The sequence below is a fragment of the Saprospiraceae bacterium genome (genome assembly GCA_016709995.1).
Lineage (GTDB): Bacteria > Bacteroidota > Bacteroidia > Chitinophagales > Saprospiraceae > JADJLQ01.
In genome coordinates this window covers 393,014-854,386 of sequence record JADJLQ010000001.1, presented here as the reverse complement: position 1 = coordinate 854,386, position 461,373 = coordinate 393,014, and the positions used below count along the sequence as shown (strand labels likewise).

352 protein-coding genes, 4 tRNA genes, 1 other RNA gene and 16 pseudogenes (2 of these 373 only partly in view) are annotated in these 461,373 nt (G+C 40.7%); 196 read left to right on the top strand and 177 right to left on the bottom strand.

Annotated elements, in window-relative coordinates; genetic code table 11:
• The 10 genes from IPJ09_03570 to IPJ09_03525 form a co-directional block, all read right to left on the bottom strand.
• Nucleotides 1-1,404, bottom strand: partial view of a hypothetical protein gene (locus IPJ09_03570; protein MBK7370513.1) — the start only. Its footprint begins 5,217 nt before the window's first position; only the first 1,404 of its 6,621 coding nucleotides appear in the window; it begins with the start codon at nt 1,402-1,404; the stop codon falls past the left edge of the window.
• A gap of 526 nt (nt 1,405-1,930) precedes the next feature.
• The gene (locus IPJ09_03565; protein MBK7370512.1) at nt 1,931-3,178 is read right to left on the bottom strand and encodes a M28 family peptidase; all 1,248 of its coding nucleotides are present in this window, start codon (nt 3,176-3,178) and stop codon (nt 1,931-1,933) included.
• Between the two features lie 207 nt (nt 3,179-3,385).
• The gene (locus tag IPJ09_03560) at nt 3,386-4,336 is read right to left on the bottom strand and encodes a DUF4249 family protein (GenBank protein ID MBK7370511.1); all 951 of its coding nucleotides are present in this window, start codon (nt 4,334-4,336) and stop codon (nt 3,386-3,388) included.
• 20 nt (nt 4,337-4,356) lie between these two features.
• A complete protein-coding gene (locus IPJ09_03555; GenBank protein MBK7370510.1) occupies nt 4,357-6,678 on the bottom strand; it encodes a TonB-dependent receptor in 2,322 nt (773 codons plus the stop codon).
• 63 nt (nt 6,679-6,741) lie between these two features.
• Nucleotides 6,742-7,554 carry a TraB/GumN family protein gene (locus IPJ09_03550; GenBank protein ID MBK7370509.1) on the bottom strand — a complete coding sequence of 271 codons (813 nt, stop codon included), beginning with the start codon at nt 7,552-7,554 and terminating at the stop codon, nt 6,742-6,744.
• Nucleotides 7,555-7,557: 3 nt separating this feature from the next.
• Nucleotides 7,558-8,034 carry an Lrp/AsnC family transcriptional regulator gene (locus tag IPJ09_03545; protein MBK7370508.1) on the bottom strand — a complete coding sequence of 159 codons (477 nt, stop codon included), beginning with the start codon at nt 8,032-8,034 and terminating at the stop codon, nt 7,558-7,560.
• A 56-nt stretch (nt 8,035-8,090) separates the two neighbouring features.
• Entirely contained in the window at nt 8,091-9,512 is a 1,422-nt protein-coding gene (locus tag IPJ09_03540; protein MBK7370507.1) for a Glu/Leu/Phe/Val dehydrogenase, read from the bottom strand.
• 6 nt (nt 9,513-9,518) lie between these two features.
• A complete protein-coding gene (locus IPJ09_03535; protein ID MBK7370506.1) occupies nt 9,519-9,692 on the bottom strand; it encodes a CcmD family protein in 174 nt (57 codons plus the stop codon).
• Between the two features lie 16 nt (nt 9,693-9,708).
• Nucleotides 9,709-10,770: a cytochrome c biogenesis protein CcsA gene (gene ccsA / locus IPJ09_03530; protein ID MBK7370505.1), complete on the bottom strand. Its 1,062-nt coding sequence runs from the start codon at nt 10,768-10,770 to the stop codon at nt 9,709-9,711.
• Nucleotides 10,758-11,411: a heme exporter protein CcmB gene (locus IPJ09_03525; GenBank protein MBK7370504.1), complete on the bottom strand. Its 654-nt coding sequence runs from the start codon at nt 11,409-11,411 to the stop codon at nt 10,758-10,760. Before IPJ09_03525 ends, ccsA (IPJ09_03530) begins: the two co-directional genes overlap by 13 nt.
• Nucleotides 11,412-11,544: 133 nt before the next feature.
• Here IPJ09_03525 and IPJ09_03520 point away from each other — a divergent pair, with 133 nt between their 5' ends.
• Nucleotides 11,545-12,951: an N-acetylmuramoyl-L-alanine amidase gene (locus IPJ09_03520; protein ID MBK7370503.1), complete on the top strand. Its 1,407-nt coding sequence runs from the start codon at nt 11,545-11,547 to the stop codon at nt 12,949-12,951.
• A gap of 11 nt (nt 12,952-12,962) precedes the next feature.
• On the opposite strand, the gene IPJ09_03515 is transcribed toward IPJ09_03520, so the two are convergent.
• Nucleotides 12,963-13,949 (bottom strand): acyl transferase, encoded by a 987-nt coding sequence (locus IPJ09_03515; protein ID MBK7370502.1) that lies wholly within the window; start codon nt 13,947-13,949, stop codon nt 12,963-12,965.
• A 75-nt stretch (nt 13,950-14,024) separates the two neighbouring features.
• On the opposite strand from IPJ09_03515, the gene IPJ09_03510 reads away from it, so the two are divergent.
• A complete protein-coding gene (locus IPJ09_03510; GenBank protein MBK7370501.1) occupies nt 14,025-14,510 on the top strand; it encodes a hypothetical protein in 486 nt (161 codons plus the stop codon).
• Nucleotides 14,511-14,615: 105 nt separating this feature from the next.
• A complete protein-coding gene (gene lysA / locus IPJ09_03505) occupies nt 14,616-15,815 on the top strand; it encodes a diaminopimelate decarboxylase (GenBank protein MBK7370500.1) in 1,200 nt (399 codons plus the stop codon).
• Nucleotides 15,816-15,819: 4 nt separating this feature from the next.
• On the opposite strand, the gene IPJ09_03500 is transcribed toward lysA, so the two are convergent.
• Entirely contained in the window at nt 15,820-16,863 is a 1,044-nt protein-coding gene (locus IPJ09_03500) for a PA0069 family radical SAM protein (protein ID MBK7370499.1), read from the bottom strand.
• A 96-nt stretch (nt 16,864-16,959) separates the two neighbouring features.
• Here IPJ09_03500 and IPJ09_03495 point away from each other — a divergent pair, with 96 nt between their 5' ends.
• A complete protein-coding gene (locus IPJ09_03495; GenBank protein ID MBK7370498.1) occupies nt 16,960-17,430 on the top strand; it encodes a (2Fe-2S)-binding protein in 471 nt (156 codons plus the stop codon).
• On the top strand, nt 17,358-19,610 hold the full coding sequence (locus IPJ09_03490; GenBank protein MBK7370497.1) for a xanthine dehydrogenase family protein molybdopterin-binding subunit: 2,253 nt from the start codon (nt 17,358-17,360) through the stop codon (nt 19,608-19,610). The genes IPJ09_03495 and IPJ09_03490 overlap by 73 nt, the downstream gene beginning before the upstream one ends.
• 222 nt (nt 19,611-19,832) lie before the next feature.
• Here IPJ09_03490 and IPJ09_03485 read toward each other — a convergent pair whose 3' ends face one another.
• Nucleotides 19,833-21,524 carry a Zn-dependent hydrolase gene (locus tag IPJ09_03485; protein MBK7370496.1) on the bottom strand — a complete coding sequence of 564 codons (1,692 nt, stop codon included), beginning with the start codon at nt 21,522-21,524 and terminating at the stop codon, nt 19,833-19,835.
• A gap of 37 nt (nt 21,525-21,561) precedes the next feature.
• A complete protein-coding gene (locus IPJ09_03480) occupies nt 21,562-22,347 on the bottom strand; it encodes a hypothetical protein (GenBank protein MBK7370495.1) in 786 nt (261 codons plus the stop codon).
• 196 nt (nt 22,348-22,543) lie between these two features.
• Here IPJ09_03480 and ffh point away from each other — a divergent pair, with 196 nt between their 5' ends.
• The 4 genes from ffh (at nt 22,544) to IPJ09_03460 (ending at nt 30,662) form a co-directional block, all read left to right on the top strand.
• Nucleotides 22,544-23,887, top strand: a complete 1,344-nt coding sequence (ffh, locus tag IPJ09_03475) for a signal recognition particle protein (GenBank protein ID MBK7370494.1) — start codon at nt 22,544-22,546, stop codon at nt 23,885-23,887.
• Between the two features lie 159 nt (nt 23,888-24,046).
• The gene (locus tag IPJ09_03470; GenBank protein MBK7370493.1) at nt 24,047-26,860 is read left to right on the top strand and encodes an insulinase family protein; all 2,814 of its coding nucleotides are present in this window, start codon (nt 24,047-24,049) and stop codon (nt 26,858-26,860) included.
• A gap of 222 nt (nt 26,861-27,082) precedes the next feature.
• Nucleotides 27,083-28,696, top strand: coding sequence for a DUF1800 family protein (locus IPJ09_03465; GenBank protein ID MBK7370492.1), 1,614 nt, complete (start codon nt 27,083-27,085; stop codon nt 28,694-28,696).
• 52 nt (nt 28,697-28,748) lie between these two features.
• On the top strand, nt 28,749-30,662 hold the full coding sequence (locus IPJ09_03460; protein MBK7370491.1) for a DUF1501 domain-containing protein: 1,914 nt from the start codon (nt 28,749-28,751) through the stop codon (nt 30,660-30,662).
• Between the two features lie 198 nt (nt 30,663-30,860).
• On the opposite strand, the gene IPJ09_03455 is transcribed toward IPJ09_03460, so the two are convergent.
• Nucleotides 30,861-31,706 carry an alpha/beta hydrolase gene (locus IPJ09_03455; GenBank protein MBK7370490.1) on the bottom strand — a complete coding sequence of 282 codons (846 nt, stop codon included), beginning with the start codon at nt 31,704-31,706 and terminating at the stop codon, nt 30,861-30,863.
• A 57-nt stretch (nt 31,707-31,763) separates the two neighbouring features.
• Entirely contained in the window at nt 31,764-32,603 is an 840-nt protein-coding gene (locus tag IPJ09_03450) for an MBL fold metallo-hydrolase (protein MBK7370489.1), read from the bottom strand.
• A 233-nt stretch (nt 32,604-32,836) separates the two neighbouring features.
• Here IPJ09_03450 and IPJ09_03445 point away from each other — a divergent pair, with 233 nt between their 5' ends.
• From IPJ09_03445 to IPJ09_03415, 7 genes are all read left to right on the top strand, one after another.
• Nucleotides 32,837-33,643 (top strand): OmpA family protein, encoded by an 807-nt coding sequence (locus IPJ09_03445; protein ID MBK7370488.1) that lies wholly within the window; start codon nt 32,837-32,839, stop codon nt 33,641-33,643.
• A gap of 14 nt (nt 33,644-33,657) precedes the next feature.
• A complete protein-coding gene (locus tag IPJ09_03440) occupies nt 33,658-36,834 on the top strand; it encodes a hypothetical protein (GenBank protein ID MBK7370487.1) in 3,177 nt (1,058 codons plus the stop codon).
• Between the two features lie 547 nt (nt 36,835-37,381).
• Nucleotides 37,382-39,037 carry a sodium:calcium symporter gene (locus IPJ09_03435; protein MBK7370486.1) on the top strand — a complete coding sequence of 552 codons (1,656 nt, stop codon included), beginning with the start codon at nt 37,382-37,384 and terminating at the stop codon, nt 39,035-39,037.
• A gap of 91 nt (nt 39,038-39,128) precedes the next feature.
• Nucleotides 39,129-39,623, top strand: coding sequence for a 2-amino-4-hydroxy-6-hydroxymethyldihydropteridine diphosphokinase (gene folK / locus IPJ09_03430; GenBank protein ID MBK7370485.1), 495 nt, complete (start codon nt 39,129-39,131; stop codon nt 39,621-39,623).
• On the top strand, nt 39,616-40,263 hold the full coding sequence (locus IPJ09_03425) for a deoxynucleoside kinase (protein MBK7370484.1): 648 nt from the start codon (nt 39,616-39,618) through the stop codon (nt 40,261-40,263). Before folK ends, IPJ09_03425 begins: the two co-directional genes overlap by 8 nt.
• Before the next feature lie 204 nt (nt 40,264-40,467).
• The gene (locus tag IPJ09_03420) at nt 40,468-43,476 is read left to right on the top strand and encodes a c-type cytochrome (protein ID MBK7370483.1); all 3,009 of its coding nucleotides are present in this window, start codon (nt 40,468-40,470) and stop codon (nt 43,474-43,476) included.
• 178 nt (nt 43,477-43,654) lie between these two features.
• A complete protein-coding gene (locus IPJ09_03415) occupies nt 43,655-46,441 on the top strand; it encodes a S9 family peptidase (protein ID MBK7370482.1) in 2,787 nt (928 codons plus the stop codon).
• A gap of 76 nt (nt 46,442-46,517) precedes the next feature.
• On the opposite strand, the gene IPJ09_03410 is transcribed toward IPJ09_03415, so the two are convergent.
• The 7 genes from IPJ09_03410 to IPJ09_03380 form a co-directional block, all read right to left on the bottom strand.
• Nucleotides 46,518-46,997, bottom strand: coding sequence for a nuclear transport factor 2 family protein (locus IPJ09_03410; GenBank protein MBK7370481.1), 480 nt, complete (start codon nt 46,995-46,997; stop codon nt 46,518-46,520).
• Nucleotides 46,998-47,197: 200 nt separating this feature from the next.
• Nucleotides 47,198-48,376 (bottom strand): sulfite exporter TauE/SafE family protein, encoded by a 1,179-nt coding sequence (locus tag IPJ09_03405; protein ID MBK7370480.1) that lies wholly within the window; start codon nt 48,374-48,376, stop codon nt 47,198-47,200.
• A gap of 3 nt (nt 48,377-48,379) precedes the next feature.
• On the bottom strand, nt 48,380-49,630 hold the full coding sequence (locus IPJ09_03400; GenBank protein ID MBK7370479.1) for an NAD(P)/FAD-dependent oxidoreductase: 1,251 nt from the start codon (nt 49,628-49,630) through the stop codon (nt 48,380-48,382).
• 211 nt (nt 49,631-49,841) lie between these two features.
• On the bottom strand, nt 49,842-50,684 hold the full coding sequence (locus IPJ09_03395; protein ID MBK7370478.1) for an MBL fold metallo-hydrolase: 843 nt from the start codon (nt 50,682-50,684) through the stop codon (nt 49,842-49,844).
• A gap of 4 nt (nt 50,685-50,688) precedes the next feature.
• A complete protein-coding gene (locus IPJ09_03390) occupies nt 50,689-51,735 on the bottom strand; it encodes a cobalamin-independent methionine synthase II family protein (protein ID MBK7370477.1) in 1,047 nt (348 codons plus the stop codon).
• The gene (locus tag IPJ09_03385) at nt 51,735-52,526 is read right to left on the bottom strand and encodes a sugar isomerase domain-containing protein (GenBank protein ID MBK7370476.1); all 792 of its coding nucleotides are present in this window, start codon (nt 52,524-52,526) and stop codon (nt 51,735-51,737) included. The genes IPJ09_03390 and IPJ09_03385 overlap by 1 nt, the downstream gene beginning before the upstream one ends.
• The gene (locus IPJ09_03380) at nt 52,523-53,407 is read right to left on the bottom strand and encodes an ROK family protein (protein ID MBK7370475.1); all 885 of its coding nucleotides are present in this window, start codon (nt 53,405-53,407) and stop codon (nt 52,523-52,525) included. Before IPJ09_03380 ends, IPJ09_03385 begins: the two co-directional genes overlap by 4 nt.
• Before the next feature lie 264 nt (nt 53,408-53,671).
• On the opposite strand from IPJ09_03380, the gene IPJ09_03375 reads away from it, so the two are divergent.
• Nucleotides 53,672-53,881: a hypothetical protein gene (locus IPJ09_03375; GenBank protein ID MBK7370474.1), complete on the top strand. Its 210-nt coding sequence runs from the start codon at nt 53,672-53,674 to the stop codon at nt 53,879-53,881.
• Nucleotides 53,881-54,135 carry a type II toxin-antitoxin system RelE/ParE family toxin gene (locus tag IPJ09_03370; GenBank protein MBK7370473.1) on the top strand — a complete coding sequence of 85 codons (255 nt, stop codon included), beginning with the start codon at nt 53,881-53,883 and terminating at the stop codon, nt 54,133-54,135. The genes IPJ09_03375 and IPJ09_03370 overlap by 1 nt, the downstream gene beginning before the upstream one ends.
• 183 nt (nt 54,136-54,318) lie before the next feature.
• On the opposite strand, the gene IPJ09_03365 is transcribed toward IPJ09_03370, so the two are convergent.
• The 3 genes from IPJ09_03365 to IPJ09_03355 form a co-directional block, all read right to left on the bottom strand.
• Nucleotides 54,319-55,086 (bottom strand): SDR family oxidoreductase, encoded by a 768-nt coding sequence (locus IPJ09_03365; GenBank protein ID MBK7370472.1) that lies wholly within the window; start codon nt 55,084-55,086, stop codon nt 54,319-54,321.
• A 53-nt stretch (nt 55,087-55,139) separates the two neighbouring features.
• Nucleotides 55,140-56,495: a PQQ-like beta-propeller repeat protein gene (locus IPJ09_03360; protein MBK7370471.1), complete on the bottom strand. Its 1,356-nt coding sequence runs from the start codon at nt 56,493-56,495 to the stop codon at nt 55,140-55,142.
• Between the two features lie 102 nt (nt 56,496-56,597).
• Nucleotides 56,598-62,117 (bottom strand): hypothetical protein, encoded by a 5,520-nt coding sequence (locus IPJ09_03355; protein MBK7370470.1) that lies wholly within the window; start codon nt 62,115-62,117, stop codon nt 56,598-56,600.
• Between the two features lie 403 nt (nt 62,118-62,520).
• Here IPJ09_03355 and IPJ09_03350 point away from each other — a divergent pair, with 403 nt between their 5' ends.
• The 10 genes from IPJ09_03350 (at nt 62,521) to IPJ09_03305 (ending at nt 75,588) form a co-directional block, all read left to right on the top strand.
• Nucleotides 62,521-63,237 carry a phosphoadenylyl-sulfate reductase gene (locus IPJ09_03350; GenBank protein ID MBK7370469.1) on the top strand — a complete coding sequence of 239 codons (717 nt, stop codon included), beginning with the start codon at nt 62,521-62,523 and terminating at the stop codon, nt 63,235-63,237.
• A 27-nt stretch (nt 63,238-63,264) separates the two neighbouring features.
• The gene (gene cysD / locus IPJ09_03345; protein MBK7370468.1) at nt 63,265-64,173 is read left to right on the top strand and encodes a sulfate adenylyltransferase subunit CysD; all 909 of its coding nucleotides are present in this window, start codon (nt 63,265-63,267) and stop codon (nt 64,171-64,173) included.
• A gap of 34 nt (nt 64,174-64,207) precedes the next feature.
• Nucleotides 64,208-65,461, top strand: a complete 1,254-nt coding sequence (locus tag IPJ09_03340) for a sulfate adenylyltransferase (GenBank protein ID MBK7370467.1) — start codon at nt 64,208-64,210, stop codon at nt 65,459-65,461.
• 13 nt (nt 65,462-65,474) lie between these two features.
• Nucleotides 65,475-66,293 carry a uroporphyrinogen-III C-methyltransferase gene (cobA, locus tag IPJ09_03335; protein MBK7370466.1) on the top strand — a complete coding sequence of 273 codons (819 nt, stop codon included), beginning with the start codon at nt 65,475-65,477 and terminating at the stop codon, nt 66,291-66,293.
• Nucleotides 66,283-67,962, top strand: coding sequence for a flavodoxin domain-containing protein (locus IPJ09_03330; GenBank protein MBK7370465.1), 1,680 nt, complete (start codon nt 66,283-66,285; stop codon nt 67,960-67,962). The genes cobA and IPJ09_03330 overlap by 11 nt, the downstream gene beginning before the upstream one ends.
• A gap of 86 nt (nt 67,963-68,048) precedes the next feature.
• Entirely contained in the window at nt 68,049-69,722 is a 1,674-nt protein-coding gene (locus tag IPJ09_03325; GenBank protein ID MBK7370464.1) for an NADPH-dependent assimilatory sulfite reductase hemoprotein subunit, read from the top strand.
• 10 nt (nt 69,723-69,732) lie between these two features.
• Nucleotides 69,733-72,480: a 5-aminolevulinate synthase gene (hemA, locus tag IPJ09_03320; protein MBK7370463.1), complete on the top strand. Its 2,748-nt coding sequence runs from the start codon at nt 69,733-69,735 to the stop codon at nt 72,478-72,480.
• Complete coding sequence (hemB, locus tag IPJ09_03315) at nt 72,441-73,436, top strand: porphobilinogen synthase (GenBank protein ID MBK7370462.1); 996 nt, start codon at nt 72,441-72,443, stop codon at nt 73,434-73,436. The genes hemA and hemB overlap by 40 nt, the downstream gene beginning before the upstream one ends.
• A gap of 12 nt (nt 73,437-73,448) precedes the next feature.
• Nucleotides 73,449-74,132: a DUF2490 domain-containing protein gene (locus IPJ09_03310; GenBank protein ID MBK7370461.1), complete on the top strand. Its 684-nt coding sequence runs from the start codon at nt 73,449-73,451 to the stop codon at nt 74,130-74,132.
• The gene (locus IPJ09_03305; GenBank protein MBK7370460.1) at nt 74,101-75,588 is read left to right on the top strand and encodes a TSUP family transporter; all 1,488 of its coding nucleotides are present in this window, start codon (nt 74,101-74,103) and stop codon (nt 75,586-75,588) included. The genes IPJ09_03310 and IPJ09_03305 overlap by 32 nt, the downstream gene beginning before the upstream one ends.
• A gap of 28 nt (nt 75,589-75,616) precedes the next feature.
• Here IPJ09_03305 and IPJ09_03300 read toward each other — a convergent pair whose 3' ends face one another.
• From IPJ09_03300 to IPJ09_03290, 3 genes are all read right to left on the bottom strand, one after another.
• Nucleotides 75,617-76,390: an RsmB/NOP family class I SAM-dependent RNA methyltransferase gene (locus IPJ09_03300; protein ID MBK7370459.1), complete on the bottom strand. Its 774-nt coding sequence runs from the start codon at nt 76,388-76,390 to the stop codon at nt 75,617-75,619.
• 5 nt (nt 76,391-76,395) lie between these two features.
• Entirely contained in the window at nt 76,396-76,818 is a 423-nt protein-coding gene (locus tag IPJ09_03295; protein MBK7370458.1) for a hypothetical protein, read from the bottom strand.
• 129 nt (nt 76,819-76,947) lie between these two features.
• Nucleotides 76,948-77,019: transfer RNA gene (locus tag IPJ09_03290), tRNA-Arg, on the bottom strand.
• A gap of 182 nt (nt 77,020-77,201) precedes the next feature.
• Between IPJ09_03290 and solA the strand changes: the two genes are divergently transcribed.
• The 3 genes from solA to IPJ09_03275 are packed head-to-tail and all read left to right on the top strand — an operon-like array spanning nt 77,202 to nt 79,875.
• A complete protein-coding gene (solA, locus tag IPJ09_03285; protein MBK7370457.1) occupies nt 77,202-78,344 on the top strand; it encodes an N-methyl-L-tryptophan oxidase in 1,143 nt (380 codons plus the stop codon).
• A gap of 11 nt (nt 78,345-78,355) precedes the next feature.
• The gene (locus IPJ09_03280) at nt 78,356-78,694 is read left to right on the top strand and encodes a hypothetical protein (GenBank protein MBK7370456.1); all 339 of its coding nucleotides are present in this window, start codon (nt 78,356-78,358) and stop codon (nt 78,692-78,694) included.
• Nucleotides 78,694-79,875 carry a class I SAM-dependent rRNA methyltransferase gene (locus IPJ09_03275; GenBank protein ID MBK7370455.1) on the top strand — a complete coding sequence of 394 codons (1,182 nt, stop codon included), beginning with the start codon at nt 78,694-78,696 and terminating at the stop codon, nt 79,873-79,875. Before IPJ09_03280 ends, IPJ09_03275 begins: the two co-directional genes overlap by 1 nt.
• A 10-nt stretch (nt 79,876-79,885) precedes the next feature.
• Here IPJ09_03275 and IPJ09_03270 read toward each other — a convergent pair whose 3' ends face one another.
• Entirely contained in the window at nt 79,886-80,563 is a 678-nt protein-coding gene (locus IPJ09_03270; GenBank protein ID MBK7370454.1) for a DUF4918 family protein, read from the bottom strand.
• 277 nt (nt 80,564-80,840) lie between these two features.
• On the opposite strand from IPJ09_03270, the gene IPJ09_03265 reads away from it, so the two are divergent.
• The 3 genes from IPJ09_03265 to IPJ09_03255 all read left to right on the top strand — a co-directional run bounded on the left by IPJ09_03265 (nt 80,841) and on the right by IPJ09_03255 (nt 84,147).
• On the top strand, nt 80,841-82,079 hold the full coding sequence (locus IPJ09_03265) for a site-specific integrase (GenBank protein ID MBK7370453.1): 1,239 nt from the start codon (nt 80,841-80,843) through the stop codon (nt 82,077-82,079).
• A gap of 195 nt (nt 82,080-82,274) precedes the next feature.
• Nucleotides 82,275-82,529 (top strand): hypothetical protein, encoded by a 255-nt coding sequence (locus IPJ09_03260; GenBank protein ID MBK7370452.1) that lies wholly within the window; start codon nt 82,275-82,277, stop codon nt 82,527-82,529.
• Between the two features lie 310 nt (nt 82,530-82,839).
• Nucleotides 82,840-84,147, top strand: a complete 1,308-nt coding sequence (locus tag IPJ09_03255; GenBank protein ID MBK7370451.1) for a hypothetical protein — start codon at nt 82,840-82,842, stop codon at nt 84,145-84,147.
• 494 nt (nt 84,148-84,641) lie between these two features.
• Here the strand turns inward: IPJ09_03255 and IPJ09_03250 are convergent, their stop codons facing one another.
• Nucleotides 84,642-84,965 carry a hypothetical protein gene (locus IPJ09_03250; protein MBK7370450.1) on the bottom strand — a complete coding sequence of 108 codons (324 nt, stop codon included), beginning with the start codon at nt 84,963-84,965 and terminating at the stop codon, nt 84,642-84,644.
• Nucleotides 84,966-85,033: 68 nt separating this feature from the next.
• Entirely contained in the window at nt 85,034-85,357 is a 324-nt protein-coding gene (locus tag IPJ09_03245; protein ID MBK7370449.1) for a hypothetical protein, read from the bottom strand.
• 803 nt (nt 85,358-86,160) lie between these two features.
• Here IPJ09_03245 and IPJ09_03240 point away from each other — a divergent pair.
• Nucleotides 86,161-87,189 carry a hypothetical protein gene (locus IPJ09_03240; GenBank protein MBK7370448.1) on the top strand — a complete coding sequence of 343 codons (1,029 nt, stop codon included), beginning with the start codon at nt 86,161-86,163 and terminating at the stop codon, nt 87,187-87,189.
• A gap of 88 nt (nt 87,190-87,277) precedes the next feature.
• Here IPJ09_03240 and IPJ09_03235 read toward each other — a convergent pair whose 3' ends face one another.
• Nucleotides 87,278-88,156, bottom strand: a complete 879-nt coding sequence (locus IPJ09_03235; GenBank protein MBK7370447.1) for a hypothetical protein — start codon at nt 88,154-88,156, stop codon at nt 87,278-87,280.
• A gap of 491 nt (nt 88,157-88,647) precedes the next feature.
• Between IPJ09_03235 and IPJ09_03230 the strand changes: the two genes are divergently transcribed.
• The 5 genes from IPJ09_03230 to IPJ09_03210 are packed head-to-tail and all read left to right on the top strand — an operon-like array spanning nt 88,648 to nt 95,509.
• Nucleotides 88,648-90,114, top strand: a complete 1,467-nt coding sequence (locus tag IPJ09_03230) for an N-6 DNA methylase (GenBank protein ID MBK7370446.1) — start codon at nt 88,648-88,650, stop codon at nt 90,112-90,114.
• Nucleotides 90,111-91,346 carry a restriction endonuclease subunit S gene (locus tag IPJ09_03225; GenBank protein ID MBK7370445.1) on the top strand — a complete coding sequence of 412 codons (1,236 nt, stop codon included), beginning with the start codon at nt 90,111-90,113 and terminating at the stop codon, nt 91,344-91,346. Before IPJ09_03230 ends, IPJ09_03225 begins: the two co-directional genes overlap by 4 nt.
• 1 nt (nt 91,347) lies before the next feature.
• A complete protein-coding gene (gene tcmP / locus IPJ09_03220) occupies nt 91,348-92,463 on the top strand; it encodes a three-Cys-motif partner protein TcmP (GenBank protein MBK7370444.1) in 1,116 nt (371 codons plus the stop codon).
• Nucleotides 92,463-93,188, top strand: a complete 726-nt coding sequence (locus IPJ09_03215) for a phage Gp37/Gp68 family protein (GenBank protein ID MBK7370443.1) — start codon at nt 92,463-92,465, stop codon at nt 93,186-93,188. Before tcmP ends, IPJ09_03215 begins: the two co-directional genes overlap by 1 nt.
• On the top strand, nt 93,185-95,509 hold the full coding sequence (locus IPJ09_03210) for a DEAD/DEAH box helicase family protein (protein ID MBK7370442.1): 2,325 nt from the start codon (nt 93,185-93,187) through the stop codon (nt 95,507-95,509). Before IPJ09_03215 ends, IPJ09_03210 begins: the two co-directional genes overlap by 4 nt.
• 45 nt (nt 95,510-95,554) lie before the next feature.
• Here the strand turns inward: IPJ09_03210 and IPJ09_03205 are convergent, their stop codons facing one another.
• The 5 genes from IPJ09_03205 to IPJ09_03185 all read right to left on the bottom strand — a co-directional run bounded on the left by IPJ09_03205 (nt 95,555) and on the right by IPJ09_03185 (nt 102,902).
• Nucleotides 95,555-96,541 (bottom strand): hypothetical protein, encoded by a 987-nt coding sequence (locus tag IPJ09_03205; protein MBK7370441.1) that lies wholly within the window; start codon nt 96,539-96,541, stop codon nt 95,555-95,557.
• Between the two features lie 1,487 nt (nt 96,542-98,028).
• On the bottom strand, nt 98,029-98,589 hold the full coding sequence (locus IPJ09_03200; protein ID MBK7370440.1) for a hypothetical protein: 561 nt from the start codon (nt 98,587-98,589) through the stop codon (nt 98,029-98,031).
• A gap of 315 nt (nt 98,590-98,904) precedes the next feature.
• Nucleotides 98,905-100,191 (bottom strand): hypothetical protein, encoded by a 1,287-nt coding sequence (locus tag IPJ09_03195; protein ID MBK7370439.1) that lies wholly within the window; start codon nt 100,189-100,191, stop codon nt 98,905-98,907.
• Between the two features lie 14 nt (nt 100,192-100,205).
• Complete coding sequence (locus IPJ09_03190; GenBank protein MBK7370438.1) at nt 100,206-100,778, bottom strand: hypothetical protein; 573 nt, start codon at nt 100,776-100,778, stop codon at nt 100,206-100,208.
• A 2,037-nt stretch (nt 100,779-102,815) separates the two neighbouring features.
• Nucleotides 102,816-102,902, bottom strand: a tRNA-Ser gene (locus IPJ09_03185).
• A 213-nt stretch (nt 102,903-103,115) separates the two neighbouring features.
• On the opposite strand from IPJ09_03185, the gene IPJ09_03180 reads away from it, so the two are divergent.
• The 6 genes and pseudogenes from IPJ09_03180 to IPJ09_03155 all read left to right on the top strand — a co-directional run bounded on the left by IPJ09_03180 (nt 103,116) and on the right by IPJ09_03155 (nt 108,885).
• Nucleotides 103,116-103,418: a hypothetical protein gene (locus tag IPJ09_03180; protein MBK7370437.1), complete on the top strand. Its 303-nt coding sequence runs from the start codon at nt 103,116-103,118 to the stop codon at nt 103,416-103,418.
• Nucleotides 103,419-103,723: 305 nt separating this feature from the next.
• A pseudogene (locus IPJ09_03175) lies at nt 103,724-104,712 on the top strand (2-hydroxyacid dehydrogenase).
• Nucleotides 104,713-104,781: 69 nt separating this feature from the next.
• Nucleotides 104,782-105,847 (top strand): annotated as a pseudogene (locus IPJ09_03170) (hypothetical protein).
• Nucleotides 105,848-106,010: 163 nt separating this feature from the next.
• Nucleotides 106,011-107,207: a sulfotransferase gene (locus IPJ09_03165; protein MBK7370436.1), complete on the top strand. Its 1,197-nt coding sequence runs from the start codon at nt 106,011-106,013 to the stop codon at nt 107,205-107,207.
• A gap of 366 nt (nt 107,208-107,573) precedes the next feature.
• Complete coding sequence (locus IPJ09_03160; GenBank protein MBK7370435.1) at nt 107,574-108,170, top strand: FAD-binding oxidoreductase; 597 nt, start codon at nt 107,574-107,576, stop codon at nt 108,168-108,170.
• An 88-nt stretch (nt 108,171-108,258) separates the two neighbouring features.
• Nucleotides 108,259-108,885 carry a hypothetical protein gene (locus tag IPJ09_03155; protein MBK7370434.1) on the top strand — a complete coding sequence of 209 codons (627 nt, stop codon included), beginning with the start codon at nt 108,259-108,261 and terminating at the stop codon, nt 108,883-108,885.
• Nucleotides 108,886-109,038: 153 nt separating this feature from the next.
• Here the strand turns inward: IPJ09_03155 and IPJ09_03150 are convergent.
• Nucleotides 109,039-110,749 (bottom strand): annotated as a pseudogene (locus IPJ09_03150) (GMC family oxidoreductase).
• 260 nt (nt 110,750-111,009) lie between these two features.
• Here IPJ09_03150 and IPJ09_03145 point away from each other — a divergent pair.
• From IPJ09_03145 to IPJ09_03130, 4 genes and pseudogenes are all read left to right on the top strand, one after another.
• A pseudogene (locus IPJ09_03145) lies at nt 111,010-112,085 on the top strand (hypothetical protein).
• Nucleotides 112,086-112,361: 276 nt separating this feature from the next.
• On the top strand, nt 112,362-112,613 hold the full coding sequence (locus tag IPJ09_03140) for a hypothetical protein (protein ID MBK7370433.1): 252 nt from the start codon (nt 112,362-112,364) through the stop codon (nt 112,611-112,613).
• The gene (locus IPJ09_03135) at nt 112,610-113,176 is read left to right on the top strand and encodes a hypothetical protein (GenBank protein ID MBK7370432.1); all 567 of its coding nucleotides are present in this window, start codon (nt 112,610-112,612) and stop codon (nt 113,174-113,176) included. The genes IPJ09_03140 and IPJ09_03135 overlap by 4 nt, the downstream gene beginning before the upstream one ends.
• 154 nt (nt 113,177-113,330) lie before the next feature.
• Nucleotides 113,331-114,289, top strand: a pseudogene (locus IPJ09_03130) (DUF1080 domain-containing protein).
• Between the two features lie 83 nt (nt 114,290-114,372).
• On the opposite strand, the gene IPJ09_03125 reads toward IPJ09_03130, so the two are convergent.
• The 5 genes and pseudogenes from IPJ09_03125 to IPJ09_03105 form a co-directional block, all read right to left on the bottom strand.
• Nucleotides 114,373-116,031, bottom strand: coding sequence for a glutamine--tRNA ligase/YqeY domain fusion protein (locus IPJ09_03125; protein ID MBK7370431.1), 1,659 nt, complete (start codon nt 116,029-116,031; stop codon nt 114,373-114,375).
• A gap of 15 nt (nt 116,032-116,046) precedes the next feature.
• Nucleotides 116,047-117,881 (bottom strand): annotated as a pseudogene (locus IPJ09_03120) (arginine--tRNA ligase).
• A gap of 171 nt (nt 117,882-118,052) precedes the next feature.
• Nucleotides 118,053-118,589: an RsmD family RNA methyltransferase gene (locus IPJ09_03115; protein MBK7370430.1), complete on the bottom strand. Its 537-nt coding sequence runs from the start codon at nt 118,587-118,589 to the stop codon at nt 118,053-118,055.
• Between the two features lie 212 nt (nt 118,590-118,801).
• Nucleotides 118,802-119,248, bottom strand: a complete 447-nt coding sequence (locus IPJ09_03110) for a hypothetical protein (protein ID MBK7370429.1) — start codon at nt 119,246-119,248, stop codon at nt 118,802-118,804.
• 47 nt (nt 119,249-119,295) lie between these two features.
• A complete protein-coding gene (locus tag IPJ09_03105; protein MBK7370428.1) occupies nt 119,296-119,883 on the bottom strand; it encodes a hypothetical protein in 588 nt (195 codons plus the stop codon).
• Between the two features lie 145 nt (nt 119,884-120,028).
• Between IPJ09_03105 and tsaD the strand changes: the two are divergent.
• Nucleotides 120,029-121,011: pseudogene (gene tsaD / locus IPJ09_03100) on the top strand (tRNA (adenosine(37)-N6)-threonylcarbamoyltransferase complex transferase subunit TsaD).
• Between the two features lie 342 nt (nt 121,012-121,353).
• On the opposite strand, the gene IPJ09_03095 reads toward tsaD, so the two are convergent.
• The 3 genes from IPJ09_03095 to IPJ09_03085 are packed head-to-tail and all read right to left on the bottom strand — an operon-like array spanning nt 121,354 to nt 122,305.
• Nucleotides 121,354-121,644 carry a hypothetical protein gene (locus IPJ09_03095; protein ID MBK7370427.1) on the bottom strand — a complete coding sequence of 97 codons (291 nt, stop codon included), beginning with the start codon at nt 121,642-121,644 and terminating at the stop codon, nt 121,354-121,356.
• A 40-nt stretch (nt 121,645-121,684) separates the two neighbouring features.
• Complete coding sequence (locus IPJ09_03090; GenBank protein MBK7370426.1) at nt 121,685-121,873, bottom strand: phosphatase PAP2 family protein; 189 nt, start codon at nt 121,871-121,873, stop codon at nt 121,685-121,687.
• 6 nt (nt 121,874-121,879) lie between these two features.
• Nucleotides 121,880-122,305 (bottom strand): phosphatase PAP2 family protein, encoded by a 426-nt coding sequence (locus tag IPJ09_03085; protein MBK7370425.1) that lies wholly within the window; start codon nt 122,303-122,305, stop codon nt 121,880-121,882.
• Between the two features lie 195 nt (nt 122,306-122,500).
• Here IPJ09_03085 and galE point away from each other — a divergent pair.
• Nucleotides 122,501-123,534, top strand: a pseudogene (gene galE, locus IPJ09_03080) (UDP-glucose 4-epimerase GalE).
• Here the strand turns inward: galE and IPJ09_03075 are convergent.
• Nucleotides 123,524-125,743 (bottom strand): TonB-dependent receptor, encoded by a 2,220-nt coding sequence (locus IPJ09_03075; protein MBK7370424.1) that lies wholly within the window; start codon nt 125,741-125,743, stop codon nt 123,524-123,526. The pseudogene galE and the gene IPJ09_03075 overlap by 11 nt on opposite strands.
• A gap of 67 nt (nt 125,744-125,810) precedes the next feature.
• On the opposite strand from IPJ09_03075, the gene IPJ09_03070 reads away from it, so the two are divergent.
• The 3 genes from IPJ09_03070 to purD are packed head-to-tail and all read left to right on the top strand — an operon-like array spanning nt 125,811 to nt 130,082.
• Nucleotides 125,811-126,137 carry a hypothetical protein gene (locus tag IPJ09_03070; protein ID MBK7370423.1) on the top strand — a complete coding sequence of 109 codons (327 nt, stop codon included), beginning with the start codon at nt 125,811-125,813 and terminating at the stop codon, nt 126,135-126,137.
• Nucleotides 126,134-128,764 carry a M1 family metallopeptidase gene (locus IPJ09_03065; protein MBK7370422.1) on the top strand — a complete coding sequence of 877 codons (2,631 nt, stop codon included), beginning with the start codon at nt 126,134-126,136 and terminating at the stop codon, nt 128,762-128,764. Before IPJ09_03070 ends, IPJ09_03065 begins: the two co-directional genes overlap by 4 nt.
• A 43-nt stretch (nt 128,765-128,807) precedes the next feature.
• A complete protein-coding gene (purD, locus tag IPJ09_03060; protein MBK7370421.1) occupies nt 128,808-130,082 on the top strand; it encodes a phosphoribosylamine--glycine ligase in 1,275 nt (424 codons plus the stop codon).
• Here the strand turns inward: purD and IPJ09_03055 are convergent.
• Entirely contained in the window at nt 130,079-131,356 is a 1,278-nt protein-coding gene (locus IPJ09_03055; GenBank protein MBK7370420.1) for an insulinase family protein, read from the bottom strand. The genes purD and IPJ09_03055 overlap by 4 nt on opposite strands.
• Nucleotides 131,357-131,547: 191 nt before the next feature.
• Between IPJ09_03055 and rpsO the strand changes: the two genes are divergently transcribed.
• The 6 genes from rpsO (at nt 131,548) to bshC (IPJ09_03025) (ending at nt 137,864) form a co-directional block, all read left to right on the top strand.
• Nucleotides 131,548-131,823 (top strand): 30S ribosomal protein S15, encoded by a 276-nt coding sequence (gene rpsO / locus IPJ09_03050; GenBank protein ID MBK7370419.1) that lies wholly within the window; start codon nt 131,548-131,550, stop codon nt 131,821-131,823.
• Nucleotides 131,824-131,917: 94 nt separating this feature from the next.
• Nucleotides 131,918-134,488 (top strand): polyribonucleotide nucleotidyltransferase, encoded by a 2,571-nt coding sequence (pnp, locus tag IPJ09_03045; protein MBK7370418.1) that lies wholly within the window; start codon nt 131,918-131,920, stop codon nt 134,486-134,488.
• A gap of 146 nt (nt 134,489-134,634) precedes the next feature.
• Nucleotides 134,635-135,501, top strand: a complete 867-nt coding sequence (locus IPJ09_03040; protein ID MBK7370417.1) for an RNA polymerase sigma factor RpoD/SigA — start codon at nt 134,635-134,637, stop codon at nt 135,499-135,501.
• A gap of 19 nt (nt 135,502-135,520) precedes the next feature.
• Nucleotides 135,521-136,186: a hypothetical protein gene (locus IPJ09_03035; protein ID MBK7370416.1), complete on the top strand. Its 666-nt coding sequence runs from the start codon at nt 135,521-135,523 to the stop codon at nt 136,184-136,186.
• A gap of 86 nt (nt 136,187-136,272) precedes the next feature.
• The gene (gene bshC, locus IPJ09_03030; GenBank protein MBK7370415.1) at nt 136,273-137,766 is read left to right on the top strand and encodes a bacillithiol biosynthesis cysteine-adding enzyme BshC; all 1,494 of its coding nucleotides are present in this window, start codon (nt 136,273-136,275) and stop codon (nt 137,764-137,766) included.
• Nucleotides 137,724-137,864: a bacillithiol biosynthesis BshC gene (gene bshC / locus IPJ09_03025; protein MBK7370414.1), complete on the top strand. Its 141-nt coding sequence runs from the start codon at nt 137,724-137,726 to the stop codon at nt 137,862-137,864. The genes bshC (IPJ09_03030) and bshC (IPJ09_03025) overlap by 43 nt, the downstream gene beginning before the upstream one ends.
• On the opposite strand, the gene IPJ09_03020 is transcribed toward bshC (IPJ09_03025), so the two are convergent.
• Nucleotides 137,861-138,715 carry an acetyl-CoA carboxylase carboxyltransferase subunit beta gene (locus IPJ09_03020; protein MBK7370413.1) on the bottom strand — a complete coding sequence of 285 codons (855 nt, stop codon included), beginning with the start codon at nt 138,713-138,715 and terminating at the stop codon, nt 137,861-137,863. The genes bshC (IPJ09_03025) and IPJ09_03020 overlap by 4 nt on opposite strands.
• 121 nt (nt 138,716-138,836) lie before the next feature.
• On the opposite strand from IPJ09_03020, the gene dapB reads away from it, so the two are divergent.
• The 3 genes from dapB to dnaG all read left to right on the top strand — a co-directional run bounded on the left by dapB (nt 138,837) and on the right by dnaG (nt 141,893).
• Nucleotides 138,837-139,553 carry a 4-hydroxy-tetrahydrodipicolinate reductase gene (gene dapB / locus IPJ09_03015; GenBank protein MBK7370412.1) on the top strand — a complete coding sequence of 239 codons (717 nt, stop codon included), beginning with the start codon at nt 138,837-138,839 and terminating at the stop codon, nt 139,551-139,553.
• A gap of 388 nt (nt 139,554-139,941) precedes the next feature.
• Nucleotides 139,942-140,292 carry a hypothetical protein gene (locus tag IPJ09_03010; protein MBK7370411.1) on the top strand — a complete coding sequence of 117 codons (351 nt, stop codon included), beginning with the start codon at nt 139,942-139,944 and terminating at the stop codon, nt 140,290-140,292.
• The gene (dnaG, locus tag IPJ09_03005) at nt 140,292-141,893 is read left to right on the top strand and encodes a DNA primase (protein MBK7370410.1); all 1,602 of its coding nucleotides are present in this window, start codon (nt 140,292-140,294) and stop codon (nt 141,891-141,893) included. The genes IPJ09_03010 and dnaG overlap by 1 nt, the downstream gene beginning before the upstream one ends.
• Before the next feature lie 7 nt (nt 141,894-141,900).
• Here the strand turns inward: dnaG and IPJ09_03000 are convergent, their stop codons facing one another.
• A complete protein-coding gene (locus IPJ09_03000; protein MBK7370409.1) occupies nt 141,901-142,995 on the bottom strand; it encodes a PD40 domain-containing protein in 1,095 nt (364 codons plus the stop codon).
• Nucleotides 142,996-143,017: 22 nt separating this feature from the next.
• Between IPJ09_03000 and IPJ09_02995 the strand changes: the two genes are divergently transcribed.
• Complete coding sequence (locus IPJ09_02995; GenBank protein ID MBK7370408.1) at nt 143,018-143,515, top strand: hypothetical protein; 498 nt, start codon at nt 143,018-143,020, stop codon at nt 143,513-143,515.
• On the opposite strand, the gene gldC is transcribed toward IPJ09_02995, so the two are convergent.
• Together gldC and IPJ09_02985 are read right to left on the bottom strand one after the other, a co-directional pair.
• Entirely contained in the window at nt 143,512-143,862 is a 351-nt protein-coding gene (gldC, locus tag IPJ09_02990; protein ID MBK7370407.1) for a gliding motility protein GldC, read from the bottom strand. The two genes, IPJ09_02995 and gldC, sit on opposite strands and share 4 nt — an antisense overlap.
• Before the next feature lie 43 nt (nt 143,863-143,905).
• Complete coding sequence (locus tag IPJ09_02985; protein MBK7370406.1) at nt 143,906-144,601, bottom strand: NAD(P)H-binding protein; 696 nt, start codon at nt 144,599-144,601, stop codon at nt 143,906-143,908.
• On the opposite strand from IPJ09_02985, the gene IPJ09_02980 reads away from it, so the two are divergent.
• Complete coding sequence (locus IPJ09_02980; protein MBK7370405.1) at nt 144,558-146,303, top strand: altronate dehydratase; 1,746 nt, start codon at nt 144,558-144,560, stop codon at nt 146,301-146,303. The genes IPJ09_02985 and IPJ09_02980 overlap by 44 nt on opposite strands.
• Before the next feature lie 32 nt (nt 146,304-146,335).
• Here IPJ09_02980 and IPJ09_02975 read toward each other — a convergent pair whose 3' ends face one another.
• Nucleotides 146,336-146,689 carry a hypothetical protein gene (locus IPJ09_02975; protein ID MBK7370404.1) on the bottom strand — a complete coding sequence of 118 codons (354 nt, stop codon included), beginning with the start codon at nt 146,687-146,689 and terminating at the stop codon, nt 146,336-146,338.
• A gap of 55 nt (nt 146,690-146,744) precedes the next feature.
• Here IPJ09_02975 and IPJ09_02970 point away from each other — a divergent pair, with 55 nt between their 5' ends.
• Nucleotides 146,745-147,614, top strand: coding sequence for a nucleoside phosphorylase (locus tag IPJ09_02970; protein ID MBK7370403.1), 870 nt, complete (start codon nt 146,745-146,747; stop codon nt 147,612-147,614).
• 1 nt (nt 147,615) lies between these two features.
• Here the strand turns inward: IPJ09_02970 and fsa are convergent, their stop codons facing one another.
• The 3 genes from fsa to IPJ09_02955 form a co-directional block, all read right to left on the bottom strand.
• Nucleotides 147,616-148,272: a fructose-6-phosphate aldolase gene (fsa, locus tag IPJ09_02965; GenBank protein MBK7370402.1), complete on the bottom strand. Its 657-nt coding sequence runs from the start codon at nt 148,270-148,272 to the stop codon at nt 147,616-147,618.
• A gap of 24 nt (nt 148,273-148,296) precedes the next feature.
• Nucleotides 148,297-148,392, bottom strand: an RNA gene (ffs, locus tag IPJ09_02960) — signal recognition particle sRNA small type.
• Nucleotides 148,393-148,509: 117 nt separating this feature from the next.
• Entirely contained in the window at nt 148,510-149,229 is a 720-nt protein-coding gene (locus IPJ09_02955; GenBank protein MBK7370401.1) for an RNA pseudouridine synthase, read from the bottom strand.
• On the opposite strand from IPJ09_02955, the gene IPJ09_02950 reads away from it, so the two are divergent.
• Nucleotides 149,224-150,030, top strand: a complete 807-nt coding sequence (locus tag IPJ09_02950; protein ID MBK7370400.1) for a 1,4-dihydroxy-6-naphthoate synthase — start codon at nt 149,224-149,226, stop codon at nt 150,028-150,030. The genes IPJ09_02955 and IPJ09_02950 overlap by 6 nt on opposite strands.
• 13 nt (nt 150,031-150,043) lie before the next feature.
• Here the strand turns inward: IPJ09_02950 and IPJ09_02945 are convergent, their stop codons facing one another.
• Nucleotides 150,044-152,260, bottom strand: a complete 2,217-nt coding sequence (locus IPJ09_02945; protein ID MBK7370399.1) for a T9SS type A sorting domain-containing protein — start codon at nt 152,258-152,260, stop codon at nt 150,044-150,046.
• A gap of 191 nt (nt 152,261-152,451) precedes the next feature.
• Between IPJ09_02945 and IPJ09_02940 the strand changes: the two genes are divergently transcribed.
• Both IPJ09_02940 and IPJ09_02935 read left to right on the top strand, forming a co-directional pair.
• Nucleotides 152,452-155,160 carry a carboxypeptidase-like regulatory domain-containing protein gene (locus IPJ09_02940; protein ID MBK7370398.1) on the top strand — a complete coding sequence of 903 codons (2,709 nt, stop codon included), beginning with the start codon at nt 152,452-152,454 and terminating at the stop codon, nt 155,158-155,160.
• Nucleotides 155,161-155,324: 164 nt separating this feature from the next.
• Nucleotides 155,325-157,088, top strand: coding sequence for an amino acid permease (locus IPJ09_02935; protein ID MBK7370397.1), 1,764 nt, complete (start codon nt 155,325-155,327; stop codon nt 157,086-157,088).
• Between the two features lie 52 nt (nt 157,089-157,140).
• On the opposite strand, the gene madM is transcribed toward IPJ09_02935, so the two are convergent.
• The 6 genes from madM to IPJ09_02905 all read right to left on the bottom strand — a co-directional run bounded on the left by madM (nt 157,141) and on the right by IPJ09_02905 (nt 163,601).
• A complete protein-coding gene (gene madM, locus IPJ09_02930; GenBank protein MBK7370396.1) occupies nt 157,141-157,896 on the bottom strand; it encodes a malonate transporter subunit MadM in 756 nt (251 codons plus the stop codon).
• 10 nt (nt 157,897-157,906) lie between these two features.
• A complete protein-coding gene (gene madL, locus IPJ09_02925) occupies nt 157,907-158,257 on the bottom strand; it encodes a malonate transporter subunit MadL (protein ID MBK7370395.1) in 351 nt (116 codons plus the stop codon).
• Nucleotide 158,258: 1 nt separating this feature from the next.
• Nucleotides 158,259-159,740, bottom strand: coding sequence for an acyl-CoA synthetase (locus IPJ09_02920; protein MBK7370394.1), 1,482 nt, complete (start codon nt 159,738-159,740; stop codon nt 158,259-158,261).
• 76 nt (nt 159,741-159,816) lie between these two features.
• Entirely contained in the window at nt 159,817-160,611 is a 795-nt protein-coding gene (gene proC / locus IPJ09_02915; GenBank protein ID MBK7370393.1) for a pyrroline-5-carboxylate reductase, read from the bottom strand.
• Between the two features lie 9 nt (nt 160,612-160,620).
• Nucleotides 160,621-162,033 (bottom strand): amino acid permease, encoded by a 1,413-nt coding sequence (locus IPJ09_02910; GenBank protein ID MBK7370392.1) that lies wholly within the window; start codon nt 162,031-162,033, stop codon nt 160,621-160,623.
• 23 nt (nt 162,034-162,056) lie between these two features.
• A complete protein-coding gene (locus IPJ09_02905; GenBank protein MBK7370391.1) occupies nt 162,057-163,601 on the bottom strand; it encodes a hypothetical protein in 1,545 nt (514 codons plus the stop codon).
• 206 nt (nt 163,602-163,807) lie between these two features.
• Here IPJ09_02905 and gltB point away from each other — a divergent pair, with 206 nt between their 5' ends.
• Both gltB and IPJ09_02895 read left to right on the top strand, forming a co-directional pair.
• Complete coding sequence (gltB, locus tag IPJ09_02900; protein ID MBK7370390.1) at nt 163,808-168,307, top strand: glutamate synthase large subunit; 4,500 nt, start codon at nt 163,808-163,810, stop codon at nt 168,305-168,307.
• A gap of 6 nt (nt 168,308-168,313) precedes the next feature.
• Entirely contained in the window at nt 168,314-169,741 is a 1,428-nt protein-coding gene (locus IPJ09_02895; GenBank protein ID MBK7370389.1) for a glutamate synthase subunit beta, read from the top strand.
• Here the strand turns inward: IPJ09_02895 and IPJ09_02890 are convergent.
• Nucleotides 169,738-170,343 carry an HAD family phosphatase gene (locus IPJ09_02890; protein ID MBK7370388.1) on the bottom strand — a complete coding sequence of 202 codons (606 nt, stop codon included), beginning with the start codon at nt 170,341-170,343 and terminating at the stop codon, nt 169,738-169,740. The two genes, IPJ09_02895 and IPJ09_02890, sit on opposite strands and share 4 nt — an antisense overlap.
• Before the next feature lie 282 nt (nt 170,344-170,625).
• Here IPJ09_02890 and IPJ09_02885 point away from each other — a divergent pair, with 282 nt between their 5' ends.
• A complete protein-coding gene (locus IPJ09_02885; GenBank protein MBK7370387.1) occupies nt 170,626-173,862 on the top strand; it encodes a CHRD domain-containing protein in 3,237 nt (1,078 codons plus the stop codon).
• 73 nt (nt 173,863-173,935) lie between these two features.
• Nucleotides 173,936-175,225 carry an aminotransferase class V-fold PLP-dependent enzyme gene (locus tag IPJ09_02880; protein MBK7370386.1) on the top strand — a complete coding sequence of 430 codons (1,290 nt, stop codon included), beginning with the start codon at nt 173,936-173,938 and terminating at the stop codon, nt 175,223-175,225.
• Between the two features lie 19 nt (nt 175,226-175,244).
• Here the strand turns inward: IPJ09_02880 and IPJ09_02875 are convergent, their stop codons facing one another.
• Nucleotides 175,245-176,195 (bottom strand): J domain-containing protein, encoded by a 951-nt coding sequence (locus IPJ09_02875; protein MBK7370385.1) that lies wholly within the window; start codon nt 176,193-176,195, stop codon nt 175,245-175,247.
• A gap of 127 nt (nt 176,196-176,322) precedes the next feature.
• On the opposite strand from IPJ09_02875, the gene IPJ09_02870 reads away from it, so the two are divergent.
• From IPJ09_02870 to IPJ09_02805, 14 genes are all read left to right on the top strand, one after another.
• Nucleotides 176,323-176,616: a hypothetical protein gene (locus IPJ09_02870; protein MBK7370384.1), complete on the top strand. Its 294-nt coding sequence runs from the start codon at nt 176,323-176,325 to the stop codon at nt 176,614-176,616.
• Nucleotides 176,617-176,710: 94 nt separating this feature from the next.
• The gene (locus IPJ09_02865; GenBank protein ID MBK7370383.1) at nt 176,711-178,735 is read left to right on the top strand and encodes a BatA and WFA domain-containing protein; all 2,025 of its coding nucleotides are present in this window, start codon (nt 176,711-176,713) and stop codon (nt 178,733-178,735) included.
• A gap of 10 nt (nt 178,736-178,745) precedes the next feature.
• Entirely contained in the window at nt 178,746-180,008 is a 1,263-nt protein-coding gene (locus tag IPJ09_02860; GenBank protein MBK7370382.1) for an amidohydrolase family protein, read from the top strand.
• 33 nt (nt 180,009-180,041) lie between these two features.
• Nucleotides 180,042-180,575, top strand: a complete 534-nt coding sequence (locus IPJ09_02855) for a DUF4199 domain-containing protein (GenBank protein MBK7370381.1) — start codon at nt 180,042-180,044, stop codon at nt 180,573-180,575.
• Nucleotides 180,576-180,647: 72 nt separating this feature from the next.
• A complete protein-coding gene (locus tag IPJ09_02850) occupies nt 180,648-181,586 on the top strand; it encodes a glycosyltransferase (protein MBK7370380.1) in 939 nt (312 codons plus the stop codon).
• A complete protein-coding gene (locus IPJ09_02845; protein MBK7370379.1) occupies nt 181,583-182,713 on the top strand; it encodes a glycosyltransferase in 1,131 nt (376 codons plus the stop codon). The genes IPJ09_02850 and IPJ09_02845 overlap by 4 nt, the downstream gene beginning before the upstream one ends.
• Before the next feature lie 48 nt (nt 182,714-182,761).
• Entirely contained in the window at nt 182,762-183,787 is a 1,026-nt protein-coding gene (locus IPJ09_02840) for a dehydrogenase (GenBank protein ID MBK7370378.1), read from the top strand.
• 6 nt (nt 183,788-183,793) lie between these two features.
• On the top strand, nt 183,794-184,372 hold the full coding sequence (locus IPJ09_02835; GenBank protein ID MBK7370377.1) for a D-sedoheptulose 7-phosphate isomerase: 579 nt from the start codon (nt 183,794-183,796) through the stop codon (nt 184,370-184,372).
• On the top strand, nt 184,369-185,064 hold the full coding sequence (locus tag IPJ09_02830; GenBank protein MBK7370376.1) for a nucleotidyltransferase family protein: 696 nt from the start codon (nt 184,369-184,371) through the stop codon (nt 185,062-185,064). The genes IPJ09_02835 and IPJ09_02830 overlap by 4 nt, the downstream gene beginning before the upstream one ends.
• Nucleotides 185,061-185,624: an HAD-IIIA family hydrolase gene (locus IPJ09_02825; protein MBK7370375.1), complete on the top strand. Its 564-nt coding sequence runs from the start codon at nt 185,061-185,063 to the stop codon at nt 185,622-185,624. The genes IPJ09_02830 and IPJ09_02825 overlap by 4 nt, the downstream gene beginning before the upstream one ends.
• Nucleotides 185,625-185,636: 12 nt before the next feature.
• Nucleotides 185,637-186,215, top strand: coding sequence for a TlpA family protein disulfide reductase (locus IPJ09_02820; protein MBK7370374.1), 579 nt, complete (start codon nt 185,637-185,639; stop codon nt 186,213-186,215).
• Nucleotides 186,216-186,218: 3 nt separating this feature from the next.
• Nucleotides 186,219-186,605, top strand: a complete 387-nt coding sequence (locus IPJ09_02815; GenBank protein ID MBK7370373.1) for a RidA family protein — start codon at nt 186,219-186,221, stop codon at nt 186,603-186,605.
• A 1-nt stretch (nt 186,606) separates the two neighbouring features.
• Entirely contained in the window at nt 186,607-187,233 is a 627-nt protein-coding gene (queE, locus tag IPJ09_02810) for a 7-carboxy-7-deazaguanine synthase (GenBank protein ID MBK7370372.1), read from the top strand.
• 149 nt (nt 187,234-187,382) lie between these two features.
• Complete coding sequence (locus IPJ09_02805; protein MBK7370371.1) at nt 187,383-187,976, top strand: DUF697 domain-containing protein; 594 nt, start codon at nt 187,383-187,385, stop codon at nt 187,974-187,976.
• On the opposite strand, the gene IPJ09_02800 is transcribed toward IPJ09_02805, so the two are convergent.
• Nucleotides 187,959-191,327, bottom strand: a complete 3,369-nt coding sequence (locus tag IPJ09_02800) for an AAA family ATPase (protein ID MBK7370370.1) — start codon at nt 191,325-191,327, stop codon at nt 187,959-187,961. The genes IPJ09_02805 and IPJ09_02800 overlap by 18 nt on opposite strands.
• A gap of 172 nt (nt 191,328-191,499) precedes the next feature.
• Here IPJ09_02800 and IPJ09_02795 point away from each other — a divergent pair, with 172 nt between their 5' ends.
• Nucleotides 191,500-194,028 carry a T9SS type A sorting domain-containing protein gene (locus IPJ09_02795; protein MBK7370369.1) on the top strand — a complete coding sequence of 843 codons (2,529 nt, stop codon included), beginning with the start codon at nt 191,500-191,502 and terminating at the stop codon, nt 194,026-194,028.
• A gap of 5 nt (nt 194,029-194,033) precedes the next feature.
• On the opposite strand, the gene IPJ09_02790 is transcribed toward IPJ09_02795, so the two are convergent.
• Both IPJ09_02790 and IPJ09_02785 read right to left on the bottom strand, forming a co-directional pair.
• Nucleotides 194,034-194,777 carry an LptF/LptG family permease gene (locus IPJ09_02790; protein ID MBK7370368.1) on the bottom strand — a complete coding sequence of 248 codons (744 nt, stop codon included), beginning with the start codon at nt 194,775-194,777 and terminating at the stop codon, nt 194,034-194,036.
• The gene (locus IPJ09_02785; protein ID MBK7370367.1) at nt 194,774-195,781 is read right to left on the bottom strand and encodes an LptF/LptG family permease; all 1,008 of its coding nucleotides are present in this window, start codon (nt 195,779-195,781) and stop codon (nt 194,774-194,776) included. The genes IPJ09_02790 and IPJ09_02785 overlap by 4 nt, the downstream gene beginning before the upstream one ends.
• Nucleotides 195,782-196,052: 271 nt before the next feature.
• Here IPJ09_02785 and IPJ09_02780 point away from each other — a divergent pair, with 271 nt between their 5' ends.
• The 4 genes from IPJ09_02780 to IPJ09_02765 are packed head-to-tail and all read left to right on the top strand — an operon-like array spanning nt 196,053 to nt 198,124.
• On the top strand, nt 196,053-196,562 hold the full coding sequence (locus tag IPJ09_02780; GenBank protein MBK7370366.1) for an RNA polymerase sigma factor: 510 nt from the start codon (nt 196,053-196,055) through the stop codon (nt 196,560-196,562).
• Nucleotides 196,549-197,061 (top strand): hypothetical protein, encoded by a 513-nt coding sequence (locus IPJ09_02775; protein ID MBK7370365.1) that lies wholly within the window; start codon nt 196,549-196,551, stop codon nt 197,059-197,061. The genes IPJ09_02780 and IPJ09_02775 overlap by 14 nt, the downstream gene beginning before the upstream one ends.
• Nucleotides 197,062-197,090: 29 nt before the next feature.
• Complete coding sequence (locus IPJ09_02770) at nt 197,091-197,603, top strand: DUF4252 domain-containing protein (protein MBK7370364.1); 513 nt, start codon at nt 197,091-197,093, stop codon at nt 197,601-197,603.
• A gap of 2 nt (nt 197,604-197,605) precedes the next feature.
• A complete protein-coding gene (locus IPJ09_02765; GenBank protein MBK7370363.1) occupies nt 197,606-198,124 on the top strand; it encodes a DUF4252 domain-containing protein in 519 nt (172 codons plus the stop codon).
• 1 nt (nt 198,125) lies between these two features.
• Here the strand turns inward: IPJ09_02765 and prmA are convergent, their stop codons facing one another.
• From prmA to holA, 11 genes are all read right to left on the bottom strand, one after another.
• Nucleotides 198,126-198,941: a 50S ribosomal protein L11 methyltransferase gene (prmA, locus tag IPJ09_02760; GenBank protein MBK7370362.1), complete on the bottom strand. Its 816-nt coding sequence runs from the start codon at nt 198,939-198,941 to the stop codon at nt 198,126-198,128.
• Nucleotides 198,934-199,815, bottom strand: coding sequence for a bifunctional 5,10-methylene-tetrahydrofolate dehydrogenase/5,10-methylene-tetrahydrofolate cyclohydrolase (locus tag IPJ09_02755; protein ID MBK7370361.1), 882 nt, complete (start codon nt 199,813-199,815; stop codon nt 198,934-198,936). Before IPJ09_02755 ends, prmA begins: the two co-directional genes overlap by 8 nt.
• 61 nt (nt 199,816-199,876) lie before the next feature.
• Nucleotides 199,877-200,416, bottom strand: a complete 540-nt coding sequence (locus IPJ09_02750; protein MBK7370360.1) for a GNAT family N-acetyltransferase — start codon at nt 200,414-200,416, stop codon at nt 199,877-199,879.
• The gene (locus IPJ09_02745; protein ID MBK7370359.1) at nt 200,413-201,186 is read right to left on the bottom strand and encodes a tryptophan synthase subunit alpha; all 774 of its coding nucleotides are present in this window, start codon (nt 201,184-201,186) and stop codon (nt 200,413-200,415) included. The genes IPJ09_02750 and IPJ09_02745 overlap by 4 nt, the downstream gene beginning before the upstream one ends.
• On the bottom strand, nt 201,179-202,366 hold the full coding sequence (trpB, locus tag IPJ09_02740; GenBank protein ID MBK7370358.1) for a tryptophan synthase subunit beta: 1,188 nt from the start codon (nt 202,364-202,366) through the stop codon (nt 201,179-201,181). Before trpB ends, IPJ09_02745 begins: the two co-directional genes overlap by 8 nt.
• Nucleotides 202,350-202,973, bottom strand: a complete 624-nt coding sequence (locus IPJ09_02735; GenBank protein ID MBK7370357.1) for a phosphoribosylanthranilate isomerase — start codon at nt 202,971-202,973, stop codon at nt 202,350-202,352. The genes trpB and IPJ09_02735 overlap by 17 nt, the downstream gene beginning before the upstream one ends.
• Nucleotides 202,963-203,760: an indole-3-glycerol phosphate synthase TrpC gene (gene trpC / locus IPJ09_02730; GenBank protein MBK7370356.1), complete on the bottom strand. Its 798-nt coding sequence runs from the start codon at nt 203,758-203,760 to the stop codon at nt 202,963-202,965. The genes IPJ09_02735 and trpC overlap by 11 nt, the downstream gene beginning before the upstream one ends.
• Nucleotides 203,757-204,755 carry an anthranilate phosphoribosyltransferase gene (trpD, locus tag IPJ09_02725; GenBank protein MBK7370355.1) on the bottom strand — a complete coding sequence of 333 codons (999 nt, stop codon included), beginning with the start codon at nt 204,753-204,755 and terminating at the stop codon, nt 203,757-203,759. The genes trpC and trpD overlap by 4 nt, the downstream gene beginning before the upstream one ends.
• Nucleotides 204,755-205,366 carry an aminodeoxychorismate/anthranilate synthase component II gene (locus IPJ09_02720; protein ID MBK7370354.1) on the bottom strand — a complete coding sequence of 204 codons (612 nt, stop codon included), beginning with the start codon at nt 205,364-205,366 and terminating at the stop codon, nt 204,755-204,757. Before IPJ09_02720 ends, trpD begins: the two co-directional genes overlap by 1 nt.
• A 13-nt stretch (nt 205,367-205,379) precedes the next feature.
• A complete protein-coding gene (locus IPJ09_02715; GenBank protein ID MBK7370353.1) occupies nt 205,380-206,783 on the bottom strand; it encodes a chorismate-binding protein in 1,404 nt (467 codons plus the stop codon).
• 299 nt (nt 206,784-207,082) lie between these two features.
• Nucleotides 207,083-208,084 carry a DNA polymerase III subunit delta gene (holA, locus tag IPJ09_02710; GenBank protein ID MBK7370352.1) on the bottom strand — a complete coding sequence of 334 codons (1,002 nt, stop codon included), beginning with the start codon at nt 208,082-208,084 and terminating at the stop codon, nt 207,083-207,085.
• Nucleotides 208,085-208,203: 119 nt separating this feature from the next.
• Between holA and surE the strand changes: the two genes are divergently transcribed.
• Genes surE through IPJ09_02690 form a run of 4 tightly spaced genes read left to right on the top strand, consistent with a single transcriptional unit; the run spans nt 208,204 to nt 210,890 of the window.
• Nucleotides 208,204-208,974 (top strand): 5'/3'-nucleotidase SurE, encoded by a 771-nt coding sequence (gene surE, locus IPJ09_02705; GenBank protein MBK7370351.1) that lies wholly within the window; start codon nt 208,204-208,206, stop codon nt 208,972-208,974.
• A complete protein-coding gene (locus tag IPJ09_02700) occupies nt 208,967-209,287 on the top strand; it encodes a hypothetical protein (protein MBK7370350.1) in 321 nt (106 codons plus the stop codon). Before surE ends, IPJ09_02700 begins: the two co-directional genes overlap by 8 nt.
• 26 nt (nt 209,288-209,313) lie before the next feature.
• On the top strand, nt 209,314-210,408 hold the full coding sequence (gene lpxB, locus IPJ09_02695) for a lipid-A-disaccharide synthase (GenBank protein ID MBK7370349.1): 1,095 nt from the start codon (nt 209,314-209,316) through the stop codon (nt 210,406-210,408).
• A 2-nt stretch (nt 210,409-210,410) separates the two neighbouring features.
• A complete protein-coding gene (locus IPJ09_02690) occupies nt 210,411-210,890 on the top strand; it encodes a histidine phosphatase family protein (GenBank protein MBK7370348.1) in 480 nt (159 codons plus the stop codon).
• 5 nt (nt 210,891-210,895) lie between these two features.
• Here the strand turns inward: IPJ09_02690 and IPJ09_02685 are convergent, their stop codons facing one another.
• The 3 genes from IPJ09_02685 to dusB are packed head-to-tail and all read right to left on the bottom strand — an operon-like array spanning nt 210,896 to nt 213,795.
• Entirely contained in the window at nt 210,896-211,339 is a 444-nt protein-coding gene (locus IPJ09_02685; GenBank protein MBK7370347.1) for an FKBP-type peptidyl-prolyl cis-trans isomerase, read from the bottom strand.
• A gap of 14 nt (nt 211,340-211,353) precedes the next feature.
• Nucleotides 211,354-212,778 carry an HD domain-containing protein gene (locus IPJ09_02680; protein MBK7370346.1) on the bottom strand — a complete coding sequence of 475 codons (1,425 nt, stop codon included), beginning with the start codon at nt 212,776-212,778 and terminating at the stop codon, nt 211,354-211,356.
• Between the two features lie 15 nt (nt 212,779-212,793).
• Nucleotides 212,794-213,795, bottom strand: a complete 1,002-nt coding sequence (gene dusB / locus IPJ09_02675) for a tRNA dihydrouridine synthase DusB (protein ID MBK7370345.1) — start codon at nt 213,793-213,795, stop codon at nt 212,794-212,796.
• Between the two features lie 96 nt (nt 213,796-213,891).
• On the opposite strand from dusB, the gene nhaD (IPJ09_02670) reads away from it, so the two are divergent.
• The 5 genes from nhaD (IPJ09_02670) to IPJ09_02650 all read left to right on the top strand — a co-directional run bounded on the left by nhaD (IPJ09_02670) (nt 213,892) and on the right by IPJ09_02650 (nt 222,332).
• On the top strand, nt 213,892-215,199 hold the full coding sequence (gene nhaD / locus IPJ09_02670; protein ID MBK7370344.1) for a sodium:proton antiporter NhaD: 1,308 nt from the start codon (nt 213,892-213,894) through the stop codon (nt 215,197-215,199).
• 135 nt (nt 215,200-215,334) lie between these two features.
• Nucleotides 215,335-216,639 (top strand): sodium:proton antiporter NhaD, encoded by a 1,305-nt coding sequence (gene nhaD / locus IPJ09_02665; GenBank protein ID MBK7370343.1) that lies wholly within the window; start codon nt 215,335-215,337, stop codon nt 216,637-216,639.
• Nucleotides 216,640-216,692: 53 nt separating this feature from the next.
• Nucleotides 216,693-217,766, top strand: a complete 1,074-nt coding sequence (locus IPJ09_02660) for a tetratricopeptide repeat protein (GenBank protein ID MBK7370342.1) — start codon at nt 216,693-216,695, stop codon at nt 217,764-217,766.
• Between the two features lie 88 nt (nt 217,767-217,854).
• On the top strand, nt 217,855-220,662 hold the full coding sequence (locus tag IPJ09_02655) for a carboxypeptidase-like regulatory domain-containing protein (protein ID MBK7370341.1): 2,808 nt from the start codon (nt 217,855-217,857) through the stop codon (nt 220,660-220,662).
• 62 nt (nt 220,663-220,724) lie between these two features.
• Nucleotides 220,725-222,332, top strand: coding sequence for a T9SS type A sorting domain-containing protein (locus IPJ09_02650; protein MBK7370340.1), 1,608 nt, complete (start codon nt 220,725-220,727; stop codon nt 222,330-222,332).
• A gap of 433 nt (nt 222,333-222,765) precedes the next feature.
• Here the strand turns inward: IPJ09_02650 and IPJ09_02645 are convergent, their stop codons facing one another.
• Complete coding sequence (locus tag IPJ09_02645; protein ID MBK7370339.1) at nt 222,766-223,932, bottom strand: aminotransferase class I/II-fold pyridoxal phosphate-dependent enzyme; 1,167 nt, start codon at nt 223,930-223,932, stop codon at nt 222,766-222,768.
• A 124-nt stretch (nt 223,933-224,056) separates the two neighbouring features.
• Between IPJ09_02645 and IPJ09_02640 the strand changes: the two genes are divergently transcribed.
• The 4 genes from IPJ09_02640 to IPJ09_02625 all read left to right on the top strand — a co-directional run bounded on the left by IPJ09_02640 (nt 224,057) and on the right by IPJ09_02625 (nt 227,275).
• Entirely contained in the window at nt 224,057-224,713 is a 657-nt protein-coding gene (locus IPJ09_02640) for a DUF1080 domain-containing protein (GenBank protein MBK7370338.1), read from the top strand.
• Nucleotides 224,714-224,821: 108 nt separating this feature from the next.
• The gene (locus IPJ09_02635; GenBank protein ID MBK7370337.1) at nt 224,822-226,015 is read left to right on the top strand and encodes a Gfo/Idh/MocA family oxidoreductase; all 1,194 of its coding nucleotides are present in this window, start codon (nt 224,822-224,824) and stop codon (nt 226,013-226,015) included.
• Nucleotides 226,016-226,160: 145 nt separating this feature from the next.
• Nucleotides 226,161-226,451, top strand: coding sequence for a hypothetical protein (locus tag IPJ09_02630; GenBank protein ID MBK7370336.1), 291 nt, complete (start codon nt 226,161-226,163; stop codon nt 226,449-226,451).
• A gap of 143 nt (nt 226,452-226,594) precedes the next feature.
• Complete coding sequence (locus IPJ09_02625; GenBank protein MBK7370335.1) at nt 226,595-227,275, top strand: outer membrane beta-barrel protein; 681 nt, start codon at nt 226,595-226,597, stop codon at nt 227,273-227,275.
• Between the two features lie 372 nt (nt 227,276-227,647).
• Here the strand turns inward: IPJ09_02625 and IPJ09_02620 are convergent, their stop codons facing one another.
• Together IPJ09_02620 and IPJ09_02615 are read right to left on the bottom strand one after the other, a co-directional pair.
• Nucleotides 227,648-228,388 carry a TIGR00730 family Rossman fold protein gene (locus IPJ09_02620; protein ID MBK7370334.1) on the bottom strand — a complete coding sequence of 247 codons (741 nt, stop codon included), beginning with the start codon at nt 228,386-228,388 and terminating at the stop codon, nt 227,648-227,650.
• Between the two features lie 35 nt (nt 228,389-228,423).
• A complete protein-coding gene (locus IPJ09_02615) occupies nt 228,424-230,010 on the bottom strand; it encodes a peptidase dimerization domain-containing protein (GenBank protein MBK7370333.1) in 1,587 nt (528 codons plus the stop codon).
• A gap of 88 nt (nt 230,011-230,098) precedes the next feature.
• Between IPJ09_02615 and IPJ09_02610 the strand changes: the two genes are divergently transcribed.
• The 14 genes and pseudogenes from IPJ09_02610 to IPJ09_02545 all read left to right on the top strand — a co-directional run bounded on the left by IPJ09_02610 (nt 230,099) and on the right by IPJ09_02545 (nt 250,003).
• Nucleotides 230,099-230,941, top strand: a complete 843-nt coding sequence (locus tag IPJ09_02610; GenBank protein ID MBK7370332.1) for an amidohydrolase family protein — start codon at nt 230,099-230,101, stop codon at nt 230,939-230,941.
• Nucleotides 230,932-231,720, top strand: coding sequence for an SDR family oxidoreductase (locus IPJ09_02605; protein ID MBK7370331.1), 789 nt, complete (start codon nt 230,932-230,934; stop codon nt 231,718-231,720). The genes IPJ09_02610 and IPJ09_02605 overlap by 10 nt, the downstream gene beginning before the upstream one ends.
• A 69-nt stretch (nt 231,721-231,789) precedes the next feature.
• Nucleotides 231,790-232,119 carry an L-rhamnose mutarotase gene (locus tag IPJ09_02600; GenBank protein MBK7370330.1) on the top strand — a complete coding sequence of 110 codons (330 nt, stop codon included), beginning with the start codon at nt 231,790-231,792 and terminating at the stop codon, nt 232,117-232,119.
• Between the two features lie 41 nt (nt 232,120-232,160).
• Nucleotides 232,161-232,934, top strand: coding sequence for a glucose 1-dehydrogenase (locus IPJ09_02595; GenBank protein MBK7370329.1), 774 nt, complete (start codon nt 232,161-232,163; stop codon nt 232,932-232,934).
• 35 nt (nt 232,935-232,969) lie between these two features.
• The gene (locus IPJ09_02590; GenBank protein MBK7370328.1) at nt 232,970-233,830 is read left to right on the top strand and encodes a fumarylacetoacetate hydrolase family protein; all 861 of its coding nucleotides are present in this window, start codon (nt 232,970-232,972) and stop codon (nt 233,828-233,830) included.
• Nucleotides 233,831-233,880: 50 nt separating this feature from the next.
• Nucleotides 233,881-235,149 carry an HlyC/CorC family transporter gene (locus tag IPJ09_02585; GenBank protein ID MBK7370327.1) on the top strand — a complete coding sequence of 423 codons (1,269 nt, stop codon included), beginning with the start codon at nt 233,881-233,883 and terminating at the stop codon, nt 235,147-235,149.
• Between the two features lie 281 nt (nt 235,150-235,430).
• Nucleotides 235,431-238,361, top strand: a complete 2,931-nt coding sequence (locus IPJ09_02580; protein MBK7370326.1) for a glycoside hydrolase — start codon at nt 235,431-235,433, stop codon at nt 238,359-238,361.
• Nucleotides 238,362-238,373: 12 nt separating this feature from the next.
• Nucleotides 238,374-238,748: a hypothetical protein gene (locus IPJ09_02575; protein MBK7370325.1), complete on the top strand. Its 375-nt coding sequence runs from the start codon at nt 238,374-238,376 to the stop codon at nt 238,746-238,748.
• Between the two features lie 39 nt (nt 238,749-238,787).
• Complete coding sequence (locus IPJ09_02570) at nt 238,788-239,549, top strand: hypothetical protein (protein MBK7370324.1); 762 nt, start codon at nt 238,788-238,790, stop codon at nt 239,547-239,549.
• A 174-nt stretch (nt 239,550-239,723) separates the two neighbouring features.
• Nucleotides 239,724-242,480, top strand: a complete 2,757-nt coding sequence (locus IPJ09_02565) for a pyruvate, phosphate dikinase (protein MBK7370323.1) — start codon at nt 239,724-239,726, stop codon at nt 242,478-242,480.
• A 54-nt stretch (nt 242,481-242,534) separates the two neighbouring features.
• The gene (locus tag IPJ09_02560) at nt 242,535-244,172 is read left to right on the top strand and encodes an NAD(P)-binding protein (GenBank protein MBK7370322.1); all 1,638 of its coding nucleotides are present in this window, start codon (nt 242,535-242,537) and stop codon (nt 244,170-244,172) included.
• Nucleotides 244,172-247,747, top strand: coding sequence for a pyruvate:ferredoxin (flavodoxin) oxidoreductase (gene nifJ / locus IPJ09_02555; GenBank protein MBK7370321.1), 3,576 nt, complete (start codon nt 244,172-244,174; stop codon nt 247,745-247,747). Before IPJ09_02560 ends, nifJ begins: the two co-directional genes overlap by 1 nt.
• Nucleotides 247,748-247,825: 78 nt before the next feature.
• Complete coding sequence (locus tag IPJ09_02550) at nt 247,826-248,833, top strand: dihydroorotate dehydrogenase-like protein (protein ID MBK7370320.1); 1,008 nt, start codon at nt 247,826-247,828, stop codon at nt 248,831-248,833.
• Between the two features lie 61 nt (nt 248,834-248,894).
• A pseudogene (locus tag IPJ09_02545) lies at nt 248,895-250,003 on the top strand (VIT1/CCC1 transporter family protein).
• Nucleotides 250,004-250,027: 24 nt separating this feature from the next.
• Here IPJ09_02545 and IPJ09_02540 read toward each other — a convergent pair.
• The 7 genes from IPJ09_02540 to IPJ09_02510 form a co-directional block, all read right to left on the bottom strand.
• The gene (locus IPJ09_02540) at nt 250,028-250,801 is read right to left on the bottom strand and encodes an SDR family oxidoreductase (protein MBK7370319.1); all 774 of its coding nucleotides are present in this window, start codon (nt 250,799-250,801) and stop codon (nt 250,028-250,030) included.
• A 67-nt stretch (nt 250,802-250,868) separates the two neighbouring features.
• Entirely contained in the window at nt 250,869-251,684 is an 816-nt protein-coding gene (locus IPJ09_02535) for an aldo/keto reductase (protein ID MBK7370318.1), read from the bottom strand.
• 63 nt (nt 251,685-251,747) lie between these two features.
• Nucleotides 251,748-252,731: a phytanoyl-CoA dioxygenase family protein gene (locus IPJ09_02530; protein ID MBK7370317.1), complete on the bottom strand. Its 984-nt coding sequence runs from the start codon at nt 252,729-252,731 to the stop codon at nt 251,748-251,750.
• Between the two features lie 97 nt (nt 252,732-252,828).
• Nucleotides 252,829-253,401, bottom strand: a complete 573-nt coding sequence (locus IPJ09_02525) for a pentapeptide repeat-containing protein (protein MBK7370316.1) — start codon at nt 253,399-253,401, stop codon at nt 252,829-252,831.
• Between the two features lie 49 nt (nt 253,402-253,450).
• Nucleotides 253,451-254,131, bottom strand: coding sequence for a tRNA (guanosine(37)-N1)-methyltransferase TrmD (trmD, locus tag IPJ09_02520; GenBank protein ID MBK7370315.1), 681 nt, complete (start codon nt 254,129-254,131; stop codon nt 253,451-253,453).
• 9 nt (nt 254,132-254,140) lie between these two features.
• The gene (locus IPJ09_02515; GenBank protein MBK7370314.1) at nt 254,141-254,815 is read right to left on the bottom strand and encodes an FKBP-type peptidyl-prolyl cis-trans isomerase; all 675 of its coding nucleotides are present in this window, start codon (nt 254,813-254,815) and stop codon (nt 254,141-254,143) included.
• A 2-nt stretch (nt 254,816-254,817) separates the two neighbouring features.
• Nucleotides 254,818-256,191, bottom strand: a complete 1,374-nt coding sequence (locus IPJ09_02510) for a dipeptidase (GenBank protein ID MBK7370313.1) — start codon at nt 256,189-256,191, stop codon at nt 254,818-254,820.
• Between the two features lie 230 nt (nt 256,192-256,421).
• On the opposite strand from IPJ09_02510, the gene IPJ09_02505 reads away from it, so the two are divergent.
• The 3 genes from IPJ09_02505 to IPJ09_02495 are packed head-to-tail and all read left to right on the top strand — an operon-like array spanning nt 256,422 to nt 260,547.
• Nucleotides 256,422-257,528: a hypothetical protein gene (locus IPJ09_02505; protein ID MBK7370312.1), complete on the top strand. Its 1,107-nt coding sequence runs from the start codon at nt 256,422-256,424 to the stop codon at nt 257,526-257,528.
• A complete protein-coding gene (locus tag IPJ09_02500; GenBank protein MBK7370311.1) occupies nt 257,528-258,109 on the top strand; it encodes a tRNA-(ms[2]io[6]A)-hydroxylase in 582 nt (193 codons plus the stop codon). The genes IPJ09_02505 and IPJ09_02500 overlap by 1 nt, the downstream gene beginning before the upstream one ends.
• A gap of 20 nt (nt 258,110-258,129) precedes the next feature.
• Nucleotides 258,130-260,547, top strand: coding sequence for a S8 family peptidase (locus tag IPJ09_02495; GenBank protein MBK7370310.1), 2,418 nt, complete (start codon nt 258,130-258,132; stop codon nt 260,545-260,547).
• Between the two features lie 44 nt (nt 260,548-260,591).
• Here IPJ09_02495 and IPJ09_02490 read toward each other — a convergent pair whose 3' ends face one another.
• The 7 genes from IPJ09_02490 to IPJ09_02460 are packed head-to-tail and all read right to left on the bottom strand — an operon-like array spanning nt 260,592 to nt 268,305.
• The gene (locus IPJ09_02490) at nt 260,592-261,527 is read right to left on the bottom strand and encodes a hypothetical protein (protein ID MBK7370309.1); all 936 of its coding nucleotides are present in this window, start codon (nt 261,525-261,527) and stop codon (nt 260,592-260,594) included.
• 23 nt (nt 261,528-261,550) lie between these two features.
• On the bottom strand, nt 261,551-262,762 hold the full coding sequence (locus IPJ09_02485) for a hypothetical protein (protein MBK7370308.1): 1,212 nt from the start codon (nt 262,760-262,762) through the stop codon (nt 261,551-261,553).
• A gap of 32 nt (nt 262,763-262,794) precedes the next feature.
• Nucleotides 262,795-263,736 (bottom strand): DUF4340 domain-containing protein, encoded by a 942-nt coding sequence (locus IPJ09_02480; protein ID MBK7370307.1) that lies wholly within the window; start codon nt 263,734-263,736, stop codon nt 262,795-262,797.
• Nucleotides 263,723-266,173, bottom strand: a complete 2,451-nt coding sequence (gene gldG / locus IPJ09_02475) for a gliding motility-associated ABC transporter substrate-binding protein GldG (GenBank protein MBK7370306.1) — start codon at nt 266,171-266,173, stop codon at nt 263,723-263,725. The genes IPJ09_02480 and gldG overlap by 14 nt, the downstream gene beginning before the upstream one ends.
• Before the next feature lie 3 nt (nt 266,174-266,176).
• Complete coding sequence (locus tag IPJ09_02470) at nt 266,177-267,094, bottom strand: ATP-binding cassette domain-containing protein (protein MBK7370305.1); 918 nt, start codon at nt 267,092-267,094, stop codon at nt 266,177-266,179.
• Nucleotides 267,095-267,131: 37 nt separating this feature from the next.
• Entirely contained in the window at nt 267,132-267,887 is a 756-nt protein-coding gene (gene truB, locus IPJ09_02465) for a tRNA pseudouridine(55) synthase TruB (protein MBK7370304.1), read from the bottom strand.
• Nucleotides 267,888-267,939: 52 nt separating this feature from the next.
• Nucleotides 267,940-268,305: a DUF3098 domain-containing protein gene (locus tag IPJ09_02460; protein ID MBK7370303.1), complete on the bottom strand. Its 366-nt coding sequence runs from the start codon at nt 268,303-268,305 to the stop codon at nt 267,940-267,942.
• 57 nt (nt 268,306-268,362) lie between these two features.
• On the opposite strand from IPJ09_02460, the gene IPJ09_02455 reads away from it, so the two are divergent.
• Nucleotides 268,363-268,968: a hypothetical protein gene (locus IPJ09_02455; protein ID MBK7370302.1), complete on the top strand. Its 606-nt coding sequence runs from the start codon at nt 268,363-268,365 to the stop codon at nt 268,966-268,968.
• A gap of 474 nt (nt 268,969-269,442) precedes the next feature.
• On the opposite strand, the gene IPJ09_02450 is transcribed toward IPJ09_02455, so the two are convergent.
• The 3 genes from IPJ09_02450 to IPJ09_02440 all read right to left on the bottom strand — a co-directional run bounded on the left by IPJ09_02450 (nt 269,443) and on the right by IPJ09_02440 (nt 273,187).
• Nucleotides 269,443-270,087, bottom strand: a complete 645-nt coding sequence (locus tag IPJ09_02450) for a hypothetical protein (protein ID MBK7370301.1) — start codon at nt 270,085-270,087, stop codon at nt 269,443-269,445.
• Nucleotides 270,088-270,221: 134 nt separating this feature from the next.
• Complete coding sequence (locus tag IPJ09_02445; GenBank protein ID MBK7370300.1) at nt 270,222-270,554, bottom strand: hypothetical protein; 333 nt, start codon at nt 270,552-270,554, stop codon at nt 270,222-270,224.
• Nucleotides 270,551-273,187 carry a hypothetical protein gene (locus IPJ09_02440; protein MBK7370299.1) on the bottom strand — a complete coding sequence of 879 codons (2,637 nt, stop codon included), beginning with the start codon at nt 273,185-273,187 and terminating at the stop codon, nt 270,551-270,553. Before IPJ09_02440 ends, IPJ09_02445 begins: the two co-directional genes overlap by 4 nt.
• A gap of 82 nt (nt 273,188-273,269) precedes the next feature.
• On the opposite strand from IPJ09_02440, the gene IPJ09_02435 reads away from it, so the two are divergent.
• Nucleotides 273,270-273,968, top strand: a complete 699-nt coding sequence (locus tag IPJ09_02435; GenBank protein MBK7370298.1) for a copper homeostasis protein CutC — start codon at nt 273,270-273,272, stop codon at nt 273,966-273,968.
• A 42-nt stretch (nt 273,969-274,010) separates the two neighbouring features.
• Here the strand turns inward: IPJ09_02435 and dnaE are convergent, their stop codons facing one another.
• Both dnaE and IPJ09_02425 read right to left on the bottom strand, forming a co-directional pair.
• The gene (gene dnaE / locus IPJ09_02430) at nt 274,011-277,523 is read right to left on the bottom strand and encodes a DNA polymerase III subunit alpha (protein MBK7370297.1); all 3,513 of its coding nucleotides are present in this window, start codon (nt 277,521-277,523) and stop codon (nt 274,011-274,013) included.
• 155 nt (nt 277,524-277,678) lie between these two features.
• Complete coding sequence (locus tag IPJ09_02425) at nt 277,679-278,107, bottom strand: hypothetical protein (GenBank protein MBK7370296.1); 429 nt, start codon at nt 278,105-278,107, stop codon at nt 277,679-277,681.
• A gap of 37 nt (nt 278,108-278,144) precedes the next feature.
• Here IPJ09_02425 and IPJ09_02420 point away from each other — a divergent pair, with 37 nt between their 5' ends.
• The gene (locus IPJ09_02420) at nt 278,145-278,759 is read left to right on the top strand and encodes a hypothetical protein (protein MBK7370295.1); all 615 of its coding nucleotides are present in this window, start codon (nt 278,145-278,147) and stop codon (nt 278,757-278,759) included.
• A 44-nt stretch (nt 278,760-278,803) separates the two neighbouring features.
• On the opposite strand, the gene IPJ09_02415 is transcribed toward IPJ09_02420, so the two are convergent.
• From IPJ09_02415 to IPJ09_02375, 9 genes and pseudogenes are all read right to left on the bottom strand, one after another.
• On the bottom strand, nt 278,804-280,510 hold the full coding sequence (locus IPJ09_02415; protein MBK7370294.1) for a gliding motility-associated C-terminal domain-containing protein: 1,707 nt from the start codon (nt 280,508-280,510) through the stop codon (nt 278,804-278,806).
• A gap of 74 nt (nt 280,511-280,584) precedes the next feature.
• A complete protein-coding gene (gene ccsA / locus IPJ09_02410) occupies nt 280,585-283,695 on the bottom strand; it encodes a cytochrome c biogenesis protein CcsA (protein ID MBK7370293.1) in 3,111 nt (1,036 codons plus the stop codon).
• 24 nt (nt 283,696-283,719) lie between these two features.
• A complete protein-coding gene (locus IPJ09_02405; protein MBK7370292.1) occupies nt 283,720-284,439 on the bottom strand; it encodes a hypothetical protein in 720 nt (239 codons plus the stop codon).
• A 75-nt stretch (nt 284,440-284,514) separates the two neighbouring features.
• Nucleotides 284,515-286,116 (bottom strand): hypothetical protein, encoded by a 1,602-nt coding sequence (locus tag IPJ09_02400; protein MBK7370291.1) that lies wholly within the window; start codon nt 286,114-286,116, stop codon nt 284,515-284,517.
• A gap of 4 nt (nt 286,117-286,120) precedes the next feature.
• A complete protein-coding gene (locus IPJ09_02395; GenBank protein ID MBK7370290.1) occupies nt 286,121-293,128 on the bottom strand; it encodes a hypothetical protein in 7,008 nt (2,335 codons plus the stop codon).
• Entirely contained in the window at nt 293,107-294,933 is a 1,827-nt protein-coding gene (locus tag IPJ09_02390) for a cytochrome c family protein (protein MBK7370289.1), read from the bottom strand. Before IPJ09_02390 ends, IPJ09_02395 begins: the two co-directional genes overlap by 22 nt.
• Nucleotides 294,930-296,278, bottom strand: a pseudogene (locus IPJ09_02385) (NAD(P)-binding domain-containing protein). Before IPJ09_02385 ends, IPJ09_02390 begins: the two are co-directional and overlap by 4 nt.
• A 9-nt stretch (nt 296,279-296,287) precedes the next feature.
• Nucleotides 296,288-297,124 carry a hypothetical protein gene (locus IPJ09_02380; GenBank protein ID MBK7370288.1) on the bottom strand — a complete coding sequence of 279 codons (837 nt, stop codon included), beginning with the start codon at nt 297,122-297,124 and terminating at the stop codon, nt 296,288-296,290.
• Nucleotides 297,125-297,173: 49 nt separating this feature from the next.
• Entirely contained in the window at nt 297,174-297,527 is a 354-nt protein-coding gene (locus IPJ09_02375) for a Crp/Fnr family transcriptional regulator (GenBank protein ID MBK7370287.1), read from the bottom strand.
• A 14-nt stretch (nt 297,528-297,541) separates the two neighbouring features.
• On the opposite strand from IPJ09_02375, the gene IPJ09_02370 reads away from it, so the two are divergent.
• Nucleotides 297,542-297,721, top strand: coding sequence for a hypothetical protein (locus tag IPJ09_02370; protein MBK7370286.1), 180 nt, complete (start codon nt 297,542-297,544; stop codon nt 297,719-297,721).
• A gap of 241 nt (nt 297,722-297,962) precedes the next feature.
• Here IPJ09_02370 and IPJ09_02365 read toward each other — a convergent pair whose 3' ends face one another.
• From IPJ09_02365 to serS, 7 genes are all read right to left on the bottom strand, one after another.
• Nucleotides 297,963-298,346, bottom strand: a complete 384-nt coding sequence (locus tag IPJ09_02365) for a hypothetical protein (GenBank protein ID MBK7370285.1) — start codon at nt 298,344-298,346, stop codon at nt 297,963-297,965.
• 209 nt (nt 298,347-298,555) lie between these two features.
• On the bottom strand, nt 298,556-299,512 hold the full coding sequence (locus tag IPJ09_02360) for a paraslipin (protein ID MBK7370284.1): 957 nt from the start codon (nt 299,510-299,512) through the stop codon (nt 298,556-298,558).
• A 4-nt stretch (nt 299,513-299,516) separates the two neighbouring features.
• The gene (locus IPJ09_02355; GenBank protein ID MBK7370283.1) at nt 299,517-299,951 is read right to left on the bottom strand and encodes an NfeD family protein; all 435 of its coding nucleotides are present in this window, start codon (nt 299,949-299,951) and stop codon (nt 299,517-299,519) included.
• A 68-nt stretch (nt 299,952-300,019) separates the two neighbouring features.
• Complete coding sequence (locus tag IPJ09_02350; protein ID MBK7370282.1) at nt 300,020-300,820, bottom strand: purine-nucleoside phosphorylase; 801 nt, start codon at nt 300,818-300,820, stop codon at nt 300,020-300,022.
• A 38-nt stretch (nt 300,821-300,858) separates the two neighbouring features.
• Nucleotides 300,859-301,422 carry a ribosome recycling factor gene (gene frr, locus IPJ09_02345; GenBank protein ID MBK7370281.1) on the bottom strand — a complete coding sequence of 188 codons (564 nt, stop codon included), beginning with the start codon at nt 301,420-301,422 and terminating at the stop codon, nt 300,859-300,861.
• Nucleotides 301,423-301,491: 69 nt separating this feature from the next.
• Nucleotides 301,492-302,187, bottom strand: coding sequence for a zinc metallopeptidase (locus IPJ09_02340; GenBank protein MBK7370280.1), 696 nt, complete (start codon nt 302,185-302,187; stop codon nt 301,492-301,494).
• Nucleotides 302,188-302,235: 48 nt separating this feature from the next.
• A complete protein-coding gene (gene serS, locus IPJ09_02335) occupies nt 302,236-303,516 on the bottom strand; it encodes a serine--tRNA ligase (protein ID MBK7370279.1) in 1,281 nt (426 codons plus the stop codon).
• A gap of 230 nt (nt 303,517-303,746) precedes the next feature.
• Between serS and rho the strand changes: the two genes are divergently transcribed.
• The 3 genes from rho to rnpA all read left to right on the top strand — a co-directional run bounded on the left by rho (nt 303,747) and on the right by rnpA (nt 306,296).
• On the top strand, nt 303,747-305,597 hold the full coding sequence (rho, locus tag IPJ09_02330; protein MBK7370278.1) for a transcription termination factor Rho: 1,851 nt from the start codon (nt 303,747-303,749) through the stop codon (nt 305,595-305,597).
• 112 nt (nt 305,598-305,709) lie between these two features.
• Nucleotides 305,710-305,865 (top strand): 50S ribosomal protein L34, encoded by a 156-nt coding sequence (gene rpmH, locus IPJ09_02325; GenBank protein MBK7370277.1) that lies wholly within the window; start codon nt 305,710-305,712, stop codon nt 305,863-305,865.
• An 8-nt stretch (nt 305,866-305,873) separates the two neighbouring features.
• Entirely contained in the window at nt 305,874-306,296 is a 423-nt protein-coding gene (gene rnpA, locus IPJ09_02320) for a ribonuclease P protein component (GenBank protein ID MBK7370276.1), read from the top strand.
• Between the two features lie 60 nt (nt 306,297-306,356).
• Here rnpA and IPJ09_02315 read toward each other — a convergent pair whose 3' ends face one another.
• Together IPJ09_02315 and IPJ09_02310 are read right to left on the bottom strand one after the other, a co-directional pair.
• Nucleotides 306,357-307,169, bottom strand: a complete 813-nt coding sequence (locus IPJ09_02315) for a hypothetical protein (GenBank protein MBK7370275.1) — start codon at nt 307,167-307,169, stop codon at nt 306,357-306,359.
• A 98-nt stretch (nt 307,170-307,267) separates the two neighbouring features.
• Complete coding sequence (locus IPJ09_02310) at nt 307,268-308,044, bottom strand: UDP-2,3-diacylglucosamine diphosphatase (protein MBK7370274.1); 777 nt, start codon at nt 308,042-308,044, stop codon at nt 307,268-307,270.
• A gap of 211 nt (nt 308,045-308,255) precedes the next feature.
• On the opposite strand from IPJ09_02310, the gene IPJ09_02305 reads away from it, so the two are divergent.
• The 3 genes from IPJ09_02305 to IPJ09_02295 are packed head-to-tail and all read left to right on the top strand — an operon-like array spanning nt 308,256 to nt 311,120.
• On the top strand, nt 308,256-309,446 hold the full coding sequence (locus tag IPJ09_02305; protein ID MBK7370273.1) for a thiol oxidoreductase: 1,191 nt from the start codon (nt 308,256-308,258) through the stop codon (nt 309,444-309,446).
• Nucleotides 309,447-309,450: 4 nt separating this feature from the next.
• The gene (locus IPJ09_02300; protein ID MBK7370272.1) at nt 309,451-309,897 is read left to right on the top strand and encodes a Rieske (2Fe-2S) protein; all 447 of its coding nucleotides are present in this window, start codon (nt 309,451-309,453) and stop codon (nt 309,895-309,897) included.
• Nucleotides 309,894-311,120, top strand: coding sequence for a hypothetical protein (locus tag IPJ09_02295; protein ID MBK7370271.1), 1,227 nt, complete (start codon nt 309,894-309,896; stop codon nt 311,118-311,120). Before IPJ09_02300 ends, IPJ09_02295 begins: the two co-directional genes overlap by 4 nt.
• A gap of 41 nt (nt 311,121-311,161) precedes the next feature.
• Here the strand turns inward: IPJ09_02295 and kynU are convergent, their stop codons facing one another.
• A complete protein-coding gene (gene kynU, locus IPJ09_02290; protein ID MBK7370270.1) occupies nt 311,162-312,436 on the bottom strand; it encodes a kynureninase in 1,275 nt (424 codons plus the stop codon).
• Between the two features lie 109 nt (nt 312,437-312,545).
• Here kynU and IPJ09_02285 point away from each other — a divergent pair, with 109 nt between their 5' ends.
• A complete protein-coding gene (locus IPJ09_02285) occupies nt 312,546-313,334 on the top strand; it encodes an SDR family oxidoreductase (protein MBK7370269.1) in 789 nt (262 codons plus the stop codon).
• Nucleotides 313,335-313,342: 8 nt separating this feature from the next.
• Here IPJ09_02285 and IPJ09_02280 read toward each other — a convergent pair whose 3' ends face one another.
• The gene (locus tag IPJ09_02280; GenBank protein ID MBK7370268.1) at nt 313,343-314,116 is read right to left on the bottom strand and encodes an AMP nucleosidase; all 774 of its coding nucleotides are present in this window, start codon (nt 314,114-314,116) and stop codon (nt 313,343-313,345) included.
• Nucleotides 314,117-314,223: 107 nt separating this feature from the next.
• Between IPJ09_02280 and mce the strand changes: the two genes are divergently transcribed.
• Genes mce through IPJ09_02260 form a run of 4 tightly spaced genes read left to right on the top strand, consistent with a single transcriptional unit; the run spans nt 314,224 to nt 319,901 of the window.
• On the top strand, nt 314,224-314,634 hold the full coding sequence (gene mce, locus IPJ09_02275) for a methylmalonyl-CoA epimerase (protein MBK7370267.1): 411 nt from the start codon (nt 314,224-314,226) through the stop codon (nt 314,632-314,634).
• A gap of 5 nt (nt 314,635-314,639) precedes the next feature.
• The gene (locus IPJ09_02270) at nt 314,640-315,389 is read left to right on the top strand and encodes a sulfite exporter TauE/SafE family protein (GenBank protein MBK7370266.1); all 750 of its coding nucleotides are present in this window, start codon (nt 314,640-314,642) and stop codon (nt 315,387-315,389) included.
• Between the two features lie 46 nt (nt 315,390-315,435).
• Nucleotides 315,436-316,701: a serine hydrolase gene (locus IPJ09_02265; GenBank protein ID MBK7370265.1), complete on the top strand. Its 1,266-nt coding sequence runs from the start codon at nt 315,436-315,438 to the stop codon at nt 316,699-316,701.
• Nucleotides 316,698-319,901 (top strand): ATP-dependent helicase, encoded by a 3,204-nt coding sequence (locus tag IPJ09_02260; GenBank protein ID MBK7370264.1) that lies wholly within the window; start codon nt 316,698-316,700, stop codon nt 319,899-319,901. The genes IPJ09_02265 and IPJ09_02260 overlap by 4 nt, the downstream gene beginning before the upstream one ends.
• Nucleotides 319,902-319,903: 2 nt before the next feature.
• On the opposite strand, the gene IPJ09_02255 is transcribed toward IPJ09_02260, so the two are convergent.
• From IPJ09_02255 to IPJ09_02245, 3 genes are read right to left on the bottom strand one after another with little or no spacing between them, the layout of a single operon-like run.
• A complete protein-coding gene (locus tag IPJ09_02255; GenBank protein ID MBK7370263.1) occupies nt 319,904-322,762 on the bottom strand; it encodes an SLBB domain-containing protein in 2,859 nt (952 codons plus the stop codon).
• A gap of 6 nt (nt 322,763-322,768) precedes the next feature.
• Nucleotides 322,769-323,824: a dTDP-glucose 4,6-dehydratase gene (gene rfbB, locus IPJ09_02250; GenBank protein ID MBK7370262.1), complete on the bottom strand. Its 1,056-nt coding sequence runs from the start codon at nt 323,822-323,824 to the stop codon at nt 322,769-322,771.
• On the bottom strand, nt 323,824-324,765 hold the full coding sequence (locus tag IPJ09_02245; GenBank protein MBK7370261.1) for an SDR family oxidoreductase: 942 nt from the start codon (nt 324,763-324,765) through the stop codon (nt 323,824-323,826). Before IPJ09_02245 ends, rfbB begins: the two co-directional genes overlap by 1 nt.
• A gap of 204 nt (nt 324,766-324,969) precedes the next feature.
• Between IPJ09_02245 and IPJ09_02240 the strand changes: the two genes are divergently transcribed.
• The 5 genes from IPJ09_02240 to IPJ09_02220 all read left to right on the top strand — a co-directional run bounded on the left by IPJ09_02240 (nt 324,970) and on the right by IPJ09_02220 (nt 330,187).
• The gene (locus IPJ09_02240) at nt 324,970-325,683 is read left to right on the top strand and encodes a hypothetical protein (protein ID MBK7370260.1); all 714 of its coding nucleotides are present in this window, start codon (nt 324,970-324,972) and stop codon (nt 325,681-325,683) included.
• Nucleotides 325,684-325,692: 9 nt separating this feature from the next.
• Nucleotides 325,693-326,910, top strand: a complete 1,218-nt coding sequence (locus IPJ09_02235; protein MBK7370259.1) for a 3-deoxy-D-manno-octulosonic acid transferase — start codon at nt 325,693-325,695, stop codon at nt 326,908-326,910.
• The gene (locus IPJ09_02230; protein ID MBK7370258.1) at nt 326,910-327,878 is read left to right on the top strand and encodes a D-glycero-beta-D-manno-heptose-7-phosphate kinase; all 969 of its coding nucleotides are present in this window, start codon (nt 326,910-326,912) and stop codon (nt 327,876-327,878) included. Before IPJ09_02235 ends, IPJ09_02230 begins: the two co-directional genes overlap by 1 nt.
• Nucleotides 327,879-327,957: 79 nt before the next feature.
• Entirely contained in the window at nt 327,958-329,433 is a 1,476-nt protein-coding gene (locus tag IPJ09_02225) for a hypothetical protein (protein MBK7370257.1), read from the top strand.
• Nucleotides 329,375-330,187: a T9SS type A sorting domain-containing protein gene (locus IPJ09_02220; protein MBK7370256.1), complete on the top strand. Its 813-nt coding sequence runs from the start codon at nt 329,375-329,377 to the stop codon at nt 330,185-330,187. The genes IPJ09_02225 and IPJ09_02220 overlap by 59 nt, the downstream gene beginning before the upstream one ends.
• A gap of 157 nt (nt 330,188-330,344) precedes the next feature.
• On the opposite strand, the gene IPJ09_02215 is transcribed toward IPJ09_02220, so the two are convergent.
• From IPJ09_02215 to lepA, 8 genes and pseudogenes are all read right to left on the bottom strand, one after another.
• Nucleotides 330,345-331,250, bottom strand: a complete 906-nt coding sequence (locus IPJ09_02215; protein MBK7370255.1) for a prohibitin family protein — start codon at nt 331,248-331,250, stop codon at nt 330,345-330,347.
• Between the two features lie 188 nt (nt 331,251-331,438).
• Nucleotides 331,439-333,832, bottom strand: coding sequence for a M1 family metallopeptidase (locus tag IPJ09_02210; GenBank protein MBK7370254.1), 2,394 nt, complete (start codon nt 333,830-333,832; stop codon nt 331,439-331,441).
• Nucleotides 333,833-334,279: 447 nt separating this feature from the next.
• Nucleotides 334,280-336,523 (bottom strand): GH92 family glycosyl hydrolase, encoded by a 2,244-nt coding sequence (locus IPJ09_02205; GenBank protein MBK7370253.1) that lies wholly within the window; start codon nt 336,521-336,523, stop codon nt 334,280-334,282.
• 398 nt (nt 336,524-336,921) lie between these two features.
• A pseudogene (locus tag IPJ09_02200) lies at nt 336,922-338,409 on the bottom strand (sulfatase).
• Between the two features lie 176 nt (nt 338,410-338,585).
• Nucleotides 338,586-338,676, bottom strand: a tRNA-Ser gene (locus tag IPJ09_02195).
• A gap of 79 nt (nt 338,677-338,755) precedes the next feature.
• Entirely contained in the window at nt 338,756-339,787 is a 1,032-nt protein-coding gene (locus IPJ09_02190) for a DUF3500 domain-containing protein (GenBank protein ID MBK7370252.1), read from the bottom strand.
• 97 nt (nt 339,788-339,884) lie between these two features.
• Nucleotides 339,885-340,994: a DUF5009 domain-containing protein gene (locus tag IPJ09_02185; protein MBK7370251.1), complete on the bottom strand. Its 1,110-nt coding sequence runs from the start codon at nt 340,992-340,994 to the stop codon at nt 339,885-339,887.
• A gap of 120 nt (nt 340,995-341,114) precedes the next feature.
• On the bottom strand, nt 341,115-342,905 hold the full coding sequence (gene lepA, locus IPJ09_02180) for an elongation factor 4 (GenBank protein MBK7370250.1): 1,791 nt from the start codon (nt 342,903-342,905) through the stop codon (nt 341,115-341,117).
• 285 nt (nt 342,906-343,190) lie between these two features.
• On the opposite strand from lepA, the gene IPJ09_02175 reads away from it, so the two are divergent.
• The 4 genes from IPJ09_02175 (at nt 343,191) to IPJ09_02160 (ending at nt 348,161) form a co-directional block, all read left to right on the top strand.
• Nucleotides 343,191-343,607 (top strand): hypothetical protein, encoded by a 417-nt coding sequence (locus IPJ09_02175; protein MBK7370249.1) that lies wholly within the window; start codon nt 343,191-343,193, stop codon nt 343,605-343,607.
• 651 nt (nt 343,608-344,258) lie between these two features.
• The gene (locus IPJ09_02170) at nt 344,259-345,284 is read left to right on the top strand and encodes an aminotransferase class I/II-fold pyridoxal phosphate-dependent enzyme (GenBank protein MBK7370248.1); all 1,026 of its coding nucleotides are present in this window, start codon (nt 344,259-344,261) and stop codon (nt 345,282-345,284) included.
• Nucleotides 345,285-345,317: 33 nt separating this feature from the next.
• A complete protein-coding gene (locus IPJ09_02165; protein MBK7370247.1) occupies nt 345,318-346,343 on the top strand; it encodes a hypothetical protein in 1,026 nt (341 codons plus the stop codon).
• A 33-nt stretch (nt 346,344-346,376) separates the two neighbouring features.
• Nucleotides 346,377-348,161: a serine hydrolase gene (locus IPJ09_02160; GenBank protein ID MBK7370246.1), complete on the top strand. Its 1,785-nt coding sequence runs from the start codon at nt 346,377-346,379 to the stop codon at nt 348,159-348,161.
• 12 nt (nt 348,162-348,173) lie between these two features.
• Here the strand turns inward: IPJ09_02160 and IPJ09_02155 are convergent, their stop codons facing one another.
• On the bottom strand, nt 348,174-349,271 hold the full coding sequence (locus IPJ09_02155; GenBank protein MBK7370245.1) for a hypothetical protein: 1,098 nt from the start codon (nt 349,269-349,271) through the stop codon (nt 348,174-348,176).
• A gap of 219 nt (nt 349,272-349,490) precedes the next feature.
• Here IPJ09_02155 and IPJ09_02150 point away from each other — a divergent pair, with 219 nt between their 5' ends.
• Nucleotides 349,491-350,678 carry a phospholipase gene (locus IPJ09_02150; protein MBK7370244.1) on the top strand — a complete coding sequence of 396 codons (1,188 nt, stop codon included), beginning with the start codon at nt 349,491-349,493 and terminating at the stop codon, nt 350,676-350,678.
• A 140-nt stretch (nt 350,679-350,818) separates the two neighbouring features.
• Here the strand turns inward: IPJ09_02150 and IPJ09_02145 are convergent, their stop codons facing one another.
• On the bottom strand, nt 350,819-351,829 hold the full coding sequence (locus tag IPJ09_02145; GenBank protein ID MBK7370243.1) for a metal-dependent hydrolase: 1,011 nt from the start codon (nt 351,827-351,829) through the stop codon (nt 350,819-350,821).
• 160 nt (nt 351,830-351,989) lie between these two features.
• Here IPJ09_02145 and IPJ09_02140 point away from each other — a divergent pair, with 160 nt between their 5' ends.
• From IPJ09_02140 to IPJ09_02125, 4 genes and pseudogenes are all read left to right on the top strand, one after another.
• On the top strand, nt 351,990-352,439 hold the full coding sequence (locus tag IPJ09_02140) for a DUF2267 domain-containing protein (protein MBK7370242.1): 450 nt from the start codon (nt 351,990-351,992) through the stop codon (nt 352,437-352,439).
• A 196-nt stretch (nt 352,440-352,635) separates the two neighbouring features.
• Nucleotides 352,636-353,082 (top strand): Hsp20/alpha crystallin family protein, encoded by a 447-nt coding sequence (locus tag IPJ09_02135; GenBank protein ID MBK7370241.1) that lies wholly within the window; start codon nt 352,636-352,638, stop codon nt 353,080-353,082.
• Nucleotides 353,083-353,188: 106 nt separating this feature from the next.
• Nucleotides 353,189-353,853: pseudogene (locus IPJ09_02130) on the top strand (peroxiredoxin).
• Nucleotides 353,854-353,930: 77 nt separating this feature from the next.
• Nucleotides 353,931-354,563 (top strand): hypothetical protein, encoded by a 633-nt coding sequence (locus IPJ09_02125; GenBank protein ID MBK7370240.1) that lies wholly within the window; start codon nt 353,931-353,933, stop codon nt 354,561-354,563.
• An 11-nt stretch (nt 354,564-354,574) separates the two neighbouring features.
• Here IPJ09_02125 and IPJ09_02120 read toward each other — a convergent pair whose 3' ends face one another.
• The 12 genes from IPJ09_02120 to IPJ09_02065 all read right to left on the bottom strand — a co-directional run bounded on the left by IPJ09_02120 (nt 354,575) and on the right by IPJ09_02065 (nt 366,326).
• Nucleotides 354,575-355,636 carry a response regulator gene (locus tag IPJ09_02120; protein MBK7370239.1) on the bottom strand — a complete coding sequence of 354 codons (1,062 nt, stop codon included), beginning with the start codon at nt 355,634-355,636 and terminating at the stop codon, nt 354,575-354,577.
• Nucleotides 355,637-355,657: 21 nt separating this feature from the next.
• Nucleotides 355,658-356,896: a PAS domain S-box protein gene (locus IPJ09_02115; GenBank protein MBK7370238.1), complete on the bottom strand. Its 1,239-nt coding sequence runs from the start codon at nt 356,894-356,896 to the stop codon at nt 355,658-355,660.
• A 33-nt stretch (nt 356,897-356,929) separates the two neighbouring features.
• Complete coding sequence (locus IPJ09_02110) at nt 356,930-359,329, bottom strand: heavy metal translocating P-type ATPase metal-binding domain-containing protein (protein MBK7370237.1); 2,400 nt, start codon at nt 359,327-359,329, stop codon at nt 356,930-356,932.
• Nucleotides 359,311-359,994 (bottom strand): sulfite exporter TauE/SafE family protein, encoded by a 684-nt coding sequence (locus tag IPJ09_02105; GenBank protein ID MBK7370236.1) that lies wholly within the window; start codon nt 359,992-359,994, stop codon nt 359,311-359,313. The genes IPJ09_02110 and IPJ09_02105 overlap by 19 nt, the downstream gene beginning before the upstream one ends.
• A 23-nt stretch (nt 359,995-360,017) precedes the next feature.
• Nucleotides 360,018-360,455, bottom strand: coding sequence for a FixH family protein (locus IPJ09_02100; protein MBK7370235.1), 438 nt, complete (start codon nt 360,453-360,455; stop codon nt 360,018-360,020).
• 11 nt (nt 360,456-360,466) lie between these two features.
• Entirely contained in the window at nt 360,467-361,858 is a 1,392-nt protein-coding gene (ccoG, locus tag IPJ09_02095) for a cytochrome c oxidase accessory protein CcoG (GenBank protein ID MBK7370234.1), read from the bottom strand.
• Nucleotides 361,859-361,865: 7 nt separating this feature from the next.
• Nucleotides 361,866-362,315, bottom strand: coding sequence for a hypothetical protein (locus tag IPJ09_02090; protein ID MBK7370233.1), 450 nt, complete (start codon nt 362,313-362,315; stop codon nt 361,866-361,868).
• Nucleotides 362,316-362,347: 32 nt separating this feature from the next.
• Nucleotides 362,348-363,190 carry a c-type cytochrome gene (locus IPJ09_02085; protein ID MBK7370232.1) on the bottom strand — a complete coding sequence of 281 codons (843 nt, stop codon included), beginning with the start codon at nt 363,188-363,190 and terminating at the stop codon, nt 362,348-362,350.
• Between the two features lie 96 nt (nt 363,191-363,286).
• Nucleotides 363,287-363,445, bottom strand: a complete 159-nt coding sequence (locus IPJ09_02080) for a CcoQ/FixQ family Cbb3-type cytochrome c oxidase assembly chaperone (GenBank protein ID MBK7370231.1) — start codon at nt 363,443-363,445, stop codon at nt 363,287-363,289.
• Nucleotides 363,446-363,464: 19 nt separating this feature from the next.
• The gene (ccoN, locus tag IPJ09_02075) at nt 363,465-365,564 is read right to left on the bottom strand and encodes a cytochrome-c oxidase, cbb3-type subunit I (protein MBK7370230.1); all 2,100 of its coding nucleotides are present in this window, start codon (nt 365,562-365,564) and stop codon (nt 363,465-363,467) included.
• A 6-nt stretch (nt 365,565-365,570) separates the two neighbouring features.
• The gene (ccoS, locus tag IPJ09_02070) at nt 365,571-365,735 is read right to left on the bottom strand and encodes a cbb3-type cytochrome oxidase assembly protein CcoS (protein ID MBK7370229.1); all 165 of its coding nucleotides are present in this window, start codon (nt 365,733-365,735) and stop codon (nt 365,571-365,573) included.
• 117 nt (nt 365,736-365,852) lie between these two features.
• Nucleotides 365,853-366,326 (bottom strand): universal stress protein, encoded by a 474-nt coding sequence (locus IPJ09_02065; GenBank protein ID MBK7370228.1) that lies wholly within the window; start codon nt 366,324-366,326, stop codon nt 365,853-365,855.
• Between the two features lie 257 nt (nt 366,327-366,583).
• Between IPJ09_02065 and IPJ09_02060 the strand changes: the two genes are divergently transcribed.
• From IPJ09_02060 to IPJ09_02050, 3 genes are all read left to right on the top strand, one after another.
• A tRNA-Pro gene (locus IPJ09_02060) sits at nt 366,584-366,657 on the top strand.
• A gap of 43 nt (nt 366,658-366,700) precedes the next feature.
• Nucleotides 366,701-366,949 (top strand): GIY-YIG nuclease family protein, encoded by a 249-nt coding sequence (locus IPJ09_02055; GenBank protein ID MBK7370227.1) that lies wholly within the window; start codon nt 366,701-366,703, stop codon nt 366,947-366,949.
• 118 nt (nt 366,950-367,067) lie between these two features.
• Entirely contained in the window at nt 367,068-367,394 is a 327-nt protein-coding gene (locus IPJ09_02050) for a GIY-YIG nuclease family protein (protein MBK7370226.1), read from the top strand.
• A 48-nt stretch (nt 367,395-367,442) separates the two neighbouring features.
• Here the strand turns inward: IPJ09_02050 and IPJ09_02045 are convergent, their stop codons facing one another.
• Both IPJ09_02045 and IPJ09_02040 read right to left on the bottom strand, forming a co-directional pair.
• The gene (locus IPJ09_02045) at nt 367,443-368,747 is read right to left on the bottom strand and encodes a citrate synthase (GenBank protein MBK7370225.1); all 1,305 of its coding nucleotides are present in this window, start codon (nt 368,745-368,747) and stop codon (nt 367,443-367,445) included.
• A gap of 271 nt (nt 368,748-369,018) precedes the next feature.
• Complete coding sequence (locus IPJ09_02040; GenBank protein ID MBK7370224.1) at nt 369,019-370,503, bottom strand: mandelate racemase/muconate lactonizing enzyme family protein; 1,485 nt, start codon at nt 370,501-370,503, stop codon at nt 369,019-369,021.
• 384 nt (nt 370,504-370,887) lie between these two features.
• Between IPJ09_02040 and IPJ09_02035 the strand changes: the two genes are divergently transcribed.
• The gene (locus IPJ09_02035) at nt 370,888-372,012 is read left to right on the top strand and encodes a DUF2911 domain-containing protein (protein MBK7370223.1); all 1,125 of its coding nucleotides are present in this window, start codon (nt 370,888-370,890) and stop codon (nt 372,010-372,012) included.
• A 13-nt stretch (nt 372,013-372,025) separates the two neighbouring features.
• Here IPJ09_02035 and IPJ09_02030 read toward each other — a convergent pair whose 3' ends face one another.
• The 3 genes from IPJ09_02030 to IPJ09_02020 all read right to left on the bottom strand — a co-directional run bounded on the left by IPJ09_02030 (nt 372,026) and on the right by IPJ09_02020 (nt 378,229).
• Nucleotides 372,026-373,378: a DUF1080 domain-containing protein gene (locus tag IPJ09_02030; GenBank protein ID MBK7370222.1), complete on the bottom strand. Its 1,353-nt coding sequence runs from the start codon at nt 373,376-373,378 to the stop codon at nt 372,026-372,028.
• Between the two features lie 93 nt (nt 373,379-373,471).
• Entirely contained in the window at nt 373,472-375,154 is a 1,683-nt protein-coding gene (locus IPJ09_02025) for a RagB/SusD family nutrient uptake outer membrane protein (GenBank protein ID MBK7370221.1), read from the bottom strand.
• A 21-nt stretch (nt 375,155-375,175) separates the two neighbouring features.
• Complete coding sequence (locus IPJ09_02020; protein MBK7370220.1) at nt 375,176-378,229, bottom strand: TonB-dependent receptor; 3,054 nt, start codon at nt 378,227-378,229, stop codon at nt 375,176-375,178.
• A gap of 355 nt (nt 378,230-378,584) precedes the next feature.
• On the opposite strand from IPJ09_02020, the gene IPJ09_02015 reads away from it, so the two are divergent.
• Together IPJ09_02015 and IPJ09_02010 are read left to right on the top strand one after the other, a co-directional pair.
• Nucleotides 378,585-380,234, top strand: coding sequence for a DUF1800 domain-containing protein (locus IPJ09_02015; GenBank protein ID MBK7370219.1), 1,650 nt, complete (start codon nt 378,585-378,587; stop codon nt 380,232-380,234).
• A gap of 5 nt (nt 380,235-380,239) precedes the next feature.
• Nucleotides 380,240-381,814, top strand: coding sequence for a DUF1501 domain-containing protein (locus tag IPJ09_02010; GenBank protein MBK7370218.1), 1,575 nt, complete (start codon nt 380,240-380,242; stop codon nt 381,812-381,814).
• Nucleotides 381,815-381,824: 10 nt separating this feature from the next.
• Here the strand turns inward: IPJ09_02010 and metX are convergent, their stop codons facing one another.
• Nucleotides 381,825-382,826, bottom strand: a complete 1,002-nt coding sequence (gene metX / locus IPJ09_02005; GenBank protein MBK7370217.1) for a homoserine O-acetyltransferase — start codon at nt 382,824-382,826, stop codon at nt 381,825-381,827.
• 58 nt (nt 382,827-382,884) lie between these two features.
• Between metX and IPJ09_02000 the strand changes: the two genes are divergently transcribed.
• The 5 genes from IPJ09_02000 to IPJ09_01980 all read left to right on the top strand — a co-directional run bounded on the left by IPJ09_02000 (nt 382,885) and on the right by IPJ09_01980 (nt 389,533).
• Nucleotides 382,885-383,304 (top strand): OsmC family protein, encoded by a 420-nt coding sequence (locus IPJ09_02000; GenBank protein ID MBK7370216.1) that lies wholly within the window; start codon nt 382,885-382,887, stop codon nt 383,302-383,304.
• On the top strand, nt 383,301-384,476 hold the full coding sequence (locus IPJ09_01995) for an aminotransferase class I/II-fold pyridoxal phosphate-dependent enzyme (protein MBK7370215.1): 1,176 nt from the start codon (nt 383,301-383,303) through the stop codon (nt 384,474-384,476). The genes IPJ09_02000 and IPJ09_01995 overlap by 4 nt, the downstream gene beginning before the upstream one ends.
• The gene (locus tag IPJ09_01990; GenBank protein ID MBK7370214.1) at nt 384,473-385,255 is read left to right on the top strand and encodes a hypothetical protein; all 783 of its coding nucleotides are present in this window, start codon (nt 384,473-384,475) and stop codon (nt 385,253-385,255) included. The genes IPJ09_01995 and IPJ09_01990 overlap by 4 nt, the downstream gene beginning before the upstream one ends.
• Before the next feature lie 91 nt (nt 385,256-385,346).
• Nucleotides 385,347-387,503, top strand: a complete 2,157-nt coding sequence (locus tag IPJ09_01985) for a gliding motility-associated C-terminal domain-containing protein (GenBank protein MBK7370213.1) — start codon at nt 385,347-385,349, stop codon at nt 387,501-387,503.
• A gap of 44 nt (nt 387,504-387,547) precedes the next feature.
• Entirely contained in the window at nt 387,548-389,533 is a 1,986-nt protein-coding gene (locus IPJ09_01980) for a hypothetical protein (protein ID MBK7370212.1), read from the top strand.
• Nucleotides 389,534-389,538: 5 nt separating this feature from the next.
• On the opposite strand, the gene IPJ09_01975 is transcribed toward IPJ09_01980, so the two are convergent.
• Nucleotides 389,539-389,940: an activator of HSP90 ATPase 1 family protein gene (locus tag IPJ09_01975; GenBank protein ID MBK7370211.1), complete on the bottom strand. Its 402-nt coding sequence runs from the start codon at nt 389,938-389,940 to the stop codon at nt 389,539-389,541.
• A 733-nt stretch (nt 389,941-390,673) separates the two neighbouring features.
• On the opposite strand from IPJ09_01975, the gene IPJ09_01970 reads away from it, so the two are divergent.
• Entirely contained in the window at nt 390,674-391,543 is an 870-nt protein-coding gene (locus IPJ09_01970) for an RNA polymerase sigma factor RpoD/SigA (protein ID MBK7370210.1), read from the top strand.
• A gap of 16 nt (nt 391,544-391,559) precedes the next feature.
• On the opposite strand, the gene IPJ09_01965 is transcribed toward IPJ09_01970, so the two are convergent.
• Complete coding sequence (locus IPJ09_01965; GenBank protein ID MBK7370209.1) at nt 391,560-392,033, bottom strand: Lrp/AsnC ligand binding domain-containing protein; 474 nt, start codon at nt 392,031-392,033, stop codon at nt 391,560-391,562.
• A gap of 103 nt (nt 392,034-392,136) precedes the next feature.
• On the opposite strand from IPJ09_01965, the gene IPJ09_01960 reads away from it, so the two are divergent.
• Nucleotides 392,137-393,558, top strand: coding sequence for a hypothetical protein (locus IPJ09_01960; protein ID MBK7370208.1), 1,422 nt, complete (start codon nt 392,137-392,139; stop codon nt 393,556-393,558).
• On the opposite strand, the gene IPJ09_01955 is transcribed toward IPJ09_01960, so the two are convergent.
• The gene (locus IPJ09_01955; protein MBK7370207.1) at nt 393,559-394,128 is read right to left on the bottom strand and encodes a threonylcarbamoyl-AMP synthase; all 570 of its coding nucleotides are present in this window, start codon (nt 394,126-394,128) and stop codon (nt 393,559-393,561) included. It lies immediately after the preceding gene.
• A 79-nt stretch (nt 394,129-394,207) separates the two neighbouring features.
• On the opposite strand from IPJ09_01955, the gene IPJ09_01950 reads away from it, so the two are divergent.
• The 4 genes from IPJ09_01950 to rplS all read left to right on the top strand — a co-directional run bounded on the left by IPJ09_01950 (nt 394,208) and on the right by rplS (nt 401,512).
• Nucleotides 394,208-396,463 (top strand): gliding motility-associated C-terminal domain-containing protein, encoded by a 2,256-nt coding sequence (locus tag IPJ09_01950; GenBank protein MBK7370206.1) that lies wholly within the window; start codon nt 394,208-394,210, stop codon nt 396,461-396,463.
• Nucleotides 396,460-398,742, top strand: coding sequence for a PKD domain-containing protein (locus IPJ09_01945; protein MBK7370205.1), 2,283 nt, complete (start codon nt 396,460-396,462; stop codon nt 398,740-398,742). The genes IPJ09_01950 and IPJ09_01945 overlap by 4 nt, the downstream gene beginning before the upstream one ends.
• A gap of 90 nt (nt 398,743-398,832) precedes the next feature.
• The gene (locus IPJ09_01940) at nt 398,833-401,064 is read left to right on the top strand and encodes a PKD domain-containing protein (protein MBK7370204.1); all 2,232 of its coding nucleotides are present in this window, start codon (nt 398,833-398,835) and stop codon (nt 401,062-401,064) included.
• Between the two features lie 73 nt (nt 401,065-401,137).
• On the top strand, nt 401,138-401,512 hold the full coding sequence (gene rplS / locus IPJ09_01935) for a 50S ribosomal protein L19 (protein ID MBK7370203.1): 375 nt from the start codon (nt 401,138-401,140) through the stop codon (nt 401,510-401,512).
• 31 nt (nt 401,513-401,543) lie between these two features.
• Here rplS and IPJ09_01930 read toward each other — a convergent pair whose 3' ends face one another.
• Both IPJ09_01930 and IPJ09_01925 read right to left on the bottom strand, forming a co-directional pair.
• Nucleotides 401,544-404,627 carry a T9SS type A sorting domain-containing protein gene (locus IPJ09_01930; GenBank protein MBK7370202.1) on the bottom strand — a complete coding sequence of 1,028 codons (3,084 nt, stop codon included), beginning with the start codon at nt 404,625-404,627 and terminating at the stop codon, nt 401,544-401,546.
• A 153-nt stretch (nt 404,628-404,780) separates the two neighbouring features.
• The gene (locus tag IPJ09_01925) at nt 404,781-408,470 is read right to left on the bottom strand and encodes a T9SS type A sorting domain-containing protein (GenBank protein MBK7370201.1); all 3,690 of its coding nucleotides are present in this window, start codon (nt 408,468-408,470) and stop codon (nt 404,781-404,783) included.
• A gap of 333 nt (nt 408,471-408,803) precedes the next feature.
• Here IPJ09_01925 and IPJ09_01920 point away from each other — a divergent pair, with 333 nt between their 5' ends.
• A complete protein-coding gene (locus IPJ09_01920) occupies nt 408,804-410,036 on the top strand; it encodes a metallophosphoesterase (protein MBK7370200.1) in 1,233 nt (410 codons plus the stop codon).
• The gene (locus IPJ09_01915; protein ID MBK7370199.1) at nt 410,033-410,485 is read left to right on the top strand and encodes a hypothetical protein; all 453 of its coding nucleotides are present in this window, start codon (nt 410,033-410,035) and stop codon (nt 410,483-410,485) included. Before IPJ09_01920 ends, IPJ09_01915 begins: the two co-directional genes overlap by 4 nt.
• A gap of 6 nt (nt 410,486-410,491) precedes the next feature.
• Here IPJ09_01915 and IPJ09_01910 read toward each other — a convergent pair whose 3' ends face one another.
• Nucleotides 410,492-410,776, bottom strand: a complete 285-nt coding sequence (locus IPJ09_01910) for a hypothetical protein (protein MBK7370198.1) — start codon at nt 410,774-410,776, stop codon at nt 410,492-410,494.
• Nucleotides 410,777-410,931: 155 nt separating this feature from the next.
• On the opposite strand from IPJ09_01910, the gene topA reads away from it, so the two are divergent.
• The gene (topA, locus tag IPJ09_01905) at nt 410,932-413,553 is read left to right on the top strand and encodes a type I DNA topoisomerase (GenBank protein MBK7370197.1); all 2,622 of its coding nucleotides are present in this window, start codon (nt 410,932-410,934) and stop codon (nt 413,551-413,553) included.
• Nucleotides 413,554-413,555: 2 nt separating this feature from the next.
• On the opposite strand, the gene IPJ09_01900 is transcribed toward topA, so the two are convergent.
• On the bottom strand, nt 413,556-414,128 hold the full coding sequence (locus IPJ09_01900; GenBank protein MBK7370196.1) for a hypothetical protein: 573 nt from the start codon (nt 414,126-414,128) through the stop codon (nt 413,556-413,558).
• Between the two features lie 21 nt (nt 414,129-414,149).
• Between IPJ09_01900 and IPJ09_01895 the strand changes: the two genes are divergently transcribed.
• Together IPJ09_01895 and tilS are read left to right on the top strand one after the other, a co-directional pair.
• A complete protein-coding gene (locus IPJ09_01895; GenBank protein ID MBK7370195.1) occupies nt 414,150-414,539 on the top strand; it encodes a hypothetical protein in 390 nt (129 codons plus the stop codon).
• Between the two features lie 30 nt (nt 414,540-414,569).
• A complete protein-coding gene (tilS, locus tag IPJ09_01890) occupies nt 414,570-415,508 on the top strand; it encodes a tRNA lysidine(34) synthetase TilS (protein ID MBK7370194.1) in 939 nt (312 codons plus the stop codon).
• A gap of 6 nt (nt 415,509-415,514) precedes the next feature.
• On the opposite strand, the gene IPJ09_01885 is transcribed toward tilS, so the two are convergent.
• The gene (locus IPJ09_01885; GenBank protein ID MBK7370193.1) at nt 415,515-416,852 is read right to left on the bottom strand and encodes a dihydroorotase; all 1,338 of its coding nucleotides are present in this window, start codon (nt 416,850-416,852) and stop codon (nt 415,515-415,517) included.
• A 47-nt stretch (nt 416,853-416,899) separates the two neighbouring features.
• Here IPJ09_01885 and IPJ09_01880 point away from each other — a divergent pair, with 47 nt between their 5' ends.
• The 3 genes and pseudogenes from IPJ09_01880 (at nt 416,900) to IPJ09_01870 (ending at nt 419,811) form a co-directional block, all read left to right on the top strand.
• Nucleotides 416,900-418,057: a 5-(carboxyamino)imidazole ribonucleotide synthase gene (locus tag IPJ09_01880; protein MBK7370192.1), complete on the top strand. Its 1,158-nt coding sequence runs from the start codon at nt 416,900-416,902 to the stop codon at nt 418,055-418,057.
• A gap of 9 nt (nt 418,058-418,066) precedes the next feature.
• Nucleotides 418,067-418,576: a 5-(carboxyamino)imidazole ribonucleotide mutase gene (purE, locus tag IPJ09_01875; protein ID MBK7370191.1), complete on the top strand. Its 510-nt coding sequence runs from the start codon at nt 418,067-418,069 to the stop codon at nt 418,574-418,576.
• Nucleotides 418,577-418,606: 30 nt separating this feature from the next.
• Nucleotides 418,607-419,811: pseudogene (locus IPJ09_01870) on the top strand (histidinol-phosphatase).
• A gap of 49 nt (nt 419,812-419,860) precedes the next feature.
• On the opposite strand, the gene IPJ09_01865 reads toward IPJ09_01870, so the two are convergent.
• Both IPJ09_01865 and glgA read right to left on the bottom strand, forming a co-directional pair.
• Nucleotides 419,861-421,129: a glucose-1-phosphate adenylyltransferase gene (locus IPJ09_01865; protein MBK7370190.1), complete on the bottom strand. Its 1,269-nt coding sequence runs from the start codon at nt 421,127-421,129 to the stop codon at nt 419,861-419,863.
• Nucleotides 421,116-422,331: pseudogene (glgA, locus tag IPJ09_01860) on the bottom strand (glycogen synthase). Before glgA ends, IPJ09_01865 begins: the two are co-directional and overlap by 14 nt.
• Nucleotides 422,332-422,759: 428 nt before the next feature.
• Here glgA and IPJ09_01855 point away from each other — a divergent pair.
• A complete protein-coding gene (locus IPJ09_01855; protein ID MBK7370189.1) occupies nt 422,760-423,725 on the top strand; it encodes an NAD(P)-dependent alcohol dehydrogenase in 966 nt (321 codons plus the stop codon).
• A 77-nt stretch (nt 423,726-423,802) separates the two neighbouring features.
• Here IPJ09_01855 and IPJ09_01850 read toward each other — a convergent pair whose 3' ends face one another.
• Nucleotides 423,803-424,153: an iron-sulfur cluster assembly accessory protein gene (locus IPJ09_01850; protein ID MBK7370188.1), complete on the bottom strand. Its 351-nt coding sequence runs from the start codon at nt 424,151-424,153 to the stop codon at nt 423,803-423,805.
• A 202-nt stretch (nt 424,154-424,355) separates the two neighbouring features.
• Here IPJ09_01850 and IPJ09_01845 point away from each other — a divergent pair, with 202 nt between their 5' ends.
• From IPJ09_01845 to IPJ09_01825, 5 genes are all read left to right on the top strand, one after another.
• On the top strand, nt 424,356-424,859 hold the full coding sequence (locus IPJ09_01845; GenBank protein ID MBK7370187.1) for a hypothetical protein: 504 nt from the start codon (nt 424,356-424,358) through the stop codon (nt 424,857-424,859).
• Nucleotides 424,846-425,571: a 5'-nucleotidase C-terminal domain-containing protein gene (locus IPJ09_01840; protein ID MBK7370186.1), complete on the top strand. Its 726-nt coding sequence runs from the start codon at nt 424,846-424,848 to the stop codon at nt 425,569-425,571. The genes IPJ09_01845 and IPJ09_01840 overlap by 14 nt, the downstream gene beginning before the upstream one ends.
• A 26-nt stretch (nt 425,572-425,597) precedes the next feature.
• Nucleotides 425,598-426,521, top strand: a complete 924-nt coding sequence (locus tag IPJ09_01835; protein ID MBK7370185.1) for a metallophosphatase — start codon at nt 425,598-425,600, stop codon at nt 426,519-426,521.
• Between the two features lie 157 nt (nt 426,522-426,678).
• Nucleotides 426,679-428,070 (top strand): chromosomal replication initiator protein DnaA, encoded by a 1,392-nt coding sequence (gene dnaA / locus IPJ09_01830; GenBank protein ID MBK7370184.1) that lies wholly within the window; start codon nt 426,679-426,681, stop codon nt 428,068-428,070.
• A gap of 78 nt (nt 428,071-428,148) precedes the next feature.
• On the top strand, nt 428,149-430,515 hold the full coding sequence (locus IPJ09_01825; protein ID MBK7370183.1) for a glycoside hydrolase family 127 protein: 2,367 nt from the start codon (nt 428,149-428,151) through the stop codon (nt 430,513-430,515).
• Nucleotides 430,516-430,519: 4 nt separating this feature from the next.
• On the opposite strand, the pseudogene IPJ09_01820 reads toward IPJ09_01825, so the two are convergent.
• Both IPJ09_01820 and IPJ09_01815 read right to left on the bottom strand, forming a co-directional pair.
• Nucleotides 430,520-431,928: pseudogene (locus IPJ09_01820) on the bottom strand (glycoside hydrolase family 140 protein).
• A gap of 1 nt (nt 431,929) precedes the next feature.
• The gene (locus IPJ09_01815) at nt 431,930-434,578 is read right to left on the bottom strand and encodes a valine--tRNA ligase (GenBank protein ID MBK7370182.1); all 2,649 of its coding nucleotides are present in this window, start codon (nt 434,576-434,578) and stop codon (nt 431,930-431,932) included.
• A gap of 127 nt (nt 434,579-434,705) precedes the next feature.
• Between IPJ09_01815 and IPJ09_01810 the strand changes: the two genes are divergently transcribed.
• Nucleotides 434,706-435,269 (top strand): RNA polymerase sigma factor, encoded by a 564-nt coding sequence (locus IPJ09_01810; GenBank protein ID MBK7370181.1) that lies wholly within the window; start codon nt 434,706-434,708, stop codon nt 435,267-435,269.
• 1 nt (nt 435,270) lies between these two features.
• The gene (locus tag IPJ09_01805; protein MBK7370180.1) at nt 435,271-435,612 is read left to right on the top strand and encodes a hypothetical protein; all 342 of its coding nucleotides are present in this window, start codon (nt 435,271-435,273) and stop codon (nt 435,610-435,612) included.
• Here the strand turns inward: IPJ09_01805 and IPJ09_01800 are convergent.
• The gene (locus IPJ09_01800; protein MBK7370179.1) at nt 435,609-436,838 is read right to left on the bottom strand and encodes a hypothetical protein; all 1,230 of its coding nucleotides are present in this window, start codon (nt 436,836-436,838) and stop codon (nt 435,609-435,611) included. The two genes, IPJ09_01805 and IPJ09_01800, sit on opposite strands and share 4 nt — an antisense overlap.
• 410 nt (nt 436,839-437,248) lie before the next feature.
• On the opposite strand from IPJ09_01800, the gene IPJ09_01795 reads away from it, so the two are divergent.
• The 3 genes from IPJ09_01795 (at nt 437,249) to radA (ending at nt 440,731) form a co-directional block, all read left to right on the top strand.
• Nucleotides 437,249-438,304, top strand: coding sequence for a T9SS type A sorting domain-containing protein (locus IPJ09_01795; GenBank protein MBK7370178.1), 1,056 nt, complete (start codon nt 437,249-437,251; stop codon nt 438,302-438,304).
• 1 nt (nt 438,305) lies between these two features.
• Nucleotides 438,306-439,007, top strand: a complete 702-nt coding sequence (locus IPJ09_01790; GenBank protein MBK7370177.1) for a hypothetical protein — start codon at nt 438,306-438,308, stop codon at nt 439,005-439,007.
• Nucleotides 439,008-439,363: 356 nt separating this feature from the next.
• Complete coding sequence (gene radA, locus IPJ09_01785; GenBank protein ID MBK7370176.1) at nt 439,364-440,731, top strand: DNA repair protein RadA; 1,368 nt, start codon at nt 439,364-439,366, stop codon at nt 440,729-440,731.
• An 8-nt stretch (nt 440,732-440,739) separates the two neighbouring features.
• Here radA and mqnC read toward each other — a convergent pair whose 3' ends face one another.
• Nucleotides 440,740-441,882 (bottom strand): dehypoxanthine futalosine cyclase, encoded by a 1,143-nt coding sequence (gene mqnC, locus IPJ09_01780; protein MBK7370175.1) that lies wholly within the window; start codon nt 441,880-441,882, stop codon nt 440,740-440,742.
• A gap of 179 nt (nt 441,883-442,061) precedes the next feature.
• On the opposite strand from mqnC, the gene IPJ09_01775 reads away from it, so the two are divergent.
• The 4 genes from IPJ09_01775 to IPJ09_01760 are packed head-to-tail and all read left to right on the top strand — an operon-like array spanning nt 442,062 to nt 447,383.
• Entirely contained in the window at nt 442,062-442,535 is a 474-nt protein-coding gene (locus tag IPJ09_01775; protein ID MBK7370174.1) for a ribosome maturation factor RimP, read from the top strand.
• Nucleotides 442,536-442,538: 3 nt separating this feature from the next.
• The gene (gene nusA, locus IPJ09_01770; protein ID MBK7370173.1) at nt 442,539-443,792 is read left to right on the top strand and encodes a transcription termination/antitermination protein NusA; all 1,254 of its coding nucleotides are present in this window, start codon (nt 442,539-442,541) and stop codon (nt 443,790-443,792) included.
• Nucleotides 443,793-443,846: 54 nt separating this feature from the next.
• Nucleotides 443,847-446,591 (top strand): translation initiation factor IF-2, encoded by a 2,745-nt coding sequence (infB, locus tag IPJ09_01765; protein ID MBK7370172.1) that lies wholly within the window; start codon nt 443,847-443,849, stop codon nt 446,589-446,591.
• Between the two features lie 18 nt (nt 446,592-446,609).
• Nucleotides 446,610-447,383, top strand: a complete 774-nt coding sequence (locus IPJ09_01760) for a TIGR02757 family protein (protein ID MBK7370171.1) — start codon at nt 446,610-446,612, stop codon at nt 447,381-447,383.
• Here the strand turns inward: IPJ09_01760 and IPJ09_01755 are convergent.
• The gene (locus IPJ09_01755) at nt 447,378-447,764 is read right to left on the bottom strand and encodes a DUF4783 domain-containing protein (protein ID MBK7370170.1); all 387 of its coding nucleotides are present in this window, start codon (nt 447,762-447,764) and stop codon (nt 447,378-447,380) included. The genes IPJ09_01760 and IPJ09_01755 overlap by 6 nt on opposite strands.
• A 271-nt stretch (nt 447,765-448,035) precedes the next feature.
• On the opposite strand from IPJ09_01755, the gene IPJ09_01750 reads away from it, so the two are divergent.
• Complete coding sequence (locus tag IPJ09_01750; GenBank protein MBK7370169.1) at nt 448,036-449,550, top strand: 2,3-bisphosphoglycerate-independent phosphoglycerate mutase; 1,515 nt, start codon at nt 448,036-448,038, stop codon at nt 449,548-449,550.
• A 101-nt stretch (nt 449,551-449,651) separates the two neighbouring features.
• Here IPJ09_01750 and IPJ09_01745 read toward each other — a convergent pair whose 3' ends face one another.
• Nucleotides 449,652-450,506, bottom strand: a complete 855-nt coding sequence (locus tag IPJ09_01745) for a DUF2911 domain-containing protein (GenBank protein ID MBK7370168.1) — start codon at nt 450,504-450,506, stop codon at nt 449,652-449,654.
• A 109-nt stretch (nt 450,507-450,615) separates the two neighbouring features.
• Nucleotides 450,616-451,749: a 1-acyl-sn-glycerol-3-phosphate acyltransferase gene (locus IPJ09_01740; GenBank protein MBK7370167.1), complete on the bottom strand. Its 1,134-nt coding sequence runs from the start codon at nt 451,747-451,749 to the stop codon at nt 450,616-450,618.
• A gap of 125 nt (nt 451,750-451,874) precedes the next feature.
• On the opposite strand from IPJ09_01740, the gene miaA reads away from it, so the two are divergent.
• The 3 genes from miaA to IPJ09_01725 are packed head-to-tail and all read left to right on the top strand — an operon-like array spanning nt 451,875 to nt 455,631.
• Nucleotides 451,875-452,798 (top strand): tRNA (adenosine(37)-N6)-dimethylallyltransferase MiaA, encoded by a 924-nt coding sequence (miaA, locus tag IPJ09_01735; protein MBK7370166.1) that lies wholly within the window; start codon nt 451,875-451,877, stop codon nt 452,796-452,798.
• 8 nt (nt 452,799-452,806) lie between these two features.
• The gene (locus tag IPJ09_01730) at nt 452,807-453,232 is read left to right on the top strand and encodes a hotdog fold thioesterase (protein MBK7370165.1); all 426 of its coding nucleotides are present in this window, start codon (nt 452,807-452,809) and stop codon (nt 453,230-453,232) included.
• A gap of 5 nt (nt 453,233-453,237) precedes the next feature.
• On the top strand, nt 453,238-455,631 hold the full coding sequence (locus tag IPJ09_01725) for a choice-of-anchor B family protein (GenBank protein MBK7370164.1): 2,394 nt from the start codon (nt 453,238-453,240) through the stop codon (nt 455,629-455,631).
• Nucleotides 455,632-455,720: 89 nt separating this feature from the next.
• Here IPJ09_01725 and IPJ09_01720 read toward each other — a convergent pair whose 3' ends face one another.
• From IPJ09_01720 to IPJ09_01710, 3 genes and pseudogenes are all read right to left on the bottom strand, one after another.
• Complete coding sequence (locus IPJ09_01720) at nt 455,721-457,487, bottom strand: RagB/SusD family nutrient uptake outer membrane protein (protein ID MBK7370163.1); 1,767 nt, start codon at nt 457,485-457,487, stop codon at nt 455,721-455,723.
• A gap of 26 nt (nt 457,488-457,513) precedes the next feature.
• Nucleotides 457,514-460,766 (bottom strand): annotated as a pseudogene (locus tag IPJ09_01715) (TonB-dependent receptor).
• Between the two features lie 421 nt (nt 460,767-461,187).
• Nucleotides 461,188-461,373, bottom strand: partial view of a glycoside hydrolase family 32 protein gene (locus IPJ09_01710; protein MBK7370162.1) — the 3' end only. It continues 1,338 nt past the right edge of the window; the window shows 186 of its 1,524 coding nt (coding positions 1,339-1,524); the start codon falls outside the window, past its right edge; its stop codon occupies nt 461,188-461,190.

Here is a 461,373-nt window from a genome sequence, read left to right as displayed (position 1 = left end):
GGTTGGTGGAGGTGCAGCTGCAGGATAATAAGTGCCTTTGGCTACCAATATGGAGTCAACATTACAAATATTAGAGCTAAGCGCACTTTGGAAATCAGTATAAGCATTGGCCCATGTCAATCCATTATTAAGGCCGGTTGCAGAAGAATCAACATAAATTTTACCATCGATAGCAGATGGAATAATAGTGATGGTGTAAACTATTGAATCACCGACCGGTTCGGTTATATCTATTGAACCATTACTAATTTGATCTGACCATAGCCTGAAGTACATTATTAAAGTTCCCGGCATAGTCGGGTCAATCAGAGCTGCCGTACCCATGGCACCCAAAAATGCTGCTGGTGTTGCTGAGCAATTATTGCAGAATGGAACAGTAACATTAGTGGCTGTATATGATTGGTAAACTTTGAGAAGCGGATCGTTAACTCCATTTTGAACGGAGAATGAATCAAAGACGATATTATTCGCAAATGAACAGACTTCTAACGCAGCGGAGTCAGAAATACCATCCTGGTTGTTAGAAATTACAGCTACACCATTGATGCTGGTCTTTAGGGCAGTTTTTAAGCCACTCACTTCAAAATTCCCCATTCGATATTTGCCAATAAAAAAATCAACAAAAATCCCTATAGCTTCAACATTTCCGACAGGCTTATTTTGTAAAGGATAAAATATTGAATTTATTTTTCTTGGTCCTTTGGCGCCAGCTGCATCTCCATTGCCACAATCTGCTCCACCCAGACACAATCTACCCCAAAGCGTAGTCGTGAGATCAATGGAATATGTCAACCAGGTATTATCATCAGGACTGTTGGCAATATTGACCGAATCAGCTGATGCATACCAGACACCATTGACTTTAATCAGTGCTCTGGTCTTGCCACTGGTGGATGAGCTATTTAAAGGTGTATAATTGGTACCACTTCCGGAGTTGCTGCTCTTAGTTTGCCATTTTATTCCAGTAATTAACTGAGCATCACAATTAAGGGAGCCGATTTCAGATGTATATATCGAAACGCCAGAAACATTGGTAGGGCTCCAAAAACCAAAACTACTATCTACCAGGCCTTGGGGATTGGAAGCTATGTCCACCATATGGGGTGGTGGCAATGCAGGCAAAGTGTTTTTGAATATTTGAAATGAATTTGCGGTCGCTCCGTTGCGATATCCTTCCCACCCTTGTGCCAGGGCCTGGGGCCCTCCGGCAGCTGAATCCGTTGTAAATGAAAAAACTTCTCTATAGATTACATTAGAAGTTGGAGGCATTGAAAATTGATATTGCACATCTATTTGATTTGTATCAATGGACTTAGCTAAAAAAGGAACTTCATCATGTCTAAGGATATAATAAGCTCCAAAGATCAAAAGTGATAATGTGAATAAGCTAGATTTCAGGTTCATATTGAACGGTTTAAGGAAAAAAAGAAATTAGAGAACCGAATTATTCCAGAAGGAAAGTTTATGATGGTTCTTGTTGGGTACATTTATAAAATTTTGTGATTTGAAGTGTGCACAAAGAATTTGACATAAAGAAAGAAAACTTTTGTCATCTATTATAACTTATATCATTAAAAATCAATAATATATACAAATATTAATAATATATACAATATTTTACTCTTAAAACATAGTATATTAAATTATTCGGTTATGTATAAATATTTGTAAATGTGACTTCCAGGCTGTGAGAAAAGGATTCTTAGGAAGATGAAGCAGCCCGCTGGAAATAGAAAAGTCTATTCAAGCGCTAAGATCCAGGACATCCGGTTTTCCAAATATGAGCGGTGCCATCGGTCAATTTTTTCGATACACAGATTTTAAATGTTCCGTTCGTAGATTATTTGGCTATCAGTATACAACATGAAATGTCGAGGAAGAATTGTTTGTGATTCGCAAGACAGTAGGTAGCCAGAAACATTGCTTGTCACTAGAAAACAAGGTCCAACTCCTGTTCTTTTCCGTCGCGTTTAAAAAGGACCTTGACTTTGTCACCTTTTTCGTGCTTACCCAAAACCTCCATGTAAGAATTCATATCCATTATTTTTGTATCACCGACTTTCAATACAATATCTCCTTGTTTGAGTCCGGCCAAAGCAGCAGGTTTACCATCAGTCACACCATCCAGGCGGATACCGCCATCCTGGTAGAGGTAATCGGGCATGATGCCCATGGTGACTTTGAAACTGGTAGATCTACGACCAGATTCGTCTTTGGTCTTGATAAAGTCCAGTTTTGAGCCGGCATTTTTAGATTCAATGATATCCGTGACCAGGTCTGCCACTTCGAGGATACCTTCATAATTGATGAGGGGTGCATCATCGCTTGGTTTGTGATAATCTTTATGTTGGCCTGTGAACAAATGTAATACAGGAATGCCTCTAAGGTAAAAAGAAGTATGATCAGAGGGGCCCTGTCCAGACTCGGTCGCTGAGATTTTGATACCACGGAGCACTGCGTTGTTTTCAAGCATGGGCTTCCAGGCAGATGAAGTCCCTACTCCACTGACCGCAATGGTTTTGTCAGAAGTGCCGAGCCGACCTACCATATCCAGATTGATCATATAATTGATGGAAGTCATGTCAAAAGCCGGATCTTTAGAATAGGCATTGGAACCATAGAGTCCCAACTCTTCGCCGGAAAAAGCGATGAATAAATAATTATTGTTTTTTGCTGCGGGATTGTTTTTTAATTTTTCTGCAATAGCCAGCATTGCAGCTACCCCGGAAGCATTGTCATCAGCACCGTTGTGTATAGCTATTTCGTTGGCGGCTAGTGAACCCGATCCCGGTCCACCCATGCCCAGGTGGTCATAATGAGCTCCTACAATGACCGTGGTAGCACTGCCATTATCAATTTTACCTAATACATTATGACCTGTCTTAACCGGGCCGGAGTTAGAAGTATCATGTGGATGAGCTTTTTCCCGATACATAAAAGGATAAATCCAAGTGCCATCTGGCGCTGCTGGTCTTAGTCCAAGACCTTTAAACCTGGAAATGATGTATTCAGATGCAAGTTGTTCACCCATGGAAGCCGTCGCACGACCTTCCAGCAAATCTGATGAAAGGTAGACCACATCGACTTTGGTTTTCATCAAGGGAGTCGAAAGGTCCTGGCCGAAAGACAAAAAGGGAGCTATGATCGCAAGGACAAGAATATGTTTTAATAATTTCATGATGCAAATTTAGTCAAGTGAAAACAAATGTGTTGCTTGGATGTATTGAATTAAAAATCGTTGGAGTCGGAGTGAAACTACTCCGGAAAGGATAAAAATAGTCAAGTTCGAAGTGAAACTCCTCTGGAACGGAGAAACGGTGTAATATATATTTTGGTAAGTGATACTACTGTAATTTTTTTCTTCAAAGCAGAACTCCGCAGCTATTTATCTCTGTACTTTCAGATGATAAGTCCTTGAATTATAACCTCCCCAGATCCCCAATCCTCCGATGATATTACTATTGATGGTGGTATAAGAAGAAAATGGGCCCTGGCTGCCTTTATTAAACTCGAGGGTATTCCAAAAATTAAAATGAGCCTCGTCAATGGTAGACCATTTTACAGCGATACTGTCTCCGATGTGAAATAGGCCGAAAGTACTCTGGTCAAATTTTTCACCAGGTGCATCAGGCCTGACCAATCTAAATTCAAAATCTTTGCCATCGATCAGGGCATCGTCATAGACGGAATTGAATGGGCTGCGCTCTTGTCCATTGTTGATACTACAAAAATATCTGTAAAAATTTTTTTCACCAGCTGGCTCTTTGACCCTGGTCAATAGTTGTAGCAAGGTATCTGACGGTTTGCCGGGTGCTTCTTTCCACCACAAAGTATCTAAGGGCACATATCTAGGAATGGTAGTGACCGCTTTTATCTCCTGGCCATTCGATTGAATATCTAAAGTGTAAGTCTCGCCTTCTTTAGGAATAAGCTGGCCAGAGAGATCGATATAAGCACAGATATTGACCTGCAAACTATCGGGATTGATACCGAGCTGGAAGGATATCTGACGCTTTAGATCAGGGGTGAGGTCATTCAGGCAGATTTCATTCAATGGAACTCGTTTCGCTCCGAAAGTGACACCAACAGAAGCATTATGTACAAACAGATTATCCAGTTGGTCCACAGAGAGACTGGTAAAAAAGGGGCGACTCTGAGTCAATAAAATGTAGGGAGGCAATGCATCATCTGCATATTCGATAAAACCTTCGACCACCAGTTCAGGAGATAGATTGATATTATCCGGTATAAATTCTGATTGGCATCTTGAAAACAAAAGAAGGCCCAGCACAATCATCAAAACAGATGTCGGGCCGGAGCCATTTAATTTATGCATATTTCGACAAAAGTTGATCATTAATTCCATTTAAAATTCCACGTTACTGAAGGGATGACAGGAAACAGGGAGATCTTGTAGGCAGTCGCTTTTGCTCTGCCGGTGGCCAGGTCAGAATCCAGGTCGTAATTAATAAAAAACGGGTTCTTACGATTGTATACATTATAAATAGAGAAAGCCCAGGTACTTTTAAATTTTTTAGTTGAATTGGGTCTTGGAGTAAAGTTGGCCGCCAGGTCCATACGATGATAATCCTGGTATCTGGCACTGTTTCTAGGTCCATATCTTGTCACCAATGCCTGGTCTATATAATACACACTGCGGAGTGGAGTAAAGGGCTTGCCCGTACCATAGACAAAAGTAGAACCGAAGTTCCATTTTTTGGAAAGCTCATAATTGAGTACAAGCTCGAGATCATGCGGTTTTTCGAAAGAAGCTGGATACTTTCTACCTCCTTCAATATCTTTAAATGATCTCCAGCTTCGCGTATAGGTATACCCTAGCCAACCGGTTAGACTGCCTTTTTGTTTTTGTAAAAATAATTCGGCCCCATAGGCAGCCCCTTTACCAAATACAAAAGCTTCTTCTAATTCCACAGATTGATTACTGGTATAAGTCTCCTTATAGTCAATTTGATTTTGCAGGATTTTATAAAAAGTTTCCACAGACACATTCCAGTATCCGTTGTCCAAAGATTTAAACCAGCCTATGGACCATTGATGACCAATCTGGGGTTTGACTGCAGTAGAACTTGCCACCCAAACATCCGTCGGCAACGTACTGGCACTGTTGGTTACCAGGTGAGCATATTGGGCATTACGGTTGTAACCAAGCTTGATGGAGGTCACCGGGTTGAGCAATATGGTAGAAAACAATCTCGGTTCCAGTGCCGAATAGGTCTTAATCGGCTGCAAATCATTATAAGTCTTATCCGGAAATGTATAAGGGCCTACCTGATCAAATCGACTCAACCTCAAACCAAGATTGACTGTAATGACCCTGGACAATTTGATCTCATCCTGATAATAGATGGCTGACTCCAGACCGTACTTGGATTGAAAACCGCTGGTAAAGTCTACCTCTCCACTCCGCCCTTGCACCAGGTTGGGCGTAAACTTATGGTGAATAATATTCCCTCCAAACCGGATAAACCGACCAGGTCTTGGATAATAGTCCAAATCCAATTTTGCCTGATAATCCCTGACTCCATTAGTGACCTGGAATTGAAATATATCCTGCTCACCAGTTAGCTTAAAATCATACCCATTGTACAATAAGGTAGTGTTCATAAACATTTTTTTGCTGACCAGATGATTCCATCTGAAAGTGGCGGTATTGTTGCCATAAGGCATATTCAATTTAAACCCTAAATCGCTGGAGTTATACCTGAGTATATCACGACCAAAGTATCCGCTAAAATAAATATGATCTCTATCAGAAAACCGGTAATTGAATTTGGCATTCAGGTCATAGAAATAATAATTGGTACCGGCAAAGTCAGTTTTATTGATCGCAGGTTGTGCAAGATCCAAAGCATAAGTTCTTCGGGCAGACACAATGAACGAGCTTCGCTCCCGATCGATAGGGCCTTCTATTGTCAGGCGGGAAGAGATCAAGCCTATACCTCCCTCTGCTGCATAATGCTTGTCATTGCCCTCCTTCATTTGAATGTCTATCACACTGGATAGTCTGCCACCATAATTGGCGGGCATGCTGCCCTTGATCAGCGTAGTATTTTTGATAGCATCCGAGTTGAATATGCTAAAAAAACCAAGCATGTGACCTGAATTATACACTGGCGCTTCGTCGAGGAGTAAAAGATTTTGATCGGCACCACCACCCCTGACATAAAATCCCGCACTACCCTCATCAGAAGACGATACTCCGGGCAATAATTGCAAAGTTTTCAAGACATCCACTTCTCCCAGCAAAGCAGGTATTTTTTTGACATTTTCCGTAGAAAGCTCTATCCTCCCCATAGAAGTATTCTGTACCTGGTCGATACTCGAATTTTCTTCTACTATCAATTCTTTTAGTAAGACTCCGGATGTTAAATTGATATTAATTTTTTTATCGGAGACCAATTTGACTGCTATTTCCTGATCCTGAAACCCCAAATAGGAAAACACCAAAGTATACTCCCCTTCCGCCAGGGTTAGAGAATAAAATCCATAATTGTTGGCCGTAGTCCCGATACCAGGCTTATTTTTTAAATAGATATTAGCCCCAATGAGGGTCTCACCATTTTCGACATCTTTGATATAACCACTGATAGTGTGCTGAGAGTCTTGTGCATATGAAGTCTGATAAAGAAACAAAACAGTGGCCGCTAAAATCAACACATTCTGGAGTTGGGAGGATAAAAAGTGAAAAGTAATTAAGGGAAATCGGGCTGTATTCAAAACTTAAAATCTGATGGCCTGCAAAGATACGCCTAGTTGTTTCAGCTTCCTCAAAACACCTTTGACACCTGGCAAATGAGCAGCTCCAATTGCAACAAAACTGAGTTCCTGATTATTTTTTAACAAATAGAAAATTCGATTGGCCATGACTTCATTGCGCTCATACAATAATATATCCCGAATGGGGCCCAGGCTAGCTTTAGAGAGTTTATATAATTTGATCAGATCCTGATCATGGTATGCGTCAGCCAGGCGAGAGAGCATGGAGGTGGATTTAGAAATATTTTTAAGAAGCCCTTTTAATTGGCCGATCTGATATTCCATAGGAATGCGCCGATAAATAGCATATTGTTCGTGAGCAGACTCAATGCCATCAAGGATCAAATCATGAGATTTTGCGATATTCCACAATTGAATATCCAGTGCTGGTCCGGATGTTGCCCCCATTAATTTTTCGCCAATCAAAGCACTTATCATCATCGGAGGCAGATGACTAAATCTATTGAGAAATAAGTCATAATGGCGCTCAAGATGTGTACTGGCTTTGGCAAATAATTTTGAGCCCATTAAAGCATCCAGATTTTTATTTGGCTGTAAGGACAGATTCAACCCATTTTTAAAAATAGGGCTATCCAAATTTGATTCTGCATAATAATGCTTAGACTGTAAGATATAATGAGTAAACCGAGGCATATGTATTAATGCAGATGCATGTGCACTGTGCATAGTGCCTAATAAATATGCCCCGGGAGACTTTTCTTGATCAGATCCAGATTTGAGATGGAGATACCACAACAAAGCCTGGTCGTCCTTCATGTATTAATCGTATTTAAGCGGAAGCACCATAGAATCTTTGGCAGTTGACAAAGTAACCATGCTCTTTAAGCGCTCAATCTCTTCAATCTGAGACAATTTCTTAAACAAAATATGCTCATAAGTAGGAATGTCCTTACAGATGATTTTGATCAATGCATCTGCTTCCCCGGTGATGATATAGACCTCAGTCACCTCATCGATCAGCCTGATTTTCTCAAGAAATCGATCCATGGTGTCCTGATTTTTCCAATTTAGGGACACTAATACGAATGTCTTAACCTGAAGACCCATTGCTTTGATATCCAACTTAGCATGGTATGAAGCAATGATCCCTGCCTGTTCAAGTTTTTTGACTCGCTCGAGAGTGGGTGCTGGTGACAATCCAATGGTTTTGGAGAGGTCCAGGTTAGCGATTTTACTGTTTTCCTGCAAGATCTTCAGGATTCGATAATCCGTCTTGTCTAATCGATAATCTGTCATTTGTAAAAAATTTAAATAAAAGGTAAATATATAAATAGGTAATTTAATTTCGAAAATTACGGGAATACTCCCATATTTTCATAGTCACTTGATATTTTATTTAGAGCACATACAAAAGCAGCGGTCCTCAGACTTTTAATTTTTTTGTTTTTATTTTTGATATCCAAGATTTGATGAAGTGAATTGACCATAGTTTCTTCCAATCCGGATCGCACCAGGTCGATCTCATCTGCTCCCCTGGTGACCAGATTTTTTTCTCGCTCACTGATGGTTTTACCTGTCGTTTTTTCGACCAGGTCCACCAGGTTACTATAAGCTCTTTGATCAAAGCGTTTTTCTATTCTGCCAAATCGCATATGGGACAGGTTTTTGAGCCATTCAAAATATGATACGGTCACTCCACCTGCATTGAGATACATATCCGGAATAATAATGATGCCCTTTTTGGCTAAAATGTCTTCTGCTACAGAAGTGACCGGTCCATTGGCAGCTTCTGCTATAATTTTAGCTTTGATTTTTGAAGCATTGAGGCCTGTGATCTGGTTTTCCAGCGCTGCAGGAACTAAAATATCGCATTCGAGCTCTAAGGCAGCAAATCTGCTTTTAAGTTTTTTGGATTTGCCAAAGCCAAGAATGGTCCCATTTTGTTTTCGATATTCTATCAGTGCATGAATGTCAATGCCATTTGGATCGTATATCGAGCCTTCATATTCAGATACAGCGATTACTTTGATGCCGCCTTCATCCTGACAGATGGTACCAGTATAGCTCCCTACGTTGCCAAGCCCTTGAATAACCATGGTTTTTCCTTTTGTGCCTTTGCTCATTTTCAGGGCTTTCATTTCAGAAGCTTGATCACAGTACTCCTGAATCCCATAAAAAACGCCCCGACCTGTGGCTTCAGTCCTGCCATGAATGCCAAATTGATTTTCTGGCTTGCCTGTGACACAAGCTATGGCATCCGGCTCTCCTCCTTTAAAAGTCATATAGGTATCATAGATCCAGGCCATCTCCCTGCTACTCGTACCATAGTCCGGCGCGGGTACATCTATTCCCGGCCCAATAAAATTTTTCTTTATGAGCTCCAGGGTATATCGTCGGGTGATTCGCTCCATTTCTTCAGCATTCAATTTCATAGGATTGACTTTGACCCCGCCTTTAGCACCCCCAAATGGTACATCGACGATAGCACACTTGTAAGTCATGAGTGATGCAAGTGCCATTACTTCTTCCTGATTGACATGGGTACTAAACCTGATGCCCCCTTTGGTTGGCATCCTGTGGTGGCTATGCTGAACCCTATAGGCTTCGACGACCTGAAATTCTCCGCCAATTTTGACAGGAAAACTCATATGATAGACGGAATTACACACTTTTATTTGGCGTAAAAGACCTTTTGGCAAACTGGTAAAATCCGCCGCTTTATCAAAATTGCGGCTCACAGATTCATAAAAACTAATTTGAGTTTCTTCTTTCATATGTTGTTATTTAAGACGGTCCTCGATATTTTTAATTTTTTTCTCCAGTCTGATTAAATAAAATAAAATGGTCAACCAAATCACAAGAGCTACTAAGGCTACTGTATAAATCTTGCCGGTACTTCTTAAAAAGTCAGCATCAGCGAGCCATAAAATGAAAGAAAAAATAGCTAGATTCATATAAAGTTTTACTTGATCAAATGTCAGATAATTTATTACTTATCAATATTATACGATACCTCAGTTGACTCAACCAATATCCTAAAAAGATATAAGCGATCACAGCGGGATAAAATACCATCCTCATCGTATTGTCCAGGTCTTGGGTGCCGAGTGCAGGGTTGCCTCCGTTGCCAGGATGTAAAGAGTCAAATCTCCTGGGAATAATGAAAATCAGGGGAATCAGGAGAGCAAAGGCAAATATATTATAGATACTGCCTACTCTACTTTTGGAGTCAGGATCATTGATTGAATTGCGTAATAAAAAATATCCACCATAGATCAATAAGGATATGGCAGCCATATTTTGTTTTACATCAAAGCTCCAATACGATCCCCAGGTACTTCTGGCCCATAGAGATCCGGTGATAGTGCCCAGTATGCCAAATAGTATACCGATACTGACCAATGATTGAGCCCAAAGATCATCTTCCTGATGCTTAAATCTTAAATGTCTGATGCTGTAATACACTGAAAGCATAAATAAAACTGTCATAGCAAACCATAACGGTACATGGAAATAGGTATTGCGAATCGTTTCACCCAATATATTCCTGAATGGATAATTAAAGTTGGACTCTGGTCTCACAGAAATCTTGTCTTTTGACCAGGCGATTACACCATTCATCTCAGCTGGTGCATTATTGAGATTGACAGCGGAGGGCAGCACGATCGGACCTTGCCTGGTATCCATCACAAGCGCTAAGTCTACATTAGTCAACGTGTTATCAATAAATGGGGGAACCTCAAAATGAAGCACAGCTTCTTGTTGATTGATGATTTCTACAGCTGATGCCTGAAGATGCCAGTCGTCGTGCTTGATCCAGGCTTTGATGTCATCGCCAGAGTCAAACTGCGTGTTATACCCTTCGATGGTGAGACTTGTTGATTGGCCCGTTTTAATATTATAAGGTGATATTTTGACGATGCCTTGCCCTAATGGAATTAAAAAACCCATCAGGATGACATATGGAATGAAAATGATGACCAACCACTTCCACCAAACATTAAGTTTCCAATTTTCTTTCAATCTCGCCACAATATAGGGAATAAAATAATGGACAATGCAATGGCTAGAGTGTCGATGGCTATGATGGTGATGAGGTCGGTGCGATAAGCTGAATCAGCTAATATGTGCAGTGAAACCATAGATAGTCTGCTACCGGACATCAAAATGGGGAAAATCAGAGGTGTAGACAAAATAGACATCAGCGTAGATTGATCTCCGGTTTTATTAGATATCAAGGCTATAAATGTAAAAATGGCCGAAATACCGATGATGCTTACAAATAAAGTAATTCCGAGTAATGACCAATCAATCTCAGGCAAAGTAAAAAAAATCTGAAACATTAATAAGCTGATTCCAGTCAAAACGGACAACAAGATGGAATTATAGATCAACTTTGAAAAATAAAATGATAGTGGATGTGCCAACGTATAATAATACCAATGTCGCCCTTTCACTTCTCTGGAGAAGGAAGCAGACAATGCATTGATGCTCATAAATATGATTAAGATCCAAAACACGCCTGTCCAAAGGAATTTTTCCACTTTGACCAAAGAATAATATAAAACCAATAAAGTAGAAAAAAGATATAATAAGATCCCGTTAATGGACTGCTTATTCCTCCATTCGCTTTGTAGGTCTTTACCAATAAGTGTTGCTATATCCCTGATCATGAAAATATAAGGTGTGAAATTAACAGTATTTAATTTGATCAAATACATTTTTAAGAAAACATGGCACTTTTATTGTTTTATATATTACTAATTAGATACATTTGTTTAATTTTGTAATTCAATTCATTATCCCATGAAGCAGTCAAATACCCGCTTTGCTACCCGGCTAGGAGTAATTTTTATTTTTTTCTTAACAGAATTTACTTCGTTTGCAGCTGTCACCTATGTACAGATCAAACCTAAATCCGGAGAAAATTTGTTTATGCTATTCAGAAAATATGCCATTGAACCCAATAGCTGCAATATCAATCACTTCAAGGAGATCAATCGCATTAAGAATCTTGAAAAGATACTCGTTGGGGTTACTTATAATCTGCCCATACTTAAATATCAATATAATGGCAAAAGCATCACTACTTCCATACCCAATATGGATCGCCCCACAGCCGTAAAAATCATGAACTATAATAAGTCTCTGTATCAGAATAAGTTAAAAAAAGTTCCTTATACGGAGAATAAAATTGTTTGGGTCGTTTATGATCAATTGGGTTGTAAGAAGGGTTCTTCACCCGATGTCGCCGAAAAGTCTAAACCAAATGGGCTTGCAAAACCAACCCTGGTTGCTTCCAAGGAAAAATCAACCCTAACAAAAGCAACTATTGCATCTTCATCTTCTGAATCCAACATTAAACCAATCAACTCTGCTCCGGTTAAAGATATGACTGGTAACATAAAAACAGAGCCTAACATCCGTGAAAATGAAGCAATTATTGCAACTGAAACCACCACCAATGCCACCGCTCTCAAAACAAAGATCGTCCCAATATTCGGACCAGATTTTCAAGAAATCAGAATCGTAAGCGAAGAACTTAAGAATAAAGTCTACTATCTAGTCAGTGGACATGGCGGCCCGGATCCAGGCACTATGTACAAGGGAAGCAAAATGACCCTCTGCGAAGATGAATATGCCTATGATGTCACTTTAAGACTGGCGCGCAAGCTTATGGAACATGGCGCCACGGTGCATCTTATAGTACAAGATCCAAACGACGGTATTCGAAATGAGTCCTATCTCAAGATTGATCATGATGAAAAATGCATCACCGGTTATCCTTTAGTGCTCAATCAAAGATTAAGACTGACTCAGACGACTGATGCTGTCAATGACCTGTATCGCAAATACCGAAAGCAAGGTGTGGATATGAAAGATCAGATTGCCGTACACATCCACATAGATTCCCGGCATGAGGATATGCGCAAAGATGTCTACTTCTATTACCAGGAAGGAAATCAAAACAGTACAGCCATAGCTAAACGCATACAAAACACCCTAGATCAAAAGTATAAAGAACAAAGCGGCAGGGAATATACCGGAACTATTAGTAGCCGTAATTTATTCGTCATGCGCAATACCCTGCCATCTACTGTTTATATGGAGTTGGGTAATATCCAAAACCAACTGGATCAGAAAAGAATCGTGTATTCTTCAAACAGACAGGCCCTCGCTGAATGGCTATATGATGGTATCGCAGCAGAATAATACTGTAAAAATCAGGATATCAACAGATTACATCCTCTAATATCACTATTATCCAGCCTGCCTACTACTTCAAAATCGCCATTTGAATAAACTTTACCTATATCTTCTGTTGCAATAAAACAGCAGCTATCGAGATTGGCGAGGTCTATCATATTCAAGGCGGCGATCTGAGCTATACTTTCCATTGACAAAGGATCTGTTATAGACCTGGGCATAACCTTGAGTGTCGGCGGTAATCTGAAATGACCATTGCTTGAAGCATACGCCTGAGACAACATTTCAGTCATCCCATATTCTGAAAAAACTTCATGAACACCAAAATTTGCTTTAATCTGGTCATGTAACTCTGACCGGGTCATTTCTTTTCCTCTACCCTTCATCCCACCTGTTTCAATGATCTGAACTTTGCCAGCCAGGTCCAAAGTCGCTGGCCATTGGTGCAGAGCATAGCTCACCCCCCAAAGGACAGGCTGTCCACCTGAATTGTTTTGAGTCAATACCTCTATCAGCTTAGATATTTCTTCGTGGTAGAATCCACCTCCACCTTCATCTATAAATGATTGAATCATAAAAAGGAGTGAAGATGCATCATTGTCCATATAAGAAGGCAAAAATGCCAAATGCTTCCGACTGTTGACTGTACTGGGATAAAATGCATACTCAAAGCAATGCATCGCCACTTTTTTATACCAAAATAATGAGCGTATACCATGTGAACTCCTCTGTATACCTGTAGTCCCACTGCTATAAAATACTTTTTCAGGCTGATATGTCCCAGTCTGGATCAATTGATATTTAAAAAACTGGATCGGAAGAAAAGGAATGGCATCTGGTTCTATAATGTACTTCGGATCAATGTGCAACTTATCCAAATACATACGATATACTGCGTTAAACTTGTACTGAAGCTGAAATATTTTTAAAGCCATTTCATTAAAATCAAAATCGCTGGATAAGATCGTTTTTTGCAGATTTATTCTTTCCTTTTCCCAGTCCATAAGGCAATGATCGGAAAAAAATATGGAGAAGTAAGCCCCCACATCAATCAAAAATCACTGATATTTACAGTGTTTATGGCAAACAGAGCCTTTTTAGCAGTATTAATTACCTTCCTGATAGGTGCGTGCATAGTTGCCCCTAAGTATTCGGATATCCCGGAGATTGAGATAGAAGGGATCAATAAAACAGTGATAGATCAGGGAAGAGTCAGAGATGATTCCTTATTAATCAGGATATCTTTTACTGATGGAGATGGAGACCTTGGAGACCCTCAAAACATGGCCAATATCTTTATGATCGACGATCGGGACGGCAAAGAAATCACTTATAGCATGCCTGTCATTCCACAAAAAGGAGTGAATAACGGTGTTGCAGGTACCATTACCATTTTGCATACCACTTTGTTTAATGTATGTTGCTATTATGCCAATGCGGATCCTTGTAGTGTACCCAGTCTACCTATGACAGATACTGTGACCTATCAATTGTACATCAAGGATAGATCAGGCAATCAAAGTAATATAGTCACCTTGCCGCCATTGGTGATCAATTGCAAATAATACTTTCTCGCTAACTTTCTTTAACCATCCCTCCAAATCATGCCCTGGTCCAGGCTATAGTTTATTAAATTTGCCACCCGGATACGAGCATTTTACAATTCACCGATGATGGAAAAAAAATTAATTGACATAACTGCCACTTTTGGTACTCCACTTTATGTATATGATGAACAAAGGATTATAGATCAGGTAGATACTTTAAAGACAAGTTTTACTTATCCTGATCTGATATTTTGCTATGCCATGAAAGCTAACAGCAATTTAGCCGTTCTGGATACATTGAGGCATCAGGGCATTGGAGTCGACTGTGTGTCCCAGGGAGAGATGATCACCGCCCTCAGAGCTGGATTTGAACCTTCGAAGATTAGATTTACCCCCACTTTTGCTTCAACGGAAGAAATCATATTCGCCATTGAGCAGGGCATACAGCTCACCGTAGACAGTATGCAGATGGTCGATTGGATGCTGGTTAATCGCCCCCAAACTCCAATGGGCCTCCGCATGAATCCTTCGGTCATGGCGGGAGCTTATGAAAAAACTTCGGTAGGCCATGCAAAAGCTAAGTTTGGAATTGGTATGAATTATGTACCAGCACTCCTTGATCTGATCGAGCTCAAAGGGTTAAAAATCAATGGCTTGCACATACATAGTGGAAGTGACATCCTGGAGGCCGGTCAATTTATGCAGGCTGTCGAAGTACTTTTAGAGGTAGCCCCAAAATTTCCAAAATTAGAATATATAGATTTGGGTAGCGGATTTAAGGTGTCTTATTATCCCGGAGATAAAGAGACTAATATTAGAACGCTAGGCCAAATAGTCAGTGAGCGATTTTCGAAATTTTGTACCCATTATGGATCACCACTTCGCCTGATTTTTGAACCAGGCAAATTTATTGTCAGTCAGGCAGGTCGGTTTTTGGTCACGTGCACCGGCGTAAAAGAAAATGGCGGAATTACTTTTGCAGGAGTCGATAGTGGTTTTAATCACCTCATCAGGCCCATGTTTTACGGCGCATATCATACTATTAATAATCTGAGTAATCCGTCCGGATCTTTATTGACTTATGATGTGGTAGGCAATATCTGCGAGACCGATACATTTGCTTCAGACCGATCTATAGCTCAAATCAGACCAGGCGATATCCTTGAATTTGAAAATGCTGGAGCTTATTGCTTTTCAATGTCATCACCTTATAACTCTCGCCCGAGACCGGCAGAAGTATATTTTAGAAGCGATGGAAGCACTCAGTTGATCAGGCGCAGAGAGACTATAGAAGATATCCTCGCGCTGCAAGTCAATCTCTAATTTGTCAAAAAAGGGATAATTGGGCACCTGGTCGTTGGAACCTGGTGCAATCCAAGCCGGCATAAGCCCTTGAAGGCAGACCATATTTATTTTTAGCCAATTTTACCTGGTTTTTAATATTCAATGCTAAAACACCTTCACCTTTCATTCTGGTACCAAATCTTTTGTCCTGCACAGAACCACCATGACACGCTGCTGTTTGATTTAAGATTTTATCAGCTCTGTCAGGAAAAGTTTTTTTAATCCAATCATTAAAAATAACCTCGACATCCCCATTTAATCTAAGTACTGTATAATAAAAATCATGAGCGCCACGCTCCTTGCACATTTTGACCATAGGGATGATCTCATGATGAGTAAGTCCGGGTATCACCGGAGCCATCATCACACATACAGGGATATTATGCTCAGCCAATAAACTTACCGTTTGAAGCCTTTTGCTAATAGTAGATGTCCTGGGTTCCAACAAAGATCTGATACCTTCATCCAAGGTGGTGATAGAGATTAAGACTTGGGCCAGACCTTGAACAGCCAATGCTTCTAACAAATCTATATCGCGGGCTACTAATGCATTTTTGGTAATGATGCTGATAGGCTGTTTGTACTCCAGGCAAAGTTCGATGAGTTGGCGTGTCAGTTTAAATTCCCGCTCAGCTGGTTGGTAACAATCCGTATTGCCTGAAAGCATGATAGGTTGACATTGATAATTTTTGTTATTCAAAAATTTTCTTAATAAGCCTGGAGCCTCGTGTTTGATCAATATTTTTTGCTCAAAATCCAGGCCAGCACTGTATCCCCAGTATGGATGGGTATTTCTTGCATAACAATAAACACATCCATGTTCGCAGCCCTGGTAAGGATTCATGGAGTATGGCATGGGTATATCCGGACTTTCTACTTTATTGACCAAAGTTTTAGCATGGGTAGGAATATACTTGGTCTCACCAGACAGGACGAGGTGTTCATCCTGCATCCATTTATTGAAAGGGTTGTTTGGATTGAATTGAGCCCCCCTGCCTTTTATATAGTTTGTTGATTTTTCAGACATATTTAAGTCGAATATATAGACTTATTCTGATGGCTACTAATTTTTGTTGGATAATAAGGTATCTTAGACTTCTTTTAAATCACTAATCGATATTGGATGAAAACTAGTTTTAAACTCAATGGCAAACCGGTACAGGTTGATTCTGAAGCCGATGCTACCCTACTGTGGATTTTAAGGGATACTTTAAAGTTGACTGGAACTAAGTTTGGTTGCGGGGCATCTTTGTGTGGTGCTTGCACGGTACATTTGGACGGAGTACCAGTCAGATCCTGTATGACTTCGATCTCTGCGGCAGCCGGCAGATCCGTGACTACGATTGAAGGATTGGGGGTAGAGCAACTACATCCATTACAACAAGCCTGGATCGACGAACAGGTACCCCAATGTGGATATTGTCAATCTGGTCAGATTATGCAAGCAGCAGCCTTACTCAAAAGCAATCCAACCCCCAATCGGGAAGAAATCATCAACCATATGAATGGAGTTTTGTGCAGATGCGGCACCTACCTGAGAATCATCAAAGCTATCGAAAGAGCTTCTTCTGTCACTACAAAAGCTGGAAATTAATGAAAAAAAATAACGACCAAACTGCTGGAATCACTCGGCGCCAATTCGTCGTAAGTGCTGGTGGACTTGGATTTTTTATTACTGCAGGAGCTATCAATCCCGGATTTTTAAAAAAACGCACACAAACAACTGCTGAATCACCACTAGAGGAAGTGACAGCTTGGGTGCAAATTGGCAAGAATGGCATGATCACGATATTCAACCCTGCGGCTGAGATGGGCCAGGGATCGATGACTGCTCTGGCGGCCATCATCGCAGAAGAATTGGATGCAGACTGGAACATGGTACGTATAGAAAATGCTCCGGTGATACCAGCTATTTATGGGCTGCAGTGGGGTGGCAAATTAGGAGGGCCTATGATGACAGTAGGCAGTCGTACCATCAAAGGATATTACAATGGTTTGCGTTTGGCTGGAGCCCAGGCAAGAAAAGTTTTATTGCAGAATGTTGCAGAAAAATGGCAAGTTCCGATTGGCGATCTTATCACAGAACCAAGTACAGTTTTGCATAAAATCAGTGGAAGAAAGATAGGTTATGGAGAGATCGTCTCATTTGCTAAAATTCCAAACCCTCTGCCGGCGGTTACAGAGCAAGATTTAAAAGACCCTGCAACCTTTAGATTGGTAGGCCATGTCATGCCAAGGTTTGATATTCCTGCCAAAGTCAATGGCAGTGCTTCTTATGCTATAGATACCCAGGTAGAGGGGATGGTGTATGCATCTATGAGCAGATCACCAATCAATGGTACCAAACCGCAACTACTCAATGAAAAGGAGGTACGTGAATCCGATGGATTAATAGATATTGTCTCATTGGATCATGGCATCGCCGTAGTGGCCAAGACCTATGGTCAGGCGCTGAAAGCCAAAAAGTCCATGCAAATCAAATGGAGCGAAGGCGCTAAGGCAGAAGGTTATGACAGCACTAAGAGCTTTGGTCAATACCAAGCGATGGTGACAGCTAACTCCAGTGATAAAATAAAGGTAGTGTTGGAATCAGGTGATGCAGCCAAGGTTATTAAATCTGCTTCCAAAGTATATAGCGGTGACTATTTTACAGATTATTTATGTCATGCTCAAATGGAACCACTTAACCTGGTAGTGTCTGTAGCTGGAGATGGTCAGAGTGCAGAGGCTTGGGTGGGTACTCAGATGCCTGATGGTGATCGAAATTCCATCGCCAAAGTGTTGAATATTGATGAGAGCAAGATTAAATTCAATACCTGTTATTTAGGAGGAGGATTTGGCAGAAGATCCGGCTTTTCATCCGAAGCTGCGATTATAGCTAAGCAAGTCAAACTGCCTGTCAAATTAATCTGGAGTCGTGAAGACGATATTCAATATGGGGCCTTCCGGCCTATCAGCCTGCAGAGACTCAAAGCAGGGGTTGATAACAAAGGCAACATCACAGGCTGGCAACACGATGTGGCTGGGCCCGATGAGCGACTTCAAACCGGGGGTGTAAAAATGGATTATTATTCGATTCCAGATCAGTCGGTCAGACTACATCTTGCAGACCATGGCGTGCGCACTGCTTTCTGGCGATCAGTAGGCCATGGGCCTAATAAATTTGCCCAGGAGGCATTTATTGGTGAAATCGCATACGATCAAAAAATAGATACCTATGCGTATCGTCGCAGATTGATGAAAGATTCGCCCCGACACCTAGCCATTCTGGATAAAGTGGCCACCATGTCAAAATGGGGTGCGCCTATTTCAAAAGGACGAGCCAAAGGCTTAGCTTTTTCAGATTATGGAGGATCCTACACCGCAGGCGTAGTGGAGATCGCATTGGATCCAGACAGTGGACAGATCAGAGTACACCACGTTTGGGCAGCAGTAGACGCCGGTGTCATCGTACAGCCTAATAATGCCATCGCACAAATGGAAGGCGGGATCGTTATGGGAATCAGTAGCACTTTATTTGAAAGCATAACTTTTAAAAATGGCAAGGTGCAACAATCTAATTTTCACGACTACCCTATCCTCAGGATGGCCGATGCTCCGGAAAGTATTGAGATAGCGCTCATACCTTCTTCGCTGCCACCTACAAGCCTGGGTGAGGTAAGTCTGCCCTTGATGGGAGGAGCAATAGCCAATGCATTTTTGACCTTAACTGGAAAACCCCTAAGACACTTGCCATTTACCAATGATAAGGTACTGGAGGTTTTGGCGGGATGATAGGTAAGTAGAACAAATAGAGCTATCTCAATTACACACAAAAAAAAGTCCCGACTTTTCGGGACCAAAGCGTGGATATGTTCTTGGTATTGATACTTACTGTTGGTTTCAAGCAAGTTGATCAAACCTCATCTTGTAAAATTAATAGCAAATGCATCTGAGCCATGCACTTGAGATGACTTTAATAAAACCTTAAGCCAATTCATAAAAATTATAAAATGCTTATTGCTCAATAAGCCCTAGCGTTTCAAGACCCTGATTAAAAATAATATCCACCGGGATATTGGCTTTTGCTAATCGGTCCAAATCAGCTTTTAATTCATCGGACAAAATGCACTTTTCACTCATGAGTTTGGAAAGACCTTCATAATCACCATCTCCCTGTATTTGCAATATCAGTTTCGTCAGACCTTCTACCGCGTTATCAAACTTTGTGAAGTCAACTGAATAGGTACCGTCAGCTCCCCTCACTATAGCTCCTTGTTCTTTAAAATAATTAAACCTCAAAAGATTGGCTTTGCCATGAGCGCTGGAAGCTCCAAAACGAATAGATCGAAAGATACTGGCTACGAAAGTCACGATATAATCTTGCATATCTCCCGTGATCTCCCCTTGCTTATGCAGCTGTTGGATCATATAGAGTCCTAATACATCTGCTTTGCCTTCTTCCAGAGCAGCATAATTTTCCTTAAGCGCTTCTCTCACTGTGCCCTTACCATTGATCGTATTTTTTATTCCCAATCCATGGGCGACTTCATGAAACATCACGTTGGAGAAAAAAGCCTCTCCATTGATATTTTTTCGCTGATCAGCCGCTATCAATAGGTCTGCCATAGGCTTTAGGATAGTCTCAAATTTGGCTTCGATGGTGTTCTTTAACTGCAGGCGCCTTGTCCCTTTTTTTAACTGAACGGTTTCATCATTAGGTAAGTTGATTGCAATCGTCTTACTCCCTGAATTGCAATCACCGGCATAATAGATGGCGTCATATGCGTTTAAGTCAGAGGCTGTACCTGGTTTTTCTTTTTTGTATTTGGCATCGACAGGTATACCTTCCTGGAGACCGGGCAGCATCGTTGCAAATTTGGCAAGCCTTTTACTCCATTCCTGATCTTTTACTAATACGAAAGCTTCATGCGAAGCTCGGTAGCCATACAACTGGTCCTCATAACTTTCTATTGGACCTATGACCATGTCCAGTGTATTGTCTTTCATATCCATCCATGCCAGGTCACTGGCTTTGTAATCATCTGTCAAGAGCGCTTCGGCCCTTAAGGATAGATATTTTTTCAGGCCTGCATCTTCGGCCAATGCTGCAGCTTGTTTGACCAGATCAGATGCTTCTTTGACCTGATCTTTAAAATAAACATGGTAGGGCACTGTCATCAATTTACCTTTGGTATCCCTGGTGACCATAGAATAGAGTCCCTTTTTATCCTTTAAAGTCGCTATATCAAATTCATCCTTGGTGATATCCTTAGGGTAAAATCCTGCACCCGCTGCTTTTGGCATCACCCCATCCATAAATGGTTTGTTGCCATCTAGTCGATCCCATGGACCATAATTGATGGCCGCAAACTCTCTGTACCGCAGATCTGAAATCGAATCCAATAAGGCACTTTTGTCGCCATAGGCTTCCATCCAAAATATATCATCCATGATTTTAGCTGCCTTGATCATCAGCGGAATCATTAGTTTTTCCTTTTCTGTCAGTTTACTTAAGTCGGTTTTGAGATCTACCTTGACATATTTTTCTAAAGAAAGCTGAATAGGGTCTTTGATGCTTTCGGTGACCAGGCTATCCATGATTTCTTCTGTGGTGACGCTCACTGATGGCGCCATTTTGGCTTTTGGTTTACAACTAAAGAAACTGATGGCCAGCCCAAAAGTGCATATAAGGATAATACGATTCATAAGGATTATTGATTAGTGATTAAAGCTATCGTTCAAATTAAAGATGTTCAAAATCAAGTGCGTCAAAATTTTCAAACCACTCCTTTGGTAATTCTTCAAATACTTTGATTCCGGTAAGTTGACGCTTGCCTCCCCTGTCACCGGATATGAAAACATTGCCGTACCGAAGGTAATTGTCAAAAGGCGTAATCATTGAAGGTACCGAATCAGTGGCATCTGAATAATAGGCCCATTGTGCGACCAGTTTGCTGTTTTTACCCACCCATAGTTTATACATATTCTGAGGCGTCACCCCTACACTATCAAATTTTAGCTCTATCACATCTGATGCTATACCTGTCTGGGTAGTGTCTTCTCCCAGGTAGCGCAGCCTGACACCTTCATCTTTTATTTTGAGCGGAGCGACTAGCCAATACATATCATTGATCCACTGCTTATAAGCCATATTAGTATATTTTTGCACTGTGTCGGGTTCAGTCCATTCTTTCCCGTCTTTGTAAACCCTGCCTTTCATTGTTTTGAGGTCGAGCAATAATTTGGTATCATTTTGAGTATTGTCGATCCTGACATGTTGATTTTCTTTATCCCAGAGAAGCCACCTTCTGCCGAAAAAATTCCACTTTAACCCCTTGACTGCATTCCAGGCTTCGGTGCCTCCACATGCCTCGATAGCAGCGTCAGCTATCATAATAGCTTCAGGATCTGAATTGGCTGCGACAAACCTGGAAAGTTGTGGGGTGTGAACTGCCTCTGATGGTTCATTTTTGCAATGCATAAATGTGATGATGCTACAAAAACCAACTAAACGGAGTATATTTTTCATTTATATATGATTTATTTTCATAAAGATAACACGCTCAGGGGTTGTCACAAAAAAAAGAAATTGCGTTTGACCTCAAAGTTGATGACCAATTATCATTTTACCCGCTTTCCTCCTTTTGTCGATTGAGTGGTTTTGTCCGCTTTTTTCAACTATTTTTGCAACAAATTATTCCAATCTCAAAATCACTCATTTCATTATGTTCGAATCTATTCACGATAATTTAGATAACGCTTTCAAATTTCTAAAAGGTGAAAACAAACTCACCGAACTCAATATCGCAGACGCTATCAAAGAGATCCGCCGGGCGCTGGTAGCTGCGGATGTAAATTATAAGATAGCCAAGGAGTTTACAGACAAAGTCAAAGACAAGGCTATGGGCACAGAAAATGTGCTCAAATCCGTCAAGCCTGGCGAATTGATGACCAAAATCGTCTACGACGAGCTTACGGAGCTCATGGGAGGGCAAAGTGCCGGCATCAATATCAAAGGCGAGCCCGGCGTGATTTTGGTCGCAGGATTGCAAGGAAGTGGCAAGACCACTTTCTGTGCCAAGTTGGCCAATTATCTCAAAAGCAAAAAAGGCAAAAATCCACTGCTAGTGGCTTGTGATGTATACAGACCTGCGGCCATAGACCAACTCTCTACCCTGGGCGAACAAATCAATGTGCCTATCTTTAAAGAAATCGAAAACAAAAATCCGATCGAAATAGCGCAGCATGCTATCTCTTTTGCAAAACAAAACCGACATGATGTCGTCATCGTGGATACTGCTGGTCGTACCACCCTCGATGATGTGATGATGACTGAAATACAAAACATCAAAGTAGCTATCAATCCAACAGAATCGCTATTTGTCGTGGATTCGATGATAGGTCAGGACGCTGTGACCACTGCGGCAGCATTCAACGACGCCATTAATTATGATGGGGTCGTCCTCACCAAGTTGGACGGCGATACCCGAGGTGGTGCTGCCCTGTCTATAAAGTATACCGTAGGCAAACCAATCAAGTTTGTCTCCACCGGTGAAAAAATGGATACCCTCGATGTATTTTACCCGGATCGAATGGCACAGCGCATTCTTGGCATGGGTGATATCGTTTCCCTTGTCGAAAAAGCGCAGGAACAGTTTGATGAAAAAGAAGCTAAAGTCCTCGAGAAGAAAATCAGAAAAAACAAATTTGATTTCAATGATTTTCTACAACAAATAAATCAAATCAAAAAAATGGGTGACCTCAAAAACCTTGTTTCTATGATGCCTGGTGTCGGTAAAGCTTTGAAAGATGTGGATATCAATGACAATGCATTTAAAAAAGTAGAATCCATCATCCAATCAATGACTCCACAGGAACGTGCCAATCCCGAAATTTTGAATATGAATCGAAAAATCCGAATAGGCAAAGGGTGTGGCCAATCCACAATGGAAATAACTGCTTTCATTAAACAATTTGACCAAATGAAGACCATGATGCAACAAATGACATCAGGCAAAGGCATGGGCAATATGATGAAACAAATGCAGAATATGCGCGGCATGAATTAATATTCCTGTTTTCTTTAATTAAACTAATCAATAAAAAATCTATACCTATGAAATTTATCACCAGAGCTTTAGTGCTTGGCCTCTTTACCTTCTATGCTTGTGGTACTAAGACAGGAACTAAAGTTACTTCAACACCTGCTGCGACTAACCCACCTATCTATGGTGCAGGCTAATCCAACTAATCCTACACCTACAAACGCGACTAGTTCCGGTGTAGGACTTGACATGGCCTCCAAGGTGTCCGTAGATGCTACAGTGCGAACAGGCGTATTGCCTAATGGTATGTTATACTATATAAAACAAAACGCTAAGCCTGAAGAAAGAGTTGAGCTCAGGCTCGCGGTCAAAGCCGGATCGATATTAGAAGACAATGATCAGCTGGGCGTAGCCCATTTTGTAGAACATATGGCATTTAATGGTAGTACCCATTTCAAAAAACAAGAATTGGTCGACTATCTTGAATCTGTAGGCACCCGATTTGGTGCTGATCTTAATGCTTATACAAGTTTTGATGAGACTGTGTATATGTTGCAGGCCAGGTCAGATGAAGAAGAAAAATTAATGAAAGGACTGCTTGTGATGGAAGATTGGGCCAGTGGCGTCGCTTTTGACCCCACCGAAATAGATAAAGAAAGAGGTGTAGTCGAATCAGAATGGCGAACCGGCCTTAGCCCTTTTCAACGAATCAGCCAAAAGACACTACCCTTATATTTGTATGGATCACATTATGCTGACCGACTGCCTATTGGCAAACCTGAAATCATCGAAACAGTCAGTTATGATGCAGTAAAAAGATTTTACAAGGACTGGTATCGCCCAGAACTGATGGCGATCATAGCGGTGGGCGATCTGGACCTGGACAAAATGGAGATGGAATTAAAAACAAGGTTTTCCAAAATTCCATCATCTCCTGCTTCTGCAAGAGCTCGCACAAAATATGAAGTACCCTTGCACGAAGACACCAAAGTGTTGGTCGCTACGGACAAAGAAGCACCCTATACTCAAATCCAAGTCATTAATAAATTTACTAAAAAAACACCTGCCACTGTCCAGGATTATCGCAACGGCCTGCTGGTCAATCTCTACAATTCGATGATAGGTGCCCGAATCAGCGAACTCAGCCAAAAACCCAATCCTCCATTTAATTTTGCCAATTCGGGATACGGAGATTTTTTGGCCAACCTCAATGCTTATTCCAGTTTTGCCGTCACCAATGAAGGCGGAGCACTCCATGCACTCGAAGCCATATTGATCGAAAACGAACGTGCTGCAAGACATGGATTTACAACATCAGAATTTGAGCGTCAAAAAGAAGAGTTGATGCGACAATTAGAATCCGCTGTCAAAGAAAAGGACAAAACTGAATCAGGCAATATTGCCAGTAGTTTGGTGGCAAATTTTCTTGAGCAAGAATTTATCATGAGCCCTGAACAAGAGCTTGATCTGGCACGAAAATTAATGCCTACAGTCGATCTTTTTGAAATCAACCTCTTGCCTAAAAAATGGATCGTAGATAAAGGTCGTGTGATCACCATCTCCGGCCCTGAAAAGGATGGCCTCACCTACCCTTCCAATGAAGAGATCAACAAACTGGTGGCTGGCGTAAAAACGATGGATATCCCTGCTTACGAAGATAAAGTAAGCAATGAAGCATTGATTAGCCAGGATTTGGTCGCTACAGACATCGTCAGCGAAAAGGCCAATGACCAACTGGGTACAAAAGAAATCAAACTGAAAAATGGAGTGACAGTCGTCTTAAAAAAGACTGATTATAAAAATGATGAAATCCTGATGAGTGCTTTTAGTCCGGGTGGTGGATCTCAATACAGTGATGCAGACGAGATCAATGCCAGCTTTGCTTCAGACCTGGTCAGCAATGCAGGGCTCGGCAAGTTAGATGAGGTGCAATTACAGAAAAGATTGACTGGCAAAATCGTCAGAGTGGCTCCTTATATCACCAATACCTACGAAGGTTTGAACGGATCTGCCTCCCCGCAGGATTTGGAGCTTATGTTCCAATTGATCTATTTATATTTTACAGAACCAAGGAAGGATCTCGATGCATACCAATCCTTTGTGGAAAAGCAAAAAGGCTTTGTAAAGAACCTTGAAGCCAACCCTCAATATTATTTTATTATCGAGTCTAATCGCATTAAAACACAAAACCACCCCCGGGAGAAAATGGTGCCCTCCATGGAAGATTTTGACAAGCTTAATTTTGATCGTGCTTACGAGATCTATAAGGACCGGTTTGCGGATGCTGGTGACTTTACCTTTACTTTCGTTGGAAATTTTGACGAAAATGAAATCAAAATGTTTGCCCGCGAATATTTAGGAAATCTACCGAGCAATGGTCGTAAAGAAATGTGGAAAGACCTTGGCGTTCGTAAGCCAACAGGAGTCGTGACTAAAAGCCTAACCCGGGGAGAAGCTCCTAAATCCTATGTGGACATTACTTACCATGGTGCCTTTGATTGGGATGATCAGAACAGATATCAACTGACTTCAATGATTGATCTGCTACGCATCAAGCTCAGAGAAGCACTTCGTGAAGACAAAGGTGGTGTATATGGAGTAAGTGTCAATGGTGGCGCTCAATTAGAACCTATTCCGACTTACACCATGAATATTTCTTTTAACTGCGACCCTCCACGGACCGAAGAATTGATCCAGGCTACGCAGGAGGTACTCAATACTGCAAGATCCACGGGTATTGATGACAAAGACCTCCAAAAAGTCACTGAAACTCAACGCCAAACACGAATCAAACAGCTCAAAGAAAATAGATTTTGGATGGGTCAAACACAAAACGCCTATCAATACAAAATTAATCCTAACAATATCCTGCTGGAGAATTTGGAGCAAAAAATCAAAACGCTCAATGCGGATGCTATAAAAGCTGATCTAGCCAAATATCTTAATGAAAGCAACAAAATCACCATCACGATGCAGCCTGACAAAAAAAGCAACTAATCCAGTAAAATATTATCATTTAAAAGATCCGAAGCTCACACTTCGGATCTTTTTTTTTTACTCCAAATAATAAATTCCTGCATTCGTACAATATTCTTTCCTTAATAAGTATTTAATACCTATCGGAAAGAAATGGTTCTGACAAATGACCTAATCTATTTTCGAAATCCAACTCAACTTTTGTATATCCATCATGCCTGACTATTTAAACATAAGCGGGATATGGCATCATTATCACCTAAGACTACTGTCCTTGGTCGAAGGCTTGCAGCTCATCTTTTGAGGCGCACGACCTATAACCTGACGAAAACAAGAATCGATCAATTTGCGCTGTTGACTCCAACGCAAGCTATCTCTATTTTACTTACTAAGAATCCTCCCACGCTATCTGAGCCCTTAGAAGCTGCTACGGGGCTGCCCTGGCTCAATAACGACCGGGAGCCGGAAACGGATGATTTCAAACTAAAAGGATATTTACGGGCCTGGTGGATAGATGAAGCTTTAAAAGATACCGGCATCGAACACAAATTGATTTTCTTTTTTCATTCTAATCTTGTAACGAATGTACAGGAGACTGACTCCTATCGCTATTGGGATCATATGTCCTTGTTCAGATATTATGTACTGAGTGATTATAAAAAACTTTGCAGCAAAATGGCGACAGATATAGTCATGTTATATTATCTCAATAATGCTGAAAACTATAAAGACAATCCGAATGAGAATTTTGCCCGCGAAAATTTTGAATTGTTCACCGTCGGCAAAGGCCCTCAAATAGGCCCGGGCAATTATACTTTTTATACAGAACAAGATATCCAGGAAGCTGCCCGGCTACTGACCGGATTTGGATGGGCAGAAAGATCTGAAGAGAAAGATCCTGAAACCAGTATCTCCCGCGGAGGTGCTAATATGTATAACCACGACTCCGGAGAAAAGATCTTTACCAGCGCATTTCAATCTCGACATATCCCAGGTAGTGATTCTTCAGAAGGCATGTGGGTTGAGCTCCAATCGTTTTATGACATGATATTCGATCAGGACGAAACTGCAAAAAATATCACAAGAAAATTATACCGATACCTGGTAGGCAAAAACATTACGCCGGAAATAGAAAACGATATCATTGGTCCTTTGGCTACCACATTAAAATCCAATGATTATCAGGTCATTCCATGGCTCAGTCAATTACTTTTAAGTCAACACTTCTACGATGAAGATGATTCGGACAGCAAAGATGAAATCATTGGATCCATCGTCAAATCGCCTCTGGAGTTGGTACTTCAGGCTATGTCCTTTCTTAAAATTGCGGTACCGGATGTACAGGTCGATGCGGTAAAACATTATGACCAGTTCTATTGTGATGGCATCATGCACAATATGCTGGAGCCTGGTGGTCTGGACATCTTTGCTCCCGTCAACGTTGCTGGTTATGCTGCTTATTATCAGGCTCCGGGTTATAGTCGCTCGTGGTTCAATGGAGGTACGATCTATGCACGATATAAATTAGGTACTATGCTTTTGAACGGAGAGACTCTATATGGTGGTGATCTTGGGTCCAAAGTAGACATAGTCACCTTTGTTCAAAATAATATTCCAGGCACAGATGTAGCAGCCAATGTGGTCCATTTTTTTATAGATTATCTATTTCCGGAAGCCATACCTGATGACCGGTTTGATTATTTTCTCAATACGGTCTTTCTCAATAAACTTAGTGCGATCAACTGGAGGATCGAATGGCAGAAGTTCATCAATTCCGGGGTGGATACCGAGGTGATCATTCCTTTGACCAACCTGGTGACCGCTGTACTTTCCTCACCGGAGTATCAATTAGGCTGAGTTTGTTTGTGGCTCAAAATCTTATGAATCATTCGATCAAAATAGACTTACCATGAAAAGAAGAAGTTTTATAAAAATGGGGAGCATGCCATTATTGATGAACGGGCTCAATCTTAGAACTTTCGCCAGTTCGTCCATACTACAGATGTTTGCTTGTGAAGGTGTAGCCGATCGTGCTCTGGTCATCATTCAAATGTCTGGTGGTAATGATGGAGTCAACACCACAGTTCCTCTTGACCAATATGACCTTTATGCCAACCTTAGGCCAAAATTAAAACTGCCCTCAAACAAATTGCTCAAACTGCAAACCGGCTTAGCAACCAATCAACAAATAGGTTTACATCCGGCTATGACCGGGATGAAAGACCTCTATGACCAGGGCATGCTCAATGTTGTACAAGGAGTCTCCTATAATCAACCTAACCTTTCACATTTTAAATCGACAGATCTATGGTTGACCGGGGGGGACAGTACCCCAGCATTATTCAACCTGACTTCCGGCTGGATGGGTCGGTATTTAGAGAGTACTTTTCCGGGAAAAATTGGCAACCCTACGAATGAATTGCCTGACCCTCTGGGAATCCAGATAGGTGACGATCGTCCTTCGGTTGGATATCTCACTCCTTTGGATGTAAGTGCAGCAGTCAATCTTGGATGGAATGATCCTGCCGGATATTACAATCAAGTGTTAGAAATTGGCGGCATTCCACCTTCCAGCTTTCCTCCTGGTGATTATGGTACAGAGTTGGAATATTTGGTTCGGGTTCAAAATAATGTAAGCGCTTATGCCAACAGGATCTCTTCAGTATTTAATGCCGGTCAAAACATCGTCAACTATCCGGACAACGGACTTGCTTATCAACTCAAGACCGTGGCACGGATGATAAGCGGAGGGAGCAAAACCAAAATATTTTTAGTCAATACCTATGGATACGATACACACAATGCCCAGGTTGAGGAAAGTGATACCACTATCGGGGACCATGCCGAATTATTGGGAGAATTATCCGCCTCTATAAAAGCCTTCGTGGATGATTTAAAAGCTTTGCAGAAAGACCAACAAGTGCTGACTGTTACTTTTTCGGAGTTCGGTCGCAAACCTGCTGAAAATGCCAATATGGGTACAGATCACGGTACCATCGCCCCTATGTTTGTCATCGGAAGTCCGGTACAGGGCGGGGTCACCGGCAAAAATGTGAACTTCAGTGCTATCGAAGACGAGTTATTTACTGAAGTGCAGATCGATTACCGTCAGGTTTTTACGACTGTTCTGCAGGACTGGTTAGGTGCAAGCGAAGCTATACTTACGAATACTTTATTTAATAACTTCATCAGCCAAAAGCTACCCTTAATAAATAGTATTTCGAAAGTAGATCCCTCTTGCTTTGGAGCAGCCCCACTCCCTATCAAATTGGTTCAATTCGAGGCCCAGGTTGTCAATGAAAAATGGGTTGAACTGGATTGGATTGTTGCCATCGAAACTGCCAATTCAAGGTATGAAGTCCAGCGATCAAAAGACGGAAAAGAGTTTAGTTCTATTTTATTTCAAAAAAGTATGGATGATGACACTACCGGGAATAAAATGTATACAGATTATGACAAAAATCCAAGAAGTGGAAAATCCTATTATAGATTGAAAATGGTTGATAATGAAGGTGTTATATCTTATTCTGAGATTAAAAAAATCAATATTATCTCCAAAGAAGAAAAATCTTTTAAAATTTATCCTAACCCCGCAATATTTGATGTTAATGTCGTGTTAAATAGTAAATTCAATCGAAACTCACAGGTATATCTGATAGATCAAGCAGGCAGAGTAGTGATAAATAAAAACTGGATTCTTAATGAAGGATTCAACAAGTTAAACCTTGATATAAGTTCGCTACCCGGAGGAAATTATTTTATCCGATTTGTAGACGAAGACAATATAAAAGTTGTGGCGCCGATGACGATCATTCGGCCATGATAAAGATGCATTTTGGTACATAAGTTGGTTCAAGCAAGGTGGTCACCTCACAGAGCGTGGCCACTTTGTTATTTAAGCAAGGTCACGCGGCGTGGCCACTTTGTTATTTAAGCAAAGTCACGCGGCGTGGCCACTTTGTTATTTAAGCAAAGTCACAGAGCGTGGCCACTTTGTTATTTAAGAACGCTCAATTTGAAATTAAAAATGCTCCCTCAACCAATCTGCTAATAATCGCGGCCAGGTCTCCGCTGCTTTATTACCAGGATACATGCCATAGCCATGTCCACCTTTCGGGGGCATATGGAGCTCCACATTTGATTTTGCTTGTTGCAGCGCTTTGGCCAGGGCCAGAGCACTTAGTGCGCTCCCATCATCCATGGTTTGAAAAATAAAGGTATCGACTGTCTTTTCATTGGCGGTCAAGCCGGGGCTAAGACTTGAGCCAGGGCCGCCGCTGAGGTATCCTGGATAGATGATCACCATACAATCGGGTTTGCCAGATTCGCGGTCCGCAAGATCTTGCCTTTCGTACCGAGGCAAGGTATCCGACATAGCAGCTCTTACCACCAGATGTGCTCCAGCAGAAAAGCCCATAGCCCCAATTTTGCGATCATCGATGCCATAATCAGCAGCATGGTACCGAATATATTTTAATGCACGGGTGAGGTCTTGCACTGCCCCATCACGCTTATATGGCACCCGATATTGCAACACAAAGACTGTGTATCCCTGACCTATAAGCCAATCGGCAATAGCATAACCTTCCTTTTGAACTGCCAACCGGACATAACCTCCGCCTGGACATATTATCATTGTTTTTCCGTTTTTCTGCGCTGCTTTTGGTAAGAAAACTGCCAAGAATGGATCGGTGATTTCGATCACGCGGTTAGTACCATCGGGCAGGAGTGTCAACAAGGGTTTGGCTTTTGGTTTTGATTCCCCCGGTACTTCATGAGGCCAGATATAGATGGTATCCGATTGGGCATAAGCTGTTTGTATAGCATAGCCTAAAACAAAAATTAAAGTCAGCTTGAATGGAGTCATTTGATTTTTATTGAAATTCAATATTGGTTTCGAATCTAAAATTAAATTCATCATTGGTCAATTGATTGCTGTCAAGTGGTCATACATGTCCCTGATGGATCTTTGGATAGAGACTTTATTTTCACCATAAACAGGATGCACGGAGAGGTTAATTTCTTGAACAAGGGTTTGCTTGGATTTTCCGGATTTTATCCCCTGCTTTACCTGATCCAGCATGTCTGCCAAATACGCCTTCTGCTGACGAAGGTTTTCAGTAGAGCCTGGTAATCCATGGCCTGGAATTAAAATATCTACATCCCAGGTAACGAGGGTATCGAGGACCCTTAACCATTGGTCATAGGATGCATGTCTATCGGCAACATTATTACCCCATGGAATGCCATACACACAAAGATCTCCTGTGGCGAGAATTTTCTCTTTGGGCAAATAAGCTACAGCATCCCCGGCGGTATGCGCAGGCCCCATCTTAATGAGCTCTACCCGATGATCCCCATCATCAAACACCATTCTTTGGTCAAAAGTCAGAGATGGAAATACTCTCTTTATGCCATCCATACTCCGTCCGCTATACGAAGTGCCCCGAGCCCATTCGATCTGTCCGAGCGTACGCATTTCCGTGGCAGTCTCAGTGGAAGAGACTATAATAGCTCCTGCATCTGCAAAAACACTATTTCCAAAAGTGTGGTCATGGTGATAATGAGTATTAAATACAAAACGAACAGGTTTATCAGTTGTTTTCCTGATCTCAAGTAGAATTTCTTCTGCACCCCACGGATAATTGGCATCCACTACCAGGACATACTCCTTAAATATTACCCACAAACAATTCGCAGATTTTTGATTGATTCCATCTCCGAAATAATAATACACGCCTGGTGCCAGTTGTCTAACTGGCATAGGTTGAGCAGTTAGCGAAAAAAATCCAAAGTGGGCAAATATGATGAAGCACCACTGGAGTTTTAGGTATCTAGATGCGGAATATAAATTCATAACCCAAAAGTATTCCTTAATACCAAAATTCAATTCCCTTTTTGAAACCTAAAACATCATATTAAAAGTAAAAATATACGATTAATTTATATAATCTTTAGTCTCCTATGACTAACTTCATGGCTAACTAGGTTATAGACATGAAAAAAATTTTACTGCTATTGGCCAGTCTACTCTGGATGGGATTTTGGTGGAGATGGTATACTTGCAAAATTTGCACTACCTGTGGATGCAATCAAACCACCAAAACGGTAGAACCTATCCTTGTGCCTGAAGAGGGGGTGATATTATTCAACCTTGATGATAGCATAACCTTATTGAGAGAAGGCTGGAGTCGATATCGCGACTCCATTATCAATCATCTGAATGCCCGCCAAGAGATCGATATCGAAGGCCATTACCTGGCTGAAGAACCCAACATCAGTTCCTTTCAGAATATGGGCCTGGCCAGAGCAAATGCCATCAAACAATTATTTCCTGATAGTCTGCAATCCCGAATCAACCTTAAATCTCTGCAGATAGAGCGACGGGCCAGTATGTCACAGTACCCATTTGTAGCTTCAGACATTCGGATCGTCAACCATAGCGAATCTGTCGAACAAGTAGGTGATAAGACGCTGATCTACTTCAAATACAATTCTGATCAACGTATTAATGATCCGGATATTGAGAAATACTTGTCTGAGCTCGCTGCACAACACAAAAACACCAATGCAAGCTTTAATATCACAGGTCATACCGACAATGCGGGTTCAGAAAAAGACAATCTTGCACTTGGAAAAATGAGAGCTGAAGCAATCAAAAAATATTTGATATCGAAAGGGATCGCAGCTGACAGAATACATACCGATAGTAAAGGAGAATCAATGCCTGTAGCTGACAATGATACTCCGGAAGGTCGGCAAAAAAATCGTAGGACAGAAATAGAAACCATTCAGAAACTTTAAAACTTATAGATACTGTGTTTTGGAGGACTTGTTTAGATCAGAGCCTTGAAATATTGACTGCATTGCTTGGAGCAGGGATATTGGGATACTTATGGAGTCGTTGGTTTGGCTCTAATCATAAAAACAGAAATGAAGAATATGAAAGTCAGATCCTCTCGCTGCGCAATCGAATCAATCAGCAAGATATAGACCTTAAGAAGTCCTCCGGCCAATACGATGTCTGGGCAGCTGAAAAATCAGGGTTTGAATCACAAATAAACGATCTGACTCATAAGCTGGAACAAAGCCATTCCATCTATGCGAGCTATGTGACTCCTGATGAACACCAATCCCTGCAAACCAGGTTTGATCGTGATCTGAGAGCAGCAAGCCTTAAATATGACCAACTTCTGGCTGAAAAAGAGAATTTGATGCATGCTGTGAAGTCCATGGAAGGTCAACTGTTGGAGGCTAAAGGCTTAGAAAATTCTTTGGCCGAAGCGAAAGCAAAAGTCACAGCTCTTGAGGCACAAATTGCCGACCATAGCCTAATGATATCTGCGACAGAGCTATCTGGCAGCCATTTGCAAGATCAACTAAACCATGCCTTAGCCGATGTTGCTCAAAAAGAATCTTCCATGTCGAATTTGAGAAATCAACTTAATAGTATCATTGAAGAAAAAGATGCTCAGCTGCAGGCTTTAAACCTACACCTGCACCAATTGGAGTCTAATGCATCACAAACGAACAATCAAGACGATACTTTAAAAGCAAAAGAAAATGAAATAATAGATCTTCATCAAAAATTAGAAGATACAACAGCTGCTTTGGTCAAATCGGAAAATCATTATAAAGACCTTTTGGCTTTAAAAGAAAACGAATGGAATCGCTCTATGCAATCCATGGAAGCAGAGGTCAATGCCAAACAAGCCGATTTAGAAAAGGTCCAGCATCAACTGGCGCAAACTTTAGATGCAAGTCAGTCGGGTCAATTAAAAATCAATGAGCTCCAATCCATCATACATCAACTCGAACAAAACCTTGGATCTCATCGGGCCGAATCAGAAGGTTTGAGAGCTAAAATGGCTGATCAGGAAAAAATCACAGCCAGTCTTCAAGACTCAGAAAGAAAACTAAAAGAATGGGAAGGTCGATGGAAAGAAGCATCCACTGAAGCAGAACAGTTTAAAGTTGCGCATGGTGAAATGGCAAGAGAAAGAGACCAATTGCGTCAACTACTGAGTGCAAGAGAATCTGATATCATCAATGCTAAAAATCAATTGGAAGCCTTGAGTGGATCACAGGAAAGTCAGTCAGCCGAATATGGTGCATTGGAACAAAAATATCATGATGTCCTTAATGATTTGCACTCCAGCAAGGAGCAAGTCAGCACCCTTCAAAATAGAGTAAATGAATTAAGTGGTTATATACAAACTCTGGAGGAAAACTCAAAAGAAGCGAATCATCAGCTTGAAGAAAAAGTCAGGGCTTTGAATGAAGTATCGTCCAGGTCCGGAGAAATCGAAAGCCAGCTCGCTGAAGCAAATGAAAAACTGGAGCAATCACAGTCTTCCAATCATTCCTTTGAAAATAAACTTACGGAAGTCACTCATCTGCTTAATGAAAAACAAAAGCAACTCAATGAATCTCACGATGAAGTGATGCGTCTTCGAGGCCTTCTGTCCGAATCTTCCAGTCATCTTGAAGCCCATCAACATGCGCTCGCCGAATGGGAAAAGCGATATCATGAAGAACAAAGCAGATTGCATCAAACCCAGGAAAAATATGCCATGCTTATCGATGATCATAAAGCAGCAGCCGATAGCCTGGCAGGACTGGAAGCATTAAAATCAGAGCTGCAAGCAAAAGTGATGCACCTTTCAGAGGATCTGCATTCTTCCAATGAGCAGATCATCAAATCAAACGCTGATCTAGTCCAGGCTGAATCAAAATCAAGTGCACTCAGCGCTGAGCTCCATGATGCAAAAATCAAACTTACTCAATGGCAACAAGCCAATAGTGACCTGGAAGACAAACTAAAAAAATCTGAATCTGAGTCCTCTAATGCTGAATCTGCAAAGGAAGATCTTCAAGCTAAACTAACAGACCTGCAGTTAAACCTCACCGCAGCAGTGCAAGCCAATTCCGTGATATCTGCAAACATCAAGAAAAACGAAGAGTTCCAAACAAAATATAATGCGGAAGTCAAAGCCTGGCAAAAACGATTGAGTGACCTGGAGAAAGAGATAGTCCAAAGAGAAAGCAAATTAACTACGAGATACAATGACGAAACGAAAAAGTTGAATTCACAAATGCAAAGCTTGCAAACCGAACTCACAAATGCCAAAAATGTTCAAAAAACGGTGGCTGTCACAACTCCTCCTGTAGAAAAGAAGCGAATTGTAGAGAAAGTACAGCAGCCTGCCAGGGAAATAAAAGTGGTTACCCAAACAAAAACATTAGATTTAAAATCAGGAGCTTCCATCCTGGGCAAAAAATTTAAGATAGATGATCACAAAGTAGTCGAGGGTATTGGCCCTAAAATAGAGGTGTTGTTGAGAAAAAACAAAATCACCAGTTGGATTCAACTCTCTAATACGCCTATCCGGGAACTGAAGGTGATACTCGACAAAGGCGGTAGCGCTTTTAGCCTTGCCGAACCCACTTCCTGGCCAGCTCAAGCCAAATTGGCTTCTTTGGGAGAATGGGCTGCCTTAAAAAAATTACAGGATAAGTTATATGCAGGGCGAGCGAAAAAAGCGGCAAAAAAAGTGGTGGTTTCCGCGAAAACTTCTTTGAAGGTTACTCCCGGCACTTCCCTGAAGAAAAAGCCAAAGCCTATTATAGCCAAACCACCTAAAGCAATTAAAACAAAGGCAACTATCGTCCCAAAGCCTAAAATTGTAAAACATCTTGATATGACCAAAGCACAAGCAGTCCTTGGTTTTACGATCAAGTTGAATGATTTAAAATTGGTAGAAGGGATCGGACCTAAGATAGAAGGGCTCTTGCATAAAGCTGGAATCAGAACCTGGTTACAGCTTTCCTCAACCAAAACCAAGACTATCCAGGAAATTTTGGATAAGGCTGGAAATAGATATTCACTGGCAGACCCTAAGACCTGGCCGATACAGTCAACTTTGTTGGCCAAAGGTCAATGGACAAGACTCAAAACCATGCAAGAGAAATTAAAAGGAGGGCGAAAAATTTAAACTTCAGTTTTAGCAAGCTTACGCGCAAAACAAAGATTTTCCCGAAACCTATCAATTCAATACCAGGAAGTATATTGAACTGTTAGTCTTTTAGGTAATACCTTAATGATCATTTGGTATAAAAGCGAAAAAGCCTATGACTTTTCATAGGCTTTCACGAAAAAAACGAATTTTACAATTAAAACCAAAACTTACACAATCCAAATATAAAACATATTATCATATTTTGATATACATAAATCACTTTAAATTAAAGTTTTTTAAAGATTTATATTATTATATTTATAATTATTTGATTAATAATATAATATGTATTTAATAATAATAATTTATGTAATATTATTATTTTATAACGTTTTACATATTATTTAATATCATAATGTGTATATATTTGTATAACAGTATTTATATACTTAGTTTTAGTTTAAAAATGGGAAAGCCGGTTTTTTGCCGGCTTTTTTTGTTTTTGCTACGTAATTAAAACAACTCTGTCTATCAGAGCTAACGAAATATTTATAATTTACTGGTTCAACCATATACATTCATGATGCCTAATGTTGGAGTGATTATTTATGCTATTGTAGCCATCACGGTCACGGCTATAGCAGGATATTTTTTTCTGAAGATTTTTAATAAACCAGTTGTCAATGCTGAGAGTACCCGACCTGGCTGGGGATCCAAAATGGGATTAGTCTTAGCCATGGCGGGCAATGCAGTGGGACTGGGCAATTTCCTTAGGTTTCCGGTACAAGCGATCAATAATGGCGGTGGAGCATTTATCGTCCCTTACCTGGTATGCTTTGTGTTGATAGGTATCCCATTGTTGTTTGTAGAGTGGTCAATGGGTCGGTTTGCCGGCACCCCCTACGCAGGCAGGCCGGAGGGTGATCACAATATTCCTTTCATCCTTCAGCGCATGTCTACACAGAGATGGATTAAATATGCAGGGGCGATTGGACTGTTTATCAATATTGCAGTAGCCGGGTATTATTGTTATATCGAATCGTGGACATTAGCTTATGTGTACCACTCTGTTGTAGGCACTTTTGGGGGACTTAGCCAGGATCAGGTTGGGCAATTTTTTGATAATTATACTAACCTTGACACCTCTACGACTGGCATTCCATATGAGTCGATTATATTTTTTATCTTCTGTCTTGGCATCAATGTATATTTTTTGTCCAAAGGTCTAAAGGGGGGAATCGAAAAAGTCGCCAAAATAGGCATGCCATTATTGATCCTATTCGGAATCATTCTGGCTATTGAATCACTCTCACTGACCCCTGGCAGCAAGGGTGCCATTAATTCAGGACTGGAGGGTTTGGCATTCTTGTGGACGCCTGATTTGTCGAGTATCTGGACACCCTCCGTGTGGATAGCAGCGGCTGGTCAAATCTTTTTTACCCTGGCTGTAGGGATGGCTACCATCCAATGCTACGCATCCTATATGAAACCGAATGAAGACGCCGCCTTGGGTGCCATGACTGCAGGCTGGATGAATGAATTTGTAGAAATAGTCGTAGGAAGTGCCATCATTATCCCCCTTACGGTGGGTTACCTGGGTATTGATCGCATGCAGGACATCGTGAAATCCATGGGTGGATATGGCCTTGGCTTCAAGACACTGCCCTATTTGTTCCAGCAATGGGGCACATGGATAGGATCCATATCTGGTGTCTTGTGGTTTGGATTATTGTTTATAGCCGGAATCACCTCCTCCCTGGCAATGGGTACCCCGGTGATTGGATTTTTGAAAGATGAGTTCGCTCTGCCATTTAAGTATGGCGCAATGATCTTTGGCTTTTTGGTATTGTTAATGGGGCTTCCGGCGATCATATATTACAATGAAGGCGTATTTACCGAAATAGACGATTGGGCTGGTACCTATGCCCTGGTGATCTTTGGCTTTATCGAATTGGTGATTTTTGCATGGATCTTTGGCATGACAAAGGGGTGGGAAGAGATCACCAGAGGTGCTGAGATTAAGGTACCTGGGTTTTTCAAATTCATTATCAAATTTGTCACTCCTGTATTTTTAGGGATAATCCTGGTATCCAACATCCCCAATATGGTCAAAAGAGTATGGTACCCATCCAGCGGTTATGCCACGTTTGCCCAGGTGTATTTACTTAGCCTTTTACTTTTTATTCTGGCCGGCATTTTTATAGCTTCCAGGCAAAGGAAAAAGGCCAATATTCAATAATGAAACCGGAGAGCCGCCCCGACAGCCTTCTTTTTGTCATTTAAAAAATTCATATAATAGATATTTAAATATATTTTTACGACCAATTTAAATGTCAAGACACGTACTCTACCTATTACTGGGCAGCAATATACAACGGCCGCTGAAGCAACTTGCTATCGCGCGTGATCTGCTGCAAAAGCATCTGGGTAAGATCATCAAAGTCTCCTCGATCTTTAAGACCGCTGCATGGGGCGCACACGATCAGCCTAATTTCTTCAACCAGGTCATCAAACTACAAAGCACCCGTAAAGCCATCACGATCTTGCGAATAGTCAAAAACATAGAAGTGTTGATGGGTAGGGCAAGCGGTCCACAGTGGGGACCCCGAATCATCGATATTGATCTATTGTTTTATGGTCAGACCAAAATAAAATCGAAAGAACTTATCCTGCCACACCCGCTCCTGGAATCAAGAAGATTTGCATTAGTTCCGCTGGTAGAGATTGCGCCCAACTTCAGGCATCCTATTACTCAAAAATCAATGTTGTATCTTTTGAATGTGTGTCCTGACTCATTACCTGTCAAAAAAGTAAAGCATGCCTGATACCATACCATATCAATATATATGTGTCGAAGGCAATATCGGAGCAGGCAAAACTACGTTTTGTGAAATGATCGCTGAGGAATTGGCTTGCAAGCTGGTATTAGAAGAATTTGCTGACAATCCCTTTCTCCCCTATTTTTATAAAGAACCCAAAAGGTTTGCTCTCCCAATGGAGCTTTTTTTGATGGCAGAGCGGTATAAGCAGCTCCAGAACCATGTGCTACACCGTGATTTATTCAATGACTATATCGTATCAGATTATTCATTTATCAAAACCCTGTTGTTTGCCAAAAATAATTTGCCAGAGGAAGAATACCGATTGTTTCATCAAATGTTTGAGGTGCTCAATGATCAAATACCCAAACCCGATATCCTGGTATATCTGCATCGGAGTGTGCCCAATTTAAAACAACAGATTTCATTGCGTGGCCGTCCTTATGAACAAACCATTGATGCCAGTTACTTACAAGGTCTGCAAAATATGTATTTCGAATATTTTAGAAACGAGATTAATTATCCGATTTTGCTGATAGATGTGGATCAAATCAACTTTGTAGAGGAGAGAAATTATTTTGAAGAGATAAAATTGTTGCTCCTGGACGAATTAAAGCCCGGCTTGCATAGAATAAGTCTGAGATAATCAGAGTGGTCCATAATATCGATAATGCTTTCACTTTCGGTTTTATTTTTAATGAAAGGACTATGTCCATTTAGTTTTTTTATGCCTGATATTTTTTATTACTGAGTTTCTGGCGAAAACATATTTACTGAAAACCATTTATACAATCAATACCAGAAAATATTAAACTACAAATTGATTATTTTCACCATTCAAACAAAAGTCATGAAATATATCATTTTGCTGGCAGTCTTAGGTTTATCATTTGGTCAATGCAAACCCATAGACAAACCATCCGTCGCAGGCCCTACTCTACTCCTTGATTCTGCTCAACGCCACAGTTCAGATCATGCCCTGGATGGCCTGGTTGCGATGGACGGGCTTGAAGTCACTCTATTCGCATCAGAACCCATGCTTCAAAACCCAACCAATATAGATATAGATCAACGGGGCAGAGTATATGTTTGCGAAGCTTATAATTACAGACCACAAATCTCCGGCATACCTACCAAATTTGAAGGAGACCGGATCATGATCCTGGAGGATAAAGATGGCGATGGAGTCGCCGATGAGTCTAAAGTATTTTACCAGGGTCCGGAGATCAATGCTCCCTTAGGGATCTGTGTCCTTGGCCGCCAGGTCATCGTATCCCAAAGCCCTTATGTTTGGCTCTTTACGGACACTGATGGAGATGACAAAGCCGACAAAAAAGAAATTCTTTTCCAGGGCATCGGAGGTATTCAGCACGACCATGCTGTCCACGCCTTTACCTTAGGACCGGATGGGCGGTTTTATTTTGCTATGGGAAATGAAGCCAGTACACTCTATGATAAAAATAATAGAATCATCTCCACCATATCTGGACAACCCATCGACAAAGCACATTTCAAACAAGGCCTGACCATTAGAGGTAATCTAGATGGCACCGGCATGGAAGTCATCGGACAAAATTTTAGAAATAATTATGAATGTACGGTGGACGCATATGGTAATGTATGGCAGACAGACAATGATGATGATGGCAACAAAGGCACGAGGTTTAATTTTATCCTCGAATATGGCAAATACGGCTATCGGGATGAATTGACTGATGCCGGCTGGAGGACCTTCAGGACCAACTGGGAAGACTCCATACCTCTCAGACACTGGCATCAGAATGATCCAGGAGTCATACCTAATCTTTTGAACCTCGGCTCAGGATCGCCTTGCGGTGTAGTCATCTATGAAAGTGATCTGATCCCTCAACTCAAAGGGACAGTACTACATGCAGAAGCGCTGCATCATGTGATCCGTTCTTATCAAACCAAAGTCTCTGGTGCAGGATATACGGCTGATATAAAAGAAGTACTCAAACATGAAACAGATGATTGGTTTAGACCGGTGGATATTTGTGTGGCGCCGGATGGGTCGCTCCTGGTCGCAGACTGGTATGATCCCGGTGTCGGTGGGCACTATGCAGGAGATCAGGTAAAAGGCCGGATCTACCGCATTGCACCGAAAGGACAAAAATATAAATTTGATGATATCGATTTTTCCAATGTAGAAGCATCCGTAAAAGCTTTGGCCAGTCCTAACCTAAGCATCAGAAGTCAGGCCCAATTATCCTTACGTAAAATCGTAGCCGGTGAGTCGTTGAAAGCTTTGGCACACCATACTGATCCTATACTCAAGGCTAGGGCATTGTGGATTCTCTCTGCTGAAAATGGCTCCTATATCGATACCGCTTTTAATGACCAAAACGAACAAATCAAAATCGCGGGTCTCAGAATGGCAAGACAACAAGGAGCTCCATATCTGATCAATTCGCTGGATCAATTATTGACACAAAATCTTTCGAGCGCTGTATGGAGAGAATGTGCTATATCGCTCGCCAACCTGGATGAAAAAACCATGGTGCCTTACTGGCTCCAACTTGCAGATAAGTATAGCGCTACGGATCGCTGGTACCTGGAGGCGTTGGGTATAGCAGGTGACCAACATTGGCAGTCGATCATACCTCAATGGCTGAAGCGACATCCTGATCCACTCTCCCAGGTGACCACTAAAGATATCCTATGGAGATCAAGAGCTTCTTTTTCATTGCCTTTTATGGCATCCATCGTCAGCAGTCAGGAACAACCCTTAAATGAAAAAATGAAATTTCTGCGAACCATGGAGTTTGTGACTTCGCCGGATAAAAACAAAACACTGATAGACATATTGACCAAAACCAAAGACACCACCATCGCTGAGCTCATCGTCAAATCACTCGACCCGGTTTTTGTCAACAAAGACAAAAGAACGATGCAAATTCTGAATCAATGGTTGGATAAATCTCAAGGATCAAATTATCTGGATTTGGTAGATAGATTCAATCCGGGCAACCAAGGGACCCGCTTGAGTCAATTGGTAACAGGAGATGACAATTCATTGAGGGTAAGGGCATGCAAGGCGATCATCAAAAGCCAGGGATTCAGCCACATTGAAAAACTATATTTCCCCGCTGATACCGTCACTAAAAAGCGCATCATTCAAGCTGTAGGTCCCATCGGCACAGAGCAATCTTTAAAGTTTTTGCACGAAATAGCTTTAAATAAAAATGAATCAATGGTTATTCATCAGGAAGCTTATCGTCAGCTGGGAAAAAGCGGGGGCGGTGAAGAATATGTGATTAAGTTATTGACCCAGGGGATGATCCCTAAAGAATATATTCCCTTTGCAGTAGAAGGTCCTGCTAATGCCTGGAGAAAGCCGATAAAAGAAAAAGCAAAAGAATATCTGGCTCAAAGTCAAGTAGATCTTCCTGTGTACAATACTGCTAATATCATTGCTCAATCCGGCAATGTAGAAAATGGCAAAGCAGTATTCCAGAAAACTTGTTCTACTTGCCACCAGGTACATAATGAAGGGGTGGCTTTTGGTCCGGGGCTAGACGAGATAGGTTCCAAATATGGCAAAGACGGCATTCTTACCTCTATCCTGGAACCCAGCAAAGCCATCAATTTTGGTTATGAAGGAGAACAGATCATCACTACCAATGGTGGCATCTATGTGGGCATCAAAATCAGCGAAACCAATGAAGCCATTGTCTTGAAATCTGTAGGTGGCCAGCAAGAATCTATTGATAAAAAAGAAATCAAAGAAAGGATTGCCATCAGACAGTCGCTGATGACACCCAATCTTTATCAAAATATGTCGGAACAAGAATTAGCGGACCTGGTAGAATATCTGGCTAGTCTGAAAAAAGTGATGTAGGCGAATTTATTTTGTAGCCTTACGTAATTTGGAATTCAATTTTAAGGAAATGATCCTGGAAAAATCTGTCAACCACTTACAAACCAGACAAATTTTTTAACATCAAACCCATCTCTTTGGAGTGGACCATCATTCTGACTAAATGCATAACTTCATGCTACATTAACCGTATAATTTTATGCGCAATATCTTTCGTGCCGTTGTTTACCTTTTTTTGTTAGCATCTTTTAGCCTTCATGGTCAATCAAAACCACCACTCGATCACACGGTATATGACAGTTGGCAAAAAATAAGCAATCATTGGTTGAGTCCTGATGGCCATTATTTGGCCTATACAGTCGATCCCCAGCAAGGAGATGGTATGCTGTATATAAAAAACCTTTTGACCAATAGACTGGATTCGTGTGCAAGGGGAACGGCTGCTGCATTTACTCCCGGCTCGACGCATGTGATCGTCAAAATAAAACCAGGTTACGAGGAAATACGGCAAGCTAAAATAGCCAAGAAAAAACCAGAGGATATGCCTAAGGATGCTCTATTGATCTTCGATCTTGTCCATCAAACTGATACTACCACTGCCAATGTCAAATCTTTTGCAGTCGCTGAAAAGGACAGAAACCTGGTAGTCTATCAATCTGAAAAAACAGCTATTGACACCAGCAAATCCAAAAAACCAGAAGCCAATGGAAAAGAAGGCAGCCCACTGACTATTCTATATCTTGATGAAAACAAATCGATCACCATACCTTATGTCACCGAATACAAACTGAGCAAATCAGGAAACAGCCTGGCGTTCGAGACTTCCGGGTCCCGCAAAGACAGTAGCCATCTGGTTGCGATCGTAGCTCGAATGAATCTACAAAATGTACAAGTGGATACGCTGGCCAGGGGATCGATTGGCGCCACCAAATATGCTTTTGATGAACAAGGTGATCAACTGGCATTTGTGGCTACACTTGATAGTAGCACAGCGCAGATCAAAAAACATCATCTCCGTTATCATCGTCCCGGCATGGATAGTGCCACCATTAAGGTCGCTCCGGGAGGCCCGGGCCTTCCTCCCGGCTGGCAGGTCAGCGAAAACAGCAATGTGCGGTTTAGTAAAAATGGACAAAGACTCTTATTCGGTACAGCTGAGATCCGGGCTGCAAAAGATACTTCAGTACCTGAATTTGAACAGGCCAAAGTAGATGTGTGGCACTACAATGATGACTATCTCCAACCGATGCAATTGACCAATTTGGATCGCGATCTGAAAAAAAACTACCTGGCGCTCATCGAAGGTGATCACACCATGGTACAAGTCAGTGATGAAGACCTGGAAAATGTGGTCTTGTCTGATGAAGAAAACGGCCGTTTCGCTTTAGGTCGTACAGACAAAGGTCAGCGAGTGGCTTTGCAATGGGAGGGCGATACCAAAGAAGATATATACCTGATCGATCTGCTCAGTGGCTCCAAGCAATTGATCAGAGATGACCTCGATGGCAATGTATCTATCAGCCCCGGAGGCAAATTCATCTTATGGTACGAAAATAAAACCAGGACCTATTTCGTGCATGATAATACTGCTGACAAATCCTATCCTATTACTAAACTGATCAAGACCTCCCTCGCCGATGAAGAAAATGATTCACCGGATGACCCCAGGGCATATGGTATCTGTGGTTGGAAAGCGGACGATCAAAAAGTATATATTTATGATCGATATGATATCTGGGAAGTAGATCCCAAAGGACTACAAGCACCTATCAATTTTACTAAAAATCTGGGACGGTCGACCAAAACGGAGCTAAGAGTGGTCAGGTTAGATCCTGAAGAACGATTTTTTACTTCCAATCAACGCCTTTTATTATCCGCACTTCAAGACAAGGACAAACAAAGAGGCTTTTATACTTCCATTATAGATCAAAATCAGTCTCCGGTTAAATCTGTGATCAGTGGACACTCCTACGGCTCTGTGATCAAAGCCAAATATGCAGCGACCCTGGCCTATACCAAGGGCAATTATGAGCATAGCCCTGATCTGTATACCAGCACTAATTTTACTGAAGAGACCAAACATACTGCGATCAATCCTCAGCAAGCAGGCTATAACTGGGGCACCGTGGATCTGATCCAATGGAAGACCTTAAAAGGAAAATCCACGAGCGGTCTGCTCTACAAACCCGAAGACTTCGACCCTTCCAAAAAATACCCTATGATAGTGTATTTTTATGAAAAGCTTTCGGATGGTCGATACACCTACCAGGCTCCTGCTCCTACACCGTCGCGACTGAATATATCCTATTTTGTAAGTAATGGTTACCTGGTGTTGGTTCCGGATATCGCATATGAGATAGGTCATCCCGGACCCAGTGCCTATGACCATATCGTTTCCGGAGTAGAGTATCTCAAAAAAAATCCCTGGGTAGATGCTGCTAATATCGGGTTGCAAGGGCAGTCCTGGGGCGGTTACCAGGCTTTGTATGTCATCACCCAAACCAACCTCTTTAAAGCCGCCTGGGCAGGTGCTCCGGTGGTCAATATGTTTAGTGCCTACGGTGGGATCCGCTGGGCAAGCGGCCTCAATCGACAAATGCAGTATGAAAAGACTCAAAGTCGCCTGGGAGCTACACCCTGGCAGCGGAGGGATCTTTATATCGAAAACTCACCTTTGTTTCACCTGCCCAAAATCACCACACCCCTGGCTATCATGGCCAATGATGCCGATGGAGCAGTACCATGGTACCAGGGCATAGAATTATTTACTGACATGCGGCGCCTTGGCAAGAAGGTATGGATGCTCAATTACAATGGGGAGGCACATAACCTGGTGGAGCGACGAAATCAAAAAGATATCTCGATCCGCGAAGCTCAGTTTTTTGATCATTTTCTCAAAAGTGCTCCAGCACCAAAATGGATAGAAAGCGGGGTAAAAGCGGTAGACAAAGGAAAAACCTGGGGCCTCGAAATCAAGAAAAGTTAACTTAATAAATGAATCCAATCATCCATGGAGCTTCAGAAGTTCTAAAGCTCCATTTAGATTTTATTGCATCAATTATTTACTTTTCAGCAGCGTCTTCATTGAATATGTCTTTGACACAAACATATTTTCCATCTCTTTTTTCAAAAATAGAAATATATTTTCCTGCAGTGACTTTACCAGAGGTGTTGGTGGAAGTACTTTTTCCAGTTTCAATGACACAAGCTCCAGCCACCATAATATCTTCAACGACAAACGCAATATTGGCCAGGGTCGAATCTTTGGCCATATTCATTTTAAGCCTGTTTAAGATATTGGCTTTACCCATGACTTTCGGTTCATTGTTAGGCATACTGATTGCATCTTCTGCATAATATGCCACCACAGCATCAGCATCTTTCGCCATCTCCGCTTTGGCGTAGGCGTCTTCTAATGCTTGTATCTCGGCTTTGACAGAAGCTGTATCCACCACCGGCATTTTTTCAGCAACTGGCGAGGTACAGGAATAAGAGCCAATTATAAATAAACCGGCAAGGATAAGGATTGATTTGAAATTCATAAAAAGTAGACTTTAAAAAATTGAAAGAATGATTTATAAGAAGCTATGGATAAAATAATTATTACAGCAATCGCAATAAGGATTAAAAGGATAGCTTAGGTTTTGCAAGAAGGTAACTTTGTCAAGATAGTAAAAATTTCTGACATCGGGCGTATCGCGCCTATCAGGTGAGCCCACACCTGACCGATGATATTACTTCATCACTCTTCTATGACCAGGTTGATGTCAATAGGATAACGGCCAAATTGCGCTCCATAGACTGCCAATCCCCCGCCATCCATAGACTCCAATTTTAGATGGAGAAGGCCCTGTCTTTTGCTATCTGCTAAAGTCGTTTTATCTAAAGGTACTTTGACCAGGTATCCATAAGTGCCAGCTTCCCGAAGTTTTTTATCCTGAAGCTGAGCATGCCAGGACAGGACTCCGAGGTGATCTGCAGGATCATCGGCCAGGGTGGTCGTCACTACTTTTTTACCATTGAGATAGATGGCTACGGTGGATGGGTGCAGATCATCATCGGTCATAGGATAGGCATTGGGGTTTTTAGACGGTGACACTTTGGAGCCCAACATATAATCCTGGTTATTATTAAACTCCTCACCCCGGTCTTTGTCGAGCAAAGGTTTGGAAGACAGCTCCATCACCAGGTAGCTGGATTTGATCTGGTCCGTCTTCAAATCCGGTGGTATGGTGATATCGTATTCAAAAAAACCTGCTCCTGCTCCATTTTCCTTTAACCCGTTGAGTACATCCCATTGTTTGAGACTCCACTGCTGTGCCTTAAAATCTCCGGGTTTGGTCGAGATGATCTGTTTGTGGGTTGGATTGTTTTTGGATTCGATGACATAATTGACAAAATTGCGATGCAAGACCTGCCCCTGACCGTTTTTAAGGGTGAGTCTCAGGGTAGCAAGACCAGGCACATCCGGCATTTTAATCGATAGCGGATCCAATGCTTTTTGATCCCAGGATGCAGCTGCAATCGTTTTTGAAGAAGATGATATAAGATTTGTCTGGGCTGCAGCATCAGTGGCTACCAATTCATAATCCAATTTAAGTGAACGATCATCGGTCATGCGTGTGAGCAAAAAAGCACCACCCAAGCCACCGATGATAGATGGAAGCCCAAATTTTAATAAGATCTTTTTATCAATGTTTTTATGTGTCAATAACAACTTGAACAGATTATTGATAAAATGGACTATGGCTGTCATCACAATCGCTTGTTCTATAGGGAACCATAAGGCAAAAACGACCAACAATATCGTACCCAAACCAAAGCCCGAATAGAAAGTAAGTATAGAGGCTCCAAAGCATACCAAAGCCAGGAGCACTGCCTTATAAATACTGAATTGAAAAATAAGTAATACGGCCATCATCCTCTACGAAGTTGAATTGGGTTTTTCAGATTTTAGTTCGCTGCGGAAGTCTTTTTTGGGTTTGATGATAAAGCGCAAGGCCTGATCATAGGAGATATAATTGGAGACCCAATTTATAAAAACAAAGATTTTATTGCGCACGCCCAATAATTGAAACAGATGAACAAATAACCAGATCAGCCAGGCAAAAAAGCCATAAAAAGAGATCCATCCAAACTCCGCGACGGCTTTATTGCGACCTATCGTAGCTAAGGTGCCCAAGTTACGATATTTAAATGGTCGCCATACATAGCCTGGTTTGTTTTTTCTTTTAAGATTGTAGGCCAGGTTGGCAGCTTGCTGGATAGCGGTTTGTGCCACCTGGGGATGACCCTGGGGGTACTTTAGCGATTCGTGATATGCCAGATCTCCCAGTACAAATATAGATGGGTGTCCGAGGACCTGGTTAAATTCATTGACTGATATTCTATTGTTTTTGGTGATGACTTCAACAGGCAGACCCGGGATAATTGCACCAGTGAGACCAGCGGTCCAGATCACATTTTTACTCATGATTTTGGATCCGTCTTGCAAGTATACAAAATCAGCATCCACATTGGATACCCTATTATTTTTAAGTACCATGACCCCCATCTTGCTGAGATAACGCTCGGCTACCTGGGATGATTTTAGTGACATCGTAGCCAGGACGCGACTGTTGGCCTCGATGAGGTAGATATCGACCTCTTTAGGATTGAGTTCATTATAATCCTTTGGCAGAATATACCGTTTCATCTCTGCCAGGGAACCGGCGAGCTCGACACCTGCCGGACCGCCGCCTATGATGACGATATCGACATAGCCTTGTTTTTTATCATTATCTTCCTCGACTAAAGCGGATTCGTAATGATCCAGGATGGTATTGCGCACTAACAGGGCCTCGGAGAGGGATTTTAAAGTCAGGGTGATTTGTTCAATGTTTTTATTGCCAAAAAAATTCGTCTTAGCTCCGGTCGCCAGCACCAGGTAATCATATTTGACACTGCCTATATCCGTAGTCAAGGTTTTTGCCACCGGATCTATAGCTAAGGCTTCTGCGATCCGAATAAATACTTTGGCATCTGATCTCAGTATTCTGCGCAAAGGAAAAGAGATGGTGCTGGGTTCCAAACCCGCCATAGCTACCTGGTAAAATAATGGCTGAAATTGATGATAATTGTTTTTATCGATCAATACGATTTGAAAGGGATGCTTGACCAATTTCCTGGCCAGCATGAGGCCGGCAAATCCTGCACCGATGATCACTATCCTGGGAAACTCACTTTGGGGAATGTTCACTTCATTTGGTTTGGAGCCTTTAAATTAATTTAAATTTTTTAGACTTGTATTTGCATGCGGAGCAGTCCAACTCTTCAAAAGGGGACCATAATCTAACAAAATAGAAATGGCATAGTTCAATAGCTCCCAGTTTTCCCTGACCAAAACCTTATTTTGCCAAAGTCAATAATTCGCCATGAGCCAACACCTTGTAATTTATAGCATGTTTTTCGGCCATAGACACAAATTCATCCGGCTCCACAGAGTTGAACTCAAACATATGGTAATGGCCGGGAATGGTCAGGCTGCTAGGCAATTGACTGGCTAGCCACACTGCTTCGGCTGCATTTAGATTACCTGCTACTCTGCGAGCCGGATCGGCTCCATTGATGGGAAGAAAACTGATATCAATGGCATAAGACTGGAGTATCTCGGCCATACCGGGGTACAAAACGGTGTCACCGCTGTGGTATAGTGTCCAAGGACCCAGGGAGATGATATAACCCAGGTATAATGCCTGGCCCAGCTCATCTTTCTCCAAAGACTCATGTGCTGCCGGCACTGCTATAATATATAGGTCTCCTGCCTGATACTTACTGCCGATATCCATCCCGATAGGTTTGGCCAGGGCACAGCTAGCGCGATCACTCGATATCTTCCGATGAGCCTCGGGTATGATCAAATCAGCCTGGGGATTATTTTTCAGTAATGGAGCCAAAGTCCCGGGATCCAGGTGGTCTGTATGGGCATGACTGGAGGTGATCAGGGAAATATTGGTGAGGAGCTCCGGACGCACCACCAATTCCGACATGCGGACATGGGGTTTGTCTGTATCCTGATATTTTTGACTGAGAGAATCAGATAAATAAGGGTCTAACAAGATCTGTAATCCATTCCAGGAGATCAGGTAACCGCTCTGGCCTAACCACCAGATATAGAGCTGATTTTGATCAGGTTGACGAGCATAGAGCTCTGCGATGAGTTCGTGATCTTTTTTGTAGGCCTGGATCATGATATTATGAGGACAAGCCCAGGGATTGTCTTACCTTTTTTGCGCCGAAAACCATATTTTGTAGTTTATGCCTGGAAGCCCAACGTGCTGTCTGGCTTAGTCCACAATCGGGAGCCACAGATAGATTTTCCGGATCTACATATTTTAATACCTGCCGGATACGATCGACTACATCCTCTACGGTCTCGATATAATAATTTTTGACATCAATGATGCCTGCCGCCACGCGCATTCTTTTGGCAAATTTGGCCAAGAGTTCTATTTCAGCAAATTCTCTATTGGCCATTTCGATATGTACTTCGTGTATGTCGAGCTCGAGAAAAGCCGGCAGCATCGGCTGGAGCGTTCTTTTACCGACAGGTCGTCCTTTAAAATTGCCAAAACAAAGATGGGTTGACAAAAAACATTTTCCTTTGATTGCCGCCACGGTGCGGTTAAAAATATCTACGAACCGCTCCGGATCTTCTTTGTAAGCATAGCAGCTCATAGAAGGTTCGTCTACCGTGATCTCCCGGCAGCCTGCTTTGACCAGGGCTTCCAGTTCATGGCTGACGATGGGTATCAGGGCTTCTGTCACTTCGTATCGGTCTTCGTAGATCCCATTGGGGTCGAGGCGACCACTGAGTGTATAAGGTCCCGGTATGCTGCATTTTAATACTTTGCCGGTATGAGCAGCTAGTTTGACTAACCGTTGGTATTCCCGGACGGCTCCGAGTCCGGTTTTGGCTTTGATGTCGCCAATCACTTTGTGTTTGCCCCGCTGGTCGTGCGCTGCGGGGCCCCATCGCCGCACTGGAACAGCTTCGCGTTCGATGCCCTCTAAGAATCCATAAAACGAAAGATTAAAATCGAGCCTGGTCTGCTCACCATCGCTGATCACATCCAGGTCAGCCTGCAACTGGTCCTGCACGGCTACCTGCACGGCATCATCGATCAATTCTTCGAGGTCAGACTTGCCAAACTCCGCCAGGTTTTTAGTAGCCAATTCTAACCAGGCTGGAAAAGGATAACTGCCGACTACGGTAGTCCGGATAGGTGGTATAGGTTGAATCATGGTAGCTGGATAGGGATTTTGTAATCAAATAAGGCGGCCATCCGGGTCGAGTGCTCATCGTACGCCTGGTTAAAGACTTGCTCCGCTTTCTCCTTGCCTACGAGGCAAGTGGCTACCAACGCTTTTGGCGGGCACCCGCGTAGAGTCAGGATATTGGCCAGCTCGGCTTTGAGGGTATTGATGAGCATGACGCTGCCGACGGTACTGCCCGGACTTACAGGCATATCCATACCCGGTATCCGGATCATGGCATCACCGGCGATGGCTCCATTGTCAAGTAGGAGATCGGCGAAATCATGCAGTTTTTTGCCGTCAGGCCGCTTGCTCTGACTGGCTGCCAGGTGCTCCCGTGTGACGATGGCTACTACTTTGATACCCTGGGACTGAAAAAGCTCGGCCAGCTCACAAGGCACGATATTGGTACCAGAGGAAGATATGATCAGGGCGGTGTCGATAGGTGATAGTTTAAAATTGCGGAGGATCTGTGCTGCCAAACCGGGCATGTTTTCGATATACATAGCCTGGCGTTGACCATTGGCCCCGGTCACGAGATTGTGAAAAGTCATCGACAGCTCAACGATCGGATTGAATCCTGCGAAGGAACCATATCGCGGCCACATCTCCTCCACCATGATCCTGCTATGACCTGACCCAAACACATGCACTACCCTGCCCTTCAATATGGACTCAGCAAACCAGGCAGCTGCCTGGCGAATGGCATCTTGCTGTGATTTGACCGTATCGATCATATGCAGGCAGCAGTCGAGATATTTTTCGGTCAAGGTCATGGCTTACGCTTTTCTTGCGCGAAGATAGCTGCTCCGATAGCACCTGACCAAGCTCCCATCATGGCTGTGACTATTTTAGTTCGTTTTCCTCCGGGTCGCCACTCATAAAGATCCAGGTATTCACCCAAAGGGTCCAACAATAGCTCACCCGCTTGCATGATGCCGCCACCGAGCACGACTACTTCCGGCGAGAGTACATTAGCATAGGACGCTATGGCGACCGCCAGGGCCTGGATACTATCCCTCCAGTATCCGATGGCTAGTGCGTCTCCAGCCTGGACATCTGCGACCAGCTCTTTGGTAGATTGATATTTATGGAGTGTGCGCTGACTCACTGTAGCATTGCCTATTGCATCCTCCAGGCTACCGATCATGCCGGTGATAGCCACCCGGTCACTACGCCTGTCTACAGATATATGTCCAAGGTGCCCTGCCACCTGCCTGTACCCGGTGTACAGTTCACCGCGGATCAGGATGCTACCTCCTACGCCGGTGCCCAGGGTGAGCATGATCGCGTGCGCGTATCCACGTGCAGCGCCCAGGCGTGACTCAGCGATCATGGCTGCATTGGCATCATTGAGCACCGAGGTCGTGGCCCCAAGGTAGTCTGACCAAATCAAACCCTCCAGTCCCAGTAGCCTGCCAGGCATATATAGGATACAATCATTGTGCTCAGCTGCTATACCCGGTGCTGATAGTCCGACGGTATATTGGTCGGAGCCAGCGCTCAGCTCTTGATACACTTTTATTACATTGGTCATCCAACGCCTTTCCTGGCCGGCGTCTTCCGTCGGATGGGAGGCCTGTCTGATGACTTGTCGCTCCTCGTTGAGGACTACTCCTTTTATTTCTGTAGCACCAAGGTCTATACCGATAAGCATGGGTTGAAATTATTGAAAATATTTTGGATGGTGGGTGGATTTGGAGTATCATTCTTATTGGGCCAATGCTGATATTGTGGCTCATATTGCACAATGGAAGCGTAGAGTCAGAGGATAAAGGAAATAAATTTTACCCTACCTTTGTTATTGAATAGGATAGTACGCATAAGCAAATTAAAATTATTTAAGAGCTAATATCTGAGTTATAGTATTTTATAATCAAGTCAAAGTATAATTTTTATCGTACCACCAAAATCTAAAGATATGATAGCAGTAAATCCAAAATATATCGTAGATAACGAAGGAAAAAAAATATCAGTAATACTCCCAATTAAGGATTTTAAAGCTATTATGGAGGAGTTGGATGAGTTGGAAGATATTAAGCTTTATGATGAAGCTAAAAAATCCAATGAGCCGTCAATTCCTATTGATAAAGCTTTTAAAAAGATTGAAGCCAAGCGCAAACGCGGGTAATGGTTTATCAGGTAACATTAAAGAAACGAGCCATCAAAGCTCTTGAAAAGTTCAACGAGCCTTATTATTCCGCCCTCAAACATGCTATTTATAGCCTTGCAGATACACCACGACCAAAAGGATACAAAAAGCTAAAAGGCAGGGATGGATATCGTATTCGTGTCGCAGATTATCGAATTATTTATGAAATTTTTGACCAAGTCCTCATGATTGATGTCATTGACCTTGGAAATAGGATGGATATTTATGGTTAGATCCTTTTATAATTTGGACATTTTCAAATTAGTTTTTCCTTTCTTATGAAATGAATTCTTTCATCAAATAATTCACAATTCATTCATAATCAATCATCAGATCGTTCATAGAAATTCTAATGAACGATCTCGGATTAATCCACTCTGCCAAAGGACATTACAAATTATAATTGAAGCGCACCACTACCCACCACCCTCACTCACACTCCATCCTCCATCCACCCCGATCACCTGACCGGTCACAAACCTGGACAAATCGCTCATAAAATACAAAGCTGCTCCCACTACATCCTCCGGACTACCTATCCTGCCACCATCCAGGGGTTGTTTGAGTCGGATATAGTCGAGTATGGTCTGATCTGTTTGAGCACGAAGTGACATATTGGTAGCTATGAGTCCGGGTGCAAGTACATTGATACGGATATTGTCTTTGGCATAATAGGCTGCAATGGATTTTGAAAATCCTTCAATGCCGGCTTTGGCTGCGGCATAGGCATGGGTAGCGAATAAATGAGGCGCCGGATGTGCTGCCAGGACAGACCCGGTATTGAGTATGGTGCCTCCACAGCGGTGATCTAACCAATATTGTATGATGGCCTGGTTGGAGAACATGACAGAGGTTAGGTTGAGGGTGAGTGTATAAGCCCAACCTTCTTCGGTCACAGCATGGAGGGGACCATCACCGTGCTTTCTACCTGAACCGCCGGCAATATGGTACCAGCCATCTATTTTACCCCAGGTGCGATGCGCTGACTGGATGACCTGGTGCAGGGCATCCTTGTGGGTACTGTTGGACTGAAGATAAAAGGATCCGGGTAGGTTTTCGGCAGGTGCCGCTTCCAGACCGGTATACATCACCTTTGCTCCCTGGTCGATAAAAGCTTTGACAGCAGCCAGGCCGATACCCCCACTACCTCCGATGATGACAATTTTTTTTCCTGATAACATCATTAAAATTGAATTCCATTTAAATCATTGAGGAAATTTATTTTTTTATTCTTCCATCATTTAAAAGCTACTAAATCACCATTGGCAGTATTAATATAAACCACTCCGGTTCTGGAAATAGCAGGACTGGAAAGTCCACCAATTGAAGTCGAGAACGTGGAGAAACTGCCTGACAGTGCATGATCCAGGGTAAAGATACCATTTGAATGAGCTGCGTAGATAAAATTGGAGGAAGCACTCGGAGAAGCCACCGTAGAGGAGGATAAATCAAATACTTTATCAGCTTTTTCAAAAGTGGAATTACTTTCAATAAGATATACATGTTTTTCGCCCGAAATCACGATATCTCCTCCCGGGAGGATGGCCGGCGAGGATAAAATGCTTTCTCCAAGACTTAAAGTCCTGAAATAATTGCCATTCCTGGCATGAAAAGAGATAATATTTCCATCCTGATCTCCAATGATCGTCTCCCCATTCAATTTAATTCCGGGCGAACCATAATTGACAGCATCCAATCCTGATTTTTTCCACAATAATACCAATTGATCAGATTCGCAAGACCATTGATAAGCCTGAAGTCCACATGCATTGAATGGAGTAACCAGAACCAAAGAACCTTCGGGGTCTTCGAGATATGCAAAAGTGGGATCCAGGGTCCACTCCCGAAGATGTATGCCATCTATCTCAAAATTATTTGGATTTAAATCCGGTACTAGTGCACTTAAGCCACCAGAAATCACCCCTAAAATAATCTTCCAGGTATCATCACCATGATTTTCCACATCTCCGGGGCAGGATATTTTTTCATTATGAATGATGCCGGATAAGTTTTTGAACACTAGTATGGAGGCTGCCAAAGTGCTATACCCGGGAGAAAATATATAAATATCATTCTTATACCGGTATGTTTTTGGGGGCGCCGTTGTAATCGTATTCTCAGGAAACTCGAATGATTTTACTAAGGTTAGTTTTAAGCCTGGTCTCAAAACATGCAGGGCGCTTTTATATTGTCTTGGCTCAGTACCAGCGATATATCGCAGAGAGGTCAGATAGATCATACCATCCTGGCCGTAAGTGGGTGAGGACAATTTTAGATCTGCACCCAATTCTACAGAATATCTCAAAGCTCCATCCGGATTAAAGCCAAATACCTTGCCATCAACAGTACTGACAAAAACTATTTCATCGGCGCCTATCATTGGGGAAGAAAAACCGGTAGATCCGATAGGCCTGCTCCATGCTATAGTGGTTTGAGTAGCGGGCACAGTCAGATGGTTCATAAATCCGGTATTATGGGCATCCCCATGAAACTGGAACCATCTTGCATCCCCATCGCCAGCACAAGAAATGACAAGGCTGCCTATTAATATAAGCAGACCTTTATTGAAATGACTGTTCAGTTTAACTCTCATAAGACCGTTTTGATAATAGTGTAATGAAAAGTTGAAATATTACTATTTACTCATTTTTCAAATTTGTCAGCTAGATCAACCTTATGAAAAATCCATTTTCTTTTATAATACCTCAACCTGGTCGCCTTTTACCCGCGCATGCACCTTCACATCATACATTTCTTCGCAACTGATGGCCGGCAAATGATATTGGCCCTCGTAGCTTGCGCGTGCACGGATTGAAATTATTTTTTTTGCTCCCGGTTGAAGGTCAAAAAAAGTAAGTACCCGGTCATCCCGAATATCCTGGTATTGAAAAAGAGAATTACTAGCTACCTGCCCGTCCTGCATTCTTTCATTTATAATCTCCCAGCCTGAAGGCAGCATATGAGTCAAAGCCAGGTTATGGTATGCAGGCTTACCTTGTCCAGGGTGCGTAATCGTGATGTCGATATTGATTTGATCGCCTTTTTTGAGGGTGGCAGGATCTGTGACCTGGTGACCCTCATCGGTATATTTTACAGACAATAGAAGATTGCTGGATTCATCCCCCCGGTTATCCACGAGAGATTGGGCGGTGACGGAGGATTGCACAAAGATGGGAGTGGATGAAGTGTTTTCAATAGCTATGGTTGAGGAATTGCCTTTGGCAGGGTCAGGCTGAATAAAAAAGGAAGATGTTTTGGCACTAATAGACTGCTTGGTTCCACCCTGGGGCTGGTATTTAAAAGTCCAGTTGGCGCCGGCACTGCTGGCTGCACCCTGGAATTTACCGAGCACTTGCAAGGCATAGGCCAGGGCTTGTGTATTCCAGAGGATGTCGCCGTTCAATTGTTTGGAGATATCAGAGGCATATTCAGCAGCTTTAGTTTTGTCTCCCATATGCAGGTAGGTCTCCATGACCATTGCCTGGTCTCTCAGCGTGCTTCCGTAGGAATAGCCTGATTCGATATAGTCTGTGTTAAACTCCGGAGATCGTGTCATCAGGCTTTTGGCTGTCTCTGCCTGGCCCGCTACCGCATAAGCTGCTGCGAGGCGCCATCGGGCATTGTTACCCAACTCATTATATTCTTTGAGGCGATTCATGGCGCCGAGATCCGGTGAGCCTGCGAGGGCAAGGGTGTACAGACGGTAGGCCTGATCGATGCCATGATTGGCTTTGTACAATGATTTTTGAGCAGGGTCATATAAGTTTGCAGTTCGCTTTTGATAAGCTTTCCAATTTTGCAAAATATGGTCCGGCACCAGGTATCCTTTACTCTGCGCTTCTATCAAAAAATGACCAATGTAACTCGTGACCCATGAGTCGACATATTGGCCAGATCCCGGCCAGAGCGAAAATGATCCATCGCTAAGATTGAATTTAGATAGTTTGGCAATGCCTTCTTCGATATTGGTGTGTACGGTTTTTTTTTGATCGGCATCCATGGTGACGAATTGGCCGAGATAAAGTTGCGGGAAAATGGCAGATATCGTTTGCTCCGCACAACCGTAAGGATATCGAACCAGCTGGTCCAGGTATTTGGTCAAACCGATTGGCTGCAGGGTGGAGACTTCAATGATTCGTTTGATTACATTGGCCGTATTGGGGTTAGACAAATTGACAGTTTTGGTTTGACCCGGCTCTATGACCTGGGTGTTGACCTCAGTAAAAGGAGGATTGGGATTGCGGGTCTCGATGTCTATCTCCTGCCTGGCCGTTTCCCCATTGGCTTTGGCTTCGATGATGATTTTTGAAGGGCCAGTCACAGATCCCGTCGTAAAATCAAAATAGGCCATGGACTCTCCCACCCCGGTAACCTCAACATTTTTCGTTTTGTCAATAAAGGTTACCTGGTTATTTTGATCTTTTACGCTGATGGCTACCTGGCGAATGGAAGGCTCCGTCACAAAGAGATTGACGGGCAGAGTCAATTTCTCATCCGTACTTAAAATCCTTGGCAGTGTGGGCAATACCATCAGGGGACTTTTGACGGCAACAGCTTTTTCAGCATTGACATAAGCATGATCGTCGGCAGCTATCACCATGAGTCTTACAGATCCTGTATAATTGGCTATGGTGACAGCATGTTTTTTCTTTTCTCCCTTTTTTAGCTGGAAGGGTCCAAGGTGCATCACCGGAGATTTAAATCGTGAAGTCGCATTGGTATTATTATTGATGGGCCCGGCATCGCCCCCAATACTGAGAACACTCTCCAGTTTACCGCCATAGGCACCCATGACATAATCGTACACATCCCAGGTACGGACACCCAATGCCGGCCTCGAATAAAAATGATTGTAAGGATCAGGGGTTTTAAAATTGGTCAGATCAAGCAAACCTTCATCGACGATGTCGAGGATATAAGTCATGGCGCGCCCCTGGGATTCTGAGACCTCGACGGTCTCCACACGATCCGGTTTAAAAGAGGCAGGGGCATTGATTTTGGGTTCGATGCGGGCAGTACCATCTTCAATCGTTATGGGCAAAAGGCCATACATACGCATAGGAAGATCATTGGCCCTTATGCCATGTGGCTGGATCATCTCTACGTGCGCATAGACAGCCGGGGCCATCTGAGGGCTGGCCTGAAAACTAAATACAAAAGGTTTGTCGACACTACTACCTGTGGCCGTCAACCAATGGGATTCTAATACTTTGCTGCCATTCTCCAGCGTAATGAGCATTTTAGAAAGGGCAGGCGCCGGAATATTAAGCTGGACTGTTTCATTGGCACTGTATTTTTCCTTAGATGTTTGGAGTCGGACCAGGGTAGCCATATCAAATCTATTGCCACCCTCCCCTTCATCAGGCCAGCCTGCGTAGGCAAAATCACCGCTACAATGACCTGATTCGACATCACAGACCCTGACCATGTAGCGGCCCCATTGGGTGATGGTGACATCCCAGGAGGCCAGTCCATTGGCATTGGTCGTCACAGTCGTTTTTTGGATAGCTTTATTATGTGTACTGCTATTAAAATCTGCGTAGGCATTGTCTCGCTGCTCCCACCACCATCGCCAATCCATTTGATAAAGACCGATGGTAAGTTTTCTTTTAGACTGCGCTTTGCCCTGAGGATCGATACTGACCACCTGTATGGTAGAAGGCTTATTAATCTGAAGGCTGCGGTAACCCCATGGATCTGAAGGTAGATTGACCCCGGAATATTGTTTGTAAGGATGGTAGATCGAACCTTGTGACATGGTACTAAAATCACCACCTGGCTCAGCCACTTCCAGGTTAAACAATAGATTCATTTTGCCTGAAGGCTTAAAATCCTTGGATATTTTGAGTGGTACCAATGCCTGGCCTTGCGCATCCAGCTTCCCGTCAAATAAAGCGATTTCCGAGGCATCTATCTGCGCACGCGCAGGATCATGAAATTCAAAATTTTTGAAGGCGGGCCAGGAGGCTTTCGAAGCACTCCATTTTGCTTTTACTTTGGCTGTCAGGTTATTGGCCTGGATCCCGGTGAGCCATTGAGCGGACAGGCCTATATTGGTTTGGCTAGGCAGGATTTCAGCAGCGGCGTCCCACAAGATTTTGAGGCGGTTGGGTTTGATGGCTTCTACTTTTAGGATTTTGGTAAATTCTGCGCCACCGGCTTTGACTACGGCACGCCAATTGCCCGTGATGGCATCCGGCATCGTCTTAAACGGAAAAGAATAGATAGCTCCGACAGGTTGGGTAGAAATCTTTTGTAAGACAAGTTTATTTCTGGCGTCGTATACTTTAAGCGTGATGGGGTGGCCGGAAGGCAAGTTTAGCTCCCGATCATTCAATATAAAACTGAGAAATATACTATCTCCCGGACGCCAGACGCCACGCTCAGCAAAAAGATAACCATTGATGCCATGATCGACTTGTTGACCTTCGGTATCAAAAGCACTCATGGACAAGTTGAGCCCTTCGGCCATTCTCAGGTAGCCTTTATCTCCCTGGTTACTGACGACGATGGCGTATGGTTTGTCAGTCATCAATTGTTGAGCGATGCCCTCTCCGTCCGTGGTCAGACTAGCGATCTTCTGCAGTTGAAAGTCGTAGACATCCACCATGGCACCTACGATCGGATCGGTGGTCCGCAGATCAGTCACTGCCGCAAACAATTGGTGGTCAGATATTTTACCGATGATACCCAGGTTGGATATCAATACATTTTTTGAAATAAAATGGTCTGTATTGTAATAAGCTGCTTTGCAAGGATCCTCCCGATCTGACCAATAATTTGGATAATAGCCCAGTGGTCCGTAATAATTATCATCATAAAAGCTGATTAATTCACTGTCTTCGGCATCAGGTATATTTTGAACCCAATCACTGGTGCAGGTCAGAAGAGTATAGCCTGGTTTGAATCCTATACGTACCTGGTAGATGGCATTGGGTGACACCGTGATCAGTGGACCAAGGTCTAGTGCATAATGTCCCCATTTGGTGATATCAGCATTACTCTGAAGGGATTTGAGTTCTACCTTGGTCTGAGACACCAATCTGCCTACCCGATAAATCTCATTGTTTTCATCCAATTGATTGGATTGGAGAAACTGCAAAATATTATTGTCAAAGATTTTAAAGATTTCGACATCGACGGCCTGTAAGCCTATCGCTTCAAATGGCAGCAAAGTCTCATTGGACTGAGGGAGGATATTGCCTTTGCCGGAAAATCTAACCTGGGGTTTGGTGCCCGACACTGAAAGTTCCCACTCTACGCCTTCGCTTAATTTAATATTATGGATCGAAACCACGCCGGGAGAAAATACGACGGTGACATCGCCACTTTGATCTCCCGGAAGGTAAGTATATATTTTGTTGCCATCGATGACATGCCTCAAAGCGCCCGTAACTCCTTTGACGGAGATGAGCCCATCGAGCGTTTGGGTGGTTTTGAGATTGTCGGAGAATGCTGTGATGATTCTAGACTGAGGTGCTGGCTCATGGCTAATATCCAGGATAGTGAATTTATCTGGATCAGGCAATGAAACCTGGTGAAAACCGGATTCTTGGAGTCCGATAGACTGACCGGACCAATTTAAGTTGACTTGCGAGCTTTTTTTAGGGATCGCATTGTGAATCGTATAGGTACTCATATTATTGCCCCGATGTTGCCAGGAAATCTGAAGCGCGGTATGGTCCTGATCCGCTTGCAGGAGCTGTTCTATTTTGGAAGATTCCATTTCATCAGAAACCTGTACCTCACCGATCAGATCATACTGATTAGATGCGTTGAGCCCGAGTTTAGGCTTGCTTACGACAAAAGACATCTCCCGAGTCTGAAAGGAATAATCTATTGTCTTTAACTTTTCCTGCCATCCTGGTTTAAGCTTGGTAAGGTCCAAAGAGACCTGATATGTGGTACCTGGCTGGAGATTAGCTCCAGGCTTAAATACCAGGACATTTTTAGCTTCCCAATAAGCATTGCCATCAACCGCTGGTTTTAGTTTAAAAATATTTTGATCCAGCGATTTGCCAATAGCCTCTTCTTCTACCATGTCCTCGACGAAAACATATTTTAAAAGTGAAGCCGAAGAAATAACTCCTTTGGTATAGGATCTGAGAAAGGAACTCAACAATTGAGCATCGGGTGGCTGGATCGATTTGGGCTTACAAGCAATATATCCGACTAGAAAGACGATCGCGAGCAGGGGCATTCTGGATTTTCTCATGTTTGTGTAAGATTTTGATTTTATGGTCTGTAAATCTATCAGGAAATAAACTAAAATCTGCCAACATATGACAAAATTATTATTATCCTAATTGATGGAAGTAGTACAAATTATGATTTATCTTAATATATTCTTAACTTTTTGGAAAACACAATAACATGCTATTTTCATAACCAAATTTAGTTTTTGGTATTATCTTTGCCACGTTTAGTTTTTTCAAATGAATAAAAAATCTATCCATACAAGCAGTTTTGACACCCTCAATGTGTTCTGTTGCTGTTGTTGTTGTCGTTGTTGTTAATCAACGACCGTCTTTTTTGTAGATTTTTATTATTCCCAAAATCATTAAGTCGGTGTAACGTGAGCGAGCCAATATGGTGTCTCTATAATTAATTAAATTTTTATGCAAAATCATCTTGAAGAAATAGAAAAAATAAACCAGGTACTGGAAGAAAACATGGATTTGCGACATGTGCTTAACCTGGTAGATCAACTTTTCCCCGGAGCAGTCGTTTTTTCAACGAGTTTCAGTGAGGAGGATCAGATCGTGCATCATCATATCACTACCGGTGACAATCAAATCACCATATTTACGCTGGACACCGGCAGATTATTTCCGGAAACTTACTCTACGTGGAGCAGGACCTTAGAAAAATATGGCAGATCGATCACTCCATATTATCCAGCCACTCAACAGGTAGAAGATTTTGTGTTAACACATGGCCCCAATAGTTTTTATGAATCGATCGAAAACCGCAAGCAATGTTGTTTTATCCGCAAGGTGGAACCTTTACGCCGCGCACTGGCCAATAAAAAAGTCTGGATCACAGGTATCAGGGCGGAGCATTCTCCGGATCGTAGTCACATGCCACAAGTAGAGTGGGACGAAAGCCACCAGGTGATTAAAATCCATCCCATCCTGCACTGGAATAATGAAGAAGTCAAATCTTATATTAGACATCATGAGATTCCTACTAATCCGCTCCATGAAAAAGGATTTGTATCCATCGGGTGTGCGCCTTGCACGCGCGCGATCCAACCCGGCGAAGATTTTCGTGCAGGCAGATGGTGGTGGGAAAACAAAGAAAACAAAGAATGTGGCTTACACACCCATCAATAACCCGGCTATTCAATTAGAAATAACTATATGAACAATCATCATATCACGCACCTCAAAGAACTAGAGGCAGAAAGTATCTATATCATGCGGGAGACTGCAGCCCAATTTGAGCGACCTGCTCTGCTGTTTAGCGGTGGCAAAGATTCTATCACTTTGGTGCATCTTGCGATCAAGGCATTTAGTCCAGCTCCAATCCCTTTTCCGTTAGTGCATATTGATACCGGACACAATTTTCAGGAAGCTCTGGACTATCGGGATCTATTGGCGGCGCAGACTCATTCGAGGCTGATCGTAAGAAAAGTAGAAGATACCATCAAACAAAAAAACCTTACTGAGCCTACCGGCAAATTTGCCAGCAGAAATTGGCTGCAGACCCATACCCTGCTCGACACGATCGAAGAATTTAAATTCGATGCCTGTATCGGTGGTGCCCGGAGAGATGAAGAAAAGGCACGTGCTAAAGAGCGGATTTTTTCTGTTCGAGATGAATTCGGCCAATGGAATCCCAAACTACAACGGCCTGAACTGTGGAATATCTTCAACGGTCGCATCACCAAAGGTGAAAACGTAAGAGTATTTCCTATCAGCAATTGGACGGAAATCGATGTCTGGAATTATATACGGGCAGAGAACATTCCATTACCCTCCATCTATTTTTCCCATCAGCGCGAAGTGATAGCTTATGAAGGCCAATTAATAGCTGTGTCTCCATTTATTAAACTAGAACCAAGCGATATCAGGCTGACCAAAACCGTGCGTTATCGTACAGTGGGTGATATGACCTGCACCGCCGCCGTGGAATCCCAGGCAAGCACCTTGGATACCGTAATCGCTGAAATCCTGGCCAGCAAAATCAGTGAACGCGGAGAGACTCGTATCGATGATCGTCAGACGGAAGCTGCCATGGAAGACCGTAAAATCAATGGCTATTTTTAATCTTATCCCAACCAAAAAGTAAGCTGATCGCAATATGGAATTATTAAGACTCATCACGGCAGGCAGTGTAGACGATGGCAAAAGCACCCTCATCGGCAGGCTACTCTATGACAGTAAAAATATCTGGATAGATCAAATAGAACAATTAGAGAAAGTATCCAAAGCCAGAAAAACTACCCAGATCGATCTGGCGCTACTGACCGATGGTTTGCGGGCAGAGCGCGAGCAAGGCATCACCATCGATGTCGCTTACAGATATTTCTCCAGTCCACTTCGCAAGTTTATCATCGCAGATGCTCCTGGCCATATACAATATACGCGCAACATGGTCACCGGTGCTTCCAATTCGGAATTGATGATATTATTGATCGATGCCAGGCAAGGTGTGATCGAGCAGACCCGAAGACACTCCATCATAGCCTCTTTGCTGAAGCTACCCAATGTCGTCGTGACGATCAATAAAATGGACCTTGTAAATTTTGATCAACAAGTGTATCATCAGATCGTAGCAGATTTTACGAAGATTGCAGAGAAGCTAGAACTCAAAAATGTACAATATATTCCAATCTCTGCGCTTGGAGGAGACAATGTAGTTTCTTTGTCTGAGCAGATGCCCTGGTATCAAGGCCCTGCCCTCCTGCCCTATTTGGAAAATGTTGAATTACACAAAGCAGATGATACCGGTGATGCTAGATTTCAGATTCAATATGTGATCAGACCCCAAACCGAAGAATTGCACGACTACAGAGGTTATGCCGGACAAGTATCAGGCGCTGGCTTCCGCAAAGGAGATAAAATCATCGTACTCCCGAATGAATTGAATTCTGCCATATCCAAAATAGAGCATCACGGAAAAGAAGTGGAGCAGATCCATGCCGGCGAACCAGCTGTAATTCACCTGGAAGATGATCTCGATATCAGCCGAGGTGACCTGATCGTCAAGGCTGATGAGCTACCCTATGTCACCAAAATGCACGAAGCCATCATCTGTTGGATGGATGAAAAACCGATGACCATAGGCAATAAATATATGTTGCAGCAGCACAGCCGTATGGTGAAAGCAGCCATCAAAGGCATTCCTTTCCGAATCAATGTAAACTCATTGGAACAAGAAACAGGCATAGACAAACTCGAGCTAAACCAGGTAGCCAATATCTCTCTGCAAACTGCTTCACCGCTCGCCTATGATATTTATGAAAAATCCAAAGCTACAGGAAGTGCCATCCTGATCGATGAAACCAGTCATAAAACGGTAGCAGCAATACTGTTTCAACAACCTTTGAACTAAGCCTTTTACAAAAATGAAACAACAGCCTCATATCATATTTGCAGGTGCAGGACCGGGAGATCCTGATTTGGTGACTATGAAGCTGGTAGAATGTCTTAAAACGTGTGATTGTATCCTTGTGGATCGGTTGGTCAATCCGGAGATTCTTCGCCGATATGCTTCCCAAATGGCCGAAATCATTTTTGTAGGTAAACAGGCTTATCAAAAAGAATCTACTGATCAGGCAGATATCAATAAACTGCTGATCGCTAAAGCCATGATTGGCCTCAAAACACTTAGGCTAAAGGGAGGCGATGTAGCGATCTATAGCAATGTCTTCGATGAGATCAAAGCCATTTCCGATCATGGAATTACCTACGAAATCATACCCGGTATCACCACCGCTTCAGGAGCTGTGGCTTCCTTAGGGATAGGCCTCACCGGTCGGGGTGTAGCACCTGGTGTGCAGTATCACAGTATGTCTGTTACTCAACCACCGGGCGAAGTGGAGTTAAAGCATTGGGCCTTGACCGAGGATACACTGGTCTTTTATATGTCTACTGCCGCTCTAAAACTATTGACTAAAAAATTACTGGAATACGGTGCCTCACCGGAGAAACCACTGGTGATCATAGAAGATGCTACCAGTCCCATGCAACAAAACCATTTTTACACTTTATTTTCTTTAGCCTTTCATCAGGGTGACCTGGCATTCAAATCACCTTCAATCATCATCATCGGTGACATATTGCAATATTCATTACAATCGGCACAAGAGATATCACCGGATGCCCACACCCTGTTCGAACCAATCAACTCCATCACAAAAAATATTTCAATCCATGTTATCTGAAGGAAAACTCAGGACACTCAACGATTTTATTGAAAAGACTTCCAAAGAAGAGCTCATATGGATCAATGGCTATATCTCAGGATTGATCTCCACATCAATGCCAAAAGACTCCGGGGCTGTCATTCAAAAAAGATTCACTATACTCTATGGCACTGACACAGGCAATTCGAAAAAGCTGGCCATGGAGTTTAATGCTGCCGGCAAAAAACAAGGCGCTAAAGTCAAAGTCGCCAGCATGGACACCTACAAAGCTGAAGATCTCCTGCAGGAAAAAAGCCTGGTGATCATCCTGAGCACCCATGGTGATGGTGATCCACCACCCAGTGCCAAAAAGTTTTTTGATCATCTGATGAGCACAGATCAAAAATATCCTGATTTGGAATTTGCAGTGCTCGCTCTGGGAGATACTTCGTATCCCATGTATTGTAAGGCCGGAGAGGATGTACATCATCGACTGATTGAGTTAGGCGCAACCGCTGTATTTCCAATTCAAAAATGTGATGTAGATTATCAGGCTGATGCCGCCAATTGGTATGACCTTTACCTCAAGTCCTTCCCAACAGAACCAATCAAAACGGTTGCTGTGCAGGCACCCAAGGCATCAGGAGGTAAAAAGTTTTATGCTGGCATCATCAAAACCAATATCAATCTCAATGCAGCGGGCTCCAATAAGCGCACCCATCATATTGAAATCAAAACCATCGAACCCATCCTTTACGAACCCGGTGATGCGTTGGGGGTAATGCCTAAAAATAATGAGGAGACTTTAGAGAAGTTATTTGCAATTCTACCAGTCGACCCTAATTTAAACATCCCCTACAAAGGAGCTGGTCATACCCTGATGGATCTGCTGACCAATAAATTAAATATCTGCCATCTCAAAGAATCTCAGGTCCAGAAATATGCGGACATCGTAGGACAAGCCATACCAAAGGTAAGGATGGACTTGCTGGATTTGATGCGGATCTATCCTATGACACGACCAGCTCAGTTTATCGAATTTGTACATTCACTGACGGAGATGCTTCCCCGATTATACTCCATATGTTCATCGCCCCAGGTCAGGGAATATGAGATCCATATCCTGGTAGGTAAAAACACTTTCACGATCGAAGAAGAAAAGCGCTTTGGACTCGCCAGCGATATGCTGTCATCCCTGGAAGAAGGCAGTGCTTTGGATTTTTATATTCACCGCAACAAATCCTTTAGACTCCCTGCCCCGGATACCGATATCATCCTGATCGGGCCTGGCACCGGTATAGCTCCGATGCGATCATTTATAGAAGAGCGTGATGCTGCCGGAGGATCAGGTCGCAACTGGCTCATCTTTGGAGAACAGCATTTTACTACGGACTTTTTCTATCAGACAGAGATCCAGCAATATGCCAGCAGCGGGACCTTGCAACAGATAGATCTGGCCTGGTCCAGGGATCAAAAAGAGAAAATATATGTACAGGATAAAATCAAAGCAAAAAGCAAGGAGCTCTATGATTGGATCAAAAATGGCGCCCATATCTTCGTCAGTGGTACCCGGTCACCGATGAGCGAAGATGTAGAAAAAGCCATGATTGAAGTCATCTATGCACACAGCGGCAAGAGCGCTCCGGAATCTGAAGCATACTGGAATGACCTCAAAGAATCTGGAATCTATAAAGCCGATGTGTACTGATCTTCAATCTTTGAAAAGAAGCAAACTGAACTTGTAACAATATTATTAACCTATACCGGCATCAATATTTTTAAAAAAAAGAACCCATGTCAAATAATCTAACTCCTGCTGAGAGAATAAAAACCAATAGCGATGGTCTGCGAGGTACGCTCAAGCAAAGCCTTGAAGACCATCTCACAGGTGCCCTGCGTGAAGATGATCAAACGCTCATAAAACATCATGGCATGTATCAGCAGGATGATCGTGATCTGAGAGAAAGCCGTTCGCAGAAAAAACTTGAATGGTTATACTCCTTTATGATCAGACTTAGGCTACCCGGCGGATTTCTGACTCCTGCTCAATGGGTGGCTATGCATCATATCGCCGGTGAGCACAGTACAGGAGTAATAAAAATCACTACCCGACAAACCATTCAACTGCACGGCATTCTTAAATCTCATCTCAAACCGACTTTAAAATCTTTTGCTACGCAAAGGCTCGACAGTATCGCCGCCTGTGGGGATGTCAATCGGAATGTCATCTGCAGCGCTCATCCAAAAGAAAGCCCGGTACACGAAGAGGTCTTTAAGTATGCTGACAAGATCAGTGCGATGGGCATGCCTAAGTCCAATGGATATTATGAGATTTGGCTTGATCGTGAACCATTATTAAAAAAGGAAGATGAAATAGATCCGTTGTACCAGGATCGATACTTGCCTCGCAAATTCAAAATAGCCATTGCCATTCCTCCAAATAATGATGTAGATGTGTATACCAACGATGTTGGCCTGATCGCAATTATTGAGGACAATAAGTTGCTTGGATTCAATATATCCATCGGTGGCGGATTAGGTACTACCCATGGCAACAAAGACACCTACCCTCGCTTAGGTACCGTGATTGGGTTTACTGATACCGAAGAAAAAACCTTAAAAGCAATCTATGAGATCATCACTGTCCAGCGCGACTTTGGCAATCGGGCTGACCGCAAACAAGCGCGACTGAAGTATACCATAGACAAAATGGGCATTGAAAATTTCAAAGCCGAAGTGGAATCGAGATGTGGATTTAAATTAGACGAAGCACGGCCACATACTTTTACAGATCGGACCGATCATTTTGGCTGGCACCAAAATCATGAAGGCAAATGGTACTTCACAGCCTTCATCGAAAATGGTCGTATCGTCGATGAAAAAGTCGCCATAAAAACTGCCTTGTACGAAATTGCACAAACCGGTAAAGCCAATTTTAGATTCACTGCCAATCAAAAACTCATCGTAAGTGATATTCTGCCGGAACACAAATCAGCTATAGAAAAGATCCTGGTCAAATACGGTATGGTAGTTCACACCCTCGAGGCTACGCCCATCCGGCGTAATGCCATCGCTTGTGTAGCCTTAAATACTTGCCCCCTGGCTCTGGCCGAAGGTCAGCGATATCTACCAACTCTGGTTGGAAAAATAGAACCTATCCTTAAAAAATATCATCTCGATCAAGATCCCATCTCCATAAGGATGACAGGCTGCCCAAATGGTTGCGGAAGGCCTTATGTTGCGGAAATCGGGTTGATTGGCACATCCTACGGCCACTATAATCTTCACCTAGGGGGTGATCGTCTAGGCATGCGTCTTAATACCAAATATTACGAACAAGTAGATGAAGATACCATCCTTAATATTCTCGATCCGCTGTTAGAAAAATACAGTAAGGAGAAGAATAATCATGCTTCTTTTGGAGATTTTATCCATGCATATCCGGATTTGGTAAGCCCTCAAGTATAGCCTAACCGAGATGAACATAAACGATCCAAATATTAAGCCCGCCTCATTTGACTTCGATAGATTTCTCGAAGATAAATTAGATGCCCTGAAAACAAATGGATCATATCGTCAATTTCTGACTATCGAAAAAGACAGTAATACATTTCCTCGGTTTATGTACCTTGATGCACAAGGTTGCAAACAGGAAGCGGTCAATTGGTGTACCAACGATTATCTTGCGATGAGCACCCATCCAGGCAATATAGCACGAATCATTTCTTCAAGTACTGTAGCTGGTACCGGTAGTGGAGGTACCAGAAACATATCTGGAAACACCGTTTATCACCAACTATTGGAAACAAAACTAGCCTCCTGGCATGGTCAGGAAAAAGCGCTGGTCTTCAACAGTGCCTATCAAGCCAATCAAACTGCCTTAACTAGTTTGGGCAGACATTTGCCTGACCTGGTATTTATCTCTGACGAAGAAAATCATGCCTCCATGATAGAGGGTATGCGAGCTGTGAACAATAAAAAAATTGTATTTCGTCACAATGATCTCGATCACCTGGAGTTTGTATTAAATTCACTGCCAGAGACCTCCCCTAAAATTATTGTATTTGAAAGTGTGTATTCCATCTCAGGGTCTATTGCTCCACTTAGGGAAATAATTTTGTTGGCCAGAAAATTTAATTGCCTTACCTATATCGATGAGGTCCATGCTGTTGGTTTGTATGGACCTCATGGAGCTGGGCTATTAGAGGCCAATGGGCTCGAAGATAGCGCTACGCTGATCAATGGGACTATGTCCAAAGCTATCGGAGTATTTGGCGGCTACCTGGCAGGCAAAGAGAAGTGGATAGATTTCATCAGAAGCTATGGAAGTGGATTTATTTTTACCACCTCGCTTCCTCCGGCTATATGTGCTGCCGCTTTAACTAGTATTGAAGAGATAGATTCCAATAGTGAGCTCCGTCAAAACTTTTTTAATAATGTGAACTTACTCAGATCGTCGTTAACTGATCACGGGATACCTTTTACCGGTCAGGATACCCATATCACCAACATTCACATTGGAGAAGCTAAACGATGCAAACAGATTTCTGATAGGCTTCTAAAAGATTACGGCATCTACCTTCAACCCATCAATCAACCAACAGTAGTAGAGGGTCAGGAGTGCCTCCGGGTCACGATTACGCCCAGGCATTGTCCTGCTGACATTGCTGCGCTGGTACAAGCACTTCACAAAGTATTGAAAAGAAAAATCATTCTCACCGGAAGAGGATCCAGGCTTTCTAAAGTTCAACTGGACCTCGTAAAAAACAAAATAAAGCGTTGTGTCCCTTTGGTAGAGGTTGAAATAAAATACAAAGAAAGCAAAGGAGATCAGCTGAGTGAGATTCCATTGCATACGCTGGAAGGTTCAGATTTTTTTACAGAAGACATCTTCATGGATCTAAGCCATGGGGAGGCAGACATCGCTGTCCATTCATTGAAAGACATGAGTAGTGACCATTTTTTTGGGAGCAATCATTTTGCTGTGGTCGATCGGGATGAAAAAAGAGACATGGCCATTTTTCATCCTGATATTATGAACAAACTAAAATCAGGCGTACCCATTCGTATCGGCACGTGTTCATTTCGCAGGGAGCATATGGCATTCAGTTTTTTGTCTAAAGCCTTACCTCAATTTGGAAAAAAAATCAACCTGGCCCCAATGCCAATCCGAGGCAATATCGATACCCGACTGCAAAAATTAAATAGTGGCCAATACGATGGGATCATACTCGCCGTGGCGGGTATTCACCGAATGCTGAATAGTGATGAATCAATGCTTTTTCAATCACTCCTGGCTGATAAAAAGTGGATGGTGCTACCCATGATAGATTGCCTTCCAGCACCATGTCAGGGAGCGATTGTGGCGGAAGCTTTGCCTGAAAATGAATTGGCTGTCGAAGTCTTGAATAAAATCAATGACCTGCAATTAAATGTGATCTGCACAGAAGAAAAAAGAATCGGACATCAATACGGGAGCGGCTGTATCCAGAAATTTGGAGTTTCGAGTTTTATGATCGATCATCAAACCGTCTATCTCGCCAAAGGAGTTGCAGAAAATGGCAACGAGTTTGAAGATTGGCTTGGTCTGAATATCCCAGCGGTTGACATCGAACCCAGTGATATGGTTTCTTCTGATGAATTGGGTTATATACCGATGAGGTCTTATCATCCATTGGATTCGACGCTACTTAATAATAATAACCTATTTATTTCTCATGCCGCTTCCATTGACGATATTCAAATATCAACACTCTCAGGTCATAGAATCTGGACAGCAGGTACTGCCACGTGGATAAAACTGGCAGCAAAGGGTCTTTGGGTAGAGGGATGCGCTGACTCTTTGGGATTTGAATCTATTGAAGCTTTATTAAAAACTCAATTAGTCGGGGTTGACCCTAAGGAAATGCTTTTATTGACCAACTCTAAATCCGCTGCCAGGTGGTCTGAGGCAGGGTATCAGGCTTTTGGAACCTATGAGATCAATTATCATTCTAATCTGATCGATAAATATAAGCTGACTGCTGCTAAACTGGTTTTTTGGAATTGTTATGCACACTACGATGCAGTAAAATCCATCCTGACTTCTGACCAGCTACATGCCTGTCTGCCTGGCAAAACCGCTGAAGCGCTGAGAGCCCAAGGCATCGAACCAATTATTTTTCCCACCATCAATGCATTTAATCAATGGAAAAAGGACTATTCCCAAGCGCATTGCGCCGCTTGAGATCAAATGCACTCATCAGGTCTCTGGTCAATCCTATGAGGCTGTCACATCAGAGTTTTATTTTACCATTATTTGTTGAGCAAGATTTGAAAGAACCCAGGCTGGTAAAATATATGCATGGTGTAAAAGTGGAAACGCCATCTTCGATATTCAAAGCTATTGATGATGCTTTAGATTCCGGTATTAGTAAGTTCTTAATCTTTCCAGTCCCTACTTTAAAATCGTCGGTACCATCAGATTTTTCTTTTGCATCAAATGTGGTCCAAGCTATCAAGGCTGCTTATGGTCAAGACATCTGGCTGGCATCAGACCTTTGTTTGTGTAGCTATACCACGCATGGACATTGTGGGATCCTGAGTCCAGCGGGCGACAGTGTACTCAATCATGATTCAGTCCAGGTGTTGGCTGATTATGCTGCCACACTAGCGCAAGCAGGAGTTGATTGTGTAGCACCCAGTGATATGATGGATGGCCGAGTCAAAGCTATCCGAAAGCAATTATTGGCTGCAAATCGCACAGAAGTCGTGATCATGAGTTACTCTTCAAAATTTTCATCACAATGGTACGGGCCTTTCCGCGATGCCTGCCATTCTACACCAAACAGTGCTATACTCAAGGATAGAAAATCATATCAGCTTTCACCTTTGAATACCTCGGATGCGATTAATTGTGCAATTCGAGATGCGGAAGAAGGAGCCGATATTCTGATGGTCAAACCAGCTGGCTTATACACGGATATCATATCTAAAATCAAAGAACGGATATCAATGCCCCTGGCAGCCTACCATGTGAGTGGGGAGTATTCAGCGATTGAGACGATGGCCCATCTGGGTGCGATAGATCGGGCTCAAGCTCATCTCGAAACCTGGAGTTCATTACAACGTAGCGGTGCCGATATCATCATATCCTATGCAGCAATGGAAGCTAAAAAATGGATCGAAAACTATGAATATTAATACATTCACCGTATGAGAATCTGTTCGATTACCCTTCTGGTGATATTGGCAAAAACTAGCTGGGCACAACAAGCCCCTTCCGGTGAATGGGCATCCATACTCGTCTCCGTAAAACTTAATGAGCAATGGGCATCGGTGACGGATTTTGGATATAGGACCATAGGATCTGATTTTAGGTACTATCAAAATTATTTTCGCACCGGAGTGAGATACAGCCTCGATCGGCATTGGAGCATGGCAGGCGGCGTTGGTTTTTTCAATAGCAAAATTTCTTTTGCAAAAGATACCCGCGAATTCGGTCATGAAGTTAGACTGTGGCAGGATGTTTATCGTCTTTCTCCATTGAAAAATAAATGGATATTAAATCACAGATTCAGGCTGGAAGAGAAACACTTTGATAAAACATCGACCAGAGATCCTTATTATTCCCTCCGTTTCCAATATCGATTGTTAGGCGGATATCGCTTTTCTAAAAACTGGAACCTTCAACTAGGGCCTGAATGGATGGAAAATCTTATCAGGGAAAAGATTCTATTGGATCAGGTAAGATTATATGCCCTATTAGCTTATCAGTCCTCAAAGGGTTATGGGATTACATTGGGATATTTTTATTCTATGAGAAAAGCATACGATCAGCATGTTTATACTATTGCCCTTTCTAAAAATGTACAACGACATGTCCACCTCCAGCAATAAAAATACCTTGTTCCCCATCTTTGTGAAGCTCTCTGAGATTCAGTCATTGATCGTAGGTGGTGGAAATGTTGCCCTCGAAAAACTTCACGCCATTGTTGCAAATTCGCCGCAAGCAAATATTGAAGTCGTCGCCCCAGACATCAGACCTGAGATCATCACTTTGGTACAGTCACATCCCCATTGTAAAATCATTCAGAGAAAATTTGAGCCTGGGGACTTGGACGGGAAGGACCTTATTTTCCTGGCTACGGATGACCCACAATTGCATCATGACATCAGATCCATGGCATCCGCACGCCACCTGCTCGTCAACACAGCTGACAGTCCTGACCTTTGTGATTTTTATTTGTCCAGCGTAGTTCAAAAAGGTCATCTCAAGCTGGCTATTTCCACTAACGGCATGTCACCCACGGCAGCCAAACGAATCAAAGAGATGCTGAATCATGCATTGCCGGATTCACTCGATACCACCATCATGAATCTGCATGAAATTAGAAAAAATCTTACGGGAGACTTTCAATACAAAGTCAAGGTGTTGAATGATATCACGAAAGTCATGGTGGAACAAAAAAATGAAAAAGCAGCCCGCCAATGGAGAAGGATAGCCAGCCTGTCCTTGCTGGTGTTTGCCTCGATGTTGATCGGTTATTTTTTATTCTCCGTCATCAATCTCAAAGAAATATCCGATAGAGGTTTTGATATAGTAACCCACCTGGACAAAAGCTTTTATATCATGATAGCGGCAGGGTTCCTTGCACAAATGGTAGACGGATCTCTGGGCATGGGGTACGGTGTCACCAGTGCCATTGTATTGCTTTCCGCAGGAATCAGTCCTGCTGCGATCAGTGGTAGCATTCACACCGCGGAAATGTTTGCCAGTGGAGCATCGGGATACAGCCATTACAAATTTGGCAATGTCAATAAAAAACTTTTCAAAGCCCTGGTCATCCCGGGAGTAGTTGGTGCCGTAGCCGGTGCATTGATATTGGTCTATTTCGGCAATGCCGAATTCAAATGGTTGCGCCCGGCTATGGCTTGTTACACGCTTTTTTTAGGTGTAAAGTTTTTTATCAATGCATTTGCCGCGCCCAAGCCTAAGAAAAAATTTAGATATTACCGGACCTTGGCTGGGTTTGGAGGATTTTTGGACTCGTTTGGTGGAGGTGGCTGGGGACCTATCGTCACCAGTACACTGGTCAATCAGGGACGAAGCATTAAATATGTGATCGGGTCAGTGAGTCTTACTGAATTCTTTGTCACTATGGCCAGTGCATTTACTTTTTTCACGCTCTTAGGTATGAGTCATTGGAAGACCATATTGGGGTTGATCATTGGAGGATTGCTGGCAGCTCCTATTGCAGCACAATTCGTAGGAAAACTACCTAAAAAGACCTCCTACATTTTATTGGGTATCATCGTCATCATCTGGAGTTTGAGAATATTGATGACCATGTAGGTTTTTTTCAAACATGAGTTTTATCAAGCTAGACACCTACCCTGGTCAATTTGGCCATATAAAATCCATCATACCCAAACTCCGATGGCCACAGATGCTTTTCTTCTACCAACTGAAATGTTGGGTTGGCTTTTAAAAATAGCTGGATCTGGTCTTCGTTTTCTTCGGGGAATAAGCTGCAGGTGACATAGACCATCTCACCACCTATTTTGACCATACGGCTATAACTTTGCAAGATATGCTCTTGCTTGAGTTTGAGGTCTGCTATGTATTCAGGGGTGATTCTGTATTTAGCATCAGGATTGCGTCGTAGCACACCGGATCCACTACAGGGTACATCGAGCAAGAGTTTATCAGCTGTACCTTCCAGTCTTTTGATGACCTTATTATTTTCAATCCAACGTGCTTCAATGATCTGGGCACCTGCCCTTTTGGATCTTTTTTTAAGATTTTCAAGTTTGTATTGATCGGTATCCAGGGCAACGATTCTCCCTTTGTTTTGCATCAGAGCAGCCAGGTGCAGGGCTTTGCCACCGCCTCCTGCACATGCATCTATCACCCAATCACCGGGAGCGGGTTTCACGAATAAACCTACTTGTTGCGAAGCATAGTCCTGTACTTCGACCCAACCTTCTTTAAATATTTGACTTGCGAACAAATTCATTCTTTGTTCTACTTCGACCCCATGTTTATTGTCCAATACCTTGTATTTGATCAGCACATCACTTAGATAATTGGTCACTTCTGGGGTCGCCGCCTTAAGAGAATTAACCCTGAGCACCATGGATGCAGGCAGGTGCATGGCCTTCATTTCTTTATACCACCTTTCCCCAACTGTTGGCGTCCATGCTCATCCAGTACTTCAGGAATAGAATATTGGATGGCAGGTGACTTTACTCCTTCGCGATAATTGGATAAAATCGACTTTTTATCGGTCGCTTTAAACTCCCGCCACTCCGGTAGTTCCAGGCCGTTGATGACCAGCCAGGCACCCAGCACAGACCAAAAATCTGTTTTACCCGGAATGGCATGCAGGATCGAGATATAATGCCTGGTGATATCATAGACATTTTCCGCTATGATCCCCCGATCACGTTTTCCAAATTTGGGATTTGATTTAAAACAACGCTCGAGCACCTTATCTACAGGTCTATGCTCGAGTAGGACTTCTTCCAAAGATTGTACAATAGAGAAAGCAAGGGGTCTATGAAGTTTGTATTGGCTTGACATTAAAGGACAAAATTGCAAAAAATGAGGTTAACATTATGTTGAATAACTCTAAGGAGGTTTTTTTGATCGCAAATAACCTCAAAAGTTACTTTATAGATTGAAGCACATGAAAATCAACCCTTTAAAATGTAGTCCCGACAGGAATCGAACCTGTATCAAAAGTTTAGGAAACTTCTATTCTATCCATTGAACTACGGGACCGTTGCACATTGGGAGCGCAAATATCTCCTTCCTACGGCAGTTTTCCAATATTTTTCTGATTCATTTCTCATTATAATTAATCTGATAATCAATAGATTTGTTAGAATTACTTAAATAAAGACACCCTTCCCTACTTTTGTTACTCGATTTTTAAGTTTAAATCATTAGAAAGCCCTTATTACATGCCTGACAAATATGATGTGATCGTGATCGGAGCCGGCACCATGGGCATAGCGGCAACTTTCTACCTGGTGCAAGCAGGGCTCAATGTTCTGGCTTTAGAACAATATTCTATTCCAAACGACCTCAGCTCTCATAGCGGTTATACGCGCATTATCCGCAAAGCGTATTATGAGCATCCGGACTATGTACCCTTGTTACAAAGAAGCTATGATCTGTGGAGCTCGCTGGAATCTTACGCTGACATTCAATTGTACTTTGAGACAGGCATCTTGTACATGGGAGCCTCAACTAGTTCAGTATTGACAGGTTGTAGGCAATCAAGCGAACTGTATAATATCCCTTTGCATCAAATCAGTCATAAAGAAACATATCCTTTTAGTATAGAAAAAGATTGGGATACCTTTATGGAGCCAGATGCTGGCTTTCTCGATGTCCATAAAGCTATAACCAGTTTTTATAATGTAGCAGTAGGTGCAGGTGCCACTATCAGAACGAATGAAAAAGTACTTTCCTGGCAAAATTCCGGTGATGACCTCTTAGTGACAACGAACAAAGATCAATACAGAGCTAAGAAAATTGTATTCGCTACAGGTGCCTGGACCAATACCATCCTTGTTGACCATGCACTTCCATTAAATGTAACCCGACAAACCCTGGCTTGGGTCCAAACGCCTGAAGTTCAAAAATACAGTAGTCCACACTTTCCTTGTTGGTTCATTCATGATCAGGACTATGGCATGTTTTATGGTTTTCCGATTCATGATGCAGGTCAACCTGATGCACCGACAGGTATCAAAATTGCGCTACATGTGCCGGGCGAACCTGCCGATGCTGATCACGTAAACAGACATATCACCGAACACGATAAATCGTTGATGAAATATTTTATACACCGATATATGCCTCAACTTCAGCATTCGAAAATCGAATACAAAACCTGCCTTTATACAAATACACCGGATGAGCATTTTATCATAGATTACCTCCCGGGATCTAAGGAGCGCGTGGTGTTCGCAGCGGGATTTAGTGGCCATGGTTTTAAGTTTGCACCTGTGATCGGTGAGATTTTAGCCCAAAAAATTCTCGAACAAACTCATACTTTAAAGGTAGATTTCCTGGGATTGTCCAGGTTCTATCAATAATTCATTCTGAGATGGAACATAAATCGCAACCACTTGCTCTTAGAAAAATATTCATCAATCGCATGATTACCACCATCGCTTATGCTTTGATGATATTGGGACTTGCTTTGGCCTTGGGAATCCTGGGTTACCATTTCATCGCCGAGCTGGCCTGGATAGATGCACTTTATAACGCCTCTATGATTCTTGGCGGCATGGGACCGGTGGATCCATTGACTACCGATGGGGCCAAAATTTTTGCTTCGGTCTATGCCATATCTTCCGGTGTGATTTTGATAGGACTTTTTGGCCTGGTATTGACACCGGTCTTCCATCGGATCATGCATAGACTCCACCTTCAAGAAAAATAATGAACTTACCAGCCATCATACTCAAACCCGGCAGAGACGCATCTCTCAGGAGAAACCACCACTGGATATTCTCCGGAGGCATTCAGAAAACAACCGGCACACCCAAAGAAGGTGATTTGGTCATCATTCAATCATCCAATGGAGAGAGATTGGGCTTTGGCCACTTTAGCGATTCCAATATATCAGTGCGGGTGCTTCAGTTTGGAGCGCAGGATTGGACAGACGAATTTTGGAGCCAGACTATACTTGCAGCTTTCAGACTCAGAGCTGCGATTGGACTCACTGACGATCCGAAGACGGATGCTTATCGTTTGGTGCACGGGGAAGGTGATGGCTTGCCGGGACTGATCATAGACCTATATGGAGTACATGCTGTCATCCAATGTCACACGATGGGAATGTATCAGGTTAGAGAAAAGATCGCAGAAGCACTGGTTAGCGTCTTTGAAGGAAGACTTAAAACGATTTATAATAAAAGCAAAGAATCACTGGGACAACAATCCTCCGTGATTGAAAATGAGTTTTTTTTGGGAGAAACACAGGAAACGCTCATCATAGAACATGGCTATCGTTTTAAAGTCAATTGGGTCACCGGACAAAAGACCGGATTTTTCCTCGATCAGCGGGCCAATAGAAAAATATTGGCAGAGAGGTGCCATGCAAAATCTGTTCTTAATCTCTTTTCATACAGTGGTGGATTTTCAATCTATGCCCTTGAAAGTGGTGCTACGGAGGTAGTATCTGTGGATGTCTCTGCCAAAGCAATCGAACTGACAGAGGACAATGTAGCGCTCATTAAAAATACTGGAGTTACCCACCAAAGCTATTGCCAAAATGTCAATGAATATATCCGCGATTGTGATCTTTTCGATATCATTATATGTGACCCACCTGCATTTGCCAAAAGCCTCAACAAAAGACATCAGGCCCTCATTGGCTATAAAAACCTTAATGCCAAAGTCCTCAAAAAAGTAAAATCAGGTGGCTTCTTATTTACCTTTTCCTGTTCCCAGGTGATGGACAGAGAACTCTTCCAGCAAACTGTCCTGGCAGCTGCCCTGGATTCAAATAGAAAAGTCAAAATTTTGCAACATCTGAGTCAGGGCCCCGATCATCCGACGAATATATATCATCCGGAAGGCTCCTATCTCAAAGGGCTTTTGCTTTATATCGAAGATTGAGCCAGTCTTTCTACGTACAGATTTTCAAATGTCTCCATCGATTTCCTGCGATATTGCATGATCCATCTCGGGTGCGGAAGTGGAACGATTTTATCAAAAAATGATGCACAGCGTTGATTTTTTCAAAATAAGCAAAGTTTTTACCTTCCCCCAGGCAATAGCCGATATCTGTTCTCCCTTGTACCAGTGCCACCTGATCCCGAATATTTTGGAGTATAAATGGCTCTACAGCCTGTTGTAGTTTTTTATCATCATAATAATTGTAGTTGACGCCGTGGAGGACAAATCCCAATGGGCAAAGAGAACTGATATAGAAGGATTTAAAAAACAGTTCCACCCCACCCCAGCCATGGATCACTTTGTAGATAAATTGGGCTGACAATTCCTGTCTTTTTGAAAAATTATTAGGAATACCACATTCTTCCTCCAATTTGATAGGATCAGTAAAGGGTACTCCTGTAAGACCGGCACCAAATCTACCTGGATTGATCCCAAAAATCATAATTCGTGGCTGATTATCCAGGTAGTACTTATTATAATAGGCGGTCATTGTGCGCCGTGTATCCATTTGGGAGTATGGGACTAACCACTCCACTCCTTTTGGCAGTTTTAGGCCTACAGTCTGATCTATTAATCCAAAATGGTGCCTGAGGATATAAGGAGCATGTAACTTTTTAGTGGATTTCATAATCAAAGCGAGATGGTAAGATACTGTAGATCAGTCAAATAGATGTATATTATGAGAAGAAGCGGCACTATTCATAAAATTAAAAAAGCCTTTTGAAAGTTACTATTTCAAAAGGCTCACTGCGGAGAGACAGGAACCATAACCTTTATTCTATATTAGTCCTAAAATGCACTAAAAGAGCTCAAAAGGTGCCAATTATTGAAGTTTATAGACCTATCCCCGGCAATATAGACTAATAAATGCGACAACTATTTCGACAACTATATAAATTTGTCACATGAACAAACCAAGATTCAATTTAAAGAATAAGGCTGAAAGGGAGACTTTAATCTCACTTATATACCGTCCATTTAAAGAAAGATTAGTATTCTCTACAGGGTTAAAAATCCCGCCAAGATATTGGAATTATAAAGCACTCCGAGCTAAAGCTACACAGGACTTCATGGAGCATTCCTTTATTAATTTTGAATTGGATAAGATAGAATCTATGGCAACGGAAATTGCCAGGAAGTATAAGGCAGGAAATAAGGCATTGACAGCTCTTGCATTCAAAAGCGAAATGGACCACCTATATCATGGCAAGCTAACACAATCGACTGTAAAAGATTTTAGTTCATTCATTGACAAATTTGTAGAAGAACGTAGTAAATCTTCACAATATAAGACCGGATCTGTACAAGTGTATAACACCGCAAAAAAGCATTTTAATCTGTTTGCCAGAGCAAAAACTATAAGATTTGAGGATCTCAGCGTAGATTTCTTTCATAAGTTTATCCAGTATCTGTATGATAAAGACTTTTCAAATAATCATATAAATAAGATATTGACTACTATTCGTACTATGCTTAATGATGCGACGGAAAGGGGCTACAATCAGAATTTAGAATACAAGAGCAGGAAGATTAGTGTCTCAAAGACGGTAGCAGATAATATCTATCTAACTGAAAATGAGTTACAAGCACTAATAGTCCTCGACCTATCCAAAAATGAAAGGTTAGATAAAGTACGGGATCTATTTATAGTTGGTTCATATACAGGACTCCGGTACTCCGACTTTTCCATCCTAAAGCCTCAAAATTTAAGATCGCTTGACGGAGTAAAAATATTTGATACGACTATTGAAAAAACAAAGGATCGACTAATCATTCCACTGCACCCGCTTGTTGATCCAATACTAACGAAATATGACAATATACTTCCACAGCCAATCAGTAATCAAAAGATGAACGATTATCTAAAAGAATTGTGTGAATCAGCAGGTATAAATGAAACAATAATAAAAAGAGAACATAGAGGTGGTAAGATGTATGAAGAGTCATATAAAAAGTATGAAATGGTCTCTTCTCATACGGCCCGAAGGTCGTTCGCCACGAATGCGTATAAAGCCGGAGTACCTATGCTAAGCATTATGCGCATTACTGGCCATAAAAGGCCGGAAGTCTTCCTAAAATACATCAAGGTCGATAATGAAGAGAATGCCTTGCTAATGGCTAAACATGCGTTTTTTACAAAGTAATTCTCGAACAATAAAAAAGGGAGTTCCCGAAAAATCAACTTTTTTTCACCTTTTTTCATCTCTTAAATTGTTGATAATCAATCATATAATTTTATCCTAACTAGGATTTAATTTTGAAAGGTTTTTTCTAAAAAGTCTGTGTTATAATAGAAATAAAAGGAGAATAGTAAGTATCTCTTTTTAAAAACTATTATTATGAATATAGTCACAGAACAGCTCGTCGATTGCTTAATAGCCAAATTCAAAGCAGCTATTGAAGAGGTCCTTATTGAGAAGGAATCTGAATCTCCAACTTCAAAACTTGATCTGGGTAATACCAGATACCTAACCAGGATTCAGGTTAGTAAATACCTCAATATAGGTCTATCCACAGTGGATTTATGGGCAAGAATAGGGAAGCTCAATAAACTCGACCTTGATGGTTCACCCAGGTTTGACCGCCAAGAATAGATGAGCGAATCAAAAGCCTTAAAAAGTATAACCACATTGAGGCTATTTCTTCACTTCAAAAGCAATTAAGATGAAGGATAAATTAAAGCTATCTATTGAAGTCCCAGTGCCAAAGCTCTTAATCGATAAATTAAAGCTGGAGTTTGAAAAGGGAGCATATAATAATGCTCTAAAAATCATTACTTCTATGATTCATAGTCACGCTCGGAATGGCGCTCCGATGGCACATCACTTACCATATAGTACACCCTGAAAGGAAAAAATAGTACCTACTAAAAAATACAGTACTGTTTGGACTAAACTTGAAAGTTTGAAGGTTATTGAAGTAAAAAGACTACCAAATAATACAACATACAGTACTGCGAAGCGTAAATGTAAACATTACAGAATTTCACCAAATTGGTTGGAAGATGATGTAGAATACATCCCGCACTTTATCACTACAGCAGACCTAAAAGTCGATGACACCATCGTTTGCACTCAGATTAAGGATGTCTTGAATAAATTGAAAATTGATCATGAATCTCAAATTATTGATAACTTAATTGAGTCAAGATCCAAAGATAGACTAGCTAAGAAATTTAGAGTTGAAAACAATAAACTAAGTTACAAATACCGAAAAAAGCGTTACTCGAAGAGCTTTAAGAAGTATAATATAGAACAGTACCTCAAATTTGAACAAATTAATATTAGGAATGAAATGAGAACTGCTTTATTTTATATTGAAAATCATCTCTACTACATTAGTAAAAGCAATACAAATAATAGAATACATTACAATATAACAACAATACCATCTGAACTATTAGGAGTACTTAAGATAGATAACGAAAGATTAACAGAACTTGATTTAAGTAACTGTCAACCACTATTATTAGGATATATAATAAATAAAACAATTAGTAATAATAAAACTATCCTTGGGGATAGTTTTCTAGTTGATATTATCAATCGGCTAATACCATTATTGTTCCCCTCGCTATTGACTGATAAAGCTGCTTGCCATTCAGATATTTTAGTATTTATTGAGACAACCCAACAAGGTCAATTATATGAATACTTTGCCAATCAGTTATCAGCGGAACTGCCTGATAAAACTCCTGAAGAAAGACGGCAATACGCTAAAAATAGTTTCATCAAGACACTTTATTCCAGCAATAAGTATACCAGCGACGAGAAAGAGGCCTTTTATAGGGTCTTTCCCGATCTTTCAAAATTGATGGAGAGCGTTAAAAATGAGCTTGTAAAGCTATTCATCGAACATGAAAGAACAGGCATGAATCCAGATTTGGAAAGATATACCCACTCAAAAAACAAGAGTATAAAAACTCCTTTCATAGCTGGCAATGATTATTTACCCATTATTCTTCAGGAGCTGGAAAGTAAAATCTTTATAGAAACTTGTTTGCCCAAATTATATGAAAATGGACTATCTGTGCTACCTAAGCATGACTCTATTTTATGTAAAGTGAGCGACTATCAGAAGGTAAAAGAGATATTTGCTTTGGAGTTAGATCTTATCTTTGGACTAGCAGGCTATCACATTAAGACAAAACATGGTAAAGAGATACCTATTTGCCAGTCTATTTGTAGTAATATCCAGGTAGATGCAGCCTAAGTCAAGTGAGCAACTTTAATAAATCTGTAGTTCCGTTATTATTACTATAGAGAGGGCTCAAAAAATGCTTTACGAGCGATTTAGACTACAATTCGACCATTCCCTTCAACTACGGAGAGATCGTCGCCCACAGAGGCTCATATGAAGCCTTAAGGGCATTCAATCACATAATTAAGAGCCGATATTATCTAAATTATTGACTACTAGCCTGATATATTCAAAATTCATTGATTTTTCCTTTGTACTATTCTGGAATACTGGGGTCAGCTTGAAACGGGATAGGGGGTGAGCTTCAGCGGAATTTACAAAGAAGGCACTTTCTTTCATTGGATAGCTTCTAAGGCTGAGTTAATGGGCGGCGGCTTCCGATTTGGGCCAAAGATTCTGATTTTGGCAAAAAACTGCATCTTGGATATTGATTTTTCTTTTCTCTTTCATTTATTTAATCTTCAGGGTTCTAATTCAATCGCATTAATTAGAGGTCATTTAGCCTTTCAAGATTTGCAGTTTCTTATCCTTTCTTGCATTATTGATAAAGCCGATAATTGCAAAATGTGAGTGTTTACAATAGGCAGCTTACCTTTCATCATTCTAGATGATTTTCCAGCACAATTAATCACTCGATCCTTGACAGCTTTTAGAGTTTCCAAACTAGTATCTCGATCTATAGTATTCCATTTGTTAAACCACCCTTTGTTTCTATAAAATATTTCGATATCATTTAAATTTGTCGTATTTACACCAAGCATCAATCCTTCATCCAGCCAAACAATACAATAATTTGGGTCAAAATTAACTTGACTAAACCTGTCTCTCATGATTAAATTAAATTAGGTGCGCGGTAAAGTTAATGTACAATTGTACGATTTAAAGAATAAATTCTTAGCTACAGTCTGACATTCAATGCAATTTCCTCCGCACATTCCTTAAGACTCTCTTTTTCACCCATATCACCCACCACCTTTATTTCATACAAAGATGTACTCCGATTATCCTTCATGAAGTAATACATGACACTACATTTTCCTTCAATGGGACTGGATACTTTTAGATAAAGTGATTTACCAGCCTTGTTATATTGCTTAAATGAAATCAACTTGTATCCTTGAGTAAGAGAGCCCAAATTATCGGGTTCCGCACCGACAGTCTCGTTAAAAAATGCTTCATCTAGTGACATAGGCTCAGAAGCCGTATAGCAAGACACTGTCATAGAGGAGTATTTGACATATCCTTTAAGTCCAGTAAGTAGAATCCAATGACATCAGGATTTACTTCATGTACTACATCGAATAGCTCACTATTGGCTTCATTTGGAAAGGGATTGTAAATGAAAATTCATTGTTCAATACAACCCTGGATTCATTTGGGTCATTGCATTCCGATAGCATTAAGATAAGTATCGCAGCAATCCAATAAAAAGGTAGGATGATTCTCATATTCATAAATTAGCCTAATACACACTATTCCAAACATTCAAAGGTCTATTAGACTTGAAACCTCAAATTTGATAGAAATGTGGGTCAATCCTACCCAAAGAAGGGTATATTCTTGGCCTAAGTTGATTACAATTGTATTGGTCATATCTTTCTTCATTATTGTTTATGCAATGTTGAAGGATCTATAAAAGGACAAGGCCCAAAATATTGCTAATTTCAAAGCTATAATAAGACCCAAAAAAAAGCTCTACAAGCGATCCATGTTGCCATTCGACCATTTCCCTTAACCGTATAAAAATCGTCGTTACTACGGCCCCAGGAGAAGCCTTAGAGGCATCCTAAAAGACCTATTATCGCAGGTTAGCAGATCAGGAGATGACCACAGAAAAACCTTGGGAATTGTAATGTCAATAAAGGTTGTACTACTTATCAGAGTGGTGAAGCCTTGTCAATAGGGAACTTCTCTCATATAAATTTGAAAAAGCAGGCTAGTGTACCGTTTATAATCTAATATATAATTTAAACTGCCTTCTACTTTTTTTATCTAACTTGTAAATGTGCTCTTGAATTTTTGAATATGAATAAATTATCAGATTCCGTACTCCAAAGATTGATATACATAAAATATTTGTTGTACCAGGCTAATAATCAAAGAGGATTGCCCAGACCATTTTCATCAACAGCCATTTTATCATTGCATGATTTAGTAGAGATCTATTTTCAATTAGCCAATGAGAAATTGGAATTATATATTAAGAAGCCTAATGCCAAAATTCTTGAGACCTATCATTTTGAAATCAATAAATATTTGATAGCGAATAAATCGCAAACTATTAGTAATCAATACATTAAAAAACTCAATGAATTAAGAAATCAATTAAAACATACAAGCATTTTTATTGATGATACAGATATTAAGTCATTATATGAAGAATCAGAACGGCTAATTAAGACTTTTACTCCTCTAATATTTGATTTACATCTGGAGGATGTTTCTATGGCCGAATTAATTAATGACAAAATTATCAAAAAGTATATGATAGAAGCTGAAAGTCAAATTATGGCCAAGGATTTCGATAAAGCGTTAGTTAGTTTAGCAAAGGCATTCTGTGAATACGAAGGCCAAGCACTTGATTACAGAGATCGTTTTGGAATTAAAATGCATTCGCCTTATACCCCAAAACCTGATTTACCTTCCAATTTTATGAACATAACTGACCATAATATTAAAAAGACATTTGAGGGGTCATTTAAAATCATGAGAAAAATAATATCTGAATTAGAAAAAGAGATCATATCCATTAAAAAAGTCATTCTGCTAGGTTATGATGTTAAGTCATATTTTATTTTCAAACAAATTGCCCCATTTGCTACGAAAATAGCATCGCTAAACGTAAATAATCAATATGATATACGGATTGAAGTTTATAATGTAGAAGAATTGAAGAAAGAACATTATTCCATAGAGCAACTCAGATTTTGTTTTGATTTTGTCTTTGACTCAGTAATAAGGGAACAGGAAATAGAAAGTATGAACGTAAGAAATATTCAATATAAAATTATGTTAGAAAGAATGAATCAATCTAAAGCTTCTGGAACAGATTAAGCCACAATCCTTAAAAGATCAATTTAAAAATTCGCTATAAATTCGCTGTTTATGCAATGATGAAGCATAGATAATAGACAAAGTAGCATCATGCCACACCAAGACTTGTTTTTAAATCGACTAAAATTTGATTGGACAATTCAACATCTCTTATTGAAACGAAAAGGTCGGTTCCATGAATTAAACTATTCCTAAAAGAAATTAATTCAATTAGATTGTTTTTTAGCTGCAAATTAATTTTGCCTTCCTTATATAAAATATTAACAAGTTTAGACTTAGCAATTCTTTTTCTTTTCGCACTATCATAATCAGTAACATCTGGGTATACAATAATTGTACCGTATTTTTCAAGTATATATTCAATATTATTGTAGTGCATTAGAAAAGCTTCGAGGCTGCCGCTTTCATTCGCCTTGTCCTTCGTTGTAATATCTCTAAGTTTATTACTTGCCAACTCAATACTATTCGGGTTCAATATTTTTATCACAAATGAAACTATAATGATTAGGTCTGTTAAAATTGTAGCCACAGATAAATTGATCAAATAATCTAAAAGACTTGCATATTGATACTTTTCAGCAACGATAACTAAAAAGCAAAGCGCAATAGAAATTAAAGTCGTTATACTAATGCTTTTGATAGAACCGAAATAATCTGTCTTTAATAGAAAAATGATCTCTTCCAACGTTTCATCCCGTTCTGCTTTTCGATCAAGTTCATTTCTTAAGAAAATGTAACCAGTAATAATCAGTCCAAAAATTGCCGCAATAACCTGTGAAGCTGAAGAAAACAAATAGAGGGTTTGATTTTCATTTAGGTAGAAGATAGGATTAATTGAATAGATAATAATACTCAGAGCACTAAGGCCTAGCCAAATAAAAAGATTCGGATTAGAACTTTTCTTGAATTTCATTCTTAGCAAAGCATTGAATTTTTCAATCATGAAATTTTGCATTTTTTTAAACATAACAGCTATGTTTCGGGCGCTTTGTGATGGTGGGAATTTTTAACACTAAACTTCCGTAATTTCAGGAATGGTCTTTCAGATTAATTTGGTCTGATCGAAATAGTCTATCCATCTTTTATCAATGGTTTCGGAAATTCTGGTTTCATTGCCTATCTTTCGTTTATCATATTTAAAATTAATGCCATTTTAGTATAAATTTTATTCAATTGATATCCATTTTATCATTATGATGGTCTAAATTTAGTTTATTGTCAGTATTTTGGCTCATTCAGAGGACCTTTTATTTGTCGGTTTTGAGCGATCCGACCTCTTGTTGGATGGCATACCATTAAAAATCAAAGAAAGCCTCTCTGAACCGTACTCACGAGGTACTAGAGGTCAATATTAGTCAGAATTTGGCCCAAATATTGCTTTTCAAACCCTCCTGCAAGACTAGCCACCCTAAAACCATTCATTTTCTTACCTTCGGATCAATAAACCGAACCCAATCCATGTTTGAACAAACCTTCAAAAACATCGACGATATCCTCCACAAGGATGCAGGCTGCGGTAGCGAACTCGACTATGTAGAGCAGACCTCCTGGGTGCTATTCTTAAAGTACCTGGATGATCTCGAAAAAGACAAAAAAACAGCCGCAGAACTTGCTGGCAAGACCTATGATACCATCATTGAGCCACAATATCAGTGGAGCAAATGGGCTATGCCAAAAGACAAAACTGGCAATCTGGATCATCACAAAGCCATGACAGGTGATGACCTTACTGATTTTGTAAACAATAAGCTCTTCCCTTACCTCAAGAAGTTCAAGACCTCTGCCGAGAGTGCAGATACGATACAATACAAGATCGGAGAGATATTTAGTGAGTTAAAAAACCGCATTCAGAGTGGGTACAATCTTCGCGAGGTGATTAATCGCATCGATGAGCTACGTTTCCGCACACATGCAGAAAAGCACGAGATGAGTCACCTCTATGAGGACAAGATAAAGAATATGGGTAATGCTGGACGCAACGGTGGAGAGTATTACACCCCCAGGCCATTGATTAAGACCATAGTCAAAGTGGTAGCACCTAAGATCGGAGAGAAAATATATGACGGTGCAGTAGGTAGTGCAGGCTTCCTCTGTGAGTCATACGAATATCTCAGACATAGCAAAGGCAAGCCAGAAAGCATTACTACCAAGGACATCGAAACCCTTCAGAAAAAGTCCTTCTACGGTAAAGAAAAGAAGTCCTTGGCGTACATTATAGGCATTATGAATATGATCCTGCACGGAGTAGAAGCTCCCAATATCATCCATACCAATACCCTTGCCGAGAACCTTGCTGATATCCAAGAGAAAGACCGTTACGATATTGTCTTGGCTAATCCTCCCTTTGGAGGTAAAGAACGTGCCGAAGTTCAACAAAACTTCCCGATCAAAACGGGTGAGACAGCTTCATTGTTCTTACAACACTTTATTAAAATACTCAAGGCAGGTGGTAAGGCTGGTGTGGTTATTAAAAATACATTTTTGAGTAATACTGATAATGCTTCTGTGGCTTTGCGTAAACAACTATTAGAAAGTTGCAACCTGCATACTGTGTTGGATTTACCTGGAGGCACTTTTACGGGTGCTGGGGTAAAAACAGTGGTATTGTTTTTTGAAAAAGGAAGTGCTACCCGAAAGATATGGTTTTACCAACTAAATCTTGATAGAAACCTCGGCAAGACCAATGCCTTAAATGAAAAAGATTTAGCCGACTTCATTGAGTTACAAAAAACAAAAAAGGACAGCGAAAACTCTTGGAGCATTAATATAAAAGACATTGACCAAACTACTTATGATTTGAGTTCAAAAAACCCTAATAAAAAAGAAGAAACCGCTTTACGACAACCGCTGGAGATTTTGGAAGAAATGAAAGCACTGGACGAGGAAAGTGCAGATATTTTAAACTCAATTTTGGAACTAATATGATACAAGACGAGGGGCTGAGACTGCCGAATGGTTGGGAACTAAAAAAGCTAGGTGAGGTCTGTGATACTGGTGCAGGTGGAACACCATTAAAAGCACATAAAGACTATTACGAAGGTGGAACTATTCCTTGGTTAATGAGTGGTGAAGTAAGCCAAGGTGAAGTTTTTGAAGCTAAAAATTACATTACTGAGAAGGGATTAAGAAACTCATCTGCAAAGTTGTTTCCTATAAACACTGTGCTTGTCGCAATGTATGGAGCAACAGCTGGGCAAGTTGGTATTCTAAAACTTGAAGCTTGCACAAATCAAGCTGTGTGTGGCATACTACCTAATGAAAAAACAATCCCAGAATATTTATTTTACTGTTTTCTTTCAAAAAAGCAAGATTTAGTTGCACAAGCAGTTGGTGGAGCACAACCTAATATATCCCAAATAAAAATCAGAAATACTAAAATCCCTCTTCCACCCCTTCCCGAGCAACAACGCATCGTAGCCATATTAGATAAAGCCTTTGCCGCCATAGCCAAGGCAAAAGCCAATGCCGAACAAAACCTCAAAAACGCCAAACAACTTTTTGAAAGTTATTTGCAAGGGGTGTTTGAGAATGGGGATTGGGAGTTTGTGAAACTTTCTGAAATGGCTACTGATATTTCAGATGGCGACCATATGCCTCCGCCTAAATCTGAATTTGGTTTACCATTCATTACCATTTCAAATATCAATAAGCAGACCCATAAAATTGACTTTTCTGCCACATTCAAAGTGCCAGAGAAATACTATGATGATTTAAAGCCAAATAAAAAACCAATTAAAGGAGATGTTCTTTACACCGTTACAGGTTCTTACGGAATACCCGTTTTGATTGAAGATGATTTCAGATTTTGTTTTCAACGACACATTGGTTTAATCAGACCAAGTAAAAAACTTGATAGCAAATTGCTTTATTATTGGATTTTATCTCCACAAGCAATTTCACAAGCAAATGAAACGGCAACAGGAACAGCACAGAAAACGGTTTCCTTAAAGTCATTAAGAAATTTCAACTTCCCCTATATTCCATTCAAAGAACAACAAACCATCGTCCGCCAATTAGATGCCCTGCGAGCCGAAACGCAAAAGCTGGAATCGGTGTATCAAAAGAAAATAGAGGATTTGGAAGAACTGAAAAAGAGTATCTTGCAAAAGGCATTTGCGGGGGAGTTGAAAATTGAAAAATTGGAAAGCGTTAACTAATATGGAACACGAATCAAAAAGTATCATGTATGAACATTCTGCTGCAAAGGTTAGGCTTTTAAAAGAATACATATCTGCCTATCTTGGTATTTTATCAAATGCGGATTGGATTAAAGCAGTATTTCTATATGACTTGTTCAGTGGACCAGGCATTTATGATAATGGAGGTGAAGGCAGTCCAATTGTTTTTTTGAATGAGATAGTTAATGCGCATGAATCAGTTGCAAGACCAAGAAACAAACCCACAAAGTTTAATTGTTTGTTTAATGACTTGGATAAACAAAAAATAACTAACCTACAAAACAACATAACCGCAAAGAAATTAGACATTTCTAATTTTGGAGCGATCAAATATCGTACAGAAGATTATAAGGCTATTCTTGCTGAAATAAGAAAGGAAATAAATCAATTCAATAATGAAAGAGGGTTTGTATTTATTGACCCGTATGGATATAGTGAGGTTTCTTTAAATGACATTTACGATTTGACAATCACTGGGAAAACTGAAGTTCTGTTATTCATGCCCACTCATCACATGTATAGATTTAAGGACAATGGAACTCCTGAATGCTTAATAAGATTCATGGAAGACTTGGAGATTTCAGATAAGATAAGGGGGGTAGATGGCTTAGAATTTATTGACATTGTAATGAATGGTTTTCAATCCAAGTTGGGGGATAATGTTTTTGTAGATTCATTCGTTATCAAACGGGAATTAAACCAATTTTTTTGTCTATTCTTTTTTACTTCTAATACTTTAGGATATTTAAAAATGTTAGAAGCAAAATGGAAGATAGATAGAGAAGACGGAAGAGGTTGGCAAGGGGTACAAACGAATAATTTATTCAGTCAATCAAGTGAGATTGCAAACACCGATAAGTTGCAAAAATTAATTATTAAATATCTTCAAAGTGGATCAAAGACATCCGGAGAATTGTTTGAATTTATAATACACAATAGATACTTACCAAAGCATGGCACTGAAATTTTAAAATCATTGCAAGATTCATTAGATGTAACAGATGAGACAGGAAATCGACCACCTAAAGGGGCATTTTATATAAGTTATTCTAACTTTAAAGAAAATCCGAATAAGGCAATTATAAAATTAAAGTAATGGCACAATCAAGCATAGAATGGACTGAAATGACTTGGAACCCAACAACGGGTTGCGATAAAATTTCCGCAGGTTGCAAATTCTGCTATGCCGAAGTAATGGCAAAACGCCTGACAGCAATGGGCGTTGAAAAATATGCCAACGGGTTTGAGTTGGCTATTCACGAAGATGAATTGAAAACGCCATACACTTGGAAAAAGTCGAAAATGGTATTTGTCAATTCAATGAGCGATTTATTTCATAAAGATGTACCTATTGAGTTCATTCAAAAGGTGTTCAGGGTAATGAAAGAGAATCCGCAACACGTTTTTCAGATTTTGACCAAACGAGCTGATGTGCTTTTGTATTACGACAAAGAAGGTTTGTTAGAATGGACACATAACATTTGGATGGGTGTTTCTGTTGAGAGTAAAACATTCATGAAACGTATTGACTTATTACGCCAAACGAATGCAAGAACAAAGTTTTTGAGTTGTGAGCCGCTAATCAGTCCATTATCAGATTTGAACCTGAAAGGAATTGATTGGGTGATTGTGGGTGGTGAGAGCGGAAGAACTCCACGCCCAATGAAAAAAGAATGGGTAATGGAAATTAAGGAACAATGCAAACAGGCAGATATAGCGTTTTTCTTTAAACAATGGGGTGGAACAAATAAAAAGAAAACAGGTAATCTCCTGAATGGTAAAAAATATTTGGAAATGCCGGAAGTAATAGAAACAGAATGAACGAAGCAGAAACACGAGCAGAACTCATAGACCCCAAGCTAAAGGCTTGCGGCTGGGGCGTTGTAGAAGGCTCTAAAATCCTTCGTGAATATTACATCACCGCTGGTAGGATTCAAACTGGTGGGCTGAGAGCTAAAAGAATAAAGGCAGATTATGTATTGGTCTACAAAGGAATAAAGCTGGCCATTGTAGAGGCTAAAAGCGATCAGCAGGAGGTTGGTGAGGCAGTAGCCCAAGCAAAAGAATACGCTCAGAAACTTGACCTGGATACCACCTATGCCACCAATGGGAGAGCTATCTATAGTATCTCATTTAGTACTGGCCAGGAGGGCCTTGTAGACCAATATCTGACACCCGATGAGCTGTGGAATAAGACTTTTACCAGTCAAAATGAATGGAGAGAAAAGTTCGCTGCCATACCATTTGAAGATCGTAGTGGTACTTGGCAGTTAAGGTATTATCAGGAAATAGCTATAAACAAGACCTTAGAAGCTATCGCCTTTAAAAAGAATCGCATATTATTGACACTCGCCACTGGCACAGGCAAGACAGCTATCGCATTTCAGATTGCTTGGAAACTGTTTCATACCCGATGGAACCTAAGGTTTGATGGTAGTCGAAGACCCCGTATCCTGTTTTTAGCAGATAGAAATATATTAGCTGATCAGGCTTACAATGCATTTTCTGCCTTTCCTGAAGATGCCCTGGTGAGAATCAAACCAGATGAAATAAGAAAAAAGGGTGGTGTCCCTACTAATGGCAATATATTCTTTACCATCTTTCAGACCTTTATGTCGGGCGTTGATCAGGATGATAATGCTGCACCTAACTTTGGAGAATATCCACCTGACTATTTTGATTTTATAGTCATCGATGAGTGTCATCGTGGGGGTGCTAATGATGAAAGCAATTGGCGAGCCATTATGGACTATTTTTCTCCAGCCGTTCAATTAGGTTTGACAGCCACTCCTAAGCGAAATGACAATGTAGATACCTATAAGTATTTTGGAGATCCAGTATATGTGTATTCACTCAAAGAGGGTATCAATGATGGCTTCCTGACCCCTTTCAAAGTAAAGCGTATTAAGACCACCCTGGATGACTACATCTATACCAGCGATGATCAGGTCATCGAGGGTGAAATAGAACAAGGTAGATTGTACACAGAGCCAGATTTTAATAAAAGGATCGAAATTCTTGACAGAGAAGCTATAAGGGTAAAATTGTATTTGGACAACTGCATTCAAAATGAGAAAGCGATTGTTTTTTGTGCTACCCAGGATCATGCTGCCGTCATCAGAGATCTTATAAATCAATACAAAAAATCAGAGGAACCTAACTACTGCGTCCGTGTCACAGCCAACGATGGTGATCTTGGAGAGCTATATCTAAGAGATTTTCAGGATAATGAAAAAACCATTCCTACTATTTTGACCACTTCTCAAAAGCTGTCTACTGGGGTTGACGCAAGGAACATAAGGAATATCGTTTTATTGCGTCCTATTAACTCCATGATCGAGTTTAAGCAAATAGTCGGTAGAGGTACTAGGTTATTTGACGGCAAAGAATTCTTCACGATCTATGATTTTGTCGATGCTTACCATCATTTTGCGGACCCCGAATGGGATGGCGAACCAGTAGAACCCGTATCAGTTGGACCTCCTGGTCCAAATCCAAATCCTCCCAAACCTATTGATCCAACTGTTCCTCCCTCCGAACGAGAGATTCCTAAAAGAATTAAGGTTAAGCTACGTGATGGCAAAGAGCGAGAGATTCAGTACATGATGTCCACCTCATTCTGGAGTTCCGAAGGAAAGCCTATTTCAGCTGAAGAATTCCTCCACAATCTATTTGGCAGCCTTCCAGACTTCTTTAAAAGCGAAGAAGAGCTTCGGACTATCTGGAGCAATCCGCTCACCAGACGCACCCTATTAGAGAAATTAGACGAAGCGGGCTTTGGCAAAGAAGAGTTGAACACCTTACAAAAGCTTATCGATGCTGAAAAAAGTGACCTGTTTGATGTGCTGGAATATGTCTTTAACAGTGAAATCAAGCCCATGACCAGAGAAGCCAGAGTCGCTGCTGCCCAAGCCACCATTTTTGCCTTACTCAATGACAAGCAAAAGGAGTTCATAGAGTTTGTATTAAGCAAGTACATCGAAACAGGTGTAGAAGAGCTAGACCAAGAAAAACTACCTATTCTATTAACCAATAAATATCAGTCTTTTGAGGATGCAGGGACAGTCCTAGGTGATCTGTCTAAGGTTAGGGATTTGTTTATTGAGTTTCAGCGATATTTGTATGATAAGAGGGTGGGATAAAATTTAACCCAACTGTCAGATCTTATTTAATCTATTGCACATAAATTACTCAATTAGTAATTTATGGACACTTTTTAGATGTTCCATAACATTTAAACCAATTTGATTTATAAAGGTTTTGGCTTGAAATTTTGGTGAGGCATCTAGTATATATAAGAGGCAATCTTCAATTAAATAGTCCATAAGATTTAATAGTTTATTATCAATAGGCATTCTGTACCCGTTATGGACTAACTTGGATCTTAATCCAAAAATTTGACCAATCGCAAATAGTTTATCTATTTCTCCCATGTTAATGGTATAGACTTTGGAGAGGATGTGCCTTATTGGTTTAATATCAGTAGATTTCTTCATGCACAAAGTTTCTAAAGAAATCCACTTTGCAATAAAGCTGTCAGTTTCTTCCATTGAAAATGACTTTAGATACCAATTAGTAGAGAGTATAATTTTATTACGTATGTAATTTTTGTTCAATTTTTCAACTAATTCACCTGCTTTTATTAGAGTATCATTTGAAATAAATGCTCCAGATATATCTTCGAACAAAGGCATTCCATGAACTCTTCCAGAAACCGTAAATTGTATTGGACTATAATAAGTATAATCAGTACTGTTTGTAATTATATGTCTCAATATAGCATTTTTGCCTAAAGATAAAGAAGATATTCCAGCATAGCCGTTTAATACAATTTCTGCTTGTAAACTTTGAATATTTAACTCTTCGTCCCGCATGAAACATACCATCAAAAATCCTATTTCTGAGATAGTGTTCTTTATGGACACACTAGCTTTCTCTGATCCAAATGAATACATTTTATGTTTTTTTGGAAATTCTAACTTACCATAAAATATTATAATAATATAAGTGGCAGTAATTAATTTAATAGGATCATCATTAATTTTATATTGAGATTTTGGTAGAGTAATTTCAAAGGCTGTGAATGCTATTCTTGATTTTACGCCTTTTTGATTCCATGAATCAGGAAATATTCTGTTTAATCCTATTTTACCTTTTTGTGTATGTAAATACATAAGAATAATTTATGGGCTTGATTTAATATTTAATAAACTTCGAATTGAAATAGATTTGGAAATTTGTCTAGTATTGGTCGTTCAAACATTTTGTTTCTTTATCATCATTTTGAATTCCTGCCAGCATTTTGTTTCGAAAGTTAATCGCTTATCTTGCCATTTATCTGAGGTATTTAAAATTGTTCCTTTCTTATGAGTGGTCGCTTACTTTTTGTGCTTATTTAGTTATGAAAATTAAGCATTTTGATCTTATCTTTTCTTTATGAGTTAAAATGCATTGTTTTAAATTTTGAAAATTCAAAAACCTCACAAAGGGCAAAGATGTACTTAAGCTAAGTTTTGTTTATCATCATCTATTTCTCCAATCTCTACATTGTGTATTTTCGCTAACTCTTCCATAACCATCTCAGTCGTTCCACATATCTTTCCTCATCATTCAAACCAGCATAGCCAACGGTGTAACCATTCTGGACAGCATCCGTTAGTGCAACCTTAAAGTAAAGACAAATAAATAAGGATATACCCTCTAATTTTAAAAAAAGTTCCTCTAATGCGAATTTGCGAGATATCAATCAAATTTTCCTTGTAATGCATTCTTAGCTAATTTGAAGATAATAACACAATCTATAACCATCGTGAAAATTGCTAATGGTGCTCTTATTAAATCCCAAAGTGATGAGTTCGTAAGTATATATGACCAGAAATAAGTATTATGTCCAAATTGCCTCATATGAATTCTAGACATGTATGCAAACCACGAATAAAAAAAGCTCAAAAAGTAGATATTGAAAACTATTAGAATACTTATTAAAATTAATTTAACTATAAGACTAACTTTCATAATATTTTGTTTTTTATGATCACAATAAAAAAGAATTAACATTTATGACATGGCTAAAAGTTTGCAATGGTCTCTATTCTGCTTAAAAGTAGTAATATTCTTATTCAAATCTTGAGTTCACAAGTTTAAATTATTACTCTGAAGTTAGAAGTAAGAATCAAAAAAGCTTGATACGAGAATCTGGACATGATTTAAGGGGTACATCTTATCAATAACCTTTTGTCGTGCCTAATTGCCCCCGTGCTGCCAACACTTGCCATTTGAACTCGTAGTTATCCGTTTGCATTGAGAACCTGCTTTTGTCTTGGCCGAGCATTGGACAGATCTTGTGCCTTGCCTTGTCGCAATGGTATTGTTTGGAGTCTCATTTTTATCAGTTTGTTTCAAATTAGCAGGTGGGATTGTCTTAATAATTGAAACTGGTTTACACACACTGCAAGCATCATATCCCCTATTCTTCGCATCGGATAGACTAATTGAATATGAAGTCTTACTCAAATATCTACAACTTTCTATATGATATTTTTTCCCTGTCTTTGTAACATAAACTGTCTGAGAGATTGCATCAACGAATAACGATGAGAAAAATGGAATCAATAATAATAGTAATTTTTTCATTTCGAGGTATGATTTAATGTAAATGTATTTACCTTAGTTGTATTGATAAAACAGGGTGAATTTCACGGCCATTGCCAGCCATTCCAATTTGACCGTGATGGGAGTCAAAAAACCCTACTCCAGTGATTGTTACAGGGATATGAGTTTCTAAGAACTCAAATTTAGATCTAGGTTGCCCAACATTAGAGTTAAACCATTCCTGAAGTTCCTTAAACAATGCATATCTACTTGACTTTTGGATTTCAAAGCATTCGTAACTAGGAATTTCTATTACCATTGTTTCGTCTGTATTTAAGTCTTCAATTATTATATGAATATCTTTGTCATTTGCATCCTTTTTATAACCGACTATAAAGCAGTCTATTGAATAAATGATTGTCTCCGACTTTAATCGAGTAGTCCTTGACTCGGGAATTTCTAATTGATTTTGATCGTGAACCGTTGATTTTATGAATTTACTAAAATCTATTAGTGTTGTATCTTTATCGGTTAAGGTCTTTATGTTCCAGCGTTCTACACCACAATTTTGAGCAATGGTGGCTTGAGAATTAAAAATATATGAAAATATTGTTAAGGTCAATATTTTCATTAGTCTTATCATGAGTTAAACAGAATAATAAAAGAGATTACCAAATATAAAGATAAAATCAATAAAAAGCGTTATTGTCGACAATATGGTTGGACCCTCAGTTTAAAGTTCATTTAAGGTCAATTCAATTATGAAATTTCAATATCTTTCTATGACACATAGCCAATCCATTGAATGAGTGACAGTTAATTCCATTTGACCCTATCGTTTTGGGTTAGACAACCACAAACTATAGTGGCTTATATTATGTGTCTGTCGATTTGGTCTAATAGCATTAAGTGAGGGATAATATTTGTGTCTGTAAATAATTTACCCTTATTGACTAACAATTAACCTAAATTTAATAAAGCTTTTATTCATTGCACTCTCATTGACAATATTTACATTCCAAGTGTCATTGCAATACTTTCCTGAAATTGCTTGTCCAATAATTAGATCTCTATTTATACTTAGCTCTGAATTTTCTGATGTCGCACAAGGTAAATATAAACTCATAGTTATTGTACCATCAGTTTTCCGACCTAGTGTAGATATCCTATAATTTGGAAAAGTTCTTGAAGTAAACACTGAACCTTGATCCAAATACAGTATATATGAATTTCCTTCCTTCATAAGCTCACCTTTAATAATTTCTATCAATGATGGATCTTCTTCCTGTAGAGCCCAAAGAATAGACTGAAAATGAGGTTTCCTGTTTTGATAAAGTCTAATTAATCTAGAAGATTTTTCAATTTCCATAATTCTAATTAACTCACTTGAATTGCCTGTGCTAATTGCTGCGACTGCCGAACTACGTAAATCTCTGAGCGCTGTTAACATGTTATTATATTCAATTCTGTTGTAAACTCTCAATAAATACAATTTGTAATCAGAAGGGGAATCGTCGATTAGATTGGAAATTGATTTATATAAAGAATCCAACTTAGAATTTCTCCTAGTAATATTTTTAATTTGAATTATATTTTTTGTTTCATCTTCAATTCTCTGTGGGGTAATAGGTAGTTCAATTATTTTTCTTTCAGTCTCCTGAATTGGGTCATTAGGGATTGGTAGTTTATAAATAACATTAATTGGGTGTTTTATATTACCATTTAGAATATTGATAAATTCTTGATGAAGGCTTTTAATATTAGAAAATTTATACTTTCTTTTATCTTCCTGTATGTCAGGATCAAATATGATCAATTTCTTTAAAGTATCTCTTTGCAATCTCTCAAAATATAAATTTATTGTATCTTCTGAAATAATATTATCATCCATATATTCTTCTGGTAAAGTCAAGCCTTGTAAAACTTTTGAAATTGATTTATCAACAAATTCTTTATTCCCTAAATCACCTGCACATCCAGCAGTGATTTCTCCCAATAGTTGTAAGTTTTTTGACACACCCACTCTTTGAATGGTAACTACAGGAATATAAAGCCTTCCATTTAATTCTAAACTACTTATCAGTTCACTGATGTCCCGATTTACTTCTGATGTACCCAATTTATTGATTGAAGCAAAACTTATAATTTTTAGTTCATAAAAGACTGGCTCGTTATTCTTGCAAGAAAGAAATAAAAACCATATAACTGAGATAATGTATAAAATTGATTTCATATTTTATATTTTAATTAAAGCATATTATACTGAACTCTGACACCTTCAATTGCAACAACCTGCTGTTGTTCTTCTTTGAGCTGACGCCCAATCATATCATTTAATTCAGAATCAAGTAGGATGCCATTAATTTCAAAATAGAAATTATTACCTTTCTTTTGTATTGAATGCCTGCCCGCGTTACATTCAGTTAAATCAAGTGATGTATTTATCATAAACGACATTGGTTTCAATGGATCAAAATGAAAATTCTTGCCATTTGATTTTAGATATAACGAATGTTGATAGCTTAAAACAAAAGAAGCTGCCAATGTGAAAAAGAAATACCCAGTGCATAAAACATGCAATACAGCAGCCAACATGTAACAAACAAAAATAAAGAGAGCCGTTGCATCAAATATTTGATATACCGAATAAAACCAAAAAAACTTAAAAAATCCTAAACAAATAATAAGTAATTGAAAAAATCCTCTTATTATATTTGTCCTGGAAATTCTTCTTTCAAGTTTTTGAATTTCAATATTATTGCTAAAAACTAAAGCATTCTTATCCTTGTTAAGATTTAAAACCCAAACGTGAGAAGTCAATGCGAGGAAAAAATCTACAGCAATTGAAACAAGTATAGCCTCAACACGAACTCCTTTAGAAAATGCATAATATGTTGCACCAAATTCTAAAATAAGAATTAATATGACTCCTAAACCGTGCCATGCATAATTAGGATAATTAAATAATCCAGGCCGATGTACTTTATATGAATTGGTAGCACTTTTTAGGTGTCCATTGCCACAAGTTTAAAGCATGACTTGATGGTTTGAAATTGTCTTCACGGTTGAATTCAAACATTGATAATAGTTTTTAATATCTTGGAAATAAACAAGCTAATATAAATAAACTATTTAACTTAGTTAATTCAAAATGAACCTATGAATCGACAATTGAAGTTTAATGTCCAAAACAAAAATCACAAGGATCTGGTCTATCTGAAATAGCCTCCCTAGATTCCAATCTTTTAATTGCAGAACCACAAGACTTTAAACCTCTGCAATACTCAGAGGGATTAGAATAATCTTTGTGATAAGATTTGGAGTGTTTTCCCGTACAAATTAAGTAATATTTTGGTTCAGTGTCATGAATTGCAAAGGATGAAATAAATAATAAAAATGAAAACATGGTTGAATTTAAAATCATAATCCTTTGTCTTTCAATCAAATATAATAGTTAAAACTCATTAATTCATATTATATGATGTTTCTTTTCAGTTTTCTAAAATCCTTCATCCGACGGATTATTTCTTCAATTCCCTTCTCATATTGAACCCTGTGCGAGATGCACTTTTCCTTTTTTGCCAACATCATTTATTGAGAAGAATCTGATTGAAATCTGTTTTTAAAGATGCAGCTTCTTCAGGCGTGTTTCCATGTATCGACGGGCTGCTCATAATCGCTCTGGGAAGTATACTGTAGATATAGAGAATCCTTACCGAATCTGAGTTGTTGCAGCTTTTCGTGCAAAAAGTTACTTTGCAAAAAGACCTGTCATTTTACATGTTGGAAACAATATCCATTGGCTATGCTTGTCCTGTGTAGACATCTGGTGCCCTTTTTTGTTTTGCCTTTACATTGAACAGTATTTGCCACTCCTACGGCTTTATTTGAAGATCCTATATTCAAAAGAGTCTTTGAGCCAGCTATCAAAGGCGGTTTACATATTTTACATGGTTCTAAACCAAAGTCTTTAATTGCTTCTAAGGTCAATAACTTCATTGAGACATTTTCAACCATTCTACAGGAAGCCAGATGGTACTTTTTGCCCGATGGAGTCTTGTAAAGATCTTGAGCTTGAGTTAAAGGAATCCATAAGATCGTACAAAAAGTCCAGAGGAGAATTTTAGAAAGGACAGCTTGAAGGCTCATTTTATAGGCAGTTATGATGAAACAATTGTTAAAATTAGGGTAGTTTTTACCAATAATTGGGAAAAATCAATCTATTGCATTTTATTGATGGTTCAGGGTATGCTTAAATTATCAACCCAACATGCTTGTACTTGTGACATACTTCCTAGACAACTCTTTTCCGTTGCAAACGAGTTTAATATTTAGCTCCTCATAGAGACTATCCTATAATCTACTTTTTGTAACAGGATACATATTTTATTCGTTGTGATCATGCCAGACTAAATAAGATCAATGAGGTCATCGATAACTTACTTTATACCCTCCAATATGGCTCTTGAACTGAAGTATCTATCGACCATCCCCCCCTCTTCTGTATTTTTCGTTCATCCCCCCTGTAGTTTTTAGGAATATGAAAAGCCAACTCTAGTTTTAAAAGCCATCAGTTTTTACAATAATTATCATTAGTTTAGTAAATAGTTGTTCAACGAACTGAAAGCCTACGGGATTGAATTCTTTCTGGCCACTTCTATCCCGCTTTGAGAATTAATGACTCTGGTGAGATACTTTTTCTTGAATATAAGAATCTTTGCTGTTAAAGTCTAATTGGCTATAAAACTGTTTTTTGGTCGAAGCTGGATAACGCTATTACGACAACTAGAACGACAACTCTAAAACAAAAAAGCCTCATATATCATTGATATACAAGGCTATATGGTTTTAGCTTTGCGGAGAGACAGGGATTCGAACCCCGGGACGACTCACGCCGTCAACAGTTTTCAAGACTGCCGCATTAAACCGCTCTGCCATCTCTCCATTCTGGTCCTCGATTACGAGGGTGCAAAGATATATTTTTCAACGAAAATAGCTATTAGATTTCCCTTTCTCTTTTTAAATATTTTTTAGGTTACTTTGTAGCTTTACTCCTGGATTGGAGACCGCCCCCAGCGCTGACGAAGCCCCGGATGCCTACGACTAACACAAGGTTAGTCTGATTGATTTTATAAGTATTTAACCCTATCTGGTGCAATGTACCTACCTTTGAATAAAATACACCACTATGAAAATGAGCAGAACAAAAACATTCCTGATCCTACGTTGAATAAGGAAGAAAAAAGACACCTGGATATCCACCTTATCCAGCTGATCAGGATATCTACTTCAATGCAAAAAAAGAGGCGTCCATTAAGCCTGACGACATTTCAAAAACAAAAACCCCAAACGAGAGTACAGGTATTGGTTCAAGAAATGAAAAGGATTTTAATGATGACCTGTCAGGTGGAGATTTGGATGTCCCAGGCTCTGAGTTGGATGATGAGGAGGAGAAGATAGGGAGTGAAGACGAAGAGAATAGCAGTTATAGCATCGGTGGAGATATGCAATGATCTGGAGGAGAACTTCGGAGATTGAAAAGTCATCAATTCACTCGGTCGTCAAAACGATAAAAAATCAAGAAATAATATCTTCAGCTTTCTTAAATCATCTGAGCGGTAGAGGTTCAGTGTCTACATATCAAGTGACTAGATTGATGGCAAAAACTGCTCGATCAAATAGTTTGTTAGAAGTTTTCATTCCTCTAGAAAATATCTTTCAAAAGTAAATTTAATTAAACTGCACAGAGGCAAATTGCTAAGTATATGAAAACAGCGGTCTATAGTTTTCACAAATTTGAAAAACCTTATTTTGAACAATCGAAAGCAGACAATCACGCATTGCATTTTTTTAACCTTGCGCTCTCCATTGAAACAGCTGCTTTAAGTGCAGGATTTGAAGCGGTAAGTTTATTTGTAAGCGATGATGCATCAGCACCCGTACTCGAAATATTATATAAACAGGGAGTAAGATTCATTGCTCTGCGATCAGCCGGGTATAATAATGTGGATCTCTGAAAGCAAAGCAGCTTGGTATCCGGGTAGCAAGAGTACCTGCTTATTCTCCATATTCAGTAGCTGAACACACCATAGCCTTAATGCTCGCACTCAATAGAAAATTGATACGTGCACACTATCGCATCATGGAACAAAATTTTTCCCTGGATGGATTGACCGGATTTGATATGAATGGAAAAACTGTGGGGATCATAGGCACAGGACAAATAGGAAGCGTGATAGCCCGTATTCTCCACGGTTTTGGTTGTCGCTTATTGGCTTTTGACAAAAACGAAAATGAGGAGCTAAAACAAAAATATCAGGTGACCTACACTGATTTTGAATCACTGTGCAAACAATCTGATATCCTCACCTTGCATTTGCCACTGAATGAACAAACGAAGCATTTAATTAACAAGTCCAGTATAGCTAATATGAAACAAGGCGTCATGTTAATCAATACGAGTCGCGGTGGATTGGTGAATACAAACGATGTCGTACAATCTTTAAAAAGCGAGCATATTGGCTATTTTGGAATGGATGTATATGAAGAGGAAGCAGGACTTTTTTTTGAAGATCATTCTGAAGATATTCTCCAGGACGATACCATCGCCCGGCTCATGACTTTTAAAAATGTGTTGATCACCAGTCATCAGGGATTCCTCACTGAAACCTCACTACAAAATATTGCTAAGACTACTTTGTACAACTTGGATTGTTTTGAACAGAAGCTCATATCAGTAAACGAAATACAATAACCGGCCCCAATACTTAAAAACTTATCTATCTTCTAGATCCAAATTGCTTATCTTTAAAAAAAATAAATAATGACGATCAAACAAAACTTAGAACAATTAGCCTTAGAAAAAAACTCACCTTGTGTCACAATTCTAAATACGCACAGAACACATCCAGACAATATCCAGGATGAAATAGTATTAAAAATCTTATTCATGAAGCAGAAGAAAGAGTAATTCATGAATATGGCAAAAGGGATGTAGCTCACCTTAGAAAACTTTCAACGATCGACATTGATGTCAACCACAATTTGGATAGCCTGCATATATATGTTTCCAACGACACCATTGAAACAATTAAGTCATCCTGGCCCATTACTCAAAATGGCGTTCATATCTCCGATAGATTTGATATTCGTCCTTTGATGAAATCGTACATCAGAACTGAAGAATATTACATCCTTTTATTGTCTCAAAGCGGCACCATCTTGTATAAGGCACTCAATGATGAAATCATCAACGAAGTTAAAAATGATGACTTTCCTTTTCCAGACAACAGGCATTACAATACACACCCGACAAAGGGAGTGATTCTAAACATTTAGACGATTTAGTGCGTGAATATTTGAATACAATAGACAAAGCAATTATACCATCTATAATGAGACGGGAAGTAATATTGTGGTAGTCGCAAACAGAAGACAATTATAGCAGGCTTCAGCAAGTAGCTGACAAACCTTCGGTTTATAGCGGACTGGCACATATCAACTGCAATAATACTACCACACATCATATTGCAAAACAAGCCTGGGAAATCATACGTGAATTGCAACACAGACGAAGAACAGAAGCAATTAGCGATATAAGAGAAGCAGTTGGACAAGGTATGGTTTTGACAGACTTACAGGAGATTTATCAAGCATCCATCGACGGTCGTGGCGACTTATTGATAGTGCATCAGGACTTTGCTCAACCCGTACATATGACCAGCGACAGGACCTTTGAATTGGTCGGTGATACTTCTGCGAAAGAGGTGATAGATGACATTACAAGCTATATAGCCTGGGAAGTATTATCCAAAAAAGGAAAAGTATTTTTTACTGAACAGGACGAAATCAAAGATCTGGGTGCAATCGTATTAAAAACCAGGTACTGATTTATAATCATGCCGTAAAGTCGAATAACTTTTCTTTCATTTTTCCGTGATAACCATCATAAATTTTTGGATGTACACAGAAAGAGTATGGACTTGGTCGTTCAGGGTAAATGCTGCAAATTTTCATTTGAAGAGTTGTATATAATTCAGTATTGTTACAGCCATGGAAGCTTCAATAAATAATATAAAGAAAAAGCCGGCTTTATTCATATTGGGCGTACATAGGTCAGGTACAACACTTCTCGAACAAATGCTCGATGCCCATTCACAGGTAGCGGTTTGTCCCGAAATGTCTTCAGGTATGACACATTGGCGTTTAAATGCCACCAAAGAAATCAGTGACAAATGGAAACATCTGCTCATCATCAATTATTATTACCACCGAACCAATCTTTTCGAAGACTCAATTAACCTTTGTCTGGCCCGGCAAGCAATCAGAGAATTTAAATTTCCAATATCTACGAATACCTGGTATGATGCTTTGATCGGTGACTATCTTAAAGAAAAAAAAGCGAGCTGGTTTGGGGAAAAAACTCCCGAAAACACATTTTTCGTACCGACTTTGAATGAAGCTATTCCTGAAAGTCAGTTTATTATGATTTTGAGGAATCCATTTGATATAGTGGTGTCTTTAACAGAAGCAATATTGTCACCTGATAAGTCGCCATTGCCCAACAAGTGGCTATATCATTTTGCCGTGACGGTAAAAAGAGGACTGAAGAACATGCAATCCCATCATCTTCCCAAAAAAATAGACTTACTGCGGATCACCTACGAAGACTTAACTCGAAATCCTGAGCCGATTTTACAACAAATTTGCACCTTTTTGAATATTAATTTTGAGCCAGGTATGTTGGCATTTCAGTTCCGAAAAAAATATGCCCGAGATAAGGAAGTCATGCGACAGATTCTCGGAAGGTTGGACGAACCGCTTACAGATCAACGAATAAACAGGTCCTATTCAATTTTAAGTCCAGCGCAATATGCATATCTCCAGGCATATTGGGCACCTGAATTAAAGCTACTGCCTTATGATTTTCCGATTGCCAATACCACTCTCTCCTTGCAGATGAAAATGCATTTGTATGTTGCCAAATTAGCTTTCTATTTTAAAACTTATTTGTGGACTGAATACAAAAACAAGCTTCGATTCCAATGTCATTACTATGCCATTCTTCTTTTGAGACACACTTTTTTAAAAAATAGAATTTTCAAAAACCTTATTATAAACGGAAAGGACTGGGAGAATATCATTGATCACGGATATAATGACAAATCCAGGTGCAATGGCTGGAATGATAAACTTGTCATTTTGGTTGGTAGTTATGACTATTCCATTATCTCTGTTCCTTACGCTTGATAAAAGAAGAAAAGAGCTTATGCTTGAAAATATTCATCAGATTAAAATAAGGCAATCTTTAAGTTTTTACAGTCTTAAAAAAATCTCCATTGCATTAAAAGTTCTTGCTATATTATCTTTCGTGCTATATTGCATGTTCTGTTTCTCTGATGAAGTGAGGTCAGGATTTGGGACTAACTTTGTTTATATTAATGCCATATTGGTATTAATAGGATATTGGAGATACTACTTTGTAACGACCAGGATAAGTCCATACGATCCACCGATAGATATATTATGGCAGGATCATTGGCTACACTTGATTATTTTATTTTGGATTATTAGTTTTTCCGTACTGAATTATTAAATATTTTATAAGCTTGCTGCATGATACAATCTATAAGCAACTGGAACAACTATCCAAGCGTAAAGGCGACAGTAGTAGCTTCAGGTAATACAGAAGACCTTGCTGATTTATTGAATTCATCCAAAAATATTATAGCCCGTGGCAACGGCCGATCCTATGGTGATGCGTCGCTCAATGACCGTGTTTTCAGCACCCTTGATCTAAATAGGATCATAGATTTCGATATAACTCAGGCAACAATAGAAGTCCAATCTGGTGTACTAATTTCACAAATATTGGATCTAATAGTCCCGGCAGGATTTTTTTTACCCGTAGTACCTGGTACAAAGTATATTACTATTGGAGGAGCCATAGCAGCTGACATTCATGGTAAAAACCATAGTATATCCGGGAGTTTTGCTAAACATGTCCTATCCATACGCTTATATACTGAATCCAGCCCTGCTCTCGATTGCTCAAGATCAGAAAACAGTGAAACATTTTACTCCACATGTGGGGGCATGGGACTTACTGGTATCATTCTAAGTGCAAAATTGCAGCTTTGCTCCATTCAATCTCCCTTGATAAAAAGACCAATATATTCGGATCAAATTTTCAAACTGTTTTTGAAGTTTTAGAAAGATATAAGGACACCCATTATATGGTTGCCTGGTTGGACGCGCCTTCTATTCGTGGAGATAAAATTTCTACTATAACCAGCCTGGGATGCATTTGTCGAAAGAAGAACTGGAAGAATCAATGGTTACAAATACCTCTCACCACAGTTCATCTTTACCTGCTCGCATCCATAAGTATTTACCTGGATTTGTTCTCAACAAAATGACGCTACAATGTTTTAATTTTTATTACTATTATAAGAATTACTTTAAAAAGCCAATTGAAATAGTCCACTATCAATCCTATTTTTTCCCTTTGGATGAGATACAGAATTCGAATAAACTATATGGTAAAAAAGGCATGTTGCAATATCAGTTCGTCATTCCAGTCCTTACCGCCTTGACCACCATCAAAAAGTATTCAAAAGAAGTTCGTAACAGCAATCAGCAGATTTTCCTTGCAGTGTTGAAGCGCATGGGTCCTCCAGATGTCAATGCAGTCATGAGTTTTCCACTGGAAGGTTATACTCTATCAATGGATTTTAAAATTACGCCCCAGGTATTTGCACTTTTGAATAAGTTGGATCGACTGGTAGTTGATGCAGGCGGCAGGATATATCTAGCCAAAGATGCCCGAATGAGCAAAGTTATCTTTCAAAAAACGTATCCCCGTATCATAAAGCATGGCTTTTTCAGATCCAATCAATCCGTTCGATTACAGGGCCTCCCCGATTAATATATAGACCTTCTAGCTATAGGGCTCGTACTACTACAATCATAAAAAATAACCGGAAAGTGGTCAAAACCCCGGAACTATAACCTCTTATTTTACAGTCCATTGATAGTTCCGAGTTCTATAAGATAGCATTAATCCTGTTGATCTCCAGGGTTATATATTTCCCCGCTTTAATTCATCTACAGCCCTATTTGCAGCCCTGGCCGTAATCGCCATAAAAGTCAGCGATGGATTCTGATTGCCCACAGATGTCATACAAGCCCCATCTGTGACGAACACATTTTTACACTGATGCAGCTGGTTCCATTCATTGAGCATGGATGTTTTAGGATCTCTACCCATTCTGACGCCACCCATCTCATGTATATCCAGACCGGGGGCCTGATGATTGTCGTACGCAGCTTTAATTTTACACCCTGCGATTTCCATCATTTCAGTTCCCTGACTGATAAAATCCTGCACCATTTTATCATCATTTTGCTGTGTAGCCCACAGATGTGATGATTTGAGGTATTCCCCAGGGATCGACTAGACTTTCACTGAGCCTGACATGATTTTCATAGATTGGCACGGTCTCGCCTTGCATCCCTACCGCTATTTGCCAGGGTCCGGGATCATTGATGGCAGTCTTAAGATCCTCCCCAAAACCACTTTCTCCGTAACCTTGGTGCCAACCAGGTCTATAAGCTATATAATAACTCATATATCCTCTCAAAAAGTCAGTCTCTTGCTTACGAACATTCCTAAAAGACGGGACGAATGCCTGCGTAGGTCTTCGACCATAATAATATTTGTCTTCGAATCCCTCCATCGTCGCTGAAACATTACCTCGATAATTGTGAAAGCCTATATAGTGACCCAGGATACCTTGATCATTGCTCAAACCATGAGGAATCGATCTGAAATAGAATTGAGCAGAATCAGGTTGGTATTGATAGTAGCTGCATTGACGAAAATAATTTTTGCAAAATATTCAGTAGCCTCTTTGGTATTCACATCGATCACTCTCACACCAGAGGCCTTGAGTTTTTCTTGGTCGTAGATAATGGAATGGACTACTGAGTCAGGCTGTATAGTAAGTTTGCCGGTTTTTCGCTGCCCAGGGCAAGGTAGACGAGACCGAACTAAAATATCCACCATATGGACATCCGCGTTCGCATAAAGTTCTTCGTTGACATCGGCCCCTACCCTGCTCCAGGTGGATATCTTTTGGCTCTGTGAGGTGTGCACACCTTCCGATGATCACCCGACGAGTCGATTGATATTTTTGATGAATTTTTTCCTGGATATGTTTTTCAACACAGTTCAGTGCAAAACCAGGCATTACCTCGCTATCCGGTAAATTATCTATGCCATCCCGATCTCCACAGATGCCGACGAATTTTTCTACATAGCTATACCAGGATTCGAGATCCTTATATCGGATAGGCCAGTCTACCGCAAAGCCGTCCCGTTCGGGTGCTTCAAATTCATAATTGCTCCATCGCTGCGTCTGTCTTGCCCAGAGGAGCGACTTTCCACCTACCTGGTAACCTCGGATCCAATCAAAAGGTTTGTCTTGTTGATATGGGTGAAACTGATCTTTTACAAAAAAATGCTCCGTCGTCTTGTTATAAGCATAACATTTATTGACTACCGGATTGTCTGTATTGTCTTGATATGGCATCTCCCCTCGATAGGGTATATCCCAGGGATTCCAGTTAGCAGTAGGGTATTCGCCATGCTTGACCATAGGCCCTCTTTCGATCACAAGAGTTTTGAGACCTGCCTCGCACAGCTCCTTAGCTGCCCATCCCCCACTCATACCAGAACCAATGACGATAGCATCGTATTGATGAGATTCGGCTGAAGACTTTATTTGCATAGCTTAAAATTTGAACAAAAACTGAATTTAATAAACCCTAAGATAATCCCATTGCCGAAAAATCTGACAAATCTATCCCATTCAATTTTCTGGAATTTGAATTACTTTAGACTTTATTTGCATAGCTTAAAATTTGAACAAAAACTGAATTTAATAAACCCTAAGATAATCCCATTGCCGAAAAATCTGACAAATCTATCCCATTCAATTTTCTGGAATTTGAATTACTTTTGGTCGCTATGGATAAGGCTATCATACACATGAAAAAACGAACGGTTTCGCTTTTAGTCACATTTCTTTTTATTGGTTTGACCTCAGCTCAAAATCGCAAGACCCAAGTCTCCATCAAAGGCAATCAATTTTATATCAACAAAAAAATAACTTATCAAGGTAGGTATTGGAACGGTCATAAAATAGAAGGACTGCTGATGAATAGCAGAATGGTTCAGGGCATATTTGACGATCTGAATCCAAATACAAAAGATCTATTTGCCTATGCAGATACCAAAGTGTGGGATGCCGATCGCAATACGAACGAATTCATACAAAATATGTCTAACTGGTATGATCATGGACTATTAGCATTCACGCTCAATCTTCAGGGGGGAAGTCCATTAGGTTATGGCAATAATGGTTGGGTAAACACCACGTTTGATGAAAAAGGTAATCTCAGAATCCCCTACCTTAACAGACTTGAGCGAATTTTGGATAAAGCAGATTCTCTGGGTATGGTGGTGATAGTAGGATATTTCTATTTTGGCCAGGACCAACATCTGGAAAATGAAACTGCTGTGATTCATGCTGTTGACGAAATCAGCAAATGGTTATTGCAAAAGAAATACAGAAACCTACTCATCGAAATCAACAATGAAGCTAACATTCAATATGACCACCCGATCTTGAAACCGCAAAACGTAGGGGCTTTAATAACAAGAGTAACAAATTAAGCAATAATAAACTACTCGCCGGGACGAGTTTTGGGGGAGGCACTATCCCCAATAGCGAAATAGTAAAGGTCTCAGATTTTATACTCATCCATGGAAATGGCGTAAAAGAAACAACACGAATCACCGAGATGGTAGAATTGACGAAAAAGGTGGAAGGTTATAGAAACCAGCCAATACTGTTTAATGAAGATGATCATTTCAATTTTGAGGCAGATGAGTGCAATTTTACTGCAGCAGTGAAAGCATACGCCTCCTGGGGATATTTTGACTACAGGATGAAAGAGGAAGGTTTTGAAGAAGGGTATCAAAGTGTGCCTGTTGACTGGGGTATAAACTCATCTCGAAAAAAAGCTTTCTTCTTGAAATTGAAGGAAATCACTGGAAAGTAGTTAGCCAGGATTTAGGCAACATTCAACTCGCTTACATGCTTTTCTTTTATTGCTTTGTTTGATCCTCTTAATAAAATGCTACGCTGAATAAGAACTAAATTTAAAAAAGTCGTCCACTAAAAAAATTAACATCCTAAGCATTAAACCCTAATTGAATCCAATAGTCTATACTGTACTATTTGACAAAAAACATCTACATACTTTGATCGGGTCTCATTGCTGTCAATTATAGTTTCGATCAAAAAATACAGGTAAACTCATAAAATTTTTATAACCATGAAAAGTAAATTTTTATTGGGCTGCATAGCCTTGTCCACACTATTCGTAATAAGTTGCGAAAAATCATCCGAAGTGCCCACCGCAGATTCTGATCAGGCCATTACTAATGTCACGATCAATGCCACCGAAGCACAAGATGCCCTGGCATCTGTAGAAGAACTTGAAAACGAACTATTAGAGCCAGGGACAATGGCACTTGCCCTACCATCTCGAGCACCCAGCCGAGAGGCAGCTTTCCCAATGTGGTGACCATAGATTTCGGCTCAGGATGTCTGACGAAGTCAGGTCGCTATCACTCAGGGCAGATCATTGTAGAACAGTCAGACTCCATGAGTCACAATGGCGCACTGAGAAAAACCACTTTTGTCAATTTTGGCATCGATAGCTTTAGGGTTAAAAACGGAGTGATCACACTCTCCAATGAAGGAAAAGATGCAGACAGTAATCATAAATTTTCGAGAAAAATCAGTGGTATCACCGTCAATGGTCCCAAGGGTACCCTCACCCTCGAGGCATCGCACACCCGTACCCAGATCGAAGGCGGGCTCACTCCCGGCACAGCGGATGATATTTGGAAAATCACTGGCGAAACAAAAGGCAGCACAGAAGATAAAATAGTCTTTTCTTCGACTATTACAGATCCCTTGGTACGAAAAGGCAATTGCCCTTACCTGGTATCAGGACAAGAAGAATTCCTGCGAAAAGGACATACTGTTCAGGTAAACTATGGTGATGGTAGCTGTGATCGTTTTGCGAAAGCCACTACAGAAAACGGCAAAAGCTTTGTAATAATTTTGAGAAATCGGTTTTAAAGCAGACTAATTTGTCTCGGCATGTGCCTTGAGAAAATCTTCTCAAGGCACATTTTCATTTTAGCCTGCCATGATTCGTGGATCATATCTATAAATGCCGTTGGAACTCAGCACTGAATCACATATTATACCTACATTTAAATATAAAAAAAACATGAAAAAACCATCGTTCTTCTTCTACTTTAGCATTGCATTCTTACTCTTTTTGGTAGTATGGTGCAGCTCGATAAATGCACAACACGAAACACCCCAACCCTCAGCTATCGAAGGGCGATGGGATCTTAGTATTACAAGTAATGGTAAAGTAATACCCTCCTGGCTCGAAGTCAATCATTCTGGCATCCGTACGTTGGTTGGACATTTTGTAGGCAGCGGGGGTAGTGCCAGACCTATCTCTCAGGTGTTTGTAGAAGGCGCAATGTTTCACTTTGCCATTCCTCCTCAATGGGAAAATACAGACAAGGATTTGAAAGTGAATGGACGGGTAGAAGCAGACAAATTATCAGGAACAATGACCATGCCGGACGGTAATACCTACCCTTTTACCGGCGTGAGAGCTCCTTCCCTCAGGACTGTAAAACAACCTGTTTGGGGGGGCCACCAATCACCCTTTTCAATGGAAAGGACTTAACCGGATGGACCGCGCTAGGTACCAATCAATGGATGGTCGAAAGTGGCGTCCTTAAAAGTGCGAAATCAGGTGCCAATATCAGAACAGATAAAACCTTCAAAGATTTTAAGCTTCATGTAGAATTTCGATATCCTAAAGGTAGCAACAGCGGAGTTTATCTCCGGGGCCGCTATGAAGTACAGATTGAAGACAGCAAAGGGTCTGAACCATGGTTAGGTGGTCTTGGAGCACTTTATGGCTTCCTCAAACCAAGCGATATGGTGGCCAAAGATCCTGGCGAATGGCAGAGCTACGATATCACCCTCATCGGAAGAAGGGTCACTGTCATAGCCAATGGTAAAATGATCATTCAAAATCAGGAAATACCCGGTATCACGGGAGGTGCATTGGATAGCAACGAAGGCGAACCCGGTCCAATCTATTTCCAGGGAGATCACGGAGCTATAGAGTTTCGAAACATTGTGATTACACCTGCCAAATAAGGCACCTTAAAATTATCCGGTAATTAAAGCAAGAACCGGCTCCCCTGTGGAATCAAAATGACCAAATTAAACTGCGCAGGTAGTTATTTCTTTTTAGCCCAGGCATCCTTAAGCGTCACAGTACGATTAAAAACCAAATGACCCGGCCGGCTATCAGCATCCAGACAATAATAGCCTGATCGTAAAAATTGGTATCGGTCACCCTGCTGAGCATTGATGATGTTAGGCTCGGCTTTGGCATAAGGGATGACTTTTAAAGAGTCAGAATTGATAAACTCTTTGAAATCTTTGTCTTCATGACCGTCAGGAGATTCGTCAGTAAATAAACGATCATAGATGCGCAGCTCTACGTTGACTGCCTCAGCAGCACTCACCCAATGGATCACTCCCTTTACTTGCAGTCCAGAGGTATCCTGCCCACTGCGGCTTTCAGGAAAATAGGTGGCTTGGATCTCTTCGAGCTCGCCAGTGTGAGGATTAGATACACTTCGTTCACATTTGATGATATATCCATTTTTCAATCTGACCATACCACCAGGATATAATCTAAAATACCCTTTGGAGGGAATTTCCATATAGTCATCCCGCTCTACATAAAGCTCATTACAGAATGGAATGAGCCTTGCTCCGGCAGCTTCGTTTTCAGGATTATTCACGATATGCATCATCTCAGTTTTGCCTTCTTCATAGTTGAGGATCCTTAATCTGACCGGATCCTGCACCACCATAAACCTGGAAGCAATTTTATTCAAGTGTTCACGGACGCAAAACTCCAACAAAGACACATCGATGATGTTCTCTCTCTTTGCTACACCGATGCGATCTGCAAAATCTCTGATGGACTCCGGAGTAAAACCTCTCCTTCTCAAACCGGTGATGGTAGGCATCCGTGGATCATCCCACCCCTTCACAAAACCTTCCTGGACCAACTGCAAAAGTTTTCTTTTGCTCATTACTGTATAGGTGAGATTGAGTCTGGCAAATTCATACTGGTGGGAAGGGAATATCCCCAATTGTGCTATAAACCAGTCATACAGTGGTCTATGATTTTCAAACTCCAAAGTGCAGATACTGTGCGTAATCTGCTCTATACTGTCACTCTGACCATGTGCAAAATCATACATCGGATAGATGACCCATTGGTCTCCGGTGCGATGATGGTGATCCTTTTTGATACGATACATCAACGGATCTCGCAGCAACATATTAGGTGTAACCAGATCTATTTTGGCCCTGAGCACACATTCTCCTTCTTCAAACACACCTGCTTTCATGTTTTCAAATAGCTCCAGGTTTTCATCGACTGATCTGTCACGGTATGGGCTGGGTGTACCCGGCACAGTGGGAGTACCTTTTTGTTGAGCTATCTCATCAGCTGAGGAGTGATCCACATAGGCTTTGCCATCTTTGATCAATTGCACGGCAAAGGCATAAAGTTGTTCAAAATAATCGGAAGCATACAGCTCTTTGTCCCATTCAAAACCCAGCCACCTGATATCATCTTTGATAGATTCGACATACTCTATATCCTCTTTCTCAGGGTTGGTGTCATCAAAACGCAGATTAGTCCTGCCACCGAACTTTTGAGCTACACCAAAATTGAGACAAATGGATTTTGCATGTCCAATGTGCAGATATCCATTGGGCTCAGGAGGAAAGCGGGTCAATACCCTACCCTGGTGTTTGTTTTCTGCAACATCCTGCTGTATAATCTCTTCGATAAAGTTTAGTGATTCTGACATATTTTTGTTGTGATCTTACATTCTTTCAGGCATTGGTATACCCAGTAATTCAAATGATTTTTTAATATACTCCCGACAGTTTTAGCCAATACCAGCCTGAATTGCAAAGCAGCTTCATCATCAGCTCTCAAAATCGGTACCTCATGGTAAAATCGATGAAATGCCTTGGCGAGACTATAGCTATAATTGGCCAATTCTGAAGGCTCATAGTTTTCTGCAGCTTTGGCCACTACCTCAGGATAGGTTTCGATCAGGGAGATCAATTCTTTTTCTTCCTCCTTGAGGTCTGTATAAGATTTATATTTTTCGTAAGTAAGTGTTATAGATTTTCTCAGGATGGATTGGATCCTCACATAAGCATTTTGTATATATGGACCAGTCTGGCCTTGTAAATCCAGAGAATCTTTGGGATTAAAAACCATTCTCTTCTTAGCATGCACCTTGAGCATAAAAACTTAATTGCACCTATCGCAATAGCTTCTATTGTTTGTCGCTGAGCCTCCGGAGATTGATCAGCAAGATCTCCTCTTTCTACAGCCGTCTCAGTAGCCTCGGTCAGGATCTCTTTGATCAGGTCATCTGCATCTACTACCGTCCCTTCGCGTGATTTCATTTTGCCTTCAGGGAGCTCTACCATACCATAAGAGAGGTGAAAAAGTCCCGCCGCATAAGGCTCCTTGAATCGTTTCATGATTTCAAATAGCACTTTAAAATGGTAGTCTTGTTCATCTGCCACTACATAGATCAGTCGATCCATTTTAAATTTCTCATATCGCATCTGGGCAGTGCCCATATCCTGAGTGATATAAACCGAAGTGCCATCGCTACGCAACACAATTTTTTGATCCATTCCGATATCCGATAGATCTATCCATACCGAATGATCTGGTTTGGCATAAAAACATGCTGGTCGAGCCCTCTCTGGACTGTTTCTTTGCCCAAAAGATAGGTGATGGACTCGTAGTCCGTATGATCAAAGTGGATATCCAACTGATCATAGGTCTTTTGAAACCCATCAAATACCCATCCGTTCATAGTCTTCCAGAGGGTCAATGTCGATGGATCATGCTTTTCCCATTTGATTAACATCTCTCTGGCTTCAATACCGAGTGAGCTATACTTATTAAAATATTGGTTTTTGAATTCTTTAAAAAAAACTTCTTCAGACATAGCCTGATCCTTACGATCACCATACTCGGTTTTACCTTGCTCAGAAGATTGCCAGGCTTTGTATTCCTTACCAAATTCTTTTTCAAACAGTACATAATAATCCCCTACAAAATGGTCTCCTTTGATGCCTGTGCTTTCCGGGGTAGCTCCACTGGCCCATCTTTGCCAGGCCAGCATGGATTTGCAGATAGCTATTCCACGATCATTAATCACTTGTATCCTTTTTACTTCATAACCAGCTTCATCCAATATCCGCGCCGTCGCATCTCCCAATAGCATATTGCGGATATGTCCCAAATGAAGTGGTTTATTCGTATTGGGCGAACAAAACTCAACCAGGACTTTTTCATTTTTAGGCTGTCCTGCCCCAAAGGTTTCGTTTTCGTATATGTTTTTTAAAGTCTCGATCCAGCGCACTTCGTTGAGCTTCATATTGAGAAACCCCTGAACAACTTCATACGACTCAATGAGGTGGAGCTCTATTAATTTTTCGCCTATCTCAGCTGCTGCAAGTGGAGGTGCCTTTTTATTCTTCCTGCTATAGGAAATACTGTCAACGTGTAATCTCCTTTAAACTCCTTTTTAGTGGGCACCACCAACAATCCCTTGCTGTCGATAGATACGTTATAAAGCATTGATATTGCTTCACTTAGCTCGGACTGTAATTGTTCTTTGATCATAAAAAAGATTGCAAAGTTACGATTAAACGTAGATACCTATTTGAGAATGCTGAAATTGCTCATACAGTATCCTTTTATTCAGCCGTGATCCCAACTTCATTTAAAAGTCTAAATGTTCCAGTTATTGAGAAAAATATCACTTTCACATTTCAAATAGTGATCAATCAAAATTTATCCAAAAAATGAAAACAAAGTGGATCCATATTTCCTGATTTCTTTGAACCTTGGATGTCCGGTAAAATCATATTTAAAATTGTGCTCGAGGATAAATAAGCCGTGTTCTTCCAACAAGTCATTATCGAATATTAACTGTGGTATCTGACCTAGCTCCCGAAGGGGGTATGGCGGGCCGGCAAATATGTAATTATACTTTTGATGACCGCTCCTGATAAACCTCAATACATCATCTGCCACAATGGTGATATGCTCCTCTACTTTCCACTCTTTGGTTTTGGTCTTAACAAACTCCAGGCAGCCTTTAAAATTATCCACATAAGTGACCGTAGGGCAACCCCTGCTGATCAATTCAAAAGAATGGCTTCCGCTACCTCCAAACAAATCAAGTGCATTTAATTCTTCAAAATCTATTCTATTCTGGAGTATATTGAACAGGCCTTCCCTGGCAAAGTCAGTAGTAGGCCTGGTAGGCCATGATTTTGCTGGAGGATCCAGCCTTCGGCCTTTTAGCTCACCGGCTATGATTCGCATGATGCATCAAGTATTTCATGGATTAATTCAGCCTGGGAGGATTTGCTGTAAATCACTTTTGGTATGAATTTTTTAATATATGCAGGTGGTGCTCTCCAGGTTCGTTGGTCCATACCACCATTTCATTTTGATGTGTTTTATACTTTTCCAATAATTTAAGCAAAAATAGGTACTGTCATCAGGAGACAATACAGAATACACTTTGACCTCTTTTAAAGATTTTTCGACACTGATAAATATAAAAGTTTATTAGCTAATTTATAAGCCCAGCAAGCTGTATGCCATTGATCAAAAAAAGCCTGGTTATAAGCAGACAAACAGGAAAGCCAGTGCTTTTTATTAAAGCCAGGCTTAAATAATAGGTTAGGAATATAATACACCAATTTACAATACTTCCCTGCCCAGGTGTCCACTGTATATCTTGTACTCCTAGTAGTCAAGTATGGATGAGAGGCCTGCATGAGTAGCACCTCACTTCCATCCTGGTGAGCTAGCTCAGGAATCAGGATATATGGTGAACTTAAAAAACAATCAATACCTGATTCTCCTTCGTCTACTTGTTGACAATAATCATCCAGCTCAAAGATTTTATGCTCTGAAAAAGTGTTTGATCCTTCTAAAAAAACAAAAAAGATGTCATCAAACAGGATCAATGACATCTTTCGAGGAGAGTTAACCACTCCAGAAATTATATTTTTTGTCAAATTTATTTACTCTCCCAATTGCCTGTCAAGCTTGGAGAACGAAGATCACCAAATTTTAATCTTGAATCAGGGTCATATCGATTGTCAAACTTTTTATAAGAAATGTCAGCATACTTACCCATAAAGGCTTTGCGTTGAATTCCACATTCCAATACATCTAAAATAATATTTCCTTGTCTTATTGTATCTGCAACCATATCAAACTTGGTACCATTACCAAAAGGTACATATGGCAATGAATCAAGGTTATATCCTATATTTCTAATACTGTCGACAGCAGATTCGTAGATAGTATCATACGTGATTATTCCTTTAAAATCTGGATCATCCGGATCACCGATGACCTTGATCGTCCTGAATTTTCCAATCTTCAGGCCATTAGCAAGTTCTTCAAAAGTAGGAGCATACTTATTATAGATATCCCTGTACATCTCCTGGCAATCTTTGATAGTTTTTAACCTGGAGATTACAGCGGCATTTCTGGAATCACGCTCTTTTTGGAATTCAAGTGGTTCTTTAATACTCAGATACAACAGGTATAGGCATCCTAAGATGACCAGCACGATGATAGCATTTAAAATTAACTTCATAAGTTTTTAGTATTTCGATTTTTCTGACGACACAAGTATAGCACTTTTTATAAAAATATAGTATCCTATGGATTAACAAAAATATTCAGATGATAAAAAAGTTAATTTTGGTGCTTCAAATTTTACTTTTTGACAAAATCCTGCCATAGAGTCCAGTTGTGACGAAACTTCGGTCGCTGTAATAGATAACGGACGAGTAATCAGCAACTTAATCGCCAATCAAACGATTCATTCGGAATATGGCGGTGTGGTCCCTGAGCTAGCCTCCCGGTCTCATCAGGAAAATATTATCCCAGTGACTCAGGCAGCGCTACACAAAGCCCAGATCGAACTGAAAGATATAAATGGTATCGCGGTGACGACTGGTCCGGGATTGATGGGGGCACTCCTGGTAGGTGTGTGTTTTGCCAAAAGCCTGGCTTACAGCTTAAAGATCCCATTGATAGAAGTCAATCATATGCAGGCTCATATACTGGCTCATTTTGCTGAAGCTCCCTACCCGAATTTTCCATTTTTATGCCTTACGGTATCTGGTGGACATACTCAAATAGTTTTGGTCAGAGATCACCTGGATATGGAGATTATTGGGCAAACCTTAGATGATGCAGTGGGAGAAGCTTTTTGATAAAGGGGGAAAATATTTGGCCTGGGCTACCCGGCTGGTCCTGTAATAGACTCTCTGGCCAAAAAAGGTCAAGCCAATATCACCCTTCCAGAACCTCAGGTACCAGGTCTTGACTTTAGTTTTAGTGGCATCAAAACAGCCGTCTTGTATCATGTACAAGCCCAGAAAGCCATAGATCCAGCATATCTTGACAAAAACATCCATGACTTATGTGCTTCGCTTCAGTCAAAACTTGTCGACATCTTGATGAAAAAAAACTTGTCAAGGCTACCGATATATACGGTATTAAAGAAGTAGCCATAGCAGGAGGTGTATCTGCCAATAGTGCTCTCCGCCACCAAATTATTTCAGTGGGAAAAGAACTGGGTTGGAAAACCTATATTCCAAAATTTGAATATTGCACCGACAATGCTGCTATGATTGGGATTGCTGCCCATTACAAATTCCTCAAAAATCAAGTAAGCCCTCTGGATATTACACCTCATCCCAGGTTACCTTTCTAAGAACCAGCTGCTTAGACTAAAGCTATCAGCACGGCCATACCCAATCCTAGCCCAATCCATATAAGTTTTCGGATCGGAATACCATGATGGTGAAGGTTTTCTGTTTCAAAAAAGAATCGTAATGGCTACATGGAGAAGTGATCCGCCAGCAAATGCCAATACCAGAGGATATGCTCTAATAATACCGGAATCTTGTTTACCATAACCATCCCTGCCGGTGTGATAAGCGAAAACAATATCAAAATCTGCCAGATACGGACCGCTTTATGACCCATCATATCAAGCAATAAATACATCGTAAACCCTTCCACCACCTTGTGGAGTAATATCCCCGAGTAAAAATTATGATGTTGGTGATCTGATATTGCCCCGACCCCGGCAAATGGAAGACCGTCCAGCCAAGGCATGCAATCCCAATCCTACAAATAAAGCCACAGTCAAAGCCTGATTATTATGTGCAGGCGGATGAATATGTCCATGTTCTAATCCACCCGTCAAAAATTCCATAAAAATCTGAATAAAAAAACCAGCTAAAACACACAACCCTGCATAGTGATTATGACCTGAAAAAATAATTGGAAACATCTCTAAAATCAACAATCCAAACAGGTAGGCACCGCTTAGGGATAACATGTCCTGTAATATTTTTTTGCGGTTCTGACCAAGAATAAATTTAGCACATACTCCCCCTATCAGTAATAAGCAAAAGCATAATAAAGCGTATTGTATTAAGTTCATTTGGAGAAAGGTAATAATTTATAAAAACTGCCCCTATCCACCCCATGAAAATCCCCAACAAAGACCCAAAAATCACATCCATCGGATAATGCACCCCTACATAAATCTGGGCATATGCGATCACAGCCGCCTAAAGAAGAAATAAATATCTTGTTCTAGGTAAATACGATGCAGCAGCTAAAATGATAAAGACTGAAAAACAAAAATGATTCGTCGCATGGGAAGAAGTAAAACTATAACCTGTACCACATTGAACCAATAATCTCCGATTTTGTTCCAGACTCACTTCATTGCATGGCCTCGTCCGTCTCACATTCTTTTTGATCAATTCGCTGCTGATCAAATTGGATAAAATCACTAATCCGATGGCAAAGAGGCAGAGGTATAAACCTTTAGTCCCGAAATTAAATATAAAAAAACCAATCAGGAAAGCATATAATGGTGTCCAGACAAACTGGTTACGGCTAAAGGATAAGATCATATCCAAATAAGGATGTACCCAAACCTGATTGATGAGGTGAAAAATCCGGAGATCCAATTGTAGAAAATAATCCATTATGCACCACAAATTTAGTTAATCCCTGGCATGTCCAGGAATGAATTACTTTCAGCAAGGATGCATAAAATTTTATTGGGCTACTGCTGACCAATAATTTTATCGGAGGTGGATGGGCACCCCCGCATTCAATATCAATCTGGTCTGAAATAGTTTACTCAAAATCAAAAAAATACCTTCCTATCTTTGCACACTATGTTGAAAGTATTGGTGACCGGGTCTTCCGGGTATATAGGCAGTCATACTGTAATCGACTTGCTACAAAATGGATTTGAAGTCATAGGCTTAGATGATCAATCCAACTCCTCATCACACGCCTATGAAAGAATCAAGGCCATTACAGGTCAAAAAATCGCCTCTTATTGTCTGGATATTAAAAATAAAAAAAGCTTATCAACATTATTCGAACAGCACCAGGATATTATAGCCATCATTCATTTTGCAGCATATAAAAGCGTAGACGAATCGGTCTCCCATCCAACACTTTATTATGAAAACAATATCTCTGGTATGATCCATTTGCTCGAAATGCAAGTGGCCTTTAATATCCCTTATCATATTTTCTCCTCCAGCTGTACGGTCTATGGCAATACACAGGACCTGCCTGTGACAGAGGAAACTCCCTGGCAAACCGCAGAATCCCCTTACGGACTCACCAAACAAATTGGTGAATCCATGCTTTCAAATCTCACCAAACTCACTACAGGGCTTCAATCTATTGCATTAAGGTATTTCAATCCGGCTGGCGCACATCCCAGTGGTTTATTGGGCGAAGCAGCTATCAAAGAAGTACGCAACCTCGTACCGCTCATTATGGAAGTCGGTAAAGGCAAAAGACCACTACTCCAGGTTTATGGCAATGACTACCCTACACGGGATGGGACCAATATCAGAGATTATATACATGTCATGGATTTAGCCCATGCACATACCCTGGCTTTAAAATATCTCTCGGCTCAGGCTTCCCATGGTATGGAGATGGAAGTGTTCAACCTTGGTACGGGCACCGGAGTCAGCATCCTTGAAGCTATCCAATCTTTTGAAAAGGTCACCGGCACACCTTTAGCTTACAAAATTGCAAATAGAAGACCGGAGATGTAGTGGCCATCTATGCTGATTATCAAAAAGCAAGTAAATTACTCGACTGGCATCCACGATATACCCTGGACGACATCATGACACATGCCTGGCATTGGGAACAAAACAAGGCCGAATTTCTTAGTTTATAGTGTACTTGATGCCGGTATAGATTCTCGTCCCCATATTAGGCGCATACAATCTGGTGGCATCGAAATATTTTGACCCAGTAGATTCAGGGCTGACTATTTGATATTCCTGTACATAATTAGTCACATTTTCTACACCTCCATAAAGCTCAAATCGCCCAAGATTGCGGCTGGCATGCAGATTGATCAATAGATATGCAGGAGAGGTAGAAGGCCTGCCAGCGCTTCCTGCTGTAGGATAGGTTGATATGTCTAATAATCTTTGTTTGCCCACCAATTGGAAAGTAAGATTACCTATCCAGACACTCTCATTGGAGTTTGCATCCAGGGTCAGTAAAGCTCTGTGCTTTGGCAAGTACAATTTGGAGATGAGCGCAGCGTTTTCATGAAGTCGATATTTGGCATCTGTATATCTGTAAGCTAGCTTAAAACCAAAATTGACACCGAGTTGAAACTGGTTTTGGATCAAAGCATAATTGATCCTGGAGCCATGAAAAGTGTATGTACTGATGATATTTCTGGTCACTGATTCGATATCTTGAATGTTTTGCTTTTTAAAAAAAGTATGATATAAGTCAATGGAGATATTCCATTCATTGGGTCCCCCAATAAATACTTTTTGAATATAACTTAGCCCGTAATTATTGGCTATATCCAGGCCCAATGAGGGGACTAAAAAATATCGCCCTAGTCCGATAAAATGTATGTTGTCGGAAATAATATTTGGCATTCGATAGGCGCGTCCAGCTGAAGCCCTGATCGTACCATATTCATCCACCTGGTATCTCATAGAAAATCGAGGAGTAGCTCTGACTCCATATGAACCATATCGATCAGCACGCATGCCAAGGGTATAACCAAATACTGATTCTTTGACATCAGCATTATAAGAGTATTCCGCAAATGCTCCGGGTATGAATTCATTGCGATCAAATATAAAATCTGAAAATCCTTCTTTAGTCATACTGCGCCTCATACTTAAACCAGTCTGAAGCATATGTTTGTCAGTACTAAACTTGTCCTGGTAGATCAGATTTGTGTAAAAAGATCTGTCTTTGCCATTCGCCATACGTGCGTAATTAGCTTCATATTCATGACCTTGAGCATGCCACTGAAAGCCGATCGAACGACCAGGGTCCTTAAATCCGATATAGCCAATGTTGCCAAATATCTCAAGTCTTTTATTCGATTGATTATAAGTGAGCAGGTCTTCCAGGTGAGCAAGACTGGGATGATGTGTCTGGCCACCATTGCGCTGATCCCAGATACCATGAATATTCACCTGTCCTTCCCAGTTTAGTCCATAATAATGTAATCGCTGCATGACATTGACTTGCTTTTTTTGAGGAGCGTCCAAAAACCCATCACCATTTGAGTCCTGGTGATGTTGATCCTGACTGGCATGGATTAATGTACCGGTACTCCATTTTTCATTTAGCCTTTTGTTTGTGATGATATTAGCTTCATACCTTGATCGTTGATTGCCAAAAAGATTGATATGCAGCTTTGGTCCATTTTGGGGATCTATAATATCTACATTTATTTGACCAGCCAGCCCATCAGAACCATTGACTACGGTTCCAGCGCCTTTACTGACCTGTATGCCTTTCAGCCAGGGCCCGGGTATAAAATCAAAAGCAAATGGCGCAGCAAAATTATACATCGTGGGCCTCGAATCCAGCATGATTTGAGAATATATGCCTCGAAGTCCCAGCATTTCGATCTCCCGGGTGCCTAAAGCAGCGTTAGTATAATTGGCATCTATGACAGCACTTGTCTCGAAACTTTCTGATAGGTTACAACAAGGAGCTTTTCTGAGCTCACGGATGCTGACGATTTCTTTGTTATAATTGCTGGAAGCAGGTATATAAGTATCACTTCGTTTGGCCCTTACTTCCACCTGTTGCAAATCTATGTTTTCGCTTAAGACGATGGAAATTTTCAAGATATCTGGTGCCACAGCTATTTCCTTGGTTTTGAATCCAACATAGTTAATAACCAATATTGAATCAAGGTCTGCCCTTAGGATATTAAAAGCTCCCTGCTCATCCGTGACTGCATGGTATGTTTGTGACTTCCATTGAAGGACCGCACCTGCCAAAGGTATTTTGGAATCGTCTATCAAGACACCTTTCAATGCATTTTGGGCATATAATTCTGAGCATATACAGAAACTCAATATAGTCACGAAGGTTTTTAAACTTGCGATCATGCGTGCAAATTTACACATATTGAAGGCCTAAAAAATATATGATTACCATAAATAGTATTTTTACCCAATGAAGTATGTATGGCTTTGGTTTGTATTCAGTTCACAGATAGCTTCAGCCTCTTATTGGCAACAAAAAATAAATTATGATATACAATGCAGATTAGATGATAAAACAAATCAGCTGACAGGGGCGGTTAAAGTAACCTATCAAAATAATAGCCCATTTGCATTAAATCAGGTCAAGCTGCATCTTTGGATGAATGCATTTAAATCTAAACACTCCCCTTTTGATGACCAATTAAAACACGTGGGCGATGCCAAAAATGGGTACTCCAGAGAGCTGACTTTGGTGGGTATGATTCATTGGATTTTTACAATCTACAAGGAGCAGTGATACCTTTTTCTTATGATGACGCGACGCAAGAAATTATCACCCTTAGCTTGGACCAGGCCATCCAAAGCGGCTCCAGCGGAGTTTTTACAATTAAATACGCCTTAGATATCCCCAAAAACATATCCAGAGGAGGCCACTTGAACCAAAGCTACCAAATGACCCAGTGGTATCCTAAAGTGGCCTTGCTCGACTCTTCAGGCTGGCACACCATGCACTACCTTGAATACGGAGAGTTTTTTAATGATTTTGGTGATTACCGTGTAAAAATCGAATTACCGGACAATTATATCGTAGCCTCTACAGGTACATTGCTCGATAGTGAAGAACTTAAATTTCTTGATGATTATGCTGATTCATGTCAGCTGAAAAATGGTGAACCTGCTGATATAACCATTTTAGCCCCGATATCTTCGACCAGGTTTAAAATACTCAGTTACCAAGCCAAAAATGTAATTGATTTTGCCTGGTTTGCAGACAAACGTTTTTTAGTCAATAAGGCAAAGGCTATTGTGGAGGATAAAACAATAGACATTTGGACTTTTTTTCTTCCGAAAAAAATAAACGCCTGGCACCAGGCTTCTATTTATGGCAAAAATGCAATCGAATATTTTAGCTACCAGGTAGGTCCATACCCTTATGACCAGGTATCCATAGTTGAATGTCAAAAAGCTGGTGCGGATGGCATGGAATACCCTATGATTACTTTAATTGATCGTTATTATAACCTTCCTGAAAATCTGGAGGAAGTCATATTACACGAATTAGGTCATAATTGGTTTCAAGCTGTTCTCGCCACTGATGAACGGGAGGAAGCCTGGCTGGATGAGGGCCTGGTCACTTTTTATGAGCATAAATATTTTCAAAAAAGACCAATGTCACCTTTCATAGGCCATGGCCTATTCACCCTAAACTCTGATTACGATGTGCCCCCGGATTTTTTATGGTATCTGCAAGCAGCTGATAATCGGGATATGGCTGTGCTTGCGCCGGTTGAAAAATACGCTATCAATGGCTACATCTTATCTACCTATGAAAAACCGGCCAAAGGACTCAGGCTGCTTGAACAGGCTGTTGGAGAACAGATCTTTAAATCAATGATGCAAAAATATTTTGAATCATTTAAATTTAAACATCCTAAGCAGCAGGACTTATTAGGATTGTTCCATTCCATTGGCATTCATTGGTTTGAAGAGACCTACCTGACCAATAATAAAAAACTAGACATTGACATTCATAAAGCCTCTTCAGAAGGATTTATAGTTAACCATCATGGCCCGAAGGACCTCCCACTACCTATGGCTGGATATTATAAAGGAAAAAGAATTTTGGATACCACCCTCATTAATTTGACCAGTGGTACACCTTTTAAATTTGGTCCAGATTCGCTCGACTATATCATTATTGATCCTGATTTTTTATTGCCCGAAATCAAACGGACCAATAACATCCTCCGACTGAGGCCTTCTGCTTTTACTCCTAAAAAGACTGTGATGCATCTCATACCTGGCATTGGGCACTCTTTAACCAATGATTTATACCTCAGTCCAGTCATCGGCTATAACGATTACGATGGTTTTCAGGCAGGATTGGCTCTGCATGATTTTACACTGCCTGCTGCTACTACACTGGGAGGCGCCATAGTGGCTTATGGATTTAAATCTACTAAACCTGTTATACTGGCCGGCATAGAACATGCCATCTTCCCATATCAATCGTATATCGATCGCATCAAATTTGGTGTAGAGCTCAGAAACTTTTCAAATAACCGGGATACACATTATGAATACACCTCCAGGTATTTAAAATTGGCACCAAAAATCAGTCTATCACTTACTCCTGGTGCTCAACACAGTGCCTTAAAAGAATTTTCATATAGGCCTGTTTATATTCATCAACAAACCCTGATGAGTGTTGACTTTGACCAGGGCCTCTATAAATCAATAGGACAATCTAAATTATACCACGAACTTAAATTTGATTATTTGAATTCCAAAGCTCTACAGCCGTATGATTGGAGCACTACTGCTGAAAAGGGCCCTGGGTTTATAAAATTATTTTCCCATTTCAACAAACAATTCAGGTATCATACGGTAGCTCCTGCTCACCTCGAATGGCATGTTTTTGGAGGAATACAATCAACAGATCATTCAAATAAAACATTTTCCAATTTTACACTAAGTGGTGGTACTGCATTCAATGGGGAGGAATCGGACTATAAATTTGACGAATTGTTGTTAGGTCGTGCCGAGACCACCAATTCATTTTCAAGGCAGATCTTTATCAAAGACGCGGCATTCAGGAGCTTACCGAGTATGGTTTCATCCACTTCCTGGATGCTGGCGAGTTCTTTAAGGTCATCTATACCCACCCTGCCTTTCATCAGACCTTATTTCCAGCTGGCCTTAACCCCAAAAACAAACACCTATGGGAGTATACATTACACCTCGGGTATCAGCCTGGTAGGTTTAAAAAATATCCTTGAAGTCAATTTTCCAGCTTTCGAAAGTCAGTCGATTAGAGAGAGCCCTTCAAACTTGACTCACTCCAAATACTTACAGCGATGCACCTATGTGTTCAATTTCAAAGCATTGAGTCCTTTTAAGTGGTTAAGAAAAATTGGAGGTTGAACCCAGGAACCCGAATTTTGATTGATTGACTTACCTTCGTTGTATGAATATTTTAATTTTAGGATCTGGTGGTAGAGAACATGCCCTGGCCTGGAAAATAAAGCAAAGCCCTGATGGTCATCATATATTTATAGCCCCTGGAAATCCTGGAACTGCTTTGGAAGGTACCAACCTGGCAGTCTCCTTAAAAGATTTTGAAGGCATAGCCAGCTTGATCTCATCCTATACCGTACAGATGGTAATCATCGGTCCGGAAGAACCGCTAGTGTCAGGTCTCACAGATTTCCTTGAAGATCGATTCAGACATTCAGACCTCATCGTCATAGGCCCGACCAGGCAAGCAGCTCAGCTCGAAGGATCCAAAGCGTTTGCAAAAATCTTCATGGAGGAATACGGCATACCAACTGCAAAATATAAATCTTTTCAAGGCGTAGAAATTCAAGCGGCGTATAATTATATCGACGGCATGAATACTCCCATTGTAGTAAAAGCTGACGGGTTAGCTGCAGGCAAAGGGGTGACTATCTGCCTTACCAAAGAAGAAGCAAAAGAAGAAATCCGTCAAATGCTGGAGGGAAAATTTGGTAGTGCCAGTCAAACCATTGTATTGGAAGAGTTTTTGAATGGCAAAGAATTCTCTGTATTTGTTTTGACGGATGGACATGATTATAAGATATTGCCCATAGCCAAAGATTATAAAAAAATTGGCGAGGCTGACAATGGCCCAAATACAGGGGGTATGGGAGCTGTATCTCCTGTTTCATTCGTAGATCAGGGGATGATGGACAAAGTCGAATCCAGGGTGATCATACCGACCATCAAAGGACTTCAAACTCGTGGATATAAATACCATGGATTTATATTTTTAGGCTTAATAGTGGTTGATAATGAGCCTTTTGTGATTGAATACAATTGTAGAATGGGTGATCCGGAGACAGAAGTAGTGATGCCGAGATTGTCCAATGACCTTGTAAGTCTGCTTCATGCTGTTCATACAGGCACTCTTGATGCTCATCTCATTCAGAGCACACAAGAATCAGCTAGCACAGTAGTCACAGTCTCTGGCGGCTATCCAGGGGCATATGAAAAGAATAAAAGGATATTTTTCCCTTCTTACATCCCGGACGGCTCGATTGTATTCCAGGCCGGGACTTCCCAGGATGATCAAGGCCATACAATTACCGCAGGCGGAAGAGTGCTCGCCATTACCTCTATGAGCCCATCATTGACTCAAGCACTTGAACAGTCATATAATTTAATTGAGCAAATTCATTATGAAGGCAAGTATTTCCGCAAGGATATAGGTTTTGATGTCTAATCATCCTCTTCATCTTCTTCATAATACCCTGCACCGTTGGCACTTTTCGGATAATAAACTACACTGCAATTTTCAGGTCTGAATATATTGTTTGCAACTGACCTGATCTCTGCAGGAGTAATACTTTGATAGATATTTCCTTCTTCGTTTGCATTGCGGGCATCTCCCAGCATTTCAAAAAAACCAAGCGTAATGGCTTTATTTAAGCCGTTTATTTCACTAAAAAGCAGAGACGATTCTATGGTGTTTTTTATCTTGATCAATTCACTGCTTTTGACAAGGTTTTTTTTCAACGACTCCAATTCATCCCAAATAGATTTTTCTAATAACTCAATTGATTTACCTGGTATCGCTTTAGCTTCAATAATAAACAATCCTGGATCTAAAGAACCTGTGATGGATGCGTCAATGGTGCTTGCCATTTTTTTCCCTCTTACCAGTTTGCGATATAATCGTGTAGAATGTCCGTTGCTCAAAATATCGCTGATCACATCTGCTATATAAAATTCTCTGACCATCCTACTTCCGATGTGAAATGCCATATACAAAGCATCTGCTGGTGCTTTGCTTTTAGATATTAGCCTGCGGAGTTTTTTCTGAGGCCTCTCGCTTAAGTACTTATTATGAGGGGCTGTGCCTGGTTTGATAGCACCAAAGTGTTTTTCCACCATGGTCATCAATTGATCAGATGGAATATTGCTGGTGATGGACAGGATGGCATTACCGGGTTGATAATATTTTCGATAAAACTGTTTAGCCTCCTCTAGTTCAAGGTTAGCTATAGCTTCTTCGTTCTTTCCAATGGTAGGCCATTGGTAGGGATGTCTTTTGTAAGCCAATTGACAAATTAGTTGAAAGCTGTCCCCATATGGCTTGTTCAAGCAGGTCTCTTTGTACTCTTCGAGCACCACCTGTTTTTCACGATCAAATATCGTTTTGGTTAATCTAATATGGGACATCCTGTCTGCTTCTAGCGCCAACGCTGTGGCCAGATTCATAGATGGCAGAGTAATATGATAATTGGTATTGTCACACGTGGTGAAGGCATTGTTTTCCCCACCAGCATTCTGGATCACCAGGTCATAAGATGGGTATTGTTTTGTACCGCTAAACATGAGGTGCTCAAATAAGTGAGCCATTCCCGTCTGATGTGGTGGGTCATCTCTAGCGCCAACCAAATAATGTATGTTTAAAGAAGCCAAAGGATTTGCTTCATCATAATGCAAAATCACTTTTAAGCCATTTGCGAGTGTTTTTCTGTCAAAATTTAACATGAACTGTTTTGATTCTTACAATTTTCGGCGAAAGTAGTCTTTATCCAATAAAATCAATTCGTTCTCAAATATGGACTGATGCCAAATCAAATAGTCTGTGATTAATAGTACGTGATTAATAATTAATTCTTACTTTTGCGGCGGAAAAATTAACATCAAGAAAATAAATAAAGCCATAAAAAGAAAGAACTATGCCGGCTTACATGACAAAAGAAAAAGTACAAGATTTAATGACGCAGTACGGCGGAAGACCTGAAAACACAGGCTCTGTTGAAGCTCAGATCGCACTCTTTACATTCAGAATCAATCAGTTACAGGAGCATCTGAATCACAACAGGAAGGATCATTCTTGCCGCAGATCGTTACTCACCATCGTAGGTCAACGCAAGCAATTGCTCAACTACCTGGCTAAGCACAATCTGAACAAATACCGTGAATTGCTAGAACAGTTAGGTATACGTAAGTAAACCGATTTTCGAAACTATTCCTGTTTAGTGTTTCAAATGCTCTACTTAGTAGGGCTTTTTTAGTTTAAACTTTAATCAATTATAAAAAAAAATCATGGGACAAAAAACTCCTATTTCAGTCTCTTTCAACCTACCTGATGGTCGGGAAGTAACCATAGAGACTGGCAAATTAGCCACTCAGGCGCATGGGTCCGCTGTCGTCAGATGCGGCAATACCATTCTACTGGCTACAGTAGTATGCAATAAAGAAGCAAAACCAGATCAGGAATTTTTTCCTCTTTCTGTTGATTATGCTGAACGTTTTTATGCAGCTGGTCGTATCCCTGGCAATTTTTTTCGCCGCGAGGCCAAACTCAATGACTACGAAATACTGACCTCCCGATTGGTAGATCGAGCTATCCGACCGTTATTCCCTGATGGTTTTATGAATGAAACCCAGGTGATGATCAGTCTGTTAAGTGGAGAAACTGAAACTCCAAGTGATGCCTTTGCAGCCTTGGCCGCATCTGCTGCACTCACCCTTTCTGATATTCCCTGGAATGGCCCGATCTCCGAAGTGAGGATCGCTAAAGTCAATGGAGAATTTATCATCAATCCATCCCGCACTCAATTATTAGACGCTTCTTCTGAATTTGTAGTGGCTGCCACGCCTACCGAGCTCTTAATGGTTGAAGGGCAGGCTAAAGAATGTGACGAGTCGGAATTAATCGAAGCTATCAAGGTCTCTCATGAAGTCATAAAGCAACAATGCAGTCTGCAGTTAGAACTTGCCAAATTAGCCGGTAAAGCAGACATTCCTAAACGAACAGTAGTGATTCCTGAAATAGATCCAGCATTAAAGGAATTAGTGCTGCAAGCTTCATCAGATAAAATATATGCGATCGCTCGCAATCCTACCGACAAACAAGGTAGGAAAGATCTTATGGATGACTTAAAAGCTTTGGTTAAGGAATTTGTCATCGCAGTTCATGGTGAAGATTTTTATAAAGAAAACTCCAAAATCATCGGTGCCATATTAGACAAAAACAAAAAAACAATCATCAGAGAAGTAGTTACCGAAGAAGGTAAGCGCCTGGATGGCCGGGCTACAGACCAGGTGAGACCTATTTGGACTGAAGTGGATGTGCTGCCTGCAGCTCACGGTTCATCCATCTTTAATCGTGGAGAGACCCAAGCCATCGGGGTAGTGACTTTGGGCTCTAAAGGAGACAAAATGATGGTCGATACCGCTTTTGCCCCTCGGGACGAAGATTTTATTTTTCACTACAATTTTCCAGGATTTTCAGTAGGTGAAGCCAAGCCTAATCGCGGTCCGGGAAGACGAGAAATAGGGCACGCCAATCTCGCCGCAAGGTCAGTCCGGCAAGTGATGCCTGCAGACAATCCCTATACTGTCAGAATAGTTTCTGATATTTTAGAGTCTAACGGATCCACTTCAATGGCTTCTGTTTGTGTTTCATCCATGGCCCTCATGGATGCCGGTGTTAAAATCACTGCTCCGATCTCTGGAATTGCCATGGGTCTTATTAAAGTGGGTGACAAGGCAGCTATCTTAACTGATATTTTAGGAGATGAAGACGCCTTGGGCGACATGGACTTTAAAATCACCGGTACTGCCAATGGTATTTGCGGATGCCAGATGGACATGAAGATCGAAGGATTATCTTACGACTTATTAGAGAAGGCACTTGCCCAAGCCAAGGCCGGCAGATTACATATACTCGATGAAATGGCTCTGACCATATCTGAGGCCAGAGAGGATTATAAGCCACATGCCCCTAGAATCGTTGAAATAAAGATACCTAAGAGCTTGATTGGCGCAGTTATAGGCCCTGGAGGTAAAGTAATACAAGAGATGCAGGCAAGCACCGGCACCATCATTAATATAGAAGAAGTCGATGATTATGGAATCGTCAGCATCGCCAGCCCAAACAAAGCCAATATCGACCTTGCTGTTGCCAGGGTACAAAGCATTGTATTTGTTCCTGAGGTAGGTGCCACTTATGAAGCGAAAGTAGTTGAAATTCTTCCTTTCGGAGTGATAGTAGATTTCAAAGGTAAGCAAGGACTGCTGCATGTGTCCGAAATATCCTATACCAGAATCGAGAATGTCGAAGAAGTATTCAATATTGGAGACGAACTAAAAGTAAAATTGTTGGATATCGATCCCCGTACAGGTAAATATAAATTATCCCGCAAAGCCTTAATGCCACGACCTGATAATATGCCTGCTGGTGATGGGGACCAATCCAGAGATCGCCGAGAGGACAGTAGATCCAATGACCGTGGTGGAAGTGACCGTGGTGGAAGAAACGACAGAGGTGGTTATCGAGGTGGAGATAGAGATAGTAGAGGCCGAAGTGGCGATAGAGATAGAGGTGGCGATAGAGGACGAGGCGACAGAGACAGAGGTGGCGACAGAGACAGAGGTGGTAGAGACGGCAACTCAAGACCGCACAGTGATAATGCCCCATCTCGCGACAGTCACGAAAGACCTGAAAGACCTGCCGAAAGATCTGAACGGCCTGAAAGACCTGACCCTATTGAAAGACCTCAATTGAGACCAGATATTGAAAATCGACGGGACCATAACCCTCCAAAATCAGATTTTCCTGCTCCTAAGAAAGACGAAATAAGACCAGAAGGATTGAATTGGGAGGATTGATCCCTCAAAAGTCGAGAATATATTAGCTTTTATCATAATAAAAAGTTAAACTATCAAATGGGAGCGAGCGTTTTGCCCCCATTTGTGTTTATTAGATGAACTTTTAAGGCACTTTTACCGTAAAGGTTAGAAAGAGGAGAAAAGAAATGAGACAGCTAAAAATCACAAACAAAATTACCAATCGGGAGTCCGTCTCTCTCGAAAAATATCTCAATGATATAGCCAAACTCTCTATGCTCACCCCAGAGCAGGAAGCAGAATATGCTCGTAAAATAAGAGAAGGGGATGAAGATGCGCTCGAAGTAATGTGTAAATCCAACCTTAGATTTGTAGTTTCTGTAGCCAAACAATATCAAAATCAAGGTCTATCGCTCAGTGATCTAATTAATGAAGGAAATGTTGGCTTGATCAAAGCAGCCAAAAGATTTGATGAAACCAAAGGTTTTAAATTTATCTCTTATGCTGTGTGGTGGATTCGTCAATCCATCCTTCAAGCCATTGTGGAGTATAGTAGGATAGTCAGAATGCCTGTAAATAAAGTGGGTTCTTATAACCGGCTCAATGAGGCTTACATCACTTTCGTACAAGAATTTGAGCGCGAGCCGAGTCCGGAAGAACTCGCAGAAGCACTTGGTGTGGCCGTAAAAGATGTAAATCATGTTTTGAAGAGTAATATGCGACATGTATCATTCGATGCTCCTATAGGCACCGATGAGGACGACATCTCTATGATAGACATCTATATGCATGAGACAGATGATAGCCCTGATATGGGTTTGATGAAGGAATCCCTCAAGAAGGAAGTAGAATACGGTATGACGGTGCTGGCTCCCAGAGAAATGGAAGTATTATCCGCTTACTTTGGCCTTGATGGCAATAAACCACTTACCCTGGAAGAAATCGGAGATATGTTTGGTCTGACCAGAGAAAGAGTCAGGCAAGTAAAAGAACGAGCTATCAGAAGATTGCGACGGTCGATGCATCAAAATTCTCTCAAATCTTATCTTGGGTAATAGATTGCCGTTTTAAATAATGGCCAGATTTTTTATTTTTGTACTCATCATCTTCATTATTTTTAGTTTTGCAGGTGTGATCTCAATTCTCGATAAATTATTTGGCGGCTTCCGATCGATAACCTTCAAATTACGAAACGACTTACGGGCGCTTCAGCCCGAATTAAAGTCCTGGGCTTCTGACCACCTTATTAAATGGAACAGGCAGGAAATGGAATTGCTTAGTTTTAGCCAGCATAGGCAGGTTAAAAAAAGTTTGCTTTACAAGTTCTACAGAGGTGTCTTCCAATCTATATATCATGAGCCTCTGGTGGTCTATATGCAGAAAATGTACAGTCTTGACGAAGGCGTTCTGCTTATTCGCAATTCTGAACACGAATTTGCCTATTTAATCGTCAGAAAAGAAGTAGAATTATTTATAGATGAAGAATATTTTGGCAAATTGGACCAACAAGGAAAGTTATGGTACAACCAAAAAAATGTAATTGCTTATATCGATAGAAGCGAAAGTATGCTCTTACCTGTCCATGTCAATAATAAGTTGGCAGGAACTTTGTTGAATGAATCAAAAAAAGAATCCAGAAATCCTAGAACATTTCAGTATTTGAGCGATATGGATACCGTGGAAGAAAAAGTCTTTCTTGCCCTTGCGTTTTTTGAACTCATTCGAAGAAGCTCTAAATGATCACCTTTTTAAAAACGTTATAGAAACCTTAATCAAGGTAGTTTGAAAAGACTAGCTTGTATATTTGTGGGCTTTAATAAACTTCCATGCTAGCCGATTCGATTGCGATTTCAGATTTTCCGAGTTTCAGTAACATTGACAGAGCATTAAATAAGGTTGAATCGACCCTGCAGGAATTCGTTCAATGGCAGCCAAAGCTGGATTCTATACCAGATGTCATCAACGCCAGGAAATTTGAGACTGATAGAAGTTTGTTACAAGAAGTCTTGAGAGACCAATATAAAATCAATGCCCCTTCTTCTATTCCAACCCAACTTATAGACCGATTAGGAGCAGAAAATGTATTCACCATCTGTACGGCACACCAACCCTGCCTTTTCACAGGGCCTGCGTTTGTAATATCTAAGGCCATCAGTACCATCAAACTGGCCAGGCAGATCAATCAACAGTATCCTCAATTCCAAATCATCCCATTTTTTGTGATTGGATCAGAAGATCATGACCTGGATGAGCTTAATCACTGTTATGTAAATGGTAAGCGCTTAACCTGGGACACGGAACAACAAGGGCCTGTAGGACGATATCACCTGGACAATATTTCTATGGTGATTGCAGAATTAAAAGGATTAATAGAGTTCCATGCATTTGGTCCTGAATTAATCCGGATGATGGAACAGGCCTATCAACCTGGCCACACTATGTCAGAAGCATTCATGCAAATCTTACATCAACTTTTGGGCAGCTTTGGCCTTTTAGTTTTGAATATGGATGATGCAAGATTAAAAAAACGTTTTCTCCCATATATTAAAACAGAGATATTTTCTTCTGCTTCAAAACCCAAAGTCGTAGAGACCCAGGGCTTATTAGCTTCCAAAGGATTCGAACCTGCTACTTATGCCCGCGACATTAATTTCTTCTATTTTGATACCGGCTATCGGGCTCGCATCGAACGAGAAAACGGCTCCTTCAATATTGTTGGACAATCATTGGAGTTTGATGACAAAACCATGCTTGCAGAGATTGAAAACCGTCCCGAAAAATTCAGTCCCAATGTAATTATGAGGCCTATCTACCAGGAGATCATACTTCCTAATCTTGCCTATATAGGTGGTGGTGGTGAGCTAGCCTATTGGATGGAAAGAAAGTCGCAGTTTGAAGCTATGGAAGTGCCCTACCCTATGCTTGTGAGACGCGACTCCTTTGCTATAGTCGAAGACAGTCAGATGGATGTGATGAAAAACTATGGAGTCTCTATGGCAGACCTGTCAATGCGAACAGACCTTTTAATAAACCAAATCACTGAAAGCCTGAGCGCCAATCCCTTGGATTTGCACCTGGAGTTGAAAGGTCTCTTAGAATGGATGGAAAAAATCAGGCTCAAAACTATTGAAATCGACAAGACACTTGGCCCATCCATCGAAGCTGAAAAATCCAAACTACAGAAATCGATTGAGCATATTGAGAAAAAAATCTTAAAAGCAGAAAAATCTAAACTCGAAGTTCACCTCAATCGGGTCAAAAAGTTAAAGAAAAACTCATGCCTGATGGTACACTTCTGGAACGTAGAGAAAATTTTATGACCTTTTATGCGGTTTATGGGCCTGCTTTTCTCGAAACCTTAATGGCAGACTTTGATCCTTTGGATTTTCAATTCAAAATGATTAAAATCAATGCTTAAGCAATTGCCTTTTGAAAGATATTAAGTAAGGTATCCAGCCTGTCTTTTAAATCTGCTCTATCCACAATAAAGTCGAGAAATCCATGCTCTAATAAGTACTCAGCAGATTGAAAATCTTCAGGTAATTCTTTTTTAATAGCTTCTTTGATCACTCGAGGACCGGCGAATCCAATCAAAGCTTTTGGTTCTGCCATATTAATATCTCCAAGCATTGCATAAGATGCTGTCACACCGCCAGTGGTCGGATCAGTCATCAGTGACAGATAAGGCAAAGTGGCATCCGCCAGCAAAGTAAGTTTAGCCGCAGTTTTGGCCAGCTGCATGAGCGAAAAAGCAGATTCCATCATCCTAGCTCCTCCTGATTTGGATATGATCAGGAGTGGGCATTCTTGTTCTAAACAATAATCTATTGCCCTGGAAATTTTTTCTCCTTCCACACTGGATAAAGAGCCGCCGATAAAAGTAAAATCCATACAAGCCACCACCAAATTCTTTTTATTCAATTTACCAAAGGCTACGTTGACAGCAGAATTAAGCCCGGTTTTAGATTTGGCATCCTCGAGCCTGGACTTATAAGATTTTAGATCAGAAAATTCAAGTATGTCTATCGCTTCAAGATTATCAAAAAGGATTACATACTTTTCAGCATCAAAAAGGATTTCAAAATATTCAATACTCCCGATGCGTGTATGATGATTGCACTTGACACATTTGTAGAAATTCTCCTTTAGCTCAGCATAAGTAGTCATATGTTTGCATGATTCACACTTATGCCAAATACCTTCAGGGGTTTCCTTTTTGTTTTTGGTAGTCGTTTGTATACCGTCTCGTAGTCTTTTAAACCAACCCATTGTATTGTTTTTCTTTCCAGGGGCCTCTTTAGGAGCCTGCAAATATAAGTAATCCGCTTAATTTTGTCTTTTTACTGCATATACCAATTTATGTCAGTAGTTACTTACAAAACCAATATCAATGAAGATCAGTCTGATAGGCTACGGAAAAATGGGAAAAGAAATAGAAACCTTATGTTTAAATAGGGGGCATACCATATATAGTATAGTGGATCCTTTGTTAAATACGACACTGGATGACCTGTCAGGAGCGGATATGGTTATTGAATTTACACAGCCAGCGGCTGCATATCACAACATAGCCTTTTGCCTGGATCATCATATTCCTATAGTGAGTGGCACGACCGGATGGCATGACGAATTGCCTATCCTTAAAGAAAAATGCCTTTTGAAAGGGGGTAGTTTTTTCTACTCCTCCAATTTTAGTATTGGCGTCAATGTATTCTGGAAAGTCAGTGAATACCTGGCTAAAATGATGGACCAATATAGAGATTATGAGCTGGGATTGTTAGAGATACACCACATTCACAAAAAAGATGCCCCTAGCGGTACTGCTGTGACCCTTGCCAATAAAATATTAAATAGTTCGCCAAAATATACTGCATGGCACCTGGCAGAGATGTCTGAGTTCAAGTTGGACGGCTCTATACCCATTAAAAGCGAAAGACAGGGAGAAGTACCAGGCACTCACAAAGTAGAATATAAATCAGGTCACGACCGCATAGAATTGACCCATGAGGCTTTTTCAAGAAAAGGATTTGTCACAGGTGTGGTGGCCGCAGCCGAATGGCTTCTATGCAAAAAAGGAGTGTATGGAATGGAAGATATGTTGGGCTAAGGTATTTTCAGCGTTTTAATTTTCCCGGAAACAGTTTCGTTTTTCCTTTAGAATTAGATTTAAATTGACCTTTACGATTAAACTTTACTGAATTAGCTTTATCTGCAGGGCACCCTGATCCTACTGCACACGAAGCAAAAGTAAAAACACTCAAAAAGATGATTATAAATACATAGTATCTTTTCATACACTATATAGTATAAACTCAAAATTAAGTAAAAAACCACAAAAAAAAACCCCACTGACAGGAACTGTCAGTGAGGTATGAACACACTATGAGAACACCCTATTCTTATGTCAAAATTAAATCGATAATATATTTACTATCGTATGACAAATTTAAACCATTTTTAATCTACTTTGCAAATAAAATTGAACTTTTTTTAAAATGATTTCAAAAAAATCAGTTGACGATGTTTTACAGACCGCCAAAGTGGAGGAAGTGATAAGCGACTATGTAAATCTCAAAAAAAGTGGCTCCAATTTACTGGGGTTATGCCCTTTTCATCATGAAAAAACGCCTTCTTTTTCTGTATCCCCCTCAAAAAACATCTACAAATGTTTTGGCTGCGGAAAAGCTGGAGGGCCCGTACAGTTTATTATGGAACATGAGTCTTCGACATTTCCAGAGGCAGTTAAATACCTAGCCAAAAAATATAATATCTCTATCGAAGAAATAACAGAATCTAAATCAGATGAAGCCTACCAGGAAGAGCTAAAAGAGAATCTTATTCGTTAATTAATGAATTTGCAAATAATGTCTTCCAGGAATCATTATTTCAGCATCCTCAAGGCAAGACCATTGGACTTGCCTATTTTAAAGAAAGAGGGTTTTTAGAATCCACCATCAAAAAGTTTTCGTTGGGATTTGCCCCAGATCAAAAAAACTTTCTCGCAGAAAAGTGCATTACCAATGGATACAATGCTGACACCTTGAAAGAATTGGGCTTGCTCAATAAAAATAATCAGGATTTTTTTTCAGGGAGAGTGATATTCCCCATCACGAATATTTCAGGAAAAGTAATTGCCTTTAGTGGTAGAAAATTAAGCAATACTGATTTTGGACCGAAATATATCAATTCGCCTGAAACTCCTCTGTATATTAAAAGTAAAGTCTTATATGGATTACACCTGGCTAAAGCAGCTATACGCAGTAAGGACGAATGTCTACTGGTGGAAGGATACACTGATGTAATCAGCATGCATCAGGCAGGCATTCAACATGTAGTTGCGTCCTCAGGCACATCGCTGACAGTGGATCAGATCAGGTTGATTAAAAGGTTTACTCCCAATATTAAAATAGTATATGATGGCGATGAAGCCGGTATCAAAGCCACCATGAGGGCATTGGACATGATCCTGGAAGAGAATATGAATGTGCGTATGGCCATTCTACCTACTCCTGAGGATCCGGATTCCTTCCTCAAAAAAAATGGAAGTAGCGCGTTTGAGTCTTTTTTACAGGACAAATCTGTTGACTTTGTGTTGTTCAAAGCTTCGTTGATAAAAAGGGATACCAAAAACGATCCGATAAAAAAATCAGAAGGTATCACAGACATTATCCAGACCATTTCTAAAATTCCTGATGCGATCAAACGATCTACTTATATCCAGGTCTGTGCTGAAGAGCTTGCGGTATCAGAAGAGGTGCTCATTCGGGAGACGAATCGGATGATCAAAAAAGATCTGATTAATCGACGCTCAAAACAATTTACAGATCAAGAGCGATCTGTACCCAGCCCGGCACAGGACGATGCAGATTATCTTAAAGATCCACAGCATGACACCCTTTCAACGGAGGAAGATGAATACCAGGAGAGATCACTAATCAGGGTACTTATATTGTATGGACATCTCATGATGGATGCAGGAATGGAAAAAACCCTTGCCCAATATATCAATGAAAATATGGATAATCTGGAAGAAGAATTTAACAACAAACTATACGAACGAATATTAAAAGAATATATCCACCAGTTGAGCGAAAACCGAGTGATCAATACAGATTATTTTATCAGTCACGCCGATCCGGACATCCGCAATCTTGCTATAGAGTTAAGTACTTCTCCTTTTAATTACAGTCATAATTGGGCTGATCGTTGGGAGATGGAGCTTCAAACTCAAAAACCTCCAGATGAGAATTATGTCAATGATTGCTATCAAAGTATTTTAAGATTTAAGCTCAAAAAAGTGCAAAAAATGATCAAAGCCAATAAACTTTTACTTGATTCTACGGGTGAGGAGGAGATTCAACAGCTAATTTATCTTAAAACTCAACACGAGCTGCTCAATTATAGAAATACGATTGCCGATCTACTAGGGATGAGAGTCTTTTCGTGAAATAGTACTAATCAACCCACTCGGCTACGAATAGGTTGGTATCTCTGGTACCACCATTAAATCTGTTAGAGGCAAACACTAAGTATTTGCCATTTGGTGAAAACATAGGGAAAGAGTCAAAAGTCTGATCATAAGTGATTTTTTCCAGGCCTGTGCCATCATCCTTAATAGTATACAGATTAAATGAGTACCCTCGACTAGCAGCATGATTAGAGCTGAATACTATCGTTTTGTTATCAGGTAAATAATAAGGTGCCCAGTTAGCTTTCCCTAAATGCGTAACTTGTCTCAGATCGGACCCATCCACATTACAAACAAATAATTCCATTTCTACTGGCTGCACTAGCCCTTGATGTAAAAGTTCCAGATATTCCTTTTTGGCCTCGTCTGTCTTAGGTCTGGATGCCCTGAAAACCAATTTGGTTCCGTCCGGCGAGAAAAAAGCGCCTCCATCATAACCTAAGTCATAGGTGATTCTTTTTACGTTTTTGCCATCGATGTCCATGGTATATAAATCGAGATCTCCATCCCGTACCGAAGTAAACACAATCTTGTCACCTTTGGGGCTGATCGTCCCCTCTGCGTCATATCCAGGTGTATCTGTCAATCGTTTGATTATTTTACCATCAAGATCTGAGATATATATGTCAAAACTCTCATAGATCGCCCATACATACTTGCCATTAGGGTTTCTTTCAGGGGCTGGTGGACATGCCTCCCCAGCTGCGTGTGTGGAAGCATAGAGGATCTGTTTATTACCGGGCATAAAGTAAGAACAAGTAGTACGACCTGTGCCTGTACTGATCCTGATAGGTTTATTGTTTTTAAGATCAGACTTGCCAGGAGTCATTCTGAATATTTGATCACAGCCATTGGTCCAAGGGCTATAATCACTCTGAAAAGTAAGTTGCTTGCTGTCAAAACTCCAATAAGCTTCTGCATTATTGCCTCCAAAAGTCAGTTGGGTTACATTTTTTAAATGCTTTTCCTGCGGATATCGCAGATTATCGGGTCCTGTCTGATTGGTGATAGCATATTGTTGTGCACATTGTGTTGCTAAAAATATTATCATCAGACCGAAGTATTTTATCCATCGCTTCATATCAATAAATTAATTTTGTATTATGATCATAGGTATCGGTGGGGTAAGCCGGGCCGGCAAAACCACCCTCGCAAACCAGTTAAGTAAACGTATCAAAGGTAAAACTATTGGCATATTAAAGCAGGATGATTTTGTAAAAAAAGATCATCTTCCCATGATACGAGACCATATTGACTGGGAGCATCCTGATTCGATCGACTGGAAATCTCTTTTATCTGCTATCCAATCTTATAAAAAAAAGTACGATCTGGTCATAGTCGAAGGTCTGTTTGCTTTTTATCAAGGCAATATCAATGCCTGTTATGACAGGTGTATCTTTGTATACATAGAAAAAGACTTATTCTGGAAAAGAAAAAAACAAGATCTTCGATGGGGACGCGAACCCAATTGGTTTGTGCGTCATATTTGGGAAAGTTATGTTGAATATGGCGCCCTTCCTAAAAATAAAAACCCTGTCTTCATGGTTAATGGAGCTCATCCTGCACCAATCAACCAAGTCATCGATCTGCTACAGCTTTAATTGGCAGTCTGGCCCTTGATATTCGTTTTTTCCGCAAAATAGTCACTAAAACGACGCATATCCGTAGCTACTTCTTTGTTTTGGGTAGCACGCAAATAGGTGTCAGCCAGGCTCTTCAGCGTAAAATACATCATCCGATCCATTTCATGGACTTGCATATCTTTGGTCCATAGATCGATTTTAAGGGTATCACCCTGGCCTCCATCGTATAGAGAAAGTAGAAATGCTTTGACTTCTTGTAAATGACCCTGCTCAGGCCCATCGTCAGCCCGCCAATGTATGGCAGAAGGTATCTTCTCTTCATCCAATGTGACTTCAAGTATGATCTGGTTACTTTCTTTGTTCATAATGCAAAGAAACGCAGACTACTCAATAAAATCAGATGAATGATCAATCTTTTTTACCTAACCTTGCTATGACAGAGCTGGGATAATAAAATACCCCACTACGTGTACTTTGAGCTACCTTGACCATACACCTGGCCACCTTGTGTCCTTCTATCGGGGTAATATTTGAAAAAAGTTTGGGGCTGATTAATTTTAAAGCTAGCCCTGCCCCTGCAGCAAGATCCTCAAAAGGTCGGGCTTCTTCACGGTTCCCCAATAGAACCGAGGGTCGCAAAAAATGAATTGACCAAAAGTCCATACGTTTTACCTTGTCCTCAATCATGCCTTTGATCTGATTGTAAAACAGATAACCTCTGGAGTCTGCTCCTGGAGCAGAAACAATAAATATCTGGCGGATCCCATTCACCTCGGCAATGGTCGCTATTTTTGTAATATATTCATACTCAATATGATAAAATGCATTTTTGGAGCCCGCTTTTTTTAAAGTGGTGCCAAGACAAATGAAAAGATCATGTCCTTCGATCAAGGTAGCCCAGCTGCCCATATCTTCAAAATCAACTTGATGGCCTATAAAATTGGGATCCTCGATGGAAGGCACTTCAGACCGATAAAAACAAGTCACAGAATGGTAAGCCGGATGTCCGAGTAATTCTTGCAGACAATGAGTACCTACCAACCCTGTAGCTCCGAATAGAATGGCTTTTTTTGCTGAGGTTTGTATTTGTATAGTTTGGTCCAAGGTTGACGAAGATAGTGCTCAATTAACTACATTTGCTAAAAGAAAATTTACCTTGAAAAGATATTTAAAAATTCATCCTGAAGACAATGTAGCTGTAGCGCTCGAACAATTTAATCATGGTGATAGACTGGTCCTCGATAGTAAAGAAATACTGATTACTGAAAACATACCGGTAAAACACAAGATTACATTAGAAGATCTGGAGAAAGGTGATCGAATCAGAATGTACAGTCTTACGGTAGGCAAGGCCAAAAAGTACATTGCAAAAGGCACCAGGATAAGCACTGAAAATACTGAACACGCCACAGAGTCTTTCAACACAGACAGCAAAAAATCAGCTTGGCAAGCTCCGGATGTAAGTCAATATAAAACTCGCACATTCAAAGGATATCCCAGGAAGGATGGCAGCGTAGGCGTGAGAAATTATTGGGTTATACTTCCGTTGGTATTTTGTGAAAAAAGGAATGTAGTGATTATACAGGATGCCTTGATCAAAAACCTGGGCTATCCCGGTAGTGAATCCTTCACTGTTAATACTACCCAATTGGTAGATCTGTACCAAAGTGGTGCCAGTCAACAAGATATCCTAGAGGCATCGATAACAATGTCGCCAGATCAGTTGGCTCAAAAAAGGGTCTTTAAAAATATAGACGGCATCAAAATACTAAATCATGATATGGGCTGCGGAGGAACTCGCCAGGATGCACTTAGTCTATGCAGATTGTTGGCAGGCTATGTTCTGAATCCAAATGTCGCTGGAGCGACAGTCCTTAGCCTCGGATGTCAGAATGCGCAAATCTCCCTATTTCAGGAAGCTCTGAACCAATTCAACCCTGGCCATGGCAAGCAAATATTTTATTTTGAACAACAAAAATACTCCAGTGAACGAGAGCTGATCTCTGACGCAGTCAAACATACTTTCCTCGGATTGATTGAAGCGGATAAAACCGGAAGGCAAGAGGCTGCACTCAGCCACCTTCGCCTGGGATTGGAATGTGGTGGGTCGGACGGCTTTTCCGGTATTACGGCCAATCCAGCCCTGGGTCATGCTTCTGATATGATCATCGCATTGGGTGGCACTACCATTTTATCAGAGTTCCCGGAGCTATGCGGTGCTGAACAGGACCTGATAGACAGATGCAAGAAAAAAGAAGATGGCGAAAAATTTTCTCAATTGATGCAAACCTATAGCAGTAGGGCTGAGGCCGTGGGCTCGGGATTCTATGCCAATCCATCGCCAGGTAATATTAGAGATGGATTGATCACGGATGCTATGAAATCGCTTGGAGCAGCATTAAAGGGAGGCACCGCTCCGGTACAAGGCGTGTTGGATTATACTGAGCGAGTAAATGAAAATGGGTTCTACCTCTTATGTACTCCCGGAGGTGATGTAGAGTCTACGACCGCGATGGTAGGGAGTGGATGCAACCTGGTAGCTTTCACCACCGGTCTGGGGACTCCGACTGGAAATGTGATATCTCCAACGATCAAGATATCTACCAATAATCTTCTATCCGAAAAAATGCCCGACATCATTGATATCAATGCAGGTACTATCATTGATGGCGTGGATACCATTCAGTCTAAAGGAGCCGAAATATTAGAGTACCTGATCAAAGTGGCTAGTGGAGAAGCTATACCACATGCAGAACGATTAGGACAGGATGATTTTATTCCCTGGAAGAGGGGCATTTCGCTTTAACCATGTCATCAGTTCCCTACTTCCTGGTATTATTATGGCTTTAGACTTTTTTTTGCTGCTTGCACAGTGATTTTCGCATTTCCTGCAAATACCTCTTCTTCATTAATCATAACCGGTCTTTTGAGAAAGGTGTATTCTGCCAGGATGAGCTTGCGATACTCTTTCTCTGTCAGGATCTTTTCATTCCAGCCTTCTGATCTGAATTTTATTGCTCTCCTGCTGAACAGAGCCTCATAAGACCCAAGCTTTTTGGCAGCGAAGTCCAATTCCTTTGCCGAGATATTTTGCTCTTTGATGTTTTGCACTTCAAAAGATGCCGGAGCTTTCCATTCTTTTAAAATTTTTTGACAAGTATTGCAGGTATTGAGTTGAAATATTTTTTTCATAGTATTACATTGATATATTAGAGACAAATTTGAGCAAATATAAGTTTAGTAAAATATGAATTCATCCAGCGAATTAATTCTTAATCCAAAAGGCCATGTATACCACCTGGATCTTTCGAGGGATATGGTGGCCCCTGTTTGTATCACAGTAGGTGACCCTGACCGGGTGTCCCATGTAAGCAAATACTTTGATCATATTGATATCAGGCAATCGCATCGCGAGTTCGTCACTCATGTCGGTAGGATAAATCAAAAACCTATTATGGTGATTTCAACAGGCATCAGTACAGATAATATCGACATCGTATTTAATGAACTGGATGCTTTGGTCAACATTGACTTGCATACCGGTCAGCCTCTTGATCACAAAAGTCAACTTCAATTTATACGGATAGGGACTACCGGCGCATTAGACCCTGATATTCCTGTCAATAGTATTTTGATCAATCCAATCGCATTTGGGCTGGATAGTCTGATGCGGTTTTATCCAGAAGCAGTCCGATACCCTGATGAAACCTGGATCAATGCCCTCAATGTTCTTCAGAGAGAATTGTTCTTTGGGGCCTATGTAGGGCATGCAGACCAATCCCTGTTACAAGCTTTTGGTAAGGATACTTACGCAGGCATCGCTATAACCTGTCCGGGTTTTTATGGTCCTCAGGGAAGATCTTTGAGATTAAAATCACTATATGATCAATCTCTTTTTCAAAATTTATTCACTTTGGAATATCAAGGGTACCGGTTTAGCAATTTTGAGATGGAAACCGCTGGTATTTATGGATTGGCCTCAGCACTTGGGCATCGGGCTGTAAGTCTAAATATCGTCCTGGCCAATAGGGCTAACGGCACATTTAGTGCTGACGCCAACGAAGCTGTCGACGACGGGATAGCTTTATTGATGAATAAAATCAGTGATTGGATTTAGTCTAACCGTTTGCTTTATTGTGATCGGCCAAAAATTGGGCCAGCCCTATATCCGTGAGCGGGTGCTTGAGCAAGCCCAGAATGGCTGAAAGCGGACAGGTGACCACATCTGCGCCAGCCTTGGCTGCAGACACAATATGTAAAGAGTTGCGAATCGAAGCAGCAAGTATCTGTGTATCAAAGTCTTGAATAGAATAAATCTCTGCTATTTCAGCGATCAGCTCCATGCCATCCCAATTGGTATCATCGATCCTACCGATAAATGGAGAAAGATAAGTAGCACCAGCCTTGGCAGCCAGTATAGCTTGCCCTGCACTAAAGACTAAGGTGCAATTGGTTGCAATATCGTGGTCAGAGAAATACTTGATAGCTTTAATGCCATCCTTTATCATCGGTACTTTGACTACAATATTGGGAGCGAGGGCAGCTAAGATCTTTCCTTCAGATATAATACCCTCATAATCAGTAGCTATCACTTCAGCACTCACATCTCCTTCTACCAGGTTACAAATGGCTTGATAATGTTTAATGATATTTTCTTTACCCGTAATACCTTCTTTGGCCATAAGAGAAGGATTGGTGGTGACTCCATCGAGTATGCCCAGGTCCTTGGCTTCTTTTATTTGGTCCAGATTGGCAGTATCAATAAAAAACTTCATAAATAGGAAATATATTAAATTAAAAATGGTGAGAAACCATATGCATCGCTCAACCGTTTTATCCTTGCTGCCTTTCGACCCTGGGGAGGTTCAACAGGAGCTGATCACATGACTCTCACCGCCGCAAAAGTATACAATCTTATGCACATGACGAAAATCATTTTAGAAGAATTATATAGTCAATCGATCAAAATAACCATACACCGAGGATATCAAACTGAGACGATCTATGAAATCTTATTTTTTCGACTTGATAAACTTGTCCCAATCTATGATCTGGCTTTTGAAGGGCTGCCAAAAATTATGCGGCATTCGTGGCAAGTCGCTTACGATGACTTTTGTTTTTTTAACACGATGTTCGAACTGCATATTGGTACAGTGCAACATGATCTGATCTGAGGACACTTTACTTCCATATTTTTTATCCCCAACGATCGGCGCACCGATATGTGCCAGCTGAGCCCTGATCTGATGTCGCCTGCCTGTCACCAACTCTATGGCCCATAATTGGTAATCATCAATGACCGAAAGCACCTCATATTTAAGGATAGCCTCTTGATCCGAAGATGATCGCCTATGACCACTTACATTCATGCGGTAAGCATCGGCTTGCCTGGACATAAAATGTTCCAGTGAACCACTGCCCTGGACTGTGCATCGCTCAGTGATCGCCAGATAATATTTTTTTACCTGTTTATTTTTGAGCAATTCATTGAATCGCTCCTGACCTTTGGAAGTTTTGGCCAGAATGAGGACACCGCTCACCGATTTATCAAGCCTATGTACGACACCAATAAATGCCTTTCCAGGCTTACGATCTCTTTTGCCGATAAAAGCCTGCATCAAAGGAATTACCGCATTTTCCTCTTCTGCTTCTGGCTGAACAAGTAGAGCAGCCGGCTTAGAAATGGCTACATAGTGGTTATCTTCGTATAAAATAGTAGGTGACCAATGCATGATATAAAGCATGAAGGTAATAAATTCAGTCTGGCATTTTCGCCCTGTCCCAATGATACTTTTATGATGGATGCCCTCGTACATCATAAAATAGCTCATTGTAATGAATTCGATGTATCATTGATGGACATCCAGGCACTCAATGAATCAGCCCTAAAATGCTTATATGATGTCACCAAAATCAGTGCTGCAGCCCTACCCCAGGTCTCTGACGAATATCAGCTGTTAGATGCTGGCTCAGCGATGGGTTTTGGGTGTGGGCCTATAGTAGTATCCAGCAATAAATATTCCTTGGATGACTTAGTAAACTCAGTAATTGGTATACCTGGCAGACACACCACAGCACATTATTTATTCAATCATTTTGTGCCAGAAGTTAGGAATAAAAAGTTTTTGCTGTTTTCAGATATTGAACAAAAAATATTGGATAAGGAGATCGAAGCAGGGGTATTGATTCACGAAGGTCGTTTTACCTATGCAGACCATGGACTAAGTTTGATAGCGGATTTGGGAGCTTTGTGGGAGAAGAAATACCACCTTCCTATTCCGCTTGGGGTAATTGTTTGCAGAAAAAGCCTTGGAACCAGGCTGGCCACTGAAATGCAAACCTTAATAAGCAAAAGCATTGAATACGCTTTTGAACAGCCTTGGTCAAGCCGGGAATACATCAAACAACATGCACAGGAACTCGACGATCATGTCATAGACCAACATATCCAACTATATGTCAATCGATTCAGCATTTCCATGGGTGAAGAAGGCCATCGGGCCATTCAGTTTCTATTGTCTAATCCAATTTGAGGCGGCCATAAACCTACTGGATGATCAACTTTTGTCGATATCGATTCTGTCCTACTCTAAGCTCCACGAGGTAAACTCCTGAAAGCAATGTTCCAGTAAATATTTGTGTAGCTCGGCTCTGCTTGTTAGTTTTTAATACAAGTCTTCCGCTGACATCATAGATTGAATATGAACCTATTGCATTGATTCCATCAAACAGGATGGTGATATAATTACTTGCAGGATTTGGAAAAACCTGGATGGATGCAAAGTCGGATTTCTGATGACGGGTAGCTGTACTAAATTCACTTTTCAAATCAGTTTGATACCATGCCACCCCTCCGCGTTGATTTCCAACGATCATATCCAACAGACCGTCCTGATCGATGTCGGCTACAGCAAGATGCGTATCATCACCTTCCTGCACACTGCCCCAGGTCATCTGTGACAAATTGAATGGAGCACTGGAGGCACCAGGATGGTCATACAACAATAAAGACTTGCCACTGGTACCTACTGCCATATATTTTTCGCCACGACTGGTAAAGATAACCGGAGCAGCATTGCCTGTTGCGAATCCCGCAACTCTGGTATCAATGGATCCCAGAGGATTAATAGTAGGCGTAGATGAAAAAGCGGGCTTTGTACTGGTTCCGGTATTTTTAAAAAAATTAATTACACCGTCTCGCTCTCCGACGACCAGATCTTGCAATCCATCAGCATCCAGGTCTATGATTTGTGGACTTGAGTACTGACCGACATCTATTTGAAAATAAGAAGATTGAATTTGTCCAAACTGCATCGGGTTATTTTTACCCCCTACATTCTCTGCAAAGAATAGTCGACCAAGCAGTTCCCCAACGATTAAATCCTGATCACCATCTCCATCGAGATCTCCAAAACAGGGCACAAAACTATTGGTCTCATTATTAAATTTTTTAAAGTCGAGCCAATTACTATCAATAAGTTGAAAAGAAGGGTTTCGTGCATCACCAATATTTCTAAATAAAAAAAGAGCTGCTCCATGGATACCGCTGCGGTCAAAATAACCACCGCTCCCAATGATCAAATCCAGGTCACCATCAGCATCTATATCTGCCAAAGCTGGAGAAGTATTTTCACCGAAATCCAAAGTTTCGTCTGTAATGAATGAATTGGAATGGAATACATATTCTGATTTAATCAGCTCACTTCTATCATATCTCCAAAGACAATGATAATTATCGGAACCATATTGAAAATTGGAAGCAGCAAAAAACTCCTTAATCCCATCGTTGTTGATATCTGCCAAAAATGGACTTACGAAGTAAGGAATGTCCACCGATATGCTATTAGTTGGAAATTTAAGTTCCTGGCTGTTCATCCATGCTGCAGATGAATCTCCTCCATTTCGAAGAAAAATCAAATTTGGCGAAGAAATATCACCGATCACCAGATCATAGTCACGGTCCTGGTCCCGATCCCAGGCTAAAAGTGTAGAGCCCGCATGTCTTACTTCAAGGCCGGATGAAAGTCCAGAGGCGCATTTATCCTTGCTGAGACTTAACGTGATCTGATCAGAAAAGCCATTTTCGAGTATTTTACCAAAACAAAAATCACCTACAACAAAATCAAATTGGCCTGTAGCCAAGCCCTTCTCTGTAGCCAGGTTTTTGTACCAAACTATAAGCCCACCACCAGGCTCATAACTCAATATATCCAGATCACCATCGCGATCAATGTCCTCGACTGCCGGATAATCCGCATTGCTTACATAGACATTGATTCGGCTGGATCCTGAAGTATAATAAAGTATGTTAGCCCTATCAATAGGAAAGCTTCGTTTAGTAAAACTTAAGGTTTTGCCACCGACACTGGCATCGTACACTTCTATACCCGCCAACCCCGGAGTGGTAGAATAACTAAATATATCTGCGAGACCATCATTGTTATGATCTTTCATCACCACCCAATCGTGTACTTTGGGAAATATAGATTTGAATGTGGCGTCATAGTTTAATTCTCCATCAGAAATAAAGGGCATCCAAACTCCTCCGCTTCGGTCAAAAATGACTACATCTTGTTTTTGATCTAGATTGAGATCAGCATTCATGATCTGAGGAGTGTTCATACCTCCGGTCCATGGATACTTCAACTGATGGGTGCCTACCATAACTGGAGGAGAGATTGGTTTAAAGTGTTGGCCAAAAGCTGTGGCTATGGCGCACCACCCTATCAAAAATAACAAACCAAATCGAAGCTCAAAATGCATGATACAAAATTAAACGAAATAAGTCAGGCCGGTATTTTAAGATCAATAACAATTGGACCATACCCAGGTCATAAAACTTAATGTGAGTACACAAAATAGCGCAGAATCAACCTAGATCTTAAAAATTGGTTAATTAGTCGATTTAAAACCGGTATTACGTTCTTACAATCTTGGTTATGTTAATTTTGAAGATGCAATTTCGTATTTCGGTTTGCCTGTTTTTACTTGGTCTCGGTCTTAACCCAAGCATAGTAGGACAATCCATCTCTGGTCTTGTTCGTGATGAAACCAATGTGCCACTCCCCTATGCGACCATTCAAGTGACCAAAACCAATAAAGGTGCAGTGACCAATCAGGATGGATTTTTTCAGATCCAAATAGATCCCGGTACCTACAATTTTAGATTTCAGTATGTGGGCTACCGCATAAAAGACACCACTATAGTCGTGGGTACAAAAGACATTTCAATCAAGCTGAATCTTAGAGCTGAATCTTTAACCTTACCTACGGTAGTCATAGACGGATCCAACGAAGACCCCGCCTACACCATCATGCGAAGAGCGATCGCTAAGGCATCTTACCATGCCAATCAAATCAATAGTTATTCTGCAAGAGTATATATCAAAGGAAGTGGAAGGCTGCTTAAAATTCCATTTTTGTTTAAAAATCGAATCAAAAAAGAATTAGCTAAAGAAGGTATAGACTCTACAGTAGCTTTCACACAAGAATCCGTATCGCGGCTCCACTATAAGCGACCGGGGCAATATACAGATACGGTCCTATCCATCAGAGCTACAGGGGATGACAATAATACAAGCCCAATGGGTTTTGTCAATAGTAGTTTTTATGATCCCAAAGTATCCGGTGCAGTATCTCCGCTGGCACCCAATGCATTCCAGATTTATAAATTTGAATACTTGGGTTTTTTTGAAGAACATGGCGCTATCATCAATAAAATAAAAGTCACTCCTAAAAGCAAAGGTGACCAGGTATTTGAGGGAATCATTTACATAATAGATCAAGTCTGGAATATCCACAGCCTAAACCTTCTGACATCTATCTGGGGTATTGAATTTGCAATCAAACAAGTATTCACACCAGTGCAAGGGGAGATCTGGATGCCTCTGGATCAAATCTATGATGTCGGTGGCAATGTATTTGGATTTGGATTTGAATACAAATATCTGGCACACCTATCGGACTATAAAATCACCATCAATCCGGATATCAGTGTTCCGCTCATCGTACTCGATGACAAAGTAGATAAAGAAGAATCAGTAGAAGCGAACAAAAAAATAAACAATAGCAGTAATCCACTTCAAATCAAAGACCTGGATATGAACCAGGAGCTCAGTGCCAAGCAGTTGCGCAAAATGATGAAACAGTATAAAAAACAGGAGTTAGATAGCCTGCCAGAGTCAGAAACCATTAGTATTAATAGCACGGAGACTCACCAGACCATAGATTCAATGGCCAATAAAAGAGACTCCCTGTATTGGGATGAGATCAGACCGGTTGCCCTCACGGAATACGAATCCAAAGGATATACCAGGATGGATAGCATCACCAAAGTAGAAAAAATAAAAGAAGAGGAAAACAAAAGAGATTCCTCTTCCGTAGAGATCAATATTGGCTCCGACGGCACAGAATTGAAGGTGAATAAGACATCAAAAAAATTTAAATTAAACCATCTTATTGTTGGCAGCAATTACATTTACAACAAGGACAAAAACTACTTAACCCTGTTCCCGCTCGCTAATAAACTTAATTTTAATACGGTAGATGGCTATCATGGAGCTTTGTCCATGGAATTAGGCAATAAAGGAAAATCAAAATCATCCACTTTGTGGAAAATAAGACCAGAGATTGGATATACCTTGGCTCGAAAAGTCCTGACTTATGAACTTACCACGAGTATTGCATCCCGCAATAATAAAAAGGACCCGGATTATAATCCCTGGAAATTAGTTATAGCAGCTGGAAAGGTACCGGTATCGTATACCCCATATCTGACAAGAAATAACTATTTCAATACTTTTTATTCCTTGTTTTTTAGAAAAAACTATTTGAAACTTTATGATAGCCAATATGTACGAGCTTCATTCGCACAGACCTTGTCAAAAAAATTCAGCTTTGCTGCCACTGCCACTTTTGATTCCAGGATGCCACTGGTAAATCATTCTACCGCAGGTATAGCAAACAGAAAAAAGGCTTATACAAGTAATATCCCTACCGTATCGGAGCTTAATCCGGGAAGTATAACCGCTAACATGGCATTTATCACTGAAGTCTCTGCTATTTGGAAACCATTCCACAGGTTTGCTATTCGCAATGGGTACAAAATAAAAGATCTTTCGAAATCACCCACTATCTCTTTGTTGTATAAAAAAGGATGGGAGGTATCAGATGGCCAGTTTGATCAGGCTCAGATTGGGTTTAAGCATCATATTAGTGTCGGTGCAGGTGACGATTTTGATTATGATCTTGTAGGAGGATCGTTTTTGGGCACTTCGCCTAAATATGTACAAGATTTTGCGCATTTTCCAGGTAACCAATATATCTTTTCACCCTTAGACCCTGTAAAATTCTTCCGGGCTTTGGATTATTTTGAATATAGTACCAATGCTCAGTATTTAAGTTTCCTGGGCAACTACCAGTTTAGAAGATTTATTCTTTCATCATCACCTTGGGTCAGAAAAAAAGGGATTAGAGAAAATCTCATTATCAATGCACTTTCTACCACAGATCATCCTTTGTACAGCGAACTTGGTTATGGCATCAACTACATATTTAGGGTATTGAGAGTAGAAGGCGTGACCACCTGGCAAGATGGCACCTACCAGGGATTTAGATTCCGTTTTGGATTGGCGACAGGGTTTGATAATTTGTTTAAGTTTTAATGAGAATATCCCATCATAGCCATCTATTTTAGTAACTGGTTTTGGGAATAAATTTCTTCCCTACTTTATTGGCCTCTAAGTCAAACACTTGACCGTTCTATTCCTTCATTTCAGGATATTTCTGTAGGTTTATCGAACTAAATCATTTAATCCAGCATCGATACATGTTCAAATCACTTACACGTAAAAAATCTATAGAATCCATCATGGCATCTTCCCGGGCTCAAGATGCTACCGAAGGGCATGGTGTAACCGGATTGCACAGAGTACTCACCGCCAGAGACCTTACTTTTTTTGGAATTGCCGCGATCATTGGCGCTGGCAGCTTCAGCAGTCTTGGCGGAGCAGTTTTTGCAGGAGGTCCGGGAGTGGTTGTCCTGTTTATTTTATGTGGGATAGCTTGTGGATTTACTGCTTTCTGCTATGCAGAGTTTGCCAGCCGGGTACCGGTAGCAGGCAGTGCTTATACATACGCATATGCTTCCTTTGGCGAATTGATGGCCTGGATCATTGGTTGGGCTTTACTCATGGAATATTCAATTGGCAATATTTATGTTTCTTTTTCATGGAGTGATTATTTTACCACACTTATGGGCAAGTTTGGAGTCCATATACCAGACTACCTCGCCTGTAGTTATAAAGAAGCTTCGATCGCAGTAAAAGCCGGCGATAACATCCCTGATCTGATCAATGCCTGGAACACAGCTCCGCAAATAGGCGGTCTTAGATTGATCATGGATCTGCCAGCATTTTTAATCAATATTGCCATCACTTACCTGGTGTATCGGGGAATGAAAGAAAGTCGCAATATCAGCAATGTCATGGTGGTTTTAAAATTGGCTGCAATCGCTTTGGTCATCCTGGTAGGAGGTTATTTGATTTTTGCAAATGACCTTTTTCATAACTGGACACCCCCAAATGCATCAGGGGTACGTTCGTTCATGCCCAACGGATTTGGCGGAGTATTGGCGGCGGTGAGCGGCGTTTTTTTCGCCTATATCGGATTTGATGCTGTAAGTGTATTGGCAGAGGAGGCTAAAGATCCGCAAAAGGATCTGCCCAAAGGTATGATTACATCCTTAATCATATGTACTATCGTCTACATCATTCTTTCATTGATTTTGACCGGTGCGGTTAATTTCGAAAAATTTGCAGGTATTGGTGATCCACTAGCATTCATATTTGAAGAAGACAATCTTAATGTCAGCTGGATGGTGACCTTAATTGCATTTATAGCCGTGGTAGCCATGACCAGCGTATTACTAGTCTTTCAAATGGGGCAGCCGAGAATATGGATGAGCATGAGCAGGGACGGATTGTTGCCACCAGCATTTCAAAAAATACATCCAAAGTATAGAACACCCTCCTTTGCTACAATTGTCACCGGATTCGTCGTAGGTCTTCCGATATTTTTTACGGATAAAAATTTTGTGCTGGACTTCACCAGTATTGGTACTTTGTTTGCCTTCGTGTTAGTATGTGGAGGTGTTTTATTGTTGCCAGAAAAGCCTAAAGTCAAAGGACAATTTCATCTCCCCAATATCAACAGTCAGTACATCTTTCCAATATTGATCATCAGCACTATCATTGGACTCAGTTTAAGAAAAGGAGGCTATTTTAGTGAACTTCTCAATGGTGATTTTTCGGACCACAGTGAAGGTGCCGGACAAGAATTATTCAACTTTCAGTCGATTTCGGTTAAAATAGCTACTATTATATTTTGGTTGACCTGCCTGATTCTCTCGGTATTTGCATATTTAAAAAAATTCTCCTTAATACCTCTTTTAGGATTGGTATCATGCCTGTATTTGTTGACAGGAATGTCAGGCTCTAATTGGTTGTGGTTTTTCGGTTGGTTTGCTGTAGGGTTGATCATCTACTTCGCTTATGGGTATAAAAAGAGTAATTTAAATACAAGTACAGTTTAAGCTTTAGTTGGGTTTTATAACATACTTCATTTGGAAGGTTAGTCCTGTTTACTCAACTTATGATATATTGAAGTATAATATAATACACCGAAGGACATAACAGGCATCCAAGCCCGGTATAAAAAGTAGCAGTAATAGAACCATAAGGCACCAAAGCCGGATCAGTTGCTGCCAGACCTGCTGCTACCCCACTGGTAGTACCAATCATTCCCCCATAGATCATAGCGGTATGAGGATTGTTTAGTCCAATCATACGAGCGACCAATGGTGTACCAATAGTGACCAGGATACTTTTGATTACACCGGCAGCAATGCTGATGGTGATGACTTCAGAGTTGGCTCCCAAAGCACCACCGGTCACAGGCCCTATCACAAAAGTGCAGGCCCCGGCACCAATAGTTGCCATACTGATCGCATCACGGTAGCCCAGGAAATAAGCAAGGATAGAACCAATGATGAACGAAACAGACAATCCCACGGTCAATGAAATAAAACCTGCAATACCAGATTTTTTAATTTTTTCAAAATCCGCCCCCATTGCTGTTGATACGATCGTAAAATCTCTGAACATAGCCCCTCCAAGTAAAGCAAAACCTGAAAATATTTTAACATCAGCAATGCCATTTTTGCCTCCCGTGAAGACACCGCCAATATAGGCGAGTATCAAACCTATAAAGATGGCGATAGCAGATCCGGGAATTTTATTACGAAGAAACTTTTTGGCCACCCAATAAGAAAAATAGATGAGTCCTCCTACACAAAGCATGGCCACTACAAACCCGTATTTTGAAAACAAGGTGCCCATCATACCAAATCTTTCATTTTATTTTGGATATGAGGGGAATGAGCAAGAAACAAGCAGCCGTAGGCAGGATACCAGCCAGGATGGCTATCATACCGCCGGATAAAGCAGATGCCACATTCTGAATAGAAGCCATGGCCACAATCACAGGAATATACATATTGCTCAAAAACAATATACCGCGCTCCATCTCAATCGAGAATAATTGTCGCTGACGCATCCAGTGATGCACGAAGATCAGTATGAGCATGGCGAATCCAACCCCGCCGACATTGGCGTCTATACCCAACCAACTTCCTAACATTTCTCCTATCATCTGACCCAGCATAAAACTTCCTGCCAGGATGGCTACTCCATATATCACCATGTTAAAACATTTTTTTTACATCCATTTTGATGACCTTGCCCATTGCATTTCTGGGTAACGAATCTACTATTAAATATTTTCTTGGAATACGATAAGCTGGTATTTGTGTACGCATCCATGCGTCCAAAACTTCAATATTAAATCCATCAGAGACCTTGGGAATCACTGCTGCAGCAACCGTTTCACCCCATTCTTCATCATCAAGACCCACTACTGCACAATCTACAATGGAGTCATGCAACCTCAATGTTTCTTCGATCTCCAGCGCTGAGATTTTATAACCTCCTGATTTAATGATATCGATTGAATTTCGACCCAAGATCTTATAATATCCAGCGGTTAGCATTGCGACATCCCCTGTTCTAAACCAACCATCATCTGTAAAACTTTTCTTTGTTTCCTCAGGCTTGTTCCAATATTGAAGGAACACATTTTTGCCTCTTACCTGGATTTCTCCAATGGATTCTTCTTCGACTACCTGACCGACTTCGTCTACTATCCTAACTTCAACTCCCGTCAAGGGTAAGCCAATATGTCCGGCCTTCCTGACCCCTTCATAGGGATTGCTTATAGCCATGCCTATCTCTGTCATCCCATACCTTTCCAATAAGGTGTGACCACTGATGATCTGCCATTTTTCTAAAACACTGATAGGTAATGCGGCAGAACCCGACACCATCAATCTGAATTGGCTCATGATATTTGTCAAGGCATTTCTTACATTCAAACTGTATTCTTCGAAAGCAGTAATCAACTTAAAATATATAGTAGGCACTGCCATAAATACATTGATATGACCTTCCATAAATTTTCGAAAAACTTCCTTTGCATCAAATGGATGCAAAAACTCCACAGTCGCCCCACACCAAAGAGCACAACACACCACATTGATGATGCCATGCACATGATGCAGTGGCAGTATGCAGAGTATATGATCCTTAGCTGTCCAGTGCCAGGCTTGTATTAAAGTGAGCACTTGTGACTCAATATTTTGATGCGTGGTGACCACGCCTTTGGGTTTGTTGGTGGTACCACTGGTATAAAGGATCATCGCCATTCGGTCCGGCGTGATATGTGGCAAGGTTTTAATTTCTGAAGATAAATTGCCATCCAGGCAAATTATCCTTACTTCAGAATGTAGGTATATACTTTGTATAATCGATAGATAAGTTGGCGAAACCAATATGATGGAAGCAGCAGTATCTTCTAAGACATACTGCAATGAAGGTGCCGGATGCGACAGACATAAAGGAACAGCTACGCCTCCTGCCATCCATATCCCAACAAGGGAAGCAACATAATCGAGCCCTGGATCTACCATAAAGGCTACCCTTGCTTCTAATAAGTCGTCCAATTCACCCAATAAAGTCCTTGCTAAACCTTCAGCAGAACCAAAGACAAAAGCGTAATTATAATTATGACCGTGACTTATGACAGCAGTGTTGAACGCAACAGTCGGGAGACCATCAAATAGCTTATTCATAGTCTTTATCTTTTTTTTTAATCTTGCAAGAATAAATCTAATCAGGTGAAGACATTTGCAAGCATCTACTTCAGGCTCAATCTTTAGCTATCATCCTATAACTTGTCACTACGCCTCTAATCAATGAAGAACTAAATCCCTGGTGCTCCATTTCGTTAAGACCTGCTATGGTACATCCCTTTGGAGTGGTGACTTTGTCTATTTCGGATTCAGGATGAGTATCTCGGGTAAGTAAAAGCTCTGCGGCACCCTTCACGGTTTGAGCGGCAATCAGGCTGGCCACCTCAGAATTAAATCCGATTTCGATGCCTGCTTGAATATTGGCTCGGATATAACGCATAGCGTAGGCCGTTCCACAAGCACCCAGGGCAGTAGCGGCTTCCATCAGTGTTTCATCAATGATGGCTACTTTCCCCAATTTTTCAAATAAGCTTTGGGTATAATTCATTTGATCTTTGGTAGCACCTTGCCCACTGATACAGGTCATGCTTTCTCTGATAGCAATAGCTGTATTGGGCATCGCACGAATGATCGATACTTTTTTCTTTAATGCCGCCAAAATAGATGCAGTGTCTACCCCTGTGACTACTGAAATGAGCAAATGTTTGGTAGGCGAAAAGGCAGTAGCTACGCTCTTTAGCAAAGCAGGTACCTGGTATGGTTTTACAGCAAGTATGATGATTTCCGAAGACTTGATCGCTTTTTTATTGTCATCCATAATCGTGACGCCACGATCACTCAGTTCTGTCAGCACATTCGGATTCCGTCTTGTGACGATGAGGTCCTTAGGCTGAACAAAGGTACTTGCTAATAACCCTTCAGCGATAGCAGTACCCAGGTTGCCACCCCCTATAATTGCAATTTTTTTCATCTTAAATAATTATTGAAGAGTAACATGTTTTTTCTTCCACCAAAAATAAAATGGCACACCGGTTAAAATCAACAAGATACCTGTCAATGCCTCCATGGGTCTTTGTGATGGTGTGTAAATAAATAGTGCCAGACAAAATAAAACAAAGATGGCCGGCACAAAAGGATAACCTACCACTTTATATGGCCTTTCTCTCGTTGGATCCTTTTTACGCATTACAAAAACACCAAATGCCGTCGCACCATAAAATAAAAAAGAAGCAAAAATCAACATATCAGTGAGTTGATCAAAACTCCCGGAAAACAATAATATAACTGACCAAAGACATTGGATCCAAAGCGAATAGGATGGTGTCTTATGTTTTGGATGCACATATCCGGCTTTCTTAAAAAAATATCCATCACGTGCCATTGCATAATAAATCCTCGAAGCCATCAGTATAGTAGCATTGGTAGCATTAAACGTGGTGACTAAGATTAAACAGGACACAAACAAAGCACCCGCTCTACCCAAATAAATCTCTACGATATCAACCGCAGCTATACCGGAACCTGTTTTTTGCCTGGCGATTATATCGTCAATTGGCGAAATATAATGATATACAAAATTGATCAAAAGGTATATCGATATCACGATCAAAGTACCAATCAACAATGAAAGGGGAATATTACGTTGAGGATTTTTAATCTCACCACCCAGGTAACCAACATTATTCCAGCCCTCATAAGCCCAAAATGCTCCTAGCATCGCAGTAAATAATAATGCCAGGAATCCACCAGAAAAAAATGATCGAGGCACAAAGCTGGCCGCTGGCGTAGTGATATGCGACCAAGACCCCTGAGCGCTGATGATACCTGCGATGATCAAAAACAACATGCATGCTACCAGCGTAAAAGTGAGTCCGCGCGACACATTTTCACCAAGTTTTAACCCCTTAAAATTGATGAAAGTGAGTCCAATCAATAATGCAGCGGCTATCAACTTGACTGTAAGGTTATCCAAAGGATGTAGAATGCCCAATAAGGTAAAATCGCTGTCACCAATAGCTGGAAACTTTATTAAATGATTTAGTGATTCTGCAAAAACGTAAGCAATAGAGGCAATGGAGGCTGATCGGATTGCGGCAAAACACCCCCAACCATACAGAAATGCAAAAAAAGGATTGTATATCTTTTTGAAATAAGCATATTCTCCACCACTGTCTGCAAACATACCGGCGATCTCTGCATTGCTTAGTGCACCAAACAAACTAATCATACCTGCCAGAAGCCATGCTAACAATACGTATCCCGGCATCTGCAACGATTCGGACATAGGGGCAACTTTTTTAAACACCCCTGACCCTATAATCGCACTGATCACCAGGACTACACAGGATAGTAAACCCAATGACCTATGAAGCGTCGCCTTTTGATTTTCCATATATTCAATTAATTATATAAAGTTTATTTTGAGGATTGATAGGCCCGGGAGATTACTTGTGACAGTGATTGATTTTCAATTTTACTAGTCACCCAACTGATGATATCCAGATATATAAATGCCTGTTGTTCATAATGGTCATCACTCAATGCTAAAAGTTCGGGCAAAAAAGCTGCAAATAATTCTTTTTCTTTAAAACTATCTGCATTGACTAATCGATTAAAAAAATGAAGAATTGCTTTTTGTACTTTATTTAGATCATGACTTTTCTTGAGAAAATAATTGCTGGATCTGACCAAATAAGATAATAATCCTTTATTCCCCATTTCAAAATGAGCAATTAAATTGAGCAGCCGTGCATACCCCTGCAGATCCTCCCGCAAAGGAATAGATTTAAAATCAATGATTTTATCCAGATAATTGCTTGCAGTCCTCGGATCCCCTGCACCAATATACATCCAGGCTATTTTAAAATACACTACCAGGATTCTATGATCATCCAGTTTGTCAGCATATTTGTCTAACCTTCTTAAAGTCTTGGGTATGATCTCCAACCCTTCGACAAATTTGCCTTCCATAAAGTACTTGTGGAACCTAGAAGTATGGACATATACAAAGGAAAGTATTTTAGAATTTTCATTAAATCGCTGATAATTATTAGCTCTAAACTTTTCAAAACTATTCAAGGTCTTATTAAATACTCCATACAGCTTCAGGTTGTAACTGCAAGTCAAAACATAGTGAATGGCATGCATATAAGAGTCCGGATCACGTTCGATTACATAAGGCTTACTCTCACACAACTCCTTCCATTTGATAGCATGCTCCATAGCTGTCTGGAAGTCGAGTAAAATAAAATAATAATATACCAGACACTGGTGAAAACAAATCAAATCTAAGGTGTTGAGATTGGCTTCGTTGATCTTGGGTACATTAGATTTAAAAAACTGCTGTATGATCTTTTCATCTTTTGCATTGGCGATATGCCCCATCTGAACATATTTGCCATGCATCATGAGCTTGAGATTGGACAATTCGGTTGAAGTAGAGATATATTCAGCCAGGCTAATAGACTCAGTAAGTAATTGTTTGGACCGATCCTTGTGTGCACGGGTGATATGCCTGGACTCGATGAGTTTCTCATATTCAACAATCTCCAATAATAGCAGATTTTGGTCGTGATTTTGAGCTACACTTTTTATTCTTTCAAACAATCTGAGACTCTGGAGGTATAGACCCTTTCCATATAATATTCTGGCATAATCGATTTGCTCTCTGATCTCCAAATCTGCTTTTTTTGTGGAGTGGATCAGACGAAGACTTGTGAGTAAATTACTATACAAATTGCGTTTGAGATTGGCATATTTTACACCGGCTATATTGCCTAATTTTTTACGAATAGCATCATCATCGATATCTTTAGATTTTTCAAGAATATCAAAAAGCTTGATAAATTGAGTACCCTCCTGTCGCTGGAGTCTACTGCTAAAAAGTTTAAAATGTCTCTTTTCAGCTTTGGTGAGTGAATGAATGAGCTCGAGCAGGTGGTCAGATTTTGCGATTGGCATAACAATTATTTCCTATTAAGTTACTGATATACAAAGATTTATATTTATTATTATTTTTTGTCTAACACAAATTTTTCTTATTATTTAAAGGCTCATTCCCAATCAATGGTTGTATCTTTTCAACCCCATAATGAGTAATTTTCATCGTTGTTGGAACAATTCTTTATTCATCACAATATTAATACATTCACACAAATAATTTTTTAATGCAAAAAAGCGGTCAAAAAGGACTTTACCTTCCACAGCTTGAGAGAGACTCTTGCGGGGTAGGTCTGTATGCCAACCTCAATGGGTTCAAGTTGCATCATGTGGTCGAAAAAGCATTGACCATGCTCGAAAATATGGAGCACCGGGGTGCGTGCGGTTGCGAACCAGACACTGGTGATGGTGCCGGTATCCTGGTGCAAACGCCTCATACTTTTTTTAAAGAGGAGTGCGCCAAGGATGGATTCAGGCTGCCGGAGTTTGGTGAGTATGGAGTATTGATGTGTTTTTTTCCAAAAAACACTTCCTTATTTGACAAAACTATGACGCAAATGGATGAGTTGATAGCCCAATCTAATTTTACTATCCTGGGTAAAAGAGAAGTTCCTGTCAACAGCCAGGGTATTGGTGTCACTGCCTTGTCCACAGAGCCACGCATTTTTCAAATCTTCGTTGCTCCTAATTCCAGTCTACAGCTGAAAGAATTGGAAAGACAATTGTATGTCCTCAGAAAGTACATTATCCACTCTGTGTACAAATTTATCTCCCAGGTAGAAGATAGCTTTTATATCGCTTCTTCTTCTTATAAAACCGTCATTTATAAGGGTCAGCTAACTACCCACCAACTTAGATCCTACTATACAGACCTTCGTCAAGAACATTTTACTTCTGCCATAGCTGTCATCCATAGTCGCTTTTCGACCAATACAGTGCCTAAATGGAAATTGGCCCAGCCATTTCGCTACATAGCACACAATGGAGAGATCAATACCATCATGGGGAATTTAAACTGGTGGAAGGCAAAAGAAAGTCAGTTAGAATCCGACATCTTTTCTAATGAGGACAATTCCATGCTCAAGCCCATTCCCTGGACCGGATTATCTGATAGCGGTAGCTTCGACAATGTATTGGAATATCTCGTACAAAGTGGAAGATCTGTACCCCATTCGCTCATGATGATGATCCCTGAAGCCTGGGAACATGATGAGCATATGGCACAATTTAAAAAGGATTTCTACGCGTACAATCAAAACCTCATGGAACCATGGGATGGTCCGGCTTCGATGTGTTTCAGTGATGGGATCGTAGTAGGTGCCACCCTCGACCGCAATGGACTCAGACCGAGCAGATACTGTGTGACAGATGATAATGAGCTCGTAGTAGCTTCGGAAGCTGGTGTGGTGGATATCGATCCGGCCAAAATTCTTCTCAAAGGAAGATTACAGCCAGGCAAAATCCTTATCGCAGATCTGGACCAACACCGAATCGTTGGAGACGAAGAAGTCAAAAAAATAATAGCCGGGAATAAACCCTACGGAGAATGGATCGCTAGACGGAGAAAAAAAATAAACGACTTTCCTCAGGCAAACAAGATCACTTTAGTCTCTACTGAGGGTCCTACGTTGCTGGAGAGACAACAATGGGCCGGTATCACCAAGGAGGATCTTCGTGTCATATTACAGCCAATGGTCATTGAAGGTCGAGATCCATTGGGCTCTATGGGCACAGATACTCCACTGGCCGTACTCTCGCAAAAACCCCAGCATCTGGGCAATTATTTCAAACAATTGTTTGCTCAAGTGACCAATCCGCCTATAGACTCACTGCGAGAGCGAAGTGTGATGGCATTTACCAGTCGCTTAGGTGCTTCAGGAAATATTCTCAAAGCCAATGAAGATCTTGCTGCCTTCATCTATCTCGAACACCCGGTGCTCACGCATCAGGATTTTGCCAAAGTGAAGGAAATCGAATCTCCTGATTTCAAGGTAGGCGTTTTATCAACTGTATACGAGCTTTCGAGACCTTATTCACTGGAATCAGCCATTAATGCACTTTGTGTTTCTGCTGCTAAACTGGTCAAAAACGGTCATAATATCCTGATTTTATCTGATGCTAAAATTACCTATGGCAAGGCTGCTATACCAAGTCTCATGGCTACCGGAGCAATACATCACTATCTGATCCAATCGGAGCTAAGGAGCAAAACTTCTCTGGTGGTTGAAGCTGCCGATATCTGGGAATCACACCATTTTGCATTATTATTTGGATATGGCGCCAATGCCATTCACCCTTATCTTGCTATTGAATCTGTCTGGCTAAAAGATGGTCCCGAACTCCCAGCAGATCACCTGGAATTAGAGAAAAAGTTTATCAAAGGGCTTGAAAAAAGTCTCTTAAAAATTATGGCCAAAAATGGCATATCAACCCTTCAATCTTACCAGGGAGCTCAAATATTTGAAGCTGTAGGCATTGGAGAAAAAGTGATCGAAAAATGTTTTAAAGGTACTGTCTCCAGAATATCCGGTCTTGATTTTGAAGGTATCCAGCGGGAGATCAAGGAGAGATACCTGCTACAACCCAAAAATTCGCTCAGGGATGCTGGTATATATCAATGGAAAAGGGACGGAGAGTTTCACTTATTTAATCCTGCCAGCATCCATTATCTGCAGATGTCCACTCAATTGGATGACTACACCATTTTTAAAAAATATAGTAAAGCGATCGACGAACAAGACAAACAAGCTTGTACCCTAAGAGGCCTCATGCATCTTAAAAAAGGAAATCCAATCGACATCGACGAAGTCGAACCGATCGAATCTATACTTAAAAGATTTGCTACCGGAGCTATGTCATTTGGATCCATAAGTTATGAAGCTCACACTACATTGGCTATCGCAATGAACCGCATTGGTGCAAGAAGCAATAGTGGTGAGGGTGGCGAAGATTCGATGCGATACGAAAGGCAGCCCAATGGAGATTATCTCCGATCTGCCATCAAGCAGGTAGCTTCCGGGAGATTTGGCGTGACCAGTTATTATTTGAGCGAGGCTGAAGAATTACAGATCAAAATGGCCCAAGGTGCCAAACCGGGAGAAGGTGGTGAGCTACCAGGTTATAAAGTCAATGATTGGATCGGTAGAGTGCGTCATTCTACGCCAGGGGTAGGATTGATCTCTCCCCCGCCCCATCATGATATATATTCTATTGAAGATCTTGCACAATTGATTTTTGATTTAAAAAATGCCAATCGGGATGCAAGAATATCCGTCAAATTGGTTTCAAAAGCGGGAGTAGGTATCATAGCAAGTGGTGTAGCTAAAGCCCATGCGGATGTGATATTGATATCTGGACATGATGGCGGCACTGGTGCATCGCCACTTACCAGTATCCGGCATGCCGGCCTACCCTGGGAGCTTGGCTTAGCAGAATCCCACCAAACCTTGTTGAAAAATAAACTTCGTGATCGGGTCATCTTACAATGTGATGGCCAGTTACGCACAGGTAAAGACCTTGCTATAGCTACTTTACTAGGTGCTGAAGAATGGGGTATCGCCACTGCTGCCCTGGTAGTCGAGGGCTGCATCCTCATGCGTAAATGTCATTTGAATACTTGTCCCGTAGGCATTGCTACGCAAGATCCTGAATTGAGACAAAAATTTCATGGCAAACCTGAACACGTGATTTCGTTTTTCTATTTTATTGCTCAAGAGCTACGTGAGATCATGGCCAGCCTGGGATTCAAGACAATCAATGAAATGGTAGGTCATAGTGAAATGCTTGAGTGGAAGGCTAATCAAACCTGGAAGACCCAATATCTCGATCTAAGCCCAATTTTGTATCAACAGCCTGTAGCACCAGGTGTCGGTACGTTTAAAAGCGTCATTCAGGATCATGGTATAGACGACATCCTCGATCGTACCCTGATAGAACACGCAGCTTCGGCATTGGATCATAAGCAACATATCACCGGCATATTCAATATCCGAAATACTGACAGAGCTACCGGTACCATGTTATCCTATGAGATCAGTAAGCGTTGGAAAAGCGAAGGCCTGCCACCAGGTACTATCCGATATCGATTCAGAGGATCTGCTGGCCAAAGCTTCGCTGCTTTTGGAGCCAAAGGATTACACTTTATATTGGAAGGAGAATCTAACGATTATTTTGGAAAAGGACTTTCAGGTGCTACACTGGTAGTGAGTCCAGATAGAAAAAACACGTTTGATCCATCTAAAAACATCCTCGTGGGCAATGTAGCTTTGTATGGTGCAACTTCCGGCGAAGTCTATATCAAAGGAATGGCCGGGGAAAGGTTTGCCGTACGCAATTCAGGTGCTTCTGCAGTAGTAGAAGGTGTTGGAGATCACGGATGTGAATATATGACCGGAGGCCGGGTTATAGTATTGGGTGCCGTCGGCCAAAATTTTGCCGCCGGGATGAGCGGTGGTATCGCCTATGTCAGGTCTACCTGGGATGACATTGAATCTAAATGCAATAAAGAAATGGTAGAAATCGAAAATCCTTCTGAAGAGGATTTTGAAGAAATAAGAATACTATTGCGAAATCACTTTCATTATACATCCAGTCGCACCGCACTGGATGTGCTCGAAAACTGGGATATCCTCAAGCATGATTTTGTCAAAATAATGCCGACGGATTATAAACGTGTCCTTTTAGAAAAGAAAAAAATGGACCAAAATTTAATTACTACAAAGAGCTAATCCATCATGGCAGATCCACGAGGTTTTTTAAAATATGATAGAGAATTGCCAGTGGCCCGACCGGTTGCTGATCGATTACATGACTACAAGGAGATCTATTTACCACAGGTTGAAGACCATACCCTCCATCAAGCTGCCAGGTGTATGGACTGTGGAGTCCCTTTTTGTCACAGTGGTTGTCCTTTGGGCAATGTGATCCCGGATTTTAACGACGCAGTCTATCGGGGAGCATGGGATGAAGCTTTTTTTATTTTAAAAGGCACTAACAATTTTCCTGAATTTACCGGCAGAATATGTCCGGCTCCATGTGAGGCAAGCTGTGTCTTAGGCTTATATTCTACTCCGGTGACGATAGAGCACATTGAAAAATCTATAGCCGAGAAAGCATATGAAAATGGGTATGCTACTCCATCTATTCCCGAACACCGAACCAACAAAAAGATTGCAGTCATAGGGTCCGGACCTTCAGGCCTCGCATGTGCAGATCAGTTAAATCAACAGGGTCATGATGTCACCGTGTATGAAAGAAATGACAAAATAGGTGGTCTGATGCGTTACGGCATCCCGGATTTTAAATTGGAAAAATGGGTTTTGGACCGCCGATTTAAACTTATGGAGGCCGAAGGAGTAAAGTTTAAGACCAAGTCCAACGTAGGCCAAAATATTGATGCTCAAAAACTTCTAGCCGATCATGATGCGATGGTAGTCTGTGGAGGATCAACCATCCCCAGAGATCTACCCATACCTGGTAGATCTTTTGAAGGCATCCATTTTGCCATGGAATACCTCGAACAGTGCAATCGCAGGAATGCAGGCATGGCAATCGATCCTGCAACAGAGATCAACCCACACGGCCAAAATGTACTGGTGATCGGTGGTGGTGACACCGGCTCCGACTGCGTAGGCAATAGTGCGCGATTAGGCGCCAGGCAAATCATTCAGATCGAATTATTGTCTAAACCCCCTTCCGACCGTACTGCGACCAACCCCTGGCCGGAGTGGCCGATGATTTTACGTACTTCATCTTCTCACGAAGAAGGCTGTGATCGACAATGGGCGGTGCTCAGCAAAGAGTTCTTGTCATCTGACGACAAGCGAGTCAATGGACTTAAGGTCATAGAGGTCGAATGGAAAAAAGATCCTGTAACTGGCCAAAATAAAATGGTCGAAATGCCTGGCACTGAAAGAATCCTGCCATGCGATTTTGTTTTCCTGGCTATGGGATATCTGCATCCTCAGTTTGAAGGTCTGCTGGCTTCACTAGATATCAAAGTAGATCAAAGAGGCAATGTAGCCGATCAAAATTACCAGACCTCTAATCCCAAAGTCTTTTCAGCAGGAGATATGCGTAGAGGTCAGAGCTTAGTGGTATGGGCTATTGCAGAGGGTCGGGAAGCTGCTAAAGCGGTAGGAGAATATCTTGCCTCAGCCTAAATGACTATACCTCTTTTGTTTAATTCAGAGACTAAAATCTCAGGCGAAACAAAGTGAATTGCATCCAGTCCTACCTCCAGGGCTGCGACAACATTTCTGAGATTATCATCAATAAAAATCGACTTTGCAGGTTCCAGTTGATACCTGCGGATGAGGAGATTAAAAATGGCAGGGTCGGGTTTTTTAAGTTTCTCCTCACCGGATACCAGGATATCTTCAAACCATCCCAGGAACTCAAAGATTTCTTTGGCTACCGGAAAAGTCTCCTGTGACCAATTAGTCAAGGCCAGTATTCTATGATCATTAGATTTAAGCTTACTCAGAATATCCACCGTTCCTGGGATGGCTCCATGTAACATCTTTCGCCACTCACCATAATACATGCGTATAAGTGACTCATAATCAGGAAAATGTCGCACCAATATGTCTGTGGCATCTTTAAGACTTCTACCTGCATCCTGCAATTCGTTCCAATCATTAGTACATATATTATGGAGAAAATACTCCATCTCGGCTTCCTTGTCAAATACAGTTTTAAAAAAATGCCTTGGATTCCAATCAATCAGTACCCCACCTAAGTCAAAAACGATAGTTTGCTTCATCTTTTAAATCCAAATTTTTGACGAAAATAACCTAGTTTAAAATATTTACTTCTAGTTCCTTGGCCAAAAGGCAACCTAAGCTAATTGAAATACGTAGTCTTTAAATGAATAATTAAGATAAATTAAGATTTAGCAATCCAGCTTTTTCTAGATAATGTATTAATAATTAAGATAATATAGTTTTAAATAATTCTTAACTCATACCGTTATAACTACAATAAACCCGAGTGCAATATGAAAAAATCATTGTTTTTAATAATTCTTTGCTTAACAATAGCCTTGGTGGCGAGATCAACCACCATCATTGTGACTAATAATGGACAAACCTTTACCCCAAATTCGGTCAACGCTTTTTTAGGTGATACTATCGATTTTCAACTTTCGAGTGAACACAATGTGGTCGAAGTATCCAAAACGGTGTGGAATGCGAATGGATCTGTGTCAAACGGAGGATTTTTATTGCCTTTTGGAGGAGGTAAAGTTGCCTTGAAAGATACCGGCATTATATATTATGTGTGTGAGCCGCATTCTATCTTTGGTATGAAGGGTAGTATCAATGTGAGCTTACCAAAAATAGGTGACACTTATATCGCGAAAATGTCAGGAATGCAAGAAGAATTTCCATTTGCAGGTTTTGGTACGGGTGATATAAAAGCAGTTCTCATCGGAGATACTTTGAAATTATCAGGAAGTTTTAAAAATTTGAGTGGTGATCATACTCCTGCTGCGGGTACTGGGGCTCACATTCACAGAGGTTTTGCAGGAACCAGTGGTGCTATATCAATTACGCTGAATCCAATTATTGATGCCTCCAAAAAATCTGGCTCTTTTGTTGCGGCCTCGAACACAGTAGTCTTAACAGCAGATCAAAAGAATCAACTAAAAGCCAGAGAGTTGTATGTCAATATCCATACTACCCTGGCCCCAGGCGGCGAAATCAGAGGCCAACTGCTGCCGGAGTCAGACGCTTATTTTCAAGCCAACCTCACCGGGGACCAGGAAAACCCTTCTATCATGTCACCAGGTCATGGCTCTGTCGTAGCAGAACTGATTGGCACAAAACTAGTGATCAGCGGTAGTGCAAAAGGTTTGATTAGCGGAGTCAACACAGGAATCAGGCAGGGAGGTCACTTGCATTTAGGGTTTGCAGGACAAAATGGTGGTATTCAATTAGAGTTAAAACCAACCTTAGGAGACTCCTTAGGTACATCTGTACAATATTTGGCGGTTGACAATTCTTTTGATCTTACTCCTGCTCAACTTGCTGCCCTTAAAGCCAGTCAATTATACGCCAATATCCACACCAATAGCTACGGAGGTGGCGAAATCAGAGGTCAGGTAACCCCTATGAGCACTGCCAGGTTTAGAGTACATTTTTCAGGAGCTTATGAGCCTATTCCAGTTCCTTCTATGGCGGGAGGAGCTTTGACTCTAAACCTGATTGATTCAACGCTATCCATTACGGGTAGTTTTAACGGATTAGAGAGCAATTGGAATGGCGGAAATCACTTACATAAGGGGTTAGCAGGCCTAAACGGAGGAATTCAGCTCATTTTGAAATCAACACCGGCCTCCGACCTTAGAAGTGGCACTTATTCAGGGGATAGCAATGTATTCAAATTAACTTCTACCAATTTAGATGATCTTTTTGCCAGGCGATTATATGGCAATGTGCATTCGGTAAACTACCCTGGCGGTGAGATTCGAGGTCAAGTGTTACCTGAATGTCAATTTGTATTGTTTGGGTTTTTCTCAGGAATGCAGGAAAACAAACCAATTATTAGTACTGGAAAAGGAAATATAGTCGCTGAAGTAAATGGTACAAAATTGACTTTATCAGGCTATGCTGAAAAATTACTTGATAAAGCCAATCGAAGTGGGATTTCACACCTGCATAAAGGTCAGGCAGGAACAAATGGAGGAGTTTCGATAGCACTTAAACCCTCCTTCAGTGCAGCTGACAGCTTAAGTCTATCGTACGAAGCTGTTGATAATTCATATAACGTGACAGCAGGTTTTATTGACACTTTAAAAACAAGAGGAGTTTACGCCAATATTCATACTTCGAAGGCGCCCGGAGGAGAAGTAAGAGCTCAATTAAATGGAGAGGCAGCTGGTTATTTTTTCACCAGACTCAGCGGGTCTAGTGAGACGACACCAATCAATACCAATGCAAATGGTGCCGTGTTTGTCGAAATCGCCAGCGGAGCTACCCGGACCGCTTTGCTCCATGGTTCTTTTGCCAGCCTGGGAGGCAAGTGGAATGGTGGCTCACATATTCATAACGGGCTTACCGGCACGAATGCAGGAGTACGATATTCGCTATTTCCTAACATGAATACCGATAGCCTTAGTGGACAATTTTTTCCGGCTAATAATACTATAGGCCTTAGTGCAGGAGGACTGGATTCATTAAGACATAGGTTTTATTATGCCAATGTACATACCACTAAAGCTCCCGGAGGAGAAATAAGAGGCAACTTACTCAATCTCACCAATGCAACCTTCACAGCCAGTCTGAGTGCACTCAATGAAATTCCTTCAAAAGTGAGTAATGCTACTGGTGCTGTAAAAGTGGAACTGGTCGGAAATCAGCTCACCCTTTCAGGATCATTTTCTGGATTAATAGGTGATTTTAATGGAGGAGCACATATTCACAATGGGGTCAATGGCGTCAATGGTGCAGTTTTGATTGGCTTAAAAGTCAAGGCAGCAGCTGACAATAAAAGTGGCCAATTTTTGGCAGATAGTAATAAGTATACTTTGACTGCAGATCAACTTTCTTTGATCAATGCTCAGGGATTATATGTCAATGTTCATACGACTACTTCACCAGGCGGAGAGATCAGAGGTCAGCTGCTTCCAGAGGCAAATTTCTTTCCCACAGCAGCTGCCATCACTGCTCCTGCTCCAACAGATACGGTCAAAGTTGATTTAAGAGTGCCTGACTCTACATCAGCTATTTCCTGGACTGCTTCGACTGATCCTGATGGTAACCCGGTGGTTTATAAAATCCAGAACACCGTGTTTCCTGATTTTAGTATAATCTTAAGCACCGCTGCTTTAGGTCCCATCACATCATTTTCGACTACCTACGCTTCCATCGATAGTGTTTTGTCCGCTGCAGGTGTACCTCCGGGAGGTTCGATCACATCATACAATCGGATCATTGCTTCTGACGGTAGCTTAAATACCATAGGAGCACCTAGTCCAATCATTTTTGTTCGAGCATTTACTACCGATGTACTGGATGCTTTTGCCAAATCATTTTCAATGGCGGTCTATCCTGTACCTGCAGTCGAAACAGCCATTATCGAAATGAAAGCACTAAAATCTGCAGAACTGGACATGCAGGTCATAGACCTTTCCGGCAGGACCTTGACCAGAAAAAAACTCCAAGTCACCACAGGCGTCAATCAATTTAAATTGGATGTTTCAAATTATCCAACTGGTACCCATTTTATACAATTTTATCAAAAAGGAGTCCAGGTAGCTTATTTCAAATTGGTTAAAAGCTAATTCTTTTTAAATTATTTATACCTTAGAATCCTCATCGATGTAGTCGGTGGGGATTTTTTTTATGCTGTAACTCATGAATACCAGAAGGAATTTTTTAAAACAATCCGGTTACGCCGGTGGACTGGGGTTGCTACTTCCCTGGAAAAGCAAGAAGATCGAATCCGATTACTTCGATTTTCTTAAAAGTTACGACCACATTGCAGCTGAGGATCTGGCCGCAGATGAAGATTTTTGGCATATGATCCAGCAGGCATATACGGTCAATCCTAATCTGATCAATCTCAATAATGGAGGCGTCGCTCCGGCACCAAAGTCAGTACAAGATGCGGTGGAGACCAATGCCAGATTGAGCAATCTGGCTCCTTCTTATTATATGTGGCGTATTTTAGACCAGGGCAGAGAACCACTTAGAAAAAAACTGGCTGCCCTGGCAGGTGTACCAGCAGAAGAAATTGCCTTGCACCGTAATGCCTCGGAGGCCTTGGAAACAGTCATTTTTGGTCTGAGACTCCAAAAAGGAGACGAAGTGATCTTATGTAAGCAAGATTACCCCAATATGATCAATGCCTGGAAGCAAAGAGCTCATAGGGACGGAATCGTTCTTAAATGGCTTGATCACCAACTTCCCACGGAAGACAAAAACATTTTAATCAACGCTTATCGGGATGCCATCAACAGCCACACCCGGGTGATTCACCTCACGCATATTATTAATTGGATGGGGCAGATCATGCCTGCTAAAGAAATAGCTCAAATGGCCCATAGCAGAGGAGTCGAAGTAGTGCTTGATGGAGCCCACTCGTTTGGGCACATCCAATATGACCTCAAAGACCTTGATTGTGATTATTTTGGGACCAGTCTGCATAAATGGATCAGTGCCCCGATTGGGACAGGTATGTTGTATGTCAAAAAAGACAAAATCAAGGAACTATATCCCTTATTTGCCGCTCCCGAGCCAGAAAGTGAGGACATTAGAAAATTTGAAAATATGGGAACCCGCCCATTCCATATCGAACAGGCTACTGGACAGGCGATCCAGTTTCATCAAATGATAGGCATTGAGAGAAAACAACAAAGGCTTCATTATCTAAAGAACTATTGGGCCCAGAAAGCGTTGGAGACCCCTGGTGTCCATATTGGGACTTCCCTTAAACCAGCATTTGGATGTGCCATAGGTTTGTTGCAGATCGATGGCAAAACCCCAGCTCAAATCGACGCTTTCCTATTTGAAAAATATAAAATCCACACTGTGGGTATCGTCTGGGAAAACATATCAGGTGTTCGCATTACTCCCAACGTATACACTATGACTTCTGATCTGGATATTTTGGTTGAAGCCATACAGAAATGTTCGAAGGCATAACATAATTAGATGCTAAAAGCTATTTCTTAAGAGATAACAACTTCCTGTAAAGTTGCTCTTCTTCCTGGCTTAATGCCTGAGGAATGACTACGTGATACGTGACTATCAAATCACCCTTTTTATCGGACTTATAGACCGGCATCCCTTTACCTTTAATCCTAATTTTACTTTCAGATTGAGTACCTGCTTTTACTTTAACCATGACCGGACCATAAAGTGTATCTATACTGGCTTCTCCACCTAGTACAGCTGTCAGCATATCCAGATTCTGCTCCTTATATAAGTGCTCCCCTTCTCTTCTATAAATAGGATGAGGAGGGATCTCGAATTGCAGATAAAGGTCGCCTTTGGGCCCGTTTGGGGTTTGAGAACTTCCTTGGTCTTTTATTTTGATAGTCTGGCCATTTTCTACACCGGCAGGTATCTTGAGCCTGATTTTTTTATCATTGACTTCCAATACATGGGATTCTTCAACGATGATGTCTTCAAGATTCAGACTGAGAGAGGCTTTAAAATCAATGCCTCTGGGACTTTTTTGTTGCGTACTTCTTCTTCCTCCATTGGCCGTTCGGCCACCATTGAACATATCATTTTGATCAAAAAACATGGATTGGAAAAAATCTGAAAAGAACTCAGGATCTACATCGTTGCCATCCACTGTATATCGGGATGAACCCCGCCCTCTGCCACCATTAGCACTGGCTGAACCTCCCCTTTGTCTGGCTGCTTGCTCATAAGCATCAGCATGCTCCCAGTCTTTACCGTAGGTATCGTATTTCTTCCTCTTTTCAGGATCACTCAATACCGTATTGGCTTCATTGATCTCTTTAAATTTCTTTTCAGCCTCTTTATTACCAGGATTTAAGTCCGGATGATGTTTTCTTGCCATTTTCCGGTAGGCTTTTCGTATCTCTTCGGCACTTGCACTTTTAGCGATACCCAATATTTGATAATAATCTATATAATTCATCTTCTGTTCAGCTTTGTACTATGTAAACCAATTCTGAATCAATGGTGTTCCAGAAGTTGCAGGAAATTTGCAAACTAAGAACTAAACTCTATAAACAACTGTTAAAAATCTAAATAATCTCTTTGTCATGCGAATTCAAACGACCATTCTGATAGTAGTATTTAGTTTAGTAATAAGTTCATGTGCCAAGACCGATACCGATGTCTCTGCTTGCCTCACCGGCCATATATATGGATTTTGGGAGGGATTATGGCACGGAATTATTGCACCGGCAGGACTATTATACTCCTTATTCGATGAGCATGTACATATGTATGCGCCCAATAACAACGGAGGTTGGTATGCTCTAGGCTTTTTATTTGGTAGTGGTGGTTGGGGTTTTATGGCCAATAAAGGTACTTCGAGAAAAAAACATGCCTAATCAAGCGATTCCAAGCTACTTTTTAGATCTTTCCACCAGTTGTAGAAAACTTTAAACTTTCCACAACAAGCATATTAATTATTTTTGCCCTGATATGCAATTTCTCTTTCCGTGGTTTCTAGCGGCCTTAGGAACATTAGCGATACCGATCATTATCCACCTATTTTATTTTAAACGGTATAAAAAAGTTTATTTTTCTTCAGTACGATTCCTAAAAGAGGTCAAGGATGAGACCAGTGCAAGGTCAAAACTTAAGAATCTGCTGGTATTGATAGCCAGGTTGGCCTCCCTGGCCTTGTTAGTAATGGCTTTTGCCCAACCTTTTATCAGAACATCCGCTCAAGAAAAATACGCCCAGAACCAGGTAGGTATTTTTGTAGACAATTCTTATAGTATGAATGCCCTCAGCCAGGACATTCCGTTAATATCCCAGGCCAAGCAAAGAGCGCGTACTATCATCGAGTCTTATAGCAATCAGGATAGATTTATGGTATTGACCCATGACTTTGATGGTAGGTATATGAGGATGGTTCACCAGGAGGAGGCTATCACACTTATAGATGAAATCCAACCAACAGCTTCGGTACATACCTTAAATGAAGCTTATCAGCGTATTCGCTCTACGATATTAAAATTCGAAGGCAACCACCCAATGTATCTCATTTCTGACTTTCAGCGATCCATTATGGACCTTCCCAACCTGCCAGATACCCTGGTCAAATCGTTTTTGATCCCTCTCCAAAGTGTGCAGGAGCGAAATGTGGCTATAGACAGTGCCTGGTTTGAATCTCCGGCTCAATGGATCGGCCAGCCCAATCTCCTTAAATTCAAAATAAGGAATTATGGTGACCAGGCTATACAGGAAGCCAGGATATCAGTAATACAAAACAATCAGTCCAAACCTTTGGGCACGATCAACCTGGCAGCAGGCGAAAGCAAAATAGACACCGCACAGATCATTATAGACCGGGCTGGATGGCAAGATGTTCAATTGGAGATCACAGATTTTCCGGTACAGTTTGACGACAAACTCTTTCTTACATTTAATGTGAATGCCCGGCTCAATGTATTGGTCATATCTCCATCCGTAGCTAACGATCATCTCCTCACAGCTTTACAAAGTCTGCCTTCAACCATTGTGGCTCACCAATCACTGAAAAATGTCAACTACACTTCATTTGCACAATATCAACTCATTATACTGGATGACATCAACGATATCTCCAGTGGCTTGGCCAATGAATTAATCACGGTATTAGGACAGGGCACGAATGTGTTATTGTTCCCGGGACCAACTGCTGATATCAAATCCCTATCCGATTTTGCCAATCAGGCTGGTGCAGGTAGTTATGTTAAATTCGAGAAAAAAAACATCACAGTTTCATCCATCAACACCCATGAATTTACCTTTAAAGATGTATACAGCAAGGTAAGTTCCAACATGAGATTGCCTTCCACTCAAGGAAGATATATAAGAAATAAAGGCTCAAAAGGCGAAGAAAATATACTCACGTTTCCGGATGAAGTACCATTTCTATCCAAAATAAAAGTAGACAATAATGCACTATATATTTGCTCCAGTCCCTTGCAAAGTGAGTGGTCAGATCTAAGTAGAAATCCGGAAATATTCATCCCAATGATTTTCAGAATGGCATTGAATAAAAACAAATCTGATAAAATCATGCGCACGATCGGCCAGGATGAAGTCATCGAACTCAATCAATATGGTCGGTCATCTGAAGACATCATCCATTTAAAATCAAAATCTGGTGATGATCTAATCCCTCAACAAAGGACCTTGGGCACCCGGACTGTGGTAGACCTTTCACAATCTATTAAAGCAGCTGGCAATTATACCCTTAACTTGAAAGATTCGATCATTGGCAAGGTAGCTTTCAATTTTAATCGAAAGGAATCTGATCTGAGCACCCTAGCTGAAGACCAAATAAAAACCATTTACGGCTCCAATTTTGAAGTGATAGAACAAAGAGATACCGCCGCTTTCGATGCCTGGTTTAAAAATAAGCAGAATGGACAATCGTATTGGAAGTGGTTTATCGGAGGCACCTTATTCTTTTTACTCATCGAATCCTTGCTGCTAAGGTTTTGGAAAATTTAATAAACCGATCATGGATATTGTCATAGAACAGGCTACTCTACTCTACCCGGATCATAAGTATCATGGCCAAAAAGTTACTATCCGGGTGGTTGACGGCAAGATAGTTTCGATAGATCAAAAAAAAATAAATACTCCCGATAAAATCACCGGTAAAAACTTGTTCGTATCACCTGGTTGGGTTGATATAGGTGCACAATCTGGAGAACCGGGCTATGAGCACAGAGAGACTTTAAACACCCTGTCAAAGGCAGCTGCCTTTGGTGGCTACACTACCTTAGCGATTTTTCCAAACACCAAACCTGCGCTTCACAGCAAATCAGAGATAGAATTTATTAAACAAAAATCGAGACCGCTGCAGACAGAAATAATCCCTATAGGGGCTATCAGCAAAAACTGCCAAGGGAAGGAACTGGCGGAGATGATCGATATGCATCAAACCGGGGCCATAGCTTACTCGGATGGCAAACACCCTGTCTACGACCCTGGTGTCATTATGAGAGCTATGATCTATGCCAAACACTTTGAAGGGCTTATCATCAATCATCCAAATGACGAAAATATCTCCGGCCCGGGACTGATGCATGAAGGAGCCGTCTCTCAAAGGCTTGGTCTTAAGGGTATTCCTTCCATGGCTGAGACGATCATGTTACAACGTGATCTACGCCTTGCTCAGTACAGCGATTGCAGGTACCTGGCACATCTTTTATCAGCTGACGAGTCAGTCTCGCTGATAAAACAAGCTAAAAAATCGAATGACAAAATATTTTCATCTGTATCTTATCTCAACCTGGTCCATACGGATGATGTATTAGAACAATTTGATTCTATTTATAAGCAATCGCCTCCGTTGAGGACTGAAAAAGACCGTAAAGAGCTGATCAAAGGGATTCAGGATGGCGTCTTAGATATCATTTGTTCTAACCACACTCCACTCGAAGTAGAAAAGAAAGACCTTGAGTTTGCTTACGCAGATGCAGGTACACTAGGTTTACAGATTTGCTTTGCAGCCCTTAATACCAAAAACATTATAAGTCCTGAAGCTTGGGCCTATAAAGCTGCCTTCAAAACAAGGCAGATTTTGAACCTGACTTTTCCAACCATGGTCAAAGGAAGTAATGCTGATCTTACCATATTTGATACTGAACATGAATGGGTTTATGATCAAAAAGATATTTTGTCCCCCACCATAAACAGCCCCTTTATGGGCAGTTCTTTTAAAGGTAAGGTACTGGCTACTATCTCAAAAAATAAAGCCTGGCTGGCTACAAACTAGTTTTCTTTTTTATATTTAAGAAAATTTAGTACGATGAATCAAACACAACTTAGTCCTTTAATCTGGAAATATGGCCTCACTGGTGGTCTCGTCAGCAGCCTGGTATTTTTGATATTTACGATAACAGGCCTTGCCAAACCCGGTTCAAATATGGCTGGGATGGCGATGGGTTTTTTAAATCTGGCTGTTTTGATTGCTCTGGTGGTAGTAGCCGTAAGAAAGCACCGTGATGAAATGCAGGAGGGCTTTATCTCACTGGGGCAATGTATGCTTTTGGGCATGGGTATCATCATGTTATCTGCTCTTATAGCCGGGCTTGTTTCCCTGATTTATACTCAATTCATCGACCCTGGGTATATGGATCGCATCATGGCAGGAATGGAAGAAGCCTGGGAAGCACAGGGCCTGGATGAAGATCAAATAGAAAAGGCAAAAGAAATGACAAGCATTATGAAAAGCCCAATGTTATCCATGGCAGCCAATCTGGCTTGTTATGGCATTGGTGGTGCCATCATTTCACTCATTGTAGGCCTGATTATGAAGAATGAAAAACCGGAATTCAGCTGATTATATTAAATAATTTCTTCATATTTAGAAGAGATAGTTAGTTTTGCAGGATCATATACATCAACACTTTTGATAGATCTCTCGATTGTAATTCCACTGCTCAATGAAGCTGAATCCTTGCCAGAACTCGAATCCTGGCTGAGGAGGGTCATGATTGCCAACAACTATCAGTATGAATTGATTTTTATAGATGATGGCAGCACAGACCAGTCCTGGAGTGTCATAGAGGCTCTCTCTAAAGAAAATGACCATGTCAGGGGTATTAAATTCAGGAGAAATTATGGTAAAGCCGCTGCCCTTAATACTGGATTTGAAGCGAGCGAAGGCTCCTTTGTAATCACCATGGATGCTGACCTTCAGGACAGTCCGGATGAAATACCAGATTTGATCAAGGTGATCACGGAGCAAAAACTCGACTTGGTGTCCGGCTGGAAAAAAAAGCGTTTTGATAATACTTTCTCAAAAAACATACCGTCTAAGTTATACAATTTTGCCACCAGCAAAATGTCGGGGATCAAATTGCATGATATGAACTGCGGCTTGAAAATCTACCGTAAAGAAGTGGTTAAGAATATAACGGTTGATGGTGAAATGCATCGATACATACCCGTGATCGCCAAGTGGGCAGGATTCAATAAAATTGGAGAAAAAGTAGTCATGCATCAGGCCAGAAAATATGGCCAGACAAAATTTGGATTCGAAAGATTTATCAATGGCTTCCTCGATCTGGCCACCATCCTTTTTGTTGGAAAGTTTGGCAAAAAACCAATGCATCTTTTTGGCAGTTTTGGTATCTTGATTTTTTTTGTTGGTTTTTTTTTGTTGGGATATCTGACCATTGGCAAATTATTTTTTGATTTTACTTCTATCGCAAACAGACCCATGTTTTACCTCGGGATACTTTTGCTCATAGTAGGTATTCAACTTTTTATGTCAGGTTTTATCGCAGAGCTTGTCACCCGAAATTCGCATCAAAAGTCAAGCTATCAGATAGAACAACGAATAAGATGATGAAAACCATCGTGATCCTCGGCACTGCCTTTCCTTTTAGAGGAGGGTTGGCAGCTTTTAACGAAAGGTTGGCTGAGGAATTTATTAAAATGGGCCATACAGTACATATTGTTACTTTTTCAGTTCAATATCCTACGTTATTATTTCCAGGTAAATCACAAATGAGTGATGATCCCGCCCCTGATCTTGATATCAAACGCTGGGTACATTCTTTTAATCCGTTCAATTGGATCATTGCAAGTCGTAAGATAAAAAGTCTAAAACCTGATCTTATCGTTTGCAAATATTGGCTACCTGTCATGGGTCCATGTCTTGGGACGGTCATCAGGTGGTCAAGGCTGCCAAATACCTCAACGGTGTGTATCCTGGACAATGTTATTCCCCATGAAAAAAGACCCGGTGACCAATTATTTACCCGGTATTTTTTAGGAAGCATCGATCGATTTATTTTTATGTCGCACCAGGTAGGTGCGGACTTGCTTCACTTTGAAACCCATAAGCGTGCCGTTTTTATTCCGCATCCTATATATGATAATTACGGAGATGCTGTACCAAAATCAACTGCTATACAGTATCTTAAGCTAGACCCGACCTATCGATACATTTTATTCTTTGGTTTTATCCGGGATTACAAAGGTTTGGATCTTTTTTTCGCAGCTATTTCACTATTAAAAGATCAGAAAGATGTTAAGTTTATTGTAGCCGGTGAGTATTATGTCGATTCAGCACCTTATGATAAGCTCAGAGAAAACTTAGGAATCAATGATCAACTAATATTACATACTCATTTTATTAAAAACGAAGATGTAAAATATTATTTCTCCGCTTCGGACTTGATCGTCCAACCTTACAAATCGGCTACTCAAAGTGGCATTGCACAGATAGCTATCCATTTTCTCAAACCTGCCGTCGTGACCAAAGTTGGCGGTCTCCACGAAATCATCAGTGATGGACATACTGGTTATGTGGCAGAGCCTAATTCAGTGGCTATCGCTTCCGCTATCACAACTTTCCTGGCGCATCCAGAACCAGAGAGTTTTGAGCATAACCTGGAAGTTGTAAGAAAACAATATGCCTGGTCTCATATGGCCAATGCAGCATTAGGTGCCGGTCAGAAGGATGAATAGACATATGAGTTATAAATGTAATATAATGTATTGTAGTATATTTGACTGATGATTATTAGAGCCAGAGCACCATTGAGGATAGGCCTTGCAGGGGGAGGCACTGATGTATCACCTTATGCAGATATTTATGGAGGAGCGATACTCAACGCTACCATCAGTATTTATGCTCATGCCACTATCACACCTAATACCTCAGAAAAAATCAAATTTGAATCCCTGGACCTGGATGAGTCTATGACCCATCGTAAAACTAAATATATTAAGATAGATGGCACTCTGGATTTAATAAAAGGATGCCACAATAGAATCTTTGCAAATCATAAGGGAAAGTTGCCGGCTTATAGTATGAGTACCCATGTAGATGTGCCTAAAGGATCCGGGTTAGGCGCTTCTTCTACGGTAACCGTAGCCATGGTTGGGGCTTTTAAGGAATGGCTAAAACTGCCACTGGGAGATTATGATATAGCCAGGACTGCTTATGATATTGAACGAACCGATCTGAAAATCGCCGGAGGGAGACAAGATCAATATGCAGCCACCTTCGGTGGTTTCAACTTTATGGAGTTCTATGCTGACGAAAAGGTGATCGTAAATCCATTACGAATTCGCCCTGAATATTACCAGGAGTTAGAGTTAAATCTGCTCATTTATTATACAGGTACTTCACGACTTTCTTCTACCATCATCGAAAAACAAGCCTCCAATTTTACAGGCAAAAAAGAGCAATCGCTGGATGCAGCTCATAAACTGAAAGAACAGGCGATACTCATGAAAGAGGCTTTGCTCACAGGTCGGCTAAAAGATATTGGAGAAATACTGGACTACGGTTGGCAGCAAAAGAAAAAGACTGCAGTCGGAATAACCAATCCTTTGATAGACGAGATCTATGAATTGGCACTCAAAAATGGGGCTACCGGTGGCAAAATATCAGGAGCAGGTGGTGGTGGTTTTTTGATGCTTTATGCTCCAAACAATAGTCGATATAAGGTAATCAAAGCATTGGAACCTATGGGTGGTGTATTTAAACCCTTTAATTTCGTACAACAAGGCATGACTTCATGGATAGTAAAATAAAATTATATGTTTGAGTCAAAAATAAAAGAAGTCCTCAAGGCTAGCATTGGCGTCAAACTACTTGTTTTAAATGACCCTCATATCATATTAAACGTAAATCGCGCCGCTACCATCTGTATCGAAGCTTTTCGCAATAAAAACAAAGTGCTTTTTTGTGGCAATGGGGGTAGTGCAGCCGATGCGCAGCATTTAGCAGCTGAGTTTTCGGGAAGGTTTTACAAAGACCGTCCCCCTTTACCATCTGAAGCACTGCATGTCAATACTTCATACCTAACAGCAGTAGGAAATGATTATGGATTTGATCAAGTCTATTCGAGGCTGATCAAAGGAAGTGGTGCAACAGGTGATATTCTTTTCGGATTGAGCACTTCTGGAAACTCGATCAATATTATCAAAGCCTTTGAAGCTGCCAAAGCCTTGGGAATGACCTGTGTGGCACTCACCGGAGAGACCGGGGGCAACATCGCCGCTCTTGCTGATATACTCATCAATGTACCTTCGAAAGACACCCCTAGAATTCAAGAGTGTCATATTACTCTGGGCCATATTATCTGTGAAATCGTAGAAACCGCGCTTTTCCCTTGAAAACAGCAATCGTCCTGGCAGGAGGCTTGGGTACCAGGCTGCATACCATCACTAAAGATCTTATTCCGAAACCTATGGTCCTGGTCCAAAAACGACCATTTTTGTATTGGATATTGAAGTATCTTAAAACACAAGACATCCAAAAAGTCATCCTTGCAGTTTCACATCATGCTCATACTATTGTAGATCATTTTGGTTATGACTATGATGATCTTTGCCTGGATTACTCTATTGAAAAATCTCCACTTGGTACTGGTGGCGCCATCTGGCAAGCCTGGCAACTGGTCAAAGAAGATTCAGTGACCATCATCAATGGTGATACGTATTTCCCAATTGATCTGGTCTGCATGACCAATCACCATATGGATGCTGCAAATGATGTCACGATCGGCATCAAAATGATGAAAAATTTTGACCGGTATGGCGCGGCATCCATAGACCAAAGGAATATTATACATGCATTTGGCGAGAAAAAATGGAAAGCTCAAGGATATATCAATGGTGGAATATACATGATGAATAGATCCGTCTTATCAGGTTTTAAAATCGGCCAACCATTTTCTCTTGAGCGGGAGATATTCGAAAAAAAAGCAAGTCATCTGCAAATCGGAGGTTATAAGTCAAGAAGAACTTTTATCGACATAGGCATTCCGGAAGATTATCACCGTATTCAAACTTTGAGTTTAAAATGAAAAAGAAAGAAGTAGTGTGGACCTTGTTTCTGGACAGGGATGGTGTCATCAACAAAAGATTGCCTGATGATTATGTCAAAGTCTGGCACGAATTTGAGTTTTTGCCAAAAACACTTAAAGCGCTAAATCTTTTACGGCCCCTGGTAAAATATATTTTTGTGGTGACCAATCAGCAAGGTATCAGTAAAGGCCTCATGAATTTGGAAGATTTATCCTTTATTCATAAACATTTAAAAAAGGTGACCAGAAAAAACAAGTCTTCTATCGATGAGATCTACTTCTGTCCCGACCTGGCAGAGGACGATCCTCCGTGTAGAAAACCCAATATCGGGATGGGTTTACAAGCTAAAAGTGATTTTCCAGACCTTGATTTTAAGTATTCTATAATGGTTGGGGATTCTCCCTCAGATATCGAATTTGGCAAAAAACTTCAAATGAAGACCGTTTTTATTGACGAAAAAATGGCTGACATCCAAACCGAGGCAGATTATACTTGCCATGATTTGATGGAGTTTTACCGTATTTTTGTACTAGATTTTACAGGAAAATTCAAAAGCTAAACCCAGGAAAACATGAAACGATATTATACGCTGATATCCATCTTAGTATGTTTGCCAATGCTGACTTATAGCCAACTCACGACCGTAAAGGAAGGGTATAAAGTTGAAAAACCAAAGTTTTCTCCACCAGTGGAAGACATGGCAAATTCGTTTATGGAAAAACCGGCACCTGGTTTCCAGGCAAATGATTTGAATCAAATCAGTCGAACGATCAGCAATTATTATGGCAAGTCCCTGGTGATCTTTTTCTGGAGTAGTGAGAGTGAAATCTGCAAAGAATATATACCCTATATCAACGAATTGAACAGAGAGTGCGATGGATTAAAGTCAGAGTTACTAAGTTTTGGAGACGAATCACGATCGCAAATTCAAGCTTTTTCTAAGGATCAAAACATTGAGTTCACTGTGGTGCCCAATGGAGCATTTTTAGGGGAAGCTATTTATGGTGAAGAGTTGGGTACGCCACGATTTTTTATTGCGGATAGAAAAGGCATCATTAGAGCGGTCATACCTGAGGAAGCGGCTTCAGTGCCTGTGAAAACAATCGCACACATTAAAATGTTACTCACAGATTTAAAATCAAATAATTAAAATATGTCAACCAGGAAAAATATATCCTCCGGAGCAAAATGGGAAGATATAATAGGTTATAGTCGAGCTGTAAGAGTTGGTAATATTATTGAAGTTTCTGGTACCACTGCTATGAAAGAAGGTGTGCTACAGGGCCAGGGCGATATATATGTACAAACCAAAACTTGCATCCAGATCATTCAGGCTGCATTAGAGCAAGCTGGTGCTTCCATCGATGATGTCGTCCGTACCCGTATGTATGTGACTGATATTTCACTATGGGAAGAAGTTGGCAGGGCACACGGAGAATTTTTTAGTACTATTAAACCTGCGACGAGCATGATAGAGGTAGCTGCATTGATAGATGCTGATATCTTGATTGAGATAGAAGCTACTGCTGTGGTATCCTGATATGTACGCACTTAAAGAAATTTTTTACACGCTTCAAGGCGAAGGTCATCATACCGGAAGACCAGCTATTTTTTTACGGTTTGCCGGATGTAATCTTTGGTCAGGGCATGAAAAACATCGTCTGACTGCTGTATGCAAATTTTGTGATACAGATTTTGTGGGAGTGGATGGTGAAGGAGGAGGAAAGTATAACACCGAAGAACTAATCATCAAAATAAAATCTCTATGGCAAGATCAAAGCACCCAACCCTTTTTGGTATGTACTGGTGGTGAGCCTGCTATGCAGATGGATCAGCTCCTCGTCGACAAATTGCACGATGCCGGATGTTATATATCGATTGAAACCAATGGTACGCTCCCATTGCCTGAAGGTCTGGATTGGATCACCGTCAGCCCTAAATCAAGTGCAGAATTGGTCATCCTGCAGGGTCATGAACTCAAGTTAGTCTACCCTCAAAATGATGCGTTACCTTCAAAATTTGAGCATTTAAAATTCCAACGATTTAGCATACAGCCGATGGATGGCCCTGATAGCCAATACAATACAAAAATTTCTGTAGAATATTGTTTGGCTCATCCCCAGTGGAGCCTAAGCTTACAAACTCATAAGATTCTTGACATTCCCTGACAGATGTTGTGGTAGATAAAGAAAATCTACAGGAACTATGTTTTGACAGAAATTGTAGTAAGTACATGTCAACATACAGTGAAATTGGTCGAATATTAATGAATGGCGGTAAGCAGGCCTTTAAATTTGGTAAAAAATTAAACTCAATGATGGATAATAACTCTAAAGATAATAAAACAGAACTTGCTCAAGAGATCGTAAAGACCCATCTTATGCTTGCTGTTGGTGGTGGTCTTATCCCTATCCCTTTTGTCGACTTTGCAGCTGTGACTGGTATTCAAATTAATATGATCAGATCTCTATCAAAGTTATATGGAGTGGATTTTAATGAACAAATGGGTAAAAGCCTGGTGACTTCACTGGTAGGCACCTCTATAGCCAGACTCGCCGCCAGTGCTGTCAAAACCATACCCATCATCGGATCTATATTAGGGAGTGCATCCATGTCTATACTATCAGGAGCCAGTACCTATGCTGTAGGGCAGGTTTTTATTCAGCATTTTGGCAAAGGGGGCAGCCTAAGTGATTTTGATGCTGAAAAAGCAAAACAACAATACAAGCAGGAGTTTGAAAAAGGCAAAGAATTTAGTGTGAGGGTTGATAAAGATCAAAAGTCCAGCTCCAACCAATCCAAAGAAGAGATTTTTTCTGCTTTAGAAAAACTTAAGGCACTTAAAGAGAAAGGGATTCTTTCGGAAGAAGAGTACCAGGCCCAAAAAGAGAAATTACTTAGTCGTATTTGAGCCTTCCACTTTCCGGCAATAGGCTATCAGGTCTTTATAAATATCATAATTGCTGAGTATCTCTTCATTGCCAAGGATGATGAGATGTTTTCTGGCTCGCGTGAGTGCTACATTTAGTTTTCTATCCACGCCATCATCAGACAATGAGATCATATTTTGCAACTGACTGAATCGATTGGTGCAGAGAGAAAAAATCACTATATCTCTGGCCCCTCCCTGGTAGCGCTCTACCGTATCAATAGATATTTTATCTGGCTCCATACCGCGATCCTGCATGACTTTCCGAATCTGAGCGATCTGAGCTCTATATGGAGTGATCACTCCTATGGTCTCATATTTTACTGGTATTTGATTGAAAGCCAATAATTGAAGGATAGATTGTATACAGTCTACCACTTTTTGAGCTTCGAATAAATTTATTTTTGATTTGCCTTGATTGTCAGTAGGTGTCGGAAGATATAGCATCCTTGTATGGGCTATTTGCAAGGTAAGTTGATTCCAGTCATCATCAAGATCGTAAGCCAGTGGCTGTTGCAATTCAGCCTTGATCTCAGGATGTTCCAGCACCTTGAGCTCCCCCTGGTAAAAATGTTTACTGGGAAATTCCATAATGTCCTGATGCATCCTACCCTGCTCACGCAATATATCAAAGGCCCAATACCAATGGTAGGACTTGCATTGATTCATTAATCTTTCAAATAGCGAATTTCTGAGATTGGTCAAACCTATATCTTTAAGGTTGGCAGATTGTACCTCGCTATCTTCTCTTCGCTGCACCACTACCGCAGGCATTTGTCGATGATCTCCAATGAGTACCCATTTTTTAACTCGAGGTAAAAGTCCAACCAACATGGGTTCTAAAATCTGTGAAGCTTCATCTACGATGACCCAATCAAATCTTTTCAAAGTGAACAATTCTGACTTACCATTGATAGAGGAAAGTGTCCCGACGATGATTCGATTAGATGCAATTAAGTTTCTAAATTCTGACCGACGCTCGATGCTTCCTGCTTGCTCGTCAAGAAAGTATTTCCAAAATTTTTTCTGCGAGGTATGTCGTGACCCAATCCGAAGAAAATCAAGACCAGCGGAAAGTAAAGCGTCACAGATCTCGTCGACAGCACGATTGGTATATGCCATGAACAATAGATGATCGCCGGTGTGTTGGATCATATACTGCCCTAGAGATCTCAGCATGATGCTTGTTTTACCTGTGCCCGGTGGGCCCCAAAGCAAAAAATAATCCCTGGTAGCTATGATCTTTTTTAAAATAAGTTTTTGTTCTATGTTTAGATCATCCGGCAAACGCAGATCAACTTCATTTGTTGGAGGCTTAGCTGGGGGTATCTCAGTGAAAAGGAGTTGTTTTTTCACTGAATCTCCTGATAAAAATTCAAAAAGACTCCGATATAAAACCTGAAAACTACTATCAATGAGATCATGTTCGAGGTTCCAGTGAGTCCATTTAGTAAAGACTTGATTTTTTCTCTGTTTATTGCGTAATCTGATGGTGATGGTATCATCTTTTAATTCGATGATATTACATTTAAATATTTGATGCTCCAAAGCGGAAACCCCTGCGATAGTATGAGGATACAGTACCCCTATATCTCCTTGCCTAAAATTGGCCAATTCATTGGATTCATCCGTCCTCTGAAATATAAGGAGGTGATCTTCACCACTTATTTTTTCAGATTTAAAAACCAGGTGGCTTAGTATATTAAAGTTTTCTTCTTTTTCCAGCCGGTTATTGAGCCATAGAGCTGCCATACCATTGTTAGATTCATCACTGTGCTCCCCCACTTTAGCCAAATGATGTTCTCTGGCTATAAAACTGGCATATTCCAAAAGATAATCCATTTCTTTCGGAGACATAGCATCAAAAAATAGCTTAAAATCCTGTAGATCATTGGCTATAAATCCTTGCTGCAATGGAAGAATGCCTGGGTGCAGATTGGTCAGCATCTCCGACAACAATTTAGTCCTGGACAATTTTAATTCCATGATGACCAACTCATTTCGAACACCGAGGGCTTCTATCTGTTGAGCTTTGATCGGAGGTGCAAACCTCAAAGCTTTATTATCTTGCTGAGAATACAAGATATATGATGACAACTTCAGCTTATTATTAAATACAGACCGTATCAATAAATCATAGAGCAGAGTTTGGATATAATTATTGGCATTGATGCCGTAAGCGTTGGTTTTATACGGCTTACTACTCTTTAACTCTACGATATGAGCTATATTTTTGTCCGGGATTTCGTGGTATAAGTCTAACCTGCCTTGAAGACCATAGATAGCCGAGATGAAAGTAGGTTCGAGATAAATACCATCTGACTCTATGCCCAAAGACTTAAACTCTTCGAGGATCACCCTCTTAAGATTGTGGTAATGAGTTCTGGCCTTGACATTCAGATCCAGGACTTCTTTGTCCTCAAGGATGGTGCATTCAAGAGGATATAACTTAAAGAAAAGTTTCATGAGGGCATTAAACGCTACTTCAGGATCTACGAGGATCTCGTCGAGGAAAAAATTGGCTGCATTACCCAAAAGTATACTTGGACTTGAAGGTTTGGGCTTAAATTTATTCAACAGGTATGACCAGGTCAGCACCCCAAAATCTTTAAAACATTCTGCAACAGAGGTCACATCTACGAGATAATCAGGCTCCACGACCAATTGATGTGGTATCCAGCTCCCATCCTCCTCGACTTCTATATCTATTAACTGGAGAGAAACCGGCAATGGTTGCAACTCCAAATAAGATTTGACGATCTCCGTCTGTGCATCATTGATGCCGGCTATATGGTATTTGATATGCACTGCATGATGTGGATACTCCTCACTGACTCCAGTCAATATATGCTCTTCATTTCCTTTTTGGGTGATCAGCACCCTGCATTGGGATATTATTTTACCAAACTTGGGTTCTTTAAATAATTGGTCCCAACTTTTTTGCTCCCAATCCATAAAAACCAAAGGTGAAGGCACCTGGCAGATATAAGCTGCCACATTATTTAGACTGTATACACCTAACTGAATGAGCTGCTCTCCACTAAATTTTTGCGAAATCTCCTGATTATAAATAGATTGATGGGCCATTTTTCTAAAATGATGCAATAACGACAGATCTCGCCTTGGAATCTTAAAATGCAATCCTGCAAACACCATTCTTGAAAACAAAGTGGTGAAATATATTTTTTCATTAACGGTGATGCGGTTAAAAAAATAATTAACTGCCTGATAAAGCCGCGATATTGATTTGAAGGGATCGTCAAATCCGTTTTTTTGAATATCATCCAACTCCTGGTATATCAGAGCGGAAATAGCCTCTTTACCTTCTATCATGTAACAGTAAAAATAGATCTTTTACCCCATCTCATCAAGTTTTAGCTAGTTGGGATAAATTAAATCAGCCTTCTCGCTATAATTCCTATAAATGGTTTAGTATATTTGCATTTCATATTATACTTTCTGATAATATCTCATGAATATTTTTCGACTGATTGCAATTTTAATTTTGTTTATATATAGTTGCTCTTCCGCTCCTGAGTTTGAAGAGCGTGAGGAACAAAGTGGCGCCGGTCAGGCCCTGGAATCCTGGGTAAACGCAAGATTTGCAGGTGACCAAACTTATAATGCTAATAGTCTACTCACAGCATATAATTCAACAAAGCAACACAATAGAGGACTGGATAGGGCAAAATGGACATCCCTGGGTCCTAAAAACATAGGCGGTCGTACACTGTGTCTTGCATTTCATCCAACAGATCCAAATGTGATCTATGCCGGCTCGGCCAGTGGAGGCCTCTGGAAAACATCATCCTCTGGGATAGGGTACCATGGTTGGGTGCAGGTGCCCATCAATCTTCCTGTGTATTCAGTTGCATCTATCTTGATCGATCCCAAAAATCCCAATACCATTTATTTGGGTACCGGTGAAGTATATAATAAAAGTCATTCAATGCCTGGCATAGTGGATAGATTTACCAGAGGCACCTATGGTATGGGGATTATCAAAACTGAAGATGGCGGACTCACCTGGAAGCAAATATTGCCTTTAACTCAAAATATCATATCTGGAGTACAAGACCTCGAGTTTGATCCTTATGACAATCATATTATCTATGCAGCTACCACTGAAGGCCTTTTCAAAACTACCAATCAAGGAGCACACTGGTCACTGATCCATAATGTGCCAATGGCAGTAGATGTAGATGTCAATCCCGTCAATCCAGAAATCATCTATGTCACTCACGGTAGTTACGATGATAATAACATCAGTGGAATATTCAGATCTAACAATTCGGGCAATAGTTTTATAAAACTGCAAAATGGATTGCCAAATAGTTATTCAGGCAAGGCAAAACTGGCCATCAGTAAATCCAATCCTGATATTCTATTTGCTTCTGTCGCCAATGCTGAGTCTTCTTTAGGACTGTTTATGAGTGTAGATGCGGGCAATTCATGGGACAAAATGAGCAGTAGTGATGTAGCCAATGTACAGGGATGGTATTCCCACGATATAGCCATTCATCCTACTAATCCCAACTTCCTGTCTTATGTGGGACAAAACGCTTATATCTCGGATGCCCGAGGCTCTAACTTTATAAACGTAAGCAGTTGGGATGCCGGTGATATGGGGAGAGTACCGGTAGGTGGATCAGAAGGCATCAATATCTATATACATGCTGATATACATGCTACTTATTTTCACCCGAGCAGAAATAATGAAATCTATTTTGCCACAGATGGAGGTATATTCATGTCTCCTGATCTGGGAGCCAATTTTGAAGGACGCAACGGTGGCTATCAGACCTCGCAATTTTATGCCAATTTTTCTGCTTCCAAATCTGACTCAAAATTTGCCATCGGTGGCATGCAAGATAATGGTACGGCGATCTATGACGGGCAGGATGGGTGGATAAAAGTAATCGGAGGTGATGGCATGTCTACTGCTATTAATACCAGCAACGAAAATATTATTTACGGGACCTACCAATACTTTGGTTTGAGCCGATCACTAGACAAAGGCAAGACCTTTGAAATGTTGAGACCTTTAAACAATGCTTTTGTGTCCGAAGCCAAATCCTTCAATACACCTTTTGAAGTGGTAGCTGCCTTGCCCAATACAATTTATGCAGGTGCTCAAAAAGTTTATATCAATGAAAATAACGGCAATCCTGCTAATTGGCGAGCACTGCATAGCACGCCACTAGAAAGCCATTCAACAATCCTGGCACTCGGTGTCTCTTCCTTAGATCCAAGCCTAATGTTGGCCTCCACAGTATCCCCTGATGACATGGCCCCTCCAAAGTTGTTCAGAAGCACCAATGGTGGATCTTCCTGGACCCAGGTACCAGGCTTACCGGCTAAGGCAGCCATGGATATCAGTTTTGATCCTCAAAATAGTCAAACTGTATATGTTGTTTTTTCTGGCTTTGGATATGGTACTCATGTATACAAATCCACCGATGCTGGGAGTAGCTGGAAAAATATAGACAACGGATTGCCGGATGTACCCACCAATTGTATTACTATAAACCCAAAACAAAATAAAGAGCTTTATCTGGGAAATGACCTGGGAGTGTTTTTATCAACCGATGGTGGACTTTCTTGGGAACGTTTTATGCAAGGACTGCCCGAGGCAGTGATGGCTATGAGCATTCATATATCTGCCCAGGCAGACTTGATCAAAGTGGCTACACATGGCAATGGAGTATATGAGAGTCCTTTAGCCATCAGTATTCCAACTAAAGAAATAGAAAATCAAAATATTAAAAATTTTGTGATCAGCCCCAACCCGGCTACTTCCCATGTCCGCGCCACCATCTCACTGACCTCTTCTGCTGATCTTCACCTTGATATCATAGACCTTCAGGGCAGGACCGTCCAAAGCATTCGCAGGAACCAAATATTACCTGGCAATCAATCTATCGAGCTTCAACTTTCCAATATCAGTCCAGGCATCTACACTGTTGTTTTAAAAGGTCAAATCCTGGGGGATGACAGCAGTTTTTATTTGTCCAGAAAACTTGTCAAAAAGTAAGAATCCTACTTTTTAAATGCGGCGGTCTCCCGATTCTTTTTCTTAGGCGAAAACCATTTTGTAAGCTTTTCCTGGATATTAGACACTACGTTGGAAGACATATCCCTGGAAGCTCTGTATGTCAGATAAAGTCCGCAGAGAGAGATGATGAGCGTCGTAAGCCACATGCCAATATGGACATTGAGTACAAATGAATCGGTGAACTTTTCGAACATTTTGGAACCCATGATATACACAATAAAAAATATAATCGCTATCAACAGCGGATATCCAAACCCACCTTTTCTCACAATAGCCCCCATCGGTGCGCCAATAAACATGAAAATAATACAGGCCAGCGCCAAAGTGATTTTTTGGTAATATTGTTGCCAATGCAAAACCTCTTTTTTTCGATAAGATTGCAAAGTATACAGCACATTGATGATTTCAGACTGAACGAGATTGGCCGCAGTGCCGGTCTCTTTAAAGATCTTGCCTTTTCTGGCGCTATCCAGCAGTTCATATAAGTGTGCAACTTTGACTCCAGGCTGAAGATCAATCTCGACGGAATCCGGTCTTCGGTCTAAATGAAGCCTGGCTTCCACTCCCCTGGCAGAATTAATGCTGTCGATGAGCCGGGTTGCTTCAGGCACACCAGCTTCGTCTACCGCCTGGCTTTTGCTAGTGTCTGGTATAGAAGTTGTATCCATACTATTCCCGGGCACGGCTTTGCCTGCGATAAAGGTGTCCACCTTGTCGCCGGTAATCACATTTTTTTAGATGAGGAGTCGGCTTCCTGTAAAGAATCCGCTTCGAATTCAGCATGCTGGTCCGGGACATATGCGGTTGTGCTTTTATCATCAAACATTTTAGTAATGCCCAAGCCTACCTTCTTTTCTCCGCTCAGGATGAGTTTTCTAATGGTATCTATTTGTACAAGCAGCTGTCGGTTGCTCAACATTTTTTGATTGTCAGAAAAACGACTCTCGTCGGTGGCATTGATATCAAACTCCTGCAAGTCAAACGATTTGACATACTTGGTAAAACGAGTACGCATCAATGGGTAGTTTTTATACCCGCCTTCCCGATACCGGGTAGGTGGTTCTTCGACCTCCTCCCCATTATATAATTCCAAAACGAACCGATTGCCATGATCTGTGGTGTACATCATTCCTGTCTTGGCAGTAGTGCACAGTATCCTGTCTGATGATTGGCTTTGATCGTATACAATGATATCCTCGATCGATTTTTTGTCCTTAAGCTTTTTACCAACATAGATAGAATATCCAAAAAAATCATCATTGAATACGCCTGGCTCAATAGCTAAGGCAGGTTTCTGTCTCCTGATATCATATAACCTGGTTAGAAACTTAAGGTTGGATTTTGGAATAATATAATTTGAAGACAAAAATGAAACAATCGCCACAAAAGCAGATACCAAAGCCAGGGGAGCCATGATCCTCGTCAGACTTACACCAGCCGACTTCATACTGGACAGCTCATACCGTTCCCCAAGATTGCCAAATACCATGACTGAGGCCAATAATACTCCCATCGGTAGTGCCAATGGTACAAACGACACGGTAAGATAACTGACCAGCTCAATAATTTGCAGGATACTTACTCCTTTGCCCATGATCTCATCGATGTAAAGCCAAAAAAACTGCATCGTGAGTACAAACAGGGCTATCAAAAAAGAAAGCACCATCGGTGGCAAAAAAGAAGATATCAACAATAGGTCGATTTTTTTAAACCTACCGGTCAATCGGATCATGACACAAAAATAATCCTTCTCCCCGCCAGTCAGGTATAAAATACTTGGTGAGTAGATTAAGTTGAGTTTTAAATTTAGAATTTCTTATGATCTGTCTAAAGAACTTGTTAAGGCATTGACCCTTAGTCTATTAATGAATGCCTTAATTTACCTATCTTGCCCATGGTTATCATAGGATTATGAAATTGTCACGGCTTTGATCAGGCTAATTGAATAAATTTTATAAATCGGTGTAACCTAAATTTGTTAACATTCGTCAATCAATTCGTACATGGATCAGTTGGAATTCCGAGACTTTGTCGAGGCTAATCAGAATAAAATCTTTCGATTCGCCATGCGGCTGGTACAAAGAGAAGAAGAAGCCAAGGACATAGTACAAGATGTATTGATAAAAATATGGGGTCGGCGGGATGAAATAGATAAAATAGAGAATCTCGATGGTTGGATGTTTACAGTCACCAGGAATCTCTGCATAGACCGCATAAGGGCTCGAAAAACCCATTTAGACATCAATACACAATATCAGGTGGAGGACAAACAAGACAATCCGCATGAACAAACAGCTAAAGGTCAACTGATGAACTTGATAAAAAAATTGATCAACGAAATGCCAGAGAAACAAAAGATGGTGATCCATCTCAGAGATATCGAAGGACTATCCTACGACGAGATAGCCACATCTTGCGGTATTCCCCTCGCCCAGGTCAAAGTCAACCTTCACCGAGCCAGAATAAGTTTGAAAGAAAAAATTTTACAATCAGGACTGTATGGACAACTCTAACGAATATATCAAAGCACTACTCGATAAATATTGGGAAGGTGACACCTCACTCGAAGAAGAATTGCAGCTGCACTTATACTTCAATCAATCAAAGGTGGATCCGGCGTTGAAGACCTTTCAACCCTTGTTCGACTATTTTAAGAATGAAAAAGGCATTTCAATAGATCTATCCGATGAGGTGATGTCTAAGATCAATGCTGTGGAGCAAAAGGTGGCTCCAGTTGCAAAACCTGTAACCCGCATCATTTCATTGGGATGGCAAAGAGCTGTAGCTATAGCAGCTTCCTTGCTTCTGGTGCTGACCCTGGGTATCAATATATATCAGAATCAAAAATCAGCATCCACGGAAATGATCACTATGGATACTTTTCAATCTCCTGAACAAGCGTTGGAACAAACCAAAGCTGCTCTACTCTATCTATCCAACCGGATGAATAAAGCCACGGACAAAGCCACACTCTCGATATCTAAAACTGCTCCTTTGGATCTAATCAATTAACCACAAAAAATAATATATCAATCATAACCATGAAAAATTTATTAATCCTCCTTTTTTCTCTCTTTACCGGATCGCTGGTCGCCCAAGCAGATGCAGTGACCAAGTTTTTTAAGTCCTACGTAGACGATGACAGATTTAGTACGGTGTATATCAGTCCAAAGATGTTCCAACTGGTATCAAAGATCAAGATCAATGATATGGATGCAGACTTGCAGCAACTTTTAAAAAATATACAGGGATTACACATACTAAGTACCCATGTTTCTCCAAAAACCTTCTACAAAGAGGCTGTCTCCAAAATCAATACAAAAGAATACGAAGAACTCATGAAAGTGAGAGATGAAGGCGAAGATGTTTTATTCCTGACCAAAACAGACGCCACGGGCAATAAAATAACCGAACTACTCATGTTGGTTGGCGGTGAAGACGAATTTTCCTTAATCTCCTTTGTGGGTGACCTGGACCTGGAGAAAATAGGCCGCCTGGGTAAATCATTAAACATCGATGGTTCAGAACATTTAGAAAAACTAAAAAAGAATTAATCATGAAGTCTTTTTTTCTCTCACTTATTTGCTTATTCAGTTTAAGTGCCCTGTCCACCGCTCAGGAACAAAGTCTAAATGATTTTAATCGCGAGTACAGTCGTCGGGATGGTATCAGACATTTTACCATCCCGGGATTTCTCGCTCGGCTGGCAGGCAATATAGCCCTCAAAGATGAAGAAAGGATAGACCGGGAAGCTATCAAACCTCTTCTCCATAATATGGGATCAGTATCCATCTGGTTTACTGAAGATGATGGATATGTCGATCATCGTGATATAGCCCAACTCAAGGAGAATCTTTTGGATGAAAACTATGAAGTGCTCGTAAAAGTTAGAGATGGTCGCGATGATGTAGAAGTATTGACCTGGGGCAAAAAAGATGTGATTAGGCGATTAGTTTTCTTTGTACAGGAAGATGCAGCCTCTTTCGTCATGGTCAATGTCCGTGGATATTTCACCCCTCAAGACATCAGCGAATTGGCAGACCATTACATTAATAAAAGCTCCAGGAAACTGTAGATTATTTATTCCAAATCAAAGCACACCAATCTTCACGGATCAGGGTCTCTATTTTGTTGATTCCAAATGTATGAAGGTATTTCTTCAAGATACTGATATCCTGAAGTATAAACCCAGAATAGATACCCACTCCACCCGGGTTCAGAATCCGAACAATATCTTCTGTGGTATTCAGTAATGTATCCCTGGTAATATTGGCCAGGATGATATCAAAAGTTCTCGTTTCAGATTTGAGCGTATCCCCTTGCTCCACTAAGATTTTTTTACAATGATTAAGTTCAATATTTTCAAGAGAATTATTGACAGACCAGGGATCATAATCAATAGCTGCAACCTGATCAGCACCTAATTTCTCAGCAAGGATCGCCAGGATGCTACTGCCACAACCAAAGTCAAGTACCTGTTTATTAATAAAATCCAGTTTCAACATGGCGCCCATCACCAGGTAGGTTGTCGCATGATGACCGGTACCAAAAGCCATTTTAGGGTCAATAATAATTTCATATGGCGAGTGGATGGGCTCGTGAAAAGTCGCCCTCACCGCCACTTGATCTTCAACGATAATCGGCTGAAAAGAAGATTCCCAGATTTTATTCCAGTTTTGTTGTTTTACTAAATGGTTTTCTGAAAAAGTATATGTATTACCCAATAAGTTTTTCCATGATTCATTAACCAGATTGGCAGGCACATAACCTTCGAGGGAATTGCCTTTCTCTTCAAAGGATTCGAATCCGAGTTGATATAATTCTGATAAAACAATATCATCGGGAATGCCAACAAAAACGAACTTGTAATAGTCAGGATAAAGATCATCCATAAATAGATCGATTGTAGGCTTCCCAGGTATTGATCATCAAAGCACACACGGTCATAGGCCCTACGCCTCCCGGCACAGGTGTGATAAAAGAACATTTTGGGCTGACATGCACAAAATCTACATCTCCAACCAATCTGGTTCCTTTTTTAGCACTTGAGTCTGGGATTTGATTCATACCTACATCGATGACGACGGCTCCGTCTTTGACCATATCTGCCTTGATAAAATGAGTTGCTCCTAAGGCTGCAATTATGATATCCGCCCTCAAGGTGATCTCCGCCAATCCAGCTGATTTTGAGTGACATAGGGTCACTGTTGCATTTCCAGGGTAGGCTTTCCTCGACAATAGTACGGAAATCGGTGTGCCAACAATATTACTCCTGCCCAATACGACGACATTCTTGCCTTCAGTTGGAATCTGATAATGTTCGATCAGTCGAAGGATGCCTAAGGGAGTAGCTGGAACATAAGCTGGCAATCCAATCACCATGCGGCCTACATTGGTGGGATGAAAACCGTCCACATCTTTTTTTGGATCGATCGCCAATAAAACCCTCATGTCATCGATATGCCTGGGCAAAGGTAGCTGCACGATAAATCCGTCGATGTCATCATTATGATTCAGACCATCAATAATGTGTAAGACTTCTTCTTCTGTGATATCGGCCGGATGGTGGATCAAAGTCGATTCATATCCTGCCTCTGCACACGACTTAATTTTATTGCGAATATAAGAAGCGCTTGCGGGGTGATCACCAATCAACACAGCAGCCAGATGAGGGGCCCGCCGACCCTGAGACCTGGCTTCCTGAACCTGAACCAATAAATCAGCTTTAATTTTTTTGGCTACAAATACCCCATCTAACAATTGCATGGCATAAAGATAAAAACTTTGTCGGCGAGCTTGGAGAAATGATCTACTTGTGACAAAATAATTAGCTAAGTAGCTCCACACTGTATAGTTTTTTATGCATGATCCAATCTGTCTGCTTGTCATCGCCCATCCAGAATATATGTTCGCTGATTTTTTCAAATCCAAGCGATAGATAAAACCTGATAGCTGCCGGATTATGCTCCCACACCCCTAACCATATAGTCTTGATCTGAGCGACAGTCATCAAGTCGGTCGCATGTTGTACCATTATTTTACCATAGCCATGACCTTGATGACTGGTGCGCAGGTAGATTCTCTGCAATTCGGCATGAGAAGGATTTACGCCATAATTTGGATCCAGGCCTATATTGAGTTTGTAATATCCTATGATCTGGTCATCAGTGATTAAAAAATAAAAAACACTTGAGTTTGAAGCCAATTCGGCCAGCAAAGTATCGTGACTAAAAGCCTTTGCAAGATATTGATTGAAATATGTCGGGTCATTAAGGTGATAAAAACTGGCAGTAAAAGTCTCTATTGAAATAGATACTAACTCAAGAATGCGAGCAGGAATGACTCGTTCAAAATGCCAGTTTTTCATCCAATCACTGAAGAGACAAATTGTTTGACCTTGCCATCTATCTCTCCAACGGGAGTCAAAGCATTGATAAAAGCACTTCCAATGATAGCGCCCTGAGCATACTGACATGCTTTGTCGAAAGTGGCTTTATTGGATATTCCAAAGCCTATGAGCCTCGGGTTTTTCAACCCCATATCTTCGATTCTCTTAAAGTAATCTACCTGCTCCTGATCGATATCACCTTTAGCCCCGGTGATTGCATTGGAAGACACCATATATATAAAGCTATTGCTCACGGCATCAATGTGCCTGATGCGTTGATCCGGGGTCTGCGGAGTAATCAAGAAGGTTATATCCATGCCCAAAGATTCAAACATCGTTCTATAATGCAACTCGTATTCTTCTACTGGCAAATCAGGAAGGATCATGGCATCGACACCGCACTCCTTGGCCTTTTGGATAAATCTTTTCTCACCATATTGCATCACCTGATTAAAATATCCCATCAGAACAAATGGCAAATCACTGAGCAATCTTGCCTCAGAGATCTGTTGAAAAAGCAAATCGAGCCGCATACCATTGGCGAGAGCAACCTGACTGCTGGCCTGGATGGTGGCTCCATCTGCGAGGGGATCGCTATAAGGCATACCGATCTCAATCAGGTCTGCCCCTGCTTCACCCAGTGATTTAATGATCTGCACGGTATCATGCAGCGAGGGATATCCTGCAGTGAAATATATATTGAGAATGTCTTTGTTTTTTTTCTCAAACAATCGATGTAGTCTATTCATAACTGTCTAAGTATTTCATATAAGTGGCTAAATCTTTGTCTCCCCGGCCTGACAAGCAGACCACGATGCTGTCACCTGGTTTGTATTGAAGGTATTCGAGGGCTCCAAGTGCATGAGCAGATTCAAGTGCCGGAATGATACCTTCCAATTTGGTTAGTAAAAAAGCTGCTTTGACTGCTTCATCATCAGTGATTGACAATGCTTCCGCTCTTTTTGTTTGGATCAGATGGGCATGCAAAGGCCCAATACCCGGATAATCCAGCCCAGCCGAAATCGAGTGAGGCTCCGTAATCTGTCCATCAGGGGTCTGCATCAACAGGGTTTTACTGCCGTGAATGATGCCCACTGAGCCCAATACGCTGGTAGCCGCACTCCGACCGCTGTAGAGACCTTCTCCTGCCGGCTCTACCGCGATCAGTCTCACCTCTGTATCATCCAAAAAATGGTAAAAAGCTCCTGCAGCATTGCTCCCGCCTCCAACACATGCCATGATGATATCTGGTGTAGATGATCCGATATATTCCAACAATTGATTTTTAATCTCTTGACTGATCACACTTTGGAAGCGTGCTACCATATCCGGATATGGATGTGGCCCAACCACTGATCCAATGATATAATGGGTATCCTGAGGATGTTGAATCCAGTCTCTGATGGCTTCATTAGTTGCATCTTTTAGTGTCTGTGATCCGCTGGTAGCCGGTATGACGGTGGCACCCAACATTTTCATCCTGGCGACATTAGGCGCTTGCCGCTCGATATCTACCGAACCCATATAAACGACACATTCAAGATTCTTAAGTGCACAGACTGTAGCGGTTGCTACGCCATGTTGTCCCGCTCCGGTTTCGGCGATGATCCTTTTTTTACCTAGTCGCTGTGCCAATAAAATCTGGCCTATGGTGTTATTGATTTTATGAGCGCCGGTATGATTGAGATCCTCTCTTTTTAAAAATATTCGGGCTCCATATTTTTCAGACATGCGCTTGGCTTCATATAAAGGACTGGGTCTGCCCACATAGTTGCGAAGCAAATCGTCAAACTCTGCTTGAAACGTAGGTTCAGCCATAATCTGAAGATATTGATCCCTTAATTGCTCCACATTGTGTTGCAGCATTTCGGGGATGAAGGCCCCTCCGAACTCCCCATAAAAACCTCTTGCATCAACTGCGTAACTCATGAACAAATTTTTTAATTGTAATCAAATCTTTATCTCCCGGAGCTTTTTCAAAACGGCTATTGATATCAATGCCAATGCAGGCTGGATGATCAAAGTATTTTATTTCATCCAAATGATCGTAACTGATACCCCCAGCCAATAAAAATGGTGTAGCTCCTTCATATTCTCTCAATTTATTCCAGTCAAATCTAACTCCATTGCCGCCGGGAGCATCTCCTCTGGCATCAAATATAAATCGATCGGCATAACCATCAAATTCCATGACTTTTGAAAAATCAAAATTTTTATCGACAGAAAAAGCACGAATGACCTCTAACCCTCTATTTTGAATACTGGTACACATATCGGGACTTTCGTGTCCATGCAGTTGTATTACATCCAATTGATATTTGCTCTGAGTGTAAAGGATGTGTTCGATAGGACTATTGACAAATACGCCTACTTTCTTCTTATCACCAAAAATAGTGTGGTCTATCACCTGATCTACAAACCTCGGTGATGATGCATAAAAAATCAAACCGATATAGTCTATAGCAATCTCTGCCAATTGTTTGATTTGTCCGGGGTCCCGCATACCACAGACTTTTATTTCAAGATCATTCTGCATGGGTGGAATTAAAGGTTAGGTTTTGTACAAATGTTTGGCAAAGCAATCCGGGATCTGGAGCCTTCATAAAAGTCTCACCGATTAGGAATCCTTTAAAGCCTATTTTAATTAATGCACTGATTTCTTCAGACCCTTTCAAACCACTTTCGGAAACCCAAACTGATTCATGAGGAAGCAAAGGCGCCAACTCTATGGACTTTGCAATACCTGTCTCGAAAGTCTTCAGATTTCGGTTGTTGACTCCGATGAGGTCTATCTGATCATACCATTTGTCCAATTCTTCTTCAAAATGGAGCTCCATCAATACTTCTAATCCCAGATCATGGGCCAAAGTGGTAAAATCTTTAATTTGTTGTTTGGTCAAACATTCGGCTATCAATAATATCAGATCGGCACCTAAGGCTTTAGCTTCATGTATTTGGTAAGGATCGATGATAAATTCTTTACGCAGTATAGGAATTTGAATCTTCGGTCTGGCCATCAGGATATCAAGAGCACTTCCTCCAAAGAAATCATTGTCGGTTAGGATCGAGCAAGCAGCAGCCCCTGCACTACCATACGATTGAGTGATCTCTACGACATCTGCTTCGGATCGAATAGTGCCTTTTGATGGCGACTTTCGTTTAAACTCCGCAATGATCCCCGGTCCTGCTTTCAATTTATTTTTTAATGAACGGGTAGGCGAAGAATAGTACTCACGCTCGACGATCAAGTGTAAAGGAAACTGCTCGCTGCGGAGCTTCACCTCCAGGTACTTATGTTCAATAATATTGTCCAGGATAGTCATGCGGTCGCTTCGAGTAAATTTTTAAATGAACTTAATGCCTGACCATTGGATATAGATTCTCTTGCTTTTTGTACTGCATCGACCAGGTTGAGTGACGGATCAGCTGTATGGATGGCGATGCCGGCATTGGCGTAGACTACTTCCATCTGCGCGGGAGTGGCTACCCCATTCAAGACCTGGTTAAAAATGGCAGCTGCATCTTCTTTGGTATCACCGCCATAGATTTCATCAGGTTTTAAAGTTTTTAACCCCAAATCACCCGGTTGTAATACTACATCCGAATTTTGGGTCTTCATTTTGAAAGACCCTGTGAGCGAGATTTCATCATAGCCATCCATAGCATGTATGACAGAAAATCGTTTATCAGGTTGTTGTTGAAAAAGGTAAGCATACAATCTGGCGAGCTCCAGGTTAAACACTCCAGCCATTTGGTATTTTGGTCTTGCAGGGTTGACCAAGGGACCCAACATATTAAAAAAGGTCTTTACCCCTAGTTGTTTTCTAATCGGTGCTACCGACTTCATCGCAGGATGAAACATTGGGGCATGAAGAAAACAAATATTGCTCTTATCCAACTGTCGCCTTAAAACATCCACATCATTAGTAAACTTATATCCAAGCGTCTCCAATAAATCAGAAGAACCACATTTGGAACTCACTCCATAATTGCCATGCTTGGTCACTTTGTATCCTGCTCCAGCCACTACAAAAGAGGATAAAGTTGAGATGTTAAAAGTATTTTTGCCATCTCCTCCTGTCCCGCAAAGGTCGATAGTTGGAAGCCCATCCAAGTCGACTGGAATGCATAAATCTAATAAAGCATCTACAAATCCCTGCAGTTCATGCTCCGAGATCGCCCGCATCAGGTATACCGTAATGAAAGAAGCTACCTGTGCTTCATTGTAGGCATTCCTCGATATATTTACCAGTATCTCCCTGGCTTCTACCCTATTGAGCTTTTTGTGTTCATAGAGATAGGTCAGTATTTTTTTCATCAAAAAGTATTTTCTATTAATTGTTTTTTATAAATCGCTTCACTTTCCACTAAAAAGTTTTTTAATATCTTTTTGCCATCGGGTGTCAGTATTGACTCAGGGTGAAACTGAACACCTTTGACCTGGTAAGTTCGATGACTTGCAGCCATAATCATGCCATGCTCATCTTCCGCTGTGATGACCAGGTCCTGAGGGAAATTATCTTTACTCACCACCCATGAATGATATCTTCCAGCCTGAAAAGGGGAAGGAATGCCGGCAAATATAGTCTCTCCAGGGTCCGTGATGATCACTGGTGTATGTACCCCGTGGTAGACCTGATCCAGATTGGTCAGGTTTCCTCCAAATGCTTCCCCTATAGCCTGGAGGCCGAGACAGACACCAAATATAGGTTTGTGCGGAGCGTACTTTTTAATCACCTCTATGATAATACCAGAGTCTTTAGGCACGCCAGGTCCGGGAGAAATAAATATACAATCAAAGTCCTGGACAAAATCTACCGGGACTTCATCGTTGCGCACTACTGTTATTTTCGTATTTGTCAATTCCCTCAAATACTGAACCAGGTTATAGGTAAACGAGTCATAATTGTCTATCATTAAAATCTTCATAGCTTTGATTTTTTTAAATCTGTTCTGCTTTTTCCATGGCTTTTCGTAAAGCACCTAGTTTATTGCTTACCTCCTGCAATTCGTTTTCTTCTACGCTCGAAGCTACGATACCTGCTCCTGCCTGATAATGCAATACATTGTCCTTACTCAAAAACGAACGAATCGTAATCGCATGTAATAATGACCCATCAAAACCCACAAATCCGATAGAACCTCCATAAAAATTCCGCTGCTCGGGTTCGTTGGCTTTGATGAGCTCTATGGCTTTGTATTTTGGCGCACCACTTAAAGTTCCAGCAGGGAATGTATCGCCAAATACTTTAAACATATTGAATCCTTTGGTTAGCTGGCCTTCAACATTTGATACCAGGTGAATGACATGACTAAAATATTGTACCTCTTTGAGCACCTTTACTTCGACATGATCGGAATGAATGCCGAGATCATTTCTAGCAAGGTCGACCAACATGATATGTTCGGCATTTTCTTTAGGATCGAGTGCCAGTTCTTTCGCTTTTAACTGATCTAACTCATCATTGCCGGTGCGACGATAAGTGCCGGCTATCGGGTTGACACTCGCCAATCCTTTGTTGATCACCAACTGAGCTTCGGGAGATGAACCAAAAATCCGGTAATTTCCCATATCAAAATAAAATAAATATGGTGAAGGATTGACACTACGCAAAGCTCGATATACATTAAAATCATCTCCCTTGTATGCTTGCCTGAATCGGCGCGCAAACACTACTTGAAATACATCGCCTATCTTGCAATGATGTTTACCGGTGGTCACCAGGTCGCGATATTGCTGATCCGTAAGGGTGCTTGTCTCCTCGCCATCTTTGTGAAACTTAAACGCATGGGCTTGTTCGTTGAGGATCAATGACTCCAGATATTCGATATGGTCCGTATCCTTATCAAGACTATTCTCCAGGATAAATAATTCATCTTTAAAATGATCAATGGCCAGGATGTATCTGTACAAAGTAAATCTCGCATCAGGGATTTCCACTTGTTTCTTAGATGAATCAAACTGCAGTGTATCAAAGTACTGAATGGACTCAAAATTGAAATGACCAAATATCCCATTGATGAGCTTGTAATCACCATCGCTTTCGATATCGAAACTATCCATAAATAGTTGCAAATGCCTCGACAAATCATGGGTTTTGACCATCGGGGTACTCACTGGGAATTGTCCTGGCAGTTCAACGGTAAGGGTACCATCCAGGACAGATGCCGTGGCTAGTTTTCCCAGCCCAATGTACGAATGACAGTTCTCTATACTTCTGAAATCTGAACTTTCGAGCATCATGGACTCATCGAAATGATCCCTCAGCTTGAGATACAAATGAACGGGAGTCACTGTATCCGCTAGTTGGCGCTTGCTTTTAGTATATATCTTTATTTTTTCCATAAAAAATCAATCAAATTAAAAACGGCTTGTCGGGTACACCAACAAGCCGTTTTTTATATGTTTTTACAACAATAACTAGCTTAGTAAGGTTACCCCAAGATCAGGTACCTGCCACCACCAACTATTGTTTATTGTTTTCATCATTCCTTTATATCGTGGGCAAATATAATGCCGTTTTTGAAATAAACCATTTTATCCAAAATTATTTTTTAGTGTCAGTCCTCATTAAAATTTGATTTAATCTTTATCCTACACAAATAAAATCCAACAACCACTTGCCTATTCTCCTTTAACCAATATTACATCAATACCCTGCTAATCAATTCTTTTAACATCTGACCATCCTCTCCCCCTTTGCTGTTGACGCCTTTTGATTTTAAATCATATTCGCGTAACAAAAAGAGCACATTTTCCAATTGTCTTAGGCTATAGTGTTTTAACGCTTCTTTATATTCTTTGAGAAAAAAGCTGCTTTTCAACTGCAACGCACTTAAAAGATCTTTATCATTTCGGTGATCTCCGGCCTTGGCCACATAGAGTTTGCTAAAAAAATTGAACAAGGAGGCAAGGGTCATCACCAGCGGATTGGACTTCGGGTTAGAATCGAAGTAATCGACAATTTGGAATATTTTATGCTTGTCACGCTGGCCCAAAGCTTTTTGCATCTCAAACACGTTAAACTCTTTGTGGATACCTATAATAGGCTCCAGATCCTGAGCGGAAACAGTCTGTTCCGGCTCTACTGATAATTTTATTTTATCCAGATTTTGTGCGATACCCCCGAGATCAGCCCCAAGATATTCTGCCAGAAGATGAGCGGCTTCGGGCTTTAATTTAATACCCTTTTTGCCTGCTTCCTGCAAGATCCAGGGGGATAATTGATTGTCGTACAGCTTTTTAGATTCAAAAATAACTCCATTTTGCTTTAAAAATTTGGCTGCCTTGGTTCTTTGGTCCAGCTTCTTGTATTTGTAACAAAGCACCAAAATGGTGGATGCAACCGGGTTTTCAAAATAGGCTTCCAACTCCAAAAAAGAACGCATCTCTTGTGCTTCTCGCAGTACCACGAGTCTATGAGTGCTCATCATTGGATACTGCCGGGCCTCGTCCAGGATCATTTTATAATCGCTGTCCTTACCATAAAATATACGTTGGTTAAATACCTGCTCGGTTTCATTGAGCAAGTGATCTTGAATATAATTTGATATTTGATCTATAAAAAAAGGTTCTTCCCCGTGCAACAAATAAAGCGGTGCACGGCTACCTGTCCGAATTTTTTCTATCAGTTCTTCTACATCCATATCTTGATGGCAAAGTTACATTCTACCAGGGATTTGACCCGAACAGGTAAAGAAATGGTTATTTATATCTTGTTATCAATGAGTCACCAAAATAAAACAATTATTTTTACCACTCTAAAATGGCTAAACCACTCATATTAATAACCAACGATGACGGACTATTTGCCCCGGGTATCAGGGCACTTGTCAACATTGCAGCAGATTTTGGCGATTTAGTCATTGTAGCTCCAGACAGCCCTCAGTCAGGGCAGGGACATGCAGTGACACTTGAAAAACCGCTCAGAATCAATCCGGTAATCACCTTTGGCGCTCACGAAGCTTACGAATGCAGCGGTACTCCTGTCGATTGTGTCAAACTTGCCAAGCACCTTGTTTTAAAAGATCGCAAAGTAGATCTATGTCTTTCAGGTATCAATCACGGAGCCAATTCCTCAATCAATATTATTTATTCTGGTACTATGTCAGCGGCCATGGAGGCATCCATCGAGGGCATTAATTCTATAGGGTTTTCTTTGCTTGATTATTCGTTTGATGCAGATTTCGATTCAGCCGCCTCCTATATCAGGTCGATTATTGATAAAACCCTGACCAAAGGCCTTTATCATACAAGCTTGTTGAATGTCAACATACCCAAACTCAAACAACATGAGATCAAAGGTATCAGAGTGTGCCGTCAGGCGGAGGGTCGTTGGATTGAAGAGTTTATGGAAGGTACGGACCCCAGGGGGCAAAAATATTATTGGTTGAGCGGCCAGTTTGTCTCTGATGATCACCTGGATGATACAGATGAATGGGCATTACGAAACGGCTACATATCTATCGTTCCATCAGGACACAATTTGACCAGATTCCAGGCTATCGAACCTTTAAAATATTTTGAGCATGAATAATCTGCTTTTAAAAATATTTCAACATGATAAATGGTTGAATGGCTTTATCAGTGGTCTGTTTGTTCCCGTTGTGATCTTTGCCGCCTTGCTACAATTATTGGAGAGCCTGGGTATCCTCACCACGATCGAATCCGGACAAACCGTGCATATCCTCCGACCAAGGACTATTGCTCTGATCGTACTATTCGCTAATATCATATTGATGAATGTTTTTAAAAAAATGCGTTGGAATCAGAGCATGCGAGGCCTTGCGGTCTCTACCTTTATTTGTATTGGTCTCTGGGTTTTCAAATATGGTCGTGATCTGTTCTGATCATTAATCTTAGCAAAAAAGCCTGGATGAAATATTACCTCATAGCCGGTGAAGCATCAGGAGATCTGCATGGAGCCCGATTGATAAGGCAGCTCCATTTGCGTGACCAGGACGCAGAGGTGCAAGCCTGGGGCGGTGACCTCATGGCCCAGGCTGGCGCGACTATTAAAAAACATTATCGCGAACTGGCTTTCATGGGATTTGTCGAGGTGATTCAAAATCTACGCACTATATTTAAAAACATCGAATTCTGCAAAAAAGATATACAGTCATTTAAACCTGATGCCCTGATATTGATCGATTACCCGGGTTTTAATCTCCGCATTGCCCAATGGGCTAAAGCGCAGGGATACAAGGTATTCTATTATATATCCCCTCAACTTTGGGCGTGGAAAGCAGATCGGGCCAAAATCATCAAATCCTCTGTAGATAAATTGTATACGATTCTCCCTTTTGAAAATGCGTTTTATCAACCTTATGGCATCATCCCGGAGTATGTAGGTCACCCGCTACTGGAGGCAGTAGCAGAATACAAAACCGATCCCGAAATTGTAAAAAAATTGGCCGGTAGCAAGATCCTGGCCTTACTTCCAGGCAGTAGAAAACAAGAGATTTCTAAAATGTTGCCATTGTATCTACGGGCAACAGCTTCATTTCCAGAATACAAAGCAGTTATAGCAGCTGCCCCATCTCAACCAATTGAATTGTACGAACAGATAATGTCTGATGTTGGAGTCAGTGCAGAGATCATTAAAAATCAAACCTATGATGTCTTATCGCTCGCATCCCTGGCCTGGGTGAGCTCAGGGACCGCCACCCTTGAAACAGCCCTATTTGGGGTACCACAGGTAGTGTGCTACACTGGCAACTGGATTTCCTATCAAATCGCGAAAAGGCTAGTCAAAGTCAAATATATATCCCTGGTGAATCTGATCCTTGACCAGGCAGTCATTCCAGAGCTGATTCAGGATGAATTTAATATTACTCGTCTAGTTCAGACCACACAAAATTTAAATATCAGCCAGATTAAATCACATTATTCCCGCCTCAATCAATTATTGCAACCATTGAATGCCTCTCAACGGGTAGCTAGCTCCATTATTTCTTCAATTTCAAATTAAATATGAAATATATATCCATTTTTTTATTATTAATCGGCATATGTTCATGCCAACCAAAGACCCATATTTTTATTGTAAGACATGCTGAAAAAATAGACAATAGCAGAGACCCTGAGTTGAGTGAGTCAGGTAAAATGCGCTCTGCAAACTTGGCTATTATATTAAAAAAAGAGCATATAACGGAGGTATACAGTACTAATTATAAAAGGACGCTCCAGACTGCGCAGCCCATCTGTGATCTTATCGGTGGAGCTCCAATTATATATACTCCTGACTCGCTTAATTATTTGGCAGCCAAGCTTATATCCAAGATGAAACCTATTCTGGTGGTCGGTCATAGTAATTCGACTTTGAGTCTGCTGGATGCCATGGGTATCCAACATAGAATGAAGGTCATCTCCGATGATGATTATTCCAATTTATTTAAAGTGACGATTTCGAAGAAAGGAAAGAAAAAGAGACTCGAAGAACTGAAGTTCTGATTTGATTATTTGACATCTAATAACTGAATATCAAAGACCAAAACACTATTGGGTGGAATGCTTCCAACTCCCTGAGTGCCATACCCCAATACACTGGGAAGGATCAAGGTGATATCTCCGCCTTTTTTGATCAAAGGAATGCCTATCTGCCAGCCAGGGATAAGGCCAGAAAGTTTAAAAGTTGCCGGGCTCGTCGTAGTACCATCAAATTGCTGTCCATTGGTTAGGAATCCTTTATAGTGAACGGTTACTGTATTGTTGGCATTAGGGTTTGCACCTGTCCCTTCAGTCTTGATCACATAGTACAATCCTGACTCATGTCTGACCGCAGTAATATTGTTTTGAGTCAAATACTCCTGGATTTTTTCTTCATCAGTCTGTTTATCCTTTGAACAACTAAAAAAGGCAATCGCCAGTATCAAGGCAGTGATGTAGATTAATTTTTTCATTTTTTTTTATTTTATCAATTTGTATTAATTGGAAAGATTCCCATTTTTTCCGCTTCTGCAATCATGAACTGTTTAGCCTGCTCATATTCATTTTCGATCTTGCCATCTAAAATCGCTTCACGGATGGCAGTTTTAATGACGCCTACCTGAAACGATGGTTTCAATCCAAACGTTGCCATGATCTCCTCGCCCCCTATGGGAGGTTGCCAGTTGCGGAGCCTGTCCTTCTCTTCGATCTCCACCATTTTAGATCTGACCAGTTGATAATTTTCCAGTATGTTTTTTACTTTATCTGCCCTTTTGCTGGTGATGTCAGCTTCACATAAGATCATCAGATCATCTATATCCTCACCTGCTTCAAATAGTACTCTTCTAATGGCGCTATCCGTGATTTCCTCTTTGGTCAGGCTGATTGGTCTTAGATGCAGACGGACCAGATTCTGGACATATTTCATCCGATGGTCTGTAGGAAGTCGGAGTCGCTTGAATATCCGGGGCAGCATACTGGCCCCAAGTAAATCATGACCGTGAAATGTCCAACCTTGTTTGCCATTAAATCTTTTGGTAGCAGGCTTGCCAATATCATGAAATAACGCAGCCCATCGAAGCCAAATATTTTTGGATGTTTCGCAGACATTGTCCACCACCATCAGGGTATGGAAAAAATTGTCTTTGTGCCCTTTACCATCGATAAATTCCACCCCTTCCAAAGCGGTCAATTCCGGCAGGATATATTTAAGTAAAGTGGCTTTATGAAGGAGTTTGAATCCTATTGAAGGCTGATCACATAACATAATCTTCTCCAATTCACCAGAGATCCTTTCCATTGAAATGATGGATATCCTGTTGGCGCTTTGTCTAATGCCTTCAAAAGTACGTTCTTCAATGGTATATTCAAGTTGGTTCGCAAACCGGATAGCCCTGAGCATACGGAGTGGATCATCAGAGAAGGTTCTTTCTGGCTCGAGAGGTGTCTTTATGCACTTATGCTCCAGGTGTTTCATGCCATCAAAAAGATCTATCAACTGTCCAAAGTCCTCGTCGTGCAAACTCACAGCCATGGCGTTAATAGTAAAATCTCTGCGACGAAGATCATCTTCAAGACTGCCATCTTCTATCATCGGTTTTCGGGAATCTTCACGATAGGATTCTTTTCTTGCACCTACAAACTCCAGATTGAGATCGCCATAGATAATCTGCGCAGTACCAAAACGTTGGAATACACTAATGCGTGGTATAGGATATAGCTTGCCAGCTACCTCCTGAGCGAGTTTGATCCCATCACCAACCACTACAATATCTATATCCGGCGAAGATCTGCCTAATAGTTTATCCCGTACAAATCCACCGACTACATAGGATTTGACCCCAAGCCCTTCAGCGGCTTGTTTGATAACTTCAAATATCTTTTTCTCATATGTAGTCAGCTTAAATATCACTTCAGTATTTCAGTTCTATGCCAATGCTAGGTCAGGTTGAAAATATTTAGTTTCTGCCAATTCCTGAAGAATAGCAAGAATTCCACTTGCTTCAGGCTCCAGGACGAGCCTTTCTCTAACAGGTCTGATATCTTCTATGCCCCTAAAATAGTTTTTATAGTGCCTCCTCATCTCCAATACACCCAATTTGGGGCCTTTCCATCGAACTGAAAAATCGAGATGGGCTTTCACAACTCTTATTCTCTCCGCCAAATCAGGCGGAGGCAATAACTCTCCAGTCGCCAGAAAGTGTTTGATTTCTCTAAAAACCCAGGGATTACCTATGCTGGCTCTACCAATCATGATACCGTCCGGCCCATACCTTTCTTTATACTCTTTAGCTTTTTGGGGAGAATCTATGTCACCATTGCCAAACACCGGAATATGAATACCCGGATCATTTTTGATTTTTGCTATATAAGACCAATCTGCCTCTCCTTTGTACATTTGAGCACGTGTACGAGCATGAATACTGATAGCTTTGATGCCGACATCCTGCAGCCTTTGTACTACCTCATGAATTTTAATGCTTTGATGATCCCACCCCAGCCTGGTTTTGACAGTCACCGGAAGATGGGTGTTATCTACGATTGCTTTGGTCAGGGCAATCATTTTGGGTATATCTTTTAGTATACCTGCTCCGGCATCTTTGCATACTACATTATGCACTGGACAACCATAATTGATATCCAATATCTCCGGTTGAGCCTCTTCCACATAAGGTAGAGCCTTCATCATGGAATCGATCTCTCCGCCAAATATTTGGATGCCGATCGGTCGTTCTTCAGGATAAATATCTAATTTTTGAATACTCTTGGTTGCATCCCTGATCAATCCTTCTACTGAAATAAATTCAGTATACAACAAATCACACCCCTGCACTTTACACAAAGCCCTGAAGGGTGGATCACTCACATCCTCCATCGGGGCTAATAAAATGGGGAAATCTCCTAATTCTATGTCTGCTATTTTGATCATAAGCCTGATGCAAAGATACATCCATCAACGGCTTATTATAGAATTCAAATTTTTCAATTTATATTGGTGGAATTTTTATCAATTGAAAATGAAGATATGGCTCCATTAGTAATCATTTGTTTTATAGTCGGCTATTTATTGATTGTATTCGAGCACCCTCTTCGAATGGACAAAACCATTCCTGCTCTTTTGATGGGTATGTTGTGCTGGGCCATAATAGCTATTGGACAATTGCATTTGGCAGGCGAAGCCGAGGTAGGCGAACACGGTGTCAATGATGTCATCCTGCATCATCTTGGCAAGATCGCGGAAATACTTATATTTCTGATAGGTGCTATGACTATTGTCGAGCTGGTGGATCTCCACAAAGGATTTTCAGTCATTACCAACCGGATTCATACTCGTGATAAAAGAAAGTTGTTGTGGATTGTCAGCTGGTTGGCTTTTTTCATGTCGGCCATTCTGGACAATTTGACTACTACCATCGTATTTGTGTCCTTACTGCGTAAGCTTATTCACAAACGTGATGAAAGATTATGGTATATATCCTTTGTAGTCATAGCCGCCAATGCTGGAGGAGCCTGGACGCCTATTGGCGATGTGACGACGACCATGCTCTGGATTGCTGGAAAAGTAAGCACGCTGAGTTTGATTGATCATTTAGCGATTCCATCGATATTTTGTTTGCTTATACCTTTAGTTGTATCCAGTTTTTTGCCTGCCTTTCAAGGGGAGATAGCCAGCTTCCATGACGCAACTGCCAAAGAGAAAAGCAAAGAGAAATTACTCAGCAGCAAGACAATGCTCATCTTTGGAATCAGTGCATTGGTATTCGTACCAATATTTAAAACTATGACCCACCTGCCTCCTTGGATGGGAATGATGATAGGCCTCTCCATTGTCTGGTTGGTTTCTGAATACATTCATCCTGAGGAGGATTTTGCTGAAGATCGTAGGCATCATTACTCTGTCAAGCATGCATTATCCAGAATCGAGTTGTCAAGTATACTTTTTTTCCTTGGCATACTGATGGCGATAGACGCACTGGACTCTTTGGGTTATTTAAAAAATCTGGCCGTTAAAATGGATCAGTTGTTGCCCAGCCAGGATATTGTTGCTTCTATAATAGGCATCCTGTCGGCAATCATAGACAACGTGCCATTAGTGGCTGCCACCATTGGCATGTATGACTTACCTATGGATGCAAAAATGTGGCATCTTATTGCTTATTCTGCCGGCACGGGGGGTAGCATGCTGATCATCGGTTCGGCCGCTGGAGTGGCAGCGATGGGCATGGAAAAAATCGATTTTATCTGGTATTTTAAAAAGATAAGCTGGCTTGCGGCCATTGGGTATTTCGGGGGTGCGCTCATTATGTATTTTATCATGTTGATTTTTCCTTGACGCCACGCAAATTTTGAGGTTTGTAAAGGAAACCCAAGCTGGTTTTGACCCTATAAATAAATTTTTTAAAAATACTTTGAGAGTTCTACTTAATATTCGCATTTAGTTTGTAGGTTCATTGCTTGTAAAGTTATTATGGTTTCTGTCATTATTGCATGCTTCGTAATCGGCTATATCATGATAGTCTTCGAACATCCTTTGCGTATGGATAAAACGATTCCATCTCTGTTGATGGGAATGTTTTGCTGGACTTTAATCGCCGTTGGAAAGCCCTTACTTCCAGAAATAGCAGGGGGGCCACATGAGATTAACGAACTGGTACTCCATCATTTAGGAAAAATAGCTGAGATCTTAATCTTTCTTATCGGTGCCATGACCATTGTAGAATTAGTGGACCTGCATAAAGGATTTTCAGTCATCACTAATCGGATTCATACCCATAATAAGATCAGACTTTTATGGATTATAGCCTGGTTGGCATTTTTTATGTCTTCTGTGTTAGACAATCTGACCACGACGATTGTTTTTATTTCCCTGCTCCGAAAATTGATACACTCAAGGGAGGAGCGAATGTGGTATGTCTCTTTTGTCGTTATTGCCGCCAACGCCGGTGGTGCATGGACGCCAATTGGGGATGTCACGACGACGATGCTTTGGATAGCTGGGAAAGTAAGTACTTATTTTCTCATGGAAAATCTCGCCATACCTTCTCTTATCTGTCTAGCCATACCCTTGCTGATTGCAAGCTTTTTACCTGTTTTTCAAGGTGAGATCACCAGCTTTCATGATGCGAGTGAAAAGGCCAAACGAAGAGAAAAACTTCTCAGTAGTAAAACCATGCTCATGGCAGGTATTGGTGCGTTGATTTTTGTACCCATTTTCAAGACTATTACTCATCTGCCACCATGGATGGGCATGATGCTTGGCCTGGCCATTGTTTGGTTGATCTCAGAATACATACATCCTGAGGAAGATTTTACTGAAGATAGACGACATCAATATTCTGTCAAGCATGCTCTGTCGAGAATCGAATTGTCCAGTATTTTGTTTTTTCTAGGGATCCTGATGGCGATTGACGCTCTGGATACACTTGGCATTTTGCAATCTATGGCTGTTAAAATGGATCATTTCTTCCCTAGCCCAGATATCGTCGCCACTTCTATTGGTGTCATGTCAGCGATAATTGACAATGTTCCTTTAGTTGCAGCGACTATTGGGATGTATGATCTTCCTATGGATGCTAAAATGTGGCATTTTATCGCTTTTGCTGCGGGTACAGGTGGAAGCATGCTTATTATTGGCTCGGCAGCCGGAGTCGCTGCCATGGGTATGGAGAAAATAGACTTCATATGGTATTTTAAAAAGATCAGTTGGTTAGCTGCGATAGGATTTTTCATTGGGTGTGCAGCTGTGTATATATTACATCTTATTCTGCATTGATTTGCCATTCTTATGTAGAATCTGACTTATATTGTGGTCAGAATTTTTAGGTCATGAACTTCTTTAATAATCTTCATCCTGGTTATTCGATTTTAATTTCATTAGCCATCCTGGCCTCGTGTAAACCGGCAGCCAGGATACAAGTGCTACAACCCGCACAACTAATAATACCTGAACATATTCAAAAGATCGTCCTGATAGATCGGAGTAAGCCTTCCAATGGATTTCTCAGCAATATCGAAAGCTTGCTCACAGGAGAAGATTATCAACAGGATAAGGAGGGAAGAACCAAGGCCATGAACGGTTTGAAGGATATTCTGGCTAACACGCCCAGATTTCAAACCTCTCTATCAGGCATAGAACTGGAAGGCAGCAGCGGTGGTAGATCCTTTATGCCTCCACTTCCTTGGTACGAAATTGAGACTATCCTCGCCAAATACAATGGTGATGCTGTAGTAGCTATAGAAATGTTTGACTCGGACATTCAATCGACAACCACCTCCCGTATAGTTAAAGAAAAAGACAAAGATGGCAAGGAGATTTCTAAAATAGTATATGAAGGCAAAAGAAAAGGTAAAATCAACCTGGGCTGGAGATTTTATGATCCTAAAAATAGGCAGATCATTGATGAATTTAAGGATACTGACGAAATCGAAATAAGCAGCTCCGGTGCTCCATCGCAAGCTCTGGCTATCTCTAATCTTCAAAAATCCTACGAAATCATTCGCAACCTGGCCGCTACTATGGGCACTAAATATGGAAAAAGGATTGCTCCTGTATGGATTACCTTGGCCAGAAGTTATTTTAAAACAGTTAAGGATAATAACAAAGAAAAATTTGCCCAGGCTGCACGATATGCTGATGCAGGTGAATGGCTTAAAGCAGAAACTATTTGGGAAAAAATCGCAGAGGGTAGGTCCTCCTCGGCTGGAAAAGCTACCTATAATCTGGCTGTAGCCGCTGAAGTAAATGGTCAGCTAAATCTAGCCCTTCAACTTGCCAGGGATGCATATACTCAATTTAATGAGAAAAAAGCCAAATCCTACATTAGAATCTTAGAGCGTAGAATTATAGATCAGGAGGAGATCCAAAATCAAATGCACCAAAGTATGAAGACCAACCCCTGAGTTGTTTGCTAACCAATTTATCAGAATAATTATTGGCTGGATGCTTTTCAAAAAACTGATTACCTTGTTATTTCTAAATTGTTTTTTGATGAACAGTAAATTCACATATATATTATTTATTTGCATCATTTTCAGCACTTTATCATTTGCCCAAACCATAAAGGGAAAGATCCTGGATGATGTCACTGGCGAGACATTGATTGGTGCCAATATTATCATTAAAGGTACTTCTGTCGGAACGGTGACGGATTTTGATGGTGCATTTGAGCTTAAAGTACCCGCTTTGCCCACTACCCTGACTATTTCCTACCTGGGATATCTCACCAAGGATGTGGAAGTCAATAGTGCAAGTGGCAACCTTAATATTAAACTCGAGTCTGAAGCCATAACCTTAATGGAGACTCAAATCAAAGGTCAGCGTGTCTCCGACAAACAAAAAGCTAGTCCTCTCACAGTAGAATCGCTGGATGTATTGGGAATCAAACAAGCAGCAAGTGATAATTTTTATGATGGGCTTGGCACTTTAAAAGGAGTAGATCTGACCGCAGCATCTCTAGGGTTCAAAGTGATCAACACCAGGGGATTTAATAGTACCAGTCCGGTGAGATCGCTGCAGATCATTGACGGAGTAGATAATCAGGCCCCCGGACTTAATTTTTCTTTGGGAAATTTTCTAGGCTCTTCAGAACTTGATGTACTGAAAGTCGATCTGGTGCAAGGTGCCAGCAGTTCATTTTATGGACCCAATGCGTTCAATGGAGTCATCAGCATGGAAACCAAAAATCCCTTTTATCAAAAAGGACTCAGTGTCAGCGCCAAATATGGGGAGCGTAACCTTTTTGAAACAGCATTAAGATATGCAGGTACCACAAAAAATAAAGCTGGCTTGGAAAGTTTTGGATATAAGGTCAACTTCTCTTATTTGCGAGCTGACGATTGGGTAGCTGATAACTATGAAGCTGTAACAGGCACCGTATCGGCTGCTACCAACCCTGGAGGTTACGATGCCATCAATATATATGGTGATGAATACCAGACAGGAAATGACCTTACCTCTTCACCACCCTGGTTGTTCCCCGGAATTGGTGTTTGGCACAGAACCGGCTACAAAGAAATAGACCTGGTTGACTACAATACCCGCAACATAAAGGCCAATGCTGCCTTGCATTTTCGTACGAAACCCAGTCAAAAAGACCAATCCCCTGAACTTATACTGGCAGGAAATTTCGGGAATGGCACCACCGTCTATCAGGGAGATAACCGATTTTCACTGAGAGACATATTGTTTTTTCAAGCCAGAGCTGAGATCAAAAAAACCGACAAATACTTTGTTAGAGCATATATGACCCAGGACGATGCAGGCAAATCCTACGATCCATATTTTGCGGCACTTCAATTGCAATCCAATGCTAAAACAAATAGAGATTGGTCTTCAGATTATGTCAATAATTGGCAGCGTTTCATCGAACCTAAAATATATGAAAAGGGCTATCCAAAATTAAAACCAGTGATCAATCCTGATGGCTCAGTCTCATTTTCATTTGATCAGGCTGCTGCTACCAAATGGATAAATGACAACCAGGAATTTCTAAGCGAAGCTCATGCCATGACTGCCCAGCTGTCTAATCTTGGCAACGCTATAGTGCAAAGCGGCGCATTTTTTGAGCCAGGTACAGATCGGTTCGATCAGGAATTTGAAAAAATAAGGTCCTCTTATAACACGGAGGGTGGAACCAGATTTTATGACAAATCATCCTTATACCATGTACAAGGTGAGTACAAATTCAAACCTTCGTTTTTAGATGCCTGGACTCTGGGGGGCAATATGCGAGTTTATACTCCACGAAGCAAGGGTACTATTTTTTACGATACAGCAGGCATAAAAATCAGCAATATGGAATTTGGCGTCTATTCGGGAATAGAAAAAAAGACGGTGGATGACAAATGGACTTTTTCTGGAACAGCCAGGGTAGACAAAAATGAAAATTTTGGATTTTTATTTAGCCCTGCAGCTTCAATTGTTTTTAAACCAAAGGCATCAAATTATTTAAGGCTTTCATTTTCAAGCGCTATTCGCAATCCGACGCTTTCTGATCAATATTTATACCTCAATGTCGGCAGAGCTATATTGGCAGGCAATTTGAATGGGGCAAAAAATTTGATAACTATTGAATCACTCCTTGATTATGTCAATACCCTCGATACCCGAAAGCTTAAATATTTTGATATAGATCCGATACGGCCGGAAAAAGTAAAAACTTTTGAGGTTGGTTACCGAACTACCCTGCTGAATAGTCTGTATGCCGACTTAGGTTATTACTTTAGCATTTACAATGATTTCCTCGGCTATAATATTGGGGCTACCGGTACTTTCGATCCTATCTCAGGCTTTCCCCGACAGATTCAGGCTTATCGTTACGCAGCCAATTCCATTAACCAGGTCACTACCCAAGGAGCTTCTGCTGGCTTGAGTTATTACTTCTCCAAATATTATCAGATCCAAGGAAATTACTCCTGGAATAAATTGAATAAAGAATTTGTGGATGATCCCATCATTCCTGCATTTAATACCCCGGAAAATAAGTTCAATATTGGGTTCAGCGGCAGGGACATCCCACTAAAAATGGGAGGCATGAGATTGAATGATTTTGGATTCAACATCAATTATAAATGGATACAGGCATTTACTTTTGAAGGCTCTCCCCAATTTACAGGATTCATTCCGTCTTATGATTTATTAGATGGTCAGATCAACTGGAAGGTAAGACCCTTGAATACAACTATTAAGATAGGTGCTTCTAATTTATTGAATAACAAACAGTTTCAAGCCTATGGAGGCCCTAAAATCGGCCGACTTGCTTATATGTCATTAACTTATGAGTTGAAAAAAAATTAACTGGCAAAAATTAAAATTTTGCTATTTTTAACGCGTCGTAGTCGTCTAAATAATTATCCAATATGAAAAAATTATCCTTCTTATCTCTTTTGTTTTTGGCTATAAGCATCACATCGCTATTGGGTCAAAAAGTAAGATACATACACCAGATATTTGACTCTGTCAATGTGACCAATACCTATTACGGTCAAAACATTACTGTTCTCGCCTCCCCTTCTTTCCTGAAAGTACCATTACCAGTAAGTATTTATACCCCTAAGGGAGACACTGTAAGGAACAGACCATTGATAATCTATATACATACCGGCAATTTTTTACCCTTTCCTGTAAATCAAGGGACCTCTGGAAGGACTACCCCACCACCCGCTGGTGACCCAGCAGCAAGCATAGCCCAGTTAGGTATGGGATTTCCAAGTGATTCACCTTTAGTGGAGATTTGCACTCGTCTTACTAAAATGGGCTACGTAGTAGCAGCCATTGATTATCGTGGTGGTTGGAACCCTATCGCTTCTACTCAGACTGAACGGGTAAATACATTGATTAATGCAGCATATCGTGGTGTTCAAGACCTTCGTACTGCTATTCGATTCTTTAAGTTAACTGCTAAATTACAAAACAACCCTTTTGGGGTCGACACTTCAAAAATTGTAGCCTGGGGACAAGGTACGGGAGGTTACGTGAGTATGGCCGCAGCCACCATGGACAATTATTTAGATATTGTGCTTAAATCAAACAATAAATTTATTGGTCCGGATATCAATGGAGATGGTCAACCTGATCCCTATGTAATTCAGTCTATTCATGGAGATATCTATGGCACCAGCCTTGGCCGGCATCCTGTCAGTGGAGATACTTTGTCTCTACCTAACCACGTTGGCTATAGTTCTGACTTCCAGTTGTGTGTAAACATGGGTGGGGCTTTGGCTGATTCCCAGTGGATTGATGAAACAGATTTACCCATGATTGGTTTTCAAGAACCCCGAGACCCCTTTGCACCATATAAAGAAGGTATAGTCAATGTACCTCAGGGAGCCAGTGCCCCTCTACCGGTGGTGGTTGTTCAAGGAACCTACCTTACTATTCAAAAAGCAGACAAACTAGGCTTGAATAAAAAAATGCGTGATCTTAAATTGGCTGATATCTATACACAGAATGCCAACAAAAAGAATGATGGTATAGAAGGACTTTATCCTATAAATGGTAATCCTGCTAATCCATTTGATTCTGACCCATGGGCATGGTGGGATACTACCGTGATGAAGCAAATCGCACCTGCTAATAATGCAAATGGTTTACTCACTAACCCGGATATGTCTGCTACCAAAGCGCGAAGATATATTGATACTATTATCGGATACTTTGCTCCGCGGGCTTTTGCTGTCTTAGATTTAGGTACTTTCGTAAGCACGCCAGATCTGTTAAAAGCACAAGAAGTTGGCTTCCAGATGATGCCGAATCCAATGACTCATCAGTCAGAACTGCAAACCAACCCTGACTATAAAATGAAGAGACTTACCATCTATGATATCAATGGCAGGGCAGTCAGAGAAGTCAAACAGATCAATAGCAATCATTATACCCTGGAGCGAAATGCACTTCCCCAGGGAGTCTATTATCTCCAAGTCGGTTTTGACAAAGGTGTAATCACAAAATCCATTCTCATTCAGTAGTCTGAAAAAACGAAATCAAAAAACAAAGCCCAATAGTATGAGTACTGTTGGGCTTTTTGATAATTGCCTGTTTGGCTAAATCTCTTTATGTTGGCTGCCTAAACTCCACCTGCCTTCGTACCATGTGCTTTCACTTACTGGCAATTCTCTAACTTTTCATTTTAATCTGCACAACCCCTACCCTGAAAGGAGTCTCCCCAAGTCTCGGGACGCAATTTCGGGACCCACTATTGTCTATTGTCTATTGTCTATTGCCTATTGCCTTCCGAGACTTCGGGATGCCTGTCTATTGATTTTATCATATCTTCCCCCGCACTACCCCAACCCTAAAGGGCGTCATCCGCACTAGGAACCATTTCATTCGCCTATTGCATCTTGCCTATTGCCTTCCGAGACTTCGGGATGCCTGCCTATTGCCTATTGCCTATTGCCATCAAACCTCCTTCATCGCGGCTAAAAACATTTTCATCTCTTCCATCGTACCGATACTCACTCTACACCACTGTTGATCATTAAAAGCCCAGGATCTGAGCCCAATGCCTTTGTCCGCCATCATCTGCACAAATTCTTTACCATCTTTTTTAATGGGAAAAATAATAAAATTGGTGTAAGAAGGTAGTGGCGAATAGCCCATAGACTGAAGTGCAGCAACAGTCATATCACGAGTATTTTTATTTTTCTGGACACAATCTTGCTTAAATGCTTCGTCATCTATGGTTTTTATGGTTGCATGCATGCTGGGAGCATTGAGGCTGTATTCCCAGGTTCTATATTTTTCCAAATCTTTGACAACACCAGCAGGCGCAATTACATAGGCGACCCTGAGTCCTGCAAATCCATGCACTTTGGACATAGTCCTGCCAATCATAACATTTTTTCCGGCTTTGATCTTATTGACCATAGAATGTTGAGCTCCATTTGGCACATATTCATTGTAAGCTTCGTCTACGAAGACCAGTGTTTTGTTGCTTACCCGATCACAAAAAGAGGAAAGCATTTGAGGGTCCAGGATAGTAGGACATGGGTTGCCCGGATTACAGATATAGACTAATTTAGTTTTGGAGGTAACTGCTTTTTCCATTGCTGGCAAATCATGTTGATACTGTGCATTGAGGGGAATCTGCTTCCATTCCCCACCAACTTTGACTGCAAGTGCCGGCATCAGATCAAAAGTCGGATGGGCAGATATCATATCACCGTGCTCCAAGCCAGTCAATGAGCCAAGAAGATTAAGTACTTCCGAAAGGCCTGAACAAAGAAATATTTGATCAGTGTGTACTCCTTCATAAGTTGATATTTTATCCTTTAATGCTATTGCAACGTGCCTGGAATACAAATTGGCATCTTTAAATCCTTCAATGACAGCCATTTTAGCCCGATCGGAAGGCCCATATGGATTTTCATTGGAGGTCAGTCGTACTTTGATCATTGGATCCTTCAATACCTCATCCATCATCCAGCGACCAGTCAAAGGATGTATTTGATTGGCATAGCTGGAAATGTCTTTCTCAGCTTTTAAGTTTGGCATTATAGTACCAGCAGCCAGTAGGCCTACACTGTTTTTAAGCCATCGTCGTCTTGATTGGGTATTGGGTTTCATATGAATGGATTTTTATTAGTGATAGTTAAAACTAATAAATTATTTCAAATGCGTGACTACAATTTTGTTTGTCTCCAATTTTATTTCGAATACTTTTTCGTAAGTTTCAGAAAATTTACAACCAATGAAGTCAATCTTAATTTTTATATTATGTGTTTCCGCACATCTGTCATCAGCTCAGAAAAAAACAATGCTTTTTGATGGAACCGCTATAAAAGGGTGGCATAATTTTAAAAAATCAATAGTAGATAGTTGGACGATCGAAGACGGAGCCCTCACTACTGACGGCAAAGGCAGTGATCTGGTGAGTGACAAAGAGTATGGAGATTTTGTCCTTGACTTCGATTTCAAAGTGCAACCAAAAGGCAACAGTGGTGTCATCTATAAAGTCATCGAGGTCAATGATGAAGCCCATTTTGCTACTTACGCCTCAGGACCAGAATTCCAGATCATAGATGATATCGCTTATCCAGAGGAGTTAAAAGATGTCCAGAAATCAGGCGCTAATTATGACATCAACCCTCCAAAGATGATAGCGTCTCATCCTGCAGGTGAATGGAACCACGGGACCATTAAAGTAAAAAATAACAAAATCACCCATTCGATCAATGGAAAAAAAGTAGTCAAATATACCTATGGCGATGCTACCTGGGATGCAGGCGTAGTTAAAAGCAAATTTGCCAAATGGCCATATGCCATGGCTCATCACAAAGGCAAAATTGCGCTTCAGGGGCACGGAGACAGAATTTATTTTAAAAATATTGCGATCAAAGAATTGTAAATTAACTGCAACCACAGATTCTTTGAGGGAATGTCAGAAAATTAAAAATCTCATCCTGGCATGAGCACTATGACTTAATAAAACTAATTACTCAATCAAATTTTTTTTATGCAAAAAATAGGGATGCTGGGGTCAGGCTTTATAGGCAGGTTTTATGCAGAAGCCATCCATGGACAACGAAGTAAAGATCAGGTGGTAGCCATCTATGCAAGACGGGAGGAAAGTGCTCAAAAATTTGCTACAGATTATGGGTGCTCTATCTGGTCGACCAATATGGAAGACATCATCAAACACCCTGATGTCAATATGATCTGTATTGCGCTGCCCAATAACAAACATGAGGAGGCTGTCCTTTTGTGTGCAAAACATAAAAAAAATGTCGTTTGCACTAAACCTTTGGGCCGCAACGGCGAAGAAGCTTTTCGGATGATGGAGGCTGTGGAACAATCCGGTATTTTCGCAGGCTATCTGGAGGACCTGTGTTATACCCCTAAATTTTTGAAAGCTTTGGAAATGGTCAAAGCCGGATCTTTGGGCAGAATACTCTGGGCCAAATCACGGGAGACCCATCCCGGGCCCCATAGTGACTGGTTTTGGGATAAAGAACAAGCCGGTGGCGGATGTATGCTCGACCTTGGCTGCCATTGTGTAGAAATCGCCCGAAATTATATTGGTAAAGATATAAAACCGGTAAAGGCCTTTTGCTGGGCTGCCACCCAAGCTAAACCCATTGAGGCAGAAGACCACGCAATTGCTCTTATAGAATATGAAAATGGGGCCATAGGCCAATTTGAAACCAGTTGGTCCTTTAGAGGAGGCATGGACCTGAGAGATGAAGTCATGGGCACAGAAGGCACTATTTGGGTCAACAGTTTTTTGCGTACAGGGTTCGAAGCTTTTACATCAGGCAAAGGCGCAGATTATGTTGCAGAAAAAGCTGAATCAAATGCAGGGTGGTTGTTTCCGGTAGGTGATGAAGTCAATGAATTGGGCTACAATCATATGTTTACTGACATGTTTGATTCTGCAGAACACCATCGGGCACCTTTAGAAACTTTTTATGATGGGTATATAGTCAATGCTATCCTGGATGCTTGTTATGCTTCAGCAAAAAGTGGTAAATGGGAGGTGATCGATCTCAAGGAGTGGAGAGGCCAATCCGGACTGCAAAAAATATCTGGATACACCGATTATGATGATGACCATTATTTTATCAAAGAAGAAGTCACTCATGATGGACGGCACAAACTGATCCTGAAAGTAAAGAAAACTGGCAAGATTATCGAAAGAGACCAACAGTAAGTGGTGTGCTTAATTTGAATTATAAGATTTTATAAACTCATGGTGACAGCCTACAATCTTCTATAGCAAAAGGTTTTGTACATAGAATAAAATTGTCTACTTTGGTTTTCGTAAATCTATTTTTTTATCTTAAACCTTAAATGTTATGGATTCAATTGTTCCTTATTTACTTAATGCTGTATTTGGCGCTGGTGGCGGTTGGCTAGGTAGTCTGATCAAGAAAAATGGTCTAGGCTTAATTGGCAACTTGTTGTCTGGTGCCGTAGGTGGTAATATTCTGCCTATGATCACTTCTGCCCTAGGACTATTTGGCAGTGGAGCTGCTGACGGTGCAGCTATGGGGGGCGGTGGCCTCGATATAGCTTCTATACTTACTGCTTTAGTTGGAGGTGGTGCTGGCTCCCTGATAGGTGGTCTTTTTAAGAAAGCAGCTTAGTTAGATTGATTCCAAAAAACTTCTACCGCTTTAATTCCAGACTGGAATTAAAGCGGTTTTTTTTGAAACATTAATGAAACCCTAACCCTTATTTAACACTGCTTAACGCTATGGTTTCGTGATTATGTCAAATCACTTTAATTATGAAACCGATTATTACATTTTTCGTACTCCTGGTGACCACCTCTTTTATGCTAGGTCAGACCAATCTTGAACTATCACTCGGTCCTACCTGGTCCAATGTATCCATGACTGGATTGGATGCTGCACTTCGTCCCCAAAGGACTATGCATCCTGGTCTTGAAATCCAGGCATTGATCCACCAATCTTTTGGTGAAAGCTCCTTTGGTTTTTCAAGTGGAATAAAATATAAAGAAAAAGGATTTATCCTCGATGAAAACATGGCTATGAATCTTTTCAATTTACCAATTAATGTCGGCATTCAGGCTAATACCACCATGAGATATATTGAAGCACCATTAAACTTAGAGTACACCATCGATGCCGGTCCTGCCAAAATCTATGCGTTCGCAGGACCGACCCTGGGTTATGCCCTAAGTGGTGATGTTCGCACCAAAGCTAATTTTTTAGTGGATATCAATATTAATAAGACCGACTTGAACCTGAATGACAACATGTACAACAGGCTCGAGCTTGGAGCAAACTTAGGTGTAGGCACAGCCATATCGTTTGGCAGCGGATCGATCTTGTTTCAAGCCAGTTATAGCCAGGGATTAAACAGAGTTTTAGATAATACTTTGGTGGATTTAAAACTAAAAAATTATGGTTTTGGCATAAATATTGGATATAAAATAATGTTGTAATGACAATTGCATCCCAAAAAGAAGGTGTGGAAGGCCTAAGTTTTCTGCACCTTTTTTGTTTTATACAATGTGGAGGATAAGCATATCTCACCAATAATTGAAAAAATCTACTATTTATCACTCAATTTGCTAAATTTGCGGCTCAAACAATCACCAGCATGTCTGAAGCAAAAAACGAATCGACCAAACTCATGTGGATCTATACTGCGGTTTCATTTACAGCTATAGTTCTCTTCCTGATATTCAAACCAGAATGGTTTTGGGTTGCCCTTCCCTTCTTTGGAACATATTTAGTAAAGGCATTAGGTGTGATTTAGAGTTTACTCCAATTGGTTTAAAAGTGGGATAAATCAGGTTCCCTACATTATCTGATCAAGACTTCTCAAATAACCACCACAAAGGTTTATTTCTTTTTTCAACCTTATAATTGTCCCCTACATACTTTTGGATGTAATCCATAGCTTCATCGATGGAGTCAGTCACTTTTAAAAGATATTTGTCCTCTGGTGAAATGGTTTTGTGTTCGTTCATTACTTCCATAAAATCAAATAGTTTGTTCCAGTATTGTTTACCTATCAATACGACAGGAAAGTCTGTAACAATATCTGTTTGCATCAAAGTGATCGTTTCAAAGAGCTCATCCATGGTACCAAAACCTCCGGGCATCACTATAAAAGCATAAGAATATTTAAGCAATAAAGTTTTTCTGACAAAAAAGTAATTGATTGTCACCGTTTTATGAACATAAGGATTGCCATGTTGCTCAAATGGTAAAAGTATATTGATGCCAATTGATAATCCGCCGTTTTCAAAAGCTCCCTTATTGGCCGCTTCCATGATACCAGGTCCTCCTCCAGTCACAGTGGCAAATCCAAGCTCAGCGATAGCTTTTCCAACCTCAACAGCTTTCTCATAATAATGCTCACCGGGTTTGAACCTGGCCCCTCCAAAAACAGTTATCGCCGGGCCAATGAAATGAAGTGTCCGGAATCCTTTGATAAACTCTTTCCAAACTTTGAATGCAAAGATAAATTCAAAGGTCCTCGGCTTAGGTCCATCCAAAAAAACAAATTCTCCGGTGGGGATGATCCGTGTCTTTTTTTCCAAGATAATTCTTTTGAAATAGGTGAATAAATAAGTGCCGGTGACTAAGACTTGGACTTAATAGTGGGGTATTTGATGCCCAGTTGCTCCAGGTAGCTGCTATATTTTGTCTCATCATAATAATAGGGCTTGAGCTGGGGTCTGTAGGTATCCATGATTTCTTTATTGAGATAGATGGCGGGTTTGTCTTCTTTACCTACCATTGGTGTGTATTTTATTTCCATACCCTGCTCATTGCGAAAATAATCCCAGGCCTTTTGAGTAAAATTGGGTGTAGTCAGTATATCTAAAAGGGTCATCGCTTCTACTTTTGCACCTGCGACCACGCCTTTATGGGCTACTGGGGTAGCCATCGCTACGGCATTGGACCAGTGATGACCTTGCAATCCGGGTATATTAGATGGATACCCCAGGGTGATAGTAGGTAACTTCCAGGATATATCGCCAATATCGTCCGAACCTCCGCTGACAGGATTGCTTTTAGGTGCTTCCAGCGTATCCAGTTTAATAGCGAGGCCATCCTTTTGCGGAGATCCAACTTCGACCTGCAATGCTTTCGCCATAGCCTGATCTTGGTCAGTCCAGGAAGGCAGGCCCACTTTTTTTATGTTTTGATAAGCGAGTTCTGCCATAGGTTGATTAAAATGCCTGGGCCAGGCAGAGCCTAATATTTTATGGCTCACTTTAGTGCCTGTCATCATTGCTGCTCCGTCCGCTATACGATTGGCTTTTTCGTACAGATTCATGATCTGAGGATAGGTAATATGTCTAAAATAATACCAGATAGATGCTTTTGAAGGAACTACATTGGGCTGATCCCCTCCATTGGTGATGACAGAATGTGACCTTTGAAGGGGGTCCAAATGCTCTCTTTGATATTGCCACCCAATACTCATCAATTCCACAGCATCGGCGGCACTCCGTCCTCTCCAGGGAGCCATGCCGGCGTGGGCAGCTTCACCTTCAAATTCATATTCCACAGAGATCAGGCCAGTGCCTTGCGCCTGACCATAGGATACGGACAAGTTGTTATTGACATGAGTGAAAATGCATAAGTCTACCGAGTCAAAATATCCATCGCGGGTGTAAAAAGCTTTAGTGGCAACCAATTCTTCAGCCACACCAGGCCATAAGATTAATGTTCCCGACATTTTTTCTCTTTGCATAACTTCCTTGACCGACAATACACTAAGGATGTTAAGCGGCACGCCACTGTTATGACCTTCTCCATGACCTGGAGCGCCTTCGACGATAGGATCATGAAAGGCCACACCCGGTTTTTGAGAAGCTTTGGGTATACAATCGAGATCAGATCCAATGGCAATGATAGGATGTCCACTACCCCATTTAGCCCACCAGGCTGTCGGTACTCCAGAAATTCCTTTGGTCACTTCAAATCCATTTTTTTCTAAAATGTTGCAGATATAGTTGGAAGTTTCTACTTCCTGGAAACCTAGTTCAGCAAAGCTGAATATTTTATCTACCATCACCTGAGCCATTTTTTGTTGCCCATTGATCTTGTCCTGTACTTCCTTTTTTAATGCTTCTATTTTGACCTGGGTCAGCGGTTTTTGGGCACCTAATGGCAGAAATGTATAGAGCACTACTATTGAGAGCAGAATTCTGATCATAAAGAAAAAAGTTTTGACAAACTTAATTAAAAAAAATGATGCAAAGGTATACTACCAACTATTGCTTACATTCGCATATAAGTACTGTATGCATATAATAGATAGTCACCAGCATTTCTGGAAATACAATGAGGCGGATTACGATTGGATAGATGATAGTATGCCAGCTCTCAAGCAAGATTTTTTCCCTAACGACTTAAAACCCATCTATGAGCACAATGGTATTGATGCCTGTATAGCCGTGCAAGCATTATCATCGGAGGTGGAAACGAATACTCTGTTAAAACTTGCCACTGACCATGATTTTATCAAAGGAGTAGTTGGTTGGGTTGATTTGTGTAATCCAAATGTACTCCAAAGACTTGAGTACTATGCTCAATTTGAAAAATTTAAAGGGGTAAGGATGGTTTTGCAAGGTGAGGAAGATGGTTTCATGGAGCAAAGCACTTTTCTACATGGTATGAACTTATTAGCCCCTTTGAATCTCACTTATGATATTCTGATTTATCCAAAACACTTATTTACTGCATATCATTTGGCAAAAAAGTTTCCGCAGCAAAAATTTATCATTGACCACCTAGCTAAACCAGCGATCCGTCAACATCAATTTGACAATTGGAGTGAACTTATGGCCAACTTTCATGATCTGCCTAACGTATACTGCAAAATCTCCGGGATGGTGACAGAAGCCGATTGGAAAAAATGGCAGTATACTGATTTTACACCAGCTCTTGACACCGTGACAGAAGTCTTCGGGGCAGACAGGTTGATGTATGGTTCAGATTGGCCGGTGTGTCTCTTAGCCGGCAGCTATAAAAATGTACTTGATATTGCCAAGACTTATTTTGGTGAATTCTCTGCAGAACAACAAAAAAAGATATTCTATAAAAATGCCATTCAATTTTATAATTTAGATGTATCATGGATTTAGGTATACAACAAAAAGTCTTCCTCATCACAGGAGGGGCAAAAGGCATCGGTAGAGCTATAGCCCATACACTCGTTGCGGAGCAAGCCATTCCCGTGATCATGGACAAAGATGATAAAGCTGGAATGCTGCTGATGCAAGAACTCAAAGAAGCAGGTGGTCATTCTATTTTTCTCAAAACAGACCTTACAGAATTTGATCAATGTATGGACGGTGTCAATCTCACTGTCAAACATTTCGGACGGTTAGATGGATTGCTTAATAATGCTGGCATCAATGACAACATAGGTCTTGAACATGGCAATCCGGAAGCTTTCGAGATGAGTCTGCAAAAAAACCTGATGCATTATTACAATATGGCCTATCTATGTCTGCCTCATCTAAAAGCATCAAAAGGGACTATACTCAACACCAGTTCAAAGACTGCTATCACCGGACAAGGAGGTACCTCGGGGTATGTATGTGCCAAAGCCGGGATCCTCGGACTGACCAGGGATTGGGCAGCAGAATTATTAAAATACAGCATTCGGGTCAATGCTTTGGTACCGGCAGAAGTCTGGACTCCGCTCTATGAATGGTGGGTAGGCACTTTTCCTGATCCTCAAGCTAAAAAAGAACTCATTGCATCTCAAATTCCATTTGAAAAAAGATTTACCACTCCTCAGGAGATAGCGGACATGGCAGTATTTTTATTATCTCCGAGGGCCTCTCATATCACCGGTCAGCACGTGTTTGTGGATGGTGGTTATACTCACCTCGACCGAGCTCTGACCCAATCATAATACCTCATTCAATTTATGAGGACCGATTCGGTTGAGGAATACTATATTAAAACATCAATCTTAAAATATATGGCGCGTAATTGTTTTGCTCTGGACCTCAAAAATGATCCTGAAATTATCTCTGAATACGAAAAATATCATGAAGCTGTATGGCCCGATATTTTACAAAGTCTTAGAGATTCCGGCATACTGGAAATGGAAATATACAGAGTACTCAACAGGCTTTTTATGGTCGTCGAGGGTGATGAATCTTTTAGTTTTGAGAAAAAAATGATTTTGGATAAAAACAATCCCAGAGTACAGGAATGGGAGGAACTCATGTGGAACTATCAGGAAGGACTGCCAGGCCTTCCACCAGGCTCCAAATGGATGCCTGCTAAGCTTGTATTTAAGTTATAAGCGATCAACACTTTCTAAAAAAATATTCAATATTTGTCTAAATGTTTGATCTGAATAAAAAAAATGTAGTGATCACCGGAGCTGGTAGCGGCATAGGCCAATCTATAGCTATGGTATTAGCCTCCCAGGGAGCCTATGTATTTATTTTTGATGCCAATATGCAGGCTGCCGAATCTACTGTCAATCAAATCAAACTATCGGGTGGTCAGGCAGAGGCCTACGAGATTGATGTCACTGACCTGACTTTGATCATTGACACTATTCAATCTATCGAAGCTCATCGTCCGATTGACATCCTCATCAATAATGCCGGCATAGGACATATTGGGACCGCTCAAAGCACTACCCCTCAGGAGTATGATAAAGTACAGGATATCAATGTAAAAGGATATTTTCACATGATCAACGCCGTTATACCATATATGGTCGAGCGAAACAAAGGTAATATCCTTAATATAGCTTCAGTTGCAGGTTCGGTAGGCATCAGTGAGCGCTTTGCATATTCAGTTTCCAAAGGAGCTGTATTGGCTATGACCCGCTCTGTGGCTAAAGATTATGTCCGTCACGGGATACGATGCAACAGCATAAGCCCTGGAAGAGTGCATACCCCTTTTGTGGATGGATACATAGCCAAAACTTATCCCGGCAAAGAAAAAGAAATCTTCGAACAGCTCGCAAAAACCCAACCCATAGGCCGCATGGGAGCACCTGAAGAGATTGCACACCTGGCCTTGTACTTGTGTAGCGATGAGTCAGCCTTTGTGACAGGCACCGACTTTCCGATAGACGGAGGTTTTATCACTTTAAACTCTTGAAAATACATTAAACCAATAAATAGAAAATCTGCAATATGAAACTGATTCGATTTGGACCAACGGACCTGGAAAAGCCAGGATTGATATTATCTGACGGAAGATATATAGATGTTAGTGATGTGATACCGGATTATGATGAGTCATTTTTTACCTCAGGTCAAATACAGGAGTTAAAGGATTATGTCGATAGTGGGGCTGATTTTGTAGAGGTCGATCCGTCTACGAGGCTCGGTCCTCCGTTAGCGCGACCATCCAAGCTGATCTGTATTGGTCTCAATTATGCACAGCATGCCAAGGAGACTGGAGCAGAGATCCCAAAAGAGCCAGTCATATTCTTTAAATCGACTAGTTCGATCTGCGGGCCTAATGATGATGTTTTGATACCTCCGGGTTCAATAAAAACAGATTACGAAGTCGAGCTGGCATTTATCATTGGCAAAAAAGGCTCTTACATACCTTTGGAACAGGTAGACGAGTATATTTTTGGCTATTGTCTGCACAATGATTATAGTGAGCGTGCATATCAATTAGAGCGTGGAGGTCAATGGGTCAAAGGTAAGAGTTGTGATCATTTTGCCCCTCTCGGCCCTTTTATCCTTACTTCGGATGAGATGCCAGACCCTCAAAATCTGACATTATGGACCAAACTTAATGGTGAAATGGTCCAAAATTCAACCACTGCAGACATGGTTTATAATATAAGATTCCTGGTACACTACCTTAGTCAGTTTATGAGCTTATTGCCAGGAGATGTGATCAGTACAGGTACACCCTTTGGCGTAGGTATGGGTAGAAACCCACAAAGATTTGTGCATCAAGGAGATATCATTGAGATAGGTGTAGATCTTTTAGGGTCATCTAGGCAAATAGCAAGGAATGTTGTATTATTGCCGTGAAATTGTGTCACAAAATATGCCCTATCCCGTTTTCACGATTTGAGTAAAGCATGGAGATTTTAATACTGTTTTTCTTGATTTTGTTAAATGGTGTATTCTCTATGTCAGAGATAGCCTTGGTCTCCGCACGCAAAAGCAGACTGGAGTCATCTGCCAAACGTGGCGATCAAAATGCCAGAATAGCGCTGGATACTGCCCTTTCACCCAATAAATTTTTATCTACGGTCCAGATTGGGATAACCCTTATTGGCATCTTGATGGGTATCTATAGTGGTGAAAATATCACAGACCCTTTTCAATTAAAATTAGAACAAATTCCTGCATTAGAACATTATGCCCACACGATAGCAATTGCTGTGGTAGTAATCTGTATCACTTTTTTCTCATTGGTTTTTGGAGAATTGATCCCAAAGAGGATAGGGCTGGCTTATCCCGAAAAAATCTCCAAAATAATGGCCAGGCCGATGAAAGCTTTGGCTTCTATCACTTCCCCGTTTGTATGGTTATTGACCCACACCGGCGACTTATTCATCCAGTTTTTTAGAATAAAGACGACCTCTGACAGTAAAGTAACAGAAGAAGAGATCAGACAAATCATCCAGGAAGGCACAGAAGGCGGTGAAGTACAGGAAATCGAGCAAGACATAGTGGAAAGAGTCTTTCATTTGGGAGATCGCAAAATTTCGTCTTTGATGACTCATCGTAATGAGATCGTTTTTCTAGATACCAATGATACTGCCGATGCTGTACGCAAACAAGTAAGTGATGAGCTACACTCCGTTTATCCGGTGATGGATGGTGATAAAGACAGTGTCAAAGGCGTTGTATTTCTGAAAGATCTGTTCACTCATATAGATGATGACCACTTTAAACTAAATGATTACCTTAAGGAACCTAAGTATCTGATAGAGAACACCAGTGCATACAAAGCATTGCAACAATTTAAAGACACTAAAATCCATTTTGGCATCGTTACAGACGAATATGGACAGGTGCAAGGCATGGTCACCATGAATGATTTACTTGAGGCCCTGGTCGGAGGAGCCGATGATTTTTATGAAAATGAATTTGCTTTTGACGAAAGAGAAGATGGTAGCTGGCTGATCGATGGCCATTACCCATTTGCTGATTTTCTTCATTATTTTGGACTCGACGAGCTGGCGCCAGATTTTGAATTTAATACGCTTGGAGGTCTTTTACTACATCAATTAAAGCATATCCCTAAACAAGGTGAAAAAATACAATGGAAGGATTTTGAGCTTGAAGTGATCGACATGGATGGCGCCAAAATCGATAAACTATTGGTCAAGAAAATATAGGATTTATTTTTATTTTCCTCTTATCTTTTGATCAAGTTTGTTTGTAATTGCAGATGACTTGAATCAGTGTGGCCACAAAGCTAAACAAAGTTTAAGTGGCCTTAATTAAAAAATCTGGATAGGAAAAACACTCCAATCATGTAGGTATGACTTAGCTTTATGGGCTAAACTCATACCTTATGATTCGACTGACATCTTGTTTTATAATATTGACTGCCTTTTTGGGATTTACCTTTTCTCAAACAGTACCATCTGCAGCTTACCAAGAGCTAGAATATCGCATGATTGGACCATTTAGGGCGGGTCGGACAGTAGGTGCCGTAGGCATTCCTACGCAACCAAATGTATTTTTTATTGGTGTTAACAATGGTGGGGTTTGGAAAACTGACGATTACGGGCGTACCTGGCGACCTATTTTTGATAAAGCACCTACAGGGTCGGTGGGAGATATCGCCGTATCGCCTATCAAACCAGAGATCATCTATGTGGGCTCAGGAGAAGGCCTTCATCGTCCTGATTTAAGTACAGGTGATGGTATATTCAAATCTACTGATGGGGGCCAAAACTGGTCTTTCATCGGACTTCCTGATATACAGCAGGTAGGTCGCATCATCATCCATCCAACAGATCCTAACATTGTTTTCGTAGCTGGACTGGGGCATCCATATGGTGCTAATGAAGAAAGAGGCATTTTTCGCACTACTGATGGTGGTAAATCATGGAAAAAAGTATTATATCTAGATCAAAATACAGGAGCTATCCAGGTCGAATTCGATCCCCTCAATCCCAAAACAATTTATGCTGATCTTTGGGAACACCGCGAAGGACCTTGGGAAAATGGGACATTTTCAGGCAAAAACAGCGGCCTATATAAATCGATAGATGGTGGCAACACCTGGAAGCAACTCACAAAGGGGTTGCCTGGTGCCAAAGAAAGTTTAGGTCGTATCGGAATAGGAATTTCTCAAAGCAACCCTAAAATTATTTATGCCACGGTAGATGCCGGAATCAATGGTGGTATATATAAAAGTATGGACGCCGGAGAAAATTGGTTAAAAATCAATGACCAAACCAGGTTATGGGGGCGAGGCAGCGATTTTGCTGAAATCAGGGTCCATCCAAAAGATCCCAATAAAGTATATATAGCCAATACGGCGAGTTATCAATCAAATGATGGAGGGCTCAACTGGTTTTCATTGAAAGGCGCTCCGGGAGGGGATGACTATCATAGAATTTGGATCAATCCACTTCATCCGGACATCATGCTATTTGCAGCAGATCAGGGTGCTACCATCACTGTCAACGCAGGTCAGACCTGGTCCTCCTGGTACAACCAGCCTACAGCACAATTATATCATATCTCAACAGACAACCAATTTCCTTACTGGGTATATGGCGGGCAACAGGAAAGTGGAGCTATCGGGGTGCTAAGCAGGGGCTCCGGAGGACAGATTTCAATTAGAGATTGGATAGGAGTGGGAGCTGACGAGTATGCCTATGTGGCTGCTGATCCGCTCAATTCTGACATTATATATGGAGGTAAACTCATTCGATGGGATAAGAAAACAGGTCAATCTAAAAATGTAGCACCTGAAGCTTTGCGTTCTGGTAAATATCGCGTGCTCAGATCTATGCCGCTGCTCTTTCATCCTGCGGAGCCCCATACCTTATTGTTTGCCACCAGTGTTTTGTGGAAAACCATAGATGAAGGTCAGCATTGGAAGATCATCAGTCCGGACCTCACTCGCGAAAAAACGGATGTACCAACTAATATCGGTGATTTCAGAACTCCTGAATTAAACAATATGCGTCGTCGTGGAGTGATATATGCTGTCTCCGCCAGCCCCATTCATGCTGGAACTATTTGGGCCGGCACGGATGATGGCCTGGTGCATATGACTTCTGACGGTGGTTCACACTGGAGCGATGTGACACCTCCCGGAATACAAGCCTGGGACAAAATATCGCAAATAGACGCTGGTCACTTTGATAAAATGACGGCCTATATTGCTGTCAATTCGTTACGTAAAGATGATCTTACACCTCATATATATAAGACGCATGATGGTGGTAAGTCCTGGTCGGTGGTTGTCAATGGAATCAGCTTAAATGGCAATTCGGTCAATGTGGTGCGTGAGGACCCAAAACAACCAGGATTGTTGTATGCGGGTACAGAACGAGAAGTTTACTTTACTATTGATGATGGTGCTCATTGGCAATCACTCAAAAATAATATGCCTCCGACTTCTATCCGGGATCTGGTGATCAAGGATAATGATCTGGTAGTAGGTACTCACGGCAGATCTATCTGGATCCTGGACAATACAGTTCCCTTGAGAGAGATGGCTTCAAGCCTGGCTACAGCCAAACCATATCTGTTTACTTCCCCTACTGCGTACAGAATCAGAGATAATATGTTTCATGATACTCCTTTTCCACCGGAAGAACCTGCAGGTCAAAACCCGCCGGATGGTGCCATGATAGATTATTACCTTCCATCCAACTGTACCCGGGTTTCACTTGAAATCCTGGATCCGATGGATCAAACTGTGCGACGATATAGCAGCGAGGATCTAAAAGAAAAATTGGGCGATCACCTACCCTACCCGGATTATTGGGTCAAACCCTGGAAAGGATTGTCAACTCAGGCTGGACACCATCGGTGGATCTGGGATTTACACATAGAGCCGCCAGTGGGAATCTCACGTGAATTGACCATCGCAGCTGTAAATCACAAGACCCCAACCAGCCCAATGGGTCCCTATGTCCATCCAGGAATTTATACCATCAAGTTGATCGTAGATGGTCTATCAATCACTCAAAAAATAAACATTCTATTAGACCCCCGGGTGAGTATCTCTTCGGCTGACTTATTAACTCAGACAGAATGGTCTATGCATTGTCATCAGAAGTATAATCAACTTCAATCACTTAAAGAAAATATTGATCGCAGGCTCAAACAAGTCGGGCAAGACCAAAAGCAGGTGTTGCAAAATATCCGAGGAGAAGGCGAAGCCGAACTTCCTGACCTGATTTATAGCAGCATCACTGCTGTACCAGACGATCAGGAGACTATAGTAGGGCTCCAGACTAAATATCTGTATTTACTGAATATTCTGCAATCTACAGAAGCAAGACCTACTGAACAATTAATTCAAGCGATCGGGCTACTCGATGCTACTTCGGAATCAATACAACAAAGAGCCAGATAAATAGATTAAAAATTGAAATCAAGGTTTCAATGGATAGGTCCGGAGATCATTTGGCTAATGAGCATCTTCATAGCGTGTATGATGTCAAGGATTAATAACCAATCAGCCGGTAAGTATAATGATCAGCTAGAAACCCTGACCTGGGCATGGCCAATAATAATTTTCGCCATGATCTATCTTACACTTGTATACTTTAAAGGGAATGCTCCATTTATTCGAATGAGAATATTTTTGAGTTCGGTTATTTTGGGCCATCTTTTTTTTAATACCTGGGCCCAAGCCATCGTGCCTCAGGGACCAGGAGCCGGTATGATTTATTTGCTCGGGATGGGCGAAACGATATTGCTCGCTATAGGATATTGTATCGTCCTATTTATACGCAAATGACATTTTAGACTATTTTTACCGTCGAATACTCCCACATAAATGAAATTCATAATAAACTTTTTGCTCGTCATCTCCCTGGTAAGTCTATATCGATGTAAATCTAACCAGCCTTCATCTCAACGCTCCCTGACTGGCACTTTCATCAATCAAACGCTGCTGGATAATCTTAATTCATTCCCTTATCATGAGATTCCATTTTATTGCCCACAGTTAATATTTGATTCCACCGGAAAAGCTTTTATAAACAATGGGATAGAAATGTTCAGCCTTAAAACGGAAAAGAAAGGGTCTGAATATTTGCTCAAATCAGCCTTTAGATTAAATAATCAGATGAGAGACTTTACCTTTAGTCTGCCAGATGACCAGCATTTAATTTTATTTGACACTGTTTTTACCGGGATGACTACCCCTTCGACATATAGCAGGGTACTTATGGTGTTGGATCCTGAAAAGACTTTTGATTTTTATTTTAACAAATCTGCTATTTCAGGAAATTATAGGAATATAGACCATCCGGGAGAAGAAGGCTCTTATATAAAATTTTCCAATGAAGGCAAAATATACGGTTGGGAAATTTACGAACGATATCAACTATGTTATGCGGGAGATTGTCTATCAGAATCAGTGGAGCCAACAAAGTTAATCATGCTGGAAAAAGACGAAAATGTTTTTGACTTTTTTTCGTGGAGTAATCACTCAGATACATTGATACTAATCAAACTCGGCGATCCTACTCCCGAAATGAAAGGGTCCAGACCATTAACTTCCATAATCGTGCGGTTACTAAGATTAAAACAATAGGCTCAGAGATGGAATCTTTCTGAGACCATCGTTCACTATTGTTTTCAATTGCTTTTTACTTAATAGTTTTATCAGAAGAACAAGCCTGATGAAAATCAACATCTATGCTGACTTTGGTTTTGCGAAGCAAAATGAATAGTGCCTACCTATGTATTTCAATAAATTAATTACAAAATGGCACGAAATACCAAACCTCACAAGTACGTTTACTTCTTTGGCGCAAATAAAGCGGATGGCAATGAATCGATGAAGAACCTTTTAGGAGGCAAAGGGGCAAATCTGGCCGAGATGGCCGGGCACCCAAATCTCAGGTTACCAGTACCCCCTGGCTTCACCGTTACTACCGAAGTATGTACTTATTATTATGACCATAAAAAGACTTATCCTGCCGAGCTCCAGGCGCAGGTCAAAGGTGCTTTGACAAAAATTGAAAAAATCACCGGCAAAATATTTGGTGATGAAAAAAATCCATTATTACTGTCAGTGCGATCTGGTGCCCGAAAGTCCATGCCCGGCATGATGGAAACGGTACTCAATATTGGACTCAATGAAAAAACAATTGAAGGCCTCATCGCGCATGGAGGCGAGCCCCGGTTTGCATATGACGCATACAGGCGACTGATTATGATGTATGCGGATGTGGTCATGGAAAAAGCTTCAGGGATTGAAATCAGTGGTAAAGGCATTCGAAAAATGCTTGATGAACAATTAGAATCAATCAAAAAACAGCGGGGATATAGCAGCGATACTGAATTGACTGCCCTAGAATTAAAATCATTGATCGAAGAATATAAAAAAACAATTATCAAAGTGCTTGGCAAGCCATTTCCAGAAGATCCCTTCCAACAGCTATGGGGTAGTATTGGCGCAGTCTTTAGCAGTTGGAATGGTAAACGGGCAATAGAATACCGACGCATCGAGAAAATCCCCAATGAATGGGGCACCGCTGTCAATGTTCAAGCCATGGTATTTGGAAATATGGGTAATGATAGCTGCACAGGAGTAGCTTTTACACGTAATCCTGGTTCAGGCGAAAACAAATTTTATGGTGAATACCTGGTCAATGCCCAGGGAGAAGATGTAGTATCTGGTAGCCGTACGCCATCTCCTATCAATGAATACTCTAAAAATGCTCAAAGCCAGCAACATACCACGTTGGAAAAATTTATGCCTGCCTTGTATAAAGAGCTCGATCAGTATCAACATCGGTTGGAAAACCATTACAAAGACATGCAGGACATTGAGTTTACGATCGAAAAAGGCAAGTTATATATGCTCCAATGCAGGGTTGGAAAAAGAAACGGGGTGGCAGCAGTCCGTATGGCTACCGAGATGCATAAGCAGCGCCTAATTGACTCACGTACAGCCATTTTGAGGGTCGCACCTAATCAACTGGTTGAATTGCTTTTGCCTATGCTTGATCCAAAAGTAGAGCTCATCACGCCTAATATCGCCAAAGGACTGCCCGCCGGACCTGGTGGTGCCAAAGGCAGGATAGTTTTTACCTCCCAGGAAGCGGTAGAATGGGCCCATAAAGGTGAAAAGGTGATTCTGGTGCGTGAAGAAACATCGCCTGAGGATGTAGACGGTATGCACAAATCTCAGGCTATTCTGACCATAAAAGGGGGTATGACCTCGCATGCAGCTTTGGTCGCAAGAGGCTGGGGAAAATGCTGCATTGTAGGATGTGGGGATATCGAAATCCACCATGAATCCAAAACTCTCAAGACCAATAAAGGAAAGATCCTCAAAGAAGGTGACTGGATCACGCTCAATGGTACTAAAGGATTAGTCTATGAAGGTAGTTTGCCCCTGGTAGATATAGACCTCGATAAAAACGAATCTTATAAAAACCTGATGAAACTGGTCGATAAAACCAAAACTCTCGGCGTGCGTACCAATGCCGAAACTCCCCATGACGCTGCCCAGGGGCTCAAATTTGGAGCTGAAGGAATAGGCTTGTTTCGAACCGAACACATGTTTTATGGCTCAGGTAGCGAGCAACCACTATTCCTTTTAAGAAAAATGATTGTAAGCAAAACCGAAAAAGAGCGAAAATCCGCTCTTAATGAGTTATTTAAATTTGTCAAAAAAGATATTAAAGACACCTTGAAGGTGATGCAAGGCCACCCGGTGACCATACGCCTGCTCGATCCTCCTCTTCACGAATTTGTACCACACGATACAGAAAAACTCAAAGAACTCAGCAAAGAGCTTGGCATCAGTCTTGGACTTTTGCGTCGTCGTGTACTGGCCTTACATGAAAACAATCCTATGCTAGGTCACCGTGGTGTAAGGTTGGGTATCAGCTATCCAGAAATAACCGAAATGCAAGTCAGGGCCATTTTTGAAGCTGCTGCAGAGCTGATCAATGCCGGCAAAAAAGCACTGCCTGAGATCATGATTCCTGTCACAGTCACTGTCAATGAGCTCATACATCAAAAAGTCATCGTAGACCGGGTGTACAAAGAAGTATGTGCAGCAAAAAAAATAAAGAAAATCCCTTATTTGTATGGCACGATGATAGAAACTCCCCGCGCAGCAATTAAAGCAGGGAGAATGGCGGAAGCTTCAGATTTTTTCAGCTTCGGAACCAATGATTTGACTCAAATGAGTTTTGGATTTAGCAGGGATGACATAGGTGGATTTCTGCCAAATTATCTCGATCAAAAAATACTCAAAGAAGACCCCTTCCAGACCATAGATCAAGATGGAGTCGGTGAGTTGATCAAAACCGGAACGCGGATGGGTAGGGCAACCAAGCCAAACTTAAAAGTGGGTATTTGTGGCGAACATGGTGGGGATCCGGAGAGTGTCAAGTTTTGCCATCGTATCGGGATGAATTATGTGAGCTGCTCCCCATTTAGAGTGCCAATTGCAAGGCTGGCAGCAGCCCATGCAGCACTGGAAGATGATAAAAAATCAAAATGATAATTCACCCATTTTTTGAATCGAATTGGATAATGTCCAATGAAAAGCAATGATATGGCTAATTTAAAAACAGACCTTACTCCCAAGACTGATCTTCGTGACCATGCATCAGGTACAGGACCTAGCAGGAGTAAGATGCCGGTTTATACCGATTTTCTCCCTCCCTGCAACCATGCTTGCCCTGCAGGGGAAAATATTCAGGCCTGGCTCAGTCTTGCCCAGGCAGGTCAGCATAAAGAAGCCTGGTTGAAACTGACTGAAGACAATCCGATGGCAGCCATCCATGGTAGAGTCTGCTATCATCCATGTGAATCCGATTGCAATCGAGCGTCTATGGATTCACCCGTGAGCATTCATGCAGTTGAAAGGTTTTTGGGAGATATGGCTATCAAGGAAAATTGGTCTTTTCCAAAACCCAGGCACAAAACGGGGAAAAAAGTTTTGATTATAGGTGCAGGACCTAGTGGTTTGTCTTCTGCATATCACTTGTCCCGATTGGGTCACGAGGTAGCCATCTATGAGGCAGGCCCGGTAGCTGGAGGTATGATGAACTTTGGTATCCCTGCTTATCGACTGCCGAGGAATATATTGAGAGCTGAGATTAAAAGAATAGAAGATCTCGGGGTCGATATAAAGCTAAATTACAAAGTCAATGATGTTCTGGAAGAAAAAATGCGGGGCGGCTTTGATGCAGTGTTTATCGCTATCGGAGCACATATCGGCAAAAAAACAGATATCCCGGCCCGCGAAGCAGGCAAAATCCTGGATGCTGTCAGTTTCCTCAAAGAAGTAGAATTGGGTTTTAAACCTCACCTTGGGCGCAAAGTAGCCATCTATGGAGGCGGCAATACGGCTATGGACGCCGCGAGGATAGCTAAAAGGCTAGGAGTTGAGGAGGCACTGATCATCTACAGAAGAGACCGAGAGCACATGCCTGCACACCAATTTGAAGCAGATGAAGCGCTGAGTGAGGGGATCAAAATCCATTGGTTGAGTACCATAAAAAATCTGGATACAGGCTCCATCACCATCGAACAAATGGAAATCGTTGATGGTAAGCCTATCCCTACCGGCATTTTTGAGACGCTGGAGGCTGATTCGCTGATATTGGCCCTGGGTCAAGACACCGATACTGATTTTTTGAGAAATATCGACGGCATCCAACTCAAAGATGATGGCACAGTAGAGGTAGATCAAACGATGATGACCGGTCATGCTGGCATATTCGCTGGAGGAGATATGGTACCCAGTCAGCGTACGGTGACCATCGCAACAGGACATGGCAAAAAAGCGGCTAAAAATATTGATGCCTGGTTAAACAATACCATTTACTCAAAACAAAATAACAATCCGATCGTAACTATCGAACAGCTGCAAGTTTGGTTCAAGACACAAGCGCCTGTCAGTCATCAAGACCATATCACTTCAAAGGATGCTATCACCGGATTTGATGAGATCGTATCAGGCCTCACTGCTACACAAGCTCAATACGAAGCACAGCGATGTCTTTCTTGCGGCAATTGTTTTGAATGCGATGGATGTTTTGGAGCATGTCCGGAAGACGCCATCATCAAGCTGGGGCCAGGAAGGAGATATAGATTTAATTACAATCTGTGCACTGGATGCGGTGTATGTTTTGAGCAATGCCCTTGCCATGCCATAGATATGATACCTGATCTAAAAATAATATGATGGAAGATAAAAAACATAAAGTCGCTACAATCGACGGCAATGAAGCTGCAGTATATGTAGCTTATCGAGTAAATGAAGTATGTGCCATCTACCCTATTACTCCCTCTTCTACTATGGCAGAGTTTGCAGATGAGTGGGCATCAAAAGGAATTAAAAATATCTGGGGTAATATACCTGAGGTCATAGAAATGCAGAGTGAAGGTGGGGCCGCAGGCACCGTACACGGAGCCCTGCAAACTGGTTCATTGACCACTACCTATACCGCTTCTCAGGGATTGATGCTGATGCTTCCCAATATGTATAAGATAGCCGGTGAGCTTACCTCCGCTGTGATTCATGTGGCTGCCAGGTCTTTGGCTGCCCAGGGATTGTCCATCTTTGGTGACCACCAGGATGTTATGGCTGCCCGTACGACTGGTTTTGCTTTGTTAGCTTCGTCCAACGTACAAGAGGCACATGACATGGCTCTTATCTCACAGGCTACCACTTTGAAGGCCAGGGTGCCTTTTATCCATTTCTTTGATGGTTTCAGGACTTCGCATGAGGTGAATAAAATCACTTTGTTGACAGAAGAGGAGATCCGGGCCATGATCGATGACGACCTGGTATTTGCTCATCGATCGAGAGGGCTTAATCCCGATCATCCATTTATTAGGGGGACGGCTCAAAATCCGGATGTATATTTTCAAGGCAGAGAGACAGTCAATCCATATTACACAAAGGTCCCTGGCATACTCAGTGAAGAAATGCTCAAATTTTATAATCTCACTGGCAGACAATATGCTCCAGTGAAATACCATGGGCCAGAGGATGCAACCAAAATCATCGTCATTATGGGCTCAGGTGCCGATACAGCTATCGAGACTGCATTGTTTCTTGAAAAATATGGCGAAAAAACAGGAGTCATTCAGATCACTTTGTACCGCCCCTTCCCTACCGAAGCATTTTTAGCTGCTATTCCCAATACAGTTAAAAAAATAGCTGTATTGGATAGAACCAAAGAACCTGGTGCCTCCGGCGAACCTATGTACCAGGATGTAATCGTCAGCTTTGCTGAGGCCTATGCAGCAGGCAGTATAACGCAAATGCCCACCATCATCGGGGGCCGTTATGGGCTCTCATCCAAAGAAGTCACTCCTGCCATGATCAAGGCAGTCTTTGATGAATTGAGCGCTGAGACACCAAAGAACCATTTTACCGTAGGTATCCTGGATGATGTAGGTCATACCAGTCTGATGGTAGATCCATATTTTACTTTGGATGAAAGTGAATGGACCCAGGCTTTGTTTTTTGGCCTTGGTGCAGATGGAACTGTCGGAGCTAATAAAAACACTATAAAGATCATTGGTGAAAATACTGACCTTTTTGCCCAGGGATATTTTGTGTATGATTCAAAAAAATCCGGAGCTAAAACAGTTTCGCATTTGAGATTTTCCAAAAACCCGATTCACGCGCCCTATTTGATTTCGAGTGCGGATTTCATTGCTTGCCATCAATTTAATTTCCTGAGTAAAGAAGATGTCCTGGGTCAGGCAAAACCCAATGCAACCTTATTACTCAACAGCCCGTATGATAAGGACGAGATCTGGGATCAACTACCATTGAATATCCAGCAAACTATCCTGCACAAAAACCTTAATCTTTTCGTCATCGATGCGACCTCGGTGGCCAGGCAGACAGGTATGGCAGGCAGGATCAACACCATTATGCAGACTTGTTTCTTTGCTCTGTCCGGTGTATTGCCCCCTGATCAGGCTATCGCACAGATTAAAAAAGCTATTGAAAAATCTTACTTCAAAAAAGGTCCCAAAGTAGTAGAACAAAATTTTAAAGCGGTAGATCAAACCCTTGAAAATTTATTCAAAGTCACCATTCCTGAGCATACCACTGCTGTTTTTAAACCATCACAACCAATCTCCCAGGATGCTCCCGAATTTGTGAGGACTGTGACCCAGATGATGATGCAAGGTCATGGCGATGAAATACCTGTCAGTGCACTGCCCGTCGACGGGACATATCCTAGTGGCACGACCAAATATGAAAAACGAAACATCTCCGATATCATAGCCGTCTGGGAGCCAGATATTTGTATTCAATGCGGCAATTGCAGTTTTGTCTGCCCTCATAGTGTGATCAGATCAAAATTTTACAATGAAAAATATCTGGCTAAGGCTCCAGACGGATTTAAATCCGCTCCGATCAATGCAAGAGGCTACCCGGAGACCAGGTATACTTTGCAGGTATATCTTGAAGATTGTACCGGGTGCAATCTTTGTTTCGAAGTATGTCCGGTGACGGATAGAAAGGACCGGGACAAAAAGGCGATCAACTTAAAACCAAAAGATGCAATCATCGAAATAGAAAAAACTAACATCGGATACTTTGAAAAATTGCCGGAAAATGAAAGAGCAGGTGTCAATTTCTCCACGGTACATGGAGTCCAGTTTTTACAACCCTTGTTTGAGTTTTCAGGTGCATGCGCAGGCTGCGGCGAGACCCCTTACATCAAAGTACTAACTCAACTTTTTGGCGATCGCCTATTGGTGGCCAATGCGACCGGCTGTTCTTCAATCTATGGGGGCAATCTGCCTACCACTCCCTGGACGACCAATGCCCAGGGCAAAGGTCCGGCATGGTCAAATTCCTTATTCGAAGACAATGCAGAGTTTGGCCTCGGGATGCGATTGACCACCGATAAACAATTAGCGATTGCCCACCAATTACTCCAAAGGCTCGCACCCAAATTAGGCGAAGATTTTGTCACTGAATTAATAGATAGCAAACAACATCACGAAAGTGAAATAGAAGCTCAAAGACATCGAATCTCCAGACTAAAGGCATTGCTCAGAAATATCAATGATCTGGATGCTAAGCACTTGATGTCAGTGGTAGACCAACTCATTAAAAGAAGTGTTTGGCTGATTGGAGGTGATGGATGGGCCTACGACATAGGGTCGGGTGGTTTGGATCACGCCCTGGCTAGCGGACGCAATATCAATGTATTGGTACTGGATACGGAAGTGTATTCAAATACTGGAGGCCAGATGTCGAAAGCTACGCCTACTGCTGCCACAGCTAAGTTTGCAGCTGCCGGTAAAAGAGTAGGCAAAAAAGACCTGGCGATGCAGGCCATCTCTTATGGCAATGTATATGTAGCCCAGGTAGCCATGGGTGCCAATCCTCAACAGACTTTGTTAGCCATGCGAGAAGCTGAAGCATATGATGGTCCGTCGCTAGTACTGGCATATAGTCATTGTATTGCTCATGGCATCAATATGGAGGATGGATTGAATCAACAGCAAAAAGCAGTATCCAGTGGTTATTGGCCATTGATCAGATACAATCCTGTTTTGAGAAAAAATAATAGAAATCCATTTATCCTTGATTCTCCACGGCCCACCATGCCATTTAGAGATTATGCTTACAACGAATTGAGGTACAAAGTACTCACTCAAACTCAACCTAAAGAAGCAGAAAAACTTATGGTTCTCGCCCAGGAGATTGTAGACCTACGCTGGAAAACCTATGAAGACATGGCAGGATATGGAGCCCATGATTTTCAGCCAGTTTTGTAATCTGTACGCTCATGTTCAGTCAATGTAATATCAAATTAAAAAACCTACAATCCTCGGATTGCATCAAACTTAATATACATGCTTGATATAACCTCCCGATATATGGGATTGCATTTAAAATCGCCCCTGGTAGTTTCTGCCAATCCCTTGTCTGAAAAAGTGGACAATATCCTCAAAATGGAAGATGCCGGCGCCGGTGCCGTCGTCTTGTTTTCTCTTTTCGAAGAGCAGATCAAACAGGATGCACACAAACTCGAACAAGTGTTGAGGTCTACGACCAATGCATTTGCTGAAGCCGCTGACTTCTTTCCTGATTTGGATGAATATGCAGTAGATACTTCTCAGTACCTTGAAATCATCAGGCAAGCCAAGGAGCGTACTGACATTCCTATTATAGCCAGTCTCAATGGGATCACGCCCCACGGTTGGACGGAGTATGCCCTCGATATCGAAAGAGCAGGCGCTGACGGACTGGAGATCAATGTATACTTTATACCTGCCGACATTAATATCACCAATGCAGAAGTAGAAAAAAGGTATTTGGATATCGTACAGTTGATTCGTAAAACTGTAAAAATACCGATCGCCGTAAAGTTAAATCCATATTTTTCAGCGCTGGGTCATATGGCCAATCAATTGCAGCAATCCGGAGCGGATGCGCTCGTGTTGTTTAACCGGTTTTATCAACCAGATTTTGATATCGATAATCTTTCAGTGATACCCAATCTTGAATTCAGCCACCCCTCAGAGATCCGACTACCCTTGTTATGGATCGCTATACTGCATGGCAGGATTCCAGTCTCGCTGGCTGCCACAACAGGGGTACATGGAGCCAAAGAATTGATCAAATATATTCTCGCTGGCGCAGATGTAGCTATGTGTGCTTCTGCACTTTACCGGCATGGTATACCGTGGATCAAAGATATTCTCGATGACCTAAAATGGTATATGCGCGAAATGGGCTTTAAATCCATGGATGCATTCAGAGGATCGATGAGCCAGGAGCATGTATCTGATCCCACTGCTTACGAACGAAGTAATTATATCAAAATATTGGAAAACAAGAATCTTAGGAATATCAAATAATAAGTAAACAAGTTGTTTTTAAACCTATGATAGATAACTCACACCTTCATTCTTAAAAAATATGAAAAAGTTTACCTCTGCAGAAAATAGTCAAACAGAAGTAGATGCTGCTTACCTATACTATCAATTGGAGAAAGTAGAAACTGACCCCTCTATCAAAAAAATATTTCACGAAATGGCCATCATTGAGGCACAGCATGCTTCCTCTATCAACCACTCCATCCAGGCGGATAGATTAGACCTTTTATTACCTTCATGGCGCGCCAAAGTTGTACACCGAATAGGCAAAGTATTTGGTTATGAATATGTTTTAGACACCTTGATGCAGACAGAAAAGTCGTTGGCTTTCAAACAGAAAAAATTAAAAACACATTTTTCTATACCCATCAGTGGGAAGGAAGACAACCATACTACTATCCTTGACAACCTTGTCAAAAGGCAAGGAAAAGTATCCGGAGCCAAGCTGACAATGCTGGAGGGACGGAGGCACAAAACCATTGGAGGTAATGCTTTGCGCGCAGCAGTATTAGGTGCCAATGATGGACTTATATCTAATGCTAGTTTAGTGATGGGTATGGCTGGCGCGACCAATGGCGGTCAAGGGGTATTGTTAGCCGGAGTAGCTGGTTTATTAGCCGGCGCTCTTTCAATGGCATTGGGTGAATGGATATCGGTCAAAAGCTCACAAGAATTATATGAAAGGCAGATGCAACTTGAAATAGATGAACTTGAAATGCATCCTGAATTGGAACAAAAGAACTCCAATTGATCTATATGTCCAAAGGAATAGAAGAGAATCAAGCCCTGGAGTTAGCCTCAAAAGCTTTTTCATCTACCAGCACTGCTAAAGAAATTTTGATCCAGGAAGAATTAGGCATTCAACAAGATGAATTAGAAGGATCTGCCTGGACGGCAGCAATCGCATCTTTTATTTTATTTGCAATAGGCGCTATCATACCTGTCGTGCCCTTTATGTTGAGCTCTGGTCCCAAAGCAATCATTTGGGCTATCGGACTTACCTCAATAGGCTTGTTTTTTATCGGAAGTGCGATCACTATTTTTACTGGAAAAAGTATTTGGTACTCAGGATTCAGACAAGTGATCTTTGGTGTGATGGCAGCCGCTATTACTTATGGAATAGGATCATTGATCGGAGTCACACTTGACTGAGCCTTGATTGCTATTTATTTAGCCTTACGATTGCCGTAACGCCTCCAATCCCACCCCTGCAGCATCAAATCCTCCGTCAACGGCTATGATTTGTCCATTGATATATCTGGCCTCCTCGCTACATAGAAAATAGACGACATTGGCGATTTCGTCCGCCGTGCCAAATCTGGCTAAAGGTATTGCATTCATATAAGCTTTTTTGATGTCCGTTGAGTGTACTTGCACGGACATCTCTGTCGGGACCGGTCCCGGGGCTACAGCATTTATTCGTATGCCTTTATCACCGTATTCTACAGCTTGTTGCTTGGTGAGATGCATCAGGGCCGCCTTGCTGGTCCCGTAAGCGATGCGAAGTGTACTAGCCCGCACCCCGGAGATGCTGGCTATATTGACTACAGCAGCCTGACCCACTGTCAGCATATGTGGGATGCAAGCTTGTGTGCATAAAAAAGGACCATTCAGATTAGTGGCCAATACCATAGACCATTCATCAAAAGTGAGTTCGATGGCTGGTTTGAATATGGCTATCCCTGCATTGTTAATCAAAGCATCTATCCGACCGTAATGAGCTATGACCTTGTCAATACTTTCATAAACAAGTTTTTCATCAGACACATCACAAACCACTCCAAGCACCTCAATCTTATCGTGCCACTGAGCCATGGTTTCCTGTAAGGTGAGCTCATCTTTGTCCAAAATAGCTACTGCATAGTCTTCTTTAATAAATCTATGCACAATGGCAAGGCCTATACCACGTGCGCCTCCGGTGACTATGACCACTTTTTTATTAATTGACATTTTTTAAAAAAACTTGATTTTGAATTTTGAATTTGATTTTGAATTTGAAATATTTTTTCTCCCAGCTTCACCAAAGCTTCATCGGATCTTCTCCCGACATCCTATAATTTTCATCAAATTGATCCATAGCATGTAGATCTTCGGATGAAATGGTAAAATCAAAAACATCAAAATTTTCTTTCAACCTATATACAGAAGAGGACTTGGGGATGGTAGATATGCCATGATCGAGTGCCCATCTGAGGAGCATTTGCGCAGGCGTCTTGTGATATTTTGCTGCGATCTGGATGAGTTTAGGATCTGCAAACCGCTTGCCCCTCAACAGCGGAGACCAGGCTTGAAGCACAATGCCTCTGGAAGTACATGCCTGTAACAGTTTCTGATCATATAAGTATGGATAAAACTCACATTGATTTACCGCGGGGACTATATCGAGATATGTATCTATCTCTCCCAAAAATGGAGAAAGATAATTGCATACTCCGATCGATTTTACCCTGCCATCGAGGTAAATTTTTTCAAGCGCTTTCCATGTTTGTTTGCGCGTCCGTTTGAGTGGCCAATGAATTAAATACAAATCGACATAATCCAACTTTAGTTTCTTGCAAGATTCGTCATAGGCCCTTAATGTTTCATCAAAGCCTTGATCAGCATTATTGACTTTAGTGGTGATAAAAATCTCTTCACGAGCAATCCCTGAATGGGAAATACCAGTCCCAACCTCAGGCTCATTGCCATACATCGAAGCAGTATCTATGAGTCGATAACCAATATTGATCGCAGCTTCCACTGATACCTGCGCTTCCCTGCCCCACATATCCCAACACCCAAGGCCTAGCAATGGCATCATCGATCCATTATTTAGGGTGGTAGTTATATTCATCCTATTTTTTATAGAGTGGTAAGGGATATCTGATTCACTGGAAGTTAAACTGGAAAAAGAGCATTACCATTTATCCAATCCTAATAATTTTTTACCAAGATCAGATAATTCTGCGGTGCCGTACCTGGTTTGTTCCCAATTTCGTGGATCACCTGGAAAAGCATACCCTTCCGGAGCTATTCTATCTCGCCAGGAGTTGATCCGCCATTGACGAAGCGCTTCATGATCTTCTTCAGCCGGCATCATAGAAATGTATTGTGCGACTCTAACTTTGTCAGCCGAATTATTAGCCCGGATACCATGTGGGGTCGTGCTATTAAAAATTAAGAGATCGCCCGCCTCTAATTTTACTTTTACAATCTTATCCTTAAACTCGGTGATATCCGGTTTGAATCGGTCCCGATCTTCAGGTTGAGTGAGTTTCCAGCTATCGTAATTTCTATAAAGCTCAGGGATACATTGGAATCCCCCCATATTTTCATCCGTCTGATCGGCAAGGGCCAGGACCCCCTGCACATTCTGTGGATGGGTCTCCGGGTCATAATCCCAATGAATAAATGCTTTATATTCGAAACCAGGTCTTAGCGGAAAATTAAGGTTGGCCCGATCAATGGTGACCCATAATTTTTCAGTGCCCCAGATATCTACAAAAGCATCATATACTTTCGGCATTTGACGATTATTCCACAGGTGCTGATTATTATACACCTCTACCATGCCGGTATTGGTGAGCTCTTTCATTTGCATTTCAGCACGAGGAGCAGTGTACCAGGTGCTCATATCCTTCGGATCTTTATCTTCAAACTCCCAGACAAACCTGGCAGTGGCTAAAGCCTGATCCCGCGGCACAGCATTTTTTATTACTACATATCCATTGTGTAACCAAAAGGTCCAATCATCTTCGGACAACACTCGTAGTGGTTGTCCATTGCTTCGATTATTAAGCGCAATCTTGCTACTGGTAGCAGTAGATGGATTGCCCGGAATGTCCGCATGATTATTATTAGGCATCATCGTGTTAGCCATTGTTTTATTTTCAGAAGTCATTGCTTTCATTTATAGAAGTTAAAAAACAGGAAATGAAATTAATGAATTCAAATCAAACTACATGGCCTTAGACTGCGACCTATCCCAATATATTTAACTATTCTATCACAATATCCCATTTATAGAGCAAACCCATGACCCCTTCTTTTGAAAATTTGGCCTTGGTTATTTTATTCATTTCCGGATCAATAGCAAAGTTTTTGGCCCATCGAAGATCTGCTTTTTCAAGGGTAGTGCTATCAAACCTGGCACCGAGCAGATCACTATGATCGAAGACCGCCTGGCTCAGGTCGGCACCAGTAAAATCACACTCCCTCAAACTACATTCCAAAAAAATGGTTTTCTTCATTTTCAAGTTATAGAATGAAGAAAGATTTAGTATACATTTTTCAAAACTGACGGAAAACATGATCGGATTACATAGTTCAAAATGCAATCCTAATAGTTTACAATCTCTAAACTTCACATCGCTCATGGTATTATTAGATAAAGCGGCGAGGCTTAGGTTACAACCTCTAAAACTACAATCATAAAAATGGATATTGGATAGATCAGAGTCAGAAAAATTACATTGAAGGAAAATGCATTCTTCATATTCACCTCTTGGGAGGGGTTTTTCTGTGAAGTCTATTTTTTCAAAAGTTTCAGTGACATGATTGGTGCTGGCCATCTTCAATGATTTTGAAAGTTGAATTTTTCCTTCCGTCGGTGAATTAATCTTATACTTTATTCCAAAGATCAGGCCGTCTCATTTTAGTCCGGTTTATTGCTTCCTCGTGTTTCCATTCCTCAATTTTCTTATCATTGCCACTGAGCAAGATATCGGGCACTTTCATACCTCTAAAATCTGCAGGTCGGGTATAGACAGGAGGAGCCAATAAACCATCCTGATGAGAATCTGATAAGGCGGACGACTCGTCCCCCATTACACCGGGTATGAGGCGAAGTATGGCGTCTGTCAATACAGTGGCTGCTATTTCACCTCCGGAAAGGACATAGTCACCAATGGAAATTTCGCGGGTGATATATTTGTCCCTGATGCGCTGATCTATACCCTTATAATGCCCACAGACCAACATGATATTGGTCTTGAGAGATAGTTTATTGGCTATTTGTTGGTCAAAAACTTCCCCATCAGGGCTGAGGTAGATGATGTCGTCATAGCTATATTGCACTGTAAGGTTTTCAATACAATTGGCCAATGGTTCGGGCATAATCACCATCCCTGCGCTACCCCCATAGGCATAATCATCAATTTGTTTGTAAGTACCAAGTCCATAATCACGAAGATCATGGACCTGGACTTTTATAAGATTAGCTGATATAGCACGGCGATAGATAGCATTGTCAAATACGCTGTCAAAAAAATGAGGAAGCACTGCTATGATATCTATCCTCATGATAAAAAGTTATGAGCCTACTTTGATCAGTTCGACATCAAAGATGAGTGCAGAAAAAGGAGGAATCTGTTGACCGGCTCCGTTTTCTCCATAAGCTAAGTAATATGGGATATAGAGTCTATACTTTGAGCCTTCATTCATCAACTGAAGCGCTTCAGTCCATCCGGCAATCACTTGATTGGTCATCAATACGATTGGTTCTCCTCGTTTGATCGAGCTGTCAAATATCACGCCATCTATCAGTTTGCCTTCGTAATGAACAGTCACACTATCAGCTGGTCCTGCTTTACGGCCCGAACCTTGTTTGAGAATTTCATATTGTAGACCGGATTTGGTGACATTTACGTTAGCCCGCTTAAGGTTTTCTTCCAGAAATTTTTCGCCTGCTTCTTTAATGGGACCATATTCTGCCTGTTGTTTGGCAGCTACATAACCCTGAACGATTTCATTGCATTTACCCAGGTCTATGGTGGATAAACCAACGATAGCATGCAATATACCTTTGGAGAGATCATCAATGTTTAATTCGTTGAAGCCCTGGCTTTTTAAGCTAGTGCCTACCAGGTTGCCAAGGGCATATGATAGGGTGTCATTGACTACGGTGTCTTTTTTTACAGTCATGTCTTGTGCTTGAGATGTAATAATGATTAATAAAGTAAATACAATCGAAAAAATTGATTTCATGTTTATAAAGATTTTTTAAGTTCTGCATATTGACGGTGAAAATGAGGAATAGTTTCAATTCCTTTATAAAAGTTGAACAAACCGTACTTTTCGTTGGGCGAATGGATATTGTCTGAATCGAGTCCAAATCCCATCATGATGACTTTTACCCCCAATACTCTTTCAAATAAGGGTACAATCGGAATGCTTCCTCCACCACGTTGTGGCAGCGGTTTTTTACCGAAAGCTTCAGTCATGGCTCGCTCAGCAGCAAGGTATTCAATGGAGTCTGTCGGGGTTACCGCAGGGAAGCCTCCATGGTGGGGAGTCACTTTAACTTTAACACCCGCAGGGGCTATTGATTTAAAATGATTAGTAAATAATGTCGTCACCTCATTTGGATCCTGATCAGGTACCAATCGCATGCTGATTTTGGCATATGCCTTTGCTGGTAATACAGTTTTAGCCCCGGAGCCAATATAACCGCCCCAAATGCCATTGACATCCAAAGTAGGCCTGATAGAGGTTCTCTCCAACGTGGTATATCCTTTTTCACCAAAGACTCCATCTATCCCAAGATCCTGTTGATATTCTGCCACATCGAATGGAGCTTCGTTCATACTTTTTCGCTCATCCGCAGACACAGCAAGGACTTTGTCATAAAAACCTGGGATGGTCACCTGGTGATTATCATCATGAAGTGAAGCTATCATCTGGCACAGGGCATTGACAGGATTGGTCACTCCGCCGCCATACACTCCGGAATGAAGGTCGCGATTAGGGCCGGTGACTTCTACTTCTACATAAGCCAATCCCCTTAATCCGGTAGTCAAAGAAGGTACTTCATTGGAAATCAAAGAAGTATCACTAATTAAGATCACATCACAGGCCAATAAGTCTTTGTTTTCTTCACAAAAAATTTCCAGATGATTAGACCCTACTTCTTCTTCGCCTTCAATCATAAATTTTACATTGCAAGGCAACGGCCCTGTCGCCAACATCGCTTCGAAGGCTTTGATATGCATAAAAAACTGGCCTTTGTCATCACAAGCACCTCTGGCATAAATATTACCATCTTTAATTACTGGATCAAAAGGTGGAGAGCTCCATAACTCCAAAGGATCAGCAGGTTGCACATCATAATGGCCATATACCAGCACAGTTGGCAGCTCATCTGATACTATTTTTTCACCATAGACTATAGGATGACCTTCGGTAGGGTATATCTCAGCCCGGGTAGCACCTGCTTTTAATAAAAACTCAGCTACTTTGTCCGCTGTTCTGGCCACATCTGCGGTATATTTTGGATCAGCACTGACAGAAGGAATCTTGAGCAATTCAATCAATTCATCCAAAAAACGGCCTTTATGTTGTTCTATATATTGTTGAGTAGTCATCCTCAGGATTTTAAAAAAATTTGGCTGCAAATATAAGGATCTTTCTTTCGAAGCACTTGATTTTCAATGATGATTGCATAGAATTCGGCTATTAAGACAGTTCTATTGTTTTATCAGGTCAATAAGTGCTCTATATTTAACGTTCTGTTTGAGAAGTGTAGCTGGTTATTTGGCTTAAGGCAGTAAATTTATGTTTCCGTATGACAAAAGTGAAAGTGAAAAATTCAACCATGACTAGATTATCTGGCAATATACTTTGGTTTTTTTTGATAGTATCCTCTTACCTATCAGCCCAAAACCAAATGAATATCGATTGGCAGCAATATCCAAAAGCATATGTTGAAAATATTGCTTCCGAGGCATCCAGGGAACAGATTTTAGTGCAAAATGCAATAAAAGACCTCAAAGCAGATATAAAAGATCTCAAAACACAGAGATCCAAAACTAAGGATGCAAATCTCAAATCTGAATTAAAAAAATCGATTGATGACAAAGAATATGCTCTCTATCTTCAACAGAATGATTTAAAGCTTAAGATTATTCAGAGTAAAAAATATCGGGACATGCTCTCATTAAGCGCAGATGATTTGAAAGCCAGATTAGCCTTAGACCATCCAAATACGCTCACATCCGGAGCTGCAAGGGATACATTAAAGTTGGATAAAACGACTGAGATAACTCATGAAGCTGCAACAGAAAAAAAATCTCCAAAAACAGAGGTGCTACTTGAAGAATCTAAGGGTACACGCAATGTTCCGGGAGAAATAAAACCTAAAGAACCTCTCCCAAATCACGAAGAAGCCAATGTAAAGAGAGAAAAATTTGATGATTGGATACCCATTACCCCTGTGAACCAAACCTGCAACTATCAGAGCATCAGTCTGGAGGGAAATAAAGCTATCCAATCAGAGCTATTATTTACATATACGCCAGAAGAAATTAAAAAGCATTTACGTGGGACTCCGTATTCCAAAGGAACTGCTTTCATCGGAAGGGAGCCAGGATATACATACATGCAAATAGACATTGAAATCGCGTCGGATCTGGCTCTTCAGTATTATGGCAATCTTTCAAAAAGTTTTATTATCGTCAAATTGATTAATGGCAAAGAAGTAAGGCTCATTAATTCCAGATTTGACGCTGGTAAAATCGATCCAAAAAAACGCACGACCACCATGTCAGGTATGTACTATATTGATAAAAATACTGAGAAAGTACTAGCCACCTCCGAATTGGATACGATGCGACTCAATTTTACCAGTGGCTACGAGGACTATGTAATTTATAATGTCGATTTTTTCACCAGGCAGCTAGCATGCCTCAATGCTGTTAAATAATGTTGGGCCTAAAACTCGCCACTGATCCGAGATGGGCCAATCTAGCTGAAAAAAGTCTGCAAGAGATCCTCTCCGATCATGCCTATTGTGAACAAAAGGCTGCTTCCGCTTGCATCTCATTGATTCAACTCTATCCGGACAAAACTGAGATGGTAGAGGCTCTGGCACCGATTGTCACGGAAGAATGGGGACATTTTAGGCAGGTTCTGAGCAAGTTAGCAGAAAAAAACCTCGAATTAAAGTTTCAACGCAATGATAAATATGTCAACGAGTTGATGAAATTTAAAACCAAAGGCAATACCAGGGATATCAGGCTGATCGACAGTTTGCTCATCTGTGCTATGATCGAAGCCCGCAGTTGCGAACGATTTAGATTATTGTCTTTGCACCTGGAAGATGAAACACTGAGAGAATTTTATCATACTTTCATGGTCTCGGAAGCAGGACATTATAGTCTATTTATCGATCTTGCAAAAAAATATGGCGAAACTGATAAAGTCAATACACGGTGGCAGCAACTTTTAGAATACGAATCAAAGATCATGGCAGCGATAGCTTTACGGGGAGATCGGATGCATTGATTAAAAAAATAAATTTCAACATGAAAAAAACCTTATTCATCTTTAGTTTATTGATCTTATCTCTGACATCCAGAGGCCAGGCTTTGCACCATGCACAAGGAGAGATACTAGTTCAAGTCAAAAATGCAGATGATCTCAAAAAACTCATCTCGCAAATCTCCCCTTTAAGAGCCTCTAATACGATTCAAACCATACTTCCATTATCTGTGACCCAGACTTTGTACAAACTCCAATTTGACTATACTCGATTTGATGAAAATGAAGTTCTGGCTAAAATATTGTCCAACAAAAGAACCCTTGGTGCTCAATTTAATCATTTTATAAAATTTAGAGATCGAATTCCCTCAGACACTTTGTTCAAAAATCAATGGCAATGGTTAAATAATGGCCTCAATGGTAAAACCAAAGGGATCGATGTCAAAGCAAGTCGTGCATGGCATGCGACTACCGGAGGTATTACTAAACTGGGAAAGGAGATCGTAGTTGCAGTGATTGATGACGGCACAGAAAGTATACATCCTGACTTAAAGAATAATATCTGGATCAATCAACATGAAGTCCCAGGAAACAAAATAGATGATGATGCAAATGGTTATGTCGATGACTATTATGGATGGAATGTATTGTCCGGCAATGACAGCATTGAAGGTGGAGAACATGGTGTCTCTGTCAATGGGTTGATAGGAGGACAAGGCAATAATATAACTGGAGTATCAGGTATCAACTGGAATGTCAAAATGATGAATCTCAAATACAATGTGAGACTCGGGATCAAAGAGTCTGATGTGATCACTGCCTACTCTTATGTCTTAAGACAAAGACAGCTGTACAACGCTTCCCGTGGTGCGACCGGAGCATTTATAGTAGCCAGCAATGCCTCCTGGGGTATTGATGATGGCCAAGCTGCAGACGCACCTTTGTGGTGTGCAATCTATGATTCCCTTGGACAGGCAGGGATACTCAATGTGTCTGCTGCTGATAACCGGGTCGGTATCAATGTAGACTCCATCGGAGACCTCCCCACCCTCTGCCCTAGCGATTTTTTATTATCTGTCACTTCCATCGAGTCTGATGGGAAGGTTGCCGGCGCCTCCGGTCCAAAAAATATAGATATCGCAGCACCCGGCAACAATATATTTACAACCAGACCCGATGGTAAATATGGGTTTGACTCAGGTACTTCATTTGCAGCCCCTATCGTGACAGGAGCCATAGGTCTGCTCTATGCAAATCTATGTGGCCAATTGGATGAAATGGCTATCACTAACCCGGCAGCGGCTGCCTTATTGGTAAAAAATGCTATAATGAGCACGGCAGTTAGTTTGCCATCCCTCAACCATGTAGTGATCTCAAACGGCTATCTCAATGTGTTAGGTGCTTTGGATTATGTACAAAAATCTTGCATGGCTTGTAGTAGTCGTGGTCTGGCGAGCAGAATTTATATTGACTCTTTGGTGCTGGATGGAATGCGTTTTCGCTCCCGGGACAATTTTGGCTATGGTGGCTTTACCAATATAGATAGCCTGATGCCTATGATCAATATAGATGGACAGATGTTATTGAAAGTGTATCCAATATCTAACGACAGTCTCACTCAATATTATCTGCGTGTATGGATAGACCGCAATCTGGACAATGACTTTGATGATACTGCTGAGTTGGCTTGGGATAGTGGCCCACAAAGATTGGTCGGACCGATAGTTTCCAATATCTATCTTCCACCTACAGCCATAGATAGTAGTGGTCAGACCACAATTAGGATTGCGCTCAAAGCGGCTGTCAATATAGATGATACACTCAGACCCGGACCCTGCGATTTTTTCAATGCAGGAGAAGTAGAGGACTATACCATCAAACTCTTGCCCAAGTCTTATGATTGCCCGGATGCCCTTGAATTGGTTTCGTCCAAGGTCACAGAAAACTCCGCTACCATATTTTATCAAAAAATCATCCCTAAACTTTTTTATTTTATCAGGTATCGGGAAGCTTCCAGCAATAAATGGGATACGCTACCTACACGGGATACTATGGTAATGCTCACCATGCTTAAAAAATGCACAGACTATGTGGTAGAATCCAAAACGATTTGTGATTCCGATACCAGTCGGTTTAAAACGATGCTTAAGTTTAAAACTACAGGTTGCACGGTAGCATCCAGTGACCGGCCATCTCCATTTAACCATATTAACGTATTTCCCAATCCTTTTACCGATCGAATAAGCATAAGGTTTGATTTGCAAAAGCCCTCAAAGCAAACTTATGTACGAATGGTCAATATCAATGGTTCTTTGGTACAGGAGCGCTCATTAGGCACCCTGTCCTCAGGCACTCAGGATATTACTTTATACACCCGATCCGGCATTCCTGCGGGCATGTACCTTGTACACATCAGCAATACCGATGGCACCGTGGTGAAAAAAGTGGTCAAAGCAGAATAACTACTGGTGGAATAATCCAGGATAGACCTTTTAGGGTCGTTCTATTACCTTTGTACCAAGTTGTAATTTTTAAAACCGCCCAATGTACGATTCTGGAGAAGGTGCTTTTCTACCCATCCCAATGCTCTATACTTTAAACGTTCATGTTTCATTTTTGGCCTGTTGATCACAGCAGGGCCATCATGTCTTAAGAGTGCTTGCCAATCAAGTTGCTCGATTCGCTTTTGCATACATATCGGATGAGATCCGGTATATTGAGTAACCTTATCCATCCTACCATAATCAAAATTGGTTGCATATTTTTCTGCGATTTCACCCTGGTAATACTGATGAGCTACCCGTTTTTTATTACCCATCACCCGGGGAGGCCTCACCCAGCCGTAATGAAATATTCTAGCATTTAGATCTATGCACTTTAATTTTCTAGTATTTTTTTTTCTAAAATAATCATTGCCGACAAAATCAGTGATCATCCTAAAGGACTGGGCATCCCGCCATGAATGTATATCCCTATGATTACGTACGATTCTGATCTCTTTTTTATACCATGTATGATCACTAAAATAATGTTGATAATCGCCATAGAAGTGTAAAAAATTGAAAACAAAGCCTTCTACTTCAGTATCCTGCTTATATTTCGAACAAGCTGCTTTTATGGCCGACAAATCATCTTCATGAATCACTTCATCCCCCTGCAGGTATAGTAGCCAGTCTCCACTACATCTTTCTTTAGCAAGGTCAGTTTGATGTGCATACTCTGACCCTCCAGGATATTGGGCAAGGTCCCATTGGGTCTTAAAAATTTTGAGCTTTGAAGAATTAAGGTTATTTAATAGATCGAAGGTGTGATCTTCCCCATCACCCTCACCTAACATAATCACATACTCATCGACTATATCCAGGACCGACAGGATAGATTCTACAAATGGATAATACAATTGCTCGGCGTTGCGCAAAAAACTAAAAGCACTGATATTCATACTCAATAGCTGGTTAGGGAGAATTAATTTTCTGGTCTTCCGATCATTGGATTGGCACGAAAAGCCTTTTCCAAATCTTCATCTTCCTTCGCTTTATCAGGCGTTTCCGACTTCGACATTTTAGCCAGGTTGGGTTGGCCGGCATCTATCCAGGCAGAATACCAAATACTGCCTACGGCCAGAATCGCTTGTCGCATGCGTTTTTCAACCATTCCCGACATCGCCTGCTGATAAGCTTGCGCATATTCTTCGCACTGAGTGCGAATCGTAATCCCCATTCTTTCATCAAAACAATATTGGCGATCAGAAGGGATAGATTTCGAAAGTCTTTTTTCAATCGCCAGCACTGAATCTACCAAAGTATGACTTTCTAAAGCAGTCTGCCAGATGAATGAGGGCACATCTTTAATATATTCAGCTTTACCAACAAAATAATCATACTGCTTATCTGCAAATAATTCTGGTATTCGGCTCTCCCAAAAAGCATGTAATCCTAATTGATTTGACAATTGCCCATTATAATTGCTGGTGGTATGCAGTGGCACATGCGCATCTCCGACATAATGCCCTAAATCTGAAGCAGTGCGAAGAATCCCATTAATATCCTTTTTTCGAAATCTATCCACCAATCGAAGATATAGGCTTGGAAAATAATACGGCAGTATGCCATGCACACTGAATGTATCTACCCACCGATATGACTTGCCGGTCCTTGCTATTTTTTTTCCCAGGAGTTCGTTGATCTGATCACTGGTCAGTAGGATATCCTCCGGGTCTTCCTGGGAGTACAATATTTGGTTATCTATAAGTTTTTTGTAAACGTACCAATCCAGATATTTTGAAGTATCGACCTCACTTGCATTGGAGACTTTGAGGTATTTTTTCTTATTCAGGTAGGAGATATCCTTGTTTTTAATTAGTAATTCACTCCGTTCATCATCCGTCACAAAATCTCCATATTTTATCAAAGCATCGGGGTAAAGCCTGGGTAATCCTTCAAAAGGTGCTTCTCCCCAGCGATCCAGATCTATAAAATGCCTCGGGGCTTCTGCTTTGATCGCATATCTACGTTTATCCGGATCGACAGCATGGTCAGTGAGGAACTCGATATTTTTTTTAAACAGGGGCATCATATCCGGTACCAGGGTGAACACCGCTAATCGATTGATGCGTTTATGTCCGAAAAAACCCCAATATCGCTGCTGTATGCTGAAGGAACATAGTAATCCCAACATAATGAGTATACCAAAGAAGAACTTTGTCTTTTTCATTTTGCTGTAAAGTGGTCTACTGGTCTGAATAGTTTATGCAAAATACGAATTTGCGCAAGATAAAAATCATGGTCATCGTATACAAACATTCGTTCAGGATCAGGAGCACCTTCCAGTCTATTTGCGTAGAAGCGGATTCTTCGTTGAGCGTCATCGCCGACCATTTGGAGGGTCAGGATTGCATGTGGAGTTTCTTGTAAAACTGTATCGCGGTAAATAAAATCATTTTCTATACTTTCAGCTCCGATACTGGATATGATCTCAAGATAGGACATCATGATAGTTTCTGATGATTTGATCATTTTACCCTGATGATCTTTTAACGACCATGCTCCTGATGGATCTCTGACTATAGCAAAGCCAGATTGCTCTTCTGCAGGATATTCCATCTTAAGTGATTGGACCTGCTTTGGATCGAATTCTAAAATCAGGCGATCTCTCCACTGATTTTCTGACATCATAAATCTGGATGCCAGGCTGCCCTCAAAACCTGGCAAATGCAATACATAGGGTTTGGTAGATCCTGTCAACATTGCATAAGTACCACGTTCATCATTCGTCATTCCTCCCAGGTACATCGATTTTATGGATTGCTTATGATCATTTTTAAAATTCAGTTTTACTCCTTCATTTTGCATGGCATGAATCATATTTTCCCAGGCAGATCTAGGTGGATAAAACTTCACTTTCAATCCTGGCAATACCCGTAGAATATTATCTATGGCGTCTTGTCTGATTTTGACAGAATCATTGAGCCACCATTTTGAACCACGAAGACTCAAGACCTGATGTCCAAATGTTTTGCTTTCAATTTCAATAAATCGGATTTCATCAGGGTTGGAGATTTTGAAATCGGTCTCCTGTTGATCCGTATTCACCTTACAACCGGACCAAATGACCACCAGGGTCAAAAAATATAATAGCCTATTGAAACGCATATTTTCGTTTTCTCCAATACCCAAACAAAAGAGCTATCAGCAAACAAATAGCTGCTGGTGTAATAAGGTTAAACCATTGCCATCCAGACTTAGTGGATTTTAATTTTGCTTCATCCAACAACCTCAACTTGATATCTTTATTTCTGGCCTCCATCATATGGTGTTCGTCCAATAGATATTCGATGCTATTGAGGATAAGATTTTTATTGGATGGATAAATTCGTTGCTCGTATATATTATATCCCAATGGGGCCGGCTCCCCTCTTGGACTGACTGCATTGCCTATCAGGTCTCCATCCGAGTATACAATCATTTTGGTTGGTACACTGATTGATTTGTATGCAGCCCCGATTTGGCTTAGAGTCTGAGAAAAATCTGAGCTGACGCGATTTTCAAAAGCTGATGGGAACATACCTTCCATCAATAACCCTATCGTCTGTGGGTCGCGATTAAACTGACCAGGTGACAGAGGCTGCCTTAGAATTTCAAAGTTGATTGGTGAGGGGCTCATCTGGGTTCGACTGTGTTCGCTAGACTGCAGCAGGATCGTTTTTTTAAGATCTGTTTTTGTCTTTAAAGTATCGATCGAAGCGGGATAAAACAGACTGATACGATCAAGGTTGTGCACTATAGGATGATAACTTGAAGGAGCTACCAAAGGATGATAATACCAGGGGTGAGGTTCGAATTGAGGATTGCCTCCAGCATATCCTGATAAAAGTGGAATCGTGCTACAAGCATAATCAAGCACCATATTGGGTTGAATGCGCCAGCCATATTTAAAAAACAATTCATCCAGATTCAGATCATAAGGCAAAGGCACGAAATCCTGCTTGAGTCTATTGCTGGCATTGACGGTATCGGTATTGACGAACAATGGATCAATGAGCCAGATGATTTTGCCCCCATTCATTATATATTGATCTATCAAAAAATTGTCCCTGGTACTAAACGAAGTTTGTGGTTTTGCAACGATGAGTATATCGATTTCTTTGGAGATCTGCACGATGCTATCCAGGGTAATCCTACCTGTACTGTATACCGGCCTGAGACTTCTTTCCAGATCGGCGGTCTGGATGACAGATAGCTCACCATGTCCTTTGGTAAACACTACAACAGGATTCTTATTCATCCTCAGCTTTTGAATAGCATTGCCGAATTTATACTCCAACAAAGACACAGATCTGTTTAAAATCTCATCCTCAGGCAGCCCCGGGTCCATACTTTCAAGCAAATTAACCGGTATACTTCTTTCGCCAAAATGAAAGATAGCGTATGGATACATGATTTTTTGCTCCTGCTCTTTGCCATTGTAAACTGTCAATTTTGTAGGTAAAATTCCATCCCTTCCTAATGCTTCCTGGTTTGATTTAATAGTTTCGGCATCGCCTGTCAGCGGATCTTCGACGGTGTACTGAATGTTTTTATTCAACCTATTGAAGGTATATAGTTTATCCAGAGCAGCTTTCTTCAATCTGGTGAAAGCAGCAGGAAATTTTCCATCCATCAATATTTCAACAAAAATGATATCATCCACTCCTAACACCAGGGACTTGGTTTCAGCTCCCAAAGTAAATCTTTTGTCTTGGGTGAGATCGATTGAAAACAAGTGGACTAGTGATAACAACAACAATGCAACCCCGACTCCAAGTGCACGTGATTTTTGTTTGACTAAGTGTTTTATAGATTGGAATGCCGGCTGAGCGGAATGACCATCCAGGACCCAGGAAGACAAGGAAATGAAAATCACGATCACTCCAAAAAAATAAAACAAATCACTGGAGATAAGCACCCCTTGACTGATCGAGTGATAATGTGACTGCATGCCTATCCACTGAATGGCGTAATCCCATGATCCCACAAAGACCGGAAGGGTTGCGATAAATGCAGGACCGGCATAGATTAAAAAACATAAAACTACTGCGAGCAAAAAAGCGATCATCTGACTAGCAGCCACCGCAGATGCAAATATCCCGATAGCAGTATAGGCACCCGCCAATAACAGCCAGGCTATAAAAGAACCCAAAGTGCCACCGAGGTCCAGATTGCCTTTGGGAAAGCCTAATTGGTAGACTGAAAAAGTATAGACCTGACTAATCAATAATATGATTGTAATTAATACCATGATGGCTCCAAATTTACCTACCACTAACCCATGCATAGAGATCGGCTTGCTTTTGAGAAGCTCGAGAGTACCTAAAGATTTTTCTTCGGCGATTGATCTCATCGTCAATGCTGGTATGATAAATAAAAATAACCACGGAGCCAGATCAAACAGGGTCTGTAAGGTTGCAAACTTATTGTCGGGTATACTAGTATCCGGAAAAAACCACAGCCATAGGCCCATCAATACAAAGTATACCGCCACTGTAATCATCAGACTGGCAGAACTCAGGTTAGAGCGAATTTCTTTTTTTATGACTGCTTTCAAAGACATGATTTACTTTGATTGTCGGTTTTTACCTGTAAGCTCGTGAAAAACATCTTCTATTTTATTATCCACCCACTTCAATTCCTGGATCTTATAGCGATGTGTCACTGCCCAATCAAATATATTTTGCGTCAGCAGAGGATCGTCATCAGAGATCAAAAAACTATTTGTAGACGAAGTTACCACCCCGGGCCAGGTGTGTTGAAGCTTATTTAACTCTACCGACTGATCAAAAGTGACCACAGCACTCGGCTTGACAGATAATTTGGATTTTAGCATATTCATATCATCATCTGCGATGATCTTGCCTTCATGGATTACGATACATCGATGACAAATAGATTCTACTTCCTGGAGTATATGAGTAGAAATGAGCACTGCATGTTCTTTACCTAATGATTTGATGAGTGCACGGATGTCCAATATCTGGTTTGGATCTAGTCCTGTAGTAGCTTCATCAAGTATGTACAAATCCGGGTGATGCAATATAGACTGCGCCAGACCTACCCTTTGTTTATACCCCTTGCTCAGATTTTGGATCTGCTTGAATTGCTCCTGCTTCAGACCACATGCCTCGATCGCTTCATCTATCATTTCTTTTCGATATCCCAATCCTTGCAATTCCATCATAAACTCCAACGATTCTCTGACATACAGTTCCCCATACATTGGATTTTGTTCAGGCAGATAAGCTAATGATTTGCGAAGTTGGATATTTTGAGGCGTCATTAGACTTCCATTGACTTCTATCGTACCATGATCAGGTGTAAGTATCCCGGCGATCATTTTCATGGTGGTGGATTTGCCGGCACCGTTAGGTCCAAGAAATCCTACTATCTCCCCTTTGTTGATAGTGAAATTAATATGGTCTACAGCCAACTGATTGCCATATGATTTGACTACATCTTGTACCTTCAGTACGCTCATGATGATACCAACGAAAATATGATAAAATATAATATCCTCATGCAGACGATTTGAGCAAGTTGACGAAATCGTCTAAAGCCATAGCATCGCCCAATTTCCAGGGACCGATCTGTGTTCTTGACAGTGCGTACAGGTAGGCACCTGAACCGACCGACCCGCCCAGATCATAAGCTAAACTACGGATATAAGTACCTGAACTGCATTTGATATCCATATTGATGATCGGAAGATTTATATCCCTCACTGTCAGCTCGTGAATATCGACGAACCGTGGCCTGGTGATGACCTCCAGCCCTTTGTGTGCAGAGCGATAAGCTTTTTTGCCATTGATTCTTACTGCTGAAAAAATAGGTGGATACTGCTTAATGTTTTTTCCTACAAACTTCAAAGCGGTCTCTCTGATCAGACCTTCAGTAATATGTCCTATAGGATAATAGGTATCGATCGGTCGCTCTGAATCATAACAAGGGGTGGTCCCTCCTAAAAAGATTTGTGCCTGGTAATTTTTTGCATACTCATGTATCGAGTCCGTCAATTTTGTGAATTTGCCGGTCAAAATGATCATTAGCCCGGATGCTTTCGGGTCCAAAGTTCCAGCATGCCCTATTTTTATTTTTTTGATTCCAAGATTATAATTTAGTGCTAGTTTGCACTTATGCACTAAATCGTATGAAGTCCAATCAAGCGGTTTATTAATCAAGATCAATCTCCCTTCATGCCACTGATCAATGTCTGAAACATCGTCATTGATTTTTAACGGATTGATAACTGAATGCTCAATGGTTTCACTCATAATAAAGAACAATAGAATGAAACAATGATAGAAATAACACGAAGCCCGACAATCAGGCTTCGATTGTTTGTTCAGATTTGTGGCGGAAAATAGAGTATATAGACAGCCCAATACCTCCAAGGATCACGATAGGCGCCAGGACCGTCCTCCTAAAGCTATAGATGATGCTTTCGTCCCATACATCTTTGCTTGGCATTTTGCCTCCCATCATCAATAGGTACCCGAGGATCACTAAACCAACACTGATCATCATCCATTTCAGATTATCCTTGTTAAATGTAAAGTCAGTAGGGGTATTTGTTCGGTTACTAACAGTTTTTTTACGAATATTGATGTTGGAAGAAGGTCCAGAGACAGATTCTGATTTTTTTGTCTCAGTCTTTATCACTTTTTTAACACCAGGTGATATTTTTGCCATACTTTGATTTTATCGTCAAAAATAGCCATTTTGGTGATTATAGATAGATTTTATAATATGTTTAAGACACTTAGCCTGATTGTTGCACTTTTATTTTTCACCTTCCTATCAGGATTGTGTCAAAATATTCAATTTTTTAACCCCTCTTTTGAAGGTGAGCCCAGGGACGCTATTACCCCGCTGGGATGGATAGGTTGTGAAGATGGTACCACTCCTGATATATTGCCCGGACCCTGGGGCGTCTATCTTCCCGCCGCGGAAGGTCAGACCTATATGGGCCTCATAGTTCGTAAAAATGGAACCTGGGAATGTGTCGGCCAAAGATTGCCTCAAACACTTAAAGCAGGCAATTGCTACTATTTTAAAATGATGCTCGCACATGCCAGTACCTACAATGGATACAACAAGGCAGCAGTAGTGAGAGTATGGGCGGGCAGTGAACGCTGTGAAAAAAAGCAAAAATTATATGAAAGTGCTCCTATCAGCCATACTACCTGGAAGCCTTACACCATAAGGTTTAAACCTAAAAAAGATATCGATTTTATCATCATCGAGGCTTATTACAATCCAAATCTATCTTATACTTATAATGGTAATATCATGATCGACGATATTTCTCCAATCATCACTTGTGATAAAGCTGAGCTAATCGCCCGCAAATAGCCTTGAGAAATCACCAATATTCAAATTGGGAAGCGTTAAAATTCTATAACTATTGCAATAATATTTGTTAAGGTCAAAGTATCTTAACAGAACACCTTCTTGCAACATATATAACTGATCATCATATATTTAGAGCTTGCTTCTTACAATAAAATATCATCTTCGTGTTGATCTGGGTTTTGAATTTATGATTTCGAATGAGATGATTTATTAGTTTTTAACATATGTCTGGGGGTTTTGGTATTAAATTTGAACTGACAATTATAAATAATCCCTCATGATCGTATTCAGTATTTCAATGATCGCTGTCTTACTTTATATAAGTAGTCAGATCGCAAAACCCAAGCCTTACAAAGGCCAGTACCTGTAAGTCGTCGATTTTATTCGATAACCCATGGATGCATAAAGGGTTCGATTTAGAAATCGAACCCTTTATTGTTTTATTCTAACCATGTTAGTCAGACAAGATCTATATTATTTTGAAGCCCGCACCACTAAGTTTTTAAATTCAGCCGGCTGATCTCCAGTACACCACAAGCCGAATTTTCCATGTATGATGATGGCGAGCCGACTCACTTCTAAAGATGGTAAAGCATTATTATTGACGAATACCTGGACCTTCTTTTCTCCAATTATGACTTTGGCATGTACCCAAGATTCTGCTGGCGGGGCTGGAATAATCTTGTTTTCATAAGTCTCAGGAAAATTACTTCTGAGTACATGCCATGGATAAACTGGTTCAAAAGTGTATTGTAGCGAGTGCGTAATGCGCTCAGGGTTATTAAAATTAAAAGGTCTGAAATAGATGAGTTCCATCACCTGAGTATTCCTATATGTTTCTTTCGATTGGATATTAAAGGCTAAACCTAAAAAACTGTGCTGAAACACATCCCGACCTCTTAAGTCAAATTCAATCTCCCCGGTAGAAAATTCCTTGCCATTATATACCATTAAACAGCTCCCATCACTTTGCAAAGTGACCATTCCGTTTTCTATTTTCACTTGAGCACTATCGTATGACCAAAGGTCTTTTGTATTAAAGTCAGTAGGTAAATTCTGGGCCAAGCCTTCAGAAGATAGAAAAAGGAAGCAGGCCAATAAGGAAATAGCGTTTTTCATGATACAATTTTTATGGATAATGTTGTAAATATGCAAACAATATTGCTCACTACCCTTTCCAAATCTTATTCAATCCTGTTCATTTATATGCCAAGTTTAAAACTAATAATGCGCATAAAATTTAGATCATATTTTTAACAAGCACAATCGGGGCCGCAAGGAGCATTTTTAATACTTTCCTGTACAATGCCTGTGGATACCTCCAGAGAAGAGGCTTCTCTTATCCCTTGAATGATCACATTGATCGTACAGGTACCACCAAGCTTTTCGTCGTGGATTACTATTTTCCTACAGGATCCCTCTGTCAAACCCAAAAGAGGCTTTTCCAACTCAGGATGTATGACACCTGTCCCATGTATATATTCTACTGGGGGACCATTTAATTGATCTATGAGTACTTTTCCTGAGTCATCAGTCATCTTGTATCTTAAAGTGACTACCCGATTATTTTCTATTTTCAACATCATGATTTATTTAAAGGAAGTACTTTTCCAGATACCAAAGTCTTTTGTACATCCAGTGTGCCATATACCCAGTGCAAATACGGTTTGCCAGCACGCAGGCTCACGTTTCCAAATCCAGTGGCAGTAGATAGAAAACTGGTAAAATCGCCAATTTTAGAATCTACAAACAAAGTTTTATCTACTGCATCATATCGCACGCCGGTGAGTGCTTGCAGGTAACCATAACTAGAGAGCGCCCTGGCATACCAATGCCCACATTCATATTCGTTGAAAGGATTGCGCACTTTACCATCATATCGATTACGGGATGCTCTGACGATCTCAAGTCCTTTCTTCACTTCACCGACTTTCATGAGATGTGACGCCACCTGGTGTTCTATACCGGTCCATACCTCATCACTGTACACAAAAGGTAACGACAGTTTTCCTCCTTTCGGCCAGGTGCATAATAACAGGCCTCCTTCATTGCCCAAAGCAAAGGACGGCCGTTGAGGATTGGCATGATCACTCAGATTCAGTTTCAGATTGTAGCGATGTACTGAGGTAAGATGATTTTTGATTTTCTCCGCATCGACTATATCTTCTATTCCACACATAGTTGATATCCAACTGCCCAGAACTCCATCAGAAAGGCATCCGGCACCATATTGATATTTTGGCCCTTCTTTTTCCAATAATTTTTTTGCTTCGTCAGAATACGCTCCGCTAAAAGATTGTACAGTAGTAGGATCTTTTGCATTCAATCCTTTAAATATTATTTTCTGGATAAAATATTCTCCGTTGTAAAGTTCTTGTTCCAGGTAGACTTTGCCTTTGTCCAATAAAGTTTGATACAAGGAGATTTCATGCCCTAAATAACTTCCCATCGCAATGAATGCTTGCAAGGCCCCTACATAAAAGGTGGTATGCATGCCATCAGGCCCCCAAAATTCAATGTCATAAGTATTGTGATGGGGTTCTTCGATGATACCTTTTCCAGCTGGATCCCAGGTCCTGATGCAATAATCCAGGCTGGTTTTTACCATGGGATACATTTTAGCCAACCACGATTTATCTCCATATATTCTCCATTCTCTGTACACTTTCATTATACCGCCCAACTGACCATCTGCGGCAGCATGAAAATCATGGCTAGCCGGTTTTATTGGAATGATTGCTCTAAAATTTTGGTGACCTTGCTCATCCTGGTTTTCACAAAACTCTGTATGCCTAAGACTTCTCTCCAGGTGCGGAAACAAATGCGGGATAGCTTGCGCATAATTCCACACATGCGTGCAAGAGCCATGACAGCAACCACTGCTATCCCCACATCCTTCAAAACTCCAGAGGCGACCATCATACTGTCGCATAACAGTAGGTGATTTCAATATAGTAAGATTGCATGCCACTGCTTCGATCACTTCAGGAGGAAGCGTACTTGCATAAAAAGCATCCTTAAATAAAACAGACTTTTCCCGAAGCACTTTATAATTAGACTTCCAAAATGCCAGCACCTCATCGATGGAAGCAAACCGACTGCTATACCATGGTTTATAATACTTTCCATCGTATTCTTTGTCAGTAGACGACTCCAGCAGGATATCTGATGGGGCATTGCAGAAACCACTGGCAGGATTACAGTTTTCTATCCGTATACCCATTTTGCCATAGGTCTCCATCGTATCAGGAGAATACCATGCCAGTTGAACAGTGATTGTTTTGGATTTGCCCACCGGCAACAAAAAAGGCAGATACAAGGAAGCACCTGGAGCGTCTTTGTCTACGGGCTCAGAAGATTTTATTTGTGCATCTTTGACAGCGTTCCAGGCCATGGTGAGGGGGTCCCACCACCCTCCTCTAAACCAACAATGATCGACTAGGGTGCCAGGGTCATCCACACAAAAAGCCATTTGTGTAGCAAAGGGTTTTTCTGCAGTCCCTTCTTCAGATAAAATAAATCCATGCTCCGTTGATTTGATAGAATTTTTACCATCAGCTAATTTTAAAAAATTTTTGGTGTTTAATGAAAATACTGCATCCATTGCCGCAGATCCGGTATTGGTAAATTGATATTCCAGAGCAGCCACCGGCAGGCTTGAATGATATTCATCAGTAGGTATAAAAGGGCTCCAACCCGTCACTTTTATCTTCATTGGAATCTCGGGATCCTGCAGCTCAAGAAAACTAAAAGGGAACCTGGTCAGAAATGAGGCGTTACTAAATCTAGGTAGCCCTGTGGTGGCTCCTCCAAGTCCATTGCCAGATTCTTTGAGTCCAAATTTTTTCCAATCAGGCACAGGTCCTTCGATTACTTTGGAAATAATATTATTCCCTTTGATGGCTATGGCTGCAAAAATACCTGGCTCATTAAAAATATCAGGTCGATTCCTTATCGAGATATGGGAGAGTGCACCAGTACCTTCCATACAAATCATCCCTGCCCCTATACCTCCCATAGGAAAAGCTATTCTATCCAAATTTTCGTTGGAGTAAGCTTCATTATATTTTCGCTTATCCTGCTTCACTTTCACTTTTGTATCTGCATTCTCCGAAAGAAGCTGGTTCTCAGATATTGCTGCTGTGGACAGGATGGCGGCGGATGCCCCACCGAGACTGATATTCTTTAGAAATGTTCGGCGGCCTTTATTTTTTTTCATAATCCTATTTTAATTGCAGCTATTAAGATAAATACATAAGTTGAGTTCGAACAAAAATTTACTCTAATTTTGCCGCTCTATCATGGTGACAGTAGAAATATGTGCTCAATCTTATCAAGCAGCGATCAACGCTTACGAAGGGGGAGCACACAGGATCGAATTATGCAGAAAGCTCCCTGGCGGTGGCCTCACTCCATCGATCACTGTAATCAGGCAGGTTTGCCAGGAAATCAATATCCCTGTATATGTATTAATCCGACCACGGGAAGGTGACTTTGTATTCAATGCACAAGAAATAAACGCTATGCAACTCGATATTGCAAAATGCCTTGACGCAGGCGCTTCGGGTATAGTATGCGGAGTACTCGATGCCTCTGATAGTATAAATGTAGCTGGTTTATCGCTCCTGGTGGCGGCATGCCAGGGAATGCCTTTTACTTTTCATCGTGCCTTTGAGCAAATTAAGGATCAGGATATAGCTATCCAACAAATGATGAGTTTGGGTGGTGTCCATCGAATATTGACCGGAGGCAAAACCGGCAATGCCTATCAATGCAGAAAGGAACTTAAAGAGTTAAACTTCCGATTGGGTGACCAGATCATATTACTGGCCGGCAGCGGCGTAACCAGTGCAAATGCTTCTTCGATAGTCAATGAAACCGGTGTCACAGAAATCCATGCTTCTGCAAAATATACCACCACTGATGACTGGAACAAGGCCATCAATCCATATGACAGCGATCCTCAGGAAGTGAGGCGAATTGTGGCAGCTGTCAAATAAAGCTAAAAATACTTAGATGCCTACCCAGGCCTACAACCTGTTTTAATTGAGCTTATAATCAAAACCCATTGACTGAAACTCAGCTAATAAATGATGATTTACTTCTACCTTGTATTCATTGGATAGTAGGTACAAGTAGTTTTGAGAAACCATGTCGTGCAAGACAATACGCAAGGCAGAATTGCCTCGCTGTGATTCAATAAGTTCTTTCAATTTAGCAATCTTTTTTTCGTCAATAGTTTGAACGGGCACTTTGACCATGATACCTTCTGAGACCGTAGATCCGGCACTAGCCAATTGTTGAACTGATTGAAGTTTAAACCGGGTGGCTCCATCCTGGAAAGATCTATTAGTGGCTTTGATATAAACCATTTGTCCGATTTCCAGACGATTTTTAAAATCAAGATATTCTTCGCTGAACAAAGGAAATTCAAAACTTCCAAAGTAGTCTTCAATTACAAAATTGCCATATCCTGTACCTTTCTTGCTGATTTTATGTTCAGCCTTAGTTACAATACCAGCCAATTTCAAAGGAGTATCTTTAAAATTAGGCACATTGGCCATGGTACAAGTAGTAAAGTTTTCTAACACAAATTTGTATTCGTCCAGTGGATGTGCAGATATAAAAATGCCCAGGATATCTTTTTCTTTATTGAGTCGTTCGATCAAGCTCCATGGAGGGCATACCGGGAATGCCGGTTCAGGCATTTCCATATCCCGATCCATGCTAAACAAAGACATTTCATTTTTTGATTTCATCTCCTGCCATTGAGCACCCAGACGAAGGGCATGTTCGATATAACTTTCATATTGACCACTTGGAGCAAAATACTGCGAACGGTCGACTTGAGGATGGAGAGAATCTAATCCACCTCCTAAGACCAATGCTTCCAGGCTTTTTTTATTGATAGACCTAAGATTAAGCCTGGATGTAATATTGAAGATATTGGTGAAAGGGCCAGAAGCTTTCCGTTCGCTGAGTATATCTTGAACAGGACCCTTTCCTACTCCCTTTAGGGCTGACATACCAAATCTAATCCTATTTTCTTTGGTCACCGTAAAATTGAGACCACTTTCATTGATGTCAGGGCCTAATACTTGTATTCCCATGCGCTTAGCTTCCTGCAGGTAAAACTCCAGCTTGGTGATATCATTTTTGTTGTGTGTAAGCACCGCTGACATAAATTGCAGCGGATAATGCGCCTTGAGATAAGCTGTCTGAAAAGCTAGTATGGAATAGGCGGCCGCATGACTTCTGTTGAAGCCATAATCTGCAAATCGGGCCATTAATTCAAATATTTCTTCGGCTTTCGATTCGTCCACACCTTGTTTCATGGCACCTTCCACGAATAATAATCTGTGCCGTTGCATCTCTTCATGTTTCTTTTTACCCATCGCCCTGCGCAACATATCCGCACTGGCCAAGGTATATCCTGCCATGATCTGAGCAGTCTGCATGATCTGCTCCTGATAGACCAGGATGCCATAAGTAGGCTTGAGCAATTCCTCTAATTTGGGATGAGGATATTCTACTTTTTCCAGGCCCATTTTCCTTTTGATAAAGGATGGAATATTGTCCATCGGACCAGGTCGGTATAAAGCATTCATAGCGACCAAATCTTCTATATTCTCAGGTTTGAGATCCCGCAAATATTTTTGCATGCCATCTGATTCAAACTGGAATATACCCACCATCTCCCCTTTCTGAAATAAATCAAAAGTCAGGTCATCTTCTAGCGGAATTGTATCCAGGTCCAACTGCTCACCAGTAGAGTCTTCAATCAAGTTGAGGGTATCATTCAATATCGAAAGTGTACGGAGCCCCAGAAAGTCCATCTTGAGCATTCCAGCTTCCTCTACCAGGGACCCCTCAAATTGGGTTACCAATAATTGGGTTTCTTTAGAGGTACAGACGGGGATGATTTTATCAATGGGATCAGGCGCGATGATGATACCTGCTGCATGAATACCTGTATTACGAACAGATCCTTCTAATCTTTCTGCCAGTGAAAGGATCTCAGCAGCATGGTCCTTACCGCCTTTTATGTCACGCAGTTTGATGATCTGACTCATTTCATCGGATGAAAATTCATTTTTTAAAACCTCCAATTCTTTGTTTAAAATATCGGCCAGTTGAGTCTTTGGTTTGAGTGGTACTAGTTTTGCTATATAATCCACTTCAGACAAAGGATGTTCCAGTACCCGCCCAACATCGCGAATAGCAGATTTAGCTGCCATAGTACTGAAAGTCACTATTTGGGCTACTTGTTCCTTACCATACTTCTCTACTACATAATCTATCACTTTTTGCCTGCCATCATCGTCAAAATCAATATCCATATCAGGCATAGATACCCTTTGAGGATTAAGAAATCTTTCAAAAAGCAAATTGTATCTGATTGGATCCAGACCGGTGATCGACAGACAATAAGCTACTGCTGATCCTGCTGCGCTTCCCCTACCTGGACCTACCCTGACTTCAAGTTTTCTAGCTTCTTTGATAAAATCCTGCACAATCAAAAAATAACCTGAAAACTTCATTTCAATTATCACCTTCAGCTCATATTCAAGACGGTCGACCACGATTTGCGTCAATTCTCCATATCGGGATCTGGCCCCTTCATAAACTAAGTGTCTCAGATATTCTGCCTGGTTGCCAAATTGAGCAGGAATAGGAAAGTTAGGCAACATGATATCTCTCTTCAACTTAGGGGTCTCCACTTTTGAAAAAATCTCCAAAGTATTATCCAAAGCATAAGGCAAGTCAGCAAATATGGTCCTCATCTCTGCTTGTGTCTTAAGGTAAAACTCTTTGTTGGGGAATTTAAACCGATCAATCTCAGCAAGTTTTGAGTTGGTATTTACGCAAAGCAGTATATCATGAGGTTCCCAATCATCTTTCTCAAGATAATGAACATCATTGGTCGCTATGACTTTGACATTGTATTTTTTAGCAAACTGGACAAGAATTTTATTGACATCCTCCTGGCTAAGTCCGCTGTTCTCCAGATTCGTCAGTCCATGACGCTGCAGTTCAATATAAAAATCTTCCCCGAGCAGATCTTTCCACCATTTGACTAGTTTCTCCGCTTCCTCTAATTTGCCAGCGATGATATGCTGAGGTATCTCGGCACCTAAGCAACAAGAAGTAGCGATCAATCCTTCGTGATATTTGAGTATCAGTTCTTTATCAATCCGCGGATACTTGCCATACAAACCCTGGATATACCCCAGAGAGCACAACTTGGATAAATTTTGATACCCTGTAGGATTTTTGGCTAAAAGAAGTTGATGGTAGCGTTCATCTTTTTCGCCCTTATTTTTCGAAAAGGCCTGCTTGTGGCGATCATCCACCATGTAAAACTCACATCCGACGATAGCTTTGAGACCTTTTTTGTTGGCTTCATTGACAAAATTAAAGACACCAAACATATTGCCGTGATCCGTAATGGCAATACCTTTCTGGCCATCCAACTTTACTTTTTCCATCATATCGGCGATATCACAAGCACCATCGAGCAAGGAATATTGAGTGTGACAGTGTAAATGAATCATCTCAGGCATAGCGCTAATTTAGGCTGGAATTTGCAGATCATATTATATTATTACTATATATCGGTAAAATTTAATTCCTATGTGAAAAAACTTTATATTTGCGCCCTAAAATTAAGGGAAATACAAAAAATAATTTATTTTCTATGTTTTGAAAATCAATGACTTATGGCTACAAAATCCACAAAGAAGGCAAACACTAAAAAACCTGTAACTAAGCCGATCTCAAAGAAGGTTGTAAAAGTATCCAGCGCTAAAGCAACTAGACCTGCATCAAAACCTTCTAAAAAATCAAGTCCGAAGCCGCTAGCCAAAAAAGCTGCCTTAAAGCCAGCTACCAAATCAAAATTGAGTGCTAAAGTGATCTCAAAACCGACGAGTGCGAAAAAGAATAAACCTGCCACCGCCCCTATAAAATCTTCCGGCAAATCAGCGCCTTCTAAAAAGCCAGTCATCACCGTAAAATCAAAGGCGGTATCCAATGCAAAAATCAAATCTATCCCAACAAAAAAAGCAGCCGTCCCTGCAGTCAGTACTAAAGTTATAAAGCCCAGACAAAACCCTAAACCAGCATCAGCACCAACCATCACTGTCCCTGTTGCTAAACCAGAAAATAAGAAACCAGTGAATAAACCTTTATTAAAAAATGAAGCCCCCCCAGCTACTACAAATGGTAAAACGAGATACAATGATCAAGATCTGGTCGAATTCAAAAAGGTCATTGATGATAAACTAGATCACGCACGCAAAGAATTGACCTATCTACAGGAACAGATAGTGGAAATGAATGAAAACAATGCCGACATTCAGGGCAGCGATTGGTTTGATGACAGCAGCATTCACGCCGAAGTAGAGCTATTAAACAATATGGCTATCCGTCAAAGACAGTTTATTCAAAACCTTGAGAATGCTTTGATTAGGATTGAAAATAAATCCTATGGTATTTGTACGATCACTGGTACGTTAATAGACAAAAAAAGACTGATGCTTGTACCCCATGCCACCAAAAGCATAGAAGCCAAACATATAGAACAAGCCACGATGGTACCGGTACTCAACCAGGTCGCTCCTGACGAACGTGTACTTCGTAGATCTGCCGAAGGCAAAGCAGCCAAAAAAGCTGGAAGTAAAAAGGCAAAAGGTAAGTCATCACGGGATTATGATGAAGAGGATGGAGACGAAACAGTAGAATCTAATAGTGAAGACTTAGATATCGGCTTTGCAGGCGGTGATGATTAATAGTTCACTCACAATATGTTCAGCTGGTGAATCGTTTTTGTTAATTAATAAAGAACGGTAATAGTATTTTGGTAAGATCTTCGTTGATCGCCATCCACTAAAAGGACTATCCGATATAGATAAACACCTGATTCTATTGCGGTGCCATGCTCTGTACCATCCCACCAATCTGATGCTGAGTCGATAGAGAAATCTTTGGCCTCAAAGATCAATCCTCCCCAACGATTGTAAATCTGGTATACTTGGACAATAGCATCACCCGGGTAGTAAATCTTAAATAAATCATTTTTCCCATCATGGTTGGGAGTAAATACATTGGGTATAAAGGCCTCACACGTTTCTTCTGTAACAGTAAAAGCAGTATCCGTCGTGCAAAACCCACTTTGAACAGTGAGCAGATGACGACCCTTTTTAAGATCATTAAAAATAGTTGAAAACTGAGGTGAAGTATGGTCCAGACTAAAACTCCATGACGCTGTAAGATCCTCTGGTCTTATTTCTACTGATGCATTGTCCTGATGGCACGTAGCATTTTTGACTTTTAAAGAAAACCGAAGTATTGGATCTGGAAAATCGAGATTAAAAGAAGTGCTGTCAAAACAACCCATTGAGTCACTCACCCTGACCAAATGATGTCCTGGCATCACTTGGAGCAGATCGGCATTTGATTGAGGCGGGGCATTATCAAGGCTGTAAGAGTAGTCTTGGGTCGAGGAAGAAGTGATTATGCCTACCTGACCCAATTCAGTGCAGGTTGGCTGCGAAATATTAAGGTTCGTTATTTCTGGTCCGTCTGCCCTTTTTACTTTCATTGAAACCGAATCGACGCAATTTTGGCCGTCTTTGGCATACGCGATGTACTGGCCGGGCATCAAAGAATTAAAGGCTCGACTGTTCGTATAACTGAGCCTATCCAGGGAATATAAGAGTGCCCCCATACCTCCGGAAGCGTGGATCCGTATGCTGCCATTATTTGCATTACAATTGGCTGGGGATGAAAACAGGGAATCAATATGAGGCGGGCTATACTGAATAAAATCGTATTGACTAGCAACCCCAACTGCCGCCTTGGACAAATGACATTCCCAAGGAACATTCAATCCATCAAAAGGAATGGCCAATAAACTGTCAGGTCTCAAACCAATGAGCTGTACACCGGCACAAGGATCTGGGCCCTTCGGTAAATAAAACAAATCCTGAACCAGGATTTTATAATTGCCGGGGACCACTAAGGTGTTTTTGCTAAAATCACTATAATTTATTTTGACCACCGTTCTGTTGGTATTAAAAATCCATAAAGTGTCATCAATAAATGTTATGGCACCGGTAGGTTCGTATCCAAGATCACCAAGATATTTTTCCCTTAAAGAAATAAGATCAAGACTATAGGTAAAACCTTCTGAACCAGTCACATACAGGACTCCATCGACACTGAATTTCATTCCTCTAAATGATTGGAGATTAAGAAAAGAATAAAGGAGGGTGCTTTTGCCAGAAGTGGTGTCTATAAAATAAAGCTTTCCATCAGTCGTCAATCCATATAAATCACCCATTTTATCGTAGGTAATATCAGCCAACTGACCAGGAATGTTCAACGAAAACAACAAAGTGGTTTCGCATGAAGTGTAATCAAACCTATAGATAGCATTGTGTTTATCCGCGATCAGAACAGACTGTGAATACATCACATAAGGTAAAATCTTAAATGCCAATATACTTACACATCTGAACAATCTAAGATGAAGGCTCATGTTTTAAAGAAAACGCAGCTGGTATTGTTAATATTTCCTTTTGATAGAAATCAAGAAAATATAACCGATCCGAATTACGATGGGACTTTAAAAACGGTTTTATTTTTCCACCAGGCAAGTAAACTTATCCCCAATAGTGAAGCCACTGTATAATATACAAAAGTAGGTATCGGGACAGGATCCCCGGCAGCGTAGGAGTGCAGCCCGGACAAATAATAATTAACCCCAAAGTAGGTCATCATCACAGATGCCAAGCCAAATAAAGAAGCAATATTAAAGGCAAAATGCCCCCTCAGCCCAGGTATAAATCGCATATGTAAAATGAACGCATACACCAATATCGTCACTAAAGCCCAAGTCTCTTTGGCATCCCAACCCCAATACCTTCCCCATGATTCGTTTGCCCAGACACCGCCCAAATAGGTCCCGATACTTATGATGAATAATCCTGCAATCAAAGTCATCTCACTGGTCAGGGTCAGCTCAGAAATCGTTCTATTCAGTCGATCTTTGTTTTTGGCAGTGCCAAATATCATCAAGACCAGATTCAGAATGCCAATCAAAGCCCCGAGTGTGAGGAATCCATAACTCCCAGCTTCCATAGAAACATGTATGGTGAGCCAGTAGGATTTGAGCACAGGAACCAAGGGAGTTATCTCCGGATCCATCCAACTCAACCCAGCCACCATCAAAATAGTCGAAGCCAGAATAGCTCCAGCTGCCATTCCTCCTAAAGATTTTCGGGAAAACGCCAATGAAGAAAGCACCGTGGTAAAGGCAATATAAATCATGGATTCGTAACCATTGCTCCAGGGCGCTCTACCTGACACATACCATCTGAGACCCAAACCAATCGTGTGAAATAAAAAGGCAATTCCCATACCGGAACTTGCCAGTAAAAGCGGCCATTTCATAGACCAGGAGGGGTTAAAAATGGTTACAAAGAACAATACCAAAATCAATAATCCTAACAATCCATAGTACATGCCCAATCTACTAAACACATTCATTTTATTGAGCAAAATCTCCAGTTTGACCTTGGTCGGATTCATCAAAACATGGCCTCCAAATTTTGATTGATATTTTCCGATTTCTGATAAAAGTTGATTGGATTCGTTCCAATTTTTCGAATTCATTGAATTTCTTACACTGGTGATATAGGGTATAAAATATTTGTCATTATACACCTGTGATACATTGATCCCATTGACTGCGTGAGGATCATTTGGAGATGTCCATGTATGATTGGCGTCTTCAGGAAGTGGAAACCATTGCATTAATCTACCCGTGTACACCATATTGCAGATATTGACCTTTTCATCCAACTTGATCAGTTCCTTTTCAAAAGTGCCTCTATCACGTGGTTCAAGATTATAGGCTTTCATCACGGCTTCCTGCAAAATATATTGAGGGTTAAAAAAATCATTGTAACTCAACATTTTACTAGAGTTATTCAATAATTTCTTCAAATCAGTGCTTTCTCCTACTTTGATCAAAGGCTGATCGGCCCATTCTTCAGGATAAGCCATCATGCCAAGGATGATTTGATCAGGGTTCTGTCCGAATAGAGATTCCTTTCGGGATATTTTTCTCAATATTTCACTGGACAAGCTATTCATCGGTTTAATACGACCATTTTGATCCTGCACCTGCAATCTACCGAACATCGCTGCATGGTCATTATCCATTGTATGTATAGCCGGCGTAATCACATTCGCAAATATGCTGGGGCTGAGAGCGAGCCATATCAGCAGGCTCAATGCTATTTTGCCGTGTTTGACAACCTCCTCTCGCATAGATTTTAATTTCTCAGATATCGACCTGAATCTGCTTTTACGGCTCAGCAACGTGAGTATCATACCTAAGGTTAATAAAAAATATCCGAGATAAGACACCCAGGTCCCAGGGGCATCATGATTGACGCTCAGGACCGTACCAAGCTCATCCTGATCAAAAGAAGATTGAAAAAAACGGTAACCTTGATGATCCAGCACGTGATTCATATAGATCCTTTGATCACGATTGACATTATTGACATTATCGATTAAGGTAACTTCGCTGGCATAAGAAGATGGACTATTAGTACCGGGATAACGGTCCAATATAAAATCATTCAGTTGAAGGTAAAACGGGACTTTGACTTCCTTCGATCCGTAAGCAATACCGATTTCACACTCCCCCACTTTCCTGTACTGATACTCCCCTAATTCCCCATGAATACCATAGGTTGATATAATGCCGCGGGATCCATTTACATCGATATCTAAATCAAGTAAAGCCAGGCTACCATTTTTCATTTTTGGAGAAGCTGAGGTATTGGCCAAAACAGCATTGGGTTTAAAATCACCAATGACAAAATTGAGACCTTGCAAGGTATACAAAGTCCTCACTAGCAATGGATTCAAAGCATTAGGGCCCAGCCGGTCGGTTTTTTGGATCGCCATTTGAAATTGGGTTATCGAATCAGGCGTCTGAATCAACAAATGCTGATCTTGGTATAGAAAATTGATCGCAGTCGGAATGATGCCGCCACCAAAATTAAAGACAGCTTCATGGATCAGCTTGGATTCCCCCTGTTTTAAATAATACTCTTCTCTACCATCACCGCCAGATATTACGACCTTAATTACCGGAGTGCCTGTTGGATCGTCGACCAGGGAAGTTGCTGGATTTGGCGTGAATTTTTTCAAATCGACCTGGATCAACTGACTGCCGATCTGGTAGGATTTGTCGAATTTGTTTTTGCCCAAAGAAGCAAAATAAACTGGTTCATCAAAGCTATAAGATTTTCCAGAAGGAGTCCGCACTTTAAACTTGAGATAGGTTTCGTTAGAGATGATAACATTGGATCGTGCTCCTTCGCGAATATGCATTCTTCCTTCAGTTCCAAAATAGCGAGTAATGCCAGCCCCAATAAGAATAATTAATATCGAAGCATGAAACAATAAGATCGCCCATTTTTTTTGTCTGATCATTTTAAAGCGAAAAATATTGATCAGTATGCTCATCCCAAACAGCACCAATAGTAACTCAAACCAGGCAGATCTGAATATCACTTTTTGTGCTGCACTGGTGCCAAAATCGTTTTCAACAAAAGTGGCCACACCTATGGAGATGGCAAATAAAAGGATGTATAGGCCACTAGCCCTGGTAGAAAATAATTTATCAAAAAAATTTTTAATCATTGTTTTTGGGGTAACTCCGGTAATTTATTTCAATTTACTTTCTTCCAGAATAACATCATATTTATATCCTGCTCCAAAATCTTTATTTAAAGCCAGCTTCCCCTCAAAGATTACAATATCCCCGAGCTGAACTTCATCCAACGTAGTGATCGTAAGGTCATATTTTTGACCGTCTTTGTTGGTGGTATTGTCTTGAATATGAAGCCAGTTTTTGTTTAAAATCATCCGATTGAGCTTGACACATTGCCCCTGGACTTTGATGGTTTTACCCTCAAATTTTTCTGGATTTTTAAACAATTCAGCTAAAGTAGTCACACCAGGGGCAGTTTCGATCTTGACTTCTTTTATTTTTATACCATCACCAGCTATCGGTGCAGTAGTGCTAGCCGCCGGTGTATTAACTGCTAAAGGATTTTCGCTCAGGCCAGGTGAGATCATCACGGTTTCAAATTTTTCACTAAACTGTAAAACTTCAGGATTGGCCATGATAATACCTCCGCGAAAATAATAGGTACTGCCCTTCTTTATCTCCTTGTCCAATGGAATAGCTACACAAAAGGACTTTGTGCCCTCCAAAACCTGTACATAAGTATACTTTGCCGTGTGTTGAACATCGATGGATTTTACTTCATGAAGGTCCATTGGAGTTGAAGCTGGAGTGCTAGATGCTTCCATTCCCACAGATTCCGGAGTATCCTCTTGTATGATGGTAGGTTTAGCCTTACAGGACGCTAGGAGAAGCACAATTATGCTTAAATAATAAATAATTTTGGTTGACATAAGTAATAGTTACGAATTAATAAATATTTGTCCTTTAAATTAAAATCTCTTCATCAAATTACAATATAAAGAATAATACTGCCTGCTGGCATCAAAGGTACCTTCTCCATGAAGGCTAAAGGATATTTTTTTCATTATTCTCATATTTAGCCCCATTTCAGCGATTCGCTGATTTAATGGCACCTCTGTATTGCCATATTGATAATGCACCTGGCGATAGGAAGATTCCAGCGACCATTTGTCCTGGTTAAAACTTTTATTGAGTCGTATACCAGCTAAAGTACCTGACAAATAATCCGTGCTTAAATAAGTACCAGAAAGCGATATATTCATTTGTATTCCTGGTATGTTATAATATGATAAGTAAATATCCGCATTTCTCGAAGGATCCTTTTTGTCTGCTTGAAATCTGTATCCCCCATTTATTCCAAGGCTCACGTTTTTTAATGGATCTATATTGATACCAAATCTCAATCCCTGGCGCACCTCTTGCTCTATGATTTGATCAATATAGTTTTTAAAAGACTCGAAATAAATAACGTTTTTCAATGCATCATAGGAAGAGTTTATTGAAAACTGCTTATTTATTTTGTAACGCAAAGATAAAAATATACTCGATGGAGAAAAAGTAGTGGATACTGTATTATTAACTTTTTTAAATAAATCGATTTCCATGGATGAAAACAACATAAGATTTTTGATCAACGTATTGGTATGTTGCAAGTAGGTAAATCTTCGATCAGTTTTAAAGTCATTTTTTTGTTCAAAAAAAGCGATGGTGCTGTTTATATCACCCCCTTTTTTATTTCTCCAGTTGTGACCTGCAAAAAGGCCAGCCTGCAGCAGCTTGAGATTAATTCCATAGTCTGTATAGTCTGGCCTGGAACCTAGGATGGCCCCATAAATCATATTTTTAACCTTTTTCTCATACTGTAATCCATCAACTGCCCCTAAATTGGAGACATTCAGATTGACTTTTCTACCAACAGCAAACATCACATTTTCCTTCGGATTATATTTCAATGCCAGGTTATAAATTTTAAGAGCCCCAAACAAATTATTCGTCACCTCCTGCCAATCACCGATTTTGTGTCTAAATGAAATGTAGGACTCCCCTCCCCATTTTGAGCCATTAATACTTCTGGCATTTAGAACCAAAGTATACCTCAGCCTGGTATCAATCTGATCATGACCAGATGATTTGGAAGAATAGGATGAGGCAGTCAATCTGCCGGTCACATTCTGTAGTTTTCGCAAAGATTTGGGCTTCGGTTTTTCGCTAATCAATTGATTTTGAGTATTTACACTAACTGAAAGCGAATCTGATTTAGAATCATTCTTTTGAATTTGTATCAAAACTCTTGCCACCAAAGAATCTCCAATATTTAATGTCTCTTTTGTAATTTTTTTACCCACACATGAAGTTGAAGACATATGATGAATCTCTAATGCCGGCTCCAGTTTGTCAAGCATTAAATAGAGTGTATCGCCCACCTTTATAAATTCTGTAGTCTGATATTTTACGTAATAATTGATGGAACTTTTGAATGTGATCTTACCTATTCTGGAAGTCAAGGTGTCCTGCCCAATTAACCAATTGGGTTGAGCTATTAATATGATTGAAAATATCCAATATCTCACTGAGCTATACTTTTTTGTGACAGTCAAAACAAGAAGTTGGAGAATAAATATAATTCTTCACTCCTTTGTGATCATTGTCTACTTTTGTTTTGCTGTTATGTTCGTGACAGTTGGTACAACTAAAAACGGAAAAGTTACTAGCACTGGTATGGCACTCTGAACATTGTGACCATTTTTGACGGTGTTTACCACTATATATTCTAAAATACTGTGCATCATGATTAAAAGTAGAGGGTGTCCAGGCAGATTGACTGTGACAGCTTTCACAGGTAACCGGGAAATTGGCTGTTTTATGATTTGGATTAGTAGTCGTGTTATAGTCAGTTGTATGGCAACCTATGCATGTTTTCGGGGTAGTACCATTATATATTCCTTTGTGGCAGGTTGCACAATTATTAGCTATCGTGGCATGAGCGCCAGATAAAGCATAATACTGATTGTGCACTGGGAACGAAGCAGGGGCCCATCCCGGCGCGGTAGTATGACAACTTGCGCAGTCTGTGGACAAGGCCAGGGTCTTATGATTCGGATTGGTCGCTGTATTAAAATCTTTTGTATGACAATCCACACACTTGGTCGAAGTGCCCGTGTAGCCTTTACTATGACAATCTGTACAAGCCGCACTGAGATGCGCACCAGTTAAAGGGAATTTGGTCTTATTATGATCAAAAGCTGCTGGTACCCATGCAGCCTGACTGTGACACGATTCGCAGGCAGTTGGGAAGTTAGATGTCTTATGATTGGGGCTGGAAGTTGTGTTGTAGTCCGTAGCATGACAACCAAAACAAGTCTTCGGCGTAGTTCCATTGTACACCCCTTTGTGACAAGCCGCACAGTCATTGGCTATTGAGGTATGTGCTCCGGATATCACATAATATTGATTGTGATTGGCGAAGGTGGCCGGTGCCCAGCCTGGTACCGTTGTATGGCAGGATTCACAAGCAGTCGACAGACCTAGGGTCTTGTGATTTGGTTTGGTGGCTGTATTAAAATCTGCTGTATGACAATCCACACACTTGGTCGAGGTACCGGTATAGCCTTTAGTATGACAATCTGTACATGCAGCACTGATATGCGCTCCAGTCAACGGGAACTTGGTCTTATTATGATCAAAAGACGCTGGTACCCATGCTGCCTGACTATGACAGGATTCACAAGCTGTGGAGAAATTGGCTGTCTTATGATTTGGTTTTGTAGTTGTGTTGTAGTCCGTAGCATGACAACCAAAACAAGTCTTCGGCGTAGTTCCATTGTACACCCCTTTGTGACAAGCCGCACAGTCATTGGCTATTGAGGTATGTGCTCCGGATATCACATAATATTGATTGTGATTGGCGAAGGTGGCCGGTGCCCAGCCTGGTACCGTAGTATGGCAGGATTCACAAGCAGTCGACAGACCTAGGGTCTTGTGATTTGGTTTGGTGGCTGTATTAAAATCTGCTGTATGACAATCCACACACTTGGTCGAGGTACCGGTATAGCCTTTAGTATGACAATCTGTACATGCAGCACTGATATGCGCTCCAGTCAACGGGAACTTGGTCTTATTATGATCAAAAGACGCTGGTACCCATGCTGCCTGACTATGACAGGATTCACAAGCTGTGGAGAAATTGGCTGTCTTATGATTTGGTTTTGTAGTTGTGTTGTAGTCCGTAGCATGACAACCAAAACAAGTCTTCGGCGTGGTTCCATTGTACACCCCTTTGTGACAAGCCGCACAGTCATTTGCTATTGAGGTATGTGCTCCGGCTATCACATAATATTGATTGTGATTGGCGAAGGTGGCCGGTGCCCAGCCTGGTACCGTTGTATGGCAGGATTCACAAGCAGTCGACAGACCTAGGGTTTTGTGATTTGGTTTGGTTGCTGTATTAAAATCTGCTGTATGACAATCCACACACTTGGTAGAGGTACCGGTATAGCCTTTAGTATGACAATCTGTACATGCAGCACTGATATGCGCTCCAGTCAACGGGAACTTGGTCTTATTATGATCAAAAGACGCTGGTACCCATGCTGCCTGACTATGACAGGATTCACAAGCTGTGGAGAAATTGGCTGTCTTATGATTTGGTTTTGTAGTTGTGTTGTAGTCCGTAGCATGACAACCAAAACAAGTCTTCGGCGTAGTTCCATTGTACACCCCTTTGTGACAAGCCGCACAGTCATTTGCTATTGAGGTATGTGCGCCTGCTATCACATAATATTGATTGTGATTGGCGAAGGTGGCCGGTGCCCAGCCTGGTACCGTAGTATGGCAGGACTCACAAGCAGTCGACAGACCTAGGGTCTTGTGATTTGGTTTGGTGGCTGTATTAAAATCTGCTGTATGACAATCCACGCACTTGGTAGAGGTACCGGTATAGCCTTTAGTATGACAATCTGTACATGAAGCACTGATATGCGCTCCAGTCAACGGGAACTTGGTCTTATTATGATCAAAAGACGCTGGTACCCATGCTGCCTGACTATGACACGATTCGCAGGCTGTGGGGAAATTGGATGTCTTATGATTTGGTTTTGAAGTTGTGTTGTAGTCCGTAGCATGACAACCAAAACAAGTCTTCGGCGTGGTTCCATTGTACACCCCTTTGTGACAAGCCGCACAGTCATTTGCTATTGAGGTATGTGCTCCGGCTATCACATAATATTGATTGTGATTGGCGAAGGTGGCCGGTGCCCAGCCTGGTACCGTAGTATGGCAGGATTCACAAGCAGTCGACAGACCTAGGGTCTTGTGATTTGGTTTGGTGGCTGTATTAAAATCTGCTGTATGACAATCCACACACTTGGTAGAGGTACCGGTATAGCCTTTAGTATGACAATCTGTACATGCAGCACTGATATGCGCTCCAGTCAACGGGAACTTGGTCTTATTATGATCAAAAGACGCTGGTACCCATGCTGCCTGACTATGACAGGATTCACAAGCTGTGGAGAAATTGGCTGTCTTATGATTTGGTTTTGTAGTTGTGTTGTAGTCCGTAGCATGACAACCAAAACAAGTCTTCGGCGTAGTTCCATTGTACACCCCTTTGTGACAAGCTGCACAGTCATTGGCTATTGAGGTATGTGCTCCGGATATCACATAATATTGATTGTGATTGGCGAAGGTGGCCGGTGCCCAGCCTGGTACCGTTGTATGGCAGGACTCACAAGCAGTCGACAGACCTAGGGTCTTGTGATTTGGTTTGGTGGCTGTATTAAAATCTGCTGTATGACAATCCACACACTTGGTCGAGGTACCGGTATAGCCTTTAGTATGACAATCTGTACATGCAGCACTGATATGCGCTCCAGTCAACGGGAACTTGGTCTTATTATGATCAAAAGACGCTGGTACCCATGCTGCCTGACTATGACAGGATTCACAAGCTGTGGAAAAATTGGCTGTCTTATGATTTGGTTTTGTAGTTGTGTTGTAGTCTGTAGCATGACAACCAAAACAAGTCTTCGGCGTAGTTCCATTGTACACCCCTTTGTGACAAGCTGCACAGTCATTGGCTATTGAGGTATGTGCTCCGGATATCACATAATATTGATTGTGATTGGCGAAGGTGGCTGGTGCCCAGCCTGGTACCGTAGTATGGCAGGACTCACAATTGGAGGATAAGTTTAAGGTCTTATGATTTGGACTCACCGTACCGTTTAAGTCCTTCGTATGGCAATCCACACACGCAGTGGAAGTGCCTGCATAGCCTGCTGCATGGCATTCCAAACAAGCTACACCTGCGTGAGCCCCTGTCAGTGGGAACTTCGTTTTATTATGGTCAAAGTTTGCAGGTTGCCATGCGGTTTGGTTGTGGCAGGATTCACAGGAGGTCGAGAATTTTGATGTTACGTGGTTGGGATCTTTGGTCGAATTGTAGTTTGCAGCATGACAGCCAAAACAATCCTTCGGCGTACTTCCGTTATAGGTGCCATGATGACATGCTGCACAGTCATTGGCGATATTGGCATGTGATCCTTCCAATTTGTAGATCTGATTGTGGATTGGGAAACTTGCCGGAGACCACCCTGCCTGCGTACTATGGCAGCTCGCACAATTGGAGGATAAGTTTAAGGTCTTGTGATTTGGACTCACCGTACCGTTGAAGTCCTTCGTATGGCAATCCACACACGCCGTGGAGGTGCCTGCATAGCCTGCTGCATGGCATTCCAAACAAGCTACACCTGCGTGAGCTCCTGTCAGTGGGAACTTCGTTTTATTATGGTCAAAGTTTGCAGGTTGCCATGCGGTTTGGTTGTGGCAGGATTCACAGGAGGTCGAGAATTTTGATGTTACGTGGTTGGGATCTTTGGTCGAATTGTAGTTTGCAGCATGACAGCCAAAACAATCCTTCGGCGTACTTCCGTTATAGGTGCCATGATGACATGCTGCACAGTCATTGGCGATATTGGCATGTGATCCTTCCAATTTGTAGATCTGATTGTGGATTGGGAAACTTGCCGGAGACCACCCTGCCTGCGTACTATGGCAGCTCGCACAATCTGAGGATAAGTTTAAGGTCTTATGATTTGGACTCACCGTACCGTTGAAGTCCTTCGTATGGCAATCCACACATGCGGTGGAAGTGCCTGCATAGCCTGCTGCATGGCATTCCAAACAAGCTACACCTGCGTGAGCCCCTGTCAGTGGGAACTTCGTTTTATTATGGTCAAAGTTTGCAGGTTGCCATGCGGTTTGATTGTGGCAGGATTCACAGGAGGTCGAGAATTTTGATGTTACGTGGTTGGGATCTTTGGTCGAATTGTAGTTTGCAGCATGACAGCCAAAACAATCCTTCGGCGTACTTCCGTCATAGGTTCCATGATGGCAAGCTGCACAGTCATTGGCGATATTGGCATGTGATCCTTCCAATTTGTAGATCTGATTGTGGATTGGGAAACTTGCCGGAGACCACCCTGCCTGCGTACTATGGCAGCTCGCACAATTGGAGGATAAGTTTAAGGTCTTGTGATTTGGACTCACTGTACCGTTGAAGTCCTTCGTATGGCAATCCACACACGCCGTGGAGGTGCCTGCATAGCCTGCTGCATGGCATTCCAAACAAGCTACACCTGCGTGAGCTCCTGTCAGTGGGAACTTCGTTTTATTATGGTCAAAGTTTGCCGGTTGCCATGCGGTTTGATTGTGGCAGGATTCACAGGAGGTCGAGAATTTTGATGTTACGTGGTTGGGATCTTTGGTCGAATTGTAGTTTGCAGCATGACAGCCAAAACAATCCTTCGGCGTACTTCCGTCATAGGTTCCATGATGGCAAGCTGCACAGTCATTGGCGATATTGGCATGTGATCCTTCCAATTTGTAGATCTGATTGTGGATTGGGAAACTTGCCGGAGACCACCCTACCTGCGTACTATGGCAGCTCGCACAATCAGAGGATAAGTTTAAGGTCTTGTGATTAGGACTCACCGTACCGTTGAAGTCCTTCGTATGGCAATCCACACACGCAGTGGAAGTGCCTGCATAGCCTGCTGCATGGCATTCCAAACAAGCTACACCTGCGTGAGCCCCTGTCAGTGGGAACTTCGTTTTATTATGGTCAAAGTTTGCAGGTTGCCATGCGGTTTGATTGTGGCAGGATTCACAGGTGGTCGAGAATTTTGATGTTACGTGGTTGGGATCTTTGGTCGAATTGTAGTTTGCAGCATGACAGCCAAAACAATCCTTCGGCGTACTTCCGTCATAGGTTCCATGATGGCAAGCTGCACAGTCATTGGCGATATTGGCATGCGATCCTTCCAATTTGTAGATCTGATTGTGGATTGGGAAACTTGCCGGAGACCACCCTACCTGCGTACTATGGCAGCTCGCACAATCTGAGGATAAGTTTAAGGTCTTGTGATTAGGACTCACCGTACCGTTGAAGTCCTTCGTATGGCAATCCACACACGCAGTGGAAGTGCCTGCATAGCCTGCTGCATGGCATTCCAAACAAGCTACATCAACATGAGCTCCTGTTAGAGGAAATTTGGTTTTGTTGTGATCAAAAGTGGCTGACTGCCAGTTAGTTTGATCGTGACAAGCTTCACAAGCTGTTGGAAAATTGGATGTCTTATGGTTTGGATTGGTCGTCGACGCATAATTGTCAGCATGACAACCAAAACATGTCTTAGGCGTGCTGCCATCGTAAGTGCCATGGTGACAAGCTGCGCAGTCGTTGGCGATATTGGCATGGGCTTGCTCAAGTCTATATATCTCATTATGAACTGGAAAGCTAGCAGGTGACCATCCGGGCAAGGTTGAGTGACAACTTGCACAATCTGTAGAAAGATTTAATGAAGTGTGATTGGGGTTAGTGGTCTTGTTAAAATTATCCTGGTGACAGGACTTACAATCAGGAGAAGTAGATTGATATGAGCCTTGGATATGACACTGGGTGCATTCATTAATATCATGACCTTCTGTCAATGGGAAAAACTCATGATCAAAAGAAGCCGACCATGACTCAGCTTGTAAGTTGTGACACTGAAAGCAATCGGTGGAAAATCCTGCTAGTTGATGATCTACCTTGTCTTTGATCAAATAATCCTGTTGATGGCAATTGATACATGCAGTCCCTATTCTTTCAAACTTTAACGGAACTGAGGATTTATGACATTCAATACAGTCTGCATTGGCGTGGTTGCCTAATAGAGGAAATGAAACTAATTCATGCATCCTCAACTTATTTTCTACAACCCACGAATTGGTCGAATGACATCGTGCACAATCATTTCCCAGCGTCTGGCTATGCATGTCCTGATGGCAGGATATACAATTGGGGTCAGCTTCTGAAAACACCAGACTACTATGACATGACCGGCAATCAACAGTTTGGTGAATGCCGCTTAAACTAAATCGGGTAGAATCATGGTCAAATTGGATGGAATCTTTATTGACCAACCAGTTTGTAGCTGTATGACAACTACTACACTCCATCATAAAATCACTGCCATGAGGTGATTGAGCCATCATCAGGCTGCAACCAAAAAGAAATAATATTATAAATGGCAATCGATGCATTTAAAGCTTAGTAATTTATATTGAGTGCAATTAACTCCGTTTATTTCTATTTGTCTGTGACATTGATCACATGCCACATTTTTATGTGCTCCACTTAAAGAAAAAGCTGTTTGATCATGGTTAAATTGTGGAATTTTCCATTGCTCAAAGTCATGACATTGAGCACAATTGACCTTTCCTTGTTCATTAAATTGATCCTTGTGAACATCTTCGTGACAAGATATACATTCATTTGAGGCCAGGGCAAATACCTGTCCGAAAGGCTCCTTATTGGCTGATAAAAGGTGACAATCATTGCATTTAATGGAGGCGTGTTTCCCTTTTAATGCAAAGTCTGTAAGTGCATGATCAAATTCGACATCTTGCCAGGAAGCTTCCTCATGACAAGTCATACATTTTTTTTCAGGATAAAACTTGTTATCAAGCTTCCCATTATGCACATCCTCATGACAATCAATACATTGTGTTCCAATTCTTGCAAAAGTCCATTTGTCTTTTTTGAGATGACAGTCCACACAAGAAGTAGCCATGTGCGCCCCATTCAATGGAAAATCTGACTTGTCATGCTGATCCAGGCCATAAGTTGATTCTGAAAAATTCTGGACGGTATGACAGGCAGCACAATCCTGGTTCAGATTATTTTTTACAAACTGTCCTTTATGATAGTCCTCATGGCAATTCATACACTGTTCGTGTACTATTGGGTCAGTCATTTTAGAAATATGACATTTTTTACAATCAAGCAATTCATGTTTTCCTTCCAATCGATATTGGGTCAGGTCATGATCAAAATCAGTAGGTACTTCCTTCAGTTTAAAAGATTGTTCAGTGTGACATTGTACACAATTTTGGCCAAATTTATTTTCATGTATATCCTCATGACATTGAATACATCCTTCAATCTTGGTTTTAGAAAAATCCTGAAAAGCAGTGCTGAGGGCTTTTAACGAGTTCTTATGACAACTTGAGCAATCAATCAGTTTATGCTTGCCTTTGAGTGTATAGCCAGTAATCGAATGATTGAATTCAATGTGGCTATTGAGTATTGAAAACGACTGATCATTATGACAAGTGTTGCAGGATGGTCCAAATCTCTTTTTGTGCACATCCTCGTGGCAGGAACTACATTGGGAGAATTTTATTCCTGTAAAAACCTGGAATGGTTTTCCATCCTTTTCTTCCTTTTTATGACATGATTCACATTTTAGGTCTAAGTGTTTACCAGTCAACGGATAATCTGTATCCTTGTGTTTGAATCGACTTGCTGGGGCAAATTTTTCAGTAGTATGGCATTTATTACAGTCTCTGTCTAGCGTAGCGCGGTGTACATCTTCATGACAAATATTACATTGATCAGTCAAACCTAAATAAGTGAAATCCTTTGATCTTATTTTGGCATCAGATATATATTCCGATTTATGACAATTATTACAATCAGACGCTTCATGCTTACCGGTCAGCGGATACCCGGTAAGTTTATGATTAAACTGCTTTGCATCAAAACGAACTATTTCAAACTTGACCCCATGATGTTCGCTATGGCATGTAAAACAAGAGACCGCCTTGACCTCTGACGATGCGTGATAGCCTTTATTTTTATCTATTCTTGTCTTTAATTCCTGATGACAATCTAAACATTTTTGAGTAGAGACCTGTTTGCCTAATTCATGACATTGGGTGCAATTAGAAATACCTTCCAATTGGCTATGAGCAGCAGCTAATTTGCCAGGAGATATCTGTCCATACAGAATTGAAATACTCCAAAAAGTAAATAATCCAATCACCCAACCTCTTCTCTTATTCATCCGCCTTTTTTTTGGTGGGATAAAAGTGTGTGACCAAACCTTTTGGTAATCTCAACACCAATTTTCTCTAAAAACTGAGTAGGCAATTCTCCGCCAGCAAATATGTAAACCTGATCATTTTTGATCTTATCAACCACTTTGGAATTCGAATCTTCTATTTCAACATCTGAACTATTAATAGACAATACATTAGAGTTAAATCTGACATCCACTAATCCCGATTGAATGGCTTCTTGAATCTTTTGGTTATTTTTTACTTTCAACCGATTGAAAGTGGCACTTCGATAAGATAAGGTCACCGTATTTTGATCCGCCAACAACAGAGCTGATTCTATCGCTGAGTCACCGCCACCTACTACCAGGATATTTTTACCTTCTATAAGTTCAGGTTCAAGTAATCGGTAGGCTACTTTTTCGCGCTCTTCACCCTGGACATTGAGTTTGCGCGGCGAACCTCTTCTTCCAATTGCCAACAACACATGGCTGGATGTGAATACTGTACCATCGGATACTTTTATATAAAATCCATCTGATTTTTTTCAATTGATTCCACTTTAGTGTTTTCTCGAATGACAATATCATTGGAAGAAAGCACATTGCCCCATAAGTCTATCAATTGATCTTTGCTGGTTTCGAACAGTTTTATTTTTCCAAATAAGGGAAGATCCATTGGGGCAGTCATTACTATTTTGGATCTGGGAAAAGAATAAACTGTTCCCCCTACTGTATTTTGATCAAGCGTCAAAAATTTCAAACCATGTTTCTTTGAAGCCAAAGAGGCGGATATGCCGGTGGGTCCGGCTCCAACAATCACCAAATCATAGTCAGCGGTCTGATGGTTAGAAGATTTTGCTTTAATAATGTTTTCCACTGCTTGTTTGCCTTGCTCTACACTGTTTTTGATCAAACCCATTCCGCCCAACTCGCCTGCTATAAAAAGTCCTGGCACATTGGTCTCGAAATTTTGGTTGACATGAGGCAGATCTACACCTCTTTTCTCTGTGCCTATGACCAAGGAAATTGCCTGAACAGGACAGGCGTGAAAACATGCGCCATGACCGATACAAGATGATGCATTTACTATTGTCGCAATACCATCTTTGATACCGATCACATCATGTTCAGGACAGGCTGTCACACATGCACCACTTTGAATACAATTGTCCGGATTGATCACTGGATGCAATGAAACCGGCTCATGCATACCGTCTGCTTTTGCTTTCACTATCTTAGCTTCAGTGATTTTGGATCTTACCCTTAACTTTCTTAAATAAAAGTATATAATGACAATGCAAAAGATAAAAACCAATCCGTATATAATGACTTCTTCAGTGAACACTTCCATACCTTTCAATTAAAAAATCCACTTGTACCCAAAAGTGAGTGTGATAATAATGTGAACAATCATAATAACTAACATAATGAGCGCAAATGGCAGATGAACTACATGCCACGACCTGAATAGCATTTGCATCGAATGTAAATGATTGATTTTCCTTCGCAATTGAAATTCTGTTTTAATCAATTTCAAGATTCGATTCTGATCGACTTTGGGTATGCCGGAAGATCTAAATCCTAACTTAATTGAACGAAATTTTGTATAATCATTTTTGAAATCATTCCACAAACTGCTAATGAGTGATTTTGAATTTCCCACCTGCACGGTTTGAGTTTGCTGATTAAACAATGTATCCAACCCCATGTGTGTATGAGCACTCAAGGTCTCTAATTCTGAATGAACATTTTGTCTAATGGACATGACTTCTCCCAAGGTCAATTCCTGGCCCTGGATACTTCGTGGAATTTGATTGTAAATAAATCTACCTATGACCCCACTGGCAACTACAGCTACCATACTCCAAAAACTAATTGCTACTATACCCCCAAATTTAAATGCTGTATGAAACAATACCATGATAGGACCTATAGAGCATAAAAAAATGTGGAATTCAAGCCAGTTTTTTAAAGTTCCTACCCTCGAAAGGCTTCTCTTTCTTTTACGGATCATATAGGAGAATACGCCAACGATCATACACAAGCTACCTATGATGCCCAGACCATGCCCTAACAGCCCACTGGGCTTGAATATAGGGTGCAAAGTATGAAAAAAACGTTCTTCAATTGGTAGCGTATAATATGTCCATCCTGTATACACTAAAAAACAAAATGTCACCAAGGTGATTGATACCATACCATATATAAAAAATTTTCTTCCTAAAGTCATCATCCAACACCCCTATTTAAGCTATTAATTCTATTTGATTCCTATGCAATATGACTTTTCCTTGTTGCTCCATTTTCTTGAGTAATCTTGAGATCACCTCTCTTGAAGTGCTCATTTCATTGGCTATCTCCTGGTGTGAAATCTGTAACCGGACAGGCTGCTCGTTTTTTTTATGTGCCTGCAAATAATAATTTAGCCTTTCATCCATGCCTTTAAATATGATCAGATCCATCACCTTCGTCAATTGATGTATATGGTTGTGAAAATTTTTAATTACAAAATCATTCCAGCAAGGGTATTTTGTCATCCATTTTTGGATAGCCGTCAATGGTATCAGCCACATTTCTGTTTCTTCAATGGCCTTGACCATAATATTACATACAAATGAAGGTGCTTCAAAATAAAGGGTGTAGGCACAAGCCTGACCTGGAATCAGGTGGTATAAAAAAATTCATTGCCATCAAGGTCCTCTCTACAAATTTTTATTTTGCCTTTAGTTACGATGGCGACAGACCTGATAAATTGGCCGGTACTCAAAACTCTGTCTCCCGCCTCATGAAATGAACGAGTGCTAATTCGGGTCATTAAATTATACAGATCCTGATTAAACCCAGGAAAAAGTGACTTTCGATCATCCATTATAGGTATAAACTTTTTAAACTTTAATGATAAAAATACAGATAGACTATTGATAGTCAATCCATTATAAAAAACGTAGTCAGATTTTTATACATTTTTCCACCTCACAATTTGAAGTTGGAAAAATTCAATAAAATTATATCAAGTAGAAAAGTAGTCTGATTGACTAACCCTTTGGCGGATGCCACACAGCATTGGAGAATACCGCTGAGCCTGTATTAAAGTTATCCATATGAATGGATGTAAGGTATTCTGTCGGAACAGGTCCGTTGGTGAATACCCGTTTCACATTTTGAACAAAGAATGAAAAATTATTCATGCAATTCTGCGGCACTTTAAAAGGCAGCTTCATATCCTCTTCATAATCATTCTGTTGAAATTGACCCATGGTATAATGTAACCCCAGAAAATCAGTAAAACTCATAGAAGGATCTGTACAGTGATGGGTCTGAAAATGTGCCAAAAGCTTTGGCAATTTGAGCAATTCATCCAGATGAATGATAGAGCATGTATACAGTGCTAATAATAATATGGCTAGTCTGCCTCTCATTAAATTTTTGAATTAGCTTTGATTTTCTGGATTTTGTTTTACTCTAAGTCTAACGGTATTACCTATAAAATATTATACAAAATTAACATTTTTATAATAGCCCTTTGAATCTAAATTTTCGTTAAGCCACCCTCTAACTATGATTATAAAACAGAAAAGCCCATCTTTCAGTATCAAAGATGGGCTTTTAACACAAAGTATTATTCCAATTACATTTTCACTTTGCCATTGCCATTCTCAATTACCGGTTCCACATGAGCCAACACTTTCTTAGCGGTAGCTAGTATACTGGTGATATCAGTGAGGTTGGCTGGTAAGATCATCGTATTGTTTTTCTGAGCAAGCTTTCCAAATTCGTTGAGGTATTGTTCTGCAATGCGCAAAGACACCGCATCCTTACCGTTAGGAGTATCGATAGCTGCTGCAATGGATTTAATGCCATTGGCGGTCGCGGTGGCAAGCGCTTCAATCTCATTGGCTTTACCGGAAGCTTCATTTATTTTGCGCAATTTTTCACCTTCTGATCGTTTGATCGCTTCTTGTTTATCACCCTCAGCTACATTGATCTTGGCCTGCATAGTACCTTCTGATTCGGCGATGATCGCCCTTTTTTCCCGCTCTGCACGCATTTGTTTCTCCATGGCTTCCCGGATGCTTTGAGGAGGTGTAATGTTTTTGACTTCATACCGGGTAATCTTGACTCCCCACGGCTCGCTGGCTTTGTCCACTGCTTCAACTATAGACAGATTGATGGTTTCACGTTCTTCAAAAGTCTTGTCGAGTTCCAATTTTCCAACGACTGACCGCATGGTAGTTTGAGCTATTTGGATAGAAGCAAATTTATAATCTTCGATCCCGTAGGAAGCCTTGGTAGGATCTACTACTTGAAAATAAAGTATGCCATCTACTTCTACACATACATTATCCCGGGTGATACAGGTCTGTGGATTCACATCCAGGGCTTGTTCTTTAAGGGAGTGCCTGTATCTTACTTTATCAATGAAAGGGATCAAAAAGTGTAAACCAGGGGTAAACGTATCCAGATATTTGCCTAGTCGCTCTACAATAAATGCATGGCGCTGAGGCACTATCACCACTGTTCCATACAAAATAGTTAAGGCAAAAAATGCCAATATGTAATAAATAATGGTTCCTGCAGTAATCATAATATTAATCTTTAATAGGTTTTACATGTAAGTTAATGCTTTCTTGATGAATGATTTCTACTTCATCTCCTCTAAGTATAAGTGACTCACTGGTCGCGGGCCATTGAGTGCCTTTAAACTCTATCTTACCATCCAGATCATTAATATCTGTCAAGGCTATGGCTTTTTTGCCTATAAATTCATTTTCAGGATCATTTAGATAAGTGCGGGTGCGGAAGATTTTTTTAAGATTTTCCTTTAACAATAAGGTGTACATTAAAGTAGCTAAGACAAATAATCCTAACTGAAAAACCCATCCAAATGGTGTTAAAAAAGTGACCAGACTCAGTGTAAGTGCTGCCATTCCCATTAAGAGCAAAACAAACCCTCCGGGAATCATGAGCTCGAGAAAAATCAACAGTATCCCGGCAAAAAGCCAAACCAAGCTGGTATATTCCATAAAAAATGACATACTTAAGTTAAAACCAGATTTAAAGGGATTTAGTTTCCTTTAATATCTGGAGTTGACTACAATAATATCCCCTTTATGAGTGCCCTCAGATTAGATTCGGCAGATCTGGCGACAGAGATCACTTCTTCAATCGAAGTCTCTACATTAAATTCATTGGAAATGACCGAAAACACATTGACAGCCAGTCCCATATGTCTGCAGACAATGACTTCTGGCACTGTCGACATACCGACGGCATCCGCTCCGATTTTTTGCAGATAGCATCTTTCTGATTTGGTCTCCAGAGAAGGACCCGGAACTGCAACATAAACACCAGTTTGTGCTCTTATACCAAGAGCTGTCGCTACGGCAAGACCCTTCTGCAACAAAGTTTGATCATATGTATGTGTCATATCCGGAAATCTAGGACCGATTCGTTCGTCATTGGGCCCGCGCAAAGGATTGGATGGCAGTAAATTGATATGATCATGGATCAATAAAATATCTCCAGCGCGTAAAGCTTCATTGAGACTGCCGCTAACATTAGTGATAATCATTCTTTGCACTCCAAGGTATTTGAGTACCCTGATTGGAAATGTAACTTCCGAAAGTGAATAGCCCTCATAATAATGAAATCTACCTGCCATCATCACCATGGGTATTTGCCCAAGATATCCAAATACCAATTTGCCAGCATGCCCTTTTACCGTGCTCTCAACAAAATGGGGTATGGCTCTATAGGGAATCTCCTGTTTTTCTGTCAGCTCTTCAGCAAATCCACTCAATCCTGTACCCAGCACTATACCCACTTCCGGGGAGATAGTGATACGCGCTTTAATAAACCGTACCGATTCTTCGATATCTTCCAGACGATGCATATTGTAATTAAAATAAATTTTGGGATAGATGCCCGGTATTATACCTTCATGATCTCCTCATCTTTGGTTTTGATAAGTTTTTCAATTTTCTCTACATGATGATTGACTAATTCTTGAAGCTGAGTTTCCTTTTTCTTGCCAATATCTTCGGGAACGCCATCTTTTACGGCTTTTTTGATACCATCCAAAGATTTATGACGGATACTTCTGACCGCTATTTTCGCTTCTTCACCCGAATGTTTGGCTTGTTTGACCAGGTCTCTTCTACGTTCTTCAGTGAGTGGAGGTACATTTATTCTTACGAGGTCACCATCATTAATAGGTGTCAGTCCTATGTTGGCTTCGAAGATAGCTTTCTCTATAGGACCGATCATCGATTTCTCCCAAGGTTGAATCGTGATCGTACGACTATCAGCTAGTCCTACATTGGCTACCTGGTTGATAGCCGTCATAGATCCGTAATAGTTTACCCGGAGTTCTTGCACTACAGCTGGATTTGCTTTGCCAGTCCTTATTTTTTCAAGCTCATGCAAAAGATGGACGACAGCTTTGTCCATTAAATCTTCTGAGCTGGACAATAAATTATCTAATTCTACCGACATGCTTATTCTATTATATTTTTTTGCAAAATTAAGGGTTCAAACAATATATGAAAATTTTGGAGAAACTATTTAATCCCGTCTGCTCAAACCCATATACTGAAGAATAAGATAAACCAGCATAACGATAGAAGACAAAGCAGCAACCACATAAGTCATGGCAGCCCATCTCAGGGCGTCACGGCCACCTTCTTCTTCAGGACCTTTTCGGAGCACATTCTGATTGTCCAACCATGCTAAAGCTCTGGCACTCGCATCAAATTCGACAGGCAAGGTAATTAAGCTGAATATGGTCGTTAATGCAAATAAACCAATAGTCAGTAATAATAATTGCGGAAATCGATTAGCCAGCATAAAAGAAATGAGCATGAGCCATTGTAAGCCAGAACTAGCTATCTGTACAGCAGGCACTAATTTGGATCTCAGCTGAAGCATACTATATGCCTGATCATGTTGTACAGCATGACCACACTCATGTGCTGCCACAGCTGCTGACATTATGCTTTGGCCTCTAAACACTTCCGGACTCAGCGTCACGGTTTTATTTGCCGGATTGTAATGGTCGGTAAGCATACCCTGACCTTCTACTACCTGTACTCCTCTAATATTATAATACTGGAGCATGGACTCTGCTATCTGCTTGCCACTCATCGCCCTGGAGAGTGGTGTCCCTCCATACTTCTTCATTTTGCTGATCAATATCCTTTGAACAAGAAAACCAACCCCAGCCAAAACGATACTCAATAAGAAATAACCATTTGAAAACATAGTTCTATTTTAATTTTATACTTATAACAATTTTTTTGAAAAAAGATTTCAATCAATGATGGAAAATCCAGTGTAGGGAACCAACGCTGCAGGGATCAGGATACCCTGCTCTGTTTGATGATTTTCAAGTAGCCCTGCTACTATTCTCGCTAGCGCAAGTGCACTCCCATTGAGTGTATGAGCAAGATTGCTCTTGCCTTCAGTCGATTTGTACCTGAGTTTGAGTCGATTAGATTGAAATGTTTCAAAATTAGACACAGAACTCACTTCGAGCCACTTTTTCTGAGCAGCTGAGAATATCTCAAAATCATAGGTCAAGGCGGAAGTAAAGCCCATATCGCCGCCACATAATTTAAGTATTCTATAAGGTAAATCTAACTTTTCTAATAGTCCTGATACATGCAGCAACATATCTTGCAATGCATCATATGAGCGGTCCGGATGTTCTACCCTGACTATTTCCACTTTATCAAACTGATGCACCCGATTAAGTCCCTTGACATCAGCACCATAAGATCCTGCTTCTCTCCTAAAACAAGGAGTGTAAGCACAAAACTTAACCGGAAGGTTCTTGACATCCAGGATCTCATCCCGCAATATATTGGTCACAGGTACTTCAGCTGTGGGAATGAGATACAATTGATCTTTTTCACAATAATACATCTGACCATCTTTGTCAGGAAGTTGCCCGGTGCCTGTGGCAGAATCTGCATTGACAAGATGAGGCGGCACGATCTCTTCATATCCAGCAGCTGAAGCCTGATCGAGGAAAAACTGAATCAGCGCTCGCTGCAGTTTAGCACCTTTGCCACGAAATACGGGAAAGCCTGCCCCGGTGATTTTTACCCCCAATTTGAGATCAAACAGGTTGTATTTTTCTGCTAGGTCCCAATGGCATAAAGCGCCTTCATATAACTGAGGCATTGGCTTATCCCAGGATTGATATACCTCATTATCCTCTGCTGATTTGCCGGCCGGTACAGAATCATGCGGGATATTAGGGATTTTATACATCAGGTCCTGCAAAGTATCCTTATTGATTTTAGATTTTTCTTCCAATTGGGTTATACTGGATTTATTGGTAGAGATTTTCTGTTTAATCTCTTCGACTTCCTGATGTTTACCCCGACCGATCAATATGCCTATCTCTTTCGAAGCTTGGTTGACTTCCATCTTTAAAAGATCTAATTGAGTCTGTAACTCCTTTCGTTCTATGTCCAGAATGGCCACATCCTCAACGATTTGCAACCTATCGGTCGACCAGCCTCGTTTTTGAAGGCCATTGAGGGTTTTGAGTTTGTCTTCGTTAAAATAATTTAAGGTCAGCATAGACGGTAGTGAAAAAAATTTATGCAAATATACACTAGCTGTAAAATATCGTTATATTTGCGTTGTCAAATGAAGAAAACAAGGTGACTTGATTTTCTCCTTACTGAAAGTGTTCCCAATACAAAGTTTAAGTTTTTAATTCTCTGTTATTCTTGAATAGTCTGTTTAGGTTCATTTTTAGGCCCGCATTCTAATTTTAACAAACTTTATTTTAATTATTCTTTTATATGATTTATGACATTCTCCGACTCAATGAGATGTTGGTACCTGAACTTCGTGAAATAGCTGAGCAGCTCGGAGTAAAAGGCAATAAAAAACTAAATAAACAGGATCTGGTGTTCCAGATTCTTGACAGACAAGCCCTAGGTGGATCGGTGGCAGATGATATCGATTCTAATGACCTGGAGGTAACGGATGAGACTTCCCAAGAAAAAACCGAAAGGTCAAATGGCCATCATGCTAACAAGCCCCTGACCAAACCTCGTATGCGCAAAGCCATTCAGGAAGATGCAGAACCGGTAGAAATCAACCCAAAACCTCATCGTGAGCCTAAGCCAGTCCAACCAGTAGTTGAACCTGTAGAACATAAACCTGCCCGCCCTCCTCATAAAGAACACCTCCCTGTCCATCGCAAAGAGCAGCAGGATACACGACCTGTACGAGAAAACCACCCTCCACGTGAAAACAGAGAGCCAAATCCAAATAGAGAGCAAAGAGCCCCTACTCAACCAATTATAAATAAAGAGCAAAGAACTTCGGGTGATTCTAATGAAAACAGGGAACAACGAGCTCCAAGAGAACCGTATGACAACAGAGGCCCAAAAGAACACCGTGAGCCGAGGGAACAGCCGATGCGACCTGATTCGAAGCCTCAAAATCGACCTGAAAGACCACCGCTGGAAGACAATTATATAGAACCTGAAACAGACACGCCTGCAGTTCCAGATTTTAACATAGACATGGATGCTATGATCGAAGGTCATGGGGTATTGGAAATGATGCAGGATGGTTATGGTTTTTTAAGGTCAGCCGATTACAACTATTTAAGTTCGCCTGACGATATTTACGTATCTCCTTCGCAGATTAAATTATTTGGACTCAAAACCGGAGATACCGTGCAGGGAGGTATACGACCACCGAAAGAAGGTGAGAAATATTTTGCCTTATTAAAAGTCTCTTTAATTAATGGTTTGACACACGAGCAAATCAAAGACAGAGTACCTTTTGATTACCTAACTCCATTATTTCCTACCAAAAAATTCAAATTGACGATCAATCCGGCGGGAAAAGACTTTGGCAATCGCCTCATCGATCTTTTTACGCCGATAGGAATGGGGCAAAGAGGGCTTATCGTGGCTCAACCAAAGACTGGAAAGACCTTTCTGTTAAAGGACATAGCCAATGCAATAGCTTATAACCATCCTGACTGTTATCTAATCATTTTGTTGATCGATGAAAGGCCTGAGGAAGTGACTGATATGCAGCGCAATGTCAAAGCTGAAGTGATATCATCTACATTTGACGAACCTGCTGACAATCATGTACGGGTGGCCAATATAGTACTTGAAAAAGCCAAGCGGATGGTTGAAAGTGGTCATGATGTGGTGATTCTCTTAGACTCGATCACCAGGCTGGCCAGAGCATATAATACAGTGGCTCCTTCCAGTGGAAAAGTATTATCAGGCGGGGTGGAAGCCAATGCGCTGCAAAAACCAAAAAAATTCTTTGGTGCAGCTCGTGCCATTGAACATGGTGGTTCGTTGACTATCCTGGCTACGGCATTGATAGATACCGGTTCAAAAATGGACGGCGTTATTTTTGAAGAATTCAAAGGAACCGGCAATATGGAACTCCAATTAGATCGCACTTTGGCCAATAAACGATTGTATCCAGCCATAGATGTGACCAAATCAAGTACCAGACGAGAAGAATTGCTCATGGATAAGGACTCCTTGCAGCGCATGTTTATACTTCGTAATCACCTGGCTGATATGAAGCCCGAAGAGGCTATAGACTTCATGCTCAAGCACATGCTCCATACTCGTACCAATGAAGAGTTCTTACAAACCATGAACTCCTAATTTTTTAACCAATAGGACCTGATCTTCAGTTAATAATCAATTTAAAATCTAAATTTTGCAGTTATTGTAAAAAGAGTTATTTTTGCAGCCCTGTTATAAATAAAATCTAGTCATGAAACAGACTTTTCAACCTTCGCGTCGTAGACGATCCAACAAACACGGTTTCCGTGAGCGCATGAGTTCTAAAGGCGGCCGTAAGGTTTTGTCCAATAGAAGAGCCAAAGGAAGACATAAGCTCTCTGTGGCTGACGAGGCCAGGGTCAAATAAACCAAGGTATGAATCCCGATGTAATACATTCGGGTGACCAAGGTCTTCCAAAAAGAGAAAAGCTCAAATCTCGAAAAATCATTAAGTCTGTATTTGAATACGGACAAGCAATCACCGTTCCTCCTATTCGCGTTATATATCAGTTGGCAAAAGTCGAATCTGAATCAGCCCTTCCTAAGTTTTCGGTATCAGTTTCAAAGCGAAACTTTGCCAATGCTGTCCAAAGAAATAGGATAAAAAGACTACTGAGGGAAGTGTACCGCCTCAACAAGACTTTACTAATAGCTTCTTGCAAAACTTATTCAGTTCAGGTAGATATGATGTGGATCTACACCAATAAAGCACCTGCTGAATTCAAATCTTTGGAGCAGACTGCCATCCTGGTGCTTCAGAAACTAGAAAAAAAAGTAATTCGATTTAGTGGACTTTAATTTGATTGACAGACTCTACAAAACTAAAATCGCGCTTTTCTAAGTTCTCATGCTTTGGCCTCATCCTTTAGTTCGAAAAATGATGATGTGACCAGATCCGTCGATGCCCACAACCCCCTCCCTTAATAAGCCAATGCTAATGATATTATTAAATGACTCCGGCAAACTAGTTCTAACTACCTGTATACCACTAATAGAACTAATATAATTAACGAAGGCTGGACTTGTAGGGTTATAAAATAAAATGGACTCATCGTTCCATTCTATGATTTGACCATAAGTGGCCCCTTGTGAGAATCCCGAACCATCCCACCCTATCAGTTCATGTTCTGTCTGAGCCTTAAATTCGTTTTTTCGGGTTAGAATGACCTTAATCTGACCGATTTGTCTAGTTGGAGAACCAATAAAAGATTGGCTTATTTTATTGACATAATTGGTTCTACGAAACAGCTGATTATTGTTGTCAAAATAAATGATCTCTCTATTTGCAGTGAGTCCAATTGTGTGCACATAAGGAATGTCCAATGTGCTTAATGCAATCCTAACAAGTTCGTTAAAAGAATGATCCAGGATGATCATCGTCTGGTAAGCTGGATAAAACAAAACCAGTTGTAAAGGATTCTGAAAATAAATGAATTGAGGGGTGCCCAGGTAATTGTTAGAATATCGCTTTAATATCTTGCCACTGGTATCAAGGAGTAGGACTTCATTCTGGTCTGTAATTGCATAGATCAGATCCTTAAGGTTGGTACAAACCGAAGTGCAGGGTATATTGATGGTGTCTTTAGGATGCAGTGTACGCATGGAAATATCCTGAGCATTTACAATTAAGGAAGAAAAAATAATTAAAAATATGCTGGATAACAATTTCATTTTAAGTAAGATTGTATTTAACATAAGATGAATAAACTGCCCCTTCTTGGTGTGATAGCTACAGTGTTCACTCCACCAGGTCAGTACATACAATTTTATTAAATAAAAAAATTTGAATACGGTTTGCTTATCAGATCCTGATAAAACTGATATTTAAATCCATCCTGATCCAAGGTAGCAAATGAGTGATACTGTAACCAATCTCCAAGGTTGATATATCTCGCACCATTACTTAACTTCCAGTCAATGGGCAAATGTCGATGACCAAATATAAAATAATCCACAGGGTCTACTTTAATCTGGGCCTCACAATATTGAATGAGCCATTCTTGTTCGGGCCCTAAAAACTTATTTTCTTTCACACCTTTAATCCGCGAAGCGCCACTCCAATATTTGGCCAGTGGAATACCGATACCAGGTGGAATCAAGCCAAAAAGTTGCCGCGATATGGGGCTACGAAATACCTTTTTGATAAACTTATATCCATGGTCGCCAGGCCCCAATCCATCCCCATGACCCAGGACCAGGTTTTTGCCATACTTATTGACTTTGATAGGATCGTGGTATAAGGAGATGCCTAATTCTTCGTGGATGTATCCAAACATCCATTGATCATGATTGCCTGTAAAGAGATGAACAGGGATGCCTTGATCCTGAATACGAGACAGTGCGGCCAATACCCTGATTCCGCCTTTAGGTACGACCTGCCGGTATTCAAACCAGAAGTCAAATAAATCACCCAGGACATAAAGTGCGTCCATGTCCGGTGCCGATTCTTCAAGCCATTTTAAAAGTAGATTCTCACGATCCTTAGTAGACTCTTTTGCTGGTATGCCGAAATGAAAATCTGAACAAAAAAATGTTTTTTTCAACAATTAGAATTTAAAATGATCGAAGGATCAAAAGTATATAATAAGCTTGTAATCGCCATGACTATAAAGAAAGTACTACATTTTTATTGCTGCCTAAATAATTATACTTAGATTTGTGTAATTTTATTTTTAGACCTATCTAATTAATAGATTATACTATATGAAATATATCAAATTTAGTTGGTCAGCTTTTGATTTAAGTCAGTACCAAAGAATGGTAAAATTCTTAGCATTAGTGATAACAAGCTCATCTATATTATTGACTTGCAATGTATTAGAACCAGGTCTGCCATCAGATGAAGAAGTATTGGATGGGCCAGTAATAGGCCTAACCCAAGCTGAATCTATCCAATTTTTAGCTGGGGATGCTGCATTTAACAATGAGGTTTTTATTTCATCCACCGGGCTGGGTCCATTATTCGTAGCCAGTAGTTGTGGAGCCTGCCATGCCGGAGATGGTAAAGGGCATCCCTTTACTTCACTGACAAGGTTTGGACAATCAGATACATCAGGTAATAAATATTTGAATCTTGGTGGCCCTCAGTTACAACATAGAGCTATACCAGGCTATTTACCTGAAGCTTTACCAGTAGGAGCCACATATTCAAAACTGGTACCTCCGGCCAATACTGGATTGGGATTTATAGAATTGGTAAGTGATCAGGAAATCTTATCCATGGCTGATCCGGAAGACAAAGATGGGGATGGCATATCCGGTATCCCTAATTGGACAAAAGTGCCTGCCTATGTCAATATCCCGCCTACTGCTGTAATAAAAGATGGAAAAAATATAAGCCGGTTTGGCAAAAAAGGGGCCGCTTTTGACCTTCTGCATCAGACAGTCAATGCTTATAACCAAGATATGGGTATAAATACTTCTTTTGAACCCTACGACACCTATTCAGGTCGATCTATTAGCCCGGAAATACCTGATCAAACTGTGCGAAATGTAGTTTTTTACCTTCAGACTTTAAAAGCCCCTATCCCCAGAAATAATCAAGAACCATCTGTTGTACAGGGCAAAAAACTATTCATTGATATCGGCTGTGAATCTTGTCACCGGCAAAGCCTGCACACACGTACATCAACCATTAAAGCCTTGTCAAACAAAACTTTTTATCCTTATACAGATCTGTTACTCCATGATATGGGCCCAGGATTGGATGATGGCTACACAGAGGGCTCTGCTACTACCGCCGAATGGCGCACTCCTCCTCTGTGGGGATTGGGATTGGCTCCTGCCTCACAGGGTGGACATTATTATCTATTACATGATGGCCGTGCCCAAAGCATTGATCAAGCCATCGAAATGCACGGGGGAGAAGCTGATCGCGTCGTAAAAACTTATAGTGCATTATCCCCTATTGAAAAGTCTAGTTTACTTCGTTTTTTAAAATCACTATAAGGACATGAAGAGAAATCATTTTATTAAATCATGTGGAGCCATTTGTCTCGGTGGTTTTGCGCTCTCAGGTATACTGCATGCTTGTGTTTCTTTAAAAATACTGGATGTGGATATTGTAGGGGATAATCTTATCGTGCCGTTGCAAGATTTCGTGATGATCAAAAATGAAGAGAAGCAATATAGAGATTATATCATCGTACAAAATAGGCGACTCAAATATCCAATTTGCATATTTAGAGAATGTGAGACTGAATTTACAGCATTATGGATGCGCTGTACACATCAGGGCACTGAGCTCCAGGTGTTAGGTGACAAACTGCAATGCCCTGCGCACGGTAGTGAATTTTCAAAGGATGGAAGTTTTACCAATGGTCCTGCTGACAAATCACTTAGGCTATTTCCTATTATGGTAGAACCAGAACAACTCAAAATCTCCCTTAAGTCGGTATGAAAAAAAAAATCACTTTCATTCTAATCCTAGGATGGGTAAGCTGTTGCGTGGCTCAAATAGATCCACTACTATTGAAACAAAACGAAACGGATACCTCCAGGCCCCTTCTCAATATGGATGCAGTCTATAACCGTCCATTTGTGACCGATGACAAACTTCCTGTGGCCCTTGGAGGCTATGTAGAAACTAACTGGCAACATCTTGGTACCGATGGAATCTCCGAGGGACATCAATTTCAATTCAGACGCATGTCTTTATTCATATCCAGCACAATCCAACAAAGACTAAAATTTTTAAGTGAAATTGAATTTGAAGATGGTGGAAAAAAAATCGCTGTAGAATATGCTGCTGTAGACTTTGAAATAAACCCTTTACTCAATTTAAGAGGTGGTATGATCTTAAATCCAATCGGATCCTTCAATCAAAACCATGACGGTCCAAAGTGGGAATTTAATGATAGACCAATTCCTTCCACTCAATTATTGCCTTCTACTTGGAGTAATGCAGGATTTGGTATCTATGGAAAAAAATATAAGGAAGACTGGATGTTAGGCTATGAGGCTTATTTTTCCGGAAATTTTGACCATTCGATTATAGATAATAAAGAAAATAAATCTTTTCTTCCTGCGGCAAAAGCCAATCCTGAGCGATTCGAAGAATTGAATAGTGGCCTACCCTTATTTACAGGCAAAGTAGCCGTCCGTAATAAAAAAATTGGAGAATTGGGATTATCGTATATGGGAGGTGCATACAATAAATACCAGGATGACGGAATCATATTGGATGAAAAAAGGATTGTTGATGTTTTTGCTTTGGATTTTAATACAACCATAACATCAACCAAAACCAGCGTCACAACAGAATGGGCCTTTATCAAAATTCAGGTTCCCGAATCCTATACCCAACAATATGGTCAAAAACAAATTGGAGGATTCGTAGATTTAGTTCAACCCATAATTTCAAAGAAAATGTTTGGATGGGACCAGGCTTCTTTTAATGTTGCTTGCCGACTCGAATATGTCGATTGGAACATAGGAAGATTTAAAGAAACCGATGGCAAAATTGGCGATGAGCTTTGGAGTATAATGCCTTCCATAAGCTTCAGGCCTTCAACACAAAGTGTATTGCGCCTCAATTATAGATATTTAAAACAAAAAGACCTCCTGGGTAATCCACCAGCTTTGACAGCAGGTTTTAACTTTGGGATTTCTAGCTATTTTTAATGAAAGGATATTTTGAGATTTAGCCAATCAACGAATAAACATCAAGACTGTTTTTTTAGAATGTATTTAAAAATAGATACAAACTTATATACCTCTTCAAAACTATTATACATCGGTACCGGTGCTACTCTCATGATGCCAGGTTCTCTCCAGTCGACAACAACTCCACTGGCGATCAAAGCCTCAAATACTTTTTTGTCTGGAGGCGATAGCATTATAGATAGCTGACATCCTCTTTGATCGGAAGTCAAAGGAGAAATTATCCTGATGCGCGGATCATCTATTGCTAGAATCAAATCCTGCAGAAACTGGGTCAAGATCACGGATTTAGCACGCAATGTCTCCATCCCTACAGCATAAAAGTCTTCGATTCCTGCCCGCATACCTGCCAGTGAAAGTATCGGAGGCCCACTCAATTGCCATGCTTGTACTCCTGTCATCGGAATAAAATCCGGCTCCATCAAAAATCTTCTTTGTGCATCATGTCCCCACCAACCTTCTAATCTGGACATTCCGGCCTTACCGTGATGATGGCGATGAATAAAACAGCCTGCCAATGAATTAGGTCCTCCATTGAGGTATTTGTAGTGACACCAGACTGCAAAATCAACCTCCCAATCGTGGAGTTTGAGGATTATATTGCCGGCCCCATGTGCCAGATCGACTCCAATCATGGCTCCATGCCGGTGGGCGTTTTGTGCCAGGTCAGAAATGTCAAACGCCTGACCACTTAAATAATTGACAGAGCCCACATAAACCAGGGCGATCGTATCACCATGATCGTAAAAACAAGTCTCAATATCTTCCTTTCGAATAATATACTCCCCGTGCCTGGGTTTGAGTTCTATGAGTACTTCATGGGGATCCAGTCCTTTAAACCTCAGGTGAGATTTTAATGCATACATATCAGATGGAAAAGGACTATGCTCTATCAGTATTTTATTCTTTTTCCCTTCGGGCCGATAAAAACTCACCAGCATCAAATGTATATTTACAGTGAGGGTGTTCATGATGGTCACTTCATCAGCTTGAGCACCGACGATTTTACTGGTAGCAAGGACCATACTTTTTGAATAATCTACCCAGGACAAATCACCTTCAAAATGCCCCTTAACTCCTAGTGCAGCCCAGCGATTAAGCTCTTGACTCACGTACTCGTGTGCTTTGAGAGGTTGTAATCCGAGTGAATTCCCACATAAATAAATGGAGGGGCTTCCATCACGTTCTTTAGGTAAGTTATATTGATTTCTAAGAAAGGCGAGTGGATCTAACCTATCTTGTTCTTCGGCAAAAATTATTTGGTCAGGACTAATCATAGTGCAATAAAAATACTAACTAATCTTTGATGTAGTAGGATTTGAAATCAAAATGAAAAGATCAATGCATCTTCAGAAAATTATTTACATATTTGAGAAAAAATAAACCATGGAGTTGTCTCTCAGATATAAAAATGCACTAGTGTGCGGCAGCAGTAAGGGAATTGGAAAAGCCATAGCTGTAGAACTTGCTGCGCTGGGTGCTAACGTTACACTTTTGGCGCGGTCAAAGGATCTGCTCGAAGGCGTATTAAGTAGCCTGCCGAGAGTGTTTGAAGGTCAGGATCACGACTATCTGATGGCAGATTATGAAGACAGTGAGGATGTACACAAAAAAGTAAATGCATTGACTTCAGGGAGAAACTACCATATTCTGATCAATAATACGGGTGGACCTCCAACAGGCAAGATGATGGACTTTACCCTCTCCAATATCGAGGCTTCTTTCCGAAAATTATTTCTCATCAATCATGATCTGGTAAGATTAATTGTCCCTGGCATGCAAGCTGACGGTTATGGACGCATCATCAACATCACCTCCACTTCAGTAAAAGAGCCTTTGACTGACCTGGGTTTATCCAATTCAATGAGGGCAGCCGTCAGCAATTGGGCCAAAACACTTTCAAACGAACTCGGCCAATTTGGTATCACTGTAAATAATGTTATGCCTGGCTTTACTTCTACCGAACGGTTGGATCAGTTATTTGCCACCAGAGCCAAAAATCTTCAGCTCGATCAATCTGAAGTCGAAGAAAAAGCCATGGAAGATATCCCTTTAAAAAGATTTGGTCGCCCTGAGGAAATAGCTGCAGCGGTAGCTTTTCTTGCCAGTCCGGCAGCCTCTTATATCAACGGGATCAACCTCGCTGTAGACGGCGGTCGCACCAAAAGTATGTGATTGTTGCACTAAAATTTAAGATGTTTTACCGTCAAAGAATTATTGATCAATTGTTTGAGTGAATCGATGCCGATGCGCAAATGGGTTTCTAAAAAATCTTTGGTGACTAATTTATCTCCTTCTTCGGTTTTTACGCCTTCCGGCACCATGGGTACATCCGAAACTAAAAGCAATGCTCCTGCAGGTATTTGATTTTTAAATGCAGTAATGAATATAGTAGCCGACTCCATATCAATAGCCATACACCGGAGAGAAACCAGGTATTCTTTAAATTGCTCGTCAAATTCCCAAACCCTGCGGTTGGTCGTATAAACAGTACCTGTCCAATAATCTCTTTGAAAATCGCGAATAGTAGTTGATATTGCTTTCTGGAGCGCAAACGCTGGGAGTGCCGGTACTTCTTTTGGAAAATAATCATCACTTGTACCCTCACCCCGAATAGCTGCTATAGGCAATATAAGGTCGCCGACCAGAATTTTTTCATGTTTGAGTCCGCCACATTTGCCCAAAAAAATACATGCTTTTGGTTTAATAGCCGATAAAAGATCTATGATCGTCGCAGCATTTGGACTCCCCATACCAAAATTGATAATCGTGATATTTTCAGCAGTGGCGCTAAACATTGCACGGCCACCCCCTTCGATGGGCACATCGTGCCACTTGGCAAACAATTCAACATAATTATTGAAGTTGACCAGGATGATATATTCTCCAAATCGCTCCAAAGGCACGCCTGTATACCGAGGGAGCCAATTGTCGACGATTTCCTTTTTTGATTTCATATGCCTAAAATTAAAGTTCTTACCACTAAGATATAGAATTTAAAAGATTAACACATTAAATAAAATTGTAATATATTTTATTAATTTTAACCCATATTTCAAATCAGATGATTAAAATAGATCACATCGGCATAGCCGTAAAAAATCTTGCTGTCGCCCGGGAAGTATACAGCACCTTATTGGATAAAGAGCCTTACAAAAAAGAAATCGTGGAGTCTGACAAAGTCACCACCTTATTTTACGATGTCGGAGACTCCAAAATCGAACTATTGGAATCTACTATCGAGGGCAGTCCAATCAGGAAATTTATCGAAAAAAGAGGAGAAGGCATTCATCACATTGCTTTTGAAGTAGCCGACATCCATCAGTCCATTCAACAATTTAAAGCAAAAGGATTCACCTTTATATCCGATATACCTCGAATGGGAGCTGATCAAAAACTCATCGTATTTATGAATCCCAAAGAATCCCATGGAGTATTGATCGAGCTTTGCCAATCTATATCCAGCCCTACTTAAAGACGATGCTATCAGATGGACTCTTGATCTTTGGAGGGGTGATCGCCGGCATCATCAATACCTTAGCGGGAAATGGCTCGGTCATCACCCTCAGCCTTTGTACAGAATGGGTAGGCCTTTCTCCTTCTATAGCCAACGGTACCAATAGATTGGGGGTACTAACCCAAAGTATCGCAGGTACGGCAAGTCTATACCATCACAAAAGATTGAAGCTGGAAGGCACTTATCGTTATATGTTGGTGGTTGGAGTAGGTGCAATCTGTGGGATATTATTGGCGTCTTATATTGATGATCAATCATTTAGAAAGATATACCCCTGGTTTTTAGTTTTCATATTTTTGATATTGATCTTTAAACCAGAGCGATGGCTTAAAACCAATATTGCTTCTGACTATCAAGCTCCCTGGTATATCTGGCCTATCTATTTTATCATAGGCGTGTACGGTGGATTGATACAGGTAGGCGTAGGAGTGTTTTTCCTGGCTACTTCAGTCATGCTAGGCAGGCTGCCCTGGGGTAATGCCAATGCCGCCAAAATCGTCATTGTCGGACTTTTTACTTTGGTAGCAGTTTTCATCTTCCGATTAAATGGGTTGTTTGATTTACGTACAGCTATTTTTTTAGCTACCGGCCAATCTGTCGGTGCCTGGTTGGGTGTAAAATACCTGGATAAGATTCCCCAGGCCCAGAAATTGAGTTATTACCTCTTATTGACCATCACCGGCATAACGATCATCAAACAATTTTTTCTTTAGACTTTAATCCTTTGATTGGAGCTGAGGCTAGTAAATTTGCCTTTATATGCACCACTTGAAGATATTTATATGGTCCTCAGCTATTTTGTTTTTGACAGGATGTAGTACAGGTCGCTCGTACAAAAGCAGCAGGTCTATGGATAAAGTCATTCGTCAGGATCCCTTAATCCGGAATGTCCTTGATAGTTTTAATCAATATGAATCCCAAATAGTCTATATCCGGATAGATCGAAATCAACAGAATATACCCCGATTTCAATCCTTCCACTGGAACCTTCAGCCAGATCATTATTTTTATCCTGCAAGCATGGTCAAAATGCCGACCGCACTTTTAGCCGCAGAAAAAATCAATCAGCTTAATAAAACTTATCCTGATCTGGATCTATACACCCCGATGAAGATCCTGGCCTCCAGAGTGCCTCAGACTGAGATGACCAGGGATAGTACGGCCTTCAATAAATTGCCTAGTGTCGGACATTTGATTAAAAAAATATTTTTAGTCAGTGACAATGATGCTTTTAATAGACTTTACGAATTTTTAGGTCAGGAAGCTTTGAATACCAGGCTAAGGGAACTTGGATATAGTCACACCCATATTATCCATCGATTGGATGCACCTCAGTTTGACTATGAATCAAACAAATACACCAATCCGATTGCTTTCTATCATGAAGACCTGATGCAGTATAATCAGGCTGAACAATATAATGCAAAAGATATGAGGATAAAAAACCTTAAGGCTGTAAGTAAGGGTACAGGATATCTCAAAGGGGATTCGTTGATCCATATACCTTTTGATTTCTCGGAGAAAAATTATTTTTCGTTGGGGGATATGGCTTCGATGATCCAGTCGATCATGTTTCCGGAGTCAATTGAGTCCTCTCATCGTTTTGATCTATCGCCTGCTCAATGGGGTTTTATTAGAAAAAGTATGTCGACGCTGCCTAGAGAAAGCAGATATCCTGCCTATGACAGCACTCACTATGATGGTTATTGTAAGTTTTTTCTATATGGTGATCAAAAAGGGCGGATTCCAGATCATATCAGAATATTTAATAAAGTCGGGTGGGCCTATGGCTTCCTGACAGATGCAGCTTATATTGTAGACTTTAAAAACAAGGTGGAGTTTATATTGGCAGCAACTGTCAAAACCAATCGAAATGATATTTACAATGACGGCATGTATGAGTATGAAAGTATAGGACTACCCTATCTAAGTAAACTAGGTACTTCGATCTACAACCTAGAATTGCATCGAAAGAAAAAAATAAAACCTGATCTGACTGCATTTAAATTTGACTACACCGAATGAAAAACCAATCTCCCTCTAATACACCTGATCTCTTTAGTGGACTGGATAGAAAAAAATTGAAGGATGCATTTTACGATGCGTTAAGTACACTGACTAAGGATCAAAAAAAAGCTGTCGAACTAATAGAAGGTCCTGTCATGGTCCTCGCAGGCCCGGGCACCGGTAAAACCCAGGTCCTTGCTGCACGGTATGGGTATATCCTGGATCAAACCGATACCAGTATCAACCAAATCCTTTGCCTTACCTACTCAGATGCTGGCGTCCAGGCCATGAGAGAAAGATTATTTTCGTTTATTGGTCCTGCTGCTCATGAAGCCCACATATTTACCTATCACGCTTTTTGCAATAAAGTATTACAGGAGAACCCAGAGTATTTTTTTGATTTTAAAAAATTTAAGCTTGCCAGCGATCTTCAGCGATTTGAGCTGATAGAACAAATCCTCCTGGAGCTGCCGGATGATCATGTGCTTAAAAGAGTGATCGGGGATCGTCATTTTGACATCCGGAGATTGTCCAATCAATATCAGAATATCAAAAAGGAAGAACGAGATATCCCCAAATTGATTCAAGACATCAGAGACTATATAGACAAAATGCACACAGAGGGCAAGTACTTGTATCAGAGACACAATCCTTTGACTAATTCAAAAAAAGGGGATTTAAAAAAAGATTATTACCTGGACAAAGCCAAGTTTGAGCGGGCTATAGATGCATTGCAAACATTTTACGCATACCAGGACAAAATGCAAGCCAATCAATGGATAGACTTTCAGGATATGCTCATCAGGGTCAAGGAAGCATTCGGTGAGCACCCAGAACTTTTAGCCCGATACCAGGAGAATTATCAATACATCCTGGTAGATGAATTTCAGGACACCAACGCTATCCAAAACAATATCTTACTTAAACTGTGCGAGTACTGGGAAAACCCCAATCTCTTTGTGGTCGGTGACGATGATCAGGCTATCTACCGATTTCAGGGAGCCGATGAGCAAAACCTGATAAATATCATCACCAGGTACCCATCCATCGATATCATATGTATCACAGAAAACTTTCGATCTACCCAGGCTTTATTGGATTCTGCCAATCACGTTATTGAAAAACTGGAGCATGGCCGAGTCCAAAATCAACAGTTGAGCATTCCCCCGCACATATTAGCCAAGATCAGTAAAAAGCTGGTAGCCTCTACTACATCCGCATTGAACAAACCCCCTCTTTTACAACCGTATCAAAATGCGCAACAGGAGACTTTGGCTATCTTCGATTTTTGCAAAGGGCATCAAAATCTCGGACTCAATCTCTCTGAACTGGCGATCATCTGTCGTCATACTCGGACGATGCAGGATTTATTGTATTTGCTTGAACTGGAGGGGATTCCTGTCAATCTAAGGTTAGGGAAAAATATTCTAGAGGAGCCATTTATCCAACATTTTTTGATCTTGCTACGATATCTCGATGCAGAATATCATATGTATCAAAGCGGTGAGCCTTATCTGATTCAGCTGATGTACCTTCCTTATTGGGGCTTATCTCCCAATGATGTCGCCAAAATCGCCTTTCTCGAAAGAAGGACCAGGGACAATAAAAACCTGGCTGAAAAAATATTGGATCCTGCCTCCTGGCCAGAAGCTACGTTTGAAGATCGATCCATACTCACACAGTTTATTCAGAACACCCAAACATGGATAAAGGCATTGCCACCGGTGCAAACTTTGCCAACGATATGCGAAGATATCCTTCGCTCATCAGGTATGTTACAGTGGGCCCTTCAATCCAATGATCGAACCTGGCATTTAAGATCGATCAACACTTTTTTTCAAGTGATTAAAAACGAAATTGTAGAAAATCCCGGCCTTACGCTTGAAAAATTTCTTGGAAGGGTTACCAAAATGGAAAACTTCGACCTCAAATTCCCCATTGAAACAGGTTACTCTTCAGAACAGGGAGTCAATCTGCTCACTGCTCACAGTGCCAAAGGCAGGGAATATGAAAAAGTTTGGATCATGTATGCCATCGCTGCTGACTGGGAAGGATTTAATATCACTGGCGATCAACCCTATAAATTACCGGATCATGTATCTCAAATTGAGCAAACCAGGGCCAACAAACCTCATGATGAAAGGCGTCTTTTCTATGTAGCTATGACACGGGCTCGTCGAGAACTCATTGTATCCTGGCCTTTGGCTGATAATGAAAACAATGCGCAGAGGCCGTCTACTTTTGTCACTGAGCTGAGAGATTTCCTCCAGGTCGATCCCCGGCCTACTGAAGTACCTGACACCTTGCTCAAAGAAAAGATGTTGCTCATTCAAAATAAAAAACTTACTCCCCCTGCATTGATCAACCACGAGCTCATAGATGAGTTTCTGCAGACTTTTGTGATGAGTAGCACCGAGCTCAATCTATACCTGGACTGTCCAAGAAAATTTTATTTCGAAGAGATACTCAAAGTGCCCAGGGCCATCAATGCTCACCTGGGTCTGGGCATCAGTGTACACGAAGCCTTGCACGAATATTTTTACCAGGCTTTGAAAAACGAAACTTTTGATGAGGAATATCTCGTAGATTTTTTTGTATCCTCTATGAAAAGAAACGAGTGGTATTTTACCCAGGAAGAATATGAAGGTTTGATTAGGAAATTTTCACATCAGCTTCCTTTATTTCTTAAACAACATCATACTCTTTGGAAAAATGTCACGGATTATAAATTGGAGTATTACCTCGACAGGATCAATTTTGAAGGTATCCCAATCAATGGCAAGCTTGATCAGGTATTGAAATATGGTGATCGGTCCATCATTGTAGATTTTAAATCAGGACGAGGGGATAGTACCGGTTCGATCAAGAAAACAAGAACCTCCAAAAAAGGAAGCCAGGGAGGAGATTATTGGAGACAAGGAGCCTTCTATAAATTCTTATTGGATCATGACACTAAAAATAGGTGGGATGCTTATCAGGCCAATATTTTGTTTTTGCAACCAAATAAATTAGAACCTGAAAAATTTGAATGTAAACCATACGAATATAGTCCTGAAGATTTAACATTGGTAGCTTCGCAAATAAAGGAAACTTACACTAAAATTACTGACCATCAGTTTGACATAGGGTGCGAAGATTCAGGTTGCGACTGGTGTAATTATATCAAAAATCATGAATTAATTAATTCCAGAAATAATTTTAGCGAAACACAGGATTAAGTTTATTTCACGTTTTGGATCAATAAGATAAAGGACAATACCGCGGTGGCTTGTGCCATGGTATCAGCCAATACTTTACTCCAATTGACTGGAGTTTTCGTCCTTCTTACAACGGCGACTCCATTCGAGTCAACTCTTTTTCTAGGTAAGTCTCGGGTACCTACACGAACCACGCTCCCCTTTTGGATTTTAGGATATACTTTAAAAATTCCAAAATTTCGGGTTTTCTTGATTCTTCCATTAGGCTGTTCGACTACAATTCGATTTCGGGAACCATCACGCGAGACGCCAGCAGCATAACGGTCTACATAATATTTAGCATTTCTATTAGGTTCAAAAGCAATGTTGATCCTATTATTGGCCCCGATTACTTTTTCAGGATACAATTCTGCAACATCAGTAGCTCCTTCTACTCTCACATAATCTATGATTTTAGGAATAGTCAATCTATCGCCCTCTTTTAAAAATAAATTGTCCTCCGATTGAGGATCTTTCAATGCTCTGGGCATTCTAAATACAATATAGCCGGTATTGTCTTCACTTCGGTAGAGCGTAGCTCCATCTATGAACGCTTCAGCTGTAGGTCCTCCGGCACGTTTAAAAAGGTCGACCAGAGATTCATTATCTTTTATCAAAGCATAGGTACCTGGAAACTGAACTTCTCCTTCAATCGTGACATTCTGCTGAAGTTTAAAATCAGGGACCGTGCGTACCTGGATTTGATCAAATGGTTTGAGCACATACTGACCCTGTTGGTCGTTTAAGGTCACATCCCTATTAAGTGTGAGATTGGCTACCACTGTTTTAGTTGGTCGGTTTTCATCCAAAACGACTCTAAAAACCTCTATCCTATTGGTGGCAGCTTCCATCGTAAATCCACCGGCCTGGATGACAATATCCTTAAGAGTAAACCCTGGTCCGTATGCAAAAGTACCCGGCCTTCTGACTGATCCGGAGATGGTCACAAAAGTCTGGTCAAAAAAGGTTCGATCATTGTAGACGATAAGCTCATCATTGGGTTCAAGCAAAAGATCATCCGCAGACCCGGGAGATTCTATAGCTTTCTTTGAATTAAAAAGTATATAGTCTCTTTCAACGAAATTGTCCTTATTGATGCGCTTGATATATCCAAAATCCAAAGCATCCTCCACCAATCCTCCCCCCATGACGATCAGGTCACTAATTCTGAGTGTTTTATTGGGATCAAATGCCAGTCGTACCCCCTGTCTCACCGCCCCAGAGAGCGAGACATATGCTGCATCGATATACGTAGACAGAGAATAGATAGACAGCCTGTCCTGGCGTCTTAATGTTAAATTGCTCGGACTGGTTGGATCATCAAGCACTGCTTGAACATTGATGCGTTCTACAGAATAAGTACCGTCATCATTGAGTCGCATTAAAAAAGCGAGATCTGTCTTGGCTCCGCGTCTGACCAATCCTTTTGCAAGGAGGTCAGAGATCCGCATACCTTCAATAAATGCGTAAGTACCTGGAGTCTCTACACGGCCATCGATAATCACTACCGCTTCTAATGGAAGGGGAATAGTTTTTATGCTGACCACATCACCACTTAATAAAGTAAAATCGTCTTTAGCATCCATTAATTCCTTTAAGGGCACATCAATGATCTTTTCGATATCATCCACATATCTCCTGATCTGAATACTTTTTTTGAAAGCATCTTCACGCAAACCTGCAGCAAATTCTATAAGTTTCATCAAATTTTCTCCACTGGTAAGTTCATAACGCATTGGCCTCCGGACTGCACCGGTGATGCTCACTACCCTTTCTGCGACAGGAATATAAATGATATCGTTTTGTTCGAGATACAGATCTTGAGCTACTGCCGGATTGGCTATGAATTCATAGACATCTATCTTTTTGGTTGTTTTTCCTCTGATCAGTTTGATATTGCGCACACTTCCGATTCGATTCGGACCTCCGGCTGCAACCAAAGCATTGAAAGCAGTATTGGTGGCGGGCATGTTAAAAGTACCGATTTGCTCTGCCTCACCATATATATTAATACCTATCTCCCGTGAATAGTCTATCGTGACTTCAAACTCATTTGCCTGAAATACGAAGTATGAAGAAAGGTTTTGTCTTATCACTTGCCGAGCCTGAGAATAGGTTAGACCTTTTATGTATATCCTGGGAAAAGAAGATGGTTGAATATATCCCTGGGCATTGATCTCCAGGTTTTTAAAATCTACTTTCGACCGTCCAAAGATGTGCACATTGACGATATCCCCTACACCCAATACATAGGTGTCCGGTGGTTTGATATTTTCTGATTTGTTATAAGCTTGCAGACTTTTGTTTTTGAATATTTCCTGCCCGTATACCAGGCCAGAGATGTCTAATGGATTGGCTCTGATTGAACTTTGAGTATTGGTAGTTTTGGAAGTCGTGACAGCAGGCAAATAAGGAATGGAATCTACTTTTTGGGCTACTGGTGCAGCTGGATTGGAAACCACAGAACTATCGAGCACTGATTTTCTAACCGGGGGGCGAACAGTAGTGTCAGACGCATTAAATTGGTCTAAATTTCGTCCTGATTTTTCCGCTTCCAATTCAGATAGAGCTTGTTCTATGACAGACTGAAACCGTAGTGCTTCATCAGGCGTCATACTCTGAAGGTCGTCCAGAAAAACACCTTTCTCTGCCAGTTTATCAGTAAGTTCCTTTTCAGTGATACCTCGCCTGGTCAACTCTAAGGAGGCTGTTCTCTGAGGATTCAATAAGTTAGGTACTTGTGCATAGGATATTGAAAAACAAATAAATGTAACTAGTGCACTGATAAACCATCGAAAGCGTGCTCTATTGTTAAACAGACTGATATGGTGTTGACGGCTCATTTGATTTTATCGATTTTGATATTGTTGGGTATAATACGATTGATAAGCACCTGTGGTCACTTCTTGCAGCCATTTTTTTTCTTTCAAGTACCAATCAATCGTCATCTCCATTCCTTTTTCGGGCATAATTTTAGGTGTCCAATGAAGCTCACTTTCAAGCTTTGAAGCATCTATGGCATAACGCATATCATGCCCTGGTCTGTCTTTGACATATTGGATCAGATCTGCTGACTCGCCAACCGGTCTGCCAAGCTTTTGATCCATAATAGAACACAACAATCGCACTAAATCTATATTTTTCAATTCATTATGCCCGCCGATAGCATAGGTATCCCCTCTTTTTCCCTTGTGTGCAATCAGATCAATCGCCTCCACATGATCCTGCACGTATAACCAATCTCTGACATTTGAGCCATCACCATATACCGGAACAGGTTTTTTGTTCAAAATATTCTGTATGACAATGGGGATGAGTTTTTCCGGAAACTGGTATGGACCGTAATTATTCGAACAATTGGATATGACTATGGGTAAATGATAGGTATGATAATAAGCTCTCACCAGATGATCAGAGGCCGCTTTGGAAGCTGAATATGGGGATCTAGGATCATATGGAGTATCCTCATTAAAAAATCCAGTAGGTCCGAGGCTGCCAAATACTTCATCCGTGGATATATGATAGAACAATTTGTCAGTCTGGTCCTTCCAAAGATTTTTGGCTGCAAGCAACAAATTGGTTGTGCCGATCACATTGGTTTTTACAAATGCCAGGGGATCCATGATCGAACGATCAACATGTGATTCTGCAGCAAGATGGATAATCCAATCAGGAGGATGTCTTTCGATCACAGACTGGATAGCACCCTGATCAGTAATGTCTACATGTGCAAAATGATAGTTGCTATAATGTTCGATATCTTTAAGATTGGATAGATTGCCTGCATAGGTCAAGGCATCGACATTAACTATATTGTAGGTGTATTTTTTAAGAAAATGACGAATTACATGGGAGCCTATAAAACCAGCCCCACCAGTGACCCAAATGGTTTTATTTTCTTTCATCAATCCAAAATTTGTTTAAAATAATCCAATGTATGTTTAAAGCCCTCGGTACGATTTATTTTAGGCTGCCACCCGAGGAGGTTTTGAGCCTTGGTGATATCCGGTCGCCTGGTCTTGGGATCATCCACTGGCAGAGGAAGATATAGTAGTTTTGATTTGCCACCGACCAGGCTCAACACTTCTTCAGCGGCCTCCTTGAGAGTGATTTCATCCGGATTACCGATGTTGACCGGAAGATGATAGTCGCTCAACAATAATCTGTAGATACCGTCTATAAGATCATCAACATAACAAAATGACCTGGTCTGCATCCCGTCTCCAAACACGGTTAAATCCTCTCCTCTTATAGCCTGAGAAAAAAATGCTGGTAAAGCTCTGCCGTCTTCCACCCTCATCCTCGGACCATAAGTATTAAAAATCCTCACAATTCGGGTTTCAAGACCATGATAATTGTGATAAGCCATGGTGATTGCTTCCTGAAATCTTTTAGCTTCGTCATAGACTCCTCTAGGTCCGATCGGATTGACATTGCCCCAATATTCTTCACGCTGCGGATGTTCTAATGGATCTCCATATACTTCTGAGGTGGAGGCAATCAAGATGCGGGATTTTTTTTCTTTAGCCAATCCGAGAAGGTTGTGCGTACCCAACGACCCAACCTTTAAAGTTTGAATTGGCATCTTTAAATAGTCGATAGGACTGGCGGGTGAAGCAAAATGAAGGATGAAGTCCAGTTTGCCAGGCACGTGCACGAATCGACTCACATCGTGATGATAAAATTCGAATTCTTTTAGTTTGAACAAGTGCTCGATATTCCTGAGACTACCTGTGATCAGATTGTCCATGCCTATAACATGGTACCCTTCTGCAATAAATCGATCACAGAGATGTGATCCCAAAAAACCAGCTGCACCGGTAATCAGTATTTTTTTTTCAACCATTGTAAGAAAAGAGGCGCAAATATAGCTTATAAAGCCATGATAATCAACTTTTTTGCAGGATGCTTAGTATAACAAACGGCTAAAAGGTCGACTAGGAAGGTCATCTGAAACCTACTTTCAATTTCTCGACGATTTATAGTCATATTCAGAGAGTCCCTGCCTGTTTATTTTATCTAATTTTGCCTGGTGCAGCTAAAATGGTTTGTGTTAACATGGATATCTCTGATTAGTGGCTCTATTTGGGCTCAAGCAGACAGTGTTACACCCCGAGCAGTTATCTCATTGGGATATGGATTTGGCTCACCGATCGACCAGCTTAAAAATAGGTATGGGTCTTTCGGGATGCTACACGTGGCTACCATCTATAGATCGCGAAAATGGGAAATAGGGCCTTCAATTAATTATTTTTTCGGTTCTACTGTGAAGGAAGATGTGCTTTCGATCTACCGAACCAAGGAGGGAGACCTCATAGGCAGTGACCACCAATTGGCTCAGGTGGATCTTAGAATGCGCGGGATATTTATGGGGATTACTTTGAAAAAACTATTTAAGATCAATCCATCAAATATTATTTGCCTGGGATTACAACCGGGTTGGTTTGCCCATTGGATTAGATTTCAGGATCAGGGGAATACTTTTGAGCCTATTTTGGGGTCCAACAGGTATGGATATGATAGAATGTCAGCCGGCCTGGGGCTCACTCAGTCTTTGGCTTATCGATATGCCAGCCCCAACAGACTTATAAATTTTGAAATCGAAATTGGTTTGACGGAAGCCTGTACTTCATTGAGAAGAAACCTTCAATTAGATCTACCGCTCAAAACATTTAAATCATCATCAGACGGTCTGTTTTTCATAACTGCAAAATGGCTAATTCCGATTTTTAGCAGAAAAAACCCAGATGAGATTTATTACTAAAGCCTCAGCATGAAATATTTGTACATAATTTTAGGATACCTGGCCGATCAGATATTACCCATTGCTGGGCTTTTCCATAGAGGGGCGCGGTCGTGGATTAACGGTAGGAAAAGTCAAACATATCCTGAAAACCTAAACCATCCGATATGGATTCATTGTGCATCGTTGGGAGAATTTGAACAAGGCAGACCACTGATAGAAGCCATAAAAACAGAATGGCCTGAGCAACACATCATTCTCACCTTTTTTTCCAGTTCGGGTTATAATATCCGTAAAAACTATGAATTGGCAGACTGGGTGGGTTATATGCCTATGGACACCCTTCCTAAAGCTAAGTCCTTCGTGAACAAGACTCGACCCAAAATGGCCTTATTTGTCAAATATGAATTTTGGTATTGTCATATGGCTGCTTTGATCGAGCAGGATATCCCTTATTTTTTCATTTCGAGTGTGTGGACAGACAGTCATTATTTGTTAAAATGGTATTATCGATGGCTCCTGAAGCAAGTATTCAATGCACGAGTGATATTTGTTCAGGATCAAGCCTCTAAACAAAAACTAACCTGGTTGGGATATCTACATGTTATCGTAGCTGGGGATACGCGGATCGATCGGGTAGTTGCGATCGCTCGAAATAATCTCAAAATCGAAGAGTTTGAGAATCTTGATACCAAGAAACCCATTTTAGTAGCCGGGAGTACCTGGCCTGCGGATGATCAATTATTATTACAATTTTTAGAGCTCGTTGACACCCATAGCTTAATCATTGTGCCGCACGAACCCATAGAGTCGGAGATCAACAGATTATTGAAAGCATTTGATCGATATCAACCGGTGAGGTATTCTACTTGGATTCAAAACGATTTTAAAGTATTGATTTTGGACAAAATTGGGATGCTTAACAAGCTTTATGCTTATGCAGAGGTAGCCTATATCGGTGGCGGATTTGGCAGAGGGATTCACAATACACTAGAGGCTGCAGTCTACGGAATACCGGTGTTCTTCGGACCGCACTACGAACAATTTAATGAGGCAAAGTCTATGATCACTATCGGAATTGCGTTTTGTGTAGAAGACGCTCAAACTATGGCTTTAAAATGGAAAAATATCATTCCTGACAAAGTGCAAGATATTAAGAACCAATCTGGCAGATACTTCTCAGAGAATGCAGGCGCAACAGCTACAATCATTGATTACCTTCGCCCATTGATACAGCAACCAAAATAATGGCAATTTTAGACGCGATAAGATCATTTTCAGGCACCGAAGTTTGGGTCATCGGAGATATCATACTGGATATTTATCTATATGGTAAGGTCGATCGCATATCCCCAGAAGCTCCTATCCCCATTCTCAACCATACCAATACCCGTCATGCATTGGGCGGCGCGGCCAATGTAGCAGCCAACCTGAAGGGACTTGGAGCAAATGTGAGCTTATTTAGCCTGGTCGGAGCTGACAAAGAATCAGAATACCTGGCTACTATGCTTGATCTTGAAGAAATAAACCATCATCTGGTCAGTGAACTTGACAGACCAACCACCTCTAAAACAAGGGTGATAGCCGGCAATCATCAAATGATCCGCATCGACCATGAAAGTACAGTAGATATAATTGATGAATCCCTCAAAGCTTTCCAGTCTACTTTCACAGAACAACTCAAGGTTTTACCTCCTCAGGCTATCGTCCTGGAAGATTATAATAAGGGGTTGTTAACCAATGAATTGATAACATTCCTCCTGACAAAAGCAAAGGAGCTTGAGATTCCTGTGATCGTAGACCCGAAGAAAAGTAATTTTTTTTCCTTCCAAGGATGTACCCTATTCAAACCTAACCTCAAAGAATGCGCCAGCCAGGTCCCCTTTCCGGTGTCAGCTGACAAAACAACTCTCGACAAAGCGGATAAATATTTCAGAAAAAAATTGAACCATCAAACCAGCATGATCACTTTAGCCGAACATGGCATCTATATCAGTGATGGTCATTCGAGCTTTATCGTGCCTACAGAAATCAGGCAGGTGGCAGATGTCAGTGGGGCTGGAGATACAGTCACCGCTGTAGCAACATTGGGTGTTATGAAAGCGTTATCTTTGATGGAAATTGCACAACTCTCCAACCAGGCAGCCGGACATGTATGCAGTATACCCGGAGTACATGCAATCCAACTTGAAGAACTAATTCATTTTTATCAATAGATCTATTTATTATTGCAGTTTCAAAAAACAATTTTGCATGTATAACCTTAATATTTTTAATAAAATAATATTTAATCATATGCTCAGATTCTGGTCATTCGTCGTTTTGTTAACTTTTTCCCTGATTGGGTATTCACAGTCAACCCTTAGGATTACTTCACCAGCTTCAATAGCCGGAGATATTGCCATTACAAAAGGACTGCTGGGAAATGGCTTTGTGGATACAATAAAGGGTGAACTCGTTTTTGCTAATAATGGAGCCGGCTCCAGCCTGGCATGTGATACCATCATGAATAATGTAAGTGGCAAAATCGTGGTCATTGATCGCGGTACTTGTACTTTTTTGGAAAAAGCACAGAAAGCTCAGCGAGCAGGAGCAAAAGCATTGATACTTTGTAATAATGTCACTAGTCCTGCAAGATTTATATTTGGTTTGCCAGATCCTTCGGTCACCATTCCATGTGTGATGATCTCCAAAGCGGACTGTGATAGAATAAGATCTGCTGCAAATGGCGCGCAAGCTTTTCTGTATTTTGCAGATCCTTCAGCTGGCGCACCAGTACTTTATTCAGAGACCTTCGATGGGGGTAAAGGCGCCTGGACCACTAAGGGTATCAGTGCACCAAGAGATACCTTTTTCTGGCATCCAAAAGGCATTAGTAATGGGGCTTTAAGTGGATTCAGAATTGATGCCCCCACTGCAGATAATGGTGCTATGGTCTTTGATGCTGACTTCCTGACCACAGATGGAGATACACTCAAAATTCCTAATGGACCTCCTCCCTACCCAAATCATGAGGGCGAATTGATCTCGCCCATCATAAATTGCAGTACTTTCAATTCCGTCACTTTAAAATTCTTTGAATTATTTGCAGGATTGAATGGAAGTTCTTCGATAGCGTACTCTATTGATGGTGGAACTACCTGGTCTAATCCAATTGCAGTCAATGAAGATGTGCTCCCTAACCAGGCTACACCTGGTGGCAAATTTATAAAAATGGAGCTACCCCAGTTAGCCAATAAAGCGCAAGCAAGGATAAAATTCACTTTTGACGGTGATTTTTATGCATGGATCATTGACGATGTGCAGCTTTTAGGCAGAGCCTCTGTCGACCTGGTCGTCACTGAGAATTTCTTTATGCCATTTAATTATGCCACTCCCTCATCACAAATCACTACAGACACCTCTTCATTTTGGGAGGAGATCACTAATTTGGGATCTGTGTCCGTGGGCAATGCGGTTGCTAAAGTACAGGTTTTGGATGCCTCCAATAAAGTGCTCCACCGTGATAGTGTGATCATTGCCAATATAGTTGGCAATAATTCTGACAGCTTGGTTATCAATTTTCCTAAATCATATATACCAGGGAAACTTGCTCAAGGCCTTTATAAAATAGTATACTCTATCGTCAACCCTGCCGGTATAGATGATGGCAATATCACCGACAATAAGCGGGAGATCAGTTTTGTCATTACCGACAACCTCTATTCTAAACATGATGGGACTCAAAATTCGAGAGGGTATCAGTGGCAATCTAACTTTCCAGTGGGCTAATCTCTATCTCACCAGCACCGATTGGAATGCTAATGATAAATTTACTGCAACTTCCGCAGGATTTGGAGCATTTTCTATTGGCGGTGATATCATGGCGGGCAAAAGCGTTACCATCTATCTGGCCAGATTTAAAGACAATATTTTATCAGATTTGTCAAACTGGGATTTGACAAAAGGGATCACTGCAAACCCGAGCTTAGAAATAGTCGGCACAGCTACCTATGATTTTAAAAATCAGAATTCTGAGCGGGCTGAGGTGACTTTACAAGAAATTCAAAATTTTAATGATGGTGTACCATTGAAAAAAGGGTCAAAATATTTGGTGGTGGTGTCCTATGCAGACGCCGCTAATAAGTTTTTGAATTACAATGAGTTAGATTATTATTACGACTTTGGCAGTTTTCTTTTCCTAATTAATGATGGTTGGAGTTTATTCCCTTATGCGCCTGAGATCAGTATGCGTATATCCTTAGCCACACCTGTAGATCAAATCACTTTACCGGAATACACCTTGCAACTCATGCCGAACCCCGCGACGGATTTTATTCGCGCTAATGTCAATTTTGAGAAAGCTACCAATGTCAATTTTGTCATCGCGGATATCCATGGCCGTGTATTGCAGTTTGAGTCTAAAAAGAATGTTCTGAAAGAGTCTTTCGATTTTAAAACGACATCTTTGGCTCCGGGCACATATCTGATGAGAATCTCTACTGATGAAGGGACCAAAACAAAGAAATTTATAATTCAGAGGTAAGTTTTATTATGGCAATCTTCTGTCTCAGATTCGCCATTTTACAAAATTCATTCACCAAAAAAAAGGTACAAATCCGGATAACCAGATTTGTACCTTTTTTTTTCACAAAACCTCTTTTTAACTTTTTCTAATACAGCGGTTTACCAACTAGCCCTCCTTATTTATCACTTAAAAAGACAGGCATATTTTTGCCGGCAGGCATGATGATTACTTTGGCATTTTGAGAGACAGCGATCTCTTTATTTGCTTTGATCATTTCATATTGTAATAACTTATCACTGAGACCGGTACTCAAAATTTTCTGATAGTCAGCTATCCCTTGTGCTTCTACTCTTTTTCTTTCAGCCTCTTGTCTTTCTTTCTGTAATACAAAGGTCATCTTTTGAGCATCTTGTTCCGCATTGATCTTTGATTCAATGGTTACCTTCACCGATTCAGGTAAAACAATGTTTCTGACCAATAAGGATTCGAGTTCAAGTCCACGACTGGCAAATTCATTTTTAATGCTTTCAAATATTCGGTTTTGGAACTCATCGCGCTTGCTGGAATACAAGGCTATAGCATCATAATATACTGCATTGTCCCGTAGTTTGGTCCGTACCATAGGTCTGATGATAACATTTCTGTAGTCTGTTCCAATTTCTTTCAGAATATCTGGTGCTTTAATAGAGACGACCCTAAATAGTACCGTTACATCAATGACTACCTCCAAGCCATCCGCTGACAAAACCCGGATTGCGTCATCACCCATTTTAGAGCCTTCATCCTGAACGCCTGACATGGTATAATTCTGTGTTTTAATATCAAACTCAGTCACTTTGATCAAAGGATTGACTATATTAAGTCCAGATACTAGTGTTTTCTGTTGTACTTTTCCAAACAATGATTGGACCCCGACTTTGCCTGCATCTATCTGCACTACCATAGATGATAGAAGGCCTGCAACGATCAGTAAGATGCCTACACCTTTACCAATGCCTGAAAATTTTGACAAAGGAGAATCCTTCCCCATGCCCTGTATAGAAAACAAAAACAATGCAATTCCGATAATTGTAATACTCATATATAACTTTTTTAAATGATTGGTTAGAAGTAAAGTTACCTTTTACTTGCCTTAAAACCTCATTTCTTAGACATTAGAAGCGATTTTGACTACCAATCGATACTCTTTAACGCAGAAAATCACCATAAAAAAGCCCCGGAACGAGTCATCCCGGGGCACCTACATTAATTTAAAAAGTCTGTAATGACCTAAGTCTTAGCCTTCTCCGCAGCCTTTTGCATTGGATTGATACCTGGTGCAGGAGTCACTTGTTTTTGCTTGAATACTTTGAATCGACTTGGAGGCGCTATCGGTTTGGTCTCATCTCCATACGAATTATTCGATTCATCTATATCCGCCGTTTCTCTAAATGGATCTAATTTGATGGAGGCGATTTCTTTGTCCTTGACAAAAGTCTTGGTGATCTTGTTTTCATTTTTCCTCCAGATCTGGGCTGGAAGTCGCTCAATTTCAGTGCTACCATCTTTGAATTTCCATTCAAGTATAATCGGCATCACTAAGCCACCTTTATTGCTGAAAGTGATCTCATAGGCATTTTTCTTTTCATATTTCATTTTTAAATTGGCATCCAAAGTGTCTTGATTGGCCAATGCTGCGACCTTATATTTAGTAGTATCGTATTTTTCGATTTCCCGGGCATATTTCCAATAAAAATCTCTTAAAGTGGTATCCTTGTCAGTAACAAATTTGATAGAGGTATCTTGTCGGTTGCGAATTTTTGACAGGTCTTCAAAATCATTTACATCCGGCTTGGGCAGACTGCGCATTTCGAAAGTATCTCTTGGACGAGCTGGTACTGCATTGACATCTGCTTTGGCAAACTTAACCGTATCAATCGAAATATCACACGCATCAATACTATAAAACCAACCTCTCCAAAACCAATCCAGATCTTCACCGCTGGCATCTTCCATGGTTCGGAAAAAATCTGCAGGTGTAGGGTGTTTGAATGCCCACCGCCTGGCATACTCTTTAAATGCCTGGTCAAAAAGTTCTCTGCCCATGATGGTCTCCCGAAGCATATTAAGGCCTGTTGCTACTTTGTCATAAGCATTAGGACCGAACCCAATGATGTTTTCAGAGTTGGTCATAATTGGCTCTAGCCGATCTTTTGGCCAGCTCATATATTCAGTGATTTTGTAGGGGACACCACCTTCTGATGGATACTTATTGTCCCATAATTCCTGGGTAATATATTGCATAAAGGAGTTTAGCCCTTCATCCATCCAGGTCCATTGTCTCTCATCGCTATTAATGATCATTGGGAAAAAATTATGCCCCACTTCGTGGATGATGACCAGGATTGCTGCATTTTTATTTCCTTCATTGTAGCTACCATCTTTTTCAGCTCTGCCAGGGTTAAAACAAATCATAGGATACTCCATCCCATTGGCAGCTTCCACGCTTTGAGCGACCGGATAAGGATAAGGAATCGTATGGTCAGAATAGGTCTTGATTGTATGGGCCACAGCTTTTGTAGAGTATTTATTATAGATTGGATAGGCTTCTTTGCCATAAAAGCTCATACACATGACTTTTTTGCCACTGACATTGATTGGCAAAGCATCCCAAACGAATTTTCGGGAAGAAGTCCAGGCGAAGTCCCGGACATTATTGGCTTTGAATATCCAGGTTTTTTTGGTTTTAGACTTATTCATCTCAGCAGTTTTTGCTTCTGCCAGGGTAACGATCTCTATAGGTTCAGTTGCAGTCTGTGCTTTTGCCCAACGAGATTTTTGTTCAGCGTTTAGATTAGTTAGGTAATTCTGGCACTCGCCGGTAGATCCTACTACATGGTCGGCAGGTACAGTCATTTGCACTTTATAGTTTCCAAAGGAAAGGGTAAACTCTCCGGTACCTGTGAATTGATGGTTTTGCCAACCGATCTCATCTCCGTACTTGCACATACGAGGGTACCATTGAGCAATGGTGAAAATATGATTGCCATCCTCAGGAAAATATTCATATCCGCCCCGAGCACCACCAAATTGTACAAAATCCCTTCGATCTGCTAATTTATAACTCCAATCTATCTTGAAGGCAAAACTAGTATTGGGCCGCAAAGGAGTCTTGAGCATGACTTTCATCATGGTTTTATTGAGCGTATATTCTAAAGGTTTTCCTGCCATATCCACTATTTTGTGAATGATATGGCCATATCCATTGTCCGTTTTTCTGGCTTCTACCGCATCCAACATCCGATCTGTCGCTACCGCCGGCAGGCTGCTGGTGTTTTGATAGTTGGCGTTATTAACCGTAGAGTGCTGGTTTTCATCAAGTTGCAACCATAGATAATTAAGCACATCCGGAGAATTATTAAAATAAGTAATCACTTCAGAGCCAGTCAACTTAAGATTGACTTCATCCAACTCACATTTGATATCATAGTCAGCGCGCTGCTGCCAATATTTTGTACCAGGAGCGCCACTTGCGGTACGGTACTCATTAGGCGTAGGGAGAATGCCGCCTAGCTGCTCAAATTTGTTACCATGATTGGAGGTGGATTGTGTAAAAGCCAGAAGGCTTAAGACCAAAAACAAAGTTGTAAAAAGACTTTTTTTGATTAGGAGTAAGTATTTCATTTTGAATATTTATAATTAACTGATGCAAATTTCGTAAAAATAGGAATGTCAGGTGAAAATTACTTGAACATATAAATCAAAATATAATAGATTGATTGAAGAATCAAAATAAAGAACAAATTTACAACCCTATTTACCTCCATTTGGGGGATAATACAATTTTATAGTTTGAACCCTTGAATCATTAGTCAAATAAAAGGCACCTACAGCTGCCTGATAAGGTGACGAGGGGCAAAGCGAAATCACATTTTTTAAAAAACGCGGAGCACAACCTATTTAGTATCAGCCAATGATGTACCAAATCAGCCACCGTTTAATTTGCCCTTAGATTCAATACACGCTCAACCACTTTTTCGATTGTCTTCTGACCGTCAACCTACTTAGAATGGTCACTCTAGGTGATTTCTCAAGTTTGTTTCTTCGAATAGCAATGACCGATCCAATAAATTAATTTGATATAAAAGCCTCTGGATTGGGATTTGGACCCATTTCAAATAAAAGATGACTGGATTGCATGATTTGTGAATAGGTGATGAATGGGGAAGTGATTTTTACATCGTCCAACCATACTCCCTGAATGTATTTATTGATAGTGGACAATTTATTAGCCGTTATTTTAAATGACTTTTCATGCCCATCTTTCGACAATTTCAAAGTGATGCCGGGTATTTGAGGCGCACCCAGGGCAAAAACTTCAGTGCCGGGAGTGACTGGATAAAATCCCATAACACTAAAGATATACCAGGCTGACATTTGGCCACAGTCGTCATTTCCATTGATACCGGTAGGCGCATTTCGATAGTTTTCCATAGAGGTAAGTTTCCTGATTAATTCCTGAGTTTTCCATGGTTGTCCGCAATAGTCAAATAGGTAGGAATAATGGTGACCCGGTTCGTTATCGTGCCGGTAATGATTTGAAGAAAAATTTTCATTGAGTTTAGCTGCAAATGCTGTCTTACCTCCGAGTAGATCGATAATACCATTTATATCATGCATGGCTCCAAACAAATAGGTCCATTTACCACCTTCGGTAAAACCCTCCTGGGTATTAGGAGTCCAATCTCCATTAAAGACACGCGCATTAAAAAAACCTGTTTTTTCATTAAACAAATTATAATAGTTTGTACTCCAGCGAATAAGGTTTTGATAATCCTCTGCATGCCCCAGACTTTTAGACATCTGTGCTATGCAATAATCATCTATACCAAACTCGATCGTCCTGGTGACAGATTCACGAGTCCTGTCCGACGGTACATAACCAATTGAATGATAATAAGTAAGTCCGCCCCTTGCTTCATAGAGCGTGCCTTCATCACGGTCACCCCAGGACTTTTCGGTATCATGGTTTGGTGGCTGAAAGGCATTTTTACGAACAGCTTCATATGCCAGATTGATATCATAATCCCTAAACCCTTTGATATAAGCATCTGCTATAACGGCATCTGCATGGGTGCCCACCATGATATTGGTATAAGTTGGATTGGGCCATTTAGGTAACCAGCCTCCTTCGCGGTACATCTGAAGCAATGATTGAATCATAGGCCCTACCCTTTCCGGATGCGTAAAATGAAGTAAAGGATGCAGCGCTCTGAAAGTGTCCCAGAGTGAATAATCATTGTATGACACACCCTGGTGAACTTTATCATCAAATGGGCTATAGTACTGTCCATATTCAGAAAATTCCCGGGGAAACAACATGGTGTGGAACAGAGCAGTGTAAAATATTGTTTTCTGGTCTTCATTGGCGCATTGAATCTGAAATTTGTCGAGGCTGGATGACCATGTCTTACCTGTAGCATTCACGACCTCATCAAAATCCCAATGAGGAATTTCAATTTCCAAATTTTTTCTAGCCTGTTCTATACTTATAAAAGAGGTTCCAATTTTAACTAACACTTTTTTGCGCATCCTGGTCGTAAACTCCACATAAGACCCCATTCTGGCTCCGTATTGATCCGTTCCTTTTACATTAATATCTGGTTCGCTGCGAAATGAATTCCATGTGGCAAAATTTTCAAAATCTCTGTCAAATTGAATTACAAAATAGCCTTTAAACCCAGGCAATTCAGGACCCAGATGAGATGACATTCGCTCTGGGTTGTATCCAGTGATCTCCCTGGACTGCGTATCAATATGGAGGTAACCTTGAAAAGATTTTTTATTTTCAGTGATATTTATTCCTTGTATGATGATTCTGGCCATTGAATCAGGATAAGTAAACCGAAAAATTCCACATCTGGAAGTTGCCGCTATTTCTCCTTTGATCTTTTGCTCACCATCTTGCATCAGCACCGAGTAATAATTAGGCCTTAAGTATTCGTCCTTGTGCGAAAACTTCAAAGCTCTGTCATTGGGCAAAAGCCGAAGGCTTCCAACTTGAGGCATGAGGCTCACATACCCATAATCCCCCATCCATACCGTCGGTTGATGGGTTGCCATGAAACCCTTCACCGTATTGTCTTCATACACATAAGGCATTTCGCTAATTTTATTTTCACGAGTTTGTGCTACAAAATTGGCCATAGCAAATGGCGGACCTACACAAGGCATGGTGCCACCACCATCTTTGCCTTCGCCAAAACCTTTGATAGAAGTTCCGATCAGAGGATTGACATAATCTAATGGCTTTTTTTCCTGCGATATTAAAGCAGTATTGTATGCGAGCGTCATGAATAATAAAAAATATTTCATATCTGCCATATATATTGAGATGTTCATTTATCCCCTGTAATACTAAGAATCTTTTTGCTCAGAGACAATAAAATCAAGATTAAAAGCGCTTGACTTTGATCATTGCATTAATGATAAAGTTTCCTCGGAAATAGATGTTGATGTTCGCATTTTCCCGGACGCCGAAAGAGTCTGCATAAATGATTTCTGCCTTTATTTGGAGTATACCCTTTTAGAATATTCAGTTTATCATCGGACTTGCATTGGTCAAAGAGTTTTTCTGAAAAATCACTGTATTGAGGGAAGTTTTAATCTAAGCCGAATTGAAGACAAGGGAAGCTGATTGAGCACAGATTTTGTGCTGGAGCATCATGCAATTCAGTGCCATTAAAAAAACAAATTTCATAGTGGCCAATCCTTTAATCAGGCCTCGTTGAGAATATCTTGGTATCCCCTTTTTCAAGGATTGGACTAAGATCCTTAATAATATTTTTGGATTGAGCTGCAATATTCGTGTTTTCATAAGGGTCCTTGTCATGATCATATAATTCTACCACAGGAGTCTCCTCTCTAAAATATTTGGTAAGTCTGTATCGGTCCGTTCTGACGGTAACCCCTTTGTTGAAATAACTATACGCGATATTATCCCACTTGCCATTTTTCGATTTTAGCAATAACTTTCTCAAACTTTTTCCATCATTACCATCGATACGTTTCAGATTACAGAGATCCATCAAGGTCGGGTATATGTCAATGGAGCTTACTACAGCATTTTGAACTATCCCACCGGACAAATTAGGGGTTTTGATGATTAAGGTGCTTCTGAGTGAGGTCTCTGAAAGCGTGTGTTTACCCCAAACACGGTGGTCGCCCAGATTCCACCCGTGATCACCCCAGACGACTACGATGGTATTTTTATCTAATTGCAGTCTTCGCAATTCGTCCAACACCTTACCAATTTGAGCATCTACATAACTGATACTTGCATAATAAGCATGTCGCACTGTTTTTGCATATTCATCGGAAAGAGGATGTTGGAGAGATGCTTTTTCCAGTCCGAGTTTGTATCGGTTAAATTCGTTGCTGCCAATCAAACTGGCTGGATGTACATCGAACGGCAAGTCTGGCGCATTTGTAAGAGATATATCCGACTCACTGTATAGATCCCAATATTTTTTAGGAGCATTAAAAGGAAGGTGGGGCTTAAAAAAACCTACCCCAAGAAAAAATGGTTGATCTTTCTTAGCCAGGTCATTTAATTTCTGAATGGCCAATTCGGCACTCAGACCATCAGGGTAATCCTCATCATTAACTTCCTCATGTTCAAATGGTTTTACCATACTATTTCGACTTTGGCGGTTACTTCCATCTGAATATCCAAAAAATGCATTCCATCCTGTTCCCCATTTACCCGGATTGAACAACATCTCATCCCAACTAAAAGGCATCTCCAATTTATTGCTTTTAGGTGCACTGTAATCATATACATAACCATCTGCAGAATGGCTGATTTTACCAATGCCAACAGTATAATATCCACTCCTTTTGAGGTAATCAACAAAAGATTCAGGAATGGCTGTCTTGCTCTTATTGCTAAGATTTAACTCAATGGCAGCATTGGTGATTTGATCTTTGGTGCGTGGCAGCTTGCCGGTCAGCAAACTATATCTGGACGCTCCTCAAGTAGGTTGAGTAGCAAAGTGACGGGTAAAAAGTGTGCCTTGGGAGGCCAGCGCATCAAGGTTAGGTGAATGAATTAATGCATTGCCATAACAATGCAGATCTGGTCTGAGGTCATCTACACATATAAAAAGTACATTCGGCCTGGTGGACCGATTTTCCTTTGCTTTAAATCCCCAAATAGAAATGGTGGCAATAAAGGTTAGTATAACTATGGTCGTTTTCATAATAAAGGTTAATAAAAATATAGCTTTTGAACATCTTCCTCTAAAAATCCATAGAATGAAGCTAAAAGGGAGTCATTCATGCTCCAATAGCTACACCATAGATAAAGCCCACAATAAAAAAATGAAAGACCAAGAGATTAAGTCAGAACAGACTAGTTGGTTGTCAAAAAAAGAAGCGGAGAGGGAGGGATTCGAACCCTCGGTACAGGTTTATGCCCGTACAACGGTTTAGCAAACCGGCCCTTTCGGCCACTCAGGCACCTCTCCGAACTATTCTATTGAATAAAGAAATGCAAAATTAAGATTTTTTGCCAATCCTCCAATCAAAATAATATAAAATGAAATATCAATGCTCTTTGATGTAATGAGCAGCTAAACCATCGCCAAAATCATTCTTTACATCCCTAAAAATGCTATGCACATGGTTGCCTTTATTCTGATAATTGTCATATTCTATTAAAAACTCAGGACTCTGCACACTATAATAATGTGTATGGCCTGGTGTGGTATCTTCTGACCCAGCCCAAATAAATCGAACATTGGACCAACCATTCTTTGCAATCCGATCCATCATGTCCTTGACAAAAAACTTAGATGACCTGCTTACATAATAAGTGACCAGGGCTTTTAAATTCTGTTGCTGCTTTGGGTTCATTTGATCATAGGACAGGCCGCCGGGAGTATTGACCGTAGAGGATCGTTCTTTATAGGTAAATATTTCTTTTGGTGTTTCAGCGGTGATGATGGCCTTGACTTTCTGATCCGGACTGAATGAATTCATGAGCGTATTGGCCAGGTCTAACTCTTTGCTCAATATTTGTCTGCCTTTGTCTGGTCCATCCAGCACAACAGCAGGATTGGAACAATAGACTGAGGGAGAAGCTGACACTATTTGGTCATTTTTGATCACATAGTTGAGACATATATGATGCCCCTCCAGTTTCCAACCCCATTCTGAATCCTTTTGATTTAATCCAAATATCTGAACAAAATATTTTTTAGGGTCTCTATAAGCATCACCTTCTGGTCTACCTTCAACTCCTCTGAGCACATTCTCAAGCCAGGCGGCGTTTTTGACTTTTAGCAAGGTCTCCTCACCTCCGGTGGCAACTACCAGTCGATAAAATTTTTCTACTTGCGCATCACTCATATCCCGCATGACCAATCCGGTTCGGTCGGTTCTGGGCACAAAATCCCAATTGGTACGTTGAGTGTCCGCATATGACTTTGACACGAGCGCCATTTGTTCGACAGTCAAGGACTTGACAAAATCATTTGCTGCGATAGACGGCTTTAATGCGGGCATAGCCTTCTGACCTATGCAGACCAGAGTAGCCAGGAGAAAAAATGAAGTGACTATACTTTTAATATGATTCATGCTAAATAAGTTTAAGTAAGTGCTTCAGTTAAAAGTGCTGGAGCTTTCCAAAGGTAAATAATATTTTCATGCATCGACCTCCCTATTTTCTGCCCTATCAGAGCTTCCAAAATATTCGTTTATTATACATCCAACGCAGTAGAACATAGAACAAACCCAAAAAACCAAGGGCGAATAACAAAGAAGAAACTTTTGGATCTAACCAGGATTGTTTGAGACCTTGATATAAAAAGCCTTTCAGTGTCATTTTTGTGCCCTGGTGCATCCAGGTGATCAGGCCCATAAGCCTGGCTACCAGGCTGCTGCCTACAAAGACCATCATCGAATTCATGCCAAAATACAGGAAATGATGTGTCCAGCGATCCATCTTTTTGATGTCAATAATATAAATAAGACTCGCCAAAACCATAAGCCCTAAACCCCCTGTGAAAACCACAAATGAACTGGTCCAAATCTTTTTATTAAATGGAAAAACCATATTCCAGAAATATCCAATGCAAAGTAAGATTGCTCCATAGAAAAAGATACGGTTGACTTTTTCACGCAGCGGATTGGGTCGTTTAATAGCCAATCCTGTTAGCACACCAATGATCCCTGTCCCACATGCAGGAAGTGTACTCAGCAACCCTTCCGGATCCCACACTTTTGAAGCTGACCACAAATGCCCTTTTAATAATTTATAATCTAGCCAGGCTCCCAGGTTAGTCTCAGGCTCCAGCGAGGCATAACCCAATCCTGGCACCCGAATCAGAGTCATCAAAGCCCAATAAACCAAAAGGATGATGATCAGAATGATAAATAACTCTTTGGGCTTAAATCGCAGATACAAAATAGCCACAAAGCCATACACCAGGGCAATTCGCTGAAGCACTCCCGGAATACGAATAGAACCTAATTTGTAATAAGGAAACCCGCTTAAAGCGAGCCCAATCAAAAAAATCAAGACTGTCCGCTTCAGGATTTTGAGATAAAGGTCCTTTTTTTTAAAACCTTCTATTTGTCTTGAACTAAAAGCAAGTGGTATTGCGACACCGACTATGAATAAAAAAAACGGAAACACAAGGTCTGTCAAAGTACACCCGTGCCAGTCTGCGTGTAAAAATGGATCAAACACCTGGCCCCAATCACCGGGGTTATTGACTATCAACATCAAAGCAAGGGTCATGCCTCTAAATACATCAAGCGCTACCAATCTTTTATTTTCCATAAGTAGGAGGGCTAAAATAATCGAAATGTATGCAAAGTCTTTTAAGTTTCAAACACCAGTGATCCTGCTTGATTCAAAAATCAGGAGGGTTTCGTCAAAAGCCAAATACTTCCTGGCGACTCAATCATCCAATTTCAAAACATCTAAAAATGCTTTTTGTGGGATGTCCACACTTCCGATCTGGCGCATCTTTTTCTTTCCTTCTTTCTGTTTTTCGAGTAGTTTTCTCTTTCTGCTGATATCACCTCCATAGCATTTGGCGGTCACATCCTTTCTCAGAGCAGATATGGTCTCCCGGGCTATAATTTTGGCCCCTATAGCAGCTTGTATTGCAATCACAAATTGTTGACGGGGCAACAAATCTTTAAGTTTTTTACACATCTTGCGACCCAAGCCTTCTGCTTTGTCCCTGTGCACCAGGGCAGATAAGGCATCTACATTTTCAGCATTGATCTTGATATCCAATCTTACAAGGTCTGATTCCTTGTAAATACTCGGAGCATAGTCAAAGGAGGCGTAACCTTGGGAGATAGATTTAAGCCGATCATAAAAGTCAAAAACAATCTCGGCCAAGGGTAGTTCAAACTGAAGTTCTACTCTAAAAGGTGTCAGATAATGTTGTTTGATCAGCCTGCCTCGTTTATCCAGGCAAAGAGAAATGATAGATCCAATAAATTCGGGTCTGGTGATAATCTGCGCATCAATATATGGCTCCTCTACCCTGGCGATAAAGCTGGGATCGGGCAGCTCATGCGGATTGTGAATACTTAGTTTGTCTCCTTTGGCGGTGTAGGCAAAATAGGATACGTTGGGTACCGTGGTGATGACCTCCTGTTTAAACTCTCTGGACAATCTTTCTTGCACTATCTCCAGGTGCAACATGCCTAGAAAACCACATCTAAATCCAAAACCTAAAGCTGCAGAAGTCTCCGGCTCAAAGACCAAGGCTGCATCGTTCAATTGAAGTTTTTGAATACTGTCTTTCAAGTCTTCGTAATCATCATTGTCTATAGGATAGATACCGGCAAAAACCATTGGCTTCACTTCTTCAAAGCCATGGATCGGCTCGCCCGGTCTGTCGGCATGAGTTATGGTATCCCCTACCCTCACTTCTTTGCTATCCTTGATACCACTGATGATATAACCCACATTGCCTGCACTGAGCTGAGGCTTTTTGATCTGCTTAATTTGAAGTATGCCTATTTCATCAGCATGATAAGATTTGCCGGTAGAAATAAATCTCACTTTTTCATTCTGCTTGATAGTGCCATTGAAGATCCTGAAGTAGGCTACGATGCCTCTGAACGAATTGAATACTGAATCAAAAATCAACATTTGAAGAGGCGCATTGGGATCACCCTTAGGGGCTGGAATGCGGCTGACGATGGCCTCAAGGATTTCAGGCACACCTTGACCTGTCTTACCACTGGCATGCAAAATATCTTCTTTTTTACATCCCACCAAGTCTATGATCTGGTCACTGACCTCATCAATCATGGCAGCTTCCATATCTATTTTGTTCAAGATGGGGATGATCTCCAGGTCATGATTGATGGCCATGTACAAATTGGAGATCGTTTGAGCCTGAATGCCTTGTGTAGCATCTACTAATAATAAAGCGCCTTCACATGCAGCTATGGATCTGGAGACTTCATATGCAAAGTCAACATGTCCCGGAGTATCGATGAGGTTGAGTGTGTAGATCTCTCCATTGGCATGCGGGTAACTCATCTGAATGGCATGGCTCTTGATGGTAATGCCTTTTTCACGTTCGAGATCCATACTATCCAGAGCCTGCGCTTGCATATCGCGCATGGCTATAGTATTAGTAAGCTCTAACATTCTATCAGACAAGGTGCTCTTACCATGGTCGATATGAGCTATGACACAAAAATTGCGGATATTTTTCATCGAGGGCGCAAATATAGCACTTTTATGGAGCAGATAAAGTTTATCGTTTTGATTAATAAGTCGTTATGAAATTGTTGCCCAGGATAGATTTAATGCCATATATCAAAACTTGAAACTCCAGATGCAAATTCACCTATATTTCCCCTTCAGGTAGTTGGTATAGCTTCATAACCACTATGAATATCTTTATTTAGATCTCATATAAACCCATTAATTATCAATCAAATACAGCTAAATCCACCTTCTGAAGTGATAGTTTTGCCGTTTACAGTTTAACTTTACACCATGAAAATATTAATTTTAGTGATCAGCCTGTTTTTGATGATCCAATGTCAGGCTAATTTAAAGAACGCCAAAGGTCATATGGTCAAAATAGTACTTGATACTGAAGAGCCACTTCCTGATCAGGATACCATATATATTACGGGCAATGTCCCCATCTTTGGTGAATGGCATTCCAAAGGTCTCCCAATGGTCAGAAGAGCCGAGATGCGGTGGGAAAAATCATTTGATGTGCCCGACAGTACACACCTTCAATTTAAATTTACACTTGGCAATATGGACAAAGAAGCGATCTCTAATCGTGGCGTCATTCCGGGCAACAGTGAGTTGATGATCACGGAAGATAAGGAAGTATACTTCGTGCTGGAGGACTGGAAGCATACTTATGTGCCAAGTGCGCTGGATTCAATGGGAAAGTAAAGTTCTATTAATAATGAATACCTCTCTCTTCTGCAAAATCCTGCTTTTTACATTTTTGACTTGTATCATTTTTTGCGGTTGCGAAAGACCCTTATGTTATGATTTGCCCTTAAACAACATGATGTCAGTCAATTATTTGGACCATAATGGAGTCTCGCTGCTTTCCAAAATCGACTTGTCAAGTAAAGCTACATCAAGATCTATTATTCTATGGTGACTCGATGATTGCCTATTTGAACATAAAAAAAGAATTATTTTTCAGTTAATGCTTTACGGATACCGAATAGATACTTTTCAGGGTGCTCAGACTTTAGATTTCCATTGAACGACCAAATTCAAAATAATACTTCACGCACACTGATAGAAATAGCAGGCTATCCCGTAGACACCCTGGACGCATACTTTAATGACGCTCATAAAGATATCCTAAGTGAAAAATATTAGGATAAAAACTATAAACCCTATGAGATGCTCGAAATAATTAAATGAAACCAAACTATCTCAAAAAGACAATTAATATTGATGATGGTCAGGACATCTAACTTAAAATTTTCAAACCAGGATTTTATAAACAGTTTGTCCCAAGAACATGGTATCCATTCTCCTGGGGTTTTCTGTAAAAAGTAACATATTTGAGTAATATAAAATTATATGATAGACCTTATATCTGACACCGTCACCCGTCCCACCTCAGGCATGCTTCAAGCCATGCTATCAGCCACTGTAGGTGACGATGTATTCCGTGAGGACCCTACCATCAATGCCTTAGAGACCAAGGTGGCTGCTATGTTTGGACACGAAGCTGCTTTGTTTTGCCCCTCAGGTACTATGACCAATCAGATCGCTGTCAAGCTACATACCCAGGAGCTAGACGAAGTCATCATGGACGAATCATCTCATGTATATCTATTCGAACTGGGAGGGTATAGTTTTAATTCCAGGGTAGCGATCCATTTGATCCGAGGGGAAAATGGAAAATTTAAAGCAGAGGATGTGCTGGCCGCTATCAAACCGAAGGTTGATTGGATGCCCAATAGCAAGCTGGTCATCATAGAGAACAGTGCCAACCGGGGAGGTGGAAGTTATTACAACCTGGAGGAAATAAAACCTATATCAAAGGCCTGTAAAGACAAGGGACTCAAGCTTCATCTTGATGGTGCCAGAATATTCAATGTACTGGCGGAGACCGGCGAGACACCTTTGCAATACGGAGCCTTGTTCGACACCATATCTATATGTCTATCTAAAGGGTTAGGAGCCCCGGTAGGGTCGTGCCTTATAGGTTCTTTGGAAACCATATCAAGGGCTCGCAAAATCAGGAAAGTGATGGGCGGTGGTATGCGTCAAGCAGGATTTTTGGCAGCGGCAGGAATCTATGCCCTTGACCATCACGTGGACAGGTTGAAAGAAGATAATGACCGCGCACGGGATTTGGGTGAATGTCTCCGGTTGCTTGACTACATCAAAGAGGTCAAACCAGTCATGACCAATATTGTGATCTTCTCAGTAAAAGAACCCCTCACTTCCGATTGGATGTTAAAAGAATTGAATAAAAATAATATTCGGGCTGTGACCATAGGACCTGGAGCTATTCGATTTGTAACTCACCTTGATTTTACTTCAGAAATGTGTCATCAGGTAATTAAAGTTTTGAAAGATCTCGAAAAAAAGGTTTAAATTATCCTACCTATATACATCAATACCACTCCTATGAAAAGAAATTTAAAGCTTATACTCGCCTATATCGTGCTTATAGCTTTTGGCAATCAGGCCAAAAGTCAAACTGATATTACCCTCATCATTAAAGATCTGGCCGGTCAGCAAATCGATAAAATTGAAGCCTTTGATTACAGTCAAATAGAGATGCTCAATCCTAAGATCGCCGATACGATCCAACTAAAGTTTTCTAAAAATACCATTAACTGTTATGTACTACGATTTCACAGCCAAAATAAAATAGCCAATAAACAAATCTGGTTAGATCCTGGCACAGTGACCGTGCATGGCCACCTAAACCGGTTAAATCTAATCATTGATACGGTCATAAATGCTCCCGTTTATTATAAGATCAATGAATTCCAAAATACGTATTCTAAATTACTCAAGAAATCGGATGTGTCAGAAATGAACCAATTTTTATTGACATCCTTTAAAGAGCACGCCGATGACCCATTTTCCATCACCATCGGTATCTATTATTTGATGCTCAATATCAACTCGAAAGAAAATCTGGCAAAATTAAAAACAGAGACTGATCGTCAAGGGAATAAATTCGGTTGGTACATCACTGCTCCTAACTTATATGATCGACTAAACACTGTGCTTACTCTGGACAAACTGGATTTAAAGAATTTTCAATTCACCAGCCTTGAAAACAAAAAGACCAATATTTCACTTAAAGTATCAGATTATACTGTGATCAATTTCTGGTTTGCGGGCAATCGGGCGTCACTTCAACAACACCAGACGATTAAACCAAAATGGGATGCGCTTAAAGCTCAACATATTGATCTACTCGGAGTGTCGATCGATCAAAGTTTTGATCAATGGGCTCAATATCTCAATGCTGCCAATCTACCTTGGCAAAATTTGCTTGAATCTAAAGAGAACCTTTTGTCCGATTATTTAAAAATCGATAACTTTCCTACTTATGTCATCCTGGACAAAAAAGGAAGCCTTGTCGCAACTTACTTTTCTTTTGCAGATGTGTTGAAACATTTTAACATTACACCATAATCCATTTATCAATCCATTATTCAATCTTTTGTTATGCGGATAATTCTATTTTTTATAGCCTTCATTATTTCAATACCTACGAAAGGACAAAAACCTACTGATCGTCGATTAGCTGGGTTAGATACGTTTGTCGCCCGAGTCCTCAAGGAATGGAAAGCTCCTGGTGTCACGATAGCTATTGTAGAAAAAAACAAAGTGGTCTATACAGGCGGATTTGGATACAGAGATCTGGCCCAAAAACTGCCGGTGACCGAAAATACGCTTTTTGCCATTGGCTCATGTACCAAGGCATTTACTGCTTCTTTGATTGGTGGTCTTGTGAAGGAAGGCCTGGTCGACCTGGACAAGCCAATCCGCAACTATCTGCCTGAGCTCAGATTTAATAATGAGTACCTTAATGATCACGTAACCATAAGAGATATGATGACCCATCGAACCGGACTTCCGCGGCATGACTACTCATGGTATGGATCCTCTGCTACCCGACCAGAACTATTAAAGCGTATTGAATTTCAACAACCCACTGCTGAGCTTCGCGAAAAATATCAATACAATAATTTTATGTTTTTAAGCCAGGGCATATTACTGGAAAAGTTAACAGGCAAATCATGGGAAACCAATATCCAGGATAAAATATTTGCTCCTTTGGGTATGAGTCAGACAGTCACTTCAATCTCTGACATGGAAAAGTCACCTGATCATTCCCTTGCCTATACCTTGATCAATGACTCATTTGCATTAAATATTCCATATAAAAACATAGATGCAATGGGCCCTGCAGGTTCTATTAATAGCAATGCTAAAGATATGGCTAAGTGGTTGATCACCTGGATCAATAACGGAAAATACAATGGCAATGAAATCATCCCTTCTGATCACGTGGCTCAAGCCTCCACCATACAGATGGCGGCAGGGGCTCCTGTGTCTTCAGAAAATCCGGATGTACAAAATTTTGGTTATGGGCTAGCATGGACAGTGGGGAGTTACCGGGGACATTACAGGGTTGAGCATGGGGGTGGCATCGATGGGTTTATCTCCAGTACCGGGTTTTTCCCAACAGATAGTATTGGATTTTTCATTTCTTCCAGCACTGGTTATGTTACTTCCGTAGTAAGGAATTGGATTTGTGATCGTATGTTAGGCCTGAATTACCGTGATTGGCAAAAACAACAAAGAGATGCTTTTGTCAAAACCAGATTTGCAGCCTTAATGCAACCAAAACCTTCTGATACCTTAGGTAGGATTATGAATACACATCCTAGCTTAGCCTTATCACAATATGCAGGAAAGTATACTAACAAGGGCTACGGTACAATCGAAATTTCGCTCACCGACAGCATGTTGCAGGCATCGTATAATGGGACAAAATTCGATCTACAACACAAACACTTTAATGTCTTCAGAGGAAAACCCGATGGAGTACAATACCAGGATGCTCAACCTACCGAATTGTTTTTCCAACTCTCTAAAGATGGCAAGATAGATCAACTATCGACTCCATTGCAACCGGGAGTTGATGATATTGAGTTTACAAGGGATATTGAAAACGCTGCGTTAAGTAGGGCAGAACTTGAAAAATATGCAGGAGACTATCAACTTGGGCCACAAAATATACAGTTTGTGATCAGAGATGAAACTAAGCTATTTGCTATTTTACCAGGCCAACCCAACTACGAACTCATTTCAATTGGAAATCATGAGTTCAAACTTAAGATATTAGATGGTTACAAAGTAAGATTCAAATTAGACGATCATGGAATAGCGACAGAAGCCAGCTTCATTCAACCTAATGGAATATTTGTAGCTAAAAGAAAATAACCCAAAGGCTTATTACACATAATTTTTAACTAATACAATGTGTCGGTAATCTAGTAGCTTGTCATCGTCCACAAACAATACTTTACCTCCTGCAGAAATAACATTTTCAATAACATCGTCGACAACATCTTGCATGGGCATAGGGTCAGCGTCCAGATCATGGGTAAATATTTCAGTTTTGTAAGCCTTTAAAACAGCAGCTTTTCGATAATTTTTTTCCACCACCAGAAGTTGACAATTTTTTATTGCACTTTGCTTCCAAACTTCATTGAGTCCTATGGCTAACATTTGGTTATTGTTATATACCTCTAACGATTGGATTAATGTCTTTTCTTCATCCGCCCTAATGTTGTTCAATGAAACCTGAACTAATCCGATCAATTCTGATTGCGCTTTTTCAAAATAATTGCCCGGCAAAAAAGCTTTGACAGCTCTATTATGATGAGATATTTTTTTAAAATGGGCGATCATCTTATCACTTCCTGTGACGATGACATCATAGTCATATGATTGCAGAACCATACCAAGGCCCTTATCCGCATTGTCCAATAATAAATGCATTGCCTTCTCCCGGCGATCATTTTTCTCATAATAAATCGCAACATCATGAAGGGTATTGTCCATAAATGCTTCGATTTTGAGAGGAACATCCACAATCAACTTGGTTAATGAATTATTCGAATAAAGAAAATACCTAATCTCATTGGCGCTGAGAAGCAGTAAAATGGCATTCTTTGTCAGACTTTGGCTGTAAATTAAATCTCTGATCTCAAAACTATCGCCAATCACCAACTTTTCTTCAGGTTCAAAATCGAGGTAATATATTTTTTGAAACTCAGGAGAAACAAAGATGGCAATTCCTAATTTAAATTTCTCAGGCTTAAGGTCTTTCAAAATAATCTCAAACTTGATCATCAGATTGGAAACCAAATCTTCATCATAGCTTTCGGCCAATTTTCGTTCGAGTTCATCTAATTTTATTTTGAGCAATTTTAAAAAAGATTTGTCAGACCTATCAAAAGCTTTTAAAGGCAAAATGAATGAAATACTGGGCAGATATGACTTATGATCTTCAATCTCCTGGAGCTCAGGGTAATATTTGATATTCATGATAAAGAATTTAAATAAGTAATCAATTAAACAAAACTAGTTCTTTCAAGCACTCAGCCCACTGATCAATATCAGGCGAGAAAATGATTTGAGCCAAGCTAATATGCTGAGTCCAAAACTTAAGACCTATAAAGTGATAAAGGCACCTGATAAGAATTACCTATAAATGGTCATAACAATGTTCTATATTGGGAGCACATTGACAAAGGGGCTGTAACCATGATTCCACTATTGAAGCAAAGGCATCACACTTCAAAATATTCTTTTAACACTTCGCTTTCTTTTGTACCAGGCGGCAGACCTTACTTTGACCTAATCGCCAATTTAATAGACACTGCTTCGTTGTCGATTCATGTGCAGTGTTATATATTTGATGAAGACCGAACCGGTACTATGATTGCTGAAAAACTTATAATGGCAGCTAATCGCGGGGTATCTGTATACATCCTGGTAGATGGGTATGCATCTCAAAATCTGAGCAAACTTTTTATCGAAAAAATAAGATCGGCCGGTATTAAATTTAAATTTTTCGAACCCCTTTTAAAAAGTAAATATTTCTATTTTGGCAGAAGGCTGCATCATAAGATCGTAGTCATAGATACTGTAAAAGCCGTCATTGGAGGCCTAAACATTAGCGACAAATACAATGATTTTCCTTCCAAAGCCGGATGGCTGGACTTTGCCTTGTTGGTCGAAGGAGAAGTTGCCAAAGAATTGTGTATTCTATGTTGGAAGACCTGGAACGGCTACCCAATAAATATGGAACTTACACCTTGTGAGTCAGTACCTACTCCCAAAATGGTCTTCAAAGGACCGACCCCTTTAATCCGGATGATTCGGAATGACTGGATCAGAAGAAAAGTCCAGATTTCGGATGTTTATAATCATATGTTTAGAACTGCAAAGAAAGAAATCATCATTTTGAGCAGTTATTTTATACCAGGCAACCTACTTAGAACACTCATATCTAAAGCCATCAACAGAGGAGTAAATGTAAAAGTAGTTTCCGCTGGATATTCGGATGTCAAAATAGCTAAAGATGCCGAAAGATGGCTTTATGATTGGCTCCTCAGAAACAATACCGAATTGTATGAATATCAAAAGAATGTACTTCATGGTAAGCTAGGCATCTGTGATGGTGAATGGTTTACCTTAGGTTCTTATAATATAAATGATCTCAGTGCACATGCAAGCATAGAACTAAATCTAGAAGTAATCGATACTCCACTCACTCAGGAGTTTAGATCCATTATCAACCAAATTATCAAAGAGGACTGCATTCAAATAACTCTGGAAGGCTATAAAAAGACTAAAAACGTATTTAAACAACTTAAACAATGGTTTGCCTTTGAAATATTACGGATGCTATATTACGTATTCACTTTTTATATCCATCAACGAAAATAAGAATTCATCAAAACCAATTCCGAATTGAAATTCAACTGCTTTGTTAATTGCAATAGTAAAAGCACTATCATAAAAATTAAATTATAATCCAAGATAACCTTGCGAGGTGTCCCGAACGACTAGCTTGATGCCTTATTTGCTTAATGTTTGAAAATCCGTACAACCAGATTTTTCGCAACATTCAAATCCCAATACTTGAATCTACCCCTCTGAACGACCAAAGTATTGTCTGCTTTATGATTGAGAAAATAGTGAAATACAAATTTTTGATGAGGGTCTTGCCAGCCAACCATTTGACCAAATCGTAAATCATTGAAGACCAGGGTATCCCCCCAGTTTTCAACTGTATAGTAACCTTTAGAAAACAGTTTAAGCTTATCTACCTCAACATGTTCAGAGGAAAACTTAAGCAAAGAATCATTTTGAGGAAAGTATTCAAAGTCCACATGATTGTCAGAATCAAATATGGAACGAAAGCCCACCTGGTATCCTGAGTCCACCTTTGCAACAATATACCACAACCAACTTTGCAGTGGAGATGGTGTAGTGAAATAATCCTTATAAACTATATTTTGACTCGTCATACTTCGCTTCACTGAATGATCTATGAAAGATTTATTGAGCAAACAATAGCCCAGATAACAAAAACTTAATCCTAAAGTAAGCACAGCAGCACGATAATTTTTTTTGAACGCAAACCTGTTGTAAAGTATATAGATCAAACCTAATGCAGGCCAAATACTAAAAAATGGATCGGCTACATAGATCGCATTAAAACTGATCCTGGTATGATTAAAGGGTTCAAACCAACCAACTCCGTAATTATTGAATGCGTCGATAAAAATATGTGCACCAATCACTAATCCAAAAAAAATCAGCCATCTTTTAAATGAAATATTGTGAGGACGATGCCAGTGATTGGCCAAAGAAGCAAAAAGCAATGAAATCAGTACAACAAACAGAATCGAATGTGTAAAACCTCTGTGTGCCAATAAACTACTTGGGGTGTCAAGCCACAGCGATCCAAGAAAATCAATATCAGGTATACTCTGTGCCAAAGCTCCCCAAAGTAACGACTTGTTTCCTAATTTTTTGCCGGCAAAGACTTCCCCCATGCAGGCGCCGATTGCGAGATGTGTTAGTGAATCCAAAATATATCTATGTTAACAAATTTAATATTTTTTATGCTTTCAATTTTTTAAAAATATAAATCAATCCCTACTGACCAATGTCATCTTTATTTCAGTTTTATATCACGGTTTTAATGAACAATAACCCACAATTTGCTTAATAAACATAATAATTATGTCAATGAATTTTGAACAATACGCTGCAAGAGGTAACGAAATGATAAATCAACTTGCTCAGGAGTTAGATACTCCAAGAGATCAGGCAGCCAGAATCTTAAGATCGACACTACATGCACTTAGAAACAGGCTGTCAATTGAAGAGAATTTTGATCTGTTATCCCAATTACCTATGATGTTAAAAGCAATCTACGTAGATGGGTGGAAACCAGCTGCTAAAATATATCAAAGTCACCATTTAGATGATTTTATAGACGAAATAAGGTCATTTGATCCTCATGCTGCCGCAAGGGATTTAGGAAATAATGAAAGAGCCCAATATATGGTAAAAGGAGTAGTCCGTATATTAGGTCAATACGTAAGCCAGGGTGAGATGAATGATGTAATTGGGGTGTTGCCTGCTGAAATAAAAGATTTTTTTAAATCAACTTTGGAGGAGAATCAATTATTCTAAGGTCAGCTAAAAATCTAATTTTATTTCAATTGCAATGACAAAATCGTTGCCAAATAAAAAAATGAAAAAAATATTAAATAGGAAAATAAATATCGTGACGACATTCATAACTATAAATGACCTTCGTCAGCGCATCTATATGTGATAGCTGCTAATTTTACAATCGAATTATTCACATAAATAAAATCAAAAAATCATGACAACGAAAGCGTTAACAAGATCAAATGATTACTTCCCAGTAATGTTTGATGATTATTTAAAGCCTTGGACCGAATGGTTTACACCAAGTGAAGTATTCAGTCGTTCACATACTATGCCTCCAGCAAATGTAACTGAAACAAAAGATGAGTATGTTGTTTCAGTTGCTGCTCCAGGATTAAAGAAAGATGATTTCAAAGTAGACCTTGATGGAAATATACTAACTATCTCCAGCGAAAAAGAAGAGAAAAAAGAGGAGAAAGAACAAAAATTTACCCGCAAGGAATACAACTACTCTGCTTTTAGTAGAAGTTTTACTTTACCTGAATTAGTGAATAAAGAGAAAATCGCGGCTAAATATGAAAATGGTGTCCTAAAATTGCATATTCCTAAAAAAGAAGAAGCAAAAAAAGCTTTAATCACTAAAATGATTGAGGTTAAGTAATCGTGTCCTAGAGTTCTGCTTCGGCAGAACTCTTTTTTTAGAAAATTATTAATTCAAATAAAAAATGAACAGTACACCTATGGAATCAAATGGTCAAGTTATTTCGATGCCTCGGATTGGAGATCCCGCTCCGGAATTTGTAGCCATCACCACTCAGGGTGAGATAAATTTTCCAGCTGATTATCGCGGAAAATGGGTAATATTATTTAGTCACCCTGCTGACTTTACACCTGTGTGCACATCAGAATTTATGACTTTTGCAAAAATGCAAAATGAATTCAAATCTGTGAACTGTGAACTGGTCGGTTTATCGGTGGATGGTCTCTACAGTCATATAGCCTGGTTGAGAACCATAAAGGACAAAATAGAATATAATGGGATGAAAAACATGGAGGTCACCTTCCCATTAATCGAGGATATCAGTATGAATGTGGCAAAAAATATGGCATGATTCAACCTGGTGAAAGTAGCACAAAAGCTGTAAGAGCAGTATTTTTTATTGACCCCAGAGGCACTATTCGTGCTATGATATATTATCCTCTATCTTTAGGTAGAAACTTCGATGAGATCAAAAGAGCCTTAGTTGCCATGCAGACTGCAGATAAATATTCTATTGCTACTCCTGCAGATTGGAGACCGGGTCAAGATGTGATAGTACCACCAGCAGGCTCATGCGGTGTGGCTAAAGAAAGAATGGAAAGTAAAGACAGCAACATCACATGTCATGATTGGTTCTTCTGTACCAAACCACTCAAGCTCGAAGTGGCATAAATTAACTCTATATGAACATGGTACTTTAATCTCCCTGTGGGGTTGTCTTTATATATTAAATTACCCTAGTCACTAAAATGAAAAAATATTTTTTTTACCATTTAGTATTTTTGGGATTCTTAATTGTCTCCTGTTCAAGTTCTAAGATTGCTTCGTCCTGGCAAAAACCTGGGTTTGAAAACAAAGATTATAAGACCATTTTAGTCATGGCCATCTTAAACCCCGATTCCAAGTGGAGTTTCAGGCAGTCCTTAGAAGATCATATGGCCAATGACTTGAAAGCAAAAAATGTCCATGCCGTATCTTCATCCAGGTTGTATGGCCCACTGTATTTTGACAAACTAAATGCATCTGAGGCCCTTGCAAAAGTGAATACTGAAAAAATAAGCGCTGTACTGACCATCGTATTATTAGACAAAGGCCAGGAAAGTAGTTACGTACCGGGATACCTTCGGAATCCGACTCAAGATGATTATTACATGTGTTGGTGGGACTACTATTCTTCGGTCAAAAGCAGAGTATGTACACCAGGATACTATATTCAGGATACAAAATACTATTGGGAATCAAATATTTATGTCGGACCTTCCAAAGAGCTTATCTATTCGGCAAAATCAGATTCGTTTGATCCAGGCTCTACAGATCAATTAGCACATGAATATGGCCAATTGATAGTAAAAGACATAAAAAAGAAGAAATTACTACATTAATAGACAAGTTTTCAATTTATAAGATGCGCCAGCTTAGATTCATTGAGTATAGTGATCTTACTGCCGGTGATCTCTATTAAATTGTCCGCTTTAAAATCACTTAATGTACGTATAAGCGACTCTGTAGCGGTACCTGCAATACTGGCCAGATTATCTCGGGAGATATCAATCGAAAAATGATCATCTTTAGGTTTCTTATACTTCTTTGCTAAAGATATTAAAGCATCAGCTACCTTCTTCCTTAGACTGTTATAGGCCATGGACAGCAAAAGGTCTTCTTGTTCTGCCACATTTTTGGCCAGTAGTCTTGTAAATTTTTTCAGCAATGGAAGGTCTTTGTTGAGCAAACTTTCAAAATCCTCCTTAGGAATAATCGCGAGCTCCGTATCTTCAATAGCTTCAGCACTATCAGTATAATTACCTCCTTCGAACAGTGCGGTATATCCCAAAAAGTCGCCTTCATTATACAAGCCTACTACTAAATCTTTGGCGTCATCATTAGTTTTAATCACTTTGACTTTACCTTTCAGAATATAATATAGTCTCGAAGGCCTGTTTCCTTCCGAATAAATAATTTGTTTCTTTTTATATTTATTGATGTTTCTGTCAGCCGTAAGCTCTTTTAATACATCCCGATTAGGATTATTAAGTTTTAATATTTGATCCAGCCCATCCAAACCAGGTGCCAATTCATTCTTAAGCATTTCATGTTTGGCCAGTCTCCGCTCCACAGCAGTGAGTAATTCTGTACCACTAAATGGTTTGGTAATATAGTCATCAGCACCAAGATCCATTCCTTTGCGCAAATCTGACCTTTCAGATTTGGCAGACAAAAATATAAATGGGACATGCGCCAGATCAGTCGATTTCTGGATCATGTGCAGGACTCCATATCCATCCAGTACAGGCATCATGATATCACACAATATCAGGTCAGGCTTTATTTCATAAGCTCTAGCTACTCCTTCCTTTCCATCCTTTGCAGAAATAACTTCATAAGATGCCAATTCGAGGATTTCAGCCGTATTCTCTCTTAATTCGTTGTTATCTTCAATCAATAAAATCTTCTTCATAGTAAAAATTTAAAAAATCAATTAATGGACTATTTTATTAGGGAAGGAAACAACAAATTCGCTGCCCTTGTCTACCATACTATGGCATACTATTTCTCCTTTCATTAACTGCACATACTTAGCCACAATGTGAAGTCCCAGGCCCGTACCCTGGATATGAGACGCATTGTTTCCCCTGAAAAACCTCTCATACAAATTCCTTTGATCAGTTTCGCTAATACCGATACCCTGGTCTTGAATATGCAAGAACCATGACTCATCCGTATTAATACTTTTAATCTCTATTGTTGAATTTTCATTTGAAAACTTAATTGCATTGGAAATCAAATTGATCACTATATGTTTTAATAAAGCCGGATCTGTGTTGATTAATTCCGGTCCATGATGCACATAAACTATATTTTGATTCTTTTTTAATATGGGTGATATTTGATTGATCAATCCTTGTAATATATCTACAATGTTAAGCTCAAGGTACTTGACGGCAGTTTTTCCTTCTTCTATTTTACCTACGCTCAAAAAGTCTTCGAGAATATCATTCAGTGTATTCACTGAAGTAAATATCCTTTCAAGGTGTTTTTCTCTTTTGGGTTGATCTTCGGTGGTTACATACTTTTGCAACAAATATGCTGATGAGGTGATCGTACTTAATGGAGTTCGGAACTCATGCGACGCCATAGATACAAATCGCGATTTCAGGGTATTTAATTCCTTCTCTTTATCCAATGATTTTGTAAGTTCTACCCTGGCTGCTTCGGTCTCCTTTACTTGTCTTTGCAGCTTTTTAATAGCATCATCTAAATCTTCAGTACGCGCCAAAACTTTCCGTTCCAATTCCTCGTTCAATTTTACTATAGAATCTTCATTTGATTTGCGGACAGTAATATCGCTTATAAAAGAAATGATATACACATCGCCATTTAGTTTGTATGGCCCTAAAGATATCTCTACTGGAAACTCGCTGCCATCTTTCCTTTTGCCAAATAGATCTTCCCCCAAACCCATCGGCCTGTTTTGGGGATTTATTAAATATTTTTCACGATGGGATTCATGTGCCGTATGGAACCTCCCGGGAATTAAAATGTCAATCCTTTCTCCAAGTAGCTCTGAAGATTCATAGCCAAAAATCTTTCCTGCAAACTGATTAGCCAGCAAAATTTCAAGACGGCTATTAACCATAATGATTCCTATTGAAGCATAGTCAAAGAAAGCTTTAAAGCCTTGTTCTTTTATAACTTTTAATACTTCATTATCGGGCATATACCTTAATTCACAAATCTACAAACCCCAAAATTATGAATTTACTAATGGTTTTGAAATCAAATGGCTACCAATATAACTGATAAAAATAACTCCAATAGAGGAAAGTGGCATGAGAATAGCAGCTATGACCGGTTGTAAAGTACCAGTCACTCCAAAATATATACCAATTGAATTGTAAATTAATGAATATATAAATGATATGTATATCAATCTTTTAGAGTTCTTGCAAGTCTGTAGGAATACCTCAAGTTGGCTCACATGCTTTGTATTCAAAATTACATCACAAGCAGGAGCAAAAGCACTGTAATGATTCACCACAGCAATGCCTACATCACTTTGTTTTAAGGCCCCGGCATCATTTAAGCCATCACCTATCATTAAAACTTTTTCGCCCAGATTCTGCCTGGACTTAACATAATCCAACTTTTGTTGTGGGCTCTGAAAAAAAGAGAATCCCATATTGGACGGGAATACCGTTTTCAGTTCATCTTGTAACCGGTCTGTGTCGCCGCTCAATAAAGACAAGTCGTACTTTTGCAGGCTATTAACCATTTGAACCACCTTAGGCTTGATAGTATTATATACTTCGTATTTAGCTTTAAGTACACCATCTATACTAATAATGACTTCTGACGCAGATATCTGGGTGTGCGTTTGATTTAAAAAGTCAGGACTACCAATCTTGATGTACAGATCATTTACCCAACCCTCGAGTCCCTTTCCGCCGATTTCATTCCATGATAAAATCTCATATTTTATAAATTTCTTTTCAAATTTAATTATGGCATGACTCAGCGGATGCATAGACTGATTGATCAGGCTTAAAGCAGCATTTTTTTCCCATGAATCCCATGAAGCATAAGCAAGAATAACTTCTGCATCATCGGATACAGTTAAAGTCCCGGTTTTATCAAATATAATATGATCAATCTCAGCAAGTCTTTCTATGGCAGAGGTATGTTTTACAAAGAAGCCAGCCATACTTAATTTCTGAGCCATAAATCCCAATGTATAGGTGGAACTGAGTAACAATGCACATGGACATGCTACTATCAATACAGCAGTAAATGAATTTAATGCCAGGCTCCTGTCAATTTGCCACCAATAGGCAAAAGCGAAAAGTGCGATTAGAATGACCCCCACAGTAAAGTAAGCAGCGATTCGATCGGTCCATTTAGATTTATTTTGGCGTTCATTTTTGAAAGAATCATCACTCCATAGTTGCACAAAATCACTTTGTGAAAATGGTTTTGTCACCAATATTTTAATAGCATTGGTGAGGACTTTGCCTCCAGCATAGATAAGTGTATCCAACTTTGCCGTGACCGGTTTTGATTCTCCTGTAATAAAACTATAATCAATCCGGCTATCACCTTCGATTATTTGACCGTCGATTGGTATAACCTCACCTCTACGAACATATAAAACCTCCCCCTTTTTAACATCCTGGATATACTTGGATTGGACAATATCCCCTTGCTCAAGAACATCCACTGAAATAGGAAAAAATGATTCAACCTTTCGATTAAACTGTAGATTGGAATAGGTCTTGTCCTGCAGGTACCTTCCTAAAAGCATAAAAAAAACTATCCCGCTCATGCTATCCAGATAACCAAGGCCGACATCATTCAAAATGTCATATATACTTCTGAAAAAAGTAACCAAAATGGCCAAAGTTACCGCAAGATCTATATTGGCAAACTTTTGCCTTAAAGCGGTGTAAGCACTATAAATAAAAGTTTTACCTGCAATAATAAGCACTGGCACCGACAGCGCAATATTGAGAAATCTAAAAACTCTAATCAGAATGGGGTCACTGACTCTATCCATTCCAAGATATTCAGGAAAACTCAACAACATAATATTGGCAAAACAAAATCCCACTATCCCTAATTGAATTAACTCGGTTTTAGAACTCTTTTCTTTGAATTCCACGCGGTCAAATTCAATTTGTGGTTCATACCCAATAGAGGAAAGTAATTCAGCTACTTGTCTAATGGTAACTGTTTCGGTATTAAAAGTAAAATATATTCGTTTTGTCGTAAAATTTACCGCTGAATGAACAATACCAGGGTTGATTTTAGATAAATGTTCCAATAACCAAATACATGAACTGCAATGAATAGCAGGCAAATAAAAAGATCCTTTTACAATACTGTCATCTTGATAGATAATGAAGTATCTAGCTAATTCAGGCTTATCAAGTGCGGGATATTGGGCGGCCTTGATCAATCTTTTTGTGCCTGGACTTTCTATTGAACAATAATATTGCTCTAAGTCAGAATCATGCAAAATTCTGTAGACACTTTGACAGCCTGTGCAACAAAAGTAAAGGTTCTTTTCAATTACGATATCTTCATCACAACTGCTTCCACAGTGAATGCATTTTACATCTGTGTCAATAGATTCTCTTACTTTGGCACTATACATGTACTAATATTTGAATCTTGATGTATATTATGATTATGAGATCCAGGAAATGCTCTGAATATCAATACTATGGCCAATGCAACAGCAAAAAATCTGGATGTCCATTGAAATTTATAGCGAAGTCTGGGTAAAAAAGCTGACTTAAAAAAAGATACAAAAGCTAAAGCAGGCAAAGTACCTATACCAAAAAACACCATGAACACAAAAGACGCGGATGGAGAACCAATCGAACCAGCAGCAGTCAAGGCAACAAGTATCATCGCACATGGAAGTAGCGCATTAAAAATACCCGCCAAAATAAAATAGTACCATGTCTGCTTGCCAATCACTTTTTGGTAAGCCCTCACAATCAAATCATTGATTTTACCGGGCAACAAATTAACTTTATTTTTAGTAGGCAAAAAAGCAAAAAACAAAATAATAATACCAGATAATATTGAAAGAAGCATCTGACTGCTGGCATATTTAATTCCCCAACCAAAGAGACCAAAAAATAACCCGAACATACCATAAACTCCAGCTTTGGAAATACCATATAAAAAAAATCTAAGTAAGCTTTTTCCGTCCCAAGTATTCCCAAAAGGCAACATCAAAACCAAAGGTCCGCACATACCAATGCAATGTATACTACTGGCAAGACCCAGTAGAAATGCAGCAAAGATCATTGGCCATTCAACTGTCAAGGTCATTAGATTTTAAATTCTTTATAATAGGTCGTCGTCTTATCTTGTAATTGAACTTTTAACAAATAAGAAATCTTGTCAGATGGACGAGGGAATTTATATAACGCCGTTCCATTTGGCTCAATAGCATAGAGGAAATCCTTTTCTTTGTCAGATGGACAATAGAAATACACGAATCCACTTATTAATGCTTGATTGACTTTAGGCAATATCCTCAATTCCAAGCTATTGTCATCAAAAGAAAACTCAACCAAAGAATCAATAGAATCAAAATTAGTTACCGCTTGCTGATGAGCACTATAATTGATCTCACGTTGATAATAGTTCTCAGCAACCAAAGACGAATCTCGCTTTGCAAAATCAATCATAAGAATAAAAATAAATATAATAAATAACAAGCCACCCAACAAGATGAAAGAACCCGCGTTGAAATATTTTCTCATAATGAATTAATTTAATTAAATCCGATAAATGCAATTTTCTTTTTGTAAAGGAGTTTACCATTGCCTGATACACTCAGTCTTATATCCTCCTTTCTAATCTTGATATCTTTTTTTAGACGCTTTATAAAAAACATTTCTTCCGAACTATGTCCTACTTTTATCGTATCCAATTGATTTCCTATAAATAACAGTTCAGCAGAAGGAACATCAATATGAAAATTAATCACCTGTGGTACTGCAGAAGTATTTACGATCTTCATCCGGTACAAATTACTAATGGTTCCATCCTGATTGGTCTGTAAAATTTGTCCCGAAACCCGCATAACAGTAATATCCAAACTTTTCCTTTCTAAAAGCAAAAAACTCATAAGTGCCAATAAAACCAGTAAAAAAAATGAATAGATAGCCATTCGATACGTAAATTTTGGTCTACTACTCTCCTTAATATTATTTTCACTGGTAAATAAAATTAAGTCTTGAGCTCTGCCAGTCTTTTTCATCATTAGATTACAAGCATCAATGCAGGCAGTACAATTCGTACACTCCATCTGGGTTCCGTTTCGAATATCAATCCCTGTTGGGCAAACCTGCACACACAAACCGCAATCTATACAATCACCAGCAGTATCGACGCGGCTACGGCTTTCCCTGGCTCGAGGTTCTCCTCGTAAATAATTATATGCGACTACAATAGAATTTTTATCTAACAATACACTTTGAAGTCTACCATATGGACACACCACTGTACAAACCAGCTCCCGCACATGTGCAAAAACAATATAGAAAACTACTGAAAATAAAAGAATTGCTAAAAAACCCGCTAAGTGATTTTTAACAGGCTCAGAGATTATTTGAAACAATGCGTCAACTCCTATGACATAAGAAAGAAAAATATTGGCAATCAAAAAAGAAACAAGAAAAAAAATGACATGTTTGAGTATCTTCTTCAAAAGTATCTCTGTAGTCCACGCACCTTTATTCACACGCATTTGTTGAGAAGCAGAACCTTCAATAAAATATTCTATTCGCCTGAAGACCATCTCCATAAAAATCGTCTGTGGGCAAACCCATCCACAAAATATACGCCCATAAGCCAATGTAAATACTATAATAAATAAAAGAAAAGTAAGCATGGCCAGTCCAAAAAGGATAAAATCCTGCGGCAAAAAAAGTTTGCCAAATACAATAAACTTTCCGTGGACAAGGTCAAATAAAAATAAAGGATTCCCATTCATTTTTATAAACGGAACAATGACCAATAAGACTAAATAAACATAACTTAAGTATTTCCTATAATTATATAAAGTACCTGATGGTTTGTGAGCATAGATCCATTTTCGTTTGCCCACTTCATCCACAGTAGATACGATATCACGATAGGTTTCTTCTTCGGAGTTTTTCAAATTAGTGCTATATTATATTTTTAATCTTTAACTCCTTTTCTTCAAATTCAAATAAATCTCCTACCTTTTTTGATCTTAAAGCTTGATATATCGGTGAATCGATAGAGATCCCAAGAAGGGTTTGATGTTCCTTTAAATGTAGTTTAGGTATTGCAACGCCAACAAATATCAGTACCAGATCAGTGATTATTAAGGCTCCAGGCCCAATTAAGTCAGTGGCTTGATTACCAAAAGATCTAAGTTTTTCAAGATCAGCTACAGACAAATTTAATAATGATCTATAATGTTGGATCATCTCTGAATTGTAATTTTGATAAGAACTATCTTCTGGATCAATAGATTCATCCTCAGGGAGATCTGACTCAGATTTAAGATCAATCAATGTTTTATTCAACTCAGCTACAAGTTGCTCAAGATGATGAGTCAGCTTTCCTAAAATATAAGACTTGTCTACCATGATCATAAAATTTGAGCAAAACAAAAATGTATTTATTTTAAAGTATCTGTGAGCGTGGTAGTAGAAGGAACTTCTGAATATAATTCTCCCTGAGGATCTTTGGCATTGGGCGGATTACTACCTTGTAAGGATTTGACAAATGAAGCCAATTGAGCTATCTGAAGTGGTGAAAAATCATCTTTCCAGCTTTTCATACCCTTCTCGGGATATCCATATTTTATAGTCGTAAATATATCTTTGATGCCACCCTTGTGTATCCAATATGCATCTGTAAGATTGGGTCCGACTATATTGCCTTCACCCTGCTCTCCATGGCAAGCTACACAATTAGTTTTAAATGTCATGGCACCTTTCATGACATCATCCTGCCCCAATAAAGAAACTGAATTTTCATCCACATTACTGGCACTGAGACTTAGGTAAGATGCTTTTAATATTTCTGCTTCCTGATTTTCCATCTTTAGCTCAACGAGTTGACTTGGCAGAGATTCATTTCCAAACATTCTGTACAAATAAACTAAACCAAACAAAATGGTAAAGTAGAAGGCGTAAGTCCACCATTGAGGTGTTTTATTATCCAGCTCACTGATTCCGTCATAATCATGTTTCAAATCCAATAGCGCTTCATCCTCCAAAGCTACTGTACGGTTTATCCTTTGGAAAAAAGTTGGCGCTTTTCTGTCTGGGGCTTTTTGCACTTTCTTTTGATAACCAAGGGCCATTAAAAGTGAATTGGCCAAAAAAACGATGATGATGAGTTCAAAGAGTATCAACACCAACATAACATATACTTCCAGGGGAATATCTTTGGTAGCTGACATCAATCCTCCAGCTGAACTTTGAGCCGAAAGCAAATTGCTGGAAAAAATCGTCAAGCAGCATAAAATTGAAAAAAGACGCATAGTAATTACTATTTTAATTGTCATTAAATTATTTTATTTAAAATGTAAGTCTAAGGACTGACCATTAAATCAATCTAAAGGAATTTTGGCACGCTCCTCCATGTCAGTTTTATCTGTTTTAAAAATATAGATTGCCATGCCCGTAAATACCCCAATAAATAAAATCAACGATAATAAAGGATACCATTGTACATTTTCTATCGAAGTGAGGTAATTAGAATATTTCATACAAATCGATTTAAATAAATTATTTTTTAATGTCAGTACCTAATCGCTGCAGATAAGCTATCACCGCAATTATTTCTTTTTTGGGATCAGCTTGTATGCCTATATCCGTGAGCCCTTTAGCTATTTTCTGTGCTTGTGCTTGTAAGTCTTGAGTAGCTTCACTGTCATATCCCGCTTCATATGGTACTCCCAAAGTTTGCATAGCACGGATTTTGGCAGGAGTATTGGCTATGTATAGGTCATCCTTTATTAACCAGGGGTAGGATGGCATCAGACTGCCAGGACTAATTTCAATGGGATCACGCATATGATTATAATGCCAGCTATCTGGGTATTTGCCCCCTACTCTATGCAGGTCAGGTCCAGTTCTTTTACTACCCCATTGGAATGGATGATCATACACAAATTCTCCAGCCTTTGAATACTCACCATATCTCATTTCTTCATCCCTGAACGGTCTGACCATTTGTGAGTGGCAGGTATAACATCCTTCTCTTACGTAGATATCTCTACCTTGTAATTCTAATGGGGTATATGGTTTTACAGATTCTATTGTAGGAACGTTCTTTTCGATTAGAAAAGTTGGCACCAATTCAATAATTCCACCAATAGCCACCACAACAAAACTGAAGATCAACAGTTGAACAGGCCTTCTTTCTATTGCAGTATGCCAATGTAATTTGCCTGAAGGCATAGCTTGAGCTGACAAGGGAACTGCCTCCGCTGGTTCATTATCTACAAAGCTTCCCTTTTTTATGGTCTTAGCTAGATTATAAGCAGCGAGAAATCCACCTATCCAATATAAAGTTCCTCCGATAGCCCTAACCAAATACATTGGTACTATATTGGTAACTGTTTCTAAAAATTGATATTGTAGTTGACCACTGTCTGTAAATTTTTTCCACATCAGTGATTGAGCCCATCCAGCCCAATACATTGGAATGGCATACAATAGTATTCCAACAGTACCAATGAGAAAATGGATATTAGCTAACTTTCTGCTGTGCAGTTCAGTATTCCACATTCTCGGTACCAAATAGTATAACATCGCAAATATCATAAACCCATTAAATCCAAGTGCTCCGATATGCACATGTGCTACTGTCCAATCTGTATAATGACTGTATGCATTAACATTTTTAAGAGATAACATTGGTCCTTCTACGGTAGCCATACCATAACATGTAAGTGACACCACCAACATTTTTAATATCGGATCTTCTCTGACCCGATCCCAGGCTCCTCTAAGTGTAAATAGACCATTTAGCATACCTCCCCAACTCGGCAAGATCAACATAATACTAAACACCGTACCCAACGCCTGGGCCCATTCTGGAAGCGCAGTGTATAATAGATGATGAGGACCAGCCCATATATAAATAAAAATCAAAGCCCAAAAATGAATAATACTCCACCTATAAGAATAAATAGGTCTATTGGCGGCTTTTGGCACGATATAATACATCAGACCAAGAAACGGAGTTGTTAGAAAAAAGGCCACTGCATTATGACCATACCACCACTGAACCAAGGCATCCTGCACTCCAGCGTATAAACTATAACTTTTGGTCAATGAAATAGGTAGCTCAAAAGAATTGACAATGTGCAACATCGCAACAGTCACCCATGTGCCTATAAAAAACCAAATTGAAACATACAGATGGCGTTCGCGTCTCTTCAGGATAGTGCCAATCATGTTGATACCAAATATGACCCAAATGATAGCGATCAAAATATCAAGCGGCCACTCAAGCTCGGCGTATTCTTTACCTGCTGTGTAACCCAATGCAAGTGAAACAGCTCCAAGTACAATGATCAACTGCCAGCCCCAAAAATGAATGCGGCTCAGCACATCATTGAACAATCTGGTTTTTAATACCCGCTGCAAAATATAATACGCTCCCCCAAATACTGCATTTCCAACGAATGCAAATATGACAGCATTGGTGTGTATAGGACGCAATCGACCAAAGCTCGTATATGGGATGCCAAAATTTAATACGGGGAATGCTAGCTGAAAAGCAATCAGCACTCCTACCAACATACCGACGATGCCCCAAAATAAAGTAGCCTGACCAAAGTGTTTGACAATCTTGTTGTCATAAAAGAATTTATCCACGTTTAATTATTTTTTATTGGTTTGTTTTAAATCTTCATCCTCAAAAAGGATTCTTTGACCCGGAGAATATACATCATCAAACTGGCCAGTCTGAGTGCTCCATACATACGCCACAAGAAAAAAACAGGCGACGGTAAGACTCCCAAAAAGTAAAATAATGATTACCTCCATCCTTGCTTATAATTAGTTGTCTTCAAAAAAAAATAGCTCTTTGAACTATTCAAAAATGTTTCTGCAAATACCACACCCTCCGATAGGTCCATAGTTTGTCCATTCCTTTTAAACAGTCTATTTAATGGGTTTAGATTTTCCCTTATAGATCATCACACCGCAGGTAGCATGCCTTAACACAGATTCCGCTACACTGCCCATCAGTACCCGATTGATACCTCTTCTTCCATGAGATCCCATGATGATCAGGTCGGCTTTAAATTCTTTGGCCTTATCCAGGATAGCTTGAGCAGCATCCATTTTATCACTTATCTCATATTGAACATCCAGGAATGGGTGATCTTTTTCCAATATTTCGGCTAAAGATTTCATTTTGACCTCTACTTCGGCTTTTGTCTTCTCAAAATAATCGTCTAAAACTATATTTGACATCCCTGTCAATGTCCAGTCGTAAAAATTGGGCCTTGGCAAGACATAAATGAGGTGAAATGCAGCAGCATATTTTTCAGCTAACTGTGTGCCTATCTCCAATGCTTCGTCAGAAATATCTGAGAAATCCACAGGGCAAATAATTTTTTTAATGCGTTTCATAATTAGTGTTTATATGATTGATTGAAATACAAAAATGGCAAGTGTATAAGGGGTACTAAATGATGTAAAAAAGCCTAAAAACTGATTGTGGTCATATTTATCAAGTCCAGAATTTTTAAAAATCAGCCTTACCATGATAAGATCCTGGTATGACCATAATTAAACTTCAAACTATTGCCCTACACTTGTAAAGAAATAGTATATTTGCAGCGCTTTTCATCACTGACTCGCTGAAAGTCATTGATTATCAAGGAGCTCGGGAAATAGTTCAGCCCGGTAGAATGCCTGCTTTGGGAGCAGGAGGCCGCAGGTTCGAATCCTGTTTTCCCGACTGAAAGCGAGGTGCTTGGATTTAAATTCAAGCACCTTTTTTTATGAAATACTATGTATACATATTATATGCTGAAGCTCATGACAAATATTATATTGGTCAAACTCAGGATGTTGCTGCCAGATTAAAAAGGCATAATGATGGTATCGAGACATATTCTAAAAAATTTGCTCCATGGATCTTGATTTGGTGTACCGAGAAATCCACCAGGTCTGAATCAGTAATTCTTGAATCAAAACTCAAAAATCTTTCAAAAGAAAGAATTCGAGCTTTCATTGAGAAATACACTTAACCGGGTAAATTCGAATGCTTACGATCCGAAGGATGTAAGCATGCTGACCGAAGCGTCAGCATCCTGTTTTCCCGACTGAAAGCGAGGTGCTTGGATTTAAATTCAAGCACCTTTTTTTATGAAATATTATGTATACATATTATATGCTGAAGCTCATGACAAATATTATATTGGTCAAACTCAGGATGTTGCTGCCAGATTAAAAAGGCATAATGATGGTATCGAGACATATTCTAAAAAATTTGCTCCATGGATCTTGATTTGGTGTACCGAGAAATCCACCAGGTCTGAATCAGTAATTCTTGAATCAAAACTCAAAATCTTTCAAAAGAAAGAATTCGAGCTTTCATTGAGAAATACACTTAATCGGGTAAATTCGAATGCTTACGATCCGAAGGATGTAAGCATGCTGACCGAAGCGTCAGCATCCTGTTTTCCCGACTGAAAGCGAGGTGCTTGGATTTAAATTCAAGCACCTTTTTTTATGAAATTATTATGCCAGCTCAGGGATGAGATTTCTTTTTTCAACAGTTTTATAATCACGTTCGGTATATCCGGTATAAATCTGCCTCGGCCTTGCGATGGGTTCTTTATTCTCTATCATCTCCTTCCATTGTGCGATCCATCCCGGCATTCTGCCCAAAGCAAATAAAACTGTAAACATATCAGTAGGTATGCCGATGGCCCTGTAGAGAATACCTGAATAAAAATCTACATTGGGATATAATTTCTTTTCAATAAAATAACTATCTGTCAAGGCGACTTCTTCCAATGATTTGGCAATGTCCAGGAGCGGATCCTGAATACCCAATTCATTCAAAACATCATCACAAGCTTGCTTTAGTATTTTTGCCCTGGGGTCAAAATTTTTGTACACACGGTGTCCAAATCCCATAAGCCGGAATGAACTACTTTTGTCTTTGGCTTTTTCCACCCAATCGCTCACTTTTCCTCCTCCCTGGTGAATCATTTCCAACATTTCTATGACTGCCTGGTTAGCTCCTCCATGCAAAGGTCCCCAGAGTGCACAGATACCTGCAGAAATTCCTGGATATAAAGTCGTCTGTGATGAGCCCGCAAGTCTGACCGTAGAAGTAGAACAATTTTGCTCATGATCTGCATGCAATATCAACAGTTTATCCAAAGCTCTGACCACAGTCTCATTGATCATATATTCCTCAGTTGGTTGCCCAAACATCATATATAGAAAATTAGAGATATAATTCAATCTGTTTTTGGGATACATCGTAGGAAAGCCAAGTGATTTTTTGTACGACCAGGCAGCTATAGTAGATGTTTTAGCTATAAGCCTTTGAATAGTATTATCCACTTCAACTTTACTCATACCTGACTTTTGGGTCTCAGGATAAAAAGTAGACAAGGCGGAGGTCATAGACGCCAACACTCCCATTGGGTGAGCTTTACCAGGAAATCCTTCATAAAACTTCTTCATATCCTCATGAATCAAACTGTGGTGCGTAATACCAGATACAAAGCCTTTCAATTCTTCTTTAGATGGCAGCTCGCCATAAATGAGAAGATAGGCTACTTCCAGAAAAGTAGAATTTTCTGCTAATTGTTCTATCGGATACCCCCTATATCGCAAAATACCTTTTTCTCCATCCAGAAATGTAATGGCACTTTTAGTAGATCCGGTATTTTTATATCCGGTGTCCAGGGTGATCAACCCAGTATCCCCCCTCAACTTTGCAATATCGATCGCTTTTTCATGTTCCGTGCCTTCAATCAATGGCATTTCATGTGTGATTCCGTCAAATACTAATTTTATTGTTTCCATGATACAGGTTTTATATTATTTTAAAATCTTCCAATTAACTAAATTTAACCTAACAATAGTGCGCTTTTGAATTCAGAATTAAAATGACCAATTTCATTAAGCAAAATGACTAAGATCACTTCAAAAATCATTCAGCATGCCACAACCGGAACTGACTAGCATTTTAAACTCAACTTGCCAGTGATTCTGATTAAGGATAAAACAAAAAAGCCGGTAACAATCTTTGGATCATTACCGGCGCAAATTTTTACCCACTTAACTATTAATCTTCTTAGCTATAAGTCCTGTCATGGGACCTCCTTTCGTCCCAGTCTTTAGTAGGTGCAAAATAGGTTGTATCGGAAGCGTGAAGGTGTTTCTTTACTTCCTCATCAACCAATTCTATACCCAAACCAGGTGCTGTCAGCGGAACAGGAGCATACCCTTTATCGATCAATTTTCTACCATCGGTAGTTTTGACCAATCCTTCCCACCAGGGCAAATCGACAGAGTGATGCTCCAATGCAAGGAAATTTTGTGTTGCAGCAGCACAATGTACGTTGGCCATGAAGGACACCGGTGTACCAGCCTGATGCATGGCCATGGCGATACCTTTCTCTTCAGCATAATCACCAATACGCTTGGTCTCTAACAATCCACCTGAAGTAGCTAAATCAGGGTGAATGATATCCACTGCATGTCCATCGATTATTGGTTTAAAATTCTCCAATAGATAGATGTCTTCACCTGTAAGCAATGGTGTATCCAATGCATTCGAAATAGTCTTAAGTTGTTCAGTATATTGCCATGGCACCGTATCTTCTAACCAGGCCAGCCTATATTTTTCCAATGTTTTACCCAATCGAATAATATTATTTAGATCAAAATGACCATAGTGGTCTGTAGAAAGTGGAATCTCATAACCTACCATACTTCTCACTCGCTCTACGATCATGCCTAATGCTTCTAAGCCCTTTTCTGTTATTTGAATACCAGTAAATGGATGCTGTGTGTTGGCATAAGACATATAACCACCTTGAAATTGGTTGGAACCCTGCTTAAGCACATTCGCATTGATCAGAGCGCCGGGGATATCTTTAATTTCATTTATTGATACATCCATTTTCAACCAGGAATACCCTTGCTCTTCGGTACGATATTTTATTAATTTTAACTGTTCTTCAGGACTTTTTGCTTCCGGTGTATCGGCATAAATCCTTATGGAATCTCTGTATCTCCCCCCCAACAACTGCCATGCCGGTACATTATATGCTTTTCCGCATAGGTCCCATAAAGCCATTTCTACGCCACATACTCCACCAGCTTGTCGGGCAGGTCCACCAAACTGCTTGACGATCTTAAATATTTTTTCAACATTACATGGATTCTCACCCAGTATTCGACTCTTCAACATGAGCGCGTATCGCGGATCAGCGCCATCCCGCACTTCACCTAATCCATAGATCCCTTGATTAGTATCTATTCTGATGATCGCTGTACGGCCCAATACTGTGGTCACACAATATCGCAAATCAGTGATTTTTAAATCCGAAGGGGCAGAAGCTTTCTGAACCTTTGAAGTCGTCTGTGCAATTGTATCCTCAAAAGTCAAGCCTAACAGGCTGGTCATTGCGATTCCACCGAGTGCTGTTTTTTTGAGAAAACTGCGTCGATTGTCGCTGGTAGTAGGATGATCAATCTCAGCTTGCCTGGCTTTGGCAGCCTGAGCTTCGCGTTCTTTGTTTTTAGTGGCAATTTGTTGAATAATACTTTTCATAAAATCCTTTTTATTTATTCATTTTTAAATCAATTTGAAAAAATCCCTCTGTACACATTTGGTTCAACTATAATAAAATAATAGTCTATTCAAATCACCGGGACTCTTTCAAAGATCAGAATCATACAAAAACCGTTCCATACTCTAAAATGCCTTTAAAATAGGCTTTGAAAAGTCATTAAAATAATCATGGTAAACTGTCAGAGGTTGGAAAACCGACTAATTTTTAAGCGTCAATCTCCCGAATGCCCTTTAAAACCAGTCACCCTTTCGGGGGGAGCTGAATAAATCGTAAATACACTAATTTGCCGCCTTAAACCGTCTTTTTTTCGATAATTAACTAAAATCCTCAACTTTAACCTTAGAAACAATAAAATTTGAAATATGTCTAAAAATATTTGTCTTATAACCCTGGTGATACTTGGCTGTTTTGCAAGTAACTATGTATTGGCTCAGTCACTCCAACTACCCGATCCCAATGCAACCAACCTCAAGTGTAGCATTGGCCGTAAAGTAGGTGTCACAGATATTAAAATAACCTACAACTCTCCGGCAGTCAGGGGCCGCGAAGGCAGCATCTGGGGGACCAATGTAGTACCATACGGATTTACAGTTTTGGGGTTCGGCTCCAATGTCGAATCACCCTGGAGAGCTGGAGCTGACGAATGTACTACCATCGAATTTTCTACCGATGTTTCCATTCAAGGTCAAGTATTACCCGCCGGCAAATATGCTTTTTTCATTGCTGTATATCCAGACTCTTGTGTTTTAATTTTTAATAAAAACATACAGGAATGGGGCTCCTATTTTTACGACAGAGGTTTGGATGTCCTCCGAGTCAAAACGGTACAGGAAAAAAATTCCAGTAGCACTACAGAACGGCTAGAATATCGATTCGAGCATCAAACCAATCATGGAGTCATTATCAACCTCAATTGGGAGAAATGGTCGATACCAATACCCATTGAAGTGGATTACCTCGCTACTACGCTTGCTTCTATCAAGTCCCAAATGAGTGGCGGGATAGGATTTGACCCTCCAAGCTTACAGGCGGCAGCAGATTGGTGCCTGAGTAACAATGTCAATTTGGACCAGGCAACCATTTGGATTACTTCGGCTACCGATCCGAATTTAGGCGGAGTAACCAATTTTGGAGCTTTAAAAACAAAATCAGGCTTATTAAAGTTGGCTGGAAAAACCGCGGAAGCTGACCTCACCATGAACCAGGCTATCGACAATGCAACATCTATTGAGCTTCATGGCTATGGTCGTCAATTATTGGGCGAAAAGAAAATCTCCGAAGCCTTAGCCATTTTTGAAAAAAATTATAAGAAAAATGAAGGTAGATGGCCAACTGCAGTAGGCATGATGCGGGGATTATCTGCCAAAGGAAATTATCCTGAAGCATTAAAATATGCCAAAATCGCCCTAACCCAGGCTCCTGATGATGTAAACAAGAAAAATCTTGAAGCTTCCATCAAGACTTTGGCATCAGGGAAAGGGATTTGAACTCTGGAAAGTACTACCGGATTTCCCTGATTTTAATATTTCTGTAGGAGACCGCATCACCATGATCCTGAAGGAGTATATGTCCATTCGGGGCAGATCCAAATCCTTCATATCCAGCATATTTGCTTCTGGCTACCAATGCTTTGAAGATATTGCTGTTGCGTTCGTACTCCACGACTTTAAATCCATTAAGCCAATGTTGCACGATATTGTCTGGTCGGACAATGATGCGCGCTTGATTCCACTCGCCGATCTTGCGCTGAAATCTGGGATTTAGCTTGGTTGAAGGAATCAGGTCATATAAGCTGGCCATGGTTCGATTGCCCGCTGCTCCTTGCTTGGCATCCGGATGCAAGTCATCGTCCAATACCTGGTATTCCAGGCCTACGCCAGACTTGCCTTGAGAATCGTAAGCTTCATCGACAAAATACTTGACACCTGAGTTTGCTCCGGGAGTCAATTTGAAATCGAACACAAGTTCAAAGCTTCCGTATTCTTTTTTGGTTACGATGTCATTGCCTGTCTCTGAGCCATCAGATTTGGCGATCATTACATTACCATCTTTGACAGACCAGCGCTTTTGTGGAGCTGTAGTACTGTGCACGTTGCGCCAGGCATTTAGATTCTTTCCATCGAATAATAATTCCCATCCTTGATACTTTTCCTGAGATGAAAGATTATTGAGTAATAAATTGATGACAGGTACTTCATCCCAGGGTGAAGGCCTTAGGTTTTCAGTCTGAATTTTAATATTTCTCCATCGGATTTCGGTACCGGGTTTCTGATCTTTCCCAATCGCGTGTACCTGCAAGGCAATAAACCCACTCAGGGTCAGGTCATCATACAAACAAGCTATAGGTACCCCATTGACCCAGGTCCTGATCTCGGACCCAATAGCTTCAATTCTATAGACATTCCACTGATCCTTAATGAATGCAGACCTGGCTTTAAGGTTGATATCCGGGATATACAACCAATCTCTTCGTGCTTCATCATAAATACCACCTGACCAGGCTCTGTCCGAAGGATCTATCTCCATTTGGTAACCATGGACTCTATAATCTTTATAATCGGCTTTGGATAAACTTCTGAATTGGATACCGGAATTCATACTGTTGTCTACTTTCAACTCTAGTTCCAGAATAAAATCGCCATAGTCCTTTTCAGTGGCCAGGAAGGAATTAGGGGTATTGGCTACTGTAGTACCTATGATTTCTCCATTTTCGACTCTATAATCTGCTTTACCATTAAGCTGTTTCCAACCCTGGAGTGATATCCCGTCAAATAGTGGAGTCCAGGACTGAGCTTGAGTGCCTGAGTAACCTATGAAACCGAGAAATACAATAAAAATGATTTGTCTGCACATTGTTGAATATATTTAAAAAACAAAGCCCCAGTGATCCTGAGGCTTTGATAAAGTTACCATTAAATTTTATGTTTGAGCAAACTCAAATACTTTTTAATAACCGGTATTTTGTGGAAAAACCCCAGCATCTGAACGGTCAATTTGTGTTTGAGGTATAGGCCTTACGTTATGTTTATCAGAAATAGCAGAAGCCTGAGGGTTGTATTTTTTTACCCTGTCTACCAAAATGCCCCATCGCTTCAAGTCCAGCCAGCGCATTTGCTCACCTGCCAGCTCACGAGCCCGCTCTTCAACCAAAAAATCAAAAGTCATCTGGGCCTCGGTGATTTTCATGGCATCAGCCTTGCCAGGATTTGCAGCTCGCACCCGAACAGCATTGATGGCATCTGTGGCTTCTTTTATCTTATTTACTTTTAATAAAGCTTCAGAATACATCAAATAGACATCAGCCAATCTCCAAACAAAAAAATCTCTGGTACCACGTTCTTCCGTTTTGTCGGCACGTTTGGTATCAAAAAACTTTTGCAAGGTAGGAAATAAGGCTTCACTATAAGCGCTGGGTACCAATACCTGATATGGCTTGGTAGCCCTTTCCTCTTTGCTCATTTCATACCCCGGTATCCATATAGTAGTATCCCCAGATTTAAAATTAAGTTTGGTCTTTGAATTGTCAAAAGAAGCATTGAGGTTAGAACCTGGAAGATTGCTCAACCAAACCGTTCTAAATGTTTTATTGTATCGTGAATCATTTACCCGATCAGCAAATACCGTATTTAAACAATATGAGGTGGGTCGCAATCTCTTAAAAGGACGACCGTAGAACACATCTCGCTGCATACCTGGCTGCACATCATATTGCATTCCAAAAAATAAGTGGAGGTTGTTACCGCCATTCGCAGCACCGGTATTATTGGTCGTATTTGCCAATTGATCGGTAGTGTATTGTACAGCAAAAACTATTTCTGAATTGACTTGGTTATTTTCATCAAAAACCTTGGCAAAATCATCTAATAATTTGAACCCATATTTACTGATAATGCCTGAACACAGGTCTGCTGCTTTTTGGAAATCATCTGCAGCTTTAGCTGGTCCATATGCTTTTGCCAGGTAGACTTTGGCCAATAATGTTTCTGCTGAAGCTTTGGTAGCCCGACCATAATCAGCAGAATGAGCTTTGTTTTCAAGATCAGCTATTGCTTCATTACAGTCTTTGATGATTGCAGCATATATGTCTGCGTCTGATGCACGTGAAGTAGCTTTGGTGGGAGCTAATGTTTCTGAGAGTCTTAGCTCTACACCGCCATACTGTTCATGCAAAATATAATAATAATGCGCACGTAAAAATTTTGCTTCAGCTACTCTTAGCTTTTTGACTGCATCGGACAATCCAGTAACTTCAGGAGCTCTTTCTATGATAGCATTACAGGTATTTATGCCACGATACAGCTCATCCCAAACATTGATAATGTAATCAACCGTAGGTTGTAGTTGTGCATCATAAAAGTGAAAACCCTTATAACCACCATCTGCTCCAGTAGCATAAATGTCTGTACCATACTCCGTCATGGTCAATCCCTGTTGAGTGCCATAAAAAAACCTTAAAGAAGAATAAGCAGCTCTAACAGCATCCTCAAAGCCTTTTGCAGTATTGATGTAGTCATTGCCAATAGCAGATACCACCGTTTCCTTAAGTATATCTTTACTGCAGGAGAAGAAGGTGACCATTAAACAAGCCAAAAAGCTTGCTTTCAATTTGTTTTTAAATGAATTTTTCATCTTTGAATTCAATTTTTTAAATTAAAATTTGAAATTAAAACCGGCAGTAATTACTCTGGTCGCCGGGGTGATTCCATTATTTACAGCAGTTGTTCCGGTAGCGGAGCTGGTGATGGTGGCTTCTGGATCGACACCATTATATTTACTTCTAAACTTAGACCAAATAAAAGGTTGTTGAATGCTGGTGAAAACACGAACTGATTCAGCTTTCCACTTTTTAGTGAGGGTCGAAGGCAGGGTGTACCCCAGATTGATGTTTCTTAGTTTAATAAAGCTTCCATCAAAATAGATAATAGCTGTGTTTAGTACAGGAAATTCCTGGTTGCTTTTTGGGCGAGGGAATTCATTGGTAGGATTATTTGGGGTCCAATAATCAACTTTGATTTGCTGATAGCGACCAGCCAATGCGTTGTTGTTTTGATGAAATCCTGATACAATCTCTTGTCCAATACTGGCATAAAAGAAGAAACTCAGATCAATTCCCTTATAACTAAATCGATTAGTTAAGCCTGCCTGGAAATCAGGAATATCGCTTCCCAAAATCACCCTGTCAGAGGCATTGATTTTACCATCACCATTTGTATCCTGAACTTTTATCTGTCCGACCTCAGAACCAAACGATTTGGCAAGATCAGCTTCATTAGTTTGCCAGATTCCGATTTTTTTATAATCAAAATATGTATTAAGTGGTTGACCAATAAACCAGCGATTTCCAAGATCATCGACTTTACCATTATACAGTTCTACGATTGCCTCTGTATTTTTGGTAAAAGATAAGTCAGTAGTCCATCTAAAGTTATTGGTATTGATATTTGTTGAACTCAAATTGAGCTCAATACCTTTATTCCTGGTGTGACCAACATTGCGAGTCACAGCATTAAATCCCGTAGAACCCGGCAAAAAATCCGATAAGAGCAGAGATTTAGTGTCAGTTTGATAAAATTCAATAGAACCTTGTAGTTTTCCTTTAAATAATGAATAATCGATACCTATATTAGCTGTTGCTGAGGACTCCCATCGCAAATCAGGATTTCCTATTGTATTTGGTCTGTAACCATAGGCGGATGAATTGCCAAATGCATAAGTAGTACGGTTTAACAATCCTTGAGTTTGGTAAGGAGACACCCCTTGATTTCCAACCTCACCCCAACCTGCTCTGATTTTTAACAAATCCACCCAATTCACAGACTTCATAAAAGGTTCGTGCGAAAGGTTCCATCCCAAAGCTATCCCGGGAAAGTTACCATATTTAGTGTTTTCGCCGAATCGGCTGGAACCGTCTCGTCGCAGTGTAAGCGTCATTAAATATTTGTCATCAAAATCATAATTAATACGACCCATGTAAGAGTTGATGGTCCACTCTGTCAGATTTGAACCAATAGACTGCACAGCACCTGCAGATCCAAGGCTATAAAATTGCTGTGCCTCAGCAGGAACAGCAGTTACAGAAGAATTGTAGGATTCAAAACGATCTTTTTGAATGGATTGAAGTCCAGTGAAACTGAAGTTATGTTTACCATATGATTTAGTATAGGACAAAATGTTTTCTAAAGTCCAATCGAATCCAAAATTGTTTGCATTAGCCGCTTGAGCATCTCCCAGTTTACGGGCATTTGTAGCACTTCCTATAAATCTTCCATAGCGCTCCAGCGTAAAATCAGGACCAAAATTGACCCGATATTTTAGGCCATCTAATATTTGAGCCTCACCGTATAAAGAATTGAATATACGATAAGTCTTGCGGTTATCCACTTGCGCACCATCTATGATTTCAAACAGCGGATTCGTAAGCAAAGCATCATTGGTCGGTGAGAATCTAAGACTGCCATCATCATTATAAGGACTACCTAATGGGTTTTGAGTAATGGTAAAAGAATATGGGTTGAGGCTTTCACCATTTCTGTCGGAAAACATCATATAAGATGAAAGACCTACTTTGATCACTTTGTTGATGTCGTGATCAATATTAGCTCTTAAAGAATACCTGGAATAATCAAGACCCTTCGTGACTCCCTTATCCTGGAAAAAACCAGCAGAAAGATAGAAAGCAGTTTTATCATTACCACCCTGTACTCCAATAGTATGGTTCTGCATCAAGCCAGCCTTTAATATCAGGTCCTGGTAGTTGGTATTACGATTGGCAGCGATACCAGCGGCCACTTCAGGATCTCCACCAAGTACAGCTACCTTAGAATCTGCCACAGGATCAGCTACCCCTGTAGGTACCGGATTGCCTGCAGCATCTTTGTATCCGCCTGTAGCTCTATATGCTTCTCTTACATATTCTGCAAATTCAGGACCAGAGAAAAGCTTAATTTTGTCCAATGCATCAGATCGGCCTACATAAGTATCCAGCGTAACCGTAGTTTTACCCTTAGTCGCAGAACCTCTTTTAGTAGAAACCAGAACTACTCCATTAGCACCTCTTGCTCCATAGATGGCAGTAGCAGTAGCGTCCTTCAATACTTCCAAAGATTGAATATCATTAGGGTTAATATCATCATAACCTGCAGAAAGCGGGATACCGTCTACTACGTATAAAGGATCATTGCCTGCATTAAAAGACCGACGACCTCTGATCAAGATCTTAGGTGTAGAACCAGGTTTAGAACCAGATTGAGTCACGTTTACTCCGGAAGCCCGACCGGTGAGAGCCTGAGCAAGGTTTGTAATAGGTATCTCCGAAATTTCTTTTGAGGATATCGAAGAGATGGCTCCGGTGACCTGACTTTTACGTTGGGTACCATAACCAGTGACAACGATTTCCGATATCAAAGTTGCATCTTCAGCCATATTGACATCCAGCCGATCAGCACTGCCTACAGCCACCTCCTGGGTGACAAATCCAATATAACTAAACATCAATACTGATTGGTTATTCACTCCTGAGAGCGTATAATTGCCATCAAAATCTGTAACGGTACCTGCAGAAGTGTTTTTAATCGTCACGCTTACTCCGGGTAGGCCTGCCCCTGTAGCATCAAGGACAGAGCCTGAGACTGTCCTGGTTTGTGCAAAAGTTTGAATGTATAGGGCGCACAGTATCCCAATACATAAGAGAGCTTTTTTAATCATACATTTAAAAGTTTTAATTAATCAGAAAAATTTTCCGAGTCGAAAATAGCAAATCATATAGAAAAATCAATGGGTTTATCTGTTTTTTGTCATTTAAATTCTAAAACAGGTTAAATCTATATTAAAGAATTAAAATATATAAAACTAGTCAATTGAAATATTTTACATGTTTACTACACGATACGTTAGAATTTATTATATGTTTATAAAATATTTTAGTACTTAAATTATAATCAAATATTAAGAACTAGTTCGAAACTGCTCCTGAATGGAGAAAAATTATTTATCACTTTTCAAATATTGTAGCCGATGAAGCTGTTTTATCAATTTAGGATACACTTATCTTTAGTTGTAAATGAATAGTCTAATATTATCACAAACTAAGGAGACATTTATGTCACCAGGACCAGGTATGTCTGACATGCTGCAAAAAGGATTACAAACCTATGTAGGTCCTATGGATTCCGGCTCCATCAATCATTTGTTAAGACGAACCCTTTTTGGGGTGACCAAAGCAGATTTTAGCCTTTTTCAAGCCAAAGGGGACTTATCTTCTATGATCGCAAGTTTGTTTAGCAAACCCCAGGTACCTGGCCCACCTATTGTAAATTATACCGATGGCAAAGACATTAAAGAACCAACTGTAGCCGATGGCAAAACCTGGATCAACGAAGCCTGGGATGATAAAATAGAGTACTACCGACTTTTATCACTTAAAACCTGGTGGATTAACCTCGCTTTATACGATCAAACCATTACTGAAAAAATGATCATGTTCTGGCACAATCATATTCCGGTCGAAATGGTAGGTGTGTTTCATGCTCGTCAGTCTTATGACTACTTAAGTACCTTAAGAAAACATGCTCTTGGAAATTTTAAGCAATTGGTCAAGGACCTTACCAAAGACCCTATGATGCTTTTTTATCTCAATGGCAACTCCAATGATAAAACCGCCCCGGATGAAAATTATGCCCGAGAGCTTCAAGAATTGTTTTGTATAGGCAAAGGTCCCAATGCTAAATTTACTGAAGAAGATATCAAAGCAGCTGCCAAAGTACTCACCGGCTGGAAATCAGATTATCTCAAACCTAAAACATTTTTCGCTGCCTGGGCACATGATACAAGTGATAAAAGATTTTCTTCCTTTTATGGGGAAACCATCATCAAAGGCAGGGCTGGCGACAATGGTATGACCGAAATGGATGAATTGATCGATATGATCGTAGGACATCCGGAATGTGCATTATATATTTGTCGGAAAATTTATACCTATTTTGTTTATCCGGAGATTTCTGAGCAGACAGAAATCAATATCATTCAACCTCTGGCCAAACTATTTAAAGAAAATAATTACGAGATACTGCCTGTGCTGCAGACCCTTTTATCCTCTGAACATTTTTTCGACCCTCTCCTCAGATTAGCGATGATCAAATCTCCTATGGATTATATCCTGGGAGCTAATCGCCATTTCCAAATGAGATTTCCTCAGGACCTTACTGAGTACAAATCCAAGTTTAAAGCCCAAACTGTTTTATATTACTTCCTTACATCATTACAACAGGATATTGGTGACCCACCCAATGTCTCAGGATGGCCCGCCTACTATCAATACCCGCAATTTGACAAATCCTGGATCAGTACCCACACGATTCACGAAAGAGGTAATCACTCAGAGCTCCTGGTTTGGTATGGGTATCAAATGGGTGATAAGGTCGCTACTATTGATTGGGTAGCATATATAGATAGTTACCCAAGAGCAGCAGATCCTAACTATTTAATTGAAGATGTGTTGAACACCCTCTTCACCACCAGTATAGACCCTAGTGTAAAAGTCCATCTAAAATCAATCTTGTTATCAGGTCAATTGACAGATTATTATTGGACCAGTGCATGGAGTGCATGGAAAGCTAATGTAAATGACACCATGTTTAGAAACACAGTCGAAATCAGACTCAAATTATTTTTTCAATATATTCTCCAGATGGATGAATTTCAATTAATGTAGTGGTCATGAAAAGAAGAGATTTTTTGGGAGTCGCAGGAGGGGGTATAATATCTTCATCCATCTTGAAGGATATTCATCGGCCCATGTCCAATAGTTGGTTTGATTGGTTCAAAACAGATACGGATCGGGTACTGGTCATCATCCAATTAGAAGGAGGCAATGATGGGCTGAATACTTTAATCCCGCTTGACCAATATGACCTGTATTCCAAAGCCAGATCTTCGGTGGCATTGCCTGCTGCAAAAATATTAAGCCTTAATACTACCAATAAGACCGGATTTCATCCAGCCTTGGACGAAATCCGTGGTTTGTATCATGAAGGTAAAATAAAATTCATTCAATCAGTAGGCTACCCGTCACCCAATTACTCCCATTTCAGATCGACCGATATTTGGATGTCTGGATCCGATGCTGATGAGATATTGAGTTCGGGATGGGCCGGCAGGTATCTTCAATACGAATACCCAAATTTTCCTACTGGATTTCCTAACGAAGATATGCCGGATCCATTGTCAGTAGAGATTGGCTATGGACAATCATTGACTTTTCAGGGCCCGGCCACCAGTATGAGCGTGACCATTGCAGATCCTGCTTCCTTCAATAAGCTCATCGAAGGAATAGAAACTCCCCTTCCCAATGACCTTTATGGGGAAAAACTGGGTTACGTACGCCTAATACGAAGACAATCAAACTCTTATGGCGAACGCATGAAACTCGCTTACAGCAAATCACAAAATAAAGTCAGCTATCCTGACCATAACCTGGCTGATCAGCTCAAAATCGTTGCGCGATTAATCGCAGGTGGATTAAAAAGTCGCGTTTATAAAGTAAGTATCTCAGGCTTTGACAATCATGCCAATCAAGTACTTGAGAATGATCATACTCAAGGAGAACATCATAATCTATTAAAGTCGATCTCTTCAGGAGTGAACGCTTTTCTCAAGGATCTTGAAGCACTGGGATTGCAGGATAGAGTCATCGGTATGACCATCTCTGAATTTGGCCGAAGGATCATATCCAATGCAAGTCGGGGTACTGATCATGGTGCAGCGGCACCACTCATGTTATTCGGTCATGCCATCGATGGAGGAAATCTTTTGGGTCAGAATCCGACCATTCCAAAAGAAGCTAAAGACTATGACAATATACCCATGCAATATGATTTCAGATCAGTGTATGGCAGTATCCTGGAAGAATGGTTTTGTGTCAACCAGGCTGATGTACAAAGTGCCTTGACCAAAACTTATCAAAAACTTCCAATCATCAAATCCAGCTTTGGCTGCCTGACCACACCTACCCACGAAGAAACTGTAAAAGCAGGTACCAATATTTTGAGCGTGAGCCCAAATCCTTTTGTCAATAAAATCTCCATCAAACTCCTGTCTGATGGCACCTATAGTATGGTTTCGATATTTAATCCTGGCGGCCAAATCATTGAAAACATCCACACCGGCAAACTGACTCCAGGATGGAATACTCTAGATTGGAATTCCGAAAACCTTCCTACAGGCAATTATTATGTCAGATTTCAGCAAGGCGCAGCCCAACAAGTAAAATTAATAGCCAAAGTGAGGGATTGAATATTAGATCTTAATATAGGAGACCTAATCTGTCTTGCAATACTGCCTGGATAGCATCATATTCCAGCAAAAATCCATCGTGACCGAAATCCGAATGTATTTTATCCAAGGTAGCATCAGGAATATAATCTGCCAACAATTTTTGTTCTGATAGTGGAAATAAAATGTCCGTATTGATACCTACTACTGCTGTTTTCGCTTTAATCAGGGAGAGTGCATGAGGTACCCCTCCCCTTTTCCTACCAACATGATGGCTATCCATTGCTTTACTTAAGGTGATATAAGAGTAAGGGTCAAATCGTTTGCTCAATTTTATTCCCTGGTACCGTTGATAACTGGATGATTTAAAACCATCTATTTTGTCTTCGTCTTCAGTCTGGGACAAATCAAATGTGATGTAATTTCGATAGGACAACATGGCAAGACCACGAGCAGCTTCGAGTCCCAACAAATTGATATTGCCCTGACTATCCATACCAGCCTCAATAGACATACGCTGTGCTTCATTAAAAGCTATCCCCCAGGGTGAGAAAACTGCATTACATGAAAGCAGGCAAATATTTTTAAATAAATATGGATCCGTAATCGCCCATTCCATGACCTGTTGCCCCCCCATGGAACCTCCGATACAGAGATGAATCTGACTGACGCCAAGATGGTGCTGTAGCAATTGATGCGCATGGACGATATCTCTAATTGTAATCAGTGGAAAATCAGATTTATATGCTTTTACTCCTCCAGCCGGAATGCTGGTTGGGCCAGTGGTACCATAACAAGAACCAAGATTATTGGCACAAATAATCCGATAACGAGCCGGATCCAGTAATTTTCCTTCACCTACCAGTCCTGGCCACCATTCCTGTGGGTCAGCATTGGCTGTCAGTGCATGACAGATCCAAACTACAGGTTGGCTCTTATCTCCTACATCGGTATAGCTGATGTCTACTGAAGACAAACTGGTACCACATTCCAAAGGAAATGAGGACAGGGAGCGAAAAGTTTTATTTTCAATCACAATCGGACGGCAAAAATATAAATCAATTAGCTTTGCGGCTAATTTTATTCTTTGAATGAAGATCAAACTAAGGAGACAAGGGCTGCCCCTGCATTTTGAAGCTGTAAACGAAGCCGGAAAAACGATGCATATGGATGCAAAAGAAGCCGTCGGAGGATCTGGCCAGGGAATGGGACCAATGGAAGGACTCATATCCGCTTTGGGTGGATGTAGCTCCATTGACATTGTACTTTTTCTACAAAAATTAAGACAAACCCTGGAGGATATCCATGTAGAAATAGATGCTGAAAGGGACCCGGATCAAGTGCCTTCTTTGTTTACTAAAATCCATGCTCATTATGACTTGTACGGTTCACTGGACCCTAAGCAAGTAGAAAAAGCTATTTCCCTGTCTATAGATAAGTACTGTTCAGTAGCGCAGATCCTAAAAAAGACCGCTCCTATTACCACATCCTTTACCATTCACTCGAAATGACAAAAAAACAATATAGAGACGAGACATTGGCTATTCGTGAACAATTGCAGCAGACTCAGCATGGTGAGCATAGTGCACCGATATTCCTCACATCCAGTTATGCCTTTGAATCTGCCGATAAAATGGCTGATGCTTTTGCAGGCAATCTGAACGCTAATGTATATTCCAGATATTCCAACCCTAATGTAGAAGAGCTGGTCAATAAATTCTGTAAACTGGAAGTGGCAGAAGCCGGGCTGGGTACTGCTACGGGGATGGCGGCTATTTTCAGCACCTTCGGTGGACTATTGGTACAGGGCGATCACGTTATAGCGTCCAGGGCTTTGTTTGGTTCGACCACTCAAATACTCTCCAATATCCTACCAAAATGGGGAATCACTTGCACCTATGTCGATCCGGTGGATGTAGATAGTTGGGATCAGGCTGTCCAAAAAAACACCAGGATGCTTTTTGTGGAAACCCCTTCAAACCCTTCCCTATCGATCACAGATCTTACCAAAGCCAAAGCACTCGCGCTTGCTCATAATTTGATCTTTGTGGTCGATAACTGTTTTGCGACTCCGATATTACAAAAACCGATGATTTTTGGGGCAGATCTTGTAGTACACTCCGCTACTAAATACGCTGATGGCCATGGTAGAGTACTCGGAGGCGTCATCGTAGGTAAAGCAGAACTGGTAGAAAAAATCACTTACTTCAACAGGCATACCGGACCTTCATTGTCTCCCTTCAATGCCTGGCTGATGAGCAAATCCATGGAGACCCTTTCTCTGAGAGTGCACGCTCATTCTAACCAGGCGCAGCTATTGGCGAATAATTTAAAAGGACTACCTTCATTGGATGCAGTGCTTTATCCGTTTAGCGCAGATCATCCTCAGGTTCAACTGGCCAGGACGCAGATGAAAGCAGGAGGAGGCATCGTCGGTTTAAAAATAAAGGGCGATATGGCTCGCACTTTAAAATTTATGAATGGATTAGATATGATCTCCATTTCTCCAAATCTAGGTGATACCCGGTCGATCGCTACACATCCCACCTCTTCTACTCACAGCAGATTGACTGAGGAGGATAGACTGGCTGTTGGAATTTCACCAAACCTCGTGCGGATCAGCGTGGGATTAGAACATATTGATGACATTACTGAAGATATAATAACTGCTTTAGAATTATGATAAAATATCGTTTCAAAACTATTTGGTATTTATGGATTACTGTGGCTGCCATTCTTGCCGGTTGTACCAGTGAATCGAGTTCAACTGATCCTGCTCAACGATTGGTGGATCAGGCAATCAAAGCCCATGGTGTGCAACTATTTGATCATGCCTCAATCGATTTCAAATTCAGAGACCGGTATTATAAATCCACCAGAACAAATGGCAAATACAGATATGAAAGATTTTGGGATGAAAACGGTGTACTCACTCATGATGAACTCACCAACAGTAATTTCAGCAGATTGATCAACTCAAAAGTTGTAAATTTAACCTCAAAGGACATTGACAAATTTTCTAATTCGGTCAACGCCATATTCTATTTTTTTGCATTGCCCTATAATTTAAACGACCCTGCTGTTATCAAAGAATATCTGGGGGAAGTGACTTTGATGGAACAACCATACGAAAAAGTCAAAATCTCCTTCAAACAAAATGAATCCGACAGAATGATTCATGATGACATCTATGTGTATTGGTTTCATAAAAAAAATCACACGCTGGATTATATGGGGTACTCCTATACTGAACCAGATGAGTCTGGTCTCAGATTTAGACAAGCCATCAATAGGAGGAAGGTAAATGGTATGATCGTACAGGATTATATCAATTTTAAACCTATTAATGATTCTATACCAATACCAGTACAAGACCTGGATATGGCCTGGGTAGGCAATCAACTGCAGGAATTGTCCCGAATCGTCAATGAATCTGTCAAAATCACTCCTAAAAAACCATAATACGTAATTAACTGAGGCTGCAGGGCAGTAATTGCAAGGGTCATTCGTTATAATTTTATGTATTTTTGGTCAACTTTCACAAATCAATAAAATGAGAATTGTAAGACTGGTGCTTTTATTTATTTTCTGTTCTCTTAACCATTTACTCGATGCTCAAAAAATTGATATCGCCCTGGTCGATAATTCCACCGAAATCAATGAGCTTTGCCCACTTTCGAGAATACGCTTCAAGCTGGACAGTACCGCTAAATCGCCTTATTCAGTTGTTGTAAAAATTGGTGGGAATGCAATTGCAGGTGTCGATTATACACATTCAATTCCAACAACGATCATTTTTGCTATCGGCGACTCCTCCAAAGATTTTGACCTAATGCCCATCTTCGATGGTATAGAAGAAGGCCTGGAAACCATTATCATTACTGCTTTAGGCCAAAATCAGTCTGCAGATACCTTGAATATCTCAATTAAAGATCATATCATCAAAATCCTTGGTGTCCAAGATAGTTTTAACCGTTGTTCTAATGAGCCATTCACTATTTCTACTACATCAGCAGAGAAAGCGATCCTGACCTGGAGTGCCCCGGATATGGTAAAGCCAGGTATAATTCCTGGCACCTTTATTATAAGCCCGCTGCGGACTACTGACCTGGTAGTAACGGGCACTTTAGGCGCCTGTACGGAAAAAGATACTATTCGAGTCGTAAGTCGACCCATAGGCGTCACACTCAATACTAAAGACACCTTATTTCTTTGCTTTCCTGCCACCTCCAGGTTGATAGCCAGTGTCACACCAGCCAATGCCACAGTAGTTTGGAGTCCATTGGATAGTACCAGCCAATTAATCAATGCTACCAACTTACAAATAGGCCCCCCTAAATCTGCACAATACATCGTCTCTGTTACAAGCGGGACATGTCATGCAGCGGATACTGTTTTCGTGAGGATGGATTCTCTAAGGGATACCAAAATCAATATATTTCCTAAAAAGGATAAATACTGTCAGGGAGACAGTATATTCTTTTTCAGTCAGGGACATCCAAAAGATTTATTTCCTAGCATCAAGCCCATGTGGAGCCCCTCAAATGGTTTTCAGACTCCAGCCGATACTTTTAACGCAATCCTGATGGCTGATAAAACAACCACTTACTTCAGGACGACTGTAAACAATGCTTGCCGACAAACTGATAGTGTTTACATCAAAGTAGTAGAGCCCTCTATCCCAGTAGGACCTGTGGATACTGTAGTTTGCCCTGGCACCACTGTACAGATCGTTTTCAATAAAGATTCTTCTGAATATAAAGATTTTAAATGGACAGAACAAGATGGTTTGATAAGCTGTGAAAAATGCCCTGACCCAAAGATCAAGGTTAATGGTATGCAGATGTATAAGGTCGAAGCTAAGAAGGATGGTTGTGATGCAACTACCGAGATTACTACCAATGTTTTTCAAAAACCGAGTTCAGTTAGGTTAGGAGCCGATGTACCCGCTCCATTTATTGCAGGAAGTACAATTAAAGTTTCGTTGCTGGGTACTGATCAGATGCGAGCAGTGAAGTGGTCAATAGATGGTACTACAGTCCCGGGAAATAGTCTTATAGCTACTTTGGAAAAAATAAAACCAGGAAATCACCCTGTAGTAGTGGAGGTCACTGACGCAAATGGTTGTATGTGGTCCTATAATTTCACTCTGGTGGTGGTATGTCCTCCCAGTGGTCTCTCTTTAACACGAACCCCGACCGGGGTGGTCTATGAAGGTACCAATGTCACCGTCAATGCAGTAGGTATCAGCAGCAATGTGACTGATGTAAAATGGAGTGTCAATGGAAATGGAAATGGAGAAAAATCTCTTACACTGCGTGATAAACCTAATCAGGCTGGTACAGTGGTATACCGATTTGATGCAACGGATGTAAATGGGTGCCCGATAGCGGCGACTATTTCAATTCAAGTGATTCCATGCATCTCGCCTGCTGAATTGAGAGAAAAAATACCCAATGCATTTTCACCAAACGGTGACATGAAAAATGATTTTTTCTTCTATTCAGATGGGGCTTTGCAAATTACTAAGTTAGTGATATACAGTCGCTGGGGGCAATTGGTGTATAATAATTCTGACCCCGAAAATGGCTGGGATGGAAAGGTCGGTGGTAGTGATGCAGCCTCGGATGTGTATCTCTACAGGATGACCTATATATGTGGAGATGGATCGCCTCAGGAAGTCAGTGGTACAGTTACCTTGCTTCGATAATCCTGCCTGCATCCTATGGACCAGGATAGAGAAAAATTTATCCTATGAAGAACCCTCTTTTTTTTTGCTTGCTTTTTTTGGCTTTATTAAATGCACCTCTCAAGGCGCGGGTCATTGGACTTGAAGGATTTGAAAAAACTAGTGTCATGGCTGGCCATTCCTTCGGTCCGGCAGGGTCTTATGAATATTTGACTGGGGTCATGATTTTTGGAATAGAGCCTAACCTTTCATCAAACAAAATGGTTTGTGATTTGGATCTGGCTCCAGTAGATCGCCGAGGCCTGGTCATCTCCAAATCAAAATTTATTGTACTTCAACCAAAAGATCCTGATAAAAGAAATGGCATAGCTTTAATAGAAGTCAGCAATCGGGGAGGAAAAGCCTTATTAAGATATTATAATGGAGCTTTAACGGGTCAGGTACGACCTAATGTGCCTTCAGATTATGGAGATGAGCATCTGTTGAAACAAGGCTATACATTGGTATGGTTTGGCTGGGAATGGGATGTGCCTCCTCAAGACAATTTTTTGAGATTAGAGGTGCCCATATTAAAAAATAAAGATGGTTCTCCTTTGACAGGGCCTGTTAGAACTGATTGGGTGATAGAACAGTCTGTATCAACCCTTAGTCTGGGACATCGGACTATGAAGCCGTATCCGGTAGCCGCATTTGACTCACCATTGAATTTGTTGACTTATCGAAATGCGATTGACGGGTATAAAACAGTGGTGCCCAGGAGTCAATGGAGCTTTTCTGTGATGAAAAATGGAGCGTCAATTAAAGATTCGTTCCACATAACACTAAAGGAGGGTTTTAAACCCGGATATATCTACGAACTAACTTATCAGGCCCAGGACCCGGTCAATGTCGGCCTGGGATTTACTGCCTTGAGAGATTTGGCTTCATTTATCAAATATGATCAGGACTGCCCTTTTTCTTGCAGATATACGCTGGCACAAGGTATTTCCCAGACTGGAAGGTTTTTGAGACACTTTATATACGAAGGATTCAATCGGGATGAATCGGGTCGCAGTGCAGTCGATGCGATGCTTATATATATGGCCGGGGCAGGAAGAGGTAGTTTCAATCATCGATTTGCCCAACCTTCCAGGGACGCACATCGATATTCAAGTTTTGATTATCCTACGGATCTTCCTCCATTTGCCAAGATCAATCCATACCCTTCTGAAGATACCAGGATCATGTATATCAATTCAGGTTATGAATATTGGGGCAGAGCTGCTTCTTTGATCCATATAGATATGCAAGGACATGATATCCCATTAAATAAAAATGAGCGCTATTATCATATATCCTCTATGCAGCATTATGCCGAATCAATGCCTGATAGCGCCAGAAAAGTATTCCCCCAATACGATTTTTTTAAAGGAAATCCACTCAACCCCTATCCTACCTATAAAGCCCTGATGATGCAAATGAAATCCTGGCTCTTAGATCGAATAGAACCATTAGATAATCAAATCCCTACGATAGCCTCCGGTACTATCACCCAGCGATTTAAATTTAAATTCCCATATATACCAGGCCTGGATCTCCCTATCGGTCCTTATACCCCATCACGGTTATTTTTTGGTCCCAGGTGGGCGAAAGACAAAATCATTGACCAAGAACCCCCAATAAAAGGTGCCACTTTTAAACCACGAATTCCAACAGTCGATGAATTTGGCAACGAGCAAGGCGGTATCAAATCTATTGAATTAAGGGTGCCAATAGCCACTTATACTCCGTGGTCTCAGCGATATGGACTCAAAAATTCCAGAGAACTGGATGATTTCAGAGGTCTGTTCATACCACTACCTTATTTCAAGGCTAACAGGACTACAAGAGATATGCGGCCAGTTATTGGGTCTCTGTATCCTGACAAGCTCACCTATCTGCAGAAAATAGATCAGGCCCTAGATGAACTCATCAAAGAAAGGTTACTCCTGGAGGAAGACTTACCCGCACAAAAAAGTCAATGTTCCAGGCTTTGGGATTGGGTATCAGAGTATTATAAAAACAAACTTTAATTACATCAAGCATCGCCCGTCTCTCTGCGCAGTTTGTCTACTTGGGTGCGCCACAATTGTTTTTGTTCTTCCACCTCATCTATCCATGCAAAATCAAAGATTTCCAGAATAGTCTCGTCTGTAATATCGGCAGTGGTCAATCGGAATTCAAAAAATTCGTCTTCGTCTTCGCCATCCAACCAAGTGAATCTCAATCTTTCATCTTCGATATCATCAATCAGTTCAGCCACTTCCGTACTGCCTTTCCATGAAAAAGTAAAGTACTCACCAGTGATATCCACGGCGTCACAAAACCATCTGACCAAAGCAGAAGGAGTCGTCATGAATTGGTACACGATGGTAGGAGATGCTTTTAATAAAAAATCCACAGAGAATAATACGCGTTTGGTAGGTTTGCCGTACCGCATCAATATTTTTTCCTTATTGACAGGTCGGGCATAGGAGACAGCAGGCTTCTGCTTGGGAACTACTTGTATTAATTTTGCAGGACCCTTGCCACCACCTGGGCCAACTTTAGATTTCGGGGTTTTAGGTCTGCCTGAAGGATATTTTGATGGTGGTAACTCAACCACTGGAGCAGGTTTTCTCTTTCTGGGCCTACCCTTTCTACCGCCAGAACTCAGCCCCCCCGGTCTTGGAGTGGGGCCAGCACCCGGCTTGGCTATGACAGCTGGTTTGATATTTTTAGCCTGGGCCACTGGTTTGGAAGTGGCCATAGGGGCTGGTTTAGCAGTGACCTTTGTGGTAGGTTTTACAGCCGTTTTGGGCTTGGAAATGGCTTCTTTTTTTGCAGAAGGGGCTGATTTGGCACTTTTAATGCTCTGAACAGCTGGCGATTTCTTCACGGAAACTCCAGAAGTCTTGGGGACTTTTGAGGATTTCGTTTTAGTTTCCGTTTTTTTCATATAGGATAAATAATTAAATGGATAAAATGCAAATGAAAAACAATTTTTTGAATTGTGCACTCAATTGTAACAATATTTGAAATAAAAATAAACAATTGACTTTTAGATTATTATCAAATCTCATTAATCTTTTATGAGAATCTGTAGAAAACCCTATCTTTGTGCTCTTAATCCAAGATTCGGATTACGATATTTAATTCTGTATATTTAATTTACTATAAACTATTTGTTTTAAATGAGGCAGTTAAAGATAACAAAATCTATAACAAATCGAGAAAGTCAGTCTTTAGAGAAGTATTTGCAAGAGATCGGCAAAGTAGATTTGCTCACTCCTGAAGACGAAGTGACTCTGGCAAAATTGATCAAGCAGGGTGATCAGGCTGCATTAGAGCGTCTGACCAAGGCTAACTTGAGATTTGTGGTTTCTGTCGCAAAACAATACCAAAATCAAGGTCTTTCACTCAGCGACCTTATCAATGAGGGCAATCTTGGCCTCATAAAAGCCGCTCAACGATTTGACGAAACCCGAGGATTTAAATTTATTTCCTATGCGGTGTGGTGGATCCGTCAGTCGATTTTACAAGCTTTGGCAGAACAATCTCGTATTGTCAGACTTCCTTTAAATAAAGTTGGGTCTTTAAATAAGATTAATCGTGCGTTTTCTGAACTTGAACAACAATTTGAGCGAGAACCCTCTCCTGAAGAGCTGGCAGCCATCCTGGAGATCCCAAGCGAGGAGGTAGAGACCACCCTTGGAGTAGCGGCACGGCATGTATCCATGGACGCTCCTTTTATAGATGGCGAGGACAATACTTTATTGGATGTATTGGAGAATATAGGTACACCCTCTACAGATAATTCTTTAGAATACCGGGAATCGCTTAGAAACGAAATAGAGCGCTCACTAGGCACCTTGACTGATCGTCAGGCTGATGTAATCAAGCTTTATTTTGGTATCGGTGTCGAGCATCCTATGTCATTGGAAGATATTGGCGAAAAATTTGGACTTACCCGTGAACGAGTTCGGCAGATAAAGGACAAAGCCATCAATAAACTACGCACAGCCTCCAGAAGCAAGCTACTTAAACATTACCTGGGAGCCTAAACCTCGGATTTTGTCGTTAAACATCAGGTATGCCCAGATGCCTGTTTATACTTTCCGCTAAGGAGATCAGCGTCTCTGTCCGTTGCACTCCCTGGATAGACTGGATACGATCTGTGAGTACCTCTTTTAAGTCTTTGGTATCTCTGCAGATGACTTTAACAAAAATACTGTAATTGCCTGTGGTATAATGGGCTTCCACCACTTCAGGGATTTTATTCAATTGCTCTGTCACTGAATCATACATAGAGCTTTTATCCAAAAAAATGCCAAGAAATGCGGTCACATCATACCCTAACTTATGATAATCAACTTCCAGGTATTCTCCTTTTACTACCCCTAACTGAATCATTTTCTTCATACGTACATGGACCGTGCCAGCTGACACAAAAAGCTCCTTAGCTATATCAGAGTATGCCTGGCTGGAGTCAGCCATTAATTTGGACAAGATTTTCCTGTCGAGATCATCTAAAATTTCAGCTTTTTCTGTCATGTAGTCTAGCTAAGGGTTTATATTTATAGATTTGCATTAGAATATGGCTGATAAAAATAGTCTAAAAAAATATGAAATACTGCAGCCCCTCTTATTGGCCCTGATGGTAACAATAGGAATCCTGGCAGGCCGTAAAATAGAACAGTCTTCTACCCCAGAGGCAAAAATCAAAACGACCACTACTACCTTGTCAAAGCCAAACTCCGGTTTTTTAGAAGAAGCTACCCGATTTATCCAGGCTAGATATATTGATTCAATAAACATTAATGATGTATCCGAAATGGCCATTAGCTCCATGCTGCACGAACTGGACCCTTTTTCAGCTTATCTTTCTGCCCAGCGTCAATTATTAGACAGTGCACTGTCCATCGAAGAAGCTTTTGGTATCAGCGTAATCAATCACCACCACACATGGTTGATAGATCAGGTAGTGCCTGGCAGCGTGGCCTGGGATATGCCGATTGCACCGGGGGATCTGATCGTGAGAGCAAATGACTCCATGACAAATGCTTCCATACTTCAGTCCTGGCAATCTCCTCAATTAAAACTGGAATTGAAGGCTCCGGATCAACACAATTCCACCCTTGTCACTTTACCTCGTTCCAACCCTACTGAGATAAATACGGTATTCCCTGTTGCTATACTAAAGGCCGGGATTGGGTATATCAAAATCAAACACTTTGGTGACCATACCTATGATGAATTTATCACAGCTCTCGATACTTTGATTTCTAAGCATAAAGTAAAGGACCTGGTATTGGATCTTCGAGACAATGCTGGTGGTTACATCGAAGAGTGCACACGCATACTCAATCAATTGTTTAAAGAAAAAAATACATTGTTAGTTGCGACTCAGGGACGAACGGTACGAAAAGCTGAATACAAAACAGACGGCAGACAGCTGTTTGACCTGGAAAAAGTTTGCATCCTGGTCAATGCAAGGTCTGCTTCAGCAAGTGAGGTATTTGCCGGCGCCATTCAGGATCTGGACAGGGGAATTATCATAGGCCAACCAACCTATGGAAAGGGATTAGTGCAGGAACAATATATGCTATCTAATGGGGGTGCACTGAGATTGTCTGTGGCAAGATTTTATTTACCTTCTGGCAGGAATCTCGATCTTTCAAGGTCTGAAAATATGATTTCAAAGCAGTATTTGACTAAGAATGGACGAAAAATCGCAAGATCTCCAAATATAATTCCGGATATCATAGTTGCCTTGGATACGACGCTGGCAATACCTGGTTGGCTATCAATTAAACCGACCATAACAGCTGAAATATTTAAACTTAAGTTGGATCAACGATCAGGTACCTTCAATCCCAAAAGCACCAATGAGGTTGAAAATAAAATAATTCGGGCTACTGGTCTAAATATCAATAAATTAAACAAAACCCAACAAGCCTTTTTGACCGAGGAGATCACTCAAGCCTGGTATCTGGCGGGAAAAGAATATTCCAAATGGCTGAATCAACATTTATTGAAGCAGCCTGAGATCCAGTCAGCGATCTCCTATTTGAAATAATCAGACTCGAATAAAATCTAACTCGCCATTGGGATCACATCGGACCATGACAGATGGTGACCTTTCTTCTCTGGAATCCCTACGATAGGTGCATATAAAATCCACTTGCTGTAAAATATCCGATTGCACCTCACCAAAATATTTAGGGAAAGGTTGGCCAGATAAATTAGCTGATGTAGATGTTATAGGCCTGCCTAAAGCCTCAATGAGTTGTATACAATACGGATCAGTACAGATTCTGATGCCAACAGATCCATTTTTAGCTCTAAGGTAACTGGGTATGCCCATCACCTGATCGTATATGACCGTCAATGGCTGGCCATGTACATTGAGCAGGTTTTCGAGCCGGGGGTGGATATTGATTGCATAAGATTTTAACATATCTATTGATGACACTAACAAAATGAGGGGCTGCCAGCGCTCTCTTTTTTTTAAACTATAAATCTTTTCAACAGCTTCCTGATGCAATATGTCACTACCCAGTCCCCAAATGGTGTCCGTAGGATATAATATAACCCCTCCATCCAAAAGTATATCTACCGCTGTGTTAATCTCTTCTGTCCAGTTCATTTCTTATCAAGCCATTCAAAAAATAATAATTTAAACTAATTTGCAGTTGTATTTATTGTAATTAAGAGCCAAGTACCTATTGAATTACTTAAGAATTTCTGTTTTATTCATTTTACTACATGCGATCACCGAAACCACTCTTCGCGCAGAGCATTTAGTGGGTGGTGTTTTATCCTATGAATGTCTCGGCAATGGCAGCCTCGCCAATACTAAAAATTATAGATTTAAGCTTAGCCTGACCAGGGATTGTAGTCTCAGCACCTCTTTTGATACCAATATTGAAATCGGAATCTATCAAGCTACCGGGACACAATATGCATTCTATCGCAAAGTTAGTGTCCCTTTGACAAAAGAAACAAAAGTGCCATTGGATCAAAAATCATGTGCTATCTTATTATATAATGTCTGCGTGGCAGAAGCCATTTATGAATTTACCGTGACAGACCTACCGGTGATTAATCAGGATTACCTTATAGCTTACCAAAGGTGTTGCAGAAATATGACCATCACAAACATCCTCGATCCCGGTCGAACTGGAAGCACCATTATGATTGAAATCACTCCAGAGGCTCAACAATTGTGCAATCAAAGTGCCACTAGCAATCAACTGCCTCCATTGGTCGTCTGTGCCAACCAGGACCTGAGGATCAACCTGGCTTCTATCGATCCGGATGGTGATCAACTGATGTATGAACTTTGTGCTCCGTATACTGGCGGCGGTCCACAAGGAGGCGGAGGTTCTGCGGGAAGCCCAATAGGATGTAATGGAATAAACCCTGACCCTGCAGTCTGTGTTCCTCCACTCAACGAGGTCAGCTATGCCAATTCTATGACCACGGCCTTAAATCCTTTTCCTTCTTCAACCCCCATCCAATTAATAAATGGTGTCCTGATCGCCACTCCTAGTACGCTTGGCCAATATATTTTTGGAATTTGCATCAAAGAGTTTCGCAATGGCAAATTATTATCAACCCTGAGACGAGACATCCAAATTAATATAGCTTTGTGCAGTGCACCTATCAAGGCAGGAGTAGTAGCTGACAATACCGTATCAAATACAGCTACCATCAATCTGTGTGACCCAAACTCTCCTTTTGAGATAACCAATATTAGTGCAGACAGTCAATTCATCAAAACTGTTTTTTGGGAGTTTAAAGGCCCGAAAGGAAATATATTTAACGACACCACCTTTAACTTTAAAAAAACGTTTTCAGATACAGGTACATATATGGGAAAATTATTTCTTAACCGGGGAAATCAATGTTCCGATTCACTTAATGTCATAGTGCAATCGCGAAACAAATCAGAGATCACTGCCACGGTTTCCTACGATTCCTGTGATCTGTCGCCCGCTGTTTTTAATCTAAGTTCTACTACCCCCCTTGCGGATCTTAACATTAAATGGAGCTTTGGAGATAGTACTTTCTCTTCAAGTCCCCAGAATACCCATCAATATCTGCGTCCTGGTGTATATGATGTCGATGTAGTTACCACCAACCAACAGGGGTGCATGGCTCAGAAAACGCTCAAAGTAAAATACTTCCCAGCCCCTCCCAATCTGACTTTAGACTTTCCAGATTCTATTTTTTGCTTTCCATATTCCCTGAAGCTTGGATTGAAAGAAATTACCGATACTATCTATACTTATAATTGGAGTTTCAGTGATGGTAGAAATTTTTCAGGGGCACATCCATCAGTTATTTTTGATAAAGCTGTTTCAAGCACATTAATGATCAAGCTAGCATCTCCTGTGGGCTGCTTGAGTCAAAAATCTTTCTCCCGCACATTCGTCAGCAAAGAGAAACCAATAGCAGATTTTGCCTTGATCGACGACATGATTAATTTGAGAAATCCCCAGATAGACCTCATCAACCGTTCTGTTAATGCTGCTCAGTATGTTTGGAACTTCGGAGATGGGACCACCTCTACGCTGGCCAATCCTCAACATTTGTATGATCGGACAGGAAGGTTTACCATCACATTGATCGCTACCCATGCCAACGGATGTACCGACACCACCTTTCAAGTATTGACTATTGGAGAACATACAGATTTTTTTGCTCCAAATATATTTACTCCGAACGGAGATGGACAAAACGATCTATTCAAACCCCTTGGATTGGAATCCAACATGGTAAGCTTCGAAATGAATATATTTGATAGGTGGGGTGGAGTTTTATTTAAAAGTACTGACCCATCGATAGGTTGGGATGGCACTTCAACCAAAAACATTAGTGCACATGCCGCCGACGGAGTCTACTTATATTTTATAAAGTTTACCACTACAGATGGGCAGCAAAAACTGTTAAAAGGGTCCATAACATTAATTAGATGAAAAGCATTCATTTCAGTCGCTTAGCCATGATAGGGTTTTTGACCTTGATCTCTATATGGAGTGGATATTCCAGACATATCATCGGCAGCGATTTCTATTACGAATGTGAGGGTGCAGGCAGGGCCCCTAATACCAAGACATTGAAATTTCATCTGGATGTATATCGGGATTGCAGTACGCCCATATTGTTCAATCCCAATGCTGCCTTTGGTATTTATACATTTTCCAATGCCAGAGGCTACCGCTTTATTGATCAATTTACTGTTTCACATGGCAATATTTCTAATGTAAAAGCTGATCAAAATCCCTGTATCATCATTCCTCCAAATGTATGTGTCGAGACTACAGATTATGAATTCAGAATAGATCTTCCAGTGATAAATGAAACCTATGTGATATTTTATATACAATGCTGTCGAAATCGCACAATCTTAAATATTCCTAATCCAGGTAATACTGGTGCAACTTTTTTTATCGAAATCAGCCCTGAAGCTCAGACCAGTTGCAATAATAGTCCCAGGTTTAAATCGTTTCCACCTATCGTAATTTGTGCTGATTTTGCTTTAAATTTTGATCATAGCGCAACAGACAAAGACGGAGACTCGCTTGCATACGAGTTTTGCCCTTTGCTGGCAGGTGGTGGACCAGGGGGCGGCGTAGGGGGATTTCCTGGAAACGGAGGAGCTTGCCAAAGCCCAACGCCTGACCCAAGATCCTGCCCTCCTCCATTTACATTTTTAAGTTCTGTCGCAGGTTTTTCTTTTATTGAACCTCTCGGACGGGGGGTACTTCAACTTAACGATACTTCGGGGTTATTGACCGGTAGGCCAATGGAACTAGGACAATATGTAGTAGGAATTTGTGTAAAAGAATATCGAAATGGCAAACAGATTGGAGCTATCCATCGTGATTTTCAGTTTAATGTAACTATTTGTGAACAAGCTGTGCACGCTAAAATAAAAGCTGACAGCTCTAACGGAAAGGAATTTTTCATCAATTATTGTGGTGATGATGAAGTCAGTCTTTTTAATGAAAGTTTCAATACTGAATACATCAATAACTATTACTGGGAGTTTAAGCCAAAAAATAATCCGGGTTCCATCAAACCATTAATAAGCCAGGATCGTGATGCTAAGATTATTTTTACTCAACCAGGTCAATATACAGGCGTGATGATCGTCAATAGGAATGCAATCGTCTGTAATGACACTGCGTACCTAAATCTCAATATTATCCCTTCAGATATCAAAGCTGATTTTGAATTTGATTACGACAAATGTTCTACGGCCCCAATAAAATTTATGGACAAATCCGCCGGAAAAATCACCCCGGTAAAAACGTATAGCTGGGACTTTGCCGATACCAAATCAGCTACTGTCAAGAACCCGGTTCATCTTTTTGAAAAACCGGGTCTATTTAATGTGAAGTTGACAGTGACCGATGGCAAACTGTGTAAATCTGAGAAAATAAAACCTCTATCTTATTTCCCTTCTCCTGCCTTACTGGATATACTCCCGGATAAATTCAGAGCCTGTGTGCCAGCCACGATTATATTCCAAAATCTTTCCATCCCTCTCGATTCTACCTACGATATATCCTGGGAATTTGGAGATGGCTCCACTTCCAAAGTGATCCATCCTACTCATACCTACAAAGAGCCAGGATTATATAGTATCAAACTTTCACTCAAAGCCCCCAGTGGTTGTGTGACTACTGAAACATTTCCAAATTTTATTAGAGTCCAAGACGGCCCAATAGCCGATTTCAAATATACACCTGACGACCCTACGACTAAGAATTCTTCAGTTTCTTTTACCAATGAGAGCCGATTTGGTATTCAATATAATTGGGATTTTGGAGATGACGCGGGCTCAGTATTAAAAGACCCGGTACATACTTACAGAGATACAGGTGATTATATTGTTACCTTGACGACAAAACATGAAAATGGATGCACCGATTCGACCAGTCAATATTTACGAGTTGGTTTGTTTATTTCGTATTTTTTACCGAATGCCTTTACCCCAAACAACGATGGTATCAACGATCTTTATTTTGGCAAAGGTGCGCTCACAGGCATGCAGGACTTTCAGTTCTCTATATATAATCGATGGGGAGAATTAATCTATCATACCAAAGACCCATCAGAAGGGTGGAATGGAAAAAAAGCAAACATTGGGCCTCTCGAACCCAACGGAGTTTATGTTTGCGTCGTTAAGTATAAGAATGATCATGGAGTGCCAAAAGAGTTAAAAGGATTTGCTACCTTGATCAGATAATAATTAATTTCGCGGGACGAACAGATTTTAAACAATGCTGTGAATCAAGTTTTTAAAATAAACTATCTAAAATTTTTCCTTTGTTGCCTTTTGATACTTTCAGGACAAGTATCAGAGGCTCGTCACATCATTGGAAGCGATTTTTATTATGAGTGCAGAGGTCAGGGCAGGTTGGCTAACACTAAAAATTATCAATTTTCATTAACGATATATCGAGATTGCAGCAATCCATCCGGATCCGGATATGACCCGGACGCATTATTTGGTATTTATCGATTCAATGGTGCCAGGTATATCTTCGTTCAGGAGTTTACTGTCAATCATGGTAGTATCTCCAGAGTATTGCCTGAAAATAACCCTTGTCTGATCATTCCTCCCAATGTTTGCGTGGAGGAGTCCAGTTATGCTTTTGGATTTGATTTGCCAGTGATAGATGAGACCTATGTCATCTATTATATGCGCTGCTGTCGAAATAATACCATAGTGAACATTGTCGCTCCGAATAATACGGGTGCTACTTTTTTTATAGAGATCAGTCCGGCAGCGCAAAGAGTCTGTAATAATAGTCCAAAATTCAAATCATTTCCACCCATCGTGATATGTGCTGATTTTCCATTTGATTTTGATCACAGTGCCATCGATAAAGAAGGTGATTCATTAGTCTACGAATTTTGCACCCCTTATGCAGGAGGGGGCAGCGGTGCAGGTGATCCTCTTGGCGGCATTGGTTGCACCGCGGTCAGGCCAAGTCCAATGTCCTGTGCACCACCATTCTCTTATGTGAGCTTTGTGTCCCCGATATACTCTACCAATGATCCGATGGGTAAAGGAGTTTTGTCACTCAACTCTATGACTGGCCAATTGAAAGGTTTACCACAAGACCTGGGTCAATATGTAGTGGGTATTTGTGTCAAAGAATATAGAAACGGGGCTTTATTGGGTAGTATTCATCGGGATTTTCAGTTTAACATAGGTACCTGTGAACAGGCAGTCACCGCAAAAGTAATGGCAGACACCTCGGTGGGAAAAAGATTTACCATCAACTATTGTGGGGATCGGTCGGTTCAGCTGCAGAACGAAAGTTTTAGACCAGAATATATTAAGACCTATTATTGGGAATTTAAATCCAAAAACAATCCTAACAATCCTTTATTGACCAGCAATGATCGCAACGCATCCATACTATTTCCTGAGCCAGGCGAATACACAGGATTGATGATCGTCAATAAAAATGCTGCAGTATGTAGCGATACGGCTCTCATAGATCTTAAAATTATTCCCTCAGATATCAAAGCAGATTTTGAGTTTGTGTATGACAAATGCTCAAGCCTGCCCATCCAATTTCGTGATAAATCTACCGGCGTACAGACACCAGTCAAACTTTGGTCATGGAATTTTAAGGACGGAACTCAGTCAAGTTCTAAAAACCCTGCACATCTATTTAAAAGTCCGGGGGATTATCCGGTTCAACTGACCGTGTCGGATGGCAAAATCTGTAAATCTTCTATTTCAAAGGACATAACTTATTTCCCCGCGCCTGAATTATTAGACATCTTGCCTGATAAATTCAGGGCATGTGTGCCGGCTACGATCAATTTTACTAATCTTTCCATTCCCATAGATACTTCTTATAGGGTAGAATGGGATTTTGGAGATGGGAGCAGAAGCTCTGGTATCGATGCTAGTCATACGTACTCCAAGCCAGGTGCATATTCGATTGGTCTAACTGTCAAAGCCCCAAGCGGATGTGTCACTAAAGAAAGTTTCCCTGCTTTTATCAGGCTGCAGGAAGGGCCGACATCTGATTTTTCTTACAGCCCCGAAGTCATCACCACCCTTAATGCCAGCGTACAGTTTACCAATCTTTCTGCCAATGCTGAGCAATTTTCCTGGAACTTTGGAGATGAATTGGGATCGGACGAAAGTAGTCCATTCCATCATTACAGGGATACGGGCAGTTATGTGGTGACTCTCATCGCAAAACACCAAAATGGGTGCGTGGATACTTCACTAAAAAAACTAGATATATTGCTGAATATCAGCTACTTCCTCCCTAATGCTTTTACCCCTAACAACGATGGCGTCAATGATATATACGTGGGTACAGGAGCCTTGGCTGGAATGCAAAATTTTAGCATGAATATTTATAACAGATGGGGTGAAATGATCTACTATTCTGAAGACCCTGGAGCTGGCTGGAATGGTAAAAGACATAACAATGGACCTTTAGAGCCAAATGGGGTTTATGTTTGTATCGTAAAATACCAGACCGATCATGGAGAAAACCGAACGTTAAAATCATTTGCTACTCTCATTCGTTGAATAGTTTAAAAAAATGGGAGCAAATGGAAATAAAATGCTATTTTTGCCGCCTAAAATTTAGAAAATGGACGCGATTCAATATATTCAACAACAACTACTGAAAGACAGGACACAAATCGATGTTAAACCTGGTGATAATGTCAATGTAAGCTACAAAATTATTGAAGGAGATAAAGAACGTATCCAGAATTTTAAGGGCGATGTCATCCAAATCTCAGGCAGTGGCTTAACTAAAACTATCTGCATTCGCAAAATTTCCAACGGTGTAGGTGTCGAGAGGATATTTCCTTTAAACTCACCCAATATTGTAGAAATAGAGCTTCTGAAAAAAGGTAAAGTTAGAAGAGCTAAACTTTATTACCTACGTGCGTTGTCTGGTAAGAAGGCTCGTATCAAAGAAAAGAAGTTGCCTGTAAGCACTCAATCTTCAGATAAAGTAAATTCTTAAAACCTAAGGATTTTTCACTAATCCTGGTAGGTTATTTTACTACTACTACTAATTTTCTTGAAATAGAATGCATCCCTGCGTTCAATTTAATGATATATATACCGTTAGGTAATGTTGGATAGATTACTGTATGGTTATTTTCTGATATACGAATGTTTTGAACCCAAATAGTTCTACCGTATATATCTATTAGTTGTATACTTCCATTCATATGAATGATTGATTGATCTGCATCCCAGGTGATATGAAGGGGACTGTTACGACTAGGGTTGGGATAGATGGCGACTTTGCTCATCAATAGTTCGTCCCTGGAGGCAGTTATAATACAAAAAGGGCCTTGCCTCACTTTATCGATGATGACAAAATTGGAAGACAAAGAAAAACAGTCATCGGATATGGCTAATCCACTCACCATATCTACGCCTGCGCTCACCAATAATTTGCCAGTATAAATCACTGAATAAATTTTGAGGAGTCCTGCACTATCATGTTCAAACTCAAGCCGATTGGTGGAATATACTTTTGATATCTTATTATTTTCAACTCCCAAATAAGCAACTTTGAATCCAAGGGTATCACTAGTAGATACCTTAATCGTATCTGCTATAGAATCTCCTGCACACAAAGTAATTACTGAGTCTTTCAGTGAAGTAATGATCCGGTGGGGAGGGGGTACCGTTTTAGTGACCAAAACGTAATTCTTGGAAACATCATAACACTTGTCAGAATAAGCAGTTTGAAAAACATTTCTATTTATCACTCCTGTAAAATCACCTTTATAAGCTACACCATATATACGGCACCTGGAGTTGATAGCAGCATTGCCGAAATCTATCTTATCAACAGAGCTAAAACCTACTATGATGTCTTGTTCATTAGCCAAAATATATCGGTACCCGAGTGATCGGTCATTGATTGGGATCATTTGGATAATATCCTGATCCAGATTAGATGGACAAGTGAATACCCGATCACTGCCTTCGGAAGTGGTGAGCCTGCCTCCATCTATTTCCCCAACTACCACCTCGATTCTACCGGCTGAAAATTCAAAACAATCGTCAGAATATGTATCAAGGCGCAACAACGAACCTTTATTGACTGACCTATCACCGAAATAGGATACCCCATATACAAAGTACTGGCCATGAGGCAGTGAGTCAAAATTGTAGTTGAAACTGGATACAATATCCACAATTTTGAGCGTGCTGTCTGTGATTATAAAATCATAAGGATTGGAGGAAACATTGACATTTCTAAAAGTTATAATTTTATTTCCAGATTCTGAAGGGCAAAATAATTCTTTGGCGCTTCCATTAGGTAATAGGATACCACCACCTCTTGGGAGTTCAAAACTCACCCTGATGAAGTTATCAGAGATACTATAACAACCATCAGAATACGAAGACACAAAAAGATTGCTAGCCTTCGTAATCACTTTTTTGCCCGAATAGGCTACCCCGTAGATTCTTAAGGAAGAAAGTGAGGTAGATTCGAAAGAGAGACTATCATTTTTAATAAAATCCAATATCAGACCGCCTTCCGTAGTCAATACATAATCGTAGGGTGACACGCTATTCAATTTGCGCTCCAGATTTAGTTTTCGTGATTCGGTGTGTGTAGGACATGCAAAATAAGAGGTAGCCCCACCCTTTAAACTAATAGACCCACCTTTGGCAACAGATTTAGTTATGGTTAGAAAATTTTCAGACACATCATAACAACCTGAAGCAAGCACCCTATTCAGTAGTGAATCCTTTTGAGCGAAAAACTGTCCGGTGTAGGCTACACCATATGCTCGACAAACACCCACTTGATAAGCTTCAAAATCGATAAAAGTGCCTAAGGGTGTTACGGACAAGATTTTGCCTATCTCATTTACTATCAATACATTATAATTTGTTTTAGAATTATTTTTGGCAGTAAAAATGATCCTATCTGGTAGGTTATCTCCAGGACATGCAAACAGTAGGGTATCATTGGTACTGGTAGTGAGGAGGCCTCCCTTAGGTACAAAAAGGGAGACAGGGATACTATTTGATGACCAGATAAAACAATCACTCGACATAGGGACAGATCCTTCAATTAAGACAGTGTCACCTACTTTTAACAACAAAGTCCCAGAATACCCTAAAGCCCTGATCGTGTAATTTCCTTCAGGATTTGTGTCCAGATTGAAAGCATTGGTGTGGCTGATATCGTGACAAATATTGTTTTCGTCCAATAAAACCAAAGCCGTAGCTGATGCCTGACCACCTGTAAAACGCACAAAAAAATCATCTGCCTTGCCATCACCTGGGCAAAAAATAGATTGTTGATTTATTGGTTCAATCGAAACGGCCAATAAACTATCAATATCAAGTCGCACTGCATTGATACCAACAGAATAACAGCCATCGGATATAGCTGCATTTGAAATATTGCTCAAACCATTTGCAATAATCAGATTGCCTGTATAGACCACTTGATATATTAGGTAAGTATCAGGTGGCAAGGATTCTATTACATATGTTTTATCAAAAAATTCATCTATTATGGTCCCATTAAATGTGGTCACCAAAAATACTAAGTTGCCTGTGGACCTTGCAGGTAATTCCATGACCAGAGTGTCCTTGGTCGCATTATTAAAGCAAATAAAGGTATCCTGACCGCCATTTTTAAAGAAAGCATCTTGAGCAGCAGGCACCTCCCTGACCACCCGAATTACATTTTCTGACAACCTTATACATCCACCAACTGCCGTGATGCTCGTAACATCCAAACCAATGGTATATTTTATCGTATCTGTATAAGACAGTCCCCACACCCTGAACGCTTTAGGATTGCCCCCATCGAAGTTAAACGTAGGTGTGTTCTGCACCATAATAATATTATCTCCTGCGTCCGCAAGGACGAATGCGTACTTGGTATGAGAAGTGTCCAACTTTGCAAATATCACATTGTCTGGCTTGCCATCTCCGGCACAGGCATATATCACATCATTGATAGCATTTGGAGAAGAGATATTATGGGGAAGACATTGCGAATGTAGATCTCCCGCCAAAATAAAAATTATGGTCGAAAAAATCCAGATAAACCATCGTGCAAGATGCTTATAGCCCTGTGAAGTGAACTTCATACTTTATCCAGTTTCGTTCAATATCAACTCTATCATTCAATATGATTAACGAATGCTAACTGCATAAATCATACCATATTGAAAAAAAAACCCTGAGAATCATTGATCTCAGGGTTCGAAACATCAAAAGGCAAATAAAATGATGATATATTTTTATTTTAATACAGTAAGCTTGATGCTATCAAATATATAACCATTTTGGAACATTATAAAATACATTCCTGGCTTAAGATCACTTGTATTTATGATAATATCTTGATTGTCAGTTATTTGACTATCTAAAATTATTTTTTTATTTATACCACCTGATATATTCGACACACTGAGCTGCGGCCTTCCACCGGTCAAATATTTGGATTTTAACCTAATTTTGACCAAATCGGAAGCTGGATTTGGATAGACTGACAAAAACACCTTATTCTCTGGTGTGACCCCTAGGTTTTTACATAAACCTCCCGTATTTGACTTATTGATAGTCACGTAATTGTCAGATAAATCATAACATCCACTGGCCAGTTTCGACTTTGTAATATCATCATTCCTGAATGCAGTAAGTATCCCCCCATAGGAGACACCATATACTCTGCAGACGCCGGGATCTGACCCATTAAAATCATGGCGCCCTGATAAATCCTGAATGACCGACTGCAATCTGTTTTGAGCATCTGTGACTAACAATGCATATTTCAAAGCAACAGATGAATTATAATTGAAGCGAATCGTATCAGCCGCAAGATCCTCTACGCAAATATTTATCACTGTATCACCTCCAAATATTTCTAACCTGCCACCATCAGCTGGTGCTTTAAACACCCTAATGAAGCTATCGGTGACTTCAAAGCAACCATTTACCAGATTATTGTCCTGAATAAATTTACTATGACCATTTAATAGGCCATTGTAAGATAGACCATATATTTTGCATAATCCAATCGGGAAAGTATCCAGGTCAAATATTGACTGAGTACTCACTGCGATGATGCTATCGCCGGCATTAGTGACTACATAAGCATACGACAATGGGGCTGCACCTACAGCAGACAAGGACACGAAATCTGCCTGTCCATCACCCGGGCATAGATAGAAGCTGGTGTTGCCATTGGCATTTATGATTCCTGCTTCTGGTTGGTATTTTCTCACGAGAATAGAATTAGTAGAAACCCCGTAACAACTGTCAACAAGTCTATGGGCAGAAATTTTATCGCCTGGCAGGGCCAAAAAATTGCCTTTAAATGCGATTCCAAATATTTGGGTAGAGCCTTCTGGACAATCCTGGCTGGTAAATTGACCCGCCTTAGATACAAATCGCAAGGTATCATCTTTGATCCCAATAAAATAGTAGGACACTCCAGCTGTACTTCCATTGACACTCAACTTAAATGTATCTACAGACTGTGATTGAAGACAAAGGTCTAATACGGCAAGGTTTTGTTCAAGACGGATATTTCCGGCCCTGATTTCCTCATTATTGACATGGATTACATTTCGACTTAATTCATAACAGTCACTGGCAAAGTCCGCCTCAGTTATACTTTCACCCACCTTTGCGGTGACCAATCCCAAATAAGAAACTCCATATATTTTTTTGACCTGGCTTGGCAACAACTCCAAATTAACATTTCCCACATTTAGTTGAATGATTAAATTTTGCTCATCAGTGGCTACATATTGGTAAGGCAAAAGCGAACTTGAAGACTTTTTGATGTTTAATAAATCCGGCCACCCATCCTTATAACAAACAAGGAATGAAGTATCTCCATTGACCAAGGCAATATCTCCCCCTTCAGGTCGATCCTTGATGAGTATGAGCGCATTAGATGATCTTTCGTTACATCCGGTAGAAGCCAATGTACCTGGAAAATAATCGCCTGTCTTCAATCTCAGCTCTCCAGTGTATGCCAGACCCCAAATTTTACATAAACCACGTGAGCTACCGTTAAGATTAAATGTATCTGTCTTCAGAATCCTTATCACGGTATCCTGAACATTTGTCAAGACGAACACAAAAGGAGTCAAGTGAGCTGTAGAAGAAGTCAACCTGGCCGAGACCAGATTGGAATTTGAACACAACAAGATACTGTCTTTGCCGTTTTCAAACTTTATACTTCCAGCTCTTGCTTCGCCGACAGTGAGCTTAAGAGGTTGACCAGATACTTTAAAACAACCTGATGCCAGATCCTTAGCCTCAATTTGATTGCCTTCGAGGTTTAAGGCACCTGCGTAGGAGATCGCATACAAATTATATTTGCCCTTTTCGCTAGATGAAAGATTAAAACTTTGATTGTTTTGATATCTTATTACCCTACCCATACTATCAGTCAATACATATGTAAGGTTAAGCCTGGAAGCAGAAAGGTTTTTGATGTGTAAGAGCATCCCTGCACTATCATTGATACAGACAAATTTTTCCATGGTCAGATCGTCAAATGTGATCGTCCCCGGATCCGGCACATCAGTAAGAATGGTTAGATAATTATCTGAATAGTCATAACAATCATCTGAAGCCGATGCAGATACAGATTGCCCTATTTGTAGCGTCGTATCTCCAGTAAAGGTGAGATGATACATTCTACGAGTGGTCACCGGCCAATTATTGACATCGATAGAAGAAACTCCTGTCCAGGATATTATGTGGTCAGTCGTATCTGAAAGGACCCAGAGTTGCTTAGGTCCGACCTCACCTATGGATTCAAATTGGACTATATCGGCTTTGTCATCAAGGCAACGGATAATATCGCCGGCAGATAACCCTTGGAAAGCAATTTTGCCCCCATCAGGCAATGATTTAGATATAGTGATATAACTCGTCGTCAATGCATAACAATCGTCAGACCATAATATATTTAAGATTTTTTTACCCAAACCCTCGGTGAACAGTGTGCCTGTATAAGTCAATCCCCAGATCCTGCAAATTCCGTTGGCCAGCACAGAAGCGGGCAATTCAGCATTGGTTTGGATAGCTAATACTTTGTCAGCTGTATCGGTTATGATATACCGCACATACCCTGCAGAATTGTTTTTTAAAACCAAAGGAATAGTTTGATTCTTTATACTTGAAGAACAAATAAATAGAGATGATTGGTCATCTGAAAGGGAAATGCTTCCCCCTTTAGGAGTATCTCTAACAAGGGTCAGAAAGTTCGTACTGACAGCATGACAGTCACTGGCCAGCATATCGTTGATTTTAGCTCCCACCTTACCTATGAAATCTCCTGTATAACTTACTGCGTAAGCCTTACAAGTCTTACAATTAAGCTGATCAGCATCAAAATCAGGTTCCTCATAGATCGCAACCAATGTGCTGGTTTCATCAACCACCACATACTTATGCAGGCTCCTGGATGGAAAAGTTGAATTAATTTTTATAGGGTCGGCCTTACCATCAGGAGCACAAACAAAGACCGGTGAAAAACTTTGAGCATCAATCACTGGTGAAAGGGGATATTCTCTAATGATCACGATATAATTGAGTGATTGCTCATAACACAAATCAGTGATTCTGGCACTACCAATATGCTGCCCAATGACTTTTTTGATATTGCCTTTGTAAGAATACCCATATACATGATATTCAGGATTGTTCAATCCATTAAAGTCAAGTTTGCCTGAAGTTGAAATCCTTCTGATGGTATCCCGATCATCAGTAATCACAAAAATAAAAGGAGTTGAATAAGTGTACGGCTTAAATGAAATGATATCAGATTGGTCATCCGGACACGAATAGACCAAAGTATCTCCTCCAAAAGTTTCGACTTTTTTACCAGATACGCATTGGGCAGATATAAATTGGTTGGTAAGGCAGAAAAAAAGACATAGCGTAGCCAGTCTATATGCATAGTTCATGGTGTTTGATTTTTGATAAATTATAAAATGTCGTTCTTGATTAGTAAATTAAATAATTCTGCAATAACTTAATCTGTCACAAAATAAGGTTAAGGAGGTACTACTTTTAGTTAATGCTCATACATATTAAATTCACACATATATTAACCTCAATGAATGTATCTCCTCTGTGTCAATTTTGTTTTATAATGCTTTATTAAAAAAAATAGTTAACAATTTGCACAATCAAGTGTTTTAATTAATCGTTGATGTCCACTTTAACCTGATGTAGCTTGTCTTAAATGATCTAAAATACATAAAGCGCTTTTCAATATCTTTGCAACCAATTAATCCATGTCCAGCAGAATCCTTATCCTTATTATTCTTCTCATTGGTATAGATGCCTATAGCTACCAATGGTTCAAACAGCTCTTCCCTACTCAGGTGCTTAGCTTAAAAATCATCGCCAATATTGTATTTTGGTTAGGTACTCTGATCTCCATTTTCTTATTTGTGACTTATTTCACTGGTGCCTCGGATAAGCTGCCCAACCAACTTTTGGTATACCTCAGGGCATTCGCTTTCATTAGTTATTTTGCGAAATTTGTTAGCTTACCGATCATGTTGATTGATGACATACGGCGAGGAGCAGGATATGTGATCAAGTCTATTAGCCCTACTTATGCCTACAACCCCAGTCGATCCCGATTTTTAAGCACACTGGGTGCTGCTGTCGCCGGTATACCTTTTTTTACCTTGTTTTATGGCATGGCGCGCAATGCCTACCGGTATACTACACACAAGATAAAAATCCCGGTAAAAAATCTACATCCTTCTCTGGAAGGGTTGCGAATAGTACAGATATCAGATATCCATAGTGGAAGCTTCACCGCAGTCGACCCGATTAGAAAAAGTATAGATATCGTCAACAAATTAAAGCCTGATCTTTTGTTTTTCACCGGCGACCTGGTCAATTATAAGGCAGACGAGGTGGAACCTTACCTGGATATATTTTCTCAAATGAAAGGAAAATATGGTAGTTTCTCCATTTTTGGAAATCATGATTACGGTGATTATGCCCAATGGTCTACGCCTCAATCCAAAATAGACAATCTTGAGAAACTAAAAAATCATCATAAAGAGATAGGATGGGATTTGCTTTTAAACCGTCACCAGGTAGTAGAGATCAATGGACAAAAAATCAGTGTTATAGGTGTAGAAAACTTTTCTGCCTCTCACAGATTTTCTAAATATGGCAACCTTGCAAACGCATATGAGGGTACTCCCAATGATAGTTTAAAACTTTTATTGTCCCATGACCCCAGCCATTGGGATTTTGAGGTCACTAAGCAATTTCAGGACATCGCTGTCACTTGTTCAGGGCACACCCATGGTTTTCAGTTTGGTATAGAGATCCCGGGATACTTAAAATGGAGCCCTAGCCAATATATGTATAAGGAGTGGGCGGGATTATATCAACAAAACAATCAACATTTATATGTCAATAGAGGCTTTGGATTTTTGGGCTACCCGGGAAGAGTGGGTATTCTACCAGAAATTACACTAATAGAATTGACGACTGCATGAAAGTAGATTTCTTATTGAGAAGCATTTCATCCATAAAACTTATTGAAATCTTCATTAAGTACGGATTCTTTTCATGGATTTTGGCGACCATATGCTGCAAACAAGAAGCACCTGCAGTGGTTTATGATAGTACCAAAGTAGAAGGCAACTGGCTGGTCACCGAAGCTTTGCGCAATAATAAACATACTCAGACACTCAATGGAGCGGAGTTTAATATATCTAAGGACCATCTGACTCACAACCTATATGGTGCAGATTCGAGTTATCTGATTCAATGGGGACAAGGCTACATTTATGCTCCACGTGACACCTTTCGCATAGAGTCTATCGTCGATAGCTTTATGGTACTTCAGGTTTTGCTGCAACGGCATAATTTTAAGTTCTCCCTAAAAAAACAAACCGACCAAACTGAAATATCCAACGAAATTGACACTGTAGGCCTAAATTAATCAGTACTAAAATGGATTTTTCATCCAATCCATCTCTCCAGACTTAAAAAACCAAAAAAGGGCGATAATCAACATTGGTATCAATGTGGACATGATCATCAATGGATAATACCAGGAAGGCACACCGGCATATTCTAATCGATCAGCGATCCAGGAAATCACCAATATGGAAAAAGAGATCAAAGAGACTCCAAGGCACAATAATAACCCGATATAATCGCTGACCAACCAGATCAGCAAGTATAAAATAGCCTGACCCAGAGCGATCATCAATAGCCTTTCACCATTCATATTAACCTGAAAAATATGTGTTTAATAAAAAATAAATATCGTCTTTGCAGCCACAAGATAGAGCATTTATACAGCAGATCCTTAACCAAGAAATAGGTGAAACATAAATTATTTATAGTTTTGCACCCTAATTCAATGTAGGTCATTATCATATTATGGGAAAAAAACTGCTAATCGTAGAGTCTCCGGCAAAAGCTAAAACCATCGAAAAATACCTTGGCGAGGAGTACCAGGTCAAATCGAGCTTTGGCCATGTAAGAGACTTGGAAAAAGGCAAAAGAGGGATCGAAATAGACAATAATTTTCAGCCTAATTACATCGTCAGTCCTGAAAAACACAAAGTCGTCAAAGAACTCAAAGACTCAGCCAGAAAAGCATCTGAAGTATGGCTCGCGACGGACGAAGATCGGGAGGGAGAGGCTATAGCCTGGCACCTTTGTGAGGTACTCGATCTTGATCCTAAAATCACCAAACGAATTGTATTTCATGAAATCACCAAACCCGCTATCCAGGCAGCCGTACTCAATCCGCGCAAAGTCGATCTCGACCTGGTCAATGCGCAGCAGGCTAGACGAGTCCTGGATCGATTGGTGGGATTCGAACTATCAGAACTATTGTGGAGAAAAATAAAAAACAATCTTTCAGCAGGTCGTGTACAATCAGTAGCAGTAAAACTAATCGTAGAAAGGGAAAGGGAAATCCGAAACTTTGAAGTTACTCCGTTTTTTAAAGTAAGCGCTTTATTCAAAGTCCAGGACAAAGAAGGACGCAACTATACCATCAAAGCTGAGCGCCCGGAACGTTTTGATGATATGGCCGGCGCCAGAGCCTTCCTCGAATCATGCAAAAAAGCAGCTTTTACGATTAAGACTATTGAAGTCAAGCCACTCAGACGAAAGCCCGCTGCACCTTTTACCACTTCTACTCTTCAACAGGAAGCTTCTCGAAAACTGGGCTTTTCTGTCTCTCGCACCATGGTCACCGCACAGCGATTGTACGAACAGGGATTGATCACCTATATGAGGACTGACTCCACTTCTTTGAGTGCAACAGCCATACAACAAATCACGCAGGAAATTACCAGCAGTTTTGGCTCCCAATATGTAGAGCAGAGGACTTACAAAAGCAAAACAGCCAACGCCCAGGAAGCTCACGAGGCCATCAGGCCATCTTATATCGATAGACAGGAAGTATCCTCGATCAGAGATGAGCAGCGGTTGTATGAACTGATATGGAAAAGGGCAATTGCTTCGCAAATGGCCGATGCTGAATTAGAAAAGACGATAGTTAAAATAGGCATCTCCACCATGCCACAGGAGTATCTCCAGGCGGAAGGTGAAATTATAAAATTTGATGGTTTCCTCAAAGTGTATCTGGAATCGGAAGATGAAGAAGAAGAGGCTCACGATGAAACTATCCTGCCTCCCCTCACCGTCGGACAACAACTCGACCTGCGAAAAATGGAAGCCATCCAACGATTTACCAGGCCTCCAGCTCGATATACCGAAGCCAGCCTTGTAAAAAAACTGGAGGAATTAGGCATAGGCCGACCTTCCACCTATGCACCTACTATTTCAAAAATCATGGAAACAGGGAGAGGTTATGTAATCAAAGAATTAAGAGAGGGTACCGAAAGGAAATTTGAAGTGCTCACCCTTGAGCAAGGTGTGATCAAACAACATACAGACAAAGAAATTACGGGAGCTGCTAAAAATAATTTATTTCCTACGGATATGGGTATGCTGGTCGTCGATTTTCTCAATAAAAACTTTGAGGAAATCATGAATTACAGCTTTACGGCGGAGATTGAAAAGAAATTTGATGTGATAGCAGACGGCAAAATGGAATGGCATCAGATGATTGACTCTTTTTATCATCCATTCCACAAAAAACTCGAAGACACCCTCCAAAATACAGGTAGAGAAAGCGGCAAACGAATCCTGGGTACCGATCCAAAATCCGGCAACACCGTTTTTGTCCGGATGGCCAGATTTGGACCTGTCGTGCAGATCGGAGATACTGATGAGGTAAAGGAAGAAGAAAAACCAGAGTTTGCCAATCTCAAAGCTGGCCAATCCATGGAAAACATCAGCTTTGAACAGGCTATGGAACTGTTTAAATTACCAAAAACGCTCGGAAATTTTGAAGATAAAGAAGTAACTATTGGCCAGGGAAGATTTGGCCCTTATGTAAAATACGATGAAGGATTCATCTCCATCCCTCGCAACGAAGATCCTTTGTCTATCACTATGGAACGGGCAATTGAACTCATCAATGACAAAAGGACTGCTGATGCTCCTGTAGCCAATTATAAACAGATGCCCATCACTAAAGGCAAAGGTCGATTCGGCCCATTTTTGAAGTGGAATGATCTGTACGTAAATGTTTCTCCCAAATACAATTTTGATCAACTCGATGCCAGGACAGCTATCGAATTAGTGGTGGCCAAAGAAGAGAAAGAAGCTAAGAGGTTTATCAACAATTGGGAAGAGGAAAAAATAAGCGTTCAGAATGGCAGATGGGGACCGACCATATTCTTTGGAAAAAAATATTTCAATTTCCCAAAAGACAAGGAAGGTAACAGGATCACTGCCGAAGAAGCTGCAAACTATAAATTGGAAGAAGTAAAAGCCATCATCGAGGCCAATGATCCCAAGGCTTTTACCAAAAAGACCAAAGTCACTAAAGCCAAAGTCAGCACTACAAATGCAAAAAGTACGATCGCTAAAAAACCAGCTAAAAAGGTAATTACTATAAAGAAAAAAGTAAAAGCTTAGACCTAACCCTTTTTAGGTTTTACACTTATGCGGGATAATTTCATCTGGACCTGATTATCCTTATATTTAGGAGTGCCAATGAGGATGAGCACATCATTGTTAAACTTTAGCTGCCACTCACTTCTTTTTTCTTTTGGATCGTCTGGAATCAACTCTGTCATGCCTTGAAAATCAACTGTATAATTTCCTTTAGCCGTAACTTTTTCATAACTCCCTTTTTGATATTTCCCATCAGGAAAAAACTGGAGCCAAAATCCAGGCATGTCCACCTGGCTCAGACTTTTGGACCCATCAATGCCCATATCAAACCCCCAAAATTTATTGCAGAGGTCTTTGATAAGTATCTGATCAAAGTGACTGTATTTGTTATTAGCGACGGCCACAGGATCATCGAAGCTGGATTTGATGGGGGTGTCAGGCATGACTGCATTGGTCGGGGCAGGTTTGATGGCTTTATTGATACCTGTCGAATCTCTTTTTGAAAAAAGATCGCCTTTCTCTGAAGCAGCCTCTTTACACGCCAGGAGCTTGAAGAAAAAGAATAAAATAAAAATGCCAAATTTGTTGAGTCGCATGATAGAAAAATTGAAAAAATAATGCCCAAAATTACTCCTTTCTTGTTTGAAGAGAAAATTGAATCATTTATTCGCCGTTATCGATTGGTTAATGCTGGAGAAAAGATTTTGGTAGCAGTGAGTGGTGGACCCGACTCAATGTGCTTATTGACCGTACTATCCAGATTGGGCTATCCTGTCCACGCCGCCCATGTCAACTATATGCTTCGTGAAGAAGAATCCCTGGGAGATGAGTTATTTGTAGCAGATTGGTGTAAAAAACAAAATATCCCCGTTCACTTAAATAGAACCGATACCAAGGCATTATTGATTTCTTCTAAAAAAGGCTTGCAGGAGTTAGCTAGAGACCTTCGATATACCTGGTTTGATCAATTGATGGAGGAACACAACATTCACTACACGGCGACCTGACATCATCTTGGGAACCAGGCTGAAACTGTATTGTTCAACCTCATTCGTGGCGCAGGACTGACAGGCGCACAGGGGATTCAGGTTGATAGCGAAAGGATCAACCTGCACAGAAGATTAATCAGGCCATTGCTTGGAACCTCTCGTGAAGAAATACTGGATTATTTATCTTTATTGTCGATCTCTTTTCGCACTGATCGTACCAACCTCAACACAGATTATACCCGCAATAAGATCCGGCATGATATTTTGCCATCTTTAGAAAAAATAAAATCCGGAGCTACGCTTCACATAAGTGAGTTTGCTCAACGAATGCAGGATATCCAACCGGTATTTAAGTTATGGATCGATGAACTCAAAAAAAAATCAACCACCATACATGACCATTGGATCGAAATCATCTATCAACCAGATTGGAATAGTGGACTGATGTATCTATTGGTGTCTGATTATGGCTTTAATCCTGACCAGGCACTATTGATCACTGATCACCTCAGAGTACATCATAAAGGGAAAATATTTTATGCACCAAGATATGTACTGGCCACTGCTGAAAATTCGATTCAGATCACGACGCGTGATAAGTTGAAGCCTTTCGAAGAGGTCATACCACAATTACCCTTTGAATTTAATTATGCAAATAAATCATTCACAATAACTCGGGTAGGATACCCAAGCCTTCCGTCCGACTCTTGTGTGGCCCTGGATCATCAAAAAATCAAATGGCCACTAACTATTCGCACCTGGCGAGCAGGCGATAGAATGCTTCCATTGGGCATGCAGGGCAAATCCAAAAAGATAAAAGACATGCTCACAGATAAAAAAATCAGTGGCTTTGAAAAAAAACTGGCTTTAGTCCTGGAGTCCTCTGGTCAGATCATATGCCTGTTGAATGGGCTGCATACTGCTGAGATGATGAAGGCTGATGCGACTACCAAAGATTTTCTACGAATAGAAGTACTTGAAGTCTGAGACTCTCTACCTGTCAAATAAAAGTCTTTGTCCCCGACCCGTCAAGCCAAATCCCGACTGGTCATACACCGGATACCCATTGACCCAGGTGCTTACTACCCTACCCCTAAACTGCTTGCCCTCCAAGGGACTCCAGCCACATTTATAAAAAATATTTTCTTTGGTTATAAGGCCTGGCTCATTGGGATCCAACAAAACCAGGTCTGCATGATATCCTTCACGAATATATCCCCGCTCCCGGATTTTAAAACAATCTGCCGGAGCATGGCACATTTTAGTAACTAGTTTTTCTAAACTTATTTTTCCCTGGTGATAGAAATCCAACATGATCACCAGGGCATGCTGCACCAAAGGTAGTCCACTCGCACTTTGCAGATACCCCCCAATCTTTTCTGACAACAGATGGGGTGCATGATCCGTAGCGATGATATCCAACCTGTCCTCCAGTAAACCCTCAAAAAGCGCTTTTCGGTGATAAGCTGATTTGATAGACGGATTGCATTTGATTTTATTTTCAAGTGTCGCATAGTCCGAAGCATCAAAATACAAATGATGAACGCATACTTCTGAAGTGATTTTTTTCTGGAGCAGTGGGAGATCATTTGGAAAAAGGGCCAATTCTTCGGCAGTGCTGATATGCAATATGTGTAGCCTGCTCCCAAACTTCCTGGCTAAATGCACTGCCTTAGAAGAGGACAGGAGACAACCTTCTTTGCTCCTGATAAATTCATGGCTGGATGCAGGGATATGGTCGCAAAACTTAACCTTGTATTCTTGCAGCCTGGCTCTAAACATCGCTTCATCTTCACAATGAGTCGCTATCAGTGTAGGCGATTCGCGAAAAATATTTTCCAATGCCCGATCGTCATCTACCAACAAATCACCTGTACTGGAGCCCATAAATATTTTGATACCACATATTCGCTCCGGGTCCATTTGTTGAATCTGGTCCAAATTATCCGTAGAAGCTCCTAAAAAAAAGGAATAATTGGTATAGGAACTTTGCCTCGCAATATCATATTTTTCTTCCAATCGGAGGAGGTCAGTAGCTACGGGTTTGGTATTGGGCATCTCCATAAAACTGGTGACCCCTCCAGCGGCAGCAGCCCTGGATTCAGTGTGAATATCAGCTTTTTGGGTATACCCGGGTTCTCTAAAATGCACCTGATCATCGATAATCCCCGGCATTAGATAGAGTCCCTCCGCTCTTACTTCGTTGTGTTTTTCTTCCGGCCTATGACTACCGATAGAAGCGATCCTGCCATTTTTGAGATATACATCAGATTCGATGATGTTGCCTTCGTTGATGATTTTCGCTCCAAGTATTAGGGTATTTGTGGTCATGATAAATCTTTAAAACTGGAAAATTATCTACTTTTGACCACATTCAAATGCATTCAAAAGGTATTTATTCGCGTATCGGCATTTTAGGGGGTGGTCAACTGGGCAAAATGCTGGCGCAGGCTGCCGCCGATTGGAACCTGGATATCACGGTCCTGGATCCTGTCCGCAATGCCCCAGCCAGTTGCTGTGCGAAGCAAGTGTTAGGTGATTTTAGAAATTATGATGATGTCATGGCATTTGGTGCCGACAAAGATGTACTCACCATAGAAATCGAAGATGTCTCGCTGGAGGCATTAACCAGGCTGGAGCAGATGGGTAAAGCAGTCTACCCTAGTCCAGCATCCCTGGCCCTCATACAGGATAAGGGATCGCAAAAACAATTTTATGCAGATCACCAATTGCCTACGGCTCCATTTAAAATCATTGACAATCCCTCTGAAGTCACCGGTCTAATCGCTGGTGGGGCCATTCAATTTCCTTTTGTGCAAAAACTGCGAAAAGCCGGTTATGACGGACGAGGCGTACAAGTCATCAACGATCCCTCGCAGTTAAATCAGTTGTTCCAGGCCCACAGTGTCATCGAGCAAAAAGTGGCTATCAGGCATGAGATCGCAGTCCTGACTTCGCGCAACACCCTCGGTGAGATCAAGGTCTATGATCCAGTCGACATGATCTTTCACCCTACAGCCAATCTATTATTGCGTCAGGACTCCCCTGCGAACCTGGACCAGACCCTTTTATCTAAAGCTATGGACCTTGCCACGAGGCTGATCAAGCAGATGGACATCGTAGGGCTGCTTGCTGTCGAGATGTTTGTCGACGAAGCTGACCAAATCCTGATCAATGAGGTGGCTCCCAGGCCGCATAACAGTGGCCACCACACCATCGAGGCTTCTATCACCTCTCAGTATCATCAGCACCTCCGGTGCATCCTTGGGCTGCCACTGGGGGCGACAGACTCTACAGGTTACTCAAGCCTGATCAATCTCCTTGGTGAACCAGGCCATACTGGGCCTGCACATTATACAGGAATGGCTGCAGCGCTGGCATTGCCCGGAGTATATATACACCTCTATGGAAAAAAGGAGACCAAACCCTTTCGAAAGATGGGACATGTCACCATAATAGGCCGCGACAAAATCACTGTCTCTGAGTCTGAACTATACCTAAGCCAGCATCTTAAAGTCATCACTCAAACCCAATAAGTCTTCATTATGACCAAACCAAAACCCGCCAAAAAAACGCTGGTCAGTGTGATCATGGGCTCCGACTCAGATCTCCCAGTAATGCAGGCAGCCTGCGACATACTTCAATACTTCGGCATTGCCTACGAAGTAGACATCGTATCAGCCCATCGCACACCGTATTATATGGTAGATTTTGCCGGCAAGGCACATACCAGGGGCATTAAAGTGATTATAGCCGGAGCAGGCGGCGCTGCTCATTTGCCAGGTATGGTAGCTTCCATCAGTCCGCTTCCTGTCATTGGGGTTCCTATCAAATCAAGTAACTCTATCGATGGCTGGGATTCTATTCTGTCTATTCTTCAGATGCCGGGTGGTGTGCCTGTGGCTACTGTAGCACTTAATGGAGCTAAGAATGCCGGGATACTGGCAGCACAAATTATAGGCATAGGAAATGTCAGGATATTGGAGAAAGTGATTGGGTATAAAAAAGGGTTGGAGAAAGAAGTTGGAGTGAAGAGGGGAAAATTGAAGGGATAGCTCCTATTTCAAAAGCTAAACAGGTTCGAAATGAATTATTTAAAATTATGTATTGGAGTATGCCTTTGCATCATCCTAGGTTGTAGAGATCAAAGCGCTACTTCCACAAAACGTTGGTATAAAGGGAATCTTCATACCCATTCCTATTGGAGCGACGGAGACGAATTTCCTGAGGTGATTATGGAATATTACAAATCAAGAGACTATCAGTTTGTCGCTTTGTCCGATCACAATACTTTAGCAGAAGGTGATAAATGGAAAAAGATTTCAAACGATTCAATCTATCAAAACGCTTTCCAAAACTATCTAAACAAATATGGTCCGGGCTGGGTGAATTATAAATCAGATTCATCAGATCAAATACTGGTGAAACTTAAAACTTATGAAGAATATAAAAGTCAATTTGAAGAAAAGAAAAATTCCTCATCATTCAATCCGAGGAGATTACTGACCAATTTGAGAACAAACCGTTGCACCTCAATGCGACCAATATTCAAAAGATAATAGAACCGAAGGGAGGCAATAGTATAACCGAGGTCCTGCAAAATAATATAGATGCAGTAATCAGTCAAAGAGATGCATTAAATATCCCGATGATAGTGCATATAAACCACCCAAACTTCGGATATGCCATTGGCCTTGAAGATATGATTGCCCTAAAAAATGAAAGGTTTTTTGAAGTATACAACGGTCATCATTTCGTTCACAACTCAGGGGACTCTATGCATATGTCTACCGAAATCATGTGGGATGTTATCAACCAAGCTTATATCAATGACAATAAACCTCTGATATATGGCCTGGCTACAGATGACGCTCATCATTATCATGTCAAAGGTAACAAGTGGAGTAATGCAGGTCGAGGATGGGTGGTGGTGAGAGCAGATTCACTCAATCCAAAATCACTTATACAAGCGCTGGAAGCCGGTGAATTTTATGCAAGCACTGGAGTCGAACTCAAAACAATGACATTTAAGCATAACAATCTCTCCGTAGAGGTAAAAGCCGAGACAGGAGTAACCTACAACATATCCTTCGTCGGATGTAAAAATGGGAAGTCAGAGCCGGAAGAATTGATGTCGGTCAAAGGAGACAAAGCCAGTTTTGAATTGACTGATGACCATCTTTTTGTAAGGTGCAAAATTACTTCATCAAAATTGCACGGTAACCCAATTGAAAATTTGCTGTACGAAACAGCATGGACACAGCCGGTGTCGGGAATCTTTAAAAAATAAAAAAAGCTACCCCGTAGGTTAACCAACCCTTGCCAGGTTAATTGTTGGTCTATTTGATAACATAACCGGGGGGGATCGTAACTTCCTTTTTCACCACCACGATACCTCCTGCAATGACATACAAATCTGTTTCTTTATTTTCGAGGTGAGGGCCACCAATGATGGTCACATTATTTCCAATTTTGCAGTTTTTGTCAAGAATGACATTTTCAATATGGCAGCCTTCACCTATACCCATCAACATGTCGTTAGAATTCTTTGCTATTTCTTGCAGGGTTTGATAGGAGTCATTACCCATCATGTAGGTACTGATTACCGTGCTGCCTTTGCCGATTCTGGATCTAATCCCAATCACAGATCTTTCGATTCTAGTGCCATGGATGATACAGCCGTCAGCTATGATGGAGTCCTTTAATGAAGTACCTGATATTTTAGAGGGAGGAAGAATTCTTGCCCTCGTATATACCCGGCTTACATTGTCAAACATATTAAAACTTGGTATAGGATCGGTGAGCCCAAGATTAGCTTCAAAATAGGAACGTATGTTTCCGATGTCGGTCCAATACCCCTCAAACTGATAACTGAGTATTTTATGTTTTCCAATGGATTGTGGTATAATTTCTTTGCCAAAATCAATGGTACTGGTATCGTTCATGAGTTCGATCAATAAATCTCTGTCAAACACATATATACCCATTGAAGCCAGGTATAAACGCCCTTCAGATATCATATAATCACTGACATCAGAATTCCATTTTAGGATTTCATGTGCGTTAGGTTTCTCAACAAAGCTGGTGATCATGCTTTCATGGTCAGTTTTCATGATACCGAATTCGGTACCTTCTTCTGCTTTCACCGGCAGAGTGGCTATAGTTATCCTCGCACCGCTGTCCACATGGCGCTGGATCAACACATTAAAATCCATTTGATACAGCTGATCACCTGAAAGAATCAAAGCATATTTAAAGTCATGACTTAGAAAATGATGCATACTTTGACGCACAGCATCTGCTGTACCCTGGAACCAATTCTTATTAGACATGGTCTGTTCTGCAGCCAGCAGATCAACAAAAGCATTACTGAATAAACTAAAATTATAGGTATTCTTGATATGACGATTAAGCGATGCCGAATTAAATTGAGTGAGAACAAACATCCTGGTAATGTTTGAATTAATACAATTAGACAAGGGTATATCTACTAATCTGTATTTTCCGGCAATAGGTACTGCTGGTTTTGAGCGTTTTGCAGTCAATGGATACAGCCGGGATCCCTGTCCCCCTCCTAAAATTATTGCTAAAACATCATCTTTTATCATAATTCAAAATTGTTTTATATAAGTCTTCCGTTTGTTTGGCGATGGCTTTCCAGTCAAAATATTTTTCAACTCTTTTTCTGCCATTGGCGCCCATGGTTTCTCTTAATTCTTTATTAGACATCAATTTATTAATTGCATCAGCCAGATCCCTGGAGAAGGTATCGGGCTGAGAAGCCTCAAACGGAGCTGTCTGATCTTGTTCTAAAGGTACTAATATACCCGTTTCACTAGTCACTACCTCCTTGATACCACCCACACTACTAGCCACTACTGCTGTTTGGCAAGCCATCGCTTCAATGTTAATAATACCAAATGGTTCGTAGATGGAAGGACAGCAAAATACAGCTGCATGGGAATACAATTGAATCACTTCTTTCTTACTCACCATTTCGGCTATCCAAATGACATTACTTCTGCTTTTCTGAACCTCCTCAACGCTCAGTTTCATTTCGCGGCCGATATCTTCTGTGTCAGGGGCACCGGCACATAAAACTACTTGTGTATCATCATTGATGTATTTGATAGCATTTACCAAATGAATAATTCCCTTTTGTCTGGTGATGCGCCCTACAAAAAAGCACATAAGGTCTTGATTGATCTATACCGTATTTATCCAGTGCGGATGAATCAGTCGTGACATTATATTCATCAAGGTCGATGCCATTATATATTACGCTAACCTTTTTATCATCTATATCAAAGTACTTCAGTACATCTTGTTTGGTTTCCTGCGATACAGCAATGACCGCATCAGCCATTTCAATAGCTGTCTTTTCGATCCAGGACGAAGCATCATAACCCCTGCCCAATTGTTCTCTCTTCCATGGCCGGAGTGGCTCAAGAGAATGAGTGGTCACAATCAGGGGGGTACCATAGCAGAGCTTTGATAAGATGCCGGCAAACTGGGCATACCAGGTATGACAGTGCACGATATCAGCATTCATCAGGCCGCCATTCATTTGAATACAGGTATTTAGGGTTTTAAAGATGGGTGCTAGCTCCGGTTTTGTATTATGGGTAGAAAGCTGATCAGAATTGAATCCAAGAATTCGCAAATGCTCATCGTTATTGTCCTGGTCCCCGAAACATCGTACCTCCACTTCCATTAAGCGGGACAATTCGCGAGCCAGGTATTCCACATGAACGCCAGCTCCCCCATAAACATATGGTGGGTATTCACGGGTATAAAAAAGTACTTTCATGATATAAATTCTAAATTTTTGGCATCCTGCCCTTTACATATTTTGATAACTTGAATAAGTTTTAGGTCCTCAATTTTCAATTTTTAGATTCTGAATATACTGCACGAAGCTGTTCTGCGTTTGCGGATGTCGCCCACCGATGCCTGAAATATATTCACCAATACTTTTGGAAAACACTCATTAATTAGTTTACCAAATCTAGTTAATATTCGGAGCATCTAAAGCACTTTGAATGTAAAATTTATTCATACCCACAAAATGAGGCTACCTTTGGCAAACTAAATAAGATTATAGTTGATTTAATTTGATAGTTACCCTATTCAACGTGCACCATTGAAGGAGGTGGTTTTTCAACATGGACGGCAGGTTTGCACTTTTAAATATTTTATTTGGGGGCCTATTTAAATTACATATAGCAATATAAATAAATGAAAGCCGTAGTGCATACAAAATATGGCCCGCCGGAAGTGGCCAAATTAACAGAGGTCCCTAAACCTATCCCAAAAGATAACGAAGTACTGATCAAAGTCTATGCATCAACAGTAAACAGAACAGACGCTGGTTTTCGCAGCGCCGAGTATTTTATTTCCCGATTTTGGTCCGGACTTTTACGACCAAAATATCAAATATTGGGTTGTGAGTTTGCCGGTATAATTGAAGATATAGGATCAAAAGTAACTACCTACAAAAATGGAGATCGTGTATTTGGATATAATGACAAAACATTTGGGGGGCATGGAGCGTATTTAACCATTGCTGAAAATGATGCCTTTGCATTATTACCCAACAACTTAAGTTTTGAAGAAGCTGCCCCTATATCCGAAGGTGCCCACTATGCATTAAATAATATCAGAGCCTCAAAAATCAAACCTGGTCAAAAAGCTTTGGTGTATGGGGCTACTGGTGCAATTGGTTCTTCTGCAGTGCAATTGCTCAAACACTTTGGTTCGGAGGTAACAGCTGTATGCAATACAAAAAATATAGACCTGGTAAAATCTCTTGGTGCCAAAGTCGTGATTGATTATCAAACTCAGGATTTCAGGACGACAGAAAGTAAATTTGATTTTATTTTTGATGCAGTAGGTAAAAGTTCATTTAATCAATGCAAGCCATTGCTCACTAAAAAAGGTATTTATATTTCTACAGAACTCGGTAAAAATGCAGCGAATATATTCTATGCTCTAATAACGCCAATATTGGGTGGCAAAAAAGTTTTATTTCCAATTCCGACAGCAAATAAAGAAGATATCCTGTTTTTAAAAGAACTTGTTGAAAAGCGGGAATTTAAACCCGTCATAGATAGACAATATAAGTTAGACCAAATAGTCGAAGCTTACAAATATGTCGAAAGCGGCCAAAAGACCGGAAATGTAGTATTGAAAATTATAGAATAACGGTCAATAATTCACCTCTAGCTATTGCCAATTTATAATCAGTAAAGCGAAACTTAATCACACAATTATTTCAGCCCTTAAGCTGCAAATGAAGTGCCACAGCCACAAGTGCTCTTAGCATTGGGATTGTTGAACGTAAAACCACGATTATTAAGCCCATCTACCCAATCGATTTCAATGCCAAGCAGATACAAGGCATGGCCTTTGTCTAATAATACTTGCATGCCATCTGCATCAAAGCGCATATCGCCTTCCTTTGGTTGATCGAATCCAAGGATATAAGTAAAACCTGAGCATCCACCACCTTTGACCCCAACGCGTAGCCCATGATCATCGGAGATCTGTTGCTCAGTTCTGATACGTTTCAATTGATTGATGGCGCTGGCTGTCAGACTGAGTGGTTTGGTTTCTGTAGTGGTATCAGGCATTGTGTCTGTCATATCTGGACTAATTTTAAATAATACACAAAAATAATACAAATAAAACATTGAATCAATGCGCTTAGTTCATCCGCCTATAAATCACTGCTTTGGCTTTTAACAAAGAAAAGAAATATAGGACAGGTCAGGTGATGCATAATTAGTATTTTTGGGGGACTATGAGTTATACCATTACTCAATACAGATCGTGATGAATACTGTGGGCATTGTGTCAGGACTGATCATTTCTATACCTATTTGGTTGATATTCATAGAATTGAAAAATTTTAACCGTAAGGATAAAATTTTAGTCCCTGCAGATGCACTCGCTATCAATAAACAAAAACTCCAAATCAATGCCTACGAGCGTCTGGCACTGTTGTGCACCCGCATTCAACCGGACAAATTAGCCCTGAGGATGCAATCCCCCACCCTCAATGTACAATCACTCAGTCAGGCACTTATCGTAGGCATACAGCAGGAGTTTGACCATAATGTGACCCAACAGATATTTGTATCAGAGTCCCTCTGGAGCATCATTACCTTAGCCAAAGAAGAAGCGCTTTACGAAGTAATGAAGGCCACGGCCGACCTGGAACCCGAGGAAGACAGCAGTCAACTCACTCAACTCCTACTGCAAAAGGGGGATCAAAGTAAACTCAATATTGCGCTACAAGCCATCAGAAAAGAAGCTAAAAACTATGTCAAATATTAAAATTATACTAGCCGTACTGGCATACAGTCTTTTCTCCTGCAAGTCTTACGAACACCTTGCCGGTACGCATGTAACCAATGTCAGAGTCACTTCAGACACTGACACGGCTATCGCAGCTTTGATCCTTCCTTACAAGAAAGCTATGGACGCTCAAATGAACGAGGTCATAGCCCAATGTCCGGCATCGCTATTTAAAGAAAAGCCTGAGTCAGGACTGACCAACTGGGTCACAGATGCGTTATATCGCCAATCCGTCAAAGCTTTTAGTGAGCCGATAGCATTTGTTTTCCAAAATTTTGGGGGTATCAGAGTGCCTAACCTGGGTAAGGGGGATATCACCGTTTCCAAAATATTTGAATTGATGCCATTTGACAATGCACAAGTACTGGTAAAATTATCCGGAGCAGATGTTTTAAAATTTTTTGAATATATCGCAGAAATGGGAGGCTCCCCGGTGTCTTCCAATGTAATGATGAAAATCAAGGATAATAAACTGCTGGAAGTCACACTCGCAGGAAAATCCATAGACCCAGCTAAATCATACTTCGTAGCCCTCCCGGATTATATCGCTAATGGAGGGGACAATCAGACTTATTTGCAAGACAAACCACGGATCGATAAAAACATTTTGGTAAGAGACTTATTGATACAAGATGCGAAAGAACAAGGGTTGATCACAGCCAAAAAGGACGGTCGTATCACTGTTGAGTAGGTCGTACTCTTAAATAAACAAATCATATGAAAAGAAGAGATTTTTTAAAATATACCAGCCTCAGCGGAGGATGGGTATTAGGCCAGGGCATTCCGTTAAGAGGATGGACCAATGAAGAAAAAATCAAAATCACCATCCTGCATACCAATGATGTGCACAGTCGGATTGATCCCTTTCCAATGGATGGCAGTCGACTTCAGGGCTTAGGTGGAGTAGCTGCAAGAGCATCCATGATCAAATCTGTGAGAAAAACCGAACCCAATGTGCTTTTGCTCGATTCAGGGGATATATTTCAGGGTACTCCGTATTTTAATCTGTACAAAGGGGAAATAGAAATGAAGACTATGACAGCCCTGGGATATGATGCCAGTACCATTGGCAATCACGATTTTGACGGTGGACTGGACTTGCTCAAAAAACAATTGCAATATGCATCCTTTCCTCTCGTCAACTCTAATTATCAATTTAAGGATACCCCGATGGAGGGAGTGGCCAAGGATTACATCGTAAAAAACATAGATGGGGTTAGGATTGGAATATTTGGTTTGGGTATCGAACTTAAAGGGCTGGTGCCGGATGCATTAGCAGGCAATACGGTATATCAGGACCCAGTGACCAAAGGCAATCAAACCAGTAAGTATTTAAAAGACGAAATCAAATGTGACTATATCATCTGCCTGTCTCATCTAGGCTATCAGTATAAGGATCAAAAGATATCAGACAGATCTATCGCACCACTGTTGTCACATGTAGATCTGATCTTGGGAGGACACACACACACCTTTCTTGACAAAGCTTTCATCACCAAAAACAAAGAAGGCAATCCCTTGGTGATCAATCAGGTAGGTTGGGGCGGAACTATGCTCGGCCGGATAGATATTGAATTTGAAAGAAACAAAACCAAAAACAAGTGCAAAACTTGTAATAATGAGTGGATTATGAATGGTTGAAGAAAATATGTTTTGATACTTGAAGGGATGTAGATCTATTTAGAGATTTTTTAATGACATTTGTCCTTATTGCATATCAATAGTGCTTTTTAGGAAAAGTATTTATGCATTAGACTTTTTTTTGATTTACCAATTCAAACACTATTTAGTATCTTTTATGCTCTATATGCATCAATTAGTCTGGGACAAATGTTTGACAGCCATACGGGATGCCATACCTGAGCAAAGCTTCAAGACCTGGTTTGAACCGGTCAAACCCATTCGATTGGAAGACAATGTCTTGACTATACAGGTTCCCAATAAATTTTTTTATGAGTGGATTGAAGAACATTATCTAGAAATATTAAAGAAAAGCATCAAACATGAGCTCGGCAAACAAGGCCGATTGGAGTATTTCATCCCTATGGAAAAACAGACCCGCTCTTCGGCAGGGGATGCTAGTTTTCCTAAATCCATAGACACCAATCAGCTGGTCAATCCTTTTGTAATACCCGGTATCAGAAAAGTAAAGTTTGAATCAAACCTGCATCCTGACTATAGAATCTCCAATTATGTGGAAGGCGACTGCAACAAATTGCCCCGGGCTGCCGGAATAGCGATCGCTAAAAGACCAGGCAAGACCGGATTCAATCCCTTGTATGTGTATGGTGCCGTCGGGCTCGGCAAAACCCACTTAATTCAGGCGATTGGCAATGAGATATTGGCCAATCATCCTGATAAAGGCGTGTTGTATCTCAGCTCAGAAAAATTTACCCAACAAGTCATTCACTCCATAAAAAATAATGCGATAGATGATTTTATGGCTTTTTTCCAGCATCTCGATGTGCTGATCATAGACGATATTCAGTTTTTAGCCAATAGGACAAAGACCCAGGAAATCTTCTTCCATATCTTCAATCAAATGCATCAGATCGGCAAGCAGATTATCATCTCATCTGACAAGCCACCCAAAGATCTGCAAGACATCGAAGAACGATTGGTATCCCGCTTTAAATGGGGGCTACATGCAGACCTGGTATCTCCTGATTTCGAAACGAGGATGGCTATCCTGGAAGCCAAATCACAAGATGAAGAAATCACTATCCCGTACAATGTGCAGGAATTGATCTGCCACAATATTAAAAACAGTATAAGAGAACTGGAAGGGGTCTTGATCTCACTGGCTGCACAGGCTTCACTCAATCAAAAACAAATCGATCTCACCTTAGCCAAAGAGGTCATTGAAAAATTTGTAAAGAATTATTCCAAGGAGATCTCTCTGGAGAAAATTCAAAAAATGGTAGCCGAACACTTCAAGATCAAAGAAGAATTTTTACAAAGCAAGACCAGGAAAAGATCTATTGTCATCGCCCGCCAATTGTCTATGTATCTCGCGAAAAATCTAACCAGCTACTCTTTGGCCAAAATAGGTGGCACCTTCGGTGGCAGAGATCATAGCACGGTTATCTACTCGGTCAAGACCATCAAAGATCTCTTAGATACGGATGATACTTTCAGGATCTCGGTAGAAGAGCTGGAGAAGAAAATCAAGTTGAGTCTGGCCGTCTGAGACACACAAATCCCAGCTTCCTTTTTTTATGCTATTGGTAAAGCAAATTGCCTACATTCGTAGTTAAAGTTTTTTTGTGTGAAAACCGGTACAATCATCGTTGTTTATTGTTGTATTTTGACTTTGTCAGCAAGTCTTCAGTCTCAGACTTATGTGCCTGAGTTGTATAACGCTAAAGTCAAGGTCACCCCATCGGTCAAGATCAATGCCTATGCTTTTAATTTACGGGATATTATTCTTGCTCCTGGGTCTTCATTTTACCATGCGAGGAGCATGGATAGCGCCTATTTATGCCTGATCAGTCCACAGCGATTGTTACATCGGTTTTATACACATGCAGGCCTCAAAGCCAGAGATTCGATCTATGGGGGATGGGAGTCTTCGGGCCTGGCAGGTCATACCTTGGGGCATTATCTGTCTGCCGCATCGATGATGTATGCTGCCACCGGAAGTAAAACCCTCAAATCCAAAGTGGACGAAATCATTCACGACTTAAAAGTCATCCAACAAGTGCGCAAAACGGGATACTTAGGTGCCATTCCTCAGGAAGATTCCATTTTTGCCAAAGTAAAGAAAGGGGAGATCAGGTCTTCCGGATTTGACCTCAATGGTGGTTGGAGCCCATGGTATACGGTACACAAGATTATGGCTGGATTGTGTGATGCTTATTTGTATGCTAACAATCGTGATGCATTGATTATAGTCAAAAAAATGGCCGACTGGACAGGAAACATTGTCTCAGGATTGGATGATTCGACCCGCTTAAAAATGTTGAATTGCGAATATGGTGGCATGAATGATGTCCTGGCCAATATTTATGCCCTGACAGGAGAGAAAAAATACCTGGACTTATCATTTAAATTTTACGATGAATTTGTGATGGGACAGCTGGCTCAAGGTATAGACCCGCTTCCAGGTAAACACTCTAACACGAATGTACCTAAGGCATTGGGGAGTGCCCGACAATACGAACTTACATCCTCCTCCCGAGAACACAACATTGCTTCGTTTTTTTGGCAATCCATGACTAACCACCATACCTATGCCATCGGCGGTAATAGCAATTATGAATATTGTGGAGAACCCGACCAACTCAATGACCGGCTCAGTGACAATACTTGCGAAACCTGCAATACCTATAATATGCTCAAACTCACTCGGCATTTGTTTTCATGGAATCCCGGATCAGACTACATGGATTATTATGAACGAGCTTTGTACAATCATATCCTGGCATCACAACATCCGGGTACAGGCATGATGACTTATTTCGTCCCTCTCAGGATGGGTACCAAAAAGAGCTTCAGCGACACCTTCAATACCTTCACCTGCTGTGTAGGCAGTGGTATGGAGAATCATTCCAAATACCAGGAACAGATCTATAGCCATGATGGTCAGCATATCTTATATGTCAACCTTTTTATTCCTTCGGTTTTATCCTGGAAACAAGGAAAAATGAAGATCACCCAATCCGGCGATTTTTTGGTTAATCCTGGTTCCTATATACACCTCGACAATCAGCCACCCACCAATCGGGTGATTGCCATTCGCAAACCTGCCTGGTCGACCAATGTCGATATAGCTATCAATGGTAAGACTTTGTCGGAACAAAATATCTCAAATGGCTATATATATCTGCAACACCGGTGGAAAAAAAACGACCTCATTCGAATTAACTTCCATCCGGAATTGTATACCGAACCCATGCCAGACAATCCTGACAGGGTCGCCATCAAATACGGCCCGCTCGTACTTGCCGCGGATCTGGGTCTCTACCCTCCTAAAGAATTAGACATACCCGTGTTGTTGACATCAGATAAAAATATAGCGCATTGGTTGAAGCCTAACCAGGAGAAGACTTTAACTTTTACGACTCTTCCCGGCATCACTCAATCGGGTATAACCACCTTAAAGCCGTTTTACCAGGTATTAGATGATTATTATAGTGTATACTTCGATTTCCTGACCGACACTCAATGGGAAAATATTAAGCTTGATTATGAAGCAGAGCAAAATCGAATCGCAAAATTAGAACAACAAACGGTAGACTATCTCGACCTTGGAGTGGATGAAGATGAACAAAGCCACCACCTAAGTTTTACTGAAAGGTCTTATGTAGACGAGGCTCTCGGCAAAAAAGGAAGAGAAGCCAGAGCTGAAAACCATTTTCAATTTGATCTTAAAGTGAGTCCTTCGAATCCAAACCAACTGGTATTGACCTACCTCGGAGACGATAAAAATCGTACCTGGGACCTTCTCATCGACGGACAGCTACTGACCACGATAGATTGGCCTGGGGGAAAAACCGGAAAATTTTATGACCTATACTATGATCTTCCGCCTGCATGGACTATGAACAAAAGGGTCGTTGTCATCAAAATATTGGCCAATCATGGCAAAACTGCAGGCAGAATATTTGGTGCACGGACCATTATAAAAGACTGAAAATTTAATTATGACCAGGATACATCAGTTCAGCAAATTTTTTGCCGGCATCATCCAGCACCAATACCCAATCATTACCGTAGCCCTGGCTAGGTGGCACAAATTGTCTTATTCCTTTATTAGTGATTAAATCTCCTTTGATTGACTTGCCGGTTTTGGGTTCATACCAATAAGATTGCAATTGCTCTCCTGAAATCTTCCCCAAACTTAACTCAAATGGAAACCCCTGCGAAGAATATACCATCAAATAATCATTACCTCTGGTAGCCTGGATTCGATTGTGCGCTTGCAAAAGATTTTGTACCATGGTAGGATCTGGTACTCTATCGGGCATAGGTCTGGAGGTCATAAGGTGGCGTAAATAGCGCATTTGATTAGCCCCTGGCAAATCCATAGCTACATACCATGGAAAGTGTGGACCATTTACAGGAGTCCTTTGTGGGCTATACATCTGCCAGATATCATGACATCCATAAGTGTGGCCACAAGCCCCGGAGAACACATCGAGATAGGCATTTTTCCTGACATCATATGCACTGGAAGTACCGAGATCTTTGGCATTAAAACAGACAGGGTGGTCTTCATAAATAGGCTCCCCATCGAGTACCGGTTTGGCAGGCGTTTTGTTATAAGCTACCGCAAGACGATCCCACACATTGTTTTCACGACAATGGCCAGTTTGAAACATATTCAGATCCAACCATTCATCTTGATGAAACCATTTGGAAGATCCTCCATCTTCCAGGTTATTTGGTTGAGGATGAAAAGTCATAAATGCCCGATCCTTGCCCCCTACTCCATCTTGAATACCGGCAGCCATTCTTCGCCATACATTTACATCCTGTTCGTCCCTTGGAGTTCGGTCTCCTCCAAGTATCCAGATAATATTTTTTTGTTTTTATATCGTAGACCCAGCCATTTACCATATTCATAGGCATTGGCTGCATTGAATATTTCAGGTCCCATACCCCAGGTGCTTTTGTTTAGTTTATCACCCCAGGTTGGTAAAAATCCAATATATAAATGATATTGTGCAGCCAAGTCAATTACATAATCAATGTGTTGAAAAAAAGCTTCTCTTGGTCGCAGCGGGTCATCATTTTCGAGTGGTATTTCGCCATAGGCATTGGGAGTGTGCAAGCCATCCATCTCTGCAAGCGCCACCGCCTGGATTACATTAAATCCCTGAGCAGCCCTTGTCTTAAAATAAAGATCCGTCTCCTCCTTTGTCAATCGATGGAACAACTCCCAGGCTGTATCCCCCATCCAGAAAAACGGAGTACCATCTGCTTGTATTATATATCGATGATTGTCACTCACCTTGAGCTGAGCCGATAGTCCGGATAGGCCTAGAAACGGACATAAAATCGCAATACTCAAACACCTGAGATATAAAATGCTTTGACGATTCATATTAGATTGTTTTAATTTGATTCAAACTTTCCTGGATACTTTGCAAACGCTCTATACCATCGGCCATTTTCCTTCTTTCATTTTCTATCACCTCAGGTTTAGCATTTTGTACAAATCGTTCGTTATCCAGTTTTTTCCTGATGGAATCCACAAAACCCTTTGCATAAACTAATTCTTTTTCCAGTCTGTCAGTTTCAGCTGGAATATCAATTTCTTTATTTAATGGTATGAAGTATTTAGTAGCTCCACAGATAAAAGACACTGCCTGGGATACCTCTGATTGAACCCATTCGATATCGGAGATATTGCCAAATTTAGAGACGAATTTCATCTGACTTTCTGTCGAGAATAGTGCCCGACCTTCTTCAGAATCAAATATTTTCAAAGCTAGCTCCTCTTTCATGGCTATGCCATTTTTATTTCTTATTTCCCTGATCGATCTGATAAGGTCTTGAAGTGCCGATATGGTTTTGAGGGTAGTCTCATCATAAGCAGCAGGTCCCGGGTAAGGCGACACGATACAATCATCTCCTTCCTTACGATCCCGTAATTGATGCCAGAGCTCTTCGGTGATAAAGGGAAGATATGGATGGAGTGCTGACAAGATTTCTTCAAAATAAGCGATCGACTCTTCTTTGACGATGGGGGCTATCCCTGTGCCTGCTTCCGGCTTGATCATCTCCAGATACCAGGAGCAAAAATCATCCCATACAAAGGAGTAAAGTGTAGTAATAGCCTCAGATAGTCGATATTGATCTATATTCTGGTTGACTTCAGTCTTGCATCTGCTCCACTTCTGTTGATAGGTTTGCATAGCAAGCTGTTGGACAGGATTGGGGTCTTCATTATGATCTACCGTCCATCCCTGGATCAGCCTGGTTGCATTCCATATTTTATTACAAAAATTTCGACCATTTTCACAAAGCTTTTCATCAAATAAAAGATCACCTCCCGCCGGCGATGAAGCCAGTATCCCGTATCGCACTGCATCGGCACCATAATTGGATATCAACTCAAGACAATCCGGACTATTACCCAAAGATTTACTCATCTTCCTACGCAGCTTATCTCTCACCATACCGGTGAAATAAACACTTCGAAACGGCAGATTGCCTTGCCATTCGTAGCCACTCATGATCATCCTGGCGACCCAAAGAAATATGATATCCCACCCTGTGACCAGGACCGCGGTAGGATAATAATAATCCAATTCTTCTTTTGAATTAAACCCATCAAAAACCGATATTGGCCATAACCAGCTCGAAAACCAGGTATCCAAAACATCTTCGTCGCGTTTCAAATCCGACAAAGTCAAATCATTATTAGCGGTCTGTTTTTTTGCTTTTTCAAGCGCTTCTTCGGCAGTGAGTGCTACATAGGGCTGAGTAGAACCAGCCAAATACCAGGCAGGGATTTGATGCCCCCACCACAACTGTCTCGATATGCACCAGTCACGAATGTTTTCCATCCAGTGTTTGTAGACATTTTTATATTTCTCAGGTATAAAAAGTATATCATCCTTCATCACAGCCTCTAAAGCAGGTGCAGACAATTTTTTCATATCTACGTACCATTGCAAGGATAGTTTCGGTTCTACCACAGCATTGGTCCTTTCTGACCGACCGATATTGGTTTTATAATCTTCGGTTTTGACCAGTAGACCAAGTTCTTGCAGTTTGGCCACGACCAATTTGCGTGCTTCGAATCTTTCTTTGCCGACAAATACCTGGGCTGATTCATTAAGTGTACCATCATCATTTAAGGTATCGATGGTGTCGAGACCATGTTTCTTGCCCAGTTCATAATCATTAATATCATGTGCAGGGGTCACTTTAAGCGCACCGGTACCAAATGCCTGATCTACATATTCATCAAAGATGATCGGTATCATACGATCTACCAGGGGCACCAGGACGCGCTGACCTTTCAGCGCACTGTATCTTGGATCATCAGGATGTACCGCTACCGCCGTGTCCCCCATGATAGTCTCCGGACGCTGGGTGGCAATGATTACCTTCATACCTGGCTGATCTACAACCTGGTAGGCGATATGATATAAGGTAGCCTGCTCTTCGTGGTAGATGACTTCTTCATTGCTGAGCACAGTTTTTGCTTCCGGATCCCAATTGACCATCCTAAAATCACGGTATAACTTGCCTTTTTCATGCAAATCGACAAATACTTTGTACACAGCGTCGCTTCGTATTTCATCCATGGTAAAAGCAGTTCGCTTCCAATCACAGCTGGCACCAAGTTTTTTCAATTGATTGAGAATGATACCGCCATACTTGTCTGTCCACTGCCAGGCATATTTTAAAAATTCTTCCCTACCGAGATCTCCCTTTTTGATGCCTTTTTCGTCTCTGAGCCACCGTACTACCTTGGCTTCAGTAGCGATAGAGGCATGGTCAGTACCTGGCACCCAGCAGGCGTTTTTTCCTTCCATGCGCGCTTTTCTTACGAGCACATCCTGAATCGTATTATTAAGTATATGCCCCATGTGGAGTACCCCTGTCACATTCGGCGGTGGGATGACTACACTGAAGGGTTCTCTGTCATTGGGTATAGAGTGAAAGTAATCCATACCCATCCAGTGTGCATACCATTTTTCTTCTACTTCAGTAGGTTGATACCTTGTCGCAATTTCCATATGGGCACAAAGATAGAGCACATTGTGGAATAGGCTGGCAAGAAGACCACTAAAGCGAGAGCATAAGTATGCGTGGTAGGTACGCACCAAAAATGTTGATAATTTGCATCTTTAATTCAAAAAAGTCATTAAATCAAATACACTTCATATTGAGACCTTGATCGAAGGCTGTAAAAAGGAGGACCGACTAAGCCAACAGGCCTTGTATGATCAGTATGCTCCAGTTTTGCTGGGATTGTGCAGAAGATATATCAATGTACTAGAAGATGCGGAGGATGTGATGATAGAAGGGTTTTATAAAATATTTAGCAATATCCGTCAATTTGATGGCCGGGGTAGTTTCGAAGGATGGATGAAAAAAATAATGGTCAATGAAGCATTAATGTGGATCCGAAAGAAAAAATTGATTAAAGTAGAACTGAACGAAAAATGGCCTATACCACAGGAAGATATGGATTTACAAAATTTTGAATTAAGAGGCTCGGAAGTCATTCCATTATTGGACCAGCTGCCGGTAGGATATAAGACCGTGTTTAACCTATTTGTCATGGAAGAGTACAAACACAGAGAGATCGCAGATATGCTTGGGATTAGTATCAATACCTCCAAATCTCAGCTGATCCTGGCCAAGAAAAGGCTAAAGGAAATAGTAGAAAACAAAAAATTAAAAAACTTAAAACCAATAATATAGTATGAATAATATCGAAAGTCAGTTTCGCAGATATTCTAACGATATCCATGTACCCCCTTCTCAGGATGCCTGGATAAAACTTGCTGACAGGCTTCATGCCAATAAAAAAAGAAAACCATTGTGGCACTCTACCTGGTACAGACTTGCTGCTGCCATGATAGGTGTTATACTGGTCACTGGCATCACTTATAATGTAAGAATAAACAAAACAAGTACTGCAACACCTTTGGTCTCAACCATCCAGTTTGACCATACCCAGGACGAATTGATAATCAATCAGATCAACCAACTACATCATGCTTACGCCCGCTTGAATATGTCAATAAAATTTGATCAGAATTAGACTTCCGGCACCAAACCAAAAATTGGTACAAGTTGATTTTCAGATTCTCTGAATGGATGTCGCGGAACCCAATCCTGGTTCTGGTTTAAAAAATCTAATAAATAGGGCACGAAAGTATTGTTGATCACTTTACGATGTTTTATATAACAGGTCAACGAATGTGCTTTGGCACCAACACTGCTTTTGATCTCTAATGCAGTGCGGGAAAATCGGGTTCTTGTTTTTTTACGTAAAATGGAGCTTTGGATAATGTCGAATAAAATATTGAGGTACAGCTGATAAGGTTTGTTCAATGATTCATTGATGCCAAGAAAATGAGCCTCATCTTCCGCTCCATCTTCGATGACGGTATAGAATGCCACCAATTCATCTTTTAAACTGTAGGTATAAATGTGAAATGCTTCCCCCAGGTTCTTTTTGAGTTGGTAGAAGTAATCAGGATGTAAATCGACGAGGTTAAACTCTGCATGTGTGGCTGTCTGTTTGTACAAACCATATAACTGTGCTCGAAAGGTGGAGGCTTCTTCCATTGAAATTTCCCTTCGAAGGATCCCATTAGCCGCTTTCATTGCCCTTCTGGCCCTGATTCGATACTTGGAATGTAAATCATCCAGGTAATCCTCAAAGCGCATCCAATGTCGCGGCAGGTCCAGGATCATATTGGGTTGAATCTCAAAACTGTGGAAGGTGCTTTCTTCCAAAACTTTTTGATCCTGGAAAAAATCTTTAACGAGCACAACATTGGTATCCAGACTTCTAGACCTCAACCAGCCCTGCATTTCTTCTATCATATGTTGGTAGATCAAGCCTGCACTCGACTCATGATCAGGACGCAATATATAGCCATACGGCCCACTTAAGAGCAAATTGCCGCACACCAAAGTATTAAATTCTACAAGATTGACTACCAGCGACTTAAGCCTCAAATGTAGTCGACAGAAAAAATCCTCATCCTGGCCTAAGCGCATACTCTGCTGTGCCTGAAAATATTTTACCTGGAAGTTAAAGAAGCCTACGGGTTGATCAAGATGATCTATCAAAACTGCATAAACCGGTTTTAATCCTTGTGGCGGGCATTCTTCGATCGACTTAAGAAATGGATAGGATAATAAGGTACTTCTTGTGCCCATAGTTGCTATCAATGGCTCAATCTCGTCTATGCTAAAATCAAAACACAAACTGTAATTATTTTCGAATCCAGATATGTGGACAGAAGATCGTTGCATATAATTTTTAAAGGTTGTATTTGACAAGATTAATCCACCAATCCATTGTAAATCATAGTATTACTCAATAAACAGGGTGAGTTCATCCATTTTATGAAAGGCGAAATTAAAGGAGATTTTTAAAAAGCCTTGATTTTTTAGACCTGGGCTGGTTTGTAATCTCTGAATTACCAGCCATTAAACGAATAATTTTACAGGAAGGATTGGGAGTCAAGTCAATAGATTCATTTATAAGTATCTTTGGACGACATTACCTATATCATTTGCTATCAACCTGGTATAAAAAATATCGACACCTGCTATTATGCCTACTGGTAATACTTCCTTTTATAGCCTTCTCCCAAAACATTCCTTGTGGTACTGATGATTATTATCTTCTGAGATCAAGCGAACCAAGCTCACTTAAAGAGTTGAAACTGAATTCCAGGTCAGCTACCATTTTACCTATAGTTGTACACATCGTCTGGTTTGATGAAAAAGATAATTTATCAGACGAAGTGATCGCAAAACAGATAGAAAGGCTCAATATTGATTTTAATCAGACCACAAAAGGCAGGGCGGATATTCCTTCAGAATTCGCAGCTGCGATTGGCGACCCACAGATCAGATTCTGCCTCGCCGCCCAGGACCCTTCAGGCAATCCACATAGTGGCATTACACGAACCAGAACCACTATAGATCATATCGGATCGGTAAAAGATGTACTCAATCGCTTTCAGATACATTATGCTCGATCTGGAGGGCATGATGCCTGGCCTACGGATAAGTATATCAATATCTGGGTGGGCCGGATGGAAAATATATTTGGAAGAAGCACGATAGGCGGTATGGTTCCCGTGATGGAAGAAGATGGTATCGTGATCGATCCCATTTATTTCACGATTTCCCCGGGTGCCAAAATATTAGGGCGAACCCTGGTACATGAAATGGGCCATTACCTCGGCCTCAAACATACCTGGGGGCAGATCATAGGAGATTGTGACGAAGATGATGGACTGCAAGACACTCCACCGCAGCAAGGGCCCTATTTTGATTGCCCTCAGCATCCTCAATTTTCCTGCGGACAAAAGAGCATGTTTATGAATTTTATGGATTTTGTTGATGACGAATGTTCAAAGTTTTTTACCAGGGACCAGGTCTATCTGATGTGGACTACGCTACAGACTTCAAGAAACTCCTTGCTCAACCAACCCATCTCCTGTGCACTGCTACCCAAACCAGTTTCTCTAGAGTTATTGAATATAAAAATATCCAATTCAAGGGGTAATTTGCATATCCAGAGCGAATTACCTGAAAACCCTATCTATTATTCCGTATTTAACACCCAGGGCCAATCATTGCTCGAAAGTGAACTATATATAATACCAGCCGTGGATGTAGAAATAAAACACTGGCCTGCGGGAATTTACTTTTTATATTTTCGTTATAATAAAGAACAGAAAACTGTGAAATTTTTAAAACTTTGAGATGAAGCAATTTATAATCATAAGCCTTGTATGGAGTAGTCTGATGCAGTGTAGTCCAAAAAAGGTGCTGGTCAGTACACCGGGGGCAAAACTATTTGAAATGTCCAAGTCGCCTTGTTTCGGATATTGCCCTGTATATAATGTGACCATATACCAAAGCGGCATTATGAAGCTTCATGCTAAACAAAACATGAATATTAACGGAATGTATACATATCAGCTGACCAAAGTCGAATTGAAGGAGATTAAATCCACACTTAAGGATTTAAACCTGGCTGCCTTTAGAGACGAATACCGGGAGCCCATCGCTGATGCGCCCTCTACTGAAATAATCTACTTCGGTGAAAATCCGGAAAAAAAGATATTCACCAATTATCAATATCCCGGTGCCTTACAAAGATTTGCTGATCGCATAGATTCAATGGCGCTGAGCGACCACTGGGAAAAATTGGTGGAAAATCGGACAAAAACCGAATTCATCCTACAATTAGAACCTGGAATGACCATCGCCGATGTTCTCCAAAAATATAATGCTTACGAGATGATGCTTGGAAAAAGACTTGATCCTGCTACCAATCAATATTGGACAGTCACCGCAATGATAGAGCCCGGAACCACTGATGCTTTTATAAAAATGCTCTCTGATGACCCAGCCATACAACAAGCTCAATTAAATAAGTCTTTGGATTTGAGGACCCGATAGGTAAGCTCCTAACGCATATTCAATAATTTTTGGAAAAGACATTTGCTTTAACTGACCTTTTGCCTTGATATTTAACCTGCTTGAATTTGAATTGAACCTTCAACTAATAAAAATGTTCCTGTTAATTAATACGTAAAAAAAACAGGGCACCTTAACTGATAAACAGCAAAGCACCCTGTATAAACCCCAAAAAACCAATTTGCGAAGACCAAGGCCTTACAGCCAGGGTCTTCTATTATTTATAAATTTTGACGGAATCTTTATTTCATCAATTTTTACACATATTTGACGGAGGTAAAAATAAAAGTCACGCAAATAAAGAATTTTTTTTTAGCTCAATCGAAAAAATAGGTAGTATGAAACTAAAAAAAGAGTACACATGCTCAAATTGTGGTGTAAAAAGCCTAAAATGGGTGGGTAACTGCCCTTCCTGTGGGGAATGGAATACTTATGTAGAAGAAATAGTAGAAGTCAATCAGAAAGCAAACTTGCTGGACAAACAATTAAGGTCCCAAAAAAGCAAAATAAAGCCTGTCGCTTTACAATCGATTCAGAAATCAGCTGAAAAAAGATTAATCACTCCTGATCAGGAGTTTAACCGCACACTAGGGGGAGGTATCGTCAGTGGTTCCCTCATCTTGATCGGAGGTCAACCCGGTATTGGCAAATCCACTTTGACCATGCAGCTAGCCCTTCAAATCAAAAATAAGGTGCTTTACGTATCAGGAGAAGAAAGCGAAGAGCAAATCAAGATGAGGGCGGACAGGATCGGGATCAAACACGAAAATGTATATATTCTGACAGAGACCGATATGCATAGCGTATTAGAAGAAATCACTTTGTTACAACCGGAACTAGTCATTATAGATTCTATTCAAACCTTATCTCTCTCTACCCTGGAGTCTATTCATGGCAGTGTGACCCAGGTGCGTGAATGTACCGCCGAGATACAACGATATGCCAAGTCAACCGGTATACCATTTATTCTCATCGGACACATTAATAAAGAAGGACTCATAGCCGGCCCAAAAGTGCTGGAGCACATCGTCGATGTCGTACTCCAATTTGAAGGCGATGCGCTACACGCCTATCGAATCATCCGAACGCGTAAAAATCGATTTGGGTCCACAGACGAAATGGGGATCTATGAGATGCAATCATCCGGGCTCCGTCAAATATCCAATCCATCGGAATTATTACTATCACAAACTGATGAAAATCTTAGTGGCAGTGTGGTATGTGCTACTATGGAAGGTATGCGACCTGTGCTGCTGGAAGTACAAGCCCTGGTGAGTACTGCTATATATGGTACAGCTCAACGATCTGTCACCACCTATGACCTGAGGCGATTAAGTATGCTGCTGGCCGTATTGGAAAAGCGGGGAGGCTTGAGATTTTCAAGTTTGGATGTATTCCTCAATATAGCCGGGGGATTGAAGATAGTAGATCCTGCCTTGGATCTAGGTGTAATAGCTGCATTGGTTTCCTCCATGCAGGATCTGCCTGTATCAAAAAACATCGCTTTTGCTGGTGAGATTGGCTTGAGTGGAGAAATAAGAGCAGTTAGTCGCATCGAACAAAGAATACAAGAAGCAGAACGCTTAGGATTCGACAAAATTCTGATTCCAAAAAATAACCTAAAAGGCCTGGCCAAGAACAAATATAAAATTAACATACTTGGCTTTAGCAAAGTTGCAGATGCTCTTTCCGAACTTTTTGGTTGACTTTCCCATTAATCTATGGTCATTTTAGCAGGAATATTTTGTTGCTGTTCGATAGTTGGTGGCAAGTCCCTGTGCTGGTATTGTTGATCTCTTAATTGAGGGATATAACCTGCCTCGATAATAGCTTGCTGTATGCCCGAGGCTGTAAATCTGTATGGGGCACCTGCTGCACTCACTACATTTTCCTCGATCATGATGCTTCCCATGTCATTGGCCCCTGCATGAAGGCATATTTGAGCTATGTGTTTTCCTACGGTGAGCCAGGAGGCCTGGATGTTTTGAATATTGGGGAGCATGATGCGACTAAGAGCGATCATCCTAACATATTCTTCCGCAGTAGTCTCATTTTCAGCACGTTTGATGCGTTGTAGGAGGGTACCTTCATCCTGAAATGGCCAGGGTATGAATGCCAGGAAACCGACGGCATCTGCAGGTCGCTCATGCTGAACCTGCCTCAGCTTGCACAGATGCTCCATTCTTTCCTCAATAGTCTCTATAGTGCCAAACATCATGGTAGCAGAAGTGGTCAGACCTAGTTTATGTGCCTCACGCATCACATCGAGCCATTCATCGGAGAGGCATTTCCCCCGGGCTATAAGATTCCTGACGCGGTCGACCAATATTTCGGCACCCGCGCCTGGCAAGGAGTCCAGCCCAGATTCTATAAGTGACCGGAGAGTCTCCTCGTGGCTGGTACCGGATATTTTGGAGATATGGGCTATCTCTGGAGGGCCAAGGGCATGAAGCTTTAATGTAGGATACATGGCCTTTAACTGTCGGAAAAGTTTGGTATAATAATCAAGGCCCAGGTCAGGATGATGACCACCTTGCAACAACAGCTGCTCGCCACCATATCGAAAAAGTTCTTCGATCTTCTCTTTATATTGATCCAGGGAGGTGATATAAGCATCAGAATGCCCCGGAACTCTATAAAAATTGCAAAACTTGCAGTTAGCTACACAGACATTCGTCGTATTACTGTTCCTATCTATGATCCAGGTCACTGTTTGGCCTGGGTTCTTCGCCTGTCTCAAAGCATGACCGGCGGCCATGAGTTCACCCAAAGTGGCATGCTTAAATAAATAGGTACCCTCTTCAATGCTCAACCACTCAGATTGTAATGCTTTTGTCAATAAAAGTTGTGTATTCATCTTATAACCTCAAAAATAATGACCTTCAAGCTAAGGACAACAATAAATCACCTTAAAGCCAAATTTAAAGGTTGAAAAATTTCTAATTTTTATTCTAAGATTATATATTATCTTTGCACCGAGTTGAAAAAGAAATCTGGAAGGGAACCAAAAGTTCCCTTCTTCATTTTAGGACATCTATGTTGATCGAAGAGACGGTAACGAATTGGCTAAATGAAAAATTTACTGAAGAAAGCTTCAGGGAATGTTATGTGGTGGATGTCCATCACTCACCAAAAAAACTTGAAATCTTTCTCGATAGTGACGGCGTATTGGATCTGGCTCTTTGTACAAAAATCAACAAATGGCTTGGTCGCAAAATCGAAGAATCTGACCTTATACCGGATGCTTATATATTGGAAGTGTCCTCGATGGGCTTGGATAGACCATTAAAACTTCATCGCCAGTATGTCAAAAATATCGGGCGTCCAGTGACAGTGCACCATCAAAACGGCCATATCATCGAAGGCATCCTGACCGAAGTCAAACCAGACATGATTATAGTCCAACAGGAAGTCATTGAAATTGAAAAAAAGAAAAAAGTAAAGAAGAAAGTAGAAACTATTATATTATTAGATGATATCATTAAAACCTTTATTCAAATAAAATTTTGATCCATGATCAATTTAGTTGAAACATTTTCGGAATTCAAAGCGGGAAAAAATATTGACCGCCCTACCCTCATGCGGGTGATGGAGGATGTATTTCGTACCCTCATCAAGAAAAAATACGGCACAGATGAAAACTTCAATGTGATCGTAAATACCCAAAAAGGTGACCTGGAGCTATGGCATGTACGGCAAATCGTGCCGGATGGTGAAGTTTCTGATCCATATAAAGAAATCTCTGTATCAGAAGCCCGCGAGATAGATCCGGACTATGATGTAAATGAGGAATGTTACACCAAACTCGAATTAGAGGATTTTGGACGAAGATCTATCATGGCTGCTCGACAGACATTGATCTCCCGTATCCTGGAGTTGGAGAAAGACGAAGTATTTCAAAAATACTCAGATCGAAAAGGAGAAATCATCCTCGGCGAGGTCAACCAGGTCCTGCCCAAAGAAATCCTGGTCATTGATGATACTACCGGCAATGAACTGGTGCTGCCAAAATCTGAAATGATCAAAGCAGATCATTTTCGAAAAGGGGACATGGTCCGGGGCGTCATTAAAGATGTCATCATGAAAAACAATCTTCCATCTATCATTATGTCCAGAACGGATAGTGCTTTCCTGGAAAAGCTGATGGAACACGAAGTACCAGAGATAGAAGATGGACTGATCACTATCAAAAATATTGTCAGGATACCTGGCGAAAGGGCTAAAGTAGCTGTAGAATCATATGATGATCGTATAGACCCGGTCGGTGCTTGTGTAGGCATGAAAGGGTCGCGAATCCATGGCATCGTTCGTGAGTTGCGTAATGAAAATATTGATATAGTCAATTACACCAACAACCTTACTTTGTACATACAGCGTGCTCTTACACCCGCTAAGGTCACCAAAATTGAAATTGACGAACCAAATAAGAGAGCATCTGTTTATCTCAAACCAGATCAGGTCTCCCTGGCTATAGGCAAAGGCGGCTCGAATATCAAACTCGCCAGTAAACTCACAGGCTTTGAAATAGATGTCTATCGGGACACTGAAGAAGGAACAGAAATCGATGATGTCGATCTCGATGAATTTGCAGATGAGATAGAAGCATGGATCATTGATACGCTTAAAGGGATCGGTTGCGATACTGCCAGAAGTGTATTGACCTTAAGCAGGGAAGAATTGATCAGAAGGTCAGACCTGGAAGAAGAGACTATTGATGATGTGTTGAAGATATTATCTAGTGAAATGGAAGAGGATCAAGCAAGTTGATAGAAGCAATTTCAACTTGAGTGGTCTTCAAATAGGTGGATTGAAAATTTATATATGGCTAAAAATTTAGTAAAGACTGCTTCAGAATTTAATATTGGCACGAGCTCTATCGTTGAGCACTTGCAAAAGAAAGGGTTTGCCATAGAAAATAAACCCAACGCCAAGATCACAGACGAAATGTTTGCTGAATTGATCAAAGAGTTTTCTGCATCTATGGCAGTCAAAGAGAAAGCTGAGCAGCTCATCATAGGTAAAGCCAGCGCTACCCAATCACCTAAGCGAGAGATACCATCCATCCCAACCCCGCTTCCGCCTCCTGCCCCAATAGCTCCTGTCGTTGAAGCCAAATCCATTCCAACACCAACTACTCCTGTTCCAACGCCCACCACAACAATATCGGAGCCAACCACTGCTGCTGATTCAGTGATCACAAGAGTTACGGTTGATGCTCCTAAGATTACGGTGGTAGATAAAATAGATCTTGAAGCTAAAAAGAAAAAGAAACCAACCGATAAGGTCCCTGAAATAGAGGATGTCAGAGAACCGTCCACTCCTGAACCTAAAGTAGTAGAATCTTCCAAAATCATTGCCCCAGTTACTTCCACCGAAGAACCAGTTCAGGAAATGCATCGGTCTGAAACACCTACCTTGAAAGGGTTGAAGATTTTGGGTAAAATCGATACTGACAAATTTTCAAAGAAGAAAAAAGAAGAACCTGTAGCTGACCTGGATTCGAAGAAAAAACCTTTGGCTTCTTCGGATGAGGATATCAGGAAAAAACGAAAACGAAAACGAAAGAAAATCGAATCCACGGCTCCCCCTCCCTCAGGCACCCCAGGGACAGGCGTCAGGCCAGCCCGCGGCAGAGATGATGTCAAAGAGATTTCTCAAAAGGAAATTGACGATCAGATTAGAGCTACCCTGGCCAGATTAGGTTCAAATACGAAATCTAGAAGACAAAAAATAAGACGCGATAATCGATCCAGGATAAGAGAAAAAATAGAACTGGAAGAGCAAGCTCTAGTGAGCACAGATATGCAGGTCACCGAATTTATGTCAGTTTCTGAGCTTGCTTCCCTGCTGAATGTAAAACCTGCACAAGTCATCATGACCTGTATGAATCTGGGTGTCATCGTATCGATCAATCAAAGACTAGATGCTGAAATTATAGAGCTGGTTGCCGAAGAGTTTGGCCACAAAGTTTCATTTGTATCTGCTGAAGACTCTACTGACACAGAAGAAGATGTTGAAGATCTACCCAGCGACCTGGTGCCCAGGGCTCCTATCGTCACTGTGATGGGACACGTAGATCATGGCAAAACTTCCTTGTTGGATTATATCCGAAGCGCTAATGTGGTCTCAGGAGAAGCTGGAGGAATAACCCAACATATCGGTGCCTATGAAGTAAAATTGGGAGACAAACAAATCACCTTCCTGGATACTCCGGGACATGAGGCTTTTACCGCTATGCGCGCACGTGGTACCAAAATGACGGATGTGGTCATCATCATCATTGCTGCCGATGACAATATCATGCCTCAGACCAAAGAAGCCATTTCTCACGCTCAGGCTGCTGGTGTACCCATCGTTTTTGCCATTAATAAAATAGATAAACAAGGTGCTAATCCTGAAAAAATAAAACAAGAGCTTGCTGCCATGAACCTGATGGTCGAAGATTGGGGTGGCAAAATCCAATCACAGGACATATCAGCCAAGACTGGATTGAATGTAGACAAGCTCATGGAGAAGATATTGCTTGAAGCGGAGATCCTTCAACTCACCGCTAATCCAAAACGGATGGCATCAGGTACCGTCATCGAAGCTTCTCTCGACAAAGGCAGAGGCTACGTTACCAAACTTCTTGTTCAAAATGGAAGTTTAAATGTAGGTGATGCCATTCTTGCAGGAGAACATTTTGGTCGTGTCAAGGCCATGTTTAATGAATGGGGCCAAAAAATAACAATAGCAGATCCTTCCAGTCCTGTATTGATTCTGGGCATGTCAGGTGCTCCTCAGGCAGGTGAAAAATTCAAAGTGTTTGAAGATGAATCCATCGCCAAAGATCTAGGCTTGAAGCGCGCTCAGATCAACCGAGAACTCGCCACCAGAACTAATAAGCGTATATCGCTCGATGAGATCGGCAGACGACTTGCACTAGGTACGTTTAAAGAGCTGAAGATCATTATTAAAGGTGATGTGGACGGATCCATCGAAGCGTTGGCGGATTCACTCATCAAACTGTCGATTGAAAAGATTCAGGTATCAGTCATCCACAAAGCGGTTGGGGGCATTACAGAATCAGATGTATTGCTTGCCTCAGCATCAGATGCCATTATTATAGGATTTCAGGTCAGACCTTCTGCAAGTGCCCGAAAGCTTGCTGAAAAAGAAGGTGTGGAGATCAAGACATTCTCTATCATTTATGAAGCCATCGCAGTCATCAGATCAGCTATGGAAGGTATGATGGAACCGGTTAAAGAAGAGAAAGTGATAGCCATGCTCGAAGTCAGAGAAGTCTTTAAAATCACTGGAGTGGGTTCTATAGCCGGATGTTTTGTCACGGAGGGAAAAATCATGAAAAACACGCCTATCAGGCTGATCAGGGATGGTATCGTGACTTATCCAAGCAAAGAAGGCGCTACTGCCAAAATAGCTGCACTCAAAAGATTTAAGGATGATGTCAAAGAGGTTAAAAGTGGATTGGAGTGCGGTCTATCCATTGAAAACTTCAATGATATCAAAACAGGTGATGTTATAGAAGGTTACGAAATCAGCGAGGTTAAGGCTCGTCTGAGCTAAAAAACTCCTGGTCGTATAATGACTGCATCCGGATTAGTCCAGGATCGGCTTGAAAAGTTGGTACTTCAATATGAAAGTCCTGACTTTATACAGACGGACCCAATCAGTATTCCTCATGAATACCACTTACTGGCAGATATTGAAATAAGTGGGTTATTTGCCGCCATTTTTTCCTGGGGTAATCGCAAAACCATCATCAATAAAAGTCGTGAACTGATGATTATGATGGATCATGCTCCCTATCAATTTATGATGGGCCATACTGCTCATGACCTCAAAAAATTACAATCCTTTAAACATAGGACCTTTCAATATGATGATTTACTGTACTTTATCAGATTTTTAAGACACCATTATCGCCATTATGAGACCTTGGAAACTGCATTTTTAACTCAAGGTCGATTTGAAAGTGTAGAGCAGGCGTTAAACCAATTTTATTCCTATTTTTTTAGTCTGAAGGATTTTATGCCAAGGACTAAAAAGCATGTATCCCATCCGTCGACAGGATCTACCTGTAAGAGGCTTTGTATGTATTTGAGGTGGATGGTCAGATCGCCCAAAAAAGGTGTAGATTTTGGTCTATGGACTCATATCAAGCCTCGGGATCTGATGATTCCTCTGGATGTGCATGTACATAGAGTAGCCCGTAACCTCCATTTATTACAAACCGAATCTAAAAACTGGCATACAGTGAACGAACTGACAGAAATATTGAGAACATTAGATCCAAATGATCCGGTTAAATATGATTTTGCGCTGTTTAACCTGGGAATAAAAAATGATCCGTTATAGACCGTCTTTTTCAATTTTCAGCTCATTAACCAGGTACTTATTGTCTTTAAAATGAAATGTGATATACACTCTAAACTTGCCCTTGTCTGACACCAGATTGCCTATGCCCATAAAGGATTCTTTGCCTTTAGGTACCCCTTCGTGAATAATCTTGAAATTCTTGCCGGAAGATGAACCTACAAAATTTAATACCGATTGTATAGCTTCTATTTTAGATCCTTCGTATGATTGCAGGTCAAGAGAATAGTGAACTTCTGAAGCAAAATTTTGATTGAGAAATGTTTGGTCTTGCTGCGCCAAAGCTTGTAAAACTCCTTTGACTGACTGTGCCGGCAATAGTTGATTTAAGAACAAGAATAAGATATAACCTATGAGTTTCATTTTTGCAATTTTATTCAAAACATATTTATTACGGTGCACAGTTCAAACAAACACTTAATTAATAGTTAAAAGAAACTGACCAGCCTTTCATCATAAACGAGATTATTCAATAAAAGGTTGAAGCCTATGCTATTACAATATAAACTATATCTCTCTATTTTTGAATAGGATCGTGCTCAGACCATGCCTGCCAGGTCTGTAAAGGGCAAAAAACTGCTTAATATTTGTGATTCAAATACTTATAAAAGAATAATTTTGCAAAAAAACACGAATGAAAATTAATAAACTTGCGCTACTGATACTGGATGGCTGGGGAATTGGCCCTGATTACAATGCCGATGCAATCGCGTCGGCAGCCACCCCTTTTTTCGACAATGCCTGGAAAACCTATCCCCATAGTACTTTGACCACGTTTGGCGAAGAAGTAGGTTTACCTGATGGCCAAATGGGCAATTCAGAAGTAGGCCACCTCAATCTAGGCGCCGGTAGAGTCGTCTACCAGGAACTGGCTAGAATCAATAAAGCCATTCGTACCAAAGAACTTGATCTCAATCCTGAACTCCTTCAACTTATTGAGCGCTGTAAAACGAATGGACACCGAATTCACCTCATGGGGCTGGTATCGGATGGAGGTGTACACTCTCACCTGGACCATCTCATCGCCCTTTGCGATATATTACAGAAACACCAGATCAGGAAAATAAGTATTCATGCTTTCATGGATGGCCGGGATACTGATCCTAAAAGCGGCATTGGATTTATTAAAACATTGACAGATCATATTAAGAATAGCGATGCCAGACTAGTATCTATCTGTGGACGGTATTATGCCATGGATAGAGATAAGCGTTGGGAGCGGGTCAAAAAAGCTTATGATCTGCTGGTGCATGGCATAGGAGATACAGCTGATACCGCCGAAGAAGCATTATTAAAAGCATATTCCCAAAATATTACAGATGAATTCATCGAACCTACCCTCCTTGGAGCTCCTGATCCCGACCTGCTCATCAAAGATGGCGATGCAGTTTTATTCTTCAATTTCCGCACCGACAGGCCCAGACAACTCACTGAGGTATTAACTCAGACAGCCTTTCATGAATTCAACATGCATCCACTAAAACTGGATTTCGTCACTATGACAGAGTATGATGCTAGCTTTAAAGGCATTCCTGCATTATTTAAAACCGATAATTTAAATAATACGCTTGGGGAAGTCATTGCTACGCGTGGTTTGACGCAAGTGCGTATGGCTGAAACCGAAAAATATCCACATGTGACCTTCTTTTTCTCCGGCGGCCGGGAAATTCCATTCAAAGGCGAAAGCAGGATAATGATTCCGTCTCCAAAGGTGGCCACCTACGATCTGCAACCTGAGATGTCTGCACCAGAGCTAACTGCCGCTTTACTGGAGCATTGGGAGACCAGTGATCCAGACTTCATTTGTCTAAATTTTGCCAATACCGATATGGTTGGTCATACCGGCGTTTTTGAAGCTGGGATCAAAGCTGCAGAGACAGTAGATGCTTGCGTAGAAAAAATAGTCACCAAAGGTTTGGAAAAAAGTTATCAATTTATCATCCTCGCAGATCATGGCAATGCAGACACCATGATCAATCCCGATGGAAGTCCTAATACCGCACATACCAAAAACCCAGTACCAGTGATTTACATCGGAACACAACCCATTCAATTGCATCATGGAAAATTGGGTGATGTGGCTCCTACTATATTAAAACTCATGGGTGTAGATATCCCTGCAGAAATGACCGGGAATATTCTATTTTAACCTGCCGGCACGCGTTATGTGACCTCCGACCAAGCCCCATACTCAAAAAAAAAGCTGATGACTTAAAGACATCAGCTTTTTTTATATCGATTTTATAAAACTTATTTTTTCATAGCCATCCATTCTTTGATAGAGGCTTCATTCATTTTGATGTAATCATTGTTCTTTGCTTCCTGAGACTTGGTCAAAGATTCTTTAGCCACCGCGATCGCTTCAGTATATTTACCGGCTTTGGCGAGTATCAAGCTATATTGGCGAAGATTAAAGAATTGATTGGATCCCATGCTGACGGCTTTGGCCGCCCAGGTCACCGCTTGATTGATGTCTTTGCCAGCACTGCTGTAATAGTTGGCAGCATTCATATAGTCTCCTGCAGAAGGACCAGCCATAGTACTTTTGATTCCAGCCATTACTCTGGCATCGGTATTTACATCGATATTAAATGATACTACGGTATTTTCCCATGCAAGATATAGATCCGCTCCATTGTCTTTAATATTGGCAAAGTCAATGGTAAAAGATTCCATATTAAATCCCAATTTGGAAGGTTTTGCTGTAAATCGGATAGCTTCATCAGCCACTTTATAGTCATCTCCTCCTGGTACGCCTAAGTTGGCATCGGTATGTAGGATAATGCTCCACTCATTTTCTCCAGGGATCGTAAACAAAGAATATTTACCTTTTTTAATGTCTTTGCCATTGATTTTTACATCATCACTAAAAGTCAGTTTAGTACCTTGATTGGCACCTGTCCTCCAGGGTTGACCAAAAGGTACCAGATCACCATATACTTTGCGGCCTTTTACGCCTGGTCGGCTATATTCGACTGTAATAGTGGACAATCCTACAGACTGCTCTATTTTAGAAGTAGGGCTTGGTTGAGGAGTACGAATCTGGGCATTGAGGCTAAATATACCCAAAGTCATGATTAAACTTAATAGAATAGATCTTTTCATTTCAATAATTTTTAGTTAATAATTTTCACAAAGGTAACACTATCATGTCATTATAAATCATAACCCCTTACTTAAGAAAAGATTAAATATATGTTAACTGATTAAGATTTTATAAGGATACGCTGTCAAAGGATCCTTTGTCCGTAATTTTTTTTATTATTTCTCCATTCAATTGCCGGATCGTGGAGAGTTTTTGTTTAACCAACAGGTGATCACGGTATAAATAGATCAGTCCACAAATCACCAAACTGCCGAGGGCCATCACTACAGGAATATCAGCTGCATGACTCAAAATCGCGATCACAGTAGCGTAAAGGATATAAATAAACATACCCGAGCCGACCAACACTGATGCAAAAAACTCAATTCTTTTCACCTTCGATTTGGCTATTTGGGTAGCTATAGTAAAAGGCAAAAAATTAATTAGTTTTCCGATCATGGCAGGTATGAATATAATGGTAGTGCCGGTAGAGGCAGGGATTTGCAATGGTATCAGGATCTTGTTTTGCAATTCGGTTTTTGCCTTTTCATCCATATCATTGATTCTCAAGCTGATGCTCTTATCCAAGGCGAATCGTTCGCCGCTTCGATCCAATACCGGCCAAAAGCTTTCAGGCGCTATAGATTTGGCGAGCAACCAAAGTTTCTCAGCCAAAGGAAGGTCTTCATCTTTATTGATATGAATCACCAAGGGCTTCATTTTCAGTTCTATCTCCTGCGTAAGCTCTGTGATAGCCTTCTGACTCTCTGTTTTATATTTTTGAAAATAAGATTCTAATTCAATGGGCATACCGACTTCCACAAATACCTCGCTTCTAAAATCATTTGGATGGGTATAATTGACACCCAAAGGCACGATGCACAGATCCATGTCAGGATATATATCCAGTGCTCCAAACGCTATTTTGGCAAGTCCTTTTTGAATGGGTCTTAGCCTTTTCTCCTGGGTGGTATTGCCTTCAGCATATACAACGATGATCTCCTTATCCTTCAATCTTTTATAACAATCACTAAAAGTGTTTTCATTGGCCCTAAGATTTTTAAAGCCATCAGCAAAACGATAGATGGGAGTCAGATGTAATTGGGCCAATAACCAGATCACAAACTTGTTGATAAAAATATCCCCCCGCACTAAAAAATGAAGTGACTTGGGAAAGTGGGTAGCGAGCAGACATGCTTCCAGGAAGGCGCTGGGGTGATTGCTGGCTATCAGGACCGGTCTGTCAACCGGTATCCGGTCCATATTATGCAGATGGATTTTACTGAAAAATATACGGAAGGTTAATCGTACAATAGGCCTGATGATATAATACAGCATGTGGTCGGTAGCGGAAAAGGTTCAAAAATATTACTTTCATACTAATTCTAATGAAATCATCTGTTTCAAAACAGCTTATTGTGATCGGTGGGCCTACGGCAGTAGGCAAATCGGCCATTGCGCTCCGGTTAGCCCAGCATTTTCAATGCGAGATCGTCAATGCCGACAGCAGGCAAGTATACCGGGAACTGCAAATAGGAGTAAACAAACCATCGAAGGAGGATCTGGAACTGGTACCACACCACCTTATCGGTCATATTTCAATTCAGGACGATTACAGTGTAGGACGATATGAACAGGATGCACTAGACATTTTAGACCAACTGTTTCATACAAATGATCTGGCCATCCTGGTAGGGGGTACTGGTTTATATATCAATGCCGTATTGCACGGATTGGACACTTTCCCTGCGATACCTCCGGACATCAAAATCACCGTGCAAGACCTGATGATAAATCAAGGGCTACCCGGTTTGCAATCATTTATACAAATCAATGATCCCGAATATTTTGCTTCTATGGATCAAAACAATACCCGAAGGCTCAGCAGGGCTATGGAAGTAATACTGACTACGGGGAAAAAATTTTCTGATCAAAGACAAGCTTCCATCAAACCTCGTCAATTTGAAGTATTAAAATATTTTGTCGATGATGATCGCACACAAGTTTACCAGAGAATAGACCAACGGGTCGATCTTATGATAAAACAGGGGCTCAAAGAAGAAGCAAGTTCACTATTTCCATTTAAACATCTCAAGAGCCTGGAGACAGTAGGCTATAGAGAATGGTGGCACCATTTTGAGGGTCAATGCGATCAACCCACCGTAATAGCCAAAATAAAACAACACACACGCAACTACGCGAAGCGTCAATGGACCTGGTGGAAACCTCTTCAATGGCCTGTCATAAATACCAATGACCTGGACCAACTGATCGTCGAAATAGAACGCAAACTAAACAACCCCTATCTTTGAGCTTAAGTATGCAGTATTTATTTAAGTTCAAACCGACTCCTGAGCAATTAGACGAAAGGTCACAAAACACCCTAACAGAAAATCTAGGTATCCGGTTTAAAGAAGTAGGTGATGATTTTCTCATCGCTACTATGCCAGTCGATCATCGTACGAAGCAACCGCTCGGTTTATTGCACGGTGGAGCTTCAGCAGCGCTCGCAGAAACGCTGGGAAGTGTGGGCTCTACCCTATTTATCGATACGCCTAATACCTATCCGGTAGGACTGGAACTGAATGCCAATCATCTCAAAGCTGTCACCAGCGGTGTGGTCACCGGCAAAGCAAGTCCGATAAAAATAGGTCGTACTATTCATGTATGGAATATCGAGATCAGGAATGACTCCGGGGAATTAATTTGTATTAGCAGACTTACTGTAATGCTAATCAATAAATAATCTTTATGAGACCCCTGATCATTTATTTTATCTTCTTGCCATTCATCGGCTTGACTCAGAACTACAATATGGAGCTGATGTCACACGTGCGATTTGCAGACGATTGTGCTGATGTTTGGGGTTATGCTGACACCAATGGAAGAGAATATGCATTTGTCGGTAGGGTCACCGGTACCAGTGTGTTTGATGTGACTGACCCAAAAAAACCGGTAGAGTTACAATTCATACCCGGTGTAGTAAATCTTTGGCGTGAAATAAAAACATACAAAAACCGGGCATATGTAGTGGCCGACAAAGGTGCAGATGGCGTTTTGATCATCAATATGAGCCAGGCGCCTGCAAAAATAACCTGGAGCTTTTGGCATCCTACGCTTAAAGTGGATGACAAAACGCTAGGAATTTCTAAAACAGTCTCCTTGGATCGAGCCCATGATTTATTGATAGACGAAAACGGAATTTGTTTTCTGCATGGCAGCAATGTGCATCAAGGATTGGTGATGCTGGATTTGAACAAGAATCCTGATGTCCCCGAATATATAGGCATTTTTAATCCCAATTATTCTCACGGTGGATTTGTGAGGAGAGATACTTTCTGGTCTGCAGATATCATCGCAGGAGAATTTACTGTCTGGGACCTTAAAGACAAAACCAAACCCAAAAAAATCGCCAATCAAAGGACAGGCAATGCTTTTACGCATAGTATAGCCTTATCTGATGACGGTGCCTTTGCTTATACGACCGATGAGCGAGCCAATGCCTATCTGGAAGGATATAAGGTTGATAATCTCTCTAATATCACTTTGACAGACCGGTATCGAAGTCGAACCACTCAGATTCGCAATACGATCCCTCATAATATATTCAACTTTAATAAATTTATTATTGCTGCTTATTACACAGACGGATTTACGGTAGTAGATGCGAGTGACCCTAATCATTTGGTAGAAGTAGGGGCCTATGACACCTATCCCGCAGGCGATGGAGATTTTCATGGATGCTGGGGTGTCTACCCTTATTTGCCATCCGGTAATATACTGGCTTCTGATATTGAGTTTGGATTGTATATCGTAAAACCTACTTATAAGCATGCATCATATCTTCAGGGCCTGGTCAAGGATTCAATTTCCGGGATAGCGATACCGGATGCTTTGATTCAATGGGATATCATCCCTTTTAATGCAGTAAAAAGTCTTAATAATGGAAGTTTTAAAACAGGAGGTGCTTATGAAGGAGCAACCAGCTTGACTATCAGCAAAGCCGGATATGAAGTCAAACACCTCACTTTAAATTTAAATACTGGCCTGATAATCGATACTACTGTCTTATTAAAACCCTTAAAAGCCTTTACCTTAAAAACCCTGGTGATAGATGCTATTTCTAAACAGCCTCTTAAAAACACCAATATACTTTTGATAAGACCCGAAGAAACCATATCCTTCACCACCGGGGACAATGGATCGGCCACGGTGGTAGCACATGAAGGAAAATGGCAATTATATTCCGGGGACTGGGGACATCAATATAAAAAATTAGATGTACTCGATATCGCCGGCACCCAGGATCTCACCATAGAGTTGCTGAAGGGATATGAAGACAATTTTCTATTTAATTATGGCTGGACAGCACAAAGCACGGCTGTGGCCGGAATATGGGGGAGGACAGAACCCCTGGGAACCTATATTGAGGACAAAGCAATTAATCCGGAGTATGACCTGCCTGATGATTATGGTGATCAGTGCATGATCACCGGCAATGGGACTACGGCAGTCACTGCTGGTGATGTAGATGGAGGATATACCAGGTTGATCTCTCCTGCGATCAATCTGACCTCAATCTCAAAGCCCTTTATACATTTTGCCGCATGGACTGCCCGACTAAATATATTTGATACCATACCTGCAGGGGGATCTTTTAAGATATTTATTACTTCAGGCAGTGACACCCTTTTGATAGATACTTTACCTGGAAATCTTTCTGCATGGACATTCTATCATTTTCCAATTGATAAGTCGACACTTAAAAATCAGTCCAATGTCAGCATCATCTTTGAAGCCAGTGAGCCTGTCAATATAGATGCCAGAAATGTAGTAGAATTTGGTATAGATGGGTTTTCTATCACCGATGGCACCACTACGGCTGTACAAACTGCAGCGAACGCCATAAGCTTTAAAGTCTTCCCTACCTTAATGTATGACCGACTGACTATCCAAAGTGAGCCCGATGCTTTAGATCGCAAAATAGAACTCATAGATCAAATGGGTCGAAAAGTATATGAGACCACTTTTTACAAAAATCAAGCTTCGATGACTATTCAAAAGGATCTGATCAGCGGAATTTATTTTGTAAAGATGACGGCGAAGAATGGAGCAAGTGATGTCAAAAAGGTGTTGAAGATGTGATTGAAGGACCGACTCATTCCTCAAAAAAAAGACCTCCCAATTGTGCAATTGAGGAGGTCTTTTTATAAAACTTTGAAGTATGATTCGTATTAGTACCCCGCGTTTTGTACCAGGGTAGGCTGGCCATCTTTTTGGCTATTCAATATCTCATCTTGTGGAAGTGGATAATAATTGTTTTTAGTGGTAAATATCTTACCCGCCATATAACCTCTTTTATTGAAGGTGCGTCCTGAAGGCTCCTTACCTGGAACAGCTTCTTCGGCAGCATATTTGTTTAATAATTTTTCGGCAATACCCCATCTTACTAAATCAAAGAATCGATGACCTTCCATAGCAAACTCCAATCTTTGCTCCATGCGGACTGCATTACGGGCATAGTCTGCTCCTTTTGCTGCAAAAGTACCAGCAGGATAGGGTTCTACTTTGGTGGTAACGGTCGCATCTTGAACAGATCCATTTTTTGCCCGATTGCGAATTTGATTGACAAGACCTTCGGCTAAAGCTAATTTATTAAGTTCTACCTCACACTCAGCCAGCCATAGGATCACATGAGACAATTTAAATAGTCTATAGTTGTTATTTACATTGCGTTTGCTGGTAGAGTGCGTAGTGCTTCCTTCTTCACCAAGGTAATACATCCATTTTTTGCCAGTAAAAGGACCTGCATAAGCTTGATCTCTGATCCAGGTTGATCCAGGCATCGGGCCCCAATCTAAAAAGTTGACACCACGGCGTCCTACAGTCCAATCTAATCGTGGATCTACAGGAATTGATTTGTCCAGGGTAAAAGCGGTCCCGGCACCAATGCCCTGATCATTTGGCAAGTCCACGGTGTTATAAGTATCCTGGGTGCCATCAGGCGCACTTCCAATCAATGGCAAACCATTGACATCTGTCTTAAATGCATTGACCAGGTTGTGAGAAGGTTGATAAAAGCCACAGCAACCCCGGCCAGGTGCCGTAGATGAATAAGGCCAATTAAGATTATCCCCAGCATTGCCGTTGTTGCCATTGGTACCATCATTGACAGAAAACTGAACCTCAAATATAGACTCTGCATTATTATTGCCGGCAGTTCGATAATTGTCATGATAATTGGTCATCAATTTTTTACCTGAGTTATTGATAATATCCTGCAAAATGACTTCTGCTGCAGCCCATTTTTTCTGAAATAACAAGGCTTTTGCCAGGTAGGCTTTAGCCGCCCATTGCGTGGCTCTACCTTTTTGAGATTGAGATACCGGAAGGTTTTTAGCAGCAAAATCAAAATCCGCTTCGATTTTTGGCCAGATATCGGTCGTATTAGGGATTTTAGTAGAATTAGCATCGGTCGAGACATAGATAGTCTCGTCAATATAAGGCACGTTATTCCACATCTTTTTTGCCTCAAAATGATAATGTCCTCTCAGAAATCTTGCTTCTGCGATCACCTGCGTCTTTTCTGCATCGGTCATGTCCTTGACATTTTCATTATTGACCAACTGAATGGTCTCATTACATCTGGCTACACCATCATAAGAGTGCCACCATTTACCTAAAAAGTAGGTGTTGTCGGCAATCCAATTGTATTGTTCAATAAAAGACTGCTCAGGTTGGTCACCCGCATCGGTACCTTTGACAGCATCGTCACTACTAATACCTCCAAACACATAATTAGAAACCGTGGATTGCCGACCGGTATTGCCAGCTCCAACTCCATCAAGCAGAGAATAAGCCCCAATCAGCAATGCATTGACTCCGTTTTTATTGCTCAGTTGTGCCAATGATGCCCGACCCTGTGGGTTGAGATCGAAAAAATCTTCCGAACAGGATACATACATCCCGAGAAAACTTAATAGAATAATATATTTTTTCATTTCAATGATTATTAAAGTGATGAGAATTAAAAAGATAAGCGCGCTCCAATCAGAAATGATTTGGCTACAGGGTATGCACCTTCATCAATCCCCATATGGATATCCTGATTGTCATTGCCCGAAGTTCTGAGGTTGATATCTGGGTCAAGGCCAGTATATTTGGTCAGTGTGAGCAGATTCTGTCCCTGGAGGTAAATCTGTGCGTTGCTGATACCTACTCTACTGGTCAAATGATTTGGAATTGAATAAGTCAATTGCACATTTTTGATCCTCATATAAGATCCATCTTCAATAAAATAACTGGAGATCTGCTGACTGGTGGCATCCCCGGAGTTAAGTCTTGGCAACTTGGCAATATCTCCTGATTTCTTCCAGGAATCATTTAATAATTCAATAGATCTATTACCCTGAAAGGTGTTGAAGTCTGTCCAATAGCGCACGTAATTAAAGATTTCATTGCCCTGGGATCCCTGAGCGAACATAGTTAGATCAAAATTTTTATACCCTAAATTTAGATTCAACCCATAGGTGAAGTCTGGATGTGGATCACCAATGATTGTTCTGTCTGCAGCGGTAATTTTATTGTCTCCATTGATATCCCTAAATTTGAAAGTACCTTCCTTGGTATAGGTGCCAAACTTTGGAGCTGCATCTGCTTCAGCCTGATCTTTGATCACTCCATCTACGATATAACCATAATAACTGGCGATAGGCAAACCTGCTTTCGTGGCAGAAATCGCAGGTAACCTGGTTGCAAAACCAAATACTGTAGCATTAGGATCGTTATTGAGTTTCAGCACTTCGTTTTTATAATGGGCAACATTGACACCAACCTGATATCTAAATTCGCCAATCTGGTCCCTAAAGTTAAGACCAAGATCTACTCCACGATTTCGAATTTCACCGATGTTGGTATAGGGTACCGTACCACTACCTGCAGTACGTGGAGGAGAAATCTGGGTGAGCATATCTGTGGTGATACGATTGTACCAATCAAATACCACTTCCAATTTATTTTTTAATAAAACCGCATCAAATCCAATGTTAGTGGAAGTATTGGTCTCCCATTTACCATTGGAGTTTCCAAATTGGACCAGGTCAAAACCACCTACGATAGTAGAACCTGTACCATTGATATCGTAAGCATTATTGATTGGATCAGGAGCGTACAGCGTATATGCATTGTACACATTGGGTATGAGTTGATTGCCGGTTTTACCCCATCCTGCCCGCACTTTTAATTCATCCACAAACGACACATTTTTCATAAAATCTAATTCTGAGAGCCTCAATCCCACAGAAAAAGCTGGAAAAATCGCCCATCGATTGTTGGCAGAAAAACGCGAAGATCCATCCCTTCTTAAGGTAGCATCCGCTAAAATCAGGTCCTTGTAAGAATAATTTACCTTACCAAATTGAGAGAACAAAGCGCTTCGTGTAGCCCCAGCCCCGGAATTATTCAGACCAGCTGCAGATCCGGCATCCAAATATCTATAATCCAAATCATCAAATGCAAATGAACTTCTACTAGCTAAAAAACCCACTCCATAAGTGGTCACTGCTTCTGTTCCCACCAAAAGATTAAAACTATGTACTCCAAACTTTCGGTTATAATTTAAAGTATTGAACCAGGTCAAAGAATTATCCGTATTGCTCAACACATTTAAACTATTGGCATTTCTTGGCTCTGCAGCTTCAATATCACGGTGGAAATATTCAGACCGGTTATATAGATTATATTCTAAACCCAGGCTAGTACGAGCTTTCAAATTTGGAAGAATGTCTACTTCTGCAAATACATTTCCAAACATGTGATTGCCTTTAGTAATATTGTCTTTTTCACGATACAACCTGGCAAGAGGATTGGGGGCATTACCAAGATTGACTCCACGACTTCCTGCAAATCCATTGTAAGGTGAGGTATTGGTACCACCCAATTCTACAGGACCACCTGTGATATCAAACACCGGGATAATAGGATGTACCCTGATAGCAAACATAATAGGATTGGATTCATTATTATTGGCGATCCCCTGTCTTTCATCATAAGCATAAGTGAAGTTTTCACCGAAAGTCAGTTTACCTCTATTAAACTCCGTATTTGCCCGGATAGAATACCTGTCATATTGAGTATATTTAAGGATTCCATCCTGCTTGAAATAATTCGCCGATATAGAAAATTTTCCCCTGTTGGTACCTCCACTGGCGCCCAATTGGTAGTTTGAGATAGAGGCGGGGTCAAAAATGACATCTTGCCAATTGGTACCTTCCTTATTGGCCTTGGTAATATTAAAAGCAGTCTTACCCAAATTAGGGTCCGCGATATCGTTGGTATAGGTAAAGTTGGACGGCAAAGAACCGTAAACATTAGGATAGATATAATCAGCAATGGTCTGTTCGCCACTCGGACCAAATTTGTATTGTGCAGAAGGAGAATTGACGGAAGGATTTTTACCAGCTCCTATATCTGCCAGATACAAATATTGACCTAGCTGTTGAGTATTCAATAAATCGAGTTGGCGGCCAGGCTTTTGTGTTCCTGTATAGTAGTCGAAAGTGATGCTCGGTTCGCCAACTTTTCCCTTTTTAGTGGTAATGATCACCACCCCATTGGTAGCTCTCGCACCATAGATGGACGCAGCGGAAGCATCCTTTAATATCTGCATGGATTCTATATCATTGGGATTCAACTGATTGAGTGTACCTTGAGTCGGTACTCCATCAATGACAAACAGTGGGCTATTGTTATTGATAGAACCGAATCCTCGGATCCGCACCATCGTACCTCCTCCCGGAGAATTGTCATTTCCGATATTGACTCCGGCTGCCCGACCCTGTAACATTTGGGTGACACTCGCTGTCGGCACTGCTGTAAGTTCTTTGGCGCTGACTACCGTGACGGCTCCGGTAATGTCTTTTTTTCGTTGTGAGGCGTAGCCTGTGACCACTATTTCTTCCAATGTGCTGACATCGACGGGGAGCGTAACCTCGAACCGTGTTTACAGAGGCAATATCTACCTCTCTGGTCAGAAAGCCCACAGAAGAGACCACCAAAGTGCTTGCATCATTAGGTACAGATAGCGTGAAGTTACCGTCAAAATCTGTACTGGTTCCGTTAGTAGTGCCTTTGACTACCACTGTAGCTCCGATCAATCCTGACTTGTCGTCTCCGGCCAATATTTTACCAGAGATGGTACGTTGGGCAAAAAGCCCTGTAGTAAAAATCAACAGGGCAAAAAAGATCTGCCCGGCTTTTTTAAAATAAGGTTTAGTATTCATGCAAAATGATTTTTTGTAATGTTAAATATACGTTAATTTGTTATATATTATTCTACACATTGGCCTATTTAAAAATTTTTAATTTTTTAAGACCTACTAAGAAAAATTAGACACGAAAATGGCCATTTAGGTGATTGTGTATCAAATAGTTACCCTCTACGATTTGTCATTTTACAGAAGTAGTATTTTTTAAAATAATATATTGATAATATCGAAATATATATTTTAAATCCAATACACAAATTTTTGCCAAATTTGTAATCAAATAACACAAATACAATTTTTTATACTTTATTAGTAAATATATACAACGTTATAGTGCATTATTTTAAAGATTTAGCAAAATTAAACACCAAAATCTATTGCCGTAATAGTAAAATCAATATTATATACTGTAGAGCAATTGTCAACATTGGTTTGGCTATTGCCGCCAAATAGAACGAAGTGGATGAATCCTCCCTTTCACCAATGCTATTGAATCCCCAAATATTTCAATATTGGAATAGGGTATTGAAGGAAACATGATGTCCGTCATGACAGTGCGCCCATCATCAGCAAATAACTCAATGGAAGACTTGTCCAAAAAGATTTTCATCTGTATGGTGTC

Excerpts from the sequence above, each read along its gene's own strand:
- IPJ09_02785 (MBK7370367.1), bottom strand. The coding sequence starts at position 195,781 with ATGATCCGATTGACCGGTAGGTTTAAAAAAATCGACCTATTGTTGATA.
- IPJ09_02455 (MBK7370302.1), top strand. The coding sequence starts at position 268,363 with ATGTTTAAGACACTTAGCCTGATTGTTGCACTTTTATTTTTCACCTTC.
- IPJ09_03240 (MBK7370448.1), top strand. The coding sequence starts at position 86,161 with ATGAATAAATTATCAGATTCCGTACTCCAAAGATTGATATACATAAAA.
- IPJ09_01915 (MBK7370199.1), top strand. The coding sequence starts at position 410,033 with ATGAAAGTAGATTTCTTATTGAGAAGCATTTCATCCATAAAACTTATT.
- solA (MBK7370457.1), top strand. The coding sequence starts at position 77,202 with ATGCCTGACAAATATGATGTGATCGTGATCGGAGCCGGCACCATGGGC.
- IPJ09_02480 (MBK7370307.1), bottom strand. The coding sequence starts at position 263,736 with ATGCGTTTCAATAGGCTATTATATTTTTTGACCCTGGTGGTCATTTGG.
- IPJ09_03085 (MBK7370425.1), bottom strand. The coding sequence starts at position 122,305 with ATGGATTATTTTCTACAATTGGATCTCCGGATTTTTCACCTCATCAAT.
- IPJ09_03420 (MBK7370483.1), top strand. The coding sequence starts at position 40,468 with ATGAAATATATCATTTTGCTGGCAGTCTTAGGTTTATCATTTGGTCAA.
- IPJ09_02935 (MBK7370397.1), top strand. The coding sequence starts at position 155,325 with ATGTTCAAATCACTTACACGTAAAAAATCTATAGAATCCATCATGGCA.
- IPJ09_03435 (MBK7370486.1), top strand. The coding sequence starts at position 37,382 with ATGCCTAATGTTGGAGTGATTATTTATGCTATTGTAGCCATCACGGTC.
- IPJ09_02030 (MBK7370222.1), bottom strand. The coding sequence starts at position 373,378 with ATGTGCAGACAAATCATTTTTATTGTATTTCTCGGTTTCATAGGTTAC.
- IPJ09_02910 (MBK7370392.1), bottom strand. The coding sequence starts at position 162,033 with ATGGAAAATCAAAAGGCGACGCTTCATAGGTCATTGGGTTTACTATCC.
- IPJ09_03495 (MBK7370498.1), top strand. The coding sequence starts at position 16,960 with ATGAAAACTAGTTTTAAACTCAATGGCAAACCGGTACAGGTTGATTCT.
- nifJ (MBK7370321.1), top strand. The coding sequence starts at position 244,172 with ATGGAAGATAAAAAACATAAAGTCGCTACAATCGACGGCAATGAAGCT.
- IPJ09_03520 (MBK7370503.1), top strand. The coding sequence starts at position 11,545 with ATGAAGCAGTCAAATACCCGCTTTGCTACCCGGCTAGGAGTAATTTTT.
- IPJ09_02235 (MBK7370259.1), top strand. The coding sequence starts at position 325,693 with ATGAAATATTTGTACATAATTTTAGGATACCTGGCCGATCAGATATTA.
- surE (MBK7370351.1), top strand. The coding sequence starts at position 208,204 with ATGGCTAAACCACTCATATTAATAACCAACGATGACGGACTATTTGCC.
- IPJ09_02120 (MBK7370239.1), bottom strand. The coding sequence starts at position 355,636 with ATGAAGAAGATTTTATTGATTGAAGATAACAACGAATTAAGAGAGAAT.
- IPJ09_02370 (MBK7370286.1), top strand. The coding sequence starts at position 297,542 with ATGAAGGTGCTTCAAAATAAAGGGTGTAGGCACAAGCCTGACCTGGAA.
- lepA (MBK7370250.1), bottom strand. The coding sequence starts at position 342,905 with ATGAAAAATATCCGCAATTTTTGTGTCATAGCTCATATCGACCATGGT.
- IPJ09_02210 (MBK7370254.1), bottom strand. The coding sequence starts at position 333,832 with ATGAAATACTTACTCCTAATCAAAAAAAGTCTTTTTACAACTTTGTTT.
- IPJ09_03280 (MBK7370456.1), top strand. The coding sequence starts at position 78,356 with ATGGAACATAAATCGCAACCACTTGCTCTTAGAAAAATATTCATCAAT.
- IPJ09_02800 (MBK7370370.1), bottom strand. The coding sequence starts at position 191,327 with ATGATAGAAGGTAAAGAGGCTATTTCCGCTCTGATATACCAGGAGTTG.
- IPJ09_03360 (MBK7370471.1), bottom strand. The coding sequence starts at position 56,495 with ATGAGAGTTAAACTGAACAGTCATTTCAATAAAGGTCTGCTTATATTA.
- IPJ09_01930 (MBK7370202.1), bottom strand. The coding sequence starts at position 404,627 with ATGAAGTTCACTTCACAGGGCTATAAGCATCTTGCACGATGGTTTATC.
- IPJ09_02715 (MBK7370353.1), bottom strand. The coding sequence starts at position 206,783 with ATGGAAAAAATAAAGATATATACTAAAAGCAAGCGCCAACTAGCGGAT.
- IPJ09_03410 (MBK7370481.1), bottom strand. The coding sequence starts at position 46,997 with ATGAATTTCAAATCAATCCTTATCCTTGCCGGTTTATTTATAATTGGC.
- IPJ09_01955 (MBK7370207.1), bottom strand. The coding sequence starts at position 394,128 with ATGAACTGGACAGAAGAGATTAACACAGCGGTAGATATACTTTTGGAT.
- IPJ09_02055 (MBK7370227.1), top strand. The coding sequence starts at position 366,701 with ATGAAATACTATGTATACATATTATATGCTGAAGCTCATGACAAATAT.
- IPJ09_03110 (MBK7370429.1), bottom strand. The coding sequence starts at position 119,248 with ATGTCATTGATCCTGTTTGATGACATCTTTTTTGTTTTTTTAGAAGGA.
- IPJ09_02340 (MBK7370280.1), bottom strand. The coding sequence starts at position 302,187 with ATGTTTTCAAATGGTTATTTCTTATTGAGTATCGTTTTGGCTGGGGTT.
- serS (MBK7370279.1), bottom strand. The coding sequence starts at position 303,516 with ATGCTGACCTTAAATTATTTTAACGAAGACAAACTCAAAACCCTCAAT.
- IPJ09_02815 (MBK7370373.1), top strand. The coding sequence starts at position 186,219 with ATGTCAACCAGGAAAAATATATCCTCCGGAGCAAAATGGGAAGATATA.
- IPJ09_02720 (MBK7370354.1), bottom strand. The coding sequence starts at position 205,366 with ATGAAGATTTTAATGATAGACAATTATGACTCGTTTACCTATAACCTG.
- IPJ09_03165 (MBK7370436.1), top strand. The coding sequence starts at position 106,011 with ATGGAAGCTTCAATAAATAATATAAAGAAAAAGCCGGCTTTATTCATA.
- IPJ09_02515 (MBK7370314.1), bottom strand. The coding sequence starts at position 254,815 with ATGAAATCAATTTTTTCGATTGTATTTACTTTATTAATCATTATTACA.
- IPJ09_03305 (MBK7370460.1), top strand. The coding sequence starts at position 74,101 with ATGTACAACGACATGTCCACCTCCAGCAATAAAAATACCTTGTTCCCC.
- IPJ09_02635 (MBK7370337.1), top strand. The coding sequence starts at position 224,822 with ATGCAAAAAATAGGGATGCTGGGGTCAGGCTTTATAGGCAGGTTTTAT.
- IPJ09_02315 (MBK7370275.1), bottom strand. The coding sequence starts at position 307,169 with ATGAAATTGTTATCCAGCATATTTTTAATTATTTTTTCTTCCTTAATT.
- infB (MBK7370172.1), top strand. The coding sequence starts at position 443,847 with ATGGCTAAAAATTTAGTAAAGACTGCTTCAGAATTTAATATTGGCACG.
- IPJ09_01945 (MBK7370205.1), top strand. The coding sequence starts at position 396,460 with ATGAAAAGCATTCATTTCAGTCGCTTAGCCATGATAGGGTTTTTGACC.
- IPJ09_02955 (MBK7370401.1), bottom strand. The coding sequence starts at position 149,229 with ATGCATTGGTCACCTACTATTTTATACGAAGATAACCACTATGTAGCC.
- IPJ09_03245 (MBK7370449.1), bottom strand. The coding sequence starts at position 85,357 with ATGACAGTGTCTTGCTATACGGCTTCTGAGCCTATGTCACTAGATGAA.
- IPJ09_02820 (MBK7370374.1), top strand. The coding sequence starts at position 185,637 with ATGAAACGATATTATACGCTGATATCCATCTTAGTATGTTTGCCAATG.
- IPJ09_02895 (MBK7370389.1), top strand. The coding sequence starts at position 168,314 with ATGGCAGATCCACGAGGTTTTTTAAAATATGATAGAGAATTGCCAGTG.
- IPJ09_02355 (MBK7370283.1), bottom strand. The coding sequence starts at position 299,951 with ATGGAATATACCAGCTTGGTTTGGCTTTTTGCCGGGATACTGTTGATT.
- queE (MBK7370372.1), top strand. The coding sequence starts at position 186,607 with ATGTACGCACTTAAAGAAATTTTTTACACGCTTCAAGGCGAAGGTCAT.
- IPJ09_02610 (MBK7370332.1), top strand. The coding sequence starts at position 230,099 with ATGCATATAATAGATAGTCACCAGCATTTCTGGAAATACAATGAGGCG.
- IPJ09_01730 (MBK7370165.1), top strand. The coding sequence starts at position 452,807 with ATGCAGTATTTATTTAAGTTCAAACCGACTCCTGAGCAATTAGACGAA.
- IPJ09_02645 (MBK7370339.1), bottom strand. The coding sequence starts at position 223,932 with ATGAAACCCAATACCCAATCAAGACGACGATGGCTTAAAAACAGTGTA.
- IPJ09_03330 (MBK7370465.1), top strand. The coding sequence starts at position 66,283 with ATGTTATCTGAAGGAAAACTCAGGACACTCAACGATTTTATTGAAAAG.
- IPJ09_02580 (MBK7370326.1), top strand. The coding sequence starts at position 235,431 with ATGATTGGACCATTTAGGGCGGGTCGGACAGTAGGTGCCGTAGGCATT.
- lpxB (MBK7370349.1), top strand. The coding sequence starts at position 209,314 with ATGAAATATTACCTCATAGCCGGTGAAGCATCAGGAGATCTGCATGGA.
- IPJ09_03455 (MBK7370490.1), bottom strand. The coding sequence starts at position 31,706 with ATGACTCCATTCAAGCTGACTTTAATTTTTGTTTTAGGCTATGCTATA.
- IPJ09_01975 (MBK7370211.1), bottom strand. The coding sequence starts at position 389,940 with ATGCGGTACGGCAAACCTACCAAACGCGTATTATTCTCTGTGGATTTT.
- IPJ09_03380 (MBK7370475.1), bottom strand. The coding sequence starts at position 53,407 with ATGCTTATCGGTATAGACCTTGGTGCTACAGAAATAAAAGGAGTAGTC.
- IPJ09_02510 (MBK7370313.1), bottom strand. The coding sequence starts at position 256,191 with ATGACTACTCAACAATATATAGAACAACATAAAGGCCGTTTTTTGGAT.
- IPJ09_02395 (MBK7370290.1), bottom strand. The coding sequence starts at position 293,128 with ATGCATCGATTGCCATTTATAATATTATTTCTTTTTGGTTGCAGCCTG.
- IPJ09_02525 (MBK7370316.1), bottom strand. The coding sequence starts at position 253,401 with ATGGCCAGCACCAATCATGTCACTGAAACTTTTGAAAAAATAGACTTC.
- IPJ09_02135 (MBK7370241.1), top strand. The coding sequence starts at position 352,636 with ATGACAACGAAAGCGTTAACAAGATCAAATGATTACTTCCCAGTAATG.
- IPJ09_01790 (MBK7370177.1), top strand. The coding sequence starts at position 438,306 with ATGAAGCAATTTATAATCATAAGCCTTGTATGGAGTAGTCTGATGCAG.
- radA (MBK7370176.1), top strand. The coding sequence starts at position 439,364 with ATGAAACTAAAAAAAGAGTACACATGCTCAAATTGTGGTGTAAAAAGC.
- mqnC (MBK7370175.1), bottom strand. The coding sequence starts at position 441,882 with ATGAATACACAACTTTTATTGACAAAAGCATTACAATCTGAGTGGTTG.
- dnaA (MBK7370184.1), top strand. The coding sequence starts at position 426,679 with ATGCTCTATATGCATCAATTAGTCTGGGACAAATGTTTGACAGCCATA.
- IPJ09_03340 (MBK7370467.1), top strand. The coding sequence starts at position 64,208 with ATGGAATTATTAAGACTCATCACGGCAGGCAGTGTAGACGATGGCAAA.
- gldG (MBK7370306.1), bottom strand. The coding sequence starts at position 266,173 with ATGTCTTTGAAAGCAGTCATAAAAAAAGAAATTCGCTCTAACCTGAGT.
- IPJ09_02160 (MBK7370246.1), top strand. The coding sequence starts at position 346,377 with ATGCGGATAATTCTATTTTTTATAGCCTTCATTATTTCAATACCTACG.
- IPJ09_02975 (MBK7370404.1), bottom strand. The coding sequence starts at position 146,689 with ATGAAAAAAATATTTCAACTCAATACCTGCAATACTTGTCAAAAAATT.
- IPJ09_02215 (MBK7370255.1), bottom strand. The coding sequence starts at position 331,250 with ATGAGTATTACAATTATCGGAATTGCATTGTTTTTGTTTTCTATACAG.
- rfbB (MBK7370262.1), bottom strand. The coding sequence starts at position 323,824 with ATGAAAGAAAATAAAACCATTTGGGTCACTGGTGGGGCTGGTTTTATA.
- trpB (MBK7370358.1), bottom strand. The coding sequence starts at position 202,366 with ATGAGTTACGCAGTTGATGCAAGAGGTTTTTATGGGGAGTTCGGAGGG.
- hemB (MBK7370462.1), top strand. The coding sequence starts at position 72,441 with ATGGAAAAAGGACTATTCCCAAGCGCATTGCGCCGCTTGAGATCAAAT.
- IPJ09_01815 (MBK7370182.1), bottom strand. The coding sequence starts at position 434,578 with ATGGAAATTGCGACAAGGTATCAACCTACTGAAGTAGAAGAAAAATGG.
- IPJ09_02305 (MBK7370273.1), top strand. The coding sequence starts at position 308,256 with ATGGTAAAATTCTTAGCATTAGTGATAACAAGCTCATCTATATTATTG.
- IPJ09_02970 (MBK7370403.1), top strand. The coding sequence starts at position 146,745 with ATGAATTCATCCAGCGAATTAATTCTTAATCCAAAAGGCCATGTATAC.
- IPJ09_02660 (MBK7370342.1), top strand. The coding sequence starts at position 216,693 with ATGAACTTCTTTAATAATCTTCATCCTGGTTATTCGATTTTAATTTCA.
- IPJ09_03365 (MBK7370472.1), bottom strand. The coding sequence starts at position 55,086 with ATGATGTTATCAGGAAAAAAAATTGTCATCATCGGAGGTAGTGGGGGT.
- bshC (MBK7370415.1), top strand. The coding sequence starts at position 136,273 with ATGCTAGCCGATTCGATTGCGATTTCAGATTTTCCGAGTTTCAGTAAC.
- trmD (MBK7370315.1), bottom strand. The coding sequence starts at position 254,131 with ATGAGGATAGATATCATAGCAGTGCTTCCTCATTTTTTTGACAGCGTA.
- IPJ09_01725 (MBK7370164.1), top strand. The coding sequence starts at position 453,238 with ATGAGACCCCTGATCATTTATTTTATCTTCTTGCCATTCATCGGCTTG.
- IPJ09_03205 (MBK7370441.1), bottom strand. The coding sequence starts at position 96,541 with ATGTATTTACATACACAAAAAGGTAAAATAGGATTAAACAGAATATTT.
- IPJ09_03370 (MBK7370473.1), top strand. The coding sequence starts at position 53,881 with ATGGTTTATCAGGTAACATTAAAGAAACGAGCCATCAAAGCTCTTGAA.
- trpC (MBK7370356.1), bottom strand. The coding sequence starts at position 203,760 with ATGACTATCCTGGACAATATTATTGAACATAAGTACCTGGAGGTGAAG.
- IPJ09_01755 (MBK7370170.1), bottom strand. The coding sequence starts at position 447,764 with ATGAAACTCATAGGTTATATCTTATTCTTGTTCTTAAATCAACTATTG.
- IPJ09_02485 (MBK7370308.1), bottom strand. The coding sequence starts at position 262,762 with ATGTTGGGATTACTATGTTCCTTCAGCATACAGCAGCGATATTGGGGT.
- IPJ09_01850 (MBK7370188.1), bottom strand. The coding sequence starts at position 424,153 with ATGCCTGATACCACTACAGAAACCAAACCACTCAGTCTGACAGCCAGC.
- IPJ09_01900 (MBK7370196.1), bottom strand. The coding sequence starts at position 414,128 with ATGCGACTCAACAAATTTGGCATTTTTATTTTATTCTTTTTCTTCAAG.
- IPJ09_01805 (MBK7370180.1), top strand. The coding sequence starts at position 435,271 with ATGAATAATATCGAAAGTCAGTTTCGCAGATATTCTAACGATATCCAT.
- IPJ09_03075 (MBK7370424.1), bottom strand. The coding sequence starts at position 125,743 with ATGATCGCAAGTTTAAAAACCTTCGTGACTATATTGAGTTTCTGTATA.
- IPJ09_02110 (MBK7370237.1), bottom strand. The coding sequence starts at position 359,329 with ATGTATAGTGCCAAAGTAAGAGAATCTATTGACACAGATGTAAAATGC.
- IPJ09_03545 (MBK7370508.1), bottom strand. The coding sequence starts at position 8,034 with ATGACAGATTATCGATTAGACAAGACGGATTATCGAATCCTGAAGATC.
- rpmH (MBK7370277.1), top strand. The coding sequence starts at position 305,710 with ATGAAACAGACTTTTCAACCTTCGCGTCGTAGACGATCCAACAAACAC.
- IPJ09_01760 (MBK7370171.1), top strand. The coding sequence starts at position 446,610 with ATGACTGCATCCGGATTAGTCCAGGATCGGCTTGAAAAGTTGGTACTT.
- IPJ09_02640 (MBK7370338.1), top strand. The coding sequence starts at position 224,057 with ATGAAGTCAATCTTAATTTTTATATTATGTGTTTCCGCACATCTGTCA.
- IPJ09_02870 (MBK7370384.1), top strand. The coding sequence starts at position 176,323 with ATGCGAATTCAAACGACCATTCTGATAGTAGTATTTAGTTTAGTAATA.
- IPJ09_02000 (MBK7370216.1), top strand. The coding sequence starts at position 382,885 with ATGAAGATCAAACTAAGGAGACAAGGGCTGCCCCTGCATTTTGAAGCT.
- IPJ09_03230 (MBK7370446.1), top strand. The coding sequence starts at position 88,648 with ATGTTTGAACAAACCTTCAAAAACATCGACGATATCCTCCACAAGGAT.
- IPJ09_03035 (MBK7370416.1), top strand. The coding sequence starts at position 135,521 with ATGGCCAGATTTTTTATTTTTGTACTCATCATCTTCATTATTTTTAGT.
- IPJ09_03450 (MBK7370489.1), bottom strand. The coding sequence starts at position 32,603 with ATGCCAGTTAGACAACTGGCACCAGGCGTGTATTATTATTTCGGAGAT.
- IPJ09_03500 (MBK7370499.1), bottom strand. The coding sequence starts at position 16,863 with ATGTCTGAAAAATCAACAAACTATATAAAAGGCAGGGGGGCTCAATTC.
- IPJ09_02650 (MBK7370340.1), top strand. The coding sequence starts at position 220,725 with ATGAAAAAATTATCCTTCTTATCTCTTTTGTTTTTGGCTATAAGCATC.
- IPJ09_03020 (MBK7370413.1), bottom strand. The coding sequence starts at position 138,715 with ATGGGTTGGTTTAAAAGACTACGAGACGGTATACAAACGACTACCAAA.
- IPJ09_03210 (MBK7370442.1), top strand. The coding sequence starts at position 93,185 with ATGAACGAAGCAGAAACACGAGCAGAACTCATAGACCCCAAGCTAAAG.
- IPJ09_03460 (MBK7370491.1), top strand. The coding sequence starts at position 28,749 with ATGAAAAGAAGAAGTTTTATAAAAATGGGGAGCATGCCATTATTGATG.
- IPJ09_02860 (MBK7370382.1), top strand. The coding sequence starts at position 178,746 with ATGGATATTGTCATAGAACAGGCTACTCTACTCTACCCGGATCATAAG.
- IPJ09_02255 (MBK7370263.1), bottom strand. The coding sequence starts at position 322,762 with ATGAGCCGTCAACACCATATCAGTCTGTTTAACAATAGAGCACGCTTT.
- IPJ09_02805 (MBK7370371.1), top strand. The coding sequence starts at position 187,383 with ATGGATAATAACTCTAAAGATAATAAAACAGAACTTGCTCAAGAGATC.
- ffh (MBK7370494.1), top strand. The coding sequence starts at position 22,544 with ATGTTCGAATCTATTCACGATAATTTAGATAACGCTTTCAAATTTCTA.
- IPJ09_03140 (MBK7370433.1), top strand. The coding sequence starts at position 112,362 with ATGAAAAGTAAATTTTTATTGGGCTGCATAGCCTTGTCCACACTATTC.
- IPJ09_03425 (MBK7370484.1), top strand. The coding sequence starts at position 39,616 with ATGCCTGATACCATACCATATCAATATATATGTGTCGAAGGCAATATC.
- IPJ09_01855 (MBK7370189.1), top strand. The coding sequence starts at position 422,760 with ATGAAAGCCGTAGTGCATACAAAATATGGCCCGCCGGAAGTGGCCAAA.
- mce (MBK7370267.1), top strand. The coding sequence starts at position 314,224 with ATGATTAAAATAGATCACATCGGCATAGCCGTAAAAAATCTTGCTGTC.
- IPJ09_02150 (MBK7370244.1), top strand. The coding sequence starts at position 349,491 with ATGATTCCACTATTGAAGCAAAGGCATCACACTTCAAAATATTCTTTT.
- IPJ09_02995 (MBK7370408.1), top strand. The coding sequence starts at position 143,018 with ATGATCATAGGTATCGGTGGGGTAAGCCGGGCCGGCAAAACCACCCTC.
- IPJ09_02905 (MBK7370391.1), bottom strand. The coding sequence starts at position 163,601 with ATGCCAATCGCAAAATCTGACCACCTGCTCGAGCTCATTCATTCACTC.
- IPJ09_03480 (MBK7370495.1), bottom strand. The coding sequence starts at position 22,347 with ATGAAAAATATACTCCGTTTAGTTGGTTTTTGTAGCATCATCACATTT.
- IPJ09_02445 (MBK7370300.1), bottom strand. The coding sequence starts at position 270,554 with ATGATGTTGAAAATAGAAAATAATCGGGTAGTCACTTTAAGATACAAG.
- IPJ09_02080 (MBK7370231.1), bottom strand. The coding sequence starts at position 363,445 with ATGAAATATTCTAATTACCTCACTTCGATAGAAAATGTACAATGGTAT.
- IPJ09_03295 (MBK7370458.1), bottom strand. The coding sequence starts at position 76,818 with ATGTCAAGCCAATACAAACTTCATAGACCCCTTGCTTTCTCTATTGTA.
- madM (MBK7370396.1), bottom strand. The coding sequence starts at position 157,896 with ATGATGGGCACCTTGTTTTCAAAATACGGGTTTGTAGTGGCCATGCTT.
- IPJ09_03355 (MBK7370470.1), bottom strand. The coding sequence starts at position 62,117 with ATGAGAAAATCCAGAATGCCCCTGCTCGCGATCGTCTTTCTAGTCGGA.
- IPJ09_02980 (MBK7370405.1), top strand. The coding sequence starts at position 144,558 with ATGGCTTTTTTTGCTGAGGTTTGTATTTGTATAGTTTGGTCCAAGGTT.
- ccoS (MBK7370229.1), bottom strand. The coding sequence starts at position 365,735 with ATGGAGGTAATCATTATTTTACTTTTTGGGAGTCTTACCGTCGCCTGT.
- proC (MBK7370393.1), bottom strand. The coding sequence starts at position 160,611 with ATGAAAAAAATTGCAATTATAGGGGGTGGCAACCTGGGTACTGCTATC.
- IPJ09_02745 (MBK7370359.1), bottom strand. The coding sequence starts at position 201,186 with ATGAATAGACTACATCGATTGTTTGAGAAAAAAAACAAAGACATTCTC.
- IPJ09_02205 (MBK7370253.1), bottom strand. The coding sequence starts at position 336,523 with ATGAAATATTTTTTATTATTCATGACGCTCGCATACAATACTGCTTTA.
- IPJ09_01800 (MBK7370179.1), bottom strand. The coding sequence starts at position 436,838 with ATGCAACGATCTTCTGTCCACATATCTGGATTCGAAAATAATTACAGT.
- IPJ09_02170 (MBK7370248.1), top strand. The coding sequence starts at position 344,259 with ATGATAGACCTTATATCTGACACCGTCACCCGTCCCACCTCAGGCATG.
- IPJ09_02550 (MBK7370320.1), top strand. The coding sequence starts at position 247,826 with ATGCTTGATATAACCTCCCGATATATGGGATTGCATTTAAAATCGCCC.
- IPJ09_02185 (MBK7370251.1), bottom strand. The coding sequence starts at position 340,994 with ATGGAAAATAAAAGATTGGTAGCGCTTGATGTATTTAGAGGCATGACC.
- IPJ09_03445 (MBK7370488.1), top strand. The coding sequence starts at position 32,837 with ATGAAAAAAATTTTACTGCTATTGGCCAGTCTACTCTGGATGGGATTT.
- IPJ09_02065 (MBK7370228.1), bottom strand. The coding sequence starts at position 366,326 with ATGAAACGCATTAAAAAAATTATTTGCCCTGTGGATTTCTCAGATATT.
- IPJ09_02615 (MBK7370333.1), bottom strand. The coding sequence starts at position 230,010 with ATGATCAGAATTCTGCTCTCAATAGTAGTGCTCTATACATTTCTGCCA.
- IPJ09_01895 (MBK7370195.1), top strand. The coding sequence starts at position 414,150 with ATGCCCAAAATTACTCCTTTCTTGTTTGAAGAGAAAATTGAATCATTT.
- IPJ09_02035 (MBK7370223.1), top strand. The coding sequence starts at position 370,888 with ATGTCTAAAAATATTTGTCTTATAACCCTGGTGATACTTGGCTGTTTT.
- IPJ09_01920 (MBK7370200.1), top strand. The coding sequence starts at position 408,804 with ATGTCCAGCAGAATCCTTATCCTTATTATTCTTCTCATTGGTATAGAT.
- IPJ09_02175 (MBK7370249.1), top strand. The coding sequence starts at position 343,191 with ATGAAAATATTAATTTTAGTGATCAGCCTGTTTTTGATGATCCAATGT.
- IPJ09_02390 (MBK7370289.1), bottom strand. The coding sequence starts at position 294,933 with ATGAATAAGAGAAGAGGTTGGGTGATTGGATTATTTACTTTTTGGAGT.
- IPJ09_03515 (MBK7370502.1), bottom strand. The coding sequence starts at position 13,949 with ATGGACTGGGAAAAGGAAAGAATAAATCTGCAAAAAACGATCTTATCC.
- IPJ09_02265 (MBK7370265.1), top strand. The coding sequence starts at position 315,436 with ATGCACCACTTGAAGATATTTATATGGTCCTCAGCTATTTTGTTTTTG.
- IPJ09_03250 (MBK7370450.1), bottom strand. The coding sequence starts at position 84,965 with ATGAGAGACAGGTTTAGTCAAGTTAATTTTGACCCAAATTATTGTATT.
- IPJ09_02865 (MBK7370383.1), top strand. The coding sequence starts at position 176,711 with ATGCAATTTCTCTTTCCGTGGTTTCTAGCGGCCTTAGGAACATTAGCG.
- IPJ09_02435 (MBK7370298.1), top strand. The coding sequence starts at position 273,270 with ATGGTGACAGTAGAAATATGTGCTCAATCTTATCAAGCAGCGATCAAC.
- ccsA (MBK7370293.1), bottom strand. The coding sequence starts at position 283,695 with ATGATTAAAAATTTTTTTGATAAATTATTTTCTACCAGGGCTAGTGGC.
- IPJ09_02755 (MBK7370361.1), bottom strand. The coding sequence starts at position 199,815 with ATGCAATTGTTAGATGGGGTATTTGTAGCCAAAAAAATTAAAGCTGAT.
- IPJ09_02735 (MBK7370357.1), bottom strand. The coding sequence starts at position 202,973 with ATGCAGAATGATCTTGAAATAAAAGTCTGTGGTATGCGGGACCCCGGA.
- tcmP (MBK7370444.1), top strand. The coding sequence starts at position 91,348 with ATGGAACACGAATCAAAAAGTATCATGTATGAACATTCTGCTGCAAAG.
- IPJ09_02570 (MBK7370324.1), top strand. The coding sequence starts at position 238,788 with ATGAAATTCATAATAAACTTTTTGCTCGTCATCTCCCTGGTAAGTCTA.
- gltB (MBK7370390.1), top strand. The coding sequence starts at position 163,808 with ATGCAAAAAAGCGGTCAAAAAGGACTTTACCTTCCACAGCTTGAGAGA.
- IPJ09_02600 (MBK7370330.1), top strand. The coding sequence starts at position 231,790 with ATGGCGCGTAATTGTTTTGCTCTGGACCTCAAAAATGATCCTGAAATT.
- prmA (MBK7370362.1), bottom strand. The coding sequence starts at position 198,941 with ATGGATGATCTTTATCCTGACTATTACAAGTTCGTTTTTGTTGGCATT.
- IPJ09_01845 (MBK7370187.1), top strand. The coding sequence starts at position 424,356 with ATGAATACTGTGGGCATTGTGTCAGGACTGATCATTTCTATACCTATT.
- IPJ09_01840 (MBK7370186.1), top strand. The coding sequence starts at position 424,846 with ATGTCAAATATTAAAATTATACTAGCCGTACTGGCATACAGTCTTTTC.
- IPJ09_03070 (MBK7370423.1), top strand. The coding sequence starts at position 125,811 with ATGAAGTATGTATGGCTTTGGTTTGTATTCAGTTCACAGATAGCTTCA.
- truB (MBK7370304.1), bottom strand. The coding sequence starts at position 267,887 with ATGAGTGAAACCATTGAGCATTCAGTTATCAATCCGTTAAAAATCAAT.
- cysD (MBK7370468.1), top strand. The coding sequence starts at position 63,265 with ATGAACAATCATCATATCACGCACCTCAAAGAACTAGAGGCAGAAAGT.
- IPJ09_02450 (MBK7370301.1), bottom strand. The coding sequence starts at position 270,087 with ATGAAAAACGCTATTTCCTTATTGGCCTGCTTCCTTTTTCTATCTTCT.
- IPJ09_02565 (MBK7370323.1), top strand. The coding sequence starts at position 239,724 with ATGGCACGAAATACCAAACCTCACAAGTACGTTTACTTCTTTGGCGCA.
- IPJ09_02415 (MBK7370294.1), bottom strand. The coding sequence starts at position 280,510 with ATGAGCCTTCATCTTAGATTGTTCAGATGTGTAAGTATATTGGCATTT.
- IPJ09_02100 (MBK7370235.1), bottom strand. The coding sequence starts at position 360,455 with ATGAGAAAATATTTCAACGCGGGTTCTTTCATCTTGTTGGGTGGCTTG.
- IPJ09_02945 (MBK7370399.1), bottom strand. The coding sequence starts at position 152,260 with ATGCATTTTGAGCTTCGATTTGGTTTGTTATTTTTGATAGGGTGGTGC.
- IPJ09_03300 (MBK7370459.1), bottom strand. The coding sequence starts at position 76,390 with ATGCACCTGCCTGCATCCATGGTGCTCAGGGTTAATTCTCTTAAGGCG.
- dapB (MBK7370412.1), top strand. The coding sequence starts at position 138,837 with ATGAAGATCAGTCTGATAGGCTACGGAAAAATGGGAAAAGAAATAGAA.
- IPJ09_02750 (MBK7370360.1), bottom strand. The coding sequence starts at position 200,416 with ATGAAAAACTGGCATTTTGAACGAGTCATTCCTGCTCGCATTCTTGAG.
- IPJ09_02165 (MBK7370247.1), top strand. The coding sequence starts at position 345,318 with ATGAAAAGAAATTTAAAGCTTATACTCGCCTATATCGTGCTTATAGCT.
- IPJ09_02225 (MBK7370257.1), top strand. The coding sequence starts at position 327,958 with ATGCTCAGATTCTGGTCATTCGTCGTTTTGTTAACTTTTTCCCTGATT.
- IPJ09_03180 (MBK7370437.1), top strand. The coding sequence starts at position 103,116 with ATGTACCTACCTTTGAATAAAATACACCACTATGAAAATGAGCAGAAC.
- IPJ09_03350 (MBK7370469.1), top strand. The coding sequence starts at position 62,521 with ATGCAAAATCATCTTGAAGAAATAGAAAAAATAAACCAGGTACTGGAA.
- IPJ09_02025 (MBK7370221.1), bottom strand. The coding sequence starts at position 375,154 with ATGAAAAATTCATTTAAAAACAAATTGAAAGCAAGCTTTTTGGCTTGT.
- IPJ09_01880 (MBK7370192.1), top strand. The coding sequence starts at position 416,900 with ATGCATTCAAAAGGTATTTATTCGCGTATCGGCATTTTAGGGGGTGGT.
- IPJ09_02125 (MBK7370240.1), top strand. The coding sequence starts at position 353,931 with ATGAAAAAATATTTTTTTTACCATTTAGTATTTTTGGGATTCTTAATT.
- IPJ09_02440 (MBK7370299.1), bottom strand. The coding sequence starts at position 273,187 with ATGAAAAAAAATAAAGGCCGCCGAACATTTCTAAAGAATATCAGTCTC.
- topA (MBK7370197.1), top strand. The coding sequence starts at position 410,932 with ATGGGAAAAAAACTGCTAATCGTAGAGTCTCCGGCAAAAGCTAAAACC.
- IPJ09_01910 (MBK7370198.1), bottom strand. The coding sequence starts at position 410,776 with ATGAATGGTGAAAGGCTATTGATGATCGCTCTGGGTCAGGCTATTTTA.
- gldC (MBK7370407.1), bottom strand. The coding sequence starts at position 143,862 with ATGAACAAAGAAAGTAACCAGATCATACTTGAAGTCACATTGGATGAA.
- IPJ09_03565 (MBK7370512.1), bottom strand. The coding sequence starts at position 3,178 with ATGAAATTATTAAAACATATTCTTGTCCTTGCGATCATAGCTCCCTTT.
- IPJ09_03375 (MBK7370474.1), top strand. The coding sequence starts at position 53,672 with ATGATAGCAGTAAATCCAAAATATATCGTAGATAACGAAGGAAAAAAA.
- IPJ09_03010 (MBK7370411.1), top strand. The coding sequence starts at position 139,942 with ATGATTTCAAAAAAATCAGTTGACGATGTTTTACAGACCGCCAAAGTG.
- nhaD (MBK7370344.1), top strand. The coding sequence starts at position 213,892 with ATGGCTCCATTAGTAATCATTTGTTTTATAGTCGGCTATTTATTGATT.
- IPJ09_03465 (MBK7370492.1), top strand. The coding sequence starts at position 27,083 with ATGGCATCATTATCACCTAAGACTACTGTCCTTGGTCGAAGGCTTGCA.
- IPJ09_02230 (MBK7370258.1), top strand. The coding sequence starts at position 326,910 with ATGGCAATTTTAGACGCGATAAGATCATTTTCAGGCACCGAAGTTTGG.
- IPJ09_01995 (MBK7370215.1), top strand. The coding sequence starts at position 383,301 with ATGACAAAAAAACAATATAGAGACGAGACATTGGCTATTCGTGAACAA.
- IPJ09_03200 (MBK7370440.1), bottom strand. The coding sequence starts at position 98,589 with ATGAAAATATTGACCTTAACAATATTTTCATATATTTTTAATTCTCAA.
- IPJ09_01980 (MBK7370212.1), top strand. The coding sequence starts at position 387,548 with ATGAAGAACCCTCTTTTTTTTTGCTTGCTTTTTTTGGCTTTATTAAAT.
- lysA (MBK7370500.1), top strand. The coding sequence starts at position 14,616 with ATGATGGAAAAAAAATTAATTGACATAACTGCCACTTTTGGTACTCCA.
- IPJ09_02825 (MBK7370375.1), top strand. The coding sequence starts at position 185,061 with ATGAAAAAGAAAGAAGTAGTGTGGACCTTGTTTCTGGACAGGGATGGT.
- IPJ09_03470 (MBK7370493.1), top strand. The coding sequence starts at position 24,047 with ATGGTGCAGGCTAATCCAACTAATCCTACACCTACAAACGCGACTAGT.
- IPJ09_02500 (MBK7370311.1), top strand. The coding sequence starts at position 257,528 with ATGTTGGGCCTAAAACTCGCCACTGATCCGAGATGGGCCAATCTAGCT.
- IPJ09_02380 (MBK7370288.1), bottom strand. The coding sequence starts at position 297,124 with ATGGTATCAATCACCTTGGTGACATTTTGTTTTTTAGTGTATACAGGA.
- IPJ09_03055 (MBK7370420.1), bottom strand. The coding sequence starts at position 131,356 with ATGTTAAATTTTGACAGAAAAACACTCGCAAATGGCTTAAAAGTGATT.
- madL (MBK7370395.1), bottom strand. The coding sequence starts at position 158,257 with ATGGTGATATATGGAGTAGCCATCCTGGCAGGAAGTTTTATGCTGGGT.
- trpD (MBK7370355.1), bottom strand. The coding sequence starts at position 204,755 with ATGAAAAAAATACTGACCTATCTCTATGAACACAAAAAGCTCAATAGG.
- IPJ09_03535 (MBK7370506.1), bottom strand. The coding sequence starts at position 9,692 with ATGAATCTAGCTATTTTTTCTTTCATTTTATGGCTCGCTGATGCTGAC.
- IPJ09_01960 (MBK7370208.1), top strand. The coding sequence starts at position 392,137 with ATGGTAACAATAGGAATCCTGGCAGGCCGTAAAATAGAACAGTCTTCT.
- dnaE (MBK7370297.1), bottom strand. The coding sequence starts at position 277,523 with ATGATTCATTTACACTGTCACACTCAATATTCCTTGCTCGATGGTGCT.
- purE (MBK7370191.1), top strand. The coding sequence starts at position 418,067 with ATGACCAAACCAAAACCCGCCAAAAAAACGCTGGTCAGTGTGATCATG.
- IPJ09_03040 (MBK7370417.1), top strand. The coding sequence starts at position 134,635 with ATGAGACAGCTAAAAATCACAAACAAAATTACCAATCGGGAGTCCGTC.
- IPJ09_02490 (MBK7370309.1), bottom strand. The coding sequence starts at position 261,527 with ATGAATATCAGTGCTTTTAGTTTTTTGCGCAACGCCGAGCAATTGTAT.
- IPJ09_02295 (MBK7370271.1), top strand. The coding sequence starts at position 309,894 with ATGAAAAAAAAAATCACTTTCATTCTAATCCTAGGATGGGTAAGCTGT.
- IPJ09_02535 (MBK7370318.1), bottom strand. The coding sequence starts at position 251,684 with ATGAATATAACTACCACCCTAAATAATGGATCGATGATGCCATTGCTA.
- IPJ09_01965 (MBK7370209.1), bottom strand. The coding sequence starts at position 392,033 with ATGACAGAAAAAGCTGAAATTTTAGATGATCTCGACAGGAAAATCTTG.
- IPJ09_03325 (MBK7370464.1), top strand. The coding sequence starts at position 68,049 with ATGTCAAATAATCTAACTCCTGCTGAGAGAATAAAAACCAATAGCGAT.
- IPJ09_02595 (MBK7370329.1), top strand. The coding sequence starts at position 232,161 with ATGTTTGATCTGAATAAAAAAAATGTAGTGATCACCGGAGCTGGTAGC.
- IPJ09_02020 (MBK7370220.1), bottom strand. The coding sequence starts at position 378,229 with ATGATTAAAAAAGCTCTCTTATGTATTGGGATACTGTGCGCCCTATAC.
- IPJ09_01990 (MBK7370214.1), top strand. The coding sequence starts at position 384,473 with ATGATAAAATATCGTTTCAAAACTATTTGGTATTTATGGATTACTGTG.
- miaA (MBK7370166.1), top strand. The coding sequence starts at position 451,875 with ATGAAATCATCTGTTTCAAAACAGCTTATTGTGATCGGTGGGCCTACG.
- IPJ09_03000 (MBK7370409.1), bottom strand. The coding sequence starts at position 142,995 with ATGAAGCGATGGATAAAATACTTCGGTCTGATGATAATATTTTTAGCA.
- purD (MBK7370421.1), top strand. The coding sequence starts at position 128,808 with ATGAATATTTTAATTTTAGGATCTGGTGGTAGAGAACATGCCCTGGCC.
- IPJ09_02560 (MBK7370322.1), top strand. The coding sequence starts at position 242,535 with ATGGCTAATTTAAAAACAGACCTTACTCCCAAGACTGATCTTCGTGAC.
- IPJ09_02590 (MBK7370328.1), top strand. The coding sequence starts at position 232,970 with ATGAAACTGATTCGATTTGGACCAACGGACCTGGAAAAGCCAGGATTG.
- IPJ09_01865 (MBK7370190.1), bottom strand. The coding sequence starts at position 421,129 with ATGATAAAAGATGATGTTTTAGCAATAATTTTAGGAGGGGGACAGGGA.
- IPJ09_02495 (MBK7370310.1), top strand. The coding sequence starts at position 258,130 with ATGAAAAAAACCTTATTCATCTTTAGTTTATTGATCTTATCTCTGACA.
- IPJ09_02655 (MBK7370341.1), top strand. The coding sequence starts at position 217,855 with ATGAACAGTAAATTCACATATATATTATTTATTTGCATCATTTTCAGC.
- IPJ09_02505 (MBK7370312.1), top strand. The coding sequence starts at position 256,422 with ATGACTAGATTATCTGGCAATATACTTTGGTTTTTTTTGATAGTATCC.
- IPJ09_03395 (MBK7370478.1), bottom strand. The coding sequence starts at position 50,684 with ATGATCCAGGCCTACAAAAAAGATCACGAACTCATCGCAGAGCTCTAT.
- IPJ09_01775 (MBK7370174.1), top strand. The coding sequence starts at position 442,062 with ATGTTGATCGAAGAGACGGTAACGAATTGGCTAAATGAAAAATTTACT.
- IPJ09_03125 (MBK7370431.1), bottom strand. The coding sequence starts at position 116,031 with ATGTCAGAATCACTAAACTTTATCGAAGAGATTATACAGCAGGATGTT.
- IPJ09_03260 (MBK7370452.1), top strand. The coding sequence starts at position 82,275 with ATGAATATAGTCACAGAACAGCTCGTCGATTGCTTAATAGCCAAATTC.
- IPJ09_03195 (MBK7370439.1), bottom strand. The coding sequence starts at position 100,191 with ATGAAATCAATTTTATACATTATCTCAGTTATATGGTTTTTATTTCTT.
- rpsO (MBK7370419.1), top strand. The coding sequence starts at position 131,548 with ATGCCGGCTTACATGACAAAAGAAAAAGTACAAGATTTAATGACGCAG.
- IPJ09_02140 (MBK7370242.1), top strand. The coding sequence starts at position 351,990 with ATGAATTTTGAACAATACGCTGCAAGAGGTAACGAAATGATAAATCAA.
- IPJ09_03155 (MBK7370434.1), top strand. The coding sequence starts at position 108,259 with ATGCATTTGTCGAAAGAAGAACTGGAAGAATCAATGGTTACAAATACC.
- IPJ09_03105 (MBK7370428.1), bottom strand. The coding sequence starts at position 119,883 with ATGAAGTTAATTTTAAATGCTATCATCGTGCTGGTCATCTTAGGATGC.
- IPJ09_02105 (MBK7370236.1), bottom strand. The coding sequence starts at position 359,994 with ATGATCTTTGCTGCATTTCTACTGGGTCTTGCCAGTAGTATACATTGC.
- IPJ09_02220 (MBK7370256.1), top strand. The coding sequence starts at position 329,375 with ATGATGGGACTCAAAATTCGAGAGGGTATCAGTGGCAATCTAACTTTC.
- IPJ09_03415 (MBK7370482.1), top strand. The coding sequence starts at position 43,655 with ATGCGCAATATCTTTCGTGCCGTTGTTTACCTTTTTTTGTTAGCATCT.
- IPJ09_03550 (MBK7370509.1), bottom strand. The coding sequence starts at position 7,554 with ATGAAGGACGACCAGGCTTTGTTGTGGTATCTCCATCTCAAATCTGGA.
- IPJ09_01740 (MBK7370167.1), bottom strand. The coding sequence starts at position 451,749 with ATGGACCGGATACCGGTTGACAGACCGGTCCTGATAGCCAGCAATCAC.
- IPJ09_03270 (MBK7370454.1), bottom strand. The coding sequence starts at position 80,563 with ATGAAATCCACTAAAAAGTTACATGCTCCTTATATCCTCAGGCACCAT.
- IPJ09_02855 (MBK7370381.1), top strand. The coding sequence starts at position 180,042 with ATGAATCAAACACAACTTAGTCCTTTAATCTGGAAATATGGCCTCACT.
- hemA (MBK7370463.1), top strand. The coding sequence starts at position 69,733 with ATGAACATAAACGATCCAAATATTAAGCCCGCCTCATTTGACTTCGAT.
- IPJ09_02845 (MBK7370379.1), top strand. The coding sequence starts at position 181,583 with ATGATGAAAACCATCGTGATCCTCGGCACTGCCTTTCCTTTTAGAGGA.
- IPJ09_03160 (MBK7370435.1), top strand. The coding sequence starts at position 107,574 with ATGATACAATCTATAAGCAACTGGAACAACTATCCAAGCGTAAAGGCG.
- IPJ09_02115 (MBK7370238.1), bottom strand. The coding sequence starts at position 356,896 with ATGCCCGATAATGAAGTATTAAAAGTTATAAAAGAACAAGGCTTTAAA.
- cobA (MBK7370466.1), top strand. The coding sequence starts at position 65,475 with ATGAAACAACAGCCTCATATCATATTTGCAGGTGCAGGACCGGGAGAT.
- frr (MBK7370281.1), bottom strand. The coding sequence starts at position 301,422 with ATGTCGGTAGAATTAGATAATTTATTGTCCAGCTCAGAAGATTTAATG.
- pnp (MBK7370418.1), top strand. The coding sequence starts at position 131,918 with ATGGGACAAAAAACTCCTATTTCAGTCTCTTTCAACCTACCTGATGGT.
- IPJ09_03405 (MBK7370480.1), bottom strand. The coding sequence starts at position 48,376 with ATGATGGCCGTATTACTTATTTTTCAATTCAGTATTTATAAGGCAGTG.
- IPJ09_03385 (MBK7370476.1), bottom strand. The coding sequence starts at position 52,526 with ATGACCTTGACCGAAAAATATCTCGACTGCTGCCTGCATATGATCGAT.
- IPJ09_01970 (MBK7370210.1), top strand. The coding sequence starts at position 390,674 with ATGAGGCAGTTAAAGATAACAAAATCTATAACAAATCGAGAAAGTCAG.
- IPJ09_02880 (MBK7370386.1), top strand. The coding sequence starts at position 173,936 with ATGAATACCAGAAGGAATTTTTTAAAACAATCCGGTTACGCCGGTGGA.
- IPJ09_02690 (MBK7370348.1), top strand. The coding sequence starts at position 210,411 with ATGAAATATATATCCATTTTTTTATTATTAATCGGCATATGTTCATGC.
- IPJ09_03485 (MBK7370496.1), bottom strand. The coding sequence starts at position 21,524 with ATGAATCGTATTATCCTTATATGCACTTTTGGGCTGGCCATCAGTTTC.
- folK (MBK7370485.1), top strand. The coding sequence starts at position 39,129 with ATGTCAAGACACGTACTCTACCTATTACTGGGCAGCAATATACAACGG.
- IPJ09_02090 (MBK7370233.1), bottom strand. The coding sequence starts at position 362,315 with ATGGTAGACAAGTCTTATATTTTAGGAAAGCTGACTCATCATCTTGAG.
- IPJ09_02630 (MBK7370336.1), top strand. The coding sequence starts at position 226,161 with ATGGATTCAATTGTTCCTTATTTACTTAATGCTGTATTTGGCGCTGGT.
- IPJ09_03225 (MBK7370445.1), top strand. The coding sequence starts at position 90,111 with ATGATACAAGACGAGGGGCTGAGACTGCCGAATGGTTGGGAACTAAAA.
- holA (MBK7370352.1), bottom strand. The coding sequence starts at position 208,084 with ATGGATGTAGAAGAACTGATAGAAAAAATTCGGACAGGTAGCCGTGCA.
- IPJ09_02280 (MBK7370268.1), bottom strand. The coding sequence starts at position 314,116 with ATGAAATCAAAAAAGGAAATCGTCGACAATTGGCTCCCTCGGTATACA.
- IPJ09_03540 (MBK7370507.1), bottom strand. The coding sequence starts at position 9,512 with ATGAAAGAAGAAACTCAAATTAGTTTTTATGAATCTGTGAGCCGCAAT.
- IPJ09_02625 (MBK7370335.1), top strand. The coding sequence starts at position 226,595 with ATGAAACCGATTATTACATTTTTCGTACTCCTGGTGACCACCTCTTTT.
- IPJ09_03115 (MBK7370430.1), bottom strand. The coding sequence starts at position 118,589 with ATGCGAATCATAGCCGGTGAGCTAAAAGGCCGAAGGCTGGATCCTCCA.
- IPJ09_02835 (MBK7370377.1), top strand. The coding sequence starts at position 183,794 with ATGTTTGAGTCAAAAATAAAAGAAGTCCTCAAGGCTAGCATTGGCGTC.
- IPJ09_01750 (MBK7370169.1), top strand. The coding sequence starts at position 448,036 with ATGAAAATTAATAAACTTGCGCTACTGATACTGGATGGCTGGGGAATT.
- IPJ09_02890 (MBK7370388.1), bottom strand. The coding sequence starts at position 170,343 with ATGAAGCAAACTATCGTTTTTGACTTAGGTGGGGTACTGATTGATTGG.
- dusB (MBK7370345.1), bottom strand. The coding sequence starts at position 213,795 with ATGATCAAAATAGCAGACATAGAATTAGGAGATTTCCCCATTTTATTA.
- IPJ09_02940 (MBK7370398.1), top strand. The coding sequence starts at position 152,452 with ATGCAATTTCGTATTTCGGTTTGCCTGTTTTTACTTGGTCTCGGTCTT.
- IPJ09_02425 (MBK7370296.1), bottom strand. The coding sequence starts at position 278,107 with ATGGTTGGTGCTGATGCTGGTTTAGGGTTTTGTCTGGGCTTTATAACT.
- IPJ09_02375 (MBK7370287.1), bottom strand. The coding sequence starts at position 297,527 with ATGGTCAAGGCCATTGAAGAAACAGAAATGTGGCTGATACCATTGACG.
- IPJ09_02010 (MBK7370218.1), top strand. The coding sequence starts at position 380,240 with ATGAAAAGAAGAGATTTTTTGGGAGTCGCAGGAGGGGGTATAATATCT.
- IPJ09_03265 (MBK7370453.1), top strand. The coding sequence starts at position 80,841 with ATGAACAAACCAAGATTCAATTTAAAGAATAAGGCTGAAAGGGAGACT.
- IPJ09_02050 (MBK7370226.1), top strand. The coding sequence starts at position 367,068 with ATGAAATATTATGTATACATATTATATGCTGAAGCTCATGACAAATAT.
- rnpA (MBK7370276.1), top strand. The coding sequence starts at position 305,874 with ATGAATCCCGATGTAATACATTCGGGTGACCAAGGTCTTCCAAAAAGA.
- IPJ09_02245 (MBK7370261.1), bottom strand. The coding sequence starts at position 324,765 with ATGGTTGAAAAAAAAATACTGATTACCGGTGCAGCTGGTTTTTTGGGA.
- IPJ09_02875 (MBK7370385.1), bottom strand. The coding sequence starts at position 176,195 with ATGAATTATATAGATTATTATCAAATATTGGGTATCGCTAAAAGTGCA.
- IPJ09_02190 (MBK7370252.1), bottom strand. The coding sequence starts at position 339,787 with ATGAATCATATTAAAAGTATAGTCACTTCATTTTTTCTCCTGGCTACT.
- IPJ09_02285 (MBK7370269.1), top strand. The coding sequence starts at position 312,546 with ATGGAGTTGTCTCTCAGATATAAAAATGCACTAGTGTGCGGCAGCAGT.
- IPJ09_02260 (MBK7370264.1), top strand. The coding sequence starts at position 316,698 with ATGAAAAACCAATCTCCCTCTAATACACCTGATCTCTTTAGTGGACTG.
- IPJ09_02155 (MBK7370245.1), bottom strand. The coding sequence starts at position 349,271 with ATGAATATCAAATATTACCCTGAGCTCCAGGAGATTGAAGATCATAAG.
- IPJ09_03235 (MBK7370447.1), bottom strand. The coding sequence starts at position 88,156 with ATGTTTAAAAAAATGCAAAATTTCATGATTGAAAAATTCAATGCTTTG.
- IPJ09_01985 (MBK7370213.1), top strand. The coding sequence starts at position 385,347 with ATGAGAATTGTAAGACTGGTGCTTTTATTTATTTTCTGTTCTCTTAAC.
- bshC (MBK7370414.1), top strand. The coding sequence starts at position 137,724 with ATGCCTGATGGTACACTTCTGGAACGTAGAGAAAATTTTATGACCTTT.
- IPJ09_02350 (MBK7370282.1), bottom strand. The coding sequence starts at position 300,820 with ATGCATCGTCTGGAAGATATCGAAGAATCGGTACGGTTTATTAAAGCG.
- IPJ09_03490 (MBK7370497.1), top strand. The coding sequence starts at position 17,358 with ATGCGGCACCTACCTGAGAATCATCAAAGCTATCGAAAGAGCTTCTTC.
- IPJ09_02540 (MBK7370319.1), bottom strand. The coding sequence starts at position 250,801 with ATGTCAATTAATAAAAAAGTGGTCATAGTCACCGGAGGCGCACGTGGT.
- IPJ09_03560 (MBK7370511.1), bottom strand. The coding sequence starts at position 4,336 with ATGCATAAATTAAATGGCTCCGGCCCGACATCTGTTTTGATGATTGTG.
- IPJ09_02530 (MBK7370317.1), bottom strand. The coding sequence starts at position 252,731 with ATGACTTCTGAAAATAAAACAATGGCTAACACGATGATGCCTAATAAT.
- IPJ09_02015 (MBK7370219.1), top strand. The coding sequence starts at position 378,585 with ATGAATAGTCTAATATTATCACAAACTAAGGAGACATTTATGTCACCA.
- IPJ09_02770 (MBK7370364.1), top strand. The coding sequence starts at position 197,091 with ATGAAAAATTTATTAATCCTCCTTTTTTCTCTCTTTACCGGATCGCTG.
- IPJ09_02045 (MBK7370225.1), bottom strand. The coding sequence starts at position 368,747 with ATGGAAACAATAAAATTAGTATTTGACGGAATCACACATGAAATGCCA.
- kynU (MBK7370270.1), bottom strand. The coding sequence starts at position 312,436 with ATGATTAGTCCTGACCAAATAATTTTTGCCGAAGAACAAGATAGGTTA.
- IPJ09_01720 (MBK7370163.1), bottom strand. The coding sequence starts at position 457,487 with ATGAAAAAATATATTATTCTATTAAGTTTTCTCGGGATGTATGTATCC.
- IPJ09_03525 (MBK7370504.1), bottom strand. The coding sequence starts at position 11,411 with ATGATCAGGGATATAGCAACACTTATTGGTAAAGACCTACAAAGCGAA.
- IPJ09_02360 (MBK7370284.1), bottom strand. The coding sequence starts at position 299,512 with ATGATTACTGCAGGAACCATTATTTATTACATATTGGCATTTTTTGCC.
- IPJ09_03275 (MBK7370455.1), top strand. The coding sequence starts at position 78,694 with ATGAACTTACCAGCCATCATACTCAAACCCGGCAGAGACGCATCTCTC.
- IPJ09_02775 (MBK7370365.1), top strand. The coding sequence starts at position 196,549 with ATGGACAACTCTAACGAATATATCAAAGCACTACTCGATAAATATTGG.
- IPJ09_03215 (MBK7370443.1), top strand. The coding sequence starts at position 92,463 with ATGGCACAATCAAGCATAGAATGGACTGAAATGACTTGGAACCCAACA.
- IPJ09_01745 (MBK7370168.1), bottom strand. The coding sequence starts at position 450,506 with ATGAAAAGATCTATTCTATTAAGTTTAATCATGACTTTGGGTATATTT.
- nusA (MBK7370173.1), top strand. The coding sequence starts at position 442,539 with ATGATCAATTTAGTTGAAACATTTTCGGAATTCAAAGCGGGAAAAAAT.
- IPJ09_01835 (MBK7370185.1), top strand. The coding sequence starts at position 425,598 with ATGAAAAGAAGAGATTTTTTAAAATATACCAGCCTCAGCGGAGGATGG.
- IPJ09_03310 (MBK7370461.1), top strand. The coding sequence starts at position 73,449 with ATGAGAATCTGTTCGATTACCCTTCTGGTGATATTGGCAAAAACTAGC.
- IPJ09_03400 (MBK7370479.1), bottom strand. The coding sequence starts at position 49,630 with ATGCTGGCCAGGAAATTGGTCAAGCATCCCTTTCAAATCGTATTGATC.
- IPJ09_02685 (MBK7370347.1), bottom strand. The coding sequence starts at position 211,339 with ATGAAAAAATTAATCTACATCACTGCCTTGATACTGGCGATTGCCTTT.
- nhaD (MBK7370343.1), top strand. The coding sequence starts at position 215,335 with ATGGTTTCTGTCATTATTGCATGCTTCGTAATCGGCTATATCATGATA.
- IPJ09_03510 (MBK7370501.1), top strand. The coding sequence starts at position 14,025 with ATGGCAAACAGAGCCTTTTTAGCAGTATTAATTACCTTCCTGATAGGT.
- IPJ09_02040 (MBK7370224.1), bottom strand. The coding sequence starts at position 370,503 with ATGAAAAGTATTATTCAACAAATTGCCACTAAAAACAAAGAACGCGAA.
- IPJ09_02365 (MBK7370285.1), bottom strand. The coding sequence starts at position 298,346 with ATGAGAGGCAGACTAGCCATATTATTATTAGCACTGTATACATGCTCT.
- IPJ09_02700 (MBK7370350.1), top strand. The coding sequence starts at position 208,967 with ATGAATAATCTGCTTTTAAAAATATTTCAACATGATAAATGGTTGAAT.
- IPJ09_02950 (MBK7370400.1), top strand. The coding sequence starts at position 149,224 with ATGCATGATATAAAGCATGAAGGTAATAAATTCAGTCTGGCATTTTCG.
- IPJ09_01885 (MBK7370193.1), bottom strand. The coding sequence starts at position 416,852 with ATGACCACAAATACCCTAATACTTGGAGCGAAAATCATCAACGAAGGC.
- fsa (MBK7370402.1), bottom strand. The coding sequence starts at position 148,272 with ATGAAGTTTTTTATTGATACTGCCAATCTGGACCAAATAAAAGAAGCC.
- IPJ09_02270 (MBK7370266.1), top strand. The coding sequence starts at position 314,640 with ATGCTATCAGATGGACTCTTGATCTTTGGAGGGGTGATCGCCGGCATC.
- IPJ09_02300 (MBK7370272.1), top strand. The coding sequence starts at position 309,451 with ATGAAGAGAAATCATTTTATTAAATCATGTGGAGCCATTTGTCTCGGT.
- IPJ09_02780 (MBK7370366.1), top strand. The coding sequence starts at position 196,053 with ATGGATCAGTTGGAATTCCGAGACTTTGTCGAGGCTAATCAGAATAAA.
- IPJ09_02585 (MBK7370327.1), top strand. The coding sequence starts at position 233,881 with ATGGAGATTTTAATACTGTTTTTCTTGATTTTGTTAAATGGTGTATTC.
- IPJ09_02920 (MBK7370394.1), bottom strand. The coding sequence starts at position 159,740 with ATGAATAAGCTATTTGATGGTCTCCCGACTGTTGCGTTCAACACTGCT.
- IPJ09_03095 (MBK7370427.1), bottom strand. The coding sequence starts at position 121,644 with ATGTTATCCCTAAGCGGTGCCTACCTGTTTGGATTGTTGATTTTAGAG.
- IPJ09_02840 (MBK7370378.1), top strand. The coding sequence starts at position 182,762 with ATGATTATTAGAGCCAGAGCACCATTGAGGATAGGCCTTGCAGGGGGA.
- IPJ09_01925 (MBK7370201.1), bottom strand. The coding sequence starts at position 408,470 with ATGAACTATGCATATAGACTGGCTACGCTATGTCTTTTTTTCTGCCTT.
- IPJ09_02765 (MBK7370363.1), top strand. The coding sequence starts at position 197,606 with ATGAAGTCTTTTTTTCTCTCACTTATTTGCTTATTCAGTTTAAGTGCC.
- IPJ09_02460 (MBK7370303.1), bottom strand. The coding sequence starts at position 268,305 with ATGGCAAAAATATCACCTGGTGTTAAAAAAGTGATAAAGACTGAGACA.
- IPJ09_02470 (MBK7370305.1), bottom strand. The coding sequence starts at position 267,094 with ATGAGCGTACTGAAGGTACAAGATGTAGTCAAATCATATGGCAATCAG.
- IPJ09_02605 (MBK7370331.1), top strand. The coding sequence starts at position 230,932 with ATGGATTTAGGTATACAACAAAAAGTCTTCCTCATCACAGGAGGGGCA.